The sequence below is a fragment of the Ottowia pentelensis genome (genome assembly GCF_964341695.1).
This window is the reverse complement of sequence record NZ_OZ224513.1, coordinates 2327037-2769403: the sequence shown is the minus strand read 5'-3', so window position 1 is coordinate 2769403 and position 442367 is coordinate 2327037. Positions and strand designations below refer to the sequence as shown.

Below are 442367 nucleotides of genomic sequence, written 5' to 3'. Positions count from 1 at the left end.
AAGCGCCTTCATCCAGGCGCAGGCAGCGCAGTGCGGCTACTGCCTGAACGGCATGATCATGACCACCGCGGCGCTGCTGGCGCACGAGCCCCGGCCCAGCGCGCAGGCGGTGCGCGATGCGCTGGCCGGCAACCTGTGCCGCTGCGGCACGCACGTGGAAATCCTCGCGGCGGTCGAGCGCGCCGTCGCAGCCATGCCATGCAAGGCCACGAGCGCCTGAGCCGCCTGCGCACGCGCGGCGACTTCCTGCGCGCCCAGGGCGTGCTGCTGGTCACACGCGAGCCGCCGCCGCCCCCGCCACCCACGCCAGGGCAACCCCCGTTCATCGCCAGCAACCCCGCCGAGGGGGTCGAGATCCTGCTGGCGGTGTGGGACGATGGCACCGCGTTGGGGCTGAACGGTCACGTCGATCTGGGCACCGGCATCCGCACCGCGCTGGGGCAGATCGTGGCCGAGGAGCTGGACCTGCGGATGGACCAGGTGGACATGGTGTTGGGCGACACCGGCCGCGCGCCCAACCAGGGCCCCACCATTGCCAGCGCTTCCATCCAGATCAGCGCCGTGCCGCTGCGCCAGGCGGCGGCGCAGGCGCGTGCCTGGCTGCTGGCGCAGGCGGCCGAGCGGCTGCAGGTGGCGCCCGATCAACTGCGCGCCGATGCGGGCCACGTCAGTGTCAGCGGCGATGCCGCGCGCGGCGTGGGCTATGGCGAGCTGCTGCAAGGCCGGCGCGTGGTGCTGACGCTGGATGCCGACGTTCCCGTCAAGCCCGTGGCCGAGCACCGGGTGGTCGGCCAGAGTGCGCCGCGCGTGGACATCGCCGCCAAGGCCTTCGGCGAGGCGGTGTTCGTGCACGACGTGCGCCTGCCCGGCATGCTGCATGGCCGCGTGTTGCGCCCGCCGTATGCCGGGGCCGACCACGGCGAGTTCATCGGCAACACGCTCGAATCGGTGGACGAACGCTCGATCGCGCACATCCCGGGTCTTCGCGCCGTGGTGGTGATCCGCGACTTCGTCGGCGTGGTGGCCGAGCGCGAGGAGCAGGCCGAGCAGGCCGCCGCCCAGCTCGTCGTGCGCTGGAAGCCCTGGCCCGGCATGCCACCGCTGGGCGACGTGGCCCAGGCCCTGCGCGACAACCCCGCCACCGCGCGCCAGGTGGTCGACGAGGGCGACGTCGACGCGGCGCTGGCCGGTGCCAGCCAGGTGCTGGAGCGCACCTATGTGTGGCCGTACCAGCTGCACGCGTCCATCGGCCCCTCGTGTGCGGTGGCCGACTGGCGTGGTGAAGGCGAGGCGCCCACGCTGCGCGTGTACGCCGGCAGCCAGCACCCGCATGCGCTGCGCGCCGATTTGTCGCGCCTGCTGGGCCTGCCCGACGTGGCCATCGACGTGGTGCGGCTGGAGGCCTCGGGCTGCTACGGCCGCAACGGCGCCGACGACGTGGCGGCCGATGCGGCGTTGCTCGCCCGCGCCGTGGGCGCGCCGGTGCGCGTGCAGCTCACGCGCGAACAGGAAAACCTGTGGGAGCCCAAGGGCGCCGCGCAGCTGATGGAAGTGCGCGGCGGCGTGACGGCCGAGGGCGGCATCGCCGGCTACGACTTTCGCAGCAGCTACCCGTCCAATGCCGCGCCCACGCTGGCGCTGCTGCTGACGCGCGCGGTGGAACCCGGTGCGCACGCCTTCGCCATGGGCGATCGCACCGCGCGCCCGCCGTATGACATCGCCGATCTGCGCGTCACCATCAACGACATGGCGCCCATCCTGCGCGCGGCCTGGCTGCGCGGCGTGTCGGCCCTGCCCAACAGCTTCGCGCACGAGAGCTACATCGACGAATTGGCCCACGCCGCGGGCGCCGACCCGGTGGCCTTTCGCCTGCAATACCTGAAAGACCCACGTGCCCACGAGCTGCTGCAGGCCACCGCCACGCGCGCCGGCTGGCAGCCCCACACCACGCCGCAGCAGCAGGGCGCCCGCGGCGACTGGCTGCAAGGCCAGGGCGTGGCCTATGCGCGCTATGTGCACAGCAAGTGGCCGGGCTTCGGCGCGGCCTGGTCGGCCTGGGTGGCCGACGTGGATGTCAACCGCTCCACCGGCGAGGTGCACGTCAGGCGCGTGGTGGTGGGGCACGATGCGGGCCTGGTCGTCAACCCGGCGGGGGTGGAGCACCAGGTGCACGGCAACGTGCTGCAGACCACCAGCCGCGCGCTCAAGGAGCAGCTGCGCATCGACAGCGCCACCCAGCTGCCCGCCAGCCGCGAATGGGGCAGCTACCCCATCCTGAGCTTTCGTGAGGTGCCGGTCATCGAGGTGATGCAGATGCCACGGCCGGGCGAACCCCCGCTGGGCGTGGGCGAGTCGTCCTCGGTGCCGGGCACGGCGGCCATCGCCAACGCCATCTTCGACGCCACCGGCGTGCGCCTGCGCCAGCCACCCTTCACGCCCGAGGTGGTGCGCGCGGCGCTGAACCCCACGCCCTTGCCCGCCGCTCCCGCCACGCCTTCAGGCGCGACGCCGGCCCTGCCGCAGCCGCCGGCCGATGCACCCTGGCCGCGCCGGCGCAAGCTCAAAGTGGGTGCGTTGCTTGCGGGCGCGCTCGGCGTGGTGCTGGGCCTGCTGGGCTGGCGCTCTGCCATCGCACCGGTGGCGCCGGCGTCGGCCACGGTCTATACGGTGCAGACCATCGAGAAAGGCCGCCAGCTCGCCGCGCTGGGCAATTGCGCGCAGTGCCACAGCGCGCCCGATGGCCCCGCGCTGGCCGGTGGGCTGGCCATGGACACGCCTTTCGGCACCGTCTACAGCACCAATATCACGCCCGATGTGGCCACGGGCATCGGCGCCTGGTCCTTCAGCGCCTTTCAACGCGCCATGCGCGAGGGCGTGGCGCGAGACGGCCATCGCCTGTACCCGGCCTTCCCCTACACGGCGTACACGCGGATGACGGACGAGGACTTGACGGCGCTTTACGCTTGGCTGATGAGCCAGCCGCCGGTGCGCGCCGAGGCCTCGTCCACGCAGCTGAAGTTTCCCTTCAGCCTGCGCCCGCTGCTGGTCGGCTGGAACGCGCTGTACCTGGACGCCGGCCCGCGCCCAAGCGGCGAGACCACGCGCTCGGCGCAGTGGCAGCGTGGCGAATACCTGGTCAATGGCGTGGGCCACTGCGGCGCCTGCCACACGCCGCGCAACGCGCTGGGCGCGGAGCAGGGCGGCACGGCCTTTCTGAGTGGCGCCATGGTCAAGGGCTGGGAGGCGCCGTCGCTGACGGCACGCCAGCCCGGCCCGGTGCCCTGGACCGAGCAGGCCCTTTACGACTACCTGCGCCAGGGCCACAGCCCGCAGCACGGCGCGGTGGGCGGCCCCATGGCCGAGGTGGTGCGCAACCTGCAGGACGTGCCCGAGGCCGACGTGCGCGCCATGGCGCACTACCTGGCTTCGTTCGGCACCGGGGCCACGCCGCAGCAGGCCGAGCAGGCGGCGGCTGCCGCCATTGCCCGGGGCGCGCAGGCCGCGCCCGCGCTGCTGGGGCCGGTGCAGCGCCTGTTCGAGCAGGCCTGCGGCGCCTGCCACCACGACGGCAACGGCCCGCGCGTGCTGGGCCTGAACGTGCCGCTGGCGCTCAACGGCAACCTGCACAGCGACCGCCCCGACAACCTGCTGCGCACCATCCTGGAAGGCGTGCAGGAGCCGGCCACGCGCGACATCGGCTTCATGCCGGCGTTCAGCCAGGCGTTCGACGATGCGCAGCTGGCCGAGCTGGCCGGCTATATGCGCGCGCGCTTTGCACCGCAGCGCCCGGCCTGGCGCGACCTGCCCGAGGCGGTGGCACGGGCGCGGGCGCAGGCCGCGCCCTGATCACACGTCGTCCACCGCGTGGCTGCGCGTCGGCACCGCGTGGCGGCCCTGCTCCAGCTGCCAGAAGATGGCGGCCGAGCCCATGGTCATCACGCCGATGGCGACGAAGGCGGCGCGAAACACCGGCAGCCCGTGGCCGCCGCCGTCCGAAAACCAATTGCTGAAGGCCACCAGCAGGGCCGCCGCGCAGGTCACGCCCAGGCTCATGCCCAGCATCTGCACCATGGAAAACAGGCTGTTGCCGCTGGCCGCCTGCTGCGGCGCCAGGTCTTTCAGCGTCACGGCGTTCATGGCGGTGAACTGAAACGAGTTGATGGCGCCGAACAGCGCAAGCTGCACGATGCGCGCCCACAGCGGCTGATCGGGGCCCATCAGGGCGAAGGAGGCGATCATCGCGCCCAGCAGCAGCGTGTTGCTGACCAGCACCGGCTGGTAGCCCCACTGGGTGATGATGCCCGTGGCCGCGCGCTTGCTGAGCATGCCGGCAATGGCCACCGGCAGCATCAGCATGCCGGCCTGCGCGGGCGAATAACCCAGCGCCAGCTGCAGCAGCAGCGGCAGCAGGTAGGGCATGGCGCCCGAGCCGATGCGCGCGAACAGGTTGCCCAGCAGGCCCACGCGGTAGCTCTGCATGGTGAACAGCGCAGGCGAGAAGATCGGCGCCGGGCTGCGCAGCGCGTGCAGCCAGTAGGCGGCCAGCGCGGCCAGGCCCAGCACCATCAGCAGCACCAGCAGCGTGTGTGCCCAGCCCAGGCCCGACAGGCCGTCCAGCGCCAGCGAGGTCGCCACCATGGCCACCGCCAGCAGCAGGTAGCCGGCCAGATCGAAGCGGCCGGGCTTGGCCGCCAGAAAGTTGGGGATGTAGCGCTGCGAGGCCATGATGCCGATCAGACCGACCGGCACGTTGATGAGAAAAATCCAGTGCCAGCTGGCCACCTCGACCAGCCAGCCGCCCAGCGTGGGGCCGATCAGCGGGCCGACCAGCGCCGGGATGGCGACGAAGCTGATGGCCTCCAGGAACTGCTCCTTGGGAAAGGCGCGCAGCACCACCAGGCGCCCCACGGGCATCAGCATGGCGCCGCCCACGCCCTGCAGCACGCGCGCGGCGATCAGCTGGTTGAGCGTGGCCGAGGCGGCGCAGGCGATCGAACCGGCGGTGAACAGCGCGATCGCCAGCGAGAAGATGCGCTGCGTGCCGAAGCGGTCGGCCAGCCAGCCGGTGGCCGGGATGACCACCGCCATGGTGAGCGCGTAGGACACCACCACCGCCTGCATGCGCAGCGGCTGCTCGCCCAGGCTGCGCGCCATGGCCGGCAGCGCGGTGTTGACGATGGTCGAGTCCAGCAGCTGCATGAACATGCCGATGGCGATGATCCACAGCACCAGGCGCGGATTGGCGGGGCCTCGGGGGGCGTCGGCGGGCGTCGGCATGGGCAAAAACAAAAACGGCGCTGCACGTGCGCAGCGCCGTTCGGCATGATAAGCCCGCGCCCCGCGGGGCGTGCGGGCATTGGGGTCAGACAAACACGCCGGCGGTCTCGGTCATGTGCTCGCTCACCTGGCCCAGGTGGTGCAGGGTGTCGCCCCAGCTCAGCTCCAGCTGCGTCAGGTACTTGAAGTAGTGGCTGCCGATGTATTCGTCGGTCACGCCGATGCCGCCGTGCAGTTGCACCGACTGCTGGCCGACAAAGCGCATCGACTGCCCCAGCTGCACCTTGGCGCGCGACAGCGCCTGGCCGCGCTCGGCCGCGGGCGCGCCCAGCTTGAGCGTGGCGTAGTAGCTCATCGAGCGAGCCAGCTCCAGCTGCATCTTCATGTCGGCCACGCGGTGGCGCAGCGCCTGGAAGCTGGCGATGAGCACGCCGAACTGCTTGCGCTGGTTCATGTACTCGACCGTCAGCTTCAGCGTCTGGTCCATCGCGCCCACGCCCAGGGCGCAGGTGCAGGCGATGCCGACATCCGACGCGAGCTGCAGCGCCGCCAGGCCGTCGGTGGTGATGAGCTGCGCGGGGGCATTGTCCAGCTTGAGGTCGGCCGCGCGCGCCTCGTCCTGCGTCGGGTAGCCGCGGGTGGCGACGCCCTGGGCCGAGCGCTCGACCAGAAACAGCGCCAGCTGGCCGTCCAGCATGGCGGGCACCACGAAGGCGTCGGCCTGATCGCCGGCGGGTACTATGTTTTTGAGAGCTATCAGCGCATATCCGGCGCCGGCTTTCACCGCTTTTGCCTCGCAAACGTCGAGCCGGTAGCGCGCGGGGCGCTCCTGCTGCGCCAGCACCACGAGGGCCTGCCCGCTGGCAATTTTGGGCAGCCAGCTGTTCTTGACCTCGTTGCTGCCATGGGCCTGGATGACGGTGCTGGTGACGAAAGCCTGCGCCAGCGGCTCGCACACGATGCCGCGGCCCAACTCCTCCAGCACCACCATGGCCTCCACCGGGCCCATGCCCAGGCCGCCGTGGTCCTCGTCGATGCAGATGCCGGTCAGGCCCAGCTCGGCCAGCGCGCCGTAGGCGCCGCGGTCGAAGCCGCCGGCCGCCACGATGGCCTTGCGGCGCTCGACGTCGTAGCTTTTTTCAACCCACTTGGCGACGGCGTCGCGCAAGGCCAGTTGATCGTCGGAAAAATCGAAATCCATGATGGTGGTCCTTGGAATCTGTCAATGCAGAACAGCCGGACGCAGAGGACGCAAAGGATTCGCAAAGGACGCAAAAAATTCAAAACCATTTTTTGGCTTTTTCTTTTGCGTCCTTTGCGTCATTTTTGGCGTCCTCTGCGTCCGGTATTTCGGGCGTTTGCTCAGCCCAACACCGTTTGAGCGACGATGTTGCGCTGCACCTCGTTGCTGCCGCCGTAGATGGTGGTCTTGCGCATGTTGAAGTAGGTGGGCGCCAGCGGCGCGTTGTCGACGTTGCCGCCCGGAAAGCCCTGCAGGCCGGCGGCGGCGGCCTGGTCACCCTGCCAGCCGGCTTCCATGGCCTCGAAGATGTAGGGCAGGGCATACGGCCCGGCGGCCAGCATCATCAGCTCGCTGTAGCGCTGCTGGATCTCGCTGCCCTTGATCTTCAGCAGGCCGGCGATGTCCAGCGCGTTGCGGCCCGATTTTTCGGCCGACAGCACGCGCAGCACCAGCATCTCCAGCGCCACGATGTCGACCTCCAGCAGGGCGATCTGGTCGCGAAAGCGCAGGTCGTCGTACACGCCCTCGGCCTTGGCGATGCGCTTGAGCCGCTCCAGTTCGCGCTTGGCGCGGTTGACGTCGGCGATGTTGGTGCGCTCGTGCGACAGCAGCAGCTTGGCGTAGGTCCAGCCCTTGTTCTCCTCGCCGATCAGCTGGTCGGCCGGCACCTCGACGTTGTCGAAGAACACGTCGTTGACCTCGTGCCCGCCCTCCAGCAGCTTGATCGGGCGCACGCTTACGCCGGGCGACTTCATGTCGATCAAGAGGAATGAAATGCCGGTCTGCGGCTTGCCCTCGCTGCTGGTGCGCACCAGGTTGAACATCCACTCGCCGTACTGGCCCAGTGTGGTCCAGGTCTTCTGGCCGTTGACGATGTACTTGTCGCCCTTGCGCTCGGCCTTGGTGCGCAGCGACGCCAAATCAGACCCCGAGCCCGGCTCGCTGTAGCCCTGGCTCCACCACACCTCGCCGCTGGCGATGCCGGGCAGAAAGCGCTTTTGCTGCTCGGGCGTGCCATAGGCCATGATGACCGGCGCCACCATCACCGGGCCGAAGGGCACGATGCGCGGCGCGCCGGCCATGGCGCATTCCTCTTCGAACAGGTGCTTTTGCACGGCGCTCCAGCCCGGGCCGCCGAATGGCTTGGGCCAGCCGTAGCCCAGCCAGCCCTTCTTGCCCAGAATCTTGGCCCAGGTTTGCATGTCATCGCGCGTCAGGTTTTGCGCCTTGTGCACCTTGGCGGCAATCGCGGGTGGCAGGTTTGCCTTGACCCAGGCGCGGATCTCGTCGCGAAACTTCAATTCGTCGGGGGTGAATGCCAAATCCATGGGGGAGATCTCCTTGTCAGCGCGCGGTTGTAGCATGCGCCGGCGCGCCCGTCGGTCCGTCAGGCGACACGCCCAGCTCGGCGCACAGGCGGGCCACCGTCGCGCTCAGGGCCGCCAACTCCGCCTCGAGCCGGGCGATGCGCTCGGATTGTGAGTCGAATGTGCCTCCAGCGCTTGTTGGATGTGCGCCGGCAGCTATCGATTCAATAGTTACCGGCCCGCACAGCAGCTGCACCCAGCGCGCCTCGCGCTCGCCCGGCGCGCGCGGCAGCAGCCGCGCCAGCGGCCCGCCCTTGTCCTCGGTGCGTTCGGCCAGCTCGTTCAGAAAGCCCTCGACCGAGGAGATGTCGGCAAAGCGGTACCAGCGCTCGGCGTTCAGGCGCAGTTCGGCGGCGGTCTGCGGCCCGCGCAGCATCAGCAGGCCCAGCAGCACCGCCAACTGCTCGGGCACGCCCAGGCGGCGCTGCAGGTTGTGCTCGTACTTGGTCACCCGCCCGCCCTGCGACTCGATGACCAGCGACAGGCGCCGGAGCTCATCCAGCGCCTCCTGCGCCTGCGCGTCGCTGACGTTCATCACCGGGTCGCGGCTGGTCTTCTGGTTGCAGCCGGTGACGACCAGGTTCAGCGACAGCGGATAGGTGTCGGGCACCGTGCGGGCCTTTTCCATCAGCGTGCCCAGCACGCGCGCTTCGATCGGGGTGAGGGGGCGCAGGTCGGTCATGGCGGCAAGGATAATCCTCGCCAAGATGAAAAACATCGTCATCCTGATTTCCGGCACCGGCAGCAACATGGCCGCCATCGTGCGCGCGGCGCAGCGGCAGGACTGGGCGCGGCGGCTGGACGCGAGGGTGGCGGCGGTCATCGCCAACCGGCCGGACGCCAAGGGCCTGCAGACGGCGCGCGAGGCGGGCATCGCCACCGCCGTGGTGGACCACAAGGGTTATGCCGACCGCGAAGCCTTCGATGCCGCGCTGCAGGCCGAGATCGACCGCCACGATCCCGACGGTCGCCCCGCGCTGGTGGTGCTGGCCGGCTTCATGCGCATCCTCACGCCCGGCTTCGTGGCGCACTACGCCGGGCGCCTGATCAACATTCACCCCAGCCTGCTGCCGGCCTTTCCGGGCCTGCACACCCATCAGCGCGCCATTGACGAAGGTTGCCGCGTGGCGGGCGCCACCGTGCACCAGGTGACGGCCGAACTGGACCACGGCCACATCCTGGCGCAGGCCGTGGTGCCGGTGCTGCCGGGCGACACGGCCGACGCGCTGGCGGCGCGCGTGCTAACGCAGGAGCACTTGATCTACCCGCGTGCGGTGGCCGAATTACTACAAAAAATATAGCTGCTCGCGCTTGTTGTGCAAGCGCTGGAGCCCGATTCGATTCATAAGGCACCGCCGCGGTGCGACAATCCCCGCCATGCACCCCAAAGCCCTGCTCGACGCCGCCACCGAACTGGTGCGGCGCGTTCTGCAACTCGAGCACCCGGCCGACGCCGTGGTGTCGCGCTTTTTCCGCGAGCAGCGCGCGCTGGGGCCGCGCGAGCGCGCCACGCTGGCCGAAACCGCCTACGCCGTGCTGCGCCGCAAGCCGCTGTTCGAGCACTTGGCGCGCGCGGGCACCGGTTCGCGCGAGCGGCGGCTGGCCATCCTGGGCTTTCACGCCCCGCGCGACTTTCTGAAGCAGGCGCTGACCGAGCCCGAGAAGGCCTGGCTCGACGCCTGCGACGCCGTGCCGCCGGCCGAACTGGCACCCGAATACCGCCACAACCTGCCGGCCTGGCTGGTGGCGCCGCTGCGCGCTCAGGTCGGCGACGAGTTCGACGCCCTGGCCGCCGCGCTGCTGGCGCCGGCGCCGCTCGATCTGCGCGTCAACACCTTGAAGGAAAAAAGGCCTGCAGCGCAGGCGGAGCTTGCGCAGGCAGCTATCAAATCAGTAGAAACGCCGTACTCGCCCTGGGGCCTGCGCATCGACGGCAAGCCGGCACTGCAAAAGCTGGAGCTGTTCACGCGCGGCGCGGTCGAGGTGCAGGACGAGGGCTCGCAGCTGCTGGCGCTGCTGCTGGATGCGCGGCGCGGCGAGATGGTGGCCGACTTTTGTGCCGGTGCCGGCGGCAAGACCCTGGCCATTGGCGCCACGATGCGCAGCACCGGGCGGCTGTACGCTTTCGACGTGTCGGCGCACCGGCTGGACGCGCTCAAGCCGAGGCTGGCGCGCAGCGGCCTGTCCAACGTGCACCCGGTGGCCATTGCGCACGAGCGCGACGAGCGCATCAAGCGCCTGGCCGGCAAGCTGGACCGCGTGCTGGTCGACGCGCCCTGCTCGGGCCTGGGCACGTTGCGGCGCAACCCGGACCTGAAGTGGCGCCAGTCGCCCAAGGACGTGGCCGAGCTGGTGGTCAAGCAGCAGGCCATTTTGCAAAGCGCGGCGCGCCTGCTCAAGCCCGGCGGGCGGCTGGTGTATGCCACCTGCAGCGTGCTGCCCGACGAGAACGAGCAGGTGGCCGAGGCCTTCGGCGCCGCGCACGCCGACTTCGAGCCGTGCACCGTGGCCGAGCTGCTGAGCGGACTGAAGGTGCCGCAGGCCGCCAGCCTGTGCGCGGGTGACGGGCGCTTTCTGCGCCTGTGGCCGCACCGGCATGGCACCGATGGCTTTTTTGCCGCGGTGTGGCAGCGCAAGGCTTGAAGCGCGGCGGCCCAGTCTGCGGCGCTGGCGTCCGTCTGCAAGCAATTGAATCGAGTCCTAAAATTTTGGCACCTGTTGTTTCGACATGAGGTGTGCCATGAGACGAAGTACTCTTGCGCATTCATTGGGTGCGCTAACCCTGTTGATGACCTTGGGCGCCAGTGCCCAGGCGGCCGACATCAAGATCGGCATGGCCGAGGCGCTGACCGGCGGCGCCGCGCAGTACGGCATTTCGATCCGCCACGGCTTCGAGCTGGCCGCCGGCGAGATCAACGCCGCGGGCGGCGTCGACGGCAACCAGCTCAAGCTGATCGTCGACGACGACCAGGGCAAGAAGGAAGAGGCGATCAACGTCTTCAAGAAACTGATCTTCCAGGACAAGGTGCTGATGGTGTTCGGCCCCACGCTGTCCAACTCGGCGCAGGCCGCCGACCCGATCGCGCAGGGCGCCAAGACGGTGGCTTTTGGCACGTCCAACACCGCCGACGGCATCACCTCCATCGGCGACTACGTGTTTCGCAATTCGGTCACCGAGGCCGATGTGCTGCCCGAGACCCTGCGCGTGGCCGTCAAGCACGCCCACATCAAGAAGGTTGCCGTGATGTACGGCAACGACGACGTGTTCACCAAGAGCGGCTATGACAACTTCAAGAAGGCGCTGGAGGCCGCGCACATCCCGGTGACCACCACCGAGACCTTCGCCAAGGGCGACGTGGACTTCAAGGCCCAGCTCACCAAGATCAAGGCCACGCATCCGGACGCGATCGTGCTGTCGGCCCTGCTGGCCGAGGGCGCGCCCATCATGGTGCAGGCGCGCCAGCTGGGCATCAACGTGCCCTTCATCGGCGGCAACGGCATGAACTCGGTCAAGGTCTTCACCCTGGCCAAGGGCGCCTCGGATGACCTGTACGTGGGCAGCCCCTGGTCGGCCAGCAACGACAGCGCGGAGAATGTCGCCTTCATCAAGGCCTTCGAGGCCAAGTTCAACACCCCGCCCGACCAGTTCGCGGCCCAGTCCTACGACGCCATGCACATCATGGTGCAGGCGCTCAAGACCATCAAGCTGAACGGTGACCTGGCCACCGAGCGCACGGCGCTGCGCGATGCCCTGCCCAAGGTCAAATGGACCGGCGCGACCGGCGCCTTCCAGTTCCACCGCGCCATGAACAAGGCCGGCAAACCCGCCGGCTACGACGCCCAGCAGACCGCCATCGTCAGCGTGACCAAGGGCGAACAGTTCGTCATCGAGAAATGAGCCCGGCGCGCGCCGGTGGCCGGGTGCCGCCGCCGCGCGCCTGACGAACGGGGAGGACCCTGGCCGTGCTGGCCCAGCAGCTCGTCAATGCCCTGTCGCTCGGCTGCGTGTACGCGCTGTTCGCGCTGGGCTTCACGCTGATCTTCGGCGTGCTGGGCGTCATCAACCTGTCGCACGGCGCGGTGTTCATGGTGGGCGCCTACGCCGCCGAGCAGGCCGTGGCGCACTGGGCCTTGCCGCTGTGGGCGGCCTTGTTGGTGGCCTTCGGCTTTGCCGGCGCCGTGGGCCTGCTGATCGACGGGCTGGTGCTGCGCCCCTTGCGCGCGCGCGGCGCGCCGCACCTGATCCCGATGATCGCGACCATCGGCGTCGGCATGATCCTGACCAACGTGGTGCAGGGCGTTTTTGGCGCGCAGAACATCCGCTTTCCGGCGGGACTGGTGTCGCAGCGCAGCCTGTCGCTGGGTGGGGTGGACATCACCGCGCTCGAGCTCGGCATCATCTTCCTGTCCTTCGCGCTGATGGCGGTGCTGCTGCTGGCGCTGCAAAAAACGCAGCTCGGCCGCGCGCTGCGGGCCATTGCCGAATCGCCGCGCGCCGCCTGGCTGCTGGGCATCAACGTCGAGGGCCTGTTCATGCTGACCTCGTTCGTCGCTGCCGGGCTGGGCGGGGTGGCTGGGGTGCTGATCGGGCTGTACTCCAACGCGCTGTATCCGCTGATGGGCAAATCCATGCTTGAAAAGGGCATCGCGGTCATCATCCTGGGCGGCATGGGTGACATGCGAGGCGCGCTGATCGGCGGCCTGTTCCTCGGCCTGGCCGAGGTGTTGTCGGTGGCCTACGTGGGCTCGAGCATGCGCGACGCGGTGGCGTTCGGCCTGCTGTTCCTGATCCTGCTGGTGCGGCCCAAGGGCCTGTTCGGCCGTGTGATGGAGCGCAAGGTATAGACATGGCGGCCTGGCTCGGCACCTTCTGGGACGTCTACAGCAACCTGGTGCTGTCGGTGGGCACCAACGCGCTGCTGGCGCTGTCGATCTGGCTCACGCTGGCCTGCGGCATGCTGTCGATCGCCAACGCCGGCTTCATGGCCCTGGGTGCCTACGCCTCGGCCCTGCTGACCGTCGATCTGGGCTGGCCGTTTCCGGTGGTGCTGGCCGCCGGCATGGCCGCGCCGGCGCTGATGGCGTTCCTGATCGGCAAGCCGACGCTGCGCCTGTCGGGCGTCTATCTGGCCATGGCCACGCTGGCCTTTGGCGAGGTGGTGCGCATCGTGCTGCTCAACGCCAACGCGATCACCGGCGGCGCCCTGGGCCTCAACGGCATTCCGCAGCTGACCCAGTGGTGGCATGTGGCGCTGGCCCTGGTGGCGGTGCTGCTGCTGCTGTGGCGCCTGCGCGTGTCGCGCATCGGCCGCGCGTTCGAGGCCATCCGCGAAGACGAGGTCGCCGCCGGCCTGATGGGCATGGACGTGGACGGCTGCAAGATGCTGGCCTTCGTGCTGGGCGCGGCCATCGCCGGCCTGGCCGGTGCGCTCAATGCACACCTGACGTTCTTCATCGGCCCGGACGAATACGGCTTCGACCGCGCGGTCGAGATCCTGACCATGGCCATTCTGGGCGGCATCGGCAGCCTCACCGGGCCGGTGCTGGGCGCCGTGATCCTGACCGTGCTGCCCGAGCTGCTGCGCGTGCTGCAGCAGTTCCGGCTGGTGATCAATGGCCTCATCCTGGTGCTGATCGTGCTGTTTCTGCCGCGCGGCATCTGGGATGTGGCGCGCTTTCGGCAGTGGCGCGATGCCGCGGCGCGGAGGCGGCCATGAGCGAGGCGGTCCGCGCGTCGCAGCCGACGCCGCTGCTGCGCCTGGCCGGGCTGTCGCGCGCCTTCGGCGGCCTGAAGGTGCTGCAGGAGGTCAACCTGGACATTCCGCGCGGCGGCATCTTCGGCCTGATCGGCCCCAATGGCGCGGGCAAGACCACGGTGTTCAACCTGATCACCGGCCTGCTGGAGCCCACCGGCGGGCGCATCGAGTTCGAGGGCCGGCCATTGGCCGGCCTGGCGCCGCACCAGATTACGCGCCTGGGCTTGGCGCGCACCTTCCAGAACATCCGCCTGTTCAAGGAGATGACGCTGCTGGACAACGTGATGGCGGGGCTGCACGCGCGGCTGCACTACCGCATGCATGACCTGGTCTTTGGCACGCCGCGCTTTCGCGGCCAGGAGCGCCAGGCCCGCGAGCGCGCGCGCGAGCTGCTGTCCTGGGTAGGGCTGGACGCGCGGCTGGACGATCGCGCGGACAACCTGTCGTACGGCGATCAGCGCAAGTTGGAACTGGCGCGCGCGCTGGCGAGCGAGCCCAAGCTGCTGCTGCTCGACGAGCCGGTCGCCGGCATGAACGGCGGCGAGAAGGACGAGTTGATGGACGAGGTGCGGCGCATCAGCGCACGCGGCTACACCATCTTCATGATCGAGCACGACATGCACTTCGTCATGAACCTGTGCCAGGACATCGCGGTGCTCAACTTCGGCCGCATCATCGCGCGCGGCACGCCCGAGGCCATTCGCAACAACCCCGAGGTGATCGAGGCCTACCTGGGGCGTGAGGACGAAGAAGACCATGCGTCGTTGCCGGAGGCTCGTCCATGAGCGATCCACGGCCAGTGCTTCAGGTGCAGGGCCTGACGGTGTCGTACGGCAAGGTCGAGGCCGTGCGCGGCATCGACCTGGAGCTGCGCGCGGGCGAGATCACCACGCTGGTGGGCGCCAATGGCGCCGGCAAGTCGAGCACCCTGCTGGCGCTGTCGGGGCTGGTCAGGAAGGCCGGCGGGCGCGTGCTGTTCGACGGGCAGGATTTGACGCACCTGGCGCCGCACCGCATCGTCGCCAGCGGCGTGGTGCAGGTGGCCGAGGGACGCGCCATCTTGAGCACGCTGACGGTGCGCGAGAACCTGGAGCTGGGCGCCTACACGCGGCGCGATCGCGGCGAGCGCGCGGCCGACATGGCGCGGGTGCATGAACTGTTCCCCGTGCTTGCCGAGCGCGCCGACGGTCTGGCGGGCAACCTGTCGGGCGGCGAGCAACAGATGCTGGCGATCGGCCGGGCGCTGATGGCCAGGCCGCGCCTGCTGCTGCTGGACGAGCCCTCGATGGGCCTGGCGCCCATCATCGTGCAAGGCATTTTCCGCACGCTGCGCGAGATCAACCGCGCGGGCCTGACGATCTTCCTGGTCGAGCAGAACGTGCGCCAGGCCTTGAAGATCGCGCAGCGCGCCTACGTCATCGAGACCGGGCGCATCGTGCTGCAAGGCAGCGGACGCGAGCTGTTGGACAACCCGCGGGTGCGGCAGGCCTATCTCGGCGGTTGACACGGAGCCTGGGCCGTCCGTGCGTCCCACCTACGCCACCGCGCCGGTCCGGCGCTTTGGTTTCAGTTGATGGCCACCTTGGCCTTCTCGACCAGGCGCGCGTACCGCTCCTGCTCGGACTTCAGAAACTGCGCGCTGTGCTCGGGCGTGTCCAGGATCAAGAAGTCGTCGCGCTGGGCAAAGCCGGCCTTGACCTCGGGGTCGTTGAAGGCGGCGACCAGCGCGTCGTGCAGGCGCTTGACCTGGGCCGGCGGCAGACCCTTGGGGCCGACGGCGGCGAACCAGCCGGCGACGTCCACGTCCGGAAAGCCCTGCTCGGCGATGGTCGGCACGTCGGGCAGCGATTTCACGCGCTGCTTGCCCATCACGCCGATGGGACGCAGGCTGCCCTGCTTGATCTGGCCCTGCACGGCGGCCACGGCCGAGGCGCCCATCTCCACCTGGCCGCCCATCAGGTCGGTGATCATCGGGCCCATGCCCTTGTACGGAATGTGGCGCGCGTTGCCGCCGACGGCCTCGATCATCATTTCGCCGGCCAGGTGAATGATGGTGCCGTTGCCGGACGAGGCGAAGTTGAGTTCGCCGGGCTTGGACTTGAGCAGCGCCTGCAGCTCTTTCGCGTTGGTGGCCGGCAGCTTGGGGTTGACCACGAACACGAAGGGCGAGCCGCCGATGACGGTGATGGGCGTGATGTCGCCCAGGCTGTCGTAGGGCAGCTTCTTGAACACGCTGGGGTTGACCGAGTGGTTGTTGGAAACGATGGCGATGGTGTTGCCGTCGGGCGCGGCCTTGACCAGCGCCTGCGTGCCGGTGATGCCGCCCGCGCCGGGCATGTTCTCGATCACCACCGCCTGGCCGTCCAGCGCCTTGGTCAGCGCCACCTGCGCCGAGCGCACGATCACGTCCACGCCCGAGCCGGCGCTGACCGGCAGGATGACGCGCAGCGGCGGCGCGGCGGTGGCGGCGCTGGGGGCCAGCGCGGTCGCCAGCGCGGCGACGGCCAGGCTCAGCAGGCCGCGGCGTGCCAGGGTGGAAGGGGTCATGTGTGTCTCCTGATGGGGGTTGAGAAAGAAAGGTGCCAGACGGTTCAGAAGGTGTGAATGAATCCAGAGTGCCCGAAAGGATCGTCAAAAGCCGGCCGATCAAGGCGCAAAGCGCAGCCGTAGCCCGAGCTACGGCGAGCATTTGCAACGCCGAGCGGGCGTCTTTTGGCGGTCAAGGCGGGCATGAAGGCTTCGTTCACACCTTCTTAGGCGGTGGTCTTGAGGGACGAGAGGATTTCGTCGGTGTGCTCGCCCACCTTGGGCAGGGGCATGCGCACGCCGGGGCGGCGCCCACCCATGGTCAGGGGCAGCAGCACCACGTCGGTGCTGTCGCCGTCGTCGGTCTGCATGGGCACCAGGCCGCCGCTTTGCCGCAGATGCGGGTCGTCGACCAGCTGCTCGGGGCGCGACACCGGGGCGTAGGGAATGCCCGCCGCCTCCAGCCGCGGCGTCAGATCCGCGACGCGGTGCGAAGCCAGGATGCCGCCCAGCTCGGCCAGCAGCTGCGGGCGCACCGCCACGCGCGCGGCGTTGTCGGCGTATTCCCGGCGCTCCATCAGCTCGGGCCTCCCCAGCACGCGGCACAGCGCGTTGAACTGCTTGTCGCTGACGGCGCCGATGAACAGTTGCTCGCCCTCGGCCAGCGTGAAGATGTCGTACACGCTCCAGGCCGACACGCGTGCCGGCATGGGCGGCGGCGCCTCGCCGGTCATCAGGTACTGCTGCATGTGCTGCGACGACAGGAACACGCAGTTCTCGAACAGCGCGCTCTGCACCTCCTGGCCGTGGCCGGTGCGATCGCGTTCGCGCAGCGCGGCCAGCACGCCGATGGCGCCGAACATGCCGCCCATGATGTCGTTGACGCTGGTGCCGGCGCGCAGCGGGCGGCCCACCGGCCCGGTCATGTACGACAGCCCGCCCATCATTTGCACCACCTCGTCCAGCGCCAGGCGCTTTTCGTAGGGGCCGGGCAGAAAGCCCTTGTGGCTGACGTAGATCAGGCGCGGATGGCGCGCGGACAACGCGTCGTAGTCCAGCCCCAGCTCCTGCATCAGGCCGGGGCGAAAGTTCTCCAGCACCACGTCGCAGGTGCCGATCAGCTCGACCGCCGTCTCGCGTCCGGCCGCGCTGGTGATGTCCAGCACCACGCTTTTCTTGTTGCGGTTGAAGCTGCGGAAAAAGCCGATGCCCAGGCCCGGCAGCTTGCGCGTCTTGTCGCCGCCGGGCGGCTCGACCTTGATGACCTCGGCGCCCAGGTCGGCCAGGATCATGCCGCAGGTCGGGCCCATCACCATGTGGGTGAATTCAAGGACACGGATGCCGGCCAGCGGCAGAGTGTTTTCGGTGCTCATGACGGATGAATGCGATGAAGTCGGTTGGGTCTTTGGCGGCACCGTGATGCGTCAGGCGGCGGTCGCGGCAAAGGTCTTGGGCAGGCCGGCGCGCCACAGCGTGCCGTGCGTGGGTTCGCCGGCGATCCAGCCGGCCACCCGAGCGCGCAGCGCCAGCAGCGCAGGGATGTCCAGGCCCGTGTGGATGCCCATGGCTTCCAGCATGAAGGCCAGGTCCTCGGTCGCCGCGTTGCCGCTGGCGCCGGGCGCGTAGGGGCAACCGCCGATGCCGGCCAGCGAGGCGTCGAAGCGGGCGATGCCCAGCAGCAGGGCGGCGTGGACATTGGCCAGCGCCAGGCCGCGCGTGTCGTGAAAGTGGCCGCAGGACAGGCGCTCGCCGGCGATTTTCAGCGCCTGCTCGAACAGTCGGCTGACCGAGGCCGGGTTGGCGTAGCCCACGGTGTCGGCCAGGCTCACGCGGTCGGCGCCGGCGTCCAGCAGCGCCTGCATCAGGCGCAGCACCTCGGCCGGCTCGACACGGCCCTGGAGGGTGCAGCCGAAGGCGGTGCCGACGCCGCCCTCGATCAGGGTCTTGCGGCCCGAGGCGTCGCGCGCCGCGCGGATGCGGCCCAGTTCGGCCACCACCTCGTCCGGCGTCTTGCGCAGGTTGGCCAGGCTGTGCGCGTGGCTGGCCGACAGCGGCAGGATCATCAAGTCCGCGTCGCCCGCCAGCGCCTGCTCGGCGCCGCGCAGGTTGGGCACCAGCACCGAGGCGAACAGGCCCGGCAGCGTCTTGGCAAAGGCCAGCACCTGCGCTGTGTCGGCCATTTGCGGCAGCAGCCGCGCCGGCACGAAGGAGCCGACCTCGATCTCGGTCTGGCCGGCCGCCACCGCCGCGCGCAGCCATTCGAGCTTGTGCGCCGTGGGCACCACGGTGGCGATGCTTTGCAGGCCGTCGCGCAGGCCGACCTCGCGGACGATGGCGTGACGGGGCAGGGACGAAGTGGCAGCGGTCATGGGGGTGTGGCGCAGTCGGAGCGATGGCGAACGGAATGTAGAATTTCCTAATCAACGGGTAAAGCGATGATTTTTCCGCCTGAAGTTTCCATTTCGGCATGGCTATCCGCGACCTCGACCTGACCACGCTGCGCCTGTTCGTCGCCGCCTGCGAGCTGCGCAACATGGCGCGCGCGGGCGAGCAGGAGCACATCGGCGCCTCGGCCATCAGCAAGCGCCTGGCATTGCTGGAGGAGCAGGTCGGCGCGCCGCTGCTGGAGCGCCATCGGCGCGGCGTGGTGCCGACGGCGGCGGGCGAAATCCTGCTGGAGCACGCGCGCGCGCTGCTGGCCACGTCCGACCGCGTGGCGCGCGACATGACGGCGTATCGCCATGGCGTGAAGGGGCAGGTGCGGGTGCTGGCCTCGATGTCCTCGATCACCGAATCGCTGCCCGACGACATCGCCGCGTTCCTGGCCAAGCCGGAGCACGCGCAGATCCGGGTCGACATCGAGGAGCGCACCAGCTCGGCCATCGTGCAGGCGCTGCGCGAGGGGCTGGCGCCGGTGGGGGTGTGCTGGGATGCGGCCGATCTCGAAGGCCTGCAGACGCGGCCCTACCGCAGCGACGAGCTGGTGCTGGTGGTGCACCCGGGCCATGCGCTGGCCCGGCTGCGTGCCTGCCACTTCGCGCAAACGCTGGCGCACGACCATGTGGGCCTGCCCACGCACACGGCGGTGCACACCATGCTGGGCCGGGCCGCCGCCATCATCGGCCAGCCGATCGCCTACCGCGCCGTGGTCTCGACCTTCGACGCCGCCCTGCGCTGCGTGCAGGCCGGCCTCGGCGTGGCCGTGGTGCCGCGCGAGATCGTGCGCCGCGCGGGCGATGCATCGCGCATGAAGATCGTGCCGCTCAAGGACGCCTGGGCCAGGCGGCGCTTTGCGATCTGCTTTCGCGACTACGAGCGCCTGTCACCGGCGGCGCGGCTGCTGGTCGACCACCTGAGCCAGGGCTGAACGCTGCCGCAGCCGGCACACGCGCAAGCCCCACTACGGTGCCGCCTTGCCGGCCTCGACCCGCGCCGCCTTCGACACGGTGGCCTCCTCGCCGATCAGCCCGCGCGGGCGCAGCACCAGCACCGCCATCAGCACCAGGCCGATCAGGATGATCTGCGCCGCGCCGCCCTTGACCTGCATGGTGGCGGGCAGCAAGACCTGCGCCGCGCTGCCGCTGAGCGTCCACACCGCCCACATCAGCACGGCGCCCAGCACCGCACCCTTGTTGTTGCCGCTGCCGCCGACGATCAGCATGCTCCAGATCTGGAAGGTCAGGATCGGCATGAAGTCTTCCGGGCTGATGTAGCCGATGAAGCTGGCGTTGAGCGCGCCGCCCAGGCCCATCACCGCCGAGCCGATGACGAAGGACTGCAGGCGGTAGCTGAAGGCGTTCTTGCCCAGCGACTCGGCCGCCGCCTCGTCCTCGCGGATGGCCTTCAGCACGCGGCCCCAGGGCGAGCGCACCATGGCCTCCAGGGCGGCGTACAGCACGACGACGATGACGACCAGCAGCCCCAGCAGCAGCCCGTTGCGCCCCGATACGCTGGCGATCAGCCCCGGCAGCGGGCGCGGAATGTCGGTGATGCCGCGGCTGCCGCCCGTCAGCCACGCGGTGTTCAGCGCGATCAGCTGCAGGGTGATGCCGATGCCGATGGTGACGATGGCCAGGTAGTCCTCGCGCAGCCGCAGCGTGGGAATGCCGACGATGAAGGCCACCACGCCCGCCGCCAGCATGGCGCCGAGCAGTCCGACGACGAAGGGCAGGCCCCAGCCTGCCACGATGCCCGCATGCGCCGGACCGCACAGCAGGGCGAAGGCATACGCCCCCACCAGGTAGAAGCCCGACACGCCGATGTTGAACAGGCCGGTGTAGCCCCATTGCAAATTAAGACCCAGGCACACCACGGCGAACACCAGCGCCTGGATCAGGAAAAACACGAGGTAGGAGATCAAGCCGCTCATGTCTTCTCTCCCAGGATCCCCGTCGGGTGGATCAGCAGGATCAGGAACATCAGCGCGAACGCCACCGCCGGCTTGTAGCCCGGGTCGATGAAGGCCACCGACAGCGACTGCGCGACGCCGATGACGAGGCCGCCCAGCACCGCGCCGTAGATGCTGCCGATGCCGCCCAGGATGGCGGCGGCGAACATCGGCAGGATCAGGGTGAAGCCCATCTCGGGCGAGATCTGCACCGTCAGGCCGAACATCGCGCCGCCCACCGCCGCCAGCCCGCCGCCAATGATCCACACCCAGCGGATGATGCGCCGCACGTCGATGCCGGTCACCTGCGCCAGCGCCGGGTTGTCCGACACCGCGCGCATCTGCTGGCCCAGGCGCGTGCGCGTCAGAAACAGGTGCAGCGCCACCATCAGCACGGCGGTCAGCACCACCACGAAGATTTCGTTGGCCGACAGCCGCACGCCCGGCAGCACCTCCTGCGCGATGGCGATGCTGCGCGTGTAGTACTCGGGCTGCGAGCCCCACACGAACACGACCACGTTGCGCAGCATCAGCGAGGCGCCAAAGGACGCGATCACCAGCGCCACCGCCACGTCGCTCTTGCGCAGCGGGCGGTACAGCGCCCAGTCCAGCACCAGCGCCAGCACGGCCGTCAGCACCAGCGCCAGCAGCAGCCCGCCCAGAAAGCTCCAGCCGAAGGTGAACGGGCCCAGCGTGGCGCCGCCGCTGAAGGCGCCGACGAACAGCAGCGCGAAGTAGGCGCCAAAAGTCAAAAACTCCCCGTGCGCGAAGTTGGCGAAGCGCAGGATGTTGTAGGTCAGCGTCAGGCCGATCGCGCCCAGCGCCAGGGTGGCGCCCAGCACGATGCCGTCGGCCAGGTATTGGGCAATCATGTGAGCCCCCTTCTGGCACCCAGGTACAGCGCGCCGACCTCGGGGTTGGCCAGCAGCTCGGCCGCCGCGCCGCTGACCTGCTCGCGCCCTTGCGCCAGCACGTAGCCGCGGTCGGAGATGGCCAGCGCGGCGCGCGCGTTCTGCTCCACGATCAGCAGCGTCACGCCCAAGTCGCGCACCTCGCGCACCTTGGCGAACACCACGCCCACCAGCTTGGGCGACAGGCCGGCCGAGGGCTCGTCCAGCATCAGCATCGTCGGGCGCGCCATCAGCGCGCGCGCCACCGCCACCATCTGCCGCTCGCCGCCCGACAGGGTGCCAGCGGCCTGCCGGCGCCGCTCGGCCAGGCGCGGAAACAGCTGGTACATGCGCGCCAGGTCCTCGGCGATGCCGGCGCGGTCGTGGCGCGCGCAGGCACCCAGCTCCAGGTTGTCCTGGATCGTCAGGCGCGCGAACACGTTGGCGGTCTGCGGCACGTAGGCCAGGCCGCGCCCGACCATGCGGTGCGCGGCCTCGCCCACCAGGCTGTGGCCGAACAGCTGCACCTCGCCGCTGCGCACCGGCACCAGGCCGGCGATGGTCTTGATCAGCGTGGACTTGCCGGCGCCGTTGGGCCCCAGCACGGTGACGATCTCGCCGCGCGCCACCTGCAGGTTGGCGCCGCGCAGGATGTCGACCTCGGGCGTGTAGCCGGCCACCAGGTCGCGGATCGACAGCGCGAGTTCGGACTGCTGGCTCATGCTGCCTCCCCGCCGAGATAGGCCTCGAGCACGCGCGGGTCGCTGCGCACGGCCTGCGGCGTGCCCTGCATCAGCAGCCGCCCCTGGGCCAGCACCAGCACCGGGTCGCACAGCTGGGCGATCAGGTCCATGTTGTGCTCGATGATGAGAAAGGTGATGCCGCGCGCGTGCAGCTCCTGCAGCTTGTCCATGATGGTGGCCAGCAGCGTGGGGTTGACGCCCGCGCCGGGCTCGTCCAGCAGGATCAGCCTGGGCTCGGCCATCAGCACGCGGGCCAGCTCCAGCAGCTTTTGCTGGCCGCCCGACAGGTTCTTGGCAAACTCGCCCGACAACCGCTCCAGCCCGACGAAGTCCAGCACCTGGCGCGCCTGCTCGCGCACGCGCCGCTCCTGGGCGCGCACGGCGGGGCGCGCGAACCAGTTGTTCCACAGGCGCTCGCCGGCCTGACCGGCGGGCGCCAGCATGGCGTTTTCCAGCACCGTCATGCTGGCGAAGGGCCGCGGGATCTGGAAGGTGCGCACCAGCCCTGCGTGAAAGATGCGGTGCGGCGGCTGGCCGCCGATGGCCTGGCCCAGAAACGAGATCGAGCCGGACGTGGGCCGGTGCGCGCCCGCGATGGTGTTGAACAGCGTGGTCTTGCCGGCGCCGTTGGGGCCGATCAGCCCGGTGATGGTGTGCGCGGCGAGCGTGAAAGACACGCCGTCCACCGCGCGCAGACCGCCGAACTCCTTGACCAGATCACGGACCTCGAGCATCGCTGTCCCCTTTGTTGTTGTCACGCGGGCGGCCGATCCAGCGCCGCCCACGCGGGGCTTTCAAGCGGCTACTTCTTGGCCGTGCGCATCGCGTCGATCTGGGCCACGGTCACCATGCCCGTTCCTTCGACCTTGCCCTGGGCCGAAACGTTCCACACCTGCATGGGCGCGGCGATGTCGCCGTTGGCGTCGAACTGCAGCGGCCCGGTGGCGCCAACGTACTGGATGCTCTTGCCTTCGGCCAGCAGCTGCGCGGCCTTCTTCAGCTCGGCCACGCCGGCGTAGACCTTCTCGCCCTTCGGGTCGGTCACCTTGCGGATCGCGTCGCGAATGGCCGGGCCCTTGCTGCTCTTGGCCTGCTCCATCGCCAGCCCGATCAGCACCGTGGCGTCGTAGGCGTTGGGGATGTAGGCCTGCGTCGGCAGGGTGCCGAACTTGGTCTTGAACTCGCCCTGGAAGGTGGCCAGCGAAGGCGTGGTGTCGGTGCCCGGCGCGGTGCCGTGCACGTCCTTCATGTACTGCGCGCCGACGTCGTTGACAAAATCTTGCGACTCCAGCCCGTCGGGAAACAGGAACTTCTGCGGCCCGCCGGCGGCGATCCATTCGCGCGTGATGGTGGTGCCGTCGCCCGGATAGCCGATCAGGAACAGCGCGTCGGGCGTGGGGCCGAGGGCCTTGCCGACCTCGGCGCGGTACGAAGGCTGGCTGGGGTTGTAGACCACGTTCTCGGTCACCGTGCCGCCCAGCTGCTTGAAGCCGGCCGTGAACTCCTGGCTCAGGCCCTGGCCGTACGGGTTGTTCAGGTACATCACCGCGACCTTCTTCAGGCCCGCGTCGTGCGCCACCTTGGCCATGGCCAGGCCCTGCAGCGCGTCCGACGGGCAGGTGCGGAACCAGAAGCCGCCGGTCTTGCCCTGCTTGGCCAGGTCGCTGAAGGTCGGCGAGGTCGATGCCGGCGAAATCTGCACCACCTGGCTGGGCGCGGTCACCGAGGTCAGGATGGCGGCACTGACGCCGCTGGACAGCGCGCCGATGATGGCCGGCACCTGCTGCACGTCCACCAGCTTCTTGGCCGCGTCCACGCCCACCGAGGGGCTGGTCTGGTCGTCCAGCAGCGACAGCTTCAGCTCGCAGGTGTTGCCGCTGCGCGCGGCGTTCAGGTCGCTGATGGCCAGCTCGCTGCCCTTGGCGATCTGCTGGCCCAGCACGCCCAGCGAGCCGGTGAGCGACATCACGGCGCCCACCGTGGTGCTGCAGGCGGCTTCGGCGGGCGTCATGCCCAGGGTTGCCAGCGCAAGGCCGATGGCGGCCAGTTTCAGGGACGGGTGTTTCATGTCGAAAACCTCCACAAGGTCAACACGCCACAAACGGCGGCAACGGACCTGTCCCGAAGGAATGAAGGCATCGAGGCATCTGCCCAGCATCGGATGGCAATCCGAAAAACAGCGGGGAGAGTCATCTGGTGTTGACGATCCGGTCGCCGGGCGAAGAACACTTTACATCGCATCGACTGACTTTGCAGGGAAGCGCTCGGCCTGCCTGCCGTATGAAAGAATGCCGCCATGCAAGACGCAGACGTGCTCATCATCGGCGCCGGCATGGCCGGCGCCTCACTGGCCTGGCGCCTGGCGCGCGGCGGCCAGCGCGTGCGGCTGCTGGAGCGCGAGGCGCAGCCCGGCATGCACAGCACCGGCCGCTCGGCCGCCATGTTCATGGAAAGCTACGGGCCGCCTGGCGTACGGGCGCTGACGCGCGCCAGCCGTGATTTCTACCTGCAGCCGCCCGCCGGTTTTGCCGACGTGCCCCTGCTCACGCCGCGCCGCGCGCTGTTCGTGGCGACGGCCGAGCAGCACACCGCACTGGAGCGCATGCAGGCCGAGCTGGCGGCCGGCGGCACCGTCTTGACGCTATTGAATTCGGAGCCGCTCGCGCAGGCGGCGCCTGCGCTGCGGGCTGATTTGTTTCAAAGCGCGCTGCTGGACGAGAACGGCTTCGACATCGACGTCAATGCGCTGCTGCAGGGCTTCTTGCGCGGCGCGCGCCAGGCCGGCGCGCAGCTGTCGACCGGCACGCAGCCGCAGGCGGCCGAGCGCGCCGGCGGCGGCTGGCGGGTGCGGCTGTCCGACGGGCAAAGCGTGCAGGCGCGCGTGGTGGTCAATGCGGCGGGCGCCTGGGCCGACGAGCTGGCGCCGCTGTTCGGCGCCGCGCCGATCGGCCTCACGCCGCGCCGGCGCAGCGCCTTCACCTTTCGGCCGCCGGCGGGCGTGGACGTGTCGGACTGGCCGATGGTGGCCGACGTCGACGAAGCCTGGTACTTCAAGCCCGACGCCGGCCAGTTGCTGGGCTCGCCGGCCAACGCCGACGCGGTGGCGCCGCACGACGTGCAGCCCGAGGAGCTGGACATCGCGCTGGGCATCCACCGCATCGAAGAAGCCACCACGCTGCGCATCGAGCGGCCCACCGCCACCTGGGCCGGGCTGCGCAGCTTCGTCGACGACGGCGAGATCGTGATCGGCTTCGACGATGCGTGCGCGGGCTTTTTCTGGCTGGCCGGACAGGGCGGCTACGGCATTCAAAGCGCGGCCGGGGCCAGTGCGCTGGCGGCCTGCCTGGTCACCGGCGCGCCGCTGACGGACGAGTTGATCCGTCACGGAGTCGACCCGCAGGTCGTGGCGCCGCGGCGCCTGCGCTGACGATGGGCGTGCGTGCCCTGGGCTTACGCGCCGGCCAGCGAACGCAGGCCGTTCACGTTCAGCAGACGCAGCTGGCGCCCGCGGCCGGCGATCAGCCCGCGCTCGCGCAGCTGGCGCAGCACGCGCGAGAAGGTCTCGGGCGCGATGCCCAGTTGCGCGGCAATGGAGCGCTTGCGCTGGCGCAGCGTGACGGCCGGCTGCGGGGATGCGTCGGGCGCGGGCTCGACGTGGCGCAGCAGCCATTCGGCGCAGCGCGCCTCGGCGTCCTTGCCCAGCCGGCTGACGGCCAGCTCGGCCTGCTGGCGATGCGCCTGCGCCAGGTCGCGCACCAGCGCCAGCGTGGGCGCGGGCAGGGTGCCCAGGTCGGCCGAGAATTCGGCCAGCGGCACGGCGCGCGCCTCGACCGGGGTGTCGGCCACCACGTCCATCAAAGGGGCTTGCCCCAGCACGGCGCTGCCGGGGTCGAGCCAGCATGGGCCTTCGATCCAGCCCAGCTGATGCGCCAGGCCGTCGGGGCCCAGCAGGCCCATGGCCAGGCGGCCACGGGCGATGTGGTAGATGGCGTCGTGGGGGCGGGCTCGGCGCAGCAGCACCGCGCCGGCCGGCAACAGGACGGCCTGGTGGGTCGGGTCGGGCAGGGGAACGGTGAGCATGGGCGCACTGTGCCTTTGGCCCACGGCCGGGGCATTGATGCACATCAACCACGCGAAAGTTGTCGAGGGCGCGCGCCGCCCTCGCCAAGGAGTTCTGAGTTGACGCAAACGAGCGCGCGCGCCATGCCCCTGCAAGCCGCCAGGACGCCATGGCATCGCTGGGCGCGCGCCGCCCTGGCCCTGGCCCTGAGCGCCGTACTGGCCGCGTGCGGCGGCACGGGCGAGCTGGCGCGCCCGCGCACGATGGACATCACCGTGCTGGGCTTCAACGACCTGCACGGCAACCTGGCGCCGCCGGGCCTGGCGGTCAACGCCGCCGCGCCCGACGAAGCGCCGGTGCCGGTGCCCGCTGGCGGCGCGGCCTACCTGGCCACGCTCGTCGCCCAGCAGCGCGCGGCGCATCCGCACAGCGTGCTGGTGGCGGCGGGCGACTTGATCGGCGCCTCGCCCATGGTGTCCTCGCTGTTCCTGGACGAGCCCACCATCGAGGCGCTGAACCTGATGCGGCTGGACTTTGCCGCCACCGGAAACCACGAATACGACCAGGGCTGGCACGAGCTGCTGCGCCTGCAGCACGGCGGCTGCGAGCGCTTCACGACCAGGGTGCCGTGCCAGCTCAGCCAGCCGTTTGCCGGCGCGCGCTTTCAGTACCTGGCGGCCAACACCGTGCGCGCCGACGGCCAGCCGCTGCTGCCCGCCACCGGCATCCGGTTCTTCGAGCAGGACGGCGTGCGCATCGGCGTCGGCTTCATCGGCCTGACGCTGAAAAACACGCCGCACATGGTGCGCCCCAGCGGCGTGGCGGGCCTCAGCTTTGCCGACGAGGCCGCCACCGTCAACGCGCAAATCGCGCCGCTGCGCGCGCAGGGCGCCGATGTCATCGTGGTGCTGATCCACGAAGGCGGCCGCGCCCGCAGCGGCTTGCAGGACGCCAGCTGCAGCGGCCTGTCGGGCGACATCGTGCCCATCCTCGACCGCCTGTCGGACCAGGTCGACCTGGTCGTCTCCGGCCACACGCATCGCGCCTATGTGTGCGACTACGCGCGCGTCAACCCGGCCAAGCCGTTCTGGCTGACCAGCGCCGGCCTGTACGGCACCCTGCTGACCGAGGTGCAGCTGACGGTGGACGTGCGCACGCGCCGCGTGGTGCGGCGCGCGGCGCGCCAGCACATCGCGCAAGGCCAGGCCTTCACCGGGCCGCGGGGCGCGGTGCCGCTGCAGCCGGCCTGGCCCGTGCTTGCGCCCGACCCGGCGGTGGCCGCGCTGGTGGCGCGCTACGAGGCCGCCGCCGCGCCACTGGCGGCCGCCCCGGTCGGCCGCCTGGCCGCGCCCGCCACGCGGCAGCCGGGCGCCCACGGCGAATCCGTGCTGGGCCGCATCGTCGCCGACGCCATCCTGGCCGCCACCCAAGGCCCGGCGGCCGGCGGCGCGCAGCTGGCCTTCATGAACCCGGGCGGCGTGCGCGCCGACCTGGTGCCGGCCGCCGACGGCCGCGTCACGTATGGGCAGCTGTACGCGGTGCAGCCCTTCGGCAACACGCTGATGACGCTCACGCTGAGCGGCGCGCAGATCCGCCAGCTGCTGGAGCAGCAGTTCGACAGCGGCACCAACACCGTCGCCAGCCCGCGCATCCTGCAGGTGTCGCAAGGCTTCGACTACGCCGTCGACCGCACGGCCCCCGCCGGACAGCGCATCCGCGCGATGCGCCTACACGGCCAGCCCATCGAGCCGCAGCGCGCCTACCGCGTCGGCGTGCAAAGCTACCTGGGCGCGGGCGGCGACAACTTCAGCGTCTTCACCCAGGGGCGCGACAACGTCGGCGGCGGGCTGGACGTGGACGCGCTGGCCGACTACATCAGCGCGCAAAGCGCCAACGGACCGATGGCGCTGCCGCTGGCGGAGCGGATTTTGGGGCGATGATGTGCCGCAGTTCGGGGCGGGCAAGAAAAAACCCGCACGTTGCAGCAACGGTGCGGGTTTTGATGTGGTGCCGGCTGCCGGAATCGAACTGGCGACCTACGCGTTACGAGTGCGTTGCTCTACCAACTGAGCTAAGCCGGCTTTTCTCGTAAAGTCTGCGATTATAGCTGGCGGCTTGCCCGTTATTGGCCCGTCATCGACCCCCTCAACCAACCGCCCAGGAGGCTCTTGAACATGCTGAAGACCGATCACCTGACCGATACCCGTGCGCTGCTGGATGTGGCGCCCGAGCGCGGCGCGCCCTCGCGCCGCCAGGCGCTGGGGCTGGCGCTGGGCGTGGGCTATGCGGCGGCCACCTTGCCGGCGCTGGCGCAGTCGGCCATCAAGACCTCGTCGGACGGCCTGACCACGGGCGAGGTGACGATCGACGTCGCCGGCTTCAAGATGCCGGCGTTTCGGGCCCAGCCGGCGGGCAAGACCGGCCTGCCGGTGGTGCTGGTGCTGTCGGAGATCTTCGGCGTGCACGAGTACATCGCCGACGTTGCGCGCCGCTTCGCGCACGCGGGCTATCTGGCCATCGCGCCCGAACTGTTCGTGCGCCAGGGCGACGCGCAAAGCTATGGCGAGCTGTCCAAGCTGATGAGCGAGGTGATCGCCAAGGTGCCCGACGCGCAGGTGATGGGCGATCTGGACGCCACCGTGGCCTGGGCGGCGGCCAACGGCGGCAACACCGACAAGCTGGGCGTGACCGGCTTTTGCTGGGGCGGGCGCCAGGTGTGGCTGTATGCCGAGCACAACCCGAAACTGAAGGCCGCCGTGGCCTGGTACGGGCGGCTGGTGGGCCAGCCCACGCCGCTGGCGCCCACCAACCCGCTGGACGGCGCGGCGCAGCTGAAGGCGCCGGTGCTGGGCCTGTACGGCGGCGCCGACACCGGCATTCCGCTCGACACGATTGATACGATGAAAAAAGCCTTGGCCGAGGCCGGCGCCAAGGGCAACGCCGCCGCCAAGGCCTGCGAGTTCGTGGTCTACCCCGATGCGCCGCACGCTTTTCATGCCGACTATCGTCCCAGCTACCGCAAGGAAGCGGCCGAGGATGGCTACAAGCGCGCGCTGGCCTGGTTCAAGGCGCACGGGGTGGCTTGACAAGTCGGGTACGCTGGTTGGACGCAAGCCGCCCGCGAGGCGGCTTTTTTGATGTTTTTTGGCTCTGGCCTTTGCCAGGCAGGCGCGAGCAGCTATGAATTTGATTGCAATCCTGACCGGTACCCTGATTGCCGGCGTGGGCAGCGTGTGGATCGCCGCCACCCTGTCCTTCGGCGTGCTGGCGCGCTACACCCAGCACATGCTCAGCCTGGCGGCCGGCGCGCTGCTGGCCACGGCCTTCATCCGCCTGTTGCCCGAGGGCTTCGAGAGCGGGGTGGAGGTGCACGTGCTGTCGGCCACGCTGCTGGCCGGCCTGCTGTTTTTCTTCTTGCTCGACAAGGCCGAGCTGTGGCACCACGGCCATGAGCACCATCCCAGCCTGCCGACGCTGGACGAGGCCATGGTCGACGCCGACGTGATGCACGAGCACGCCCACGCCCATGCGCAGGCCGACGCCCATCACCACGACCACGCCGGGCACGCCCATGCCGCGCCGCAAGGCGGTGGCGGCTGGGCCGTGCTGACGGGCGACGCCGTGCACTGCTTTGGCGACGGCGTGCTGATCGCCTCGGCCTTCCTGTCCAGCCCCGCGCTGGGCTGGGCCGCCACGCTGGCGGTGCTGGTGCACGAGGTGCCGCACCACATGGGCGATTTGGCGGTGCTGCACCAGGGCAGCCGCCGCCGGTGGCGCACGGCGCTGGTCAAGGTGTCGCTGGCCGGCGCGGTGACCGCGCTGGGTGGGCTGGCCGGCTGGGCGCTGGTCGAAAGCCTGAACGGGCTGCTGCCCTATCTGCTGATGCTGGCGGCCAGCAGCTTTATCTATGTGGCGCTGGCCGACTTGATTCCGCAGCTGCAAAAGCGCCTGAACGCGCGCCAGACGGCGGCGCAGATTCTGTGGCTGCTGGTCGGCATGGGGCTGGTGATCGCCGTCGGCCTGGCGGGGCCGGAGCACGCGCATTGAGCTGGCCGAGCTGGCCGGCTGACCCTTACCCCTTGGCCACCGGCAGGCCTGGCGTGCGGCTCCACTCGCTCCAGCTGCCGGCGTACAGCGCCACCGGCGGGTAGCCGGCCAGTTCCATGGCGATGATGTTGGGCACGGTGCTGACGCCGCTGCCGCAGTGGTGCACCACGCCGGCGGCGTCGCGCCCGGCCAGCAGGGCGGCGAACTCGGTCTTGAGCTGCGCGGGCGACTTGAAGCGCCCGTCGGGCCCCAGGTTGTCGCCGAAGGGGCGGTTGAGCGCGCCGGGGATGTGGCCGGCAATCGGGTCCAGCGGTTCGACCTCACCGCGGTAGCGTGGCGCGCCGCGCGCGTCGATCAGGGTTTGCGTGGGCTGGCCCAGGTGCTTGGCGACCTCTTGCGTGCCGACCCAGTGGCGCAGCTCGGGCTTGAGCTCGAAGTGGCTGGGCGCGCGCGCCGGCGCCGGCCCGCTGGCGGTGGCGCCGCCGGCCGCCAGCCAGGCCGGCAGGCCGCCGTCGAGCACGGCCACGGCCTCGTGGCCGGCCCATTTCAGCATCCACCACAGGCGCCCGCAGTAGTTGGCGCCGTTGCGGTCGACCACCACGGCTTGCATGGTGTTTTCAAAGCCCAGTCGGCGCAGGGTCTGCGCGAACAGCTCTCGTTTGGGTAGCGGATGGCGGCCGCCGTTGACGGCGTCTTGCGGCGCGTGCGCGCTCAGGTCGCGGTCCAGATGGGCCTGCACGCTGCCGGCGATGCGCTGCTGGGCAAACATCGCGTCGGCCTTGGCCGGGTCGGCCAGGTCGAAGCTGCAGTCGAACACCATCAGCGGCGCGCCGCTGGCCTGCAAGGCCTGGAGTTGATCGACCGAAATCAGGTGGGTGAACATCAGAACTCCTCGGCGGGCAGTTGGGGCAGGGCGCGGGCGCGCAGCACGGTGGCGGCCATGCCGCAGGCGATGATCAGCGCCATGCCCAGCCAGCCCAGCGGCGGGATGTGGTCGCCGAACAGCGTCATGCCCAGCAGCGCGCCGAACACGATGCCCGAGTATTGCAGGTTGGCCACCACGATGGTCGAGCCGTGGGTGTAGGCGCGCGTCATGCACAACTGGCCCAGGGCGCCCAGCAGGCCCATGGGCAGCAGCCACAGCGCCTGCGGCGTGGCCAGGCTGTGCGCGCCGAAGACCAGCATGCCGCCGGCGCCGGCCACCAGCGCGGCCAGCGAGAAATAAAACACCGTGCGCGTCTCGGGTTCGCCCACGCGGCCCAGCGCGGCCACCTGCATGTAGGCCAGCGCCGCCATCAGGCTGCCCAGCAGGCCGACCAGGCCGGCGAACAGCTGGTTCTGGTCCAGCGTGGGGCGCAGCAGCAGCACCACGCCGCCAAAGCCCAGCATCACCGTCAGGATCAGCGGGCCCTGGCGGCGCACGTCGGCCAGCTTGCCCAGCGCCAGGGTGCCACCGATGACGAAGGCGGCGATCCAGATGCCGCTCATATAGTTGAGCGTGATGGCGGTGGACAGCGGCAGGTGCGCGATGGCGTAGAACCAGGCCAGCAGCGAGGCCACGCCCACCACGTTGCGCCACACGTGCATCATGGGCACGTGGGTGCGCAGGCTGACGCCGCGCGAGCGCGCCAGCACGCCGACGACAAGCACGCTGATGAGGCCGCGATAGAACACCACCTCCAGCGGCGTGTAGGTGTCGGAGGCGAACTTGATGCACGCGCCCATGCCGGCGAAGAACAGCGAGGCGGCGACCATCCAGGCGGCTTGCATGATGAGACGGACTACCCCCGTTGCTCCACTCGCTGCGCGATGTTTCGGCATCCCCCCTCAAGGGGGCAACGCCCGTGGCCGGGGAGACCCCGGCCACGGCGATTGCTGGCATGGCCTGCTCTGCGGCCGCGGGGCTCTTGGGCGCTCATGCAATGCGGGGCAGGCGCGGTTTGATGTTGTTTCTGAATTCGTCAGGTGGTGGTGACCAGGCCCATGGCACGCCGGTACCACTCATGAAAGTGCTGCATGCCGTCTTCCATCGGGCTTTGGTAGGGGCCCACCTCGTTGTCGCCGCGCCGCATCAGGGCCTTGCGGCCGGCATCCATGCGCTCGCCGATCTCGTCGTCCTCGACCGCGGTTTCCATGTAGGCGGCGCGCTGCGCCTCGACGAACTCGCGCTCGAAGCAGGCGATCTCCTCGGGGTAGAAGAACTCGACCATGTTGAGCGTCTTCTCGGGGCCGATCGGGTGCAGCGTCGACACCGTCAGCACGTGCGGATACCACTCGACCATGATGTGCGGGTAATACGTCAGCCAGATGGCGCCGCGCGTGGGCAGCGCGCCGCCCTGGTAGCGCAGCAGCACCTCGTGCCACAGCTTGTAGGCGTCGCTGCCCGGCCGGCCGAAGCTGGGTGCCACGCCCACGGTCTGCACCGAGTAGTCGCGGCCGAACTGCCAGCTCAGGTCTTCGCAGGACACGAAGTTGCCCAGGCCGGGGTGAAACGGCCCGACGTGGTAGTCCTCCAGATAGACCTCGATGAAGGTCTTCCAGTTGTAGTTGCACTCGTGCAGTTCGACGTGGTCCAGCGCGTAGCCGTCGAACGAGAGCTCGGCGGCCACCTTCATGCCGGCCAGGTCGGCGCCGATGTCGCGGCCGTTGTCCTCGAACAAGAGGCCGTTCCACTCGCGCAGCGCGTAGTTGTTCAGGTCGAGGCCCGGATCGTGCGCGAAGTGCGGCGCGCCCAGCAGCTCGCCGCCGGGCGCATACGTCCAGCGGTGGATGGGGCACACGATGTTGCCACCCGCGTGGCCCTTGCCCTGGCCCTGCAGGTTGCCGCGCCCACCCAGCATGATGGCCTGTCGGTGGCGGCAGCAGTTGGAGATCAGCTCGACCTGGCCCTGCGCGTTGCGAACCAGCGCGCGGCCGTCCTGCTCTTGCCTGAGGGTGCTGTAGTCGCCCGGGTGGGGCACCGCCAGCGCATGCCCGACGTAGCGGGGGCCGCCATCGAAGAGCAGCTTCTTTTCACGCGCGAACAGCGCCGGATCGAAATAGGAATGGACGGGAAGTTGAGTTGCCGCCTGCTGGTGTTGAAGACTTAAATCAGACATCGAGTTCCGACCTAGAGACTCCCCCTATGAAGGGGCAGGAAAAAGCGCTTGGCATCCGCAGATCTTGGGCGCGCGAATTCTCCGAAGGGATGGGTTGGGAGAACCGCGCATTTTAGCCGACCCGCACTGGCATGACGCTTGGGGTGAGGCGAGGAGGACCGACTTCCAGCGCGCGCCAGCCCCGCTTTCGGGCGGCGCAATTGTTACGTTAAGCTACAACAGGCCGAGTGCTTGACGCTTGTCGTTGGGGCCCGCGGGAACCTTGCAGCAGGCCAACGCGGCCACGGCGTCGCCGATCGATTCAACATCCAAAAAATTTCATGCAAAGACGACAATTTCTGTATGCGGGCGTTGGCCTGTTGGCAAGCACGCTGGCCGCCTGTGGTGGCGGTGACGACGACCTGCTGGCGCGCCGAAACGTGCTGCAACTGTCCGCCACCGAGCGCCAGGACTTTGTCGACACGCTGCACGCCATGAAGCGGCAGGCCTCGGCCTACGAGCCCGAAACGAATGCCTACGACTACTTTGTCGAACTGCATGGCGAGGCGTTCTCAAGCCATTACAACGCCCACATGGGCGCTGCTTTCTTGCCCTGGCACCGCGAAATGTTGCGGCGCTTCGAGCGCGAACTGCAGCGCGTGTCGGGCGATGCCGAGATGACGCTGCCGTACTGGAACTGGCAGCAGGCCGGCGCGTGGCAAACCATCTTCACCGACGATTTCCTGGGCGGCAACGGTGATCCCAACGACAAGTTCATCGTCAAGAGCGGCATGTTCCGCGAGGGACTGTGGGCCATGGGCGCCAAGTTTGACGAGACCCCGGACGAGTTTTCCGACACCGATGGCGATGGCTTCCCCGACATCGACACGACGCCGCTGAGCCGCCGCGGCCTGACCCGGCGCTTTTCGTTTGCCGGCCAGGATGCGGACAGCCTGGCCATCGTCGACCCGTTCATGGCCGAGCAACCCCTCAGCCGCCTGTTGGCCCACCCGGACTATGACGCTGCGCCGTACATGGAAAGCATGAGTTCAGCCCAGGAGCGCGTCGAGAACTTTGACGCCTGGAACGCGCAAAGCATGCGCAAATACGTCGAGCGCGTGCTGCACAACCCGGTGCACGCCATGATCGGTGGGCAAATGGGCACCGCCACCTCGCCCAACGATCCGGTGTTTTTTCTGCACCACGCCAACGTCGATCGGCTGTGGTCGCTGTGGCAAAAAGCCCATGGCGACCAAGGCTACCCCAGCAGCGCGCAGGACGGCATGACGGGCCGATCGGCCCCGCTCGACCTGTTCTCGGGCCGCGTGCCGGTGGAGAGCACCTTCGACCTGGCGGCCCATTCGGGTGTGCAATACGCCGAAAGCTGAGGACGAAGGGTCTGCGCGTCCGGCGTGGCAAGGTGTTGGCATGGCCTGCCCGGAGGGACTCGAACCCCCGACCTGCTGCTTAGAAGGCAGCTGCTCTATCCAGTTGAGCTACGGGCAGAAAAACCTGGAAACCGCAGTTGATCGCTTTCATTCTCCGATAAACCGGAACGGACAGCGAACTTGGCTGCTTCGATCGCACGCATCGGTTGCGGGGCCGCGCTATGCACTCGCCAGCACCACTCTCGGTGTGCCATGCGGCGTTGCTCGTCCTTGCAGGCCTGAGCCTGCCGCGTCCTCGCGTCTTGCCTGGCCCGCCGATAGCGGCACTGGCAAGCGCATCCAACTGCGGTTTCCAGGTTCAACGAAAACAGGCCCGACGGATGCGGGCCTGTGTGTTCGATGGTCGGAGCGGCGGGATTCGAACTCGCGACCCTCTGGTCCCAAACCAGATGCGCTACCAGGCTGCGCTACGCTCCGACAAGGGGCGCATTCTACCGTGCGGCGGCTCAGTGCCGCTGGTATTGGGTGGCGCCGAACAGCACTTCCATTTCGGCGGCGCTGCGGGTCGCCTTGCGGCGATCGGCCAGCACCTGCACGCCGCGCTGCACGGCGGGGCGTGCCGCGATGCGGTCGAACCAGGCCTTGAGCGCCGGGTAGTCGGCCCAGGCAATGCCCTGGTTTTGCCACGAGCGCAGCCACGGAAAGATGGCGATGTCGGCGATGCTGTAGTCGGCGCCGGCGATGTAGGCGCCGGTGCGCTCGATCTGCCGGTCCATCACGCCGTACAGGCGCCGCGCCTCGTTGGTGTAGCGGTGGACGGCGTACTCGATGGGCTCGGGCGCGTAGATGCGAAAGTGATGCGCCTGGCCCAGCATGGGGCCGACGCCGCCCATCTGGAACATCAGCCACTGCAGCACCTCGAATTTGCCGCGCGTGTCGGGCGGCAAGAATTGGCCCGTCTTGCCGGCCAGGTACAGCAGGATGGCGCCCGACTCGAATACCGAAATGGGCTGTCCATCGGGGCCGTCGGAGTCGACGATGGCCGGAATCTTGTTGTTGGGGCTGATGGCCAAGAACGCCGGCTTGAACTGGTCGCCCGCGCCGATGTCTACCGGGTGCACGCGGTAAGGCAGGCCGCATTCCTCCAGCATGATGTGCACCTTGTGGCCGTTGGGCGTGGGCCAGGAATGAACGTCGATCATGAGCGAGATCCTGAAAGTCGGGGCGCTGGTCCGGCCCTGTGCCGGCTGCGCAGCCGGCAGCTTAGCAGTCGGCCCGCGGGCGCCGAGGCGCGCTCATACGCCTGTGACGAGCCGCGCCATCACCACGATGATGGCCACCTGCATCGCGCCCTGGCTGGCCACCACGTAGTAGAAGCGGCTCATGGTGCGGCCGATCCAGGCGCCGTCGGGACGCTCCTTTTGCAGCTCCAGGCAGATGCGCAGGCTGGTGGGCAGCAGGTAGCCGATGCCCTGGAGGGTCATCAGCGTCACCAGCACCAGCGCCGCCGCGATCCAGCCGAACTGCGGCCAGGGCAGTTGTGTCAGGCCCATCTGCACGGCCAGGAACCAGCCGGCGGTGCCGGTGATGATGGACAGCGTGGGCAGCAGAAACAGCGTCACCGGCGTCAGCCGCGTCAGGATGGCCTTGCGCACCGGCACGTCCACGCGCCGCAGGATCGGCCCGATGACGAAGCCCATGAACAGGTCGATGCCGGTCCACAGCACGCCGCTCATCACGTGCACCCAGTTGAGGAACCACAGGTTGCCGATGACGATGGCCGCCACCATGACGGCCAGCGCCGCGGCCACATACCACAGGTAGTGCAGGCGGATCAGCGAGACGGGGGGGGCTGCGGTGGCAAGGGCGGTGGTCATGGTGCACCTCGCAGGCAATGGCCGGGCGAAGGCCATGGTACGCCGTTTGACCGAGTCGGGCAGCGCTTCAGAATGCGCAAAACGTCATCCGAATCTCATGCTCCCGCGCTAACCGTTAACTATATAAAACATAGCTGCCCGCGCTTGATGGACGGGCGCTACAGGTGATTTTAATCAATGGTCTGCCGTAGCGGCCGATGTGCGGGTCGGTGCGCCGTCAACCCGGCTTGCGCGATCGGCTCAGCCGGCGCGCATTGGCGCGGGCGCGCCGCTGAAAGGGCCTCAGGGCGTTGTTGGCCGTGCTCGCCATGGCATGGGTGGACCACTGCGGCGCCTGGCCGCGGGCCCAGGATGACCAGGCGCCGAAGAACAGTTGCTGCGACAACGTGACCGCGCTCGCCAGCATGGCGAAGTACGACTCGGTTGCCGCCGCCTGCTTTTCGGCAAACATGCGAAAAAACTCGACCTGGCCGTTGGCCGACAGCAGGGCGCCCGGTTGGGTGAGCTGCAGCGTGCGGCTGGCGATGACCAGGGGCGAGTGCCAGGCCAGGCTGCTGAGGGTCTGGGCGAGTTGAAAGGGGCTGGAGCGGGACGGGGTCATGGCTTGAAAAATGTACGGGATCCGAGGGCCGGGGCAGGGGTTGATCACGAGGCCCCGGCGGTGTCTTGCTCTTGTCGCGCCGCGCGCACCAGCACCGGAATGTCCTTGTACGCCGGCGTGCGCGTGTGCAGCGACAGGTTGCTGGCCGCCAGCAGCGGCGTGGCCTCGGGAAAGTACGCCGCCGCGCAGCCGGCGGGGATGTCGTAGCGCACGGCCTTGAAGCCGCGCACCACGCGCTCGTGCTCGTCCTCGTCGCCGCAGCCGTGCAAGTCCACCAGCTGGCCGTCGCGCAGGCCACGCGCCTGCAGGTCGGCCGCGCTCAGGAACACCACGCGCCGGCCGCCGAACACGCCGCGGTAGCGGTCGTCGGGGCCGTAGACGGTGGTGTTGAACTGATCGTGCGAGCGCACCGTCATCAGTGCCAGCACGGCCTCGCCGTGGCGCTGGCGCGCGCGTGCCACCGCGCCCGCCGTCGGCACCGGGTGCACGTTGAACTCGGCCTTGCCGCTGGCGGTCTTCCACTGGCGCTCGCGCGCGCTGTTGGTCAGCGTCAGGCGGCCGCGCTCGGCCAGCTTGCGGTTGAAGTCGGCGAAGTCGTCGTTGATGCCACGCTGCACGCGCTCGATGTGCTCGCGGATCTGGCCGTAGTCGGCGGCCATGGCGGCCCAGTCGATGCCGCCGGCCGGCACCAGCGCCTGACCCAGGCCGCAGACGATGGCCGGCTCGCTCATCATGGTGGCGGCCAGCGGGGCCTGGATGCCGCGCGAGCTGCGCACCGTGCTGGTCGAGTCTTCCACGCTCACCACCTGCGGGCGGCCCTGCTGCAGGTCCAGGTCGGTGCGCCCCAGCGTGGGCAGCAGCAGGCCGACCTGCCCCGGATGGCAGTGCGTGCGGTTGAGCTTGGTGGCGATGTGCAGCGTGAAGCGGCAGCCCGACAGCGCCGCCAGCACGCGAGTGGAGTCGGGCCCGGCGACGGCGAAGTTGCCGCCCAGGCTCAGCAGCGCGCCCAGGTCGCCGCGCAGCAGGCGCTCGGTCACGCCGGCGGCGTCCAGGCCCGCCTGGCGGGTGATGGCGGCCTGCGGAAACTCGCCCGTCAGGTTGTCGAGCCAGCGCGCCGGCATGGTCGAGGTGGCGCCCATGGTGCGGTCGCCCTGCACGTTGCTGTGGCCGCGCACCGGCATGGCGCCGGCACCGGGGCGGCCGATGTTGCCGCGCAGCAGCAGCAGGTTGGCCAGGGTCTGGATGGTGGCCACGCTGTGCTCGTGGTGCGTCAGGCCCATGCACCAGGTGGCCATGGTGGCCGGCGCCTCGGCGTACAGCTGCGCCAGCTCGTCGATCTGCTCGCGCCGCACGCCCGACTCGGCCACCAGCAGGTCCCACGACTCGGCCGCCAGGTCGGCCGCCACGGCCTCGAAGCCGGTGGTGTGCTGGGCGATGAAGGCCTCGTCGATCGGGCGCGGCGCGCCGCTGGCGCGGGCCTGCTCGTCCAGCTCCAGCAGGCGCTTCATCACGCCCTTGAACAGCGCCAAGTCGCCGCCGATGCGCACCTGGATGATGCGGTGCGCCACCGCCATGCCGCGGCCCGTCAGCATCTCGCCCACCGCCTTGGGGTCGGAAAAATTGGTGAAGCCGCGCTCGCGCAGCGGGTTGATGGCCACCACCTTGGCGCCGCGCCGCGCCGCGTCGTGCAGCGCCGCCATCATGCGCGGGTGGTTGGTGGCCGGGTTCTGGCCGATCACCAGGATCAGGTTGGCGCGCTCGAAGTCATCCAGCTGGCAGGTGCCCTTGCCCACGCCGATGGCGGCCTTGAGCGCGTAGCCCGAGGGCTCGTGGCAGAAGTTGGACGAGTCCGGCAGGTTGGAGCAGCCCCAGGCGCGCGCCACCAGCTGCCACAAGAACGCCGCCTCGTTGCTGCTGCGTCCTGAGGCGTAGAAGGCGGCCTGATCGGGTCCCAGCGCGCCCAGCTCGCGGCCCGTGATCTCGAACACCTGGTCCCAGCCGATGGGCGTGTAGTGCCCGCTCTCGGTCGTGTACAGCAGGGGCACCGTCAGCCGCCCCTGCGATTCCAGCTCGTAGTCGCTGAGCGCGCGCAGCTGTTCCAGCGAATGGCCGGCAAAAAAATCCGGCCCCGGTGCCTTGCGCGTCATCTCCCAGGCCACGGCCTTCTGGCCCTGCTCGCAGGTGTCGACCACGGCCTTGCCCGGCTTGTCCGGAAAGGCGCAGCCCGGGCAGTCGAAGGCGCCGGGCTGGTTGGTGCGCAGCAGGCCGGTGCCGACCTTGCCGGCGATCTCCTGCAGGCGAAACACCTTGAAGGTGCTCTTGACCGCGCCCCAGCCGCCGGCGGGGTGGTTGCTGCGGTCGATGCGGATGGTGTTGGGGTCTTCCGTCATGGGTGATTCGGGCGAAGGGGTGTTATGCACGCCGGGCTATCCGGACGTGTTCAAACCTCGCACGATAACCGCACGGCGCTGACGGTGCCAGCGCGCCGTCTCCAGGCGCGAAAGTTCTCAGCGCCGGGTGACGAACAGCACCAGCATGCACAGGCCCCCGACGACGCCCAGGGCGACCAGGAAGCTGAGGCCCGCCGTGAAGCTGCCGCCGTTGCTGGCGATCAGGTAACCCACCAGGGCCGGGATGCCGGCCGAACCCAGGCTGGCCACGCCGTTCATCACGCCGGCGGCCACGCCGACGGAGGCCTTGGCGACGATGGCCTGCATCATGGTCCAGTAGGTTGCCAGGCCGATGCCCAGCGAAGCGATGGCGGCCGTCATGGCCAACGCGCTGGTGGTGTTGTCGGCGGCGTGCACGCTGGCCCAGATGCCAGCCGCGGCGCCGAACAGCGCAATCACCGGCAGGATGGCCTTGTTGCGCTGCATGCGGTCGGCCACGATGCCGGCGATGATGATGGTGACCACGCCCGCCACGTAGGGCAGCGTGGCGAGCGAACCCATCTGCGCCCACGAGAAGCCGCGCGCGGTCTTCAGGTAGGCCGGCAGCCAGGCCAGCACGCCCCAGAACATGCCCGCCGAGCACAGGAAGGCCACCACGATCAGCCAGTAGCGCATGTCGCGCAGGAAGGCGAACGAGGACTGGCCCGGCGTGCTGGCCTGCTGCTCGGCGCGCAGGCCGGCCTCGATGTATTCGACCTCGGCGGCGTTGGCGAAGCGGCTGCCGCGCGGCTCGTCGCTGGTGAAGAACCACACCAGGGTCAGCGGAATCAGGCTCAGCAGCACCAGCACGAAAAAGCTGGCGCGCCAGCCCGCGCCCGCCACCACGGCGGTGATCAGGGGGATGGCGATCATCGGCCCGACCGTGATGCCCAGCAGCCAGGCCGAGTTGGCGCGCGCGCGCTCGCTGGGCGGAAACCAGTTTTTCACGAAGGTGCTTTGCATCGGCCAGTGCAGGCCCTCGCCCAGGCCCAGCAGCACGCGGGTGGCCAGCAGCATGCCGAAACTGCCGGCCAGGCCGCCCAGCGCCACCGACACGGCCCACAGCAGGATGGACAGGGCCATGGCCTTGCGCGGCCCCAGCCAGTTGCCGATGGGCGTGAGCACGATGTTGCCGATGCCGTAGGCAAACAGGAAAAGCGACATCAACATGCCCATCTTCACCGGCTGGCCGGCAATGCCCATGCTGTCCAGGAAGGTTGGATCGGCCACCAGCACCGAGACGTTGACGCGATCGAAGTACGAGATCAACAGGGTGACGAAAAGGATGACGGCCAGCCCCACGCGGGCGCGCGTGGGTCGGGCGGTGGTGGCCGAGGTGGCCGCGATGGATGACATGGAGAACTCCGGGGAAAGGGGCGGGAGGAGGGCGAGCGGTGCAGGCAGCCGCAACGATAGGCGGGGCGCCCGGATACTGTCTAATACCGATCGATGCGTGCTCGATACCGAATGAGTATGGCGAGCAAGAAGCCAACCAGGAGAGCCGGCCGATGGAGCTCAAGCAGATGCGCCAGTTTCTGGCGGTGGCCGAGGAGCGCAACTTCACGCGCGCCGCCGAGCGGCTGCACATGGCCCAGCCGCCGCTGACGCGGCAGATCCGCGCGCTGGAGGACGAGTTGGGCACCGCGCTGTTCCTGCGCATGCCCCGGGGCGCGGAGCTGACCGAGGCCGGCGCAGCGCTGCTGGAGGAGGCGCCCAACCTGCTGGCGCTGGCGCAACGCGCGCGCGAACGCACGCAACTGGCCGGCCAGGGGCGCAGCGGGCGGCTCGACGTCGGCGTGTTCGGCTCGGGCGTGCTCGAGGTGATCCCGCGCCTGCTGGCGCGCTTTCACGCGCTGCGGCCCGGCGTGCGCATCGTGCTGCACAGCCAGACCAAGGACGAGCAGATCGACGCGCTGCGCGAGCGGCGCATCGCCGTCGGCTTCAACCGCCTGGTGCCGCCGGCCAGCGACCTGGTGATTGAAACCGTGCTGCGCGAGAGCGTGGTCGTCGCGTTGCCCAGGCGCCACAACTTGGCCAAGCGCAAGCGCCTGACCCTGGCCGACCTGGCCGGGGAGCCGATCATCCTCTACCTCAGCCAGCCGCTGCCCGGCATGGCGCAGCGCGTGGCGGCCGCCTTTGCGCACGAGGGCGTGCCCCTGCACGTCGAGCAGGAGGTCGAGGGCGTGCTGACGGCCATGGCGCTGGTGGCCGGTGGTTTCGGCCTGTGCCTGGCCGCCGCGGCGAGCACCAGCCTGCGCCTGCCCGGCGTGGTCTATCGCCCGCTCGACAGCGATGCGCTGCGCGACCTCGAACTGGCCTGCCTGTATCGCCGGGGCGATGCGTCGCCGGTGCTGGCCGCGTTTCTGGACGTGGTCCACGAGTTCGCGCAGCAGCAGGATGGGCCGAGCCTGCGTCGGCCTCGACGTGGGCGAGCGCTGGCGACAGGCGGGCGCTGAGGCCCGCACGCCAAGGCTCCGGCGCATCTGATGCGGCCGTGCGCGGCTGGCTGGGGTCTATCCGCCGGGTGCCAGGAGGGATTGATCGCGCAGGCGTATGTCGGCGCGCGGCGATGTGTCGAATGCACCCACATGCCGCGCCAGCGCCCCCGCCGTGAAGGGCTGCTCGGCCGCCCAATGATCGGCGACCCAGCCATGCCGATAGACCGCATCGGCCGCCGCCTGGGGCGCGCTTTGCCCGGCGGCCAGGTGCGCGCCGATCAGCCCGGCCAGCACGTCGCCGGTGCCGGCGGTGGCCAGGCGGGCGTTGCCGGTGGGGTTGATGACCGGCGGCTGCCCGGGCGTGGCGATGACGCTGCCCGAGCCCTTGAGCACCACGGTGCAGGCAAAGCGCTCGGCCAGTTGCGTGGCGGCCTGCAGGCGGCCTTGTTGCACCTGGGCAGAGGTGCTGCCCAGCAGGCGCGCGGCTTCGAGCGGGTGGGGCGTCAGCACGGTGGCCTGGCCGGCGGGGGCGCGTTGGCGCAGGGCGGCTTGCAGCGCGGCGTCGGCGGCGATGACGTTGAGCGCGTCGGCGTCCAGCACCGCACGCGGCGCGGCGTGCAGCACGGCGGGCAGCACGGCGGAGACCGCGTCGCCGCCGCCGCAGCCGCACACCACCGTGAGCGCTGGCAGTTCCAACCGCTCGAAGCGGCGCAGCATCAGCTCGGGCTGGCTGGCGATGTGGGTCATTTGGCCATCGTCCAGCAGGCTGAGCAGCACGCGGCCGGCGCCCCCGTGCAGCGCGGCGCTGGCGGCCAGCAGGGCGGCGCCGGTCATGCCCAGGCCGCGCGCGGCCAGGCCCTCGCCGCCGACGATGGCGACGTCGCCGAAGCTGCCCTTGTGGCTGGCGTGCGGGCGCGGCGCGGCGGTGGGTGCGGCGTTCAGCCAGGCGCTGGGCGGCTCGGCGTCGCGCAGGTTGGCGGGCAGGCCCAGGTCGTCGAACCAGATCGCGCCGCTCGCGTCGCGGCCGTGGGCGGTGAACAGGCCGGGCTTGAGGGTGAGCAGGCTCAAGGTGTGGTGCGGCGGTGGCAACGGTTTCAAGCCAAATTGGCCTGCAGCGCTTGCTGGATCAGCGCGAGCAGCTATTATTTCAGTAGTTACCGGCGTCCGCATCCAGCCCGTGTCGGCATTCAGCCCGGTGGGCACATCGACCGCCAGCACCGGCGCGGGGCTGGCATGCAGTTGTTGCAGCCAGTCGGCCATGCGGCCGCCGGGCGCGCGCGTGGCGCCGATGCCCAGCAGCGCGTCGATGGCCAGGTCCTGCGGACCCAGGTCGGCCGGTGGCTGCTCGGCAAACATCACGCCGGCCTGCACGGCGCGCTGCCACGAGGCGCGCGCATCGGGCGGCGCCGTGTCGGGCCTGCCCAGCCAAGTGACGACGGGGTTCAGGCCCCAGGCGTGCAGGTGCAGGGCGGCCTCCAGCCCGTCGCCGCCGTTGTTGCCGGGGCCGGCGGCGATCCAGACGCGGCGCGCGTGCGGCGCCAGCGCCAGCGCCAGGCGCGCGGTGGCCAGGCCGGCGCGCTGCATCAGGGTGTGCGGGGGCAGGGCGCTGGCCGCGGCGTGCTCGATGCGGCGGGTGGCGGCGCTGTCGTGCAGCGCCAGCGGGTGCGTGCTGCGAACCAGGGTGGGCATGGCGCAGCCATTGTGCCCGCGCGGCGGGCGCGCCGTCAGCCACGGCGGGCACGCCGTCAGTGGTAGCGCGCCACGTCGAAGCCGCGGGCGTCGATGGCGGGCTGGCGGCCGGCGATCTGGTCGGCCAGCACGCGGGCCGAGCCGCAGGACAACGCCCAGCCGCTGGAGCCGTGCCCCACGTTGAGCCACAGGCCCGGCACGCCGCTGGCGCCGATCAGCGGCGGGCCGTCGGGCAGCATGGGGCGCGCACCCTTCCACACCTGCACGGCGCCGGTGCGGCGCGCGGCGCCGGGAAACCAGTCGTCCAGCACCTTGTACAGCGTCTGCACGGCGCGCCCGTTGACGGCGTCGGGCCGGCCGCCGATCTCGGCCGAGCCGGCCACGCGCACGCGCTGGCCCAGGCGCGAGATGGCGACCTTGTAGCGCTCGTCCATCACGCCGCTGCGCGGGCCCAGGTCAGGGTCGGGCATGTGCGCGCTGACCGAGTAGCCGTACACCGGCCGCAGCGGCACGCGCAGGCCCAGCGGCGCCAGCCAGGCGGCCGAGCGCACGCCCGCGCACAGCACCACGGCGTCGAAGCGCGCGCTGCCGCCGTCCCACCGCAGCGTGGTCGGCGCGGCGGCGCTGGGCGCCGGCACGGCGGTGTCGAAGCAGAACTGCGCGCCCAGCGTCTGCGCCGCGTCGCGCAGGATGACGGCGAACTGGCGGCAGTTGCCCACCTCGTCCTGCGGCAGGTGGATGGCGCCCGCCAGCGGCGTGTCGGGCTTGAGCGCGGGCTCGATGCGGCGCGCCTGCTCGCCGTCGATTTCGTGAAACACCACGCCGGCCTCGCGCAGCAGCGCCAGGCCGGGCTGCACGATGCGCTGCTCGGGCTCGCCGCGCAGCAGCACCAGGTAGCCCTGGCTGCGGTCGAACTCGTACTGCATGCGCGCGGCCACCTCGTGCAGGCGCTGGCGGCTGTAGAAGGCCAGGCGCTGCAGTTGCGCGCGGTGGGCGGCGTAGTGGCCGGCCTCGCAGGCGCGCAGCCAGCGGCGCATCCAGGCCAGGTCGGCCATGGCCAGCGGCCGTGCCACGCGCACCGGGGCGTGGCGCGCCAGCAGGTGGCCGATGACCTTGGCCGGCATGCCCGGCGCGGCCCAGGGCGTGACATAGCCCGGCGCCAGCACGCCGGCGTTGGCGAAGCTGGCGCCCTCGGCCACGCTGGCGTGGCGCTCGAAGACGGTGACTTGGTGGCCATCAAAGGCCAGTTCGTACGCGGTGGCGACGCCGATGATGCCGGCGCCGATGATGGCAATGTTCATGGGGCGGCCGAACGCGGGTGGGCGCGTGCTAAAATCTTTAGGTTTTGCAGTTCGCTGGGCATGTCGCCCGGCCCGGCAAAGCAAATCGCAAACCGGCCCTCACGAGGTGTCGCCCCGGCCTGAAACACGGCGCCAGGGGCGATGAGCGGGCCGGATTTTAGACCCAACCTTGCAAAGGCAAATCATGTCCGTCACCATGCGTGAAATGCTGGAAGCCGGTGTCCACTTCGGGCACCAGACGCGCTTCTGGAACCCCAAGATGGCCCCGTATATCTTCGGCCATCGCAACAAGATCCACATCATCAACCTGGAAAAATCGCTGCCGATGTTCCAGGAGGCGCAAAAGTTCGCGCGCCAGCTGGCGGCCAACCGCGGCACCGTGCTGTTCGTGGGCACCAAGCGCCAGGCGCGCGAGATCGTGGCCGAGGAGGCCCGCCGCGCCGGCATGCCCTACGTCGACCAGCGCTGGCTGGGCGGCATGCTGACCAACTTCAAGACCGTCAAGACCTCCATCAAGCGCCTGAAGGACATGAAGGCACAGCAGGAAGGCGGCCTGGACGCGATGAGCAAGAAGGAGCAGCTCATGTTCACGCGCGAGATCGCCAAGCTCGAGCGCGACATCGGCGGCATCCAGGACATGGCCGCGCTGCCCGACGCCATCTTCGTGATCGACGTGGGCTACCACAAGATCGCCGTCTCCGAGGCGCAAAAGCTGGGCATTCCGCTGATCGGCGTGGTGGACTCCAACCACAACCCGGTGGGCATCGACTACGTCATCCCTGGCAACGACGACTCGGCCAAGGCCGTGACGCTGTACGCCCGCGGCATGGCCGACGCCGTGCTCGAAGGCAAGGCCAACGCCGTCAATGACGTGGTCAAGGCCGTGGCCGCCGAAGGCAGCGACGAATTCGTCGAAGTGCAGGACGGCGCCGCCTGAGCGTTCCCTCCGGCCGCGCGCCCCGCGGCTGACGGCAAAGGGGCCCCGCAGCCCCTTTTTTCAATTCTTTCGGCCGCCTGCGAGCGCGGCCCCGAACACACTGGAGAAGCACACATGGCAGCAATCACCGCAAGCATGGTCGCCGAACTGCGCGCCAAGACCGACGCCCCCATGATGGAATGCAAGAAGGCCCTGACCGAGGCCGACGGCGACATGGCCAAGGCCGAGGAGCTGCTGCGCGTCAAGCTGGGCACCAAGGCCGGCAAGGCCGCCAGCCGCGTCACCGCCGAAGGCGTGATCGCCGCGCACATCGAAGGCAGCACCGGCGCGATGCTCGAGGTCAACTGCGAGACCGACTTCGTCACCAAGAACGACATGTTCATCGCCATGGCCAACGCCGCCGCCCGCCTGGTGGCCGAGAAAAACCCCGCCGACGTTGCCGCGCTGGGCGCGCTGGCGTACGAGCAGGACGGCTACGGCCCCACGCTGGAAGACGTGCGCAAGGGCCTGATCGGCAAGATCGGCGAGAACATGAGCTTTCGCCGCTTCGTGCGCAAGGCCGGCGGCGGCCAGCTGACCAGCTACCTGCACGGCACGCGCATCGGCGTGCTGGTCGAATACTCGGGCGACGAGGCCGCCGCGCGCGACGTCGCCATGCACGTGGCCGCCATGAAGCCCAAGGCGCTGACCGCCGCCGACGTGCCGGCCGAACTGGTCGAGACCGAGCGCAGCGTGGCGCAGGCCAAGGCCGCCGAGTCCGGCAAGCCGGCCGACATCGCCGCCAAGATGGTCGAAGGCTCGGTGCAGAAGTTCTTGAAGGAAGTGTCGCTGTTCAACCAGCCCTTCGTGAAGAACGACAAGCAGAGTGTGGAGCAGATGCTGAAGGAAAAGGCCACCCAGGTGCGCGGCTTCACGCTGTACGTGGTGGGCGAGGGCATCGAGAAGAAAGCCGACGACTTTGCCGCCGAGGTGGCCGCCCAGGTCGCCGCCGCGCAAGGCAAGGCCTGATTGGCCTGTCCCAGCCGAGGGCGCGTCGCGCAGGCGGCGCGCCTTTGTCACGTCTGCCGGCCTGTCAGACGCTAAACTTGACGGGTTTAACGCCCGCCAGCCTGCCCATGACCAAAGCCAAACCCGCCCATCAACGCATTTTGCTCAAACTGTCCGGCGAGGCCCTGATGGGCGACGATGCCTTCGGCATCAACCGGGCGACGATCGAGCGCATCGTGGGCGAGATCGCCGAGGTCACGGGCATGGGCGTGCAGGTGGCGGTGGTGATCGGCGGCGGCAACATCTTTCGCGGCGTGGCCGGCGGCTCGGCCGGCATGGACCGCGCCACGGCCGACTACATGGGCATGCTGGCCACGGTGATGAACGCGCTGGCGCTGGCCGACGCCATGAACCACCAGGGCCTGGTGGCGCGCGTGATGTCCGCCATCGCCATCGAGCAGGTGGTCGAGCCCTACGTGCGGCCCAAGGCCCTGCAGTACCTGGAAGAAGGCAAGGTGGTGGTGTTCGCGGCCGGCACCGGCAACCCCTTTTTCACCACCGACACGGCGGCCGCGCTGCGCGGCGCCGAGATCGGCGCCGAGCTGGTGCTCAAGGCCACCAAGGTCGACGGCGTGTACACCGCCGACCCGCACAAGGACAAGACGGCCACGCGCTACGCCAAGCTCACGTTCGACGAGGCCATGAGCCGCAACCTGGGCATCATGGACGCCACCGCCTTCGCGCTGTGCCGCGACCAGAAGCTGCCGGTCAAGGTGTTTTCCATCTTCAAGCCCGGTGCGCTCAAGGCCATCGTGCTGGGCAGCGACGAAGGCACACTGGTGCACGCCTGATTCGAGGAGTTTTTGACATGACGATCGCCGACATCAAGAAAAACGCGCAGGGCAAGATGGACCAGTCCATCGCCGCCTTCAAGCAGAACCTGACCAAGATCCGCACCGGCCGTGCCAACCCGGCGCTGCTGGACACCATCCACGTCGAGTACTACGGCAACCACGTGCCGCTGTCGCAGGTGGCCAACGTGTCGCTGCTGGACGCGCGCACCATCAGCGTGCAGCCGTGGGAAAAGGGCATGGGCGCCAAGATCGAGAAGGCAATCCGCGAAAGCGAGCTGGGCCTCAACCCATCCAACATGGGCGATTTGATCCGCGTGCCCATGCCGCCCATGAGCGAGGAGCGCCGCAAGGAGATGACCAAGGTCGTGCGCGCCGAGGGCGAGCAGTCCAAGATCGCCATCCGCAACCTGCGCCGCGACGCCAACGACGCCATCAAGAAGCTGGTCAAGGACAAGGAAGCCACCGAGGACGAGCAAAAGCGCTCGGAGGCCGAGATCCAGAAGGTCACCGACAAGCACGTGGGCGACATCGACGCGCTGGTTGCGGCCAAGGAAAAGGACATCCTCGAAGTGTGACTTCGGCGCGGGTTCCTGTCTCGATTCGTCCCATGCTCGCACGCACTGCCGCCAGCCGCCCGGCGGCCGTTCCCCGTCACATCGCCATCGTGATGGATGGCAACGGCCGCTGGGCCAAGCGGCGCCTGCTGCCGCGCATTGCCGGCCATCGCCAGGGCGTGGAGTCGCTGCGCCGCTGCATTCGCGCCTGCGCCGAGCGCGGCGTGCAGGCGCTGACGGTGTTCGCGTTCTCGTCCGAGAACTGGAATCGCCCGCCCGAGGAGGTCAGTGGCCTGATGGAGCTGATGGCCAAGGCGCTGGCGCGCGAGGTGCCCGAGCTGCGGCAAAACGGCATCCGCCTGCGCTTCGTGGGCGAGCGCGCCAGCCTGTCCGAGCGCATGAAGGCGGGCCTGGCCGAGGCCGAGGCCGCCACCGCCGCCGGTACCGGCATGGGCCTGAACGTGTGCTTCAACTACGGCGGGCGCTGGGACATCGCGCAGGCCGCCGCCGGCCTGGCCGCCCGCGGCGAGCCGATCACCGAAGCCGCGCTGGCCGGCGCCATGGCGCTGGCGCACGTGCCCGACCCGGATCTGCTGATCCGCACCGGCGGCGAGCAGCGCATCAGCAACTTCCTGCTGTGGCAGTGCGCCTACAGCGAGCTGTACTTCAGCGACACGCTGTGGCCCGACTTCGACGAGGCCGCGCTGGACGAGGCGCTGGCGGCCTACGCCGCGCGCGAGCGCCGTTTCGGCCAGACCTCCGAGCAGGTCGCCGCCCCGCCGCAGGCCGCGGCGGGCTGAGGGCGTCTCGACATGCTGCTGCCCCGCATCCTGACCGCGCTGGTGCTGCTGGCGATCCTGTTGCCGGCGCTGTTTGCCGCCGCGCCCGAGCCCTTCATCGGCCTGACCCTGCTGTTCATCGCCGCCGCCGCCTGGGAGTGGGCGCGCCTGAACGGCGTGACCGGCGCGCGGGCGCTGGCCACCGGCGTGCTGTGCGCCGCGCTGTGCGCCGGCCTGTGGGGCATGGGGCTGGTGCAGCGGCCGCTGCCTGGGGTGTGGATGGTTGCCGGCGCGGCCTGGGTGCTGGGCGGCATCTGGCTGCTGGGGCGTGGCGTGGCGGGCTGGCCGCGGCTGCCGCGCGCGCTGCGCTGGGCGCTGGGCCTGGCCATGCTGTGCACCGCCTGGCTGGCGCTGGCGCAGGCGCGGCGCGTGGGCGTCAATTTCTTGCTGTCGGTGCTGGTGCTGGTGTGGGCCGCCGACATCTTTGCCTACTTTGCCGGCCGCGCGCTGGGCGGGCGCTTCACGCGGGGGCGCAAGCTGGCGCCCAGCATCAGCCCGGGCAAGAGCTGGGAAGGCGTGTGGGGCGGCATGCTGGGCGTGCTGCTGGTCGGCGCGTGCTGGATCGCCTACGACCGCGCGCACCCTGAGGCGGCGCCCAGCCTGTACAGCCGGCTCCATGAATTCGGCTTGGCGGGCCTGGTGCTGGGCATCGTGTTTCTGGCCGCCATGAGCGTGGTGGGCGACCTGATCGAGTCGCTGGTCAAGCGCAGCGCCGGCATGAAGGATTCGAGCCAACTGCTGCCCGGCCACGGCGGCGTGCTGGACCGCATCGACGCGCTGCTGCCCACGCTGCCGCTGGCCATGCTGGCGGCGACGCTGGTGTCGAGGTTCGCATGACGGCGCGCCAGCGCATCGCCGTGCTGGGCAGCACCGGCTCGATCGGCGTGAACACGCTGGACGTGGTGGCGCGCCACCCCGAGCGCTTCGAGGTGGTCGCACTGACGGCCGCCACGCGGGTGGACGCGATGCTGGCGCAGTGCGCGCGCTTTCGCCCGCGCCGGGCCGTGATGGCCAGCGCCGCTCATGCCGCCGAACTGGCGCGCAAATTGAAGGAAAATGGCCTTCCGACGCAGGTGGAGCAAGCGCCAGACGCTCTTGAATCAATAGCGTCGTCACCCGATGTCGATACCGTCATGGCCGCCATCGTCGGCGCCGCCGGCCTGGCGCCCTGCTTGGCGGCGGCGCGCGCCGGCAAGCGCCTGCTGCTGGCCAACAAGGAGGCGCTGGTGGTGGGCGGCGAGGTCTTTTTGCGTGCCGTGCGCGAAGGGGGTGCCACCCTGCTGCCGATCGACAGCGAGCACTCGGCGGTGTTCCAGTCGCTGCCCGAGGACCCGGCCACCTGGGCCGCGCGCGTCGACAAGATCATCCTGACCGCCTCGGGCGGGCCGTTTCGCACGCGCGAGCCCGCCACCCTGCGCGATGTGACGCCCGAACAGGCCTGCGCCCACCCGAACTGGGTGATGGGCCGCAAGATCTCGGTCGACTCTGCCACCATGATGAACAAGGCGCTGGAAGTGATCGAGGCGCGCTACCTGTTCGGCGTGGCGCCCGAGCAGATCGAGGTGGTGATCCACCCGCAAAGCGTGATTCATTCGATGGTGCAGTACCGGGACACCTCGGTGGTGGCGCAGCTGGGCACGCCCGACATGCGCGTGCCCATTGCCTACGGCCTGGCCTGGCCCGAGCGCATCGCCTCGGGCGCGCAGGCGCTGGACTTTCACGCCCTGCAGGGCCTCAGCTTCGAGGCCATCGACGGCGACGGGCACCGCGCGCGCTACCCCGGCCTGGCGCTGGCCTGGGAGGCCCTGCGCGCAGCGCCCGGCACCTGCGCGGTGCTGAACGCCGCCAACGAGGTGGCCGTTGCCGCCTTTCTGGATCGGCGCATCCGCTTCGACCAGATTCACCAGGTCAACCGCGCCACGCTGGACGCCGTGCAGCCCGAGCGCCCCGACACGCTGGCGGCGCTGCTGGCGCTGGACCAGCGTGCCCGCGGGCGGGCGGAACTTGCGGTGCGCGCCTGCAGTCCATGACGCATCGACGCCGCGCCGCGCGGGCGCCGGCAGGAGGACAATGCCAGCCATGCTGACCACCTTGATCGCCTTTCTGGCCGCCTTGGCGATCCTGATCGCCGTGCACGAATGGGGCCACTACCGCGTGGCCGTGGCCTGCGGCGTCAAGGTGCTGCGCTTTTCGATCGGCTTCGGGCCCACGCTGGCGCGCTGGAAGCCGCGCAAGCAGCACCCCGGCCAGGACACCGAATTCGTCATCGCCGCCTTTCCGTTGGGCGGCTACGTCAAGATGCTGGACGAGCGCGAGGCCGCCGTGGCGCCCGAGGAGCGCCACCAGGCCTTCAACACCCAGCCGCTCAAGTCGCGCGCGCTGGTGGTGGCCGCCGGCCCGGTGGCCAACTTGGTGCTGGCCGCGCTGCTGTACGCGCTGGTCAACTGGGTGGGGGTGGACGAGCCGCGCGCCGTGCTGGCGCCGCCGGTGGCCGGATCGCTGGCCGCCAAGGCCGGCATGCAGGGCGGCGACCTGGTGGAGCAGGGCGCGCTGGCCGGCGACGAGCTGGAGCCGCTGGCCTCGTTCGAGAGCCTGCGCTGGCTGCTGACGCGCGGCGCCCTGGACGGCCAGGACGTGGTGCTCGAGGTGGCCGCCGCCGCCGGCACCGGCCGCCACCACGAGCTGCGGCTGCCGCTGTCCGCGCTGGCGGGGCACGACCCCGACGCCAGCCTGTTTCGCGCCATCGGCATCACCGCGCCGCTGAGCCGCCCCTTGATCGGCGAGGTGGTGCCCGGCGGCGCGGCCGAGCGCGCGGGCCTGCAGCCGGGCGACCTGGTGCGGCGCATGGGCGACGTCGTGATCGACGACGGCCAGCAGCTGCGCGAGCGCATCCGCGCCTCGGCCCAGGATGGCGAGCCGCGCGCGAGTCAGTGGCAGATCGTGCGCGGCGACCAGGTGATGGACCTCACCGTGCGGCCCGACGTGGTGCAGGAGCAGGGCCAGCGCATCGGCCGCATCGGCGCCATGGTGGGCGGGGCGCCCGAGATGGTGCTGGTGCGCCTGGGGCCCCTCGACGGGCTGTGGTCGGGCGTCTCGCGCGTGTGGGAGGTGTCGGCGCTGTCGCTGCGCCTGCTGGGGCGCATGGCGGTGGGCGAGGTGTCGCTGCGCAACCTCAGCGGCCCGATCGCCATCGCCGATTACGCGGGCAAGTCGGCCAGCCTGGGTTTGACGTATTACCTGGCCTTTCTGGCCTTCATCAGCGTCAGCCTGGGGGTGCTCAATCTGCTGCCGATTCCCGTCTTGGACGGGGGGCACCTGATGTATTATCTTTGGGAGGCGGTGACGGGCAAGGCAGTCACCGGCGTCTGGCTGGAACGCCTGCAATACGTCGGCATGGCTTTGCTGCTGAGCATGATGGCGATCGCGATGTTCAACGACATCGCCAACCGGTTGGGCTGATTGATTTTTCTCCACGTCGCGGCCTTCAGCAGGCCGCTTGTTTTGCTGCATTCATGAAACGTTCAGCTCATCGCCTGCACCTGCGTGCCACGGCCGTCCTGGTTTCCCTGGCCTTCGCCGCGCAGCTGGCTTGGGCCGTGACGCCCTTCACCGTGCGCGACATTCGCATCGAGGGCCTGCAGCGCGTCGAGCCGGGCACGGTGTTCGCCTCGCTGCCGGTGCACATCGGCGACACCTACAACGACGACAAGGGCGCGGCGGCCATCCGCGCGCTGTTCGCGCTGGGCCTGTTCTCGGACGTGCGCCTGGAGACCAGCGGCGACGTGCTGGTGGTGGTGGTGCAGGAGCGCCCGACCATTGCCGCGGTCGACTTCGCCGGCAACAAGGAGTTCAGCAACGAGATTCTGCAGGGCGTGCTGCGCGATGCCGGCGTGACCTCGGGCCGCGCCTACGACCGCGCGCTGGCCGACCGCGCCGAGCAGGAGATCAAGCGCCAGTACATCAACCGCAGCCTGTACGGCGCCGAGGTGCAGACCACCGTCACGCCGACCGAGCGCAACCAGGTGCGCCTGACCTTCAACATCATCGAGGGGCGGCCGGCGCGCATCAAGGACATCAGCATTGTCGGCAACCACGCCTTCGACGAGGGCACGCTCAAGGACCTGTTCAACCTGGACACCGGCGGCTGGCTGGCCTGGTACACCAAGAGCGACCAGTATTCGCGCAGCAAGCTCAACGCCGACCTGGAGGCGCTGCGCTCGTACTACCTCAACCGCGGCTACCTCGATTTCAAGATCGACTCCACCCAGGTCGCCATCTCGCCCGACAAGCAGTCGATCTCGATCACCGTCAACGTCACCGAGGGCCAGCGTTTCGTGGTCTCGGGCGTGTCCATCGACGGCAATCTGCTGGGGCGCGATGACGAGTTCAAGTCGCTCATCACCATCAAGCCGGGCGAGGCCTACAACGCCGAGCAGGTGGCCAACACCACCAAGGCCATCACCGACCAGCTGGGCAACTACGGCTACGCCTTCGCCAAGGTCGAGGCCGTACCCGACGTCGACCGCGCCAACAACCGCGTGGCGATCGAGCTGCGGGTCGACCCCGAGCGCCGCGCCTACGTGCGCCGCATCAACATCGCGGGCAACAACCGCACGCGCGACGAAGTCATCCGGCGCGAGTTTCGCCAGTACGAGTCGAGCTGGTACGACGCCGACAAGATCAAGCTCTCGCGCGACCGCGTCGACCGCCTGGGCTACTTCACCGAGCTGTCCATCACCACCGCCGAGGTGCCCGGCGCGCCCGACGAGGTCGACCTGAACGTCGAGGTCAAGGAAAAGCCCACCGGCAACATCTCGCTGGGCGCCGGCTACTCGTCGGCCGAAAAGCTCTCGTTCACCTTCGGCCTGTCGCAGGACAACGTGTTCGGCTCGGGCAACCGGCTCGACCTGCAGCTCAACACCGGCAAGTTCAACCGCACCGTGGTGGTCAGCGCCACCGACCCGTACTTCACCAACAACGGCGTCTCGCGCACGGTCGAGGTCTACTACAAGACGCAGAAGCCCTACCAGGACCAGGGCGGCAACTACACCCTGGTCACCATGGGCGCGGGCCTGAAGTTCGGCGTGCCGGTGACCGAGCTCGACACGGTCTACCTGGGCATGAACATCGAGCGCACGCGCATCAAGCCCGGCACCAACATCCCGGCCTCCTACCTGGACTACGCCAACCGCTTCGGCTACAGCAGCTCGGCCTTTCCCTTCACCCTGGGCTGGTCGCGCGACTCGCGCGACAGCGCGCTGGCGCCCAACTCGGGCCGCTACCAGCGCCTGATGGGCGAGCTGGGCCTGTTCGGCGATGCGCGCTACGCCAAGGCCAACTACCAGTACCAGCAGTACGTGCCGCTGTCCAAGGCCTATACCCTGGCCTTCAACGGCGAGGCCGGCTGGGGCAAGGGCCTGGGCGGACGGCCGTTCCCGGTGTTCAAGAACTTCTACTCCGGCGGCTTGGGTTCGGTGCGCGGCTACGACCAGGGCACCCTGGGCCCGCGCGACGTCACCGGCGCCTTCATCGGCGGCACGCGCAAGTTCACGCTCAACACCGAGCTGCTGACCCCCTTCCCCGGCGCCGGCAACGACCGCACGCTGCGCCTGTTCGCCTTCGTCGACGCCGGCGCGCTGTACGGCGACGGCGAGAAGATCAGCGGCAGCGCGCTGCGCTACTCCACCGGCATCGGCCTGTCCTGGATCTCGCCGCTGGGGCCGCTGCGCTTTGCCTGGGCCGTGCCCTTGCGCAAGCGCCCCGGCGATAGAATCCAGCGCCTGCAGTTTCAGATCGGAACCTCGTTTTGATGTCCCCCCTTGTTCGTCGTTTGTCGGTGGCCCTGCTCGCGGGTGCCGCCTTGTGCGCCCCGGTCGCCTGGGCGCAGGATGTGGCCCGCATCGCCTTTGTCAACACCGACCGCCTGCTGCGCGAGGCCGCGCCCGCCAAGGCCGCGCAGGCCAAGCTGGAGCAGGAGTTCTCCAAGCGCGAGAAGGAAATCGACGACGCCAGCCAGGCGCTCAAGAACGCGTCCGACCGCTTCGAGCGTGAGTCGCTCACGCTGAGCGACGGCCAGCGCCAGGCGCGCCAGCGCCAACTGGTCGACCAGGACCGCGAGCTGCAGCGCAAGCGCCGCGAGTTCCAGGAAGACCTGAACGCGCGCAAGCAGGAAGAGCTGCAGCAGATACTCGACCGCGCCAACCGCATCGTGCGCCAGCTGGCCGAGGCCGAGAAGTACGACGCCATCTTCCAGGAAGCGGTCTACATCAACCCGCGCCTGGACATCACCGACAAGGTGATCAAGGCGCTCAACGGCGGCAACGGCGGCAAGTGAGGGCGGCGCGCGCTGCCCCGGCCGGCCCCGCTGATCACCCCCACCCCCGCGCTCCCATGTCGCTGCGCATCGGAGCCATCGTCGAAGCCCTGGGCGGCGAGCTGCGGGGCGATGCCGATCGCGTGGTCACGCGGCTGGCGCCGCTCGAAAGCGCCCAGCCCGACGAGCTGAGCTTTCTGGTCGATCCGCGGTTGGCCCATCGGCTGGCCGACACGCATGCCGGCTGCATCATCGTCGGCCCCGCGGGCGCGGCAGCGGCCAGCCGGCGCGGCGACTGCATCGTGGCCGACAACCCGCACCTGTACTTCGCCCGCGTCACGCAGTTGTGGCGGCGCGCGCACGGCGGCACGCCGCGCGCCGGCGTGCACCCGACCGCAGTGGTGGAGGAGGGCGCCCGCATCGACCCCAGCGCCAGCATCGGCGCGCAGTGCTTCATCGGCCGCGGTGCGCGCATCGGCGCCGGCACCGTGCTCAAACCGCGCGTCACCGTGGGCGAGGACTGCGTCATCGGCGCGCGCGGCCTGATCCAGAGCGGCGCCGTGATCGGCGGCGACGGCTTCGGCTTTGCGCCCGACGAAGGACGCTGGGAGCGCATCGAGCAGCTGGGCGCGGTGCGCCTGGGCGACGACGTGGAGGTCGGCGCCAACACCTGCATCGACCGCGGCGCGCTGCAGGACACGGTGATCGAGGACGGCGTCAAGCTCGACAACCTGATCCAGATCGGCCACAACTGCCACATCGGCAAGCACACGGCCATGGCCGGCTGCGTGGGCGTGGCCGGCAGCGCGCGCATCGGCGCCCATTGCACGGTGGGCGGCGCGGGCATGATCCTGGGGCATCTGACGATCGTCGACCACGTGCACATCTCCTCGGCCTCCATCGTCACGCGCTCCATCCTCAAGCCGGGCCACTACACGGGCTTTTTCCCCATCGACGACAACGGCAGCTGGGAGAAGAACGCCGCTGCGCTCAAGCACATCCACGCGCTGCGCGATCGCGTGCGCGCGCTCGAAAAGCGGCTGGGCGGCCCGTCTCTTGCGTAGAATGGGCTGTCGCGCGGGCAGCTTCTGCGCCAATAGCTATTAAAATTGCAGCATTCGCCATGATGGACATCCACCGCATCCTCGAGAAACTGCCCCATCGCTACCCGTTTCTGCTGGTCGATCGGGTGCTCGACATCGACCTGCAGGCCAAGACGATCCGCGCCATCAAGAACGTCACCGTCAACGAGCCCTGCTTCACCGGCCACTTTCCCGGCCGCCCGGTGATGCCCGGGGTGCTGATGCTCGAAGCCATGGCCCAGTCCTGCGCGCTGCTCTCGTTCGAGACCGAGGGCGTGTCGCTGGGCGACAACCAGGTGTTTTATTTCGTCGGCATCGACGGCGCGCGCTTCAAGCGCCCGGTCGAGCCCGGCGACCAGTTGGTGCTGCATGCGGCGCTCGACCGCGCGCGCGCCGGCATCTACCGCTTCAACTGCAAGGCCATGGTGGGCGAGGAGGTGGCCTGCGAGGCCGCCATCATGTGCACCATGCGCGACGTGGGCTGATGGCGCCCCCCGGCCCGGCGATCCACCCGACCGCCCTGGTCGACCCCCAGGCCGAGCTTCATGCCTCGGTGCAGGTCGGGCCCTACGCCCTCATCGGCCCGCACGTGCGCATCGGCGCCGGCACCACCATCGGCGCGCACAGCGTGATCGAGGGCCACACCACCATCGGCGCCGACAACCGCATCTTCCAGTTCACCAGCATCGGCGCGCCGCCGCAGGACAAGAAGTACGCCGGCGAGCCCACGCGGCTCACCATCGGCGCCGGCAACACCATCCGCGAGTTCGTCACCATCAACACCGGTACCGTGCAGGATGCCGGCGTCACGCGCGTGGGCGACGACAACTGGGTCATGGCCTACGTGCACATCGCGCACGACTGCCAGGTGGGCGACCACACCATCCTGGCCAACTCGGTGCAGCTGGCCGGCCACGTGCACCTGGGCGACTGGGTGTTTCTGGGCGGCCTCACGGGCGTGCACCAGTTCGTGCGCGTCGGCGCGCACGCGATGACCGGCTTTCACACCCGGCTGGCGCAAGACCTGCCGCCCTTCGTCACCGCTGGCGGCAACCCGGCCGAGGCGCAGGGCATCAACGCCGAGGGCCTGCGCCGGCGCGGCTACACCCCCGAGCGCATCGCCATCGTCAAGCAGATGCACCGCCTGCTGTACCGGCGCGGCCTGACGCTGGAGGCCGCGCGCCAGCAGATCGAGGCGCTGCGCGGCGAGGTGGCGGAGGCCGATGCCGACATTGCGTCGATGCAAGCCTTCTTGAGCGCGGCGTCGCGCGGCATCGTGCGCTGAAGCCATGAGCGGCGAGCCGCGCCTGGCGCTGGTGGCGGGCGAGAGCTCGGGCGACCTGCTGGGCGGCCACCTGCTGGCCGCGCTGCGCGCGCGCTGGCCCGGCCTGCAGGCCGCCGGCATCGGTGGCGCCCAGATGGCGGCGCAGGGCTTTGCGGCCTGGTGGCCGATGGAGAAGCTGGCCGTGCGCGGCTACCTGGAGGTGCTGCCGCGCCTGCCCGAGCTGCTGCGCATGCGCCGCCAGCTGGGCGACCGCCTGCTGGCCGAGCGGCCGGATGCCTTCATCGGCATCGACGCGCCCGACTTCAACTTCGACCTGGAGGCGCGCCTGAAGGCCGGCGGCATCAAGACCCTGCACTTCGTCAGCCCCTCGTTCTGGGCCTGGCGACCCGAGAAGCTCATCAAGCTGAAGGCCGCCGCCGACCAGGTGCTGTGCCTGTTTCCGTTCGAGCCCGCCCTGCTGGCCGCGCACGGCATTGCGGCCACCTACGTCGGCCACCCGCTGGCCAGCGTGATCCCCATGCAGCCCGACCGCGCGGCCGCGCGCCAGGCGCTGGGCCTGCCCGCCAACGCCCCCGTGGTGGCGCTGTTGCCGGGCAGCCGCGCGGCCGAGATCGAGCATCTGGCCTCAAGATTTTTTCGGGCTGCAGCGCTGATCCAGAAAGCGCGACCAGCTACAAAATTCATAGTTCCGGCGGTGCCGCACCTGCTGGCCCGCGTGCAGGCGCTGGCGCGCGCCAGCGGCCTGGGCGCGGTGCTGCAGGTGCTGCCCGGCCAGTCGCATGCGGCGCTGGCGGCCTGCGACGTGACACTGATCGCCAGCGGCACCGCCACGCTGGAGGCGGCGCTGTTCAAGCGCCCCATGGTCATCGCCTACGCCATGCCGCGCCTGAGTCATGCGCTGATGCGCCGTCGGCGCCAGCTGCCCTGGGTGGGCCTGCCCAATGTGCTGTGCGCGCCGCCGGCCTGGCTGCAGCGGCCGGCGGGCCTGACGGCGCGGCAGGCCGCCGACCGGCCCGATGCGCCCTTCGTGGTGCCCGAGCTGCTGCAGGACGCCGCCACGCCCGATGCGCTGGCGCGCGCCGTGCTGGACTGGCTGGCCGCGCCTGAGAAAATGGCGGCCCTGCAGGCGCGCTTTGCCCGGCTCCACGACGAGTTGCGGCGCGACACCGCGCGCCTGGCCACCGATGCGATCCAAACGCTTCTTGCACGCTGAACAATCGCCCCTGGACTGGGACGCGCCGGGCCTGGTGGCCGGCGTGGACGAGGCCGGGCGCGGGCCGCTGGCCGGGCCGGTGGTGGCGGCGGCCGTGATCCTCGATCCGCGCCAGCCGATTGCCGGCCTGGCCGATTCCAAGAAGCTCACCGCGCTGCGGCGCGCGCGGCTGTACGACGAAATCCGCGCCAAGGCCCTGTGCTGCGCCGTGGCCGAGGCCAGCGTCGAGGAGATCGACCGCCTGAACATCCTGCAGGCCACGCTGCTGGCCATGCAGCGCGCCGTCGCCGGCCTGCGCCTGCCGCCGTCCAAGGTGCTGGTCGACGGCAACCGCCTGCCCAGGCTGACCATGCGCGCCGAGGCGGTGGTGGGCGGCGACGCGCGGGTGCCGGCCATCTCGGCGGCCTCGATCCTGGCCAAGGTGCATCGCGACCGCTGGTGCGCCGAGGTCGATGTCGAGTGGCCGCAATACGGCTTTGCCGCCCACAAGGGCTATGGCACGGCCGCGCACCTGGCGGCGCTGCAGGCGCTGGGCCCCTGCGCGCTGCATCGCCGCAGCTTCGCGCCGGTGGCGCGGGCCGCGGCACGCCACACGATCCCGGCATGAGCGCGCCGGGCCGCCCCAAGCGCGAATCCCGCAGCGCATGGCGCGGAGGGTGGTCCAATGAGCGCGCCGGGCCGCCCCAAGCGCGAATCCCGCAGCGCATGGCGCGGAGGGTGATTCAATGAGCGCGCCGCAGTTCATCCACTCGCGCGACAACGCCCAGGTCAAGGACTTGCGGCGGCTGGCGCAGGACAGCGGCGCCTACCGCAAGCAGGGCCGCATCTGGGTCGAGGGCGACCACCTGTGCCGCGCCGCGCTGGCGCGCGGCCTGAAGCCGGCGCTGGCGGTGTTTTCGGAGTCATTCTGGCCTGTGGCGCCCGTCGAATATGCGCAGGCAGCTAGCAAAATAATAGTGGTTGGCGATGCGTTGATGCACCACATCGGCGGCCTGCCGTCGCCCGCACCGCTGGCCTTCGTGCTCGACTGGCCGGCCGCGCCCGCGCTGGTGGCCGATGCGCCCACGGTCGTGCTCGACCGCGTGCAGGACGCCGGCAACGTGGGCTCCATCCTGCGCAGCGCGGCGGCCTTCGGCTTCACGCAGATCGCGGCCATTGCCGGCACGGCGCTGCTGGGTTCGCCCAAGGTGCTGCGTGCCGGCATGGGCGCGCACTTCGGCCTGCGCCTGGTCGAGGGGCTGGCGGCCGATGAGCTGGCCGCGCTGCGGGTGCCGCTGCTGGTCACCAGTTCGCACCAGGGCCAGTGGCTGCACCAGGCGAGCCTGCCCTGGCCCTGCGCCTGGGTGCTGGGGCACGAGGGGCAGGGCGTGGATGCGGCGCTGGCCGCGCGCGCCGCGCTGGCGCTGCGCATCGCCCAGCCGGGCGGCGAGGAGTCGCTCAACGTGGCGGCGGCCGCGGCCATCTGCCTGCACGCCAGCGCGCTCGCCGCGGCGGCGCCGGCGCAGGCCTGAGCGGGCGGGCCGTCGGGCGTCGGCTACAATCAAGAGCTTTTCGCAACAGCGTCGCCCGACCGCGTCAAAAGCACCTCCAGCAGTGCCTTCAGCCGTCGCCCGCGCGACGCGCCCCGCACCGGCACGGGCGACCGTCACCATACGGAGAACCCCAGTGCTTTCTTCCCTGCAGGGGAAATTCCCACCCGCCATCCTGGCCCTCGCCGACGGCAGCATCTTCATCGGCGAGGCCATCGGCGCCACCGGCAGCACGGTGGGCGAGGTGGTGTTCAACACCTCGATGACGGGCTATCAGGAAATCCTGACCGACCCCAGCTACTGCCAGCAGCTCGTCACGCTGACCTATCCCCACATCGGCAACACCGGCGCCAACCCCGAGGACGTCGAGTCGGCCAAGGTGCAGGCCGCCGGTCTGATCGTGCGCGACCTGCCGCTGCTGCACAGCAACTTTCGCGCCACGCAAAGCCTGTCCGTCTACCTGCGCGCCGAGGGCGCGGTGGCCATTGCCGGCATCGACACGCGCCAGCTCACGCGCCTGCTGCGCGACAAGGGGGCGCAAAACGGCTGCATCCTGGCGCTGGCCGCCGGCGAGACGGCCACGCCCGCGCGCACCCGGCAGGCCTTGGCCGCCGCGCGCTCCGTGCCGCCCATGAACGGGCTGGACCTGGCCAAGGTGGTGAGCACCGCCGCGCCCTACGAGTGGAACGAGACGGTCTGGAGCCTGGGCAGCGGCTATGGCACGCAGGCCGCGCCGCGCTTCAAGGTCGTGGCCTACGACTACGGCGTCAAGTTCAACATCCTGCGCATGCTGGCCGCGCGCGGCTGCCAGATCACGGTGGTGCCGGCGCAAACGCCGGCCGCCGAGGTGCTGGCGCTGCGCCCCGACGGCGTGTTCCTGTCCAACGGCCCGGGCGACCCCGAGCCCTGCGACTACGCCATCGCCGCCACGCGCACCATCGTGGCCAGCGGCATGCCCACCTTCGGCATCTGCCTGGGCCACCAGATCATGGCGCTGGCGGTGGGCGCCAAGACCTTCAAGATGGCCAACAGCCACCACGGCGCCAACCACCCGGTGCGCGAGCTGGCCAGCGGCCGCGTCAGCATCACCAGCCAGAACCACGGCTTCGCGGTCGATCCCAAGACCTTGCCGGGCAACGTGCGCACCACGCACATCAGCCTGTTCGACGGCACGCTGCAGGGCTTCGAGTTCAAGGACCAGCCGGCGTTCTGCTTCCAGGGCCACCCCGAGGCCTCGGGCGGCCCGCAGGACATCGCCTACCTGTTCGACCGCTTCATCACCCTGATGGAGCAGGCCCGCCAACCCGCCTGATCGCCGCGCCATGAAGCTCTATTCCTTTCCCCAGGCCAGCCTCGAAAAGGCCATCGCCAAGCGCATGCTGGGCCTGGCGGCGCCCGAGCGCGCGTGGTTTGCCGAGCGCTGGAGCCAGAAGCCCTACAAGAAGTCCTTCATCGAGCTGAAGGCCATGCCGCTGGTGACTTTCCTGGCCAAGGGCAAGAGCTGGAGCGACGAGGAGTTCGCCGCCGAGCTGGCCGGCTGGGACGTGAAGTTCTACGCCGCCGAGGCCGCCGTGCTGCGCCCGCTGATCGAGGGCGACGGCCTGATTCAACTGATGCAAAAAAACATGCCTGCCGAGCGCGCCCAGGCGCTGCTCGACAAGCTGGACAACGACCGCCATGCCTAAACGCAACGACCTGAAAACCATCCTCATCATCGGCGCCGGCCCCATCGTCATCGGCCAGGCCTGCGAATTCGACTACTCCGGCGTGCAGGCCTGCAAGGCGCTGCGCGAGGAGGGCTACCGCGTGGTGCTGATCAACAGCAACCCCGCCACCATCATGACCGACCCGGCCACGGCCGACGTCACTTACATCGAGCCCATCACCTGGCAGACGGTCGAAAAAATCATCGCCAAGGAGCGCCAGCACAGCAGCGAGGGCTTCGCCATCCTGCCCACCATGGGCGGGCAGACGGCGCTGAACTGCGCGCTCGACCTGTGGCGCAACGGCGTGCTGGCCAAGTACAACGTCGAGCTGATCGGCGCCAAGCCCGAGGCCATCGACAAGGCCGAGGACCGCCTGAAGTTCAAGGAGGCGATGACGCGCATCGGCCTCGAATCGGCGCGCTCGGGCATCGCGCACAGCATGGACGAGGCCTGGGCGGTGCAGCGGCACGTGGGCTTTCCCACCGTGATCCGCCCCAGCTTCACCCTGGGCGGCACGGGCGGCGGCATTGCCTACAACCCCGAGGAATTCGAGACCATCTGCAAGCGCGGCCTGGAGGCCTCGCCGACCAAGGAGCTGCTGATCGAGGAGTCGCTGCTGGGCTGGAAGGAGTACGAGATGGAGGTGGTACGCGACCCGGCGGACAACTGCATCATCGTCTGCTCGATCGAGAACCTCGACCCCATGGGCGTGCACACCGGCGACTCGATCACCGTGGCGCCGGCGCAGACGCTGACCGACAAGGAATACCAGCTGATGCGCAACGCCAGCATCGCCATCCTGCGCGAGATCGGCGTCGACACCGGCGGCTCCAACGTGCAGTTCTCGGTCAACCCGTCCAACGGCCGCATGATCGTGATCGAGATGAACCCGCGCGTCAGCCGCTCGTCGGCGCTGGCCTCCAAGGCCACGGGTTTCCCGATCGCCAAGGTGGCCGCCAAGCTGGCCGTCGGCTACACGCTGGACGAGCTGAAGAACGAGGTCACGGGCGGCGCCACGCCGGCCAGCTTCGAGCCGACCATCGACTATGTGGTCACCAAGATCCCGCGCTTCGCGTTCGAGAAGTTTCCCGCCGCAGACAACCGCCTGACCACGCAGATGAAGAGCGTGGGCGAGGTGATGGCCATTGGGCGCACTTTTCAGGAATCGTTCCAGAAGGCGCTGCGCGGCCTGGAGGTCGGCGTCGACGGCATGAACGAGAAGACCCAGGACCGCGAACTGCTTGAAAAGGAGCTGGGCGAGCCCGGCCCCGAGCGCATCTGGTACGTGGGCGACGCCTTTGCCGCCGGCTGGTCGCTCGATGAGGTGCATCAGCTGACCAAGATCGACCCCTGGTTCCTGGTGCAGATCGAGGAGATCGTCAAGATCGAGCTGGAGCTGGACGCGCACACCGCGCGGCACGGCGACAAGGCCTTGGCGACGCTATCGAAAGAAGAGCTGCTGACGCTCAAGCGCAAGGGCTTTTCCGACCGCCGGCTGGCCAAGCTGCTGAAGACGACGGATCAGGCGGTGCGCGAGGCGCGCCGCGCCCAGGGCGTGCGCCCGGTCTACAAGCGGGTGGACACCTGCGCGGCCGAGTTTCCGACCAACACCGCCTACATGTACTCGACCTACGAGAGCGAGTGCGAGGCCGCGCCCAGCGGCAAGAAGAAGATCATGGTGCTGGGCGGTGGCCCCAACCGCATCGGCCAGGGCATCGAGTTCGACTACTGCTGCGTGCACGCGGCGCTGGCGATGCGCGAGGACGGCTACGAGACCATCATGGTCAACTGCAACCCCGAGACCGTCTCGACCGACTACGACACCAGCGACCGCCTGTACTTCGAGCCGCTGACGCTGGAAGACGTGCTGGAGATCGTCGACACCGAAAAGCCCGCGGGCGTGATCGTGCAGTACGGCGGCCAGACGCCGCTCAAGCTGGCGCTCGACCTGGAGGCCGCGGGCGTGCCCATCATCGGCACCAGCCCCGACATGATCGATGCCGCCGAAGACCGCGAGCGCTTTCAGCACCTGCTGCAGCAGCTGGGCCTGCGCCAGCCGCCCAACGCCACCGCGCGCACCGAGGGCGAGGCGATCGACAAGGCCGCCACGCTGGGCTATCCGCTGGTGGTACGGCCATCGTACGTGCTGGGCGGGCGCGCGATGGAGATCGTGCACGAGCAGCAGGGCCTGGAGCGCTACATGCGCGAGGCGGTCAAGGTCAGCAACGACTCGCCCGTGCTGCTGGACCGCTTTTTGTCCGACGCCATCGAGTGCGACGTCGACGCCGTGCGCGACAGCGCCGGGCGCGTGTTCATCGGCGGCGTGATGGAGCACATCGAGCAGGCCGGCGTGCACTCGGGCGACTCGGGCTGCTCGCTGCCGCCGTACTACCTCAAGGCCGCGACGGTGGCCGAGCTCAAGCGCCAGACGGCGGCCATGGCCCAGGGCCTGAACGTGGTCGGCCTGATGAACGTGCAGTTCGCCATTCAGGAGAAGCCGCTGGACGGCGGTGGCACCGAGGACGTGATCTTCGTGCTGGAGGTGAACCCGCGCGCCAGCCGCACCGTGCCTTTCGTCAGCAAGGCCACCGGCGTGCAGCTGGCCAAGGTGGCCGCGCGCTGCATGGTGGGCCAGACGCTGGACGCGCAGGGCATCGGCGCCGAAGTGACGCCGCCGTACTTCAGCGTGAAAGAAGCGGTGTTCCCCTTCGTCAAGTTCCCCGGCGTGGACACCATCCTGGGCCCCGAGATGAAGTCCACCGGCGAGGTGATGGGCGTGGGCCAGAGCTTCGGCGAGGCCTACATCAAGGCCGAAATCGGCGCCGGCGAGCGCCTGCCGCGCCCGCTCAAGGCCGACGGCACGCCGGCCGGCAAGGTGTTTCTGACGGTCAAGAACCACGACAAGCCGCAGGCGGTGCAGATCGCGCGCGAGCTGGTGGCCATGGGCTTCGCACTGGTGGCCACGCGCGGCACGGCCGCCGCCATCCAGGCCGCCGGCATCGCCTGCGAGACCGTCAACAAGGTCACCGAAGGGCGCCCGCACGTGGTCGACCTGATCAAGAACGGCGGCATCTCGCTGGTCATCAACACCGTCGAGGAGCGGCGCAACGCCATTGCCGACAGCCGCGCCATCCGCACCAGCGCGCTGCAGGCGCGCGTGCCCACCATCACCACCATCTTCGGCGCCGAGGCTGCGGTGGTGGGCATGAAGAGCATGGACCAGCTGGGCGTGATCTCGGTGCAGGAGATGCACGCGCAACTGGCCTGAGGATCGGGTGCAACAGAAAGCCGCCTGCGGGCGGTTTTTTTTGTTGGTTCAGGTCGTCCAAGTGAGCCGCCCGGTGCCCAGGTCGTGCATGGCGCCGACGATCTTCAGGCGCTCGGCCTGCACCAGCTTGGCCAGCACCGGGGCGCGCGCCAGGCGGGCCACGCCGTCCTGCACGTTGCGCTCGGCCACGCGCTGCACCAGCTCGGCGTTCTTGGAGCTGGCGACGCCCTGGTACTTGAGCGCGCCCAGCGCGGGGCGAATCTTGGCCAGCAGCCCGGTCAGGTGCCCCAGCTTGACGCCGTCGATGGCGCCCTTGATGGCCCCGCACTCGGAGTGGCCCAGCACCACGATCAGCTTGGCTCCGGCCACGTGGGTGGCGAACTCCAGGCTGCCCAGCATGTCGTCGTCGACGAAGTTGCCCGCGATGCGGGCGGCAAAGATGTCGCCGATGCGCTGGTCGAACAGCAGCTCGGGCGGCACCCGGCTGTCGATGCAGCCCAGCACGGCCGCGAACGGCGCCTGTCCGCCGGCGGTCTGCCGGACCTGTTCGAGCAGGTCGCAGTGCTCGGGCTGGCCAGCCACGAAGCGGGCGTTGCCGTCCTGCAGGCGCTGCAGCGCCGCCGCGGGCGTCATGGCGGCCTGGCTTGCGGCGGTTTGCACCGCGCAGGTGGCGGCGGCCACGCCGGCGGTGGAGGCGGTCGCGGCCAGGGCGGCGGCGGCCTTGAGGGCGAAGCGGCGGTCGAGGGGCGGCATGGGCGGGCTCCTGCAGGGGTTCAACGGGCCGAGAAAGGATGGCCTGGCGCGCGCCACCCGCTAAAATGCAACGAAACACATGAAGCCATCGGGTTCTGCCCGGATGGCTTCTTATTTTTCAAATTGTTGCATGAGTGTGCATGTCATGGCTACCCTTCCCATCACCAAGCGCGGCGCTGAATTGCTCAAGGCTGAGCTGCAGCGCCTGAAGACGCAAGACCGCCCGGCCGTGATTGCCGCGATCGCCGAGGCGCGCTCGCACGGCGATTTGAGCGAGAACGCCGAGTACGACGCCGCCAAGGACCGCCAGGGCTTCATCGAAGGCCGCATCAAGGAGGTCGAGGGCAAGCTGGCGGCGGCGCAGATCATCGATCCGGCGACGCTCAAGGCCGGCGGGCGCGTGGTGTTCGGCGCCACCGTCGAGCTGGAAGAGGAGAGCAGCGGCGAGCAGGTCACCTACCAGATCGTGGGCGAGGACGAGGCCGACCTGAAGCAGGGCCTGATCAACGTCGGCAGCCCGATCGGCCGCGCGCTGATCGGCAAGGAAGAGGGCGACACCGCCGAGGTGCAGGCGCCCGGCGGCGCGCGGCATTACGAGATCATCGCCGTCAAATACGTTTGAGCGCGCCTGCCATGAGCGAACGCCTGCCCGTCTACGCCGCCGCCCTGTGGTGGGGCAGCCTGTCGGTGATCGGCTTCATGGCGGTGCCGCTGCTGTTTGCCAACCTGCCCAGCAAGGCGCTGGCCGGCCACGCGGCGGCGCATTTGTTTGCCGCGCAGACCTGGGTGTCGCTGGCCTGCGGCGTGGTGCTGTTGCTGGTTTACAAGCAAAACAGGGCTCTGGCGCCCGCCAATCAAGCGCGAATAGCTATTACATTTCTAGTATTCGGCATGTTGCTGGCGTTGCTGCTGGAGTACGCCGTGGCGCCGCGCATCGTGGCGCGGCAGAACCTGCGGCTGTGGCACAGCCTGGGTGCGGCGCTGTATGTCGTGCAGTGGCTCAGCGCCGCCCTGGTGCTGTGGCCGCTGGCCGGCCGCCGAGGAGGTGCACCCGCATGAATACGCCCATCGTCGAGATCGACACCGCCGACTGGCAGCTGGCCGGCCGCCCCGAATGGACGGCCGCCGTCGAGGACGGCCGGGTGCTGTACTTTCCGCGCCTGGCCTTCGAAGTGCTGCCGGCCGAGCGCGCGCTGCTGCGCGAAGGCATGCTCTCGCCCAAGGCGCGCAACGTCAGCCTGGGGGCCGACGGCGTGCTCAAGGGCGCCGGCGGCAGCGCCGCCGAGCAGGCCCAGCTGGCGGCCATGGTCGGGCGCTTTCGCCAGCAGGCGCTGCAGCTCATCGACGGCCTGCTGCCCGAATACCGGGGCCTGCTGCGCGCCGCGCCCACCAGCTTTCGCCCGCGCCAGGTCGAGACGCGCAAGCAGTCGGTGCGCGCCGACGACCAGCGCCTGCACGTGGACGCCTTCCCCACCCGGCCCAACTACGGCGAGCGCATCCTGCGCGTGTTCGCCAACGTCAACCCCGACGGCGTGCCGCGCGTGTGGCGCGTGGGCGATTCCTTCGAGGCGGTGGCGCGCCAGTTTCTGCCGCGCGCCAAGCCCTATCGACGCTGGCAGGCCCGGGCGCTGAACGCCCTGCACGTCACCAAGTCGCTGCGCAGCGAGTACGACCACCTGATGCTGCAACTGCACGACGGCATGAAGTTCGACGAGCAGTACCAGAAGAGCGGCGCCCAAGTCACCGTGCCCTTTGCCGCCGGCAGCGTGTGGGTGTGCTATTCGGACCAGGCCACGCACGCGGTGATGAGCGGCCAGTTCATGATGGAGCAGACGCTGTATCTGCCGCCCGGGCACGAGGCCGACCCGCAGGCCAGCCCGCTGGCCATCCTGACCCGACTGGTCGGGCGCCCGCTGGTGGGCGTGGGCGCCGGCGTGGCGCGCTGACGGGCTTCCCGTGCCCCGCTGCGCCAAGTGGCGCCCAGACCCCGTGAAACCGAAAGAGCCGAATGGCCGCGGAGCAGGCCAGGTCAGCGATCGCCGTGACCGGGGTTTCCCCGGTCACTGGCGATGCCCCTCGGGGGGAGGCGCAACATCGCGCAGCGAGTGAAGCAACGGGGGGTCATTCGTTCCAGGCCTGGGCCACCCACAGTGCCGGCTGAATGTGGCGCCAGCGCCGGTTGCGCCGGCCGGCCAGCGCGTCGTGCGGGTTGACCTCGCCGTGAAAGATGACGATGCGCGCATCGGCGGGCGGCAGCGGCTCGCGCCAGTAGTTGCTGGGCCAGGGCGGGATGCAGTGGTACTTGAAGCTGGGGCACCAGCCGGCGGGCCAGTAGCCCAGCCTGCCCTGGCGGTGCAGGAAGTGCGAGAGGAATTCCTGCTCGTTGCGGTATTGCTTCTGCACCTCGTCCATGTGGCCGCGAAAATGCGCCAGCACGTCGGCGTGGGCGCCCAGCTCGAAGCGGTACACCGACGAGTTGCCGACGATGCGCTTGCCGAAGCGCCAGAAGCGCGGGTACTCGTGGATGATGAGGAACTCGCCCGGCTGGGTGAAGAAATCGTCCAGCGGGCCGACGATGACCACGTCCAGGTCAACGAACAGCGCCGTGCCTTTCAGGCCGTGCAGGTCGGCCTCGAAGGTGGTCAGCTTCTTCCAGGCGCCGTCGCGCTGGCCGGGCTTGAGCTGCAGCTTGAGCGGCGGAATCGGCAGGCACTGCACCTCGGGTCGCACGCCGGTGCCATCGTCGGTCAGGCAGACGAAGCGGAAGTCGCCCTGCAGGTGACTGCGCACCATGCCGTACAGGCGGTTGACGTACTCGGGGCCGTACTTGGTACCCCATTTCATGCACAAAATATGCCTTTGGCCCTTGTCGGTCATGCGCGAGAAGCTATAAAAATTGTAGTTTTCGGGGCGTCAATCGTGCCGCGCCTTCTTGATCGACTTCTGCTTGACTGGCGCCTTCTTCAGCTTGCCGCCCGGCGTCAGGCGCTGGTTGCCGAGCACGCGCACCACCCGCACCTCGGGCCGCTGGCCGCCGCGCTTGCTGTACTTGAGCACCTTCACGTCCTTGGGGCCGGCGCGCCGTTCTTCGTCGGCGGCGTGCTCCTTGACGGGCTTGGGCCGCCACAGCACCAGCAGCTTGCCGATGTGCTGCACGGGCGCGGCGTCCAGCTCGTCGGCCAGTTGCTGGAACATCGCCTCGCGCGCGGCGCGGTCGTCGCCGTGCACGCGAATCTTGATCAGGCCGTGCGCTTTGAGCGCCAAATCGGCCTCCTTGCGCACGGCGGGCGTCAGGCCGCCCTCGCCGATCATCACGACGGGGTCGAGGTGGTGCGCCTCGGCGCGGTGCGCCTTGCGCTCGGCGGGCGTGAGTTGGATGTGGGGCATGCCCGTATTATCCGGCCGCATGAAGCTGCGAACCAAAAGCAAGAAGGTCAACAAGGCCTGGCTGGTCGACCACATCAACGACCCCTACGTCAAGCTGGCGCAAAAGGACGGCTACCGGGCGCGCGCGGCCTACAAGCTGCAGGAGATCGACGAGACCCTGGGCCTGATCCGCCCCGGCCAGTGCGTGGTGGACCTCGGCAGCACGCCCGGCGCCTGGAGCCAGTACCTGCGCCGGCGCCTGTCGCCGCAGGGCGCGGCGGTGGGCGAGCTGGACGGCACCATCGTGGCACTCGACATCCTGCCCATGGAGCCGATCGAGGGCGTGCAGTTCGTGCAGGGCGACTTTCGCGAGGACGAGGTGCTGGCGCGCCTGCACGCCGCGCTGGGCGGGCGGCCGGTGGACGTGGTGGTGTCGGACATGGCGCCCAACCTGTCGGGCGTCGAATCGGTCGACGCGGCGCGCATCAGCCACCTGGTGGAACTGGCGGTGGACTTTGCGGCGCAGCACCTGCGGCCGGAGGGCGCGCTGGTGGTCAAACTGTTTCACGGCAGCGGCTACAGCCAGCTCGTCAAGCTGTTCAAGCAGCGTTTTCGCGTCGCCAAGCCGATCAAGCCCAAGGCCTCGCGCGCGCGCTCGGCGGAAACCTTCCTGGTGGGCATCGGTCTGAAGTAGTCCGCCGCCTGGCGCGCCGGGCCGAAGGCGGGCCGCAACGGCCGCTTTCGTTACAGGGTCGGGGGCCTGGGCGCTGGGGGTTTTGGCTTGAAACGCCTAAAATCACCCCTATCTGCACCCTTCACGGGGCTATTTCACACTGGAGCACAAGGCTTTGAATAATCAATGGTTTTCCAAGATCGCCGTGTGGATGGTGATCGCCATGGTGCTGTTCACGGTGTTCAAGCAGTTCGATGGCGGCCGCATGGCCACGGCCAATCACGTGGCCTATTCGGACTTTCTGGCCGACGTGCGGGGTGACCGCGTCAAGAGCGCCACCATCCAGGAAGGCCCCAACGGCGCCGACATCGTCGCCATCCTCAACGACGACCGTCGCGTGCGCACCCAGGCCACCTACCTGGACCGCGGGCTGGTGGGCGACCTGATCAACCACAACGTCAAGTTCGACGTCAAGCCGCGCGAGGAAGGCTCGCTGCTCATGACCCTGCTGGTCAGCTGGGGCCCCATGCTGCTCTTGATCGGCGTGTGGGTGTACTTCATGCGCCAGATGCAGGGCGGCGGCAAGGGCGGCGCCTTCAGCTTCGGCAAGTCCAAGGCGCGCATGCTGGACGAAAACAACAACACCGTCACCTTTGCCGACGTGGCCGGCTGCGACGAGGCCAAGGAAGAAGTGAAGGAAGTCGTCGACTTCTTGAAGGACCCGCAGAAATTCCAGAAGCTGGGCGGGCGCATTCCGCGCGGCCTGCTGCTGGTGGGGCCGCCCGGCACCGGCAAGACGCTGCTGGCCAAGTCCATCGCGGGCGAGGCCAAGGTGCCGTTCTTCAGCATCAGCGGCTCCGACTTCGTCGAGATGTTCGTCGGCGTGGGCGCGGCGCGCGTGCGCGACATGTTCGAGAACGCCAAGAAAAATGCGCCCTGCATCATCTTCGTCGACGAGATCGACGCCGTGGGCCGCCAGCGTGGCGCCGGCCTGGGCGGCGGCAACGACGAGCGCGAGCAGACCCTGAACCAGATGCTGGTCGAGATGGACGGCTTCGAGACCAACCTGGGCGTGATCGTGGTGGCCGCTACCAACCGCCCCGACATCCTGGACTCGGCTCTGCTGCGCCCGGGCCGCTTCGACCGCCAGGTCTACGTCACGCTGCCCGACATTCGCGGGCGCGAGCAGATCCTGAACGTGCACATGCGCAAGATCCCGATCGGGCAGGACGTCAACCCCAGCATCATCGCCCGCGGCACGCCCGGCATGAGCGGGGCCGACCTGGCCAACCTGTGCAACGAGGCCGCGCTGATGGCCGCGCGCCGCAACGCGCGCGTGGTCGAGATGCAGGACTTCGAGAAGGCCAAGGACAAGATCTTCATGGGCCCCGAGCGCAAGAGCATGGTCATGCCCGAGGAAGAGCGCCGCAACACCGCCTATCACGAGAGCGGTCACGCGCTGATCGGCAAGCTGCTGCCCAAGTGCGACCCGGTCTACAAGGTCACCATCATCCCGCGCGGGCGCGCGCTGGGCGTGACCATGAGCCTGCCCGAGACCGACCGCTACGGCTACGACAAGGAGTACATGCTCAACCAGATCAGCATGCTGTTTGGTGGCCGCATCGCCGAGGAGGTGTTCATGGGTCACATGACCACCGGCGCCTCCAACGACTTCGAGCGCGCCACCAACCTGGCGCGCGACATGGTCATGAAGTACGGCATGAGCGAGGCCTTGGGCCCCATGGTCTACGCCGAGAACGAGGGCGAGGTGTTCCTGGGCCGCAGCGTCACCAAGACCACCAACATCTCCGAAGAGACCATGCAGAAGGTCGACAAGGAGGTGCGCCGCATCATCGACGAGCAGTACGCCCTGGCGCGCCGCCTGATCGAGGACAACCAGGACAAGATGCACGCCATGGCCAAGGCCCTGCTGGACTGGGAAACCATCGACGGCGAGCAGATCGACGACATCATGGCCGGCCGCGACCCGCGTCCGCCCAAGGACTTCACGCCGCGCACCCCGCCCACCGGCGGCCCCAGCGGCGGCAGCCCGGCCGAGGCCAAGCCCACCGAGCCGGCGCCCACGGCGGCCTGAGCGAAATCCCCAAACAGCCGAACGCAGAGGACGCCAAGGTCTCGCAGAGGGCGCAGAAGATTCCGAGAGTGGTTTCTTTTGCGTCCTCTGCGCCGTTTTTGCGTCTTCTGCGTCCGGTTTTGTGCCTGGCGGGCCAAGGGACATGAATTGCTGGCAGACCACGCGTTTCGACATCGACCTGGCCGAGCCTCGGGTCATGGGCATCGTCAACGTCACGCCCGACTCGTTTTCGGACGGCGGCGCGCACGCCACGCCGGCCGCCGCGCTGCGCCACTGCGAGCAGCTGCTGAAGGACGGCGCCGACATCCTGGACATCGGCGGTGAATCGACGCGGCCCGGCAGCCCGCCGCTGCCGTTGGCCGACGAGTTGGCGCGCGTGCTGCCGGTGCTGGCCGGCGCCGTCACGCTGGGCGTGCCGGTTTCGGTCGACACCTACAAGGCCGAAGTGATGCAGGCCGCGCTGGATGCGGGCGCCAACATCGTCAACGACGTGTGGGCGCTGCGCCAGCCGGGCGCGGCCCAGGTGGTGGCGCGCCACGGCCGCTGCGGTGTGTGCCTAATGCACATGTACCGCGACCCGCAGACCATGCAGGCCGCGCCCATGGCGGGCGACGCCGTGCCCGGGGTGCTGCAATTTTTGCAGCATGCCGCGCATGACCTGCGAGGGCTGGGGGTCGAAATGGCTCGCATCGTGCTCGACCCCGGCATCGGCTTCGGCAAGACCGTGGCGCAAAATTTCGCGCTGCTGGCGCGCCAGGGCGAGCTGTTGGCCCTGGGTTATCCGCTGCTGGCCGGCTGGTCGCGCAAGTCGGCCCTGGGCGCCGCGCTGCAGGGCGATGCGGACACGCCCCCGCCGCCGGCCGAGCGCGTGGCCGCCAGCGTGGCCGCCGCCCTGCTGGCGGTCGAGCGCGGCGCGCGCATCGTGCGCGTGCACGACGTGCGCGAGACGGCGCAGGCGCTGGCCGTGTGGCGCCGGGTGCGGGCCGCATCGCCCGCGCCGTAGGCGGGCGCCTACGCGCCGAAGTCGCGCAGCGGCGCCAGCGGCTCGAACACCGCCGGGCGCTTGTCCTTGACGGCATTCACGGCCTCCTGCACGCGCGCGTTGCTCCAGATCGCGCCCTGCAGCAGGCCGACTTGGCGCAGGCCGTCGTCCACGCTGTGGTCGCGCGCGTAGTTCAGCACCTGCTTGCTGCCCCAGACGACCACCGGCGGCTTGGCCGCGATCTCGCGCGCGCACTGCATCGCGCCCGCCAGGCAGGCGGCGGGCGTGTCGAACACTTCGTTGACCAGGCCGACCTCGCGCGCGCGCGCCGCCGGCATGCGCCGGCCGGTGTAGGCCAGCTCTTTCACCACGCCCAGCGGCACCAGCTTGGGCAGGCGCTGCATCGTGCCCACATCGGCCACCAGGCCGATGTTGATCTCCTGGATGCAGAAGAAGGCGTCGGCGCTGGCGTAGCGGATGCAGGCGGCCGTCACCAGGTCCACCGCGCCGCCGATGCAGCCGCCCTGGATGGCGACGATGACCGGAATGCGCAGCGTCTCCAGCCGCGTGAAGGTGGCCTGCAGCGCCGTCAGCCAGTCGCCGAAGGCCGCGCGCCCCTCGGCGCTCTGGTCGTCCACCTGGATGCTGCTGCCGAATACGTCCAGCGCCATGCCGGCCGAAAAATGCTTGCCGGTGCTGGAGACGACCAGCGCGCGCGCCTCGTTGCCGCGCTGCAGCGCGTCGAGCACGCCGTCCAGCTCGCGCCAGAACACCGGGCCCATGGTGTTCAGCTCTTGCGGGCGGCTCAGCACCAGGTGGGCGATGTGGTCCTGGATGTCGAGCGTGAAGCAGTGCAGGGCGGGTGGTGTCATGGCGGGGTCTGGGGCGAGTGTGTGAATGGACATTGTCCGCGCTGGCCGCGGCCTGGCGCCGCGCATGGGCGACAAGGTCGGGGCGGGGCGATGTTCTACCATGCCCGCCTGAACCGGCTTTCACCAAGGAGACAACATGACCGTTCAGGGTTTCGATCCCGCCCGCCTGGCCCGCATCGGGGCGCACTTTGCCGCCTACGTCGACGACGGGCGCCTGCCCGGCTGGCAGGTGCAGGTCAGCCGCTGCGGCGAGGTGGTGTACCGCGCCCAGCACGGCTGGCGCGACATCGAGGCCCGGCAGCCGGTCGAGGACGACACGGTGTTTCGCATCTACTCCATGACCAAGCCCATCACCTCGGTGGCGGCCATGATGCTGTACGAGGAGGGGCACTTCGAACTGACCGACCCCATCGCCAGGTTCATTCCCGCCTTTGCCGACATGCAGGTGCTGGAGGGCGGCACCGCCCTCAAGCCCGCCACGCGGCCGGCCGCGGGGCCGATCCGCGTGCAGCACCTGCTGAACCACACCTCGGGCCTGACCTACGGCTTTCATCACATCCACGTGCAGGACGAGATGTACCGCAACGCCGGCTACGAATGGGGCGTGCCCAAGGGCAAGACGCTGGCGCAGGCGGTGGACGACTGGGCGCGGCTGCCGCTGCGCTTCGACCCCGGCACGCGCTGGAACTACTCGGTGGCCACCGACGTGCTGGGGCGCCTGGTCGAGGTGGTGTCGGGCCAGAGCCTGGACCGGTTCTTTCAGCAGCGCATCTTCGATCCGCTGGGCATGAAGGACACCTCGTTCACCGTGCGCGGCGACCTCGGCCAGCGCCTGGGCGCGCTGTACCTGCCCGACAAGGACGGCAAGGCCACGCGCAACGACGACTTCAGCAACGCCGCGCGCGGCGAGATCACGTTTCTGTCGGGTGGTGGCGGCCTGCTGTCCACCACCGCCGACTACCACCGCTTCACGCAGATGCTGCTGCGCGGCGGCGAGCTGGACGGCGCGCGCCTGCTGGGCAGCCGCACCCTGCGCGCCATGACCCGCAACACGCTGCCCGGCGGGCAGGATCTGGTGCAGTTCGGCATTCCGCTGTTTGCCGAGGTCAAGTACGACGGCCAGGGCTTCGGCCTGGGCTTTTCGGTGGTGCAAGACCCGGTGGCCGCCGGCACGCTCGGCAGCGTGGGTGAATACACTTGGGGCGGCGCGGCCAGCACCGCCTTCTGGGTCGACCCGGCCGAGCAGATCACCACCATCTTCATGACCCAGCTGCTGCCGTCGAGCACCTGGCCGTTGCGCACGCAGCTGCGGCAAATGGTTTATTCGGCGCTGGTCGACTGAGCTTCAAACAGCGACAGACTTTCGCCATCCGGCGCCTCGGGCTGCTCGTGCAGTGGCTCGCCGGCCTGCCGCAGCGAGCCCACGCGCACGCCCAGCAGGCGCAGGCGGCGTGACAGGTCCACGCGTTTGAGGCACTGGCCCGCCACCTGGCGGATGCGGCGCGCGTCGCTGGTGTATTCAGGAACGGTCTGGTCGCGCGTGGCGATCTTGAAATCGTCGAAGCGCAGCTTGATGCCGATGGTCTTGCCCACATAGCCCTTGCGCTGCAAATCGGCCGCCACCTGCTCGGCCAGCTCGGTGAAGATGGCGCCCAGCTCGGCGCGGTCGCGCACGGCGTGCAGGTCGCGCTCGAAGGTGGTTTCGCGGCTCATGCTGACGGGTTCGCTCTCGGTCACCACGGGGCGCTCGTCGCGGCCCCAGGCAGCCTGGTGCAACCAGGCGCCGTGGCTGGGGCCGAAGTGCTCGATCAGCCACGGCGCCTCGCGCGCCGCCAGCTCGCCGATGGAGTGGATGCCGTGCTCTTGCAGGCGCGCGTCGGTCTTGGGGCCGATGCCGTTGATCTTGCGGCAGGGCAGGGGCCAGATCAGCGTCTGTACGTCGCCCTCGTGCACGATGCTGATGCCGTTCGGCTTGTTGAACTCGCTGGCCATCTTGGCCAGCAGCTTGTTGGGCGCCACGCCCACCGAGCAGGTCAGGCCCGTGGCATCCAGAATGCTTTTTTGCAGCAGCCGCGCCAGCACGCGCCCGCCCTCGCGCTGGCCGCCCGGCACGTGGCTGAAGTCGATGTAGACCTCGTCGATGCCGCGGTCTTCCATCACCGGCGCGATCTCCAAAATGACCTGCTTGAAGGCGCGCGAGTATTTGCGGTACTCGGCAAAGTCCACCGGCAGCAAAATGGCCTGCGGGCACAGGCGCGCGGCCTTCATCAGGCCCATGGCCGAGCCGATGCCGAAGGCACGCGCCGCGTAGCTGGCGGTGGTGATGACGCCGCGGCCCACGTAGTCCTGCAGCCGCGGAAAAAAGTCGACCGGAATGTCGGCCAGGTCGGCCGGCGTCCACGTGCGCTCGGGGCGCTCGGCGTTCAGGCGCTCGATCAGCTCGTCCTCGCGCCGTCGTGCGCCGCCGATCACCACCGGCAGGCCCTTGAGCTGCGGGTAGCGCAGCCACTCGACCGACGCGTAGAACGCGTCCATGTCGAGGTGGGCGATGCGGCGGAGGGCGGCGGAAGGCACGCGGCAAGTGTAGGGCGACGGACGCGAAAATGCCCCGCAGAGGGGGTGTTGGGCGGTGGCGCGCCAAGGGGCATGGGTGGGCAGCTCCGCTCCTGTCCCCCGCTGTCCGTCTGCGACGGCCATCTCCTCCTTGACCTTGCTGCGCTGCCCACCCAAGCCCCTTGGCGGGAGGCGGCGGTCGCACACCAGGCGGTCTGCACGGCCAGCAACGCCACGGATCAGGCCGTCGGGGCGTCCGGCGCAGTGAAGTCAAGGCGGAGCCGGCCGCAGGCCGGCGGGGGACATGAACGGAGCCGGGCGCCCCGACGGCCTGATCCCGCCCCGCGGTCGGTAGTTTTATCTTTTCGAATGCGAAACCGTTTCAGCCGGCCTTGGCGGGGAGCACCGTCCCCACGCATTCGCCAAAGCCGATGCGCGCCGCGCCCGGCTTTTCGCACCAGCCGCGCAGGATGATGGCGTCGCCGTCTTCCACCCAGCTGCGCACTTCGCCGTTGGGCAGGTGCACCGGGTTCTTGCCGCCGGTGGTCAGCTCGATCAGCGCGCAGGCGGCGTCCAGCGTGGGGCCCGACAGCGTGCCGGTGCCCAGCAGGTCGCCCGGCTGCAGGTTGCAGCCGTTCACCGTGTGGTGCGTCAGCATCTGCGCCGCGCTCCAGTAGGCGTGGCGGTAATTGGTCAGCGCCAGCCGCACCGGGGCGTTCTGGCCCTGGCGCATCTGGCGCGTCTCGATCAGCGCCTCCAGCTGGATGTCGAAGCCGCCCGCCGCGCTGTGTTCGGGGCTGGCCAGGTAGGGCAGGGGCTGCGGGTCGGCGGCCGGCCGGGTGAAGGGCACGCGGTAGGGCGCCAGCGCCTCCATGGTCACCACCCAGGGCGAGACGGTGGAGGCGAAGTTCTTGGCCAGGAAGGGCCCCAGCGGCTGGTATTCCCAGGGCTGGATGTCGCGTGCCGACCAGTCGTTGAAGAGGGCCAGGCCGAAGATGTGCTCCTCGGCGGCGTCGATGGTCACCGCGTCGCCCAGATCGTTGCCCTGGCCGACGAACACCGCCAACTCCAGCTCGATGTCCAGCCGCGCGCTGGCCTTGAGCTGCGGCGCCGGCGCGTCCGGCGCCTTGACCTGCCCGTGCGGGCGATGAAAGTCCTGGCCCGAGACGATGACCGACGAGGCGCGCCCGTGGTAGCCGATCGGAATCCACTTGAAGTTGGGCATCAGGGGGTTGTCGGGGCGAAACTGCCGTCCGATGTTGGTGGCGTGATAGACCGAGGTGTAGAAGTCGGTGTAGTCGCCGATGCGTGCCGGCACACTGTATTCGGCCGCGTCCTGCGCCACCAGGCAGGGCTTGAGCGCGGCCTCCTGCGGCGATCCGGTTTGCAATGCTTGCGATAGCGCGGCGCGCAGCACGGACAAGGGCTTGGGGCCCATGGCCATCAGACGGTTGAGCGTCGGCTCGGCGGCGGCCTGCGCCACGGCCAGCACCTCACCCTGGAAGATGCCGGCGGCCACGGCGGCCGCCAGGTCGACGATGCTGTCGCCGATGGCCACGCCGCCGCGCCAGTTTTCGCCCGTGCCCCGGCGGCGGAAGATGCCGTGCGGCAGGTTCTGGATCGGAAAGTCGGTGTTGCCGTCGTTGGCCGATGGCACCCAGCTGGTGCGCTGCGGGTCGTGCGTGGCGTTGAGGGGGGACATGGCGGGCCTCGTGGGTCGTGGGGTTCGGAAAACTGGGGCGAGCATAGCGGCAAGCGGCTTTCCCGCGCCGCGGGGAGGATTGTCCGTGCGCCGCGGCCGCATTGTGCGCGTGCGGGCCCGAACGCAGCGGGCGCCCGGCCAGCCTGCGGGTTAACCCGTGACAAAACGGCTCGAAGCTGCGATAATCAAAGGCTTGCTCGAAAACGCATGCTTTTTGCGCAAGTTTGTAGAGACCGCATCTTCCTTCTCGCCCCTGGCCGCTTTTTGCTTCGTTGCGCGGCCTGCACGAACCCAGCCCCATGCCTTGTGCATCGGGTGGTTCCTTCAGGGCACCGATCACCCCGCGGGTGGTCGAGGTCCTCGCTGTCGGATGGTGGGTGTCGATTCATGAAACCCGGCGCGTCAACGCATCTTTTGATGCGTGCGCCATCCACCGACAAGCACGGGCTGCGCCGTGCCTGCGAGAAAGTCATCATCATGACCTCATTCGAGGATAGCAGCGCCATGGCGCTGGACATCGTCACGCCCGAAGCCGTCCAGGCCGAGGCTGCTCCCAACCCCTTTGCCGAGCTGGGTCTGGCGCCCGAGCTGCTGGCCGCCATCGGCGACCTGGGCTACAGCGAACCCACGGCCGTGCAGCAGCGCGCCATTCCGCTGGCGCTGACGCAAGGCGCCGGCAACATCAACGACCTGATGGTCAGCAGCCAGACCGGCAGCGGCAAGACCGCGGCCTTTCTGCTGCCGGTGCTGCACACCTTGCTGGGCATGCAGCACGAGGCCGCCGCGCGCGACAAGGCCGCCTGGGACGCCAAAGTGGCCGAGGCCCTGGCCAAGGGCGAGGCCGCGCCCAAGAAGCCGCGCCGCCACAACCCGACCGACCCGCGCCGCTTCAAGCCCGCCGTGCCCGGCGCGCTGGTGCTGGCGCCCACGCGCGAGCTGGCCCAGCAGGTGGCGCGCGACGCCATCGACCTGGTGCGCCACTGCCGCAACCTGCGCATCGCCACCGTGGTGGGCGGCATGCCCTACCGCGAGCAGATCGCCCAGCTGCAAAACGCCTCGCTGGTGGTGGCCACGCCCGGCCGCCTGCTCGACTTGGCCGGCAGCGGCCAGATCGTGCTGGACCAGGTGCGCTTTCTGGTGGTCGACGAGGCCGACCGCATGCTGGACCTGGGCTTTGCCGACGCGCTGGCCGAAATCCACCAGCTGACCGCGCAGCGCCAGCAGACCATGATGTTCAGCGCCACCTTTGCCGCGCCCATCCAGCAACTGGCCCTGCGCGTGATGCACGAGGGCGGCGCGCGCGTGCAGCGGCTGCAGATCGACACGCCGCAGCAAAGCCACGCCAACATCCGCCAGGAGCTGTACTGGGCCGACAGCCCCGAGCACAAGCGGCGCCTGCTGGACTACTGGCTGCGCGACCCCAGCATCGATCAGGCCATCGTGTTTGCCTGCACGCAGATCGAGTGCGACGAGCTGGCGGCCGAGCTGCAGCAGACCGGCTTTGCCGCCGTGGCGCTGCATGGCGCGCTCAGCCAGGGCCTGCGCAACCGCCGCCTGCGCGCGCTGCGCGAGGGCAAGGTGCAAATCCTGGTGGCCACCGACGTGGCCGCGCGCGGCATCGACGTGCCCAGCATCACCCACGTCATCAACCACGGCCTGCCGATGAAGGCCGAGGACTACACGCACCGCATCGGCCGCACCGGCCGCGCCGGGCGCGACGGCCTGGCGGTGACGCTGGCCGAGTTCCGCGACCGCCGCCGCCTGGCCGACATCGAGGCGCATACGCGCCAGCCCTTCAACGCGCTGACGATCGACGGCCTGGAGCCCACGCGCTTCTTCCCGCCCATCACCCAGGCCGCGCCCCCGCGCAAGGGCGGCGCGCCGCGCCGCAGCAGCGGCGGCAAACCGGGTTTCAAGGCCAAACAGGGCTTTGGCGCCCGCCACGCAAGCGCAGAAAGCTATAAAAACAGAAGCAACCCGGCCCCGCGCTCGCACGCCGGCCGCCCGGCCGCGCCGCGCGCCAAGGCCTACAGCCCGGCGCGCTGAGCCCAGGCAGCCAAAACAGCCGAACGCAAAGGGCGCGAAGAGCTCGCAAAGGGCGCAGAAGACTTCCTGGTTTTCTTTTGCGTCCTCTGCGAATCCTTTGCGTCCTCTGCGTTCGGCTGTTCTTGTTTTTCAGACCAGCACGCGCCCCGGGTTCATGATGCCCTGTGGGTCGAGCGCGCCCTTGATGGCGCGCATCAGCTCCAGCGCCACCTTCGACTTGTAGCGCGGCAGCTTGGCGGCCTTCAGGCTGCCCACGCCGTGCTCGGCGCTGATCGAACCATGGTGGCGCGCCACGCTGTCGAACACCAGGGTGTTGATGCGCTCCTCTTCATCGCGCAGGAAGGCCTTGGCGTCGCCGCCCTCGGGCGCCTGCACGTTGTAGTGCAGGTTGCCGTCGCCCAGGTGGCCGAAGTTGACCAGGCGCACGCCGGCGATCTCGCGCGCCAGCAGGGCATCCGTTTCTTCGACAAAGGCCGGGATGCGCGCGATCGGGATGCTGATGTCGTGCTTGATGTTCAGGCCCTCTTCGGCCTGCGCCAGCGGAATGCTCTCGCGGATGTGCCACAGTGCCTTGGCCTGCGCCAGGCTCTCGGCCACCACGGCGTCGCTCACGCAGCCGGCCTCCAGCGCGGCCTCCAGCAGGCGCTCGAACAGCGCGCGGGCGTGGGCCTCGCTTTCGTGGTCGGAGTTTTCCAGCAACACGCAATACGGCGCCTCGCGCCACAGCGGCACGCGCAGCTGCGGGTAGTGCTTGTCCACCAGGCCGAGGGCAAACTGCCCCATCACCTCGAAGCCCGTCAGCCCCGCGCCCAGGTGCTGGTGCGCCAGGCCCAGCAGGTCGACCGCGGCCTGCATCGAGGGCACGGCGGCCCAGGCCGTCAGGCGCGCGGCGGGGCGCGGATACAGCTTCATCGTGGCGGCGGTGATCACGCCCAGCGTGCCCTCGCTGCCGATGAACAGGTCGCGCAGGTCGTAGCCCGTGTTGTCCTTGCGCAGGCCGCTCAAGCCATCCCACACCTCGCCCTGCGGCGTGACCACTTCGAGGCCCAGGCACAGCTCGCGCGTGTTGCCGTAGCGCACCACGGCCGTGCCGCCGGCGTTGGTGCCCAGGTTGCCGCCGATGGTGCAGCTGCCCTCGGCCGCCAGGCTGAGCGGAAACAAATGGCCCGCGCCCTCGGCGGCGGCCTGCAGGTTCTGCAGGATGCAGCCGGCTTCCACCGTCATCGTCAGGTTGGCGCCGTCGATGGCGCGCACCGCGTCCATGCGGCGCAGGCTCAGCACCACCTGGCGGCCGCTGGCGTCGGGCACCGAGCCCACCGACAGGCCGGTGTTGCCGCCCTGCGGCACGATGGCCACACCCTGCGCCGCGCAGGCGCGCACCACGGCCGCTACCTCGGCCGTGCTGCCGGGGCGCACCACGGCCAGCGCCCGGCCGCGCTCGCGCCGGCGCCAGTCCTGCTCGTAGGCGGCCAGGTCGCCCTCGGTCAGCACGTGGGCGGCGCCCACGACCTGGCGCAGGGTGTCGAGAAGAGAAGGGGAGGAAGTCATGACGATTACTATTAAAAAAATAGCTGCTCGCGCTTGTCCATCAAGCGCCAGAGACAAAAATCATTTCGAACGGCTGGCGGCGTCGGCCTGCCGCCGGGCCTGCCTTTGGCGCAGCCGCACGTGCGCGGCGCAGGCGGCAAACAGCAGCAGCACCAGCACCAGCTGCAGTCCGGCCAGCCACGATGACGGCGGGCGGTCGCCAAAGGCGCGCACCACGCCTTCGATGAAGTACAGCCACACCAGCAGCGATAGCCAGCGGTAGGTGTGCATGCGATAGCGCGCCAGGCCGGGCAGGGCGGCGGCCAGCGGCAGCACCTTCAGCGCCCACCACGAGCCGCCCGGGCGCAGCGGGGCCAGCCACAGCTCCCAGGCCAGGCCCAGGGCGATCAGCGCCACGGTGGCGCACAGGGCCAAGGCGCGGGTGCGGCGGGCGGCGGGCGAAGGGGGAGCGGCGGGGGCCGCGAGCGAGGCGGTGGCGGAAGCGGACATCGGCAATGGCATCATACCCAGCATGCCGGGATCGAGACAGGGATTGGGGCTGGGCGCGCGACTGCAGCGCGTGGCGGCGCAGGTGGCGGATTTTCCGCTCTACCCCACGCTGCTCACGCTGTGGCAGCGCCTGCTGCAAGACCGCCTGGGGCTGACGGCCAGCTCGCTCACCTTCACCACCGTGCTGGCGCTGGTGCCGCTGTTTGCCGTGGTGCTGTCGGTGTTCACCGCCTTTCCGGCCTTTGCCCATCTGCAGGGCGCGCTGCAGCAGTGGCTGGCGGGCAACCTGATCCCGCCCGGCATCGCCGCCAATGTCACGGACTATCTGGTGCAGTTTGCCGGCAAGGCCAGCCAGCTGGGGGCGGCGGGCTTTGCCGGCCTGGTGGTCACCGCCGTGTCGCTGCTGCTGACCATCGACAAGACCTTCAACCAGATCTGGCGCGCCAGCAGCCGGCGCCCGCTGGGCCAGCGCGTGCTGGTGTACTGGGCCGCGCTCACGCTGGGGCCGCTGGTGCTGGCCGCCAGCCTGGCCATCACGTCCTACCTGGCCACCGCCTCGCGCGGCTGGCTGCCGCACGGGTCCGGCGGGGTGAACACGGCGCTGGCGCTGCTGCAGTTTCTGCTGTCCACCGGCGCGCTGATGGCGCTGTACCGCTACGTGCCCAACACGCCGGTGCGCTGGCGGCACGCGGCCGTGGGCGCGCTGTTCGTCACCGTGTGCCTGGGCCTGGCGCGGCAGGCGCTGGGCTGGTATTTGACGCGCGTGCCCACCTACTCGGTGATCTACGGCACCTTCGCCACCGTGCCCATCCTGCTGCTGTGGATCTACCTGGGCTGGCTGATCGTGCTGTGGGGCGCTGTCATCGCCGCCTACCTGCCCAGCCTGCTGGGCGGCCCGGTGCGGCGCGCCAGCGGGCCGGGCTGGGAGTTTCAGCTGGCCTGCGAGGCGCTGCGGGCGCTGGCGCAGGCGCGCGACGCGGCCCCGCACGGCCTGGCCCTGCCCGAACTGGCGCGCCGCCTGCGCGTCGACCCGCTGGCTCTGCGCCCGGTGCTCGACACGCTGCGGGCACTGGGCTGGACCGGCGTGCTGGCCTCCGCCGACGACGGCACGCCGCCGCGCCACGTGCTGCTGGCCGATGCGGCCAGCACGCCGCTGGCGCCGCTGATGGACCGGCTGCTGCTGGCGCCCGATGCGCGGGCCGGCTGGCGCCAGGGCGACAAGCCGTGGCGCGCGCTGACGCTGGCCGACGTGGTGGGGGAATGAACCTTCGGCCGGCGCAGGTCGTCACCGCAGCGCCGACAGGAACTTGCGCAGCGCATCCAGCACCGCCCCCGGCGCCTCGGTCATCAGGGCGTGGCCGGCGTTGACCTCGACCACGCTGGGCTGCCGGGCCAGTTTGGCCAGCGCACGCGCCGACTTGGGCGGCGTCATCTGGTCGTGCGCGCCGATGACGAACAGGGTGGGGCATTGCACGGCTGCCATGGCTTTCTCGCCGCCCGCATAGTCGTCGCAGGCCTTGAAGCCGGTGTGAAACACGTTGACGGCGCGGTTGCTGGCCAGCATGCGGCGCATCAGCGCGCGGCTGGCGCCGTACAGCCAGGTGCCGGGGCCCAGCGCCGAGGGGGGCGGGCTGAGCGTGCTGTGCGAGAACACGTTGACCATGTGGATGGCCTTTTCGGGCGCGTTGACCGAGGCGTCCAGCAACGCGGGCGACACCTTCATGGGAAAGGCGGTGCCGCACAGCACCAGCTGGCTCACGCGCTCGGGTGCGCGCGCGGCCGCCTCCAGCGCAATCAGCGAGCCGAAGCTGTGGCCCACCAGCGCGGCGCGGGGCGCGCCCACGGCATCCAGCAGGGCGAGCACGGTTTGCGCCGCCTCTTCGACGCTGGCGGGCGGCGTGCCCTGGCTGCGGCCCTGGCCGGGCAGGTCGATGGCCAGCACGTTCCAGCCGTGGTAGGCGAAGTGGCGGCTTTGCAAAATCCACACGCTGTGGTCGTTCAGCACGCCGGGGATAAACACCACGGTGGGCTGCGCCGCATCGAAGGGCTTGCCGCCGGTGTAGGCGTACAGCGGGTGGCCGTTGACGGGGATGTCCATGCTCAGGCTCCTGCTTTCTCGGCCGCTTTCAGCGCGCGCTTGAGGTCGTCGATCAAGTCGTCGGGGTCTTCCAGCCCGATCGACAGGCGAATGGTGCCGGGCCCGATGCCGGCGGCGGCCAGCGCCTGGTCGGTCATGCGGAAATGCGTGGTGCTGGCCGGGTGGATCACCAGGCTGCGGCTGTCGCCCACGTTGGCCAGGTGGCTGAAGATCTTCAGGCTGTCGATGAACACCTTGCCCTGCGCGCGCGTGCCCTTCATGTCGAAGCTGAACACGCTGCCCGCGCCCTTGGCGCCGTGCTTGAGCAGGCGGCCGGCCAGCGCGTGGCTGGGGTGCGAGTCGAGCAGCGGATGGCCCACGCGCGCCACGAAGGGGTGCCCGGCCAGGAAGTGCACGAGCTTTTCGGTGTTGGCCAGGTGCCGCTCCATGCGCAGCGGCAGGGTCTCGATGCCCTGCAGCACCAGCCAGGCGGTGTGCGGGCTCATGCAGGCGCCGAAGTCGCGCAGGCCTTCGCGCCGCGCGCGCAGCAAAAACGCGCCCACGGTGCTCTCGTCGCTGAACACCATGTCGTGAAAGCCGGCGTAGGGTTCGGTCAGCTCGGGGAAGTTGCCCGAGGCCGCCCAGTCGAAGCTGCCGCCATCGACCAGCGCGCCGGCGATCACCGTGCCGTGACCGCCCAGAAACTTGGTGGCGGCGTGGTAGACGATGTCGGCGCCGTGCTCGAAGGGCTTGAGCAGATAGGGCGTGGTGAAGGTGTTGTCCACCCCCAGCGGCAGGCCGGCGGCGTGCGCGATGTCAGCCACGGCGGCGATGTCCAGCACGTCCAGGCCGGGGTTGCCCACGCTTTCGCCGAACAGCAGTCGCGTGTTGGGGCGGATGGCGGCGCGCCAGGCGTCCAGGTCGCCCGGCTGCACGAAGCTGGTGGTGATGCCGAAGCGCGGCAGCGTGTAGTTCAGCAGGTTCTGGCTGCCGCCGTAAATGGCGCTGCTGGCGACGATGTGACCGCCCGCGCCCATCAGCGTGGCGATCATCAGGTGCAGCGCCGCTTCGCCGCTGGCGGTGGCGACGGCGCCGATGCCGCCTTCCAGCGCCGCCACGCGCTGCTCCAGCACCGCGGTGGTGGGGTTGCTGATGCGGCTGTAGACGTGGCCGGCGCGCTCCATGTTGAACAGCTGCGCCGCCTGGTCGCTGGACTCGAACACGAAGGAGGTGGACAGGTGGATCGGCACCGCGCGCGCGCCGGTGGCCGGGTCGGGCTGGGCGCCGGCATGCAGGGCCAGGGTGTCGAAGCCGGGGTCGGAATAGCCGGGCATGGGGTCTCCAGGTGGGGGAAGGCAGCCGCCGATTGTGGGCTATATTCTTTCGATCATGAAAGTCCGCGACATCTTGCGCCTGAAGGGCCAGGCCCTGTACACCATCACGCCCGAGCACAGCCTGTCTCATGCGGCGCGCGTGATGGCGGACAACGACATCGGCTCGCTGGTGGTGATGGCGCACGGGCGCGTGGTGGGCATCCTGACCTTTCGCGAGGTGATCCGCGCGACGGTGAAAAACGGCGGCTCGTTCGAGGGCCTGTCGGTGTACCGCAACATGGACCCGGGCCCGCTGATCTGCACGCTGGAGACCGAGCTGGACGAGGTGCGCCGCATGATGCTGGACCGCCACGCGCGCTACCTGCCTGTCATCGACAAGCAGCAGCTGATGGGCGTCATCAGCTTCTACGACGTCGCCAAGACCGTGGTGGACAGCCAGAACTTCGAGAACCAGATGCTCAAGGCCTACATCCGCGATTGGCCCGAGGAGGGGGCGGGCGAGCAAGCCGGCGCCTGAGCGCGCGCCTTGCGTGGGTGCGGGCTGGCCCGCGCTGACGGGCCCACGCGCACAATCCGCGCCGCCCTCACGAATTCAGGAGCCCTTCATGCGCGCTGTCCGATGTGCCCGGTTCGCTGCCGTCGCCTTGCTGCTGGCGGCCAGCGGCGCCTGGGCCCAGTTCGATCCCGCCCGGGTGCACCCCGAGCCGCCGCCCGTGCACGCGCGCTTCGCGGCGCCGGCGATGCCGTTTCATACCCCCGCCTTCGACCCCTGGCAGATCGATTTCACCAGCCACGCGCAGATGATGGCGCGGCTGCAGGCACTGGTGGGGCGCCCGTCGGTGCACCTGGAGATCGTGGGTGAAAGCGGCCAGAGCCGGGCGCTGCCGCTGGTGCTGCTGGCGCGTGGCGGGCGCTGGCAGGCGGACAAGCCCACGCTGATGCTGGTGGCGCACCAGCACGGCAACGAGCCGGCGCCGGGCGAGGCCATCCTGGTGCTGCTCGAGCGCTGGAGCGCGCCCGCCTACGCCAACCTGCTGCGGCGCGTCAACGTGGTGGTGCTGCCGCGTGCCAACCCCGACGGCGCGGCGCTGTTCAAGCGCGCCACCGCCGTCGGCGACATCGACATGAACCGCGACCACCTGCTGCTGCGCACGCCCGAGGCGCGCGCCGTGGCGCGGGTGGCGGCGCGCTATCGCCCGCAGGTGGTGCTGGACATGCACGAATTCACCGCCGGCGAGCGCTGGGTGACGCGCTTTGGCGCCTGGACCAAGTACGACGTGCTGCTGCAGGCGGCCACCACGGGCAACCTCGATGCGGGCGTTTACCAGGCCGGCATGGATGATTTCTTGCCCGCCATTCGCCGCGCCGTGCAGGCCGAGGGCCTGAGCGACTTCTGGTACCACACCACCACCGCCAGGCCCGACGCGCCGGTGGCCATGGGCGGCGTGCAGCCCGACACCTGGCGCAACATCGGCGGGCTGCGCAACGCCGTCAGCATCCTGCACGAGACGCGCGGCTATGGCATCGGCAAGCAGAATCTGGCGCGACGCGTGCAGTCGCACGTGGTGGCCGCGCAGGCCCTGCTGGAGCAGGTCGCCCAGGAGGGCCCGGCGCTGCTCGAACAGGCCCGGCGTGCCGACCGTGCCGTGGCCGGGCAGGCCTGCAAAGGCCAGGTGGTGGTGGCCGCGCAGCAAACGCCCGAAAAGCGCGAACTGACCCTGATCGACGCCCAGACGGGAGAAGACCGCGCCGTGCCGGTGGACTGGCGCTCGGCGCTGAAGCTGCAGGTGACCCGGCAGCGCCCACGGCCCTGCGGCTACTGGCTGGCCGCCAGCGAAGGCGCCGCCGTGCGCACGCTGCGCCTGCTGGGCGTGCAAGTCAAACCGCTTGCCAGCGCCCGGTCCATCCGCGTGGAACGCTACGATTTCAAGAGTATCGAGGCGGGCCAGCGGCAAGACGGCCGCGGCGCCATCCAGGACCAGGGTGGCATTGTCAAGACGCAGGTCGACGTGCAGCCGCTGCGCCGGCACCTGCCGGCGGGTGGCTGGTACGTCAGCCTGGCGCAACCCCTGGCCGGCCTGGTCACCGCCGCGCTGGAGCCCGACTCGCAAAGCAGCTATGTGGCGGCGCGCCTGATCGCCGTGCCGCGCCCGGGTGAGCCCGATCGGCTGTTGCGGGTGATGGAGCCGATGGGGCGCTGAGGCGCCGATTCGCATTGGCGCAGGAATACGTGCTACACTGATCCCGTGTTGGCCCAAAGGAATCGAGATGGCGAACTTGACTTTGAGTTTGGACGACGATCTTTTGCAAGCGGCGCGTGAAGTGGCTTTGCGCGAGCGCACCTCGGTCAACGCGGTGGTGCGCGAATTCCTGACGCGCTATGCCGACAACCGCGCGCGACGGCTTCAGGCGCTCGATACGCTGGATGCACTGGCTGCGCGCCATCCGGCCAAAAGCGACAGAGCGTGGTCGCGCGCGTCCCTGCATCAACGCTGACGTCGCAAGGGTTCATGCGCGTTTTCGTGGATACCAACCTGTGGGTGTATCGGCTGGATCAGCGAGAGCCCGAAAAATCACGTTTCATCGCGCAGTGGCTGCGTGCATTGGCGCGCGAGCACGAGATCGTGATCAGCACACAGGTGTTGATCGAATTGCGGGCGGTGTTGATGGGCAAGCTCAAGCCAGCGTTTTCAGAGGACGACACGCGAGATGCGCTGGACGCGTTGGACGCGTTTGAAGTCGTCGCCACCCATGCGGCGCTGGTGCTTGACGCGCATGAGCTGGCGGCACAAGAGCAGTTGTCCTGGTTTGATGCCCTCATCGCCGAGGCAGCGCTGCGCAGCCAGTGCAGTGTTCTGTTCAGTGAGGATTTCAGCCACGGGCGTCGTTTGACTGCAAGCCTCTTGGTGCAAAACCCGTTTCGGTCGATGTGACCGTCATCATCCAGGCGCAGATCAACGCCCCGGCTGCGCCAGCAGCACCAGCAAGGCCCCCGCGCCGCCTTCCAGCGGCTTGGCCTGCACGAAGGCCAGCACCTCCTTTTTCTGGATCAGCCAGCCGTGCACCTTGGCCTTGAGCACCGGCGCGCGGCCCGGCGAGCCCAGGCCCTTGCCGTGCACCACGCGCACGCAGCGCAGGCCGGTGCGCATGGCGTCGCGCACGAAGGCGCTCAGGGCGTCGCGCGCCTCATGAACACGCAGGCCGTGCAGGTCAATCTGGCCCTGCACGGCCCAGTGGCCGCGGCGCAGCTTGGCCGTCACGTCGGCGCCGATGCCGGGGCGGCGAAAGCTCAGGTGCTCGTCCACGTGCAGCAGGGTGCTGCTGTCGAACTCGTCGGACAGCGACTCGCGCAGCACGGCCTGCTCGTCCAGCGTGCGCTGGCGCGGCTCGGGCGGCGTGGGCGCCGGTGCGTGCACCACACGGCCGTGCGCGCGCAGCGGCTGGGTGGGGCCGATGGCGCGGGCGAACAGGTCCTGATCGGCGCGCGTCTGCCGCGCGGCCCGCTCGCGCTCGGCGGCGGCTTGCGCGGCACGCTGCTCGGCCTCGGCCAGTTGTGCGCGCATCGCCTTCAAGTCTTGAAAGGACTTGGCTTTCACAGCAAACCTTTCTCGGCCATCGACAGCGCCTGCCCCGGCGCGACGATGATGTGGTCGAGCACGCGCACGTCGACCAGCGCCAGCGCGGCTTTCAGCGTCTGCGTCAGCGCCTCGTTGGCGCGGCTGGGCGTGGTGCTGCCGCTGGGGTGGTTGTGCGCCAGCACCACCGCGCTGGCCTGGTGATGCAGCGCGCGCAGCACCACCTCGCGCGGGTAGACGCTGGTTTGCGTCAGCGTGCCGCGAAACAGCTCCTCCAGCGCGATCAGCCGGTGCTGGCTGTCCAGAAACAGCGCGGCAAAGACCTCGTGCGCGCGTGCCGCCAGCTGCAGCTGCAGGTAGTGCTGGACGGCCTGGGGCGTGTCCAGCGCCGCGCGCTCGCGCAGCTGCTCGGCCAGCGCGCGGCGCGCCAGCTCCAGCACCGCCACCAGCTCGGCGCGCTTGGCGCTGCCGCCCAGGCCCTTGATGCGTTTCAGGTCATCGGCGCTGGCGTGCAGCAGGCCGGCGATGCCCTTGAACTCATCGAGCAGCTCCTGCGCCAGCTGCAGCACGCTCTTGCCCGCCAGGCCGGTGCGCAGCAGCAAGGCCAGCAACTCCGCGTCGCCGAGGGCGCCAGGGCCGCGCGCCAGCAGCTTTTCGCGCGGGCGGGCGTCGGGGGGCAGGTCTTTCAGGGGCATGGGGGCAGCATAGCAAGGGCGGGGTGGGGCAACCGAACAGCCGAAAGCAGCCGGACGCAGAGGACGCAAAAAATGCGCAGAGGACGCAAAACAGACAAAGCAAAGAAGTTCTTTTGCGTCTTTTGCGAAACCTTTGCGTCCTCTGCGTCCGGCTGTTCTGCAGCCCAGTACCCGCAAACGCCCCCAGCCAGCGGCCATTTCCTAGAATCATGGGTTTTCCAAGTCCATTGCCATGCCCTGCGTCGAACCTGCCTCCTTCTTGACCCTGCACTACCGCCTGGCGGGCCCACAGGGCGATGTCATCAACACCTTCACCGGCCGGCCGGCCACGCTGTCGCTGGGCACGGGCGAGCTGGCGCCGGCGGTCGAGCAGCGCCTGCTGGGGCTGGAGGAGGGCACGCGCACGGTGTTCGAGATTCCGGCCGGCGAGGCCTATGGCGAGCGCAACCCCGACTTTTTGCAGTGGCTGGCGCGCCAGGACCTGAACGAGCTGGGCGACCCGGACGAGCACTACGCCGTGGGCGACATCATCCAGCTGCCCACGCCGGGCGGCGAAGGCCAGATCGGCGCCGTGGTGCGCGCGGTGCGCGAGGACGGCGCGCTGCGGCTGGACTTCAACCACCCGCTGGCGGGGCAGCCGGTGACCTTTGAGGTGCACTTGATCGGCGTTCTATGAACCGGCACGACACGTCCAACCCCATTCCTCCGCCGCCGGGCCGCCCCAAGGCGGAGGAGGCCCCCTCGGGGGGCAGCGTAGACACTTCAGTGCGGAGCGTGGGGGCGCATGTTCCTCCGCCGCTGGGCCGCCCCAAGGCGGAGGAGGCCCCCTCGGGGGGCAGCGCAGACACGTCAGTGCGGAGCGTGGGGGCCCATGTTCTCCTTGCCGAACCGCGCGGCTTCTGCGCCGGCGTCGACCGCGCCATCGAGATCGTCGAGCGGGCGCTGGCCAAGTTCGGTGCGCCGATCTATGTGCGCCACGAGATCGTGCACAACACCTACGTGGTGAACGACCTGAAGGCCAAGGGCGCGATCTTCATCGAGGACCTGGCCGAGGTGCCCGCCGGCGCCACGCTGGTGTTCAGCGCGCACGGCGTGCCCAAGTCGGTCGAGCAGGAGGCCCAGCGGCGCGGCTTCACGGTGTTCAACGCCACCTGCCCGCTGGTGACCAAGGTGCACGTGGAGGTGGCCAAGCTGCACCGCGAGGGCTACGAGTTCATCATGATCGGCCACGCCGGCCACCCCGAGGTCGAGGGCACCATGGGCCAGCTCGACGCCGGCATCCACCTGGTGCAGGACGTGCAGGATGTGGCGCGCATCGAGCCGGCGCAGCACGACAAGCTGGCCGTCGTCACGCAGACCACGCTCAGCGTGGACGACACCGCCGACATCATGGCGGCCATCAAGGCGCGCTTTCCAAAAATCCGCGAGCCCAAGCAGCAGGACATCTGCTATGCCACGCAGAACCGCCAGGACGCCGTCAAGCTGCTGACGCGCCAGGTGGACGTGGTGATCGTGGTCGGCAGCCCCACCAGCAGCAACACCAACCGCCTGCGCGAGGTGGCGCAAAAGCTGGGCACCACCACCTACATGATCGACTCGGCCGCCGAGCTGCGCCCCGAGTGGTTTGCCGGCCAGCCGCGCATCGGCGTCACGGCCGGCGCCTCGGCGCCCGAAATCCTGGTGCGCCAGGTGCTGGAGCGGCTGGACCAGATGGGCATCGGCTCGGTGCGCAAGCTGGGCGGCATCCAGGAGACGATGAAGTTTCCGCTGCCCAAGGGGCTCAAGCTGATCGGCGACGCCGAGCGCAAGCTGGAGCACCTGCGCTGAGTCGGCACTCAAGTCGGTCAAAAACTATCATTTGTATAGCTGCTCGCGCTTGTTGTATGGGCGCTGTAGCCACTTTTCTCTTGAAATCCGGTGACGGGTTACGCAAACCGCCCGCCCCTACAATCGCCCCATGCTCGATCCCGTTTTGCTCCGCAAGGACCTGGGCGCCGTGCTGGCGCTTCTCGACACCCGCAAGAATCCGCAGCCGTTTCTGGACGAAGCGGCCTTTACCGCGCTGGAGGCCGAGCGCAAGACCATCCAGACCCGCACCGAAGCCTTGCAGGCCGAGCGCAATGCCGCCAGCAAGCAGATCGGCCAGCGCAAGGCCAAGGGCGAGTCGGCCGACGATGTGATGGCCCGCGTGGCCGGCATCAAGGACGAGCTGGACGCCTCGGCCACGCGCCTGGACGCCATCCAGGCCGAGCTGAACGCGCTGCTGCTGGCGGTGCCCAACCTGCCGCACGCCAGCGTGCCGGTGGGCGCCGACGAGACGGCCAACGTCGAGGTGCGCCGCTGGAGTCCCGATGGCGAAGGGCCGCGCGCCTTCGACTTCGCCGTGCGCGACCACGTCGAGCTGGGCGAGGCCCTGGGCCTGGACTTCGAGACCGCGGCCAAGCTGTCGGGCGCGCGCTTTGCCTTCATGCGCGGGCCGGTGGCGCGGCTGCACCGGGCGCTGGCCCAGTTCATGCTGGACGTGCACACGCGCCAGCACGGCTACACCGAGTGCTACACGCCCTACATCGTCAACGCCGAAACGCTGCGCGGCACCGGCCAGCTGCCCAAGTTCGAGGCCGACCTGTTTGCCGCCAAGAAGGGCGGGCAAGAAGGCGAGGGCGAGGCGCTGTACCTGATCCCGACTTCGGAGGTCTCGCTCACCAACAGCGTGCGCGGCGAAATCCTGGCCGAGTCCGAGCTGCCCATCCGGCTGACCGCGCACACGCCCTGCTTTCGCTCCGAGGCCGGCAGCGCCGGGCGCGACACGCGCGGGCTGATCCGCCAGCACCAGTTCGACAAGGTCGAGATGGTGCAGATCACGCACCCCGAGCAAAGCTACGTGGCGCTGGAGCAGATGGTGGGCCACGCCGAGGCCATCCTGCAGCGGCTGGAGCTGCCCTATCGCGTGCTGCTGCTGTGCACCGGCGACATGGGCTTTGGCGCCGCCAAGACCTTCGATCTGGAGGTGTGGGTGCCGGCGCAGGGCACCTACCGCGAGATCTCGTCGGTCAGCAACTGCGAGGCCTTTCAGGCGCGGCGGCTGCAGGCGCGCTTCAAGAACGCGCAGGGCAAGAACGAGCTGGTGCACACGCTGAACGGCTCGGGCGTGGCCGTGGGCCGTGCGCTGGTCGCGGTGCTGGAGAACCACCAGCAAGCCGACGGCTCGATCCGCGTGCCAAAGGCGCTGCGGCCCTATCTGGACGGCCTCGAAGTCTTGACGGCCTGATCCAGTTTCAGCGCCTCCTGCTGCAGATAGTGCAGCAGCGCGCGCACCAGGGGGTTGTCGGGTTCGCGGCGCCACATGGCCAGCATCTCGGACGCCGGGTGCGCGCCGCGCAGCGGCTTGAAGGCCAGGTGCGGCAGGCCCACGCGCTGCAGCGCCGCCGGCACCAGCGCCACGCCCAGGCCCAGCGACACCATCGACAGCACCGACAGCCAGTGGCGCACCTCGTGCCGCACCTCGGGCGCGAAGCCGTGCGCCAGGCACATCTCGTAGATGCGCTGGTGGTAGGTGGGTGACACCAGGCTGGAAAACAGGATCAGGCGGTCGCGCTTCAGGTCGGCCAGGTCCACGTCGGCGGCACGCCGCAGGCGGTGGCCCTGCGGCAGGCAGGCGACGAAGGGCTCGTCCACGATCAGCTGGCTGGCGATGCCCTCGGGCGGCAGGGTGGAATGCACCAGCGCCACGTCCAGCCGCAGCTGCTGCAGGCCCAGCACCTGCTCGGCGCTGTTGGCCTCCAGCAGGTCCACGCGCACCTGGGGGTGGCTTTGCTGCAGCAGCGCCAGCGCCTGCGGCAGGCCGCGGTACAGGCTGGAGCCGACAAAGCCCAGCCGCAGGTGGCCGCGCGTGCCCTGGGCCACGTCCTGCGTCTCCTGCGCCGCCTGGCGGCTGAGCGCCAGCAGCTGGCGCGCGCGCTCCAGCAGGTGCTCGCCGGCGGCCGTCAGGCGCACGCCCTTGCTGCTGCGCTCGAACAGCTGCGCCTGCAACTCGTCCTCCAGCTGCCGGATGGCCACCGACAGCGGCGGCTGCGAGATGAACAGGCGCTGCGCCGCGCGGCCGAAGTGCAGCTCCTCGGCCAGGGTCACGAAGTAGTGCAGCAGGCGCAGTTCCATGGCGGCTATTCGCAAATCCTATGGAGAAAGATTTTATTGATATTGGACACGAATGATCGAGCGGAATCCAATCGAGCCAACCCCCCCAGATCAGGAGACCCGCATGTCCGCCAACGACCCCTCCCAGATGTCCGCCCTGGCCCAGGCCAGCGCCGCCGCCCACCCGGTGCCCGACCGCGGCCACGTCAACAACTATCTGGAAGACAAAGAGCTGCAGCAGCTGCTGGCCTTGTACCTGCCGACCGACCTGTACGCCCACCTGCAGCCGCACTTCGAGCGCATGGGCGAGCTGGCCGGCGGCGTGGTGGACGACTGGGCGCTGGAGGCCGACCACAACCCGCCCACCCTGCAGATGCGCAGCCGCAGTGGCAAGGAGGAACAGCGCATCCTCAAGCACCCGGCCTATGTCGAGATGGAAAAAATCGCCTTCCAGCAGTTCGGCCTGGCGGCGATCTCGCACCGCGAGGACATGCTGGGCTGGAAGGGCAAGCTGCCGGCCATCGTCAAGTACGCGCTGACCTATCTGTTCGTGCAGTCCGAGTTCGGCCTGTGCTGCCCGCTGTCGATGTCCGATTCGCTCACGCGCACGCTGAAGAAATACGGCGACGAAAAGCTGGTCGCCAAGTACCTGCCCACGCTGCTGTCCATGGACTTCGATTCCTCCGTCCAGGGCTCCATGTTCATGACCGAGCAGGCGGCGGGCTCGGACATCGCGGGCACCCTGACCATGGCCTACCCGCAGGAGGACGGCAGCTGGCGCCTGGTGGGCGAGAAGTGGTTTTGCTCCAACCCCGACGCGGGCTTCGGCATGGTGCTGGCGCGCGTCGACGGCGGGCCGCCCGGCATGAAAGGCATCTCGCTGTTTCTGCTGCCGCGCCAGCTGGACGACGGCAGCACCAACCACTACCACATCGTGCGCCTGAAGGACAAGATGGGCACGCGCTCCATGGCCAGCGGCGAGATCCGCATGGAGGGCGCCGTGGCGTATCTGGTGGGCGAGCAGGGCCGGGGCTTCGTGCAGATCGCCGACATGGTGAACAACTCGCGCCTGTCCAACGGCATGCGCGCCGCCGGCATGATGCGCCGCGCCGTGGCCGAGGCCGAGTTCATCGCCCGCGAGCGCTGGGCCTTCAAGCACCGTCTGCAGGACCTGCCGCTGATGCAGGTGCAGCTGGACAAGCTGCGCGTGCCGGCCGAGCAGGCGCGCACCATGGTGTTCCAGACCGCGGCCACGCTGACGCGCTCTGACGCCGGCGACGCGACGGCTTATGCGCTGCTGCGCATCCTCACGCCGCTGATCAAGTTCCGCGCCTGCCGCGACGCCCGCAAGGTGACGGGCGACGCCATGGAGGTGCGCGGCGGCTGCGGCTACATCGAGGAATGGGCCGACCCGCGCCTGGTGCGCGATGCGCACCTGGGCTCGATCTGGGAAGGCACCAGCAACATCGTGGCGCTGGACGTCAAGCGCGCCATCAAGCGCGAGGGCTCGCTGCCGGTGCTGCAAAGCCATCTGCTGGGCCTGCTGGCCGACACCCAGGGCATCACCCCGGCCTATCGCCAGGCGCTCACCGACGCGCTGGCGCGCGCCGCGAAGCTGGCCGAGCGCGCCGTGCAGGATGACGGCGAAAAGGCGGTGCGCCAGGCCGCCACCGCGCTCTACAACTGCACCACGGCGATTGCCATGGCCTGGGAGGCGCGCAAGACCGGTTCCGCCGAACGCCTTCGCCTGTCGCAGCTGGTGATTGCCCACCGCGTGCTGCCGCGCGATCCGCTGCAGGCGGTGGAGCTGCCTGCCGACTGGTCTTGAGTTTACTGTTCAAAAACACCCGCAGCGCTTGTCCAGCAAGCGCAAGCAGCTATCAACTTCATAGGAGACAAGACATGCCCATCAACAAGCGCCAACTGCTCACCCTGGCCGCCGCTGCCGCCGCCGCGACCGCGCTGCCGGTGCTGCCGGCCGCCGCGCAGGAAAAATTTCCCGAGCGCATCATCAACTTCGTGGTGCCGTTCTCGCCCGGCGGGCCGACCGACGCCATGGCGCGCCTGCTGGCCGCCGAGCTCACCAGGGAGCTGGGCCAGAGCGTGGTGGTCGACAACCGCGCCGGCGCCGGCGGCAACATCGGCGCCGAGGCGGTGGCGCGCGCCAAGCCCGACGGCTACAACATCCTGTTCGGCACCTCGGGGCCGCTGGCCATCAACCACAGCCTGTACAAGGAAATCCGCTACGACCCGCGCACCAGCTTCGATCCGATCATCTACGTCGGCTATCTGCCCAACGTGCTGGTGGTGCGCCCCGACCTGGGCGTCAGCACGGTGCAGCAGCTGATCGCCAAGGAAAAGGCGGCGCCGGGCAAGCTCAACTATGCGTCCTCGGGCAACGGCGCCTCGTCGCACCTGGCCGGCGTGCTGTTCAACGACATGGCGGGCACCAAGCTGGTCCACGTGCCCTTCAAGGGCACGGGGCCGGCGCTGAACGCGCTGCTGGCCGGCCAGGTGGACATGACCTTCACCGACATCCTCACGGCCATGCCCTACATCAAGTCGGGCAAGTTCAAGGCCCTGGGCATGACCACCACGCAGCGCTCCAAGGCCATGCCCGACATTCCCACCGTGGCCGAGCAGGGCCTCAAGGGCTTCGACGTCAGCGTGTTCTTCGGCGTGGTGGCCCCCAAGGGCACGCCGCCCGATCGCATCAAGGTGCTGAACGAAGCCTTCGTGCGCGCGCTGGCCGCGCCCAAGGTCAAGGACACCTTTGCCGCGCAGGGGCTGGAGTCGGCGCCCGACCATTCGCCCGCCTACCTCGGCCAGCTGATCAACAAGGAAACCGACGCCTGGGCCAAGGTGGTCCAGTCCTCGGGCGTGCGGCTGGACTGAACATCATGCAAAACAAGACGGGCGCGCTGGCGGGCATCAAGGTGCTCGACCTCTCGCGCATCCTCGGCGGGCCGCTGTGCGGCCAGATCCTGGGCGACCACGGCGCCGACGTGCTCAAGGTCGAGCCGCCGCAGGGCGACGACACGCGCGCCTGGGGGCCGCCGTTCAGGGACGGCGTGGCGTCCTACTACTTCGGCCTGAACCGCAACAAGCGCATCCAGTTTCTCGACCTGTCGGCCCCCGAAGGCCAGCAGCGCGTGCGTGAGCTGATGGCCGAGGCCGATGTGGTGCTGGAGAACTTCAAGGTCTGCACCATGGAGAAGTGGGGCATCGGCTACGAGCAGATGCGCGGCGACTTGCCGCGGCTCATCTGGTGCCGCGTGACGGGCTTTGGCGCCGACGGCCCGCTGGGCGCCTTGCCCGGCTACGACGCCGCCATCCAGGCCACGGCCGGCCTGATGAGCATCAACGGCGAGGCCGGCGGCGACCCGCTGCGCGTGGGCCTGCCGGTGGTCGACATGGTGACGGGGCTGAACGCGGTCATCGGCGTGCTGCTGGCGCTGCACGAGCGCGCCGCCAGCGGCCAGGGCCAGCTGGTCGACGCGGCCCTGTACGACTCGGGCCTGTCGCTGCTGCACCCGCACGCGGCCAACTGGTTCATGAGCGGCCAGCTGCCGCAGCGCACCGGCAACGCGCATCCCAACATCTACCCCTACGACGTCGTCCGCACGGGCGGCACGCCGGTGTTCCTGGCGGTGGGCAACGACCGCCAGTTCGCCCTGCTGTGCCGCCACATCGGCCGGCCCGAGCTGGCGCAGGACGCGCGCTTTGCCAGCGCCGGCCAGCGCTCGGTCAACCGCGTCGAGCTGAAGGCGCTGCTCGAAGCCGCACTGTCCCAGGCCGACGGCACCCGCCTGGCCGACGAGCTGATGGCCATCGGCGTGCCCGCCGCCGCCGTGCTCAACGTCGAGCAGGCGCTGACGCACCCGCACACCCTGCATCGCCAGATGGTGGTCAAGATGGGCGCCTACACCGGCCTGGGCGCGCCGGTCAAGCTCAGCCGCACGCCCGCCACCTATCGCCACGCGCCCTTGAGCGAGGGCAGTGGCTTCTTGCCCGATGACGCCGCGGATGGAGGCGCCCGGTAACCTGCTAGAATCCCCTGTTCGACGCTGCGGAGAGGTGGCAGAGTGGTCGAATGTACCTGACTCGAAATCAGGCGTACGGTTTCCGTACCGAGGGTTCGAATCCCTCCCTCTCCGCCAAAACAAAGAAAACCGCGCTACGCAAAACGTAGCGCGGTTTTTTCTTGGCCTCGGCAGTTGGCGTGCGGCGTGGGCCGCGTCCGCCGAGCCCTCATTGGCGCATGAAGTCGATCACCACGCCCTCGTGCGAGCGCTGGCGGTATTCGATGTGCACGGCCTCGCCGTAGCGTGCCTGCAGTTGGCCCAGCAGCGGGATCGGGTCGTGGTCGTTGACGAAGCGCATGGTCTCGCCCGGGTTCAGCGCGTCGAGCGCGCCGAAGATGGCCGAGTGGCGAAAGCGCCGCGCGATGCCGCGGGCGTCGAAGCCGTAGATGGCCTCGGGGGTGGTGTGGTCGTGTCCGGGTGGGTTTGACATGGCTTGGGGGTGCGCCTGCGGGCAGGCGCGGTGGTTGCAAAAAGAAGGGGCCGCGCTCAGCGCTGCAGCTGCTCGCGCTTTTGCTCGACCTTGGCCCATTCGTCGGCGTCGGGCAGGGCGGCGATCTTGCGCGAGATGGTCTTCCAGTCCTTGGCCAGCTCTTCGTTCAGCGGGATGAAGTCGAGCTGGTCCTTGGGTACGTCCTCGTCGGCGTAGATGGCGTTGACGGGGCACTCGGGCACGCAGACGGCGCAGTCGATGCAGTCGTCCGGCTCGATGACCAGGAAGTTGGGGCCTTCACGAAAGGCGTCGGTGGGGCAGACGTCCACACAATCGGTGTACTTGCAGCGGATGCAGGCTTCGGTGACGACAAAGGTCATGATGGGAAGGGGCCTTGCGGGTTGATCTTAAAAATGCATAATGAATACATCTTTTAATGTACGCCATGGGGTTGCGCGGTGCAATGCAAAGCCGCGTTGCCGTCATGGCGGCCGGACCCGTATTTTCCGCCATGCGCGTGACCACGTTTTCCGACTTCGCCCTGCGCGTGCTGATGTACCTGGCGGTGCAGGCCGATCGCCGTGCCACGGTGGACGAAATCGCGGCCGCCTACGGCATTTCGTCCAACCACCTGACCAAGGTGGTGCATCTGCTGGGGCGCGCCGGTTGGGTGCAGACGGTGCGCGGCAAGGGCGGCGGCCTGCGCCTGGGCCAGCCGGCCGAGTCGATCCGCCTGGGCGAGGTCGTGCGCCTGTGCGAGGGCAACGCCGCCTACGTCGAATGCATGGTGGCCGACCTCAGCCACCACTGCCGCATCGCGCCGGCGTGCAAGCTGTCGAGCATCCTGAGCGGCGCCTTCAAGGTGTTCTATGCCGAGCTGGACAAGCACACCCTGGCCGACCTGGTGCAGGAGCCGGCGGCGCTGAGCGAACTGCTGGCGGCGCCCTCCTGATTTCGCCGCCGCGCCGCCGCGCCGACCAGTTGCTGTCATGCTGAACTGGAGCGGCGACGAACCCGAAGCCTACTTGGCCCTGCTGGCCTGCGCGCCGGCGCTGGCGCTGGCCATCGACCGCGTGCTGGGCGAGCCCGCCGCGCGCTGGCACCCGGTGACCTGGATGCGGCGCTATCTGGACTGGGCCGACGCCCGCCTGGCGCCACGCAGGGAACGGGCGTACGTGGCCACCGGGGCGCAGGTGCTGGCGCGCGGCGCTGTGACTTGGAGCGCCGCGGCCGCGGTGGTGCTGGCGCTGGCCTGGCTGCTGCAAACCTGGGTGCTGGCGCAGCCGGTGTGGCTGGCGACCTTGGCGCTGGGGCTGTTTCTCAAGCCGCTGCTGGCCTGGGCCCGCGTGCACGACGACACGCTGGCGGTCGAGCGTGGCCTGGCCGAAGCGCCCGGCGCGGCGCAGGCGCAAGAGGCCCCGCCGGTCGGCCACGACGCGGCCCCTGGGTCGGCGCACGGACTGCGCGAAGGCGCCATCCAGCGCCTGGCCACCAACCTGAGCGATTCGCTGGTGGCGCCGCTGTTCTGGTTTGCGCTGCTGGGCTTGCCCGGCGCGGCCCTGTTTCGCTTTGCCCACACGGCCGCCGCCACGTGGGGCCGCCGCGGCGCGCGCTCGCCGGACGGCGTGGTGCGTGGGGGCACAGCCGCCGGCCTGTGGGCCGTGCGCGCCGCCGACGCGCTGGCCTGGCTGCCCGCGCGCCTGACGGCGGCGTTGATCGTGGGGCTGGGCGGGCCGGCTGCGCTGCGAGGCCTGCCGCGCCTGCCGGCCGAGGCGGCGCGCCTGCCGTCGACCCACGCCGGTTGGCCCGTGGCCGCCATGGCCTTGGCGCTGGGCGTGCAGTTGGGGCGGCCCGGCGTGCACGCGCTCAACGCCGGCGCCCGCACGCCCGAGCCGGCCGACACCCTGCGCGCCTGCGCCATCGGCTCGCGCTGCGCCCTGGTCGCCACGCTGCTGGCCTGCGCGGTGCTGCTGCTGACGCTGTCGGCTTGAGGGTTTGATGCAAAATGAGCCGATGGCGCTGATGGAACAAGCGCCGGCAGCTACGATTTCAGGAGTTTTTGGTTGTTGATTTCTCCGCATGCACGTCAGACGCGAGAGGCCGCTGCATGACGGCGCGCTGCGTGATGGTGCTGGGCACCAGCAGCGGCGCCGGCAAGAGCTGGATCGCCACCGCGCTGTGCCGCCACTACGCCCGGCAGGGCTTGCGCGTGGCGCCGTTCAAGGCGCAGAACATGAGCAACAACGCAAGAGTCGTCTCGGGCCTTTCTCCCTCCCCCGCTGGGGGAGGGTTGGGGTGGGGGCCAGCCGCGCCGCCGTCGACCGCTGCCGGCCCTTCACCCCAGCCCTCTCCCCAAGGGGGCGAGGGGGCAAACCCGCAGGCGCCCCTCGGCGAGATTGGCTCGGCCCAGTACTTCCAGGCCCTGGCCGCGCGCGCCGTGCCCGACGTGCGCATGAACCCGCTGCTGCTCAAGCCCGAGGCCGACACGCGCAGCCAGGTGCTGCTGCTGGGGCAGGTCAGCCGCGAGCTGTCGGCGCTGCCCTGGCGCGGGCGCAGCGAGCGCGTGTGGCCGCCCATTGCCGCCGCGCTGGACGCGCTGCGCGCCGAGAACGACGTGGTGGTGATCGAGGGCGCGGGCTCGCCGGCCGAGATCAACCTGATGGCCAGCGACGTGGTCAACCTGCGCGTGGCGCGCCATGCCGACGCCGCCTGCCTGCTGGTGACCGACATCGACCGCGGCGGCGCCTTCGCCCACCTGTACGGCACCTGGGCGCTGCTGCCCGCGGCCGACCGGGCGCGCATCCGCGGCTTCGTGCTCAACAAGTTTCGCGGCGATGCCGGCCTGCTGGCGCCCGCGCCCGAACAGCTGCAGGCCTTGACCGGCGTACCCACCGTGGCCGTGGTGCCGATGCGCTTCGGTCACGGCCTGCCGGAAGAGGATGGCGTGTTCGACGACCGGCCCGTCGGGTTTGATGACAAAACGGGCTCTGGCGCCGATGGATCAAGCGCGAGCAGCTATCAAAATGATATTGATGCGCCGCGCCGCATCGCCATCGTCGCCTACCCGCGCATCAGCAACCTGGACGAGTTTCAGCCACTGAAGAACGTGCCCGGCCTGACGCTCGCCTGGGCGCGCACGCCGGCGGCGCTGGCGGGCGCCGACACCATCGTCCTGCCCGGCAGCAAGGCCACCGCCGCCGACCTGGCCTGGCTGCGCGCGCAGGGGCTGGACGCGGCCATTGCGGCGCACGCGGCGCGCGGCGCTCGCGTGCTGGGCATCTGCGGCGGCCTGCAGATGCTGGGCGAGGCCCTGATCGACGAACACGGCGTGGAAAGCACGGACAACGCACCGGGCCTGGGCCTGCTGCCGCTGGTGACGTGCTTCGAGCGCGCCAAGACCGTGCGCCACGCCACACAGCGCTTCGGCGCGCTCACCGGCGCGTGGGCGGCGCTGTCCAGGGTGCCGGTGACGGGCTATGAAATCCACAGCGGCCGCACCGTCCAGCACCCGGCCATGGCGGCCCGGGGCGACGTCGCACGCGAAGTGATGGCGGGCCTGGCCTGGCAAAACGGCGCCGGCAACGTACTGGGGGTTTATCTGCACGGGCTGTTCGAGGACGCGGCCGTGCTGCGCGCGCTGTTCGGCGCCGATGCGCCCGCGCTGGATGCGGTGTTCGACGGCCTGGCCGATGCCATCGAGCAGGCCTTCGCGCCCGGCGTGCTGGACGCTTTGGTTCAGCGCCGCACGCCCGCGAACGCCCGCGTGCGATAGGGAAAGCGCACTACGGCCTGCCCGCGCAGCGCCGGGTGGTGCTCGATCAGCGCCTCGATCTGCGCGCGCACCCGCGCCTGCTCGGCGGCCGGCAGCGCGGCGATGAAGCTGACCGACAGAAAGCGGTCGACGATGACCTGCTGCGGCGGGCCCTCGTGCACGTAGTCGAACACGCTTTCGTGCAGCGGCCCGAAGGCCGGGTGCGGAAAGGCCTGGCGCCAGCTGCCCTTGTAGAAACGCGGCGCGTCGCCTTCGTGCGGGGTGACGATGCGCGTCAACTCGGCCACCCAGTCCACCGACTCGTCGCGCACGTTCCATACCAGGCCCAGGTGCCCGCCCGGCTTCAGCACCCGCGCGAATTCATCCAGCGCGGCGCGCGTGGCGAACCAGTGGAAGGCCTGGGCGCAGACGATGGCGTCCAGCGAGGCGTCCGGCAGCGGCAGCGCGTCGGCCGTGCCGGGCTGGGCGCGCACCGTGGGCTGCGCGGTCGCCAACTGCGCGCGCATGGCATCTACAGGCTCGATGGCCACCACCTCGGCTCCCGTTGCCGTGAGCAGCGGCGTGAACTTGCCCGTGCCCGCGCCCACGTCGGCCACCGCGCGGCCGGGACCCAGGGCCAGCGCGCCCCGCAGCCAGCCCTGCAGGGCGGGCGGGTAGTCGGGCCGGCCGCGCGCATAGGCGCCGGCCTGCCGCTCGAAGCCGTGTCGCGCGGCGGCGTGCACCGAATCACTCATCAGCGACCTCCCGTTTGATGCATGGACGACCTGCATGATGCCCGCTTGGCGGCCCGCGGCGCGGGGCATGAAAGAATGAGGCCATGAGCACATGGAAAAAAGCAGGCTGGGGCGCCCTGGTGGTGCTGGTGCTGGCGGGCACCGCCGGCTGGTTCAGCCTGGACAAGGAAACGCGCGGCCTGCTGGCCACCGTGCCCACCAACCGCAACCTGCTGTTCTGGAGCCAGTCGCAGCGCGACGCGGCGTTTCGCGCCATGGACCGCATCCCGCTGCTGGCCAAGTGGCACACCGCCTTGCCGGGCCCCGTGCCGCGCCCGCTGCCGCCGGGCGAAGCCATCCAGCTGCCGCTGGACGTGGATGCCTACCTGGCCAGCCAGCACGGTGCGGCGCTGCTGATCGTGCAAGGGGGCAAGCTGCGGCTGGAGCGCTACGGCCTGGGCTTCGACGGCAGCGGACGCTGGACCAGCTTCTCGGTCGCCAAGTCCTTCACCTCGACGCTGGTCGGCGCGGCGCTGAAGGACGGCCTGATCAAGAGCATGGACGACAAGGTGAGCGACTACCTGCCGGACATGAAGGGCTCGGCCTACGACGAGGTGAGCGTGCGCCAGCTGCTGACCATGACCTCGGGCGTGGCCTGGAACGAGGACTACGGCAACCCCAACTCGGACGTCGCGCGCTTCAACAACCACGTGCCCGAGCCGGGCGTGGACGCGCTGGTCAGCTACATGCGCAAGCTGCCGCGCGCGGCCCCGCCGGGTGAGCGCTGGAACTACAGCACGGGCGAGACCAACCTGGTGGGCGTGATGCTGATGGCGGCCATCCAGAAGCCGCTGGCGCAGTACCTGCAGGAGAAGATCTGGCAGCCGGTGGGCATGGAACAGGAGGCAACCTGGCTGCTGTCCAAGACCGGCAAGGAAATCAGCGGCTGCTGCCTGCAGGCCACGCCGCGCGACTTCGCGCGCTTCGGCCAGTTCGTCCTGGAAGGCGCCAAGGTGGGCGGCGAGCCGCTGGTGCCCGAGGGCTGGCTGCACGAGGCCACGCACAAACAGGCCGACATCGGCCAGCCCGGGCGCGGTTACGGCTATCAATGGTGGACCTACGACGACGGCAGCGTGGCGGCGCGCGGCATCTTCGGCCAGGGCATCTTCATCGACCCCAAGCGCCAGTTGGTCATCGTGACCAACTCGGACTGGAGCAAGGCCGGCTCGGCGGGCAACCCGCAGTACGCCGAGCGCGAGGCCATGTACCAGGCGGTGCAGAAGGCGGTGGACGACGAAGCAGCCGGGCGCTGAAGCTCAGATGCCCATGCCGCGCAGGCTGGCCTCGATGGCGGCGGCCGTGGCCAGGGGCTTTTCCATCGGGAACAGGTGCGTGCCTTCCAGCATCGTCACGCGCCCGCGGGCCAGGCGCGCGGTGGAATCGATGCCGCCCACCTGCTTCATCTCGGCCGACTGCAGGCCGCCGACAAAGGCCAGCGGGCATTTGAGCGGGTGGCGGCGCAGCAGGCGGTCCAGGTTGTGCGGCAGGGTCTCGTAGATGCGCGACTCGATCTCGCGGTCAAAGGCCAGGCGCCAGGTGCCGTCGGCGTCCACCGTGCCGTGGTCGACGTAGTCGCGCAGCACCTGCGGGTCCCAGCGGGCAAACAGCTTCTTGCCGGCAAAGTGCTGATAGACGGCCTCGCGGTCGTCCCACTGATCGCGCCGCCTGCGGCTGGTTTGTGCGGGTGAAAAGCGCTGCATCAGTGCCGTGCGCTTGACCACGCGCACCGCGCCGGCGCGCCAGCCGCCCAGCACGGGCGAGTCGAGCATCACCACCGCGCGCGCCAGTTCGGGGTGGCGCGCGGCGCACATCAGGCTCAGGATGCCGCCCAGCGAATGGCCGACCAGCACCGGCGCCTGCCCCTGGTCGGCCGCCTTCTGCTGCGCGGCGAAGTCGGCCAGCTGCTGCACCAGCCGCGGCCAGTTGTCGGTGACGGGATACTGCGGGTCGTGGCCGAACTTTTCGATGGCGGCCACGGCGTAGCCGCGCCGGCGCAGGCTGCCCAGCATCACGCCGTAGGTGCTGGCCGGAAAGCTGTTGCCGTGGGAGAAGACGATGGAGCTCATGCTGTGCGTCGGGATCACCGGGGCGAAGTGTAGGGCCAGCCTTTCCGATAATCACCCATGACCCACGAATCTTCCGCATCGCCCGGCCCCGGCGCCACATCGTTTGCCCGCTTGCCGCTCACGCCGGCCATGCAGGCCAATTTGCAGCAGCTGGGCTATCTGGAGATGACCCCCATCCAGGCGGCCAGCCTGCCGCTGGCCCTGCAGGGCCGGGACCTGATCGCCCAGGCCAAGACCGGCAGCGGCAAGACCGCCGCCTTTGCGCTGACGCTGCTGGCGCGCCTGAATGCGCGCCGCTTTGCCGTGCAGGCGCTGGTGCTGTGCCCCACGCGCGAACTGGCCGACCAGGTGGCGGCCGAGGTGCGGCGCCTGGCGCGGGCCGAGGACAACATCAAGGTCGTCACGCTGTGTGGGGGCGTGCCGCTGCGCGGGCAGGCGGCCAACCTGGAACATGGCGCACACATCGCCATCGGCACGCCGGGGCGCGTGCTCGATCACCTGTTTCGCGAGACCCTGCGGCTGGACGCGCTGAACACCCTGGTGCTGGACGAGGCCGACCGCATGCTGGACATGGGCTTTCACGACGACATGGTCAAGGTCATGCGCCAGTGCCCGAAAGAGCGGCAGACGCTGCTGTTCTCGGCCACCTACCCGGATGACATCGCGCGGCTGGCCAAGCAGTTCATGCGTGATCCGCAAACCGTCAAGGTCGATGTGCGGCACGCCAGCGCGCACATCCGCGAGCTGTTTTTCGAGGTGGCGCCCGCCCAGCGCCTGCCCACCGTGGCCAAGCTGCTGGCGCACTTTCGGCCCGAGAGCACGCTGGCCTTTTGCAACACGCGCCAGCAGTGCAGGGCGCTGGTGGAGCTGCTGCAGGCGCAGGGTTTCGATGCGCTGGCGCTGCACGGCGAGCTGGAGCAGCGCGATCGCGACCAGGTGCTGGTGCAGTTTGCCAACCGCAGCTGCTCGGTGCTGGTGGCCACCGACCTGGCGGCGCGCGGGCTGGACATCACGCAGCTGGCGGCGGTGATCAACGTGGACATCACGCCCGACCCCGAGGTGCACGTGCACCGCATCGGCCGCACCGGGCGCGCGGGCGAGACCGGCCTGGCGCTCAGCCTGGCGACCATGGATGACATGGGCCGCGTCGGCCGCATCGAGCAGTTCACCGGGCAGACCTCGCAATGGCGGGCCGTGGACACGCTCACGCCGGCCGCCGGGGCGCCCCTGCGCGCGCCCATGAGCACGCTGCAGATCGTGGGCGGTCGCAAGGAAAAAATCCGCGCCGGCGACGTGCTGGGCGCGCTGACCGGCGAGGCCGGCTTCACGCGCGAGCAGGTCGGCAAGATCCAGGTGATGGAATACGCCACCTACGTGGCCGTGGCGCGCGACATCGGCGAGGCGGCGCTGGCGCGGCTGAACGCGGGGCGCATCAAGGGCAAGAAGGTGACGGTGCGGCGGGTGGGGAAGGCGTAGCCGCGAGGCTATCGACCTCCGCGGCGCCAGCGGCGTACCCGCTGTCAGTCACCGGTCACTTTCCAATCCCGCAAGCAAGGGGGAAGGTGGATCTGCAAACGGGTTGACCACGGTGACACCGCTCCAGGTAAAGCCGTCCTGAAAATCCTCCGACAGCAGCACGCGGCAGCGCTGCTCGGCGGACACGGCGAGGATCAGGGCGTCCCACAGGGGCAACTGGTGGTCCACCGTCAGGTCGAAGGCGGACTGAAAGGCCGGCCAGGTGGAGTCGGCCACCTCGAACGTGTCGGCCCAGCTCAACACGGCGTCGCGGGCTTCAGCGGGCGTGCGCCGGGCTTTGGCCGTGAGCACGCGGAACAGCTCGCCGAGGGTTTGCGCCGGCAGCAAGGTTTGGTCGCTGGGCAGGTGCTCGATCAAACGCCGCGCCGCCGTGCAGCGCGCGGCATCGCCCAGGCCTTCGGCGTAGGCGAGGATGTTGGTGTCGAGCGCGACGCGCACGGGTCAGCTTTCGTACAGCTCGTCCCGCGCCCAATGGCGAGTACCCGTCGACGCCTGTTGTTGAAGACGCGCCAGCAGCCGCCGCTTGGCGGCGCCGCGCCCGGCCGCCTGCGCCCGCGGCTGCGCGATCGTCGCCACGGGTTTGCCGCGCGAGAGCACGGTGATGGTCTGGCCGGCCGCCACATCGCGCAGCAGGGCGGAGAAGTGGCGGTTGGCTTCGGCGGCGGAGATGCTTTTCATGCCTTGGCCTTCATGTAGTGTTAAAAACTACATTTTCCGGCAGTCCAATCCACGCGGTCAAGCACGGAGTTTGTCGGGATCGAGTCGCCGCTTCAGCTCATACAGCGCCTCCAGCGCCTCGCGCGGGCTGAGCGCGTCGGGGTCGATGGCGGCGAGCGCCGCTTCCACGGCGCTGGGTTCGGGTGAAGCGGCGGCGGCCGGCGGCGGCGCAAACAGATCGACCTGCGCCTGATGCGCGGCGGCGCCTTGCTCCAGCTGGGCCAGCGCGTGGCGCGCGTGGTTGACGACGGCGGCGGGCACGCCGGCCAGGCGCGCCACCTGGATGCCGTAGCTGCGGCTGGCCGGGCCGGGTTGCAGCTCGTGCAAAAAGACGATGTCGTGGCCGCCCGACCCCGTGGTTTCGGCGGCGGTCACGTGCACGTTGAAGGCCGCATGGTGCGTGGCCGGAAACTCGGTCAGCTCGAAGTAGTGCGTGGCGAACAGGGTGAAGGCCTGCACCTTGTCGTGCAGGTGCGCGGCGATGCCCGAGGCCAGCGCCAGGCCATCGAAGGTGCTGGTGCCGCGGCCGATCTCGTCCATCAGCACCAGCGACTGGGCCGTGGCGGTGTGCAGGATCTGCGCCGCCTCGGTCATCTCCAGCATGAAGGTGGACTGCGCGTTGGCGAGGTCGTCGGCGGCGCCGATGCGGGTGTGGATGGCATCCAGCGGGCCCAGGCGGCAGCTTTGCGCGGGCACGTACGAACCCATGCTGGCCAGCAGCGCGATCAGCGCCACCTGGCGCATGTAGGTGCTTTTGCCGCCCATGTTGGGGCCGGTGATGACCTGCATGCGCGCCTTGGGGCCGAGCAGCGTGTCGTTGGCGATGAAGGGCGTGCCGCTGGTCTCTTGCAGGCGCGCTTCGACGACCGGGTGGCGCCCGCCGCGGATTTCGATGCAGGGCTCGCGCACGAAGACCGGCGCGCACCAGCCCAGCGTGAGCGAGCGCTCGGCCAGCGCGCACAGGGCGTCGAGCGCGGCCAGGGCGCCGGCAAAGCGCGTGAGCTGGGGCACGTGCGGTTGCAACTGGGCCAGCAGCTGCTCGTACAGCCACTTCTCGCGCGCCAGCGCGCGCTCCTGCGCGCTCAGCGCCTTGTCCTCGAAGGTCTTGAGCTCGGGCGTGATGAAGCGCTCGGCATTCTTCAGCGTCTGGCGGCGGCGGTAGTCGTCGGGCACCTTGGCGGCCTGGCCGGCGCTGACCTCGATGTAGAAGCCGTGCACCTTGTTGAACTGCACGCGCAGGTTGGCGATGCCGGTGCGCGTGCGCTCGCGCGCTTCCAGCTCCAGCAAAAAGGCGTCGCAGTTGCCGGCGATGGCGCGCAGCTCGTCCAGTTCGGCGTCCAGGCCGGGGGCGATCACGCCGCCTTCGCGCAGCAGCGTGGCGGGTTCGTCCAGCAGGGCGGTCTGCAGCAGCTGGGTGGCGGCCGCGGGCGGTGCCAAATCGCCCGAAATCAAGGCCAAAAGTGCCTCTGGCGCCCGTCCGACAAGCGTGAACAGCTCTTGTTTTTGTAGTGTCTGGCGCAAGGCCACCAGCTCGCGCGGGCGCACTTGGCCCAGCGCCAGGCGCGCGGTGATGCGCTCCACGTCGCTGGTGCCCTTGAGTTGACTGCGCAGCCGCTCGGCCAAGCCACCTTCGCGCAGCGCGGCGATGGCCTGGTGGCGGGCCTGGGCGGCGGCGCGCTCGCGCGCGGGCGACAGCAGCCAGCGCCTGAGGCAGCGGCTGCCCATGCCGGTCAGGCAGGTGTCGAGCAGCGACAGCAGCGTGGGCGCGTCCTCGCCGCGCAGGGTCTGCACCAGCTCCAGGTTGCGGCGCGTGCTGGCGGGCAGCTCGATCAGCTCGCCGGCGCGCTCCACCGCCAGCGCCCGCACGTGGGTCAGCGCGCGGCCTTGCGTGTGCTCGGCGTAGGCCAGCAGGGCGGCGGCGGCGGCGTGTGCCTGCGGCAGGTCGTCGGCGCCCCAGGCGGCCAGGCTGGCGGCCTGCAACTGTTCCAGCAGCTTGCGGCGGCCCAGCGCGGCGTCGAACTGGAAGGCCGGGCGGTGTGTGAGCGCGGCGCGCGTGCCGGCCAGGCGCTGCTCGAAGGCGGGCGCAGCGTCTTGCGCCAGCAGCAGCTCGCTGGGGGCGATGCGCTCCAGCCAGGCCGGCAATTCATCCAAGGCGCATTCGGCCAGCTGCACGCGGCCCTGCGTGACGGCCAGCCAGGCCAGGCCCACGCGCCCGCGCGCGCCGGCGTGCACGGCCAGCAGCAGCGACTCGCTCTTGTCGCTCATCAGCTCGCTGTCGGTCAGCGTGCCGGGAGTGACCACGCGCACCACCTTGCGCTCCACCGGCCCCTTGGCGGTGGCCACGTCGCCCACCTGCTCGCAGATCGCCACCGACTCGCCCAGCTTGATCAGGCGCGCCAGGTAGCCGTCCACCGAGTGAAAGGGCACGCCCGCCATCGGGATCGGTTGCCCGGCCGACTGTCCGCGCGCGGTGAGCGTGATGTCCAGCAGCGCCGCGGCGCGCTCGGCGTCGCCGTAGAACATCTCGTAGAAGTCACCCATGCGGTAGAACAGCAGGGTGTCGGGAAAGTCGGCTTTCAGGCGCAGGTATTGCGCCATCATGGGGGTGTGGGCGGTCAGGTCGGTGGCGTTCATGGCGGGGCAGGGCGCGCTCGCGGGCGCCCCCCGATTGTGCGCAATGTGCGCACCCCGCCGCGCCGGGCGCGGGCGTAGACTCGGGCCCCTTGCTTTTTCGCCGGCGTCACGGGTGCGTCCTTCGTCTGGCATCGTGCCCATGTCCGCTCCCCCTGCGCCTACCTCGTCCGCCGACTTCAACGACCGTCCCGGTCCGCTGCTGCTGGTGACGATTGCGCTGGTCGGGGTGTTTGCCTTCTTGCAGGTGTATTCGGTGCAGTCCATCCTGCCCGAGCTGCAGCGCGATCTGAACGCCACCGTGGTCGAGATCGGCCGTGCGGTGGGGGCCACGGTGCTGGGGGTGGCGCTGCTGTCGCCGCTGATGGGCATGGTGTCGGACGCGCTGGGGCGCAAGGCGCTGGTGGTGGCTTCGGTGTTCGCGCTGGCGCTGCCCACGGCGGCCATGGTGGGCGTGCAGACGGTGCACGGCCTGACGGTGTGGCGCTTCGTGCAGGGCCTGGCGGTGCCGGGCGTGACGGTGGTGGCCATCGCCTACATCGGCGAGGAGTTTCGCGCCGCGGCGATGGTGCGGGTGATGACGCTGTACATCACCGGCAGCGTGCTGGGCGGCTTTCTGGGGCGCTTTCTGCTGGGGCACCTGACCGACTACATGTCCTGGCGCGCGGCCTTCGGCGTGATGGCCCTGCTCAACGTGGCCGGCGGCGTGCTGGTGTGGCGCGTGCTGCCGCCCTCGCGCCACTTCGTGGCCGACCGGCGCGTGGCCAGCACCCTGGCCACGCTGATGGCGCTGCTGCGCCATCCGGCGCTGCAGGCGGCGGGCGCGCTGGGCTTTACGGCGCTGTTTGCGCAGGTGGGCATGTTTACCTTCGTCAACTTTCACCTGGCGGCGGCGCCCTACCACTTCAGCCCGGCTGCCCTGGCCAACGTGTTCGGGGTCTACCTGATCGGGGTGGTGGTCACGCCGCTGGCGGGGCGCTGGATTCCGCGCCTGGGCGCGCGGCGCACCATCCTGCTGTCGGTCGGCCTAGCGGGCCTGGGCGTGTTGGTGACGCTGCTGCCCTCGGTGGCGGGCATCGTGACCGGCTTGGCGCTGGCGTCCTGCGGCACCTTCATCACGCAGTCGGCCACGCTCAGCTACATCGCCTACCGCATCGACCACGGCCGCTCGCTGGCCAGCGGCCTGTATTACACCGCCTACTACGCCGGCGGCTTTTGCGGTGCCTGGGTGGGCGGCGTGGCCTACGCCCACGGCGGTTGGGCGGGCACGGTGGCGCTGCTGGTGGCCACGCAGGCGCTGGGCTGGTGGGTGGCCTGGCGCTTCATGGCGGCGCCGGCGGCGGCCCGGGCCTGAGACGCGGGCGTTCAGGCGCGGGCGGGCACGGGCTCTGGCGAACCGGGCGCCAGCTCGGCCAGCACGCGGTCGGCATCGGCGCGCACCGCGCCGGCCAGGCGGCAGGCCAGGGCCAGGCGGCGCAGCAGCCAGGCGCTGGAGTCGGACTCGAACGGGTCGGGCAGGACCTCTGGCACGGCCGAGCCCAGCAGCGGCGCGTCGTCCGCGTCGTGGACATGGGGTTCGGACGGCTGCCAGGGGCGCGTCATGTCCAGCGCCTCCTCGATGACGCGCGCCGCCGCGTCGAGCGCGGGTTGCACGGCATCCAGCTGCAGGCGCTGGCGCCGCAGCAGCAGGATCGACTGGATGGCGCTGAGCTGGCCGAGCAGCTGGTAGCCGTGGCCCTGCAGCTGCTCCAGCGCAGCGATGGGCGGGCGCACGGCGCGCGGCTCGACCAGCGCGCGGTTGCTGGCCAGCACCAGGGCCGACAGCGCGTCGTAGGCTTCGCGCCGGGCCAGGCGCCAAGCCAGCTCGGGCTGGCCCGTGACCTCGGCCAGCGTGGCCAGTGCCAGCGAGAACCGGGCGTGGCGCCCCATGGCGCGGGCCACGCGGCGCACGGTGTCGGCGATCTGGTGGCGCTCCCACGAGGGCAGCACGTACGAAAAGGCCCAGGCGATGCCGGTGCCCAGCAGGGTGTCGCCCACGCGCTCGATGAAGTCGAGGGCGGGTTTGTCGCCGCTGTACAGCAGGTGGGCCAGCAGCAGGCCCATCACCGAGCCGGCCAGCGCGGTGGTGGCGTAGTGGCGCACCACGAAGGCGTGGGCCACGCCCTGGGCGACCACCACCACCAGCAGCAGCACGGCGGCCGGCGGGTGCAGCGCCAGCAGGCCCACGGCCAGCCCGCTGCCGACCAGCGTGCCCGCCACGCGTGCGTTGCGCCGCTCCAGCGTTTGCGCCAGGCTGCCGCGCAGCACGACGACGATGGTCAGCAACACCCAGTAGTCGCGCGAACCCCAGGGCAGCAGGCGTGCCAGCGTGTAGCCGGCGCCGATGGCCAGCGCCGCGCGCAGCGCATGGCGCAGCGCCGGCTGGCGCCAGTGCCACACGCCCAGCAGCGGCTGGATGGACCAGTAGGCCGGACTGACGAACAGCTGCCAGCCGCGCCGAACAGCCGACAGCTGGGGCGCCTGCTCGCCCCGGGCCGGGCGGTCAGCTGGCGCACGGCGGCGTCTTCGTCGCCCACGCGCACGCAGACGCTGCGCACCAACGCGGCGCGCTCCAGGATCTCGTCGTCGTGCGGGTTGGCGGCGGCCAGGGCTTCGGCCCGGTCGCGCAGGGCTTGCAGCGCAGCGCGGTGGTCGCTGGCCGGCTCGGGCGTTCGGCCCAGCAGCATGGCGTCGGCCAGCGCCGCCACCTCGTCGGCCATGGTGTCCAGCGTGGCGGCCAGCGGCGCCAGGGCGGCGGGCTGGATGGCCTGCAGGCGTTCGATGTCCAGCTCGCCGGCAATCAGGCGGTCGCGCAGCTCCAGCACCACGATCAGCATGCCGGCCAGGCGCTGGCGCCGCGGCGTGCTGGGCGATTCGAGAATCAGGTCGCGCGCGGCCTGCAGCTGCTCGGCCAACGCGGCCTGGCGCTGCAGCACGTCGCCGACGGCGCGCGGATCGTCGGCCTGCGCCGAGTCGGCCGGCACGCGCGTGAAGCGGCCGGCATGGGTGCGCATCAGCGCCGCCACGCTCAGCAGCACGCTGGCCATGGTCTGGGTTCTATAGCGCCCATTCAGCAGGGCGTTGCTGGCCGTGGCGTACAGCACGTACAGGAAGGCGCCGCAAGCGCACCAGGCGGTGCGCAGCAGGGCCTCCTGCAGGCTGCTGGCCGGCTGCGGCGCCATGGCCAGCAGCATGGCGAACATCACCGCCGCCGCCACCGGCATGCCGGCGCGGCCCCAGGCGGTCGACAGAAAGGCCAGGAAGGTGGCGGGCACCAGCAGCAGGCCCAGCTCGACCGGGTGTCCACGCAGCAACTGCACCGCCAGGAACAGCGGCAGGCCCAGCAGCGGGGCGGCCAGCAGATGCGAGAACTTGCCGCGGCGCGCGCGCGGCGTGTCGGAAATGAGGGCGATGATGGTGCCCACGCTGGCGTTGGATGCGGCCGCCATGCCGAGCGCGGCGTACATGACGGCGACCACCAGCGCCATGCCGACGGCCACCGAGGCGCCGTTGAGGATGGCCGCGCTGAGCAGCGTGCGGCGTGCCTGCACCAAACGTTGGTTCAACGACGTGCCTTGAAGCAGGGCCATCGCGCGATTGTTGCATGGCTATCATCGAGCGATGAACAAGGCTTTCACGCGCGAAAGCGATGGCGAGGACGACGAGGACGACGTCGCGCTGCCGCCCCTGCCCGCGGGGGGCAGGAACTACCTCACGCCGCAGGGCTACGCGCGCCTGCGTGGCGAACTGCTGAACCTGATCGACGAGGAGCGCCCCAAGGTGGTCGAGGCGGTGCACTGGGCGGCCAAGAACGGCGACCGCAGTGAGAACGGCGACTACCTTTATGGCAAGAAGCGGTTGCGCGAGATCGACCGGCGCGTGCGCTTTCTGACCAAGCGCCTGGAGATCGCCGAGGTGACTGACCCCAGCGTGCACCATGGCGGCGACCAGGTGTTCTTCGGCGCCACGGTGACCTACGAGGACGAGCAGGGCACCCGCCGCACGGTGACCATCAAGGGCATCGACGAGGCCGAGAGCAGCCAGGGCGAGGTGAGCTGGATCAGCCCCATCGCCCGCACCCTGCTGCGCGCGCGGATCGGCGACGTGCTGCAACTGGCCACGCCGGCCGGGGTGCAGGAGATCGAGGTGCTGGCGGTGGACTATCCGGCGCCCGCGGCCTAGGCGTCAGGCGGCAGTGGGCACGGTGCGCGTGGCGCGCAGCACCGAGTGGGTCCAGCGCAGGGTGCGCAGCACGTGGTCCAGGTGGGTGCGATCGCGCACGGTGATGACGAAGCGCAGGTCCAGCGCGTCCTGCGCCACCTCGTCGGGCATGCCCAGGTGCACGATGTCGGATTCGGCCGAGGCGATGGCGGCGGCCACGCGCGCCAGCACGCCCTTGCCGTTGACCACGGTGACGACGATGCCGACCTCGAAGGCGCGCACCGGCTCGTCGGCCCAGGCGACGGTGATGAAGCGCTCGGGGTCCTTGTGCTGCAGGCGGCGCGCCACGGCGCAGTCGTCGGTGTGCACCACCAGGCCTTCGCCCCGGCCCAGGTAGCCCAGCAGGCCGTCGCCCGGAATCGGGCGGCAGCAGGTGGCGTACTTGATGGAGACGTCGGCGCTGCCGTCGACCGTGACGGCGCCTTGCGACAGGTTTTCGTGCGCGGTGTAGCGCGCGCGGGTGAGCAGCAGCGCGTCGGGCTTGACGCCCTGCTCGCCCAGCAGCGTGACCAGACGCTTGGCCACCATGCTGGCGCTGCGCTTGCCCAGGCCGATGTCCAGCAGCAGTTCGTCGCGCGCGCGGTTGCCGGTAAAGCGCAGCAGCTTGTCCCAGATCGCCTTGTCCTCGGGGCCGTCGCCCGGCGGCTTGCCCAGGCCTTCGGCGCGCAGCGCCTGGGCCAGCAGCTTGTCGCCCAGGGTGCGCGACTGGTCCTGCGCCAGCGACTTGAGATGGCTGCGGATCTTGGAGCGCGCGCGGCCGGTGCGCACGAAGCCCAGCCAGGCCGGGTTGGGGCTGGACACGGGGGCGGTGACGACCTCGATCACGTCGCCGTTGTTGACCTCGGTGCGCAGCGGTACCTGCTCGCCGTTGACCTTGGCGGCCACCGTGTGGTCGCCCACGTTGCTGTGGATGGCGTAGGCGAAGTCGACCACGGTGGCGCCGCGCGGCAGCGCCATGATCTGCCCCTTGGGCGTGAAGACGTAGACCGCGTCGGGAAACAGGTCGACCTTGACGTTGTCCCAGAACTCGGCGGCGTCGCGCGTTTCGTTCTGGATGTCCAGCAGCGACTGCAGCCACTGGTTGCCCAGTTGGGCGTCGTGCAGCTGGCCGTGCTCGCCGCTCTTGTACAGCCAGTGCGCGGCCACGCCGGCCTCGGCCACCAGGTCCATCGCCTCGGTGCGGATCTGGAACTCGACGTTGATGCTGGCCGGCCCCACCAGCGTGGTGTGCAGCGACTGGTAGCCATTGACCTTGGGGATGGCGATGTAGTCCTTGAAGCGCCCCGGCACCGGCTTGTAGAGCTGGTGCAGCAGGCCCAGCGCGGTGTAGCAGCTGATGATGTCGGGCAGGATCAGGCGCACGCCGTACAGGTCGCTCACCTGGGCGAAGGACAGGCGCTTGTCGTCCATCTTGCGGTAGATGGAGTACAGGGGCTTTTCGCGCCCGATGATGCGCGCCGCCAGGCCGGCCTCGCCCAGCGCCCGCTCGACGTCCTGCTGCACCTTCTGGATCAGGTCGCGCCGGCGCTGGCGCGCGCGCGTGACGGCCTTGGACAGCACGTTGTAGCGCCAGGGCTTGAGGTAGCGGAAGGCCAGGTCCTGCAGCTCGCGATAGGTCTGGTTGAGCCCCAGCCGATGCGCGATGGGGGCGTAGACGTCGAGCGTCTCGCTGCTGATGCGGCCCCACTTGTTGCGCGGCATGTCGCCCATGGTGCGCATGTTGTGCAGGCGGTCGGCCAGCTTGACCAGGATGACGCGCACGTCGCGCGCCATCGCCAGCAGCATCTTGCGAAAGGACTCGGCCTGGCCCTCCTCGCGCGTGTTGAAGCGCAGCTTGTCCAGCTTGGTCAGTCCGTCCACCAATTCGGCCACCGGCGCGCCCAAGCGCTCGACCAGGTCGGCCTTGGTGACGCCGCAGTCCTCCATGGTGTCGTGCAGCAGCGCGGCCATGATGGCCGGAGCGTCCAGCTTCCACTCGGCCGCCTGCGCGGCCACCGCGATGGGATGGGTGATGTAGGGCTCGCCGCTGTGGCGCAACTGGCCCAGGTGGGCGGTGTCGGCAAAACGATAGGCCTGGCGCACGCGCTCGACGTCGGCCGCGTCAAGGTAGCCCAGTTTGGACTCCAGCGCGGCAAAGCTGGCGGCCGCAGCGTTGGCGGCAGCCAGCGGGGGATCCAGGGGAGGCGCCGCGGTGCTCATCCCCCGAATTTAACCATTCGGGGCGCGGATTGTCCGTCGACATGAAAAATGCGCCGCAAGGGGCGCATTTTTCAGGGGGTTTGGGGGCGCGGGTGCGTTCAGGGCACCTTCTTGAGCATTTCCAGGCCGATCTGGCCGGCGGCGATCTCGCGCAGCGCGGTCACGCCGGGCTTGTTGGTGGTCTCGACCTTGGGGGCGTGGCCCTGGCTCAGCATGCGCGCGCGGTAGGTGGCTGCCAGCACCAGTTGAAAGCGGTTGGGGATTTTCTCGAGACAGTCTTCGACGGTGATGCGGGCCATGGCGGGTGCTGCGTGTAAGGGGTGGATCAGTCGATGTCGAGGGCCTTGAACGTATCGGCGTGGACACGCTTTTGGGCGCTGAATCTCAGGCGTTGCGCGTGAACGATGGCCTTGAGGTCAAACAGCGCGCGCTCGAATACCTCGTTGATTATAACGTAGTCGAACTGATTGACCTGGGCCAGCTCCTCGCGCGCATTGGCCAGGCGCAGCTCGATCACCTCGTCCGAATCCTCGCCGCGCCGCTGCAGGCGCGCGCGCAGCTCGTCCCAGCTGGGCGGCAGCACGAAGATCAGGATGGCATTGGCGAACAGCCGCCGGATCTGCAGCGCGCCCTGCCAGTCGATCTCGAGCACCACGTCGCCCCCGGCCTGCATGCGGGCGGCAATGGCCTGGCGCGAGGTGCCGTAGCGGTTGCCGTGCACCTGGGCCCACTCGAAGAAGTCGCCCGCTTCGATCATGCGGTCGAAGGTGGCGCGGTCGACGAAGAAATACTCCCGCCCGTCCTTTTCCTGGCCGCGCGGCGCGCGCGTGGTGTGCGAGACCGATGGGGCCACGCCCACATCCACCTCCATCAGCGCCTTGACCAGGCTTGACTTGCCCGAACCGCTGGGCGCGGCGACGACGAACAGATTGCCGAGAGTGTCCATGAAGGGTGCAAACCGAGGGTGTTTGCGGCCCGATTTTATTTCGGCGCGGCCACGCGGGCGGCCGCAGCGATGTCGAGCGCGCGCAGGCGCAGCGCGGGGTCGTACACGTCGCACACCAGCATCATCTCGTCGCAGTCGGTCTGCTCGGCCAGCGTCTGCAGGCCGGCGCGCACGGTCTGCGGGCCGCCGATCACGGCGCAGGCCAGGAAGTCGGCGATGCCGGCGCGCTCGGCCTCGGTCAGCCGCGCGAAAAAACCCTCTTGCGGCGGCTGCAGCAGGCCGCGCTCCCCGCGCAGGATGCTCAGCACGCGCTGGAACACGCTGCCGGCCAGGTGCATGGCCTCGGCGTCGGTGGGCGCGGCCACCACCGGCACGCCGATGGTCACATAGGGCCGCGGGCACTGGGCCGAGGGCTTGAACAGGCGGCGGTACAGGTCGATGGCCTGCAGCAGCAGCGCGGGCGCGAAATGCGAGGCGAAGGCATAGGGCAGGCCGCGCTCGGCCGCCAGCTGGGCCGAGAACAGGCTGGAGCCCAGCAGCCAGATCGGCACGCGCGTGCCGGCGCCGGGCGTGGCCACCAGCTTCTGGCCGGGCTGGGGCGTGTCCAGCAGGTGCTGCAGCTCAGCGACGTCGCGCGGAAAGTCGTCCACCGTCTCCACGCGGTCGCGGCGCAGCGCGCGCATGGTCATGGGGTCGGTGCCCGGCGCGCGGCCCAGGCCCAGATCGATGCGGCCGGGATACAGTTCGGCCAGGGTGCCGAAGGCCTCGGCCACCACCAGCGGGGCGTGGTTGGGCAGCATCACGCCGCCGGAGCCGACGCGAATGCGCTCGGTGCCGCCGGCGACGTGGCCCACCAGCACGGCCGTGGCCGAGGAGGCGATGCCGATCATGTTGTGGTGCTCGGCCATCCAGTAGCGCACGAAGCCCAGGCGCTCGACGTGCCGCGCCGTGGCCAGCGCCACCGACAGCGCGTCGGCCACCGAGCGGCCCTCGCGCACGGCCACCAGATCGAGCATGGAAAAGGCGATATCCTGCAAAGCTTTGGTCATGCGCCGATTGTGCGCGAAGCGTTTGACGCGGCGTTCGGCATCTTTGGCAACCCCTCGATCCATCATGAAACTCAAGGACACGCGCCTGGAAGTGCTGCCGCGCGATCTGTCGGCCTACCGGGCCGGCAACACCGGCATCGACTACGTGCACCGCTTCGACTCCGGCCGGCCGGGCCCGCACGTGCTGATCAACGCGCTGACGCACGGCAACGAGATCTGCGGCATGGTGGCCGCCACGCATCTGCTGGACACCGGCGTGCGCCCGCTGATCGGCACGCTGACGGTGAGCTTCGCCCACGTGCAGGCCTACGAGGCCTTCCAGGCCGAGGACCCGTTCGCCAACCGGCAACTGGTGCACAACCTCAACCGCGTTTGGTCGGCCGACTGGCTCGACGGCGCCGAGGACAGCCCCGAGCTGCGCCGGGCGCGCGCGCTGCGCCCGGTGGTGGCCGCGGCCGATCACATCTTGGACATCCACTCGACCAGCCACGACGGCGGGCCGTTCTGGGTCTATCCCGGCTTCGAGCGCAATGCACGGGCGGCACTGGCCATCGGCGCGCGCGGCGCGGTCGTCACGCACCTGGTGATGCCCAGCGGGCTGGGCAGCGGCACGCCGCTGATCCAGCATGGGCGCCACGGACTGGCGGGCGGTGGCGCCGGCGTGGCCCTGGTGGTCGAATGCGGCCAGCATTTTTTGCGTGCCAGCGCCGAGGTGGCCACGCGCACCGCGCTGGACTTTCTGGCGCACTTCGGCTTGATCGACGCACCCGCGCCGGCGAGCCAGCCGGCGACCCAGCGGCGCTTCGAGCTGCTGCGCACCTGCATGGTGCAGACCGAGGCCTTCCGCTTCGTGCGACCGCTGCAGGGCTTCGAGACCTTCGCGCAGGGTGAGCTGATCGCCACCGACGGCGAGGCGGGCGAAATCCGCGCTCCGTGCGACGAATGCACCGTTTTCATGCCCACGCGCAAACCAATCGTCGGGCGCGAGGCGGTATATTTGACGCAGCCGCTGGCGGCCTGAACGGGCCGCGCCCTCGACCGCGGCACGACCACCGACCCACGCGCCGCGCCGGCGCCGATTGCACCATGTCGACTGTTCCCGTTCTGTCCGATGACGCGCTGCAGCCGCAGGTGAAGGCGGTGTTCGACGACATTCGCGCCACGCGCCGCACCGACCGGATCAACAACTTCTGGCGCGCGTTGGCCGCCGCCGATGCACAGTTGCTGCAGTCCACCTGGACCGAAGTCAAGCAGGTGATGGGCGAGCCCGGCGCGCTCGATCCCCTGGTGCGCGAGCTGATCTACGTCGCCGTTTCGGTGGCCAACGGGTGCAGCTATTGCGTGCACTCGCACACGGCAGCCGCGCGCGCGCGCGGCATGAGCGAGGCGCAGTACGCCGAACTGCTGGCCATCGTCGGCCTGGCGGCCAAGACCAACCACCTGGCCACGGCGCTGCAGGTGCCCGTGGACGCCGCGTTCGACGCGCAGGCGCGCTGACCGGCCATGCGCACGGCCCGCGGCACCAGCCCACTGCTCGAGCGCAGCAAGCGCGAGGTGCTGCTGCGGGCCGCACCCATGCTGGAGCGCACGGTGCAGGCGGCGTGTGGCGCGATCGAGGAGACCGGGCGCGGTGCGCGCTCGGTGGCGCGCCGGCTGCAACTGGGCGATGCGCACGCGGCGCTGCTGCGCCATGCGCCGCGCCTGCGGGCCGAGTTTCCCGAGGTGTTGATGCAGGGCGTCGAGCGCGCGCTGCGGCAGGAGGCCGAGCCTGAACCCCGGCGCGCGCCGGAGCGCGAGGAGACGCTGCTGGCGCTGCTGGACGACGCCGAGGTGGCGCGCTTTGTCGAGACCTCGCGCCTGCAGCAAAACGCGATGCCGGTGGTCGAGCGCTCGCTGGGCGTGCTCGATTCGCTGATGAGTTCGGTGCTGGGCCTGCCCGTGGTGCGCGCCGACCTGAACCCGTTTCGCCCCGACGTGTTCTGCACGGCGCTGCTGCAGGTGCTGGAGGCCCAGCCCGAGGCACCGGAGTTGCGCAGCCACTGGCTTCGCCACATGGGCCGTCCCTTCGCGGCCGAGATGCATGTGCTGTACGAGACCCTGAACGCGATGCTGACGGCCCAGGGGGTCGAGGAGGCGCGCTACCGCCTGCGGCTGGTGGGAGGTGGTGGCTCCGGCGGTTCGGGCTCCGGCGGCACGCCGGGCACCGGTGCGGCGACGGATGCTGGTGGCGGTGGCGGTGGCGGCAGCGGTGGCGGTGGCGGTGGCGGCAGCGGTGGCAGTGGCGGTGGCGGTGGCGGTGGCGGTGGCGGTGGCGGCAGCGGTGGCGGCGGTTACGGGGCGGCCAGCTCGGGATTTGCCGGCGACGGTGCGGGTGGCCCGGGCCTGGCAGGCGGCGCCCGCGGTTCGGGCCGCGGCGCGCGCCGACGCGGTTTCGTGCCCCGGATGGAGCAGCTGTCGCAGGCCAAGCCCGCCGTGGATGCCGGCGTGATCCGCGACTTCCTGTACCAGCCGCAATGGATCGAGGCCCACGACGAGCCCTTGCCGCAGGGCTACTACAACGCGGTCGAGGCCGAGATGGAGGCCTTGGCGAGCCGGCCCGAGGCCGGGTTCGATGCGCTGGCGCACGTGCAGGAGCAGGAGCGCCGCCGCGGCCAGGACCTGATGGCGCGCGCGGCGCCGCGCGTCGGCGTCGATCGCCCGCTGCCGCCCGACGAATGGGGCGAGTGGGCTTCGGCGCGGGCCCGCACCGACACCTTGATGCGGCTCAAGGCCAAGGCCGCCCGCATCAGCCAGGTGCTGGGGCTGGACGCGGTGCGCGCGCTGATCAACCAGGTGGCCGGCGACGAGCGCATGCTGGCGCCGGTGCGCGAGGCCTTCGTCGCGCTGGAGCCGGCGCTGCTGCGCATGGCGCTAGACGATCCGCGCTTCTTCGGCGACGAGGCGCACCCGGCGCGCCTGCTGGTCGAGGCCATTGCCCAGCGCAGCTTCAAATACAACGACGAGTTCGCGCCCGAGTTCGAACGTTTCATGACGCCGGTGCGCACCGCCGTGCGCGAGCTGGTCGCGCTGCCGGCCGCCACGCCCAGCGACTTCGAGGCGCGCCGCCTGTCGCTGCAGGCCGACTGGCAGGCGCAGGACGAGGGCGAGCAAAGCGCGCGCGACCAGCTGCAGCACTCCATGCAGTTCGCCCAGGAGCGTCAGGCGCTGGCCGACCGCATTGCCTGGGAGTTCAGCCTGCGCTCCGATCTGGTGGGCGTGCCCGCCGTGGTGGCCGACTTCCTGTATCGCGACTGGTCGCTGGTGATCGCGCATGCGCAGCTGACCCACAAGGGCGCGAAGCTCGACCCGGGCGGCTACCTGGCCGTGGTCAGCGACCTGCTGTGGTCGGTCAACCGCGAGCAGGTGATGAAGCGGCCGGCGAGGCTGTTCGAGGTGGTGCCCGGCGTCATCAAGACCCTGCGCCGCGGCCTGGACATGCTGGGCAAGGAGCCGGCCGAGACGCAGGCCTTCTTCGACGCGCTGCTGCGCTATCACGACCCGGTGCTGCGCCTGCGCCGCCTGCGCAGCGCGCAGGACGTGGAGGCCACGGGCTTTGCCCGCACGGGCCAGGAATGGGCCGAGCTGCCGCCGCCCGAGCCCGAGGGCGCCGAGCGCCCCACGCCGCGCAAGGCCGACGAACCCTGGCTGGGCCGCCACGAGCGCGAGGCGGCCGGCTTCGAGGACACGCAGGGCCTGGACGACTGGCCCGCCACCCAGCCACCCGATGCACCCACCCAGCCGGCCGTGCCGACCGACGTGCAAAGCGCCTCGCAGCGCGCCGACCTGCCCCTGCTGACCGAGCGCGCCGACACGCCCCGGCCCGCGGCCGACGCGCCGGCCGGCCCGGCGCCGGCGGACTTGTCCGAGGGCGAGCTGATGGCGCGCATTCAGGCCGAGGTGGCCCGCCTGCGCACCGGCGACTGGGCCGACCTGTACGTGCACGGCGCCTGGCGCCGCGCCCAGATGAGCTGGATGAGCGACAACGGCTCGCTGTTCATGTTCGTCAGCCACGGCGGGCGCGCGCACAGCATGACGCGCCGCACCTGCGAGAAGCTGATGCGCCGGCGCCACCTGCATCCGGTCGACATCGACCCGGTGGTCGAGCGCGCGCTGCGCCGGCTGGCCGAGGAGGCGGGCGAAGCGCAGGCCGGCGACGCCGACGAGCCGTCCGTGTCGGCCCCGTTCGCCGACTGAAGCCCATCGTCGTGGGCGCGTGCCGGCTCACACGTCCAGAAACAGCGCCGGGTCGACCGACGCCCGATTGAGCACCACGCCCCAGTGCAGGTGCGGCCCGGTCACGCGGCCGGTGGCGCCCACGCGGCCCAGGCGCTCGCCCGCCGCCAGCGGCGTGCCCACCGTGGCGTCGATGCGGCTCAGGTGGCACATCATCGACAGCAGGCCGCCGCCGTGGTCCAGCCACACCGTGTTGCCGTTGAAGAAGTAGTCGCCGGTGTCGATCACCGTGCCGGCCAGCGGCGCGACCACGGGCGTGCCGCTGGCGGCGGCGATGTCCATGCCGCTGTGCGGGTTGCGTGGCTGGCCGTTGAAAAAGCGCCGCTTGCCGAACGAGTCCGATCGCTTGCCCGGCACCGGCGGGCGCATCGCCAGGCGACCGGCGGGCGGCGCGCTGCGGGTGGCGATCACACCGTCCTGGTGCTTGCGCTCGCGCTCGTAGCGCGCCAGGTCTTCGGGCGACAGGTCGACCGTGCGCGGCGCCACCTTCAGGTGCTGCTCGGCGTAGCGCTTGGGGGCGATGGTGTAGGCCAACTCGTGCACGGCGTCGCCCTGGCGCACGCGGATGGCCTCTGGGCCGGGTTTGGCGGCCAGCGCGATGCCGACCAGCGCCGTCCACGCGATCATGTCGCCCACCACCAGCAGCGGCATGTCGTCCGCGAAGGCCTGCGGCCGCTCGGGCGCCGGGCCCAGGGCGATGCGCGCCACGCCGCCAGGCACGCGTTCGTCCTGGGGCCAGGGCCCGCGGTCGGCCGACTGCGCCCAGACGGGGCCGACGCAGGCCAGGCCGGCGGCGGCAAGCAGGCTGCGGCGCGTGGGGGCGGTCGGCTTCGGGTCGTCGTGATTCATGGTCGAATTGACTGCTATCGCCCTATGGTCAAGCGCGGGCAGCTATCAATAATATAGTTCGTCGCAGACGGGGTGTGTCCATCAGCTGGCCGCTTCCAGGCCGCCCTCGAAGTGCTGGCGCATGCAGCGTGCGGCGCGCTCGCCGTCGCGTGCGGCCAGCGCGGCCATCAGGGTGCGGTGCTCCAGCAGCGCCTGCCTGGGGCGCCCCGATTTTTGCAGCGAGTGCTGGCGGTGCAGCTTCATCACCTTGCGCAAATCCTGCACCACCTGCAGGCGCCAACGGTTGTCGGCCAGCTCCAGCAGGCGCAGGTGAAAGGCCTCGTTGAGGGCGAAAAAGCGCGCCGTGTCGTCGATGGCGGCTTCCAGCTCCTGGTGCAGGGCGCCCAGCTCGGCCAGCGCGGCGTCGCTGGCGTGCCGCGCCACGGCGCGGGCGGCGTCGGCCTCCAGCAGCGACAGCAGGTGATAGACGTCGGCCAGGTCCTTGGGCGAGGCCTCGGTCACGTAGGCGCCGCGCCGCAGCTTCATGGTGATCAGGCCTTCGCTGGCCAGCACCTTCAGCGCCTCGCGCAGCGGCGTGCGGCTGATGCCCAACTCGTCCGCGATCTTCAGCTCGTCGATCCATTCACCCGGCGCCAGCTGGCGCGCGTAGATGCGCTGGCGCAGGCGCTCGGCCACCTCTTCGTAGAGGGCGCGGGGGGCGAGGGTGGCGGTCACGGCGGACAAGGGTGTCAAAAATATTTTTCGATTCTAGGCGCAAAACTGCATTTTGAATTAATAATTATGAAAACTTCGAGTGCGACCGTGAGGCAGCCCGTCGCGGGCCGCGCACGTCGCCTGACGCTTGCCGAGACCACCATGAGCCACGACGCCCCCGCCTTCAAACCCTCCACCCTGGCCGACTGGCAGCAGGCGGCGCAAAAGTCCGCCCCCGGCGGCGATGTGCAGGCCCTGAACTGGCACACCCCCGACGGCATCACGGTCAAGCCGCTGTACACCGCCGCCGACGTGCAGGGCCTGCCGTATGCGAACACGCTGCCCGGCTTCGAGCCCTTCGTGCGCGGCCCGCAGGCCACCATGTACGCGGTGCGGCCGTGGACGATCCGCCAGTACGCGGGCTTCTCGACCGCCGAGGAGAGCAACGCCTTCTACCGCAAGGCGCTGGCCGCCGGCGGGCAGGGCGTCAGCGTGGCGTTCGACCTGGCCACGCACCGCGGCTACGACAGCGACCACCCGCGCGTGACGGGCGACGTGGGCAAGGCGGGCGTGGCCATCGACAGCGTGGAGGACATGAAAATCCTGTTCGACGGCATTCCGCTCGACAAGGTGAGCGTCAGCATGACCATGAACGGCGCCGTGCTGCCGGTGCTGGCCGGCTACATCGTCGCGGCCGAGGAGCAGGGCGTGTCGCAAGACAAACTGGCGGGCACGATCCAGAACGACATCCTCAAGGAGTTCATGGTCCGCAACACCTACATCTACCCGCCCGAACCGTCGATGAAGATCATCGGCGACATCATCGAGTACACGGCGGCGCACATGCCCAAGTTCAACTCGATCAGCATCAGCGGCTACCACATGCAGGAGGCGGGCGCGACGCAGGCGCTCGAACTGGCCTTCACGCTGGCCGACGGCAAGGAGTACGTCAAGACCGCGCTGGCCAAGGGCATGGATGTCGATGCCTTCGCCGGGCGCCTGTCCTTCTTCTGGGCGGTGGGCATGAACTTCTACCTGGAAGTGGCCAAGATGCGCGCGGCGCGCCTGCTGTGGTGCCGCATCATGAAGGGCTTCGGTGCCAAGAACCCCAAGAGCCTGATGCTGCGCACGCACAGCCAGACCAGCGGCTGGAGCCTGACCGAGCAGGACCCCTACAACAACATCGTGCGCACCACCATCGAGGCCATGGCGGCGGTGTTCGGCGGCACGCAAAGTCTGCACACCAACAGCTTCGACGAAGCGATCGCGCTGCCGACCGAATTCAGCGCCCGCATCGCGCGCAACACGCAGCTCATCATCCAGGAGGAGACGCACATCACCAGCGTGGTCGACCCCTGGGCCGGCAGCTACCTGATGGAAAAGCTGACGCAGGAGATGGCGGACGCGGCCTGGGCCATCATCGAGGAGGTGGACGCCATGGGCGGCATGACCAAGGCGGTGGACAGCGGCTGGGCCAAGCTCAAGATCGAAGCCGCCGCCGCCGAGAAGCAGGCACGCATCGACTCGGGCCAGGACGTGATCGTGGGCGTCAACAAATACAAGCTGGCGCACGAGGACGCCATCGACATCCTGGAAGTCGACAACGTGAAGGTGCGCGAGTCGCAGATCGCGCGCCTGAAGAATATCAAGAAAAAACGCGATGCAGCCCAGGTGCAGCAAGCGCTGGAAGCTATCACAAACGTAGCGAACAGCGGCCAGGGCAACCTGCTGGCCGCCGCCATCGATGCCATCCGTGCCCGCGCCACCGTGGGCGAAGTGAGCGACGCCATGGAAAAGGTCTTCGGGCGCCACCGCGCCGACACGCAAAAGGTCAGCGGCGTGTATGCCGCCGCCTACCAGGGGGCCGAAGGCTGGGACAAGCTCAAGCACGAGATCGACGCCTTTGCCGAGGCCGAGGGCCGCCGTCCGCGCGTGATGATCGCCAAACTGGGCCAGGACGGCCACGACCGCGGTGCCAAGGTGGTGGCCACCGCCTTTGCCGACCTGGGCTTCGACGTGGACATCGGCAGCCTGTTTCAGACCCCCGAGGAATGCGCGCGCCAGGCGATCGAAAACGACGTGCACGCGGTCGGCGTCAGCACCTTGGCCGCTGGCCACAAGACCCTGGTGCCGGCCATCCTGGCCGAATTGAAGAAGCAGGGCGCCGACGACATCGTGGTCTTCGTCGGCGGCGTGGTGCCGCGGCAGGACTACGGGTTTCTGTACGAGGCGGGCGTGAAAGGCATCTACGGGCCCGGCACGCCGATTCCGGCCAGCGCCAAGGATGTGCTGGAGCAGATCAAGAAAGCCAAGTGCTGATTTGTGATACAGTAATACAGTATTCATTCAGGAGGCGTTATGGCTGTTTCCGTCCGCATGGATCCCTTGCTTGAGAAGGAGCTGGAGCTGGCCGCGCAACGCAAGGGCGTGACCAAGTCGCAGTTCATCACCGATGCCGTCGAGCGCGCACTGGGGCGCAAGAACCCCTATGACCTGCTGCTTCAAGTCAAGGCCGAAGCGGCTGCACAGGAAGCCCAGCCGCCGTTTGCTGCTGAGTCCGGATTCCAGGGGGATTTGTCAGACCCAGACGCCACGAGGGCCTTCATCACCAGCAAGCTGCGCCGCAAACATGGCCTCGGCCCTGCTTGATTCCGGCGCCATGGTGGCGCTTTTTGGTGCGCACGAGCCACATTCCGGACGCTACCAAGCCCTGCTGCGCCAGGCTGCCGACGAGCATTGGCATGTGAGCACCACATGGCCTTGCGTGGTGGAGGCCAGCCATTTGCTGCGCCCCGATCATCGGTTGCAGCTGTTGCGCTGGATCGCCCTGGGGGCCGTGAGTGTGTTCCCTTTTGCGCAGGAAAATCTGACCGACTTTGCCGATTTGATGGAGCGCTACACCGAACCCCCGCGCACCGAGATGGATCTGGCCGATGCGTCCCTGGTCTGGCTGGCGAACGAGACTGGTGTGACCGCCGTGATGACGGTGGATCACCGCGATTTTTCTCGCTACCGTCTGCCCGATGGACGGGCGTTCGACATTTTGTGAGCGGCCACCGATGAACCCTACTGTGCAGGCCATCACCGCGACGACCGGATCCGCCCAGCGCCGCGCCATCGCCAAGGCCATCACCCTGCTCGAATCGACCCGCGCCGACCACCGCGCGCAGGCCGACGAGCTGCTGACGGCCCTGCTGCCGCACACCGGCCGCTCGCTGCGCTTGGGCATCAGCGGCGTGCCGGGCGTGGGCAAGAGCACCTTCATCGAGACGCTGGGCGTGTACCTGATCGAGCGCGGCCACCGCGTGGCGGTGCTGGCCATCGACCCTTCATCGACCGTCTCGGGCGGGTCGATTCTGGGCGACAAGACGCGCATGGAACGCCTGTCGTCGTTGGAGCAGGCCTACATCCGCCCCAGCCCCAGCAGCGGCACGCTGGGCGGCGTGGCCGAGAAGACGCGCGAGGCCATGCTGGTGTGCGAGGCCGCCGGCTACGACGTGGTGCTGGTCGAGACCGTGGGCGTGGGCCAGAGCGAGACGGCCGTGAGCGGCATGACCGACATGTTCGTGCTGCTGCAGCTGCCCAACGCGGGCGACGACCTGCAGGCCATCAAGAAGGGCGTGATGGAACTGGCCGACCTGGTGGTCATCAACAAGGCCGACATCGAGCCCGCCGCCGCCATCCGCGCGCAGGCGCAGATCAAGTCGGCCCTGCGCCTGCTGGGCCAGCAGGGCAACCCCGAGCACATGCGCCACGATGCGCAGCAGTGGCATCCCGACGTCATTCGCATCAGCGGGCTGAAGGGCGAAGGGCTGGACGAATTCTGGAGCTGCGTCACGCGTTTTCGCGACCTGCAGACCGCCAACGGCAAGCTGGCCGCACGCCGCCAGCAGCAGGCGCGCGCCTGGATGGGCGCGCTGATCGACTCGGGCCTGAAGGCCGCGTTTCACCAGCACCCCGCCGTGCGCGCCAGCCTGGCCGCCGTGACTGAGCAGGTGACGCGGGGGCTGCTGCCGCCATCCACCGCCGCGCGCCAGTTGCTGGCCGCGGCCGGCTTTGCCGCCACCGCCATGTGAATGACTTTTTTTTGTAAAGAGCCAAGATGAACACCATCCTTGAACAACTGGAAAGCAAACGCGCCGCGGCCCGTCTGGGCGGTGGACAAAAGCGCATCGATGCGCAGCACGCCAAGGGCAAGCTCAGCGCGCGCGAGCGCATCGAGGTGCTGCTGGATGTCGGCTCGTTCGAGGAGTGGGACATGTTCGTGGAGCACCGCTGCGCGGACTTCGGCATGGACCAGACGCACATCCCGGGCGACGGCGTCGTCACCGGCTACGGCACCATCAACGGCCGCCTGGTGTTCGTGTTCAGCCAGGACTTCACGGTGTTCGGCGGCGCCTTGAGCGAGGCGCATGCCGAGAAGATCTGCAAGGTGATGGACCAGGCCATGAAGGTCGGTGCGCCGGTGATCGGCCTGAACGACTCGGGCGGCGCGCGCATCCAGGAGGGCGTGGCCAGCCTGGGCGGCTACGCCGAGGTGTTCCAGCGCAACGTGATGGCATCGGGCGTGGTGCCGCAGATCAGCATGATCATGGGCCCCTGCGCGGGCGGCGCGGTGTATTCGCCCGCCATGACCGACTTCATCTTCATGGTCAAGGGCAGCAGCTACATGTTCGTCACCGGCCCCGAGGTGGTCAAGACCGTGACGCACGAAAGCGTGACGGCCGAGGAGCTGGGCGGTGCGCTCACCCACACCACCAGGAGCGGCGTGGCCGACCTGGCGTTCGAGAACGACGTCGAGGCACTCCTGATGCTGCGGCGCCTGTTCAACTACATCCCCGCCAGCAACCGCGAGAAGGCGCCGCACCGCCCCACGCACGACGCGGTCGACCGCGCCGACCTGAGCCTGGACAGCCTGGTGCCCGAGAACCCCAACCTGCCCTACGACATCAAGGAAGCCATCGTCAAGACGGTGGACGACGCCGAGTTCTTCGAGCTGCAGCCCGACTACGCGGCCAACATCGTCATCGGCTTTGCGCGCATGGACGGCCACGTGGTCGGCATCGTCGCCAACCAGCCGCTGGTGCTGGCCGGCTGCCTGGACATCAAGAGCAGCATCAAGGCGGCGCGCTTCGTGCGCTTTTGCGACGCCTTCAACATCCCCATCCTGACCTTTGTCGACGTGCCCGGCTTCATGCCCGGCACCAGCCAGGAATACGGCGGCATCATCAAGCACGGCGCCAAGCTGCTCTACGCCTACGCCGAATGCACGGTGCCCAAGATCACCGTCATCACGCGCAAGGCCTACGGCGGCGCCTACGACGTGATGAGCTCCAAGCACCTGCGCGGCGACGTCAACCTGGCCTGGCCCAATGCCGAAATCGCCGTGATGGGCGCCAAGGGCGCGGTCGAAATCATCTTCCGCGAAGAGAAGAAAGACCCTGAAAAGCTGGCCGCGCGCGAGGCCGAGTACAAGGCGCGCTTCGCCAACCCCTTCGTCGCCGGCAGCCGCGGCTACATCGACGACGTGATTCAACCGCACGAAACGCGCAAGCGCATCTGCCGCAGCCTGGCCATGCTGAAAGACAAGAAGCTGGACAACCCGTGGCGCAAGCACGGCAACATCCCACTCTGATTTTCATAGCTGCCGGCGCTTGATGGATAAGCGCCGGAGCCCTAAAACATTCAAAACGACAGCATCATGTTCACCAAAATCCTGATTGCGAACCGGGGCGAGATTGCGTGTAGGGTCATCACCACCGCCAAGCGCATGGGCATCGCCACCGTCGCGGTGTATTCCGACGCCGACAAGAACGCGCGCTTCGTCCAGCTGGCCGACGAGGCCGTGCGCCTGGGCCCGCCGCCTTCGCGCGAGTCGTACCTGCTGGCCGACAAGATCATCGAGATCTGCAAGGCCACGGGCGCCGAAGCCGTGCACCCGGGCTACGGCTTCCTGTCCGAGAACGCCGGCTTCGCCAAAAAGGTCGAAGAGCAGGGCATCGTCTTCATCGGCCCCAAGCACGGCGCCATCGCGGCCATGGGCGACAAGATCGCCTCCAAGAAGCTGGCGGGCGAGGCCAGGGTCAGCACCATCCCGGGCCACAACGCGGCCATCGACAGCCCCGAACACGCGGTGGAAATCGCCAAGGGCATCGGCTACCCGGTGATGATCAAGGCCAGCGCGGGCGGCGGCGGCAAGGGCCTGCGCGTGGCCTTCAACGACCAGGAGGCGTTCGAGGGCTTTGCCTCGTGCAAGCACGAGGCACTGAGCGCCTTCGGCGACGACCGCGTGTTCATCGAGAAGTTCGTCGAGCAGCCGCGCCACATCGAGATCCAGGTGCTGGGCGACGCTTTTGGCAACGTGGTGTACCTGAACGAGCGCGAATGCTCCATCCAGCGGCGCCACCAGAAGGTGATCGAGGAGGCGCCTTCCCCCTTCATCAGCGACGCCACGCGCCAGGCCATGGGCGAGCAGGCGGTGCAACTGGCCAAGGCGGTGGGCTACCAGAGCGCGGGCACGGTGGAGTTCGTGGTCGGCAAGGACCAGGATTTCTACTTTTTGGAAATGAACACCCGCTTGCAGGTGGAGCACCCGGTGACGGAGTTGATCACGGGTCTTGATCTGGTCGAACAGATGATCCGCGTGGCGGCGGGTGAGAAGCTGGCCTTCACGCAGGCGGACGTCAAGCGCGAGGGCTGGGCCATCGAGTGCCGCATCAACGCCGAGGACCCGTTTCGCAACTTTCTGCCGTCCACCGGCCGCCTGGTGCGCTTCGTGCCGCCGGCGCAGGACTTGCAGCAGGGGCAGGCCACCACGGCGCTGGGCGTGCGCGTGGACACCGGCGTGGTCGACGGCGGCGAAATCCCGATGTACTACGACTCGATGATCGCCAAGCTGATCGTGCACGGGCGCGACCGCGCGGACGCCATCGCGCGCATGCGCGAGGCGCTCAACGGCTTCGTCATTCGCGGCGTGCAAAGCAACATCCCGTTCCAGGCCGCGCTGCTGGCGCATCCCAAGTTCCAGGCCGGCGACTTCAACACCGGCTTCATTGCCGAGCAGTACGCGCACGGCTTTTCGGCCGCCGACGTGCCGCATGCCGACCCGAGCTTTCTGGTGGCCCTGGCGGCCTGTCTGCACAAGTTCTATCGCAACCGCGCGCGCAGCCTGCAGGGCCAGTTCTGGGAAGGCAAGCAGCGCCCGCCGCGGCGCGACTTCGTGGTCTGCACGCTGGGCCACGCGGGCGACAACCACTACGCCAACGTCACGCTGGAGGAGGGCGCCGTCGGCCCCGGCGCGCGCGTCACCGTGCATGCGCCGGGCGGCGACCGCGCCTACGACCTGCAGATCAAGCACCACCTGGGCGACGCGCGCGTCGAGGGCCTGTGCAACGGACACGCTTTCACCGCGCAGCTGGAGCGCGGCCGCGCGCGCAACCCGCTGGTCATCCGCGTGATCCACAACGGCACCCAGCTCGACGCCCTGGTGATGCAGCCGCGCACGGCCGAGCTGCACCGGCTGATGCCCTACAAGGCGCCGCCCGACATGAGCAAGTTCGTGCTCTCGCCCATGCCCGGCCTGCTGGTGCAGGTGGCCGTGCAGCCGGGGCAGGAGGTCAAGGCCGGCGAGCGCGTGGCCGTGATCGAGGCCATGAAGATGGAGAACGTGCTGTTCGCCAGTGCCGACGGCGTGGTCAAGGAGGTCAAGGCCCGGCAGGGCGACAGCCTGGCGGTGGATCAGGCGATCGTCGAGTTTGAATAGCGCGCCGCGTGGCGGGCTTGGCCATGCGCCCCCGGCATGGATGTCGGCAGACAGCGGTCGATGCTATGAAAATCGAATCTGCTTGCGCTGATTCCATCTGGACTGATGGCCCAAATGACACCGAATCGGCAAGCCTGCATCACCGGACCGCGCCAAGCCTGCGCCGCCGCCATCTGGGCACCGCCGCCCTCGCACTCGGCGGCTTGGGCGCAGCGCCAAGCTGGGCCCAGCGCGCCGGCGCGGTTGTCACGCCACCCGCCGCCGACCCGGCGCTCGCCGCGCGCCACCGGCGCGCCTTTGCCGGCCTGGCGGCGCGCATCGACGCCCAGCTGAGCGACGTGCAAAGCCTGATCGTGCGGCACCGGGGCCGGCTGGCCTTCGATTACTACCGCAGCGGCATCGGCGTCGACACGCTGCAGGACGTGCAGTCCGTCACCAAGAGCGTGCTGGCCCTGCTGTTCGGCCAGGCCATGGCCGACGGCCACGTGCGCGGGCCGGACGAGCTGGTGGCGCTGCGCCTGCCCGCCCTGCTGCGCCTGGGCCTGGATGCACGCGTGCAGCGCCTGCGCTTTGCGCACCTGCTGACGATGACCGCCGGCTGGCCGCCCGACGAGACGGCGCGGCGCGACCGCGACGACGACCTGCGCTGGCTGGCGCGCCGCCCCTTCGTGGCCGAGCCCGGCGCGCGCTTTGCCTACGACAACGGCGCCGCCAACCTGCTGGCGCTGGCCCTGGCCCAGGCGGTGGGCGAGCCGCTGGCGGACTACGCGCGCCGGCGCCTGTTTCAGCCGCTGGGCATCGAGCGCTTCGACTGGCGTCGCGGCGCGCAAGGCCATGCGCTGGGAGCCATCGGCCTGTCGCTCGCCACGCCGGCCATGGCGCGGCTGGGCGAGCTGGTGCTGGCCGAGGGCCAGTGGCAGGGCCGCGCGCTGGTGCCGCGCGCCTACATGCGGGCGCTGGGGCAGCGGCACAACGCCGGCGGCCCGCCCTTGGGCGCGGCCTATGGCTACCTGTGGTGGCTGGGCGCCGGCAGCCTGATGGCCAGCGGTTACGGCGGGCAGTGGATTCACGTCGAGCCCGCGCTGCAACTGGTGGTGGCCGTCACCTCGCGCCGCACGCCCGAGAGCGCCGCGCGCGGCCAGGGTCGCACGCTGATCCGCCGCGACATCGTGCCCGCCGTGCGACGCCTGCCGCGCGCGGGACAATAGCGGCATGAACAACTCCACCGCCCTGCTCATCGTCGACGCGCAATACGGCTTCATGCCCGGCGGCGGCCTGCCGGTGGCGGGCGGCCACGCCATCGTGCCCGTCGTCAACCGCGTAGCCCCCCGCTTTGCCAACGTGGTGCTGACGCAGGACTGGCACCCGCGCGATCACGTGTCCTTTGCCGCCAACCACCCGGGGCGCCAGCCGTTCGAGACCATCAGCTTGCCCTATGGCGAGCAGGTGCTGTGGCCGGTGCACTGCGTGCAGGGCACGCGCGACGCGGCGCTGCACGAGGGCTTGCGTGTGGACCACGCACAGCTCATCGTGCGCAAGGGGTACCAAAGGGACATCGACAGCTACTCGGCCTTCGTCGAGGCCGACCGCCGCACCACCACGGGGCTGGCGGCCTGGCTGCAGGCACGCGGCATCACGCGGCTGTGGCTGTGCGGCCTGGCCACCGACTACTGCGTGGCCTGGAGCGCACTGGACGCGCGCGCGGCCGGATTCGAGGTCACGGTGATCGAGGACGCCTGCCGCGCCATCGACCTGAACGGCTCGCTGGCGCAGGCCTGGGCCGACATGGCGGCAGCGGGCGTGCGGCGCGTCGACTCGGCGCAGATTTGACGCTTCTTGCGCCGCTGACGATGGGCGCCCGCTTCAACGCTGCGGCGGCGGGCAGTCGGGCGCCAGCCACCGGCCGGTTTCCACGAAGGTGATGGGCACGGCCGATTTTTTGTCGGGTGTGCCGGCCGGCCGCGGGTTGAGCGAGCCGTCGGCCCGAAAGGCATTGCGCAGGCTGCCGTCATCGCTCATGCGCAGCTCGGGCCCCGACCACGTGCCGTCGAAGCGCAGGCTCGGCCGCCAGTCGTGGCGGCTGCTGGTTTGCCACAGGACCGGGCGGTCATACACCTCCAGCCAGAACGCGTGGCCGTCCATCTGGCTCCAGATGCGCCCGCGCGCGCCGCCGCGCACCTGCGCCGGGTAGCGCGTGCCGTCGGGCGCGCAGATCACGCCGGTGCCCTTGACGCTGACACCCGGAAGACTGGCATGCCCGTAGTGCGCCGGGTAGAACGAGACATAGACTTGATAGCGGCCCGCAGGCCCGTCCGCCACGCCGGTGCCCGACCAGATGGGCAGCAGCCGCTGCTTGCCGCCCACCCGGTAGATCCAGGGGTCGGTGATCCACACCAGGCCGATCAGGCCCGCGCCGGCGACCAGCGCGAGCACCAGCAGGCCCAGAACGAGCCGGGTCAGACAGCCACGCGGTTTTCCACTCATCGTCCAGGTCACGGGCTTGCCGTGCATCGAGAGTTGCCCGAGGCGGATTTTGACGCTTCGGCGGCCTGTCTGCGCCGGGCGTGAGGGACAATGCGGCCCATGCCAAACCGCCACCCATCCTTGCCTCGTGTCGTGCTGCTGGCGACCGGCGGCACCATCGCCGGCTCAGGCGCCGCCCATGCGGGCGTCGGCGCCGGCTCGGCCGCCTACCAGTCCGCCGTGGTGACGGCGCAGGACTTGATGGCCGGCGTGCCGGGCCTGGGCGCACTTGCGCAGTTGCAGGCCGAGCAACTGTTCCAGATCGACTCGGCCGACTTCACCGACCAGCACCTGCTGCAGCTGGCGCGGCGCGTGGCGGCGCTGTGCCGGCAGGACGACGTGGACGCGGTGGTCGTCACCCACGGCACCGACACCATGGAGGAGACGGCCTACTTCCTGCACCTGACGGTGCCCACCGACAAGCCCATCGTGCTGACCGGCGCCATGCGCCCCGGCACCGCGCTGGCGGCCGACGGCCCGGCCAACCTGCGCCAGGCGGTGGCCGTGGCGGCGCACGCCAGCAGCGCCGGGCGCGGCGTGCTGATGGTGATGAACGAAGAGATCCACAGCGGGCGCGATGTGGCCAAGGTGCACAGCCTGCGGCTGGACGCCTTTGCCTCGCAGCACGGCGCGCTGGGCCTGGTGGTGGAGGGCGCGCCGCGCTGGTACCGGCGCGTGGAGCGCCCGCACGGCGCGGCCAGCGAGTTCGACATCGACCGCATCGACGCGCTGCCGCTGGTCGGCGTGGTGACCAGCCACGGCAACATGCGCGCCGAGATCTACGACAGCTGGGCGGCCTTGGGCGCACGCGCCATCGTGCACGCGGGCTTTGGCGGCGGCACCGTGCCCGAGTACCTGAAGGCGCCGCTGGCCGAGCTGCGCGCGCGCGGCGTGCTGCTGGTGCGCTGCTCGCGCACCGGCGCGGGGCCGGTGGTGCGCGGCGCCAGCATCGACGACGACGCGCTGGGCTGGGTGGTGAGCGACGACCAGAACCCGCCGCGCGCGCGCCTGCTGGCCGCGCTGGCGCTCACGCGCGGCGGCGATCCGACGGCGGTGCAGCGGGTGTTCCTGCGTTACTGATCGGCCGGCGGCGCGCTGGCCGCCTCGATGTAGCGCTCGCGCTTGTGGGTCTTGATGCGCTGCACGTCGACCAGCACCAGGCCGTCCACGCAGTGGCCGAAGTCCGGGTCCACGCCGAAGTCCAGAAAGCGCACGCCGCCGGGCTCGGCCACCTCGGCGTACTGCTTGTACAGCGTGGGCACGCTGCAACCCATGTGGGCCAGCAGCAGCTTCAGCCGCACGAAGTCGGCCGCGCTGTCGCCGCTGGCGGGCGCCGTCGCGTCCAGGTCGGTGCCGGGCACGAAGGGGCGGCGGGCCTCGGCCACGCCCGGCGCGCCGTAGTGGCTGCGGTAGTGGTGCACCAGCAGGTCGCGCGCGGCCTGGGGCATGTCGCGCGACAGCGAGACCGGGCCGAACAGGTAGCGGCATTCGGGGTAGCGGCGCACGTAGGCGCCGATGCCGAACCACAGGTAGTCCAGCGAGCGGCGTCCCCAGTAGCGCGGCTGCACGAAGGAGCGACCCAGCTCCAAGCCGTGCTCCAGGCAGGTGCCCATGCCCTCGCCGAAGCGAAACAGGCTGTGCGTGTACAGGCCCTCGGCACCCATCTCGCGCAGCACCGGCGCCGTGCGCACCATGCGGTAGGCGCCGACGATTTCCAGCTCGCGCGGCTCCCACAGGATCAGGTGGTCGTAGTGCAGGTCGTAGCGGTCCAGATCGCGGCGCTGGCCGCTGCCTTCGCCCACGGCGCGAAAGGCCAGTTCGCGCAGGCGCCCCACCTCGCGCAGAATGGGCGAGTCCAGCCCACCGCGAAACAGGTGGATGCGCTTGCCGTCCGGCGTTTCTCCCAACGGCTCGCACGCGGCCACGGCCAAGGCCAGCGCGCTGCGATCGACCGGGTGCGCCACGGCGGTCTCGGTGCGCAGCAGGCCCGGCCGGTCCTGCGCCATGCGGTACAGATGCTTGCAGAACAGCTTGGCCTTGGCGGCATCCGGCAGGGGCATGGCGGCGTGGCTGCCGTGGGGAATCGGATGGCCGATGCGCAGCGCGATGCTCTTGCGGTGCTGGCCGAACATTTCCTGCACCAGCAGCAGTGAGGCCAGCGGCTTGCAGCACATCGACGCGCCATAGAACAGCGCCGAATTGCGCCCGTCGATGTGCACCGGCACGATGGGCGACTGCGTTTGCGCTGCCAGTCGCAGGAAGCCACTGTTCCAGCGCCGGTCGCGCACCCCGTTGGGCCGTAGGCGCGACACCTCGCCCGCCGGAAAGATGATGACCGCTCCCTCGCCGCGCAGGTGCTCCAGGATGGCCTTGAGCTGTCCGGCCGCGCTGCGCCCGCCCAGCATCGTGACCGGCAACAGCAGGCGCTGCAGCGGCGCCAGTGCCGCCAGCAGGCCGTTGGCGACGATCTTCACGTCGCCGCGGATGCCGCCCACCAGGTTCAGCAGCGCCAGCCCGTCCAGTGATCCGATGGGATGGTTGGCGATGATGACGACGCGCCCGCGCGCCGGAATGCGCTCGCGCTCGTTGTCGCGCACCGCGCAGCTGAAGTCGAAATGCTCCAGCACCTGCTCGACAAACGGAAAGCCCGCCAGGTGCGGATAGGTCTGGGCAAAGCGGTGGAAACTCGACTCGTGCAGCAGGCGGCGCAACAGGCCGCGCACGCCCATGCTCAGCCAGGGGTGGTGCTGCAGTCGCGGCAGGTGCCGATCGACGATCTGGTCGACGGAGATCATGGGGCGCTCCCGGCAGTGGTGGCCGGCGGGCGGCTCCTTCCGGCACGGCGTCCATGGTGCCGCCGCGCCATGACAGGCCGGTGACACTGTCATGGCAAGTCCGCGACGGCGGCCTGCGGGCGGTCTCAGCCGGGTCGCCGCAGCGCGGCCCGCGCCGCATCGACCTGGCCGCGCACCACGCAGTTCTCGGCGTGGTCGTTGATCAGGCCCATGGACTGCAGGAAGGCATGCACCGTGGTGGGGCCGACAAAGCTGAAGCCGCGCTTCTTCAGCGCTTTCGACAACTGGATCGAGGTGGGCGAGGTGGTGACGCCCTGGTGCGCGGCCTGCTCGGCGGCCGCGGGTTCGTGGCGCCAGATCCAGGCGGCCAGCGAGCCTTCGTCGCGCACCAGTTCTTGCGCGCGGCGCGCGTTGTTCAGCACGCTCTCGATCTTGCCGCGGTGGCGCACGATGCCGGCGTCCTGCAGCAGGCGCTCGACTTCGGGCGCGCCCCAAGCGGCCAGCACCTCGATGTCGAAGCCGGCGAAGGCGTGGCGAAAGTTCTCGCGCTTTTCGAGGATGGTGCGCCAGCTCAGGCCGGCCTGAAAACCCTCCAGGCACAGCTTCTCGAACAGCCGCCGGTCCTCGATGACGGGAAAGCCCCACTCGTCGTCGTGATAGGCCAGGTACTGCGGTGTGGCCAGACACCAGCTGCAGCGCAGGCGGCCGTCGGGGGCGAGAGCGGTGCTCATGCATCCTCCTTGAAACTATCGAAAATATAGCTGCCTGCGCTTTATGGACGGGCGCCACAGCCACTTTTCATGTCGAATCCTTGCGCAGCACCCGGATGTGCTGGCGCACCGTGGCGATGTGGTCGCGCAGGGCATACAGCTCGTCGGCGTGCGCCAGCGGCACGGCGATGTGGTGCGCCACGCGGTCCAGCTCGTCCAGCTCGTCCAGCAGTTCGGCGGCGGGCACGCGCGGGTCCTGCGCGCGCGTCTCGATCTGGCGCAGCCGCGCGTACCAGCGGAACACGCGCTGGCGCACGCGGTAGGTGTACAGCGGCGGCACCACGCGCGACAGCGGCAGCAGCAGCACGATCAGGCCGCCGATGACCAGCCACATGCGCTGCACCAGGTTGCTGGCCCAGAACGGCAGCCAGCGCTGCCAGAACGGCGGCGTGCCGTTGATGGCGCGGTCGCCCTCGGGGCTGACGGGCAGCTCGCTGGTGCGGGTGTTGGGAAATTCGCGCGCGCCGTTGAGCCAGCCCGCGCGGCCGTGAATGCCCTGCGCCGCCTGCGCGAACAGCTGGCGCAGCGCGGGGTGGGTCTGCTCGCGCGTCAGCAGCGAGGTGGTGGCCGCCAACAGCGTGATGTCGTGCGGCGGCACGTCGGCCGCCAGGTCGGCCACGCCGCGCGGCAGGGTGACGGTGCGCAGAAACGGAAAGCGCCGCGTGTAGGCATCGGCCTGCGCCAGCTCCAGCGGGGCGATGCCGGGCGTGCGCAGCAGCTCGCGCACCACCGGCGACTGCGGCGCGCTGGTCAGCACCACGGCGTCGAGCTGGCCGGCCAGCAGCGCCTGGGCGGCGCTGCGCGCGTCCTGCTCGCGCAGTTGCACCGCGTCGGCCGCCAGGCCGCTGGCCGTCAGCAGGCGCTGCATCAGCGCCGGCACGCCGCTGCCGGCCTGGTCGACGCTGACGCGCAGGCCCTTGAGCTGCGCCAGCATGCCGGGCGCGGCCTGGCCGTCCTGGCGCATGAAGATCCACAGCGGCTCGTAGAACAGCGCGCCCAGCGATTGCAGCGACTCGCTGGGGTCGGCCGCCGCGGCGGGTTCGCTGGCGGCGGCCGAGGCGCCGGCGGTGAGCGGCGCCGCCCCGCTGCCGCCGCGCACGAAGGCCACGTCGGCGCCGCCGTCCTGCAGCAGCCTGAGGTTGGCCACCGAGCCCTCGGTGGCGATCAGCTGCACCGTGATGCCCTCGCGCGCCAGCGCCTGCACGTAGCGCCGGCCAAAGGCGGCATAGGCGCTGCCCTCGGGCCCGGTGGCCAGGCGCACGGTCTTGGGCGGCTGCGGCTGCAGCCACCAGTAGGCGGCCACCAGCAGGCCCACGGCCAGCAGCAGCACCGGCCCGGCGCTGACCAGCAGGTCGCGGATGGACAGCAGGACGAGGGTGAGGCGGCGCATGGGGGGGTGCAGTGGGTGTTGGTAGGCTGGGTTGAGGCACGAAACCCAGCGGCTGTGCGTGGGCCCAAGCTGGGTTACGCTGCGCTAACCCAGCCTACGGCGCTTGCAAATCCGAAGCGGACGGCAGCCACACATCATCCACCCGCAGCCCACGCGCCGCGCGCACCGCGTGGACGCAGGCGCGCGCCACCGCCTCGCCGGCCATGGCGCACAGCACGTTGAAGTCGATCGCCGGCGCATGGCCGGTGGACAAGGCGAACAGCGTGTCGCCGTCACTCATCGTATGCACCGGGCGGATGGCGCGCGCCAGCCCGTCGTGGCCGGCGCCGGCCAGGCGCTGGGCGCGCGCCTTCGACAGCGGCGCGTCGGTGGCGATGACGCCGATGGTGGTGTTGCTGCCGGCCAGGATGGCCTGCGGCGCCTCGCCCGCCAGCAGGGCGCGCACGCTGTGGCGCAGCGCGCGGCCGTCGGGTGTGCGTGCGCCGGCAATCGGCGCGCCCGTGTCCGGGTCCACCACGTCGCCCAGCGCGTTGACGGCGATCAGCGCGCCCACGGTGACCTCGCCCACGCGCACGCTGGCCGTGCCGATGCCGCCCTTCATGGCGCAGGCCATGCCGAACAGCTTGCCCACCACCGCGCCGGCGCCCGCGCCCACGTTGCCCTGCGCGGGCGGCGCGCCGCTGGCGGCCTGGCAGGCCGCGTAGCCGGCCTCGGCCCCCGGGCGGATGCGCGCGTCGCCCACGTGCAGGTCGAACAGCACGGCCGCCGGCACGATGGGCACTCGCTGCCCGGGCGCGCTGCCCACGGGCAGGCCGCGGCCGTGCTCTTCCAGCCAGCGCATCACGCCGGCGGCGGCGTCCAGCCCCCAGGCGCTGCCGCCCGACAGCAGCACGGCGTGCACCTGCTGCACCAGGTTGGCGGGGTCGAGCAGGTCGGTTTCGCGCGTGCCGGGCGCGGCGCCGCGCACGTCCGCTCCGGCCACCGCGCCGCCGTCATCCGGGCCCTGCGCCAGCACCACGCTGCAGCCGGTGGGGCGGCGCGCATCGCTGTGCTGGCCGACCTGGATGCCGCGCACGTCGGTGATGGCGTCGGCGCGCGCGGGCATGGCGGCGTCGGGCGTGCTCACTTCAGGACAGCCCGCAGCTGCGCGGCGTATTCGTTCAAGGCGGCCGGCCCCGGGTCCTTGCGCGGCCAGGCCAGGTCGACCCCGTCGCCCGCGTGGCGCGGCAGCACGTGGATGTGGAAGTGCGCCACGGTTTGCCCCGCCACGGCACCGTTGGCCTGGAACAGGTTGAGCCCCTCGGGTGCGAAGGCGGCGCGCGCGGCCAGCGCCACGCGCCGGGCGGTCTGCATCACGGCGCCGGCCTCGGCCGGCGTGAGGTCGAACAGCGTGGCCGCGTGGCGCTTGCTGGCCACCAGCACGTGGCCGGGGTTGACCTGGCCCAGGTCCATGAAGGCCAGGGTCAGTTCGTCCTCGAAGACCTTGGCCGCGGGAATCTGTCCCTGCACGAGCTTGCAGAAAATGCATTCGCCGGCGGGCGAGGTGTCGATGAATTCAGGCATATAGGGCGCTCCTGGCAAGGCCCTGAATATAGTCCGCGCGCCAGCCGCTGAAACGATGAGGGCGCGTCGGACACGGGCCACTCACAACCACTTCTGCATCAACAGCGCCTGCCCCTCGCGCGGGTCCAGCACGTAGGGCGCGAAGCCGAAGCGCTGGTAGCTGCGCAGCGCGCGGGCGTTGCCCGACAGCACCTCCAAGGTCAGCTTGCAGCAGCCGCGCTCTTGCGCATGCCGCTCGGCCGCGGCCAGCAGGGCCTGGCCGACGCCGCGCGCGCGGTGGGCGGGGCGCACCACGATGTCGTGCACGTTCAGCAGCGGCCGCGCCTTGAAGGTGGAAAAGCCCTCGAAGCAGTTGACAAGGCCCACCGCCTCATCGCCCAGCCAGGCGATGAAGCTGGCGGCCAGCGGCACCTGCGCCAGGCGCTGGCACAGCGTGGCGCGCACCTCGGGCGGGAGCGGCTGGCCGCCGCCCATGGGGTCGATGGCGTAGGCGTCGAGCAGCTCGACCAGGGCCGCGCCATCGGCCGCGTCGCGGTAGTCGACGCGGCGCACCTGCACGGTAGCCGCACTCACGCCAGTTCGTCCAGCGGCACGCAGCTGCAAAACAGGTTGCGGTCGCCATAGACGTTGTCGACCCGGCCCACGGGCGGCCAGTACTTGACGCTGCCCGGATGCTGCTGCGCCAGCGCGCCGCCCACGTCGCGCGGGTAGGGGTGGGACCAGCCGGCCGTCAGCAGGCTGGCGGCGGTGTGCGGGGCGTTCTTGAGCGGGTTGTCGTCTGGCGGCCAGGCGCCGCTTTCGACCTGCCGGATCTCGGCGCGGATGGCGATCATGGCGTCGATGAAGCGGTCCAGCTCGGCCAGGTGCTCGCTCTCGGTGGGCTCGACCATCAGCGTGTTGGCGACGGGAAAGCTCAGCGTGGGCGCGTGAAAGCCATAGTCGGCCAGGCGCTTGGCCACGTCCTCGGCCATCACGCCGCTGCTGTCTTTCAGTTGGCGCAAATCCAGGATGCACTCGTGCGCCACGTGGCCGTTGGCGCTGGCGTACAGCGTGGGGTAATGGTCCTTCAGGCGCTTGCTGATGTAGTTGGCGCTGAGGATGGCGGCCTCGGTGGCGTGCTTCAAACCTTCGGCGCCCATCATGCGGATGTACATCCAGGAGATTGGAAGAACGGAGGCATTGCCATAAGGCGCCGCGCTGATCGCGCCCACGCCGCCGGCCACGCCGCCTTCGTGGTGGCCGGGCAGGTAGGGCACCAGGTCCTGCACCACGCACACCGGGCCCACGCCGGGGCCGCCGCCGCCGTGCGGGATGCAGAAGGTCTTGTGCAGGTTGAGGTGGCTGACGTCGCCGCCGAATTCGCCCGGCGCGGCCAGGCCGACCAGGGCGTTGAGGTTGGCGCCGTCCACGTACACGCGGCCGCCGTGGCGGTGCACGATCTGGCACAGCTCCTTCACCTGGGTTTCGAACACGCCGTGCGTGCTGGGGTAGGTGATCATCACGCAGGCGAGATTCGCACTGTGCTTTTCGCACTGCGCCTGCAAATCCTGCATGTCGACGTTGCCGTTGTCGTCGCATTGGGTGACCACCACCTTCAGCCCCGCCATCTGCGCACTGGCCGGGTTGGTGCCGTGCGCGCTGGCCGGGATCAGGCACACGTCGCGCTGCGCCTGGCCCTGCGCGGCGTGCCAGGCCTTGATGGCCAGCAGGCCCGCGTATTCGCCTTGCGAGCCCGCGTTGGGCTGCAGGCTGACGCCCGCGTAGCCGGTGATGGCGGCCAGCCACTGGCACAGCTGGTCGTTGAGCCGCTGGTAGCCGCGGCGCTGGTCGGGCGGCGCGAAGGGGTGCACGTGGGCGAACTCGGGCCAGGTGATGGGCATCATCTCGCTGGTGGCGTTCAGCTTCATGGTGCAGCTGCCCAGCGGGATCATGCTGCGGTCCAGCGCCAGGTCCTTGTCGGACAGCTGGCGGATGTAGCGCAGCATGGCCGTCTCGCTGTGGTGCGTGTTGAACACCGGGTGCGTGAGGTAGGCGCTGGTGCGGCGCAACGCGGCAGGGATCAGGTCGGGCGCGCTGCGTTCGAGCGCGGCGAAGTCGGGCAGCTTTTTGCCATCGCCGGCGAAGATGCGCCACAAAAGCTCGACATCGGCGCGGGTGTGGGTTTCGTCCAGCGCGATGCACAGGAAGACGTCCCAGGCTTTTCGCAGGTTGGCGCCCATCTGCACGGCGCGGGCAGCTATCGTATCCGTAGCGTCGTCGGTCTTCAGGCTGATCGTGTCGAAGGCGCTGTCGTGGTGGCCGTGGGTGTAGCCCAGCTGCGCCAGGCCGGCCTTCAGGATGGCGGCCAGGCGCGCCGTGCGCTCGGCGATGCGCCGGATGCCGGCCGGGCCGTGGTAGACCGCGTACATGCTGGCAATCACCGCGGGCAGCACCTGCGCGGTGCAGATGTTGGACGTGGCCTTTTCGCGGCGGATGTGCTGCTCGCGCGTTTGCAGCGCCAGGCGGTAGGCGGTGTGGCCGTGCGCGTCCACGCTGACGCCCACCAGCCGCCCGGGCAGCGAGCGCTTGAAGGCGTCCTTGCAGGCCATGTAGGCGGCGTGCGGGCCGCCCGCGCCCATGGGCATGCCCAAGCGCTGCGTGCTGCCGACCACGATGTCGGCGCCCATCTCGCCGGGTGACTTGAGCAGGGCCAGGGCCAGCAGGTCGGCGGCGAAGATGGCGGCCGCGCCCTTGGCCTGAATCTTCTTGACCTCGTCCGTCCAGTCCATCAGCCAGCCGCTGCTGGCGGGGTACTGGATGAGGGCGGCGAAGTAGTCGTCTTGCGCCAGGGCGGCGTCCCATTCGGCGGCGCTGTTGGCCAGCTTGAGCACGAGGCCCAGCGGCGCGGCGCGCGTGCGCATCACCTCGATGGTCTGCGGGTGCGCATCGCCGAACACCACGATGGCGTTGCCCTTGGCCTTGACCGAGCGCCGCGCCAGCGTCATGGCCTCGGCGGCGGCGGTGGTTTCGTCCAGCATGGAGGCATTGGCGATGTCCATGCCCGTCAGGTCGGTCACCATGGTCTGGAAGTTGACCAGCGCCTCCATGCGGCCTTGCGAGATCTCGGCCTGATACGGCGTGTAGGCGGTGTACCAGGCGGGGTTCTCCAGCACGTTGCGCAAGATGACGCCCGGTGTGTGCGTGCCGTAATAGCCCTGGCCGATGAAGCTCTTCATCTGGTGCCGGTTTTGCGCCGCGATGGCCTTCAGCTCGGCCAGCGCGCCGGCCTCGGTCACCGGCGCGGGCAGGTTCATCGGCCCGGCGCGCGCGATGGAGCGCGGCACGATGGAGTCGATCAGCCGGTCGACCGAGGGCTCGCCGATGACGGCCAGCATCTGGCGCTCGTCCTCGGGCGTGAGGCCGATGTGGCGGGCGATGAACTCGCCGGGGTTTTCAAGATCGTGCAGGGCAGGGTGGCTCATGGCGGGGCAAACGACGAGATTGCTTCAAATTCAGGAGCTTTTGACGCCTATGGGATGGGCGCTAGCGGCCGATTCGGCATAAAAATCGCACGCAGATCAAACCGCGTGCGTGACATTGGGCAGGCGCTCAGTCCTTGCTGAACTCGGCGTAGGCCGCCTCGTCCATCAGCGCGTCGAGCTGGCCGGGGTCGGACAGCTTGACCTTGAAGAACCAGCCCGCGCCCAGCGGGTCGCTGTTGGCCAGGCTGGGCTCGGCGCGCAGGGCCTCGTTGACCTCGGTGACTTCGCCGCTGATCGGCATGTACACGTCGGCCGCGGCCTTCACGCTCTCGACCACGCCGGCCGTCTCCTTCTGCGCGTAGCCCTGGCCCACGGTGGGCAGGTCGACGAACACCACGTCGCCCAGCGCGTCCTGCGCGTGCGCCGTGATGCCGACGGTGGCGATGTCGCCCTCGACTTGGATCCATTCGTGGTCTTCGGTGTATTTGAGGCTCATGTTTGCTCCTGAAAAATCGGTGGTCCGGAAAAATGAGACGGTCACTGCGTCGGGCTTTTGCCTCGACATCAGACGCGGTGGTAGCGCGTGGGCACGAAGGGCGGGGCCACCACCTCCATGGGCACGGGCTTGCCGCGCACCATGGCGAACAGCTCGGTGCCGAGGGTGGCGTAGCCGGGCTTGACGTAGGCCATGGCGATGGGGCGGTCCAGCGTGGGGCTGAGCAGGCCGCTCGTGACCTGGCCGATGGTCTGGCCGTCCAGGTTCTCCAGCGGGGCGGGTTCGCGCACCGGCACGCGCTCCTTGGCGGCCAGGACGATGCGCTGGCGTTCGAGCTTGCGGCTGCCGTCGAGCTGGCCCAGCACCAGGTCGGCGCCGGGAAAGCCGCCGGCGCGCGCGCCGCCGGTGCGGCGCACCTTCTGGATGGCCCAGTTCAGGCCGGCCTCGATCGGGGTGGTGCTGGTGTCGATGTCGTTGCCGTACAGGCACAGGCCGGCTTCCAGCCGCAGCGAGTTGCGCGCGCCCAGGCCGATGGGCTTGACCTCGGGCTGCGCCAGCAGGGCGCGCGCCAGCGCCTCGGCCCGCGCGGCCGGCACCGAGATCTCGAAGCCGTCCTCGCCGGTGTAGCCGCTGCGGGTGATGAACAGCGGCGCGCCCTGCCAGTCGAAGTCGCCGCCGGTCATGAAGACGAGGGCCTGCACGCCGGGCACCAGGTGCTGCAGCGCGGTGACGGCCTGCGGGCCCTGCAGGGCCAGCAGGGCCTGCTCGGGCAGCGGCCGGACCTGGCAGCGCGTGCCGATGCGCGCCTGGATGTGGGCGATGTCGCCCGCCTTGCAGGCGCCGTTGACGATGAGGAACAAATGACCGTCCCCACGCTCCCCCGCTGCGCTTGGGTAGCGGCCCCCCGAGGGGGCGCTCGCACCTTGGGGCGGCCCGGCGGTGCTCGGCTCGCCCCGGTTGACGAACATCAGGTCGTCGATGATGGTGCCATCGTCGGTCAGCAGCAGGCCATAGCGCTGCTTGCCCGGGGCCAGGCCGATCACGTCGACCGGCATCAGCGACTCGAGCGCGGCGGCGGCGTCGGGGCCGACGAGCTGCAGCTGGCCCATGTGCGAGACGTCGAACAGGCCGGCGCTCTCGCGCGTCTGCTTGTGCTCGGCGATCAGGCCGCTCGGGTATTGCACCGGCATCGAATAGCCGGCAAAGGGCACCATGCGGGCGCCCAGCTCGAGGTGCAGCTCGTGCAGCGGGGTCTTGAGCAGATCGGCGGTGTCGGACATGCGCTGTCTCCATGAAAGGGAAGTCGCGCAAGCATTGTGGCTTGCGAGCATGCCCGGCTGTCCGCTTTACCTGAGAGATTCATGCGGGCGATGCCGCACTTGCTCCTTCGGTGGAAGGCAAGGCCCGAATGCGGCGCCGCCTTCTCTCTCCAGCCCGGTGGCGCCCGGTCGCCCGGGCGTTTGCCAGTCCTTTTGCCTGAGCGTTTGGGCCTGTTGCCGCGCGCCTTCGGCGGCGCCGCACCGACCTCGGGTCGAGGCCGGGGGCGCGCTCTCCTGACAGGGCGCGATTTTACGGGCTATTTGGCGTAGACCAGATCGCGCAGCGCCAGCGAGATCCAGGGCACGTAGGTGATGACCATCAGGCAGGCCAGGATGACCAGCACGAAGGGGATCAGGTCGCGGATGATCTTGTCCAGCGACACGCGCGCCACGGTGCAGACGGCGAACAGGTTGACGCCGAAGGGCGGCGTGATCATGCCCAGCGCCAGGTTGACCACCATGATCAGGCCGAAGTGCACCGGGTCGACGCCGAAGTGCGCGGCCACCGGCGCCAGGATGGGGCCCAGCACGATGATGGCGGCGCTGGTCTCGATGAACATGCCAATCAGGAACAGCGCGGCGTTGACGCCGAGCAAGAACCAGTGCGGCGAGCGCAGGTTGGCCTCGAGCCAGTGGCCGATGGCCTCGGGCACGCCGGCGCGCGTGATCAGGAAGGCAAACAGCCCGGCGTTGGCAATGATGAACATGATCACCGCCGACGAGATGACCGACTTGCGCAGCACGGCGTACAGGTCGCGCACGCCGATTTCGCGGTAGATCGCCACGCCCACCACCAGCGCGTAGGCCACGGCCACGGCCGAGGCCTCGGTGGGGGTGAACACGCCGCCGTAGATTCCGCCCAGCACGACCACCGGCATCAGCAGCGCCCAGGCGGCCTTGCGCGTGGCGCTCCACAGGCCCAGGCGGCCGTCGCCGTCCTGCTGGCCCCAGCCCTTCCACTTGCAGTACAGCCACACGAACAGCATCAGCGCGCCGCTGATCAGCACGCCCGGGCCAAAGCCGGCAATGAACAGCTCGCCGATCGACACCTCGGCGGCGACGCCGTAGAGGATCAGCGGGATCGAGGGCGGAACGATCACGCCCAGCTCGGCGCTGGTGGCCTGCAGCGCGGCGGCCCAGGTGATGGGGTAGCCGTGCTTGAGCAGCGCCGGAATCAGGATGGCGCCAATGGCAAAGGTGGTCGCCACCGACGAGCCCGAGACGGCGGCAAAGATCATGCAGGTGAGCACGCAGGTCATCGGCAGGCCGCCCTGCACGCCGCCGACGATGCTCTTGGCAAAGTCGACCAGGCGGCGCGAGATGCCGCCGGTTTCCATCAGGTTGCCGGCCAGGATGAAGAAGGGAATGGCGGCCAGCGGAAACTTGTTCAGCGCGTTGAACATCTCCTTGACCGAGATCAGCATCGGCGCGTGCACCACCTGCATGCCGACGATGGCGGCCAGGCCGATCGAGACCGCGACCGAGACGCTGAGCGCAAAGCCCAGGATCATGGTGATGAGCATGGCGCTGGTCATGCGCGCTCCCCGGTGTGTGCGGTGCAGGCCTTCATTGCGCCGTCTCCAGCTCCATCCGGCGCGGATCGAGGTAGTTGGCCACGATGCCCAGCAGCGAGAACACGGCGCCCACCGGCATCGCCACGTAGGCCCAGAACATGGTGACCGATTCGAGCCCGGCCACGGTCTGCACGCCGCCGCGGATGGCGTAGTCGGCACCCCACCACAGGATGATCAGCATCAACACCAGCGCGGCCAGCGCGACGATCAGATCGAGCACGCGCTTGAGCCGATCGGGCGCGGCGCGGTACAGCGCGTCCACGCTCACCATCGCGCCCTGGCGAAAGGCCATGGGAATGCCCAGAAACACCATCCAGATGAGCGAGAAGCGGATCAGCACCTCGCTCCATTCGGCGGGCTGCTCCAGCACGAAGCGGGTGAAGATCTGGAACACGCCCAGGGCCGAGGCGATGACCAGCATCACGCAGGCCAGCGCCATGGCGATGCGCGTGGTCCAGCCCTCCAGCGTCAAGACAAGCGCTTTCATGATTCTTGTGCTTTCAAATAAAAAAAGCCCGTCGCGCAGGGCGGACGGGCGCTGGAAGCTATCTTAAACGTAGCATTCGATGGGGCGTCGCGAGTGCCGCGCGCCGCTTACTTGTAGTTGCGGATGCGTTCCATGTTGGCCTTGCCGAACTTCTTCTCGAAGTCGGCCTCGACCGGCGCCAGGGCCTTGACGAAGGCCGGCTTGTCGACCTCGGTGTCGACCTGCATGCCCTTGCTGCGCAGCAGCTCGACGCCCTTGGCATCGTCCTCGTCCACGCGGGCGCGGTTGGCCTTGGTGCCTTCCTTGGCGGCGTCGAGGAAGGCCTGCTTGTCGGCCGCGCTCAGCTTGTCGAACGCGCCCTTGTTCATCAGGAAGATGCAGGGCGAGTACACGTGGCCGGTGAGCGACAGGTACTTCTGCACCTGGTCGAACTTGGCCGAGATGATGACCGACAGCGGGTTCTCCTGCCCATCCACCGTGCCCTGCTGCAGCGCGGTGAACACCTCGGGGAAGGCCATGGGCGTGGTGATGATGCCCAGCGCCTTGTAGGCGGTGATGTGCACCGGGTTTTCCATCGTGCGCATCTTCAGGCCCTTGACGTCGGCCGGCTCCTTGATGTCGCGCTTGCTGTTGGTCATGTTGCGAAAGCCGTTCTCGGCCCAGGCCAGGCCCTTCATGCCCTTGGCGTCGAACTTGGTCAGCAGCTCCTGGCCGATCGGGCCGTCGAGCACGGCGCGCGCGTGCGCCTTGTCGCGGAACAGGAAAGGCACGTCCAGGATCTGCGTCTCGGGCACGAAGTTGGGGATCGGGCCGCTGGAGGTGAAGGTCAGCTCGTGCGTGCCCAGCTGCACCGCCTCGATCGACTCGCGCTCGCCGCCCAGCGAGCCGTTGTAGAAGGTCTGGATCTTGTAGCGGCCGCCCGTGCGCTGCTCGACCTCCTTGGCGAAGACGTCGATGGCCACGCCCTGGTGCGAGTTCTGCGCGGTGGAGATGTTGATGCGCATGACGGTTTGCGCGCCGGCGGTGGCCATCAGGCCGAAGGCGAGGCCGAGGCCCAGGGCGAGGGAACGAAATTTCATGGGGACAGGCTCCTGCAAGGGGTCGAAGGGGGCAACAAAAGGCGCGCTGCGTGCGCGCCGGGTGCGAGGGCCATTATGGTGGCGCAAGCGCCAAAAGTTTTACGGGGTTTTCCCGCATTTCCCCATGATGGACACAGGGTTGCCCGCGCGGGCCTACAGCGCCTTGAAGCGCGGCGCGAACAGGCGGCTGACCACCAGCGCTTCGGCGTGGCCGCGCAGGGTGAGGTGCAGGCGCCCGGCCTCGTCGCGCTGCACGGTGTCGATGGCGTCGGCGCGCACCACGGTGCCGCGGTGGATTTGCCAGAACTGCTCGGGGTCGAGCTGCGGCAGCAGCTCTTTCAGCGGCGTGCGCAGCAGGTGTTCGCCGCTGGCGGTGACCACGCGCACGTACTTGTCGGCCGCCTGCAGCAGCAGCACCTCGGCCACCGGCACCATGCGGATGGTGTTGCCGCCCGCGCCGGCCGGACTGACCGGCAACTGGCGCAGCAGGGGCGCCGCCGGCGGCGCGGGCTGCAGCGTGGCCAGCAGGCGCTGCAGCTGCTCGGCCGTGGCCTGCAGCGGGCTGTCGTCGTTTGCTCCCGATTGAATAGCAGTTTGCGCCCGCTGGTCAAGCGCTGCACGCAGTTTTTGCACCGATTTTTGCAGCCGCGCGGGCTGCACGGGCTTGAGCACGTAGTCCAGCGCCTGCGTCTCGAAGGCCTGCAGCGCGTACTGGTCGTAGGCGGTGACGAAGGCCAGTGCGGGGAAGGGGTGGGCGGCGGTGTCCCAGGCGTCGGCCAGCTCGGCGGCGGCGTCCAGCCCGCTCAGGGCCGGCATGCGGATGTCCAGCAGCAGCACGTCGGGTTGCAGGCGCAGCGCCTCGCGCACGGCGCTGGCGCCGTCGCCCACGGTGGCGACGACCTGCAGCTCGGGCCAGGCGCGCGCCAGTTCGGTCTGCAGTGCGGCGGCCAGCAGGGGTTCGTCTTCGGCGATCAGGGCGGTGGGCATGGGGCTCAGGTGATGGGCAAGGTGATGCGCACGGTGGCGCCGGCGCCGGGCTGCGACTGGATGTCGACGCGGCCCTGGCCGCCGGTGGCCGAGGCCACGCGCTCGTCCACCTGCGCCAGGCCGAAGTGGCCGGCGCGCGGCGGCGCGTCGGGATCGAAGCCGGCGCCCGTGTCGTGCACCGTCAGGATCAGCGCATCCGCCTCGCGCCGCGCCGCCACCTCGATGCGCCCGCCCGCCACGCAGGGCTCCAGTCCGTGGCGGATGGCGTTTTCGACCACCGGCTGCAGCAGCAGGGTGGGCACGGGCCGATCGCGCAGCGCGGCGGGCAGCTCGAGCGTGTAGGCCAGCCGCGGGCCCATGCGCACGGCCATCAGCTCCAGGTAGTCGCGCAGGCGATCGAACTCGTCGGCCAACGGGTGCTGGGGCGCGCGCGAGGCACCCAGCGTGGCGCGCAGGTAGCCGTCCAGCCGGTCGAGCATGTGCTGGGCGCGCGCGGGGTCGACGCCGATCAGTGCGCGCAGGTTGGCTAGGGTGTTGAACAGCATGTGCGGCTCCAGCTGGCTTTGCAGCAGCATCAGCCGGGCCTCGGCCGCGTCGCGCTCGGCGGCGGCGATGCTGGCCTGCAGGGCGGCCTGGCGCCCGCGCGTGAAGAAGTAAAAGCTGGCGACGAGGCCGGCCACGATGGCGATCGCCAGCCCGATCACCTGGTCGCGCGGCGCGTAGGTCACGGTTTCGCCCAGCAGCGCCGCGGCCAGCCGGTTGCCGCCGACGTAGCCCACGGCGATGCCCACCAGGGTCAGCAGCACGCCGCGCCAGCCCTTGGGCCAGCCGTGGCCGGGGCGGCTGGGGTCGCGGTGGCAGTGCTCGGCCGGCACCAGCAGGCGGCCGAACTCGATCACCGCCCAGATCAGCATGCCGATCGACATCGAGTGCACCAGCTGCACGCCGTAGCCCGCCTGCGGCCAGATCAGGCTGGTGAACACCGCGATCAGGCAGCAGAACACCAGCACCTGCAGGCCGTGGCGCAGCACATCGAGCCAGAAGGTTCGGCGCATGGGAGGACCTTCGGCCTGACGGCCTGCGCTGCGAGCACCTTGGGGCGGCCCGGCGGTGCTCATCCATTCAGCTCCTGCTCGCGCACCGGCGCCGCCGTGGCGGCCTGGCCGGCCTGTCCCGAGCGCGTGCGCGCCGAGAACATGGCGCCGCGCGCGGCGCGCTGCGGCGCGAAGCGCGCAAAACCCACGTCCTGCGGCATGTCGATGTACACCGCCTCCATGCCGCCGCGCCTCAGGTAGCTCTCATGCCAGAAGCCGGTGCCGCCCGAGTCGTGCAGAAACTGCTGCCACCAGATGCGGTGCGGGTCGGAGCGCGTCCAGGCTTCCAGCGACTCGAAGTCGCGCCAGTACTGGCGCATGCCGGCGTGGGGCGGCCATAGCGAGAACAGGAAGTTCTCGTGCTGCAGCAGCCCGTCGGGCCGGGCCTGCACCGAGCCGGCGATCTTGGGGCCGAAGCCCAGCAGCGTCTTCAGGCCAGCGAGGGCGTTGACGCGCATGCCCAGGTAGACCACGACCAGGTCGGGCCAGGCGCTCAGGTCCACGGTGCGTCGGTTGGCGGAGGGTTTCATGGCGTTGTCATTCAGTATGGCGCCGAAGCTTGGCACGTTCGGCCTGCAGCAGGCGCTCGTGCAAACCCGCGCCGCCGGCACTCAGCCACACCACCGCGCCGTGGATGGCCAGGCCCAGGCCCCAGCCGGCCAGCGGAAACACGAACCAGTCTTGGCCGCTGTGCCAGGAGATCAGCGCCAGCCCGGCGTTGACGCCGACGTAGACCAGGGCGTGCACGGTCCAGCCCATCTTGGCGCCGGCACGTTTGCGCGCCAGGCGCTCGCGGGCGGCTTCGTCGCCGGCCGGGCCGGCGGGCAGTGCATCGAAATCGCGGTCGTGGCGGGACATGATGGACTCCGTTCAGGCGGCAACGAGGGGGGCGGCGGACTTCTGCAGGCGCAGCACGCGCAGCGTGCGTGCGGCGATCCAGCCCGACAGCAGGCCGTACACGCCGGTGACGGCCAGGGCAAAGCCGGCATCGCGCGCCAGCGCGGGCTCCAGCGCGAGCTGCACGCCGACGGTGTACTTGATGAGAAACACGCCCCCGATCAGCGCCATCGGCGCCCAGGAGCCGGGCAAGTGAAAGCGGTGCGCGGCGGCGTTCCAGCGGGTGCCGGCCGGTGCCGCGCCGCGCAGGCCCAGCGCCAGCATGGCGGCAAAGCAGACGGCCCACAGCGCCAGCAACTCGGCCAGGCGGCCGCTGGTGGCAAAGGCCGACTGCACGCCCCACAGCGCCAGGCCCAGCATGGCCATCGGCAGCAGCGCCAGGCGCGCCGGGCTGGCGCTGCGCGCGCGCGTGGCCGAGAGGCCCAGCACGATCAGCGCGGCCAGCAGGGCGCCGACCCAGGCGGGGGTGCCGCGCACGATGTCGAGCGCGGCTTCGGGGTGTTGGCTGAGCAGGGTGGTGAGCAGCATGGTCGATCTCCGGTGGTGGGTGGAAGGAATGGCCCGATGCTGCCGGCCGCCGACCGGGCGCGCCAGCGCCATGCGATGGAATGCGCGGCGGCGGCGCCAAGCGCCCCGGCGGCCGACGAAATGCGCCAGGCTGGCGCGAATCTGTCGGCGCCGGGCCACCGGTCACCCTAAAATCGCCGCCCGAAGCTACAGATGCTGTAGCAGCTTGAAGGGATTGCGCGTGGACACGCTGTTGTTGCTGAAGGCCGCCGTGATGGGCGTGGTGGAAGGCCTGACCGAGTTTCTGCCCATCTCCAGCACCGGCCACCTGATCCTGGCGGGCAGCCTGCTGGGCTTTGCCGACGCCAAGGCCAAGGTGTTCGACATCGCCATCCAGACCGGCGCCATCGGGGCGGTGGTGATCGTCTACTGGCACAAGATCTGGGGCACGCTGGTCGCGCTGCCCAGCAGCCGGTCGGCGCAGCGCTTTGCGCTGAACGTGCTGATCGCCTTTTTGCCCGCCGTGGTGCTGGGCCTGCTGTTCGGCGAGGCCATCAAGGCGCACCTGTTCACCGCGCCGGTGGTGGCCGCCACCTTCATCCTGGGCGCCTTCGTCATCCTGTGGGCCGAGCGCCGGCCGCCCAGCGCGGCGCGGGTGCAGAGCGTGGACGACATGACGCCGCTGGACGCGCTGAAGGTCGGCCTGGCGCAGTGCGCGGCCATGATCCCGGGCACCAGCCGTTCGGGCGCCACCATCATCGGCGGCATGCTGCTGGGGCTGTCGCGCCAGACGGCGACCGATTTTTCCTTCTTCCTGGCCATTCCCACGCTGATCGGCGCCGGCGTGTATTCGCTCTACAAGGAGCGCGCGCTGCTGTCCTGGGCCGACGCGCCGCTGTTCGGCGTCGGCCTGCTGCTGTCCTTCGTCAGCGCCTGGATCTGCGTGCGCTGGCTGCTGCGCTACATCGCCAACCACAGCTTCGTGCCCTTCGCCTGGTACCGCATCGTGTTCGGGCTGATCGTGCTGCTGACCTGGTCCATGGGCTGGGTGGCGTGGGCCGACTGAAGGCCCGCAGCGGCGGCTCCGCGCTTTACATTTCTTCATCGCCCGCCGACCGGGCGTGCAAGCCGGGCGGCTACGATGAGCGCTGCGCGGGCCCCGGCTGCGCGTGCTTTCCATCCATGGATGCCCCTGCATGACCGCTGACCCGAGCCCCGCCCCGCCGCCTCCCGCACGCCGCCGCTGGCTGGGCGCGGCGCTGACGCTGCTGCTGATCGCGGCCATGGTGGCCGGCGCGGTGTACCTCGTGCAGCGCGCGAAGACGCCGGCGGCCGCTGGCCCGTCGGCCGGGGCGCCGCGCGGCCCGGGTGGCGGATTCGGCGGTGGCGGCGGCGGCGGCGGGGTGACGGTGGGCGCCACGCGCGCCGTGCAGGGCACGCTGCCGGTGCTGATCGACGCGCTGGGCACCGTCACGCCGCCGATGGCCGCCGCGCTGGTGCCGCAGGTGTCGGGCGTGCTGACGCAGGTGCTGTTTACCGAGGGGCAGAAGGTTGCCAAGGGCCAGGTGCTGGCGCGCATCGACGCGCGGCCCTACGAGCAGACGCTGGCGCAGGCGCGCGGGCAGCGCGCCAAGGACGAGGCCCAGCTGGCCGCCGCGCGCCTGACGCTGGGGCGCTACCAGCGGCTGTGGGAGCAGGACTCCATCGCCCGGCAGGACGTGGACACGCAGGCGGCGCTGGTCAAGCAGCTGGAGGGCGTGGTCGAGTCCGACCGCGCCAGCGAGCGCGCGGCCGAGCTGAACGTCGGCTTCACCACCTTGCGCGCGCCCATCGACGGCGTGATCGGCCTGCGCGCGGTCGACCCGGGCAACCTGGTCAACCCCAGCGGCACGGCCATCGCCACCATCACGCAGATGGCGCCGATCGACGTGCTGTTCTCGGTGCCGCAAGACCGCGTGCCGGCCGTGCGCGCGGCGCAGCGCGCCGGCCAGCTGCCGGTGCAGGCGCTGGACCGCGCACGCAGCCACACCCTGGCCGAGGGCGTGTTCCTGACGCTGGACAACCAGATCAACACCGCCACCGGCACGGTGCGCGCCAAGGCGCGCTTCGCCAACGCCGACGGCCAGCTGTTTCCCAACCAGTTCGTCAACGCGCGCCTGCAGCTGGGCACCGAGTCCGGCGTGCTGGTGCCCGTCACCGCCGTGCGCACCGGCCCGCAGGGCGACTACGTGTACGTGGTGGACGAGCAGCACACGGCGCACATGCGGCCCGTGACGCGCGGGCTGGCCACGGTCGACCAGATCCTGATCGCCCAGGGCCTGGCGGCGGGCGAGCAGGTCGTCACCGAGGGCGGCGACCGCGTGAAGGACGGCGGCCGCGTGCAACTGGCCGGCGACGCGCCGGCGGGCGGGCGACGCGCCGGCGCCTCGGCGCCCGCGGCGGGGGCGTCCGCGCCGCGCGATTTCAAGCGAAATCGGGCTTCGGCCCCCGCCGGCTCTGCGGCGTCAGCTCCTGTATCGGGAGCATCCACGGCCCCGTCGGCCACGCGCTGAGACCACACCACGCTGACTGGCGATGAACGTCTCGCGCCTGTTCATCCAGCGCCCGGTGGCCACGGGGCTGTTCATGCTGGCCATCGTGCTGGCCGGGCTGGTGGCGCTGCGCTTTTTGCCGGTGGCGGCGTTGCCGCAGGTGGACTACCCGACCATCCAGGTGCGCACGCTGTACCCCGGCGCCAGCCCCGACGTGATGAGCCGCACCGTGACCGCGCCGCTGGAGCAGCAGTTCGGCCAGATGCCGGGGCTGGACCGCATGAACAGCGTCAGCAGCGCCGGGGTGTCGCTGATCACGCTGCAGTTCGCGCTCAACCTGGGCATGGACGCCGCCGAGCAGCAGGTGCAGGCGGCGATGAACGCCGCCGGCTCGCTGCTGCCGGCCGACCTGCCGGCGCCGCCGGTGTACGCCAAGGTCAACCCGGCCGACGCGCCCATCCTGCAGCTGGCCGTGACGTCCGACAGCCTGCCGCTGACCGAGGTGCAGAACATGGTCAACACGCGGCTGGCGCTGAAGATCAGCCAGATCAGCGGCGTGGGCCTGGTGACGCTGGCGGGCGGCCAGCGGCCGGCCGTGCGGGTGCAGGCCAACCTGGACGCGCTGGCCGCCATGGGCCTGGGGCTGGACAGCGTCAGCAGCGCCATCAGCGCGGGCAATTCGAGCAGCGCCAAGGGCAGCTTCGACGGGCCCAAGCGCCAGTACACCATCAACGCCAACGACCAGCTGCTGAGCGCGGCCGAGTACCGCGAGCTGATCATCGCCTACGTGGCCGGCGCGCCGGTGCGGTTGAAGGACGTGGCGCAGGTGGTCGACGGCTCGGAGAACGACCGGCTGGGCGCGTGGACCGCCATCAAGGGCAGCGCGGCGGCGGCAGGGCTCACACCGGCGATCATCGTCAACGTGCAGCGCCAGCCCGGCGCCAACGTCATCGCCACCGTCGACGCCATCAAGCAGCAGCTGCCGCGGCTGGAGCAGGGCCTGCCGCAAAGCGTGCACCTGACGGTGCTGACCGACCGCACGCTGGGCATCCGCGCCTCGGTCGAGCACGTGCAGATCGAGCTGCTGCTGGCGGTGGTGATGGTGGTGCTGGTGATCTTTGCCTTTTTGCACAGCGCGCGCGCTACGCTGATCGCGTCGATTGCCGTGCCGATCTCGCTGCTGGGCACGATGGCCGCCATGTACGGCCTGGGTTATTCGCTCAACAACCTGAGCCTGATGGCGCTGACCATCGCCACCGGCTTCGTGGTGGACGACGCCATCGTGATGATCGAGAACGTCTCCCGGCATCGGGAAATGGGCAAGACGCCATTGCGAGCGGCGCTGGACGGGGCGGGCGAGATCGGCTTCACCATCATCTCGCTCACAGTTTCGCTGATCGCGGTGCTGATTCCGCTGCTGTTCATGCAGGAGGTGATCGGGCGGCTGTTTCGCGAGTTCGCCGTCACGCTGGCCATCACCATCCTGTTCTCGGCCCTGGTCTCGCTCACGCTGGTGCCCATGATGTCGGCGCGCATGCTGGAGCCGCTGGATGCCGTGCACGGCCGCCTGGGCGCCTGGGTGCAGGCGCGCATGGACTGGACCATCGCCCGCTACGACCGCGGCCTGCGCTGGGTGCTGGCGCACCAGCCGCTGACGCTGGCGGTGGCGCTGGCCACGCTGGTGGTCACGGGCCTCATGTACTGGGGCATGCCCAAGGGGCTGTTTCCGACGCAGAGCACGGGCCAGCTGCAGGGCCAGGTGCAGGCCGCGCCCGACGTGTCCTTCGAGCGCATGTTGGCGCTGCAGGCGGCCGTGGCCCGCGTGGTGTTGCAGGATGCCGCCGTGCAGTCGGTCAGCTCGGTGGTGGGGGTGGACGCGGCCAACAACACCGCGCTGTCGTCGGGGCGACTGGTGGTCAACCTGCGCGCGCGCACGCTGTTCGGCGATTCGCAGGCCGCCATCATGCAGCGCCTGCGCCAGCAGGTGGCGCAGCAGGTGGCGGGCGTCGCGCTGTTCTTGCAGCCCACGCAAGACCTGACCATCGATTCGGACAGTGGCCCGACCGAGTTCCGCTTCGACCTGGAGGGCGTGGACACGCCGCTGGTCAACCAGTGGGCGCAGCGCCTGGCGCGGCGCCTGGGCCAGCTGCCCGAAGTGCGCCAGGCCACCACCGACGCCGGCGCCACCGGCCTGGCCGCCATGGTGCGGGTGGACCGCGACACCGCCGCGCGCCTGGGCGTGACCGCCAGCGCGCTGGACAACACGCTGTACAACGCCTTCGGCCAGCGCATCGTCTCCACCATCTTCACCGAGACCAACCAGTACCGCGTGATCCTGCAGGCCGCCCAGGCCGACGCCGCCGGCCTGCGCACGCTGCGCGAGCTGCCGGTCAAGACCAGCGGCGGCGGCACCACGCCGCTGGCCTCGTTCGCGCAGGTGGTGGAGGAGCCGGCGCCGCTGCGCATCACGCGCGTGGGCCAGTACCCGGCCGCCACCGTCGGCTTCGACACCGCGCCCGGCGTCAGCCTGGGCGCGGCGGTGCAGGCCATCCGCGCGGCGGCCACGGCCGAGGGCCTGCCGGCCAGCATCACGCTGCGCTTCACCGGCGCTTCGGGGGCCTACCAGAAGTCGCTGGCCAACCAGCTGTGGCTGATCCTGGCGGCGGTGGTGTGCGTGTACATCGTGCTGGGCGTGCTGTACGAGAGCTACGTGCACCCGCTCACCATCCTGTCCACGCTGCCGTCGGCGGGCGTGGGCGCGCTGCTGGCGCTGTGGGTCACCGGCCACCCGCTGGACGTGGTCGGCATCATCGGCCTCGTGCTCTTGATCGGCATCGTCAAGAAGAACGCGATCATGATGATCGACTTCGCCATCGAGGCCGAGCGCGTGGAGGGCAAGCCGGCGCTGGAGGCCATCCACCAGGCCGCGCTGCTGCGCTTTCGCCCCATCCTGATGACGACGCTGGCGGCGCTGGCCGCCGCCGTGCCCCTGATGCTGAGCTGGGGCGACGGCGCCGAGCTGCGCCGCCCGCTGGGCATCGCCATCTTCGGCGGGCTGGTGCTGTCGCAGTTGCTGACGCTGTTCACCACGCCGGTGATCTATCTTTGGTTTGATCGGTTGGGCGGTGGGGTCAAGCGGCTGGGCGATGTCGAGCTGGATGGTGCGCAGGGGGCGGAGCCGTGATGCGCGGGGGGCCTACTCCCTCGCCCCTTTGGGGAGAGGGTGGGGGTGAGGGGCAGCTGGCGTTGGATCGTTCGCTGTCGTTTGAAGTTCGTTTGACTCTGCTGTCTTCCGCTGGCCGGGATGTGCGCCCGGCGGCGCACCTTCTTTTCTTTGCGTCGCCAAAGAAAAGAAGGCAAAAGAAAGGCGACCCCACTGGCCGCGTCCCTTCGCTTCGCTGCGGGCAACCTGCGATGCTCGCGCCTGGGGCGGTGCTGCGGAACTCGCTTCGTTCACTGCGTTCACTTCGCTCAGACAACCGCAGCAAGTCAGAGCACGAAGCATGGGCATGCTGCGCTGCCCATGCCCGCCCCAGCCGCTGCGCTTCTCGGCACGGCCAGAGGGGAGTTCAAAGCCGGGGCCGAGCGCAGCGATGGCCCGCATCAAAACCCCTGTGGCTGCGCCTGCGGCGCGGTGTTTGCGGGGTGGCGCGTGCACCGCAGGATGCACGCGCTTCGTGGACTGACTCGCCGCGGTTGTCTGAACGGAGCGCGCCAGCGCGCAGTGAGTTCTGCGGCGCACCCCGCAAGCGCCGTGACGCAGGTTTGCCCCGAAGCGAAGCGCAGGGGTCGCAGACTTGGGGTCGCTTTTCTTTGGTTCCTTTCTTTGGCGAGACAAAGAAAGGGACTGCGCCGCCGGGCGCATATCCCGGCCGACAGCGCATCCAGCGCCGCTGGCCCCTCACCCCCACCCTCTCCCCAAAGGGGCGAGGGAGTGAAGTCGGGGAGGGCGCATGAACCTCTCGCGCCCCTTCATCCAGCGCCCCATCGCCACCGTGCTGCTCACGCTCGGCCTGGCGCTGGCGGGCATCGCGGCGTTTTTTGCGCTGCCGGTGGCGCGGCTGCCGGCGGTGGACTTTCCGGTCATCTTCGTCAGCGCGCGCATGGCCGGGGCCTCGCCGGCCGACATGGCGCGCACCGTCGCCACGCCGCTGGAGCGCACGCTGGGCACCATCGCCGGCGTCAACGAGATGACCAGCAGCTCCAGCACCGGCTCGTCGCGCGTGGTGCTGCAGTTCGACCTGAACCGCAACATCGACAGCGCCGCACGCGACGTGCAGGCGGCCATCAACGCCGCGCGCATCGACCTGCCGGCCAACCTGCGCACCAACCCGACCTACCGCAAGGCCAACCCGGCGGCGCAGCCCTTTCTGATCCTGGCGCTGACCTCCAAGTCGCGCACGCCGGGCCAGATCTACGACGCGGTGAGCAACATCGTCAGCCAGCGCCTGCTGCAGGTCGAAGGCGTGGGCGACGTGGAACTGGGCGGCGGCTCGCTGCCGGCGGTGCGGGTCGAACTGAACCCGTTCGCGCTGGCCAGCCTGGGCATCAGCGCCGAGGACGTGCGTGCCGCCATCCAGGCCAACAACGCCAACCGGCCCAAGGGCGTGGTCGAGGTGGGCGATGCCGACGACGGCCGCGCGCTGCAGGTGCTGACCCCGCCGCCCGGCCTGCGCGCGGCCGACTACAGCGGCCTGATCGTGGGCCTGCGCGACGGGCAGGAGGTGCGCCTGAATCAGGTGGCGCGCGTGATCGACAGCGTGCAGGACACGCGCACGCGCGGCATGTTCAACGGCGAACCGGCCATCGTGGTCAGCGTGACGCAGCAGCCGGGCGCCAACCTGATCGCCACCGCCGACGCCATCGACGAGCTGCTGCCGCAGCTGCGCGCGCAACTGCCGCCCGACATCGAGCTGGCGGTGGCGATCGACCGCACGGGCTCGATCCGCGCCTCGGTGTCCGAGGTCGAGATCACCCTCGTCATCGCGGTGCTGCTGGTGGTGGCCGTGGTGGGGCTGTTCTTGCGCAACCTGCGCGCGGCGGTGATTCCGGCGGTGGCCACCGGGGTGTCGCTGCTGGGCACCTTCGGCGTGATGTACGCGCTGGGCTATTCGCTCAACAACCTCAGCCTGATGGCGCTGACCGTGGCCACCGGCTTCGTGGTGGACGACGCCATCGTGGTGCTGGAGAACATCTCGCGCCACCTCGAGCGCGGACAGACGCGCGTGCGCGCCGCGCTGGAGGGCGCGCGCGAGGTGGGTTTCACGGTGCTGACGATCAGCGTGTCGCTGGTGGCGGTGTTCATTCCGCTGCTGTTCATGGGCGGGCAGGTGGGGCGGATGTTCCGCGAGTTCGCGGTCACGCTGTCGAGCGCGGTGGGCATCTCGCTGGTGATCTCGCTCACCACCACGCCCATGCTGTGCGCCATGCTGCTGCCGGCGGGCGACGCGCCGGCGCCGCAGCGCCGATCGGCGGCCGGCCGCCTGCGCGCGCGCCTGGGCGCCTGGCTGCAGGGCGGCGAGCGCTGGCTGATGCGCACCTATGCGCGCTCGCTCGACTGGTCGCTGGCCTCGCCCTGGCTGGTGGTGCTGGTGCTGGCGGTGGTGGTGGGCCTGAACGGCTATCTGTTCACGCGCATCACCAAGGGCTTTTTCCCCGAGCAGGACAACGGCCAGCTGATTGCCGGGCTGCGCGCCGACCAGAGCATTTCATCGGCCGCCATGGCCGACAAGCTGCAGCAGGCGGTGGACATCATCCGCGCCGATCCGGCCATCGGTACGGTGGTGGCGTTCTCGGGCGGCTCGCGCGCGGGTGGCGGCTTTCTGTCCGCGGCGCTCAAACCGCCCGCGCAGCGCGCCCAGGGCGACAGCACGCGCGCCGTCATCAACCGGCTGCGCCCGCAGCTGGGGCGCATCACCGGGCTGCGCGTGTTCCTGGGGCCGGTGCAGGAACTGCGCATGGGCGGGCGCAGCAGCAACAGCACCTACCAGTTCACGCTCAAGGCCGACAACCAGGCCGACCTGAAGACCTGGGTGCTGAAGCTGGCGGCGCAGATGAAGCTCGATCCGCGCCTGACCGACGTCGACGACGACCAGAGCGACAACGGGGTCGAAACCTTCGTCCAGGTGGACCGCGGCAAGGCCACCAGCCTGGGCGTGCCGCTGGGCAGCATCGACGCCGCGCTGTACGACGCCTTCGGCCAGCGCCAGGTGGCCACCATGTACAGCGACCTGAACCAGTATTCGGTGGTGATGGAGTGGGCGCCGCGCTACGCCCAGGCACCCGTGGTGCTGAACGACGTGCAGGTGCCGGCCAGGGCGGCGCCGGCGCCCGCGGCCCGCGATAGCAGCAGCACGACGTCAAACGGCACGGCCGCAGCCGGCACCTCGGCCAATCCGGGCCTGCGCAATGCCTCGGTGGGGCAGCCCATTTCGACGGCGGCCGCTTCGATGGTGCCGCTGTCGGCGTTCGCGCAGTTCTCGGAGCGCGCCGTGCCCACCAGCGTGTTTCATGACGGCGGCGAGCTGTCGTCCACGCTGTCGTTCGATGTGGCCGACGGCGTCTCGATCGAGCAGGGCCGCCAAGCGGTGCTGGAGGCGGTGGACGCCATCGGCATGCCCAACAACGTGCGCGGCGCCTTCAGCGGCGCGGCCGCGGCGGCGCAGCAGACGCAGTCGCAGCAGCTGCTGCTGATCGTGGCCGCCATCGTGGTGATCTACATCGTGCTGGGCATGCTGTACGAAAGCCTGATCCACCCCATCACGGTGCTCACCACGCTGCCCAGCGCGGGCTTCGGCGCCGTGCTGGCGCTGCTGGCGCTGCGCATGGAGTTCTCCATCATGGCGCTGATCGGCGTCTTTCTGCTGATCGGCATCGTCAAGAAAAACGCCATCCTCATCATCGACTTCGCCCTGGCCGCCGAGCGCGGGCGCGGCCTCACGGCCACGCAGGCGGTGCGCGAGGCCTGCCTGCTGCGCTTTCGCCCGATCCTGATGACCACCCTGGCCGCCGGCCTGGGCGCGCTGCCGCTGGCCATCGGCTTCGGCCAGGGCTACGAGCTGCGCCAGCCGCTGGGCGTGACCATCATCGGCGGCCTGATCGCCAGCCAGCTCCTGACCCTGCTGACCACACCGGTGGTCTATGTGCTGCTGGACAAGCTGCGCCGCCGCCGCGCCGATGAAGCGCAATTGGCGCAGGCGGTGGTGCCCGGGTAACGTCACCGCGATGGATTCGGCGCCGGATGCTGTGCCATCGACACGGGTCCGAAGGCCGCGGAGCAGGCCATGCCAGCGATCGCCGTGGAAGGGCTTTGCCCGACCACGGGCGATGCCCCCTCGCAGGGGGGAGGCGAAGCGGAACGCAGTTCGCGCAGCCTGGGGGTGGTTGTCATCTCACCCAGTGGCCGCCGTGCAAGGCCCAGCCGCCGCGCGGGCCGCGCTCCCAGTAGCGCGCCTGCCAGTGATAGCCGGGGCGCGGGCGCACGTAGCGGCCCGGCACCCACACGTGGCGCCCGCCGTACCAGTTCCAGTAGCCGCCGATCCACACCGCGCCGACGTACGGGGCGGCCGGCACCACCTCGTACTGCGGCGTGGGCGGCTCGACCGTGGTGTAGACGTCGCCGTCGGCCACTGCCACCGGCGCCGGCACCACGGCGCAGCCGCCGAGCAGGGCGCTGGCGGCCAGCAGGGCGGCGGCGCCCCAGCGCAGGGTGGGGCGGGCCAGGGGTGGATGCAATGCGGACATGAGGCGCTCCGGTCGAAAACGGGTTTGCGAGGGCAGACCCACGCTGACCCAACGGGGCGTTTGCGCCCAGCGTCGACGCGCTTTACGAAACTTTGCGCGCCCGACGGGGATCGTTGAATCCGTGTGTTCATGCTCGGCTCTGCCTTGCCGGTGCGCCGCACCGCTCTGGGCCCGACCGCCTTTTCGTCATGTTGTTTCGCACTCCCTCGGGGCCCGTCGGCCCGGCGCCGACGGCGCGTTTGCCGCGGCCCTGGCGCGCCGTTACCTGGCGCAGCCTGCTGCTGCTCTTGCTGGCCCAGACCCTCACGCTGTTCGTCGCCCTGCCGCTGTCCTCGTTTCGGGTCTCGGGCCTGGTGCTGGCCGACGTGTGCCGCCTGGCCTTTGCCGGCGTCTGCATCCGGGTGTTCACGCGCAACCGCTGGGTGCGCGCGCTGCTGGTGGCGGGCCTGATCGGCATCGTCGGCATTCCGGCACTGGCGCGTCACGCCGACGGCTATCACGCGCTGGTGCACCAGCACGAATGGCTGACCTGGACGGTGGCGCTGTTCAACGCCACGGTGACGGTGCTGGTGGCGCGCTACGTCTTCGGGCCCGGCCGGGTGGGCGCCGACCGCGTGCTGGGCGCCATCCTGATCTACCTGAATCTGGCGGCGCTGTTCGCCAACGCCTACGACCTGATGGTGCTGCTGCAGCCCGGCGCGATCAGCGGGTTGTCGGCGCTGTCGGCGGTGGACATGCCCGACAAGCGCGCGGCCGAGCTGGCCTACTTCAGCCTCAGCACCATCACCTCCACCGGCTGGGGCGACCTGACGCCGCTGCACCCGCTGGCGCGCGGGCTGGCCAATTTCGAGGCCGTCATCGGTCAGCTGTTTCCCGCCACCCTGGTGGCGCGGCTGATCGGCCTGCACTTGGCGCAGGGCGGGCGGCGCGCGCGAGCGCGCAAGCCGTCCGATTCGCCGCCACCATAATGACCACTGTCGATTCGCTCACCGCCACCATGCCCGCTGCCCGCAACCCGCCGCCTCGCGCCCCGCTTGCCCCGCTCGCCCTGGCGCTTGCCGCGGGCCTGCTGCTGGCGGCCTGCGCCGCGCCGGCGCCCGAGCACGCGCCCAGCGCGCCGCTGTCCACCGGCTGGAAGAGCGCGCCGCCGCCCGGCTGGATCAGCACCGCCGATGCGCCCGCGGCCTGGCAGGAGGGCCGCTGGTGGGCGCTGTTTGCCGACGCGCCGCTCGATGCGCTGATGCCGCGCGTCGACGTGGGCAACCAGAACCTGGCACAGGCCGTGGCCAACGTGGCGCAGGCGCAGGCGCTGCTGCGCCAGGCCGAGTCGCAATTGGGGCCCACACTGGGCGCGCAGCTGGGCGCGCAGCGCAGCGGCGATCCGGCGGGCGGCGCGGCCAACCTGGGCCTGACGGCCAGCTGGGCGCCCGACCTGTGGGGCCGCCTGGCCGCCGGCGTGCAGGCGCAGGGCGCGCGCGTGCAGGCCAGCCAGGCCGACCTGGCGGCCGCGCGCCTGGCCGCGCAGGGCAGCCTGGCCAGCGCCTACTTTCGCGTGCGCGAGGCCGACGTCGAGCTGCAGCTGCTGGACGAGATCATCACCGGCTACCGGCGCGCCGTCGGCATCACGCAAAACCGCTATGACGCGGGCGTGGCGGCGCACACCGACCTGCTGCAGGCGCGAAGCACGCTGGAGAACGCGCTGGGCAGCCGCGCCGCGCTGCAGGCCAGCCGCGACACCAGCGAGCAGGCCATCGCCCTGCTGATCGGCGAGCCGCCGGCGCAGTTCACGCTGGCGCGCGCGCCCTGGCAGGCCACGGTGCCGGCGCTGCCGCTGGACATGCCCTCCGAGCTGTTGCTGCGCCGCCCCGACGTGGCGTCCAGCGAGCGCGCGGTGGTGGCCGCCAACGCCAACATCGGCGCCGCGCGCGCGGCCTACTTTCCCAGCCTCAACCTCACGGCCGGCCTGGGCGGCAAGGCCGGCAGCCTGGCCACGCTGGCCTCGGCGCCCACGCTGGCCTGGTCGCTGGGCGCGGCGCTGGCGCAGACCCTGCTCGACAACGGAGCGCGCGACGCCGCGGTCGAGCAGGCCCGCGCCGCGCACCAGGCGGCCACGGCCAGCTACCGGCAAAGCGTGCTGACGGCCCTGGGCCAGGTCGAGAGCCAGCTGACCGCGATGGCCGCGCTGGCGACGCAGATCGAACATGCCCACGCTGCCGCGCTGGCCGCGCACGGCGCCGAGCAGCGCATCCTGAACAGCTACCAGGCGGGGCTGTCGGCCTACACCGACGTGGTCACCGCGCAGGCCAACGCCCTGGGCGCGCGCCGCAGCGAGCTGCAGCTGCAGCTGCAGCGCCAGCAGGCGGCGGTGGGCTTGATCCAGGCCCTGGGCGGCGGCTGGCAGGCGCCGTGGGGCGAGGCCGCGGCCTCGAGCTGAGTGGGCGGCGCCCTGGAGCCCGCGTGGGTCGGGGCACGCCGCATGCTTCGATAAATATAGCTGCTGGCGCAGATTCAGCGGGCGCTGGAGCCCGATTTATCATCCATCTTCAAGGCGCCGGCGTCTTGGGCTCGAAGTCGCAGCAATCGGCCACCGCGCACTGCCAGCAGCGCGGCGTGCGCGCCACGCACACGTAGCGCCCGTGCAGGATCAGCCAGTGGTGCGCGTGCGCCAGGTACTGGGGCGGCACGCGCTGCAGCAGCTGGTGCTCCACCGCCAGCGGCGTCTTGCCCGGCGCCAGGCCGGTGCGGTTGGCGACGCGAAAGATGTGCGTGTCCACCGCCATGGTGGGCTCGCCGAAGGCCACGTTCAGCACCACGTTGGCCGTCTTGCGGCCCACACCGGGCAACTGCTCCAACGCCTCGCGCGTGCGCGGCACCTCGCCGCCGTGATCGCGCAGCAGGATGGCGCAGGTCTGCATCAGGTGCCGCGCCTTGCTGCGGTACAGGCCGATGGTCTTGATGTGGCCTTCCAGCCCCTCCAGTCCCAGGTCGAGGATCTGCCGCGGCGTGTTGGCCACCGGAAACAGCCGCCGCGTGGCCTTGTTCACCCCCACGTCCGTAGCCTGCGCCGACAGCAGCACGGCCACCAGCAGCTCGAACACGCTGGTGTATTCCAGCTCGCTGGCGGGCAGCCGGTTGGCGGCCTGCAGGGTGGCGAAAAAGCGCTCGATCTGTTGGGTGTTCATGCCCCGGATTTTGCAAGAATCGGGGGCATGAACCGCCCCCGCATCTGCCTGAACATGATTGTCAAGAACGAGGCCCACGTCATCGAGCGCTGCCTGGCCTCGGCGCGCCCGCTGATCGACGCCTGGTGCATCGTCGATACCGGCTCCACCGACGGCACGCAGGACAAGATTCGCGCGCTGATGGCCGGCACCCCCGGCACGCTGCATGAGCGGCCGTGGAAGAATTTTGGCCACAACCGCAGCGAGGCGCTGCAATTGGCCCGTGCCGAGGGCAGCGACTACCTGCTGTTCATCGATGCCGACGAGTGGTTCGACGCCCCTGCCGGTTTTGCCTGGTCGCCGCTGGATGCCGATGCGTACGAGTTGCCCTGCCACTACGCCGGCATCGTCTACGCCCGCTGCGCGCTGGTGGCCACGCGCCTGGCTTGGCGCTGGGAAGGCGTGCTGCACGAATACCTGGCCAGCGAGCCGGCACACCAGCTGGCCGCGCTGAATCAGCCGCATATCGTCGTGCACCACGATGGCGCCCGTGCGCGCGACCCCGACACTTACCTGAAAGACATCGCCCTGCTGCAGGCCGCGCTGGCCGAGCAGCCGGACAACGCGCGCAACGTCTATTACCTGGCGCAGAGCCTGCGCGATGCGGGCCGTTTGGACGAGGCGCGCCAAGTTTATTTGCGCCGCGCCGGCATGGGCGGTTGGGACGAGGAGGCCTGGCACGCGCTGTATCAGGCGGCCGTGCTGCTCGATCGCCTGCAAGGCCCGCCCGCCGAGGTGCAGGCCGCCTACCTGGCGGCGTTCGAGGCGCGCCCCACGCGCGCCGAGCCGCTGGTTGAACTGGCCCGCTGGCACCGCGAGCGCCAGCAGCATGCCCAGGCCGCCTTTGTCGCCCAGTGGGCCGCCGCCATGCCGCGCCCGGCCGATCGCCTGTTTGTCGAGCCCGCGGTGTACGACTGGCGCGCGCTCGATGAACTGGCGGTCAGTGGCTTCTACGCCCGCTCGCCCGAGTTGAAGACCGCTGGCCACGCCGCCATGCGGCGCCTGATGGAGCGGATCGACGCCCTGCCGGACGAGGTGCGGGCAAGGGTGCGGGCCAATGCGGGGTTTTATGACCCGTGAGCCAGCCACTGGCCACTGTGCGCGCACAAAAAAGGGCGCCGCAGCGCCCTGGTGAATGTCTTGCCTTGAATCAGTTGATGATCGTCGGCAACGCGGGGACGTTGCCATAGTAGCCAGTCCAACTGAAAGTGCGGCTTGTACCGCCACCACCACCACTACCGCCGTATGACACCGACACGTTGATTTTGTCGCCGGCCACAAAACTGACCGATCCTGCGGCGGTGCAAGAGTCCGCACCAGCACCAATCGTGCAGGTGATCGACGTGTCTGTATTGTTGTTGCGCACGGTCACGGTCGCAGAGGACGTGCCGCCGGGGAGATTGCTCGATGTCGTTGCCGTGAAATTGCTCAGAACGCCAGCGACGCCGATTGTGTTCTGGTTGTTGGTGGACGTCGTAGTTGAAGCTGAAGTGCCCTGCAACTTGTAATACCGCGTCGTGGCGTCTCGCGATTGACTGCCCGTCCCTCCGCCGGCAATAGCGACCGAGAACCCGGCCGAGCCAGTGGCACCGGTTGCGCCTGTGGCACCGGTTGCGCCTGTGGTGCCTGTCGCGCCGGCAAGACCCGGAATACCTTGAGCTCCGGTTGGGCCCTGAACCCCTTGGGGGCCAGGAATCCCTTGAGGACCAGTCAGTCCTTGACTGCCTGTTGCACCGATGAAGCCGGTTGCTCCCGTTGCCCCGGCAGTTCCAGTCGGCCCGGTCGCCCCCATTGCGCCGGTGGCCCCGGTTGGTCCGGTCGCTCCCGTTGCGCCGGCGCCGGTTGGCCCGGTTACGCCCGTTGCACCGGTGGCCCCGGTCGGTCCAGTCACTCCCGTTGCGCCCGTGGCTCCGGTTGGGCCAGTGGCCCCCGTCGCGCCGATGGCTCCGGTCGGCCCGGTCGCCCCGTACGTCGACGGGCACGGCCCCAGCGCGCCACCGGCGGCCATGCAGACCACGTTGGCGGTCTGTTGGGCGCTGCCTGGCACGCCGGGCATGGTGACCGGACCATTCACCACCACGCCGCCACCGGCGGGCGGGGTGATGGTCACGTCCGCCGCCAGGGCGGGCATGGCGATGGTGGCCAGGGCGACGCCGGCGGCGGTTGCCAGCGCGTGGAGAGGGTAACGGTGCGTCATGATGAAGGGCCTTCCTGTATGTTCTGATTCAAGACTTGTTGCGGCGCGTGGCTGCAGCCAGACCGGCCAGGGCCAGGCTCATCAGCAGCAGCGTCCATTGCGAGGTGGTGGGAATGGGAGCGACACCGCCCGGCCCTGGTGGGGTGGGCGAGCCGAACCAGCGGCTGACCGGGCCTGCGCCCTGATTGGTCTGGCCGGCCGCCAACCACTGGCCGCTGGCGCTCATGCCGCGCACCGCCAGGTTGGCCAGGTTCTGCGTGCCGCCGGTCGGCAGGTTGATGTCGGCGCTCACGCTGCCCGGCGTGGTGGATTCAACGCGCAGCGGGGTGCCGGCAGCACCGGTCAGCGTCAGGGTCGACTGCACGGTCTGCACGCTGCCGGCGGCGAACTGCACCAGCTTGCCGGTGGTGCTGGTGATGCCGAGCGCATAGAAGCTGTTGTTGCCGCTGACGACCGAACTGGCGGCGCAGGCCGCGTTGTCGACGATGCTGACGGTGCCGGTACCTGCATTCAGCGTGCCGCCGTTGCTCCAGTTGCCGGCCAGGCTGATCGAGCCGCTGCTCAGTGTCAGGCTGCCGGCGGCACCGATCTGCACGTGTCGCACGTTGGTGAGCGTGCCGCCCTGCAGGTCGAACGCGCCGTCGACGATGACGTCGGTGCACGCGAGGTCCATCGAGCCGCCGGCGAGCCCGGAACTGGCGCCCGCCGGCACCACATAATCCGCATGTGCCACGGCGGTGGCGAACAGCAGGCATGCCCCTGCAATGGGCCAGCGCGGCAAGGCGCCGCGCCGCTTGGATCGATTCATCTTGATCACCTCCCCTTTGCAGGGCCAAACTTGTTGTGGTGAGAAGGTATCAGGGCTGGGCCATACCCGTCAATTTGTAAACTGTGCAAGATTTCACGGTTTTGTCGACAGACCGCTCGCTATCGAATTTGTAGTTAGAACTTAAGGGTCTTTTGTGCAAGAACATGCGCCCAAACGGCCCGCCAGATTCACACCAAAAGGCAACGATTGGGGCCAGCGGAGACGATGTCTCGAATTGGCTACGGTCGGACCAGCGGCTCGTCGTGCTGCATGTGCACCGCGGCCAAAGAAAAAGCCCGCTATCGCGAAGATAGCGGGCTTTGCATCAATGTCTGGGGTGGCTGATGGGACTCGAACCCACGACGACCAGAATCACAATCTGGGACTCTACCAACTGAGCTACAGCCACCGCGTCAAGCCGTTGATTATAGCTTGCGTTTGCCTTCGGCCCGAGCGGCGGCGGCCATGAAAAAGCCCCGCGCGGGCGGGGCTTGCGGGTGAGAGGAAGAGCGCGCTTCAGTCGCTGCTGCCGCCCAGTCCCAGCAGGGCCAGCAGGCCCTGGAAGACGTTGAACAGGTCCAGGTACAGGGCCAGGGTGGCGCTGATGTAGTTGGTCTCGCCGCCGTCGATGATGCGCTTGAGGTCATACAGCATGTACAGGCTGAACACGCCCACGCACAGAGTGCTGATGACCAGCATGCCGGCGGTGGAGCCGACGAACACGTTGATGATGGCGCCGACGATGATGATCAGGGCGCCGACGAACAGCCACTTGCCCATGCCCGACAGGTCGCGCTTGATGAAGGTGGACAGGCTGGCCATGACGAAGAACACGCCGGCCGTGCCGGCCATCGCGGTCATCACCAGTTCGTGGCCGTTCTTGAAGCCCAGCACCATGGCGATCATGCGCGAGAGCATCAGGCCCATGAAGAAGGTGAAAGCCAGCAGCACGGGCACGCCGGCAGCCGAGTTCTTGGTCTTCTCGATCGCGTACATGAAGCCGAAGGCGCCGCCCAGGAACACCACCAGGCCCATGCCGCCGCCCAGGCCGGCGGTGATGCCGGTGGCCACGCCCAGCCAGGCGCCCAGCACGGTGGGGATCAGGCTGAGCGCCAGCAGCCAGTAGGTATTGCGCAGCACCTTGTTGCGCTGCGTCTGCAGGGAGCCGGCGCCGGGGGCGCCGAGCACATGGGGGGAGGGGGAAAAGCGGTCGGTCATGGTGTCCATCTCCTTGCTGTCGTCGGGCGGCAGCCACCGTGGCGGCCTGTCGGGGACATTGTACGTAGACTGTAGATGATCGCAAAAATTCCCTTTTCAAGGGCGTGGCTTGCCATTTTTGCCCGTTTGGCGCCCCGAACGATGGCTGGGGTTATGCTTCACATGCCCCGCCTTGCATACCGTCGTCCCGCGGTGGGTGCGGCAGCGCGGGGCACGACACCGTGAAACGACCATGAAATCGAAAGCAGTCCTGGAATCGGCCGAGATCAAGGCCATCGCCCAAGCCGCCGAGGCCGAGGCGCTGAAGAACCACTGGCGGGTGACGATCGCCATCGTCGACGACGGCGGCCATCTGCTGCACCTGAGCCGCCTGGACGGCGCCGCGCCCATGAGCGCGCTGGTGGCGCCCGCCAAGGCGCGCAGCGCGGCGCTGGGACGGCGGGAGAGCAAGGGCTACGAGGACATGATCAACGGCGGGCGCACGGCCTTCCTGTCGGTGCCCGGCATGGACGGCCTGATGGAAGGCGGCGTGCCCATCCTGGTGGACGGCCAGTGCGTGGGCGCGGTGGGCGTGAGCGGTGTCAAGTCGCCCGAGGACGCCCAGGTGGCGCGCGCTGGCGTGGCGGCGCTGGGCTTGTCATGATTGTGAATAAAATGTGGCTGTAACCCGCGTCTGAAAAGCGCGGACAGCTACTAAATTGATAGTTGTTACGACAACCGCGGATGGTCAGTAGTTGAGTCGCTCGGGCCGCACGTCCTGCAGGATGGTGGTGGCGATCTCCTCGATCGACTTGGTGGTGGTCGACAGCCAGCGGATGCCGGCGCGGCGCATCATGGCCTCGGCCTCGGCCACCTCCATGCGGCAGTTGTCCAGCGCGGCGTAGCGCGAGTTGGGGCGCCGCTCGGCGCGGATTTCGGCCAGGCGCTCGGGGGCGATGGTCAGGCCGAAGATCTTCTTGCGCCAGGGCGCCAGCGCCGAGGGCAGTTGCTGGCGCTCGAAGTCCTCCGGGATCAGCGGGTAGTTGGCCGCCTTCAGGCCGAACTGCATGGCCAGGTACAGGCTGGTCGGCGTCTTGCCGCTGCGGCTGACGCCCACCAGGATCACGTCGGCGCCGGCCAGGTCGCGGTGGCTCTGGCCGTCGTCGTGCTGCAGGCTGAAGTTGATGGCCTCGATGCGGTCGTGATAGGCCTGGTTGCGGCTGATGTCCGAAAAGCGCCCCACCCGGTGCAGGCTTTTCAGGCCCAGCTCGGCCTCGATCGGCTGCACGAAGGTGCCGAACATGTCCAGCAGCATGCCCTTGCAGCCCTCGCGCAGGATGGCCAGCATCTGCGGGTCGACCAGGGTGGTGAAGACGATCGGGCGGCGGCCTTCCACGTCGTGCACGTGGTTGATCTGGCGCACCACCTGGTGCGCCTTGTCGGGCGTGTCGGTGAAGGGCAGGCGCACGTGGCGCGGCGTGATCTCGAACTGCGCCAGGATGGCGTTGCCGAAGGTTTCGGCCGTGATGCCGGTGCCGTCGGAGACAAAGAAAACGGTGCGATGGGTCATGGCGTGCCTGGGGCTGCGGGCGGCCGGGTCGGCCGGCGCCCTTTTCTCTAGAATGGCGCCCATTATGCGAACCCGCCCCTCGCGCCCCCTTGGCCCGCGCCCCGCCGCCGGGCCGCGCGCGCGGCCGGCCGGCGGTGCTTCGCTGCGCGCCCCTTGCTGCGCACGCCGATTTTCAAACTCCGGAGCTTTCCCATGTCTGCACTTTTCGAGGCGACCGCCCTGGTCGTACCGTTTGAAAACCTGAGGATGACCGATGTCGAGGCGGTCGGCGGCAAGAACGCCAGCCTCGGCGAGATGATCTCGCAGCTGCCCCAGGGGGTGCGCGTGCCCACGGGCTTTGCCACCACAGCGCACGCGTTTCGCGAGTTTCTCAAGCATCGGGGCCTGCACGAGCGCATCAGCGCGCGCCTGGCCGCGCTGGACGTGGACGACGTGCGCGCGCTGGCCGAGGCGGGTGCCGAAATCCGCGGCTGGGTCGAGAGCCAACCCTTCCCGGCCGAGCTGGACCAGGCCGTGCGCGCCGCCTTTGCCGCGCTGTTGGCGGGCAATGCGCAGGCCAGTTTTGCCGTGCGCAGCTCGGCCACGGCCGAGGATCTGCCCGACGCCTCGTTCGCCGGCCAGCAGGAGACCTTCCTCAACGTGGTCGGCATCGAGGATGTGCTGCACAAGATGAAGGAGGTGTTCGCCAGCCTCTACAACGACCGCGCCATCAGCTACCGCGTGCACAAGGGCTTCGCGCACGACGTGGTGGCGCTGTCGGCCGGCGTGCAGCGCATGGTGCGCAGCGACCTGGGCGCGGCCGGCGTGATGTTCACCATCGACACCGAAAGCGGCTTCCAGGACGTGGTGTTCATCACCGCCAGCTACGGCCTGGGCGAGACGGTGGTGCAGGGCGCTGTCAACCCCGACGAGTTCTACGTGCACAAGCCCATGCTGCGCGCCGGCAAGCAGGCGCTGATCCGCCGCAACCTGGGCAGCAAGCTGATCCAGATGGTGTTTACCAGCGCCGAAGAAAAGGCGGCCAGCGGCAAGCTGGTCAAGACCGTGGACGTGCCCACCGAGCAGCGCAACCGCTTCAGCCTGAGCGATGCCGAGGTGCAGCAGCTGGCGCGCTACGCGCTGGTGATCGAGCAGCACTACGGCCGCCCGATGGACATCGAATGGGGCAAGGACGGCACGGACGGCCAGCTCTACATCCTGCAGGCGCGCCCCGAGACAGTGAAGAGCCAGGCGCAGGGCAAGACCGAGCACCGCTACAAGCTCAAGGGGCATGGGACGGTGCTCGCCGAGGGCCGCGCCATCGGCCAGAAGATCGGCACCGGCCCGGTGCGCATCGTGCACAGCACGGCCGAGATGGACCAGGTGCAGCCCGGCGACGTGCTGGTCACCGACATGACCGACCCCAACTGGGAGCCGGTGATGAAGCGCGCCAGCGCCATCGTCACCAACCGTGGCGGGCGTACCTGCCACGCGGCCATCATCGCGCGCGAGCTGGGCATCCCGGCCGTGGTGGGCTGCGGCAACGCCACCGAGACCCTGGCCGACGGCACCCTGGTGACGGTGAGCTGCGCCGAGGGCGACACCGGTCACATCTACGACGGCCTGCTGGAAACCGAGGTGACCGAGGTGCAGCGCGGCGCCATGCCGCCGATCGCCACCAAGATCATGATGAACGTCGGCAACCCGCAGCTGGCCTTCGACTTCGCGCAGCTGCCCAACGAAGGCGTGGGGCTGGCGCGGCTGGAGTTCATCATCAACAACAACATCGGCGTGCACCCCAAGGCCATCCTCGACTACCCGCAGGTCGACGCCGACCTGAAGAAGGCGGTCGAGAGCGTGGCGCGCGGCCATGCCAGCCCGCGCGCCTTCTACGTCGACAAGGTGGCCGAGGGCGTGGCCACCATCGCCGCGGCCTTCTGGCCCAAGCCGGTGATCGTGCGCCTGTCGGACTTCAAGAGCAACGAATACCGCAAGCTGATCGGCGGCAGCCGCTACGAGCCCGAGGAAGAAAACCCCATGCTGGGCTTCCGCGGCGCGGCGCGCTACATCAGCGACGACTTCCGCGAAGCCTTCGCGATGGAGTGCGAGGCCCTCAAGCGCGTGCGCGACGAGATGGGCCTGACCAACGTGCAGGTGATGGTGCCCTTCGTGCGCACGCTGGGCCAGGCCGAGCGCGTGGTCAAGCTGCTGGCCGAGCAGGGCCTCCAGCGCGGCGACAACGACCTGAAGGTGGTGATGATGTGCGAGCTGCCCAGCAACGCCATCCTGGCCGAGCAGTTCCTGCAGTTCTTCGACGGCTTCTCGATCGGCTCCAACGACCTGACCCAGCTCACGCTCGGGCTGGACCGCGACAGCGGCATGGAGCTGCTGGCGCACGACTTCGACGAGCGCGACCCGGCCGTCAAGGCCATGCTGGCGCGCGCCATCGCCGCCTGCAAGGCCGAGGGAAAGTATGTCGGCATCTGCGGCCAGGGCCCCAGCGACCACCCGGACTTCGCGCGCTGGCTGGCGGACGAGGGCATCGCCTCGATCTCGCTCAACCCCGACAGCGTGATCGACACCTGGACCTTGCTGGCGCAGTAGCCGCCCCGCCGTCACCCGCGCCATGGCCCCGCTGCCCGCCCCGCCGTCCAAGCCCGCGCGGGCGGCGCGCTGGCGCGCCCTGCTGCTGGCGCTGTGGGCGGTGGCGTCCTTCGGCGTGGCCTTTTTCGCGCGCGATCTGACGCAGGTGGTGGCCGGCTGGCCGCTCAACTACTGGTGGATGGCGCAGGGCAGCGTGCTGCTGTTCATCGCCGTGGTGGCCAGTTACGCCTTCTGGATGAACCGCCACCCCGAGGCCGACGACGAGGAGACGCATGAGCCGCCGCAGCCCTGATCCGGCCGCGGCGGGCGATGCGCGCCACCACCGCCTGATGGCGGTCTTCATCGTGGGTTTCCTGGCCTTTCTGGCGCTGATGGCCTGGGCCGAGCGCGCGGGCCTGTCGCGCGACTGGATCGGGCCGATCTTCCTGTTCTTGTCGGTGATGGCCTACGCCGGCATCGGCATCTACGCGCGCACCACCGACCCGCAGGAGTTCTACGTCGCCGGCCGGCGCATCCCCGCCATGTACAACGGCATGGCGACGGCGGCCGACTGGATGAGCGCGGCCTCCTTCATCAGCCTGTCGGGCGCGCTGTATCTGCAGGGCGTGTCGGGCACCGCCGCGCAGCCGGGCGGCCTGGCCTACGTGCTGGGCTGGACGGGCGGCTTTTGCCTGGTGGGCCTGCTGATCGCGCCGCGCCTGCGGGCGATGGAGCTGTACACCGTGCCCGATTTCTTCGCCGCGCGCTTCGGCGCCGGGCCGCGCCGGGTGGCGGTGCTGGGCGCGGTGGCCTGCTCGTTCATGTACGTGGTGGCGCAGATCTACGGCATCGGCCTGATCGCCTCGCGCCTGACGGGCGTGCAGTTCGAGATCGGCATCCTGCTCGGCCTGGGCGGCGTGCTGCTGTGCTCGTTTCTGGGCGGCATGCGCGCCATCACCTGGACGCAGACGGTGCAGTACGTGGTGCTGCTGCTGGCGTTCTTGATTCCGGTGTCCTGGCTGGCCTACAAGCAGCTGGGCACGCCCGTGGCGCCGCTGGCCTACGGCGCGCAGCTGCCCAAGATCGCCGAGCTGGAGGACGCGCTGATCGCGTCGCCGGCCGAGCAGCAGGTGCGCGCGGTGTTCGCCGCGCGTGCGCAGGAGCTGGCCCAGCGCCTGCAGGACCCGGCCGCCGCGCTGGCGCGCGAGCGCACCCGGCTGGACGCGCGGCTGCGCGCGCTCAAGGAGCAGGGCGCCGAGCTGTCGCAGCTGATGCAGGTGCGGCGCGAACTGACGGCGCTGCCGCACGACGCCGAGGCCGCGCGCGAGGCCTGGACGCGCGCCATGCAGGAGGCGCAGGAGCGCGCCCAGCCGCTGGGCGGCCTGCCGCGCCAGGGCCAGGCCTTCGCCGGCGACCCCGAGGGCACGCCGGCGCAGCGCGCCGCCTTCGACGTCTCGCGCCTGAACTTCCTGGCGCTGATGTTCTGCCTGATGGTGGGCACGGCCAGCCTGCCGCATCTGCTGACGCGCTTCTACACCACGCGCAGCGTGGCCGACACGCGCCGCTCGGTGGCCTGGTCGCTGCTGTTCATCGCGCTGCTGTACCTGGGCACGCCGGCGCTGGCGGTGCTGGTCAAGTACGAGGTGATGGAGCACCTGGTGGGCAGCCAGTTCGGCGAGCTGCCGGCCTGGATCGCCCAGTGGGCGCGCGTCGATCCGGGGCTGATCTCGGTGCAGGACGTCAACGGCGACGGCGTGCTGCAGTTCGGCGAAATCCGCCTGGGCGCCAACATGATCATGCTGGCCACGCCCGAGCTGGGCGGCCTGCCGTACGTGGTGTCGGGCCTGGTGGCCGCGGGCGGGCTGGCGGCCGCGCTGTCCACCGCCGACGGGCTGCTGCTGACCATCAGCAACGCGCTGGTGCACGACACCTCGCCGATCCGCGACAAGGTGGTGGTGGTGTCCGAAAACCGCGTCATCCTGTCCAAGTTCGCGCTGCTGGCCGCCGCCATGGTGGCCACCTTCGTGGCGGTGCTCAAGCCGGCCGAAATCCTGTCGCTGGTGACGGTGTCGTTCTCGCTGGCCGCCGCCACCTTTTTCCCGGGTCTGGTGACGGGCCTGTTCTGGCGCCGCGCCGGCACGCGCGCCGCCACCTGGGGCATGCTGGCGGGCGCCGGCGTCACCACGGGCTACATGCTGTGGACCCACCCGGGCCTGCGCGCCTGGTGGGGCCTGCCGCCCGGTGGGCTGTGGTGGGGCATCCACCCCATTTCGGCCGGCGTGTTCGGCGTGCCCCTGGGCTTCGCGGTGATCGGGCTGGGCTCGCTGCTGGAGCGCCGCGTCGTGGCGTTGCCCTCGGGCAACGCTGAATAAGTACCCGCGATGGCGCGCGCCCTGATTTGGGATGGGCTGCAAGACGCAAACCGCAGCCATAGCGGGGCTATGGCGAGGATTTGCAACGCCGCAGACCGCCCAAAGCAGGGATGCGCGACGCGCGAGGGGCTTGTTCAGCGTTGCCCTTAAAACTTCCGGCTGACGTAGCGTGAGCCGGCCAGGCCGAAGCGCCAGGGCAGGGCCTGCGCCTTGCTGATGCCGATGCGCGGACCGGCCACCACCGCGACGGGCTGCGCCGGATCGGGCGCATGCACCACGAAGGGCGGGCGGTCCAGCGGCAGGCCGTAGAAGGCCTTGTCGATGCCCAGCGCCTGGCCCACGCGGCCGGGGCCGGCGCACAGCAGGCGTTCGTCCTCCAGGCCGCGGCGCGCGCGCATCTGCGCCAGCCCCTGCGTGGGCTGCAGCGCGCGGATCAGCACGCCGGCGCCATGGCCTTCCTCGCGGCAGACGAAGTTCAGGCACCAGTGCAGGCCGTAGTTGAAGTACACGTAGGCGTGGCCCGGCGGGCCGAACATGGCACGGTTGCGCTCGGTGGGGCCGCGGTGCGTGTGCGCGGCGGCATCGCTCATGTCGTAGGCCTCGGTCTCGACGATCACGCCGCCCACGCCGTCGACCAGCAGGGTGGCACCGATCAGACGGCGCGCCACCTCGGGGGCGTCGCCGGCGAAGTCCTTGCTCTTGAGGGTGCGGGGCATGGGATGATCGGGGCTGGCAGGGGCGACGCCGGCGCGCGCCGCGTTGCCCTTGGATTGTCGGTCAACCCGTTTCATGAGGAGTCCCCACGTGTTCAAAGCCCTGTTGCTGACCAAGCCCGACGGCGGCGCGCTGCACTGCGCCATCACCGATCTCGAGGAAGCCGCGCTGCCGGCCGGCGAGGTGCGGGTGCAGGTGGCGGCATCCACCCTCAACTACAAGGACGCGCTGGCCATCACCGGCAAGGCGCCGGTGGTGCGCAGCTACCCCATGGTGCCGGGCATCGACTTCGCCGGCACGGTGCTGGAGTCCAGCGACCTGCGCTACCGCCAGGGCGACGCCGTGCTGCTCAACGGCTGGGGCGTGGGCGAGTCGCACTGGGGCGGCCTGGCGCAGCAGGCGCGTGTCAAGGCCGACTGGCTGGTGCCGCTGCCGGCCGGCCTGACGGCGGCGCAGGCCATGGCCATCGGCACCGCCGGCTACACCGCCATGCTGTGCGTGATGGCCCTGCAGCGGCACGGCGTGACGCCGCAGCAGGGCCCGGTGCTGGTGACCGGCGCCAACGGCGGCGTGGGCTCGATCGCCATTGCCCTGCTGGCGCGGCAGGGCTTCACGGTGCATGCCAGCACCGGCCGCCTTCATGAATCCGAGCACCTGAAGGCGCTGGGCGCCAGCGAGCTCATCGACCGCGCCACGCTCAGCGGGCCCGGCAAGCCGCTGCAGAAGGAGCGCTGGGCCGCGGCGGTGGACGCCGTGGGCAGCCACACCCTGGCCAACGTCTGCGCCAGCCTCCGCTACGGCGGCGTGGTGGCCGCCTGCGGCCTGGCCCAAGGCATGGACTTGCCGGCCAGCGTGGCGCCCTTCATCCTGCGCGGCGTCACGCTGGCGGGGGTGGACAGCGTGATGGCGCCCCACGCGCGCCGCGTGGAAGCCTGGCGCCGCCTGGCGCAAGAGCTGCCGGCTGAGGTGCTGGCCAGCAACACGCAAACCATCGGCCTGGCGCACGCCGCCGGCACGGCCGCCGAGCTGCTGGCCGGCCGCGTGCGCGGGCGCGTGGTGGTCGATGTGAATCGCTGAGCTGGCGGCGGAGCGGGATCAGGCCGTCGGGGCACCCGGCTCCGTTCATGTCCCCCACCGGCCTGCGGCCGGCTCCGCCTTGGCGCACCACCGCCCGGCGTTGTCAACGCATTGTTTGCGTCAGCGCACCTGATTGAAGAACTGCCGCGCCGCCGCCATGCAGAACGGCGGCTCGTAGGTGCCGTGGTAGGCGCCGTAGTAGGCGGCGAACTCGGGCGAGGCGGGGTCGGTGGGCGCCTTGCCGCCGGGGCCGAACACGGCCTGGATTTGAGCGTCGACGTCGACCGAACCGACGTTCTTGACCCCGTTGGCCTGGAAGTTGGCGAACATCGGCAGCTGGTGCACCGCCGGCGGCACCGTGGGGTCGCCGGCGCCGCCGCACAGCAGCGTCGGGGCCTTGGGCTTCCAGTTGAACAGGGTGTTCTTTTGCGCGTCCACGCTGATGCCGGCCTTGTCGTTGGTCTGCATCATCTGCAGGAAGGCCGGCTGCATCAGCGCGTCGCGCGCCTGGTTGGGCGTGCCGCCGGGCAGCTTGCCCGAGGTGACCAGGGTGGTGTAGGTGTAGGTGGGGCTGGGCAGCAGGTTCTCGATGCCGGTGACGTAGGGCGCCTTGAACGCGTCCTCGGGCTTGTCGTAGACGTTGCCGTACACCTTTTGCCACGAGGTGATGATGAAGGGCACGAAGAACTGGTAGCCGGCGATGGCGTCGGGCACCTTCATGGCGCCGGCCAGGTTGTAGGGGCCGGCCAGGTGGGCGCCGGCCACCAGGTTGATCTCGCCGGCGTTGGCGGCCTCGGCGGTGCGCTGCGTGGCCATCGACGAATGCCCGCCCTGCGAGTAGCCGCTGACCATCACCTTGCCCGAGAAGGCGACGCCGACGGCACCCGCCGCGTTGCGCGCCGCGCGGATCGAGTCGATGACGGCGCTGGCCTCGGAGTCGGCGTGCAGGTAGGGGTGGTAGGCGTAGGTGGACTGCGCGTAGCCCAGGTAGTCGCTGGCCACCACCGAATAGCCCTGCGCCGCGTAGAAGGCGGCCAGCAGCAGGGTCTCGGCGTTGTTCGGGTCGGCCATGGTGATCGGCTTGGACACCACGGTGCCGTGGGCGTAGGCCAGCAGCGGCGTGGCGGCGGTGGCGCAGGTCGAGCCCAGCGGGCCGGTGGGCACCATCAGCGCGCCCGACGAATTGGCGCCCGGCTCGCCCTTGGCGCCGATGGTGGCGTAGTTGAGTGCCAGGATCTTCACGCCGCAGGTGGCCTTGCCGGTCAGCGCCTGCAGGCCGCTGGCCGCCGTGGCGGCGTCGATCTGATCGGGCGTCAAATCGGCCACCACGCGCGCCGGGTCCAGCAGCTCGCCGCGCCTGGGGCCGGCCGGCTCGTCCGAGCCGCCGCAGGCGACCAGCAGGGCCGCGGCCGCGGCGATGGCAGACAGTTGAAGCAGTTTCATGGCGTCCCTCTCGTGGTTGAAGCAAAGCGCTCAAGCCACGCATCGTGCAAAGGCACGCGCCGCGCAGCCATAGGGGATAACGCGAGGTGAGGGGGTCGGCCGCACCTCAGTGCTCCAGCACCCACTCGATGATGAGCTTGGCGACGAAGCCCACCATGCCGAAGGCCAGCGCCAGGAACAGCACGAAGGTGCCGAACTTGCCGGCCTTCGACTCCCAGGCCAGGTGACCGATGATGAACAGCATGTAGGCCATGAACGCGCCGACGCCGAAGGTGAGGCCGAACCAGGCAATCTGCTCCTCGCTGAAGCCGAACATGTCAGCGCACCCCCTCCGGTGGCTGGCGTTCCGGCAGCGTGCTGGCGTCCACCAGCGCGCGGTAGGCGTGCCAGCTGGCGTGGCCCAGCCAGGGCAGCACCACGATCAGGCCCAGCAGCGCGGTGGCCATGCCCAGCAGGGTCAGGCCCATGATGAGGGCGGCCCACAGCGCCATGGCGCCGGGGTTGCTCAGCACCGTCTGCCAGCTGGTCAGCACCGCCTGCAGCACGTCGACGCGGCGGTCCAGCAGCAGGGGCATGGCGATCACGCTGGAGGCGAACAGCGGCGCCGCCATCAGCGCGCCCAAGGTCAGCCACAGCTCGAACAGGTGGCCGCCGGGCGCCAGCACCACGTGGTGCACGAAGTCCAGTGGCGTGTGCACCGGCTGCGGCGCCAGCAACGTGATGAGGGCGGCCGAGGTCAGCACCCAGCCGGTGCCGGCCAGCGACAGCAGCACGCCAAAGCGCACCAGGCTCCAGTAGCCGCCGTGCACGGCAAAGCGCGAATACTGCCAGCGCGTCCAGGTCTTGGCGATGGTGCGCCAGTCGGCCGGCTCGCCGCGCTCCAGCGCGCGCGACAGCGCGTACAGGCTGGTGGCCAGCACCGGCGCGACCACCAGAAAACCCGAGAAGGCGCCGGCCAGCAGCCAGAAGCGCTCGCGCGCGACGAGCAGCAGCAGCGCGCCGAACAGCGCCAGCAGCAGCCCGTGCAGCAGGCTCGGTGCGCCGCAGCGCCACAGGTCGCGCCCGCCCAGCGCCAGCCAGTGCAGCGGCGCCGTCAGCGCGACGGGCCGCACGGCCGGCAGTTGCAAGGTGCCGCGCGGCGGGCGCGGCGGCAGCGGAGGAGGGGGAGCGGTGGAGTTGGGCACGGCGGGCAGCTTGGGGGCGATGCGGCGAGTGTGCCAGCCCGCCGGCGCGCCGGGCACCCGCCGGCAGTTCACGGACCAGCGATACTACTTGTTTGATAGCTGCTCGCGCTTGATCCGCAGGCGCCACAGGTCGATTTGGCTCAAAAACCGCCCGTCGACCGCCCTCAGGCCGCCGCCATGCGCGCCGGCATGCGGGCCTCGCGGATCGGCAGGTTGATGACGGCCGCCAGCAGCGCCAGCACGATGTCCGCCCCCCACATCCAGCCGTAGTTGCCGAACTCGGTGATGGCCAGCCCGCCCAGCCAGGCGCCCAGAAAGCCGCCGATCTGGTGCGACAGCAGCGTCAGGCCGAACAGCGTGCCCAGGTAGCGCACGCCGAACAGCTTGCCCACGATGCCGGCGGTGGGCGGCACCGTGGCCAGCCAGGTCAGGCCCAGGCCGATGGCGAACACGTAGAACACCCAGGGCTCGCTGGGCATCAGCAAATACCAGCCGATCAGCACCGCGCGGCTGGCGTACATCAGCGCCAGGATCATCTTGCTGCGGTAGATGCCCACCAGGTGCCCCACCCACAGGCTGCCGACGATGTTGGCCAGCCCGATCAGCGCCAGCGAGGTGCTGGCCACCGTGGGCGGCAGGCCGCACAGGTCGACCTCGGTCGGCAGGTGCGTGACCAGGAAGGCGATGTGAAAGCCGCAGGTGAAAAAGCCCGCGTGCAGCAGCCAGTAGCTGCGGTCGCCCAGCGCCTGGCGCAGCGCCTGGCGCAGGCCGCCGGCGGGCGCCGCCGCGTGCGCCGGGTGGGCGTGGCCGTGGCTGCCGCGCGTCAGCTTGCCGACCAGCGGCAGCGCCGCCAGCACCAGCACCGCCAGGCTGTACAGCGCGCCCATCCAGCCCAGCAGCTGGATCAGCTTTTGCGTCAGCGGCGCGAACACGAACTGCCCCATCGAGCTGCCGGCGTTGATCACGCCCGCGGCGGTGCCGCGCGCCTCGTCCGACATGCGCTGCGCCGCCGCGCCGATCAGCACCGAGAAGCTGCCCGCGCCCGCGCCCACGGCCACCAGCAGGCCCTGCGTGAAGATCAGGCCCCAGCTGGAGCCCCACAGCGGCGTCAGCGCCATGCCCAGCGCCATCACCACGATGCCGCCCAGCAGCACCGGGCGCGCGCCCCAGCGGTCGGCGGCGGCGCCGGCCAGCGGCTGGATGGCGCCCCAGCTGAACTGCGCGATGGCGAAGGCGAAGCTGATGGTGGCGATGCCCAGGCCGGTGGAGGTGTTGATCGGCCCCAAAAACAGGCCCAGCGACTGGCGCGCGCCCATGGTGATCATCAGGATGCCGGCCGCGGCCAGCGTGATGGCCAGGGCGCCGGGTTCTTTGAGCTTGGAGAGCATGGGGCGTGATCCGGGAGGGTGGGCCGAAACCAGGGGCAAGGTGAGGGCCTGGGTGATGATAGGTCCGTTCCGCCGATCCATTGAGCCCATAATCCGGCCGACAACGTCAATGAACGCTTGACAATGACCGAGCGCAGCACCGCCTCCTCATCGCTTCGCGCCGCCGGCGCCGCACCGCCCGAGGCCTTCTGGCTGCCGTCCTGGCACGCCTTCGTCAAGACGGTCGAGCTGGGCAGCATGGCCGCTTGCGCGCGGGCGCTGGACTGCACGCGCGCGCAGGTCAGCCGCCAGATGGCCGAGCTGGAGGCGCACCTGGGCGCGCGCCTGCTCGAACGCTCGACCCGCCGCCTGCGGCCCACGCCGGACGGCGAGGTGTTTTTGCAGCACGCGCGCCAGGCGCTGGACAGCGTGGCCGCCACGCACATCGCGCTGGGCCAGCAGGCCGGCCGGCCGCAGGGCGTGCTGCGCGTCAGCGCCACCATCACCTTCGGGCGCATCTACGTCGCGCCGCTGCTGCCGCCGCTGCTGGCCGCGCACCCGCAGCTGGTGTGCGAGCTGATCCTGACCGACCAGTTGGTGGACCTGGTGCAAGACCAGATCGACCTGGCCCTGCGCATGACGCGCAGCCCGCCGCAGGACGCGGTGGCGCGGCGCATCGCCGCCATCGGGCGCGCCGTCTTCGCCGCGCCGGCCTACCTGGCCGCGCACGGCGCGCCCGCCAGCGTGGCCGAGCTGGCGCGCCACCAGACCCTGAGCTACCTGCTGACCGACGACGACCACTGGCGCCTGCAGGACGCCGACGGCGCCGAACACCGCCTGCCCGCCAGCAGCCGCCTACGCCTGAACAGCACCGACGCCCTGCTGGACGCGGCGCTGGCCGGCCTGGGCCTGGCCATCCTGCCGATTTATCTTGCGGCGCCGCACGTGGCGGCCGGTCGGCTGCAGGCGGTGCTGCCGCAGGCGCAGCCCGTCACCCCGCACGGCAACGCCATCTATGCCTGCTACACCCCCAGCCGCGTGCGCAGCCCCAAGGTGCGCGTGCTGCTGGACGCGCTGCGCGCGCGCTTCGAGCCGGTGCCGCCGTGGGAGCGGGGCGGTGAACCTAGAAACGGCAGTTGACCGCTTGCCATCTTCTTGAAAGCCGCGCCATGCTTGGCTTCACTGTCTCCGATCACGTTCACCTGTTGGGTGACCGCGCTATGCACTTGCCGGCACCGCTCTCGACGCGCCATGCGGCGTTGCTTCGCCTTGCGGGCAACAGCCCGCTGCGTTGTCGCGCCTTGCCTGGCACGCCGATAGCGGCACCGGCAAGCGCATCCAACTGCCGTTTCTAGGTTGAAAGCTCCAAACAGCCGAACGCAGAGGGCGCAAAGGATTCGCAGAGGACACAGAAGACATCCACCCAAATGCTTTTAAAAAGATAGCGCCTCGCGCCCGTTTCGCGGGGGCTTCAGTCGATGCTGTGCCTATTTCGGACTTTTCTGCGTCCTTTGCGCTCTCTTTGCGCCCTCTGCGTTCGGCTGTTTGGTGTTCGTTCAGCCGCCCGCGATCTGCCGCAGCGCCTGCTCGACCTCGGCGCTGGCCTGCGGCCGCACCACGCGGGCGACCTCCTGCCCGTCGCGCAGAAACACCAGGGTCGGCCACAGCTTGACGCGAAAGCTGCGCCCCAGCGGCCGCCCGGGGCCGTCCTCGACCTTGACGTGCGGCACCGCCGCGCCCGCCTGCGCGAAGGCCGTGGCGATGTGCGGCTGCGCGCCCTGGCACCAGCCGCACCAGTTGGCGCCGAACTCCAGCACCAGCGGGCCGCGTGTGGCGTCGACGTCGGCGCGGGTCTGGGTTTCGGGGACGAAGGTGGCGGTGTAGGGCATGGCGAAAAAGCAAGTCGTTGCCGGCCGATCATATCGGCCGTGCCCTGCTTGGCCCCACCCGGTGCGCGGGCAAGCCGGCGCGGCCCGGGCCGGCGGGCGTCGGCGCGCTATCGTGAGTCCATGCGAGCCATGGAAGACCTGTCGCAACTGCCCGACCGCGCCGCCATCGCGCGGCTGGTCGAGCGCTTTTACGCCGACGTGCGCGCGGATGATGTGCTGGCCCCCGTGTTCGAGCCGCGGCTGCACGGCCGCTGGCCGGCGCATTTGGTGCGCATGACGGACTTCTGGTGCACCACGCTCAAGCTGGAGCGCAGCTTTCGCGGCGACGTGCACCACAAGCACATGGCGCTGGCCGGCATCCGGCCCGCGCACCTGCAGCGCTGGCTGCGCCTGTGGCAGCGCGACACGGCACTGGAGCTGCAGCCGGCCGCCGCCGCCCGCCTGCAGGACGTGGCCGTGGGCATCGCCCGCGTGATGTTTTTGGGCTGGTTCGGGCGCCTGCCTTCGCGCGATCAGCTGCTGGACGAGCTGGCCCTGGACGCCGCCTGATCGGCGCGCGGGCCGGCCTCGGCCGCGCGCAACTCGTCCGGCGTGTTGAGGTTGGCAAAGGCCTGCGGGTCGTCGTCGGCGCGGTCGAAGGCCACCAGCACCGTGCGGTGCCGGGCACTCCAGTCCAGAATGCCGCGCCCGCCCGCCTGCAGATAAGCCTGCAGGCTGCCCGCCAGCGTGGTGCGCAGCAGGCAAAACACCGGCTGGGCCTGCAGGCGCAGCGCGCCCCGGGCATCGCGCTCGGGCGTGGCGACCATGGCCAAATCGGCCTCTTGCGCTTGCAGGGCGTGCGCGAACCGCTCGCAAAGCGATAGCGGAAAGCGCGGCGTGTCGCAGGGCACGGTCAACAGCAGCGGCGTGCCGGCGTGGGTCGAGCCGGCCAGAAAGCCGGCCAGCGGGCCGGGAAAGTCGGGCCAGTCGTCGGCCAGCACCGGCACGCCCAGGGCCTCGTAGTCGGCGCGGTGGCGGTTGGCGCTGATGAGCACGTGCGCCGGCGGCAGGCTTTGCTGGCGCAGGCGCTGCAGCGCGTGCTGCACCAGCGGCCGGCCCTGCAGCATTTGCAGGCCCTTGTCCGCCCCGCCCATGCGCGCGCCGCGGCCGCCGGCCAGGATGAGGGCGGTGATGGGCAGCGGGGCGGTCGGCGGGGAGGCCACGGGGGGCGCGCGGATCAGTTTCTCAGCCGCCGATGTAGCTCATCTCCACGCGCGGCGCGGCTTTTTCGGTGTCGGGCGGCAGGCTGGCGCGCAGCTCGCTGTAGCGGTCGGTTCGGCCTTGCCAGATGCCTTTGACCGCCTCGCCGATCTGCGCATCGTCGGCGCCGCCGCGCAGCAGGGTGCGCAAGTCGTGCCCCTGGGTGGCGAACAGGCACAAGAAGAGGCGCCCGTCGGTCGACAGGCGCGCGCGGTTGCAGGCGCCGCAAAACGGGTGCGTCACGCTGCAGATCACGCCGACTTCGCCCAGGGCCGGGTCGTGGCGACCGTCGGCATCGGCGTAGCCCCAGCGCTCGGCGGTCTCGCCCGGCGCGCTGGCCTGCAGCGGCACCAGCGGAAACTCGGCCTGCAAGAGGCGGATGATGTCGGCGCCGGGCAGCACCTCGTTCATGCGCCAGCCATTGGTGGCGCCCACGTCCATGAACTCGATGAAGCGCAGCGTGATGCCGCGGCCGCGAAAGTGGCGCGCCATCGGCAAAATCTCGTGCTCGTTGGTGCCGCGCTTGACCACCATGTTGACCTTGATCGGCCCCAGGCCCGCGGCCTGCGCGGCGTCGATGCCGGCCAGCACCTTGCGCACCGGAAAGCCGACGTCGTTCATGGCCTGGAACACCGTGTCATCCAGGCTGTCCAGGCTGACCGTCACGCGCTTGAGGCCCGCCTGCGCCAGCGCGCGGGCCTTGCGCTCCAGCAGCGAGCCGTTGGTGGTCAGCGTGATGTCCAGCGGCTCGCCGTCGGGCGCGCGCAGCGCGGCCAACTGCTCGATCAGGCCCTCCACGTTCTTGCGCACCAGCGGCTCGCCACCGGTCAGGCGCAGCTTGCGCACGCCCACGTCCACGAACAGGCGCGCCAGCCGGGTGATCTCCTCGAAGCTGAGCACCTCGGCGTGTGGCAAGAACTGGTGGCTGGCGCCGAACACCTCCTTGGGCATGCAATAGGTGCAGCGGAAGTTGCAGCGGTCGGTCACGCTGATGCGCAAATCGTGCAGCGCCCGCCCGCGGGTGTCGCGCAGCAGGCCGTCGGCCGGCACGGGCAGCGGCGCCAAGGTCGCGGCGCCAGGCGCGGGCGCGCGCTCGCTGCGACGGGCGGAATACGAAACGGTGGCGGTCCCCATGCGGTCCATTATGCGCAAGCGCCGTAGGCGCGTGGCCCGTGGTGACTTGCCCGCGCTGGCCGTGCGCCCAGCGCGCCACGGGCCGGCACGCTAAGATCAGTGACCGCTTAAGTTTGGCGGCACCGAATGAACCGCATGCACACGCCTTCCAACACCACGCGCCGCCGCTGGCTGCAAGCCACTGCGGCCGGCCTTGCGTTGCCGGCGTCGGCCATCGTCCAGGCCAAGCCCGAGAAAGAGCCGCCGCTGCCCGCCGTCGGCAGCGCGCTGCCCCTGACCCCCGCGCCGCTGCTGGGCGGCGGGCAGTTCGACCCGGCGCAGGCCGACGGCCGCGTGCTGGTGCTGTACTGGTGGGCCAGCTGGTGCCCGTTTTGCGCCGAGCAAAGCCCCGAGATGCAAAAGCTGTGGGACGCCCAGCGCGGCCGCGGCCTGCAGATGCTGACCCTGTCGATCGACAAGAAGCCCGAGCTGGCCGTGGCCTATCTGCGCAAGAAGAACTACAACTTTCCGGCCGCGTGGCTCAGCCCCGAGCTGCTGCGCCACTACCACAAGCCCGAGGGCCTGCCCGTCACCGTGGTGCGCGGCAAGGACGGGCGCGTGGCGCAGGCCGAGAAGGGCCAGCTGTTTCCCGAAGACGTGGCGCAGCTGGCGCGCTGGCTGTAGCGGCTGGCTCCGTTTCTATAAAAACAATAGCTGTCGGCGCTTGGTGGACAAGCGCCAGAGCCCTTTTTGATTCACAAATCGGTGCGGCCTCACGCGCAGCGCGCCCCGTCCACCTCGATGCACACCCCGCTGATGAAGGCGGCCTCGTCGCTGGCCAGGTAGAGCGCGGCGTTGGCGACGTCGAGCGCGGTGGAAAAGCGTCCCAGCGGGATGGTGGCCAAGAACTTGGCCCGGCGCGCCTCGTCCACCGGGCCGCCGGCGAACTCGGCCGACAGGCCGGTGTCGGGGTTGAACACCGGGTTGATGCAGTTGACGCGGATGTTGTCCGGCCCCAGCTCGGCGGCCATCGACTTGCTGGTGATGATGACCGCGCCCTTGCTGCCGTTGTACCAGGTCAGGCCCGGGCGCGGGCGGATGCCGGCCGTGCTGGCGATGTTGATCAAGCTGCCGCCACCACCCGCGCGCAGGGCCGGCACGGCGTGCATGGCGCTCCAGTAGATGCTCTTCATGTTGACGGCGTAGACCTTGTCGAACTCGGCCTCGCCCACCTCCAGCATGGGGCGGTTGCGGTGCGTCCAGCCGGCGTTGTTGACCACCACGTCCAGCCGGCCGCCGAAGTCCCGAGCGGCCTGCACCAGGCGCGCCCAGTCGTCGCCTTTCGTCACGTCGGCGGCGACGAAGCGCGCCTTGCCGCCGGCGGCGTTGATGCTGGCCGTCACCTTCTCGCCCAGCGCGGGGTTGATGTCGTTGACCACGACGGCCGCGCCTTCTTCGGCCAGGCGGCGGGCGATGCCCTCGCCGATGCCGCCGCCGGCGCCGGTGACGATGATGGACTTGTTCTGCACGCGCATGGGTGTTTCCTTGTGTGATGAGGGGGTCGAGTCAGCCGGCATGGTAAGGCGCGCCGGGGCCGATGCGGCTACGATGTCCCTTTTCCACTGGCAACCGGCAAAGGATGGCGACCATGAACGGCTCTCTCATCGACGACCTGATGGGTCAAATGCAAGGCGCTCCGCTGGGGCAGATCGCGCAGCAGCTGGGCACCGACCCGGGCACGGCCAGCAACGCCATTGCCGCCGCGCTGCCCACGCTGGTGGGCGCGCTGGGGCACAACGCGCAGCAGCCGGGCGGCGCCGACGCGCTGTTCAACGCGCTGCAGCGCGACCATTCGGGCCAGGGCGCGATGGACCTCGGCGGCCTGCTGGGTTCGCTCACGCAGGGCGGCGCGGGCGGCGGTGGCGGCGGCCTGGGTGGGCTGCTGGGGGGCCTGCTGGGCGGGGTAATGGGCGGTGGCGGCGGCGCGCCGGCCAGCCCGCCCAGCGCACAGCTGGATGCTGGCGGCATCCTGGGCCACATCTTCGGTGATGCGCAGGGCCGCGCCCAATCGGGGCTGAGCCAGGCCACGGGCCTGAACGGCGGCCAGGCAGGCCAGCTCCTGATGATGCTGGCGCCGCTGGTGATGTCGGCGCTGGCCAAGCACACCAGCAGCAACAACCTGGACGCCGGCGGCCTGGGCCAGATGCTGGGCCAGGAGCAGGCGCGCGTGCAGCAGCAGGGCGGCCTGGGCGGCGGCCTGCTCGGCGCCGTGCTCGATCAGAACGGCGACGGCCAGGTCGACCTGAGCGACTTGCTGAAGGTGGGCGGCAGCCTGCTGGGCGGGCGCCGCTGAGCCGCCGCGTTGATCGGGCAGCAAAAAGCCACGCCGCGGCGTGGCTTTTTGTCGGGTGCCCGGCGGGCGCTCAGCCCTGGTGCGGGCGCTTGCCGGGGTTCTTCTTGCTGCGGGTGTGCGAGCCGCGCTCCAGGCTGCGCTTTTGGCCCACGGCCAGCTTGCGCGTGGGGGCGCCGGGCAGCGGCGGGGTGGCCTTGCGCATGGCTTCGGTGACGATTTGCTTGCCCATGATGTGATCCTTTTTGGCGTGTTGGCTGAAAACCCTCTATTTTCACCGATTTCCGGGCGCGCCCGACCGCTGGATGGGCTGGGCGTTGCATCGACGCTGAACTCCGGGAAAACCCTGAACCAAATCCCAGTGGTTTCTGCACACTGAACTGTATACAATTTGCCCTGGTCGCAGCGGTGCAAGGAAGGGCGGGCCATGGGCCCCGCCAAGTCTCCAAGCGCGATCACCTGTAGACGGCTCGCAGCGCCCGCGGTGGCGAGCCGCATCGAGAGGAGACTCGCGCCTTGGAAACCTATCTGCTCGACTGGGCCAACCTGCTGCTGCGCTGGCTGCACGTGATCGTGGCCATCGCCTGGATCGGCTCGTCGTTCTACTTCGTCTTTCTGGACAGCAACCTCGAGCCACCCAAGGCCGACGACCTGAAGAAAAAAGGCGTGGACGGCGCCATCTGGTCGGTGCACGGCGGGGGCTTCTACAACGCCCACAAGTACATGGTGGCGCCCCAGGGCGGCGCCATCGACAGCAAGCTGCACTGGTTCTACTGGGAAAGCTACTGGACCTGGATGTCGGGTTTTGCGCTGTTCGTGGTGCTCTACCTCTGGAACGCCAGCATCTTCTTGGTCGACAAGAACGTGTTCGACTGGTCGCCGGTGGCGGCGGGCTTCACCGCCGTGGGCTTTCTGGTCGGCTTCTGGCTGATCTACGACACCATCTGCCGCGTGTTCGGCTTTCGCCAGAACGGCGACCGCATCGTCGGCGCGCTGATCCTGGTGGTGGTGGCCATCGCGGCCTGGCTGGCCTGCCACCTGTTCGCCGGCCGCGCCGCCTTCCTGATCGTGGGCGCCATGATCGCCACCAGCATGAGCGCCAACGTGTTCTTCTGGATCATCCCGGGCCAGCGCAAGGTGGTGGCCGCCATGACCAGCGGCCAGCCCTACGACCCGGCCGAGTTCGCCATTTACGGCAAGCGCGGCAAGCAGCGCAGCGTGCACAACACCTACTTCACGCTGCCGGTGATCGTGGCCATGCTCAGCAACCACTACAGCTTTCTGTACAGCGACGCCCACCGCTGGGTGGTGCTGTTCGTGCTGATGCTGGCGGGCGCGCTGATCCGCCAGTTCTTCGTCGCCCGCCACGCCTGGCACCTGGGCAAGGCCCGCCATCCGTGGCCCTACGCCGCCGTCGGCGTGCTGCTGCTGATCGGCCTGATGGCCTGGATGAAGCCCGCGCCCGAGGCCCCCGCCGCCGCCGCGCCCGCCACCGTGGACTACGCGCAGATCAGGCCGATCCTGGAGCAGCGCTGTTACCTGTGCCACGGCGAGGCGGTGCAACAAAAGGGCCTGCGCTTCGACTCGGAGGAGCAGGCCAAGACCCACGCCCAGCTGATCTACCAGCAGGTGGTGGTGCAAAAGCTGATGCCGCTGGGCAACGCCACGCAGATGACCGAGGCCGAGCGCGGCATGGTCAAGCGCTGGTTCGAGGGTGGGGCGAAATAGGCTTGCTGCCGCGCCCCATCGGTCAGCGCCAGTGGTTGAGGATGTGGAACTGGCCTTGCACCGGCAGGCCGGCGGCTTGCAGTGCGTCGATCGCCCGCACGATGTGCCCGTAGTCCATGGTGTGGCGCGGGTTGCCGTCGCGGAAGATGGCGAGCACGCCCGTGTGCCCGTCGGCCTGCCGCGCCAGCGCCAGGAAGTCGGCCACGTTGTGGGTCAGCAGCGTGCGCCCCTGGCTTTGCGCCTGGGCGAAGACCTGGGCGTCGGGCAGGCCGTTGCAGCCCAACTCGGCCACACTGAGCACGTCGTGGCCAGCCTGACGCAGGGCGTCGAGCAGTCGGCGCGCCTGGCTGTCCTCGTCGACCAGCAGCTTCATGCGGGCGCGTTGCCCACGGCGATGCCTTCGGCCAGCAGGCGCTGGCGTTCCTCGTCGGCCTCGGCCTCGATCAGCGCGCGGTGCGCCTCGCTGTAGGCCAAGGCTTCTTCCACGGCGGGCAGGGGCAGGTTCCAGTTCTCGGCCGCCTCGGCGGCGCTCAGGCCGTTGGCCTGGGCGTCGAGCCAGACCGCGCTGGCCTGCAGCTTGCGCCCCTTGATCCAGAGCTGGCGGCGCCAGGGGTGCGGGCGTTGCACCAGCCATTGCCAGGTGGGCGGCAGGGCGGCTTCCAGTTCGGGAATGGCCAGGCGGGTGGCCTGCTCGGCGCTGCGCCCGACAAAAAGATGGTTGCCCCGGCGCGCCTCATTGACGAGCAGCGTCGTGACTTGGGCGGCGCGCAGCACGGTGTCCTTGACGCTGGAGGCGGACAGCGCGGCACGCAGGTTGGCCAGGATTTCGTCCTGCTCGGGCGTCAGGTCGAAGTTGGCGCGTTTGGTGGCGATGGCGGACATGGGCTGGCATCCTTCTTGGTGAATGCTCGAATTATGAGTTTATTTTGAGTAAACATCAAACCGAGTCGAGATTCATCGCCATGCCGCAGGCTGGCTGCCCGTGCTGTTGCGGGGCCACCGCCGCCCGGCGGACGAGTTTGGCCCGCGCCTGGGCCGCGGCCCCCCGGCAGTCTTAACTTTTCTTGGTCACCAGCCCATAAATGAACAGCACGATGATGGCGCCCACCACCGAGGCGATCCAGCCGGCCGGCGTGCCCTGGGCGTACAGGCCGATCGCGGCGCCGCCGTAGCTGGCGACCAGCGAGCCGACGATGCCCAGCAGGGTGGTCATGATGAGGCCCATTTTCTGGTCGCCGGGCATGATGGCGCGGGCGATCAGGCCGACGATGAAGCCGACGATGATGGTGACGATGATGCTCACGGTGCTTCCTTTCCACCCCTGGGGGGTTGTTGTTGATGGCCCGCTACTTTAATCCCCTCTCGCCGGGCGGGGAAAGGGCCGCCCTCAGCCGCCGGCGGGGGCGACGTCCGCGCCGGGCGCGGCCGTGAGCGCCTCGATGGCGCTGGCGTGGGTCAGCCAGGCTTCTTCCAGCGCGGCCAGCTCGTCCTGCAGGGCCTTCAGCCGGCGGCCGGCGTCGGCCAGCTCGGCGGGGGCGCAGTTGGCGGCGCTCAGGCGCGCCTCCAGTTGCTGGCGCTCGCGCTCGATGGCCTGCATGCGCTGCTCGGCCTGCTGCAGCGCGCGCCGATGGGGGCGGGCGCGCTCGGCCTGCTGCTGGCGGCGCTGGGCGTCCTGGCGGCGCTGCTCGGCCGGGTTGAGCGCCGGGGCCGGCCGCTCGGCGGCGGCGGGCGGTGCGGCGTCGCCGGTGGGCGCGGACGTGGCGGCGGCGGCCAGCTCGTCGCGGCGGCGCCGGCTTTCATCCTGCAGGTGGCGCTGGTAGTCCTCCAGGTCGCCGTCGAAGGGCGCCACGCCGCCGCGCGCCACCAGCCAGAATTCGTCGCACACGCTGCGCAGCAGGGCGCGGTCGTGGCTGACCAGCATCACCGTGCCCTCGAACTCGTTCAGGGCAACGGCCAGCGCCTCGCGCGTGGCCAGGTCCAGGTGGTTGGTGGGCTCGTCCAGCAGCAGCAGGTTGGGGCGCTGCCACACGATCATGGCCAGCACCAGGCGCGCCTTTTCGCCGCCGCTGAACTGGCCCACGGGCTGCAGCACCATCTCGCCCGGGAAGCTGAAGCGCCCCAGGAAGTTGCGCAACTGCTGCTCGCGCGCGGCCTCGCTGCCCGCCTGGCCGGTTTCGCGCGCCAGCCGCACCATGTGTTCCAAGGGTGTGTCTTGCGGGCGCAGCACGTCCAGCTCCTGCTGCGCGAAGTAGCCGATGGACAGGCCCTTGCCTTCGGTCAGTCGCCCGCCCAGCAGCGCCAGCGTGCGCGCCACCGTCTTGACGAAGGTGGACTTGCCCTGGCCGTTGGCGCCCAGGATGCCGATGCGCTGGCCGGCCAGCACGGTGCGGTTGACGCCGCGCAGGATCACGCGCGGCGCCGTCGATTCTGAGTCGAATCGGGCTGCAGCGCCCGTTACATATGCGCCGGCAGCTTCGTTTTCAGGAGCGTTGCGCAGGTCCTCGGCTGCGTAGCCGAACACGCCCTCGCTGATCGCCAGCATGGGGTTGGGCAGGTTGGCCGGCTCCAGGAACTCGAACTGGAACTCGGCCTCGGCCAGCACCGGCGCGATGCGCTCCATGCGCTCCAGCGCCTTGACGCGGCTTTGCGCCTGGCGCGCCTTGGTGGCCTTGGCCTTGAAGCGGTCGATGAACTTCTGCAGGTGGGCAATCTTGTCCTGCTGCTTGGCGAAGGCGGCCTGCTGCAGCGTCAGCTGCTGCGCGCGCAGCTCCTCGAAGGCGCTGTAGTTGCCGCCGTAGCGCGTGAGGCGCCCGCCCTCGATGTGCAGGGTGACGCGCGTGACGGCGTCCAGGAACTCGCGGTCGTGGCTGATCACGATCAGCGTGCCGGGGTAGCGCTGCAGCCAGCCTTCCAGCCAGACCAGCGCGTCCAGGTCCAGGTGGTTGGTCGGCTCGTCCAGCAGCAGCAGGTCGCTGGGCGCCATCAGCGCGCGCGCCAGCTGCAGGCGCATGCGCCAGCCGCCCGAGAAGCTGTTGACCGGCTGGCCCAGCTGCGCGGGCGTGAAGCCCAGGCCCAGGATCAGCGCCTCGGCGCGCGCGCGGGCGTCGTGCGCGCCGGCGTCCTGCAGGTTGGCGTGGGCTTGGGCAATCGCCATGCCGTCGCCCGATTGCTCTGCTTGTGATAGCTGCTCGCGCAGGCGGGTCAAGCGCTCGTCGCCTGAAAGAACGAAATCGGTGGCGGCCTCGCCGGTCTCCGGCATGTTCTGCGCCACCTGCGCGATCTGCCAGCTGGCAGGCATCGTGAAATCGCCGCCGTCTTCGTGCAGCGAGCCGTTCAGCAGCGCGAACAGGGTGGACTTGCCGGCGCCGTTGCGCCCCACCAGGCCGAGCTTTTCGCCCGGATGAATGGTGGCGCTGGCGCCTTGCAGCAGGACCTTGGCGCCGCGGCGCAAGGTGACGTCGTTGAGTTGAATCATGGTGGCTGAAAAGGGTCACGCCAGCGCGGCGTGCCACGCTGGCGTGTGCGTTTGGGGTGCGCGGGCGGCCCGCAGGCCGCCGTGCGGGGTCAGGCCTCGCCCAGGCGCGAATCGACCGCGCTGCCCAGGCGCGAGTCGCGGTAGCCCGACAGCTCGAAGCCGGTGCTGCCGAAACCCGTGGCGCCGAAGCCGCTGGGGCGCACGTCCAGCGTGATGTCGGTGAAGGTGGGCTCGTTGCTGGTCGCGTCGTCGTCTTGCGCCTGGTTGGCCGAAAAGCGCGTGCTCGCGTTTTGCATCCGCCACAGCAGGTTGGTGGGCGAGTCGGCAAAGGCCAGCGCGTCCTTGCGGTCGATGCGCTGCTCGCGCACCAGGCGCGCCAGGTCGGCCTCGTAGGTCTGCGAGCCCTCGGCGATGGCGTTGTCCATGGCTTCCTTCACGCCGCCGAAGTCGCTCTTCTCGATCAGGTCGGCCACCAGCTTGGTGTTGAGCAGCACCTCGACCGCCGGCACGCGCCCGCCGTCCAGCGCCGGAATGAGGCGCTGCGAGACGATCGACTTGAGCGCCGCCGCCAAATCGCCCAGCAGGGTGGGGCGCACCTCGACCGGGTAGAAGCTGAGAATGCGGTTGAGCGCCTGGTAGCTGTTGTTGGCGTGCAGCGTGGCCAGGCACAGGTGGCCCGACTGCGCGTAGGCGATGGCGGCGGTCATGGTCTCGCGGTCGCGGATCTCGCCGATCATGATGACGTCGGGCGCCTGGCGCAGGGCGTTCTTCAGCGCCGTTTGCAGCGTCTCGGTGTCGGTGCCGACCTCGCGCTGGTTGACCAGCGACTTCTTGTTGCTGAACATGTACTCGATCGGGTTCTCGATCGTCAGGATGTGGCCCGGCACGCGCTCGTTGCGGTGGTCCAGCATGGCCGCCAGCGTGGTCGACTTGCCGGCGCCGGTGGCGCCCACCATCAGGATCAGGCCGCGCTTTTCCATCACCAGGCGCTCCAGCACGCCCGGCAGGTTGAGCGAGTCCAGCCGCGGGATGTCGGGACTGATGAAGCGGATCACGGCGGCGTAGGTGCCGCGCTGGCGCATGGCCGAGATGCGGAAGTTGCCCACGCCGGCCATCGGGTGCGCCATGTTCAGCTCGCCGGTCTCGCGCAGCTCTTCGATGCGGTTGGGCGGCAGGATGTCCATCAGCAGGTTCATCGTCGCCTCGGGCGGCAGCGCCTGGTTGTTGATGGGCACGCATTCGCCGTTGATGCGGATGGTGGCCGGGGCGTGCGCCGTCAGGTACACGTCCGAGGCCTGCTTGTCGGCCATCAGGCGCAGGATGCGCTCCATCATGGTGCTGGGGACTTGCATGGCGTGGCTCCTGGTGGTGGGCGATGGCGGCGGACGAGAGGGGCCGGGTGCGCGCCGCACGGCCCTCCAACCGGTTTTGACCTTCAACCCGTGCATTGTAGGGAGCGCGGCGCGCCCATTGGGCCGCGCCACCGTCTGCGGCGGGCCGGGCGTCTTGGGGGCACAACGCTATGGAAATTCCCTAGGCGGTTCGTCTTGCCAGGCGAGTCGTTTCACTTTGTAATATAGAACTTGTGTCTAGCGGCGGGGTTTGCCGGGGATGATGTACATCAAGTCCGATTTGGGCCTGCAGGCCATGAAGGATCGCCATGCGGTGGACATCACGCGCGTGCAGCGCTCGGCGCTGATCCTGTTCGACGGCCAGCGCTCGGTGCGCGCGGTGCTGGAGGCCACGGCGGCGCTGGGCGCCACGGCGGCCGACGTCGATCAGCTGGTGGCCCTGGGCCTGCTGCAGCCGCTGGCCGGGGCCGGGGCCGGGACGGCGCCCGCGGCGGCCGCCGCACCCGCTGCCGCGTCGGCCGCCGCACCCGCTGCCGCAGCGGCCGCCGCACCCGCTGCCGCAGCGGCCGCCGGCCCCCGCGCCGCGCAAGCGGCCGACCCGCCCAGCGCGCAGGAGCGCGCCCAGCGCTACCGCGTGGCCTACCCGCTGGCCACCGAGCTCACCGCCCAGCTGGGCCTGCGCGGCTTCACGCTGAACCTGGCGGTGGAGGCGGCGCAGGGCTTCGAGGGCCTGGTCGAGCTGCTGCCCCGGCTGCGCGCCGCCGTCGGCGACGAACGCATCCAGCCGCTGGAAGACGTGCTGCTGGGCCCGTGACCGCGCCCCAGCCCTTGGGGCTTGCCCGTGCATCGCGTTGCGGCGCTGCAGCGCGGCTTGTTGCGGCTTCGGCCCGGCGCCCTGTCGGCTGCCAGCGCGGCGCGTGCGTTGGAGCAGGACGCACGGCTTTCGTGCGCGTGACCGAAACAAGGAGATTGACCATGAAGATTGCCCCGATCATGCTGGCGCTGGGCCTGGTATTGGCACCCGCGGCTTTTGCCCAGGCGCCGGCGGCCGCGGCCACGGTGCACGCCGTCTGCAAGGACGGCAGCCCCTTCGAGGGCGCCAGCCTGCGCGGCGCCTGCCGTGGTCACGGTGGCGTGGACAAGAAGGCCACCAAGGCGGCCGCGGCCGGCACCGGCGCGGCGCCCGCCGCCAAGGCCCCGGCCACCGCGCCGGCAGCGGCTGCTCCGGCCGCAGCGGCCGTCGCCCCCGCGGCCAAGGCCAAGCCCGCCGCCAACGTGGCGGCCGCGCCCGGCGGCGGCGCCGGCAAGGTCTGGGTCAACGACGCCACCAAGGTCTACCACTGCAGCGGCGACCGCTACTACGGCAAGACCAAGCAGGGCGAATACATGAGCGAGGCCGACGCCAAGGCCAAGGGCATGCACGCCGCGCGCGGCAAGGCCTGCGCCGGCTGATCGCCGGGCGAGTGCTGCCGACACGGGGCCGGACTGCGTGCGCCGCCGGCCGGCCCCGTTTTTTTGCCGCGCTGTTTTCGGTCGAATCGGCACCTGGCCCAGGTGTGATATGCGCCGGCAGCTACCAAACTTGAAGTGATTTCGAGCTGGAAACAGGCTGTGTTGCGCGCTCCCCGGAGCCTGGGACAGCGGCGGCTGCACGGTATCATCGGTGGTTTGCCACGTCCCATACTGCGCCCCGCGGGGGCTGCGCGCCAGTGCGTCTCAACTCCATCAAGCTCTCGGGCTTCAAGTCCTTCGCCGAGCCGACCAACTTCATGCTGCCCGGCCAACTGGTCGGCGTGGTGGGGCCCAACGGCTGCGGCAAGTCCAACATCATGGACGCCGTGCGCTGGGTGCTGGGCGAGTCCAAGGCGTCGGAGCTGCGCGGCGAGTCGATGCAGGACGTCATCTTCAACGGCACCACCAGCCGCAAGCCGGCCTCGCGCTCGTCGGTTGAACTGGTGTTCGACAACAGCGACCACCGGGCCGGCGGGCAGTGGAGCCAGTTCACCGAGATCGCCGTCAAGCGCGTGCTGACGCGCGACGGCACCTCAAGCTACTACATCAACAACCAGCCGGTGCGCCGGCGCGACGTGCAGGACGTGTTCCTGGGCACGGGCCTGGGGCCGCGCGCATACGCCATCATCGGCCAGGGCACGATCAGTCGGATCATCGAAAGCCGCCCTGAAGAGCTGCGCCTGTTCCTCGAAGAAGCGGCCGGCGTCAGCAAGTACAAGGAGCGCCGGCGCGAGACCGAGAACCGCCTGGCCGACACGCGCGAGAACCTGACGCGAGTCGAGGACATCCTGCGCGAGCTGAACAACAACCTCGACAAGCTGGAAAAGCAGGCCGAGGTCGCGCAGCAGTATCAAAACCTGCAGGCCGCGGCCCAGCTCAAGCAGAACCAGCTCTGGTTCCTGAAGCGCGCCGAGGCCGACGAAGGCCAGGGCCGCCTCAAGCAGGAAGCCGAGAAGGCCGTCAACGAGCTGGAGGCGCGCGTGGCCGACCTGCGCCACGTCGAGGCCGACCTGGAGACCATCCGCCAGGCGCATTACGCCGCCGGCGACGGCGTCAACCAGGCGCAGGGCCGGCTGTACGAGGCCAGCGCCGAGGTGGGCCGGCTGGAGGCCGAGATCCGCTTCGTGGTCGAGGGCCGCCAGCGCGCCGAGGCACGTCTGGGGCAGCTCATCGAGCAGATCGCCCAGTGGGCCACGCGCCGTGCCGATGCCGAAACCGAGATCGAGCAGCTGGCCGAGCAGGGCGTGCAGGCCGAGGACCAAGCTGTCACCCTGGCCGCCCAGCTCGAAGACCAGCAACAGGCCCTGCCCGAGCTGGAAGACGCCCTGCGCGCGGCGCAGGGGCGCGCCGGCGAGCAGCGCGGCGCCGTGGCCCAGGTGCAGCAGCAGATCCAGGTGCTGGCGGCCGAGCAGCGCGGCATCGAGGAGCAGTCGCGCCAGCTGGGCAGCCGGCGCGACAAGCTGGGCGCCGACAAGAACGCGCTGGCCGCGCCCGACGAGCAGCGCCTGCTGAACCTGCAATCGCAACTCGCCAGCGCGCAGGAGACGGCCGAAGTCGCCGACGCGCGCCTGCACGAGCTGCAGGACAGCGTGCCGCAGCTGGACGAGGCGCGCCGCGCCGCGCAGCAGGCCGTCAACGCCGAATCGGCGAAGCAGGCCGATTTGTCGGCGCGCCTGGAGGCGCTGAAGGCGCTGCAGGAGCGCGTCAAGACCGACGGCAAGCTGAGGCCCTGGCTGCAAAAGCACGGGCTGGATGGTTTGCAGGGCCTGTGGAGCCGCATCCACGTCGAGCCCGGCTGGGAAAACGCGCTCGAAGCCGCGCTGCGCGAGCGCATGAGTGCGCTCGAAGTCAGCCGGCTGGACATGGTGCGTGCCTTCGCCGCCGACGCACCGCCGGCCAAGCTGGCCTTCTACAGCCCGCCCAGCGCGCCGCTGCCGGATCAGGCCGGCCGCCTGCCGCGCCTGGCCGATCTGCTGCGCCTGCACGATGCCGGCCAGAAGGCGCTGCTGGCCGACTGGCTGGCCGGCTGCTACACCGCGACCAGTCTGGAAGACGCCCTGGCCGCGCGCCCCCAGCTGCAGGCCGGCGAGGCGATCTATGTGCCAAGCGGCCACGCCGTCACCGCGCACGGCGTCGCCTTCTACGCGCCCGACTCCGAGCAGGCCGGCCTGCTGGCGCGCGCGCAGGAGATCGAGAACCTCGACAAGCAGCTGCGCGCCCAGGCCCTGATCGGCGAGGAGGCGCGCGCCACCCTGATCCGCGCCGAGGCCGCCTACAGCGACGCCAGCCAGCGCCTGGTGGGCGCGCGGCGCGAGGCCAGCGAGGCGCAGCAGCGCGCGCACGGCCTGCAGGTCGAGACCCTGCGCTTGGCCCAGCTGGCCGAGCAAAGCCGTGCGCGCAGCCAGCAGATCGACGGCGACCTGGCCGAGGTCGACGCCGCGCTGGAGGCCCTGCAGGAGCGCCGCGTGACCTTTGATGCGCGCTTCGAGGAGTTGGACATGCAGCTGGCCGACACGCAGGAGCGCCACGCCCAGCTGGACGAGCAGGTGATCGGCGCCGAGCGCAAGCTGGGCGAGGCGCGCGAGCAACAGCGCGCGCTGGAGCGCCAGGCGCAGGAGGCCCAGTTCGCCCAGCGCAGCCTGGAGGCACGCCGCGCCGAACTGGCGCGCACCATCGACACCGCCGCCCAGCAGGCCGGCGGCCTGGCCGACGAGCAGCAGCGCGCGCAGGACGAGCTGGCGCGCCTGACCGACGCCGCCGCGCAGGCCGGCCTGCAGTCGGCACTGGCGCTCAAGCTGGAGCGCGAGCAGGCGCTGGGCGCGCTGCGCAGCAGCTACGACGACCTGACGGCCAAGCTGCGCGCCAGCGACGAGCGCCGCCTGGGCCTGGAGCGCGAGCTCGACCCGCTGCGCCAGCGCATCACCGAGCTGCAGCTGAAGGAGCAGGCCGCGCGCCTGGGCACCGAGCAATACAGCCAGCAGCTGGCCGAGGCCCAGGCCGACCTGGCGGCGGTCGAGCAGTCCATCGCCGAGGGCAATGTGCGCCTGCAGGGCCTGCAAGGCGAGATCGACCGCCTGCACCGCGAAATCCAGGCGCTGGGGGCGGTCAACCTGGCGGCGCTCGACGAACTCGCCAGCGCGCGCGAGCGCAAGCAGTTCCTCGACGCCCAGTCGGCCGACCTGACCGAGGCCATGACTACGCTGGAAGACGCCATCAAGAAGATCGACGGCGAGACGCGCGAGCTGCTGGGCGGCACCTTCAACACCGTCAACGAGCACTTCGGCCGCATGTTCCCCGAGCTGTTCGGCGGCGGCCAGGCCAGGCTGGTGATGACGGGCGAAGAGATTCTCGACTCGGGTGTGCAGGTGATGGCGCAGCCGCCGGGCAAGAAGAACCAGACCATCCACCTGCTGTCGGGCGGCGAGAAGGCGCTGACGGCCATCGCGCTGGTGTTTGCCATCTTCCAGCTCAATCCGGCGCCGTTCTGCCTGCTGGACGAGGTCGACGCGCCGCTGGACGACGCCAACACCGAGCGCTACGCCCGGCTGGTCACCAGGATGAGCGGGCAGGGCACGCAGTTCCTGTTCATCAGTCACAACAAGATCGCGATGGAAATGGCCCAGCAGCTGATCGGCGTGACCATGCAGGAGCAGGGCGTCTCGCGCATCGTGGCGGTGGACATGGAAAGCGCCGTGGGCATGGCGGAGGCCGCATGAATTCCTTGCAAGTGGGCCTGGCCATTGCCGGCGGGCTGATCCTGATGGGCGTGATCGCCTACAACACTTGGTACGCGCGCCGCAACGAGCCGCGCCAGGCCCAGCCCGAGGCGCCGCCACCCGGCGACGAACGGCCCGAGCCGGTGGCCGGCCCCGGCGCGTCCATGGCCGAACCCGAGCGCGTCGAGCCCTCGTTCGACGGCGACGCCGCCCTGCCGCCGCTGGGCCCGCTGCCCACGCCCGACAAGCGTCCCGCGCTGGACGCGCTGATCGACGTCATCGCCCCGATCGCGCTGGATGGCCGCGTGGTCTCGGGCGACGCCCTGCTGGCGGCGCTGCCGGCCACGCGCCGCGTCGGCAGCAAGCCCTTTGCGGTCGAAGGCCAGGCCGAGGGCGCCAGCGAGTGGGAGTTTCCGGTCGCCGGCCGGCGCTACCACGCGGTGCAGGCCGGCGTGCAGCTGGCCAACCGCACCGGCGCGCTCAACGAGATCGAGTTCTCCGAGTTCGTCGCCAAGGCCCAGCTCTATGCCGACACGGTGGGCGGCGCGCCCGAGTTTCCCGACATGCTGCCCGAGGTGATGCGCGCGCGCGAGCTGGATCAATTCGCCAGCCAGCACGACGCGCAGCTGGGCCTGAGCCTGCGCGCGCGCAGCGCCGCCTGGAGCCCCGGCTACGTCGCCCAGCAGGCCGCGCGCCTGGGCTTCGTCGCCGGCGCCGTGCCCGGGCGCATGGTGCTGCCGGCCGCGCAGATGGGCCTGCCGCCCGTGCTGGGCCTGGCCTTCGATGCGCAGGCCGCACTGGCCGAGCAGCCCGAGCAGGCCGCCATCCACGAGTTGGTGCTGAACCTGGACGTGCCGCAGGTGGAGCGCGCGCAGCAGCCCTTCGCGCGCCTGTGCGAGGTGGCCTTCGCGCTGGCCCAGGCCATGGACGGCGTCATCACCGACGACGCCGGCCAGGTGCTGCACCCCGAGATGATGAGCGCCATCGGCACCGACCTGGAGCAGCTGTACGACACGCTGGAGCAGCACGACCTGGCGGCCGGCTCGCCGCAGGCGCGGCGGCTCTTCAGCTGATTTTTAAGCCAAATCGGCCTCTGGCCATTGTCGAACAAGCGTGAGCAGCTATGAATAGCGAAGCAAACGCCCAAGCCCGCGCCGCCGAATTGCGCGCCGCGCTCAACCGCGCCGCGCACCAGTACTACACGCTGGACGCGCCCGAGCTGCCCGACGCCGAGTACGACCGCCTGTTTCGCGAGCTGCAGGCGCTGGAGGCGGCGCACCCGCAGCTGCGCACGCCCGACTCGCCCACCCGGCGCGTGGGCGGCACGGTGCTCGACGGCTTCGCGCCGGTGCGCCATGCCGTGCCCATGCTCAGCATCCGCACCGAAACCGACACCACGGCCGCCGGCGCCCAGGCCTTCGACGCGCGCGTGCGCCGCGAGCTGAAGCTGACGGACGACGCGCCCGCCATCGACTACGTGGCCGAGCCCAAGTTCGACGGCCTGGCGATGAACCTGCGCTACGAGCAGGGCGTGCTGGTGCAGGCCGCCACGCGCGGCGACGGCGAAACCGGCGAGGACGTGACGCAGAACATCCGCACCATCGGGCAGATACCACTGCGCCTCGCGGGCCCGCCCGACGCCGGGCCGCCCCAAGGCGGGCGAGCCCCCTCGGGGGGCAGCGAAGGACGCGAAGCGCCGAGCGTGGGGGCAATATGTTTTCCCCCCGTGCTCGAAGTGCGCGGCGAGGTCTACATGCGCCGCGACGACTTCGAGCAGCTGAACGAGCGCATGCGCGCGCGCATGGCGGCCGGCGACAAGGCGGCCAAGACCTTCGTCAACCCGCGCAACGCCGCCGCCGGCGCCGTGCGCCAGCTCGATCCGGCCATTGCCGCCGAGCGGCCGCTGAGCTTCTTCGCCTACGGCCTGGGCGAAGTCACGCCGCCCGAGCAGGGCGGGCCGGTGTTCGACACCCACTGGCAGCTGCTGCAGGCGCTCGCATCATGGGGTTTTCCGGTCTCGGCCCTGGCCCGTCGTGCGCGGGGCGCTTCTGAGTTGATAGCATTCCACGACGACCTGGCGGCTCGGCGCGACGCCCTGCCATTCGACATCGACGGCGTGGTCTACAAGGTCGACCGGCTGGAGCTGCAGCGCGAGCTGGGCTTCGTCACGCGCGAGCCGCGCTGGGCCGTGGCGCACAAGTACCCGGCGCAGGAGCAGCTGACGACGGTGCTCGCCATCGACGTGCAGGTCGGCCGCACCGGCAAGCTGACGCCGGTGGCCAAGCTGGCGCCGGTGTTCGTCGGCGGCGTCACGGTGACCAACGCCACCTTGCACAACGAGCTGGAGGCGCGCCGCAAGGACGTGCGCGTGGGCGACACCGTGGTGGTGCGCCGCGCCGGTGACGTGATCCCCGAGGTGGTGTCGGTGCTGGCCGACAAGCGCCAGCCCGGCGCGCCCGAGTTCAGCATGCCCGCGCACTGCCCCGTCTGCGGCAGCGCCGTGGTGCGCGAGGAGGGCGAGGCCGACCACCGCTGCACCGGCGGCCTGTTTTGCAGCGCCCAGCGCAAGCAGGCCCTGCTGCACTTTGCCAGCCGTCGCGCCATGGACATCGAGGGCCTGGGCGAGAAGCTGGTCGACCAGCTGATCGACGGCAAGGTGGTGCGCAGCCTGCCCGACCTCTACCGCATGGGCTTCGTCAGCCTGGCGGCGCTGGACCGCATGGCCGACAAGTTGGCGCAAAACCTGATCGATGCGCTGCAAAAATCGAAGCACACCACGCTGGCGCGCTTCTTGTTCGCGCTCGGCATCCGCCATGTCGGCGAAGCCACGGCCAAGGACCTGGCGCGCCACTTCGGCACGCTCGACGCCGTGATGGCCGCCGATGCCGACCAACTGGCCCAGGTGCCCGACGTCGGCCCGGTGGTGGCCGAGAGCATCCACACCTTCTTTGCCCAACCGCACAACCGCGAGGTGGTCGAGCAACTGCGCGCCGCCGGCATCACCTGGCCCGTGGGCGAACCCAGCGCCGCCGCGCGCCAGCCCCTGGCCGGCAAGACCTTCGTGCTGACCGGCACCCTGCCCACGCTGAGCCGCGAGGAGGCGAAGGCCATGCTCGAAGCCGCCGGCGCCAAGGTCGCCGGCAGCGTCAGCAAGAAAACGCACTGCGTGGTGGCGGGCGAGGAAGCCGGCAGCAAACTCGACAAGGCGCGCGAGCTGGGCGTGCCGGTGATCGACGAGGCGGGGCTGCGGGCCTTGCTGGAAGGCGAGGGCTGAAGCGTCATGCGTTTCGACGGTCGCCTGGCACAGTGGGACGATCAGCGCGGATTCGGCTTCATCGAGCCGGTACAAGGTGGCGAACGCGTGTTTGTGCATGTGAGCGCGTTTGCGCCAGGCGACCGCAGTGCCGACAACCGCCCTCGCGAGGGCGATCGCGTCAGTTTCGAGCTGACGTTGGACGCCCAGGGCCGCAAGCAGGCCCGCCGTGTAAGCCGGCCCGATGCGCCCGGCCGCGCACAGCCTGCGGGTGTGCCCCGGGTGATCCGTCGCCGCACCGAGTATCGGGATGATGACGGGGGTGGCGGCTTTGGCCGCTGGGTGGGCATGGCCCTCATGCTGGCTCTGATGGTGGCTTTGGGCTGGAAGGGTACCCAATGGTGGGCCGCTTATGGCAACCGCCAAACTGGGATCGTCGCGCCCCTGAGCGCAACAGACGGCCCGGTGTCGCCCTCGCAGCCATCGACAGTGGCGTTTCGTTGCGACGGCCGGACGATGTGCTCGCAAATGACTTCGTGCGCCGAGGCCACGTATTTTCTGCAGAACTGCCCCGGCACCAAGATGGACGGCAATCGCGACGGGGTGCCGTGCGAGCAACAGTGGTGCACCAGCCCGTGGGCCAAATAGCGCCGCGACGCCCGCGCCTGGGTGTCGACCTGGGCGGCTCCAAGATCGAGATTGCCGCGCTGGATGCTCGGGGCGCGTTCGTGCTGCGCCAGCGCGTGGCCACGCCGCAGGGCGACTACGCGGCCACGCTGGACGCGATCGCCCGCCTGGTCGCCGCCGCAGAAGCCCGGCTGGGCGCCACCGGCCTGCCGCTGGGCATCGGCATTCCCGGCAGCCTGTCGCCGCTGACGGGCCGGGTGCGCAACGCCAATTCGACGGTGCTCAATGGCCAGCCGCTGCGCGAGGACCTGCAGCGCCTGCTGGCGCGTCCGGTGCGGCTGGAGAACGACGCCAACTGCCTGGCGCTGTCCGAGGCCACCGACGGCGCGGGCGCGGGCGCCGACGTGGTGTTCGCCGTCATCCTGGGCACCGGCGTGGGCGCGGGCATCGCGGTGCAGGGTCGCGTGCTGCAGGGCTGCAACGGCATTGCCGGCGAGTGGGGGCACAACCGGCTGCCGCTGCTGGCGGGCGAGCAGCGTGTTGCTCGCACCTGCTGGTGCGGTCGGCCCGACTGCGTGGAGGCCTGGCTGTCGGGCCCGGCGCTGGCGGCGGATCACGCGCAGGCGGGCGGCGGCGCGTGCAGCGCCGAGCAGGTCGTGGCGGCCATGCGCGCCGGCGACGCGGTGGCCGTGGCGACGTTCGAGCGCTATGCCCGCCGCTTGGCGCTGGCGCTGGCGGGGGTCATCAATGTGCTCGACCCGCAGGTGATCGTGCTGGGCGGTGGCCTGAGCCAGGTGCCCGAGCTGTTCGAGCGCGTGCCCGCGCTGTGGGCACCGCATGTCTTCAGCGACGTCGTGCGTACCGCGCTGCGGCCGGCGCGGCATGGCGATTCGTCGGGCGTGCGCGGTGCCGCCTGGCTGGCGGATGCAAGTGTTTGAAAGACCGCCCGCGTGGGGTTGGCGTGGCGGCGACGTGGCGCGTTTTGGGCTTGAAACCGGCGCGCGCGCCGCTTCATGCGGGGTTTACATCGCACGCGTACAGTGATTGGCACGATCCGGCCGCGACACGCCGGGCTCATTGCGGAGGTATCACCATGACAACTCGGGCTTCTTCTTTCAGTGGCGGCCGGCTGCTGCTGGGCGTTGGCGCCGCGGCCCTGCTGCTGCTGGGCGGCTGCGTGATGGCGCCGGTGGACCCGTACTACGACGTCGGCACGCCGGTGACGACCTATCCCTACGGCCCGTCCTACGTCGCGCCGGCCTATCCGGCCTATTCGGCGCCGTACTACTACGGCCCGTCCATGTCGCTGGGCATCTACGGCGGCTGGTCCGACAACGACCATCGCGGCTGGCGCGACCGGTCGCGCCGTCCCAACTGGGGTGACCGCGACGGTCCGCGCCCGGGCTGGAACGGCGGCCACAACGGCCCGCGCCCCGGCTGGAGCGGCCAGCCCGGCCCGCGCCCGGGCGGGTGGGATCGCCCGGCACGGCCCAGCGCCCCCTCGGTGCGCCCGCCGGTGCGCTCCAACCCCGACTGGCACCCCGGCGCGCCGCAGAACCGCCTGCGGGGCATCGAAGGGGCGGGTTGATCCCCGGACGTGGCGATCCGCGACATCCTGAAGATGGGCGATGCGCGCCTGCTGCGCGTGGCGCGCCCGGTCGAGGCCTTCGACAGCGCGGCGCTGCACGCGCTGGTGCTCGACATGGTGGACACCATGCGCGCGGCCGACGGCGCCGGCCTGGCGGCGCCGCAGATCGGGGTCGACCTGCAGCTGGTGATCTTCGGCAGCGACGCGGTCAACCCGCGCTATCCCGACGCGCCCGTGGTGCCGCGCACGGTGCTGTGCAACCCGGTCGTCACGCCGCTGTCGGATGAGGAAGAAGAAGGCTGGGAAGGCTGCCTGTCGGTGCCCGGCCTGCGCGCGGTGGTGCCGCGCTGGCGCCGCATCCGCTATGCCGGCAGAGACGTCTATGGCGACGCGATCGAGCGCGAGGCCGAGGGCTTTCATGCCCGCGTGGTGCAGCACGAGTGCGATCACCTGCAGGGCGTGCTCTACCCCATGCGGGTGCGCGACTTCACGCGCTTCGGCTTTACCGAGGTGCTGTTTCCGGGCCTGGACGCGCAGGACGATTGACCGGCGCCGGCGCCAAAAAAGAGGGCCCTTGCGGGCCCGTACCTTTGGAGGAGGTAAAACCGTTGGCGTGGGCGCCGCCGGCGGCGCCGCGCCACGCCGTGTTTCAGATGTCGCCGGTCATGACGCTTGCCATGGTAGCGCGTTGGTCGTCGACGGGCGAGACTGCTTCGCGCGCGGGCTCGCTGGTGGCACGGCTGCCACTGCCGCCCAGGCGCACGGCGCTGGGAGCCGGGGTGTCGCGCGTCAGCACGCTGGATGCGCGCAGGGCCACGGGGGCGGCGGCGGGGTCGGCGCTGACCGCGGTGGTGGCGGTGGCCTTGTCGTCCAGCACGCGGCGCGCGCCGTTGAAGCGCTTTTGCCAGTAGCTGACGTCCATGCTCTCCACGCGCACCCGCGCGCCGGTGCGCGGCGCGTGGATGAACTTGCCCTCGCCCAGGTAGATGCCCACGTGGCTGTAGGCGCGGCGCAGGGTGTTGAAGAACACCAGGTCGCCCGGCTGCAGCTCTTTCTTGTCGATCTTTTCGGTCGCCGCGGCCTGCTCCTGCGAGCGCCGCGGCAGCACCAGGCCCAGCGCCTGCTCGAACGTGGTGCGCACGAAGCCGCTGCAGTCGAAGCCGGTCTCGGCCGAATTGCCGCCCCGGCGATAGGGCACGCCGATGGCGCTGAGGGCGTTGGCCAGCAGGCCGCTGGCGCGGTCGGACGCGTGGTGGATGCTGTCGCCCAGCCGCGCGCTCAGGCTGGCGGGCGTGGCGGGCGCAGCCGGATCGTCGGCAACGGGGGAGGCGAAAGCAGGGGTGGCGCAGGCGGCAAGCAGGGCGGACGCGACGATGATGGACTTGAGCATGGATCCGGTCGGTGCGGGCGCCGTGAGCCAGCGCTTCGTGTTGGGGTCTGCCGCGGCTTGCAAGGGCCTTGGCGCGGGGCAATACGGTGTGCCACTGCCTGCCATGTGGCCGGCGTAGTGTAGGGGAAAGAGCGGCCGATTCCGGGGTGGGGTATCCGTTCCGTCCCAGGGATTACCCTTGGTTTCAGGCTTCGCCAGCGAATTTGGCCAAAAAGTTAACAAATCGGGCCCGACGCGGCATGATGGGCGCATGTTCCGGCAAACCATCGACCGCATCGTTTCGCACCCGCGCCGGGCCGCGCTGCGTGGCTTTGTGGCGGGCGCCTTGCTGGCCGCCGGCGGGGGCGCGGCGGCGCAGTCGCCCGCGCTGCGGGTGCAGACCGTGGCGGGCGGGCTGGAGCACCCCTGGGCCGTTGCCTTCCTGCCCGGCGGGCGCTTTCTGGTGAGCGAGCGGCCGGGCCGCCTGCGCGTGGTGCAGGCCGATGGCGCGCTGGGCCCGCCGCTGTCCGGCGTGCCCGCGGTGGCTGCGGGCGGGCAGGGCGGGCTGCTGGACGTCGTCACCGACTCGGACTTCGCGCGCAACCGCAGCATCTACTTCTGCTTCAGCGAGCCCGGCGCCGGCGGCAGCAACGGCACGGCGCTGGCGCGCGCCCGTCTGGCCGACGACGGGACGCGGCTGGAGGACGTGCGCGTGATTTTCAGCCAGCGGCCCAAGGTGGCCAGCCGCCTGCACTTCGGCTGCCGCATCGTCGAGCGGATGGTGGGCGGCAAGCCCGATGGCACGCTGTTTCTCACCCTGGGCGAGCGCTTTTCGCAGCGCGATGCGGCGCAGAAGCTGGACAACCATCTGGGCAAGATCGTGCGCGTGGGCAAGGACGGCGCCGTGCCGGCCGACAACCCCTTCATCGGCCGCGCCGGCGCCTTGCCCGAGATCTGGAGCTACGGCCATCGCAACGTGCAGGGCGCCGCGCTGGCGCCCGACGGCACGCTGTGGACGCACGAGCACGGCCCCATGGGCGGCGACGAGATCAACCTGCCGCAGGCCGGCAAGAACTACGGCTGGCCGCTGGTGAGCTTCGGCCTCAACTACGAGGGCACGCCGGTGGGCGCGGGCCAGAGCGCCGCGCCCGGCCTGGAGCCGCCGCTGCACCACTGGACGCCCTCGATCGCGCCCTCGGGCATGGCGTTCTTGACCAGCGAGCGCTACGGCCCGGCGTGGCGGGGCGACCTGTTCGTCGGCTCGCTCAAGTTCCAGTACCTGGACCGCATCGAGCTGAAGGACGGCAAGGTGGTGGCCGAGCACCAACTGCTGCAGGACGTGGGCCAGCGCATCCGCGACGTGCGCCAGGGGCCCGACGGCCTGCTCTACGTGCTGACCGACAGCAGCGACGGGCGGCTGCTGCGCTTGCTATCGAATCAATAGCTTTTTGCGCTTGATCGGCGGGCGCCCGAGCTCGATTCGATCGAAAAATCGGCGCCGTGTTGGCGCCGTGGCAGATCGTGCGTTCTGGGCCGGCTTACTTGAAGCCAACGCGATCCAGCATCTGCTGCACCTGCACCTGGTGCTCGCCCACCTTGCTGACCGGAATGGTCTCGGCCTTGAAGGTGCCGCTGCCGCCGGTCATGGCCTTGAGCGCGGGGTTGTCGGTCAGCACACCCTTGGCCACCGGCCACTCGTTGTTGCCGTTGGCGAAATAGTTCTGCGCCGCCGGGCTGGCCAGGTATTCGAGAAACTTGACGGCGTTGCCCGGGTGCTTGGCGTGGCGCGCCACGGCCGCGCCGGCGATGTTCACATGAGTGCCCCAGCTGGCCTGGTTGGGAAACACCACGCCCACCTTTTCGGCCACCGCGCGGTCCTCGGGCTTGGCCGAGCGGATCAGGCGCGCCAGGTAGTAGCTGTTGGTCACGGCGATCTGGCATTCGCCCGCCGCCACGGCCTTGATCTGGTCGGTGTCGCCGCCCTTGGGCGCGCGCGCCATGTTGGCCACCATGCCCTTGAGCCAGGCCTCGGTCTTCTCGGCGCCCATGTGCTCCAGCTGCGCGCCGAACAGGCTCAGGTTGTAGGGGTGCGAGCCGCTGCGGATGCACAGCTTGCCCTTGTTCTTCGGGTCGCCCAGGTCGGCGTAAGTGGCCACGTCGGCCGGCTGCACGCGCAGCTTGTCGTACACGATCACGCGCGCGCGGGTCGAAAAGCCGAACCACGCCACGCCGCCGTCGGCCGTCGGCTGCGCGCGCAGGCTGGCCGGGATGGCCTCGTCCAGCAGCTTGGAGTGGATGGGTGCAAACAGCCCGTCGTGCTCGCCGCGCCACAGGCGCGCCGCGTCCACCAGCAGGATCACGTCGGCCGGCGAGGCGCTGCCCTCGGCCTTCAGCCGCGCGATGATGCCGGCGTCGTCGGCGTCCACGCGGTTGATCTTGATGCCCGTGGCCTGGGTGAAGCCGTCGTACAACTGCTCGTCCGACGCGTAGTGGCGCGCCGAATACAGGTTGAGGACGGCGGGCTCTTGCGCGTGCGCCGCGCCGGCGGCCAGGGCGAGCGTGGCAGCGGCCAGGAGAAGCAGTTTTTTCATGGTGGGGAAGGGGTCTCTCGGTACAAGGAAAACCGGATCGGCTTGCCGGTGATGATAACGCAAACGAGAATTGTTCTCGTTATTGGGGCTTGTGCTGGATCAAGTTCTGGTCGCTTCGATGGGGCCGAGCCTTCGGGCGCAATCGACAAAAAAGGGCTGATCTTGCGATCAGCCCTTGAAGGGATCCCTGAGCCCGCGAAGGGCTGCGAAAGGATCCGAGGAGACAAGCGTTCGGGTGCCTGCATCACCCAGAAACAAGGGCACGTGCCGGTGGGCGTGCCTGCCCTTGTTTCTGGGCGCTCGGCCGGCCGGGGCCAGCCGAGCGTCGAGCCGGGCGCCGGGTGAGGGCGCGCCGGCGGCGGTCGATCAGCGCTTCTTGGCGGACACGACGGTGGCGTTCTTCGCGGCGTTGGTGGCGCTGGTGGCCACGGCGTTGAAGTTGGCTTCGGCCATGTCGGAGGCTTGCTTGACGGCCTTTTGCACCGATTCGAAGGCGTTGTTGGCGGCAGCCACGGCGCTCTTCATCATGGCGACGGCGGTGTCGGAGCCGGCGGGGGCGTTCTTGGCGGCGCTGTCCACCAGCGAGGCGAACTGGGCCTGGCCTTCGGCCACGCGGGTTTCGAAAGCCTTGCTGAACTCGCTGCTGGTGCCCGAAGCGATGTCATACAGATGACGGCTGTAGGCGGCGGCCTTCTCGGCCAGCGGCTGGAACAGGCTGGCCTGGATGCTCAGCAGCTCTTGCGCGTCCTTGACCGACAGCAGGGCCTGGGCGTGCGATTGCGACTCGGCCAGCGCGGCCTTGGTGGCTTGCAGGTTCAGCTCGACCAGCTTCTCGACGCCTTCGAAAGCCTTGTTGGTCAGGCCGTTGAGGGTCTCGAGGTTGGCTTTTTGCGAGGCGACGAATTGTTCGGGGGTCAGCATGATGGGAATCTCCTGGTCACGGTGGAAGGGTTTAACTTGGTATGAATGCCGCCCTTCAACCACTTCTTTATGTTGCAGTGCAGCATGGGTTGAATTTTAGGGGTTTCCCGTAGCAAAGCAAGGCATTTTGCTGCGCCGCAGCATTTTTAGATGCGACGGTCTAACGCCGGCCGGGCGCGGCGTGGCGCCCCGTGCTCGGCGGGTGCCGCGGAAGGCCGCTGGCAGAATGGCGGGCCATCGCATGCAAGGCGCGCCTGTCCATTTTTTCGCCACCATGTCCCAGCTGAACGCCCCCATCGTCGATCCGGCCAGCGTCGACGCCGCCATCGAGAACCGCTTTTGCGTGCGCGCCTTCGCGCCCACGCCGGTGCCGCGCCAGACGGTCGCCGACATCCTGCGCGTGGCCGCGCGCGCGCCCTCGGGCACCAACGCCCAGCCCTGGCAGGTCTACGTGCTGCAGGGCGCGTCGCGCGCTGCGCTGGTGACGCAGGTGTGCGCCGCCTACGACGCCGGCGCGGCCGACCCGCAACTGGCCGCGCGCTACCGCGCCGAATACGACTACTACCCCAGCCAGTGGATCGAGCCCTACCTGGGGCGGCGGCGCCAGAACGGCTGGAGCCTGTACGGCCTGCTGGGCATCGCCAAGGGCGACAAGGACAAGATGCACGCGCAGCACCGGCGCAACTACCAGTTCTTCGACGCGCCGGTGGGGCTGATCTTCACCATCCACCGCGTGATGGGCGCAGGCTCGCTGCTGGACTACGGCATGTTCCTGCAGAACGTCATGGTGGCCGCGCGCGCCCGCGGCCTGCACAGCTGCCCGCAGGCGGCGTGGAACCACTACGGCTCCATCATCCTGCCGCACGTGGGCGCGGGGGCCGACGAGAAGCTGGTGTGCGCCATGGCGCTGGGCTGGCCCGACGAGCAGGCGCCGGTCAACGGCTTCGAGACGCCGCGCGAGGACGTCGAGCGCTTCACGCGCTGGCTCGATTGAGCGCGTGGCCGGGCGCTACACTGGGCCACGCCCCCCAGACCGATGAGACCAGCCCGCCATGATCATTGAAAGCCTGCTCGACACCGACCTGTACAAGTTCACCATGATGCAGGCGGTGCTGCATCAGTTTCCGGGCGCCGAGGTCGAGTACAAGTTCAAGTGCCGCACGCCCGGCGTGCAGCTGACGCCCTACATCCACGAGATCCACGACGAGCTGCGCTCGCTGTGCAGCCTGCGCTTTGCCGAGGACGAGCTGGCCTACATGCGCGGCATGCGCTTCATCAAGAGCGACTTCATCGACTTCCTGGGCCTGTTTCGCCTGAGCGAAAAGCACATCACGCTGACGCCGCTGGACAACGGCGAGCTCGACATCCGCGTGCGCGGGCCCTGGCTGCACACCATCCTGTTCGAGATTCCGGTGCTGGCCATCATCAGCGAGGTCTACTTTCGCAACACGCAGCCGCGGCTGGACCTGGCCGAGGGCCGCCGGCGCCTGGCGGCCAAGATCGAGCTCTTGAAGGCGCCGGGCCTGGAGCAGCTGAAGATCGCCGACTACGGCACGCGCCGGCGCTTTTCGCGTGCCTGGCAGCGCGAGGTGCTGCAGACGCTGCAGGATCGCCTGGGCACCGGCGACGCGGGCCAGCTCACCGGCACCAGCAACGTGCTGTTCGCGCGCGACCTGGGCCTGCGCCCCATGGGCACCATGGCGCACGAATACCTGCAGGCCTGCCAGGCGCTGGGCCCGCGCCTGCGCGACACGCAGGTGTTCGGCTTCGAGAAGTGGGCGCAGGAGTACCGGGGCGACCTGGGCATCGCGCTGTCCGACGTGTACGGCATGAACGCCTTCCTGCGCGACTTCGACATGTACTTCTGCAAGCTGTTCGACGGCGCGCGCCACGACTCGGGCGACCCCTTCCTGTGGGGCGAGCGCATGATCGAGCACTACAAGGCCAACCGCTGCGACCCGCGCGCCAAGACGCTGATCTTCAGCGACGGCCTGACCATTCCGCGCTGCATCGAGTTGTTCGAGCGCTTTCACGGCCGCGTGCAGGTGGCCTTCGGCGTCGGCACCAACCTGACCAACGACGTCGGCCCCGACGCGCTGCAGCTGGTGCTGAAGATGGTGCAGTGCAACGGCCAGCCGGTGGCCAAGATCTCGGACACGCCCGGCAAGACCATGGTGGAGGACGAGGGCTACCTGAACTACCTGCGCCAGGTGTTCGACCTGCCGGCGCCGCCCGCGCCCGGCAGCGGCCCGGTCATCCGCACCGCGCCGGTGATGCTCTGATACTATTATTTATATAGCTAATAGCGCACACTCCATAAGCGCTATGGCCTGATTTGACCTGAAAATGACTGTGCCGACCACTTCCTGCCACGCCGCCCAACCCAAATGCCTGCGCAAGGCACTGGCCCCCGCGTGGTGGCTGGCGCCCGCGCTGCTGGCGCTGGCCGCGCCCGCCCACGCGGCCGGGCTCGACGGCCGCCAGCTGTCGGCCCTGTGGGGCCTGCCCTTTGTCGGCATCCTGCTGTCGATCGCCGTCTGGCCGCTGGTCGGCCCGCACTTCTGGCACCACCACTTCGGCAAGATCGCCGCCGCCTGGTCGCTGGCCTTTCTGCTGCCCTTCGCGGCGGTGTTCGGCGCGCACACGGCACTGGCCGGCCTGGTGCATGCGCTGGTGGCCGAATACATCCCCTTCATCCTGCTGCTGACGGCGCTGTTCACCGTCTCGGGCGGCATCTACATCCGCGGCAACCTGCACGGCACGCCGCAGCTGAACACCGCCATCCTGGCCATCGGCGCGGTGCTGGCCAGCTTCATGGGCACCACGGGCGCGTCCATGCTGCTGATCCGCCCGCTGATCCGCGCCAACGACAACCGCCCCAGCTGCGCGCACGTGGTGGTGTTCTTCATCTTCATCGTCAGCAACATCGGTGGCTCGCTCACGCCGCTGGGCGACCCGCCGCTGTTCCTGGGCTTTCTCAAGGGCGTCGGCTTCTTCTGGACGCTCGAGAACATCTACCGCGAAACCCTGTTCATGACGGTGGTGCTGCTGGCGCTGTTCTACGTCCTCGACCGCCACCTGTACCGCAAGCAGGGCGTGACGCGGCCCGACCCCACGCCCGACACGCCGACGTTCGGCTTCGACGGCGCCGTCAACTTCGTGCTGCTGGGCGTGGTGGTGGCGCTGGTGCTGCTGAGCGGCATGTGGGCCAGCCCGGTGTCGTTCGACGTCATGGGCACCGCCGTCGGCCTGCCGGGACTGGTGCGCGACGTCGGCCTGATCGTGGTCACGGCGGTGTCGATCGCCATCACGCCGCGCGCGGTGCACGAGTCCAACCAGTTCGACTGGGGGCCGATGCAGGAGGTGGGCAAGCTGTTCGCCGGCATCTTCCTGACCATCATTCCGGTCATCGCCATGCTGCAGGCGGGCGAGGACGGGCCCTTCGGCGCCATCGTCAAGGCGGTCACCCACGCCGACGGCACGCCCAACCCGGCGGCCTACTTCTGGGCCACCGGCGTGCTCAGCTCCTTCCTGGACAACGCGCCGACCTACCTCGTGTTCTTCAACACCGCGGGCGGCGACGCGGCGCACCTGATGGGGCCGCTGGCCAGCACCCTGGCGGCCATCAGCGCCGGCGCCGTGTTCATGGGCGCCAACACCTACATCGGCAACGCGCCCAACCTGATGGTCAAGGCCATCGCCGAGGACCGCGGCGTGAAGATGCCCAGCTTCTTCGGCTACATGGCCTGGAGCGGGGGCATCCTGATCCCGCTGTTCCTGCTCGTCACCTGGCTGTTCTTCTGACCGATGCCCGAGCACGCCCCGCTCATCGTCGACATCGCCGGCACCGCGTTGACGGCGGTGGACCGCCAGCGCCTGGCGCACCCGCTGGTGGGCGGGCTGATCCTGTTCGCGCGCAACTGGGACAGCCGCGCGCAACTCACCGCCCTGTGCGCGGCCGTCAAGCGCGTGCGGCCCGACCTGCTGATCGCCGTCGACCACGAAGGCGGGCGCGTGCAGCGCTTTCGCCAGGGCGGCTTCACCCACCTGCCGCCCATGCGCCGGCTGGGCGAGCTGTGGATGCGCGACGCCATGCGCGCGCAGGACGCCGCCACCGCCTGCGGCCACGTGCTGGGCGCCGAGCTGCGCGCCTGCGGCGTCGATCTGTCGTTTGCCCCCGTGCTCGACCTCGATTGGGGGCCCAGCAGCGTCATCGGCGACCGCGCCCTGCACGCCGACGCACGCGTGGTCACCCTGCTGGCCAAGGGCCTGATGCACGGCCTGCTGCTGGCCGGCATGGCGCACTGCGGCAAGCACTTTCCCGGCCACGGCTTCGTCGCGGCCGACTCGCACACCGAGCTGCCGCGCGACGCGCGCCCGCTCAAGGCCATCCTGCAGCAGGATGCCGCGCCCTACGGCTGGCTGGCCAGCAGCCTGCGCGCCGTCATGCCGGCGCACGTGATCTACAGCAAGGTCGACCGCCGCCCGGCGGGCTTTTCCAGGCGCTGGCTGCAGGCCATCCTGCGCCAGCGGCTGGGTTTCGACGGCGCCATCGTCAGCGACGACCTCAGCATGGCCGGCGCGCGCCAGATCGAGGGCCGCACCGTCAGCCCCTTTGATGCCGTGCTGGCCGCGCTGGATGCGGGCTGCGATCTGACCCTGCTGTGCAACCAGTCGCTGGGGCAGGGCGCGGTCATCGACGACACCATCGACGCCCTGGCGCGCGCCCAGCTGCAGGGCCGCTGGCAGCCCGGCGCCGCCAGCGCGCAGCGGCGCATGGCCCTGCTGCCGCAGGGTGATGCGCCCGACTGGGATGCGCTGATGCGCAGGCCGGCCTATATTCATGCTCTGGAGCGCCTGCCTTGAACTTGTGGCCCCGGCCCGCATCTGAACGATCATGACCCACACCCCCTACGGATACCTGCCGCCCTCGGCGGCATCGCGCGCCAACCCGCTGGAGCGCTTGCTCGGCCGCGTCATGGGTTGGCTGGGCTGGATCGTGCTGATGATGCTGGGCCTGGTGTTCGTCGTCAGCCTGCTGTTCTGGCTGGCCGTGATGGTGCTCTACAGCCTGGTCGCCGGCTGGATCACCGGCCGCCCGGCCACCGTCACCCTGCTGTGGCAGCGCTACCGCGCCATGGCGCGCCAGCACTGGCCGCAGCGCCCGGCACGCCAGGGCGCATCCGCCACCCCGCGCGCCGACGCCGCGCAGGCCACCGGCGCGTCGATGGAAACCGGCGTGCAGGACGTGGGCTGGCGCGAGGTGCGAGCGCCCGCGCCACCGCCGCGCTCCGAGTGAATCGAGCGCAACGCCCCGCCACTCGGCGGGGCGTTTTGCATCAGGCGCTCACTTCGCGCGCCGATATGACGTAGGTGAAGGTTGCCGGGTCGTATTGATCCAGCCAGCCGTCGGCGTCTTCGGCCATCGGGTACATCACGAAGCCCAGCGCATCGCCGGCGCTGCCCGGCAGCTTGACGTCGTGCGCCGTGTTGTAGGCCATCCAGTTGCCCTCCCAGGCGCCGAACAGGCCGGCATACACCGGGGCGATCAGCGGGTCGTCGGTGCGCTTGATCCATGCGGGCGTTTCCTGGCGCATCACCTTGGCTACGTCGGCCGGGTCCATCGCCGTCCAGCCGCGCGCCTGCAGGTACACCTCGGCGCGGCAGTGCTGCGCGCCGCTCAGCCTGGCCGAGCCGCTGCCCAGCTGCTTGTAGCCAAAGGCCGAGGGCGCCAGGCGAATGCCGTACACGTCGCGCGCGGGCACGCCCACGGCGCGGCACAGGCCGACGAACAGCGCGTTGATGTCGGCGCACTTGCCGCCCAGGTTGCCGGTCTCCAGCATGGTCTTGATGTCGCCCTCGCCGCAGCCCTTGACCTCGGGCTCGCGCCAGGCGTTGACCACCACCCAGTCGTACAGGGCGCGCACCTTGGCCTCGTCGCTGCGTGCGCCGCGCGTGGCTTGCAGGGCGGTCTCGCGCACGATGCCGTCGGTGGGCAGCAGGCGCGTGGGCCGAAGCGCCTCGCGCAGCGTGCTGGCGTCGTCGGGCACGCGCTGCGCGCCCGGCGTGCGGCTTTGGGTGCGCACGCGGCTGGTGACTTCGACAAAAGGTTGGGGCAGGCCGCCGGCAAAATCCACGGCCACCAGGCGCACGCCCTGCGCGCCATCGGTGACGATGCGCGCCTGGCCGTTGCTGGCAAAGCGGTCGCCCAGCGGCAGCTGCCAGCCGGTTTGCACCGAGGGCAGCGGCACCCAGGCGCGCGTGGCGCCGGCTGTGGCGGGCAGGTCGAGGCGGGTGGTGAGATCGAAGGTGCGCCAGTCGCCCGACTGGGGGGCAAAGCGAGGGGCGGACGAGAGTGCCGGCGCGGCGGCGGCAAAGGCGGGGGCAGGCTGGCGGCAAGGCCGAGGCCTGCCGCGCGCCCGATGAGGGCACGGCGATGCAAGTTCATGCAGAGAACTCCGGTTGGTCAGGAAACACCGGTCGGCGCACACGAGGCGGGCGATCCAATCGCCAACGCCAATGCCCCGAAGGCCGGTGGCCGGCGCTGACGGGCAGCGCGCGGCCGGGCGATTATCCGCCCAGGGCCTTGATCCAGCTCAGGGCCGGCTCGCCCGTCCAGTCCACCGCGCCGCGGATGATCTGGCGTGCCTGGCCTCGCGCGTCGACCAGCACGGTGGACGGAAACACCGTCGTGCCCCATGCGCGGGTGATCTCCCCCTTGGGGTCGGGCAGCACGGTCAGTGTCAGGCCGCTGGACTGCACGTAGCGGCGCACGCGCGGCAGCGGCTCGCGCACGTTGACGGCCAGCACCGCCAGACGCTCGCCCTCCAAGTCGGCCAGGGTCTGCAAGGTGGGCATCTCCTCCTTGCAGGGCGCGCACCAGGTGGCCCAGAAGTTGATCAGCACGGCGCGTCCGCGCAGGGCCGTCAAGTCCCACGGCCGGCCGTTCAGGTCGGTGGCGGCCAGCGGCGGCACGACCTGGCCGGCGGGCCAGGGCTTGCTGACGTTCTGCGCGCGGGCGCCGGGCAGCACGTCGGCCAGCAGCAGGCCGGCCAAGGCCTGGCGCCGGGTGGGCATCACGTGCGCTCGGCCACCCAGCCCTGCACCGAGGCCAGTGCCCGGGGCAGGCCGGCCGCATCGCTGCCACCCGCCATCGCCAGGTCGGGCTTGCCGCCGCCCTTGCCACCCACCTGCTGGGCGACGAAGTTGACCAGCTCGCCGGCCTGGATCTTGCCCGTCTCGGCCTTGGTCACGCCGGCGGCCAGCTGCACCTTGTCACCATCGACGGCGGCCAGCACGATGGCGGCGGACTTCAGCTTGTCTTTCAGCTTGTCCATGGTCTCGCGCAGGGTCTTGGCGTCGGCGCCGGGCAGGGTGGCGGCCAGCACCTTGATGCCTTTGACCTCCGCAGCTTGACCGACCAGCTCGTCGCCCTGCGACGAGGCCAGCTTGCCCTTGAGCTGGGCCACTTCCTTTTCCAGCGCCCGCACGTGATCGAGCGTGCCGGCGATGCGCTGGGTCAGCTCGGTGCTCGGGGTCTTGAGTGCGCCCGCCGCCTCGTGCACCGTGGCTTCCAGTCCTTGCAGATAGGCCAGGGCGTTGGTGCCGGTCACGCCTTCCACGCGTCGCACGCCGGCAGCCACGCCGCTTTCGCCGACGATCTTGAACAGGCCGATGTCACCGGTGCGCGTCACGTGCGTGCCACCGCACAGTTCGCGGCTGGAGCCGATGTCGAGCACGCGCACGGTGTCGCCGTACTTCTCGCCGAACAGCATCATGGCGCCGGTCTTATGCGCGCTCTCGATGTCCATCACGCGTGCCTGGGTGGCGGTGTTGGCCAGCACCTCGGCGTTCACGCGCTGCTCGATCTCCTGGATCTGCGCGGGGGTGACGGGCGCGTTGTGCGCAAAGTCGAAGCGCGTCTTCTCGGCATCGACCAGCGAGCCCTTTTGCTGCACGTGCGCGCCCAGCACCTCGCGCAGCGCCTTGTGCATCAGGTGCGTGACGCTGTGGTTGCGCATGGTGGCGGCGCGGCGCGCGGTGTCGACCTGCGCCTGCACCGTGTCGCCGACCTTGAGCACGCCGGCTTCGAGCCTGCCGTGGTGGCCGAACACCTCGGCCTTGATCTTCTGCGTGTCGTTGACGGCAAAGCGCGCGCCGCCTGCGCTGATGAGGCCCGCGTCGCCCACCTGGCCGCCCGACTCGGCGTAGAACGGCGTCACGTTCAGCACCACCACGCCGTTTTGTCCGACTTTCAGCTCTTGAGCCGGCGTGCCGTCTGCGTAGAGCGCTATGATTTTTGCAGTTTCCGCCAGATGATCGTAGCCGGTGAAGGTGTTGGCCGCGCCCTCGTAGGCCAGCGCCTTGTCCATCTTGAACTTGCCCGCCGCGCGCGCCGTGTCCTTCTGGTGCTGCATGGCGGCGTCGAAGCCGGCCTCATCGACCGTCACGCCGCGCTCGCGGCACACGTCGTTGGTCAGGTCCAGCGGAAAGCCGTAGGTGTCGTGCAGCTTGAAGGCCACCTCGCCCGGCAGCGTCTTGGCGCCGCCGGCCAGTGCGGCATCGAGGATTTCCATGCCATGCGCCAGCGTCTCGAAGAAGCGCTCCTCCTCGGCCTTGAGCACGCTGGTGATGTGCGCCTGCTGCTCCTTCAGGCGCGGATAGGCGGCGCCCATCTGCGCCACCAGCGGCGCCACCAGCTTGTGGAAGAAGGGCGTCTTTTGCCCCAGCTTGTAGCCGTGGCGGATGGCGCGGCGGATGATGCGCCGCTGCACGTAGCCGCGGCCCTCGTTGCCGGGGATCACGCCGTCGCTGACCAGAAAGGACGTGGCGCGGATGTGGTCGGCGATCACCTTGAGCGAGGGGTTGGCCAGGTCGCTGGTGTGCGTCTCGCGCGCGGCGGCGGCGATCAGCGCCTGGAACAGGTCGATCTCATAGTTGCTGTGCACGTGCTGCAGGATGGCGGCCAGTCGCTCCAGGCCCATGCCGGTGTCCACGCAGGGCGCGGGCAGACGGGTCACGCTGCCGTCCTCGGCCATGTCGAACTGCATGAACACGTGGTTCCAGATCTCGATGAAGCGGTCGCCGTCCTCGTCGGGCGATCCGGGCGGGCCACCGGGGATTTCGGGGCCGTGGTCGTAGAAAATCTCGCTGCACGGCCCGCACGGCCCGGTGTCGGCCATCATCCAGAAGTTGTCGCTCTTGTACTTGCCGCCCTTGTTGTCGCCGATGCGGATCACGCGCTCGGGCGGCAGGCCGATCACCTTCGTCCAGATGTCGTAGGCCTCGTCGTCCTCGTGGTAGACGGTGGCCAGCAGCCGCTCGGCCGGCAGCTGGTAGACCTGGGTCAAAAGCTCCCAGCCCCATTCGATCGACTCGCGCTTGAAGTAGTCGCCGAAGCTCCAGTTGCCCAGCATCTCGAAGAAGGTGTGGTGGCGCGCGGTGTAGCCCACGTTTTCCAGGTCGTTGTGCTTGCCGCCGGCGCGCAGGCAGGCCTGCACACTGGTCGCGCGCTTGTAGGGGCGCTGGTCGGTGCCGAGGAACACGTCCTTGAACTGCACCATGCCGCTGTTGGTGAACATCAGCGTCGGGTCGTTGGCGGGCACCAGCGGGCTGGAGGGCACCACGGTGTGGCCCTTGCTGACGAAGAAGTCCAGAAAGCTCTGGCGGATGTCGGCGACCGACATGGGAGGTTGGCTGGTTTTCATAAACGTTTTTGACCTGCAGCGCTTGTCCAGCAAGCGTAGTCAGCTCAGCAATTGATAGCGAAGTCCGGTGAATCGGGCGAAGTCTTTGTCGAAGGTCAGCACCTCCGCGTCGTGTTCGATGGCGATGGCGGCGATGTGGGCGTCGTTGGTGAGGTTGCCTGCCGTGCCGCATTCCAGCAGCAGGCGCGCCAAGATGTCCATGTGGCGCGCGCCCGGCTGCAGCAGGCGGGCGTTGGGGTGCTCCAGCCAGCCTTGCACATCGCCCAGCGCGTCGGCCACCGACAGCGGTTTGGGCATGACGCGCGCCATCGTGGACAAGCGCACGAAACCCACCAGCGGCAGCCACGCCAAGCCGATACCGGCCGGCTCTCGCACCGCGTCATCCAATGCAGCGCGGGCGATTGCATGGTCGGGACTGAGCGGATTGGCCGCGTGGATCAGCAGGTTGGTGTCAGGCAGCTTCATGGGCGTCAGGACTTGCCCTGCTGGCGCTCGACCTCCAGGCGCGCCTGCAACCTGAGAAACTCCTCGGCATCCATGTCGCCCAGCAGCTGGTTGGCCTGGCGCAGATCCATTTTCGGCACGCCCATGTCGTGGGTGCGCTGGATGAAGGGCGGAATGTCCTCCGCCACGTGCGCCGGCGCGCTGGTGATGGGCACGATCTTGGCCACCGGCTTGTTGTGGCGCGTGATGATCACCTCCTCGCCACGCTCGGCGCGGGCGACCAGCTCGCTCAGGTGAGTCTTGGCCTCGAACAGGCCGATGGCGGCAGCGGTCATGGCGGGCCTTTTGAAAATTGGTTGAATCAACCAGATTTTACGTGCAAAGGCCCCCGCACCGACGCCTCGGCCTCACGCCGCCTGCTTGGCCACCGCCGCAAACGGGCTGCCCGGCAGCCAGGCGCGCAGTTGTGCCGCGCGCTCGGGCGGGCCGGTCAGGCGCAGCGCGCCGCTGTGCAGGGCGCGCGGCCAGTCGCTGTAGCCCAGCCACACTTCGGTCAGCGTGCGCAGGTCGGTGCTGACGTACAGATCGACGTCGAAGCCGGGGTCCACGGTGCACAGGTCGGGCTCGTGCCCGCGCTCCACCAGCAGCCAGTAGTTGCGCTCGGGCGGCACGCGGTCGCCGAAGATGAATTCGATGGTGGTGCGCGCCGCCGGCGCCGGCTCGGGCCGCACGTTGCGGCGGATGTCCCACATCAGCAGGTTGGCGTCCAGGTGGCGCAGCGTGGCCTCGGTCGTCACCCAGCGCTGGCCCCACACGCCCACGGCCTCGACGATCGGGCGCAGCTCCTGGCCGGCCGCCGTCAGGTGGTACTGGTGCGCGTCGGCGGCGCGCGCCGGCGCCGTGCGCGCCACGATGCCGCAGGCCTGCAGCTCTTTCAGCCGCTTGGCCAGCAGGGCCGAGGACATGCGCGGCACGCCGCGGCGCAGGTCGTTGAAGTGGCTGGAGCCCAGCATCAGCTCGCGCACCAGCAGCAGCGTCCAGCGGTTGCACAGCACCTCGGCGGCCATGGCCACGGGGCAGAACTGGCGGTAGCTGAGGTTGGACATGGACGTTCTCCGGTGCCGGCACGGGCACTCAAGCAGTCAATCTACGCCGCCTGGGCCTCGCGCGCCAGTTCAGATGCTGAACCACCGCGGTTCACTTGCAGAACTTGAAGGCGACCAGGTCCACCGCGCAGCATGAGCGTCCCGGTTCACGCCGCTTCTTGTTGGAGAGTCTCATGTCCACCGCCACCCTCGAATCGCCCGCCCTCGACTACGCCGCGCTCAAGCAGCGCCAGCACGCCGTCTGGTCCTCGGGCGACTACGCCATCCTGGGCACCACCTTGCAGATCATGGGCGAGAACCTGTGCGAGGCGGCCGATGTGCGCGCTGGCAGCCAGGTGCTGGACGTGGCCGCCGGCAACGGCAACGCCACGCTGGCGGCGGCGCGCCGCTTTGCCCACGTCACCTCCACCGACTACGTCGACGCGCTGCTCGAGCGCGGGCGCGAGCGCGCCGCCGCCGAGCGCCTGCAGGTCGCCTTTCGCCACGCCGACGCCGAGGCGCTGCCCTTTGCCGACGCGCATTTCGACGTCGCGCTGTCCACCGTCGGCGTGATGTTCACCCCCAACCAGGCGCAGGCCGCCGCCGAGCTGCTGCGCGTGGTGCGCCCCGGCGGGCGCATCGGCCTGGCCTGCTGGACGCCCGATGGCTTCATCGGCCAGGTGCTCAAGGCCGTGGGCCGCCACCTGCCGGCGCCGCCCGCCGGCCTGAACTCGCCCCTGCGCTGGGGCACCGAAGCCGGCCTGCGCGAGCTGTTCCCCGGCCAGCGCATCCAGGCCACACCGCGCGAGTTCATGTTCCGCTACGAATCGGCCCAGCACTGGGTGGACGTGTTCCGCGCCTTCTACGGCCCGGTGCACCGCGCCTTCGCCGCGCTGGCGCCCGACGAGCAAAAGGGGCTCGAAGGCGAAATGCTGGAGCTGCTGGCGCGCTTCAACCGCGCCGGTGCCGACTCACTGGTGGTGCCGGGCGCCTATCTGGAGGTGGTGATCACGCGCGCGGCATGAAGGTTCAAACAGCCGGACAGCCGAACGCAGAGGACGCAAAGGATTCGCAGAGGACGCAGAAGAAGCAGTTTCTGTGTGGGACAGGACGAGGCGCACGTCACCAAACTGAACCTGTCATGGCGGGATTCTTTTGCGTCCTTTGCGCTTTTTTCGCGTCCTCGGCGTCCTGCCTTTCAGCCACCCAACCCAAAGCGCTGCCGCATCCCCGCCAGCAACGCCTCCTCGCCCAAATCGTGGCGCGCCTTCAGCACCGCCTGCGCGTCCTCGCCCGTCACGTACAGCACCTGCGCGCTGCCGTCGGTGGCGGCGCCGTACAGCGCCTGCGCCAGCTGCTCGGGCGCCATCGCGTTGCCCGCGCCGCGGTTGGCGGCAAAGGCGGCCTGCGCCTTGCGGATCGAGTCGGCATACGGCCCGCCGTCGCCCTCGAAGGTGCGCGCCAGCGAGCGGCCCGAAAAGTCCGTGGCCACCGCCCCCGGCGTGAACACCTTGACGCGGATGCCCAGCGGCGCCAGTTCGTGGCTGAGCGACTGCGAAAAGCCCACCACCGCGAACTTCGACGCCGCGTACAGCGAATACAGCGGCATCGCCACCAGCCCGGTCAGCGAAGCCACGTTGATGATCACGCCGCGGCCGCGCTCGCGCATGCCCGGCAGCACCGCGCGCGTGACGGCGAACACCCCGCCCACGTTGGTGCGCATCTGCCGGTCGACCACCTCGGGCGTGGCCGTCTCGAACGGGCCGAACAGGCCGTAGCCCGCGTTGTTGATCGCCACGTCGATGGCACCGAAGCGCGCCAGCGCCTGCCGCACCGCGGCGTCGACCGAGTCGGGGTCGGTCACGTCCAGCGCAAACGCCTGCACGCAGCCCGCGCCTTGCTCGAAGCGCGCCGTGCCCGGCTGGCGCAGCGTGGCCGCCACGTTCCAGCCCTGCGCCGCAAAGTGCCGCACCGCCGCCGCGCCGATGCCCGACGAGCAGCCGGTGATGAAGACCGTGGATGCCATGGACTGTCTCCGTGATGGATGAGGATGCTTCACGATACACCGGCCAGGTCCGGCGCCGCGCACCTGGCCGGCAGCGATGTGTGAAGATGAGCACGCCGCAACCCCCATTCACTCGACCATGCCCATGCCCTGGTCCGCCTGGCCCCGCAACGTGCGCCTGCTGATGGGCATGCGCGCGGCGCGCAGCGTGGGGCAGGGCGCCATGGTGGCGGCGTTTGCGCTGTACCTGCACGCGCTGGGCTGGGGCGCCACCGACATCGGCGCCGTGCTGACGGCCGCGCTGCTGCTGGGCGCCGCGCTGACGCTGCTGGTCGGGCCGCTGAGCGACCGCGGCGGGCGGCGCGCCTTTCTGATCGACTACGACCTGCTGCAGGCGCTGGCCGCCTTGGTGGCCTTGTTCACCGCCACGCCCTGGCTGCTGGTGGCCGCTGCCGTGCTGGGCGCGTATGGCCGCGGCGCCAATGGCTCGGCCGGGGCTTTTGCACCCGTCGAGCAGGCCTGGCTGGCCATCGAGCTGCCGGTGTCGCAGCGCGCCCGCGTGTTCAGCGCCAACAGCGCCATCGGTTTTGCCGGCATGGGCCTGGGCGCGCTGCTGGCGGCGCTGCCCGCCGCCTGGCTGGGCACCGACATGCGCGCGGCCGACTACCGCTGGCTGTTCGTGCTGCCGCTGGCCGGCGCGCTGGTCAGCGTCGCGTTGCTGCTGCGCACGCGCGAGCCCGTGCTGGCCGCCGCGCCGCCCGCCGCGCACCCCGCCGCCGAGCACCGCCTGCGCCGCGATGAAAACCGCCTGCTGGCGCGCCTGATGCTGGCCAACGCGCTCAACGGCCTGGGCATCGGCCTGACCGGGCCGCTGATCGCCTACTGGTTCGCCATCCGCTTTCGGTCGGGGCTCGACCACATCGGCCTCGGCCTGGCGCTGGGCTTTGCGGTGGCCGCCGCCAGCGCCTGGCTGGCCGGCCGCGTGGCCGACCGCCACGGCATCCTGCGTACCGTGGTCTGGATGCGCGCCGCCGGCCTGCTGATGCTCGTCGCCATGCCGCTGGTGCCGTGGTTCTGGGGCGCGATGGCGCTGTACGTGCTGCGCGGCGCCAGCAACCGCGGCACCGCCGGCGTGCGCCAGGCGCTGGCCGCGGGCCTGACGCGCGCCGAGCGCCGGGGCCTGGCCAGCACCGTGCAAAACCTGTCGCTGCAGCTGCCGCGCGCCATCGGCCCGCTGCTGGGCGGCGCGCTGTTTCATGCCGGCCACCTGGCGCTGCCCTTCTTCCTGGGCGCGGCGCTGCAGGCGGGCTACCTGCTGCTGTTCGTGGTCTTTTTTCGCGGCACCGAGGCCGCCGTCATCGCGCCGGGCAAGAGCCCAGCACGCGATAGCGCGGCGGCTGCGCCTGCAGCTCCGACCAGACCAGGCTGACCGCGCCCACGCGCCACGTGATCGGCGCCGCCAGCCGCGCCCCCTGCACGCGATCGGCCTGGCGCAATGCCGTCAGGTGCGGCTCGTAGGGGCGCGCATCGGGCGCCAGGCCGGCCGCGCGGGCCAGTGCGTCGGTGGCCGCGTGCAGCGCATCCAGCGCGGGGCAGGGCGCGGCGCGCAGCACGGCGATGGTGCCGCGCGGCGCATGCCACAGCTCGGGGCGCGCGAGCGTGATGTCGAAGGCGTCGAAGCGCAGCCCCGCCAGCGCCGCGCGCCAGGCCCGCTCGCGCTCGGCGTCCACCGCGTCGAAGAACTGCAGCGTCACGTGCATGCGCTCGGGCGCCGGGCGCAGGCGCCGCGGCAGGCCGCCCCAGGCCTGGCGCGCGGCGTCGATGGCGGCGCGCGCGGCGGCATCCGGGAAGAGGGCGGTGAAGAGGCGCCGGGGTGCCGGCGTGTCGAGAGCGGCGCGCACGCCAGCGGCCTCATTCGTCAAACAGATCGGCGTGACGTCCCGTGCGCTCGAAGCGAACCACATCGTCGTCGACTTTGTAGATCAGCAACCAGTCGGGTTCGATGTGGGCGTCGCGAAAGCCGTGCCAAGGGCCCTTCAACGGATGGTCCAGGCAGGCCGCTGGCAGGGCTTGGCCGGCGATCAGCAGGCCCAGCACCGCCTTCAGTTTGTCCATGTCCTTGCCGCGCTTTTGCGCCAGCTTCACGTCGCGCTTGAACTGGCCGGAATAGGCGGGTTGGCGCATGACGCCGCCTCAAATGCCGAGCTGCTTGTACAAGTCCTCGGCGTCCTTGGCGTGGTGCACGTCGTCGCCGCGTTCGCTCTTGGCCAGTGTCTCGGCGGTCAGCGCGTTGGGCACGCGCATGTCAAAGGGCAGGGTCTTTTCGTGGGCGATCTTGGTCAGCGCGATGCGCACCACGTCGGACACCGTCAGCCCCATGCCGGCCAGCACGGCGGCGGCCTCGTTTTTGAGCGCCTCGTCAATGCGCGCGCGGACGAATGCAGTGGCGGCCATGACAATTTCCTGTGCTGCGTTGAAAGTCACAATTGTAGCTCAGTCGAGCAACAAATAACGAGGGTTGGCCCGGCGTCGGACTTCGCCTTGCGTTCGCGGCCCGCTTCGCGCCGGCATATAAGCTGGGTGCCGCCGTCGAATCGACCAAAATGGCGCGCACCGTGACCACGCCTTCCGCCTACACCCACCCGTGATTTCCGCCGCCGACTTCATCGCCAAATGGGGCCCCGGCGGCTCCGCCGCGCAGCTCAATGAAGAGCAGGGCGCGCAAAGCCATTTCCTCGACCTGTGCGAGCTGCTGGGCGTGCCCAAGCCCGGCAGCGCGGGCCTGGCCGACGAATACGTGTTCGAGCGCCGCTCGCTGGTGCTGGGCGAGGCGCGCGGCTACGCCGACGTGTTCTACCGCGACCACTTCGCGTGGGAGAACAAGGCCCCCGGCAAAAACCTCGACGCCGCGCTGCGCCAGCTGCAGCAGTACAGCCTGGCGCTCAGCAACCCGCCGCTGCTGGTGGTGTGCGACCGCCTCACCATCCGCATCCACACCCAGTTCAACGGCCACCCCAGCGAGACGCACACCGTGCGCATCGAGCAGCTCGACCAGCCCGAGCGGCAGGCCCTGCTGCGCCGCCTGTGGCTGGCGCCCGAGAGCTTTCGCCCGCGCACCACCAGCCGCGACATCACCGAAGCCGCCGCCAAGAGCTTTGCCACCCTGGCCGCCCAGCTGCGCGCGCGCGGCCACGCCGGCGAGGCCGTGGCGCACTTTCTCACCCAGTGCCTGTTCTGCTTTTTTGCCGAGGACGTCGGCCTGCTGCCCGGGCGCATGTTCGAGCGCCTGGTGGGCAACCGCCAGCTCACCAGCGACAAGCTCACCGCCGGCCTGGCCAGCCTGTTCACCACCATGCAGACCGGCGGCCTGTACGGCCCCGACGACATCCCCTGGTTCAACGGCGGGCTGTTTGCCCACATCGCCGTGCCCCGGCTGGAGATCATCGACATCACCGAGCTGCGCAACGCCGCCGCGCTCAACTGGTCGGCCATCGACGTCGGCATCTTCGGCACCCTGTTCGAGCGCGGCCTGGACCCCGCCAAGCGCAGCCAGCTGGGCGCGCACTACACCGACCCGGCCACCATCGCCCGCATCACCGGCCCCGTCATCACCCGCCCGTTGCTACAACAATGGGAGCTGATTGCGCTTGATCTGCGCGCTCTGGCGGCCAAAATCACCAAAAACGGCGACGCCGCCTACCGCAAGGCGCACGCGCGCTTGGTCGACTGGCTGGAGCGCCTGCGCGCCTTCCGCATCCTCGATCCGGCCTGCGGCAGCGGCAACTTTTTGTTCATGGGCCTCAAGGCGCTGAAAGACGTCGAACTCATCAGCATCACCCAGGCCGCCGCCCTGGGGCTCGACCGCGAGCAAGACCTGGTCACCGGCCCGCACAACCTGCTGGGCATCGAGCTGAACGAATACGCCGCCGAGCTGGCGCGCGTCAGCGTGTGGATCGGCGAAATCCAGTGGCGCATGGCGCACGGCTATGCGCCCAAGACCAACCCCGTGCTCGAGCCGCTGGAGCAGATCGAGTGCCGCGATGCGCTGCTGGCCTGGCCCTTCCCCCGCTGGGGGAAGGCAGGGATGGGGGCCGCGGCGCATCGACACCCGCAGCGCCCCATTCCACCGCCGCCAGCCCCCACCCCAACCCTCCCCCAGCGGGGGAGGGAGCCCAAACCGCCACCGAAGCCCCCTGGCCGCGCGCCGACGTGGTGGTGGGCAATCCGCCGTTTTTGGGCGGTAGCAAAAAACGCCGGGAATTGGGTGCAGCCTATTTCGATGTGCTCAACGACGTGTACGGTAAGCGTGTCCCGGGTGCCGGTGACCTGGTCTGCTATTGGTTTGCCAAGTCACTCGACCACATCGTCTCGGGCAATCTGTCGCGCGCGGGTCTGGTCAGTACCAACTCGATTCGTGGCGGTGCCAACCGAAGGGTACTTGATGCCATCGTCGAAAGCAGCCGAATTTTTGATGCTTGGAGTGACGAGCCGTGGGTGAATGAAGGCGCGGCGGTGCGCGTTTCCTTGGTGTGCTTTGGCGCGAGCAATGGCGCTCGCCTCAATGGTGTCGAGCTTCATGCCATCCAGTCTGACTTGACTGGTGTACTGGATGAAGGCTCGGAGATCGACCTTTCAAGTGCGAAACCTCAGCATGGCAGCGGAGCCAGTGCATTCGAGGGTTTGCGCAAGGATGGAGCGCTCGATATCAGTGGACAACAGGCGCGAAGCTGGCTTGCGCTACCCAATCCGCACGGGCAAAGCAATGCAGACGTGCTGTTCCCGCTCATCAACGGCATCGACATCACCCGCCGAAATCGCGATGGCTGGGTCATCGACACCGGCGAGTCCATGTCCGAGCAGGATGCGGCTCTCTACGAAGCGCCGTTTCAGCACATCGTGCTGCACGTGAAACCGGTTCGCGCTCAAAACAATGATCGCATTCGTCGCACGTTTTGGTGGCGCTTCGGACGCAACGGGGAGCAATTGCGCGCGGCGCTGAAGGCGATACCCAGGTACATCAATACACCGCGCGTCGCGAAGCACCGGTTGTTCGTGTGGCAGCAAATGCCGTCCATTCCCGACACGGCAACGGTTGCGATCGCCCGCGCCGACGACACCACCTTCGGCATCCTGCACAGCCGCTTCCACGAACTCTGGTCGCTGCGCATGTGCACTTGGCTGGGCGTCGGCAATGACCCGCGCTACACCCCCACCACCTGCTTCGAGACCTTTCCCTTCCCCGCCGGCCTCACGCCCCTCGACACCGCCCACCAACGCACCGAGGCCATCGCAGGCGGCGCGCTGATCCCGGCCGGCCTGCCCGGCGCTGATTTCAAGCCAAATCAGACTACAGTCGGCTCCCATCAAGCGCAAGCAGCTATCAACAACATAGCTATCCGCGACGCCGCCAGCGCCATCGCCCAGGCCGCGCAGCGGCTCGACACGCTGCGCCGCAACTGGCTCAACCCGCCCGAATGGACGCAGGCCGTGCCCGAGGTGGTGCCGCTGGGCCTGCAGCACTCGCCCTACCCCGACCGCATCGAGCCGCGCCCCGGCCTCTCCGAGCCCGACGCCAAGGCGCTGAAGGCGCGCACCCTCACCAACCTGTACAACCAGCGCCCCGCCTGGCTGGCCCAGGCCCACGCCGCGCTGGACGCGGCCGTGGCGGCCGCCTACGGCTGGGCCGACTACACCCCCGCCACGCCCGACGACGAAATCCTGCGCCGGCTGCTTCAGCTCAACCGCGAGCGGGCGGCGCAGGCGGGAGGGGGCAAGGAGGCTGTCTCGTGAATGGTCATCGTGCATTGCGGGCTGCGGTGTTCGGCGCGTGTTTGGCGGCGGGGGGCGCAACGCCGGCCCTGGCGTGGAAACTGACCCCGGAGGCGACGGCAGCCGAGCGCGGGCTGGCGGCGTATTCGGCCAGCCGCTTGCAGCGGGCCATTAATAGCAGCGCGTTTCAGGGTGTGGCGGTGGTGGGGCACGCGGTGCACGAGAACATCACCCGACGGGCGCTCCAATGCATGGACGATGGACTGGACGTGCCGGGCTGTGAGTACGACATTCGCTATCAGGTGGCGGGCGTGCGTTGGAATGACGACCCGGCGTTCATGTTTCTGCCGGGGCGCGGCGAGTATGTGGGCTGCATCGCAGGCCAGACGGTGCGCATGGTCACGCAGCCGGTGTGCTGGGCACGGGTGTTTCGCCACGGCGAGAGCGCGGCGGCCCGCGGCGTGCGTCTGACCGGGGCCAACGGCAACCTGCTGGTGCGTTCTCACTTTGGCGACCTGCAGTTTTTGCACGCCATGGCGATTGCCGACGGCGAGGCACCTGAGCAAACCCGCCGCAACGTGTTGGCGTGGGCGGAGTTCACTTGGCGCACGGCGACGGGCGAGCCAGGCTTCGGCTTGGAGCGAGTGGTCGCCAGCCTGCCTATCGAAGGTTTTGCACAGCGCTTCAAGTTCAACCGGGGCTGGCGCATCCAGGACTTGTTTGCCCTGGGCGACCCGACCGCACGCCGCGCCGATCGGCTGCAGCGCATCGCCCTGGGTAGCCTGATGCACGTGGTGGAGGATTCATTTGCCGCCGGCCATGTGAATCGCGCGGCGCCCGTGCCTGGCGCCACCTGTGCCGGACGCGCCGACTGGCCGGCGCCGGGTCCTGTCGTTGAGTTCCACTCGTACCCGCACCAAGACGCGCGCAAGCATGGTCGCGCCGATCAACCGGATGCATTGGCGGCGCACTTGGCCGGCCCGCGCCCGCATGTGATCGATGTGGTGGGCACGCTGGCCGCGCTGTGGCGTGCTGGCGTGCCGTGGGACGATGCGCGGCCGTACCTCGAGTGCGTGTTCGCGCTGGCACCCGATGCGCGGCCGTCGTCGGCGGGTGACGATTACCAACCGGATGCGCCCCTGAATCCGGCGCAGTGGGGCGGTTGAGGCCCAAGCACCAGTGAAACAAGGCCAGAGGGATATTCAATGAACCTGAACAGCCGTTCAAGGACCGCCAGCGCGCCCCGCACGCGCCTTGCGCTGGCCCTGGCGGGCGGCATGGCGATCGGCGCGCTGGGCGGCCTGATCGGCCTGGGCGGGGCGGAGTTCAGGCTGCCGCTGCTGATCGGCCTGTTCGGGTTTGCGGCGCTGTCGGCGGTCATCCTCAACAAGGCGATGAGCCTGGTGGTGGTGGCGTCGGCGTTGCTGTTTCGCACCAAGGCCGTGCCGCTGGCGGAAATCGCGGCGCACTGGCCCATCATCGTCAACCTGCTGGCCGGCAGCCTGCTGGGCGCCTGGCTGGGCGCGGGCTGGGCGACGCGCATGAAAAGCCAGACGCTCTACCGCGTGCTGGTCGTGCTGCTGGTGCTGATCGCGGGGGTGCTGCTGGCGGGGCATGGGCAGGTCGCGGGCGGCGCGGTGGTGACGGGCGCGGCCCAGATGGTGGCCGGCGTGGCGGCCGGCTTCGGCATCGGCGTGGTGGCGTCGCTGATGGGCGTGGCCGGCGGCGAGCTGCTGATCCCGACGCTGATCCTGCTCTTTGGCGCCGACATCAAGCTGGCCGGCAGCCTGTCGCTGGCGGTGAGCCTGCCGACCATGGTGGTGGGCTTTACGCGCTACAGCCGCGACGACAGCTTTGCGGTGCTGGGCCGCAACAAGGCGTTCGTGCTGGTGATGGCGGCCGGCTCGCTGATCGGCGCGTGGATCGGCGGGCACCTGCTGGGCCTCGTCTCGAGCGCGCTGCTGCTGCCCCTGCTGGCGGCGATCCTCGTCATTTCATCGGTCAAGGTGTGGGGCCACGCGCATGGGTGAGTGGGGTGGCTGGGGCCGCGCTGCGCTGGCCTGAGTTGGGGCGACGACGGCTATTTCGGGTGCGCCTTGTGCGCCTCGACATAGGAGCGCAGCACGGCGTTGATGCGGGTTTGATAGCGCTGGCCCGTGCCCTTGAAGAATTCGAGCACTTCGGCGTCCAGCCGCAGCGTGATTTGCTGCTTGGACTGCGGCAGGCGGTCGGCCGCCTTCATCCAGGTGGCTTGGGGCAGGCTGGGCGCGTCGCTGTAGTCGATCTGCGCATCGGGCATGGCGGCCACGGCAGCCAGCCGGGCTTTTTGCGTGGCGCTCAGGCGCGGCAGCTTGTCGAGGTCAAGCGTTCGCTTGATGGTATTGCTTTCTTTCGTGGGCATTGGCTTTCCTTGCAGAAATCAGGCGGATGGTGTCTTCGTGTCGCACGGTGTAGACCACGTACAGCAAGGCCGAGTCCACGCGCCCGATAGTGGCCCAGCGATCTTCGCCATAGTCGTGCCGCCCGTCATGCGCTTCGATGCGCCCAGGGTCGTAGAAGACGAGTGCGGCGTCCTCGAACGCGACGCCGTGCTTGCTCAGGTTGCGTGCGGCTTTCTCGGCACCCCATTCGAGTTCCATGGCGATTCAATTGTAGATTCGTTTTGTAGCTACGACAAGCCAGGGCATGACCAAACCTTGGAACGAGCATGCGTGGACGACCATGGTCGCCCGATCGATCTACGCGATCGATACGCTGGGTCGCTGCTCCAGCGCCTCGGCCAGCGCCTGCAGCGCCGCGCCCACCGGCTGCTCCAGCTTCAGCGCCAGCAACTCGTCGGCGCGCGTGCGGCCCAGGTTGATGGCGGCAATGGGCTTGCCGGCCGTGGCGGCGGCCTGGGCAAAGCGGTAGCCCGAATACACCATCAGCGAGGAGCCGGCCACCAGCAGCGCGTCGGCGCGCTGCAGCGCGGCAAAGGCGGCGTCGACGCGCGGGCGCGGCACGCTTTCGCCGAAGAAGACCACGTCGGGCTTGAGCAGGCCGGTGCCGCAGCGGGGACAGTCGGGCACCTCGAAGGTGGAGAAGTCCAGCCCGTCCAGGTCGGCGTCGCCGTCGGGGGCGGTGGCGGCCTGGTGGCGCTGCCAGCCGGGGTTGCGCGTGTGCAGAAGCGCCTGCCAGTCGGCGCGCGGCAGGCGCGCCTGGCAGGCCAGGCACACCACGGTGTCGATGCGCCCATGCAGGTCGATCACGCGCCGGCTGCCGGCGGCGCCGTGCAGGCCGTCGACGTTTTGCGTCAGCAGCAGCTCGACGTGGCCGGCCGCTTCGAGCCGCGCCAGCGCGCGGTGCGCGGGGCCGGGCCGGGCGGCGCTCATCACGCGCCAGCCGATCAGGCTGCGCGCCCAGTAGCGCTGGCGCGCGTGCGCGTCACCCGTGAAGGCCTGGTAGGTCATCGGCGGCGCGCGCTTCCACTGGCCCTGGGCGTCGCGGTAGTCGGGGATGCCGCTGTCGGTGCTGCAGCCCGCGCCCGTCAGCACCAGCAGGCGCGGATGGCGGCGGGCAAAGGCGGCGAGGGCGTGCAGATCGGCGGGCATGGATGGGCATGATGCCGCAAGCGTGTGGCGTGCCGGCGCCCACGCGCCGCGCCGAAATCTTGTTGTATACTCGCGTGCTTTCCTGTGCGGCTGTAGCTCAGTTGGATAGAGTACTTGGCTACGAACCAAGGGGTCGTGGGTTCGAATCCTGCCAGCCGCACCACTTATTGAAAAAAAGAGCCTGAACCTTGTTCAGGCTCTTTTTTTATGTCGCGGTTGCAGGGTGGCGACGCGCATTCGAGGCTTTTCCGCGCTATATAATCAAAGGCTTGTCGGCGTGTAGCGCAGCCTGGTAGCGCACTTGCATGGGGTGCAAGGGGTCGCGAGTTCGAATCCCGCCACGCCGACCATTCATACAAGGACTTAGCTTCGCAAGGGGCTAAGTCCTTTCTTCTTTCCGCCCACGCATGGCATCGATGCCTGCATGAAGGAGCAGAGAAAAATGAACGGTGCCAAGAGCCTGGTGCAAACCTTGCTGGCTGCGGGCGTGGGCACCTGCTTTGCCAACCCTGGCACCAGCGAAATGCATTTCGTGGCCGCGCTCGACCAGGTGCCGGGCATGAAGTGCGTGCTGGGCCTGCAAGAGAACGTGGTGACCGGCATGGCCGACGGCTACTACCGGCTGGCGCGCAAGCCCGCGTGCACGCTGCTGCACTGCGCGCCGGGCCTGGCCAACGGCATGGGCAACCTGCACAACGCGCGCCGTGCGCGCAGCGGCATCGTCAACATCGTGGGCGATCAGGCGACCCATCACCGTCCCCACGATGCGCCGCTGACGGGCGACACCACCGGCATGGCGCAGACCGTATCGGCCTGGGTGCACACCAGCACCCGCACGGCGGATTTGGGCCGCGATGCGGTGCAGGCGGTGCGTGCGGCCAGCACCCATCCGGGCCAGATCGCCACGCTGATTCTGCCGGCCGACGTGTCGTGGCAAGAAGGCGGCGTGGTGGGCGTTCCAATTTCGGCGCCGCCGCCGCCGGCCATCGATGGCGGCGCCATCGACGGTGCCGCGCGCATCCTGCGCAATCACCGCGACGTGCTGATCCTGCTGGCCGGCCCCGCCGTGCTGGCCGAAGGGCAGGCCCTGGCTTGGCGCATCGCCCAGGCCACCGGCGCTGCGGTGATGGCCAGCTACGTCACCGCGCACCTGGCGCGCGGCCGCGGCCACATGCAGCTCGAGCGCGTGCCCTATGGCATGGACGCCGCCATCAAGGCCTTGGACCCGTTCCGAAACATCATCCTGGTGAATGCCGTGCCGCCGGTGGGCTTCTTCGGCTACCCGGGCATGCCTTCGATCCAGTACCACCCGCAAACGCGGTTTCACACGCTGTCGCGTCCCGACCAGGACCCGGTCGAAGCGCTCGAAGGCCTGGCGACGGCGCTGGGCGCGCCGCAGGTGGCCATGCCCGACCCCGGCCCGCGTCCCGATCCGGCGCGTGGCGCGCCCACGCCCGAAGGCCTGGCGCAGACGCTGGCGGCGCTGATGCCCGAGCAGGCCATCGTCTCGGACGAGAGCATTTCCTACGGCCGCGGCTTCTACCGGCTCACGCACGCGGCGCCCGCGCACGACTGGCTGCGCCTGGCCGGCGGCGCCATCGGCGACGGCATGCCGGTGGCCACGGGCGCGGCGCTGGGCGCGCGCAAGCAGCGCCGGGTGATCAACCTGCAGGCCGACGGCTCGGCCATGTATTCGCTGCAGTCGCTGTGGACGCAGGCACGCGAGCAGCTGCCGGTGACCACCGTCATCCTCAGCAACCGCAAGTACAACATCCTCATCGGCGAATACCAGAGCGTGGGCGCCACGCCCGGCGCTACGGCCATGAGCATGCTGGACCTGGGCAACCCGTCGCTCGGCTGGGTCCAACTGGCCAACGGCATGGGTGTCGAGGCCGCGCGCGCCACGAGCTTGGATGCGTGCGCCGATCTGATGAAAGCCAGCTTCGGCAAGCCCGCGCCCTTCGTCATCGAACTCATGATCTGAGCGCGTGGCGGGCAGCTTGCCCGCTGCGTCCGGCGCTCCCGCTGCCTCAACGCCATCGCGTGCGGGGCGAGCCACCGGATCTGCTGTTACCCTGCCGCGACCAACGAAAAGGCCACCGGGTTGCGGTGGCCTAAGTCGTTGAGTGATGTGGTGGAGAGGAGGAGGATCGAACTCCCGACCTCCGCATTGCGAACGCGGCGCTCTCCCAGCTGAGCTACCCCCCCACAAGGGATCACGATTCTAACGCAAATCAGCCTGCCATTCCGTTTCTGCGCGCCAGCTCGACGAACAGACCCGAGTGGTCCAGCTCGCCGTCGCCGTGCGCCACGCCGTTGGCGTACAGGCGCTCCAGCGCGGCGGTGATGGGGGCGTCGAAGCCCATGCTTTGCGCGGTGTCCAGCGCGTTGCGCATGTCTTTCAGCTGCACCGTCATGCGCCCGCGCGGGGCGAAGTCGCGCGCCACCATGCGTTCGCCGTGCAACTGCAGGATGCGGCTTTCGGCAAAGCCGCCGCCGATGGCCTGGCGTACCTTGGCCGGGTCGGCGCCACCCTTCTCGCACAGCAGCAGTGCCTCGGCCACGGCGCCGATGGTGATGCCCACGATCATCTGGTTGGCCAGCTTGGCGAGTTGCCCGGCGCCGTGCGGGCCCACGTGCGTGGCGCGCCCCAGTGCGGCGAACACCGGCGCGGCGCGCTCGAAGTCGGCCGCATCGCCGCCGGCCATGATGGCCAGCGTGCCGGCCTCGGCGCCCACGGTGCCGCCCGACACGGGGGCGTCCAGGTGCTGCACGCCGTGCTCGGCCAGGCGCCGCGCGTGCTCGCGCGCCTCGGCCGGTTTGATGGAGGCCATGTCGACGAACAGCGTGCCGGCGCGCATGGCCGCGGCCGCGCCCTGCTCGAACAGCACGCTGGTGACGACGGGGCCGTTTTCAAGCAGGCTGATGACGAGATCGGCGGCCTGCACCGCGTCGGCCAGGCTGGCATGCACCGTGGCGCCCTGCGCGGCCAGCGGCGCGGCCTTGTCGGGGCTGCGGTTCCAGGCGTGGACTTGGTGCCCGGCGGCGGCCAGGCGGCGCGCCATCGGAAAGCCCATGTGGCCGGTGCCGAGGACGGCGAGCTTCATGCGCGACTCCTGCAATGAGAGCAGCCGGCGCGCGCGGGGCGGCGCGCGGCGGCGGCTTGGTGGGCTGCCCATGCCCGAGGGTGTACAGGGCAAAAGACTGGCATTCTGCTCCTTTCGCGGGCCGGTTTGGCGCGCGGGGCTTTGCGTCAGAATGGCGGCCGACCATGCCCCGAATCGACGACTTGCCCCACCACTATCCCGCGCCCGCGCAGCCCGACACGCAGTGGCTGGAGCGCATGTACAGCAACCGCAGGCGCGTGCCGGACCATGGCGACTATTTCGCGCGCTGGACGGCGCAGTCGACGCAGCTGCGCGCCGGCCTGCCGGCCATGCTGGACGTGGCCTACGGCGAGGCTCCGCGCGAGCGGCTGGACGCCTTCGCGGCACAACGACGGGGCGCGCCGCTGGTGGTGTTCGTGCACGGCGGCTACTGGATGTCGATGGACAAGTCGCAGCACGGCTTCATCGCCGGCGCGCTGCACGACCTGGGCGCCGCGGCCGTGCTGCCCAACTACACCTTGTGTCCGCAGGCCGGCATTCCGCCGATCACGCTGCAGGTGGCGCGCGCGGTGGCCTGGGCCTGGCGCCACGCGGACGAGCTGAACGCCGATGCGCGGCGCCTGACGGTGATCGGCCACTCGGCCGGCGGCCAGCTGGCGGCCATGATGCTGGCCTGTGCCTGGGACGTGTTCGACCCCGGCCTGCCGCCGCGCGTGGTGCGCAGCGCGATGGGGGTGTCGGGCCTGTACGACCTGCAGCCGCTGATGTACACGCCCAGCCTGCAGGAGGTGCTGCGCCTGACGCCCGAGCAGGTGCAGCGCGCCAGCCCGGCACGCCTGCCGGCACCCGCGCACGGGCGCCTGGTGAGCGTGGTGGGCGCGCAGGAAAGTGGCGAATACCTGCGGCAAAGCCACCTGATCCAGCAGGCCTGGGGCCGCGTGCGCGTGCCGACGGTGGCCGCGCTGCCGGGACTCAACCACTTCAGCATCCTGGATGCATTGGCCACGCGCGGGCACCGGCTGAACGCGATGGCGCGCGAGCTGCTGGCGCGCTGAGGGGCGTGGCGCGGCCGGCAATATCCTGCATGAAGGCGCCGCTGCGCGGCGTCACTGGCCCTGCTGCAGGCCGATCGCCTTGGCGATGGCGCGGTACTGCGCGATTTCCTGCCGGTAGGCCTGGTCGGCTTCGGCCAGCGTCTGAGCGGGCGACACCTCTTGCCCCATGGCGAACAGGCCGGCGCGCAGCTGGGTGTCGGTCAGCACCTTCTGCAGGCCGCCATGCAGCACCTGCACCACCGCTTCGGGCGTGTCGCGCTTGACGAAATAGCCGGTGCCGATCTCGGCGGTGAAGTGCTTCATGGCCTTGCTCTCGACGACGCTGGGCGTGTCGGGCAGCAGGCGCTGGCGCTGCGGCGTCAGCACGGCCACGGCCTTCATCTTGCCCTGTGTGACGAACTCGGTCTGCGCCAGCCCGTAGGGCGTGATGAAGATGTCGACCAGCCCGGCCACCAAGTCGCGGAAGGCCTCCACCGCGCCCTTGTAGGGCACGTGGGTCATGGGCGTGCCCAAGTCCTTCGACAGCTTGGCGCCCAGCAGGTGATAGAACGAGCCCACGCCCACGCTGGCGTAGGTCAGCGGCTTGCCTTCCTTGGCCACCTGCGCGGCGTGGGCGGCCAGTTCGTCGGCGTTCCTGGCCGGCAGGCCGGTCCGCGCGAAGATGGCCATCGGCGCCAGCGCGATGCGGTGCACTTGGCGGAAGTCCTCGGACTTGTAGCGGATCGATGGAATGGCCAGCGGTGCCAGGATCAGTTCGTTGGGCGTGCCCTGATAGACCAGATAGCCGTCGCTGGGCGCGTTCAGCACCTTTTGCGCGGCGATGCTGCCGCTGGCGCCGCCCAGGTTGTCGACGATGGTGGTTTGGTTCAGTGCGACGGCCAGCGGCGGGCTGACGCGCCGCGCGATGGTGTCCGACAGGCCGCCGGCGGGGTAGGGCACCATCAGCACCACCGGCTTGGCCGGGTAGCCCTGCGCGGCGGCGCCGAAGGCGCGGGGTGCCAGCGCGGCGGCGGCGGCGTATTGCATCAGGCGGCGGCGGGTGAAAGGCATGTCGGGTGTCTCCAGAAACCAGGTGAGTCGAAACGGGACTTGAAATATCCTGCATGTTTTTTGATGTGTCAAATGAATTGAAATCAATATTTGAATGAGATAAATTCATTGGATGAACCTCAGGCAACTGCAGCATCTGGCCGCGCTGGCCGAGGAGGCCTCGTTTTCGCGCGCGGCCGAGCGCCTGCACCTGACGCAGTCGGCGCTCAGTCGCAGCCTGCAGGGCCTGGAAGACGAGCTGGGCGCGCGCCTGGTCGACCGCGCCGGGCGGCGCAGCACGCTCACGCCGCTGGGCGAGGCGGTGCTGACGCGGGCGCATCGCATCTTGCTGGAGGCGGCCGAGATCGAGCGCAGCGCCGAGCTGCTGCGCCAGGGCGAGGCCGGCACCATCCGGGTCGGCCTGGGCTCGGGCCCCGGCGCGCTGCTGATGACGCCGCTGCTCAGCCACGTGGCGGCGCGCTACCCCGAGGTGCGCGTGACCATCGCGCGCGGCTCGACCGAGCTGCAGGTGCAGCAGCTGCGCCAGCGCGAGCTGGACGCGCTGGTGATCGACGTGCGCCGCATCGCGCCGGCGCCCGACCTGGTGATCGAGCCGCTGGGCGAGCTGCGCGGCGGCTTCATCTGCCGCGCCGGCCATCCGCTGGCCGCGCTCGACGCGGTGAGCTTCGAGGCGCTGATGCGCTACCCCGTGGCCACCACGCCGCTGTCGGACGAGGTGGCGCGCCTGTTCGTCGCCCACTACGGCCCCGGCGCCGACCCGGCGCGCATGGCGGCGCTGGTGTGCGAGGACGTCACCAGCCTGCTGGACACCGTGCGGCAGACCGACGCGGTGTTTCTCGGCATCGTGGCCGCCGCGCGGCCGGGCATCGCCGCCGGTGAGTTGGCCGAAGTGCGCATGGCGCCGCCGCTGGTGGCGGGCGCGCGCTTTGCCTACGTGCGACTGGTCGGCCGCACCGAGGCGCCGGTCATGCAGGTGCTGCGCCGCTTCGTGGTCGAGCGGCTGCGCGACTGATCGGGCGAATGCGTACAATACTATGAAAATAGAAGCTGCCTGCGCTTGATTGACGCGGGCCAGAGCCGGATTTTGTTGTGAATCCGCTGTCTCTGGCGCTTGCCGCTGCCACTCACATGAACAGGTGCTCGCCCGCGTTGTCGCCGCCCAGGATGACGTAGTTGACCTTGCGCACGTCCATCAGCTTGGTGCCGCCGGCGTAGCTGATGGAGCTTTGCACGTCCTGCTCCATCTCGATCAGCGTGTCGGCCAGCTTGCCCTTGATGGGCTCCAGGATGCGCTTGCCCTCGACGTGGCGGTACTCGCCCTTGTTGAAGTCGCTGGCCGAGCCGTAGTACTCCTTGTACAGCGCGCCGCCTTCCTCGACGGTGTTGCCGGGCGACTCCTCGTGGCCGGCGAACAGCGAGCCGATCATCACCATCGAGGCGCCGAAGCGGATGCTCTTGGCGATGTCGCCGTGGCTGCGGATGCCACCGTCGGCAATGATGGGCTTGGTCGCCACGCGCGCGCACCACTTCAGTGCCGACAGCTGCCAGCCGCCGGTGCCGAAGCCGGTCTTGAGCTTGGTGATGCACACCTTGCCCGGCCCCACGCCGACCTTGGTGGCGTCCGCGCCCCAAGTCTCCAGGTCGATCACGGCCTCGGGCGTGGCCACGTTGCCGGCAATCACGAAGGACTGCGGCAGCTTGGCCTTGATGTGGCGGATCATGTCGCGCACGGTGTCGGCATGGCCGTGGGCGATGTCGATGGTGATGTACTCGGGCGCCAGGCCTTCGGCGGCCAACTGGTCGACCGTGGCGTAGTCGGGCGCCTTCACGCCCAGCGAGATGCTGGCGTACAGGCCGTGCTGCTTCATCTCGCGCACGAACACCACGTTGTCCAGGTCGAAGCGGTGCATGACGTAGAAGTAGCCGTTTTGCGCCAGCCAGCGGCTGAGCGCCTCGTCGACCACCGTCTTCATGTTGGAGGGCACGACCGGCAGCTTGAAGCGCCGGCCGCCGAAGTCGATGCTGGCGTCGCACTCGCTGCGGCTTTGCACGCGGCACTTGCGCGGCAGCAGCAGGATCTGGTCGTAGTCGAAGATTTCCATGGTGTCCAAGCTCCATTCGAGGTTGCGGGGGAAGGGCGCTTGGTCCGGCTCCGGCTGCTGGGCCCGGCGCGTTGCGGGCACAAAAAACCGGGCCAAGAAAATCTTGGGCCCGGTGATTGATTTTAACGCCAAACCGCCTCAGCCCGCCGGCGCCTTGCGCCGCGCGGCCGGCGCGCGCGTTGGCGCCGCGGTTTTGGCGAGCGGCGCCGCGGGCTGGCCCAGGCTGGAGCTTTCAAACACGTCCTGGGTCACGCCGATGTGCTCGGCCATCAGCGCCAGCGCGCGCTCGACATCGCGCGCCAGCACGGCCTGCATCAGCTCGGTGTGCGGCTCGCTCGCCATGGCGCGGCGCAGCGCGGCGCGGGCCTGCGGGTCGGGCCGGCCGCCGCTCTTGAGTGTGGGGACGATGGCCAGCACGCGGTGGTAGCGCTGCAGCTGCTCGGCGATCTGGGCCTGAAAGCGCAGCAGCCAGGTCGATACCGCCGCCTGCAGCAGCGCCTTGTGAAAGGCCTCGTGCATCTGCTCCCAGTGCGCCAGCACGGCCTCCGACGGGTCGCCCACCGGCAGCGTGCAGCGCAGCAGGCGGTGGTGCGCGGCCACCAGCGCGGCCTCCCAGGCGTCGTCGCCGTGCTCCATGGCCTCGCGCAGCAGCGGCAGCTCGATGGCCTGGCGCGCGCGGCGCAAGTCCTGCAGCTCGGCGCGCGACACCGGCGCCACCGCGAAGCCGCGGTTGCGCTGGTACACCACCAGGCGCTCGGCCTCCAGCCGGGCCAGCGCTTCGCGCACCGGCGTCCAGCCCAGGCCGTAGGCCTTGTTCAGCGCCGTCGGGCGCAGCGCCATGTCGGCCGGCAGGCGCGCGGCCAGGATCTCGCGGCGCAGCAGCTGATAGGCCTGGTCGGTCTTGGATTCGCCGTCGTCGGGCGTGGGCAGGGCTGGGTCCATGACTTCGGGTAAATACCTATATGTATATCGTCATGGTTGATTAATATCAACACAAACGAATAATATATAATTTTATTGAAACGACATTGTGATGTCAACGCCCAGTTTAGTGGCTTCTTCCACCCTCTCGACCCAGACCATGACCCACCTGACCCTTGCCGACTGCCGCGCCATGGACGCGCGCGACCCCCTGGCCCCCCTGCGCGATCAGTTCACGCTGCCCGCGGGCGTGATCTACCTCGATGGCAACTCGCTGGGCGCCATGCCCAAGGCGGCGCTGGCGCGCGCGCAGGAGGTGATCACGCAGGAATGGGGCACGGGCCTGATCCGCAGCTGGAACACCGCCGGCTGGTTCGAGCTGTCGCGCCGGCTGGGCAACCAGCTGGCGCGCCTGATCGGGGCGGGCGAGGACGAGGTCATCGTCACCGACACCACCTCGACCAACCTGTTCAAGGTGCTGGCCGCCGCCCTGCGCCAGCAGCAGGGCGTGGCACCCCAGCGGCGCGTGATCGTCTCCGAGCGCAACAACTTTCCGACCGACCTGTACATGACGCAGGGCCTGATCGAGCTGCTGCAGTCCTTCGGCGGCGCGCGCTACGAGCTGAAGCTGATCGACGGCCCGCAGGACCTGGCCGCCGCGCTGACGCCCGACGTGGCGGTGCTGCTGCTCACGCACGTCAACTACCAGACCGGCTTTATGTACGACATGGCCGAGGTCACCGCGCAGGCGCACGCCCAGGGCGCCGTGACGATCTGGGACCTGTGCCACTCGGCCGGCGCGGTGCCGGTCGACCTGAATGGCGCCGGCGCCGACTACGCCGTGGGCTGCACCTACAAGTACCTCAACGGCGGCCCCGGCTCGCCGGCCTTTCTGTGGGTGCACGCGCGCCATCAGGAAGGCTTTACCCAGCCGCTATCGGGCTGGTGGGGCCACGCGCGCCCCTTCGCCATGGAGCCGGGCTACGACCCGCATGCCGGCATCAAGCGCTACCTGTGCGGCACGCAGCCCATCGCCTCGCTGGCCATGGTCGAGTGCGGGCTGGACACCTTTGCCGTCACCGACATGCAGGCCGTGCGCGCCAAGTCGCTGCAGCTCACCACGCTGTTCATGGACCTGGTGGCGCAGGAATGCGCCGGCTTTCCCTTGCGCCTGAACACGCCGGTGGACACCCGGCATCGCGGCAGCCAGGTCGGCTACGAGCACCCGCAGGGCTTTGCCGTGGTGCAGGCGCTGATCGCGCGCGGCGTCATCCCCGACTACCGCGAGCCGCGCATCATGCGCTTCGGCTTCACGCCGCTGTACATCCGCTTCGAGGATGTGTGGAACGCCGTGGCCATCCTCAAGGACATCCTGCTCACCAAGAGCTGGGACCAGCCGCAGTTCCACCAGCGCGGCGCGGTGACCTGAGCGACCCGCCACCCGCGCCACGCGGCGCGCCCCGGCGCCGCCGCGCGTTCTATAGACAAAAAGTGCCTGCAAGGCCATCCACCAAGGAAGAGACATGAGCATCCCCTTCAATCGCCGCCTGCTGCTGGGCCTGGGCGCCGCCGCGCTGGCCAGCGGCGTCTTCGCGCAGGGCGCGTCCAACACCCCCGTCAAGCTGCTGGTGGGCTTTCCGCCGGGCGGCAGCATCGACCTGACGGCCCGCCTGGTGTCCGAAAAACTGGCGGCCGCCCTGGGCACCACCGTGATCGTCGAGAACCGCGCCGGCGCCGGCGGACGGCTGGCCGCGGCGGTACTCAAGAGCGCGCCGCCCGACGGGCGCACCATCATGCTGGCGCCGTCGGCGCCGATCGTCATCGCGCCCTACACCTTCCGCAAGCTCAACTACGATCCCAAGACCGACTTCGCCCCGGTGGCCAAGCTGGTCAACCTGCCGCTGGCCATTGCGGTGGGCGGCGACAGCCCGATCAAGACGCTGGCCGACCTGACGGCTTGGTACAAGGCCCATCCCAGGCAGGCGGCCTTCGGCACCTCGGCCGCGGGCAGCCAGCTGCACTTTCTGGGGCTGATGTACGGCCAGGCCATCCACATGGAGCTGACGCACGTGGCCTACCAGGGCGGCGCGCCGCTCGTGACCGACCTGATCGGCGGCCAGATCCCGGCCGGCGTCGACCAGTTTCCGCTGGAGTTCTACAAGAGCGGCAAGATTCGCCTGCTGGCCACCTCGTCGCCCGAGCGCTCGCCCCTGCTGCCCGACGTGCCCACCTTCAAGGAGCAGGGCGTGAACGTCGAGGGCCAGGCCTGGGTCGGCGCCTTCGTGCCAGCCAGGACGCCCGAGGCGCTGGTGCAAAAGATCGGCGCCGCCCTGATCGATGCCGTCAATCAGGGCGACATCAAAGCCCGGCTGGCGGCCGCCGGCATGGAGTCGGCGGGCCTGCCCGCCTCCGAGTTCGCGGCCGAACTGGCCAAGGACAACACGCGCTGGCAGAAGGTGGTCGAGGTGTCGGGTTTTCGCGCCGACTGAAGGCTTAACGCTGGCCGGCGTCGTCGCAGCTCGACTCGGCCGCCGCCAGCACGTGGCCTTGCGCGTCGCTCACCCAGCCCAGCAACTGCAGCCGGCTCGCCTGCGCACCGGCGGGCACGTTCATCGGGCGCCATAGCTGGCCCATGTCCTCGGTGTTGTGCGCCGCGATGGTGTCGCTCAGCAGGTTGCGCATCAGCACGCGCGGCACGGGCGAGCCCTCGGTGCCGGCGGGCAGCAGCTCGACCAGCGCCAGCCAGCCGGTGAGCGGCGGCTTGAGCGGCGCGCGACTGTCGAAGGTGAGCGAAGCGCCCACGTAGCCGTCGAACACCGGCCCGCGCGAGACGCGCACGTGATGCGGCCCGCCCTGTACCGTGCTGGATCGCTCGGCGCGCCGTTCGGGCACCGGCAGATGCAGGGCGGCCAGCCGCTGCAGGGCCTCGCGCCGGGCCACGGCCGACAGCGGGGCATCGTCGCCCAAGTGGCCCGGAATCACCCAGTCCAGCACCCCGGTGCCCGGCGGCGGCGTGGGCGTGGCCTCGCGCCAGCAGGGCGCGCAGTCGGCGTTGATGAAGCGCTCGTGCAGCGCGCGCGGCGCCGGGCGGCCGTCGCTGGTGCACAGCGCGGACTCTTGTGCCCAGGCCGTCAGCGCGGGCAGCAGGGCCGCACAGGCGGCGAGGCGTCGAACCAGGGTGGGTGGCATGGGCTTGCGGGCGGCGGCGCGGAGGCCCCCGTTATAGGCGCTTTCTACAATTGGCGCATGTTGTCGAACCCTGAACGCGCGCGCGTCGGCGCGCATCCGGCGCCCGCCGCGGACTCGCCCCTGCTGGCCGGCCTGAACGCCGAGCAGCGCGCCGCCGTCACCCTGCCGCCCGAACACGCGCTGATCCTGGCGGGCGCCGGCTCGGGCAAGACGCGCGTGCTGACCACGCGCATCGCCTGGCTGCTGCAGACCGGGCAGGTGTCGCCCGGCGGCGTGCTGGCCGTCACCTTCACCAACAAGGCGGCCAAGGAGATGCTGACGCGCCTGACCAGCATGCTGCCGCTGAACGTGCGCGGCATGTGGATCGGCACCTTCCACGGCCTGTGCAACCGCTTCTTGCGCGCGCACCACCAGCTGGCCGGGCTGCCGCAGGCGTTCCAGATCCTGGACACGCAGGACCAGCTGTCGGCCATCAAGCGCCTGTGCAAGCAGCATCAGGTCGATGAAGAGCGCTATCCGCCGCGCCAGCTGCAGTGGTTCATCGCCGGTTGCAAGGAGGACGGCCTGCGCCCCGCCGACGTGCCCGCCAGCGACAGCCAGGCGCGCCGCAAGGTGGAGATCTACCAGCTGTACGAGGACCAGTGCCAGCGCGAGGGCGTGGTCGACTTCGGCGAGCTGATGCTGCGCAGCTACGAGCTGCTGCGCGACCACGACGCCGTGCGCGCGCACTATCGCCGGCGCTTTCGCCACATCCTGATCGACGAGTTTCAGGACACCAACCGCCTGCAGTACGCATGGATCAAGCTGATCGCCGGCCTGCCGGCCGAGCAGAGCGAGCAAGCCGGTGGCGGCGCCATTTTGGCGGTGGGCGACGACGACCAGAGCATCTACGCCTTTCGCGGTGCGCGCGTGGGCAACATGGCCGACTTCGTGCGCGAGTACCACGTGCAGCACCAGATCAAGCTGGAGCAAAACTACCGCAGCCACAGCAACATCCTGGATGCCGCCAACGCGCTCATCAGCCACAACCAGGGGCGCCTGGGCAAGAACCTGCGCACCGATGCCGGCGCCGGCGAGCCGGTGCGCGTGTATGAGGCGCCGACCGACTTCGCCGAAGCCGAGTGGGTGGTCGACGAGCTGAAGCAACTGGTGCGCGAGGGCATGGCGCGGCGCGAGATCGCCGTGCTCTACCGCAGCAACGCGCAGAGCCGGGTCATCGAGACGCAGCTGTTCAACGCCGGCGTGCCCTACCGCGTGTATGGCGGCCTGCGCTTTTTCGAGCGCGCCGAGATCAAGCACGCGCTGGCCTACCTGCGTCTGCTGGAGAACCCGCGCGACGACACCAGCTTTCTGCGTGTGGTCAACTTTCCGCCGCGCGGCATCGGCGCGCGTACGCTGGAGGCGCTGCAGGACGCGGCGCGCGGCCTGGGCACCTCGCTGCACGACGCCGTGAGCACCGTGCCCGGCAAGGCGGGCGCCAATCTGGCCGCCTTCATCGCCAGGCTGGACGTGCTGCGCGAGCAGACCGCCGGCCACACGCTGCGCGAGATCATCGAGCAGATGCTGGAGGCCAGCGGCCTGATCGAGCACTACCGCGGCGAGAAGGAAGGGCAGGATCGCATCGAGAACCTGCAGGAACTCGTCAACGCCGCCGAGAGCTTCGTGATGCAGGAAGGCTTCGGGCGCGATGCGGTGGCGCTGCCGGTGGACGAGCAGGGCGCCGTGCCCTCGCAAAGCCCGGCCAGCCAGGGGCTCGATCCGGATGCGCCGATGCTGGACGAGCCCTTGCCATCGGCGCCTGCGGTGGTCGACGCCAACACGGGCGAAACCCTGAGCCCGCTGGCCGCCTTTCTGACCCACGCGGCGCTGGAGGCGGGCGACAACCAGGCCCAGGCCGGGCAGGACGCGGTGCAGCTGATGACCGTGCACGCCAGCAAGGGCCTGGAGTTCGACGCCGTGTTCATCACCGGCCTGGAAGAAGGCCTGTTTCCGCACGAGAACGCGCTCAGCGACGCCGGCGGCCTGGAGGAAGAGCGGCGCCTGATGTATGTGGCCATCACGCGCGCGCGCCAGCGCCTGTACCTCAGCCACGCGCAGACGCGCCTGCTGCATGGGCAGACGCGCTACAACCTGCGCAGCCGCTTTCTGGACGAGTTGCCCGAGGACGTGCTCAAGTGGCTCACGCCGCAGCGCGGCGGCTTTGCCTCGATTGCTCCTCAACCGATAGCTGCTCGCGCAGACTGGGCGGGCGCCAGAGGCTCATTTGGTTCAAATTTCTCGGCACCCCAACCCAGCCCCGCCAGCACCGGCCACGCCATCCGCGCCGGCCAGCAGGTGTTCCACGTCAAGTTCGGCGAAGGCCGCGTGCTGGCCGTCGAGGGCGCCGGCGACGACGCACGTGCGCAGGTCGACTTTCCGCGCCACGGCGTCAAGTGGCTGGCGCTGGCGATCGCCAAGCTGACGGTGGTGGAGTAGGGCGGCGCGTCAGGCCGGCGACCACACGCCGCTGGCGCAGGTCGCTTGCAGTCGCTCCCGCCAGGGGCCGATGTCCTGCCCCTGCGCGCGCAGCCAGTCGTCGCTGTAGTAGGTGTCCAGGTAGCGCTCGCCGCCGTCGCAGGCCAAGGTGACGATGGCGCCGGCCTCGCCGCGCTGGCGCATCTCGCAGGCCAGCTGCAGCGCGCCGCAGAAATCGGTGCCGGTGGAGCCGCCGAAGCGCCGGCCGACCAGGCGCTCCAGCACGCGCAGCGCGGCGTAGCTGGCGGCGTCGGGCACGCGCAGCATGCGGTCGATCACGCCGGGCACGAAGGAGGGCTCGACGCGCGGGCGGCCGATGCCCTCGACCCGCGAGGGCACGTTGCTGGTCACGCCGGGGCTGGAGCGGTCGTCGTAGTAGTCCTTGAACACCGAGTGCTCGGGGTCGACCACGCACAGCCGCGTGGCGTGGCCCTGGTAGCGCAGGTAGCGGCCGATGGTGGCCGAGGTGCCGCCGGTGCCGGCGCCGACCACGATCCAGCGCGGCACCGGGTGCGGCTCGGCGCGCATCTGGTGAAAGATGGACTCGGCGATGTTGTTGTTGCCACGCCAGTCGGTGGCGCGCTCGGCATAGGTGAACTGGTCCATGTAGTGGCCCTTGCACGCGCGCGCCAGGCGCTCGGCCTCGGCATAGACCTCGTCGCCGCGCTCGACGAAGTGGCTGCGCCCGCCGTAGAAGGCGATCTGCGCCACCTTGGCGGCCGAGGTGCTGCGCGGCATCACGGCCACGAAGGGCAGGCCCAGCAGGCGCGCGAAGTAGGCCTCGGACACGGCGGTGCTGCCCGAGGACGATTCGATGATCGTCGTGCCCTCGTCGATCCAGCCGTTGCACAGCGCGTACAAGAACAGCGAGCGCGCCAGCCGGTGCTTGAGGCTGCCGGTGGGGTGCGTGGATTCGTCCTTCAGGTAGATCTGCACCCCGCCCAGCGCGGGCAGCTCGATCGGAAACAGGTGCGTGTCGGCCGAGCGCTGCACGTCGCGCTCGATGCGGCGCACGGCTTCGACGGTCCAGGCTGTCGTCATGTGGTGGGGGTGTCGATCAGCGCGTCGTCGTCGGGCTGAAAGCTGCCGAGGAAGGTGAACCACAGCGAGCTGAAGAACATGGCGGCCAGCAGCACCGAGAGCGGAAACATCGCCATGGTCGCCAGGCCGATGTCGCTGCTCGAGGTGGTCATCAGCAGCACCAGCATCATCAGCAGGCCCACGCCCAGCGACAGCGCCGTCCACAGCAGGCCATAGACCAAAAAGGCGCGCGCGTTGCGCAGCACCGCCACCACGCTGAAGAACAGGCTCTTGGCCGGCGTCACGCCGTACCAGTGCACCAGCGCCGGCGCATACCAGAAGGCCAGCGACACCGGCAGGTACAGCAGGGTCGCGACCCACAGCGCGGTCAGAAAGCGCGGGTCTTCCATGCGCTCGGCCGACAGGCCGCCACCGCCGCCCACGTACATCTGGGCGAACTGGCCGCCGTCGATCAGCGCCGACACGCCCACCACGCACAGCACGGCCAGCGCGTAGAAGGCGCCCACCCACAGCATGGCGCGCGCGTGCGCCTTGCCCTTGTGAAAGGCCACGAACAGGATGCCCGGCAGCGGAAAGCGCCCGGCGTCGGCCGCGCGCGTGGCGTCCATCAGCCCCACCGTGAAGGCCGGCACCAGCACCAGCGCGACGATGCCGCCGATGACCGGCACGATGGCCACCAGCGACAGCGCGGCCATGAACATGAAGAACAGGCCGGTGAGTGCGATGGGGCGCCGGAAAAACGTGCGGATGCCCGCGCGCACCCACTGGGCACCGGCGGCGGCGGGGACGACGTTGAGCTTCATGGCAAGGCCAGCGGCGCGGCCACGCGCTGGCGCAGCACGCGCTCGAAGTGGCGCGGGTCGTGCGGCGTCAGCAGGCTGGCGCTGCGCGGCAGGTAAAAGTCCCACAGCCGCGAGATCCAGAAGCGCAGCGCGCCGGCACGCAGCATGGCCGGCAGCAGGCGCCGCTCGGCGTCGGTCAGCGGGCGCACGGCCTGATAGGCGTCCAGCAGGGCGCGGGTGCGCGGCGCGTCGGTGGCGCCGGTTGGCAGGTCGACCGCCCAGTCGTTCAGCGTGACGGCGAGGTCGAACAGCCAGCTGTCGACGCCGGCGAAGTAGAAGTCGAAAAAGCCCGTCAGCTCGGGTTGCTCGGGCGTGCCGGCAAACATCACGTTGTCGCGAAACAGGTCGGCGTGCACGGCGCCGCGCGGCAGTGCGGCATAGGCGCTGCCGGCGGCCACGTGGTTCTGGTAGGCCAGCTCGGCGCGCAGCAGCGCGGCCTGGGATTCATCCAGGTGGGGCAGCACGGCGGGCGCGGTCTCGTTCCACCAGGCCAGGCCACGCAGGTTGGGCTGGCGCCGGTCAAAGGAGCGCGAGGCCAGATGGGCGCGCGCCAGCATGTCGCCCACGGCGGCGCAGTGCGCGCGGCCGGGGTTCAGCTCGCTCTTGCCGCGCAGGCGGTTGACCAGCGCCGCGGGCTTGCCGCATACCGTGTGCAGGATGTCGTCCTCGCCCGCCGGGATGCGCGCGCCCTCGGGCTTGGCCTGCGGCTCGGGCACCGGCACGCCGTGCTGCGCCAGGTGCTTCATCAGGTGCAGGTAAAAGGGCAGCTGCGCGTGGGTCAGGCGCTCGAACAGTGTCAGCACCCACTCGCCGGCGCTGCTGGTGACGAAGTAGTTGGTGTTCTCGATGCCGCCCTCGATGCCGCGCAGGGCCTGCAGCTCACCCAGGCCCAGTGCCTGCAGCAGCGCGCCGGCCTCGCGTTCGGAGACTTCGGTGTAGACAGCCATGCGGCGCGTCAGAAGCTGAGCACGTTCCAGGTGCGCCGGCCGGCGCCGTCGCGGCCATCGGGGTGGCTCGGGTTGGCGGGCTGCACGTTGTAGGGCGGCACGTCGGCCTTGGGGGTCACCGTGATGGACTGCGTCTGGCCGCCCACGCGCAACTCGTCGATGCGGTTGCCGGCATCTTCCACTTCGATGCGCTCGATGCGCTGCGAGGCGCCGTCGCGCGTGCTCTGCTCGCGCACCACCGGCGCATTGGCGCCCGCCTGGGGGGCGGCAGCCGGCGCGGGCGCCTGCGCGCTGGCCACGGCGCCGATGCCTAGGCACAGCGCCGCCACAACGGCCCGAAAAACAAGGTTTGAACGCATGGATCGATTGTAGTTGCGATGGTGCAAACCTGCCTTGGCGCGCGTGCACAATTTGGCCATGACCGACACCCCCACCACGCCCGCCGGCGCGCGCCCCCAGTTGCTGCTGGTCGATGGCTCCAGCTACCTGTACCGGGCGTTTCACGCCATGCCCGATTTGCGGGTCGATCCGGCCGACCCGCACAGCGCGCCCACCGGCGCCATCCGCGGCATGATCAACATGCTGGGCGTGCTGCGCAAGGACTATCCCGACGCCGCCTACGCCGCCTGCGTGTTCGACGCGCCGGGCAAGACCTTCCGCGACGAGCTGTATCCCGACTACAAGGCCAACCGCGCGTCCATGCCGGATGACCTGCGCAGCCAGATCGCGCCGATCCACGAGGTGGTCGCCCTGCTGGGCTGGACGGTGCTGGCGGTGCCGGGGGTGGAGGCCGACGACGTCATCGGCACGCTGGCGCACACGGCGGCCGGGCAGGGCCTGCAGGTGCTGATCTCCAGCGGCGACAAGGACCTGGCCCAGCTCGTCAACGAGCGCATCGCCATCATCGACACCATGAGCGGCAAGCGGCGCGACCTGGCCGGCGTGCAGGCCGAGTTCGGCGTGAGCGCCGCGCAGATGCTGGACTACCAGACGCTGGTGGGCGACGCCATCGACAACGTGCCCGGCGTCGACAAGGTGGGCCCCAAAACCGCCGCCAAGTGGCTGGCCGAATACGGCTCGCTGGAGGGCATCGTGGCGCACGCGGGCGACATCAAGGGCGCCGCCGGCCAGAACCTGCGCGACAAGCTGGCCTGGCTGCCCACCGGGCGCGAGCTGCTGAAGATCCGCACCGACTGCGACCTGGACGGCTATGTCGAAAGCCTGCCTGCTCTTGATTCAATAGCTGTTCGCGCACAACAGACGGGCGATTTGGCCGCTTTCTATGAAAAATTCGGCTTCAAGACGCTGATCAAGGCGCTGACGGCCGCCAACGGCTCCAGGCCCGCCGCCAAGCCTGCCACTGCGGCCGCCAGGCCCGCCGCCGACCTGTTCGCCGATGCGCCGGCCGCCTCGCAGGCCGGCGCCGAGCGGGTCTACGAAACCCTCCTCGACTGGCCCGCCTTCGAGCGCTGGCTGGCCAGGATCGAAGCCGCCGATCTGACCGCGCTGGACACCGAGACCACCTCCATCGACGAGATGCAGGCGCGCATCGTCGGCCTCTCCTTCAGCGTGGTGCCGGGCCAAGCGGCCTACATCCCGCTGGCGCACACCGGGCCGGATGCGCCGGTGCAGCTGCCGCTGGCCGAGGTGCTGGCGCGGCTGAAGCCCTGGCTGGAGAACTCGGAAAAGAAAAAGCTCGGCCAGCACATCAAGTACGACCGCCACGTGCTGGCCAACCACGGCATCGAGGTGGCCGGCTACGCGCACGACACCATGCTGCAAAGCTACGTGCTGGAGGTGCACCGCCCGCACAACCTGGCCAGCCTGGCCGAGCGCCACCTGGGGCGCAGTGGCATCAATTACGAAGACCTGTGCGGCAAGGGCGCGCACCAGATTCCGTTCGCGCAGGTGCCGGTGGACAAGGCGGCCGAGTATTCGTGCGAGGACTCGGACCAGACGCTGGACGTGCACCGCGTGCTGTGGCCGCGCCTGCAGCAGAATGCGCGCCTGCGCGCCATCTACGAGCTGGAGGTGCAGTGCAGCGAGGTGCTTTATCGCATCGAGCGCCACGGCGTGCTGATCGACGCCAGCCTGCTGAAAAAGCAGAGCCACGAGCTGGGCGAGCGCATCGTGGCGCTGGAGGCCGAGGCGCACCAGCTGGCGGGCCAGCCCTTCAACCTGGGCAGCCCCAAGCAGATCGGCGAGATCTTCTTTGACAAGCTGGGCCTGCCGGTCATCAAGAAAACCGCCACCGGCAAGCCCAGCACCGACGAGGAGGTGCTGGAAAAGCTGGCCGAGGACTATCCGCTGCCCGCGCGCATCCTGGAGCACCGCGGCTTGTCCAAGCTCAAGGGCACCTACACCGACAAGCTGCCGCAGCTGGTCGATGGCGCGGGGCGCGTGCACACCCACTTCGCGCAGGCCGTGGCGGTGACCGGGCGCCTGGCCAGCAACGACCCCAACCTGCAGAACATTCCCGTGCGCACGGCCGAGGGCCGGCGCATCCGCGAGGCCTTCATCGCGCCGCCCGGCCACCTCATCCTGAGCTGCGACTACAGCCAGATCGAATTGCGCATCATGGCCCACCTGTCGGACGACGAAGCCCTGCTCAAGGCCTTTCACGACGGGCTGGACGTGCACCGCGCCACCGCCAGCGAGGTGTTCGGCGTGCCGGTGGACCAGGTCAGCCCCGAGCAGCGCCGCTACGCCAAGGTCATCAACTTCGGCCTGATCTACGGCATGAGCAGCTTCGGCCTGGCGCGCAATCTGGGCATCGACAACACCGCGGCGCGCAACTACATCCAGCGCTATTTCGAGCGCTACCCCGGCGTCAAGCGCTACATGGACGAGACGCGCCAGCTGGCCAAGGCCCAGGGCTACGTCGAGACGGTGTTCGGCCGTCGCCTGATGCTGCCCGAGATCAATTCACCCAACGGCCCGCGCCGCCAGGGCGCCGAGCGCGCCGCCATCAACGCGCCCATGCAGGGCACGGCGGCCGACCTGATCAAGAAGGCCATGGTGGCGGTGCAGCAGGCGCTGGACACCGGGCCGCGCGCCAGCCGCATGGTGCTGCAGGTGCACGACGAGCTGGTGCTGGAAGTGCCCACGGCCGAGCTGGACTGGGCCAAGGCCGAGGTGCCGCGCCTGATGGCCGGCGTGGCCCGGCTCAAGGTGCCGCTGCTGGCCGAGGTGGGCGTGGGCGCCAACTGGGAGCAGGCGCACTGATCAGGGCGTGTCGTGCGGCGACTCTGTCGCGTTGATCGGGTGCAGCGGCGGCGGCAGGTTGGCGCCCGAGGGCTTGCGCCGCTCGCGAAACAGCGCCGCGCGGCTGAGGATGACGGTGGTGATCGGCACCGTCATCGACAGCACGATGATGATCAGCCAGGCGCGCAACTGCAGCGTGCCGTCGTGCAGCGACAAAAACAGCATCGACGCCAGCGTGACGCACCACGTGGCGCCCACCAGCACCAGCGCCGGCGGGTGCAGGCGCTTGAAGAAGTCGCGCAGGCTCAGCACGCCCCAGGCGGCGGCCAGCGTCAGCACCGCGCTCAGCAGCAGCAGGCCGCCGGTCAGGATTTGGGCCCAGAGGGGTACGGCTTCCGTTGTCACTCTGGCGGCCTCCGATCGTTGTGGGCGCGCACGAAAGCTCGGGTGGTCGGCCGCCCGATCGAATTCGCTGGCCGATCCCCGCAGGCGGGGCCCCTCGTCCGGACGCTCATTCTGGCGGCCTCCGATCGTTGTGGGCGCGCACGAAAGCTCGGGTGGTCGGCCGCCCGATCGAACTCGCTGGCCGATCCCCGCAAGCGGGGCCCCTCGTCCGGACGCTCATTCGATCACCTCCCCCCGTAGCAAAAACTTCGCCATCGCACTGGAACTGACGAAGCCGAGTAGGGCGATGACCAGGGCGGCCTCGAAATAGACGTGGCTGGCGTAGCGGATGCCCAGCACCAGCGCCGACAGCGTGCCGATGCCGTACAGCAGGTCGAGCGCCAGCACGCGGTCCTGCGCCGTCGGGCCGCGCAGCACGCGCACCAGCAGCAGCAGGCTGGCCAGGCCGTAGCTGCCCAGCGTGATGGCGATGGCGACGGACAAAAAGGTGCTCATGACTCGAAGATCTCCCGCAGCGGCTGCTCGTAGCGCTGCTTGTAGTGCGCGATGAAGGCGGCCTCGTCCGGCGCGTCCCACACGTGCAGCAGCAGGGCGCTGCTGTCGCGCGCCAGCTCGCACCACACGGTGCCGGGCACCACCGTGGTGATGACGGCCAGCGCCGCCAGCGCGCTGGGGTCGCGCAGGTCCAGCGGGATGCGCACGAAGCGCGCGTGCGTGGGCTGGCCCGGCCGGGTGAGCAGGGTGCGCAGCACCAGCCAGTTGGATTCGAGCACGTCCAGGCCGACCACGCCGATCAGGCGCAGCACCGTCAAAGGGTGGCGGATGCGCGGGCGTGCCGGGCGCAGCGGCGCCAGCAGCGCCGGCACGACCAGGCCCAGCAGCACGGCCAGCAGCACGTCGCCCACGGCCAGCGAGGCGTTCAGCACCAGCCACATCGCCATCAGCGCGGCGCTCATCAGCGGGGCCGGAAACAGCCGCTTCATCATCGCCGCAGCCCCTTCTCGCCATTGGCCACGGGCGAGGGCACGGGCTGGGCCGCCATCACCGTGCCGATGTAGTGCCGCGGGTCGTGCAGGTCGCGCGCGGTGGCGTTGACGTAGCGCAGCACGTCGTCGGCGCGCCACACCAGCACGCCGATCAGCAGCAGCAGCGCGCCGATGGGCAGCGTCTCGATCAGGCGCAGGCGCGGCACCGGCCGCCCGGTGGGCGACCAGAAATAGCGCGAGCCGGCGCGCGACAGCGCGATGATGGACAGCAGGCCGCTGGCCAGCAGCAGGCCCAGCAGCATCCAGGCCGCCGGCGACACCGGCGCGTTCTGGCCGAAGCCGGCCGGGTTGAGCAGCGCCGACAGCATCACCACCTTGCCGACGAAGCCGGCCATCGGCGGCAGCCCCGCCAGCGTCAGCCCGCAGACGATGAAGGCCAGGCCCATGAAGGCCATCGCCGCCGGAATCGGCAGGCCGATCAGCGCCTGCTCGTCCTCGTCCAGGTTGACGTCGCGCGTGGGCACCAGATTGACCGGGAAGGCAAACGCGTCGTCGGTCTGCAGCTCGCTCAGGACGATGGGCTCCTCCTCCATGTCGCGCGCGCGGTCGATCAGCTCGGACAGCAGGAAGAAGGCGCTCACCGCCAGCGTCGAGCCCAGGATGTAGTACAGCGCGCCGCCCGTCACCGCCGGCTGCCCGAAGCCCAGCGCCGCCAGCAGCGTGCCCGAGGACAGGATGGCGCAAAACGCCACCATGCGCCCCAGGTGCTGGGTGGCCAGGATGCCGACCGCGCCCAGCGCCAGCGTGACCAGGCCGATGTCCACCAGGGCCGGGCCGCCGAACAGGGTGGACACGCCGGCCTCGGGCCCGAACAGCACCGTCCACACCCGCAGCACGGCGTAGGCGCCCAGCTTGGTCAGGATGGCGAACAGCGCCGCCACCGGCGTCGACGCGCTGGCGTAGGTGGAGGGCAGCCAGAAGTTCAGCGGCCAGGCGGCGGCCTTGACCAGAAAGCCCACCGCCAGCACCGCCGCGCCGGCGTGCAGCAGTCCGCGGTCGGTCTCGGCGATGGCCGGCACGATGATGGCCATGTCGGCCAGGTTGAGCGTGCCCGTCACGCCGTACAAAATGGCCACGCCGATCAGGAACAGCGTCGACGCCATCAGGTTCATCGCGATGTAGTGCAGCCCCGAGCGCACGCGCGCCCAGCCCGAGCCGTGCAGCAGCAGCCCGTAGGAGGCGGTCAGCAGGATCTCGAAGAACACGAACAGGTTGAACAGGTCGGCCGTCAGGAACGCCCCGGCCAGCCCCATCAGCTGCAGCTGGAACAGCGGGTGAAAGTGCGCCCCCGCGCGGTCCCAGCGCGCCACCGAATACAGCACCGAGGCCAGGCCCAGCACGCTGGTCAGCAGCAGCATCATGGCCGACAGGCGGTCGACCACCAGCGTGATGCCGTAGGGCACCGGCCAGTTGGAGGGCAGGTAGATGCCCACGGCGTGCGGGCCGTCGCCGTGCTGCACCCACAGCAGCAGCGCAATCGACACCGCCAGCCCCAGCGCGCACGACAGCACGCCCACCAGCGCCTTCAGCGGCCGGCGCGTGTCGCCCAGCAGCAGCATCAGCGCCGCCGTCGCCATGGGCAGCAGGATGGGCGCCACGATCAGGTGCGGCATCAGCTGGGCGATGAAGGGTGTGCTCATCGCCGCTCCTGCGCGTCGGCGTCGGGCTCTTCGCCGTCGACGTGGTCGGTGTCCGACAGGCCCCGCGAGGCCAGCAGTACCACCAGGAACAGCGCCGAGGTGGCAAAGCCGATGACGATCGCCGTCAGCACCAGCGCCTGCGGCAGCGGGTCGGTGTAGTTCTGCAGGTTGGCCGTCACGCCCGCGCGCACGATGGGCTCGCGGTCGATCACCAGGCTGCCCATGGCGAAGATGAACAAATTGACCGCGTACGACAGCAGCGCCAGCCCGATCAGCACCTGAAAGCTCCGCGGGCGCAGCACCAGCCACACGCCCGAGCCGCCCAGCACGCCGATGGCGATCGCCATGATGACTTCCATCAGTCCACCTCCCGCGGCCCGGTGCTGGCCGTGACGGTGCGCACCGGCGCCTTGCGGTGGCTCCGCACCGACTGGTGCGCCAGCGCGGTGAGGATCAGCAAGGTGGCGCCGACCACGGTGGCGAACACCCCGGCGTCGAAGAACAGCGCGCTGGCCAGGTGCACCTCGCCCACCACGGGCAGCGTGAGGTGCGCCGTGTGCGTGGTCAGGAAGGGGTAGCCCCACCACAGCGAGCCCAGGCCGGTGGCCAGCGCCAGCAGCAGCCCGACGGCGATCCAGCGCGTGACCCGCAGCGGCATGTGCGCCTCGACCCAGTACGTGCCGGCGACGATGTACTGCGCCACGAAGGCGATCGACACCACCAGCCCGGCGACAAAGCCGCCGCCCGGCGCGTTGTGCCCGCGCAAGAACAGGTGGATGGCGACCAGCACCATCACCGACATCAGCAGCCGCACCAGCACCGCCGGCACCATCAGGTAGCCCAGCGCGGTGTCCTGCGCGGTGCGCGGGTTGATCAGGTCGCTGACCAGATCGGGCGGCACGGCGCGCTGCTGCGGCGGCAGCTCCACCACCTCGCGCGGCGGGCGAAAGCGGCGCAGCAGCGCATACACCGTGAGCGCCACGATGCCCAGCACCGTGATCTCGCCCAGCGTGTCGAAGCCGCGAAAGTCCACCAGCATGACGTTGACCACGTTGCTGCCACCGCCCTCGGGCAGGGCACGGTCGATGAAGAAGGGCGAAATGCTCTGCGGCGCCGGGCGCGTCATCATGGCGTAGGCCAGCACCGCCATGCCGGTGCCCGCCACGATGGCCAGCAGGCCGTCGCGCCCGCGCCGCGCGCGCACCTTCAGGCCCTCGCGCGGGTTTTGCTCGGGCAGGCGCCGGGGCAGCCAGCGCAGGCCCAGCAAAAAGAGCACGGTGGTGACGACTTCCACCGTCAGCTGGGTCAGCGCCAGGTCGGGCGCCGAGAACCACAAAAAGGTCAGGCTCACGCACAGGCCCACCACGCCCGCCATCACCAGTGCCGCCAGGCGGTGGAACTTGGCCTGCTGCGCCGCGCCCAGCGCGCACAGCCCGCCCATCAGCCACAGCAGGGCGAATTCGAGGTTGGCGGGCACGCGCTCGCGGTGGCCCCAGCTGACGCCGCCGGCCCACAGCGAGGTGGCCGCCGCCAGCACGGCCGCCAGCACCAGCAGCAGCATCTGCGGCTGCAGCCGGTAGCTGGTCAGGCGCGCCAGCAGCCAGCGGCAGCCGTGGTCCAGGCCCAGCAGCGTGTACATGAACAGGCGCTCGCCGTCCAGCCAGCGGCCCAGCGGCGCCTGGCGCAGGTGCCCGCGCCGGCGCAGCGCCTGCATTACCGCGTACAGCGCCACGCCGCCCACCAGGGCCACCAGGCTCATGACCAGCGGCTTGTTCCAGCCGTGCCACAGCGCCAGGCTGTACTCCGGCAGCTCGCCGCCCACCACCGGCTGCGCCGCCAGCGCCAGCGCGCCGCTCACCGACCACTGCGGCACCATGCCCACCAGCAGGCACAGCAGCACCAGCACCTCGATCGGCACGCGCATCCAGCGCACGGGCTCGTGCGGCGTCAGCGGCAGGTCGCGCGCCGGCGGGCCCCAGAACACGCCGGCAAAGCGCAGCGAATACACCACCGCGAACACGCCCGCCAGCGTGGCCGCCGCGGGCAGGCCCCAGTCCAGCCACGCGATGCCGCGCAGCTGCACCGTTTCGGCAAAGAACATTTCCTTGGACAGGAAGCCGTTGACCAGCGGCACGCCCGCCATGGCGGCGCTGGCCACGAAGGTCAGCAGCGCCGTGAAGGGCATGGCCTTGCCCAGCCCCGACAGGCGCCGCAGGTCGCGCGTGCCGGTCTCGTGGTCGATGATGCCGGCGGCCATGAAGGCCGAGGCCTTGAAGGTCGCGTGGTTCATGATGTGGAACACCGCCGCCACCGCCGCCAGCTCGCCGCTCAGGCCCAGCAGCAGGGTGATCAGGCCCAGGTGGCTGATGGTGGAGTAGGCCAGCAGGCCCTTCAGGTCGTTCTGGAACATCGCCGCGCCCGCGCCCACCACCAGCGAGATCAGCCCCGCGCCGCCGACCAGCCAGAACCACTCGGACGTGCCCGCCAGCGCCGGCCACAGCCGCGCCAGCAAAAACACTCCGGCCTTGACCATGGTGGCCGAGTGCAGGTAGGCCGACACCGGCGTGGGCGCGGCCATGGCGCGCGGCAGCCAGAAGTGGAAGGGAAACTGCGCGCTTTTGGTCAGCGCCCCCAGCAGCACCAGCACCAGCATGGTGGGGTACAGCGGGTGGGCGCGGATGCGGCCGCCCTCGGCCAGCACCGCGTCCAGCTCGTAGCTGCCGGCGATGTGGCCCAGCATCAGCACCCCGGCCAGCAGGCACAGGCCGCCGGCGCCGGTCACCGTCAGCGCCATGCGCGCGCCGCGCCGGGCGTCCTTGCGGTGGTGCCAGTAGCCGATCAGCAAAAAGCTGAACAGGCTGGTCAGCTCCCAGAAAAACACGAGCTGCACCAGGTTGCCCGACAGCACGATGCCCAGCATGGCGCCCATGAAGGCCAGGAAGAAGGCGAAAAAGCGTGGCACCGGGTCTTCGCGCGACATGTAGTAGCGCGCGTACACGGCCACCAGCAGGCCGATGCCCGTCACCAGCAGCGCGAACATCCAGGCCAGCCCGTCCATGCGGATCAGCAGGTTGATGCCGGCCGAGGGAATCCAGCGGTACTCCTCGCGCAACACCGTGCCGGCCTGCAGCGTGGGCGTGAGCCACAGCACCCAGACCAGGCCCACCGCCGACACCAGCGCCGCCCAGGTGGCCGCCGCCGTGCGCGCGTGCGTGGGCAGCAGCGCCGCCACCAGGGCGCCGGCAAAGGGCAGCAAGAGCAGAAAAACCAGGTCCATGGGGGCGGTGGTTGCGGGGAAGGCGGACAGCACTCGAATATAACAGCCGACGACGGCGGGCAGTCAGCACCGGCCATGGATTGCGAGCTATTAAAACAGGAGCTGCCGGCGCAACCGCGTCAGCGGTCACAATGCCCCCATGCGAATCCTGCTGGCCGAGGACGACGCCATGATCGGCGAGGTGGTGCACGACGCGCTGCGCGCCGAGGGCCATGCCGCCGACTGGGTGCGCGACGGCGCCCAGGCCGACACCGCGCTGGCCACCACCGCCTACGACCTGCTGCTGCTGGACCTGGGCATGCCGCGCAAGAGCGGGCTGGACGTGCTGCGCGCCCTGCGCGCCCACGGCCGGCGCCTGCCGGTGCTGATCGCCACCGCGCGCGACGCCGTGGCCGAGCGCGTGGCCGGGCTGGACGCCGGCGCCGACGACTACATCGTCAAGCCCTACGACCTGGACGAGTTGCTGGCGCGCGTGCGCGCCCTGCTGCGCCGCGCCCAGGGCCGCGCCGAGCCGGCCTACGCCTGGGGCGCCGTGCGCATCGTGCCGGCCACGCGCGAAGTCACGCTCGGCGGCCAGCCGGTGCAGCTGTTGGCGCGCGAATGGGCGGTGCTGGAGCCCCTGCTGGCGCGCCCCGGCCGCGTGCTGTCGCGCCAGCAGCTGGAAGACAAGCTCTACGCCTGGGGCGAGGAGATCAGCAGCAACGCGGTCGAGGTCTACATCCACGGCGTGCGCCGCAAGCTGGGCGCCGGCCTGATCGAGAACGTGCGCGGCCTGGGCTATCTGGTGCCGCCGTCGCCCGCGGACGGCGGGGAGGCAGGCGGTGGAAACTCCTGAATCGATAGCTGGTCGCGCAAGTCCCGAGCGGGCCGAAGGCCAAAATGGCTTGAAAATCGACCCGCACGCGCCTTCGCTGCGCGTGCGCCTGACCGTGCTGCTGCTGCTGGCCGTGCTGGTGACCGCGCTGGCGCAGGCCGTCATCACCTGGCGCGCCGCGCGCGCCGAGGTCGAGTCGGTGTTCGACGCCCAGATGCAGCGCATCGCCCTGTCGCTCACCGGCGGGCTGGCCGCCACCGTGCTGGAGGGCAGCGTGCTCGACGGCCCGCCCGGCTCGCAGGAGCTGATCATCCAGGTGTGGCGCGCCGACGGCATCATGCTGTACCGCTCGCCCTCGGCGCGCCTGCTGCCGCCGCAGGCCGTGATCGGCTTTTCGGACGTGCTGGCCGCCGGCGAGCCCTACCGCGTGTACACCCTGGAGACCGCCACGCAGGTGATCCAGATCGCGCAGGCGCAGTCGGCGCGCCGGCGCATGGCCGGCCAGCTGGCGCTGCGCGCCGTGCTGCCGGTGGCGCTGCTGGCGCCGGTGCTGATGCTCATCGTGTGGTGGGTGGTGGGCCGCGCCGTGGCGCCCGTCGGCCGCCTGCGCCGGCAGCTGGCCTCGCGCGCCGCGGGCGATTTGGCGCCGCTGCCCGTGGCCGGCCTGCCGGCCGAGGTGGCGCCGCTGGTGGCCGAGATGAACGGCCTGCTGGCGCGGCTGGACGGCGCGTGGCGGCAATTGAGCGACTTCACCGCCGACGCCGCGCACGAGCTGCGCACGCCCCTGGCCGCGCTGCGCCTGCAACTGCAAAGCCTGCAGCGCGCCGACACGCCCGAGGCGCGCCAGCTGGCCACCGAGCGCCTGCTGGCGGGCGTCGACCGCGCCACCCGCCTGGTCGAGCAACTGCTGGCCCTGGCGCGCCACGACGGCGACGGCGCCGCCGCCGCCAGCGCCCCGGTCGACCTGCTGGCCCTGGCGCGCCGCGCCGTGCACGACGCCGCGCCCGAGGCGCAGGCGCACCAGATCGATCTGCGCGGACCGGGCGAGGGCGCCGCCGAGGTATCGGTGACCGGCCAGGCCGACGCCCTGGCCGTGCTGCTGCGCAACCTGATCGACAACGCCCTCAGGCACACCCCCGCCGGCGGCGTGGTGCAGGTCACGGCCACGCGGTGCGCGAGCGGCGCGCCCGAGCTGGCGGTGCAAGACAGCGGCCCCGGCATCCCCCCGTCCGAGCGCCAGCGCGTGCTCGACCGCTTCTACCGCGTGCCCGGCGCCGCCGGCCACGGCAGCGGCCTGGGCCTGGCCATCGTGCAGGCCGTGGCGCGGCGGCACGGGGCGCGGGTGGAGGTGGGCGAGTCGGCGGAGCTGGGTGGGGCGCGGGTGGGGGTGGTTTGGCCCGTCGCCTGAAATCGGAGCACAAAGATGCCGAAGATCGACGGATCAAGAATACCTTTCCAGGGTGGACCGATCGATTGCAGACGAAGCGACGGATCACTTTCGGATCGTTCGCCCCTGCGACTGGGACAAGGATCCGAACGCTTTGCAGGTCAAGCCGCCGCTTTCGAGCCGCCTGATCCTCGAGCCGTCGGTGTACCGCGCTTCGTTTGTAAAGCCGGCTTCGCGGCGAGTGTTCAAGAATGCCACTGCACAGAATCCGGGTCCCAGGTTGCTGTTGTCGAATGGTTGGTGATTGCAGTCTTGGTGGGAGGCCACAGCAACTTGTCCAGCAGCGCGACGGTCTCCCCCAGGCTGCCTGCGGTGATGCGGTTTTTGTTCAGGAATGCCTGCCATTGACGCAACTTGGCAGCGTCTTCGCTGAACTGCTTCGTCAGGCCCAGCGGGCGCTCGGCAGGCAGTAAAGTTTGACGACGGGCAAACGTGGCGGCGATGGCAGTGGCCAGCGTTGCGGCTTGCAAATGCGTGCGCCGAGCAATCACCGCGAGATCGAAGAAGTCCTTCATGCGGCTGTTCGCTTGCCCCAGCATCACCATGGCCTGGTACTTCTCGGCGATCACGGTGTAGACCGGATATACCCGCAACGTCGGGGCCGGGAAGTCGCTCAGCAGGGTGGGCAAGGTCGCGGTTTGTGGCCCTGGCGTCACGGCATCACCAAAGCCCACGTCGATTTGCAGCGCGCAGCGTGCGGAGCCGATGCGTGCCAGCAGCGTGACGCGGGTGCCGCCGTAGTCGTTGTCCTCACGAATGGCATCCGCCTTCACGGATGCAGGGTCGAACACGATCCCGTCGCCCAAGTCCATGGCGGCGACTTCGCGAAAAGTGGCGACCAGGTTTGCCTTATCGTCGGGGCCGAAGCCCAACAGGTCGGCATCCCGGGTTGGGCGGTGCGGGGTGTCGTACCACAGAGCAAAAAGCAGGGCGCCCTTGAGTAGAAAGCGGTCGGCATGCGGGGATATGCTCACGCGAGTCAGCAGGCGCTCCATCGCAAAGCGATTGAGCAGCAGGCTGTAGTCGTCGCCGCGCTGCCTGGCAAGCGTCAGCAGTCGGGCCAGGATGGATGCCGACAGATTGCCGCTCATTTCGTCACTGCCTCCAGGTAGGGCTGCATGACACGTTCGACGCGGTTGATCCTGGCGTAGCGGCTCAGCTCGGCCATGGTGACCTTGCGGCTGCGCCAGGCATCTCTCAGTGCCTCCAGCGCCACGTCCAGACCAATTTTGTTGCGGAACTTGAAGCAGTCGGTCACCGTCTTGGCGGCGCTGTAGACGCGAATCGGTGCACCGTGTTCGGTCACGGTCTGGATGCCTTCGGAATAGGCCTCGCCCCGCAGGCGTGCAATTCGCAGCGTCGGATGGTGCAGCGCCGGAGTCTGGGTGGCCTCGGGCAGCGCGATCCAGACCGCGTGCGGCAATTGCGAGCCGATTTCATGGAACTGCAGTGCGGTCAGCAGGCACACAACGGCCTTTGGCACGCGTTGGCACACCTCGATCAGGGTCTGGTGTTCGGTGATCTCGGCGTCGGGTAGTTGATACAGGCCGCGAGCGATCCTGTGCAGCCTGCCAGCCTGGTGAAGCCGGATCAGAAGTTGTGGCGACCAGCCCTGCGCACGCACATCTGCAGCCCGCAGAACGCCTTGGCGCCGCGCCAGTTCGAGGATGTGGCCGCTCTGGTTCATGGTCTTGAAGTTTAATATTCACATTACATTTGTTCAAGTCATGTGATTTGCAATCGTTGACGGCGCTGTGCCCTTTCGTGGCCGCCAAGCTCATGCACGCCGAGATCCTCAAGAGAACCCTGCCTTTTTCCACTTCCGAGATTGAAGAGGCCTGCCCGGGCATCAGCAGTGACATGGTGCGTGTGGTCTTGCGTACCATAAAGGCCGACGGTCGGATCGCGCCGACCGGAAAGGGTTGCGGCGCCTGCTGGGAGCAGGTGCAGGACAAGGTGTAGAACTCAACCAAGTGAGCAAACACGACGATGACACTGCCCAATGGGCTCTATGACCTGTCGCTGACCGAGGGACTGGCATGATCGCTCGAGGGACTCGATCCGTCGCACGCCGATGTGCCAGGGGAAATATTCATCTGCCCCCAGTTTTCCCCAGCGTAGCAATCAACCAAGCGAGCAAAGACAACGATGACACTGCCCGATGGTCTCTATGACCTGTTGCTGACCGAGGGGCTGGCACGATCACTCGCGGGGCTCGATCCGTCGCACGCCGATGTGTCGGCATTAAAGGGTGGGGTCGCCGATTTCTTGAGCGAGGTCGTCACGCGGCAACTCGCAAGCATTCTTGACGAATTGTCTGGCGACGATGCCGACAAGGCCAGGCGACAACTTGAACTCGTCAATGGTTTGCTGGTCATGTTGCGGCAGCGACTCATGGGCCAGGGCGAAGCGCAGGCCAGTGGCTCGGGTGACGTCGTTGATCTCGTGGCATCGCCGCTGCGCGTCTTGCGGGCCGTTCGGCGCGATCAGCAATTTTCCCCGTCGCCCGAAATGGGTCTCTCTGCCCCGTGGCTGTTCACAGCCGGCAAAGGCTCGCCTTCGTTGCTGCAGGAAATCCGCCGTGAACTGGCTTCGAGCGATCAGGTGGACATCCTGGTCAGTTTTATCACCGTGTCCGGCGTGCGCAAGCTGCAGGATGTGCTGCAGCAGATCACGGCCAAAGGCGCACATCAGCAAGGGCGGGATCAACAGACGACGCGGCTTCGCATCCTGACCACCACCTACACTGGCGCGACGGAGGCGCGTGCGCTGGATGAGCTTGCGCGTCTGCCGGGCTGTGAGGTGCGTGTGTCGCTGGATGGCCGGCGTACCCGGCTGCATGCCAAGGCCTGGCTGTTTCAGCGCAAAACAGGCTTCGGCTCGGCCTATGTGGGCAGCGCCAACCTGTCGGGCGCGGCGCTGACGGGCGGTCTGGAATGGACGGTTAAGCTGACCCAGCGCGCACAAGAGACCTTGTTTGCTCGCGCGGTGGCTCATTTCGAGACCTTGTGGGCCGACAGCGAATTTCAACGCTACGACCCTGAAAACGCCGAGCATCGGCAAGCCTTGGCGGTTGCGCTCGGGCGCGAGAACTTTGGTGGCGAGCCCGCTGCCACGATCAGTTTTTTTGACCTCCAACCCAAGACCTACCAGCAAGAGATGCTGGAGCAACTGAACACCGAGCGCGCCCACGGACGGTCTCGTAACCTGTTGGTTGCGGCCACCGGCACCGGCAAGACGGTAGTGGCCGCATTTGACTACCGCAATACCTGCCGCAAGGAGGGCGGACGCCCGCGCCTTTTGTTTGTGGCCCATCGCGATGAAATCCTGCGTCAAGCACTTCGCACCTATCGCGAGGTACTGCGCGATCCCGAGTTTGGCGAGCTGCTCACCGGGGCGCATCAACCCACGCGCTGGGACCACCTGTTTGCCACCATCGACAGCGTGAGCAGCCGCGAGTTGGTGGCCACGGTGGGCGCCGAGCATTGGCACACCGTGGTGATCGATGAGTGTCACCGCTTGGCAGCCGATCGATTTGACGCCTTTGCCAAAGCCGTTCGTCCGAGCGTGATGCTTGGGCTGACGGCGACGCCGGAGCGCAGCGACGGCCAACCGATTGCGCCGTACTTCGATGCCCGCCCGGACGGCAGCCCGGCGGTGGAGTTGCGGTTGTGGCATGCGCTGGACTTGCAGCTGTTGGCGCCGTTCGAGTATTACGCCTGCGACGACGCCACCGATTTTTCGGCCGTGCCCTGGGACCGGCCGGGAGAACGCGAGGCGGTGGACAACCTGGTCACCGGCAACGACGTGCGCGCCCGGCTGGTGGTGAGTGAATGGCGTCGCCTGGCGTCTGATGCAAGGCGTTCGCGCGCGCTGGTATTTTGTGTTTCGGTGGCGCATGCGGAGTTCATGACTGATTGGCTCAACCGCGCGGGCTTGCCAGCGGCCTGCGTTGTCGGGACAACCGCAGGTGAAGAACGGCGCCGCGCGCCGCAACGCCTGCACAGTGGCGAGTTGTGCGCGCTGGTCACGGTCGATCTCTACAACGAAGGGGTTGACCTGCCGATGGTTGACACACTGTTGTTGCTGCGGCCGACCCAAAGCCCCGTGTTATTTCAGCAGCAGATCGGCCGGGGTCTGCGTTTGGCACCCGGCAAGGAGAGCTGCCTGGTGCTCGATTTTGTGGGTCAACACCGCGCCGAGTTTCGCTTCGACCGCCTGTTGTCGAGCCTGACCGGTTTGACCCGTCGTGAATTGATGGAGGGCGTCGAAGCGGGTTTCGGCAGCTTGCCGCCGGGCTGCCACATTCATCTTCAACGCCAGACGCGAGAGCAGGTGCTGCAGGGCCTGCGCTCGCTGACATCCCAGAACTGGCGGCGGCTCAAGACCGAGCTGCAGTCCTATGCGGCACTGCGCGGCCGTTCGGATGTGCAACTGGCTGATTTTCTGCACGACCAAGCGTTGGATTTGGAGGACGTTTATCGCTCCGCAACGGGTCAAGGGCGCAGCGGCTGGACCGCTTTGAAGCGCGACGCCGGCTTGATCGTCTCGGAACCCGGTCCCGAAGAGGACTACTTCAGCCGTCGATTCGGCGATCTGCTGCATGTGAACGATCCGCGTCGATTGGATTTGATGGTGGCTGTGGGTGAACAGCGGGGCCGCTTACCAGCGCTGCGCACCGAGGATGCACTGGCGGCGCAAATGCTGGCCTACCAGATCGATGGGCGGCATGACCAGGCGGCAGGGCACGAAGCGTTTGTCGAGCGCGTGGCGCGCCATCCTGTCGTTGCGGCTGAGTTGGTGGAGTTGTCTGCGCTCTTGCAGGCCCGCAGCACCTTGGGCGCCCACCTTGTGCCAGGGCTTGAGGACACGCCGTTGTGTCTTCACGCAGCCTATGGGGCACGTGAAATCCTCACCGCCGTAGGCTGGCTGACTGCATCGCGCCGCGTACCTTTTCAGGCGGGAACCTTACCCTTGCATATCCGCAAGACCGAACTGCTGTTTGTTACGCTAGACAAGAGTGAGGGTTACCACGATCGCATTGCGTATCACGACTACGCGATCAGCGCGGAGCGGTTTCACTGGCAGTCCCAGAACAGCGCCGCACCAGATACGCCGGTTGGCCGGCGCTATCTCGAAAGCCCTGCCAACGGGTGGAAGTTCCAACTTTTTGTGAGGCCGCGCAAGGGTGACGCCTACCGCGCCTGCGGCCCCGTGGCACTGGAGTCGGCCGAGGGCGACCGACCCATGAGCATCGTTTGGAAGCTGCTAACACCGTTGCCTGCGCACCTGTTCAGGGAGTTCAGTGTGCTGCGTGGTGTGTAGTTTTCAATGGCACATCAGCAGGAAAATTCGGTTTTAAGTTTCACCTAACTCTCGCGGCTCACAGTCCACTCATCGTCCCAGCCCGGGACATGGCTTGAAAGGACTGACCATGAGCTCCCTGAAATTCAAAACGTCTCGCCTGGCGCTGGCTTTGCTGGCCGCGGGTGTGCTTGGCGGCGCCGGCGTGACGGCGGTGCGCGGCTTGTCGACGCCGGCGTTCGCGCTGACGGCCCCGGCGGTGACGGCCCCGGCGGCGACCGGCGCCAATGCGCTGGTGACCGCGCCCAACTTTGCCGCCATCGCGGCGCGCGAGGGGCCGGCGGTGGTCAACATCAGCGTGAGCGGCGTCGAGAAGGTGAGCGACGGCGGCGGCGCGGCGATGGACCCCGGCATGCGCGACTTTCTCAAGCGCTTCGGCATTCCGCCCGAGGCCTTTCAGCAAGGGCCCAACGGCGGCAGCCAGACGGTGCCGGTGCGCGGCCTGGGTTCGGGCTTCATCATCAGCCCGGACGGCCTGATCATGACCAACGCGCACGTGGTCAAGAACGCCAAGACGGTGACGGTCAAGCTGACCGACCGGCGCGAGTACAAGGCCAAGGTGCTGGGCATGGACACGCGCACCGACATCGCGGTGCTGAAGATCGACGCCCACAACCTGCCCACGGTGGTCATCGGCAACAGCAAGGCGCTGCAGCCGGGCGACTGGGTGCTGGCCATCGGCTCGCCCTTCGGCTTCGAGAACACCGTCACCGCCGGCATTGTCAGCGCGCTGGGGCGTTCGCTGCCCGACGACAGCTCGGTGCCCTTCATCCAGACCGACGTGGCCGTGAACCCCGGCAACTCGGGTGGCCCGCTGTTCAACGCGCAGGGTCAGGTGGTGGGCATCAACTCGCAGATCTACAGCCGCTCGGGCGGCTTCATGGGCGTGTCGTTCTCGATCCCGATCGAGCTGGCCACGCACATCGAAGAGCAGATCGTGGCGCATGGCAAGGTCGAGCACGCCCGCCTGGGCGTGACGATCCAGCAGGTCAACCAGGCGCTGGCCGATTCCTTCAAGCTGCCCAACCCCGAAGGCGCGCTGGTGGCCCAAGTGACGCCGGGCAGCGCGGCGGCCAAGGCGGGGCTGAAACCCGGTGACGTGATCCTGAAGGCCAATGGCCAGACCATCGTCGATTCGGGCGACCTGCCGGCCAGCATCGCGCTGGCCAAGCCGGGCGAAAAGCTGCAGATGCAGGTGTGGCGCAACGGCAAGGCCGAGGACCTCACGGCCACGCTGCAGGCCATTTCGGGCTCGGACGAGGCGGTGGCGCAGGCCGGCAGCTCGGACAGCAGCAACAAGCTGGGTCTGGCGCTGCGCCCGCTGCAGCCACAAGAGCGCCGTGAAGCCCACGTGACCGGCCCCGGCGGCCTGCTGGTGGAAGACGCCGAGGGCGCCGCCGCCGCCGCCGGCGTGCAGTCGGGCGACGTGGTGCTGGCCATCAACGGCCAGCCCGCCACCAGCGTCGAGCAGATGCGCGCCGTGCTGGCCAAGTCCGGCAAGTCGGTGGCGCTGCTGATCGAACGCGACGGGCAGCAGTTGTTCGTGCCCGTGCCTCTGGCCTGATCGATTTTTGGGTCAAATCGGCTGCCGGCGCTTGTGCATCAAGCGCCGGCAGCTCTTTTTTCAGGAGTATTCGGCGTGCCGCCCGGCTACTGGGCATAGCCCAGGCAGGCGCCCGAGTTGGGCCGGCCGTGGCATTCGCGGCGCAGGCGGGCGTCTTCGTTGCGCTGGCGCTCGGCCGGGGTGTCGCCGTTGGCGTAGGTGGTGCGCGGCGAGGGCTTCAGGCGCACGCCGCGCGAGCCGGCGCCGCTGCGCGATGCGGCCTTGGTCCCGCCCTTCTTGCGGCGCGTGGACTCGGCCTGCGCGGCGGGCAGCGCGCCCAGCAGGGACAAGAACAGGGTGCCGGCGGCGAGTCGGCGGTTGATGGGCTGCATGGCAAGTCCTCCCGGGTGTTGTGGGCCAGCGCGGCGCCCTCAAGTGTGCGATGCTCACGCGCTTCATTGCATTAGAAAAGCCGTGCTGCCATGCGTCAAGCCATCCTGAACCTCGAAGAATCCAAGATCCGTGAAGTGGCCAACGCCGGCATGGGCCGCGCCGACGTGTTGCCGTTCTGGTTTGGCGAAAGCGACGAGATCACGCCCGAGCCGGTGCGCGCCGCCGCCGTGGCCGCGCTGCAGGCGGGCGAGACCTTTTATTCGCACAACCTGGGCCTGCCCGAGCTGCGCCAGGCCGTGGCCGACTACGCCAGCCGCCTGCACGGGCCGATCGCGGCCGAGCGCATCGCCATCACCTCGGGCGGCGTCAACGCGCTGATGCTGGCGGTGCAGATGCTGGTGGACGCCGGCGACGAGGTGCTCGCCGTCACGCCCGTGTGGCCCAACCTGACGGCGCAGCCGCTGATTTTGGGCGCGCACCTGCGTTGTGTGGCGCTTCAGCCGCAGCCCGACGGCGCCTGGGCGCTGGATTTGCCCGCGCTGCTGGCCGCCATCACGCCGCAGACCAGGCTGCTGATCGTCAACTCGCCCAACAACCCCACGGGCTGGACGCTGTCGCGCGCCGAGCAGCAGGCCATTCTGGCGCGCTGCCGCGAGACGGGCACCTGGATCCTGGCCGACGAGGTGTACGAACGCCTGTACTACCGCGGCGACACGCCCAGCGGCGCGGCGCCGTCGTTCCTGGACATCGCCGTTGCCGACGACCGGCTGGTGGCGGTGCAGAGCTTTTCCAAGGCCTTCCTGATGACCGGCTGGCGCCTGGGCTGGCTGACCATGCCGCCCGCCATGACGCCGCAGATGGGCAAGCTGCTGGAGTTCAACACCTCCTGCGCGCCGGTGTTCGTGCAGCGCGCGGCGCTGGCCGCGCTGGCGCAGACCGACACCATCACCCCGCGCATCGTCGCCCATCTGCGCCAGTGCCGCGACACCCTGGTGCCGCTGCTGCAGGCCGTGCCGGGCGTGCATACCAGCGCGGCTCCCGGCGGCATGTACGCCTTCTTGCGCATCGACGGTTTCGACGATTCGCTGGCGCTGGCCAAGCGCCTGGTGGCCGAGGCCGGCCTGGGCCTGGCCCCCGGCGTGGCCTTCGCCCCCGAGGCCGACGGCTGGTTGCGCTGGTGCTTCGCGTCCAAAGACGTGGCGCGGCTGCGGCAGGGCGTGCAGCGCCTGCGCGACTGGCTGGCGGGGCAGGGCTGAGGGGCCTGCGCGCGGCGGGTGGGTTTCCCGGGCGTCGCCCGTGTCCTGCGGGCTATAATCCACAGGTTTTGCATTTCGCACAAACGCACGCGGCACGCAGTTCCGGCGCGCCGCGCAAGTCAAATCATTTGGAACAAGGACATTGAAATGATCTCCAAAGAGAACAAGGCCGCCGTGGTCAAGGACAACGCCCGCGCGGGCAACGACACCGGCAGCCCCGAGGTGCAGGTGGCCATCCTGACGGCCCGCATCAACGAGCTGACCCCGCACTTCAAGGAGCACGCCAAGGACCACCACGGTCGCCGCGGCCTGCTGCGCATGGTCAGCCGCCGCCGCAAGCTGCTGGACTACCTCAAGGGCAAGGACGCCGACCGCTACCTGGCCCTGATCGCCAAGCTGGGTCTGCGCAAGTAAGCGCATGAGCACGACAAACGCCTGACGCCCCCAAGGCTCAGGCGTTTTTGTCTTTTTTCTCCGGATCGCGCTGTTCAGAAGCTGAAGCTGTGTCATTCCACAAGGCCGGGCGCCCGCCGCGCGCGGCGTTTCTGGAATGGCATCGTGTTCTGAACCGAATCCGGCTCCAGCGCAGACGCAATCTGCGCCAATAGCTATCAATCAAGGAGCAAACATGAGCTTGTTCAACAAAGTCACCAAGTCCTTCCAGTGGGGCGACAAGACGGTCGTCATGGAAACGGGCGAGATCGCCCGCCAGGCCACCGGCGCCGTGCTGGTCAACATCGACGGCACCGTCATCCTGGCCACGGTGGTGGCCAGCAAGAGCGCCAAGCCGGGGCAGGACTTCTTCCCGCTGACGGTGGACTACATCGAGAAGACCTACGCCGCGGGCAAGATCCCGGGCAGCTTCTTCAAGCGCGAGGCCAAGCCCAGCGAGCTGGAGACGCTGACCAGTCGCCTGATCGACCGCCCGATCCGCCCGCTGTTCGCCGAGGGCTTTTTGAACGAGGTGCACGTGGTCATCCACACCGTCTCGCTCAACCCCGAGGTCGATGCCGACATTGCCGCCATGATCGGCGTGAGCGCGGCGCTCACCATCTCGGGCATTCCGTTCAACGGCCCGATCGGCGCCGCGCGCGTGGGCTACATCAACGGCGAATACGTGCTCAACCCCGGCCAGAGCGCGCGCAAGAACAGCCAGCTCGACCTGGTGGTGGCGGGCACCGAGGCGGCCGTGCTGATGGTCGAGTCCGAGGCCTACCAGCTGTCCGAGGACGTGATGCTGGGCGCCGTGGTGTTCGGCCACGAGCAGGGCAAGATCGCCATCAACGCCATCCATGAGCTGGCGCGCGAGGCCGGCAAGCCGCTGTGGGTCGACAACGGCACCTGGGCGCCCGAGGCCCGGGACGAGCCTTTCATCGCCAAGGTGGAGGGCCTGGCCGAGGCCAAGCTGCGCGCGGCCTATCAAATCCGCAGCAAGCAGGCCCGCACCCAGGCCCTGCGCGAGGCGAGCAGCAGCGTGCTGGAGCAGCTCAAGGCCGAGGGCGTGACCTTCGACGCCGCCAAGGTGAGCGATCTGATGTTCGGCCTGGAGGCGCGCATCGTGCGCAGCCAGATCCTGGCCGGCGAGCCGCGCATCGACGGCCGCGACACGCGCACCGTGCGCCCCATCGAAATCCGCAACGGCGTGCTGCCGCGCACCCACGGCTCGGCGCTGTTCACGCGTGGCGAGACGCAGGCGCTGGTGGTCACCACCCTGGGCACCGACCGCGACGCGCAGCGCATCGACGCGCTGGCCGGCGAGTTCGAGGACCACTTCTTGTTCCACTACAACATGCCGCCCTTCGCCACCGGCGAGGTGGGCCGCATGGGCTCGACCAAGCGCCGCGAAGTCGGCCACGGCCGCCTGGCCAAGCGCGCGCTGATCCCGCTGCTGCCGGCGCGCGACGAGTTTCCCTACACCATCCGCGTGGTGAGCGAGATCACCGAGTCGAACGGCTCCAGCTCGATGGCCTCGGTCTGCGGCGGTTGCCTGTCGCTGATGGACGCCGGCGTGCCCATGAAGGCGCACGTGGCCGGCATCGCCATGGGCCTCATCAAAGAGGACAACAAGTTCGCCGTGCTGACCGACATTCTGGGCGACGAAGATCACCTGGGCGACATGGACTTCAAGGTGGCCGGCACCACCAACGGCATCACCGCGCTGCAGATGGACATCAAGATCCAGGGCATCACGAAAGAGATCATGCAGGTGGCGCTGGCGCAGGCCAAGGAAGCGCGCATGCACATCCTGGGCAAGATGCAGGACTCCATGGGCGAGGCGCGCGCCGAAATCAGCTCGTGGGCGCCCAAGCTCTACACCATGAAGATCAACCCCGAGAAGATCCGCGACGTGATCGGCAAGGGCGGCGCCACCATCCGCATGCTGACGGAAGAAACCGGCACCACGATCGACATCGCCGAAGACGGCACCATCACCATCGCCAGCAACGACGTGGCGAAGGCCGACGAGGCCAAGCGCCGCATCACCGAGATCACCGCCGAGGCCGAGGTGGGCAAGGTCTACGAGGGCCCGGTCACCAAGCTGCTGGACTTCGGCGCGCTGGTCAACATCCTGCCCGGCAAGGACGGCCTGCTGCACATCAGCCAGATCGCGCACGAGCGCGTCGAGAAGGTCAGCGACTATCTGCAGGAAGGCCAGGTGGTGCGCGTCAAGGTGCTGGAGACCGATGACAAGGGTCGCATCAAGCTGTCGATGAAGGCGCTGCTGGATCGCCCCGAGGGCATGGAAGACCGCCCGCCGCGCGAATACCGCGAGCGTGGCGACCGCCCGCCGCGTGGCGACCGCGGTGACCGTGGCGACCGTGGCCCGCGCGAAGACCGGGGCGAGCGTGCCCCGCGCGAGGAGCGCGCGCCCCGCGCCGAATCGCCGGCAGCCGACATGCCGGCCGACGACTCCACGCATCCCGCGGCCTGATCACAAGGCGCCCGCGCGGCCCGCACCGGGCCGCTGCGGCGCCCGAGCGACATGACGATGAACTGCATTGAAATCAGCGCGCCGGGCGCGCCCGAGGTGCTGGTGCCCGCGCAGCGCCCCCGGCCCGTGGCCGGCGCCGGCGAGGCGCTGATTCGCGTGCACGCGTCGGGCGTCAACCGCCCCGACGTGCTGCAGCGCATGGGCCACTATCCGCCGCCGCTTGGCGCGTCGGACCTGCCCGGCCTCGAAGTGGCGGGCGTCATCGAAGCCGGCGACGCGGCCGCGCTGCAGGCCGCTGGCTTGCAGGTGGGCGATCGCGTGTGCGCGCTGGTGGCCGGCGGCGGCTATGCCGAATACTGCGTCGCCCCGGTGCCGCAGTGCCTGCCGGTGCCCAAGGGCCTCGGCGACGTCGAGGCGGCCAGCCTGCCCGAAACCTACTTCACCGTCTGGAGCAACGTGTTCGATCGCGGCCGCCTGCAGGCGGGCGAGACGCTGCTGATCCAGGGCGGCACCAGCGGCATCGGCGTGACGGCGATCCAGCTGGCCAAGGCGGCGGGCGCCACCGTGATCGCCACGGCAGGCAGCGACGAGAAGTGCGCCGCCTGCCTGAGCCTGGGCGCCGACCACGCCATCAACTACAAGAGTGCCGACTTCGCCGCCGAGGTGCTGCGCCTGACCGGCGGGCGCGGCGCCAACGTGATCCTGGACATGGTGGCGGGCGACTACGTGGCGCGCGAGGTGGCGTGCCTGGCCGAGGAGGGGCGCCTGGTCGTCATCGCGGTGCAGGGCGGTGTCAAGGCGCAGTTCGACGCCGGCCTGGTGCTGCGCCGGCGCCTGACGATCACCGGCTCGACCCTGCGCGTGCGGCCCGTGGCCTTCAAGGGCGCCATCGCGCAGGCGTTGCGCCAGCGCGTGTGGCCCTGGTTGGAGCAGGGCCGCGTCAAGCCCATCGTGCACGCGCAGTTCGCCGCGCTCGAGCCGGCAGCCGGTCTGCCCAGCGGCGCCGCGCGCGCGCACGCGCTGATGCAGGGCGGCCAGCACGTCGGCAAGATCGTCTTGACCTGGAAGGCCGAGTGATGCGCAAGCTGATTGCCGGCAACTGGAAGATGAACGGCAGCCTGGCCGCCAACCAGGCGCTGGTGCAGGCGCTGCGCGCCGGCGTCGGCACGCCCGCCTGCGAGGTGCTGGTGTGCCCGCCCGCGGCCTACCTGGCCCAGCTGCAGCAACTGCTGGCGGGCTGCGACGCCATCGCGCTGGGCGCGCAGGACGTGTCCGAGCAGGCCGGCGGCGCCTACACCGGCAACGTGTCGGCCGCGATGCTGGCCGAGTTCGGCGTGCGCTACGCCATCGTCGGCCACAGCGAGCGGCGCCAGTACCAGGGCGAGAGCGACCTGCTGGTGGCGCGCAAGGCGCAGCAGGCGCTGGCCGCCGGCATCACGCCCATCGTGTGCGTGGGCGAGACGCTGGTCGAGCGCGAGCAGGGCCTGACCGGGTTCATCGTGCAGCGGCAGCTGTCGGCGGCGATCGCCGTCAACGCGGCGCGCCTGGCCGAGATCGTGGTGGCCTACGAGCCCGTGTGGGCCATCGGCACCGGCCAGACGGCCACGCCTGAGCAGGCGCAGCAGGTGCATGCGCTGTTGCGCGCGCAACTGGCGGCCGCCGATGCCACTGCGGCGCGCCAGGTGCGCCTGTTGTACGGCGGCAGCATGAACGCGGCCAATGCCCAGGCCTTGCTGGCGCAGCCCGACATCGACGGCGGGCTGATCGGCGGTGCGGCGCTGAAGGCGCCCGACTTTTTGACGATTATTGGCGCCGCCGCTTGATTGGCGCGCGCAACTTGCTATTGAATTTGGAGTGATTGAATGGGAATGAACTTCGTATTGAACCTGGTGCTGGTGCTGCAGATCGTCTCGGCCCTGGCCATGGTGGGCCTGATCCTGATGCAGCACGGCAAGGGCGCGGACATGGGCGCGGCCTTCGGCAGCGGCAGTTCGGGCAGCCTGTTCGGCGCCTCGGGCAGCGCCAACTTCCTGTCGCGCGCCACGGCGGTGCTGGCCACGGTGTTTTTTGTCTGCACGCTGGCCTTGGCTTATTTCGGCTTCAGCATTCGCAGCAGCGAGCCCACCGGCGGCAGCGTGCTCGAGCGCGCGGCCGTGACCGCACCGGCCCCGGCGGCATCGCAGGCGCCGGCCGCCCCGTCCACCGGCCCCGCCGCCGGCATTCCGACCGCCGTGCCGGCCGCCGCCGCAGCCAGCGCGAACGTGCCGGCCGCACCGGCCGTGCCGGCCTCGGGCGCGGCGCAGATTCCGACCCGTTGACGCATCGCAAAACTGGCCTGCGCGCTGGGTCGTTTGAGTCTTTTCCAATTCAGGTATGAGCCTGAACGAGCCGGATTGAAGGTTGGGTTCAGGCCAAGCGTCTGGATCGTTTTTCAATTGTCGCAAACAGCGCCATGCGCGCTGCATTGAGCTGTTCAGCGGCCTGCAAGTCAGTCACTTGCACGGCCTGCTGTTGCAGCAGCTGGACAGTGATGCCGCGGCGCAACTGCTTGTCAATGTCCGGCAAGCTCGCGAGCTTCTCCAACGGCGTTTGCACCAGCTCGGGTGGGTAGGTCTTGCGAATTTTGCCCTTGGCATCCATCACCTGCTTGGCAAACAGGCAAGGGCGGTGCAGGTTGACGTAGGTGTTCAGATGCTCTTGGCAGAACGTGTTGATCAGGCCGGCAAAGCGCTGCGGAATATGGCTGTAGCCGAACGTCTTGCGCACCACGGCGGCGTTCTTGCTCTCGGCCAACGCGTTGTCATTGCTCTTGCGCGGGCGCGACTTGGTCTGCTCGGCCTGCAGCTTGCCCAGCAAGGCGGCCACCTGTCGATTGACGAACTCGCCGCCGTTGTCCGAATGAAAGCCGCGGATCGGAAACGGAAACTGAGCCATGAGCTGCTCCAACACCGGCAGCAAGAACGCCTCGCTGATGCGCTCGCAGCAAGCCACCACCTCCCACTGAGTGAGGATATCGACGGCATTGACGTAGTACACCCCCTTGATGCGATCGAGATCGCCCTGATGGACGCTGTCGATGCGAATGAAGCCCACTCGCCCGCCGGGGTCGGGCGCGCGTCGCTGGCCAATGGCATTGAGCACGGGCCGGGTTTTGGTCAAGGACACCCGGGCGGCTTTGTATGGGCCGCTCTTGCGCAGGTTGTACAGGTGCGAGGGCGACAGTTGCGCCAGGCGTTCAAAGCGCGCATCACCGTGCACATGCCAGGCGCGGCGCAGCAGGTGCACCGTCGCCGGCCCCGACAAGCAGCCATGGGCGCGATCAACGCTCACCAGCAGCGCCACATCGGCGGGGCTGTAGCGCCGGGCAAAGGCATGCGCTGGCACGCGGTAGCGCTTGGCCAGAGGCTGGCCTTCCAGCACGCGCGCCAGCAGCCGCGTCAGTTGCGCGCGCGAGTAGCCGCTGGTGCGCGCCAGATAGCGCAGCACGATGCCCTTGTCGGGCCTGGACAGACGCGTATAGCCCAAGCGGCGCACCACGCTGGCAATGTGCGCATAGCGCTCTTGATCATCGGCGAAGGCGCTGAAGCTGACCTCCAGCGTGCCTTCGAGAAACGCCTGCAATTGGGCAATGCTGCCCAGCCGGGATTCGTCCATGTCGATCACCATCTGAAAAATGATCGACCCAGATCGCCCATTCAGGCTCATATCTCGTTGGAATCTCGGCAACTCGTTCAGGCTCATACCTCGTTGGACAAGACTGTTTGCAGGAACTGGACATTTTTCAGGGTAAACTCTTACAGTTGTCCGAAGCGTGTTTTGCAGGTGGCTGAGACCACTCGAAACCTCGGGACGACAATGCCGTCGTGGTGGAATTGGTAGACACGCTATCTTGAGGGGGTAGTGGCGAAAGCTGTGCGAGTTCGAGTCTCGCCGACGGCACCAGACACGCAAGGGTCGGGGGATCAATAATCGAAGTCCCGGCACCGCAACCGAGAGCGCACGATGAACCTGGCCGACTACCTTCCCGTTTTCTTGTTCATATTGGTGGGTCTGGCCGTCGGAGCCCTTTGTCTCGGAATGGGGGCCTTCCTGAAACCCCACAAGGCCGACCCGGCCAAGAACGCTCCCTACGAATGCGGATTCGAAGCCTTCGAGGACGCACGCATGAAGTTCGACGTGCGCTACTACCTCGTGGCCATCCTGTTCATCCTGTTCGACCTCGAGATCGCCTTCCTCTTTCCGTGGGCGGTGACGGTCAAGGAGGTCGGCGCGACCGGCTTTGCCGCCGTCGTCATCTTTCTGACGATCCTGGTGGTGGGCTTTGTCTACGAATGGAAGAAGGGAGCACTGGACTGGGAGTGAGGGTCTCGTCCCAACTCGGCTTCAGGAAATACGCTCATGAATGAACAGTTTCAACAAAAGGGCTTCGTGTTGACCGGCATCGATGCCGCCGTCAACTGGGCCAAGACCGGCTCCCTGTGGCCGGTCACCTTCGGCTTGGCGTGCTGCGCCGTCGAGATGATGCACGCCGCCGCCGCCCGCTACGACATCGCGCGCTTCGGCGCCGAGGTGTTTCGCGCCAGCCCGCGCCAGTCCGACCTGATGATCGTCGCCGGCACGCTGTGCAACAAGATGGCGCCGGCGCTGCGCCGCGTGTACGACCAGATGGCCGAACCGCGCTGGGTCATCTCCATGGGCTCGTGCGCCAACGGCGGCGGCTACTACCACTACAGCTACTCGGTGGTGCGCGGCTGCGACCGCATCGTGCCGGTGGACGTGTACGTGCCGGGCTGCCCGCCCACGGCCGAGGCGCTGCTCTACGGCATCATCCAGTTGCAGCAAAAGGTGCGCCGCACCCACACGATCGCGAGGGTGTGACCCATGGCCGAACATGCCATTGCGCCCGAGGCGCTGAAGGACAACGTGGCCGCCGCCCTGGGTGCGCTGGCGCAGAGCGTGGCGGTGTCGCGCGGCGAGGTCACCGCCATCGTGGCGGCCGGCGACTACCTGCGGGCCATGCAGACGCTGCGCGACGCGCCGGCCTGCCGCTTCGAGTTGCTGATCGACCTGTGCGGGGTGGACTACTCCACCTACGGCGACGGCGCCTGGCAAGGCCCGCGCTTTGCCGTGGTCACGCACCTGCTGTCGGTCGCCCTGAACCAGCGCGTGCGCGTGCGGGTGTTCTGCCCCGATGACGAGTTCCCGGTCATCCCGTCCGTCGAGGGCCTGTGGGCCGCGGCCAACTGGTTCGAGCGCGAGGCCTTCGATCTGTACGGCATCGTGTTCGAGGGTCACACCGACCTGCGCCGCATCCTGACCGACTACGGCTTCATCGGCCACCCGTTCCGCAAGGACTTTCCGCTGTCGGGCCACGTCGAGATGCGCTACGACGCCGAGCGCCAGCGCGTGATCTACGAACCCGTCACGATCGAGCCGCGCGAGGTCGTGCCGCGCGTGATCCGCGAGGACAACTACGGCGGGCTGCACTGAAGACCATGGCTCAGATCAAGAACTACACCCTCAACTTCGGCCCCCAGCACCCGGCCGCGCACGGCGTGCTGCGCCTGGTGCTCGAACTCGACGGCGAGGTGGTGCAGCGCGCCGACCCGCACATCGGCCTGCTGCACCGCGCCACCGAAAAGCTGGCCGAGCACAAGACCTTCATTCAGTCGCTGCCCTACATGGACCGGCTGGACTACGTGTCGATGATGTGCAACGAGCACGCGTACTGCCTGGCGATCGAGAAGCTGCTGGGCATCGAGGTGCCGGTGCGCGCGCAGTACATCCGCGTGATGTTCTCCGAGATCACGCGCCTGCTCAACCACCTGATGTGGCTGGGCTCGCACGGCAACGACTGCGGCAGCTCGACCGTCCTGATCTACACCTTCCGCGAGCGCGAAGACCTGTTCGACATGTACGAGGCGGTGTCCGGCGCGCGCATGCACGCGGCCTACTTTCGTCCGGGCGGGGTGTACCGCGACCTGCCGGACACCATGCCGCAGTACAAGGCCAGCAAGGTGCGCTCGGCGCGCAGCCTGGCGGCCATCAACGCCAACCGCCAGGGCTCGCTGCTGGACTTCATCGAGGACTTCACGCAGCGCTTTCCCAAGCTGGTCGACGAGTACGAGGTGCTGCTGACCGAAAACCGCATCTGGAAGCAGCGCCTGGTGGGCATCGGCGTGGTGTCGGCCGAGCGCGCCATGAACCTGGGGCTGACCGGCCCCATGCTGCGCGGCTCGGGCGTGGCCTGGGACCTGCGCAAGAAGCAGCCCTACGAGGTCTACGACCAGCTCGATTTCGACATTCCGGTGGGCAAGACGGGCGACAGCTACGACCGCTACCTGGTGCGCGTCGAGGAAATGCGCCAGTCCAACCGCATCATCAAGCAGTGCGTCGACTGGCTGCGCGCCAACCCCGGCCCCGTCATCATCGACAACCACAAGGTGGCCCCGCCCAAGCGCGAGCGCATGAAGTACGGCATGGAGGACCTGATCCACCACTTCAAGCTGTTCACCGAGGGCATGCACGTGCCCGAGGGCGAGGCCTACGCGGCGGTCGAGCACCCCAAGGGCGAGTTCGGCATCTACCTGATCAGCGACGGCGCCAACAAGCCCTACCGCCTGAAGATTCGCCCGCCCGGCTTTGCCCACCTGTCCGCGTTCGACGAACTATGCCGGGGCCACATGCTGGCCGACGCCGTGGCCATCATTGGCACGCTGGACATCGTGTTTGGAGAAATTGATCGATGAGCGCAACCCTTGCCGACGCGCCCGTGGCGGCGCTGTCCGAGTCCATGCGTGAGCGCTTTGCGCGCGAAGTGGCCAAGTATCCGGCCGAGGGCAAGCAGTCGGCCGTGATCGCCTGCCTGACCATCGCCCAGCAGGAGCAGGGCTGGGTCAGCCCGGCGATGGAAAAGGCCGTGGCCGAGTACCTCGGCATGCCGCCCATCGCCGTGCACGAGGTCACCAGCTTCTACAACATGTTCAACCAGCAGCCGGTGGGCCGCTTCAAGCTGAACGTGTGCACCAACCTGCCGTGTCAGCTGCGCGGCGGCGCGCAGGCGCTGGCCTATCTCGAAAAGACGCTGGGCATCGTCGACGGCGACACCACGCCCGACGGCCTGTTCACCCTGCAGCACTGCGAGTGCCTGGGCGCCTGCGCCGATGCGCCGGTGATGCTGGTCAACGACCGCAGCATGTGCAGCTTCATGAGCGACGACAAGCTGCAGCAGTTGGTCGACGGCCTGAAGGGCGCGGAGGTGGCGCCATGAAGGTCGAACAGGTATTGTCGCAGTTTGCCGCGCAAGGCGTGGAAACCTGCTTTCACGGCCGCCACATCAAGCCCCAGATCTACGCCGGCCTGGACGGCACCAACTGGCGCCTGAAGGACTACGAGGCGCGCGGCGGCTACCAGGCGCTCAAGAAGCTGCTGGGCAAGGATGGCGGCGCGGGCATGACGCCCGAGCAGCTGATCGCCATGATCAAGGAATCGGGCCTGCGCGGGCGCGGCGGCGCGGGCTTTCCGACCGGCCTGAAGTGGAGCTTCATGCCGCGCCAGTTTCCGGGGCAAAAGCACCTGGTGTGCAACTCCGACGAGGGCGAGCCCGGCACCTGCAAGGACCGCGACATCCTCATGTTCAACCCGCACATCGTGATCGAGGGCATGGCGATCGCCGCCTACGCCATGGGCACGAGCGTGGGTTACAACTACATCCACGGCGAGATCTTCCAGGTCTACGAGCGCTTCGAAGAGGCGCTGGAAGAAGCGCGCGCCGCAGGCTACCTGGGCGAGCGCATCCTGGGCAGCGACTTCAGCTTTCAGCTGCACGCGTTTCACGGCTTCGGCGCCTACATCTGCGGCGAGGAAACCGGCCTGCTCGAATCGCTGGAAGGCAAGAAGGGCCAGCCGCGCTTCAAGCCGCCGTTTCCGGCCAGTTTCGGCCTCTATGGCAAGCCCACCACCATCAACAACACCGAGACCTTCGCCGCCGTGCCGTGGATCGTGCGCAACGGCGGGCAGGCCTATCTGGAGTGCGGCAAGCCCAACAACGGCGGCACCAAGATCTACTCGATCAGCGGCGACGTCGAGCGCCCCGGCAACTACGAGATTCCGATGGGCACGCCCTTTGCCACGCTGCTGGAGCTGGCGGGTGGCGTGCGCGGCGGGCGCCAGCTCAAGGCCGTGATTCCGGGCGGCTCGTCGGCGCCGGTGCTGCCCGCGTCCATCATGATGGACTGCACCATGGACTACGACAGCATCGCCAAGGCCGGCTCCATGCTGGGCTCGGGTGCGGTGATCGTGATGGACGACTCGCGCTGCATGGTCAAGTCGCTGATGCGTCTGTCCTACTTCTACATGCACGAGTCCTGCGGCCAGTGCACGCCCTGCCGCGAGGGCACGGGCTGGCTGTGGCGCGTGGTCGAGCGCATCGAGAACGGCCACGGCCGCCAGCAGGACATGGACCTGCTGGACTCGGTGGCCGGCAACATCATGGGCCGCACCATCTGCGCGCTGGGCGATGCAGCGGCCATGCCCGTGCGCGGCATGCTCAAGCATTTCCGGCACGAATTCGAGCATCACGTCGAGCACAAGTGCTGCGTGGTGCCTGCCTACGTCTGATGCGGGGCCGGTTGGAAGAATCTCATGGTTGAACTCGAAATCGACGGCAAGAAGGTGCAGGCGCCCGAAGGCAGCATGGTGATCCAGGCTGCGCAAGAGGCCGACATCTACATCCCGCACTTCTGCTATCACAAGAAGCTGTCCATCGCCGCCAACTGCCGCATGTGCCTGGTGGACGTGGAAAAGGCGCCCAAGGCGGTGCCGGCCTGCGCCACCCCGGTGACGCAGGGCATGATCGTGCGCACCAAGAGCGCCAAGGCCATCGCCGCGCAGAACGCGGTGATGGAGTTCCTGCTCATCAACCACCCGCTGGATTGCCCGGTGTGCGACCAGGGCGGCGAATGCCAGCTGCAGGACCTGGCCGTGGGCTACGGCTGGTCGGCCTCGCGCTACGACGAGGAAAAGCGCTCGGTCAAGCCCAAGGAAGTGGGCCCGCTGATCTCCATGAAGGAGATGACGCGCTGCATCCACTGCACGCGCTGTGTGCGTTTCGGCCAGGAGATCGGCGGCATCATGGAACTCGGCATGTCCAACCGGGGCGAGCATGCCGAGATCGAGACCTTCGTCGGCAGCTCGATCGACTCCGAGCTGTCGGGCAACATGATCGACATCTGCCCGGTGGGCGCGCTCACCAGCAAGCCGTTCCGCTTCAGCGCCCGCACCTGGGAGATGGCACGCCGGCGCAGCGTCAGCCCGCACGATTCGACCGGCGCCAACCTGATCATGCAGGTCAAGAACAACAAGGTCCTGCGCGTGGTGCCGTTCGAGAACGAGGACGTCAACGAGTGCTGGATCGCCGACCGCGACCGCTTCTCGTACGAGGCGCTCAACGGCGCCGAGCGCCTGACCAAGCCCATGCTCAAGCAGGGTGGCCAGTGGCAGGAGGTCGACTGGCAGACCGCGCTCGAATATGTCGCCAACGGCCTGCACGATATCCGCGCCCAGCATGGCGCCGGCGCCATCGGCGCACTGGTCAGCCCGCACAGCACGCTGGAAGAACTGTTCCTGGCCGGCCGTCTGGTGCGCGGGCTGGGCAGCCAGAACATCGACCACCGTCTGCGCGACACCGAGTTGGCCGCGCCCGAGGGCGTGCGCTGGCTGGGCACCTCGATTGCTTCGCTGGGGCAGCTGCAGGCGGCGCTTGTCGTGGGCTCCAACCTGCGCAAGGACCACCCGCTGTTTGCCGCGCGCATCCGTCAGGCCGTGCGCCATGGCGCGCAGGTGGCGGCGCTCACCTCGCCGGCGCTGCTGCGCGCGGCCGACGCCTGGGCCATGCCGCTGGCGGCGGCATCGCTGGGCGAACCGGCCCAGTGGCCCCAGCTGCTGGCCGACGTGGCGGCGGCCCTTGCGGCGGCCAAGGGCGTCGCGGCCCCCGCGCCCGGCACCGCCAGCGAGGCCGCGCAGGCCATGGCCAAGGCCTTGCTCTCGGGCGAGCGCAAGGCCGTGCTGCTGGGCAACGCGGCGGCGCAGCACCCGGCCGCCAGCAGCCTGCTGGCGCTGGCGCAATGGATCGGCGAGCAGAGCGGCGCCAGCGTGGGCTACCTCACCGAGGCGGCCAACACCGTGGGCGCGCAGGTGGTGGCTGCGCTGCCGGGGCCTGGTGGCCTGAACGCCGCGCACATGCTGGGCGGCGGCCTGAAGGCGGCACTGCTGCTGAATTGCGAGCCCGGGCCCGACACGCGCGGCGTGGCCCTGAGCGGCTGCGACATGGTGGTCACGCTGAGCCCCTTCAAGGCGAACCTGGACGTCAGCGACGTGCTGCTGCCGATCGCCCCGTTTTCCGAGACCTCGGGCAGCTTCGTCAACGCCGAGGGGCGGGTGCAAAGCTTTCACGCCGTGGTGGCGCCGCTGGGCGACACGCGCCCAGCCTGGAAGGTGCTGCGCGTGCTGGGCGACATGCTGGAGGTCGTGCAACCGGCCTACCAGAGCACGCAGGAGGTGCTGGCCGAGGCACTGGGCGGCACGGTGCTCGAGTTCATCCCGCCCGAGCGCCTGGACAACCGCACGCAGGCGGCGATCGACCTGACGGCGCGGCCGGCCGCGCTGGCGCCGGTGGGCATCTACCAGCTCGATGGTCTGGTGCGCCGGGCGCCCTCGCTGCAGGGCACGACCGACGGACGTGAGGGGGCGGCCGCATGATCGACGCGATTTACAACGGCGGCCTGGGGCTGCTGGCCAGCCCTTGGTGGACTGGCGTCGTCTGGCCCGTCATCTGGGCCCTGATCAAGATCGTGGTGGTGCTGGTGCCGCTGCTGGTGGCCGTGGCCTACCTCACGCTGTGGGAGCGCAAGCTGCTGGGCTGGATGCAGGTGCGCAAGGGTCCCAACCGCGTCGGGCCCTGGGGCCTGCTGCAGCCGATTGCCGACGCGGTCAAGTTGCTGACCAAGGAAATCATCCAGCCCACGGCGGCGGCCAAGGGCCTGTTCCTGCTGGGGCCTTGCCTGGCCATCATGCCGGCGCTGGCGGCCTGGGCGGTGGTGCCCTTCGGTCCCGAACTGGCGCTGGCCAACGTCAACGCCGGCCTGCTGCTGGTGATGGCCATCACCTCGATCGAGATCTACGGCGTGATCGTGGGCGGCTGGGCGTCCAACTCCAAGTACCCCTTCCTGGGCGCGCTGCGCGCCTCGGCGCAGATGGTCAGCTACGAAATCGCGATGGGCTTTTGCTTCGTGATCGTGCTGATGGTCTCGGGCAGCCTGAACCTGACCGACATCGTGACGGGGCAGGGCAAGGGCATGGCCGCCAACGCCGGCTGGACCTTCCTGTCCTGGAACTGGCTGCCGCTGCTGCCGGTGTTCCTGATCTACATGATCTCGGGCGTGGCCGAGGTCAACCGCCACCCCTTCGACATGGCCGAGGGCGAATCCGAAATCGTAGCCGGCCACATGGTCGAGTACTCGGGCATGGGCTTCGCCATCTACTTTCTGGGCGAATACGCCAGCATGTGGCTGGTGTCGATCCTGGCCGTCATCATGTTCCTGGGCGGCTGGATGGCGCCGGTGGTGTGGCTGGACTTCATCCCGGGCTGGATCTGGCTGGGCATCAAGACCTGCGTGGTGGTGTCGATGTTCATCTGGTTTCGCGCGACCTTCCCGCGTTTTCGCTACGACCAGATCATGCGCCTGGGCTGGAAGGTGTTCATCCCCGTGACGCTGTTCTGGCTGCTGCTGGTGGGCGCGTGGATGCACAGCCCGCTGAACATCTGGCACTGAACCACGGGAGATTGAATCATGGCTTCCGTTACCGCTTCCCCCTTTTCCCTGCGTGACTTTCTCAAGAGCTTCATGCTCGTGGAGCTGTTCAAGGGCATGGCCCTGACCGGCCGCTACGCGCTGGCGCGCAAGGTGACCATCGAATACCCGGAAGAAAAGACGCCGCGATCGCCGCGCTTTCGCGGCCTGCACGCGCTGCGCCGCTACGAGAACGGCGAGGAGCGCTGCATCGCCTGCAAGCTGTGCGAGGCGATCTGCCCGGCCGTGGCGATCACCATCGAGTCGGCCGAGCGCGACGACGGCTCGCGCCGCACCACGCGCTACGACATCGACCTGACCAAGTGCATCTTCTGCGGCTTCTGCGAGGAGAGCTGCCCGGTCGACTCGATCGTCGAGACCGACATCCTCGAGTACCACGGCGAAAAGCGGGGCGACCTGTATTTCACCAAGGAAATGCTGCTGGCCGTGGGCGACAAGTACGAGCCTGAGATCGCCGCCGCCCGCGCGGCCGACGCTCCCTACCGCTGAAGGCGCCCAACCCCGCACACGACCATGGACGTCAAGACCTTCTTTTTCTATCTGTTCTCGCTGGTGATGCTGTTCGCGGCATTCCGCGTGATCACCGCGCGCAACCCGGTGCATGCGGTGCTGTACCTGATGCTCGCCTTCTCGCAGGCCTCGGGCGTGTGGCTGCTGTTGCAGGCCGAGTTTCTCGCCATCGTGCTGGTGCTGGTGTATCTGGGCGCGGTGATGGTGCTGTTCCTGTTCGTGGTGATGATGCTGGACATCCACATCGACAGCGTGCGGCAGGGCTTTTGGCGCCACTTTCCGCTGGCGCTGGTCATCGGCGCGGTGATTTCGCTGGAAATGGCGGCCGTGCTGTTCGGCGGTTTTCGCGTCAACGAGGCGCGCCCCATGCCCGACACCGTGGCCCAAGTGGCCGGGCAGGTGGCGCAGGCGTCCAACACCAAGGAGCTGGGCGTGCTGATGTTCACCCAGTACCTGTACCCGGTGGAAATCGCCGCCGTCATCCTGCTGATCGCCATGGTCGCGGCCATTGCCCTGACGCTGCGTGAGCGGCGCAAGGACAACAAGGCCATCGACGCGTCGCTGGCGGTGCGCGTGCGCTCGCGTGATCGCGTGCAGCTCGTCAAGCTGGCGCCCACGCAAGCGCCTGTTCCCGTGGAGGCGGCGCCGGCCGCCCCGGCCGAGGAGGCAAAGAAATGACCCTGTCGCTCGCTCATTACCTGACCCTGGGCGCAATCCTGTTCGCGCTCTCCATGGTCGGCATCTTTCTCAACCGCAAGAACCTGATCGTGCTGCTGATGGCCATCGAGCTGATGCTCTTGGCCGTCAACATGAACTTCGTCGCGTTCTCGCACTACCTGGGCGACATGCACGGCCAGGTGTTCGTGTTCTTCATCCTGACCGTGGCGGCCGCCGAATCGGCCATCGGCCTGGCCATCCTGATGCTGCTGTTCCGCGCCCGCTCGAACATCAACGTCGACGAACTCAACGCGTTGAAGGGCTGAGGGACCAGCGATGAGTCAAACCCTTTCCACGGCCGCGCTGCTGACCGTTCCCCTGGCACCGCTGGCCGGCGCGCTGATCGCCGGCCTGCTGGGCACGGCCTTCGGCGGCAACCGCATCGGCCGCACCGCCTCGCACAGCGTCACCATCGGTGGCGTGCTGATCGCCCTCATCGTCTCGGCCTTCGTGCTGCGCGACGTCGTCAACGGCGCCACGTACAACGCCACCATCTACGAATGGATGACGGTCGGCAAGCTGAAGATGGAAATCGGCTTCATGGTCGATAGCCTGACGGCCACCATGATGTGCGTGGTGACCTTCGTGTCGCTGATGGTGCACATCTACACCATCGGCTACATGGCCGAGGACGACGGCTACAACCGCTTTTTCTCCTACATCGCGCTGTTCACCTTCTCGATGCTCATGCTGGTGATGAGCAACAACTTCCTGCAGCTGTTCTTCGGCTGGGAGGCGGTGGGTCTGGTGTCCTACCTGCTGATCGGCTTCTGGTTCCAGCGCGAGTCGGCCATCTTCGCCAACCTCAAGGCCTTCATGATCAACCGGGTGGGCGACTTCGGCTTCATCCTGGGCATCGGCCTGGTGGCGGCCTACGCCGGCACGCTCAACTACAGCGAGACCTTCGCCCAGGCGCAGTCGCTGGGCAGCATCGTGTTTCCGGGCACCGACTGGCTGATGGTCACGGTGATGTGCATCTGCCTGTTCGTCGGTGCCATGGGCAAGTCGGCGCAGTTTCCGCTGCACGTGTGGCTGCCCGATTCGATGGAAGGCCCGACGCCCATCTCCGCCCTGATCCACGCCGCCACCATGGTGACGGCCGGCATCTTCATGGTGGCGCGCATGTCGCCGCTGTTCGAGCTGTCTGACACGGCGCTGAACTTCGTGCTGGTCATCGGCGCCATCACCGCGCTGTTCATGGGCCTGGTCGGCGTGGTGCAGAACGACATCAAGCGCGTGATCGCCTATTCCACGCTGTCGCAGCTCGGCTACATGACGGCGGCGCTGGGGGCTTCGGCCTATTCGGCGGCGATCTTCCACCTGATGACGCACGCCTTCTTCAAGGCCCTGCTGTTCCTGGGCGCCGGCTCGGTCATCCTGTCCATGCACCACAACCAGGACATCCGCTGGATGGGCGGCCTGCGCAAGTACATGCCCTGGACCTGGATCACCTTCCTGGTGGGCACGCTGGCGCTGATCGGCACGCCGTTCTTCTCGGGCTTCTATTCCAAGGAGTCGATCATCGCGGCCGTGCATGCCAGCACCCTGCCGGGCACGGGCTTCGCGTACTTCGCCCTGGTGGCGGGCGTGTTCGTGACCTCGCTGTATTCCTTCCGCCTGTACTTCCTGGTGTTCCACGGCCCGGAGCGCTACGACCAGAACCCCGATGCGCACCACGACGACCACGGCCACGGGTACGACCACGGCGGCAAGCCCAAGGAGCAGCCGGCGGTGGTCTGGGTGCCGCTGGTGCTGCTGGCCATCCCCTCGGTCGTCATCGGCGCGATGACGCTGATGCCCATGCTGTTCGGCGATTTCTTCGCCAAGGCCATCACGGTCGACGGCACGCGCCACCCGGCAATGGCGGCGCTGGCCGAGGAAATTCACGGCTGGTGGGCCATGGGCGTGCACGGCCTGCTGGCGCTGCCGACCTGGCTGGCGCTGGCCGCGGCGGTGCTCAGCTACTACCTGTACATCGTCAACCCGGCGCTGCCGGCGCGCATCAAGAAGATGTTCGGCCCCATCTACACGCTGCTGGACAACAAGTACTACATGGACTGGCTGTGGATCACGGTCATCGCGGGCGGCCTGCGCAAGCTGGGTGTCGGCCTGTGGAAGGGCGTGGACGCCGGCCTGATCGACGGCGCGGTGGTCAACGGCTCCTGGCGCCTGGTCGGCTGGAGCGCCGGCGCCCTGCGTTGGCTGCAGTCCGGCTACCTCTATCACTACGCCCTGGCGATGATCCTGGGCCTCTTCGTGCTGATGACGTACTTCGTCTGGCTCGCCCAATAAGCAAGAACGGGATAAGAACATGGGATGGTTGAGCCTTGCCATCTGGACGCCGATCGTGATTGGCGCCCTGCTGCTGCTGTTCGGAAAGGACAGCCAGGTGAACCTGGCGCGCTGGATCGCGCTGCTGGGTTCCATCGTGAGTTTCCTGGTCACGCTGCCGCTGTACACCGGCTTCAAGCTGGGCACGGCCGACATGCAGTTCGTCGAGAACGTGCCCTGGATCGAGCGCTTCAACGTCAACTACCACCTGGGCATCGACGGCCTGTCGGTGTGGTTCGTGCTGCTGACGGCCTTCATCACCATCATCGTGGTGATCGCCGGCTGGGAGGTGATCCAGCGCCGGGTCAACCAGTACATGGCCTCGTTCCTGATCCTGTCGGGCATCATGATCGGCGTGTTCTGCGCGCTGGACGGCGTGCTGTTCTACTTCTTCTTCGAGGCCACGCTGATCCCGATGTACCTGATCATCGGCGTCTGGGGCGGGCCCAACCGCATCTACGCGGCGTTCAAGTTCTTCCTGTACACGCTGCTGGGCTCGTTCCTGATGCTGGTGGGCTTCATCTACCTGTACGCCAAGTCGGGTGGCAGCTTCGACATCGCGGTGTGGCAGCAGTTGCCGCTGTCCAGCACGGCGCAGACGCTGCTGTTCTTCGCGCTGTTCGCCGCCTTCGCCGTCAAGGTGCCGATGTGGCCGGTGCACACGTGGCTGCCCGATGCGCACGTGGAGGCGCCCACCGGCGGCTCGATCGTGCTGGCGGCCATCATGCTCAAGCTGGGTGCCTACGGCTTCGTGCGCTTTTCCATGCCCATCCTGCCCGACGCCTCGCGCCAGTGGGCCTGGCTGATGATCGCGCTGTCGCTGATCGCGGTGATCTATGTCGGCCTGGTGGCGCTGGTGCAAAAGGACATGAAGAAGCTCGTCGCCTACTCGTCGGTGGCGCACATGGGCTTCGTCACCATGGGCTTCTTCATCTTCAGCGACCTGGGCATTTCCGGCGGCCTGATCCAGATGATCGCCCACGGCTTCGTCTCGGGCGCCATGTTCCTGTGCATCGGCGTGCTGTACGACCGCCTGCACACGCGCGAGATCGCGGCCTACGGCGGTGTCATCAACGTCATGCCGCGCTTCGGCGCCTTCGCGCTGCTGTTCTTCATGGCCAACTGCGGCCTGCCGGGCACGGCCGGCTTCGTCGGTGAGTGGATGGTGATCCTGGCCAGCGTGCGCGCCAACTTCTGGCTGGGCCTGCTGCTGGCCACGGCGCTGATCTCGGGCGCGGGCTACAGCCTGTGGATGTTCAAGCGCGTGTACTTCGGCGCCGTCACCAACGACAACGTGCGCAAGAAGATGCCCGACATCAACTGGCGCGAGTGCACCGCCCTGGCCGTGCTGGCCATCGCGGTGCTGTGGATGGGTCTTTATCCCAAGCCGATGACCGACGTGATGCAGGCCTCGGTGGCCAAGCTGGTCCAGCAGGTGTCCGTCTCCAAACTGAACTGAGAACCCGAACATGATTGACCGATTCAGTTGGATGGCCATCTATCCGGAGATCGTGCTGCTGGCCATGACCTGCGTGGTCACGCTGGTGGACCTGCTCGACCGCGGGCCGCGCCGCCTGGCGGCCTACTGGCTGTCCAACCTCACCCTGGTGGTGCTGGTGGTGCTGACGGCGATGTACGCCCTCAGCGGCCAGACCGTGTACGGCTTTGGCGGCATGGCCGTGAGCGACGTGATGGCCAACTGGCTCAAGTGCTTCTCGTCGCTGGCGGTGCTGGTGATCTTCATCTACAGCCGCACCTACGTCGGCCAGCGCGGCATGCTGCGCGGCGGCGAGTGGTACGTGCTCAGCCTGACCTCGCTGCTGGGCGTGTACATCATGTGCTCGGCCAACAACTTCGTGCTGATCTACCTGGGGCTCGAATGCATGGCCCTGTCGGCCTACGCCCTGGTGGCGCTGCGCCGCGACCACGTGGTGTCGGTCGAGGCGGCGATGAAGTATTTCGTGCTGAGCGCCATGGCCTCGGGCTTTCTGCTCTACGGCCTGTCCATGCTGTACGGCGCCACCGGCACGCTGGACATCGGTGGCGTGTTCAAGGCCGTGGCCTCGGGGCAGGTGAGACACCAGGTGCTGGTGTTCGGGCTGGTGTTCGTGGTCGCCGGCATGGCCTTCAAGTTCGGCGCCGTGCCCTTCCACATGTGGATTCCCGACGTCTACGAGGGCGCGCCGACCTCGGTCACGCTGATCATCGGCAGCGCGCCCAAGCTGGCGGCCTTCGCCATGGCCATCCGCCTGCTGGTCGAGGGCCTGCTGCCATTGGCGATCGACTGGCAGCCCATGCTGGCGGTGCTGGCGGTGGCCTCGCTCATCATCGGCAACGTGGCGGCCATCGCGCAGACCAACCTCAAGCGCATGCTGGCGTACTCCACCATCTCGCACATGGGCTTCGTGCTGATGGGCCTGCTGGCCGGGGTGGTCAACGGCAACGCGCAGCTGGCGGCCAACGCCTACAGCTCGGCCATGTTCTACGCCGTGGTCTACGTGCTGACCAACCTGGTCAGCTTCGGCATCATCCTGCTGCTGGCGCGCGACGGCTACGAGAGCGAGCAGATCGCCGACTTCGCCGGCCTGAACCAGCGCAGCCCGTTCTACGCCGGCCTGATGGCGATCTGCCTGTTCTCGCTGGCCGGCATTCCGCCGCTGGTGGGCTTCCAGGCCAAGCTGTCGGTGCTGCAGGCGCTGATCAGCACCCAGCAGCCGGCCCTCATCGCGCTGGCGGTGTTCGCCGTCGTCATGGCGCTGGTGGGCGCGTTCTATTACATCCGCGTGGTCAAGGTCATGTACTTCGACCCGGCCGTCAGCGCCGAGCCGATCCAGGCGCCGCTGGACATGCGCGCCACGCTGTCGGTCAACGGCGCGCTGCTGCTGATCCTGGGCCTGGTGCCCGGCGCGCTGATGTCCCTGTGCGCCCAGGCCATCGTGCAGATGCTGGCCACCTGATGGCGCCGGACGTCAGCATCTGGCTGGTCATCGCGCTGGCGCTGGTGGCCGCCAATCTTCCGTTCGCCAACGAGCGCCTGCTGGCCGTGGTGCCGCTGCCGGGCCACCACAAGGCGCTGGGCTGGCGCGTGCTCGAACTGCTGGTGTGGTATTTCGTCGTCGGCGCGGTCGGCATGGCGCTGGAGAAATCCGCCGGCCAGAACTACCCGCAGGGCTGGGAGTTCTACGCCGTCACCGGCTCGCTGTTCGCCACGCTGGCGTTCCCGGGCTTCGTCTACCGCTATCTGGTGCGCCACAAGAAATAGGGCGCCGCGCCATGGACCTGACCGAACATCCGGTACACGAAAGCGAGCTGTTCAAGGGCGGCTTTCTGCACGCCCGGCGCGACCGCGTGCGCCTGCCCGACGGCAGCCTGACCGAGCGCGAATACATCCTGCACCCCGGCGCGGTGATGATCATCCCGCTGCTGGAGCGCGCCGGCGGCACGCTGGAGGTGGTGCTCGAGCGCCAGTACCGCTACCCGGTGCAGCGCACGCTGATCGAGTTTCCCGCCGGCAAGCTCGATCCGGGCGAGTCGGCGCTGGCCTGCGCGCAGCGCGAGCTGCGCGAGGAAACCGGCTACGTCGCCCGCCAGTGGGCGCGCGCGGGCGTATTGCACCCGGTGGTGTCGTATTCCACCGAGGTGATCGAGATCTGGTTTGCGCGCCACCTGGTGTCGGGCAAGCGCGCGCTCGACGCCGGCGAGTTCCTCGAAGTCTTCAGCGCCACCCCGGCCCAACTGCAGGCCTGGTGCCGTGGCGGCGAGGTGACCGACGCCAAGACCCTGGTCGGCGCGCTGTGGCTGCAAAATGTGCTGGGCGGCGCGTGGCCCCTGACGTGGCAAGACGTGCCCGCCACCTGATCGACCGACCATGAAAGTGCTCAACCTCCAATGCTCGGGCGGCCACGTTTTTGAAGGCTGGTTCGCTTCCGAGGACGATTTTCAGGACCAGCAGGCGCGCCAGCTGGTGGCCTGCCCGCTGTGCAGCGACACGGCGGTCAGCAAGATGCTGAGCGCGCCGCGCCTCAACCTGGGGCGCGGCAGCGAGCCGCCTTTAGCCCGTGATGCAGCGCGCCCGGCCGCCGCGGGCGCAGGCGAGCAGGCCAGCCCCGTGGCGGCGCTGCCGCCGCAGGCCATGCAGGCGGCCTGGCTGCAGATGGTGCGCCGCGTGCTGGCGCAGACCGAGGACGTGGGTGAGCGCTTTGCCGACGAGGCGCGCCGCATTCACCACGGCGAGGCGGCCGAGCGCGGCATCCGCGGCCAAGCCACGCCCCAGCAGACCGAGGAGCTGCTGGAGGAGGGCATCGCCGTCATGCCGCTGCCGATTCCGGACAGCCTGAAAAACACCTTGCAATGATGTTGATAGCGCCTCGCGCTTGCCGGGCGCGGGCCAGCGGCTGATTTGGCTTGAAAGTCAGCGCCCCTCGGGCGCGTTGACCAGGGTGCGCAGGGCCTCGATGTCCAGGATGCGCACGTGCCGGTGCTTGACCTCGATCAGGCCGTCCTCGGCGAACTTCGAGAAGGTGCGGCTGACGGTCTCCAGCTTGAGGCCCAGAAAGCTGCCGATCTCCTCGCGCGTCATGCGCAGCACCAGCTCGGAGCGCGAAAAGCCGCGCGCGTGCAGGCGCTGCACCAGGTTCAGCAAAAAGGCCGCCAGGCGCTCCTCGGCGCGCATGCTGCCCAGCAGCAGCATCACGCCGTGCTCGCGCACGATCTCGCGGCTCATGATCTTGTGCACGTGCGTCTGCAGCGCCGGCACCTCGCGCGACAGCTCTTCAATGCGCCCATAGGGCATCTCGCACACCTCGGCGTCTTCCAGCGCCACCGCGTCGCAGCTGTGGCGGTCGCCCACGATGCCGTCCAGCCCGATGATCTCGCCGGCCATCTGAAAGCCCGTCACCTGGTCGCGCCCGTCCTCGGTGGTCACGCGGGTCTTGAAAAAGCCCGTGCGGATGGCGTAGAGGGCGTCGAAGCGGTCGCCGTTGGAAAACAGCGATTCCCCGCGTCGGATCTTGCGGCGCGTGGCCACCAGCGAATCGAGCTTGTCCATGTCCTGGTCGGTGACGTCGACCGGCATGCACAGTTCGCGCAGGTTGCAGTTGGAACAGGCGACTTGGATGGCTTTTGGGGTCATCGGAGTGTTCGGCGCCTTGACGCGTGCGAAGTAATGCCTTGATTCTAGTTGGCTTGTCGGGTGTTGCCCGAATCATTTGCCCCCATCTTCTTGATGATCGTCAAGGACAATTGCAAGGTTCGGCCCGACAGTATGTCCTGCCATTTGATTTTCGCCTGTCATGCCTGTCATTACCCCCGAACTGCTGAACCGTTTCGACGTTCCCGGGCCGCGCTACACCTCCTATCCCACGGCCGACCGCTTCGTCGAGGCCTTTGGCGAAGCCGACTACCTGAACGCGCTCGAGCAGCGCCGCATCAGCTCGGGCCAGGCGGCCAAGCCGCTGTCGCTGTACGTGCACCTGCCGTTCTGCGAGTCGCTGTGCTACTACTGCGCCTGCAACAAGATCATCACCAAGCACCACGACCGCACCGGCCCCTACCTGCGCTACCTCAGCCGCGAGGTCGACCTGCACGTGCAGCGCCTGGGCGCGCAGCAGGCCGTCAGCCAGCTGCACCTGGGCGGCGGCACGCCGACCTTCCTCAGCGACGAGGAGCTGGGCGAGCTGATGGACATGCTGCGGCGCAACTTCGCGTTCGCGGAGGGCGGCGAATACTCCATCGAGATCGATCCGCGCACCATCGACCCGACGCGCCTGGCCACGCTCAAGACCCTGGGCTTCAACCGCCTGAGCTTCGGCGTGCAGGACTTCGACCCGCTGGTGCAAAAGGCCGTGCACCGCGTGCAGCCGGCCGAACAGGTGTTCGCCCTGGTGGCCGCGGCGCGCGAGGTCGGCTTCGACTCCATCAACGTCGACCTGATCTACGGCCTGCCCAAGCAGACGCCCGAATCCTTCGATCGCACCCTGGCCCAGGTGGCCGACCTGCGGCCCGACCGCATTGCCCTGTACGGCTATGCGCACCTGCCCGAGCGCTTCAAGTCGCAGCGGCGCATCAACACCGTCGAGCTGCCGCAGGCCAGCGCCAAGGTGGCGATGCTGGCGCGCTCGCTGGCCGCCTTCGAGCAGGCGGGCTACGTCTACATCGGCATGGACCATTTCGCGCTGCCCGACGACGCGCTGGCCGTGGCCAAGCGCCAGGGCCGGCTGCACCGCAACTTCCAGGGCTACAGCACCCAGCCCGACGCCGACCTGATCGGCCTGGGCGTGTCGGCCATCGGCAAGGTGGGCGCCACCTACAGCCAGAACGCCAAGGACCTGATCGAGTACCAGGACCGGCTCGACCACGGCCAGCTGCCCGTGGTGCGCGGCCTGGCCGTCACGCGCGACGACCTGCTGCGCCGCGCCGTCATCATGGGCCTGATGTGCCAGGGCCGCGTGCAGTTCGAGTCGATCGAGCTGTCGCAGCTGGTCGACTTCAAGCGCTACTTCGCCGCCGAGCTCAAGCGCCTGGCGGCGATGCAGGACGATGGGCTGGTGCGCGTCACCGACAGCGCCATCGAGGTCACGCCCATGGGCTGGTTCTTCGTGCGCGGCGTGGCCATGGTGTTCGACAAATACCTGCAGGCCGCCCAGACCCGCGCGCGCTTTTCTAGAATCCTCTGATGACCCTTTCCCTCGCGGCCACCGCCGTCCTCATGGGGCTGGCGGGCGGCCCGCATTGCATCGCCATGTGCGGCGCGGCCTGCGCCGGCATCGGACAGGCGGCGGCGCCGCGCACGCAGGTGGGCATCGGCCTGTTCCAGCTTGGCCGGCTGGCAGGCTACGCGCTGCTGGGCACGCTGGCGGCCGCGTCCATGCAGGGCCTGGGCTGGCTGACGGTGCAGTCGGCCGCGCTGCGCCCGGTGTGGAGCATGGTGCACGTGGCGGCGCTGCTGCTGGGTGCCATGCTGCTGATCTGGGCGCGCCAGCCGCCGTGGCTGGAGCTGGGCGCGCGCCGCGTGTGGGCCCGCGTGCGCGGCGCCACGCAGCGCTGGGGCCTGGCCGCGCCGCTGGGCGTGGGCGTGGCCTGGGCGTTGCTGCCGTGCGGGCTGCTGTATTCGGCGGTGATGGTGGCGGCGCTGGCCGGCAGCGTGGCCGGCGGCGCGGCGGTGATGGCGCTGTTCGCGCTGGGCTCGGGCGTCACCTTGTGGCTGGGCCCCTGGCTGCTGCTGCGTCTGGGCCGCGGCAGGCGCGGCGCCTGGGGCATGCGCATGGCCGGGTTGGCGCTGGTGCTGACCTCGGCCTGGGCCCTGTGGATGGGCCTGGCGCACGATCAGGCGCCCTGGTGCGTGGTGCCGGCGGCGTAGGATGGTATGAAAACGATAGCTGCTCGCGCTTGATTGGCGGGCGTTGCAACCATTTTTTTCTTGAAACCGGCCATCAGCCGCCCAGCGCGGCGATGCCCTTGCCCAGCATGTACAGCGCCAGCGCGATCAGCACCACGGCAAACGCGCGCTTGAGCTTGCTGACCGGCAGCGCGTGCGCGGCGCGCGCGCCCAGCGGCGCCATCAGCACGCTGCAACTGGCGATGACGATCAGCGCCGGCAGCCACAGGTAGCCGAAGGAGTGCGGCGGCAGGTCGTGCAGGCCGTGGCCGGCCACGATGTAGCCTGCCACGTTGGCCAGCGCGATCGGAAAGCCCAGCGCCGCGCTGGTGGCCACCGCGTTGTGGATGGCCACGTTGCACCAGGTCATGAAGGGCACCGACACGAAGCCGCCGCCGGCGCCCACCAGCCCCGACAGAAAGCCGATCAGCCCGCCAGCGCCCAGCAGGCCGGCGGTGCCGGGCAACTGGCGCGAGGCGGCGGGTTTCTTGCCCCGAAACATCTGCACCGCCGAGAAGGCGACGAAGCTGGCGAACACGAAGTACAGCGCCGCGCCCTTGAGCAGGCTGAACACGCCCAGGCTGGCCACCATGGCGCCGCCCACGATGCCGGGCGCCAGGGCGCGCACGATGTCCCAGCGCACGGCGCCCTTCTGGTGGTGCGCGCGCACGCTGCTCATCGAGGTGAAGATGATGGTGGCCATCGAGGTGGCGATCGCCATCTTCACCGCCAGCCCCGGCGCCACGCCGCGCACGCCCAGCATGGCCGAGATGAAGGGCACCATGATCATGCCGCCGCCGATGCCCAAGAGGCCCGCCAGAAAACCGGTCGCGAGGCCGAGCGCGGCAAGTTCGAGGATCAAGAGGGGCTCGATGGGCATGGTCGGGGCGGCCTTGAAGGCCGGGGCAAAACAAAAGGCCGATCGCGCGATCGGCCCTGAGCAAGAGGTGTCTGCGAATGCCGCCGGACCGTCATCCTGAACGCGGGGGTTCAGGTGGGCGAGGTCAGACTGGTCTTGGGTTCATCTGACGCGAGACGATCACGCCGACCAGACGATGTTCCAAGCCCGGGCTCATACGAGCATTGGTTCAAGGAAGTATAAAGTCCGGCGCGCACCGCAGACCCGGTCATTTTAAAGCAACTGGCCGTCCTCGCCCAGCGCGCGATCGAGGCGTTGCAGCAGCGCCGCGAGCGTGGCGTCGTCCGCGGCGGCGGCGTCATTGGCCGCCGGCGCGGGGGCGGCAGCGGGCGCTTCGGCGGCGGCCGGCTCGCCCAGCTCGAAGGCCAGGTTCAGCGCCGCCAGCACGGCGATGCGGTCGCGTGCGCGAATCTTGCCGGCGTCGCGGATGCTGCACATCGCCGCGTCCACGCGCTGCGCCGCCTCGGTCAGGCGCGCCTCGCCGCCGTCGGGGCAGCGCAGCACGTAGCCCTGGCCCATGATGCGCACTTCGAGCTGGTTCATGGCCGGCGCTCCGGCTCGGGCAGCGCGGTGAGGGCGCCGGGCGAGGTCGGCAGCTTGTCGATCAGCGCGTCCACCCGCGCGCGCGCCGCCTGCAGGCGCGACTTCAGGCTGTCGCGCTCCTGCGTGAGCGCCTCGATCTGCTGCGTCAGCAGCGCGTTGGTGCGATGCAGTTCGGCGTGCCGCACGAGCAGCCGCTCGACGCGCTCGGCGATTTGTTCGGTCAGGGGAGCTTGGGTCATGGTGCGGTCTGCCACGCAGCGGAGCTGGCATTGTACGAGCGGGCTTTGGCGGCCCCGTCATGGTGCCAAGACCGGGCGGCGGCAGGGGTTGCCCCGCATCGGGCGAATGGGCGCCGATACAATCGACCGCTGTTGGTGCTCGCGCGCCGTGGTTCGCACGGCCGCAGTTCAACGGGAAGCAGGAGGGCGCCTCGCCACGAGCGTTGCCCAACCTGCGCTGCCCCCGCAACGGTAAGCGGATGCGGCGCCCGCGGTTCGTCCGGGGGCGCCGACCGGTTCCTCATCAAGCCACTGGCTGCGCTGAAACACGCAACCGGGAAGGCGAGGCGCCGGCACCTCATCCGTCAGCCCGGATACCGGCCAACAAGGCGGCTTGGCGCTGCCCGTCGCGCAAGCGATGGCCGGCGCCCGGCCATGTGGGTCCCATTGCTGGCGGGGAAGCCGGCCGGGACGCTTGTCTTGTGTTTCTCATCATGAATCCTGGGTTTTCGTTTTGCCGGCCGGCCGCGCTGCCGCTGGCCCTGTCGTGCGCGCTCGCGGGCGCATCCTCCGTGGGCGCGCAAGCGCTGCCCGATGCCACCACCGTGGCGCAACTGAACGCCGTCAACCTGCCCGACACCGTGGTTACCGCCGCGCGGGTGGCACAGCCGCTGACCGACGTGCTGGCCGACGTGACGCTGATCGACCGCCCGCACATCGAGGACAGCGGCGCCGTCACCATCAGCGACCTGCTGGCGCGCCAGCCGGGGCTGGAGCTGTCGCGCAGCGGTGGGCCGGGCACGGCCACCAGCCTGTTCTTGCGCGGCGCCGACTCGCGCTTCACCGCCGTCTACATCGACGGCGTGCGCGTCGATTCGCAGGCCACCGGCGGCGCGCCCTGGGAGGCCATCAGCCTGGCGCAGGTCGAGCGCATCGAGATCGTGCGCGGCCCGGCGGCGGCCGTGTACGGCTCGGACGCCGTGGCCGGCGTGGTGCAGATCTTCACCCGCAAGGGCGAGGGCCCGTTCACGCCCTACGTCGGCATCGGCGCGGGCAGCCGCCGCACCGGCAAGCTGGAGGCGGGTTTCTCGGGCGCGGGCGGCGCGCTGGACTATTCGCTGGGCGCGGCGCGCGAAGTCAGCCGCGGCTTCGACAGCAAGCCCGGCGCCAACCCCGACCGCGACGGCTACCGCCAAAGCTCGGCCAGCGGCCGGCTGGGGCTGCAGATCAACCCCGCGCACCGCATCGACCTGACCGGCACCCACACCGACATGGACGCGCAGTACGACGGCTTCATGCCCGGCCAGGACGACCACGGCCTGAACCGCCTGGACACGCTGGGCGCCAGCTGGTCGGCGCAGTGGAGCAAGGCCTGGAGCACGCGCCTGTCCGTCAGCCAGTCGCAGCAGCGCTACGAGATGCGCCCCGACACCTACCGCACCGAGACCACGCTGCGCAACCTGCTGCTGCACAGCGAATGGCACCAGGGCGACCACCGCTTCACCGCCGCGCTGGAGCGGCGTGGCGACGCGCTGGTCAACGACCCGATCGACCGCAGCCGCCACCAGAACGGCGTCGCCCTGGGCTACGGCTACACCGGCGGGCCGCACACGCTGCAGCTCAACCTGCGCCACGACCGCGACAGCGAGTTCGGCGGCCAGACCACCGGCGGCGTGGCCTATGGCTACGCCTTCGCGCCCGGCTGGCGCGTGACCGGGGCGGTCGGCACCGCGTTTCGCGTGCCCACGCTGTACCAGCGCTTTTCCGAATACGGCCAGCCGGCCCTGCAGCCCGAAAAGGGCCGCAACGTCGAGCTGGGCCTGCACTGGGCCCAGGGCGCCAGCCGGTTTGGCGTGACGGCCTATCGCAACCGCATCACCAACCTGATCAACTTCGGCGCCCCCGGCCCCTGCGCCGGGATGTTCGGCTGCTACGAGAACGCCGGCCGCGCCGTGCTGCAGGGCGTGACCCTGACCGGCGCGCACCGCCTGGGCGCGGTCAACGTGAGCGGCTCGCTGGATGTGCAGCAGCCCAAGGACCGGCAGACGGGCCAGCTGCTGGCACGGCGCGCGCAGCGCCTGCTCAAGCTGGCGGCCGACACGCGCGTGGCCGCCGGGTCGCTCGACTGGACGCTGGGCGCCGAGTGGCAGGCCGTCAGCCACCGCTGGGACGACGCGGCCAACACCCAGCGCCTGGGCGGCTACGGCCTGGTCAACCTGTACGCCAGCACGCGCATCGCCCGCCAGTGGGACCTGCTGGCGCGCATCGACAACCTGGGCGACAAGAGCTACCAGCTGGCCCGCGGCTACGCCACGCCGCCGCGCACCTTCTTCGTCGGCCTGCGCTGGACGGGGCGCTGATGAACCCGCGCTGCCCCGCGCTGCTGGTGTCGGCCCCGGCCTCGGGCCAGGGCAAGACCACGGTGGTGGCAGCGCTGGCGCGCCTGCTCACGCGGCGCGGCGCGCGGGTGCAGGTGTTCAAGTGCGGGCCGGACTTTCTCGACCCTTTCTGGCACCAGCGGGCCAGCGGCCAGCCGGTGCACAACCTCGACCTGTGGCTGACCGGCGAGGCCGACGCCCGCGCGCGCCTGCACGCGGCCGCCAGCGCGGCCGACGTGATCCTGGTCGAAGGCGTGATGGGTCTGCACGACGGCACGCCCAGCAGCGCCGACCTGGCGCGCGTGCTGGGCCTGCCGGTGCTGGCCGTGGTGCAGGCCGGCGCCATGGCGCAGACGCTCGGCGCCATCGCCCACGGCCTCAGATACTACAAAAGCGAGAGCGACGGCGCCTTGCCCTGGGCGGGCGTGCTGGCCAACGGCGTGGCCGGCGCAGGCCATGCCGCGCTGCTGCGCGCGTCGCTGGACGATCCGGCGCATTGGCTCGGCGCCTTGCCCCGCAGCGAGGCCATGCAGCTGCCCGAGCGGCACCTGGGCCTGGTCGCCGCGCACGAGCTGGGCGAGGCCGCGGCGCTGGCGCGGCTCGACGCCGCGGCCGATGCGCTGGCGGCCACGCCGCTGGGCGAGATGGATTGGGCCGATTGGCGCGCGCGCTGGAGCGTTGCCTTCGAGGCACCGCCCGCCGTGGCACCGCCGGCGCCGCTGCTGGCCGGCCGCACGGTGGCGGTGGCGCGCGATGCGGCGTTTGCCTTTGTCTACGCGGCCAACCTCGAGTGCCTGCGGGCGCTGGGCGCGCGCGTGGTGTTTTTCTCGCCGCTGGCCGGCGATGCGCTGCCCGCCTGCGATGCCGTATGGCTGCCCGGCGGTTATCCCGAGCTGCATGCCCCGGTGCTGGCCGCGCGCACCGAGCTGCGCGCGCAGCTGCACGCCCACGCGCAGGCCGGGCGGCCGGTCTGGGCCGAGTGCGGCGGCATGATGGGCCTGTTCGACGAGCTGATCACGCGCGAGGGCACGGCGCACCCGATGTGGGGCCTGCTGCCCGGCCGCGTGCGCATGCAGGACCGGCTGATGGGCCTGGGCCTGCAGTCCTGGGCGCCGACCGAAGCGGCGCCGGCGCTGCGCGGCCACAGCTTTCATTTTTCGGCCTGCCAGACCTCGCTGGCGCCGCTGGCCTGCACCACGGCCGCGCCCGGCAGCGCGCGCACGCAAGGCGAGGCGGTGTACGCAAAGGGTGCGGTGCGCGCCAGCTACTTTCATGCCTGGTTTGCCTCCAGCCCGTCGGCCACGGCCGCGCTGTTTTCAAACGATTTTGGCCTCCAGCCCGCGCCCAGCCGGCGCGAACAGCTATGAACGATATAGCGTCCCTGCTCCCCGCGGCATACCAAGGCCCCGAGCGCATCGTCTGCCTGACCGAGGAAACCACCGAGTGGTTGTACCTGCTGGGCGAGGAGCGGCGCATCGTCGGCATCAGCGGCTTCACGGTGCGCCCGCGCCGCGCGCGGCAGGAAAAGCCCAAGGTCAGCGCCTTCACCAGCGCGCGCATCGGGCAGATCGTGGCGCTCAAGCCCGACCTGGTGCTGGGCTTTTCGGACATCCAGGCCGACATCGCCGCCGAGCTGATTCGCGCCGGCGTGCCGACGATGGTGTTCAACCAGCGCAGCGTGGTCGAGATTTTCGAGGTGCTGGGTCAGGTGGCGGCGCTGGTCGGTGCGCAAGATCGGGCGCGCGCTCTGCTGCTGCACTATCGGGAGCGCCTGGCGCAGATGCAGCAAGCGGTACAGGCCCGATTGGCACAAGGCGGGCGCCGGCCACGCGTGTACTTCGAGGAATGGGACGAGCCGCAGATCAGCGGCATCCGCTGGGTGTCGGAGCTGATCGGCATCGCCGGCGGCGAGGACTGCTTTGCCGAGCTGGCGGCCCAACCGATGGCCAAGGGCCGCATCGTTGCCGACCCGCTGGAGGTGGTGCGGCGCGCGCCCGATCTCATCATCGGCTCGTGGTGCGGCAAGAAATTTCGGCCCGAACAGGTGGCCGCGCGCCCCGGTTGGCAGGACGTGCCCGCCGTGCGGGGTGGCCAGCTGTTCGAGATCAAGTCGCCCGAAATCCTGCAGCCCGGCCCGGCCGCGCTGACCGATGGCGCCGAGGCCCTGCATCGCATCGTGATGGATTGGATGGACGGCCATGCGTGAGGGCAGCGTCAGGGCCTGGGTGCGCGCTTTCACCCTCTCCCTCCGGGAGAGGGTCGGGGTGAGGGCGGCGGCGGCTCCCTTGCCACGGGCCATGCCCTCATCCCAACCCTCTCCCGCCCGCGGGAGAGGGAGCAAGGCCGCCTGGATTCGGGCCGCCCTGGGCGCGTTGCTGGCGGCGACGTTCGGCCTGGCCCAGGCCTACGCCATCCATGACGACGCCGGCCAAGTCACCCACTTCGACGCGCCGCCCGCGCGCATCGTCAGCCTGCTGCCCTCGCTGACCGAGACGGTGTGCGCACTGGGCGCCTGCGAGCGGCTGGTGGGCGTGGACCGCTACGCCAACTGGCCGCAGCCCGTGCAGCGGCTGCCCAAAGTCGGTGGCGGGCTGGACCCCAGCGTCGAGGCCGTGGTGGCGCTGCGCCCCGACGTGGTGTTGATGGACAGCTCCGCGCGCGCGGCCGCCGCGCGCCTGCGCGCGCTGGGCCTGAAGGTGGTGGCGCTGCAGCCGCGCACCTTGGCCGACCTGCGCCGCGTGACCGAGCGCCTGGGCGAGCTGCTGCGCCAGCCGCAGGCGGCCGATGCGCTGCTGCGCCGCATCGACGCCGGCGTGCAGGCCGCCGCGCAGTCCGTGCCCGCCACCGCGCGCGGCCAGCGCGTGTACTTCGAGGTCGACGCCGCGCCGCACGCGGCCGGCCGCGGCACCTTCATCGACGAGCTGCTGACGGCGCTGGGCCTGGACAACGTCGTCGATGCGGCCATGGGGCCGTACCCCAAGATCAACCCCGAGTGGGTGGTGCGCGCCGACCCCGACCTGATCATGATCAGCCGGCAGGGCGCAGCCGAGCTGGCGCGCCGCCCCGGCTGGGCGCAGATGCGCGCGCTGCGCCAGGGCCATGTGTGCGCCTTCGACGCTGCCCAGCGCGACATCCTGGTGCGCCCCGGCCCGCGCATGGCCGAGGCCGCGCAGTTGATGGCCGACTGCGCGGCGCATCGCCCGCCCGCGGAAAAATGAGGCGCCCATGAAAATGCCGGACGCAAAGGACGCAAAAAAAGCGCAAAGAACGCAAAAGGTGAAATCGAGGATTTGTTCTTGGGTCTCTTTTGCGTCCTCTGCGTTCGGCTGTTTTTTCTTGAACCCATTCAGAGCTTGATGCCTCCCGCTTGCGCTGTCCATGTCACAACGCCTGCCACGGTCCACGGCGGCACCCGCGTGTGGGCGCTGGCGGCAGGCCTGCTGGCGCTGTCGCTGCTGGGCCTGGCCTGGGGTGCCAGCGTGGGCAGTACGGGGGTGGACAGCCTGCTGCGCGCGCGCCACGACCCGGTGGCCTGGCAGATCGTGTGGGACATCCGCTTGCCGCGCACCCTGGGCGCCTGGCTGGCCGGCGCGCTGCTGGGTCTGGCCGGCGCGGTGGCGCAGGGCCTGTTTCGCAACCCGCTGGCCGACCCGTTCTTGCTGGGCAGCGCCTCGGGCGCGGCGCTGGCGGTGGCCCTGGTCTACGCCGCGCTGGGTGCCGGCAGCCTGGTGGCCGGTGCCGGCGGCGTGGCGCTGCTGCAGGCCGCGTCGCCGGGGCTGGCGCGGCTGGGCCTGACCGGCGCGGCCTTTGTCGGCGCCCTGGGCGGCGTGCTGCTGGCGCTGGTGCTGGCGCGCGGCGTGCAGCAAACCCTGCGCCTGCTGCTGGCCGGCGTGGTGGTCGGCTTTGTGCTGGGCGCCCTGCGCGACCTGGTGCAACTGGCCCAGCCCGACGTGCTGCAGGCCATGCAGGGCTTTACCCTGGGCATCACCGGCATGGTGGGCTGGGGCGCCTGCGCGCTGATGGCCGCCGTGCTGGCGCCGCTGCTGCTGCTGGCCTGGGCGCTGGCGCGTGTGCTCGACGCGCTGAGCTTGGGCGAGGCCACGGCCAAAAGCCTGGGCCTGCCGCTGGGCCCGCTGCGCGCGCTCTTGATCGCGGTGCTGGCGCTGGCCACCGGCGCCGCCGTGGCGCAGACCGGGCTGATCGGCTTTGTCGGCCTGGTGGCGCCGCACCTGGCGCGGGCCCGCGCGCGCAGCACGCACGGGCCGCTGGTGCTGCTGTCGGCGCTGGTGGGCGGGCTGCTGCTGATGCTTGCCGACATCGCGGCGCGGCTCGTCATCGCGCCGCAGGAGTTGCCGGTGGGCGTGCTGACGGCCGTGCTGGGCGGGCTGTACCTGCTGTGGCTGATGCACCGGCGCGCCGGCCTGGGCGGGGGTGCGTGAGATGTCCGACGCTATGCAAAATATAGCTGTCAGCGCACACGGCGTGAGCGCCAGCATCGGAAAAAGCCCGATCCTGCACGGCATCGACCTGCAGTTGCCGGCCGGCCGCTGGTGCGCCATCGTCGGCCCCAACGGCGCCGGCAAGTCGACCCTGCTGCGCGTGCTGGCCGGCCTGCTGCCCTGCCACGGCCAGGTGCGGCTGCAGGGCCGCGCCCTGGGCGACTGGCCGGCGCGCGAGCGGGCGCGCCAGCTGGCCTGGCTGGGCCAGGCCGAGACGGGGGGCGAAGACCTGCTGGCCTGGGACGTCGCCATGTTGGGCCGCCTGCCGCACCGCGCCTGGCTGGCCGCGCCCGACGAGCGCGACCAGGCCGCCGTCACCCAGGCCCTGCACGCCACCCAGGCGTGGGAGCTGCGCGCGCGCCGGCTGGGCGCGCTGTCGGGCGGCGAACGCCAGCGCGTGCTGCTGGCGCGCCTGCTGGCCACCCAGGCGCCGGTGCTGCTGATGGACGAGCCGCTGGCCCACCTCGACCCGCCGCACCAGGCCGACTGGCTGGCCACCGTGCGCGCCCAGGTCGCCGCCGGCGGCACCGTGGTCAGCGTGCTGCACGAGCTGAACATGGCGCTGCGCGCCGACGAACTGCTCATCATCCAGGCCGGCCGGCTGCTGCACCACGGCCCCTGTGATGCCGCCGAAACGCACCGCGCGCTGGTGGCCGCCTTCGACGGCCGCATCGGCGTGCACCCGGTCCAGGGACAGTGGATTGCCTTGCCGCGTGAGCTGGAGCGGGCGGCTTGACCCCACGCCCGTCTTGCCGACCCAGCGGCGTAGGATGACGAGTCCATGCCTGAGCTGATTTCCCACACCTACCCGACCCCGCTGGGCGACATGGTCGCGCTGTTTTCGCCCCGCGGCCTGTGCCTGCTCGAGTTCGGCGTCGACACCAAGGGCCTGTCGCGCGAATGGCGGGACGTGGAGCGCCACGCGGGCGCGGCGGCCACGCCGGGCGAGGACGAGCGCACGCGCGCGCTGGGCGAGCAGATCGCGGCCTATTTCAAGGGCCGGCTGACGCATTTCGACGTGCCGCTGGACCTGGTGGGCACGCCGTTTCAGCAGCAGGTGTGGCAGGCGCTGCTGAAGATCCCTTACGGCCAGACGCGCAGCTACGGCGAGCAGGCGCGCGGCATCGGCCGGCCCACCGCCACGCGTGCCGTGGCCGCCGCCAACGGACAGAACAAGGTGTCCATCGTCGTGCCCTGCCACCGCGTGATCGGCAGCGACGGCAGCCTGACCGGCTATGGCGGCGGCCTGCCGCGCAAGACCTGGCTGCTGGCGCTGGAGCGTGGCGAGCGCGAGCTGTTGCCGCCGCTGCGCTGATCGCGCGGGTCGGCGGCGTACTGCCGGGGCGCACCGAGGCGCTCCGTAGAATCGATCGCACCCTGCACCGTCCGCCGGTGCCTCGCCCATGCGCCGCCTGTCCCCCGCCGAACCCCTGGTCATGCTGGCCACCATTGCCCTGTGGCTGGTGCTGGCCATGCTCACCGGCGCGCTGGTGGGTTCGGCGTGCAGCGTGTTCCTGCACCTGCTGTTCGCCAGCGAGGGGCGCCTGTACGGCGCGCCCTGGGCGCTGCTGGCCGCGCTGCTGCCGGCGGCCGGGCTGGCCAACGGCCTGCTGCTGCACTACGGCTATCGGCTGAACACCAGCGGCCTGAAGGACGAGCCGATCGAGGCCGTCAACGAGCAGCAGGGCCGCATGCCGCTCGCCACGCTGTGGATCAAGCCCGTCGCCGCGCTGATCACCCTGGGCTGCGGCGGCTCGGCCGGCAAGGAGGGGCCGTGCTCGCACATCGGCGCCGGCGTGGCCGCCGGGGTGGGGCAGGCGCTGCGGCTGAACGCCGAGCTGCGCAAGCGCCTGGTGGCCTGCGGCGTGAGCGCCGGTTTCGCCAGCGTGTTCGGCACGCCGATCGCCGGCGCGATCTACGGCGTGGAGATGCTGGCCATCGGCCGCATCCGGCACGACTTTCTGTTTCCGGGCATCGTGGCCGGCGTCACGGCCTTTGTCGTCAGCCGCTTCTGGGGCGTGCCGTATCCCCAATATCACATCGCCTTCGACGCCGGTTTCACCGAGCTGCTGTTTCTCAAGACCGTGCTGATCGGCGTGCTGTGCGGCGTGGCCGCCTCGTGGTTTGTCGAGGCGCTGCACCTGGCGCGCCAGGGCTTCGGCTGGCTGGGGCGGCGCTGGGCGTTGTGGCCGCCGCTGCTGCCGCTGCTGGGCGGCGTGCTGCTGGCGCTGCTGCTGGCCGTGCTGCCGCGCGAGTACATGGGCCTGTCGCTGCCGGTGATGGAACGCGCGCTGCAGGGCGAGGCCATGCCCTGGCTGGGCTTCGCGTTCAAGATCGTGCTGGTGGCGGTGACGCTGGGCTCGGGCTTTTACGGCGGCATCGTCACGCCGCAGTTCGTCATCGGCGCGGTGCTGGGCGGCGCGCTGGCGCCGCTGCTGGGCATGCACGCGGCGCAGGGCGCGGCGGTGGGGCTGGTGGCGGTGGTCGCCTCGGCCTCCAACACGCCGGTGGCGGCGGTGCTGATGGGGGTGGAGCTGTTCGGCGGCGGCTCCACGCTGTACGTGGCGGGCGCCTGCGTGTCGGCCTATCTGATGGTCGGCCACCGCAGCGTGTACCCGGCGCAGCAACTGGCCTACCCCAAGGCCGCATGGTTCACCGCGCCGGCCGACCAGCCGGTGGGGCACGAGAAGGTGCAGCTGTCCTACGGCCTGCTGCGCTGGTGGCGGGAGGTGGTGCTGCCCTCGTGGCGGCGCGTGCGCGAGCGCATGCGCCGCCGTTGAGCAGCCGGTTCATACCAAATTGCAAGCAGCGCGTTGAGACCGCGGGGCGGGCGGTGGCGCGCCAAGGGGCATGGGTGGGCAGCTCCGCTCCTGTCCCCCGCTGTCCGTCTGCGACGGCCATCTCCTCCTTGACCTCGCTGCGCTGCCCACCCAAGCCCCTTGGCGGGAGGCGGCGCTCACACACCAGGCGGCCTGCTCGGCCCGCGATGCCTCGGATCCCGTCGTCGGGGTGCCCGGCGCAGTGAAGTGAAGGCGGAGCCGGCCGCAGGCCGGTGGGGGACATGAACGGAGCCGGGCGCCCCGACGGCGGGATCCCACCCCACAGCTGGCAAGTATTGCCTTTCCGAATGCGACGCCGTATCAGGCGGCCAACCCGAAAAACGCGCGCGCGTTGCCGTCCAGGATGCGCCGCTGCCCCTCGGCGCCCAAGAAATCGCACGCGCGCACCAGCGAGCCGGGCTGCTGCTCGCCCAGCGGAAAGGGCGCGTCGGTGCCCAGCATCACGCGATCGACGCCCATCACCTCGGTCAGCAGCTTCAGCGCGCCGGGGTCGAACACGGCGCTGTCGGTGTACAGGCGCCGCGCGTAGCTGGACGGCAGCTCGGGGCAGTCCTGGCGCACGATGTCGCGGTGCTTCCAGGCGTTGTCGACCCGGCCCAGGGTGTAGGCAAAGCTGCCGCCGCCGTGGGCAAAGCAGATCTTCAGCGACTTGGGAATGCGCTCCAGCGCGCCCGACAGGATGAGCGACAGCATGCCCAGCTGCGTCTCGGCGGGCATGGCCACCAGCCATGGCATCATCCATTGCTTCATGCGGCCGTCGGTCATCATGTCCCAGGGGTGGACGAAGACCGGGATGGCCTTGTCGGCGCAGAAGATCAGGAAGTCCACCATGTCCGGGTGGTCCAGGTCTTTCTTTTCCATGTGGTTGCCGATCTGCACGCCCACGGCGCCGGCCTTCATGGCGCGCGCGGCCTCGGCGGTGGCCAGTGGTACGTCCTGCAGCGCCACCTGCGACAGCCAGCGCAGCCGCGTGGGGTGGGGCGCGCAATAGGCCGCCGCCTTCTCGTTCATGCGCGTGGCCCAGTCGGCGGCGCGCGGCGCCTCCCAGGCGTAGCCGAACATCACCGGCGTGGCGCAGACGATCTGCAGCGCGATGCCCGCCGCGTCCAGCCCGCGCACGCGCGCGTCCGAATCCCACAGCTCGTCGTGCACCGGGCGAAACGGTTTGTCGCCCAGCATGATCTGGCCGCTCTTGCCGTCGGCATCGACCGCGAGCCAGGGCGCGCGCTCGGCGTCGACCGCGCGCGCCTCGGCCTGGCTGATGCGCGGAAAGAAGTGCGAGTGGATGTCGATCATGCGTGGGCCTGCCGAATCGCGTGCCAGGCGGCGTAGTCCTTGCCCGGGTGCACGGTGCCGCAGTGCTTGCAGGTGCGCTCGGCGTCGCTCAGGGCATAAAAGGTCTTGAAGGTGCGCGGCAGGTCGGCCACCAGGTCGGTCAGCTCCATGCTGGCGCCCCACACCAGGCTGGCGCACTGGGGGCAGTACCAGTTGAGTGAGTCGATGGCGGCCTTGGGGCGCTTCATTTCGACCAGAAAGCACAGGCCGTCGGGGTCGGGGCGCTGCGGCGAATGCTGCAGGTGCGGCTCCATCAGCCACACGTCGCCTTCCTTCAGGTCGATGCGCTCGAACTTGCCGCGGTCCCAGATGTTGAGGTAGGCCGTGCCCCGGATCTGATGAAAGATCTCCTCGGTCGGGTTGTCGTGAAAGTCGGTGCGCGTGTTGCCGCCGCCCACCATGTTGATGATGTAGTTGCCGTCCGGAAACAGCGCCGCGTTGTTGACCGGCGGCTGCAGGCTGGCGCGGTTGGCGTCCACCCAGCCCATCAGGTTCTTGGGCAGTCCGTATTTCGGGTTCATGCTGTGTCTCCTGGGTTGTGAAGCGGCCGCGTCAAGCCTGCACCGGCTTGTAGGCCACGGCCTTGATCTCGATCAGCAGGTGTGGGTGCGGCAACTGGTGCACCGCCACCGTGGTGCGGGTGGGGCCGTCGTAGTCGAAGAACTCGCCCCACACCTCGTTGTAGCCGCCGAAGTCGTTCATGTTGACCAAAAAGACCTGCGCCTCCACCAGGTCGCCCAGGTCGGCCCCGGCGCTCTTCAGGATGTCGCGGATGTTCTCGATCACGGCGCGCGTCTGCACGCGGATGTCCAGCGTGGTCACGCCCAGGGCGTCGGCCTGGGCGCCGGCAAAGCTGTTGTCGGGCCGGCGCGAGCTGGTGCCCGAGACGTACAAGAAATCCCCCGCGCGCTTGACGTGCGGGAACTTGCCGCGCGGCGTGGCCTTGCCTTGGACCACCGTGGCGGTGTTGGATGGGTTGCTCATGCGTGATGCCCTCAGACTTTGATGCAGATGTTGCTGGTTTCACTATAGAAGTCCAGCGACCAGCGCCCGCCTTCGCGGCCGATGCCCGACAGCTTGACGCCGCCAAAGGGCGTGCGCAAGTCGCGCGAGAACCAGGTGTTGACCCACACGATGCCCACGTGCAGGCGCGGACCGACGCGGTGCGCACGCGACAGGTTGGTGGTCCACACGCTGGCGGCCAGGCCGTAGTCGCTGGCGTTGGCGCGCCGGATCGCTTCGTCCTCGCTGTCGAAGGGGGCGAGGTGGCACACCGGGCCGAACACCTCCTCGTTCAGGCAGCGCGCGTTGTCGGCCAGGCCCGTCCAGAGGGTGGGCTGCACGAAGGCGCCGCCGTCGCGCTCGTCGCCAAAGTGCGGCACGCCGCCGCCGGTGACCACGGTGGCGCCTTCCTCGACCGCCAGCTGGTAGTACGACAGCACCTTCTCGCGGTGCTCGCGCGAGATCAGCGAGCCCAGGTCCACGTCCGGCTCGTCGGGCCAGCCGATCTTGAGCGCCTCGGTCCGCGCCTTCAGCGCCGCCACGAAGCGCTCGAAGATCGGCCGCTCCACATACACGCGCTCCGAGCACAGGCAGACCTGGCCGGTGTTGGTGAAGCTGGAGCGGATCACGCCCTCCACCGCGGCGTCGAAGTCGCAGTCGGCAAACACGATCGCCGCGTTCTTGCCGCCCAGCTCGAAGGACACCTCCTTCACCCCGTCGGCCACCGCCCGCATGATGGCGGCGCCGGTGCGCGACTCGCCGGTGAAGGTCACGGCGTCGATGCCGGGGTGCGTGGTCAGCGCCTCGCCGGCCGAGCCGGGGCCAAAGCCGTGCACCACGTTGAACACGCCCGGCGGCACGCCCGCCTCGTCGAAGGCCTCGGCGATCAGCGTGGCCGACGACGGCGTTTCCTCCGACGGCTTGCACACCAGGGCGTTGCCGCAGATCAACGCTGGCGCGGCCTTCCAGGTCAGCGACAGGATGGGCAGGTTCCAGGGCGAGATGCTGGCCACCACGCCCAGCGGCTTGCGCGTGGTGTAGTTGATCAGCTGGCTGCCGTCGGCCAGGTGGGTTTCGAAGAAGTCGCCGTGCGCCGTCTTGCCCAGGTCGGCAAAGCTGCGCAGGTTGGCCACGCCGCGGTACACGTCCAGCTGGCGCGCCTGCGCCAGCGGGCGGCCGGTGTCGGCGATCTCGGCGGCCAGGAAGTCGTCGAAGCGCCGCTCGATCACGTCGGCCACGCGGTGCAGCGCGGCAGCGCGCTCTGCCACCGTCGAGCGGCCCCAGGGGCCTTCATCCAGCGCCCGGCGCGCGGCGGCCACGGCGCGGTCCACCAGCGCGGCGTCGGCCTCGTGCACGCGCGCCAGCACGCGACCGGTGAGCGGGCTGACGTTGTCGAAGGTCCGGCCGGTGGCGACGAAGGCGCCGTCCACGTAGTTGCGGGTCTCGGCCAGCGAAGGGGGCAGGGCGAAGCGTTCGGTCATGGCAGGCCCAGTCTAGGCCGCGCACGCTTGCCTTACAAGCGAAGAATTCGCCCTTTGATATAACCAACAGGAATAGTTCAGCGTCCGCGCCCCAGGTGCTCGCCGGCCGCCCGCAGCGCCGCCAGAAAGCGCTCGGTGGCGGCGCTGGGCGCGCGGTCGGCGCGCACCGTGTAGCCCACGGCGCCAAACGCGCCCAGGCCGCGCACCGGCAGCACCGCCAGCTGGCCGCCCTGCGCAAAGCGCTCGGCCGCCGCCTGCGGCATCAGCGCCACCCGCGCGCTGCCGGCCAGCAGCGCCAGGTTGGTCAGGATCGACACCGACTCGGTGCGCCGCGCCGGCAGCCCCGCCGCGCCGAAGAAGGCGCGCACCGAGGGCCAGGCCATCGAGTCGGGCGTGGGCACGATCCAGTCCAGCGCCATCAGCTCGGCCAGCGCCAGCTTGCGCCGCCGCGCCAGCGGGTGCTGCGCGCCCACCACCACGCGCAGCGCCTCGTCGTACAGCGGCCGGCTGGCCAGGCGCGCGGACTCGGCGCCGGCCACCGCCGCCGCGCCGGGCAGGGCGCCCACCACCACGTCCAGCTCGCCGCGCGCCAGCAGCGGAAACAGCAGGGTGTTGGGCCCCACGCGCACGCTCACCACCACGTCGGGCGCGGCGCGGCGCAGCCGCTCGATGGCCTCGGGCAGCAGCGCGGCCGAGGCGCTGATCAAGGTGCCCACCACCACCTGCCCGCGCGTGCCGGCCTGCGTGGCGTTCAGCGTCTCGGCCAACAGGCGCAGCTCGGCCAGCATGCTGGCGGCGTGCGGCTCGAAGCGGCGGCCCAGCTCGGTCGGCGTCACGCCGCGCTTGCCGCGCACGAACAGCGCGCCGCCCACTTGCGACTCCAGTTCGCGCAGCGCCTTGCTGATGGCCGGCTGCGTCATCGCCAGCTCGCCCGCCGCCGCCAGCAGCGAGCCCGAGGCCCGCACCTGCTCGAAGATCATCAGCTGCTGCAGCCGCAGCCGCCGCGCCAGCGAGGCGCGCGAATGCGCCGGCCGGGCGGGCGGCGCGGCGGCGTCGGGGGCGTCGGGTTCGGCCATGGCGGCATTGTGTGGCAAGCCGCCCCGGTATAAACGCGGGGCCGCCCGCCACCAACCGCCCCCTTCGACATGCCCCTGTCCTGGAACGAAATCAAGTCGCGCGCCCTGGCCTTCAGCCGCCAGTGGGAAGACGCCGCCGACGAAAAGCAGCAGTCGATCCCGTTCTGGATCGACTTCTTCGACATCTTCGGCATCGGCAACCGGCGCGTCGCCAGCTTCGAGCACGCGGTCAAGAAGCACGGCGGCGGCCAGGGCTATGTGGACTTGTTCTGGCCCGGCCAGCTGCTGGTCGAGCAGAAGTCGCGTGGCAAGCCCTTGCAGCCGGCCTACGACCAGGCCATGGGCTATTTCCCCGGCCTGCCCGAGCGCGATCTGCCGCACACCCTGGTGGTGTGCGACTTCGCCACCTTTCGCGTCATCGACCTCGATGCGCGGCGCGAAATCACCTTCGCGCTGAAAGACCTGCACAAGCACGTGCGCTGGTTCGGCTTCATCGCCGGCTACCAGGCGCAGACCATCACGCCGCAAGACCCGGTCAACATCAAGGCGGCCGAGCGCATGGGCCGCCTGCACGACGCGCTGAAGAAAAGCGGCTACACCGGCCACGCGCTCGAAGTGCTGCTGGTGCGCCTGCTGTTCTGCCTGTTCGCCGACGACACCGCCATCTTCCCCGCGCAGGGCTTTCGCGCCTTCATCGAAGAGCGCACCGCGCCCGACGGCAGCGACACCGGCCCGCGCCTGGCGCAGCTCTTTCAGGTGCTCAACACGGCCGAGGACACGCGCAACAAGAACCTCGACGAGCAGCTGCGCGCCTTCCCCTACGTCAACGGCAAGCTGTTCGACGAAGGCCTGCCCATTGCCGACTTCGACGCCCCCACGCGCGAGGCCCTGCTCGACGCCTGCGCGCTCGACTGGTCGGCCATCAGCCCCGCCATCTTCGGCAGCCTGTTCCAGAGCATCATGGACGAGCAGGCCCGCCGCAACCTGGGCGCGCACTACACCAGCGAGGAAAACATCCTCAAGCTCATCGGCCCGCTGTTCCTCGACGAACTGCGCGCCGAGTTCGACAAGGTCAAGGGCCAGCGCAACCGCCTGTTCGACTTCCACAAGAAGCTGCGCACGCTGACGTTTTTCGACCCCGCCTGCGGCTGCGGCAACTTCCTCGTCATCAGCTACCGCGAACTGCGCGCGCTCGAATTGGATGTGCTGCGCGCCGCCGCGCTGCTGCAAGGCCACGCCGGCCAGCGCAGCGTCGACGTGCACCAGCTCATCGGCATCAACGTCGATCAGTTCCATGGCATCGAGATCGAGGAGTTTCCGGCCCAGATCGCCCAGGTCGCGCTGTGGCTGGTCGATCACCAGATGAACCTGCGCGTCAGCGAGGAATTCGGCCAGTACTTCGCCCGCATCCCCCTCGTCACCAGCCCGCGCATCGTGCACGGCAACGCGCTCACGCTGGACTGGGGCGAGGTGCTGCCGGCGGCGCGCTGCAGTTATGTGCTGGGCAATCCGCCCTTCGTCGGCGCCAAGTTCATGAACGACGCGCAGCGCGCCGACAGCCGGGCCGTGTTCGCCAGCATCGACAACGCCGGCCTGCTCGACTTCGTCGCCGCGTGGTACGTCAAGGCTGCGCGCTACATGCAGACCGCGAAACTACAAAATCAGGAGCTGTTCGCGCTTGCTGGACGGGCGCCAGAGCCCGATTTCATTCAAAACGCCGAACCACCCCGCGCCGCCTTCGTCTCCACCAACAGCATCACCCAGGGCGAGCAGGTCGGCGTGCTGTGGGGCTGGCTGCTGGGGCAGGGCGTGCACATCCATTTTGCGCACCGCACCTTCTCGTGGACCAACGAGGCGCGCGGCAAGGCCGCCGTGCACTGCGTCATCGTCGGCTTCGGCCTGCAAGACCGGCCGGGCAAAGTCATCTACGAATACGCCGACATCAAGGGCCAGCCGCACGCCGTGCCGGCGGCCAACATCAATCCCTACCTGGTGGACGCGCCCGACCTGGTGCTGCCCCGGCGCAGCAAGCCGATTGGCGACGTGCCCGAAATTGGCATTGGCAACAAGCCCATCGACGACGGCAACTATCTGTTCACCACCGCCGAGCGCGACGCCTTCATCGCCGCCGAGCCGGCCGCTGCCAAGTGGTTCCGGCGCTGGCTGGGCGCCGACGAGTTCCTGAACGGCTACGAGCGCTGGTGTCTGTGGCTGGGCGACTGCCCGCCGGCCGAGCTGCGCGCCATGCCCGAGGCGATGAAGCGGGTGCAGGCCGTCAAGGAATTTCGCTTGGCCAGCAAGAGCGCGCCGACGCAAAAGCTGGCGGCCACGCCGACGCGCTTTCATGTCGAATTCATGCCTGCAGCCCCATTCATGGTGATTCCGGAAGTTTCGTCCGAACGGCGCGAGTACATCCCACTCGGGTACCTCGAACCCGATACCTTGGCGAGCAACAAGCTGCGCTTGCTTCCACAAGCAACGCTTGCCGACTTCGGTGTCCTTCAGTCCGCGATGCACATGGCTTGGACGCGAGCCGTGAGTGGGCGATTGAAAAGCGACTTTCAGTACTCGATCAACATCGTCTACAACAACTTCCCCTGGCCCTTCAACACCCCGGATTCAGAGCCAAATCAGCCTCCAGCGCCCGCCAGTCAATCGCGAGCAGCTATCGAATTCGCAGCGCAAGCCGTGCTCGACGCACGCGCCCAGTTCGCCGGCAGCAGCCTGGCCGACCTGTACGACCCGCTCACCATGCCGCCCGCGCTGCTGCGCGCGCACCACAAGCTCGACGCCGCGGTCGACAAGGCCTACCAGCTGGCGGGAGGCCCCAAGGCGTACAAGAACGACGCCGAGCGCGTGGCCTTCCTGTTCACCCTCTACCAGCGTCTGACCAGCCTGCTGCCGGCGGCGGCGGCCAAGCCGGCGCGGGTGCGCCAGACGTCGCACCCCACGTAGCTTTCGCTCGCCCGGCGCCACAGTCGAGCCGCCGGGCGAGCGACGGTGTAGTGGAGCAATCACCTGGCCGTCAGGCTGTCAGGGTTGCCTCTCTTTCGTTCTGCCCTGGTTTGTGTTGCAATTTGCCCCATTTCATAGAGCGAGAAGGGAGATTTGTCATGACTGCAGGGAGTTGGATTCGAAAGAGTATGGCCGGCTTGGCATTGGCCATGGGCTTGGTGGTACAGGCGCAGGCCGCCAACGTCGCGTTTTGGAGCAACGGCCGCCCGGGCAGTGGCTTCACCGCCCTGAACGCGGCGCACACGGTGACCCAGGTCACGACGGCCAACATCGATGCGGGGGCGTTGTCGGGCTACGACGTGCTGGTGATGGGGCATGTTCTCCCAGCCGAGCCCACGGCAACCACGTGCACCGCGCTCCAGGCCTTTCTGACTGCCGGCAAGGGCGTGGTGAGCGAATGGAACAACGCCACGCTGCTGTTTCAGCCTGCGCCGGGCACGTATTACGCGATGAGCAACCCCTGCAATTTGTTTGCCGGCACCGCCAGCGGGGGCAGCGCCGACTTTGGCACCAACGTGCCGATCCAGATCACCGTGCCCGCCAGTCCGCTGGTGACGGGCTTGAGCAGCCCCTTTGCCATGGGCGGCGGCAGTGAATTCGTCTACGAACTGACGGGGCTGGGGCCGGAATGGACCGTGGCGGCCACGTTCGACGGCGGTGGCACCACCTATCCGGCGGTTCTGTCGGCGGTGCGCAGCGGCGGCGGCTGCGTGGCGCTGTCGCCGTTCGACTATTTCGACGTCGCCGGCGCGGGTGGCACCGACCAGAGCAACATGGAAACGCTGCTGAACAACATGGTGGGCTGGGTTGCGCGCGGGTCCGCCAGCTGCGGCGGCCCCGTGCCCCCGGTAAGCGTGGTGCAACCGGTGCCCGCGCTGGAGGGGCCACTGCTGGCCGCGTTGGCGGGTGTGATGGCCGGCCTGGTCTGGCTGCGCCGGCGCCGCGGCTGACGGCTTTCAGCCGCTCCCTCCAACGTGGTGTCTGCGTGAGCCGGCCAGGCCGCAGGCTCGCAAGGAGCGCGGGTACGTGTCACCCGTTGTACTGAAAATGGCCGCACGCTCCGTAGAATGACCTCGGCTGCGTCCTGCAGCTTGGTTCAGTCAACGAGGAGACCCCATGAAGATTCGATCGATCGTGCCCGCCGTCATCACCGCCGGGCTGGCGCTGCCCTTGGCCGCGGGCGCGCAGGACAACCCGAAGTTCTCGAAGAACGAAATCGTGATCGGCGTGCTGACCGACATGTCGGGCCCCTACGCCAGTCTGACGGGCGAGGGCGACGTGGCGGCCGCGCAGTTGGCCATCGACGAGTTCGGCGGCAAGATCAACGGCGTGCCGATCAAGCTGGTGTCGGCCGACCACCAGCAGAAGGCCGACGTGTCGTCGGCCAAGGCGCGCGAGTGGATCGACAAGGACGGCGTGGACATGATCACCGCGCTGGGCCAGTCGGCGCTGGGCCTGGCGGTGCAGGCGGTGGCGTCCGACAAGAAGGTGATCACCATGAACACGGGGGCCGGCTCGCCCGACCTGACGGGCTCGCAGTGCACCAAGTACGGCATCCACTACAGCTGGAACAACCACGCGGTGGCGGTGGGCACGGCGTCGGCGGTGGTCGAAGGGGGCGGCAAGACCTGGTTCTTCCTGGCCGCCGACTACACCTTCGGCAAGTCGCTGCAGGACCAGGCCACCAAGGTGATCGAGTCGATGGGCGGCAAGGTGCTGGGCGGCGTGCGCGCGCCGCTGGGCACCAGCGACTATTCGTCCTTCCTGCTGCAGGCGCAGGGCTCGAAGGCGCAGGTGATCGGCCTGGCCAACGCCGGCGCGGACACGCTCAACTCGCTCAAGCAGGCCAACGAGTTCGGCATCGTCAAGGGCGGCCAGAAGGTGGCTGCCCTGCTGATGTTCATCACCGACGTGCATTCGCTGGGTCTGCCGGTGGCGCAGGGGCTGCAGTTCACCACCGCGTACTACTGGGACCGCACCGACGCCTCGCGCGACCTGGGCAAGCGCTTTTATGAAAAGCGCAAGTCCATGCCCAACATGGACCAGGCGGGCACCTATTCGGCCGTGCGCACGTATCTGAAGGCGGTGCAGGCCGTGGGCACCGACAACAGCGACGCGGTGCGCGCGCAGCTGGGCAAGATGGAAATCGACGACGGCTTCTCCAAGGGCCGCATCCGCGCCGACGGCCTGTTCCAGCACGACATGTACCTGGTCGAGGCCAAGAAGCCGAGCGAGTCCAAGTCGGAATGGGACCTGCTGAAGGTCAACAAGACCATCCCGGCCAACGTGGCCTATCAGAGCCTGAAGGACGGCGGCTGCAAGCTGGTCCAGTAAGCCGCGCTTGAACGCACCAGGGGCCGCCTTGCGCGGCCCTTGGCGCTTGTCATACCAGGTCGCAATCAACCCATTGAGAGCGCACGACGGTCGGTGGCGCGCCAAGGGGCATGGGTGGGCAGCTCCGCTCCTGTCCCCCGCTGTCCGTCTGCGACGGCCATCTCCTCCTTGACCTCGCTGCGCTGCCCACCCAAGCCCCTTGGCGGGAGGCGGCGGTCGCACACCAGGCGGTCTGCACGGTCAGCAATGCCACGGATCAGGCCGTCGGGGTGCTCGGCGCAGTGAAGTGAAGGCGGAGCCGGGCGCAGGCCGGTGGGGGACATGAACGGAGCCGGGCGCCCCGACGGCCTGATCCCGCCCCGCGGCTGGCGTTTTGCCTTTTCGAATGCGAAATCGTATCAGGTCGCCAGCTCGTGTCTTTGAGTGAAAAGTGGCTTTGGCGCTTGTGGATCAAGCGCGAACAGCTATCAAAACGGTAGTTTCCGGGCGAGTTTGAACCAGCGGGTTTCCGCTGGACACCGGCCTGGACGGCGGCATCGCGCGGCCATAGCCACCGTGCCCGGCGATGGCTTGCGAACTGCGGTAGATTGAAGCGCACATTCATCGCGCGGGGCGGTGGCAGCGTCCCGCGCGGAGTGGGAGCCTCTTTCATGATGCCGTGGCGCGCGATTTTCTTCGGACTGCTGGAACTGCTGGCGGTGGCGGCGCCTGCTGCCGAGCCGCCGGCCGCCGCCGCGCCAGCGCAGGTGGTGGCGCTGACGGTGGATGGCGCCATCAGCCCGGCCAGTGCCGACTATGTGGTGCGCGGCATCGACGCGGCGGCGCAGCGCGGCGCGCAGGCGGTGCTGCTGCAGCTGGACACGCCGGGCGGCCTGGCCAGCGCCATGCGCGAGATCGTCAAGGCCATCCTCAATTCGCCGGTGCCGGTGATCGGCTACGTGGCGCCGCAGGGCGCGCGCGCGGCCAGCGCCGGCACCTTCATCCTGTATGCCTGCCACGTGGCGGCCATGGCGCCGGCCACCAACATCGGCGCGGCCACGCCGGTGTCGATCACCGGCGCCGGCAGCGTGGCGCCGGCGTCCTCCAGCGCCGGCAAGGCCGGCGCCGAGCCGGCCGGCAACGCCGAGATGCGCAAGCTCACCAACGACGCCGTGGCCTCCATCCGCGCCCTGGCCGAGCGGCGCGGGCGCAACGCCGACTGGGCCGAGCAGGCGGTGCGCGACGCCGCCAGCATCACGGCGCAGCAGGCCCTGAAGGAGCACGTGATCGACCTGCTCGCGCCCAGCGTGCCGGCCTTGCTGGCCAGCGTGGACGGGCGCACGGTGGAGACGACGGCCGGCGCGCGGGTGCTGCACACGCGCGATGCCGCGCTGGTGCCCATCGTGCCGGATGCGCGCAGCCGCTTCCTGGCGGTCATCGCCGATCCGTCGGTGGCCCTGGTGCTGCTGCTGCTGGGCATTGGCGGCCTGGTGATGGAAGGCACGCACCCCGGGGTCATCCTGCCCGGCGTGGTGGGTGCCATCAGCCTGCTGCTGGCGCTGTATGCGTTTCAGCTGCTGCCGGTCAACTTCGTCGGCCTGGGGCTGATGGTGCTGGGAGCGGTGCTGATCGTGTCCGAGGCCTTCGTGCCGGCCTATGGCGTGCTGGGCACGGGCGGCGTCGTCGCGCTGGTGATCGGCGCGGTGGTGCTGATGCGCACCGGCTCGGCGGCATCGGGCATCGCGCTGCCCGCGGTGCTGGGCATCTCGCTGGCGGGCGCCGGCGTGATGGCCGGCATCGTGTGGCTGGCGGCGCGCTCGCGCCGGCAGCGCGTGGTCAGCGGCAGCGAGGAGATGATGGGCGCCGTGGGCGCCGTCGTGGCCGATTTTCAGGGGCGCGGGCTGGTGCACGTGCATGGCGAGCACTGGCAGGCCGAGTCCGCCGTGCCGCTGCAGCGCGGCCAGCCGGTGGAGGTGACCGGCCGCCGCGGGCTGGTGCTGGACGTGCGCGCCGCCGCGCCAAAACCGGAGTCGAGGCCATGATCATTTCGCCCTATCCCATCGTGTCCGCCATCGTCGTGGTGGTGGTGCTGGCCATCCTGCTGGCCTCGTTCAAGGTGCTGTGCGAATACCAGCGCGGCGTGATCTTCCTGTTCGGGCGCTTCCAGGCCGTCAAGGGGCCGGGCATCATCGTGCTGATCCCGGTGATGCAGCAGATGGTGCGCATCGATTTGCGCACCATCGTCATGGACGTGCCGCCGCAGGACGTGATCTCACGCGACAACGTGCCGGTGAAGGTCAACGCCGTGATCCTGTTTCGCATCATCGACCCGGAGAAGGCCGTGATCCAGGTGGAGGACGCGCGCGAAGCCACCAGCCAGCTGGCGCAGACCACGCTGCGCTCGGTGCTGGGCCAGCACGAGCTGGACGAGATGCTGAGCGAGCGCGACAAGCTCAACCGCGACATCCAGCTGATCCTGGACCAGCACACCGACGCCTGGGGCATCAAGGTGTCCAACGTCGAGATCAAGCAGGTCGACCTGGACGAAGGCATGATCCGCGCCATCGCCCGCCAGGCCGAGGCCGAGCGCCAGCGCCGCGCCAAGATCATCAACGCCGAGGGCGAGCAGCAGGCGGCGCAAAAACTGATGGAGGCCGCGCAGACGATGATGCAGCAGCCGCAGTCGATCCAGCTGCGCTACCTACAGACGCTGGTGGAGATTGCCGGCGACAAAAGCAGCACCATTGCCTTCCCGCTGCCGCTGGATCTGATCGAGCCCTTGCTGGGCCGGGCGCGCGGTGCGACGGCTGGTGGTACGCCGCCGTCCGCGTAGCGGGGGCAAAAAAATGAAGGCCCGCTGCGGGTACAGCGGGCCTTGCTGGATTGCGGCACTGCCGCTGGCCGTTCAGGCCGTCACGGCCTCCGGCGCGGCGGCGGCCGCTTGCGGCGCCGGCGTGCGGATCAGGTAGTCGAAGGCGCTGAGCGCGGCCGTCGAGCCGGCACCGGCCGCCACCACGATCTGCTTGTAGGGCACGGTGGTGCAGTCGCCGGCGGCGAACACGCCGGGCACGCTGGTTTCGCCGCGCGCGTTGACCTCGATCTCGCCGAATTTGCTGCGCTGGACGGTGTCGCCCAGCCATTCGGTGTTGGGCACCAGTCCGATCTGCACGAACACGCCTTCCAGGTCGACCGACGCATCCGTGCCGTCGCCACGGTGCCTGAACTTCAGGCCGCTCACCTTGCCGCCTTCGCCGGTGATCTCGGTGGTCTGCGCGTTGGTGTGCACGGTGACGTTGGGCAGGCTGTTCAACTTCTTGACCAGCACGGCGTCGGCCTTCATCTCGGGCATGAACTCGAGCACGGTGACGTGCTTGACCACGCCGGCCAGGTCGATGGCGGCCTCGATGCCCGAGTTGCCGCCGCCGATCACGGCCACGTCCTTGCCCTTGAAGAGCGGGCCGTCGCAGCTGGGGCAATAGGCCACGCCCTTGGTCTTGTATTCCTCTTCGCCGGGCACGCCGACGTTGCGCCAGCGCGCGCCGGTGGCCAGGATGACGCTGCGGCTTTGCAGGCGCCCGCCGTTGCCCAGCTTGACGGTGATCAGCCCGCCCGGCTGCGTGGCCGGCACCAGCTCGGCCACGCTTTGCGCGGTGATGAGGTCGACCTCGTAGTCACGCACATGCTGCTCCAGCGCGGCAGCGTATTCGGGCCCGGTGGTGTGCGAGATGCCGGGGTAGTTGGCGATGTCCAGCGTGTCGTTGACCTGGCCGCCGAAGCGCTCGGTGACGATGCCGGTGCGCACGCCCTTGCGCGCGGTGTAGATGGCCGCGGCCGCGCCGGCCGGGCCGCCGCCGATGATGAGCACCTCGAACGGGGCCTTGGCGTTCAGCTTGTCGGCGTCGCGCCGGGCGGCGCCGGTGTCGACCTTCTGCAGGATTTCTTCCAGCGTGATGCGGCCGCTGTGGAACATCTGCCCGCCGGCGAACACGCTGGGCACGCCCATGATTTCGCGCGCCTGGATCTCGCCTTGGAACATGCCGCCGTCGATGATGGTGGTCTTGATGCGCGGGTTGAGGATGGACATGAGCGAGAAGGCCTGCACGACATCGGGGCAGTTGTGGCAGGACAGGCTCATGTAGACCTCGACGTCCATGTCGGTGTCGAGCGCCTTGATCTGCTCGATGACTTCGGGCTCGACCTTGGGCGGGTGCCCGCCGGTCCACAGCAGGGCCAGGATCAGCGAGGTGAATTCATGCCCCATGGGGATGGCGGCAAAGCGCAGCTGGGTGCCGCTGCCGGGGCGCGCCAGGGTGAAGGAGGGCACGCGGGCGTCGGTGCCGTCGGTGCGCAGCGTGATCTTGTCGGCGCGCATGGCCGCGATTTCTTCGAGCAGCTCGCGCAGCTCGGCGGACTTGGCGTCCTCGCCCAGGGTCGCCACCATCTCGAACGGCTCTTGCACGCGCTCGAGGTAGGCTGCGAGTTGTTGCTTGATGTCTTGGTCCAACATGGTGGTTGCTCCTTGTTTGATAGCTGCTTGCGCTTGATGGACAGGCGCTAGAGCATCATTTGGTCAATAAAAAGCCGAACGGCAAGGCACGCGTGCCCCGTCGCCGTTCGGCGGTGTTTTGCGGCGTAGCGAGCGAGTCGAGGGCAAGGCGCACGGAGCGCAGCAACCGGAACGCACTTGAGGGTGCGTGAGGATTGCGAGCACCGCGCAACGCCGCCATCGGCTCGCGCAGTAGCCGCTGCCTTAGATCTTGCCGACCAGGTCGATCGAGGGCTTCAGCGTCTTCTCGCCTTCCTTCCACTTGGCGGGGCACACCTCGTCGGGGTGCTCGGCGGTGTAGCGGGCGGCCTTCAGCTTGCGCAGGGTCTCGCTCACGTCGCGCGCGATCTCGTTGGAGTGCACTTCCATCGTCTTGATGGTGCCGCTGGGGTCGATCACGAAGGTGCCGCGCAGCGCCAGGCCTTCTTCCTCGATGTGCACGCCGAAGTTGTGGGTCAGCTGGTGCGTGGGGTCGCCCACCAGGAAGAACTTGGCCTTGCCGACCGCGTCGCTGGTCTCATGCCACACCTTGTGGCTGAAGTGCGTGTCGGTGGTGACGACGAACACCTCGGCGCCCAGCTTCTGGAACTCGGCGTAGTGCTCGGCCGCGTCCTCGATCTCGGTCGGGCAGTTGAAGGTGAAGGCGGCGGGCATGAAGATCACGACCGACCAGCTCTTGCCGTTGCTGAAGTTCTTCTCGGTGACTTCCTCGAACTTGCCGTTGTGGAAGGCCTGGGTCTTGAAGGGCAGGACCTTGGTGTTGATCAGGGACATGAGTTCTCTCCTTGGGTTGATGAAATGAATGCGATGGGTGAATTATAGTGTATTACTATCAATATTGCTGATACATTTTATCTAAACTATATTTAGCGGCGGCCTATCGCGGGCGGCAGCGACAAAAAAACCGGATGCCAGGCATCCGGTTTTGGGGGCACGGCGGCGCGTCAGCGCATCAGTGCGGCGCCTGCTCGAAGGGCAGGGTGATCTTGCCCAGGTCCTTGCGCGTTTCGACCAGCACCAGCGGGCCGTCGTCCAGCTCGACCGCGGGCGGGCGCTCGCGTGGCACGTGGATGGGCGCGGGCTCGGCGGCGATGGCGGCCTGCACGGCGGCCACCTTGTCGGCGTCGGAATTGACCCACTGCAGGCCGGCGGCGCCGGCCAGGCCGGCCAGCGTGTCGACGGGCAGGGCAAAGCCGCTCACCTTGGGCAGGCCGGCGGGAGCCGGTGCCGGGGCGGCGGCAGCGGGCGCGGGCGCCGGTGCCGGGGCGACCGGCGCTTCAGCGACTGGGGCCGGCGCCGGCGCAGCGATGTCCAGCGAGGGCGCGTGAGCCAGCGGCTGGGCGGCGGGGGCTTCGTGGGCCGGAGCCTCGGCCTGCGCGGCGCGGGCGAAGTACGAGCGCGGGGCCTCGCCGGCCGGCGCGGCCGCGCTGGCCTCGGCGGGAGTGGCGGCGCGTTCGTCGCTCAGGCCGGTGTCGGCCGGCTCGATGGCGTGCTCGGTGGGGCGCTCGCGGCGTTCGCGGCGCTCGCGCGGGCGGCGCTCGCGCGGCTCGGCGTTGGCGCTGGCGGAGCGGGTGTCGGCGGCGACATCGATGCCCTCGGGCGCCAGGTCCTCGCGCTCACGCGGCTCGTCGCCGCGGCCTTCGCCGCCACGGCCCCGGCGGCCTTCGCCGCGCGGGCCACGCGGCGGGCGCTCGCTGCGGCCGGCCTCGTCGGATGGGGCGTGCTCGGCGCCGTTGCCGTTGGGGGCGGCGTCGCGGCGCTCGCGCGGCGCGCGTTCGCTGCGTTCACCGCGCTCGGGGCGTTCACCGCGCTCGCCACGCTCGCCGGCGCGGCGGCCGCCGTCGCGCGGCTTGCGGGCGTCGCCGTTGGCGGCGCTGCGCTCGCCGGCTTCACCGGCGGCAGCCTGGCCTTCGCGCGGCTCGCCACGACCTTCGCCGTTGCGACTGCCACGGCCGCGGCCGCCGCGGCGGCCACCGCGTTCACCGCCGCGTTCGCCGCGGGCTTCGCGCTTGTCGTTGGCGGCCGGTGCGGCGGCCACGGCGGGCGCGGCGCTGGCCGTGGGCTGCGGCGCCGGCGTGGTGCCGAACAGGCCCTTGAGCCAGCCCATCAGGCCACCGGCCGGCGCGACTGCCGTGGCTTGTTGCGGCACGGCGGCCGGTGCGGGCGCCGCGACGGGCACAGCCACGGGCGCCGGCGCTGGCGGCTGGGGCATGGGCACGTCGCGCAGCACGCCCTTGATGACGGGCTGCTGGCGGTTGGTGGGCTCCTGGCTGCGGCGCGTGACGTGGGTCGGGTCCTCGAACTCCTCGGCCAGCTTGTAGCTGCTGTCGATGTCGTCCAGGCGCGGGTCGTCGTGCTTTAGGCGCTCCAGCTTGTAGTGCGGCGTCTCGAGTGACTTGTTGGGCACCAGGGTGACGTTGACGCGCTGCTTGAGCTCGATCTTGGCGATCTCGGGGCGCTTTTCGTTCAGCAGGAAGCTGGCCACCTCCACCGGCACCTGCACGTGCACGGCGGCGGTGTTGTCCTTCATGGACTCTTCCTGGATGATGCGCAGGATCTGCAGCGCGCTGCTTTCGGTGTCGCGCACGTGGCCCGAGCCGCCGCAGCGCGGGCAGGGGATGGAGGCGCCTTCGCTCAAGGCGGGCTTCAGGCGCTGGCGGCTCATCTCCAGCAGGCCGAACTTGCTGATGGAGCCGAACTGCACGCGCGCGCGGTCCTGGCGCAGCGCGTCGCGCAGGCGGTTTTCGACCTCGCGCCGGTTCTTGCTCTCCTCCATGTCGATGAAGTCGATCACGATCAGGCCGCCCAAATCGCGCAGGCGCATCTGGCGCGCCACCTCGTCGGCGGCTTCCAGGTTGGTGCGGGTGGCGGTCTCCTCGATGTCGCCGCCCTTGATGGCGCGCGCCGAGTTCACGTCCACCGCCACCAGCGCCTCGGCGTGGTCGATCACGATGGCGCCGCCACTGGGCAGCGTGACGGTGCGCGAATAGGCCGACTCGATCTGGTGCTCGATCTGGAAACGCGAGAACAGCGGCGCGTTGTCGCGGTAGCGCTTGACGCGGTGTGCCTGGTCGGGCATCACGTGCGCCATGAACTGGTGCGCCTGGTCGAAGATGTCGTCGGTGTCGATCAGGATGTCGCCGACGTCGCTGTTGAAGTAGTCGCGAATGGCGCGGATCACCAGGTTGCTTTCCTGGTAGATCAGGAAGGCCCCCTTGGCGCCCTTGGCGGCGCCGTCGATGGCGTCCCACAGCTTGAGCAGGTAGTTCAGGTCCCACTGCAGTTCGGGCGCGCTGCGGCCGATGCCGGCGGTGCGCGCGATGATGCTGGCGCCCTTGGGGTATTCCAGCTGGTCCATCGCCTCCTTCAGCTCGGCGCGGTCCTCGCCCTCGATGCGGCGGCTGACGCCACCGCCGCGCGGGTTGTTGGGCATCAGCACCACGTAGCGGCCGGCCAGGCTGATGAAGGTGGTCAGGGCCGCGCCCTTGTTGCCGCGCTCTTCTTTCTCGACCTGGACCAGCAGCTCCTGGCCTTCCTTGATGGCGTCCTGGATGCGTGCCTGGCTGGGCGAGACGCCTTCGGCGAAATACTGGCGGGAAATTTCCTTGAAGGGCAGAAAGCCGTGGCGCTCCTCGCCATAGTCGACGAAGCAGGCCTCCAGGCTGGGCTCGACGCGCGTGACGACGGCCTTGTAGATGTTGCCCTTGCGCTGCTCGCGCCCCTCGATCTCGATCTCGTAGTCCAGCAGCTTCTGGCCGTCCACGATCGCCAGGCGGCGCTCTTCGGCCTGCGTGGCGTTGATCAGCATCCGTTTCATGATGCGTATTCCTTTGCGTCAATGCAATGCACAGCCCCACGATGGAGGCAATTGACGCCGGGACGATGCGCTGAAACGAGAGACGAAACGAAAACGCCGCGCGCCATCAGGCCACGGCGGGTGCCGGGCCAAGGAAGGCTGGGGCCGCGGGAGGCGCTGGCAGGCCGGCGCAGACCTTGCCCGTGCACACGCGCGCGGCCACGAGGGCCGGCGCTTGCACGGGACGCACGTCGTGACCGGCCCATGCCGACGGCAGCGGCACCGGCCGCAGCCAGTGCCAGCACATCGCAATCAGGGCCATCAACACGTCGAAGTCTCGCTGGGCTTGAACCCGCGGCGGCCGCTGGGGCCACCGCCGGTATTGGGGTGTTTCGTCGTCAGGGTTTCATCGCATCGGCCTTGTCTGCGCTGCTCGGGTCGGGCCGTCGGGTTGCGAGGGCCGGGCGCTGGTCGGTGCGGACGTGGCGTCAAACGTTTACTGGCCCGGTGGCGGGCGGCGGGTGGATTTAGACTTGCCGTTTGCGGGAAGCCGTATGTCCATCCTAGCCGCCAATAAATACGACCGGGTGCCAGTGAAAGCCATTATAGAGGCCAAGGCCTCCCCGCCACGCCCGGCCGCCGCGCCCGCCGTGCTGCATCTCACGGTGGATGAGGAGAGCGCCGGCCAGCGGCTGGACAACTACCTCATCCGCCACCTCAAGGGCGTGCCCAAGACCCACGTCTACCGCATCATCCGCTCGGGCGAGGTGCGGCTGAACAAGGGGCGCGCGGCGGCCGACGCGCGTGTGGCGGCAGGCGACGTGGTGCGCGTGCCGCCGGTGCGCCAGGCGGCGCGCCCCGATCCGGCCCCCGCGGCGCCGGCGCGCGAGTTTCCGCTGCTGCTGGAAGACGACTGGCTGCTGGCCATCGACAAGCCCGCCGGCGTGGCGGTGCACGGCGGCTCGGGCGTGAGCTTCGGCGTCATCGAGCAGCTGCGCCGCGCGCGGCCGCAGGCGCGCTTGCTGGAGCTGGTGCACCGGCTGGACCGCGAGACCAGCGGCGTGCTGCTGGTGGCCAAGAAGCGCAGCGCGCTGAAGGCCCTGCAGGAGCAGTTTCGCGCCCGCTCCACCGGCAAGACCTATCTGGCCGTGGTGCGCGGCGACTGGCCCGAGCGCATCAAGGTGATCGACGCGCCGCTGCACAAGTACCTGATCGAGGGCGGCGAGCGCCGCGTCAAGACGGTGGCGGCCGAGCACCCCGACGCCATGCGCGCCGTCACGCTGGTGCGGGTGCGCGAACGCGTCGGCGGCTACAGCCTGCTGGAGGTCACCATCAAGACCGGGCGCACGCACCAGATCCGCGTGCACCTGGCGGCGCAGGGCCATCCGATCGTCGGCGACGACAAGTACGGCGACTTTGCGCACAACCGCCTGTTGCACAAGCGGGGCCTGAAACGCATGTTTCTGCACGCGTGGCGGTTACAGTTCGAGCATCCGGCCAGCGGCGAGCGCATCGAGCTGCTGGCGCCGCTGCCCGCCGATCTGCCCTGGCCCCTGCCCGAAGTCCCACCCGCATGACCCGCCCCCGCCAGTTCGACCTGATCTGCTTCGATTGGGACGGCACCCTGTTCGACTCCACCGCCATCATCACGCGCTGCATCCAGCAGGCGGTGGTGGATGTGGGCGGCGAGCGCCCCAGCGCGCAGGCCGCCTCGCACGTGATCGGCATGGCGCTGATACCCGCCCTGGCCAAGGCCGCACCCGACGTGCCGCCCGAGAAATATCCCGCGCTGGGCGAGCGCTATCGCCACCACTACCTGCGCCACCAGAACGACATCAGCCTGTTCGAGGGCGTGCTGCCGCTGCTGGCCGCGCTGCGCGAGCGCCACCACTGGCTGGCCGTGGCCACCGGCAAGAGCCGGCGCGGGCTGGACGATGTACTGGCCTCGCGCCAGCTGCGCGGCGTGTTCGACGGCTCGCGCACGGCCGACGAAACCGCCGGCAAGCCCGACCCGCGCATGCTGGGTGAGCTGATGCGCCAGTTCGGCACCGAGCCCGAGCGCACGCTGATGATCGGCGACACCACGCACGATCTGCAGATGGCCGCCAACGCCGGCTGCGCCAGCGTGGGCGTGAGCTATGGCGCGCACCCGGCCGAGGAACTGACCGCCGCGCTGAGCCCGCGCTTTCTGGCCCATTCGGTGGCCGAGCTGCAGGCCTGGCTGGCCGAACACGCATGACCGAACACGCCCTTCCACCCATGTCCACCGACACCCCGATCGAGCTGTGCGCCTCGGCCGAGTTGAGCGAGGGCGGCCTGGCCGTGCCCTTCGACGTGGTCTACGACGGCGAGTCGTGCCGCGCCTTCGCCATCCGCTTCGAGGGGCGCGTGCACGCCTACCTGAACCGCTGCACCCACGTGGCGATGGAGCTGGACTGGCAGCCCAACCGTTTTTTCGACGACACCGGCCAGTGGCTGCTGTGCGCCTCGCACGGCGCGGTCTACGCGCCCGACACCGGCGAGGGCGTGGCCGGCCCTTGTCAGGGCGGCCTGGTCAAGATCGAGCTGATCGAAGCCGACGGCACGGTGCGCTGGCAGCCCACCGAGCGCCTGCAACCGGTGGTGTTCTGAGCGCCATCGACTTGCCATCTTTATAGTCATTCGGCCTCTGGCCCGCACCACATCTGCGCAAACAGCTATGGAAAACGAAGTCACCCTCGACGCCAAGACGATCCACTGGGAACGCGCCGCCATTGAAAAGCTGCTGCTGGCCGACGTGCGCGAACGCCGCGCCGCGCGCCGCTGGCGCATGATCAAGAGCCTGCTGTGGATGCTGATCTTCGGCGCCCTGATCTGGCTGCTGGCGCGCGACCAGTGGTCGGTCACGACGACGCCCAGCGGGCCGCACACGGCGCTGGTGACGATCCGCGGCGAGATCGCCGACCGCAGCGAGGCCAGCGCCGAATTCGTGCTGCCGGCCATGCGCAGCGCGCTGGAAGACTCGGGCACCAAGGCGCTGGTGCTGCTCATCAACTCGCCCGGCGGCAGCCCGGTGCAGGCCGGCCTGATCAGCGACGAGATCCGCCGCCTGCGCAAGAAGTACGACAAGCCGATCTACGCCGTGGTCGAGGAGACCTGCGCCTCGGCGGCCTACTACATCGCCTCGGCGGCCGACAACATCTACGTCGACAAGGCCAGCATCGTCGGCAGCATCGGCGTGCTGATGGACGGCTTCGGCTTTGTCGGCACCATGGACAAGCTGGGCGTGGAGCGGCGCCTGCTGACGGCCGGCGCCAACAAGGGCTTTCTCGACCCCTTCAGCCCGCAGACCGACACGCAAAAACAGTTTGCCCTGACCATGCTGGAGCAAATCCACCAGCAGTTCATCGCCTCCGTCAAGCTGGGCCGCGGCGATCGCCTGAAGGCCACGCCCGAGACCTTCAGCGGCCTGTTCTGGACGGGCGAGCAGGCCGTCGGCATGGGCCTGGCCGACGCCTACGGCAGCCTGGACTCGGTGGCGCGCGACGTGGTCAAGGCCGACAAGCTGGTGGACTACACCAACAAGGAGAACCTGGCCGAGCGCGTGGCCAAGCGCTTCGGCGCCGCCCTGGGCGAGGGCGCCGTGGCGGCGCTGCGCGCGCTGCCGGCGCTGCGCTGAGGCTCAGTCCGGCGGCACATCGAAACCCCACGAGCGGCAGGCCGTGCGCGGCCGCGCCTCGGCGCGTGGGACGTCACCGCCGTGACATTCGGGCTTCAGCGGCCGATGGCATACACGGCCGGCAGGGCCAGCGCCGCCGGCGCCGGCATCGCGCGCCGCCACTCGGCCACGCTGCGGCTGGTGCAGCGCACCTGGGGCAGCGTCAGGCCCTGGCAGACGGCCAGTTGCGTGGTGGCTTGCAACTCGTGCAGCAGGGCTTGCAGCAGCGTGGCGTTGCGGTAGGGGGTTTCGATGAACAACTGGGTCTGGCCGCTTTTGCGGGCCCAGGCCTCCAGTTCCCGCAGGCGTTGGGCGCGCGCGGCGGCTTCCTGCGGCACGTAGCCGACAAAGGCGAAGCTCTGGCCGTTCAGGCCGCTGGCGGCCAGCGTCAGCAGGATCGACACCGGCCCCACCAGCGGCACGACCTCGATGCCCAGCGCGTGCGCGGCGCGCACCACCGAGCTGCCGGGGTCGGCCACGGCCGGCATGCCGGCCTCGCTGATCAGGCCCATGTCCTGCCCTTGCAGCGCGGCGGCCAGCAGCGGCCGGGCGTCGGGCCGGGCGCCAGTGGGGTCGTGGTCGCCCTTCTTGTGCACGGTGCGCGGCAGCTCGGCGATGGCCTGTGCCTGCAACGGCTGCGCCAGCGGCTGGACGGCGTCGACGCGCTTGAGGAAGGCGCGGGTGGACTTGGCGTTCTCGCTGATCCAGTGCGTCAGTCGCGCGGCCACCTGCAGCGTGCCCAGCGGCAGCACCTCGGTGATGGCGGCCTGTTCGGCGCAGCCGTGGTCCAGTGGCGTGGGGACGAGGTAGAGCCGGCCCTTGGACGCCTCGGCGGTCATGGCAGCACCCGGCCGGCGGCGCGCAGCAGGCGCGCGGTGCGGATCAGCGGCAGGCCGACCAGGGCCGTCGGGTCGTCGCTGTAGATGGCGTCCAGCAGCGCCACGCCCAGGCCTTCGCTCCTGGCGCTGCCGGCGCAGTCGTAGGGCTGCTCGGCGCGCAGGTAGCGCTCGATCTCGCCGTCGTCCAAGGCCCGAAAGCGCACCTCGACGGCGGCCAGGTCGCTCTGCTCGAAGCCGCTGGCCAGGCACACGACGGACAGCGCGGTCTGAAAGATCACGGTCTGCCCGCTCATGGCACGCAGCTGCGCCCGCGCGCGCTCGTGCGTGCCGGGCTTGCCCAGCGGCTGGCCGGCCAGGTCGGCCACCTGGTCCGAGCCGATGACGATGGCCTGCGGAAAGCGCGCCGCCACATCGCGCGCCTTGGCCAGCGCCAGCCGCCGGGCCAGCGCGGGCGGGGCTTCGCCGGGTCGCGGGGTTTCATCCACGTCGGGCGCCGCCACCTCGAAGGGCAGGCCCAGCCGCGCCAGCAACTCGCGCCGGTAGCGCGAGCTGGAGCCCAGGATCAGGGCGCGGTCGGCGGCGGGCAGGGTGGGAACATCGCTCATGCGGGCGATTCTCTTACACTGCCCGCATGAGTTCTTCGTTTGAGCCCCGGCACCTGGATGTGGCGGCCTTCGCCCGCGCCACGGCCCGCCTGTCGGCGCGCGATTCACTGCAAAAATATGAGCGTCTCGCGCTTGAGGTGCGGGCGCCAGAGCCTGATTTGACCCTTGAATGGCAAGTGCAGGGCGAGCAGCGCAGCGCCGCCGACGGCGTGGCGCGGCCGGCGCTGCACGTGCAGGCCAGCGCCCGCCTGCCGCTGACCTGCCAGCGCTGCATGGGCGAGGTGCGGGTGGACGTCCAGGTCGATCGCCATGTGCTGTTCGCGGCCGACGAAGACAGCGCGGCGGCGCTGGACGACGTGTCCGAGGACGACGTGCTGGCGCTGACGCCCGACCTGGACCTGCACGCCTTGATCGAGGATGAACTGCTGATGGCCTTGCCCCTGGTGCCGCGCCACGAGGTGTGTCCGCAGCCGCTCAGGCTGTCGGCGCAGGACGCGGATTTCGAGGCGGCGCAGGAAGACAAGCGGCACCCCTTCGCTGCATTGGCCGTGCTCAAGGACGGCAAGAAGCACTGAGCCAAGCCCATCGATGCAGCGGCGGCCGCTGCATCCGACGGACGGTGCGTGCGAGGGTGGTAGGCCTACTTGGTACCGAAAATGCGGTCGCCCGCATCGCCCAGGCCGGGCAGGATGTAGCCGTGATCGTTCAGCTGGCGGTCGATGGCGGCGGTGTAGATCGGCACGTCCGGGTGGGCCTGCTGCAGGGTGGCGATGCCTTCGGGCGCGGCCAGCAGGCACAGAAACTTGATGGAGCGCGGTGCGCAGGCCTTGATGCGCTGGATGGCGGCCACGGCCGAATGGCCCGTGGCCAGCATGGGGTCGACGGCGATCACGTCGCGCTCGGCCATGTCGGCCGGCATCTTGAAGTAGTACTCCACCGCCTGCAGCGTCTTGGGGTCGCGGTACAGGCCGACGGTGCCCACACGGGCGTTGGGCACCACGCGCAGCAGGCCGTCGAGCATGCCGTTGCCCGCGCGCAGGATGCTGGCGAACACCAGCTTCTTGCCGTCGATCATGGGGCTTTGCATCTTCTCCAGCGGCGTTTCGATTTCCACCAGGTGCGTCGGCATGTCGCGCGTCACCTCGTAGGCCATCAGCATCGCCAGCTCGCCCAGCAGGGTGCGAAAGCTGGTGCTGCTGGCCTCCTTGTTGCGCATCAGGGTCAGCTTGTGCTGCACCAGCGGATGGGTGATGTGGTGGACCTGGGAAAGCGGCATCGGGGACATGCGGGCGATTGTAGGGATCGCCCGCGTGCTGGCCAGCACCCGGGCGCTCACGACCGGGGAGCGCGGTCTCCCAGCCAATGGTCGACCGAGAGCCGGCCCGGCCCCCAGGCGGCAATCGCCAGTGCCATCGCGGCCCAGGTGAGATGGATGGGCCAGCCCTCCGGCACGGTCAGTTCGATCACCCCCGTCATCGCCAGCAGGCCCAGGGCGGCGAAACGCGTGCCGACACCCAGCACCAGCAGCACCGGCAGCAGCACTTCGCCGCAGCCGGACAGAAACGCGACCACGGCCGGCGCGGGGAAGGGGTAGGGGCCGCCCGGCAGATGCAGTCGAAACTCGTCGGCAAACAGGTAGACCGCCGTGTCCTTGAGTTGCAGGAAGCCGTCCCATTTCAGCATGCCGGACTTCCAGAACGGGACGGCCAGCGCGATGCGCAGCACGAACTGCGCCAGCCACGGCTGGGCGATGGTCTGGACCAGGCGCCGGGCCTCGCCGATCAAACGGGTCGGGGCTGCGCGAGCGTGCGTCGAAGGGTGTGAGGTGGCGGTCATGCCGGCTCTCCTGGTTGAAGGGTGGTGAATACGCCCGCCGAGATCATTCCCGCCAGGTTGGCGCCGAGGTCGAAGGAGGGCGCTTCGTCGAACGCGGCAGCGGTTGCCGCGCCCAGCGGGTCGCCCGCGAGCAGGCGGGTGAGAAAGACCGCGCCGCCCGCGGGCAGGCGCGAGACGATGACGTCCGGTCCGGGGCGCGTGATGAGCGCATCCTCGGCGTCGTGGGCATGCAGCGGCGCCGGCACGCCTTCGGCCTGGTTCATCGTGAAGAAGGTGATGGCGGGATGGCGCGAGCGCACGATGCGCGCGGCCGGATGCGGCGCGAAGCGCAGCGCCATCAGCCGGGCCGGATCGATGGCGGCCAGCGCGCCCGCGTCGAGCGCGGGCCGGTCGGCCGCGTGGTAGGCGTCCAGCCAGGCGCGTTCGATGCACGCGACGTCGGCCAGCCAGGGCAGGGCTTGCGCGTATTCGTAGGCGGCGATGAAGGCGGGGAAATCGCGCCCGTACTCGAACAGCAGCGGCGACGTAGGCGGCGTGGCGCGCACGTGAAAGCGCGCCATGGCGCGGAAGAACTCGGCGCCGGTGATGCGCTGGACGGCCGGGTAAATGTCGGCCAGCGCCTGGATCAGGCTCACGGTCACGTTGTTGCGGTAAACGTTGTAGCGCCGGACCACGCCCTTGCCGCCGTGGGCCACCACATCCGCTGGCGCTGGGCACTGTGGGTCGGTCAAGCCGGGCGCGAACGCGGCGCTGTATTCAGGCCACGGCATGGTGGCGTTCCTCGCGCATGATGCGGCGCGCCGCCTGGGCCTGCGCGCGCAGGGTGGGCCAGTCGGGCAGCTCGCTGTCCCATTCGATCAGCGTCGGCGTGGGGCCGATGCGTTCGATGACGCCACGGTACAGATCCCAGACCGGCGGCGCGACGGCGCGGTCGTGGCTGTCGATGAGCAGCGGCGCGCCCTCGTCGTCGCGCTGCTCGCTGTGCCCGGCCAGATGGATTTCGCCGACCCGCTCCAGCGGGAAGGCGTTCAGGTAGTCGACCGCCGAATAGCCGTGGTTGGCCGCCGAAACGAAGGCGTTGTTGACGTCGAGCAGCAGGCCGCAGCCGCTGCGTTGCGCCACCGCGCGGATGAACTCCGCCTCGCCCATCGTGGACGACGCGAACGCGAGGTAGGTGGCGGGGTTCTCCAGCAGCAGGGGCCGCCGGATCGCCGCCTGCACCTGGTCGATGTGCGCGCACACCCGATCCAGGGTGGCGCGGGTGTAGGGCAGGGGCAGCAGGTCGTTGAAGAAGGTGCCGCCATGCGAGGACCAGGCCAGGTGTTCCGACACGAAGGCGGGCTGGTAGCGCAACACCAGGTCGCGGAACCGCGCCAGGTGCAACTCGTCCAGCGCGCCCGGCCCGCCGATCGACATGCACACCCCGTGCAAGGACAGCGCATGGCGCTCGCGCAGGGCCGTGAGCATGCGGTGGGGCGGGCCGCCCGCGCCCATGTAGTTCTCGGCATGCACCTCGAAGAAGAAGTCGTCCCCGGGCGGCCGCGCGAGGATCGCGGACAGGTGTTGGTGCTTGAAGCTGGTGCCCGCCGCGAGCATGGCCATTCCCCCGTGGTGTCAGCCGAAGGATCAGGACTTCATCGGCATGAGCGAGCCATGGCCGCCGTTCGGCGTCTGGATGCTGGCGCAGGTGCCGCCTTGGACGAACTTCCACGAATTGCCCTGGAAGTCCATGGTGGAGGTGCCCTGGCAGGTCGTGCCGGGGCCGGCGGCGCAGTCGTTCTGCCCCTTCAGGGCCACGCCGTAGCATTTCTCCTTGTGTGCGGCAATGGCCGCATCGGTCTCGGCTTTCGTCAACGGCGCGGCATGGGCGGCCGATGCCAGCAGGCCGGCGATGGCGCTGGCCAGGATGGCGGAGGTGAGCTTGGTGCTGGTGGACATGGAATCGTTCCTCAGGTTGGATGCAAGGTATCCAGGACGGATACGTCGACTCATTCGTCCCTGTCATGGGCGCGGTTACAGCGCGCCGCAAAAATCGCGGCCGGTGCGCTGTCCTCAACGGCGTGCCTTTTCGTCGCGGTGGCGATCGCGGCCAAAAAGCGTTCCAATCAATCGCGGTGGCGCTGTAACCGGATCGCACCTTGATCCGAATGCACAGGCGTCACCTGTCCACCCATGTCCACGCCCGACGCCGAAACCGAACTGCATCGCCTGCTGCTGGCCGGCCTGGACGGCGACGAGGCGGCCTACCGGCATTTCCTGCAGTTGCTGGCGGGACACTTGCGCGCCTACCTGGGGCGGCGACTGTTCGGCTGGCCGGACGACGTGGAAGATCTGGTGCAGGAATGTCTGCTTGCCATGCACAACAAGCGCCATACCTATCAGCCCGACCAGCCGCTCACTGCCTGGGTGCATGCCATCGCGCGCTACAAGCTGATCGACCTGTTGCGCGCCCGCGGCGCGCGTGAGGCGCTGCACGACCCACTGGATGAGGAGATGCCCCTGTACGCCGCCAGCACGCACGACGCGCACGATGCCCAGCGCGACTTGATGGGCATGCTGCAAAGCCTGCCCGACAAACAACGCCGCCCCATCGAGTGCGTGAAGATCGAGGGCCTGTCGGTGGCCGAGACGGCACGCCTCACGGGCCTGTCCGAATCGGCCGTCAAGGTCGGCATTCACCGCGGCCTGAAGGCGCTGGCCGCGCGCTTTGGCGCCGCGCGGCGCCTGGAGGGCCACGCATGAAGACCGACGAGCTGATTGGCCTGCTGGCCACGCACGCCGGGGCCGAACGCCGGCCGGCCACCGGGGCCGCCCTGGCGCGCGCCGTGTGCGTGGGGCTGCTCGGCTCGCTGGCCATCGTGCTGGCGGGCTACGGGCTCAACCACCAGTTCCCGCAGGTGCTGGGCATGCCCCTGTTCTGGATGAAGCTGGGCATGCCGGTGCTGGTGGCGCTGTGCGCGGGCGTGGTCGCCAGCCGCCTGGCACGCCCCGGCGTGTCGGCGGGTCGCGCCGGCTGGGGCATCGCGCTGGCGCTGGTGGTGGTGTGGGGCGTGGCGGCGGGCCAGTGGCTGGCCGCGCCGCCGCCGGCGCGCGCCGAACTGCTGTGGGGCCAGACCTGGCGCAGCTGCGCCTTCAGCATCGGCCTGATCTCGCTGCCGGTGCTGGTGGCGGCGCTGGGCGCGTTGCGCGAAATGGCGCCCACGCGCCTGCGACTGGCGGGCGCGGCGGCCGGTGCGCTGGCCGGCGGCGCCGGCGCCGCCGTGTACGCGCTGCATTGCCCCGAACTGGGCGCGCCCTTCATCGCCGTGTGGTACGTGCTGGGCATGGCGCTGCCGGTGGCGGTGGGCGCCTGGCTGGGGCCGCGCGTGCTGCGCTGGTGAGGTCGGGCGCGCGCCGCAGGCGGCGTGACTGCGTCAGCGATCTTGTGGCGACCCTTGACGTGGCCGCGTTCAGGTGGCCTTGCCCAGGCCTGCCGCGGCACGGCGCGGCGACAGATGGATGCCGGCCAGCATGCAGCGCACCGACCCACCCGCCAGCTCGATGGTGGGCACCGCCAATGGCAGCAGGCGCGCGCTGCGCTTGATGCGCGCCTTCTGCCGCGCCGTGAGGCTGTCGCAGGCACGCTGCGACAGCGCCAGCACGCGACCCGCGCGGCCGGACAACTCGATGGCATTGCCCGCGAATTCGCCAATCTGCTCGGGACTCAGATCGATCACCTCGTGTCCCCACTCCTGCAGCCGCGCCACCACCTCCCGCGCACGGCTCGGATCGGTCAGCGAGCGCGTGCCCAGCAGCGCGAACTCGGTGGCCACGCACATCAGCACGTTGGTGTGGTAGATCGGCCGGCCCGCCATGTCGGCGGTGTCGAAGACGATGGGCTCGAAATTGAAGTGGGTGCTGAAGCGCTCCAGCAGCACCGGATCGGCCCGGTTGGAGCGAGCGGTGTAGGCCACGCCGGCCGTGTGGTCGAGCACCATGGCGCCGGTGCCTTCGAGGAACAGCTGGTCGTGCTCCAGCCCCGAATAGTCGATCACGTCCTGTACGCGGTACTCGGCCTTGAGCATCTCGATGACGTCCTGGCGCCGCTCGCGCCGACGGCTGGGCGAGTGCATCGCGTAAATGGCCACGCGCCCGCCCGGGTGGGTGGAGAACCAGTTGTTGGGGAACACCGAGTCGGGCGTGTCCTGCTCGCCGCGATCCTCGAACAGGTGCACGCGCACGCCGGCGTCTTGCAATTGCTCTGCCGCCCGCGTCACCTCGCGGTGCGCGGCCGCGGCGATGGCGCGCGCCTCGCCCACGGCGGCCGGGTTCTGGAAGGCGTTGTCCGTGGCGGTTTCGGGGTTGGGCGTGAAGCGGTGCGGGCGCACCATCACGACGGCCGCGGGGGCCTGGATCGAGCGGAAGGTGGACATGGCGGCAGCGCTGGGTGTCATGGCTTCAGGCAACGCGGCGCACCGCGCAGCGGGAGGCGCCCGGGCGGGTGTGGCGAAACAGGTCCTTCGGATCGTCGGCGCGCGGCACCAGCTCCACGTCCACGCCCAGCCGGCGCCGCTCGGCCTGCGCCAGCACGCAGCGCAGCGTCGAGTAGTCTTCCAGCGCGAAGCCGACCGAGTCGAACACCGTCACCTGCTCGGCGCTTTGCCGGCCGGCGGCCGTGCCGGCCAGCACGCGCCACAGGTCCACCACCGGAAAGTCCGCAGGCAGTTGCTGGATGTCGCCTTCGACGCGCGTCTGCGGTTCGTACTCGACGAACACGCGTGCGCCACGCAGCACCTCGGCGTGCAGCTCGGTCTTGCCGGGGCAGTCACCACCCACCGCGTTGATGTGCATGCCCGGCGCGATCATGTCGGGCGTGAGGATGGCGGCACAGGTCTTGTCGGCGGTGACCGTGGTCACGATGTCGGCGCCGCGCACCGCCTCGGCGGTCGATGCGCAGCGGATGACTTTCAGCGACGGATAGACCGACAGGTTGCGCACCAGTTTGTCGGTGGCGCGCGGGTCACGGTCGTGGACCGCGATCTCCTCGATGCCCAGATGGCCGTGGAAGGCCAGCGCCTGGAACTCGCTTTGCGCGCCGTTGCCGATCAGCGCCATGCGGCGCGCGTCGGGGCGGGCCAGCGCGCGCGCTGCCATCAGCGAGGTGGCGCAGGTGCGCAGGGCGGTGGCCAGCGTGAGCTCGGACAGCAGCACCGGGTAGCCGGTATCCACCTCGGCCAGCACGCCAAAGGCCATCACCGTGTACAGGCCGCGCCGGGTGTTGCCGGGGTGGCCGTTGACGTATTTGAAGGCGTAGCGCCGCGTGTTGGACACCGGCATCAGCTCGATCACGCCGATGTCCGAGTGGTTGGCCACGCGGGCGCTCTTGTCGAACTCGGGCCAGCGCACGAAGTCGTCCCGGATGGTGTCGGCGAGTTCGCCGATGAATGGGATCACACCGATGTCCTGCACCAGGCGGGACATGGTCGGTACGTCGACAAAGCGGGTCATGGGCTCTCCTGGAAACGTCTGCACGTTGGGGCGGCTTGTCGCCGCCAGGAGATTGTTGGCTCGAACGATGCCAATTTGAATGGCTCAACTTGGCAATTTATTCTCTGATCTCTACACTTTGCTCATTCAAACAATCAAAATGATCAATTCATGGACGACACCGACCGCGAACTGATCGCGCTGCTGCGGGCCGATGCGCGCATGCCGGTGGTGACGCTGGCCAGCAAGCTGCGCGTGGCGCGCGCCACGGTGCAAAACCGCATCGCCAGACTGCAGGCCGAGGGGACGATCGTGGGTTACACGGTGCGCCTGCGGCCCGAGGCCGAAGGGCATCGCATTCGCGCGCTGACCTCGATCGAGGTCAAGGGCAACCACGCCGAGGACGTGTTGCGTGCGTTGCGCGGCCATCCCAACGTGATGGCACTGCACACCACCAACGGCCGCTGGGACCTGGTGGCCGAGCTGCGCGCCGACACGCTGGAATCATTCGACCGCGTGCTCAACGCGATTCGCCGGATTCCGGGCATCGCCAACACCGAGACCAGCATCCTGCTGTCGACGCACAAAATCTAGCGTCGAGCCGATTCAGCGCTTGCGCCCACCCAGCAGGCTGCCCAGCGCGCCGCGCAGCATTTCGCGGCCCATGCGGCGCATCTCGCCCTTGACCACGGTCTGCACCATGCCGTCGTACTGGCCGCCGCGCGGGCCGGTGCGGCCGAACAGGGCCTCCTTGACCACCGTGCCAACGCTGCCCAGCAGGCCACCGTCGGCCGCGCCACCGGCCGCCGGCGCACCGCCGCCGCCGGCGCCACCGGGGGCGGCGCTCGCGCCCGCGCGCTGGGCCAGTTTCTCGTAGGCCGATTCGCGGTCCACCGCCTGCTCGTAGGTGCCGGCCACCAGCGAGCCGGCGATCAGCGCCTTGCGCTCCTCGTCGGTGATGGGGCCGATGCGGCTGCCGGGCGGGATGACGAACAGGCGCTCGGTGACGCCGGGGCGGCCCTTGGCGTCCAGCAGGCTGATGAGCGCTTCGCCGGTGGCCAGCTCGGTGATGGCGGCCTCGACGTCCAGCTTGGGGTTGCCGCGCATGGTCTCGGCCGTGGCCTTGACGGCCTTCTGGTCGCGCACGGTGAAGGCGCGTAGCGCATGCTGCACGCGGTTGCCCAACTGCGCCAGCACGGTGTCGGGCACGTCGATCGGGTTTTGCGTGACGAAGTAAACCCCCACGCCCTTGCTGCGCACCAGGCGTACCACCAGCTCGATGCGCTCGAGCAGCACCTTGGGCGCGTCGTTGAACAGCAGGTGCGCCTCGTCGAAGAAAAACACGAACCTGGGCTTTTCGGGGTCGCCGATCTCGGGCAGGCGCTCGTACAGCTCGGACAGCAGCCACAGCAGAAAGCTGGCGTACAGGCGCGGTGCGGTCATCAGCTTGTCGGCGGCCAGGATGTTGACGACGCCCTTGCCGCCCACCGTCTGCATCATGTCGTCGAGGTTGAGCATGGGCTCGCCGAAAAACTTGTCGCCGCCCTGGCTCTCCAGCGTCAGCAGGCCGCGCTGGATGGCGCCCACGCTGGCGCTGCTGACGTTGCCGTACTTGATGGTGAAGTCCTTGGCGTTTTCGCCCACGTGCGCCAGCATGGCACGCAGGTCCTTCAGGTCGAGCAGCAGCAGGCCCTCGTCGTCGGCGATCTTGAACACCAGGTTGAGCACCCCCGCCTGCGTGTCGTTCAGGTCCAGCATGCGCGCCAGCAGCAGCGGCCCCATGTCGCTGATGGTGGCGCGCACCGGGTGGCCCTGCTCGCCGAACACGTCCCACAGCGTGGTCGGGCACTGGGTGGACGCCGGCAGCTCCAGCCCGCGGTCCTGCAGCACCTGGGCGATCTTGCCCTCGATGCGGCCGGCCTGGCTGATGCCCGTGAGGTCGCCCTTGACGTCGGCCATGAACACCGGCACGCCCAGCAGCGAAAACGACTCGGCCATCTTCTGCAGCGTGACGGTCTTGCCGGTGCCGGTGGCGCCGGTGACCAGGCCGTGGCGGTTGGCCAGGCCGGGCAGCAAAAAGGCCTGGATGTCACCGTGTTGGGCCATGAGGATGGGATCGGCCATGAGCTCCTGCCTTTGAAAAGTAAAATCGTTCGATTATCAAGCGACTTTTTTGAAGAAGGTGAGAGCGCAATGGCCGGCCACAGCAAATGGGCAAACATCCAGCACCGCAAGGGGCGCCAGGACGAAAAACGCCAGCGCATCTGGACGCGCGTGGTGCGCGAGATCATGGTGGCCGCGCGCACCGGCGGCGGCGACCCCACGGCCAACCCGCGCCTGCGCCTGGCCATCGACAAGGCCAAGGCCGCCAACATGCCGGCCGACACCATCAAGCGCAACATCGACAAGGCCACCGGCAACCTCGAGGGCGTGAGCTACGAGGAAATCCGCTACGAGGGCTACGGCATCGGTGGTGCGGCCATCATCGTCGACACCATGACCGACAACCGCGTGCGCACCGTGGCCGACGTGCGCCACGCCTTCAGCAAGTACGGCGGCAACATGGGCACCGAGGGCTCGGTGGCGTTCCAGTTCAAGCATTGCGGGCAGATCGTGTTCGCGCCCGGTGTCAGTGAAGACCAGGTGATGGAGGTGGCGCTGGAAGCCGGCGCCGAGGACGTCATCGCCGACGAGGCCGGCGCCATCGAGGTGCTGACTGCCCCCGGCGACTTCGAGGCCGTGCGCGACGCGCTGCAGGCCGCCGGCCTGACGCCCGAGGTGGCCGAGGTCACCCTGCGTGCCGACAGCAGCATCGACCTGGCGGGCGAGGACGCCCAGAAGATGCAGAAGTTGCTGGACGTGCTGGAAGACCTGGACGACGTGCAGAACGTCTATCACAACGCCAACGTCGACTTGGGCGAGTGACGGCACCATGAAAGTCCTGGTGATCGGCGGCGGCGGCCGTGAACATGCGCTGGCCTGGAAGCTGACCCAGTCCCCGCGCGTGCAGCAGGTTTACGTGGCGCCCGGCAACGGCGGCACGCAGCGCGGCGCCGGCCTGGTCAACGTGCCCATCACCGAGGTGGCGGCGCTGCGCGACTGGGCCTTGCAGGAAAAGATCGCGCTCACGGTGGTCGGGCCCGAGCAGCCGCTCGCCGCGGGCGTGGTCGACGACTTTCGCAAGCACGGCCTGCGCATCTTCGGCCCCAGCCGGGCCGCCGCGCAACTGGAAAGCTCCAAGGCCTTCAGCAAGGCCTTCATGCAGCGCCACGGCATTCCCACCGCCGCCTACGACACTTTCACCGACGCCGCGGCCGCGCGCGCCTACGTCGACCGGCTGGGCGCGCCCATCGTCGTCAAGGCCGATGGCCTGGCCGCCGGCAAGGGCGTGGTGGTGGCGCAGACCGTGGCCGAGGCGCACGCCGCCATCGACGACATGCTGGGCGGCAACCAACTGGGCGTGGCGCACAACGAGGGCGGCGCGCGGGTCGTGATCGAGGAGTTTTTGCACGGCGAAGAGGCCAGCTTCATCGTGCTGTGCGACGGCAAGAACGTGTTGCCGCTGGCCACCAGCCAGGACCACAAGCGCCTGCTGGATGGCGACGCCGGCCCCAACACCGGCGGCATGGGCGCGTACTCGCCCGCGCCGGTGGTCACGCCCGACATCCACGCGCGCGTGATGCGCGAGATCATCGGGCCCACCGTGCGCGGCATGGAGCAGGATGGCGTGCCCTTCACCGGTTTTCTGTACGCCGGCCTGATGATCGACGCGCAGGGCCACCCCCGCACGCTGGAGTTCAACACCCGCATGGGCGACCCCGAGACCCAGCCCATCCTGATGCGCCTGAAGTCCGACCTGCTGGAGGTGCTGCTGGCCGCCACCGCCGGCAAGCTGGACGCCGTGCAACTGCAGTGGGACCGCCGCGTGGCCCTGGGCGTGGTGATGGCCGCGCACGGCTACCCGCAGGCGCCGCGCAAGGGCGACCTGATCACCGACCTGCCCGCCGCGCAGGACGACGCCATGGTGTTTCACGCCGGCACGGTGCAGGACGGCGATCAGCTCAAGACCGCCGGCGGGCGCGTGCTGTGCGTCACCGTGCTGGCCGACTCCGTCAAGCAGGCGCAGGTGCGCGCCTACGACGTGGCGCGCCAGATTCACTTCGACGGGGCGCAATACCGCCGCGACATCGGTCATCGGGCGGTGGTGTGAACGGCTGTGGGCTTGCTCCCTCGCCCCTTTGGGGAGAGGGCTGGGGTGAGGGGCTTGTGGCGTTGGATGCATCGGCTGGCCGGGATATGCGCCCGGCGGCGCACCTGCTTTCTTTTGCTTCGCCAAAAGAAAGTAGGCAAAGAAAAGGCGACCCCACTGGCCGTGTCCCTGCGCTTCGCTACGGGCAACCTGCGATGCTCGCGCCTGGGGCGGTGCTGCGGAACTCGCTTCGTTCACTGCGTTCACTTCGCTCAGACAACCGCAGCAAGTCAGAACACGTTGCATGGGCATGCTCTGCTCCCCATGCCCGCCCCAGCCGCTGCGCTTCTCGGCACGGCCAGAGGGGAGTTGAAACCCCACACGGGCCATCGCTGCGCTCGGCCTCGGCAAGTACCCGTATCAAACCCCTGTGGCTGCGCCTGCGGCGCGGTGCTTGCGGGGTGGCGCGTGCACCGCAGGATGCACGCGCTTCGTGCTCTGACTCGCCGCGGTTGTCTGAACGGAGCGCGCCAGCGCGCAGTGAGTTCTGCGGCGCACCCCGCAAGCGCCGTGACGCAGGTTTGCCCCGTAGCGAAGCGCAGGGGTCGCAGACTTGGGGTCGCTTTTCTTTGGTTCCTTTCTTTGGCGAGACAAAGAAAGGGACTGCGCCGCCGGGCGCACATCCCGGCCAGCCGACGCATGCAGAGTCAGCTGAACATTGAACAACAGCGGCCCCATCGAACGCCAGAAAGCCCCTCACCCCAGCCCTCTCCCCGGAGGGGCGAGGGGGCAAGTCCACCACCCCACACGCTGACATGACCGACTTCAACACCCAGGTTCGCAACTACCTCACCGACCTGCAGGCCCGCATCATCGACGCCATCGAAGGCGTCGATGGCCAGGCCCAGGCGGTGCGCGATGCGTGGCGCAAGGCGCCGGGCGAGGCGCTGCAAGGCGAGGGCGTCACCCGCATCATGGAAGGCGGCGCGGTGTTCGAGCGCGCGGGCTGCGGCTTTTCGGACGTGCGTGGGCCGCGCCTGCCGCCCTCGGCCACGCAGCACCGGCCCGAGTTGGCGGGCGCGCCGTTCGAGGCCATGGGCGTGTCGCTGGTGTTTCATCCGCTCAACCCCTACGTGCCCACGGTGCACATGAACGTGCGCATGATCTCGGCCGGCCAGCCGGGGCGCGAGCCGGTGCGCTGGTTCGGCGGCGGCATGGATTTGACGCCCTACTATGGCTTCGACGAGGACTGCCGGCACTTTCACGCCGCGTGCCAGGGCGCGCTGGCGCCGCTGGGGGGCGATCTGTACGGCCGTTTCAAGCCCTGGTGCGACGAATACTTCTTCAACCAGCACCGCGGCGAGGCGCGCGGCATCGGCGGCATCTTCTACGACGACTTTGCCGAGGGCGGGCCCGAGCACGGTTTTGCGCTGATGCGCGCGGTGGGCGACGCCTTCCTGCCGGCCTACCTGCCCATCGTCGACCAGCGACGCGCCACGCCCTGGGGTGAGCGCGAGCGCCAGCATCAGCTGATCCGGCGCGGGCGCTACGTCGAGTTCAACCTGGTGTGGGACCGCGGCACGCATTTCGGCCTGCAGTCGGGCGGGCGCACCGAATCGATCCTGCTGTCCATGCCGCCGCTGGCCAGCTGGGCCTATCAACGCCGTCCCGAGCCCGGCACGCCCGAGGCGCGACTGACCGAGCACTTCCTGGTACCGCGCGCGTGGCTCTAGCGACTGCCCCGCGGCGCATCGGCGTCTACGGCGGTGCCTTCGATCCGCCGCATGCGGCGCACCTGGCGGTGGCGCGCGCGGCCATCGAGCAGCTGGCGCTGGACGTGCTGCACGTGATCCCCACCGGCGATGCCTGGCACAAGTCGCGCCCGCTGTCGCCCGCGCGCGATCGCCTGGTGCTGTGCCGGCTGGCCTTTGCCGGCTGGCCGAAGCTGCGCGTCGACGACCGCGAGCTGCGGCGTGTCGGCCCGACCTACACCATCGACACGCTGGGCGAGTTGCGCGCGCAGTATCCGCGCGCCGAGCTGTTTCTCGTCATCGGCAGCGACCAGGCCGAGGCCTTTGCGCGCTGGCGCCGGGCGTCGGACATCGTGCGGCTTGCTACGGTTGCGATAGCTGCTCGCGCAGACGCAACGGTAGCCAGCGCCCCGTTTGATCAAAAAAATGCGCTGCCTGGCGTGCAACTCGCTGGTGCGCATGGCGTGCGGCAGCTGCGACTGCCCGCGCTGCCGCACAGCTCCACCGACATCCGCGCCCGCGTGGCCGCCGGGCGCGGCATTGCCCGTCTGGTGCCCGCCGCGGTGGCGCGGTATATTGCCGACCATCATCTCTACGTGAACCCATCAATGAGCGAAACCGCCGCCAAGAAAGACGTGCAAAAACTGCAGCGTGCCATCGTCGATGGCCTGGAGGACGTCAAGGGCCAGGACATCCGGGTGTTCAACACCGAGCATCTGTCGCCGCTGTTCGAGCGCGTGATCGTGGCCAGCGGCACCTCCAACCGCCAGACCAAGGCGCTGGCCGCCAGCGTGCGCGACAAGGTCCGCGAAGCCGGTTTTGCCAAGCCGCGCGTGGAGGGCGAAGACAACGGCGAATGGATCATCGTCGACTGCGGCGCCGCCGTGGCGCACGTGATGCAGCCCATGATTCGCCAGTACTACAACCTGGAAGAAATCTGGGGCGAAAAACCCGTGCGCCTGCGCTCGGCCGCGTCCGCCGTGCCCAAGGCGGCGGCCAGGAAGGCTCCGGCCAAGGCCGCGCCGGTGAAGCCGGCTGCCGCCAAGAAGGCTCCGGCCAAGCCGGGCGATGCCAAGACCGCCGCACCGCGCAAGCCCGCGGCCAAGAAGGCGGTGGCCAAGAAGACGACGGGCGCGCCGGCGCGCGGCTCATCGTCACCGCGCAAGCCGGCCGCCAAGGTGGCGGTGGCCAAGAAGGTGCTGGTGGTGGGCAAGCCGGCCGCCAAGCCCGCGGCCAAGGTGGCTGCGACGCGCAAGCCCGCGCCCGCGCGCAAGAGCGCCGCCCGCCCGGCACGATGAAGCTGTGCGTGCTCGCCGTCGGCCAGCGGGTGCCGGCGTGGGCCGCCAGCGCCTGGGACGACTACGCCAAGCGCTTTCCGCCCGAGCTCAAGGTCGAGCTCAAGACCATCAAGACCGAGCCGCGCGCCGGCGGCAAGACGGCGGCGCAGGCCATGGCCGCCGAGCGCCAGCGCATCGAGGCGGCCCTGCCCAAGTCGGCCCACGTGGTGGTGCTGGACGAACGCGGCACGGCCTTGACCACCACCGCCCTGGCCGAGCGCCTGACGCACTGGCAATCGCTGGGGCAGGACGTGGCGCTGCTGATCGGCGGCCCCGACGGGCTGGACCCGGCCCTGCGCCAGGCCGCGCACGAGCGCATCCGCCTGTCGGACCTGACGCTGCCGCACGCCATGGTGCGCGTGCTGCTGGTGGAGCAGTTGTACCGTGCCTGGTCGGTCAACGCGGGCCATCCCTATCATCGCGAATAATCCTGTTTTGATAGCTTCTCGCGCTTGATTGGCGGGCGCTACAGGCTGATTTGATTAAAAATGTCCGGCTTCATCTACCTCGCCTCGCAAAGCCCGCGCCGGCGCCAGTTGCTGGAGCAACTGCGCGTGCGCCATGAACTGCTGCTGCCCAATGCGCCGGGTGACGAAGGCGAGGATGCCGAAGGTCTGGAGGCGGTATTGCGCGGCGAAAGCCCGGGCGCCTACGTGCAGCGCGTGACGGCGCTCAAGCTCGACGCCGCCGTCGCGCGCCACGCGCGCCGTGGTCTGGCGCCGGCGCCCATCCTGTGCTCGGACACCACGGTGGCGCTGGGCGATCGCATCTACGGCAAGCCGGTGGATGCGCAAGACGCCGCACGCATGCTGGCCGAACTTTCGGGCCATGAACACCAGGTGCTGACCGCCGTGGCGCTGCAGGCGGGCGAGCGGCGCCTGGCGGCGCTGTCGGTGTCGCGGGTGCGCTTTGCCGCCATGACGGCGGCGCAGATCGCCGCCTACGTGGCCAGTGGCGAGCCCATGGGCAAGGCCGGCGCCTATGCGATCCAGGGGCCGGTGGCCCAGTACGTGGAGAACCTGAACGGCAGCTACACCGGCATCATGGGCTTGCCGCTGTTCGAGACCGCGCGCCTGCTGCGGGCCGTCGGCGTGCTGCGCGATTGAGGCCCGCGGGGCGCGCGTACATCGACCTCAGACGACGTAGTCCAGCACCACCAGCTGCGTCTTGATGTCGCCGACGAAGCGGCTCAGCGCCTCGTGCTCGGGCGTGGTCTGGTAGAAGTCGTGCGCCTGCGCGTCCGCGAACGCGGCCACGATGGCGTGCGTGAGCTCGGGCGAGCGCTTCGAGGCGTTGGCGACCAGGCGCATGTCGATCAAGCCGGGGACGACGCTCTTGAGCAGTTCGCAGTGGCGGACGATGAAGGCCTGATCGCTCTCGGACAAGGCCCTCTTGAAGCCCATCAGGACGACGTGGTGGAACATGGGCCGCCCGCTCAGGAAATGGTCAGGCCGCCGTCCACCGACAGGATGTGCCCGGTCGTCGAGCGCGAGTCGTCGCAGGCCAGGAACAGCGCCGCCTTGGCGACGTCCTCGGGCGTCACCATGCCGAACAGCTGGTTCTGGGCCGACAGGTTGGTGGCGTCGTTGTTGGCCATCATCTTGAGCACCCGCTCGGTCGACGTGGCGCCGGGCGCGATGGCGTTGACGCGCACGTGCTCGGCCGCGTATTCGACCGCCATCGAGCGCGTCAGGGCGCTGATGGCGCCCTTGGCCGCGGTGTACGAGTCCTTGTTGTGCGTACCGATCAAGGCGAAGATCGAGGTCATGTTGATCACCGCGCCGCCGCCGCTGGCGATGACGGCCGGAATGCCGAAGCGGCAGCCCAGCCAGGTGCCGAACAGGTCGATCTTGATGCGCGCCCAGAACTCGTCGATCGGCGCATCGCTCACGCGCGAGTCGCGGCTGGTGGAGCCGCCGGCGTTGTTGTGCAGCACGTGCAGGCCGCCGAAGGTCTTGACGGTTTGCGCCACCGCCGCCTCCACCTGATCGGGCTCGCTGACGTCGGTGGGGATGAACAGCGCCTGGCCGCCCTGGGCCTGCACCAGGCGGGCCGTTTCTTCGCCCGCGTCGGCGTTGCGCTCCACCACGGCGATGCGCGCGCCCTCGGCGGCGAACAGCAGGGCCGTCGCGCGTCCGATGCCCGCACCGGCGCCGGTGATGAGGGCGGTCTTGTTTTCGAGTTTCGGCATGCTTGTCTCCTGAAATGAGGGCGCGGGATACCCGCGAAATTTCAGCGTCCTGTCGCATCGACGGAACTTTCAATTCTTTTCCAGTTTTTTAGCACGGCATAGCGATTCAACGCACACCTTCTGTGCGTGGACGCACAACATGAAAGGCCACCCGACGGCGTGTAGGCAAGCCTCGGCGGCGCACGGCGAAGTTCGATGCCGCGCCCGTTCAGGCATCATCCGCAGCTTCCAGGAAGGTGCCCATGCAACAGGACATATTGATCAACTGGTCTCCGCAGGAGACGCGCGTCGCGGTGGTGGAGAACGGCGCGGTGCAGGAACTGCACGTGGAGCGCACGCTGGAGCGCGGGCTGGTCGGCAACGTCTACCTCGGCAAGGTGGCGCGCGTGCTGCCGGGCATGCAGTCGGCCTTCATCGACATCGGGCTGGAGCGCTCGGCCTTTCTGCACGTGGCCGACCTGTGGCAGCGCCCGCTGGAGGGCGAGAGCCTGCCCGCGCACCGCAACGGCGGCGCCCAGCGTCCGATCGAAAAACAGGTATTCGAAGGCCAGACGCTGATGGTGCAGGTCATCAAGGACCCCATCGGCACCAAGGGCGCGCGCCTGTCCACCCAGATCAGCGTGGCCGGGCGCATGCTGGTGTTCTTGCCGCAGGACGAGCACATCGGCGTATCGCAAAAAATTGCCGCCGGCCTGCGCGACGCGCTGCGCGAGCGCGTGCAGCAGTTGGCGCGCGCCGCCGCGCCGGAGGGCAAGACGGGTGGCTACATCCTGCGCACCAATGCCGAGGACGCCAGCGACGCCGAACTGGCCGAGGACATCGCCTATCTGCGCAAGACCTGGACGCGCATCCGAGAGGCCGCCACGCGCCTGCCACCGGCGTCCTTGCTGCACGAAGACCTGCGTCTGCTGCAGCGCGTGCTGCGCGACCTGGTGGGCGAGGGCACGCAGAGCATCCGCATCGATTCGCGTGAGCAGTTCGATACGCTGATGGCCTTCGGCAAGGAGTTCATGCCGGCCGCCGCCGCGCGCCTGTCGCACTACCGCGGCGAGCGACCGATCTTCGATCTGTTCAACGTCGACGACGAGATCGCCAAGGCGCTGGGGCGGCGGGTGGACCTGAAGTCGGGTGGCTACCTGGTCGTCGACCAGACGGAGGCGCTGACCACCGTCGACGTCAACACCGGCGGCTTCATCGGCACGCGCAATTTCGACGAGACGGTGTTCAAGACCAACCTGGAGGCGGCGCAGGCCATTGCGCGCCAGCTGCGCCTGCGCAACCTGGGCGGCATCATCGTGGTGGACTTCATCGACATGAGCTTGCCCGAGCACCAGCAGGCCGTGCTGGCCGAGTTTCGCAAGCAACTGGCGCGCGACCGCGTCAAGACCCAGGTGGGCGGTTTTTCGCACCTGGGCTTGGTCGAGATGACGCGCAAGCGCACGCGCGAGTCGCTGGCGCAACTGCTGTGCGAGCCTTGCGAGCAGTGCCAGGGCAGCGGGCGCGTGCGCACAGCGCGCACCGTGGCCTACGACGTGCTGCGCGAAATCCTGCGCGAGGCGCGCCAGTTCAATCCGCGCGAATTTCGCGTCGTCGCCGCGCCGGCCGTGATCGACATGCTGATCGACGAAGAGGGCCAGCATCTGGCCGGCCTGTCGGACTTCATCGGCAAGCCGATCTCGCTGCAGGCCGAAAGCGCGGTCGGGCCGGACCAGTACGACATCGTCCTGCTTTGAGCCTGCGGGTTGGTCGCCCGGCGCCGAACGGTCAGAATCGCGCCATGCCTCCATCCGATCAAGAAAGCTACGACCAGTCGGTCTCGGCGGTGCACAACCGCCTGTTCTTTCGCCTGTTCCAGGTCGGCAATGCGCTGGACCGCCAGTCCGTCAAGGAACTGGGCATCACCACGGTGCAGTGGGCCACGCTGGGCGCCCTGTCGCGTCCGCAGGCGCTGACGGGCATGGCGTTTTCCGAGCTGGCGGACTATCTGGTCGTCAGCCGGCAAAGCCTGGACGGGGTGCTCAAGCGCCTGGAGCGCGAGGGCCACGTCGAGCGCGTGGTCGACCCGGCCGACCGGCGCGCCAAGAAGGTGGTGTTGCTGCCCGCCGGGCGCGCCTTCTGGGGCGAGCTCCAGCCCCGCATCTACGAGTTTTATCGTCAGGCGGTGGAGCGCTTTCGCTTCGACGACAAGGTCACGCTGCTGCACTACATCAACCGACTCAACGAGGGCATGAGCCAGATCGACCTGGGGCCCAAGGCGGAACGCGAGACTTAGGCCGCTGGCGCCGATTTATGTCGCCATGTTGACAATGTTTGGTGAATTGCTATCGAGTCAATATTCTAGTTCAAAAGGTTCTATCAAGAAAAATATGTCATGAACTTGACGTAAATGATCGAATGGGAGATCATTCGGCAGCCCGCATCCCAGACGAGAGACAAGCATGGCTGCCTATCCGAATCTTCTGCGCCCGCTGCGCATCGCCGGGGTCGAGTTGCCCAACCGCATGGTGATGGGCGCCATGCACACCCGGCTGGAAACCATGGATCGCCCGCTGGAGCGGCTGGCGGCCTTCTATGCCGCCCGCGCCGCCGGTGAGATCGGCCTCATCCTCACCGGCGGCTACGCGCCCGTGCCCGAAGGCGTGATGGACGAGGGCGGCCTGGTGCTGGACCGGCCCGAGCAGCTGGCCGAGCACCGCGTCATCACCTCGGCGGTGAACCAGGCCGGTGGCCGCATCGTGCTGCAGATCCTGCACGCGGGCCGCTATGCCAAGGTGGCGAGCTGCGTTGCGCCGTCGGCCATCAAGGCGCGCATCAACGTCCATGCGCCGCGTGCGCTGTCGACCGACGAGGTCTGGGCCACCATCGAGCGTTTTGCCAACACCTCGGCGCTGGCCGAGCAGGCGGGCTACGCCGGCGTCGAGATCATGGGCTCCGAGGGCTATCTGATCAACGAGTTCACGGCCGCGCTGACCAACCAGCGCGAGGACGAGTTCGGTGGCGATTTCGAGCGCCGCATCCGTTTGCCCGTCGAGATCGTCAAGGCCGTGCGGGCGCGGGTCTCACCCCGGTTCATGCTCATCTACCGCATCTCGTCCATCGACCTGATGGATGGCGGCATGACGGGCGAGGAGGTGGCCGAACTGGCGCGCCGCGTCGAGGCCGCGGGCGCCGACATGCTCAACACCGGCATCGGCTGGCACGAGGCGGCGGTGCCCACCATGGCGGCGCCGGTGCCGCGCGCGGCCTGGGTCGAGGCGATCCGCAACGTCAAGCGCGCAGTCGGCATTCCGGTCATGGCGTCCAACCGCATCAACACGCCTGAGGTGGCCGAAGCCATCATCGCCTCCGGCGCCGCCGACCTGGTGTCGATGGCGCGCCCGCTGCTGGCCGATCCCGATTTCGCCCGCAAGACGCGCGCGGGTCTTGCCGAGCAGATCAACACCTGCATCGCCTGCAACCAGGCCTGCCTGGACCGCATCTTCACCGACCGGGTGGCGAGCTGCCTGGTCAACCCGCGCGCCGGGCGCGAGGTGGAGTTCGAAGACGGCAAGACAGCCGATCCCAAGCACTTCGCCGTGGTCGGCGGCGGGCCGGCCGGCATGGCGTTCGCCATCAACGCCACCCAGCGCGGGCACCGCGTCACCCTGTTCGAGGCGGGCGATCAGCTGGGCGGCCAGCTCAACCTGGCGCGCCAGGTGCCGGGCAAGAACGAGTTCAACGAGATGCTGCGCTACTTCAGGGTGACGCTCAAGCGCCTGCAGGTCGCCGTGCATCTGCAGACCGCGGTCGATGCCGAGGGCCTGGCCGCGCGCGTGCGCGCCGGCGAGTTCGACGAGGTGGTGATCGCCACCGGCGTGCTGCCGCGCCAGCCCGACATCCGCGGGCTCGACCACCCCAAGGTGCTCAGCTACCTCGACGTGCTGGCCCATGGCGCACCGGTGGGCCAGCGGGTGGCCATCATCGGCGCCGGCGGCATCGGCTTCGACGTGGCCGAGTACCTGGTCGGCCATGCCGAGGAATCGCTGCAGCCCCAGGTGTTCATGGACGCCTGGGGGGTCGATACGGCCATCCACGGTGCGGGCGGCCTGAAGGCGCCCGCGCCGCACGCGGCCGGGCGCGTCGTCCACATGTTCCAGCGCAAGAACGAGTCGCTGGGCAAGAACCTGGGCAAGTCCACCGGCTGGATCCTCAAGGCCAATCTGCGCAAGGCCGACGTGGCGATGACGGCCGGCGCCAGCTACCACGCGGTCGACGACCAGGGCCTGCACTACAGCGTCAACGGCGAGGCCCGGGTGTGGGACGCCGACACCGTCATCCTCTGCGCGGGGCAGTTGTCCAACCGCACGCTGGCCGACGGCCTGGCCGAGCGCGGCATCCCCACCCACGTGATCGGCGGCGCCGACGTCGCGGCCGAGCTGGACGCCGTGCGCGCCATCGACCAGGCCACGCGCCTGGCGGTTTCGCTTTGATCGTCAATCTTCCACCCTTCATCCACCATGACCAGCAAGTTCTCGCAAGACCTCGACCAGAACCCCGGCAACCACCAGCCACTGACCCCGCTCGGGCTGCTGGACCGGGCGGCGGATGTCTACCCCGACCGCATCGCCGTCATCCACGGTGAGCGGCGCCATACATGGGCCGAGTACGCCCAGCGCTGCCGCCGTCTGGCGCGCGCGCTGATCGGCGCCGGCATCCGGCGCGGCGACACGGTGGCCATCTTGGCGGCCAACATCCCCGAGATGCTGGAGGCGCAGTTCGGCGTGCCCCTGTCGGGCGCTGTCATCAACAGCATCAACATCCGCCTGGACGCGCCGGCGATCGCCTTCATCCTGCAGCACTCCGAGACGCGCTTGCTGTTGGTCGACCAGCAGTTCGCCGACGTGGCGCGCCAGGCCGTCAAGTTGTCCGGCCTGCAGCTGGACGTGGTGGACATCCGCGCCGCCGACGTGCCCGACGCCGAGCCGGTCGGCGTGATCGAATACGAGAGTTTTCTTGCCCAGGCGCCGACCGATGTCGCGCTGCGCTACCCCGAGGACGAGTGGGACGCCATCGCGCTCAACTACACCTCGGGCACCACCGGCAACCCCAAGGGCGTGGTCTATCACCATCGCGGGGCCTACCTCAATGCCCTGGGCACCACCCTCTACGCACGGCTCAACGCCGGCACGCCGGTCTACCTGTGGACCTTGCCGCTGTTTCACTGCAACGGCTGGTGCTACGCCTGGGCCCTGGCTGCCGTGGGCGGCACCAGCGTGTGCCTGCGCAAGGTGGTGCCCGATGAGATTTACGCCGCCATCCGCCAGTACGGCGTCACGCATTTCTGCGGCGCGCCGGCCGTGCTCAGTGCCCTGGTCATGGGCAAGCCCAAGGACTGGGTCAGGCCCGAAACCCCCATCTGGGTGGCCTGCGCCGGCGCCTCGCCACCGGTGACGGTGATCGCGCAAACCGAGGCCCTGGGCTTCGAGGTGCTGCACGTGTACGGCATGACCGAGGCGCATGGCGTCAACACCACCTGCGTGGTGCAGGACGCCTGGGCCGCCATGGGCGACGACGAGCGGCTGCGCCGCATGGGCCGCCAGGGCGTGCGCACGGCGGTGGCGGGCGACATGATCGTCGCCGACCCGAGCACCCTGCAGCCCGTCGCGCGCGACGGCAAGACCATCGGCGAGGTGCTGTTTCGCGGCAACCTGGGCATGAAGGGTTACCTGAAGAACGCCGAGGCCACGCGCGAGGTCTTTCACGGCGGCTGGATGCACAGCGGCGACCTGGCCGTGATGCACGAGGACGGCTACATCGAGATCAAGGACCGCTCCAAGGACATCATCATCTCGGGCGGCGAGAACGTCTCGTCGATCGAGGTCGAGGAGGTGCTGTTCACGCATCCGGCGGTGTTCCAGGCCGCCGTGGTGGCCGTGCCTGACGAGAAATGGGGCGAGGTGCCCTGCGCCGTGCTGGAGCTGCATCCCCCATACGTCGGCACGCTGACCGCGGACGACATCATCCAGTTCTGCCGCGCCCGGCTGCCGGGCTTCAAGACGCCCAAGCACGTGATCTTCGAGCCCATCGTGCGCACGGCCACCGGCAAGCTGCAGAAGTTCAAGCTGCGCGACCATGTCGCCGAGATCATCGCCAAGCGCGAGCACTGACCGACCCTCTCATCAAAGGAGCATTCCCATGCGTGGACTCAAGGACAAAGTCGCCATCATCACGGGCGCTGCCGGCGGCATCGGCCGCAGCCTGGTGCAACGTTTTCTGGAAGAGGGCGCGCGCGTCGCCGCCTTCGATCTGAACCAGGCCGGCCTGGATGAGGTCAAGGCCCAGTTCGCGCAGTACGCGGGCCAGCTGAGCACGGTGCAACTCGACATCACCGACCACGACGCGGTCGCCCGGGCGGTGCAGAAGGTCCACGCCGACCTCAAGCAGATCGACATCCTGGTCAACAACGCCGGCTGGGACGTGGCCAAGCAGTTCGTCGACACCACGCCCGATTTGTGGGACAAGCTGATCGCCATCAACCTCAAGGGCCCGCTGAGTCTGCAGCACGCCGTGGTGCCGCTGATGGTGGCCGCCGGCGGCGGCAAGATCGTCAACATCGCCTCGGACGCGGGCCGCGTCGGCTCCTCGGGCGAATCCGTGTATGCCGCCTGCAAGGGCGGCATCATCGCCTTCAGCAAGACGCTGGCGCGCGAAACCGCGCGTGCCGGCGTGCGCGTCAACGTGGTCTGCCCCGGCCCGACCGACACGGCGCTGCTGCAGTCCTTCACGGGCGGCGGTGAGTTCGGCCAGAAAATCTACGACGGCCTCAAGCGTGCCATTCCGCTCAAGCGCCTGGGCCAGCCCGAGGACATTCCCGGCGCCGTGGCCTTCCTCTCCAGCGACGACGCCAACTTCATCACCGGCCAGGTGCTCTCGGTGTCGGGCGGCCTGACCATGCACGGCTGAGCCGGCGAAAACATCGCACCCGACTGCCGAATCGACCCCATGAGTGACTACATCCCCCCGTTGCAGGACATGCAGTTCGTGCTGAACGAACTGGCCGGCCTGCAGGACATCGCCGCGCTGCCCGGCCATGGCGAGGCCACGCCCGACACCGCCCGCGCGGTGCTGGAGCAGGCCGGCGCCTTTGCCGCCGAAGTCATTGCGCCGCTCAACCACCCGGGCGACGTCGAAGGCGTGCGCCTGGAAGGCGGGCGGCCGCGCATGCCGGCGGGCTGGGTGCGCGCCTACGCGAGCTACGTGGAAGGCGGCTGGCCCACGCTGGCCGTCCCCGAGGCGCTGGGTGGGCAGAACCTGCCCGGCGTGCTGGCCGCTCCGGTCGAGGAGATGATGAACAGCGGCAGCATCGCCTTCGGCCTGCTGGGCCTGCTGTCGCGCGGCGCGGTGCAGGTGCTGAGCGAAGTCGGCACGCCCGAGCAGCAGCGGCGCTATCTGCCGCGCCTGATCAGCGGCGAGTGGACCGGCACCATGGTGCTGACCGAGCCGCAGGCGGGCTCCGACCTGTCGGCGGTGCGCACGCGTGCCACCCGCGCGGCCGACGGCAGCTACCGCCTGCACGGCACCAAGATCTTCATCACCTATGGCGACCACGACCTGACGCCCAACGTGATCCACATGGTGCTGGCTCGCGTCGACGGCGCCCCGGCGGGCACCAAGGGCATCTCGCTGTTCGTCGTGCCCAAGCGCTTCGTCAACGACGACGGCTCGCTGGGCGCGCACAACGACCTGCGCGCGGTGTCGATCGAGCGCAAGCTGGGCCTGCACGCCACGCCGACCTGCGTCATGGCCTTCGGCGATGGCGAGGGTGCCGTCGGCCAGCTGGTCGGCGAGGAAAACCGCGGGCTGGAGTACATGTTCATCATGATGAACTCGGCGCGGTTTTCGGTCGGCCTGGAGGCCATCGGCCTGGCCGAGCGCGCCTACCAGAAGGCCCGCGCCTATGCGCGCGAGCGCGTGCAGGGCGTGGAGCAGGGCGGCGCCGGCAACGAGCGGGTGGCCATCATCCGCCACCCCGACGTGCGCCGCATGCTGCTGAACATGAAGTGCCGCATCGAGGCCATGCGCGCGCTGGCCGGCGTGATGGCGGCCAGCATGGACCAGGCGGCGGCCAACCCCGATGCGCAGGTGCGCGAAGAGCACCAGGCCTTCGTCGAGCTGATGATGCCGATTGCCAAGGGCTGGTTCACCGAGGTCGGGCTGGACATCGCGTCCATGGGCATCCAGGTGCATGGCGGCGTCGGCTTCATCGAGGAAACCGGCGCGGCGCAGCATCTGCGCGATGCGCGCATCACGACCATCTTCGAGGGCACGACCGGCATCCAGGCCATGGACCTGGTCGGGCGCAAGGTGGGGCGCGACGGCGGGCGCGTGATCGGCGCGCTGATCGCGCGCATGCGCGCGGTGCAGGCCGAGCTGCAGGCCCATACGGATGCCGAGCTGCGCGCCATCGGCGAGCGGCTGAACCAGGGCATCGACGATCTCGAGGCCGCCGTCGGATCGATCGTGAAGTCGTGGGCCAGCGGCCCCAAGCCGGCGCTGGCGGGGTCGGTGCCCTTCCTGGAGCTGCTGGGCATCGTGGCGGGCGGCTGGCAGATGGGCCGCGCGGCCTTGGCGGCCGACCGGCTGCTCAGGCCCGATCCTGGATCCGAGTTTTTGACGCACAAGATCCTCGGCAGCCGCTTCTACGCCGATCACGTTTTGCCCAGGTCGGCCGGTCTGCGCCATGCCGTCGTGGCGGGCGCGGGGGCGACCTTGGCGTACGCCGAATCGGCGTTTTGAGCCGGCCTCGGCGGGGGCGCTTCGGTACGATATTGTTTTGCTTCATTGAACCCGTCGACAGGAGAGCGAGCCCATGTTCAGCCACGTGATGGTCGGATCGAACGACATCGAGCGCTCACAGCGCTTCTACAACGCCGTGCTCGGCCAGCTGGGCGTGCCCGAGCCCGTCCGCAACCAGAACGCCACCGGCCAGACGCGGCTGTTCTATCGGCACGAAGGCAACACCTTCTGCGTGTCCGAGCCGATCGACGGCGCGGCGGCCAGCCACGCCAACGGCGGCACCGTCGGCTTCAAGTGCCAATCGGCCGAACAGGTGCAGGCCTTTCACGCCACGGCGCTGGCGCATGGCGGCACCTCCATCGAGCAGCCGCCCGGCCTGCGCGAGGGCGCCGGGGGCGCGCTGTACCTGGCCTATGTGCGCGATCCGGACGGCAACAAGCTCTGCGCGCTGTTTCGGCCGAAGTAGGGCCTGATCAGGGTTCCAGCCAGCGCAGGCGGCCCTGGCCGATTTCATCCAGTTGCGCGCGCACGTCCACTCGCGCGTCGGCCGCCACCTCGTAGCGCAGCAGCACCTCGTCCGTGTGCTGCAAATCCACCGCCCGCACGGGCGCCTGCTGCAGGGCGTGGCGCACCGCGCCTTCCAGGGCGTAGGGCAGGGCGCAGGCCTGCGCCAGCCAGCGCACCAGCGGCACCTTGTCGGCCGCCAGCAGCGCCTGCGCCACGGCGTCGGTGTAGGCTCGCACCAGTCCGCCCGCGCCCAGCTTGACGCCGCCGAAATAGCGCACCACGGTGGCCAGCACGCCGTCCAGGTCCTGCTGGCGCAGCACATGCAGCATGGGCCGCCCGGCCGTGCCGCCGGGCTCGCCGTCGTCCACGGCGGCCGAATCACCGCCGGCCAGCAGCGCCCAGCACACATGCGTGGCGTCGGGGTGCTGCTGGCGCAAGGCGGCCACCAGCTGCAGCGCCTGCGCGCGCCCATCCACCGGCTGCACGCAGGCGATGAAGCGGCTTTTCTTGACGATCAGCTCGTGGTGGACGGCAGCGGCCAGACCCTGGCTCAAGGCGCGATCTTCTTCCTGCGCCTTCGAGCCGCCGGCCACTCGGGTGCGAGCCGGGCGATCTGCGCCGGTTCTGGCAGCTCGATCATCGGTCGCCAGCTATATTGATAATAGCTACTCGCGCTTGATTGGCGACGGCTGGAGCTCGATTCGACCCGCATTCCGCCCATCACCCCACCATATCAGCCGACAGCCCCGCCGTCTGGCTGAAGCCGCCGTCCACGTAGGTGATCTCGGCCGTCACGCCGCTGGCCAGGTCGCTGAGCAAAAAGGCCGCGACGTTGCCGACGTCCTCGATGGTGACGTTGCGCCGCAGCGGCGCGGCAGCGGCCACGTAGCCCAGCAGCTTGCCGAAGTCCTTGATGCCGCTGGCGGCCAGCGTCTTGATCGGGCCGGCACTGATGCCGTTGACGCGCACGCCCCGACCGCCCAGCGCCTCGGCCATGTAGCGCACGGCGGCTTCCAGGCTGGCCTTGGCCAGGCCCATGGTGTTGTAGTTGGGGATGCTGCGCAGCGCGCCCAGGTAGCTCAGCGTCAGCAGCGCGGCCTTGTCGCTCAAGAATGGCAGGGCGGCCTTGGCCAGGGCGGGAAAGCTGTAGGCGCTGATGTCGTGCGCGATGCGGTAGCTTTCGCGGCTCAGGCCGTCGAAGAAGTTGCCGGCGATCGCCTCGCGCGGCGCAAAGCCGATGGCGTGCACGAAGCCGTCGAACCTGGGCCAAACCTGGCCCAGCTCGGCGAACATGCGCTCGATCTGCTCGTCGCTGCCGACGTCGCAGTCGAACACCAGGCTCGAATCGAACTCGGCGGCGAATTCGGTGATGCGGCCCTTGAAGCGCTCGCCGACGTAGCTGAAGGCCAGCTCGGCCCCCTGCGCGTGGCAGGCGCGGGCAATGCCGTAGGCGATGGATCGGTTGGACAGCACGCCGGTGATCAAAAGCTTCTTGCCCGCCAGAAAGCCGTTCGGGTTGGTCATGCGCTAGCTCCTCGAAAAATAGCGGCAGAATTGTCGCATGCGACTTGTTCTGGCGGCCCTGCTCCTGGCCTGCAGCTTTCCGGCCTGGGCCGCGCACGGCTACGCGCTGTGGGGCGAGCTGAAGTATCCGGCCGGCTTCAGCCATTTCGACTACGTCAACGCCGCCGCGCCCAAGGGCGGCGAAATCCGCCTGGTGGGCAATTCGCGCGCCTCCACCTTCGACAAGTACAACCCCTTCACCATCCGCGGCAGCGCGCCCACCTACATCACGCTGCTGATGTTCGACACGCTGCTGACCGGCTCGCTGGACGAGGCCGGCGCCGCCTACGGCCTGCTGGCCGAGGACGTCAGCGTCGCGCCCGACCGGCTGTCGGCCACCTTCCGCCTGCGCCCTGAGGCGCGCTTTCACGACGGCTCGCCGGTGCTGGCGGCCGACGTCAAGCACAGCTTCGACACCCTGGTCGGCCCCTACACCTCGCCGGCCTTCAAGACGATGCTGATCGAGGTCGCCGGCGTCGACGTGCTGGACGAGCGCAGCGTGCGCTTTCGCTTCAAGCAGCCCAACCGCGAGCTGCCGCTCACCGTCGGCGGCCTGCCGGTGTTCAGCCGCACCTGGGGGCAGGGCAAGCCCTTCGACCAGGTGGTGATGGAGCCGCCCATCGGCAGCGGGCCCTACAAGATCGGCCCGGTCAACTTCGGGCGCGACATCACTTATGTGCGCGACCCCAATTATTGGGCGCGCGATCTCAACGTCAAGCGCGGCACCGACAACTTCGACCGCGTGCAGGTCAAGATCTACCGCGACAACACCGCCCGGCTGGAGGCGCTGAAGGCGGGCGAATTCGATCTCATGGCGTTTTACTCGGCCGGCGACTGGGCGCGGCGCGTGAACGGCCGCAAGTTCAAGAGCGGCGAGCTGGTCAAGGGCGAGTTTCAGCACCATCTGCCCACCGGCTTTCAAAGCTACGTGCTGAACACCCGCCGCCCGTTCTTGCAGGACGTGCGCGTGCGCCAGGCGTTGGGCCTGGCGATCGACTTCGAGTGGATGAACCGCCAGATGTTCTACGGTGCCTACCGGCGCGTGCACGGCATCTTCGGCAACACCGAGTGCGCGGCCACGGGCTCGCCCGACGCGGCGCAGCGGGCGCTGATGGCGCCGTACCGGCAGGACATTCCGCCAGCGGCCTTCGGCCCCGCCTTCGAGCCGCCGCGCACCGACCAAAGCCCCAACGGCCTGCGCGAGAACCTGCGCCAGGCGCAACAGCTGCTGGCCGCGGCGGGCTGGACCGTGCAGGACGGCGTGCTCAAGAACGCCCAGGGCGAGCCCATGGTGCTGGAATACCTGGACAGCAACGAGGGCGGCGCGCGCGTGGTGGCGCCTTGGCGGCGCAACCTGGAAAAGCTGGGCATCCGCCTGACCTATCGCGCGGTCGACTACGCGCTGTACCAGCAGCGACTGCAGACCTTCGACTTCGACATCACCACCATCGCCTACCAAGGCACGCTCAACCCGGGGCAGGAATACGCCGACCTGTTCGGCAGCAAGGCCGCCGACACGCCCGACTCGGGCAACCTGGCCGGCGTCAAGAACCCGGCCGTGGACAGCCTGATCGCCCACATGGTGGGCGCGGCGACCAAGCCCGAATTCTTGGCCTCGTGCCGCGCGCTGGAGCGCGTGGTCAGCCACGAGCACTACCTGCTGCCGCAGTGGTATTCGCCGGTGCATCGGCTGGCCTACAACGCCTGGCGGCTGGCCAAGCCCGACGTGGTGCCGGCCTACTTTCAGGGCGAGTCTTGGGCCATCGAAACTTGGTGGGCGCGCCAGCCGCCTGAATCTGCGCACTGAGCGCTGGTGAGCTTCAACCCACCGAGACCACCAACTCGGGCTGGAACAGGGCGTTCTCGACCTTGCCATCGCGCGCATAGCCGCGCGGGTTGCACAGCACGCGCGTGCCGTCCAACTCGTAGTCGAAGCTGTCGTGCGTGTGGCCGTGAATCCACAGCTGCGCGCGCCGCCCCTTCAGCAGCCAGGCGGCGTCCGACACGAAGGCGGCGTTGATCGGCGAGCCGACAAAGCGCGGGTGAATGCTGTGCAGCGTTGGCGCGTGGTGGGTGACGACCACCGTCGGCCCGGCAAAGGGGCGGTTCAGTTCGGCATCCAGCCAGCGGCTGCTGGCGGCAAACAGCCGCGTCGTGTCCTCGGGCGTCAGCAGCGGCGCGTTGGCGCCCGGCCCGGTGCGCACGCGCTTGAAGTCGTACATGAACTCGCGCGTCTGACGCATCGCCTCGGCCTGCCGCGCGCCCTCGCCGTGGGCCAAAAAGTCGGTCCACAGGGTGGCGCCCAGAAAGCGCACGCCGCCCAGCTCGACCGCGCTGTCGTCCAGCAGGTGCACCTGCGTGCCATCCAGCAGGCGGTGAAAGGCGGCCTTCACCTCGGGCAGGCTGGAGCCGTAGAACTCGTGGTTGCCGATGACGTAGATCACCGGCTTGCCGAAGGCCAGCGCCCATGCGGCCGCGCGCTCGGGCCGGCTGATGTCGCCGGCCAGGATCACGACGTCCGCGTCGGTGGCCGGCTGCGCCATGCCCTGCACGCCCAGGTGCAGGTCGGAGAGGATGTGAAGCTTCATGGGGGTTCTCGCACGCGGGCCCGCTGGCCGCTTGCACTATCCTATCGCGCACCATGCTGGCCTACATCCTCAAGCGCCTGTTGCTGATGCTGCCCACGCTGTTCGGCGTGCTGCTGCTGACCTTCGTCGTCATCCAGTTCGTGCCGGGCGGGCCGGTGGAGCAGTACCTGGCCGAGGCGCGCGCGGGCGCCGGTGGCGCGGTGGCCGAGGGCGGCGGGCTGGCCTATCGCGGCGCGCAGGGGGTGGATGAGAAGCGCCTGACCGAGATCAAGAAGCTGTACGGCTTCGACAAGCCGGCGCACGAGCGCTTCTGGCTGATGCTGAAGAACTACGCGCGGTTCGATCTGGGGCGCAGCTTCTTCCAGAACAAGGACGTGTGGCAGCTCATCCGCGAGAAGCTGCCGGTGTCGATCAGCCTGGGGCTGTGGACGTTTTTCATCAGCTACGGCATCAGCGTGCCGCTGGGCGTGGCCAAGGCGGTGCGCGCGGGCAGCCGGTTCGACCTGGTGACCACGCTGCTGGTGCTGGCGGGCTACGCCATCCCGGGCTTCGTGCTGGGGGTGGCGCTGCTGGTGGTCTTTGGCGGCCAGCTGGGCTGGTTTCCGCTGCGCGGGCTCACGTCGGGCAACTGGGACGAGTTGAGCTGGCCGGCGCGCATCATGGACTACCTGTGGCACATCACGCTGCCGGTGACGGCCATGGTGATGGGCAGCTTTGCCGTCACCGCCATGCTGACCAAGAACAGTTTTCTGGAGGAAATCCGCAAGCAGTACGTGCTGACGGCGCGCGCCAAGGGCCTGTCGGAGCGGCAGGTGCTGTGGAAGCACGTGTTCCGCAACGCGCTGATTCCCATCGTCACCGGCTTTCCGGCCGCCTTCATCGGCGCGTTTTTTACCGGCGCGCTGCTGATCGAGACGCTGTTCTCGCTCGACGGCCTGGGCCTGCTGAGCTACGAGAGCGTGATCCGGCGCGACTATCCGGTGGTGCTGGGCACGCTGTATTTGTTCACGCTGATCGGCCTGGTCACCAAGCTGGTGAGCGACCTGACCTATGTGTGGGTGGACCCGCGTGTCAAGTTCGATTGACGGGCCCGGCACCGCAGCGGCGCATCTGTCATACAATGCAAGACAAATCGATTCATTCCGTTCGTCCACACCCTCGGAGCTTTTCATCATGCGCGTGAATGCACGATTCGAAGGCGACGCCGAGCAGCAGCTGATGTATCTGGCGCAGGCCACCGGTCTGGGCGTGAGCGAGGTGCTGCGCACCAGCGTGCAGCACTACTACGACCAGCTGCGCGCCCAGCGTGGCGGCCTGAGCCATTTCGCCGCCTTTGTCGGGCAGGGGCGCAGCGGCCGCAGCGACGTGGCCGGCCGCTACAAGGATCGGCTGGCCGAAGCCTGGGCCGACAAGCACCAGGGGCAGGCGCCCGCGGTGCACGAACCCGCCGCGCCGTGGCCGGCGCCCCGCGCACCCAAGGGCCGTGCATGATCATTGCCGACGCCGGGTTCTTCTATGCGCTGGCCGATGCCGGCGATGCCTGGCACGGGCGCGCGGTGCAGGCTCTCGATACCCAGACCGAGGGCTGGATCACCACCTGGCCGGTGCTGACCGAGGCCACGCACCTGCTCACGTGCTGGATCGGCACCGCCGCCGCCCAGGCGCTGCTGCTCGACGTGGCCGCCGGCGGCGTGGCCGTGTGGCAATGGCAGGCCTCGCAGACCGAGCGGCTGGCGCACCTGATGGCGCGCTACGCCCAGTTGCCAATGGACCTGGCCGACGCCTCGCTGGTGCTGCTGGCCCAGCACCTGGGCCACGGGCGCATCCTGAGCACGGACGAGCGCGACTTCGGCGCCTACCGCTTCAAGGGGCGCGAGCCCTTCGTCAACCTGCTGGCGCCGCATGGCTGAGACGGCCGCGCCCAGCCCCTCGCCCGCTCGCTGGGCCTGGCGGCGCTTTCGGCGCAACCGGCTGGGCTTTGTCAGCCTGGTGCTGTTCGTCCTGCTGGTGGGCCTCAGCCTGCTGGCCGAGGTCATCTCCAACGACAAGCCGCTGGTGGTGCGCTACGACGGGCAGTTCTACTTTCCGCTGGTCAAGGCCTACCCCGAGAAGGTGTTCGGCGGCGACTTCGAGACCGAGACCGACTACCTCGACCCCTTCATCAAGGCGCAGTTCGCCAAGCCCGGCAACTGGGCCGTCTACCCGCCCAACCCCTACGGCGCGCACACCATCAACTACTTTGCGCAGGCGCCCAACCCGGCGCCGCCCTCGCGCGCCAACTGGCTGGGCACCGACGACCGCGGGCGCGACCTGCTGGCGCAGCTGATCTACGGCTTTCGCGTCTGCGTGCTGTTCGGGCTGGCGCTGACGGCGGTGGGCACCGTACTGGGCATCGCGGCCGGCGCCGTGCAGGGCTTTTTCGGCGGCAAGACCGACCTGGCGTTCCAGCGCTTCATCGAGGTCTGGGGCTCGATGCCTGAGCTGTACCTGCTGATCATCTTCAGCGCCGTGCTGGCGCCCAGCCTGGGCCTGCTGCTGGTGCTGCTGAGCCTGTTCGGCTGGATGGGCCTGTCGGACTACGTGCGCGCCGAATTCCTGCGCAACCGCCAGCTCGACTACGTCAAGAGCGCGCGCGCCCTGGGCGTGCCCAACAGCCGCATCATCTGGCGCCACATCCTGCCCAACAGCATGGTGCCGGTGGTGACCTTTCTGCCGTTTCGCATGAGCGCGGCCATTCTGGCGCTGACCTCGCTCGACTTTCTGGGCCTGGGCGTGCCGCCCGGCACGCCCAGCCTGGGCGAGCTGCTGAGCCAGGGCAAGAACAACATCGACGCCTGGTGGATCTCGATCTCCACCTTCGGCGTGCTGGTCGTCACCCTGCTGCTGCTGACCTTCATGGGCGACGCGCTGCGTGATGCGCTGGACCCGCGCAAGGGAGAGGCATGAATTTCAAGACAAATATGGCTTTAGCCAAGACACAACAATCGCAAGCAGCTATCAAATCGATAGAGGCTGCCGCATGACGGCACCGTTGCTGGAGGTGCGCGGCCTGCAGGTCGCCTTCGGCCCCAAGACCGTGGTCGAGGGCGTGGACTTCGCGCTGGCGCCGGGCGAGCGCTTGGCGCTGGTGGGCGAGTCGGGCTCGGGCAAGTCGGTGACGGCGCTGGCGCTGCTGGGCCTGCTGCACGGCGCGCGCACGCAGGGGCAGGCGCTGTTCGACACCGCGCGGGGCCGGCGCGACCTGCTGGCCCTGCCCGAGCGCGAGCTGCGCGGCCTGCGCGGCGACGACATCGCGATGATCTTTCAGGAGCCGATGACGGCGCTCAACCCGCTCATGACGGTGGGCGAGCAGATCGCCGAGGTTTTAAGGCTGAAACGAGCGCTGACGCCCGCCCAGTCTGCGCGGACAGCTATCGAATTGTTAGCGAAAACCGGCATCCCCGAGCCCGCGCGACGGGCCGGCGCCTACCCCCACCAACTGTCGGGCGGCCAGCGCCAGCGCGCCATGATCGCCATGGCGCTGGCCTGCCAGCCCCGGCTGCTGCTGGCCGACGAGCCGACCACGGCGCTGGACGTCAGCCTGCGCGGGCAAATCCTGGCCCTGCTGGGCGAGCTGCAGCGCGAGACCGGCATGGCGGTGCTGCTCATCACGCACGACCTCAATCTGGTGCGCCGCTTTGCCGACCGCGTGGCGGTGATGCAGCACGGCCGCCTGGTGGAGCAGGGCGCCACGGCAGCGCTGTTTGCCGCGCCGCGCCACGCCTACACCCGTCAGCTGCTGGCCAGCCGGCCCGAGCGCGACGTCGATGAGCGCCCCGCGCCGCCGGGCGCCACGCCGGTGCTGGCGGCGCAGGGGCTGCGCGTGGTCTACCCGACGCCGCTGCCCGGCATCCGCGGCTGGTTCAAGAAGGGCGAGTTCGTCGCGCTGCAGGGCGCCGACTTCAGCCTGCCGCCCGGCCGCACGCTGGGCGTGATCGGTGAGTCGGGTTCGGGCAAGTCCACCCTGGCGCAGGCCGCGCTGGGCCTGCTGGCGCGCCGGCAGGTGGGCGGCGACATCCGGGTCGCCGGCCACCCCTGGCGCTACAAGGCCGGCGCCGACCGGCCGCTGCGCCGCGCCGCGCAGGTGGTCTTTCAGGACCCGTTTTCGTCCCTGTCGCCGCGCATGACGGTGCAGGAGATCGTCGGCGAGGGCCTGCACGTGCATCAGTCCGCGCTGCCCGAGGCCGAGCGCCTTGCGCGCGTGCGCCAGGCCCTGGCGGACGTCAGTCTGACGGAAAGCGCGTTTCCCGGCCTGCTGGCCCGCTATCCGCATGAGTTTTCGGGCGGCCAGCGCCAGCGCATCGCCCTGGCGCGGGCGCTGATCGTCGGGCCCGAGTTGCTGGTGCTGGACGAGCCCACCAGCGCGCTCGACGTCACCATCCAGAAGCAGGTGCTGGCCCTGCTGCAGACGCTGCAGCGCGAGCGTGGGCTGGCCTATCTGCTGATTACCCATGACGTGGCCGTGGTGCAGGCCATGGCGCACGAGGTGATGGTGCTCAAGGACGGCGCGGTGGTCGAAGCCGGCGCCGCCGCCCAGGTGCTGGGCGCGCCGCGGCACCCTTACACGCAAAAGCTGCTGGCGGCGGCCTGACCGGCCACGCGCCCGGCGCAGGGCGGCCTGGCCACCAAGTCGTTGTCGCGCGGGCAAGTTCATGCTAAAATTCGATGGATTGACGACCACATGGGCGGCCTTGCACCCGCCCATTTTTTATGCCTGAACGCCAGCGCCGGGCGCCGAAAGGGCGCGGCGCGGCCGCAGGCTTCATCGACGACACACGTGGCACTGCAACAGACGATCGACGACACCGTGCGCTCATTGGGCTATGAGCTGGTCGAGCTGGAACGCTCGGCCGGGGGGCTGCTGCGGGTGACGATCGACTGGCCCTGGGCCGCCGGGCAGGCCGAACGCGGCGTGTCGGTGGACGATTGCGAGCGCGTCACGCGCCAGTTGCAGTACGTGCTGGAGGTCGAGGGCGCGGACTACCAGCGCCTGGAGGTGTCCTCGCCCGGCATCGACCGGCCGCTGCGCCACGCGCAGGACTTCGAGCGCTTCGCGGGCGAGCTGGTCGACTTGGTGCTGAAGGCGCCCATCGGCGTGGCCGCGGCCGGCCAGGTGGCCGCCAACCGCAAGAAGTTTCGCGGCACGCTGCAGCGCGGCGAAGGCGAGGGCTGGCGCATCGTGTGGCGCGACGAGCCGGCGACCAAGCCGGGCGTGCGCGTGAGCAAGAAGCGCGAGGTGGCGCCCGAGCAGGCGCTGGACTTCGCGCTGGATGAACTGGCCTCGGCGCGCCTGGCGTCGGTGGTTGATTTCAAGGGCCGGAAGCCCAGGGGCGATTCGGTCGAGGCAAAGCAGGAATAGACGCCACGCGCCGTTCCTTTGAGAGTATTGAAACAGGTGACACCATGAACCGCGAACTGTTGATGCTGGTCGAGGCGATTTCGCGCGAGAAGAACGTCGAGCACGACGTCGTGTTCGGCGCGGTCGAGGCCGCGCTGGCCCAGGCTGCCAAGAAGCTGTACGAAGGCGACGTCGATCTGCGCGTGGCGATCGACCGCGAGACCGGCGACTACGAGACCTTCCGCCGCTGGCACGTGGTGCCCGACGACGCGGGCCTGCAGAACCCCGATGCCGAGGAACTGCTGATGGACGCCAAGGACCGCATTGCCGACATCGAGGTCGACGAATACATCGAGGAGCCGGTCGACTCGGTGCCGATCGGGCGCATCGGCGCCATGGCGGCCAAGCAGGTCATCCTGCAGAAGATCCGCGACGCCGAGCGCGAGATGCTGCTGAACGACTTCATGAGCCGTGGCGAAAAAATCTTCACCGGCACCGTCAAGCGCATGGACAAGGGCGACATCATCGTCGAGAGCGGTCGCGTCGAAGGGCGCCTGCGCCGCAGCGAGATGATCCCGAAGGAAAACCTGCGCAACGGCGACCGCGTGCGCGCCATGATCATGGAGGTCGACCTGACGCTGCGCGGCGCGCCGATCCTGCTGTCGCGCTCGGCGCCCGAATTCATGATCGAGCTGTTTCGCAACGAGGTGCCCGAGATCGAGCAGGGCCTGCTGGAGATCAAGAGCTGCGCGCGCGATCCGGGCAGCCGAGCCAAGATCGCCGTGCTTTCGCACGACAAGCGGGTCGACCCGATCGGCACCTGTGTCGGCGTGCGCGGCACGCGCGTCAACGCCGTCACCAACGAGCTGGCCGGCGAGCGCGTGGACATCGTGCTGTGGTCGGACGACCCGGCGCAGTTCGTGATCGGCGCGCTGGCGCCGGCCAATGTGTCGTCGATCGTGGTCGACGAGGAAAAGCACGCCATGGACGTGGTGGTGGACGAGGAAAACCTGGCCATCGCCATCGGCCGCGGCGGCCAGAACGTGCGCCTGGCGTCCGACTTGACGGGCTGGAAGATCAACATCATGGACGCGGCCGAATCGGCCCAGAAGCAGGAAGAGGAAACCACCTCGCTGCGCAAGCTGTTCATGGAAAAGCTCGACGTCGACGAGGAAATCGCCGACATGCTGATCGCCGAAGGCTTCACCAACCTCGAGGAAGTGGCCTACGTGCCGATCCAGGAAATGCTGGACATCGAGGGCTTCGACGAGGAAACCGTCGAGGAGCTGCGCGCCCGCGCCAAGGATGCCCTGCTGACGCAGGCCATCGCGCGTGAGGAAAGCATGGACGCGGTGTCGCAGGATTTGCGCGACCTGGAGGGCCTGACCCCCGCGCTGATCGGCCAGCTGGCCGAGGCCGGCGTGCAGACGCGCGACGACCTGGCCGACCTGGCCGTCGACGAACTCACCGCCATCACTGGGCAGTCCGAGGACGAAGCCCGAGCCCTGATCCTGAAGGCACGCGAGCACTGGTTCGCCGGCCAAGAGTAAGGACATGGAGACACGCACCGTATATGACGAACACCACCGTTGCCGATTTCGCGAACGAACTCAAGCGCCCCGCTGACGCGCTGCTGGAGCAGCTCCACGCCGCCGGGGTGGGCAAGCGCGCGACCACCGACGTCCTGACCGACTCCGACAAGCAGCAGCTGCTGACTTACCTGGAGGCCAGCCACGGCACCGGCGCCGCGCGCAAGAAGATCACGCTGACCAAGAAGACCACCAGCGAGATCAAGCAGGCCGACGCCTCGGGCAAGGCGCGCACCATCCAGGTCGAGGTGCGCAAGAAGCGCACCTTCATCAAGCGCGAGGACGAGGTGGCGCCGCCCGCGCCCGCGCCCGCACCCGCCGCTGAAGCGGCCGCGCCCGCTGCGCCCGCACCGGCGCCCGCGCCCATCATCGACGCCGCCGAGCAGGCGCGGCGCGACGAAGAAGCGCGCCGCCACGCCGAGCTGCTGCGCCGCCAGGCCGAGGAACAGGCCGAAAAGCGCCGCCTGCGCGAAGAGCAGGAGCGCCAGGCCGCGGCCGAGCAGGCCCGCCTGGCCGCCCAAGCCGCCGAGCAGGCCGCCGCCCAGGCTGCGCCGGCGCCCGCGGCCGCTCCGGCCTCGATCGGCGAACCCGAGGCACCCGCTGCCGAGCCGGTCAAGGCCGAGCCCGCCCAGGCTGAGCCGGCTGCAGCGCCGGCCGCGGCCGTTGCGCCCAGCGCCGAGGACGAAGCCGCCCTGGCGCGCGAGCACGAGGCCAAGCGCCGCAAGGCCCTGGCCGAGGCCGAGGCCATCCGCGCCATGATGAACGCGCCGCGCAAGGTGCTGGTGGCCAAGAAGCCCGACGAGGGCAAGGCCGCCGCTGGCACGACCGCCGCCAAGGCCAAGGCGGGCGCCGCCGGTGCCGCGGCCAAGACGGCAACGCCGGGCGCCAACAAGGAACTCAAGTCGGCCAAGCTGTCGTCCAGCTGGGCCGGCGATCCGGCCAAGAAGAAGGGCATTCCCACGCGCGGCGACAGCAGCGGCGGGGTGGGGCGAAACAACTGGCGTGGCGGCCCGCGTGGCCGCCGCGGCGAGCGCGGACGCGACGAGCAGGCCGTGGTGGAGGCGCCGGCCGAGCATCGCGTCCTCGAGGTGCACGTGCCCGAGACCATCACCGTGGCCGAGCTGGCGCACAAGATGGCCATCAAGGCCTCCGAGGTCATCAAGACGCTGATGAAGATGGGCCAGATGGTCACCATCAACCAGCCGCTGGACCAGGACACGGCCATGATCGTGGTCGAGGAAATGGGCCACACCGCGGTGGTGGCGGCGCTGGACGACCCCGAGGCCTTCACCGACCAGGAAGTGCAGGCGCAGGACGCCGAGGCGCTGCCGCGCCCGCCGGTGGTCACCGTCATGGGCCACGTCGACCACGGCAAGACCTCGCTGCTGGACTACATCCGCCGCGCCAAGGTGGCGGCGGGCGAGGCCGGCGGCATCACGCAGCACATCGGCGCCTACCATGTGCAGACGCCGCGCGGCGTGATCTCCTTCCTCGACACGCCCGGCCACGAGGCCTTCACCGCGATGCGCGCGCGCGGCGCGCAGGCCACCGACATCGTGATCCTGGTGGTGGCCGCCGACGACGGCGTGATGCCGCAGACGCGCGAGGCCATCAAGCACGCCAAGGCGGCGCAGGTGCCGATCGTGGTGGCCATCACCAAGTCCGACAAGCCCGACGCCAACCCCGAGAAGGTCAAGGCCGAGCTGGTGGCCGAAGAGGTGGTGCCCGAGGAATTCGGCGGCGACTCGCCCTTCATCGCCGTGTCCAGCAAGACCGGCCAGGGCATCGACGAGCTGCTGGAGCAGGTGCTGCTGCAGGCCGAGGTGCTGGAGCTGAAGGCGCCGGTCGATGCCGCCGCCAAGGGCATCGTCATCGAAGCCAGCCTGGACAAGGGCCGCGGCCCGGTGGCCACCGTGCTGGTGCAGTCCGGCACGCTGAACGTGGGCGACGTGGTGCTGGCCGGCCAGACCTTCGGCCGCGTGCGCGCCATGCTGGACGAGGACGGCAAGGCCACCAAGTCGGCCGGCCCGTCGATCCCGGTCGAAATCCAGGGCCTGGCCGAGGTGCCGCAGGCCGGCGACGATTTCATGGTGCTGACCGATGAGCGCCGCGCGCGCGAGATCGCCACCTACCGCGCCGGCAAGTTCCGCAACACCAAGCTGGCCAGGCAGCAGGCCGCCAAGCTGGAGAACATGTTCTCCGACCTGTCGGCCGGCGAGGTCAAGCACCTGCCCATCATCGTCAAGGCCGATGTGCAGGGCTCGCAGGAGGCGCTGGCCGCTACCTTGCTCAAGCTGTCGACCGACGAGGTCAAGGTGCAGATGGTCTACACCGGCGTGGGCGGCATCAGCGAGAGCGACATCAACCTGGCGATCGCCTCCAAGGCCATCGTGATCGGCTTCAACGTGCGCGCCGACGCCGGCGCGCGCAAGCTGGCCGAGGGCAACGACGTCGAGATTCGCTACTACAACGTCATCTACGACGCGGTGGACGAGCTGAAGGCCGCCATGTCCGGCATGCTGGCGCCCGAGCAGAAGGAAGAGGTCATCGGCACGGCCGAGATCCGCACCGTGTTCGTGGCTTCCAAGATCGGCACCGTGGCCGGCTGCATGGTCACGCACGGGCTGGTGCGCCGCGACGCGCACTTCCGCCTGCTGCGCGACAACGTGGTCATCTACACCGGCGAGCTCGAGTCGCTCAAGCGCGTCAAGGACGACGTGCGCGAGGTCAAGGAAGGCTTCGAGTGCGGCATCAAGCTCAAGAACTACAACGACATCAAGGAAGGCGATCAGCTGGAGTTCTTCGAGATCAAGGAGATCGCGCGCACGCTGTAAGCCGCAATACCGGACGCAGAGGACGCGAAACATACGCAGAGGACGCAAAAGAATCCATCCAATGGTGTTCTGTCTCTTTAGCGTTTTTTGCGAAACCTTTGCGTTCTCTGCGCCCTGAATTTTTATGCCCAAGCGCAGCACCGTCCCCAACCGCGGCTTTCGCGTCGCCGACCAGATCCAGCGCGATCTGTCGGAGCTGATCGCGCGCGAGCTGAAGGACCCGCGCGTGGGCATGGTCACCCTCAACGCGGTCGAGGTCACGCCCGACTACGCGCACGCCAAGGTGTTTTTCAGCGTGCTGACCGGCGACCCGCAGGGCACGGCCGAGGCGCTCAACCACGCCGCCGGCCACCTGCGCAATGGCCTGTTCAAGCGCCTGCACATCCACACCGTGCCGACGCTGCACTTCGTGTTCGACCGCACCACCGAGCGCGCGGCCGACATGAACGCGCTGATCGCCAAGGCGGTGGCCTCGCGCTCCAAGGACGACGACGAGTAAGCCATGAGTACCGCTGGGCCGTCCCAAGGTGCGAAAGCCCCCTTGGGGGGCAGCGGACCACGCGCAGCGGGGGAGCGTGGGGGCGCGCCGCACGCGCCGCGCACGAGGGTCGTCCGGCGCCCCGTGCACGGGGTGCTGCTGCTCGACAAACCGCTGGGCCTGTCCAGCAACCAGGCCTTGCAGAAGGCCAAGTGGCTGCTGCGCGCCGAAAAGGCCGGCCACACCGGCACGCTCGACCCGCTGGCCAGCGGCGTGCTGCCGCTGTGCTTTGGCGCCGCCACCAAGTTCAGCGGCCTGCACCTGGATGCCGACAAGACCTACGCCGCCACCCTGCAGCTCGGCGAGCGTACGAGCACGGGCGACGCCGAAGGCGAGGTCGTCGAGCGGCGCGCCGTGCCGGCCATCACCGCGGCCGAGCTGGAGCGCGTGCGCCAGCAGTTCCTGGGCTCGATCACCCAGGTGCCGCCCATGCACAGCGCGCTCAAGAAGGACGGCAAGCCCCTGTACGACTATGCCCGCGCCGGCATCGAGGTCGAGCGCGCGCCGCGCACAGTGCAGATTTCCAAGCTGGATATGGCGCTGGCGCCCGCCGATCAAGCGCAGTCAGCTATAAATATCATAGTTATGTGCAGCAAGGGCACCTACATTCGCTCCCTGGGCGAGGACATCGGCCAAGCCCTGGGCTGCGGCGCGCACCTGAGCGCGCTGCGGCGCCTGGCGACCGGGCCGTTCCGAGAGATGGACTGCATCGGGCTGCCCGAGTTGGAGGCCCTGGATGAAGAGCAGCGCCTGGCCCGATTGCTGCCGCCCGAAGCGCTGCTGACCGACCACCAGCCGATCACGCTGGACGAGGCCGATGCCGGGCGCTTCTTGAGCGGCCTGCGCCGGCGCGGGCCTTGGGACGATGCCGAGCGCGTGGCGGTGTTCGGCGCCGCGCCGCGCGCGCTGCTGGGCGCCGCTCACGTCGAGGCCGGCGAGCTCATCCCCACGCGGCTGCTCAGCCCCATCGAGATTCAGCAAATCCTGCACGCCCAGGCCAGTCCTGCGGCGGCCACCCCTTGAAAATCAAGCCATCATGACCAAAGCCATTCGCAACATCGCCATCATCGCCCACGTCGACCACGGCAAGACCACCATGGTCGACCAATTGCTGCGCCAGAGCGGCACCTTCGCCGCGCACGAGAAGGTCGTCGACACGGTGATGGACAACAACGCCATCGAGCGCGAGCGCGGCATCACCATCCTGGCCAAGAACTGCGCCGTGAGCTGGCAGGGCACCCACATCAACATCGTCGACACCCCCGGCCACGCCGACTTCGGCGGCGAGGTGGAGCGGGCGCTGTCCATGGTAGACGGCGTGCTGCTCTTGATCGACGCGCAGGAAGGCCCCATGCCGCAGACGCGCTTCGTCACCAAGAAGGCGCTGGCGCTGGGCCTGAAGCCGATCGTGGTGGTCAACAAGGTCGACAAGCCTGGCGCGCGGCCCGACTACGTCATCAACGCCGCGTTCGATCTGTTCGACAAGCTGGGCGCCACCGACGAGCAGCTGGACTTTCCGGTGGTCTACGCCTCGGGCATCAACGGCTGGAGCTCGCTGGCCGAGGGCGAACCGGGCGAGCAGTGGGGCCCCGACATGTCGGCGCTGTTCGAGACCGTGCTCAAGCACGTGCCGCCGCACGAGGGCGATGCCGACGGCGCGCTGCAGCTGCAGGTGTTGGCGCTGGACTTCTCCACCTTCGTCGGGCGCATCGGCGTGGGCCGCGTGAACGCCGGCACCATCAAGCCGGGGCAGGAGGTGCTGGTGATGGCCGGGCCCGATGGCGCCAGCTACAAGGCGCGCGTCAACGAGGTGCAGACCTTCGAGGGCCTGAACCGCGTCAAGGTCACGCAGGCCGGCCCGGGTGACATCGTGCTGGTCAACGGCATCGAGAACGTGGGCATCGGCGAGACCCTGACCGACCCGGCCAACCCGCAGCCGCTGCCCATGCTGCAGATCGACGAGCCGACGCTGACCATGAACTTATGCGTCAACACCAGCCCGCTGGCCGGGCGCGAAGGCAAGTTCGTCACCAGTCGCCAGATCTGGGACCGGCTGCAGCGCGAGTTGCGCTCCAACGTGGCGCTGCGCGTGAAGGAAACCGACGAGGACGGCGTGTTCGAGGTCTCGGGCCGCGGCGAGCTGCACCTGACCATCCTGCTTGAAGAAATGCGCCGCGAGGGCTACGAGCTGGCGGTGTCCAAGCCGCGCGTGGTGTTCAAGGACATCGACGGCGAGCGCTGCGAGCCGATCGAGCTGGTGACGGCCGACATCGAGGAAGGTCACCAGGGCGGCGTGATGCAGGCGCTGGGCGAGCGCAAGGGCGAGCTGGTCAACATGGAGCCCGACGGCCGCGGGCGCGTGCGGCTGGAGTACCGCATCCCGGCGCGCGGGCTGATCGGCTTTGGCAACGAGTTTCTCAACCTCACGCGCGGCACCGGCCTGATCAGCAACCTGTTCGACGGCTACGAGCCGCACAAGGGCGAGATCGGCGGGCGCAAGAACGGCGTGCTGATCAGCATGGACGCGGGCGAGATCTTCACCTACGCCCTGGGCAAGCTGGACGACCGCGGCCGCATGTTCGTCAAGGCGGGCGACCCGGTGTACGAGGGCATGATCGTGGGCGTGCACAGCCGCGACAACGACCTGGTGGTCAACGCCACGCGCACCAAGCAGCTGACCAACTTCCGCGTCTCGGGCAAGGAAGACGCGATCAAGATCACGCCGCCGATCGTGCTGACGCTGGAGTACGGCGTCGAGTTCATCGAGGACGACGAGCTGGTCGAGATCACGCCCAAGAGCATCCGCCTGCGCAAGCGCCACCTGAACGAACACGATCGCAAGCGCGCCAGCCGCGAAGCGGCGGTCTGAGTTGCGGCGGTCGTCGTGACGGCCCACCCATCCTGGTCGCACACCCGCGCGGTGTGGATGATGGTGCTGACCACCTTGCTGTGGAGCACGGCGGGCGTGGTCACGCGCCAGATCGAGCACGCCCAGGGCCTGGAAGTGACTTTCTGGCGCAGCGCCTTCACCGCGCTGGCGCTGCTCGTGATCCTGCCGCTGTGGCGCGGGCGCGGCGTGTGGGAGCGCATCGCCTGGGGCCAGCCGACGCTGTGGCTGTCGGGGCTGTGCTGGGCCGTCATGTTCACCGCCTTCATGGTCGCGCTCTCGCTCACCGGCGTGGCGCGCGTGCTGGTGACCATGGCGTTCGGCCCCTTCCTGACGGCGCTGCTGTCGCGCCTGGTCACCGGCCGGCGCCTGCCGCGCCGCACCTGGGCGGCGATCGCCGTCGCGGGCATCGGCATGGCCTGGATGTTTGCTGGCCAGTTGGGCGAGGCCGGCGACGCCGCGGCCTGGCTGGGCTCCATCGTCGCGCTGGGCGTGCCGCTGGCCTCGGCCGTCAACTGGACGGTGTCGCAGCAGGGCCAGTCGCATGGCACGCCGGTGGACCTGGTGCCCGCCGTGCTGCTGGGCGCCGTGCTGTCGGCGCTGGCGGTGGCGCCCTGGGCCTGGCCTCAGGCCGCGTCGGCGCGCGACTTGGGCTGGCTGGCCGCGCTGGGCGTGGGGCAACTGGCCATCCCCAGCGTGCTGGCCGTGCTGTGCGCGCGCGTGCTGCCGGCGGCCGAGGTGTCGCTGCTGGGACTGCTGGAGATCGTGTTCGGCATCGGCCTGGTTTGGGCCATTGCCGGCGAGGCGCCGCGGCCCGAGGTGCTGCAGGGCGGCGCGCTGGTCATCGGCGCCCTGCTGGCCAACGAGCTGCTGGGCTGGTGGGGCCAGCGGCGGGCGGCGCGGGGCTTGTCATCCGTCAGCGGGTGAGCACCACCTTGCCGCCCGTCTCGCCCGCCATCATGAGCTGAAAGGCCTGCGCTGCCTCGGTCATCGGCAGCTCGGCGCCGATGCGCGGGTGGATGCCGGCCTGCACGCAAAAACTCAGCAGGTCGGCCAGTTCGCTGCGCGTGCCCATGGTCGAACCCAGGATGCGCAGCTGCAAAAAGAACACGCGCTGCAACTCGCCGGCGGTGGCGTCGCCCGTCGTCGCGCCGCAGGTGACCAGCACGCCGCCCGGCTTGAGGGCGCGCAGCGAGTGCGACCAGGTCTGGCGGCCGACGCTGTCGAACACGCCGTCCACGCGGTCGGGCAGGCGCGCGCCCGACTCGAACGCGGCATGCGCGCCCAGCTCGAGCGCCAGCGCGCGCTTGGCCTCGCTGCGGCCCGTCACCCACACCTGCAGCCCGGCTGCGCGCCCGAGTTGGACCAAGGCGGTGGGCACGCCGCCCGAGGCGCCCTGCACCAGCATGGTCTGACCCGGCCGCAGGCCCGACTTGACGAACAGCATGCGATAGGCGGTGAGCCAGGCGGTGCCCATGCAGGCCGCTTCGCTGAAGGACAGGGCCGCCGGCTTGGGCAGGACATTGGCCTCGGGCACCACCACCCGGTCGGCAAAGGTGCCCTGGTAGCTCTCGGTCAACATGCTGCGCCGGGGGTCCAGGGTTTCGTCGCCGCGCCAGCCGGGCGAGGGGATGACCGCGTGGATTACCACCTCGCGGCCATCGTCGGTGACGCCCGCGCCGTCCATGCCCAGGATCATCGGAAACTGCTCGGCGCGGATGCCCACGCCGCGCAGCGTCCACACATCGTGCATGTTCAGGCTGGCCGCGCGCACGTTGACCGCGACGTGGCCGGGCGGCACATCGGGCGCCGGGCGCTCGCCGACGGCGAGTGCGGACAGGGGGTCGTCCGGTTTGGCTTGGGAGGCATAGACGGCAAACATGGGGCGTTTCCTTTCAAGACGAGTGCGCCATGCGGGCCATGGCGTTCAGTTTGATGGCCTGGATTGGCAGGCGTTAACGGCCCTGCCAGCGCGGCGCCCGCCGTTCCTTGAAGGCGGCAACGCCCTCCCGGGCGTCGGCGGACTCGCGCACAACGATTTTGGCGGCTTGGGTCAGCGCCCAGCCCCGTTCGTCATTGTCGGCGTATAGCTGCTCCAGCGCCGCCAGCGTCTCGCGCACCGCCAGCGGCGCGCGTTCGGCGATCTGCCGCGCCAGCGCCAGCGCTTCGGGCAGCGCCCGGCCGGGCTCGGTCAGGCGGTTCACCAGGCCGAGGGCGTGGGCACGCTCGGCGCCCAGCGGCGCGCCCGTCAGCAGCAGCTCGCGCGCGATGTTGAGCGGCAGGGCGCGCGGGCCGCGAAACAGCCCGCCGCACTCGGCAATCAGGCCCAGGCCCACTTCCGGCAACGAGAACGAGGCCGTGCGGGAGGCCACGATCAACGAGGTGGACAGGGCGATCTCGAAGCCGCCGCCGGCGGCGATGCCCTCGACGGCGGCAATGACGGGCTTTTGCAGCCGTCGGCCGGCGATGCCGTAGGGGCCGCCACGCGGCGTCGGCTCGCCGGCCCAGGCCACCACGTCGGTGCCGGCGGAGAAAAACTGCGTCCCCCCGGTCAGCACCGCCACCCGCAGTGCGGGCTCGTCCTCGAAGGCATTGAGCGCGGCGTCGAGTGCGGCCGTCAGCGCGCCGTCGAAGGCGTTGCGTTTCTCGGGTCGGTCCAGGGTCAGCACGGCCACCGGCCCCTGCTGATCGATGTGTACGGGCATGGTGAGGTTCCTAAGGCGCGATCGCGCGCTTGAGCGCCTGCGCCACCGGCTGCGGCAGGTGGGGCGCGGCGCCCAGCACCCAGGGCAGCACCTTGCGCTTGGCGCCGCGGATGGATTCGGGCACCAGGGCTTCGATCAGGTGCGGGCCGGGCGTGGCCAGCGCGTATTCCAGCGCGGCGCAAAAGGCCTCGGCGCTGTCGGCGCGCACGGCGTGCACGCCCATGCCCTGCGCCAGCCGCGCGAAGTCGAGTTGCGGCGCGCCCAGATCGAGCTGCGCGCGCGAGCGCGGCCCGGGCTCGCCGGCGCCGACGCGCTCCAGCTCGATGTTGAGCACCGAGTAGGACGCGTTGTTGAAGACGATGCCGATCACGTGCAGTTGCTCGCGCGCCATGGTCCACAGCGCCTGCACGGTGTACATGGCCGCGCCGTCGCCCACCAGCACGATCACCGGCCGCGTGGGGCAGGCGACGGCCGCGCCCACGGCGCTGGGCAGGCCCTGGCCGATGGCGCCGCCGGTGAGCGTGAGCAGGTCGTGGCGCGGCGCGCCGGCCGTCATGGCGCCCAGCTTCTGGCCCGAGGTGATGGCTTCGTCGATCAGGATGGCGCCCTCGGGCAGCAGGTGGCCCAGGGCCTGGCAGGCCTTGGCGGCGGTGAGTTCGCCCGTGGGGCGCTCGGGCCGGGTGGCGGCTTGCAGGGCGGGCTGGGCCGAGCCCGCGTCCAGCGCGGCGACCAATTGTTGCAGGCAAGCCAGCGCATCGTGCTCGGGCGCGGCCAGCGTGTGCATGGTGCAGCCGGGCGGCACCAGGTCGCTCGCCTTGCCGGGGTAGGCGAAGAAGGAGACGGGCGACTTGGCGTCCACCAGCACCAGGTGCTGCAGGCCCGCCAGCTGAACGCCGGCCAGCTCGGCAAAGTAGGCCAGGCGCTCGATCGTGGGCAGACCGGCGCCGCGCTCCAGCCGGGTCGGAAACACCTCGGCCAGCAGCTTCACGCCGGTGGCCGCGGCCAGGCGCGCGGCGGCCAGCAGCGCCGGCTCGCGCAGCGCGTGGCCACCCAGCAGCAGCGCAGTCTTCTGGCCCGAGCGCAGGATGCCGGCGATGGCCTGCACGGTGGCTTCGTCGGCAGCCTTGGGCTCGACGGGTGGCGGCGGCGGACAGGGCACGCCGCCCTCGCTCCACGACACGTCGGCCGGCAGGATCAGCGTGGCCACCTGGCCGGGCCGGCCGCGCGCGGCGGCGATGGCGTCGACCGCGTCCTGGCCCAACTGCGCCGTGCTGGCCGAAGTGCGCACGAAGCCGGGCGAGACGTTGCGCGCCACGGTCTCGATATCGGACTGCAGCTGTGCGTCGTACTGGACGTGATAGGTCGCGTGGTCGCCCACGATGTTGACGATGGGCACCTTGCCCTTGCGTGCGTTGTGCAGGTTGGCCAGGCCGTTGCCCAGGCCGCAGCCCAGGTGCAGCAGCGTGGCGGCGGGCTTGCCCGCCATGCGCGCGTAGCCGTCGGCCGCGCCCGTGGCCACGCCCTCGAACAGGGTCAGCACGGCGCGCAGGCGCGGTTCATCATCCAGCGCGGCGACGAAGTGCATTTCGCTGGTTCCGGGGTTGGTGAAGCAGACTTCGACCCCGGCGTCGGCCAGGGTCTTGAGCAGGGCTTGGGCGCCGTTCATGGTCGTTCCTTCAAGGCGTGTCGCCGGTGAGGATGTGGCGCGCCGCCGCGCGCGCCGTCAGGATGCAGCCGGGCAGGAAGGTGCCTTCCAGCGAGCGCTTGCCGCTGGCGCCGCCGCCGCCAAAGCCCGCTGCCTCGCCCACACCGTACAGGCCGTCGATCGGCTGGCCGGCACCGTCCAGCACGCGGCTGGCCAGGTCGGTGCGCAGGCCGCCCAGGCTCTTGCGCGTGATGAGCTGCATGTGGATGGCGATGTAGGGGCCCGCGCCCTTCGTCTGCAGCGGCGCGGGCTTGGCGGTGCGCAGCTTGTCGGGGCCCCACTGGCGCGCATGGCGGATGCGGCGGATCTGCTCGTCGTTCTCCAGCTTGCTGCCGTGGGCGAAGTTGGCGTCGAAGGCATCGGCCGTGGCCTGCAGCACGGCGGCATCGATGTCGTGCGAGGCCGTCAGCGCATTCATCTGGCCGGCCAGCTGCGGCAGGCTGTCGGCCACGATGAAGTGCGGGCTTTGCTGCTGCATCTGCCGCACCAGGCGGTGGTTGCCCAGCAGGGTTTCCTTCAGGAACGGCAGGAACTGCCGGTCGCGGATGCGCGCGTTGTGCTCGGCCCCCGAGATGGCGAACTCCTTGGCGGCGATGCGCCAGTTCAGCAGGTGCCAGGTCCACGGTTTGGCCTGCGCCGCCACGCGCTGGCACAGCCAGTGGGTGTCGAAGCCCGTCACCAGCGGCTCGGGGCCGATGCGCCGGCCCGTGTGGTCCAGCCACAGCGCCGACTTGCACGGGATCAGCGACAGGCCATGGCCCGCGAAGTGCGGAAAGGGGTGCGGAATGCCCGCGGCGTAGTTCCACATCTCGCCCGCGTGGGTGATCTGTGCGCCCACGTGATCGGCGGCCCAGTGGTGCAGCGCGCCGTCGGCCAGGGGGTGCGCGCCATTCAGCATGGCGGCGGGGCAGGGGCGGTCGGCCGGCCAGTTCTTGCGCGCCTCGGCGTGGCTGCCGTTGATGCCGCCCATGGCCAGCACCACCACTGGGGCCTGCAGGCGCAGCTCGGCGCCCGTCGCCTCGTCGATCGCGTTCACGCCGGCGATCTGCCCGCCGTGCCGCTCCAGGCCCGTCACGCGATGGCGGTGCAGCAGGCTCAAGCGCCCGCCGGCGCCGGCCTGGCGCAGCGCGGCGATCAGCCGCTCCGTCATGTGACGCGCCGTCCCCCACACGATGTGATAGCGCGGCAGGCTGTTGCCGTCGCCGTGCCGGCCGCGCTCGACCCAGTTGACCGCAGGCATGAAGGTGACGCCCTCGTTCAGCAGCCAGTCGTGCACCTGCGCGCGCGAATGCTGCACGTAGTGGCGCGCCCATTGCAACGGGTATTCGTCGCCCGCATCCAGTTCGCCAAAGCGCAGCCAGTCGCGCAGCGCGATTTCGGGCGTGTCGGGGATCTTCCTCCTGGCCTGCAGCGGCGTGCCCACCAGCGCCATGCCGCCAAAGGCCCACAGCGCCAGGCCACCCAGCCGCTCGGGCGTGTCGCGGTCGAGCAGCGCCACGGTCTTGCCGGCGCGCAGCAGTTCGAGCGCGGTGACGATGCCGGCCAGGCCGCCGCCGGCGATCACCGCGTCGTGCTGCGTTGAGTTCATGGTTGCGTGCGTTGCGGGAGTGGATGGGGCTTGTGTTTGAGTGTATCGAAGCGCCCAGTTCACGCGTTGTCGCCGTCGTTACGCGCTCGCAGGGTGTGGCATCCATGCGGCCGTCCTCTCGATTCTTCCGCCACAGTGAATGGCGTGAGAGCCCCAGAATGTACTGATATCCCGTACAATCGTTGCATGCGTATGGTGATCGAAACGCCTACCTTCCAGAAGCAAGCGGCGAAGCTGTGGACGGAGGACGAGCGGCTTGAATTCATCGACTGGATTGCAGCGAATCCGCTGACGGGAGATGTGATCCCTGGCGCCGACGGTGCACGCAAGGTCCGCTGGAGTCGAAGTGGGCTGGGCAAGTCAGGCGGCGCGCGGGTGATCTACTTCAACCTGATCGAGCAGGAAGTCGTGTTGTTGGTAGCGGCATATGCCAAGGCCGACCGATCCAACATGCTTGCGGCCGATATCAAGAAGGTGGTGTGACATGAACATCAAGAAGATGAACCTAGACAAAGTGGCAGCGGCCATCGAGGCCGATGCGGACGAGTCATTGCCCGATCTGCGTCAGGCACTCGCCGAAGCCCAGGCGGGGCTGGGCCGCGTGACCACCCCTGAGCAAATTCTGGTTCGCCAGGCGCGTCAGAAGGCGGGTCTGACTCAAGCCGCGTTTGCCGAGCGCATTGCAACGCCCGTGGCGACTCTCCGCGACTGGGAGCAGGGCCGGTTTGCACCGCCCGGTGGCGTGCTTTGCCTGCTGCGGCTCATCATCAAACACCCCGAGTTGTCGCGAGAGCTGAGCGCGGTGTGAGCGGAGAAGTCTTGATCCGCCCCCTGATTTTTCCCAATTTCATTTCATTAGACCCATGCGGATCAAGTCGGTTTGAGCAGCCAGTTGGATGATCCGCGTGCGCGTGCAATGTCGCCGAGTGGGGCAAGAAAACGGGTGGAGTTCAAGTCCGCGCCACCCGTTGGCCGACGATGTCCAGCAGGCTGTCGAAGGAGCTCAGGTCCGCACGCTGGCCGTTGATGAAAAAGCAGGGCGTGCCGTTGACGCCGCTGCGCAAGCCGGTGTCGATGTCGTGGCGGATGCGTTGTTCGAGCGCACCGCTGTCGATGGCCTGCTGGAAGTCATCCGCCGTCGTGCCGAGCGAGGCCACGATCTGGCCGTACAGCTCGGGGCCAAGCTGATCTTGGTTCTCGTACAAGGCGTCGTGCGCGGCCCAGAACTGGCCTTGCGTGCCGGCAAACTCCGCCACCAGGGCAGCGTTGAGGGCCTCCGGGTGCGCGTCGGTCAGCGGGAAGTTGCGAAACACCACGGCGATCTGCTGGCCGTAGCGGCGCGCCAACTCCTTGACCACGAGGTGGGCTTCGCCGCAGTAGGGGCACTGGTAGTCGCCGTACTCGACCAGTTGCACGGCGGCGCGGGCATTGCCCAGCAGGTGGTCGTCGGCGACGATGGGGTAGCGCAGGGTGGACATGGCAGGTCTTTCAAGTCGGTGGGGCGGTCACAGGCGGTCGAGCGCGTCCAGCACCCCGTCGACGCCGGGGTTGATGGCGACGGGCGACAGGTAGCTCCAGGCGATCTGCCCGTTCTTGTCGACCAGGAACAGCGCGCGCTTGCTACAACCGGCGTTGCCGTCGTAGGCACCGTACTGGCGCGAGACGGCGCCCTTGGGCTCGTAGTCGGCCAGCAGGTCGAACTGCAGCTTGCGCGCCTGAATGAAAGCCTGGTGGCACCAGGCGCTGTCGACCGAGATGCCCAACACCTGCACCTGCTTGGGCTTGAACAGCGGCATGGCGGCGTTGAACACCCCCAATTCGTCGCCGCAGACGGGGCTCCAGTCGGCGGGGTAGAACACCAGCACCACCGGGCGGCCGCGCAGCTCGCTCAGCCGGAGGCGCTGGTCGGGCGTGGCGGACAGGCTGAAATCGGGCGCGAGCGTGCCGGCAGGCAGGATGGGGGTGGGGTCGGCGGCGTTGGTCATGGCTGATCCTCGGGCAAAGGCGGCCTCGCGCGCAGGATGCCGATGCGGATACCGCAGGGAAAGTGTACGGCGGGCAGCGGCGGCTTGCCGGCAGGTCAGTGAAGCGGCCCGTCTACTTGGAAAGGTGTTCAGATTGGCGAAGCGGGCTCTGCGATGGACGATTCGGGTTCGTGAATCAGGGGGCACCGCACCATGTGCAGCGGGCGATGGCAGGAGCTGCAAGATTGATAGCTGCTCGCGCTTGTCCAGCAAGCGCAAGCAGCTGTTTTTGCTCTGATTTCTACGAAGCGGGCGACGTCAAGTCACACGTGCAGTGCCTGCCCCAGCGCCCTTAGCGCCGCCTCCTGCACCGCCTCGCCCAGCGTGGGGTGGGCGTGGATGGTGTGGCCCACGTCTTCCAGCCGCGCGCCCATCTCGATGGACTGGCTGAAGGCGGCCACCAGTTCGGCCACGCCTTGGCCGACGGCCTGCCAGCCGAGGATGAGGTGGTTGTCCTTGCGCGCCACCACGCGCACGAAGCCGCTGCCGGCCTCCAGCGTCATGGCACGGCCGTTGGCGGCAAAGGGAAACTGCGCCTCGATGCAGTCGATGCCGGCGGCGCGCGCCTCGGCGGGCGTGCGGCCGGCGACGACGACCTCGGGGTCGGTGAAGCACACGGCCGGGATGGCCATGGGCTCGAAGCGGCGGTTCTGGCCCGCGACTTGCTCGGCCACGCATTCGCCCTGGGCCATGGCGCGGTGTGCCAGCATGGGCTCGCCCGTGACATCGCCAATGGCCCACACGTCGCGCATCGAGGTGCGGCAGTGCGCGTCGATGGCGACGTGGCGGCCGGCCATGTCCAACTGCAGCGATTCGAGCCCGAAGCCGCCGGTGCGCGGGCGCCGGCCCAGGGCCACCAGCACGCGGTCGGCGGGCAGGGTGAAGTCCTCGGCCTTGACGTCGTTGCGCACGTGCACGCCGTGCTTGGCGTCCCAGCCCTGCACCTTGCAGCCCAGGTGCAGGGTGATGCCGCTTTTCTTGAGCGCGTCCAGCACCGGCTGGGTCAGCTCGGCATCGTAGGTGGGCAGCACGCGGTCGATGGCCTCGACCACCGTCACCTCGGCGCCCAGCTTGCGATAGGCCATGCCCAGCTCCAGCCCGATGTAGCCGGCGCCGACGACCACCAGGCGCTTGGGCAGGGCGGCGGGCGACAGGGCCTCGGTGGACGACCAGATGGCGCCGCCGAAAGGCATGCTGGGCAGCTCGACCGGCTCGGAGCCGGTGGCCAGCAGCAGGTGCTCGCAGTGCACGCGCACGGGCTCGCCCTCGTGCGGCTTGACGGTCACGGTCTTGCCGTCCTCGATCTGCGCCCAGCCCTTGAGCACCTGCACGCCGGCCTTGCGCAGCAGCGCGCCCACGCCGCCCGTGAGGCGCTGCACGATGCCGTCCTTCCAGCGCACGGTCTGCGCGATGTCGATGCTCGGGTCGGCCACGCGGATGCCCAGTGGCGAGCCCTTGGCCTGGTGGCGTGCCTGCTCGAAGGCGTGCGCGGCGTGGATCAGCGCCTTGGACGGGATGCAGCCGATGTTGAGGCAGGTGCCGCCGGGCTGCGCGCCTTCGGCCAGCACGGTGGAGATGCCCAGTTGCCCGGCGCGGATGGCCGCCACGTAGCCGCCGGGGCCGCCGCCGATGACCAGCAGCTTGGTGTTGATTTCCTTGCTCATCGATTCACTCCACGAACAGCAGGGCCGGGGTTTCCAGCAGGGCGCGCACGGCCTGGATGAAGCGCGCGGCGTCCATGCCGTCCACCACGCGGTGGTCGAAGGACGAAGACAGGTTCATCAGCTGCCGCGCCACCACCTGGCCACTGCGCAGCATGGGCCGCTCGATCATGCGGTTGACGCCGACGATGGCCACCTCGGGGTGGTTGATGACCGGCGTGCTGACGATGCCGCCCAGCGCCCCCAGGCTGGTGAGGGTGATGGTGGAGCCCGAAAGCTCGCCCGGCGCGGCCTTGCCGGTGCGCGCGCCCTCGGCCACGCGGGCGATGCCGGCGGCGCAGGCCCACAAATCCAGTGCCTCGGCGTGGCGCAGCACCGGCACCATCAGGCCGCCGTCGGTCTGCGTGGCCACGCCCAGGTGCACCGCCTCGAAGCGCGTGACCACGCCGGCCTCGTCGTCGTAGCGGGCGTTGATCTGCGGAAACTCGCGCAGCGCCAGCACCATGGCGCGCACCAGCAGCGGCAGCAGGGTCAGCTTGCCGCGCGCGGCGCCGTGCCGGGCGTTGAGCTGCGCGCGCAGGGCTTCCAGCTCGGTCACGTCCACTTCCTCGACGTAGCTGAAGTGCGGGATGCGGCGCTTGGCCTCCTGCATCTTCTGCGCGATCTTGCGGCGCAGGCCGATGACGGGCACCGCCTGCTCGCCATGGCGCTCGACGTAGGGCGATCCGGCCACGGCCGGCTGGCCGCCGCCGGCCGCGTAGGCGTCCAGGTCGGCGTGTTCGATGCGGCCGGCCGGGCCGCTGCCGTGCACCATGCGCAGATCTATACCTAAGTCCAGCGCGCGGCGGCGCACCGAGGGCGCGGCCAGCGGGCGCTCGCCTTCCTTGCGCGCCACGCTGGCGTGCCGGGCCGGGGCCGGGCTGCGCGCGGGGGCGGGCGCTGGCACGGGAGCGGCGGGCTTGGGTGCCGACGCGGGGGCGGACGTGGGGACTGCGGGCGCAGCTGTGGTTGCTATTGTTGCAGGAGCTGCTGCCGCAGGGTGGGCGGGGGCTGGAGCCGCTTTTTGTTCATTTTCTTGCAGATTGCCCGCGCCTTCCACCTCCAGGCGCACCAGCTCGGCGCCGACGGCCATCACCTGACCCGGGCTGCCGCCCAGCGCCAGCACCTTGCCGTGCACGTGCGAAGGCACCTCGACGGTGGCCTTGTCGGTCATCACGTCGGCCAGGTGCTGGTCTTCCACCACGGCGTCGCCCGGCTGCACGTGCCAGGCCACCAGTTCCACCTCGGCAATGCCCTCGCCGATGTCGGGCACGCGGATCACGTAGATACCCATGACGTCAGGCCTCCAGAGTGCGCTTGAGGGCTTCGGCAACGCGCGAAGGCCCGGGGAAGTAAGCCCATTCCTGGGCGTGCGGGTAGGGCGTGTCCCAGCCGGCGACGCGCTCGATGGGCGCCTCCAGGTGATAGAAGCAGTGCTCCTGCACCAGCGCCACCAGCTCGGCGCCGAAGCCGCTGGTGCGCGTGGCCTCGTGCACCACCACGCAGCGGCCGGTCTTCTTGACCGACTCGACGATGGTGTCCAGATCCAGCGGCCACAGGCTGCGCAGGTCGATGATCTCGGCGTCGATGCCGGCCTCGCGCGCGGCCGCCTCGGCCACCCACACCATGGTGCCGTAGGTCAGCACCGTCACCGCCTTGCCGGGGCGAAACACCGCGGCGCTGGTGAGCGGCACGCTGTAGTAGCCCTCGGGCACCTTGCCCAGCTCGTGCCTGGACCAGGGCACGACGGGGCGGTCGTGGTGGCCGTCGAACGGGCCGTTGTACAGGCGCTTGGGCTCCAGAAAGATCACCGGGTCGTCGCACTCGATGGCGGCGATCAGCAGGCCCTTGGCGTCCACCGGGTTGCTGGGCATCACCGTGCGCAGGCCGCACACGTGGGTGAAGAAGGCCTCCGGGCTCTGGCTGTGCGTCTGCCCGCCGTAGATGCCGCCGCCGCAGGGCATGCGGATGGTCATGGGCGCGCTGAAGTCGCTGGCCGAGCGGTGGCGCAGGCGCGCCGCCTCGGACACGATCTGGTCGGTGGCGGGGTAGAAGTAGTCGGCGAACTGGATCTCGACCACCGGCCGCAGGCCGTAGGCGGCCATGCCGATGGCGGTGCCGACGATGCCGCTTTCGTTGATCGGCGCGTCGAAGCAGCGCGTCTTGCCGTACTTGGCCTGCAGGCCCTCGGTGACGCGAAACACGCCGCCGAAGTAGCCCACGTCCTGGCCGTAGACGATGACGTTGTCGTCGCGCGCCATCATCACGTCCATGGCCGAGCGCAGGGCCTGGATCATGGTCATGGGCACGCGGGCCGGGTCCTTGTCGTGTTGTGCCATGGCCTACACCCCCAACTGCTGGCGCTGCCGGCGCAGGTGCTCGGGCAGCTCCTTGTACACGTCGTCGAACATGGTCGCGGCGCTGGGCACGCGGCCGTCGAGCAGCGAGCCGTAGCGCTCGGCCTCCTTCTGCGCGGCGATCACTTCAACTTCAAGCGCCTTGTGCGCCTGCGCGTGCTGCTCCTCGCTCCATTCGCCGATGACGATCAGGTGCTTCTTCAGGCGCTCGATTGGATCGCCCAGCGGAAAGCGCTGCCAGTCGTCGGCCGGGCGGTACTTGCTCGGGTCGTCGGACGTGGAGTGCGGGCCGGCGCGGTAGGTTTCCCACTCGATCAGGGTCGGGCCGTGGTTGCCGCGCGCGCGCTCGGCCGCCCAGTGCGAGGCCGCGTGCACGGCCAGGAAGTCGTTGCCGTCGACGCGCAGCGAGGCGATGCCCACGCCCACGCCGCGTTGCGCGAAGGTGGTGCCCTCGCCGCCGGCGATCGACTGGAAGGTGGAAATGGCCCACTGGTTGTTGACCACGTTGATGATCACCGGCGCGTGATAGACGTGGGCGAAGGTCAGCGCGGTGTGGAAGTCCGACTCGGCGGTGGCGCCATCGCCGATCCAGGCCGAGGCGATCTTGGTGTCGCCCTTGATGGCCGAGGCCATGGCCCAGCCCACGGCCTGCGGCACCTGGGTGGCCAGGTTGCCCGAGATGGTGAAAAAGCCGGCGCGCTTGTACGAGTACATCACCGGCAGCTGGCGCCCCTTGATCGGGTCGCGCTGGTTGCTCATCAGCTGGCAGATCAGCTCGACCATCGAGATATCGTCGCGCGAGAGCAGCAGGCCCTGCTGGCGATAGGTGGGAAAGCACATGTCGCCGTCCTGCAGCACCTGCGCGTGGGCCACGGCAATGGCCTCCTCGCCCAGGCACTGCATGTAGAAGGACAGCTTTTTCTGCCGCTGCGCGGTCAGCATGCGGGCGTCGAAGATGCGCGTCTTCATCATGGCGCGCAGGCCGCGGCGCAGGCGGTCGGGGTGGATGGCAGGGGCCCAGGGGCCGACGGCCTTGCCGTCTTCGCCCAGCACGCGCACCAGGCTGGTGGCCAGATCGGCCGTGTCGGCGGCGGGGGTGTCGGTGGGCGGGCGGCGCACCGAGCCCGCGGGCGAGGTGCTGAGGTAGGAAAAGTCCGTCTTGTGGCCCGGCCGCCCCGTGGGCTCGGGCACGTGCAGCCGAAGGGCTGGGTGCTCTGTCATGCTCTGTCTCCGAACGCAATCGTGTTGCGTGCCTCGTTGCAGGTGCGCGCGGCACGCCGGGTGAGGCGCTCCGTGCCTTGGTGTTGCGCGGTAGCGCAGGCGCCATGGTAGCCGAGCGCGGCCCTATGCTCCAACGTCTGCGAAGAACTCACCCCGATCAGGGGTTTGCCGCGCGGCGGGCCGACCGCGGCGCCGGCGCCCGCTTCAATGGGCTTGCGCGGGCAGCTCGAGCGACTGGCCGTGCAGGCGCGCGTAGCGGCCGCCGCGCGCCATCAGCTCGGCGTGCGTGCCTTGCTCCATCACGTGGCCGCGCTCCATCACCACGATGCGGTCGGCGTGCTCGATGGTCGACAGCCGGTGCGCGATGACCAGGGTGGTGCGGCCGGCCATGGCGGTGTGCAGCGCCTGCTGCACCAGGCGCTCGCTGTGCGTGTCCAGCGCCGACGTGGCCTCGTCCAGCAGCAGCACCGGCGCGTCCTTGTACAGCGCGCGGGCAATCGCCAGGCGCTGGCGCTGGCCGCCCGACAGCTCGGTGGCGTTGTGGCCCACCACGGTGTCGATGCCCTGGGGCAGGGCGGCCACGTAATCGGCCAGGTTGGCCTGCTGCAGGCAGCGCTGCACGCGCTCGCGGTCGAAGGGCTCGGCGCCCAGCGCCACGTTGGCGGCGATGCTGTCGTTGAGCATGGTCACGTCCTGGCTGACCAGCGCGAACTGCGCGCGCAGCGCCGCCAGCGGCCAACGGGCGATGTCCAGCCCGTCCAGCAGGATCTGGCCCGAGTTGAGCGGCACGAAGCGCGGCAGCAGGTTGGCCAGCGTGGTCTTGCCCGAGCCCGAGGAGCCGACCAAGGCCACGGTCTCGCCCGCGCGCACGTGCAGGTCCACCGCGTCGAGGGCGGGCGCCGCGTCGTCGCGGTAACGCACGCTGACGCCGCGCCATTCGATGTCGCCGCGCGCGCGGGCGGGCACGGCGGTGCTGGCATTTGGCGCTGCCTCGGCCTCGGGCTGCACGCCATCCAGCAGTTCCAGTCCGCGCTCCAGCGCCGCCAGCCCGCGCGTGACGGGGTGCACCACGTCGGCCAGCCGGCGCGTGGGCGACACCAGCATCAGCATGGCGCCGATGAAGGCGACGAAGCCGCCCACCGTGATGGCGCCGCCGCCACCGCGCCCCTGCGACAGGGCGATGGCGATGACGGTCGACAGCGCGATGGCGGCCACCAGCTGCGACAGCGGCATGGTGGCGGCCGAGGCGCGCGTGGCCTTCAGCGCCAGGTCGCGCAGGCGCCGGCTCAGCAGCGCAAAGCGCCGGCCCTGCTGCGCCTGGGCCTGGTGCAGGCGCACCATGCGGTGCGAAAGCACGTTCTCCTCCACCACGTAGGCCAGCTCGTCGGTGGCGTCCTGGCTTTCGCGCGTGACCTGGTACAGCCGGCGCGACAGCACCTTCAGGATCAGGGCGACGGCCGGCACCAGCACCAGCACGATCAGCGTCAGCTTCCAGTTCAGGTAGATCAGGTAGGCCAGCAGCGCCACCACCGTGAAGCCGTCGCGCCCCAGGTTCAGCAGCGCCTGCACCAGCAGGGTGGAGCCGGTCTGCACCTCGTAGACGATGGTGTTGGCCAACTGGCTGGCCGACTGGCGCGTGAACAGGCTCAGGTCGGCGTGCAGCAGGCGCTCGAACAATTGTTGGCGCAGCACCACCATGCCGTCGGCGGCGATGCGCGACAGCGCGTATTTGCTGGCGAACTGCGCCAGCCCGCGCAGCGTGAACAGGCCGATGATGGCGGTCGGTACCATCCACAGTTGCAAGTCACCCTCGGTGAAGCCTTCGTCCAGCAGGGGCTTGAGCAGCGCCGGGATGGCCGGCTCGGTCAGCGCACTCATGAAGGTGGCGCCGATGGCCAGAAACCACCCGGCCCGGTACTGGCCGAAATACGGCCACAGGCGGCGCAGGCGCTGCCACAGCGACAGCGTGGCGACAGCGGGCGTGGTCGGGGTTTCGGTGGGCATGCGGTGGGCGCGCAAAACGGACCATTCTAGGGTGCGCCAGCGTCGTGCCGGGAACCAACGCCCGCGCGCCGTCTCTGACCGCTTTTCGGGTGCGCGCTACAGTTTGTGACGTGGCGCCGCCTCACATGTGTAACATCGGGCCCCAGCCGCTGCCTGCTGCGGGCCGTTTCCAGATCGCGTTGCATGAACTTTGACATCTCCCCTCGCCGAGCGCCCAGCGGCCGCCGGCGCAGCCTGTTGGGCGCCCTGTTGTTCACCCCCGCGCTGCCGGCGCTGGCCCAGTTCCGGGTCGAGGTGTCGGGCGTCGGCCTGACCCAGATGCCGATCGCGGTGGCGCCGTTTCGCGGTGAATCGGCCTCGCCGCAGAAAATCAGCGAAATCATCCGCGCCGATCTGGAGCGCAGCGGCCAGTTCCGCGGCGTCGAGGCGGCGGGCGTGGCGATGGACGAAACCACCCGCCCCGACATGGCCGGCTGGCGCCAGCGCAGCGCCGACGCCCTGGTGGGTGGCAGCGTGGCACGCCAGCCCGACGGCCGCTGGGACGTGCGCTTTCGCCTGTGGGACGTGGTGCGCGACGCCGACCTGGGCGGGCAGGGCTACGTGGTGCCGCAGGCCGACTTGCGCCTGGCCGCGCACAAGAGCGCCGACTACATCTACGAGAAGCTGACCGGCGACAAGGGCGTGTTTTCCACCCGCATCGCCTACGTCACGCAAAACGGCAAGCGCTACACCCTGTGGGTGGCCGACGCCGACGGCGAGAACGCGCAGCCCGCGCTGTCCAGCCCCGAGTCCATCATCTCGCCCGCCTGGTCGCCCGACGGGCGCCAGCTGGCCTATGTGTCCTTCGAGGCGCGCAAGCCGGTCATCTACGTGCACGACGTGGCCACCGGGCGGCGGCGCCTGCTGGCCAACTTCAAGGGCTCCAACAGCGCGCCGGCCTGGGCGCCCGATGGCCGCTCGCTGGTGGTCACGCTGTCGCGCGACGGCGGCTCGCAGCTGTTTCAGATCAGCGCCGGCGGCGGCGAGCCGCGCCGGCTGACCTCGTCGCCCAGCATCGACACCGAGCCGGCCTTTTCGCCCGACGGCAAGACCCTGTACTTCGTGAGCGACCGCGGCGGCGCGCCGCAGATCTACCGCATGCCGGCCGGTGGTGGCGCGGCCCAGCGCGTGACCTTTGGCGGCAACTACAACGTCTCGCCCAACATCAGCCCCGACGGTCGTTGGATGGCCTACATCGCGCGCACCGGCGGCGCCTTCAAGCTGAACGTGATGGATCTGGCCAGCGGCAACAGCACCGCCATCACCGACACCAGCGACGACGAGAGCCCCAGCTTTGCCCCCAACAGCAAGCTGATTGTTTACGCCACGCGCCAAGGCGGGCGCGAGGCCCTTATGACCACCACGGTGGACGGCAAGATCAAGGCGCGCCTGGCGGGCCAGGGCGGCGATTTGCGTGAGCCCACCTGGGGGCCGTTCACCCGCTGACCGATTTTCGACCAATTTTTTTGACACACCCTAGCAGGAGAAATTCGATGTTCAAACGCATGTTCATGCTGATCGCCATGGCCACGGCCCTGGTGCTGGCCGGCTGTGGCTCCGACGTCAAGCTGGACCAGCCGGCCGAAGGTTCGTCCACCGCGGCGGGCGCGGGCGCCGGCGGCGCGGCCGGGCAGGGCACGGGCCAGAGCTCGGTCACCCAGGTGCAGGCCGGCGCGTCGGCGGCCGACAAGGCCGGCCCGGTGGGCGTGGCCAAGGTGATCCTGTTCGACTACGACAGCTACGTGGTCAAGCCCGAGTACCAGTCGGTGGTCGACCAGCACGCGCGTTTTTTGCAGTCGCACCCCAACGCCCGCCTGGTGCTGGAGGGCAACACCGACCAGCGCGGCAGCCGTGAGTACAACCTGGCCCTGGGCCAAAAGCGTGCCGAGGCCGTGCGCCGCGCGCTGACCCTGGTCGGCGCCAGCGACAGCCAGATCGAGGCCGTCAGCTTCGGCAAGGAAAAGCCTGCGGTCGAAGGCAACAGCGAAGAAGCCTACGCGCAAAACCGCCGCGTCGAGTTCCGCTATCAATGACCATGAAAGCGTCCTCCAGGCATCTCTTCGGGGCGCTGGTGCTGGCCTGGGCCGGCCTGGCCGCCGTGCCGGCGCAGGCGCAGCTGTTCGGTGACGACCAGGCGCGCCAGGCCATCCTGGACTTGCGCCAGCGCTTCGACCAGGCCGTGACGGCGCAAAACAAGCTGGTCGATGAGAACACGCAGCTGCGCCGCAGCATGCTCGAATTGCAGCAGCAAATCGAGCAGTTGCGCGGCGAGCTGGCGAGCCTGCGCGGACAGGACGAGCAGTTCACGCGCGACATCTCCCAGCTGCAGCAACGCCAGGCCAGTACGCAGGAAAGCGTCGATCAGCGCCTGGGCAAGCTGGAGCAGGGCGGGCACGCGGCCAACGCCGAGCAGCCCGGCGCCAGCGCCGCGACGGGTGCGCCCGAGAGCAGCGGCGCCGAGAAGCAGGACTACGACGCCGCGCTGGCGGTGTTCCGCAAGGGCGACTGGCCGGCGGCGCAGACCGCGTTTGCCGGCTTCGTCAAGCGCTACCCCGCCAGCAGCCTGACGCCGGCGGCCCTGTTCTGGCTGGGCAACGCCCAGTACGCCACGCGCAACTACAAGGAGGCGATCGGCAATTTCCGCTCGCTGCTGGCCAGCGCGCCCAACCACGCCAAGGCGCCCGAGGCCATGCTGTCCATCGCCAACTGCCAGATCGAGCTGAAGGACACGGCCGGCGCGCGCGCCACGCTGGGCAACCTGATCAAGCAGTATCCGCAGTCCGAGGCCGCCCAGGCCGGGCGCGAGCGCCTGAGCAAGCTGAAGTAAGGCCGGCGCGTCGGTTCAGTCCTCGAGCCGCAGCGCGCTGCTATAATCATCGGTTTCCTTGCCGCACCCCGCTCGACGCCGGGGGCGGCTTTCCCTTTGGGCCGTTTGCACATGGCCCTTCATCCACAAGGAGTGTGAATGCGTCACTACGAGATCATTTTGCTGATCCATCCGGATCAGAGCGAGCAGGTGCCTGCCATGCTGGAGCGCTACAAGGGCATGGTCACGGCCGGCGGCGGCAAGATCCACCGCGTCGAAGACTGGGGCCGCCGCCAGCTGGCCTACCAGATCAACAAGCTGAGCAAGGCGCACTACCTGTGCGTCAACATCGAGGCCGACCAGGCCGTGATGGGCGAGCTCGAGCACGCCTTCCGCTTCAACGATGCCGTGCTGCGTCACCTGACGGTGCAGCGCAAGCAGGCCGACACCGCGCCTTCGTCGATGATGAAGAGCGTCGAGCGCGAGGAAGCACGCAAGGCCCAGCAGGCGGAGGCCGGCAACTGAGCCCAGGCGGGGACGCGCCAAGTGCGGAGGGCATCAACCTCACGCGCCTGAGCGCCACCATCGCCGAAGCCGGTGCCCTGCGCCACACCCCGGCCGGCCTGCCCGCCCTGGATTTGCGGCTCGAACACGAGTCGCGCATCGAGGAAGGCGGCCAACCGCGGCAGGTGAAGGCGGCCCTCAAGGCCGTGGCGCTGGGCACGGTGGCCGAGCGGCTGGTCCGCCAGCCCATCGGCTCGCATTGGTGCTTCAGCGGCTTTCTGGCCAGTCCCCGTCAAGGCAAGCACGTCGTGCTCCACATCCAGGATTTTCAGCAAGATCACATTCACGGAGGCTCTTAAATGCCCGCTTTCAAGAAATTCAACAAGGACAAGCGTCCCAAGCGCAACACCCAGTCGCTGCTGTTCAAGCGCAAGCGCTATTGCCGCTTCACGGTGGCCGGTGTCAAGGAAATCGACTACAAGGACATCGACACCCTGCGCGACTTCATCGGCGAGAACGGCAAGATCGTGCCTGCCCGCCTGACCGGCACGCGCGCCATCTACCAGCGCCAGCTCAACACCGCCATCAAGCGCGCGCGCTTTCTGGCCCTGGTGCCCTACACCGACCAGCACCGCGTCTGAAGAAGGAGCCTCTCATGCAAGTCATTCTTCTGGATAAGGTCGTCAACCTGGGTGCCCTCGGTGACATCGTCAAGGTCAAGGACGGCTACGCGCGCAACTTCCTGATCCCCACCGGTCAGGCCCGTCGCGCCACCACCGCCGCCAAGGCCGAATTCGAAGCCCGCCGCGCCGAGCTGGAAAAGCACGCCGCCGAAAAACTGGCCGCCGCCCAGGCGCTGGGCGCCAAGCTGCACGAGCAGACCATCAAGCTGACCCAGAAGGCTGGCGTCGATGGCCGCCTGTTCGGCTCGGTCACCAACCACGACATCGCCGACGAGCTGAAGAAGCAGGGCTTCGACGTGCACAAGGCGCAGATCCGCCTGCCCAACGGCCCGATCAAGACCATCGGCGACACCACCGTCGCCGTGTCCCTGCACACCGACGTGGATGCCGAGATCACCGTCTCGGTCTACGGCGAGACCGCCTGACCGGGCGCTCGACCCCCGTCAAGCAAACAGCCGCCCTCGGGCGGCTGTTTTTTTGAGCCTCGACAGGGGGCTACTTGAAGTACTTGGACAGCGCCGTCAGCAGCCCCTCGGGATGGGCCGCGCTGGTCAGGGGCGCCAGCTTGTCGACGTCGTAGGTCTCGTCCTGGTGAAAGTCCGCCCAGACTTGTGTCTCGGCGTTCCACATGCCGAACGTTCCGGTCTTGGACTGACACAGCGTGCCGTCGTAGGCGTGGATGCCGAAGGTGCTCTCGGTGTTGTCGGGCTTGCTGTCGCGCTTCCAGTTGGCGTTCTGCCATTCGAAGATGGCGAAGCCCTTGACCAGCGATTGCGGGTTGGCGTCCATGTATTCGCGCACAGCGCTGGCCTGGCCCACCACGGCGTCGACCTTGGCGTCCACCGAACCGATGGCCTTGCTGTTGGTGCCCAGCTCGGTGATCACCAGCGGCACGCCCAGCTTCAGGTCGTCGTAGGCCTGCAGGATGTTGTTTTTCAGGTCGTCGCCGGTCTTGAGCTTGAAGGTCTGCACCGCGTTGTAGAAGCGATTTGCGTACAGATCGGCCGGCAACTGATCGCGCAGCAGGTTGTAGAACTTCTTCTCGTCGCCGTTGCTGACCGGCACCGTCATGTAGTGGTCGGGCGCCAGCTGGTGCAGCAGCTTGGCCACGCGCACGGCCTTGGGGATCAGGGTGGCCGAGGTTTCGCCGTCCTGGTTCAGGTCCAGCTCGTTGCCGATGCTGAACGAGTGCACGGCCGGGTGGATGGCGCCGTTCTTCTTGACGCTGGCGACGATCTGCGTGACGGTGTTGTCGATGTTGTCCCACGGACGGTTTTCTCGGTCCCGATTCTTGAAGTTGTAGTTGGACACCGGGATGATCACCTTGATGCCCAGCGACTGCGCCTTGTCCAGGAAGGCGATGTGGCCGTTGCCGCCGGTTTCCCACTTGTCGGAGCCGCGCTGGTAGTTGTAGTCGTACAGGCGCACCAGGTTGATGCCTTGCGCGGCCATGGCTTCCAGGTCGTTGCGCCCGCAGCCGTTCTTGCTGCCCCACAAGGCCTGGAAGGCTTCGGCGGTGGTGTCCGAGTCGAAGAAGGCGCCTGTCGGTGGCGCGAGGAACTTGGCCGGAATGGCCGAGTACGCCACGCCACGCCAGTTCTGGGCAAACACCTCGGACGGGATGCCGCGCGCGCCGGCGTCGACGAACAGCACCGCGTTGCTCAGCACGGTGCCGGCGTCGGGCACGCCCGGGCCGGCGAGCAGCGTGGCGGCAAAGCTCAGGCGGCCGGAGGCGACGTCGTAGCGCGGGTCGGACAGGGTCAGCGGCATGATGTCGTAGTCGCCGTCGCCGGGGTCGCCGGCCACCGAGGCGTTGGGCAGCACGGCGCTGAAGCGCTCGGACCACAGGTTGACGAACTGGCCCAGGCTCTCGACGTCGGCACTGCGCGCGGGCGCGTTGTTCATCCACAGCACGTTCGGGTCGACGCCCTCCAATTCCAGCCGCCAGTTGCCGGCGCTGTCCTTGGCCAGCGCCGTGCGCGCGGCCGCCAGCGCGAAGCTGGAGCCCTCGGCGGGCGGCTGGAGGTTGTTGAGCAGGGTGAGCACCGGGCGGGTGAAGCCGCCGGCGGAGGCGCTGAAGGCATCGGACGCCTTCGCCACGTGCAGGGTGAAGCGCAGGCTGCGAGCGTTGCCGTCGTAGGCCACGTCGCGCACGCTGCCGAACAGCGCGTGCACGTCGCCGGCCACGTGAAACTGCAGCAGGGCGTTGGGCGCCACGCCACCGTACACCTGCTGCCAGTCGGCATCGATGAAGGCCTGCGTCTTGGCGTCGCCGGTGAGCCGGTCGGGCCGGTCGCTGTACCAGTCGACCTCGGGCTCCACACCGCTCAGCGTCACCGTCACGTCCAGGCCCGCGCTGGCGGCGCCGGCGTTGCCGCTGGCGGCGGCCAGCACGTAGATGCGCTGGGTCGGATCGCCGTTGTCGGCCGTGTTGTCGTCGCCGCCGCAACCGGCGATGAACAGGGCCATGCCGAGCAACAACAGGTGAAACAGTTTCATCTCGCTCACTCCATGAAGTTGAAGGGTTCTTGCGTGCTCAAAACTTGCGGGGTCGAAGAAGGCTGCTGGCATCGACGCGGATGGCGGACCAAGTCATGGCAGCGAATCGACCGGAACCGGAAAGGTCAGGAAGTTCTTGATGACCTGGGCCTGCTTGCCTTCCTTCTGCTCATTGGGACTCACGCCGGCGCACCATCGCCCTGAATTGGGGTGCAGCGGACCATCGATGCCGCCCTTGTGCACGCTGCAATTCGCCAGGTCCATGATGGATGCCGCGTTGGGGATGCGGTCGCGTTCGCAGGGAAACTTGCCTTCCTTCGGGCAGGGGGCGAATTTCTCCATGACGGGGACGGTGTAGACGTTGTCGTCCAGGTCGGTAAAGCGCACCACCACCGGGTAGCCGGCCACCGTGCCCACGCGAAAGCCGAGGATTTCGCTGTCGTCGGGCATGAAGACGTTCTGGTGCATGTCTTGCGCGCATTGCGCCATCGTGCCGGCGCACACCCCATAGGACTTGATGGCGGCCTTGTTGGGCGCGCCGCCCTTGGGCGGCCCCATGTTGAGGGTGAAGCCATCGGCGTAACTGAACTGCTTTTCGTTTTCGAGCCCCTGCGGCCCGCCAACGGTGAAGACCAGGCCGTCGCCCAGCTCGCTCATGAAACCCACCGCGTCGTCCACCGAGAACGCGTAGGCGTTCATGCCCAGATCGTCGTGAACCAGCTTGACGTAGGGGTTGAAGGTGAGCTTGGGGTTGGCTTGTACGGCGGGTTGCTGCTGGTTGTACTGCAGCTCGTGGATGTACATGGACTGGAGCTTGCCGTGATCCCAGCCCGGAATCTGGGTGTCCGCCAGCTTGTTGGCACCCGCGCCGCAGCCCTCGTTGAACGGCACCCAGCCGTAGATGTGCATCATGGCTTCCCAGAAATTGAACTCGGGCTTCTCGGGCTTGCTGCCCTTGCATTGCCCGGCGGCGTACAACTGCAGGTAGTTCTTGTGGTTCTGGATGAAGAACTGCTTGACCACCTCCATGCGCTCGCGCATGTCTTGCGGGCAGGCGATGGTCTCGGTGACGTAGGGGCTGAGATCCTCGTTCCATGCCACGCAGGAACCCCACAGGTTCTGCATGCGCTGCACGGCCTGGCCGAAGTGCAGATGGGCCTTTTGCTCGTCGTCGCACTGCCCGTCGATGCAGGCCTGCACCGTGAGCACGGGCGGAAAGCCCTGTGCGGGTTTGACCGGCACGTCGTCCTTGGGCGGCAAGGTGCCGCTGCGCTGCGCAAAGATGTTGTAGCCACCGGGCAGCTTGACGTCGTTCAGGTTGTAGACCGGCCAGCCCTGGCCGGCGTCGCTGGCCAGAAAATTCTTCAGGCTCTGCTTGAACGGGGCCAGCGGCTGCACCGACCCGCTGTAGCCGATGTACGGATTGCCCCGCAGCCCGATGGCCACGGGCATGTAGACGTGATCGACGTAGGAGATGTTGTAGCCCACGTTCTCGGGCTTGAGCAGGCGCAGGCTCTGGCCGGCGGGGATGATCGAGTCGCCGAAGGTGTACTCCGACAGCTGGGCATAGACGTTCTCGGGAAACTGCACGTCGCTGGCGTAGGTCGTCAGGCTGCAAGCCGCATGGCTGGCGTGGCAGGTGACGGTGTCCGGCGTGCCGATCCTGGTCGCCGACTCATCGCTCAGGCGGTCGTTTCGGTCGGCCAGCAACACCCGTCCACCGTTCCACCAGGTGATGTAGCGGTCGCTGGCCAGTTGGCTGTAGAGCGGCAGGGTGAGGGTGACGGAGGAATTGGCGGGCAAGCCCGTGCCTTCGTTGACGTAGAGCTTGTAGACGAACTGGGTTGGGACGGCGTCCGTCGTGCGCCGGCAGCCCTGCAGCCACTCGTTGACGGCGTTCTTGCTGGTGGCGATGACGGGGTAGATGACGCCGCCCGAATTGTTGATGACGGTGATGGTTTTCGGCAGGACCATGACCGGGTTGCTGTCGTAGTCCTTGCACTCGACGGCTTGTGGGCCAGCGCCGAGACCCGGTCCTCCGATGCCGTACACCATGGGCCCATCGTCACCGCCGCAGGCGGCCAGCAGCAGCGCCATGGGCAGAGCCGACGCGATGGGTGAAATCCGCTTCAGGGGCAGCTGCGTGAGCATGGGATACCTCTCGTGGTTCCGCGAATGAGGGCAGGTGCTTTCAAGACCCTGCGTTCAGGCGCGTGAAACGCCCGTGAAGGATGTCCTCGCTGTACAGCTCGATCTGCATCTGGCCCGGCGTGAAGTCCACGGCCGAGACCGAGCCGGGCGCGGCGCTTTCGCCGCGCGGCTTGAAGACGAAGGTGTCGCCATCCCAGTGGCGCAAGGCGTAGCGCACGGCGGCCGGGCCGATGAGCAGATCGAGCCCGTCGCCGGCAGCGTTCAACGCGATCTGCGCGGTGCCGAAATAGGCGTTGCCGTAGGCGCCCGCGTAGGCCGCCAGCGCCTGCGGCGGCGCGGGCTGGGCCGGTGGTGCCTGGCCGGCCAGGCGTCCCTGGGCCTGGTACAGGTTGTGCATCATGTCCTGCATGGCCAGCAGCCAGTGCTCACCGACGGGGGCATCGGGCGCCACGTCGCCCCAGGCGCGTTCGCCAAAGACCAGGGCAATGGCTTCGGCCAAGCCGCGCGGCTGGGCGTTGGTCAGCACCGTGATGCCAAGCTGCGCCTGCGGCCACAGGATGAAACTGGTGGCCGCGCCCATCACGAAGGCGCCGGAATGCGAGACGCTGGTGTGGCCCATGGGGTCGGGACCGACATTGAAGCCGTAGCCGTATTTGCCGCCCGGGCGCGCCGTCATGGCCGCCTGCAGTGCCGCGCCGCTGGCCAGCTGCCGGCCTTGCCACTGGCCCTGTGCCAGCACCAGCTTCATCCACTGCGCCATGTCGGCCACGCTGGAGCTGACGCCGCCAGCGGGCGACTGTGCGTCGGGCTGGCGCGGCGGCTGCTGCACGATGTAGTGCCCGGGCTGGGCGCCGTAGCTGGTGTAGCTCACGCCGTCCTGCACATGGCCCCAGGCGCGGTTGGCCTGCGCCGCAAAGTCGGCAAAGCGCGAACTGGTGTGGGCCATGCCCAGCGGGCGGTACAGCGCTTGCTCGGACAGCGTGGCCCAGTCCGTGCCCTGCGCCTGGGCCATGGCCTGGGCGGCGGCGGTGAGGCCGAAGTTGGTGTAGTCGTAACTGCCGTAGGGCTTGAGCGCCACCCAGCGCAGGCGCTGCAGGATGTCGGCACGCGTGTAACCCATGTCTTCCAGCACGTCGCCGGCATGGTCGGGCAGGCCGCTGCGGTGCGCGTACAGCTCGCCCAGGGTCAGGCGCGCGTTGTCGGCCGGGTCGGGATAGGCCAGTCGAAAGTCCGGCAGCAGGCGCTGGATGGGGGTGTTCCAGTCGATGGCGGGCGTGCCTGCGGCGCCGTCCGCGCCCGGCATGTGCACCGCCATCACCGTGGCGCCCACGGGCTTGGACACCGAGGCGATCTGAAACACCGTGTCGGCGTCCACCGGCGCGGCCTCGTCCACGCGCCGCAGGCCGAAGCCCTTGGCGTACACCGTCTTGCCCTCGAACACCACCGACACCGCCGCGCCCGGCACCCCGGTGCGCGCCAGCCACTGCGGCACCAGGGTGTCCAGCAGAACGGTGGATTGCTTGACGGTGTCGGCGTTGGGGGCGGGGGACATGTCGCCGTCGCCGCCGCAGGCGCTGAGGGCGACGGCCAGGCAGGCGGCGCCCAGGCCGGTGCGCAGCGTTGCGATGCGGGGGGGCAGGGTCATGTGGCGAAGGTCTCGTCCAGCCAATCCATCGAGACGGCCGCCGAATAGGCCAGGTTGGCGACCTGGCAATGGCCGTCGGCGCCCTCCTCGGCGCTGAACACGTGGCCCGTGACCGGGCCGCCGACAGTTTTAATGAAATGGCGGTATTGGGTCAAGGGCTCCGCCCCCTCGCCGCTGCCGACCAGGGCCAGGGCGGGGCAGCGGATGCGCGCCAGGCCGGCGTCGTCGACGCGGAACTGGCGCAGGCGCTGGTAGGCCTGCTTGAAGCTGTCCTGGCCCAAACGCAGCATCAGGTTGCGCATCATCTCGCGCGTTTGCGCCGGCAGCTCGCTGGGCGGGATGTGGTCGATGTCGGCCAGGTGGATGTCCTGCGCGTCGGGCATCTCGGCCGGATCGAAGCCGGCGAAGGACACCATGTAGGCGTGCAGGTCGACGATGGGCGAGTTGGCGATCAGCGCGCGCAGGCGCGGCTCGTGCGCGGCGATGCGCGAGGCGAAATAGCCGCCGTAGCTGATGCCCATCAGCGCCACGCGGCGCGCGTCGGTGCCGGGGCGCGCCAGCACGTGGTCGAGCGCCAGCTTGCCGATGCGCTCGTACTCGGGCACGAACGCCAGGCGCGGGTGAAAGCGCAGCGTGTCCATCTGGCCCGGGCCGGTCAGCAGCATCAGGTGGTAGCCGCGCTCCAGCGCCGCGCGGCCGTAGGCCAGCCAGGTTTCCTCCAGCGTGCCGTCGTAGCCGCTGATGATCAGCAGCGTCTTGCCGGGGCGTGTGCCGGCCTGCGGGTTGCGAAAGTAGTAGGCCGGCAGCGGCGTGTCGCCCCAGGGCAGCGTGAAGGCCTCGAACGCGCTGCCCTGCGCGCGCATGGCGGCGGCAAAGCAGTCGCGGCTGTGCAGGCCGAGCCGGGCGTGCTGCGGGTCGAGCACGCCGCTGTAGTACTCGGCGGCGCGAAAGCTGTTGCAGGCCACCAGGTACTGGTCGCGCGCGCTGTGCGCGTGGCCGCGCTGGGCGCGGGCCTGGGCGTCGGCCTGCTGGCGCGCGCCGGCGGCGGCGAACTGGGCGATCCAGCTGGCTGGGTCACCGTTCTGGATGCGCTGGGCCAGGGCCAGGCATTCGCCGACCGAGGCGCCGCCATACCGCGCGGTGCCCAGCTGGCGCAGCAGCTGGTAGTCCATCTCGGCGTCGGCAAAGCCGGCCACGCGGGTGCGGCTGCGCTCCAGGCCCTGGGCGGGTTTCGGCTCTGCGCCGGGTGCGGGGCCGTTTTGGGCCAGCACGGGCAGGGCCAGGCTGGAGGCGGCCGCGGCCATGAAGCCGCGCCGGCGGGGCAGGGAGGTGTGGGGCTGGTTCATCGGGGGCAGGGGCATGCAAGGCGCGGGGCGGGCGGTTCGACCCGGCCCGGTTCTGGCACGGCCATGTTTCGGGTTCGCTCTGGCTTCGGCTTGCCAGCATGCCGCCGGATGGCCGCCCGGCACAGGGGCGCGGGACGCATGAACCGAAGACGGGACGCCTGCACCCAAGATGCCGCCCGCGGGTGTGGCCGCAGGCCTGCGCGATGGGGTGGTGCGCCGCGGGTACCCCAGGCAACGGTTGAAATACTATCGAAACATGAGCTGCCCGCGCTTGATCGACGGGCGCTGCGGCACGTTTTGGCTTGAAATCTGGCTGCTACATCGGGCGCGTGGCCCGGGCCTGCTGGTGCCACTCGGTCGGCGCCAGGCCGAAGCGCGCGCGAAACAGTTTGCTGAAACCCGAGGGGTCGGCGAAGCCGCAGCGCCAGGACAGGGCGCCGACGTTCAGGCGGCTGCCCTGCTCGATCAGGGCGCGGGCGCGCTGCAGCCGCAGCTCGCGCAGGGTGCCCATCACCGTCTCGCCGCGCGCGGCAAAGGCCTCGTACAGGCGCGTGCGCGAGCAGCCGGCGCCGTGGGCGATGGCGTCGGCGTGCAGGTCGTGCCGGTGGGCGTGCTGCTGCATGAAGCGCAGCGCGGCCGCGTGGCGGCCCCGGTGCTGGGGGTCGGCAGCGTCGGGCCGGTCGAGGTTGCGGCCCTGGCGCCCCAGGTTGCGCAGCGTCAGCAGGGTGAGGGCGCGCGTGGCGTCCAGCAGGCCGGCGTATTCGTGCTCGTCCAACTGCTCGGGCTGGCGCGCCAGCAGCGACAGGTGGCTCAGCTGGCTGGCCAGCAGCGGCGCCAGCGCGCATTGCGCCAGCGCGATGGCCATGTTGGTCGGCTCGCGCCCCAGCGCGGCGGTCACCTCGCGGCGCGGCAGGGCGATGTAGGTCTGGCGCGCGCCGGCGCCCCAGCGGTAGCAGGCATCCTGGTAGGGCACGTACAGGCCCAGCATGCCGGCGCTGGCGTGCTGGTGCTCGCCGGGCGCGGCATTCAGGCGCATCTGGCCCGACTGCAGCAGCGAGATGACCACCATGTCCTCGCCCGGCGGCACATGGCGCGCGGCGGTGCGCATCTCGTAGGCGCTGGACTGCTTGGTGCCGAAGAAGCAATCCGCGCCGCGCAGCAGCGACCACGAGGCCTGCAGCTGTTCGCCCGGCGACAGGGGTTGCACGTCCACCCAGTTGTGCGCCACGTCGTGCCAATAGGCCAGGCGTTCGGCGGGGGCGAGCGCGCTCGAATCCCAGTGCTCCAGGGCGCAGGTGGGCGGCGGCGGGGGCGACATGGCTTGGGATTTTAGATACAAGCCGATACTTCTGAGTCGGCTTGCCTGGCTCGCGGTCGAACCAGACCGGGCGGCGGCTCAGGTGGGCGCGTGGCCGGGCGCATCGGCGCGGCCTTGCAGCCAGGCCGCCAGCGGCGCGGCCCAGGTCTGGGGCGGGTGCGCGTCGTCGGTGGGCAGCACGCGCCGCGCGGGCAGGCTGCGCAGCCAGGTCAGCTGCCGCTTGGCGAGCTGGCGCGTGGCGATGATGCCGCGCTCGCGCAGCGCGGCCGGCGGCCAGCCCTCATGGAGCGCCTGCCAGGCCTGGCGGTAGCCGACGCAGCGCAGGGCGGGCAGCTCGGGCCTCAGGTCGCCGCGCGCGCGCAGGGCCTCCACCTCTCTCAGAAAGCCGGCGGCCAGCATGGCGTCGAAGCGCAGGGCGATGCGCTGCTGCAGCGCGGCGCGGTCGGTGGGTTCCAAGGAAAAAAACGGTGTAGCCCGCGAAAGATCATCGCCAGTAGCTCTCTTTTTTGTAGTATGAAAACTGGACAGCGGCCGCCCGGTGAGCTGCCACACCTCCAGCGCACGCTGGATGCGCTGGCTGTCGGTGGCGGGCAGGCGCGCGGCGCTGGCGGCATCGACGCGCGCCAGCTCGGCGTGCAGCGCGGGCCAGCCGTGCTGGCGCGCGCGCTCGTCCAACTGCCGTCGCACGGCGGCATCGGCGGGTGGCAGCTCGTCCAGGCCTTCCAGCAGCGCCTTGAAGTACAGCATCGTGCCGCCCACCAGCAGCGGCAGGCGCCCGCGCGCGCGAATCTCGGGGATCAGGCGCGCCGCGTCGCGTGCGAAGTCGGCCGCGCTGTAGCTTTCGGTCGGCTCGCGGATGTCGATCAGGTGGTGCGGCACGGCCGCGCGCTCGGCTGGCGTGGGCTTGGCGGTGCCGATGTCCAGGCCGCGGTAGACCAGGGCCGAGTCGACGCTGATGATCTCGACCGGCAGGCGCTCGGCCAGCGCCAGCGCCAGCGCGCTCTTGCCGCTGGCCGTGGGGCCGGCCAGGCACAGGGCCTCGATCGCAGGCGGGGTGATGTCAGCGGCCACGCAGGAACAGCCCATCCAGCTCGCGCAGGCTCAGCTGGCGCCAGGTGGGGCGGCCGTGGTTGCACTGGTCGCTGCGCTCGGTGGCCTCCATCTGGCGCAGCAGTGCGTTCATTTCGTCCAGCGTCAGGCGGCGGTTGGCGCGCACCGCGCCGTGGCAGGCCATGGTGGCCAGCAGCTCGTGCTGGGCGCGCTGCACCACGGTGGCGGCCTCGTGCTGGGCGAGTTCGGCCAGCACGCTGCGCGCCAGCTCCACCGGGTCGCCGGCGGCCAGGCTGGTGGGCACGGCGCGCACGGCCAGGGTCTTGGGCGAGAAGGGCGTGATCTCCAGCCCCAGCTGCTGCAGCGCGGCAGTCGCGCCCTCGGCCGTGGCCACCTCGGTCGGCGTGGCGGCGAAGGTGGCCGGGATCAAGAGCGGCTGGCTGGCGATGCGATTGCTATCCAGTTGGCCCTTGAGCCGCTCGTAGACGATGCGCTCGTGCGCGGCGTGCATGTCGACCACGATCAGGCCGGCGTGGTTTTCGGCCAGGATGTAGATGCCGTGCAGCTGCGCCACGGCGCGGCCCAGGGGCCAGTCGGGCGCGGGCTCAACCTCGGTCGCGGCTGGAGCGGAGACGCTGGCCGCGCCAGGCTGCCACAGGGCCTGCAGCTCTTGCACCACATGGCCCGTGCGTGCTTCGAAATGAATAGCTGCTTGCGCTTGAAGGACGGGGGCTGGAGGCACGAAAGGCTTGAAATTCGATACGTCGGACGGCATCGCCGCCGTGGTCAGCGCCGATTCGGCCAGCAGCGCGGCGCGCGGCGCAGCCAGGGCGTTTTCAATCGCGTGGCGCACGGCCTGGTGCACCTCGCGGCCGTCGCGAAAGCGCACCTCGATCTTGGTCGGGTGCACGTTCACGTCCACGCGCGCCGGGTCGATGGCGATGTGCAGCACGTACACCGGCTGGCGCTGGCCGTGCAGCACGTCTTCGTACGCGGCGCGGGCGGCGTGGACGATGACTTTGTCGCGCACGAAGCGGCCGTTGACGTAGGCGAACTGCTGGTCGGCGCGCGAGCGCGCGATGTCGGGCACGCCCGCGCGGCCGGTGACGTGCACGGGGCCGGCGCGCAGCTCGAGCGCCACCGACTGCGCCAGAAAGTCATCGCCCAGCACGTCGGCCACACGGCGATCGAGGGCGTCGGCGCCGGCCTGCGCGCGCCACTGCTCGATCAGCTTGCCCTCGTGCCAGATGGCGAAGCCCACGTCGGGGCGCGCCAGCGCGTGGCGGCGCACGGCCTCGATGCAGTGCGCCAGCTCGGTGGCGTCGCTCTTCAAGAACTTGCGCCGCGCCGGCACGCTGAAAAACAGCTCGCGCACCTCCACCGTGGTGCCGGGGTTGCGCGCGGCGGCGCGCAACTCGCCCGTGCCGCCGTCGAGCAGCCAGGCACCACCTTCGCCGGCCTGACGCGAGAGCAGCGACAGCTCGGCAATCGAGTTGACCGCCGCCAGCGCCTCGCCGCGAAAACCCATGGTGCCCACGGCCTCCAGCTCGGCCAGGCTGGCGATCTTGCTGGTGGCGTGGCGCCTGAGCGCGACGGGCATCTCGTGCGGCGCGATGCCGGCGCCGTCGTCTTCCACCGCGATCAGGCGCACGCCGCCGGCCGACAGGCGCACCGTGATCTGCGTGGCGCCGGCGTCCAGCGCGTTGTCCAGCAGCTCGCGCACGACGGAGGCCGGCCGTTCCACCACCTCGCCGGCGGCGATCTGGCTGATCAGCTCGTCGGGCAGTTCGCGGATGGGGCGGGGGGCGGTGGCAGTCATTGGGTCAAATTGTAGAAAGCCGGGCGACGGGCGGTCGAAGTCCTGAATAATCACGCCCCATGGAATATGTGATGCACTTGGTCGACTTCATTCTGCACGTCGACCAATACCTCGGCGCCTTCGTGGCGCAGTACGGCGCGTGGGTCTATGCGCTGCTGTTCTTGATCGTGTTCGTCGAGACGGGCGTGGTGGTGATGCCCTTCTTGCCGGGCGACTCGCTGCTGTTCGTGGCGGGCGCGCTGGCCGGCGCGGGCCTGATGAGCTGGCCGGTGGCTTGCGCGGTGCTGCTGGCGGCGGCCATTCTGGGTGACCAGTGCAACTACAGCATCGGGCATCGGCTGGGGCCCAAGGTGTTTCAGTGGGAGGACTCGCGCTGGTTCAACCGCCGGGCGTTCGACAAGGCGCACGCGTTTTACGATCGCTACGGCGGCATCACGGTGATCCTGGCGCGCTTCATGCCCTTCATTCGCACCTTCGTGCCCTTCGTGGCCGGCGTGGCGGCCATGAGCCGGGCGCGCTTCACGCTGTTCAACGTGGTCGGCGCGCTGATCTGGGTGTTGGGGCTGGTGACGGCGGGCTATCTGTTCGGCAACCTGCCCTGGGTGCAGGCCAACCTGAGCAAGATCATCTGGGCCCTGATCCTGGTGCCGGGGTTGATTGCGCTGTACGGCGCGTGGAAGGCCGGGCGCGCGGACCGCGCCGCCATCTGATCGCAGCGACGCTCAGACCAGACAGATCGTCACCAGGGCCGAGGCGTCTTCCACCCCGGTCAGCTGGTGCGCCACGCCGCCGCCCAGGTGCAGAAAGTCGCCCTGGCGCATGCGCTGGGTCTGGCCGGCGATGTCGAAGTCGATCACGCCTTCCAGGCACTGCACGGTGATTTCGCCGGCCACCTGGTGGCCGGGCATGGTCTTGCCGGCTGGCAGCACGACGCGGATGACTTCGAGCTGCGGCGCCTTGAGCAGGGCGTAGGACGGGGTCTGGGCCAGCTTGCTGCCCAGGGGCGACACGCTGCCGATTTGGCCGGGGGCCAGATGGGGTTGGGCCATGACGAACTCCTGTCGAATGGGTGGTGCGCTGACGGCACGCGGCCCCAAGCCTACACCGCCCGGTTGCGCGCCAGCGGCGGGTTGGCGGCAAAGTATTTCTGGATGCCGCTGGCCAGCGCGTCGGCCAGCTGGTCCTGATAGGCGGGGCTGCGCAGGCGGCGCTCCTCGTCGGGGTTGCTGATGAAGGCGGTTTCGACCAGCACGCTGGGCACGTCGGGGTTGCGCAGCACGGCGAAGTTGGCGCGCTCCACGCTGTCCTTGTGCAGGCGCCCCACGGTGCCGATGCGGTTCAGCACGGCGTCGGCCAGCTTCAGGCTGTCGCGGATCTGCACGGTGGTGCTCATGTCCAGCAGGGCGCGCTGCACGTGCGCGTCCTTGTCGTCGACGTTGACGCCGCCGATGCGGTCGGCCTCGTTTTCCTTGTTGGCCAGCCAGCGCGCGGCCGTGCTGGAGGCCCCGCGCTCGGACAGCGCGAACACGCTGGCGCCATTGGCGTCGGGGCGCATGAAGGCGTCGGCGTGGATGCTGACGAACAGGTCGGCGCGCACGCGCCGCGCCTTGCTCACGCGCGTGGCCAGCGGCACGAAGAAGTCGGCGTCGCGCGTGAGGTAGGCGCGCATGGGGTTGCCGCCCACGCTGGCGCGGTTGATGCGCTCGCGCAGCTTGAGCGCGATCTGCAACACCACGTCCTTCTCGTGCGTGCCGTTGGGGCCGGTGGCGCCGGGGTCTTCGCCGCCGTGGCCGGGGTCGATGGCGACGATGATCAGGCGCTCGGCCGGCGGCTCGGGGCCGCGCGCGGTGGCGCGCTCGGGCGCGCGCGGGCCGGCGCGCACGGCCTGGTTGGCGCGCTCGATCTGGCGCGCGATCAGATCGCCCAGGGTGTCGGGCGCGGGCTCGGTTGCCGGGGCGCCGTCACCCGCGCTGGGCACGCTGGCCGGCGTGGGGCCGTTCAGGCGCTGGGCAATCAGCTGCGCCAGCGGGTCGGGCGGGACGGCGGGGTACAGGTCGAACACCAGGCGGTTGCGGTAGGCCGCCACCGGCGCCAGCGTGAAGACCTCGGGCCGGATGTCGTGCTTGAGGTCGATCACCAGCCGCACCACGCTGGGCGTGAACTGGCCGACGCGGATGCCGGCGATGTTGGGGTCGTCGGCGCGCACCTTGGCCACCAGCTCGCGCAAGGTGGGGTCGAGCTGCAGGCCCTCGATGTCGACCGCCAGCCGCGGCGGCGAGATCACCAGGGTGTGCCTGGCCTGCAGCGGGCGGTCGGACTCGATGGTGACGCGTGAATAGTCCTCGGCCGGCCAGATGCGCACCGCCACGATGCCGGCGCCGTGGGCGATCTGCTGCGCGCCGATCAGCAGCACCAGCGAGCCGGTCTTGAGCAGGCGGCGGCGCCCGGGCGATGAGGGGGTGGGGTACAGCGGTGCGGTCATGCGCGCAAATCCTGCAGCAATTGCTCTCCAACGCGCGTACCCGCAATCAGGTGCACCAGGCGCTGCTCGTCGGCGTCGACCTGCAGGTGCACGTCCAGGTCGGCCGCGGGCAGAACGGGCGCGGCGTGCTCGGGCCATTCGGCCAGCTTCAGGCCGGGCGCGGCAAACGCATCGCGCAGGCCGGCGTCTTCCCACTCGCGCGGATCGGCGAAGCGGTAGAAGTCGAAGTGCGCGATGGCCAGGCCGTCCGGCGCCTGGTGCGGCTCGACCACGGCGTAGGTGGGGCTCTTGATGGGGCCCGTCACGCCCAGCGCGCGCAGCAGGTGGCGCACGAAGGTGGTCTTGCCGGCGCCCAGCTCGCCATGCAGGGCGATGAAGGCGTTGCGCAGCAGCGGCCGCGCGGCCAGGCGGGCGGCAAAGGCGGCGGTGTCGTCCTCGGTGTGCCAGGTGAGGGCGAGGGCGGGGCGGCTTTCTACAATCGGAGCGTGATGGGACATGGGGTTCGAATCGATTCCGAGGCCTTGCTGGCCGATATTCGCCAGTGGGCGCGCGAGCTGGGCTTTGCCCACATCGGCGTGGCCGGCGTGGACCTGGCCAGCGCCGAAGCCGGTCTGATGCACTGGCTGGCCGCCGGGTTCCACGGCCGCATGGATTACATGGCCGCGCACGGCCTCAAGCGCGCGCGGCCGGCCGAACTGGTGCCGGGCACCGTGAGCGTGATCACGGCACGCATGAATTATTTGCCACGAGGCGAGGCGCCCGACTGGCCCGAGCGCGAGCGCGCCCGCCTGGCGCGGCCCGGCGAGGGCGTGGTCTCGCTGTACGCCCGGGGGCGCGACTACCACAAGGTGGTGCGCGGGCGACTGCAAAAGCTGCAGGACCGCATCGCCGCGCGGGTCGGCCCCTTTGGCCATCGCGTGTTCAGCGACTCGGCCCCGGTGCTGGAGGGCGAACTGGCCGCGCGCAGCGGCCTGGGCTGGCGCGGCAAGCACACGCTGGTGCTGACGCGCGAGGCGGGCTCGATGTTTTTTCTGGGCGAGCTGTTCGTCGACCTGGCCCTGCCGCCCACGCCGGCGGTGGAGGCCCACTGCGGCAGCTGCAGCGCCTGCATCGACGCCTGCCCCACCGGCGCCATCGTGGCGCCCGGCCGGGTGGACGCGCGCCGCTGCATCTCGTACCTGACGATCGAGCACGACGGCGCCATCGACGAGGCCCTGCGTCCGCTGATGGGCAACCACGTCTACGGCTGCGACGACTGCCAGACCGTGTGCCCCTGGAACAAGTACGCCCAGCGCAGCGAGCTGCCCGACTTCGACGCGCGCGACGGCCTGAGCGGCGCGACGCTGATCGAGCTGCTGGCCTGGACCGAGGACGAGTTCTTGCGCCGCACCGAGGGCGGGCCGATTCGTCGCATCGGCCACGAGCGCTGGCTGCGCAACGTGGCCACCGCCATGGGCAACGCCATTGCCGCCTTGCCGGCGGACGATCCTCAGATGGCCGCCCTGCGCGCGGCCCTGCAGGCGCGTGCCGAGCACCCCAGCGCCATGGTGCGCGAGCACGTGCGCTGGGCCCTGCAACGCTGAGGGCCCGCGGTTTGCAAGCGATTCGAGGCTGTGGCCGGCGTCCGGATTGCGCAACATGCTGCTGTTTTTATAGCGTTTGCCGCGCCTTGTCAACCCGTGTTAGCGTGCGCCGGCCAGCTGCAGGGCGCCGCTCAGGCTGGCCAGGCCCAGCACCGTCGACAGCGTGACCAGCCCGGCCACGAAGGCGCCGTTGTAGCCCATGCGCGCGGCCAGCACGTAGCAACTCGACGAGGTGGGCAGGGCCGAGAAGATCAGCAGCGCCGTGGTCTCCGCCGCGCCCAGCCCGAAGGCGCGCGCCAGCAGCCAGGCCGCCAGCGGCTGCAGCGCGTGGCGGATGGCCAGCACCCCTGTGCCCAGCGCCTTGCCGCGCGCCAGGCTGGCCAGCTGCATGCCGGCGCCGGCCGTCAGCAGGCCCAGCGCGATCGACGAGCCGCCGATGCGCCCCAGCGTGGTCTGCAGCCAGTCGGGCGGCGCCAGCCCAGCCAGGTTGGCCACCAGACCGGCGGCGGTGGCGATGATGAGCGGGTTGCGCACCACCTCGGCGGCGAACGAGCGCTGGCCGTGGCGCGCCATCGGCCACACCGCCGCCACGTTGGCCAGCGGCACGCTCACACCCACCAGCACCGCCACCAGCTGCTGGCCGGGCGCGCCCAGCACGCGCTCGGCCATCGCCAGGCCGATGAAGGAGTTGAAGCGAAACGCGATCTGCGCGCTGGCGGCGTGCTCGCGCACGTCGATCACGCGCCGCAGCCCCGGCAGCCACGGCAGCGACCAGGCCAACGCGATGCCGCAGACCATCAGCGCCAGGCCGGCGCCGATCAGCGCGGAGGCGGCGTGCAGGTCCAGCGGCGTGCGCACGATGGACTGGAACAGGAACACCGGAAACAGGAAGAAATACACCAGCCGCTCGACCGCCTGCCACACCGGCCGGTCCAGCGCCGTGAAGCGGCACAGCAGGTAGCCGACCAGGATGAGGGAGAAGTCGGGCAGCAGCAGCTGGGCGTCGCGCATCGGGCGAGGATAGCCGAGCAAGATGCACGGATGCGGGCCGCGCGGCGCCCCGCGTGCGCATAATGCCGACGCACCCCGATCACAACCCCCTTGCGAGGAGATGCGAGACATGCAACGCCGCCAACTGATGGCCCTGGCCGCCGCGAGCGCGGCGACCGCCGCCGCCCCGGCCTGGGCGCAGGCCTGGCCGAGCCGGCCGATCCGGTTGATCGTGCCCTTCGCGCCCGGCGGCACCACCGACATCATCGCCCGCGTGGTGGCCGAGCCGCTGGGCCGGGTGCTGGGCCGCCCGGTGGTGGTCGACAACAAGGGCGGCGCCGGTGGCGCCATCGGCGCGCAGGAGCTGGCGCGTGCCGCGCCCGACGGCTACACCCTGGGCATGGGCACCGCGTCCACCACGGCGGCCAACCCGGCCATCAACAAGAAGGTCGGCTACGACCCAGTGGCCGACTTTGCGCCCATCGTCAACATCGCCGCCACGCCCAACGTGCTGGCCGTCAACCCTGCCGTGCCGGCCAAGGACTACGCGGCTTTCGTCGCCCTGATCAAGCGCGAGCCGGGCAAATATTCATACGCGTCGCCCGGCACCGGCAGCATCGGCCATCTGCAGATGGAGCTGTTCAAGAGCCTGGCGGGCCTGTTCATCACCCACATTCCGTACCGCGGCGCCGGCCCGGCGCTGAACGACGTGGTGGCCGGCCAGGTGCCCATCATCTTCGACAACGTACCCTCGGCGCTGCCCTTCATCCAGGGCGGCAAGCTGGCGCCCATCGTGGTGGCGTCGTCGGCACGCCTGAAGGAGCTGCCCGCCACGCCCACCTTTGCCGAGGTGGGGCTGGAGCAGGTCAACCGCATGGCCTACTACGGCATCCTGGCGCCCAAGGGCACGCCCGCGGCCATCGTGGAGCAGATCAACGCCGCCATGCTCAAGGTGCTGGGCGAGCCGGTGGTCAAGAAGCGCATCGAGGACACCGGCTCGATCGTCATCGGCAACTCGCCCCAGGCCTTTGCCCAGCAGATCCGGGACGAGCTGGCCGTGTACCAGCGCGTGGTGGCGCGCCAGAAGCTCAGCATCTAGGCCGAGAAACTACCAAAACAATAGCTGCTTGCGCTTGCTGGACGAGCGCCACAGCCAGATTTGGCATGAAACCGGCAGCGCCGAGCCCCGACGCCTCGATCGACCGCTTCATCGACGCCCTGTGGCTGGAAGACGGCCTGGCGGCCAACAGCCTGGCGGCCTACCGGCGCGACCTGGCGCTGGCCGCGCGCTGGCTGGCCGAGCGCCACCACGTCGAACTGGTCCACGCGCAGGAGCATCAGCTGCAGGCTTACTTTGCCGCGCGCGCCGACACCCGCGCCAGCTCGGCCAACCGGCGCCTGACGGTGTTCAAGCGCTACTTCCGCTGGGCGCTGCGCGAGGGGCTGATCCGCGTCGATCCCACGCTCAAGCTGCTGCCCGCCAAGCAGCCGCTGCGCGTGCCCAAGACCTTGAGCGAGGCGCAGGTCGAGGCCCTGCTGGCCGCACCCGACACCGACACGCCGCTGGGCCTGCGCGACCGCACCATGCTGGAGCTGATGTACGCCAGCGGCCTGCGCGTGAGCGAGCTGGTCGGTCTCAAGGTCATTCATGTGGGCCTGAACGAAGGCGTGCTGCGTGTGCTGGGCAAGGGCAGCAAGGAGCGCCTGGTGCCCTTCGGCGAGCTGGCGCGCGACTGGCTGGAGCGCTGGCTGCAGGACGGCCGCCCCGATCTGCTGGGCGCGCGCGCCAGCGAGGCGCTGTTCGTCACCAGCGCCGGCCGCACGCCGGGCACCGCGATGTCGCGCGTGATGTTCTGGGGCCTGGTCAAGCGCTATGCCGTGCAGGCCGGCATCACCGCGCCGCTGTCGCCGCACACGCTGCGCCACGCCTTTGCCACCCATCTGCTGAACCACGGCGCCGATTTGCGCGCGGTGCAGATGCTGCTGGGTCACGCCGACATCTCCACCACCACCATCTACACCCACATCGCGCGCCAGCGGCTGAAGGACCTGCACGCGCAGCACCATCCGCGCGGCTGAGATCGACCTGCCGGCGCTTCAGTCGCCGCGCGCCGGCGTGCTCCACTCGGCCATTTCTTCGGCGCTGAAGCCGGCGCGCTGCCGCGCGGCCAGGTTGAGCGGCCCCCTGGGCGGCGGCGCGCGGTGCGTGCGCGCCAGCTGCCGGTAGTGCGCCAGCGGCTCCAGGCCCTGGCGGGCGCACAGCCAGCGGTACCAGTGGTTGCCGATGGCCACGTGGCCGATCTCCTCGCGCAGGATGAGCTCCAGGATGTCGCAGGCGGCCAGCGCGTCGGGGGCGCCGGTGGCGCGCAGCTTGCGCTGGATCAGCGGCGTGGCGTCCAGCCCGCGCGCCTCCAGCGTGCGCGGCACCAGGGCCATGCGGGCGGTGACGTCGCCCCGGGTCTTTTCGCACATCGCCCACAGGCCGTCGTGCGCCGCGAAGTCGCCATAGGCATGGCCCAGGGTCCGCAGGTGCGCGTGCAGCAGGCTGAAGTGATGCGCCTCCTCGATGGCCACCCGCAGCCAGTCGCGGTAGTACGCCTCGGGCAGGCCGCCAAAGCGCCACACCGCGTCCAGCGCCAGGTTGATGGCGTTGAACTCGATGTGGCAGATGGCATGCACCAGCGCCGCGCGGCCGGCGGGCGTGTGCACCGGGCGCCGCGGCACCTGCGCCGGCTCGATCAGCAGCGGCCGCGCGGGGCGGCCGGGCAGGCCGGGGGGCTCTGCGATGGCCTGCTCGGTTGCTATCGAAAGAGAAGCTGCTTGCGCAGACAGCAGGCCGATTCGAGCCAGTTTTTCTTCGATGTTGTCGGCCGCGAGGGCCTGCAGGGCGAGGGCGCGCATCTCCATCCCTACAATTCTAGGATTTGACCGGAGGGCACAGCGATGGCGGTGTATGAACTCGATGGCAAGGCGCCGCGCGTGGACGCCAGCGCCTGGATTGCCGATTCGGCCGAGGTGATCGGCGACGTCAGCCTGGGGGCCGACGCCAGCGTGTGGTTCGGCTGCGTGCTGCGCGGCGACACCGAGCACATGACGGTGGGCGAGGGCAGCAACATCCAGGACCTGAGCGTGCTGCACGCCGACGTCGGCCAGCCGCTGACCATCGGCCGCCACGTGACCGTGGGCCACAAGGTGATGCTGCACGGCTGCACCATCGGCGACGAGTCGCTGATCGGCATCGGCGCGGTGGTGCTCAACGGCGCGAAGATCGGCAAGAACTGCCTGGTCGGCGCCGGCGCGCTGGTGACCGAGGGCAAGCAGTTTCCCGACGGCAGCATGATCGTGGGCGCCCCGGCGCGCGTGGTGCGCCCGCTCACGCCCGAGCAGATCGAGGGCCTGCGCCAGAGCGCGCGGCACTACATCGACAACGCCCGGCGGTTTCGCGCTGGCTTGAAGAAGCTCCCCTGAGGCCGCATCTGGGCTGCATGTCCGAGTTGCACAAGTTCATTTTCGAAGGCCTGCCGGTGCGTGGCGCGCTGGTGGTGCTGGACGACGCCTGGCAAGAAGTGCTGCGCCGGCGCGCGGCCAACACCCAGACCGGCGCCTACCCGCCGCCGGTGGCCGAGCTGCTGGGCGAGATGGCCGCCGCCGCCGTGCTGATGCAGTCCGGCATCAAGTTCGACGGCGCGCTGGTGATGCAGATCTTTGGCGACGGCCCGGTCAAACTGGCCGTGGCCGAGGTGCAGTCCGACCTGCGCCTGCGCGCCACCGCGTCGGTCACTGGCGCCGTGGCGCCCGCCGCCACGCTGGCGCAGCTGGTCAACGCGCGCGGCCAGGGCCGCTGCGCCATCACGCTCGACCCGCGCCTGCGCCTGCCCGGCCAGCAGCCCTACCAGGGCGTGGTGCCGCTGGCCGGCCCGGGCGGCGTGGCGCTGCGCGGCATGGCCGAGGTGATCGAGCAGTACATGCGCCAGTCCGAGCAACTGGACACCACCCTGGTGCTGGCCGCCAACGACACGCGCGCCGCCGGCCTGCTGCTGCAGCGCCTGCCGGTGCAGGGCCAGCACAACCTGGCGCAAAGCCAGGTGGCGCACGAAGAGGGCGAGCAGGACGACGCCTTCGAGCGCCTGTCGCTGCTGGCGCGCAGCCTCAAGCGCGAGGAGCTGCTGCAACTGGACGCCAACACCATCCTGCGCCGCCTGTTCTGGCAGGAGCCCCTGCAGCGCTTCGAGCCGCGGCAGGGCGCCAGCGGCCCGCGCTTTGCCTGCTCGTGCAGCCGCGAGCGCGTGGGCGCCATGCTCAAGGGCCTGGGCCGCGACGAGGCCGAATCCATCCTGCGCGAGCAGGGCCAGGTCGAGGTGAGCTGCGACTTCTGCGGCCAGCAGGAGCGCTTCGACGCGGTCGACGTCGGCCGCCTGTTCACCCCCGCCGCGCAGCAGCCGCCCCAGCCCGGCTCGGTGCAGTAGCGCCGGGCAGACCGCGCATGCGCTTCGACGTCATCACCCTGTTTCCGGAGCTGTTTGCTCCGTTTGTCGAAGCAGGCATCACCCGCCGTGCCTACGCCAGCGGCCAGATCGAGCTGAAGCTGTGGAACCCGCGCGACTGGGCCGAGGGCAACTACCGCCGCGTCGACGACCGGCCCTTCGGCGGCGGCCCCGGCATGGTGATGATGGCCGAGCCGCTGGCGCGCTGCCTGCAGGCGGTGCGCGCCGAGCGCGCCGAGGCACCGGCCCAGCAGGTGCCGGCGGTGCTGTTTTCGCCGGTCGGCGAGCCGCTGCGCCACGCGGGCGTGCAGGCCTGGGCGCAAAGCCGCGGCGCCATCCTGGTCTGCGGGCGCTACGAGGGCATCGACCAGCGCTTCATCGACACCTGCGTCGACGTGCAGATCAGCCTGGGCGACTTCGTGCTGTCGGGCGGCGAGATCGCGGCGCTGGCGCTGCTGGACGCCGTGGCGCGCCTGCAGCCCGGCGTGCTGGGCGACGAAGGCAGCCACCAGCAGGACAGCTTCAACCCGGCCATCGACGGCCTGCTGGATTGCCCGCACTACACCCGGCCCGAGCAGTGGCGCGGCCAGGGCGTGCCGCCCGAACTGCTGAGCGGCCACCACGCGCAGATCGAGGCCTGGCGGCGCGCGCAGCGCCTGCAGCTCACCGCGCGCGCGCGCCCGGCGCTGATCGCCGCTGCGCGCGCCGCCGGGCGGCTGAGCGGTCAGGACGAGCAGCTGCTGAAAAACGTGGCTTCCAAGCTATAATCAAAGGCTTTTCGATCCTCTGCCCGCCGCGGCCGCACCTGATCTGCCCTGTGCACAGGTGGGCCGCCCCTAGCGTAGCGTGAGCACGATCGAGACGGGAAACCCGATGAACCTGATTCAAACCCTCGAGCAAGAGGAAATCGCCCGCCTGGGCAAGAACATCCCCGACTTCGCCCCCGGCGACACGGTGATCGTCAGCGTCAACGTCGTCGAAGGCAGCCGCAAGCGCGTGCAGGCCTACGAGGGCGTGGTGATCGCCAAGCGCAACCGGGGCCTCAACAGCGGCTTCACGGTGCGCAAGATCTCCAGCGGCGAAGGCGTGGAGCGCACCTTCCAGACCTATTCGCCCCTGATCGCCAAGATCGAGGTCAAGCGCCGCGGCGACGTGCGCCGCGCCAAGCTGTACTACCTGCGCGGCCTGAGCGGCAAGAAGGCGCGCATCAAGGAAAAGCTGCCCGGCCGCGCCACGGCCCAGGCCGACAAGGCGTGATGTCCGGGCGCCGCCTTCGCGGGCGTCGTCTTCATCCGCTGCGAGCCGCCTGCCGCCTTGTGCGTGCAGGCGGTTTTTGCTTGGGCGCCGTCCTTCGACCATGACTTCCATCCCTTCGCTGCTGCCCGCGTTCGACCCGCGCCAGGTGCCCGTCACCGGCGTGGACGACGACCTGCCCGCGGTGCCGCCCGAGCGCCTGACCCCGCAGGCCTTGCGCCAGCGCTTTCAGGCGCCGCCGCCCTGGCAGCCCGAGGTGCGGCGCGAGCCGCGCTTCGTCGACCGCGCGCCGGTGGATGCGGCCGTGCTGGTGCCGCTGGTGGCGCGCACCGGTGGGCTGTCGGTGCTGCTGACCGAGCGTTCCATGAGCCTGCCTTCGCACCCGGGGCAGGTGGCGTTCCCGGGCGGCAAAATCGAGCCCGACGACGGCGACGTGGTGCATGCGGCGCTGCGCGAGACGCGCGAGGAGGTCGGGCTGGCGCCCGGCTTCATCGACGTGCTGGGCCAGTTGCCGGTGTACGCGACCGGCTCGCAGTTTCTGGTGACGCCGGTGGTGGCGCTGGTGCGCGAAGGCTTCGTGCTGCAGCCCAACGCGGGCGAGGTGGCGCACGCCTTCGAGGTGCCGTTGGCCTTCTTGATGAACCCCGCGCACCACCGGCGCCACCGCTTCGAGTGGGCGGGCGGCTCGCGCGAGTGGTTTTCCATGCCCTATCGCGAACCGGCGCCGACCGCGGCCGGCGCGCCGGCGGTCGAGCACTACATCTGGGGCGCCACGGCCGGCATGTTGCGAAATTTATACAGATTCCTGCTGGCCTGAGCCGTTCGGGCATGGACGGCACGATGCGGTGGGGCGCCGCCTCACTATCATCGCGGGATGATCCTGCTGGCCATCGTGACCACCCTGCTGCTGGAGCAGGTGTGGCCGCTGGCGCCGCGCAATCCGGTGCTGGACGCCCTGCGGCACTGGGCGCAGGCGGTGGCGCGCAACGTGGATGCCGGCGCGCCCCAGCACGCGTGGCTGGCCTGGACGCTGGCGGTGCTCGGGCCGACGCTGGCGGTGGCGCTTGTCCACCTCGCCTTGACGTGGCTGGCCGGCTGGCCGCTGGCCCTGCTGTGGACCATCGCCGTGCTGTATGTCAGCCTGGGGTTTCGCCAGTTCAGCCATCACTTCGTCGCCATCCGCGACGCCTTGGAAGTGGGCGACGAGGAGCGCGCGCGTCAGCTGCTGGCGCGCTGGCAGCAGGTGGACGAGTCCAGCATCGCGCGCGGCGAGCTGGTGCGCCTGGTGCTGGAGCACTCGGTGCTGGCGGCGCACCGCCACGTGTTTGGCGTGATGCTGTGGTTTTGCCTGCTGGAGGTGGTGGGCCTGGGGCCGGCGGGCGCGGTGTTCTACCGCCAGGCGGGCGCCCTGGCGCGCGACTGGCGCGCCTCCGGCTCGTCGCCCGACGCACCGGTCAGCGCCGCGCTGGCCGATGTCACGCAGGCGGCCTGGGCCTGGATCGACTGGCTGCCGGCCCGCTGCACCGCGCTGGCGCTGGCCATCGTCGGCAGCTTCGAGGACGCCATCGACGCCTGGCGGCGCCACGCCGACCGCTTCGGCAACGCCAACGACGGCGTGATCCTGGCCGCGGCCGCCGGCGCCGTGGGGGTGCGCCTGGGGGCCATGCCGGCGCGCACCGCGCCCGGGCAGCCAGCCGGCGACGTCGCGCTCGGCGGCGGCGCGGACGACGCGCTGCCCGGCGAGGCGCCCAGCGTGCTGCACTTTGCCCGCGTGGTGGGCCTGGTCTGGCGCATGGTGGCGCTGTGGCTGCTGCTGCTGGCGCTGCTGACGGTGGCACACGTGCTGGGATGAAGCACGGTTTTGCCTGGCGCCGGCCTAGGGAAATTCCCAGCCCGACGACGATTTTTCCGGCGGGCCGGGCCGATACAATCATTAACCGACCGCGCGGTCGCCTTATTGTGCCGGTCGAATATTGGATCGGCGCCGCGCGATTTCATTGTTTCCCGTTGGAGCCAAACCCATGAAGATCAAACACATCGCCCTGGCGTGCATTGCCGCGACCGGCTTTTCCCTGTCCGCCTGGGCCGACATCAACGTGGGCGTCACGCTCTCGGCCACCGGGCCGGCGGCGTCGCTGGGCATTCCCGAGAAAAACACCGTGGCGCTGCTGCCCAAGACCATGGGCGGGCAAAAGGTCAACTACATCGTGCTGGACGATGCGTCCGACACGACCGGCGCCGTCACCAACGCGCGCAAGCTGATGTCCGAGAAGGTGGACATCATCTTCGGCTCGTCCACCACGCCGGCCTCTCTGGCCATGATCGACGCCGTGGCCGAGGGCAAGACGCCGATGATCTCGCTGGGAGCCTCGGCGGCCATCATCGAGCCGCAGGACGCCAAGAAGCGCTGGGTGTTCAAGACGCCGCAAAACGACATCATGATGGCGCTGGCCATCGCCGGCCACATGGCCGACCACGGCGTCAAGACGGTGGGCTTCATCGGCTTTTCCGACGCCTACGGCGAGGGCTGGTACAAGGAAACCGTCAAGGCACTCGACCTCAAGAAAATCAAGCTGGTGGCCAACGAGCGCTACGGCCGCACCGACACCGCCGTCACCGGCCAGGTGCTCAAGCTGATGGCCGCCAAGCCGGACGCGATCCTCATCGCCGGCTCGGGCACGCCGGCGGCCCTGCCCGAGAAGACGCTCAAGGAGCGCGGCTACACCGGCAAGATCTATCAGACCCACGGCGTGGCCAACAACGACTTCCTGCGCGTGGGCGGCAAGGACGTCGACGGCACCCTGCTGCCCGCCGGCCCGGTGCTGGTGGCCGAGCAGCTGCCGGCCAGCAACCCGGTGCGCAAGTCCTCGCTGGAATACATCCATGCCTACGAGGCCGCCTACGGCAAGGGCAGCGTGTCCACCTTCGGCGGCCACGTGTGGGATGCCGGCAAGGTGCTGGCGGCCGCCGTGCCGGTGGCGCTCAAGGGTGGTCAGCCGGGCACCGAGGCCTTCCGCTCGGCCCTGCGCGATGCGCTGGAGCAGGTCAAGGACGTGGCCGGTGCGCACGGCATCTTCAACATGTCGGCGCAAGACCACCTGGGGCTGGACCAGCGCGGCGTGGTGATGGTCAAGATCGAGAACGGCAAGTGGGTCTACCAGCCCAGCAAGTGATCGGCCGCCGGCAGCCGCAAGGGCTTGCCGGTGGATTCAGGAACAGGGCGACGTGCCGGCGGCGGTCGCCCTGTTCGCGCAACTGGGTATGGCGTGGCGCTTGCGTGGCGACCGGATAATCGAGGCTAGTGGTTTTCCTTGTTCGGCCTTGGCAATTGTTGATGTTTAATAATCGATTTTTCGAGCCCGACGGTTGCCGCGAGGCGCGCGCCGGGCTCATTCGGGATGATTTCCGCGATGAACCGGTGTTTTGATTCATGGACGCACAAATAGCCCTGATGCTGGCGCAGGACGGTTTCGTCACCGGCGCCATCTATGCGCTGATGGCGCTGGCGCTGGTGCTGGTGTTTTCCGTCACCCGCGTCATCTTCATTCCGCAGGGCGAATTCGTCACCTATGCGGCGCTGTCGATGGCGGCCATCCAGGCCGGGGGCGTGCCCTCGGCCATCTGGCTGCTGCTGGGCCTGGCCGTGATCACGCTGGTGGTCGAGGGCTGGCGCCACTGGCGCGGCGCGCACGTCGACTGGCGCTCCACGGCGGTCTGGGCCGTCGCGTTTCCGGCCGTGGCCGCGGTGCTGGCGCTGGCGGTCAAGCCGACCGCGGCCTGGGCGCAGACGCTGCTGGCCCTGCTGCTGATCGTGCCCATGGGGCCGCTGCTGTATCGGCTGGTGTTCCGCCCGCTGGCGCACGCCAGCGTGCTGATGCTGCTGATCGTGTCGGTGGCGCTGCACTGGGTCATGGTGGGCCTGGGGCTGTACTTCTTCGGCGCCGAGGGTGCGCGCACCGCCTCGATGTGGGACGCGCGCTGGAACGTGGGCGGCCTGCCGGTCAGCGGCCAGTCGCTGGTGGTGATCGGCGCGGCAGTGGTGCTGCTGGCGGCCATGTACGTGTTTTTCGAGCGCTCCATCATCGGCAAGGCCTTGCGCGCCACCGCCATCAACCGCGTGGGCGCGCGCCTGATGGGCATTCCGACCGACCTGTCGGGCGACATCTGCTTTGCGCTGGCGGCCCTGATCGGCGCCGTCTGCGGGCTGCTGATCGCGCCGATCACGACCATCTACTACGACACCGGCTTTCTGATCGGCCTGAAGGGCTTCGTCGCCGCTATCGTCGGCGGGCTGCTCAGCTATCCGATGTCGGTGCTGGGCGCGCTGCTGGTGGGCCAGCTTGAATCCTTCTCCTCGTTCTGGGCCAGCGCCTTCAAGGAAGTCATCGTGTTCACGCTCATCATCCCGGTGCTCTGGTGGCGCTCGCTCAAAACCCGCCACGTGGAGGACGAGGAATGACCCGTCGCCATCTCACCTGGCTGGCCATCTTGCTGCTGGCGCTGTGCTGGCCGCTGTTCGGGGCCTTCACCATCACGCTGGTGAACTACATCGGCCTGTATTCGCTGGTGGCCGTGGGGCTGGTCATGCTGACCGGCGTGGGCGGCATCACCTCCTTCGGGCAGGCGGCCTTCGTCGGCCTGGGCGCCTACGCCACGGCCTGGATCTGCACCTCGCCCACGGCCACGCAGGCGCTGTCGGCGCTGCCCGCGGGCGTCTTGCCCTGGCTGGGCCTGCTGCTGGGCCTGGTGGTGACGGCGCTGATTGCCTGGTTCCTGGGCGCCGTCACCTTGCCGCTGGCGGGGCACTTCTTGCCGCTGGCCACGCTGGCCTGGGGCCTGAGCCTGTACTACATCTTCGGCAACCTCGAAGGCCTGGGCGGCTTCACCGGCATCACCGGCGTGCCGCCGCTGTCCATCGCCGGCTACGAGCTGAGTTCGCCGCGCGTGCTGGGCGTGCTGATCTGGGCGGTGCTGCTGCTGGCCATCTGGGGCCTGCACAACCTGCTGGATTCGCGCGAGGGCCGCGCCATCCGCGCACTCAAGAGCGGGCGCGTGATGGCCGAATCCATGGGCGTGGACACCGCGCGCCAGCGCATGAAGCTGTTCGTGCTGGCCGCCCTGCTGTCGGCCGTCTCGGGCTGGCTGTACGCGCACCTGCAGCGTTTCGTCAACCCGACGCCGTTCGACCTCAACATCGGCATCGAATACCTGTTCATGGCGGTGGTGGGCGGTTCGGGCTACCTGTGGGGCGCCGTGCTGGGCGCCACCCTGATCACCCTGCTCAAGGAGCAGTTGCAGGACCTGCTGCCGCGCCTGCTGGGCGCCAGCGGCAACTTCGAGGTCATCGTGTTCGGCCTGCTGATGCTGCTGGTGCTGCAGCGCGCGCCCGAAGGCCTGTGGCCGCTGATCGCCGCCTGGGTCAACAAGTTTCTCAAGCCGGTCAAGCCGCGCGCGCAAGGCGCCGCCATCGTCGCGCTGGCGCGCCACACCCTGCCGCCGGCCGGGCAGGTGGTGCTGCAGGCCAAGGACGTCACCAAGCGCTTCAGCGGCCTGGTGGCCAACAACGACGTCAACTTGGACGTCAAGTCGGGCGAGGTGCACGCCCTGATCGGTCCCAACGGCGCCGGCAAGAGCACCTTCTTCAACATGATCTCGGGCGTGGACGACCCGACCTCGGGCACCGTGACCTTGCTGGGCCAGGCCATGGCGGGCAAGCCCTCGCGCGCTTTTGCCGCGCTGGGGCTGGGGCGCACCTTCCAGCACGTGCGCCTGCTGGGCCAGCGCAGCGTGCTCGAGAACGTGGCCGTCGGCGCACACCTGCGGGCGCGGCGCGGTTGGCTGGCGGCCATGCTGCGCGCCGACCGCGGCGAGGAGGCCGCCCTGCTGGCCGAGGCCCGCCACCAGATCGAACGCTGCGGCCTGACGCAGTACATCGACACCCCGGCTGCCTCGCTGCCGCTGGGCCAGCAGCGCATCGTCGAGATCGCGCGGGCGCTGGCCGGCCAGCCTTCGATCCTGCTGCTGGACGAACCGGCCGCCGGCCTGCGCCACCTTGAAAAGCAGGCCCTGGCCCAATTGCTGACCCAGCTGCGCGCCGAAGGCCTGGCCGTGCTGGTGGTGGAACACGACATGGAGTTCGTCATGAACCTGGCCGATCGCATCACGGTGCTGGAGTTCGGCACCGTCATCGCCCTGGGCACGCCGGCCGAGGTGCAGGCCAACCCGCGCGTCATGGAAGCCTATCTGGGCAGCGACGTCGTCGGAGCCGCTGCATGAGCGCGCCGGGCCGCTCCCAAGCGCGAATCCCGCAGCGCGCAGCGCGGAGGGGTTGCCAGATCCACGCGCCGGGCCGCTCCCAAGCGCGAATCCCGCAGCGCGCAGCGCGGAGGGTCGTCCAATGACCGCCCCGCTGCTCGACATCCAGAATTTCAGCGTCTGCTACGGCCCGGTGGAGGCGCTGCACCAGGTGGCGCTGACGGTGGGCGAGGGCGAGATCGTCACCGTCATCGGCCCCAACGGTGCCGGCAAGAGTACGCTGCTGAATGCGGTGATGGGCCTGCTGCCCTCGACCGGCGGCGTGCAGCTGGCCGGCAACAAGATCGCCCGCCCCAGCGTCGAGGCGATGGTGGCGCGCGGCGTCGGCCTGGTGCCCGAAAAGCGCGAGCTGTTCGGCGAAATGTCGGTCGAGGACAACCTGCTGCTGGGCGGCTTTGCCCGCTGGCGGCGCGGCCAGCGCGACCAGGCCGAGCGCATGGGCGAGGTGTTCGCGCTGTTTCCGCGCCTGCAGGAGCGGCGTGCGCAGCTGGCGGCCACCCTGTCGGGCGGCGAGCGGCAGATGCTGGCCATCGGCCGCGCGCTGATGGCGCGCCCCAAGCTGCTGATGCTGGACGAGCCCTCGCTGGGCCTGGCGCCGCTGATCGTGCGCGAGGTGCTGCACATCGTGGCCTCGCTGCGCGAGCTGGGGGTGTCGGTGCTGCTGATCGAGCAGAACGCGCGCGCGGCGTTGCAGGTGGCCGACCGCGGCTACGTGCTGGAGATGGGCGCCGTGGCGCTCAGCGGCGAGGCCAGCGCGCTGCTGACCGACCGCCGCGTGATCGAGACCTACCTGGGGGTGGGCGGCAAGAAGGCCGAATGAGGGCAGGGCGCCGCCGCGGCCATTCGTCCGTACACTCGGCTGCAGTTCAACCACCACCCGCCCCGTGAGTCACGACAAGTTCGACGTTGCGCGCTATCTGGGCACGCTGCCGCTGTTTTCCAACATCACCGAGCCCGAGCGCGAGCGGCTGGCGCAGGACTGCCACCTGCGCCGCCTGGAGCGCGGGCGCACCATCTTTCACGTCGGCGATGCCTGCCGCGAGTTCCACGTGGTGGTGATGGGCCAGGTCAAGCTGTTCGCCATGTCGCCCACGGGGGTGGAGAAGGTCATTCACCTGTGCGGGCCGGGACGCAGCTTCGGCGAGGCCGTGATGTTCATGCAGGCGCCCTACCTGGTCACGGCGCAGACGCTGACCGACACCCTGCTGCTGACCATCGAGCGCGCCGCGGTGCTGCGCGAGATCGAGCGCAGTCCGGCCTTTTCGCTGCGCATGCTGGCCGGCCTGTCGCGGCGGCTGCAGGGCCTGGTGCAGGACGTGGAGTCGGTGTCGCTGCACAGCGGCACGCAGCGCGTGATCGGCTACCTGCTGGGCGGGCGCTCCATTCCTGAGCCGGGCAGCGTGTCGATGACGGTCACGCTGCCGGTCAGCAAGGCGGCCATCGCCTCGCGCCTGTCGATCACGCCCGAATACTTCTCGCGCGTGCTGAGCGAACTGGCCACGCAGGGGCTGATCGAGGTCGACAAGCGCGAGATCCACATCCCCGACGTCGCGCGGCTGGCCAACTACCCCGGCCGTTGACCGGGCGCCGGCGCCTGGCGGCGCGGATCGCCGATCTCGGGCCAGTGCCGGTGCAGCCACAGCCAGGACACCAGCCCGACCGCCAGGAAGACGGCCGACATCAGCGCCATGCCGAGCGCCGAGTGCATGACCAGCGGCGCCACCGCGCCGGCCACGATGCCGTTGGCCACCGAGCCCACCACCGACTGCAGCGACGAGGCCATGCCGCGCCGGTCGGGGTGCAGGTCCAGCACCAGCAGCGTCACCACCGGCACCATCAGCGCCCAGCCGAAGGCGAACAGCGCGATCGGCCACAGCGACCACCAGATCTCGGCCTCGAACAGCGCGTTGGCGATGATGTTGAACAGCGAGATCGCCACCATGATGCGAAAGCCCAGCATGATCTGGTTCTTGGGCGCCACCCGGCCCGCCATGCGCCCCGACATCCACGAGCCGACCATGATGCCGCCGATGTTGAGCGCGAAGAACCAGAAGAACTGCGTGGGCTTGAGGTGCAGCACCTCGCCCAGGTAGGCCGGCGCGCCCAGGATGTACAAAAACAGGCCGTTGAAGGGCACGCCCGAGGCCAGCGCCAGCAGGAAGAAGCGCGGGTCGGACAGCAGCACCGAATAGCCCTTGAGCAGGTGGCCGAACTGAAACGGCTGGCGGTCCCGGACGTGCAGGGTCTCGGGCAGCAGGCGCAGGTTGGCCACGATCAGCACCACGCCCACGGCGACCAGGAACCAGAAGATCGCGTGCCAGCCCAGGTATTCGGACAGCACGCCGCCAATCATGGGCGCGATGGCCGGCGCCACGCCGAAGAAGATGGTGACCTGGCTCATCACGCGCTGGGCTTCGGCGGGCGGAAACATGTCGCGGATGACCGCGCGCGACACCACCACGCCGGCCCCGGTGGACAGGCCCTGCAGCGCGCGAAAGAAGATCAGGTGGCCCACGGTCTGCGACAGCGCGCAGCCGATTGAGGCCAGGGTGAACAGCACCAGCCCGCCCAGGATCACCGGCCGGCGGCCGAAGCTGTCCGACAGCGCGCCGTGAAACAGGTTCATGAACGCGAAGCCGAACAGGTAGGCCGACAGCGTCTGCTGCATCTCGGTCGGCGTGGCGTGCAGCGACTGCGAAATGGCCGCGAAGGCCGGCAGGTAGGTGTCGATGGAAAACGGCCCCAGCATGCCGAGCATGGCCAGCAAGATGGCCAGGGCCCAGCGCGGGGCCTTCCAGATTTGGGCGGCGTCGGGGTTCATCAACTATTGTGATACTACAAATAAAATAGCGCCTGGCGCATATTGCATATGCGCCAGGCGCCGATTTGACTAAAAAACGATCAGGTGTTGTCGGTAAAGCTGCGCAGCTTGTCGGAGCGGCTCGGGTGCTTGAGCTTGCGCAGCGCCTTGGCCTCGATCTGGCGAATGCGCTCGCGCGTGACGTCGAACTGCTTGCCCACTTCTTCCAGCGTGTGGTCGTTGTCCATCTCGATGCCGAAGCGCATGCGCAGCACCTTGGCCTCGCGCGGCGTCAGGCTGTCGAGGATGTCCTTGACCACGTCGCGCAGGCCGGCCTGCATGGCGGCGTCCACCGGCGCGGTGTTGTTGCTGTCCTCGATGAAGTCGCCCAGGTGGCTGTCGTCGTCGTCGCCGATGGGGGTTTCCATCGAGATCGGCTCCTTGGCGATCTTCATGATCTTGCGGATCTTGTCCTCGGGCATCTCCATCTTCTCGGCCAGCAGGGCGGCGTCGGGCTCGAAGCCGAACTCCTGCAGGTGCTGGCGCGAGATGCGGTTCATCTTGTTGATGGTCTCGATCATGTGCACCGGGATGCGGATGGTGCGCGCCTGGTCGGCGATCGAGCGCGTGATGGCCTGGCGGATCCACCAGGTGGCGTAGGTCGAGAACTTGTAGCCGCGGCGGTATTCGAACTTGTCCACCGCCTTCATCAGGCCGATGTTGCCCTCCTGGATGAGGTCGAGGAACTGCAGGCCGCGGTTGGTGTACTTCTTGGCGATCGAGATGACCAGGCGCAGGTTGGCCTCGATCATTTCCTTCTTGGCGTCGCGGCTGGCGGCCTCGCCCTCGTTCATGCGCTTGTTGATGGCCTTCAGCTCGTCCAGCGGCACCACCACCTGCGCCTGCAGGTCGGTCAGCTTTTGCTGCAGGTCCTGGATGGGCGGGATGTTGCGGCCCATGATCGCGCTCCAGGCCTTGTCGGCGTGCGCCTGCCGCTCGACCCACTTGAGGTCCAGCAGGTGCGAGCGCACGCGGTTGCCGCTCTTGTCGCGGCCCGAGAAGTCGGCGATGAACGCGTCCTGCGGGTAGCCGCAGCGGTCGACGATGATGCGGCGCAGCTCGCGCTCGTACTTGCGCACGTCGTCCACCTGGCCGCGCAGCAGGTCGCACAGCTTCTCGATCGTCTTGGCGGTGAAGCGGATCGACATCAGGCGCGTGGACAGCGCGTGCTGGGCCTTCACGTAGGTGGGCGAGCCCCAGCCTTCCTTGTCGTAGGCGCGGCGCACCTTGTCGAACAGCGCCGCCACCTCGTCGAAGCGCTCCAGCGCCTCGGCCTTGAGCTTTTCGAGCAGGCGCGTCATCGACTTGGAACCGCCCTTGCCGTCGTCGTCGTCCTCTTCGTCGTATTCGTCGAAGTCTTCCTCGGCCACGTAGTCGTCGTTCTCGTCGGCGTCGGCAAAGCCGTCGACGATGGTGTTGATGACCACCTTGCCCTCGCGGATCTCGCCCGCCATCTTCAGGATCTCGGCGATCGTCGTCGGGCTGGCGCTGATGGCTTCCATCATCTCCATCAGCCCACCCTCGATGCGCTTGGCGATCTCGATCTCGCCCTCGCGCGTCAGCAGCTCGACCGTGCCCATCTCGCGCATGTACATGCGCACCGGGTCGGTGGTGCGGCCGAACTCGCTGTCCACGGTGGACAGGGCGGCCTCGGCCTCTTCCTCGGCCTCTTCCTCGGTGGCGGTGCTGGTGCCGGTGTTGGTCAGCAGCAAGGTCTCGGCGTCGGGCGTCTGCTCGTACACGGCCACGCCCAGGTCGTTGAGCATGGAGACCACGGCCTCCAGCGTCTCGGCGTCCACCAGCTTGTCGGGCAGGTGGTCGTTGATCTCGCCGTGCGTCAGATAGCCGCGCGTCTTGCCCAGCTTCAGCAGGGCCTTCAGGTTGGCGCGGCGGGTGTTCATCTCCTCCTCGGAGAGCACGCCTTCGTCCAGGCCGAATTCCTTCATCAAGGCCCGTTCCTTGGCCTTGCTGATCTTCATGCGCAGCGGCTTGGCCTTTTCGACCACCTCGGGCACGGCCGCCTCGGGCTCGCCTTCCAGGTCGGCCTCGATGTCGGACAGGTCGGTGTCGTCTTCCTCGCGGGCACCGGCCTTGCCGGCCTTGCCGCGCTTGGGCGGGGCGGACTTTTCGGCCGCGGCCTTGGCGGGGCCGGTGGACTTGCGGGCGGCCTTCTTGGCCGGCACGGCCTTGGGCTCGAGCTCGTCGGCCGTCGCGGACTTGGCCTTGGGGGCAGCCTTGGCCTTGGGGGTGGACTTGGCGGTTTTGGCGCTGGTGGGCATGGTTCGACCTCGGTACGGATCGGAGTCGCCCAGCGGCGGCGTGGCCGCCCGGGCGGGCTCCTCTCGGACTCAACTCAAAAAGAATGGCATCGCGGCGGCGCCCCTCGGCCGACCGGCGGCCAATGCGGGCACTCCACCGTCATGGGCAAGATGGTCGGGCGAACATTTGGGGTGCAGTCCTTGCGGTGATGTGGCCACCCCATGCATGGGGCGCGTGCGCTGACGACGCGAGGGCCGATCCGGAGGTGCTGCTGTCGCTCTTGCCGGTGACAAGCCTTACATTATAACAATTCGCCGAATTTCAAGAGGCGTCAAGAGGCATCGCAGGGCGATTTCAGCCACCCCGGCCCTTAGTACCCGCCCGCTTCGCGCTCGCCGGTCTTGGCCCTGGCCAGCTCGGGCAGCAGGCTCTGGTACAGCGCCACGTCGCCGGCGGCCAGCGCGGCGTCCATGCGCTGCTTCAGGTGCACGGGGCGCTCCTGGCGCAGGATGTCCTGCAGCTCCCGGGGGTCGGAGTCGATCTCGTCGTGCAGGCCCTCGATGGCGCGCACGGCCGCGTCCTCCTGCGGGTGGCCGCGCAGCGCCTCACGCAGCGCGCTCCAGGGCTGGGGGCCGTGCTCCAGCACCTGGCCGTCCAGCCAGGCGAACAGCGGGCCGTAGGGCGCCGCCTGCTCGCACAGCAGCTGGTGGTCGCTGCCGCTCAGGGCCTGCCAGCTGCCGGGCGCCGTCAGCACGATCTGCAGCGCGCGGTGCGCGCGGCTGCTGGGGGCGGTGCGCGGCGCGGCTGCACGCAGCGGCGGGCGGGTGGGCGCCGCCGGCCCGCGCACCGCGCCTCGATCGGCAGCGGGCGCGTGGGCCCGCTCGCGCGGCGGCCGCGCCGCGCCGCGCAGGCCCCACAGCTGCTGCAGCTCGTGCACGCCGATGCGCACCTGCGCCGCGATGTCGCCCAGCAGCTGCGCGGCCAGGGCGCCGGCGGGCAGCAGCTGCCACAGCGGCCGGGCGTTGGCGGCAAAGTGCGAGCGCCCTTCGGCCGTCTCCATGTCGCAGTCCTGCGCGGCGGCGTCCAGCACGAAGCGTGACAGCGGCACGGCGGCCTGCACCGCCTGCTCGAAGGCGCCGGCGCCCTCGGCGCGGATGAAGCTGTCGGGGTCGTGCTCGGGCGGCAAAAACAGAAACTTGATGCTGCGCACGTCGCTGGCCAGGGGCAGGGCGGCAGCCAGCGCCTTGTGCGCGGCGCGCCGGCCGGCGGCGTCGCCGTCGAAACTGAACACCACGCTGTCGGTGAAGCGAAACAGCTTGTGCACGTGCTCGGGCGTGCAGGCCGTGCCCAGCGTGGCCACCGCGTTGGCAAAGCCCAGCTGGGCCAGGGCGACCACGTCCATGTAGCCTTCGGTGACCAGCGCGTAGCCGTGTTCGCGCAGCGCGCCGCGGGCCTCGAACAGGCCGTACAGCTCGCGCCCCTTGTGGAACACCGGGGTTTCGGGCGAATTGAGGTACTTGGGCTTTTCATCGCCCAGCACGCGCCCGCCAAAGCCGATCACCTGGCCCTTGACGTCGCGGATCGGGAACATGATGCGGTCGCGAAAGCGGTCGTAGCGCTTGCCTTCGTCGTCCTCGCCGACGATGACCAGGCCGCTGTCCTGCAACTGCGCGTCGGCGTAATCGGGGAACACGCTGGCCAGCGTGCGCCAGCCCTCGGGCGCGTAGCCGAGGCCGAAGTCGCGTGCCACCGCGCCCGAGACGCCGCGCCGCTTGAGGTAGTCGATGGCGCGCGGCGAGCCCTTGAGGTGTTGGCGGTAGGCGTCGGCCGCGCGCGCCAGCACGTCGGTGAGGCTGGCGCGCTGCTCGGTCTCCTGCGCGGCGCGCGCGCGCTCGGCCGGGCTGCGCTCGTCCTCGGGCACGGGCAGACCGTATTGCTGCGCCAGGTCGTGCACCACCTCGACAAAGCCGGCGCCGGTGAACTCCATCAGAAAGCCGATGGCGTTGCCGTTCTTGCCGCAGCCGAAGCAGTGGAAGAACTGCTTGGACGGGCTGACGGTGAACGAGGGCGTCTTCTCGCCATGAAAGGGGCACAGGCCCGAGAAGTTGGCCCCGGTCTTCTTCAGCTGCACGTAGCGGCCGACGATCTCGACCACGTCGGCGCGCGCCAGAAGCTCCTGGATGAAATGCTGGGGAATGGCCACCGGGCGATTGTCGCGCACGGGCCGCACCAGGCCACTTGTCTATCATGGGCGGATCAACATGCCGGAGCCCGCGATGCCCTCGATCTTCGATACCGACCTGCCCCGCACCGAAGCCAACTTCGCCCCCCTCACGCCGCTGGCCTTCATCCAGCGCGCGGCCGAGGTCTACCCCGAGCGCCTGGCGGTGGTGCACGGCACGCTGCGCCAGAGCTGGGACCACACCTACCGGCGCTGCCGCCGCCTGGCCAGCGCGCTGCAGCAGGCCGGCGTGGGCAAGAACGACACCGTCGCCGTGATGTTGCCCAACACCCCGCCCATGGTGGAGGCGCATTTCGGCGTGCCCATGGCCGGCGCTGTGCTGAACGCGCTGAACACCCGGCTCGACCCCGAGGCGGTGGCCTTCATGCTCGACCACGGCGAGGCCAAGGTCGTCATTGTCGACCCCGAGTTCGCCCCGGTGATGAAGAAGGCGCTGGCGCTGCGGCAGTCGAAGGCGCCGCTGCTCGTCATCGACGTCGAGGACGCGCTGTTCGGCCCCGGCCAGCCCATCGGCAGCACGACGTATGAGGCCTTTCTCGATCGGGGCGACCCCGATTTCGAGTGGCTCTACCCGACCGACGAGTGGGACGCCATCGCGCTCAACTACACCAGCGGCACCACCGGCAACCCCAAGGGCGTGGTCTACCACCACCGCGGCGCGGCCACCAACGCCATCAGCAACATCCTCGAATGGGACATGCCCAAGCACGCGGTCTACCTGTGGACCTTGCCCATGTTCCACTGCAACGGCTGGTGCTTTCCGTGGACGGTGGCGGCGCGCGCCGGCGTCAACGTGTGCCTGCGGCGCGTCGAGGCCAAGGCCATCTTCGACGCCATCCGCGAGCACGGCGTGACGCACTACTGCGGCGCGCCCATCGTGCACGGCCTGCTGGTCAACGCGCCCGACGAGCTGAAGGCGGGCGTGCCGCGCGGCGTCAAGTGCATGGTGGCCGGCGCGGCGCCGCCGGCGGCCATGATCGAGGGCATGGAGCAGATGGGGTTCGACCTGACCCACGTCTACGGCCTGACCGAGGTCTACGGTCCGGCCACGGTGTGCGCCAAGCAGGCCGGCTGGGACGGCCTGCCGATCGGCGAGCGCGCCGCCCTCAACGCCCGCCAGGGCGTGCGCTACCACCTGCAGCGCGACGCGCGCGTGCTCGACCCGCAGACCATGCAGCCGGTGCCCCTGGACGGCGAGGCCATGGGCGAGATCATGTTCCGCGGCAACATCGCCATGAAGGGCTACCTGAAGAACCCCAAGGCCACGGCCGAGGCCTTTGCCGGCGGCTGGTTCCACTCGGGCGACCTGGCGGTGCAATACCCCGACGGCTACATCAAGATCAAGGACCGCAGCAAGGACATCATCATCTCGGGCGGCGAGAACATCTCCTCCATCGAGGTCGAGGACGTGCTGTACCGCCACCCCGCCGTGCTGGCGGCCGCCGTGGTCGCCAAGCCCGACCCCAAGTGGGGCGAAACACCCTGCGCCTTCATCGAGCTGAAGGCCGGCGCCCAGGTGAGCGAGGCCGACATCGTGGCCCATTGCAAGCAGCACCTGGCCGGCTTCAAGGTGCCGCGCGCCGTGGTGTTCGGCGAGCTGCCCAAGACCAGCACCGGCAAGATCCAGAAGTTCGAGCTGCGCAAGCAGGCCGGCTCGGCGGCGGCCATCGACGTCTGATGCGCCGGCCGCCTGAGCAGACGCCGGTTTCAAGCCAAATCGGGCTCTGGCGCCCGCCCATCAAGCGCGAGCAGCTATCGAATCAGTAGTATCGGCTGCTGCAGAACGTGGCACGTCCTACAGCCGCGCCAGCCGCGCCAGCGCGGCGCGCAGGGTGTCGTCCTGCTTGGCAAAGCAAAAGCGGATGGTCTTCTGCTCGAAGCCGTCGCCGTAGAAGGCCGCCAGCGGGATGGCGGCCACGCCGTGCTCGCGCGTGAGCCATTGGCAGAAGTCGGCCTCGCCCAGCTCGCGCTCGGGGCCGGGCATGTCGGCATAGCTGGCGGTCTGGAAGTAGGTGCCTTCGCAGGGCAGCAGGCGAAAGCGCGTTTGCGCTAGGCCGGCGCGAAACAGGTCGCGCTTGGCGGCATAGAAGGCGGGCAGCTGCAGGTAGGGCGCCGGGTCCTGCATGTAGGCGGCCAGGCCGTGCTGCATGGGGGTGTTGACGGTGAACACGTTGAACTGGTGCACCTTGCGGAACTCGGCCGTGAGCGGCGCGGGCGCGGCGACGTAGCCCACCTTCCAGCCGGTGACGTGATAGGTCTTGCCGAAGCTGCTGACGATGAAGGCGCGCGCGGCCAGGCCGGGCCAGCGCGCCACGCTTTCGTGGCGCAGCGGGGCGTAGACCATGTGCTCGTACACCTCGTCGCTGATCAGCAGCACATTGGTGGGGGCCAGCAGCTCGTCCAGCTTGTGCATGTCGGCGGCCGACCAGACGGTGCCGCTGGGGTTGTGCGGGCTGTTGATGAGGATGGCGCGGGTGCGCGGGGTGAGCGCGGCGGCGATGCGGTCGAAGTCGGGGCGAAACGTGCCGGGCGTGAGCGGCACGCGCACCACGGTGGCACCGGTGAGTTCGATGTTGGGCACGTAGCTGTCGTAGCTGGGCTCCAGCACGATGACTTCGTCGCCCGGGCCGGCGCAGCACAGGATGGCCGTGAGGATGGCCTGGGTGGCGCCGGCGGTGACGGTGATTTCGCTGCCGGCGTCGTAGTGGCGGCCGTACAGCGCTTCGATTTTTGCAGCAATGGCCTCGCGCAGCGGCGCCGCGCCGGGCATGGGCGGGTACTGGTTGTGGCCGGCGCGCATGGCGTCAGTGACGGCCTCGGTCAGGCGCGCATCGCAGCCGAAGTCGGGAAAGCCCTGGCCCAGGTTGACGGCCTGGTGCTGGCTGGCCAGCGCCGACATGACGGTGAAGATAGTGGTGCCCACCTGGGGCAGGCGCGAGGGAAAGGCGGGGGTGCGTTCAGAGCTCATAGGTGGTGGCCTCGCCGCTCATGGCCTTGAGGATCAGGTCCTTGTCCAGGCGGTCGGACAGCAGGCTGGCGAAGTAGTAGACGAAGTCGCGCAGGTAGGCGCCGCGCTTGAGCGCCACGCGCGCCAGGTTGTGGCCCAGCAGTTGGCCCAGCGGGCGCAGGGCGAGGTCGGCGTTGTCGGCCTCGCCCTGCACCGCCATCTCGGCGACGATGCCCAGGCCCAGGCCCAGGCGCACGTAGGTCTTGATGACGTCGGAGTCGATGGCCTCCAGCACGATGCGCGGCGTGAGGTGGCGCTGGGCAAAGGCGTGGTCGATGCGCGCGCGGCCGGTGAACGAGGGGTGGTAGGTCACCAGCGGCTCGGCGGCGATGTCCTCCAGCGTCAGGCGCTCGCGCTTGGCCAGCGGGTGCTGCGCGGGCAACACCAGCACGTGCTGCCATTCGTAGCAGGGCAGGGTGACCAGGTCGGGGTAGTCGGTGAGCGATTCGGTGGCGATGCCGATGTCGGCCACCTCGTCCAGCACCATGCGCGCCACCTGGTCGGGCGCGCCCTGGTGCAGGCTGATGTTGACCTTGGGGTAGCGCTCGCGCAGCTTGGTGACGGGCGTGGGCAGCACGTAGCGCGCCTGCGAGTGGGTGGTGGCAATCGACAGGGTGCCGCTGTCCTGCGCGCTGTACTGCTCGCCGATGCGCTTGAGGTTGCCGACCTCGCGCAGGATGATGGCGATCGATTCCAGCACGTGCTGGCCGGGCTCGGTGACGCGCTTGAGGCGCTTGCCGTGGCGCGCGAAGATCTCCACGCCCAGCTCTTCCTCCAGCTCGATGATGGCCTTGGACACCCCCGGCTGCGAGGTGTGCAGCGCCTTGGCCGCCTCGGTCAGGTTCAGGTTGCGGCGCACCGCCTCCTGCACGAAGCGGAATTGATGGAGGTTCATGGCGTCTGGAATATTGAAGCCCGCCATTATGGCGGATTCAATCTAAAGGCCGCGCCCGAGCCCGCCGATTTACTGCCGCAACACCAGCCAGCCGAAGGTGGCCAGCGCCAGGATGGAATACAAAATGCCGGGCGCCGCCGCCGCGATCCAGGGCACCCAGTTGCGCAGGTTGCCGATGAAGCCGAACACGTTGTTCAGCAGGAAGAAGCTGATGCCCACCAGCACGCCCAAGAAGACGAAGCCGGCGATGTTGCCCGAGCGGAAGTGCAGGTAGGCGAAGGGCAGGGCCAGCACCATCATCACCAGGCAGCTGAGCGGGTAGAACACCTTGCGCCAGAACTCGATCTCGTAGCGCTGGGCGCTCTGGCCGTTGTCCTGCAGGTGCTGGATGTAGCGGTACAGGTCCACCGTCTGCATGCGGTCGGGGCTGAGCAGGGCGGCGGCCACCATGTCGATCGAAATGGCGGTGGGCCAGAACCAGCTGTCCTGCTGCTGCACGGTCACGCGGGGCTCGGGCGCGTCCACGTGCTCGAAGCTGCGCCGCTGCACGTCGCGCAGCGCCCAGCCGTGCTCGACGAACGCGCCGTGCGCGGCCTTGACGGTGGCCAGCAGGCGCGAGGTGCGGGTGTCGAACTCGAAGATGCGCACCTGGTTGAGCGTGCCGTCGGGGCTGACGGCACCCACGTTGACCGAATAGCTGCGCTCGCCCTGGCGGTCCTTCATCCAGGCGCCGGTGCGGCCCACGGTGATGTCGCCCACGAAGCGCGCCTGCATGGCGGTGGCCGCGCGGTTGGCCGCGGGCGTCACGTAGTCGCCGATGGCGAAGGTGAGCAGCACGAAGCCCAGGCCCAGCAGCAGCAGGGTGCGCAGCGCCCGCAGCGGGCCCAGGCCGCTGGTGCGCAAGATGGTGTATTGCGAGCTTTCGGCCAGCCGCGCCATGACGAAGATGGTGCCGATCAGCACCGCGATGGGCAGCAGGTCGTACAGGTGGCCGGGCATTTGCAGCGCCACGTACAGCAGCGCGTAGCCCAGCGAATAGCCGTGCGTGGCCAGATCGCGCAGGTCGCCCAGCTGGTCGACCAGGTCGAAGAACGAAAACAGCAGCAAGAACGCCAGCGCGATGAAGCCCACCGACAGCAGCACGTCGTTGTAGATCAGGCGGCGGATGGTCCTCATGCCTGCGCCTCGCGGTTGGCGCGCACGTGCCAGTTGCGCTGGCGCCAGGCCATCCAGGCCCCGGCGGCCAGGGCGATGCCGCCGTGCAGCCCCAGCATGAAGGCCCAGGCGCCCACGCGGCCCTGCTCGATCCAGCCCTGGCCCAGGCCGATCAGGTTGTAGTAGGTGGCAAAGGCGAACAGCGAGAACACCAGCCCCGCGCTGCGCCCCACGCGCGGGTTGACGCGCGTGACGGCCAGCGCGATCAGCACGCAGTTGATGGCCGCCAGCAGCAGCCCCAGGCGCCAGGACAGCTCGGCCAGGTAGGGCGGCGAGCCGCTGCGCAGCAGCGCCAGGCTGGACTGCAGGCGCGGCGCGTCGTCGCGCATGGTGGGGATGATCTGCGCGTTGATGCGGTTGCTGTATTCGGCGAACTCGCTCACGCGCATGGCGCCGGTGGTGTCGTTGGTCTGCAGGCGAAAGCCCTGGTCCAGCTGCAGCGCGCGCCCCTCGCCCAGCGTGACCAGGTGGCCGCGCTCGGCCGAGATCACGGCCTCGCTGCCACGCTCGCTGGCGGCAATGAAGATGTTGGTGCCCGAATCGGCCTCGGCGCTGTCCTTGTCGATGAAGAACACGCGCTGGCCGCCGGCCGACTCGATGAAGCGCCCCGGCGCCACGCGCTCGATGTCGCCCCGGCCCTGGAAGCGCTCGCGCAAGTCCTGGATCTGCTGGTTGGACCAGGGCCAGGCCAGCAGCGCCAGCGCGGCGACGGCCAGCAGCACCGGCCAGGCAAAGCGCAGCAGCGGGCGCACGAAGGCGCCCAGCCCCTGGCCGCAGGCGAACCAGATCACCATCTCGCTGCTGGCGTACATGCGGGTGAGCACCAGGGTGATGGTGACGAACAGGCTCAGCGTGAGGATGGTGGGCAGGTGGCCCAGCACCGTCAGGCCCATGACGAGCAGCACCTCGGACGGATTGACGCGGCCCACCGAGGCCTGGCCCAGGGTGCGGATCAGCATCACCGTCATCACCACGGTGATCAGCACCACCAGGGTGGCGCCGAAGCTGCGGCCCAGCTCCTTGCGGAAAGAGGAATCGAATAACATGGGGTGAACCTGAAATCGGCAGCTGACCGCTTGCAACTTTCTCGACCGCTACGCAATGCCTGACTTTACCGGCTCCGATCGTCCGCACCGATTCGGCGACCGCGCTATGCACTCGCCGGCACCGTTCTCACCGCGCCATGCGGCGTTGCTCCGCCTTGCGGGCACCAGCCCGCCGCGTTGTCGCGCCTTGCCTGGCACGCCGATAACGGCACCGGCAAGTGCATCCAGCCGCCGCTTTCAGGTTGAAAGGAGTCACCTGTGATTATCGACGTTGAACTGGCCCGTCTGGACCTGCCTGCCGCGGCCGCGCGCCGCACCCCCGCGCTGCTGGTGCTGGTGGCCGACGGCTTTGCCCCGGGCGACGACGCGCTGTCGGCCTGGATCGCCAAGGCGCGCGCCAGCGGCGACTTCAAGACCGAGGCGGGGCGGCTGCTGCACTCCTACGGCGCCGCCGGCCTGGCCGCCGAGCGCCTGCTGCTGGCCGGCGTGGGCGATGGCGGCGCGGCCGCCGTGCGCAAGGCGGTGACGGCCGCCGTGGCCGCGCTGCGCGGCGGCGGCGCTGCGGCGCTGACCCTGTGCTTTGCCCAGGCGCCCGGCGCGCGCGCCGTGCAGGCCGCCACGCAGGCGCTGCAGGACGCCAGCTACCGCTACCAGGCCACGCGCGGCAAGGCCGAGCCGCCATCCAGGCTGCGGCGCGCCACCGTGGGCGTGCCCGAAGTGGCGGCGGCGCGCGCCGAGTTCGCGCGTGCCCTCGGCACCGCCCAGGGCGTGACGCTGGCGCGCGAATGGGCCAACCGCCCGGCCAACCACGCCACGCCCGCGCTGCTGGCCGGCGCGGCGCGCGCCCTGGCCAAGCACCCGGGCATCGACTGCCAGGTGCTGGGGCCCAAGGAGGTCGCCAAGCTGGGCATGGGCGCCTTCGAGGCGGTGGCGCGCGGCTCGGGCGAGGAGCTGCGCTTCATCGTGCTGCGCTACGGCGGTGCGCCCAAGAGCGCGGCGCCGGTGGTGCTGGTGGGCAAGGGCATCACCTTCGACACCGGAGGCATCTCGATCAAGCCCGCCGCCGCCATGGACGAGATGAAGTTCGACATGTGCGGCGCCGCCAGCGTGCTGGGCGTGTTTCGCGCGCTGGCCGAGCTGAAGCCGGCGATCAACGTGGTGGGGCTGGTGCCGGCCTGCGAGAACATGCCCGACGGGCGTGCCATCAAGCCGGGCGACGTGGTCACCAGCCTGAGCGGGCAGACCATCGAAATCCTCAACACCGACGCCGAGGGCCGCCTGGTGCTGTGCGACGCGCTGACCTACGCCGAGCGCTTCAAGCCGCGCGCGGTGATCGACATCGCCACGCTCACCGGCGCCTGCGTGATTGCCCTGGGCGGCGTGCGCAGCGGCCTGTTCGCCTCCAGCGACGCCCTGGCCGGCGCGCTGCAGGCGGCCGGCGAGCGCGCGCTCGACCCGTGCTGGCGCCTGCCGCTGGACGACGAATACGCCGAGGGCCTGAAGACCAATTTTGCCGACGTCGCCAACGTCGGCGGGCGCCCGGCCGGCGCCGTGACGGCGGCCAAGTTCCTGCAGCGCTTTGCCGGCGCCTTCGACTGGGCGCACCTGGACATTGCCGGCACGGCCTGGAAGGGCGGCGCCGCCAAGGGCGCCACCGGCCGCCCGGTCGGACTGCTGGTGGAATACCTGCTGGGGCTGGTCGAGGCGCCCGCGCCGGCCGCCGCCCGCACGCCGCGCAAGCCGGTCAAGGGCGGGGCGAAGAGCAAGACCAAGGCCAAGGCCAAGGCCTGAGCGCCAGGGCGAAGCGGCGAACATGACTGAGGTCACGTTTCACTTCAACGTGCCGGACAAGGTGCACTACGCCTGCCGGCTGCTGCGCAAGGCCCAGGCCGGCGGCGCGCGCGTGGGGGTGCTGGCCGACGCCGACACGCTGCGCGAGCTGGACGTGGCGCTGTGGACCTTCTCGGCGCCGGACTTCGTCGCCCACTGCGCCGCCGATGCGCCGGCCGCCATGCGCGCGGCCTCGCCCATCGTGCTGGCGCTGGACGGCCAGGCGCTGGATGAGCGGCCGGTGCTGGTGCACCTGGGCCAGGCCCTGCCCAGCGGCTTCGAACGCGCCCGGCGCCTGATCGAGCTGGTCAGCACCGACCCCGCCGACCGCGAGCCCGCCCGCCTGCGCTGGCGCCACTACCAGGAGCGCGGCTACCCCATCCAGTCCCACGACGCGGCCCACCATGCCCAATGAAGAATTCCCGCCCCAGCCGGCGCCCGCGCGCTACGTGCCCACCCTGACCGAGGTGGTGGTCGACACCGCGCAGCCGGCCGCCGGCGCGCCCGCCGCGCCGGCGGTGTCGGCCGGCGTCACGGCCGAGCAGGTGCTGGCGCTGCTGGGGCCCGAGCTGGACCGGCGCATCAGCGAGGCCATCGCCCAGGCGCTGCACGAGCAGATGCTGGGCCTGCACGCCCGGGTGCGCCGCGCCGTGGCCGACGTGGTGCAGGACGCCGTGGACGTGGCCTTGCGCGATCGAGCGCGCGGCCCGATGTCGGGATAAACCCGCGCTCGGGGGCCGTGGCGGATTAGCGTGTTCCCTATATGTTTTGCTCCTGAACTGCGCTATCGTTCGCGCCCGTTGACGCGCTGTTGCGTCACCCAACTTCAGGAGACTTTGTATGCAGCTTCAACTGAAACTGACCGTGGCAGCGGCCCTGCTGGCCGCCTTCGGCATGGCCAGCGCGCAGGAGCAGGTCGTCAAGATCGGCAGCGTGGCGCCCATGTCCGGCGGTCAGGCGCACTACGGCAAGGACAACGCCAACGGTGTGATCATGGCGGTCGAGGCCCTGAACAAGCAGGGCATCACCATTGGCGGCAAGAAGATCAAGTGGGAAGCCCAGGTCGAGGACGACGCCGCCGATCCCAAGCAGGGCACGGCCGTGGCGCAGAAGCTGTGCGACATGAAGGTCAACGGCGTGGTCGGCCACCTGAACTCGGGCACCACCATCCCGGCGTCCAAGGTCTACCACGACTGCGGCATCCCGATGATCACCGGCGCCGCCACCAACCCCGACGTGACCAAGCCCGGCTACGCCGAGATCTTCCGCATCATCGCCAACGACAGCTCGCTGGGCGCGGGCCTGGCGCACTACGCGCACGACAAGCTCAAGCTGAAGTCCGTGGCCGTCATCGACGACCGCACGGCCTACGGCCAGGGCCTGGCCGACATCTTTGCCGACACCGCCAAGAAGCTGGGCATGCAGGTGGTGGACCGCCAGTTCACCACCGACAAGGCCACCGACTTCATGGCCATCCTGACGGCCATCAAGGGCAAGAAGCCGGACGCCATCTTCTTCGGCGGCATGGACCCGCAGGGCGGCCCCATGCTGCGCCAGATGGACCAATTGGGCATGAGCGGTACGTACTACTTCGGCGGCGACGGCATCTGCACCGTGAAGCTGGCCGAGCTGGCCAACAACGCCAAGTCGCTGGCCAAGACGGTGTGCGCCGAGGGCGGCACCTCGCTGCAGAAGATGCCCGGCGGGGTGGCGTGGAAGAAGGACTACGACGCCAAGTTCCCCGGCCAGTTCCAGATCTACAGCCCCTACACCTACGACGCCACCATGCTGATCGCCGATGCGATGAAGCGTGCCAACTCGGTCGATCCCAAGGTGTACCTGCCCGAGCTGATGAAGTCCGACTACAAGGGCGTGACGGCGACCATTGCGTTCGAGCCCAACCACGAGATCAAGAACCCGGCCATCACGCTGTCGAGCTACCCCGGCGGCAAGAAGACCCCGCTGGACTGATCACCCGATTGCCCGCTTGGCAAGCCACCCTTCGGGGTGGCTTTTTTCATTTCGCACCGACTTTGGCATCGGACTGGGTCGTGTGAATCACAATGAAAAAAATTCAACCGCAAGGAGCGGAGTTTCAAGAGGAGCGTGGATTCCTAAACTGTCCCCATCCTGTCGCTACCGAGGAACATTGCCATGAACAGCCGCGCCGTTTCCACGTTCAAGTACAACTTTCGCGCCCCCGGCAGCCAGGTGGACGGCCCCATCCGGTTCACCGTCGGCCAAGCGGTACTGTCGCAGGTGCTGGTCGCTCGAAGCCGGCGTGGGATCTGCGCCATCTTTCTCGGCGAAGATACGCGGGCCCTGTGCGATCAGCTCACGGCCGCATTCCCGAGGGTCGAATTGCAGCCCGACCAGGCGGGTCTGCAGCACGAGCTCGAGCAGGTCATCGGCTTCATCGACAAAGACAGGTCCGAGGGCGCTATCCATCTCGACATCGGTGGCACGGCGTT

The 442367-nt window shown here is 69.6% G+C and carries 405 protein-coding genes, 9 tRNA genes, 5 pseudogenes and 3 riboswitches (2 of these 422 cut by a window edge); of the genes and pseudogenes, 231 read left to right on the top strand and 188 right to left on the bottom strand.

The window, feature by feature from the left end; translation table 11 throughout:
* Both ACWHMB_RS13375 and ACWHMB_RS13370 read left to right on the top strand, forming a co-directional pair.
* Window positions 1–220 carry the end of a (2Fe-2S)-binding protein gene (locus ACWHMB_RS13375; protein ID WP_377478880.1) on the top strand. Its footprint begins 263 nt before the window's first position, so only the last 220 of its 483 coding nucleotides appear in the window; its start codon lies off the left edge, out of view; the stop codon is at window positions 218–220.
* Complete coding sequence (locus ACWHMB_RS13370) at window positions 199–3846, top strand: molybdopterin cofactor-binding domain-containing protein (RefSeq protein WP_377478878.1); 3648 nt, start codon at window positions 199–201, stop codon at window positions 3844–3846. The genes ACWHMB_RS13375 and ACWHMB_RS13370 overlap by 22 nt, the downstream gene beginning before the upstream one ends.
* Here the strand turns inward: ACWHMB_RS13370 and mdtD are convergent, their stop codons facing one another.
* From mdtD to ACWHMB_RS13350, 4 genes are all read right to left on the bottom strand, one after another.
* Window positions 3847–5277 (bottom strand): multidrug transporter subunit MdtD, encoded by a 1431-nt coding sequence (gene mdtD / locus ACWHMB_RS13365; protein ID WP_377478876.1) that lies wholly within the window; start codon window positions 5275–5277, stop codon window positions 3847–3849.
* Between the two features lie 85 nt (window positions 5278–5362).
* A complete protein-coding gene (locus ACWHMB_RS13360; protein ID WP_377478874.1) occupies window positions 5363–6478 on the bottom strand; it encodes an acyl-CoA dehydrogenase family protein in 1116 nt (371 codons plus the stop codon).
* Window positions 6479–6639: 161 nt separating this feature from the next.
* The gene (locus ACWHMB_RS13355; protein WP_377478872.1) at window positions 6640–7848 is read right to left on the bottom strand and encodes an acyl-CoA dehydrogenase family protein; all 1209 of its coding nucleotides are present in this window, start codon (window positions 7846–7848) and stop codon (window positions 6640–6642) included.
* A gap of 16 nt (window positions 7849–7864) precedes the next feature.
* Window positions 7865–8569, bottom strand: a complete 705-nt coding sequence (locus tag ACWHMB_RS13350; protein WP_447648561.1) for a YceH family protein — start codon at window positions 8567–8569, stop codon at window positions 7865–7867.
* Between the two features lie 25 nt (window positions 8570–8594).
* Here ACWHMB_RS13350 and purN point away from each other — a divergent pair, with 25 nt between their 5' ends.
* From purN to ACWHMB_RS13315, 7 genes are all read left to right on the top strand, one after another.
* Entirely contained in the window at window positions 8595–9188 is a 594-nt protein-coding gene (gene purN, locus ACWHMB_RS13345) for a phosphoribosylglycinamide formyltransferase (RefSeq protein ID WP_377478868.1), read from the top strand.
* A 76-nt stretch (window positions 9189–9264) separates the two neighbouring features.
* Window positions 9265–10530: an RsmB/NOP family class I SAM-dependent RNA methyltransferase gene (locus ACWHMB_RS13340; protein WP_377478866.1), complete on the top strand. Its 1266-nt coding sequence runs from the start codon at window positions 9265–9267 to the stop codon at window positions 10528–10530.
* 145 nt (window positions 10531–10675) lie between these two features.
* Window positions 10676–11785, top strand: a complete 1110-nt coding sequence (locus tag ACWHMB_RS13335) for an ABC transporter substrate-binding protein (RefSeq protein WP_377478864.1) — start codon at window positions 10676–10678, stop codon at window positions 11783–11785.
* Window positions 11786–11850: 65 nt separating this feature from the next.
* Window positions 11851–12732 (top strand): branched-chain amino acid ABC transporter permease, encoded by an 882-nt coding sequence (locus tag ACWHMB_RS13330; protein WP_377478862.1) that lies wholly within the window; start codon window positions 11851–11853, stop codon window positions 12730–12732.
* A 2-nt stretch (window positions 12733–12734) separates the two neighbouring features.
* The gene (locus ACWHMB_RS13325; RefSeq protein ID WP_447648560.1) at window positions 12735–13604 is read left to right on the top strand and encodes a branched-chain amino acid ABC transporter permease; all 870 of its coding nucleotides are present in this window, start codon (window positions 12735–12737) and stop codon (window positions 13602–13604) included.
* A gap of 32 nt (window positions 13605–13636) precedes the next feature.
* The gene (locus ACWHMB_RS13320; protein WP_293220401.1) at window positions 13637–14428 is read left to right on the top strand and encodes an ABC transporter ATP-binding protein; all 792 of its coding nucleotides are present in this window, start codon (window positions 13637–13639) and stop codon (window positions 14426–14428) included.
* Complete coding sequence (locus ACWHMB_RS13315; RefSeq protein WP_377478859.1) at window positions 14425–15147, top strand: ABC transporter ATP-binding protein; 723 nt, start codon at window positions 14425–14427, stop codon at window positions 15145–15147. Before ACWHMB_RS13320 ends, ACWHMB_RS13315 begins: the two co-directional genes overlap by 4 nt.
* A 62-nt stretch (window positions 15148–15209) precedes the next feature.
* On the opposite strand, the gene ACWHMB_RS13310 is transcribed toward ACWHMB_RS13315, so the two are convergent.
* The 3 genes from ACWHMB_RS13310 to ACWHMB_RS13300 form a co-directional block, all read right to left on the bottom strand.
* Complete coding sequence (locus ACWHMB_RS13310; protein ID WP_377478857.1) at window positions 15210–16190, bottom strand: tripartite tricarboxylate transporter substrate binding protein; 981 nt, start codon at window positions 16188–16190, stop codon at window positions 15210–15212.
* Between the two features lie 206 nt (window positions 16191–16396).
* Window positions 16397–17542 (bottom strand): CaiB/BaiF CoA transferase family protein, encoded by a 1146-nt coding sequence (locus tag ACWHMB_RS13305; protein ID WP_293220372.1) that lies wholly within the window; start codon window positions 17540–17542, stop codon window positions 16397–16399.
* Window positions 17543–17593: 51 nt separating this feature from the next.
* Window positions 17594–18538, bottom strand: a complete 945-nt coding sequence (locus ACWHMB_RS13300; protein ID WP_447648559.1) for a hydroxymethylglutaryl-CoA lyase — start codon at window positions 18536–18538, stop codon at window positions 17594–17596.
* Window positions 18539–18642: 104 nt separating this feature from the next.
* Between ACWHMB_RS13300 and ACWHMB_RS13295 the strand changes: the two genes are divergently transcribed.
* A complete protein-coding gene (locus ACWHMB_RS13295) occupies window positions 18643–19536 on the top strand; it encodes a LysR family transcriptional regulator (protein ID WP_293220404.1) in 894 nt (297 codons plus the stop codon).
* A 33-nt stretch (window positions 19537–19569) separates the two neighbouring features.
* Here the strand turns inward: ACWHMB_RS13295 and ACWHMB_RS13290 are convergent, their stop codons facing one another.
* From ACWHMB_RS13290 to ACWHMB_RS13270, 5 genes are all read right to left on the bottom strand, one after another.
* Window positions 19570–20538 (bottom strand): branched-chain amino acid ABC transporter permease, encoded by a 969-nt coding sequence (locus ACWHMB_RS13290; protein ID WP_377478853.1) that lies wholly within the window; start codon window positions 20536–20538, stop codon window positions 19570–19572.
* The gene (locus ACWHMB_RS13285; RefSeq protein WP_377478851.1) at window positions 20535–21428 is read right to left on the bottom strand and encodes a branched-chain amino acid ABC transporter permease; all 894 of its coding nucleotides are present in this window, start codon (window positions 21426–21428) and stop codon (window positions 20535–20537) included. Before ACWHMB_RS13285 ends, ACWHMB_RS13290 begins: the two co-directional genes overlap by 4 nt.
* Window positions 21425–22168 (bottom strand): ABC transporter ATP-binding protein, encoded by a 744-nt coding sequence (locus ACWHMB_RS13280; protein WP_377478849.1) that lies wholly within the window; start codon window positions 22166–22168, stop codon window positions 21425–21427. The genes ACWHMB_RS13285 and ACWHMB_RS13280 overlap by 4 nt, the downstream gene beginning before the upstream one ends.
* Window positions 22165–22923 (bottom strand): ABC transporter ATP-binding protein, encoded by a 759-nt coding sequence (locus ACWHMB_RS13275; RefSeq protein ID WP_293220387.1) that lies wholly within the window; start codon window positions 22921–22923, stop codon window positions 22165–22167. Before ACWHMB_RS13275 ends, ACWHMB_RS13280 begins: the two co-directional genes overlap by 4 nt.
* 68 nt (window positions 22924–22991) lie before the next feature.
* Window positions 22992–24257 carry an ABC transporter substrate-binding protein gene (locus ACWHMB_RS13270; RefSeq protein ID WP_377478847.1) on the bottom strand — a complete coding sequence of 422 codons (1266 nt, stop codon included), beginning with the start codon at window positions 24255–24257 and terminating at the stop codon, window positions 22992–22994.
* A 228-nt stretch (window positions 24258–24485) separates the two neighbouring features.
* Here ACWHMB_RS13270 and ACWHMB_RS13265 point away from each other — a divergent pair, with 228 nt between their 5' ends.
* The gene (locus ACWHMB_RS13265; RefSeq protein WP_377478845.1) at window positions 24486–25616 is read left to right on the top strand and encodes an NAD(P)/FAD-dependent oxidoreductase; all 1131 of its coding nucleotides are present in this window, start codon (window positions 24486–24488) and stop codon (window positions 25614–25616) included.
* Between the two features lie 23 nt (window positions 25617–25639).
* Here the strand turns inward: ACWHMB_RS13265 and ACWHMB_RS13260 are convergent, their stop codons facing one another.
* Complete coding sequence (locus ACWHMB_RS13260) at window positions 25640–26269, bottom strand: Crp/Fnr family transcriptional regulator (RefSeq protein ID WP_377478843.1); 630 nt, start codon at window positions 26267–26269, stop codon at window positions 25640–25642.
* Window positions 26270–26392: 123 nt separating this feature from the next.
* Between ACWHMB_RS13260 and ACWHMB_RS13255 the strand changes: the two genes are divergently transcribed.
* Window positions 26393–28189: a bifunctional metallophosphatase/5'-nucleotidase gene (locus ACWHMB_RS13255; protein ID WP_377478841.1), complete on the top strand. Its 1797-nt coding sequence runs from the start codon at window positions 26393–26395 to the stop codon at window positions 28187–28189.
* A 65-nt stretch (window positions 28190–28254) separates the two neighbouring features.
* Here ACWHMB_RS13255 and ACWHMB_RS13250 read toward each other — a convergent pair.
* Window positions 28255–28330, bottom strand: a tRNA-Thr gene (locus ACWHMB_RS13250).
* Window positions 28331–28423: 93 nt separating this feature from the next.
* Between ACWHMB_RS13250 and ACWHMB_RS13245 the strand changes: the two genes are divergently transcribed.
* Together ACWHMB_RS13245 and ACWHMB_RS13240 are read left to right on the top strand one after the other, a co-directional pair.
* Window positions 28424–29335: a dienelactone hydrolase family protein gene (locus ACWHMB_RS13245; protein ID WP_377478839.1), complete on the top strand. Its 912-nt coding sequence runs from the start codon at window positions 28424–28426 to the stop codon at window positions 29333–29335.
* 94 nt (window positions 29336–29429) lie between these two features.
* On the top strand, window positions 29430–30296 hold the full coding sequence (locus tag ACWHMB_RS13240; protein WP_377478837.1) for a ZIP family metal transporter: 867 nt from the start codon (window positions 29430–29432) through the stop codon (window positions 30294–30296).
* 25 nt (window positions 30297–30321) lie between these two features.
* On the opposite strand, the gene ACWHMB_RS13235 is transcribed toward ACWHMB_RS13240, so the two are convergent.
* From ACWHMB_RS13235 to ACWHMB_RS13225, 3 genes are all read right to left on the bottom strand, one after another.
* Window positions 30322–31179: a sulfurtransferase gene (locus tag ACWHMB_RS13235; RefSeq protein WP_377478835.1), complete on the bottom strand. Its 858-nt coding sequence runs from the start codon at window positions 31177–31179 to the stop codon at window positions 30322–30324.
* Complete coding sequence (locus ACWHMB_RS13230; protein ID WP_377478833.1) at window positions 31179–32066, bottom strand: DMT family transporter; 888 nt, start codon at window positions 32064–32066, stop codon at window positions 31179–31181. Before ACWHMB_RS13230 ends, ACWHMB_RS13235 begins: the two co-directional genes overlap by 1 nt.
* 191 nt (window positions 32067–32257) lie before the next feature.
* The gene (locus ACWHMB_RS13225) at window positions 32258–33394 is read right to left on the bottom strand and encodes an aromatic ring-hydroxylating oxygenase subunit alpha (RefSeq protein WP_377478831.1); all 1137 of its coding nucleotides are present in this window, start codon (window positions 33392–33394) and stop codon (window positions 32258–32260) included.
* Between the two features lie 320 nt (window positions 33395–33714).
* On the opposite strand from ACWHMB_RS13225, the gene ACWHMB_RS13220 reads away from it, so the two are divergent.
* The gene (locus tag ACWHMB_RS13220) at window positions 33715–34761 is read left to right on the top strand and encodes a tyrosinase family protein (protein WP_377478829.1); all 1047 of its coding nucleotides are present in this window, start codon (window positions 33715–33717) and stop codon (window positions 34759–34761) included.
* Window positions 34762–34802: 41 nt separating this feature from the next.
* On the opposite strand, the gene ACWHMB_RS13215 is transcribed toward ACWHMB_RS13220, so the two are convergent.
* The 7 genes from ACWHMB_RS13215 to ACWHMB_RS13185 form a co-directional block, all read right to left on the bottom strand.
* Window positions 34803–34879 (bottom strand) — tRNA-Arg (locus tag ACWHMB_RS13215).
* A gap of 282 nt (window positions 34880–35161) precedes the next feature.
* Window positions 35162–35238 (bottom strand) — tRNA-Pro (locus ACWHMB_RS13210).
* Between the two features lie 29 nt (window positions 35239–35267).
* Window positions 35268–35963, bottom strand: a complete 696-nt coding sequence (locus ACWHMB_RS13205; protein WP_377478827.1) for a glutathione S-transferase N-terminal domain-containing protein — start codon at window positions 35961–35963, stop codon at window positions 35268–35270.
* Between the two features lie 93 nt (window positions 35964–36056).
* Window positions 36057–36638: a hypothetical protein gene (locus ACWHMB_RS13200; protein ID WP_377478825.1), complete on the bottom strand. Its 582-nt coding sequence runs from the start codon at window positions 36636–36638 to the stop codon at window positions 36057–36059.
* Window positions 36639–36855: 217 nt separating this feature from the next.
* Window positions 36856–37239: a hypothetical protein gene (locus tag ACWHMB_RS13195; RefSeq protein WP_293221977.1), complete on the bottom strand. Its 384-nt coding sequence runs from the start codon at window positions 37237–37239 to the stop codon at window positions 36856–36858.
* A 44-nt stretch (window positions 37240–37283) separates the two neighbouring features.
* The gene (locus ACWHMB_RS13190) at window positions 37284–39629 is read right to left on the bottom strand and encodes an FdhF/YdeP family oxidoreductase (RefSeq protein WP_447648558.1); all 2346 of its coding nucleotides are present in this window, start codon (window positions 39627–39629) and stop codon (window positions 37284–37286) included.
* Window positions 39630–39746: 117 nt separating this feature from the next.
* Entirely contained in the window at window positions 39747–41024 is a 1278-nt protein-coding gene (locus ACWHMB_RS13185) for an MFS transporter (protein WP_293225123.1), read from the bottom strand.
* Between the two features lie 152 nt (window positions 41025–41176).
* Here ACWHMB_RS13185 and ACWHMB_RS13180 point away from each other — a divergent pair, with 152 nt between their 5' ends.
* Complete coding sequence (locus ACWHMB_RS13180) at window positions 41177–42124, top strand: LysR family transcriptional regulator (protein WP_293225124.1); 948 nt, start codon at window positions 41177–41179, stop codon at window positions 42122–42124.
* 57 nt (window positions 42125–42181) lie between these two features.
* Here ACWHMB_RS13180 and ACWHMB_RS13175 read toward each other — a convergent pair whose 3' ends face one another.
* Both ACWHMB_RS13175 and ACWHMB_RS13170 read right to left on the bottom strand, forming a co-directional pair.
* Entirely contained in the window at window positions 42182–43795 is a 1614-nt protein-coding gene (locus ACWHMB_RS13175) for an NAD(P)H-hydrate dehydratase (protein ID WP_293225126.1), read from the bottom strand.
* 56 nt (window positions 43796–43851) lie between these two features.
* A complete protein-coding gene (locus ACWHMB_RS13170) occupies window positions 43852–45096 on the bottom strand; it encodes a D-amino acid dehydrogenase (protein WP_377478821.1) in 1245 nt (414 codons plus the stop codon).
* Window positions 45097–45280: 184 nt separating this feature from the next.
* Here ACWHMB_RS13170 and rpsB point away from each other — a divergent pair, with 184 nt between their 5' ends.
* The 19 genes from rpsB (at window position 45281) to carB (ending at window position 65663) form a co-directional block, all read left to right on the top strand.
* Window positions 45281–46033, top strand: a complete 753-nt coding sequence (rpsB, locus tag ACWHMB_RS13165) for a 30S ribosomal protein S2 (RefSeq protein WP_293225130.1) — start codon at window positions 45281–45283, stop codon at window positions 46031–46033.
* A gap of 114 nt (window positions 46034–46147) precedes the next feature.
* Complete coding sequence (tsf, locus tag ACWHMB_RS13160) at window positions 46148–47041, top strand: translation elongation factor Ts (RefSeq protein ID WP_377478819.1); 894 nt, start codon at window positions 46148–46150, stop codon at window positions 47039–47041.
* 107 nt (window positions 47042–47148) lie between these two features.
* Entirely contained in the window at window positions 47149–47871 is a 723-nt protein-coding gene (pyrH, locus tag ACWHMB_RS13155; RefSeq protein ID WP_293225134.1) for a UMP kinase, read from the top strand.
* Between the two features lie 17 nt (window positions 47872–47888).
* Window positions 47889–48449 (top strand): ribosome recycling factor, encoded by a 561-nt coding sequence (frr, locus tag ACWHMB_RS13150; RefSeq protein ID WP_293225136.1) that lies wholly within the window; start codon window positions 47889–47891, stop codon window positions 48447–48449.
* A gap of 32 nt (window positions 48450–48481) precedes the next feature.
* Window positions 48482–49228 carry a polyprenyl diphosphate synthase gene (gene uppS / locus ACWHMB_RS13145; RefSeq protein WP_377478817.1) on the top strand — a complete coding sequence of 249 codons (747 nt, stop codon included), beginning with the start codon at window positions 48482–48484 and terminating at the stop codon, window positions 49226–49228.
* 12 nt (window positions 49229–49240) lie between these two features.
* Window positions 49241–50104, top strand: coding sequence for a phosphatidate cytidylyltransferase (locus tag ACWHMB_RS13140; protein WP_377478815.1), 864 nt, complete (start codon window positions 49241–49243; stop codon window positions 50102–50104).
* Window positions 50101–51297 (top strand): 1-deoxy-D-xylulose-5-phosphate reductoisomerase, encoded by a 1197-nt coding sequence (ispC, locus tag ACWHMB_RS13135; protein ID WP_377478813.1) that lies wholly within the window; start codon window positions 50101–50103, stop codon window positions 51295–51297. Before ACWHMB_RS13140 ends, ispC begins: the two co-directional genes overlap by 4 nt.
* A gap of 49 nt (window positions 51298–51346) precedes the next feature.
* Window positions 51347–52726, top strand: coding sequence for an RIP metalloprotease RseP (gene rseP / locus ACWHMB_RS13130; RefSeq protein WP_377478811.1), 1380 nt, complete (start codon window positions 51347–51349; stop codon window positions 52724–52726).
* Window positions 52727–52779: 53 nt separating this feature from the next.
* Window positions 52780–55077: an outer membrane protein assembly factor BamA gene (gene bamA / locus ACWHMB_RS13125; RefSeq protein ID WP_377478809.1), complete on the top strand. Its 2298-nt coding sequence runs from the start codon at window positions 52780–52782 to the stop codon at window positions 55075–55077.
* Window positions 55077–55601, top strand: coding sequence for an OmpH family outer membrane protein (locus ACWHMB_RS13120; protein WP_377478807.1), 525 nt, complete (start codon window positions 55077–55079; stop codon window positions 55599–55601). The genes bamA and ACWHMB_RS13120 overlap by 1 nt, the downstream gene beginning before the upstream one ends.
* A 56-nt stretch (window positions 55602–55657) precedes the next feature.
* Window positions 55658–56644 carry a UDP-3-O-(3-hydroxymyristoyl)glucosamine N-acyltransferase gene (gene lpxD, locus ACWHMB_RS13115; protein WP_377478805.1) on the top strand — a complete coding sequence of 329 codons (987 nt, stop codon included), beginning with the start codon at window positions 55658–55660 and terminating at the stop codon, window positions 56642–56644.
* Window positions 56645–56703: 59 nt separating this feature from the next.
* The gene (fabZ, locus tag ACWHMB_RS13110) at window positions 56704–57147 is read left to right on the top strand and encodes a 3-hydroxyacyl-ACP dehydratase FabZ (RefSeq protein ID WP_293225037.1); all 444 of its coding nucleotides are present in this window, start codon (window positions 56704–56706) and stop codon (window positions 57145–57147) included.
* The gene (gene lpxA, locus ACWHMB_RS13105) at window positions 57147–57947 is read left to right on the top strand and encodes an acyl-ACP--UDP-N-acetylglucosamine O-acyltransferase (RefSeq protein WP_377478803.1); all 801 of its coding nucleotides are present in this window, start codon (window positions 57147–57149) and stop codon (window positions 57945–57947) included. Before fabZ ends, lpxA begins: the two co-directional genes overlap by 1 nt.
* 4 nt (window positions 57948–57951) lie before the next feature.
* Window positions 57952–59160 (top strand): lipid-A-disaccharide synthase, encoded by a 1209-nt coding sequence (gene lpxB, locus ACWHMB_RS13100; RefSeq protein ID WP_447648557.1) that lies wholly within the window; start codon window positions 57952–57954, stop codon window positions 59158–59160.
* A complete protein-coding gene (rnhB, locus tag ACWHMB_RS13095; RefSeq protein ID WP_377478799.1) occupies window positions 59132–59767 on the top strand; it encodes a ribonuclease HII in 636 nt (211 codons plus the stop codon). Before lpxB ends, rnhB begins: the two co-directional genes overlap by 29 nt.
* Before the next feature lie 118 nt (window positions 59768–59885).
* Window positions 59886–60671 (top strand): TrmH family RNA methyltransferase, encoded by a 786-nt coding sequence (locus tag ACWHMB_RS13090; RefSeq protein ID WP_377478797.1) that lies wholly within the window; start codon window positions 59886–59888, stop codon window positions 60669–60671.
* Window positions 60672–60825: 154 nt separating this feature from the next.
* The gene (gene carA, locus ACWHMB_RS13085; RefSeq protein WP_377478795.1) at window positions 60826–62001 is read left to right on the top strand and encodes a glutamine-hydrolyzing carbamoyl-phosphate synthase small subunit; all 1176 of its coding nucleotides are present in this window, start codon (window positions 60826–60828) and stop codon (window positions 61999–62001) included.
* A gap of 10 nt (window positions 62002–62011) precedes the next feature.
* A complete protein-coding gene (locus ACWHMB_RS13080; RefSeq protein WP_377478793.1) occupies window positions 62012–62374 on the top strand; it encodes a hypothetical protein in 363 nt (120 codons plus the stop codon).
* Complete coding sequence (gene carB, locus ACWHMB_RS13075) at window positions 62367–65663, top strand: carbamoyl-phosphate synthase large subunit (protein ID WP_377478791.1); 3297 nt, start codon at window positions 62367–62369, stop codon at window positions 65661–65663. Before ACWHMB_RS13080 ends, carB begins: the two co-directional genes overlap by 8 nt.
* A 48-nt stretch (window positions 65664–65711) precedes the next feature.
* Here carB and ACWHMB_RS13070 read toward each other — a convergent pair whose 3' ends face one another.
* Window positions 65712–66416: a carbonic anhydrase family protein gene (locus ACWHMB_RS13070; protein WP_377478789.1), complete on the bottom strand. Its 705-nt coding sequence runs from the start codon at window positions 66414–66416 to the stop codon at window positions 65712–65714.
* 145 nt (window positions 66417–66561) lie between these two features.
* On the opposite strand from ACWHMB_RS13070, the gene greA reads away from it, so the two are divergent.
* The 3 genes from greA to ACWHMB_RS13055 are packed head-to-tail and all read left to right on the top strand — an operon-like array spanning window position 66562 to window position 68362.
* The gene (greA, locus tag ACWHMB_RS13065) at window positions 66562–67038 is read left to right on the top strand and encodes a transcription elongation factor GreA (protein WP_293225053.1); all 477 of its coding nucleotides are present in this window, start codon (window positions 66562–66564) and stop codon (window positions 67036–67038) included.
* Window positions 67039–67049: 11 nt separating this feature from the next.
* The gene (locus tag ACWHMB_RS13060; protein WP_377478787.1) at window positions 67050–67475 is read left to right on the top strand and encodes a DUF4149 domain-containing protein; all 426 of its coding nucleotides are present in this window, start codon (window positions 67050–67052) and stop codon (window positions 67473–67475) included.
* On the top strand, window positions 67472–68362 hold the full coding sequence (locus tag ACWHMB_RS13055) for a Kdo hydroxylase family protein (protein WP_377478785.1): 891 nt from the start codon (window positions 67472–67474) through the stop codon (window positions 68360–68362). The genes ACWHMB_RS13060 and ACWHMB_RS13055 overlap by 4 nt, the downstream gene beginning before the upstream one ends.
* 175 nt (window positions 68363–68537) lie before the next feature.
* Here ACWHMB_RS13055 and ACWHMB_RS13050 read toward each other — a convergent pair whose 3' ends face one another.
* A complete protein-coding gene (locus ACWHMB_RS13050) occupies window positions 68538–69260 on the bottom strand; it encodes a glycosyltransferase (protein ID WP_377478783.1) in 723 nt (240 codons plus the stop codon).
* A gap of 69 nt (window positions 69261–69329) precedes the next feature.
* Complete coding sequence (locus ACWHMB_RS13045; protein ID WP_377478781.1) at window positions 69330–69803, bottom strand: YhbY family RNA-binding protein; 474 nt, start codon at window positions 69801–69803, stop codon at window positions 69330–69332.
* Window positions 69804–69822: 19 nt separating this feature from the next.
* On the opposite strand from ACWHMB_RS13045, the gene ACWHMB_RS13040 reads away from it, so the two are divergent.
* The 3 genes from ACWHMB_RS13040 (at window position 69823) to folP (ending at window position 73553) form a co-directional block, all read left to right on the top strand.
* On the top strand, window positions 69823–70476 hold the full coding sequence (locus ACWHMB_RS13040; RefSeq protein WP_377478779.1) for an RlmE family RNA methyltransferase: 654 nt from the start codon (window positions 69823–69825) through the stop codon (window positions 70474–70476).
* 154 nt (window positions 70477–70630) lie between these two features.
* Window positions 70631–72550, top strand: a complete 1920-nt coding sequence (ftsH, locus tag ACWHMB_RS13035) for an ATP-dependent zinc metalloprotease FtsH (protein WP_377478777.1) — start codon at window positions 70631–70633, stop codon at window positions 72548–72550.
* 142 nt (window positions 72551–72692) lie between these two features.
* Complete coding sequence (folP, locus tag ACWHMB_RS13030) at window positions 72693–73553, top strand: dihydropteroate synthase (protein WP_447648556.1); 861 nt, start codon at window positions 72693–72695, stop codon at window positions 73551–73553.
* Window positions 73554–73561: 8 nt separating this feature from the next.
* On the opposite strand, the gene ACWHMB_RS13025 is transcribed toward folP, so the two are convergent.
* Window positions 73562–74404: an enoyl-CoA hydratase-related protein gene (locus tag ACWHMB_RS13025; protein ID WP_377478773.1), complete on the bottom strand. Its 843-nt coding sequence runs from the start codon at window positions 74402–74404 to the stop codon at window positions 73562–73564.
* A gap of 136 nt (window positions 74405–74540) precedes the next feature.
* Between ACWHMB_RS13025 and ACWHMB_RS13020 the strand changes: the two genes are divergently transcribed.
* Entirely contained in the window at window positions 74541–75746 is a 1206-nt protein-coding gene (locus ACWHMB_RS13020; protein WP_293224359.1) for a serine hydrolase domain-containing protein, read from the top strand.
* On the opposite strand, the gene dinB is transcribed toward ACWHMB_RS13020, so the two are convergent.
* Together dinB and fahA are read right to left on the bottom strand one after the other, a co-directional pair.
* The gene (gene dinB / locus ACWHMB_RS13015; protein WP_377479149.1) at window positions 75725–76939 is read right to left on the bottom strand and encodes a DNA polymerase IV; all 1215 of its coding nucleotides are present in this window, start codon (window positions 76937–76939) and stop codon (window positions 75725–75727) included. The two genes, ACWHMB_RS13020 and dinB, sit on opposite strands and share 22 nt — an antisense overlap.
* A 400-nt stretch (window positions 76940–77339) precedes the next feature.
* Entirely contained in the window at window positions 77340–78659 is a 1320-nt protein-coding gene (gene fahA / locus ACWHMB_RS13010) for a fumarylacetoacetase (protein ID WP_377478771.1), read from the bottom strand.
* A gap of 477 nt (window positions 78660–79136) precedes the next feature.
* Here fahA and ACWHMB_RS13005 point away from each other — a divergent pair, with 477 nt between their 5' ends.
* Window positions 79137–80705 carry a DEAD/DEAH box helicase gene (locus tag ACWHMB_RS13005; RefSeq protein WP_377478767.1) on the top strand — a complete coding sequence of 523 codons (1569 nt, stop codon included), beginning with the start codon at window positions 79137–79139 and terminating at the stop codon, window positions 80703–80705.
* Between the two features lie 129 nt (window positions 80706–80834).
* On the opposite strand, the gene ACWHMB_RS13000 is transcribed toward ACWHMB_RS13005, so the two are convergent.
* Both ACWHMB_RS13000 and ACWHMB_RS12995 read right to left on the bottom strand, forming a co-directional pair.
* Window positions 80835–82253 carry an FAD-binding oxidoreductase gene (locus ACWHMB_RS13000; RefSeq protein ID WP_377478766.1) on the bottom strand — a complete coding sequence of 473 codons (1419 nt, stop codon included), beginning with the start codon at window positions 82251–82253 and terminating at the stop codon, window positions 80835–80837.
* Between the two features lie 60 nt (window positions 82254–82313).
* Window positions 82314–82742, bottom strand: coding sequence for a DUF2069 domain-containing protein (locus ACWHMB_RS12995; protein ID WP_377478764.1), 429 nt, complete (start codon window positions 82740–82742; stop codon window positions 82314–82316).
* Between the two features lie 22 nt (window positions 82743–82764).
* Between ACWHMB_RS12995 and ACWHMB_RS12990 the strand changes: the two genes are divergently transcribed.
* Window positions 82765–84006 (top strand): YihY family inner membrane protein, encoded by a 1242-nt coding sequence (locus ACWHMB_RS12990; protein WP_377478762.1) that lies wholly within the window; start codon window positions 82765–82767, stop codon window positions 84004–84006.
* Window positions 84007–84027: 21 nt separating this feature from the next.
* On the opposite strand, the gene ACWHMB_RS12985 is transcribed toward ACWHMB_RS12990, so the two are convergent.
* Together ACWHMB_RS12985 and ACWHMB_RS12980 are read right to left on the bottom strand one after the other, a co-directional pair.
* Window positions 84028–84840 carry an alpha/beta fold hydrolase gene (locus ACWHMB_RS12985; protein WP_377478760.1) on the bottom strand — a complete coding sequence of 271 codons (813 nt, stop codon included), beginning with the start codon at window positions 84838–84840 and terminating at the stop codon, window positions 84028–84030.
* A 2-nt stretch (window positions 84841–84842) separates the two neighbouring features.
* Window positions 84843–86153, bottom strand: a complete 1311-nt coding sequence (locus tag ACWHMB_RS12980) for an O-acetylhomoserine aminocarboxypropyltransferase (RefSeq protein WP_377478758.1) — start codon at window positions 86151–86153, stop codon at window positions 84843–84845.
* A 55-nt stretch (window positions 86154–86208) separates the two neighbouring features.
* On the opposite strand from ACWHMB_RS12980, the gene ACWHMB_RS12975 reads away from it, so the two are divergent.
* From ACWHMB_RS12975 to ACWHMB_RS12960, 4 genes are all read left to right on the top strand, one after another.
* Window positions 86209–86670 (top strand): CBS domain-containing protein, encoded by a 462-nt coding sequence (locus tag ACWHMB_RS12975; RefSeq protein WP_293224345.1) that lies wholly within the window; start codon window positions 86209–86211, stop codon window positions 86668–86670.
* 88 nt (window positions 86671–86758) lie between these two features.
* On the top strand, window positions 86759–88354 hold the full coding sequence (locus tag ACWHMB_RS12970) for a M14 family zinc carboxypeptidase (protein ID WP_447648555.1): 1596 nt from the start codon (window positions 86759–86761) through the stop codon (window positions 88352–88354).
* A gap of 67 nt (window positions 88355–88421) precedes the next feature.
* Window positions 88422–88649 (top strand): hypothetical protein, encoded by a 228-nt coding sequence (locus ACWHMB_RS12965; protein ID WP_293224341.1) that lies wholly within the window; start codon window positions 88422–88424, stop codon window positions 88647–88649.
* Window positions 88650–88675: 26 nt separating this feature from the next.
* On the top strand, window positions 88676–89086 hold the full coding sequence (locus ACWHMB_RS12960) for a PIN domain-containing protein (RefSeq protein ID WP_293224339.1): 411 nt from the start codon (window positions 88676–88678) through the stop codon (window positions 89084–89086).
* Between the two features lie 21 nt (window positions 89087–89107).
* On the opposite strand, the gene ACWHMB_RS12955 is transcribed toward ACWHMB_RS12960, so the two are convergent.
* The gene (locus tag ACWHMB_RS12955) at window positions 89108–89716 is read right to left on the bottom strand and encodes a Smr/MutS family protein (RefSeq protein WP_377478754.1); all 609 of its coding nucleotides are present in this window, start codon (window positions 89714–89716) and stop codon (window positions 89108–89110) included.
* Between the two features lie 29 nt (window positions 89717–89745).
* The gene (radC, locus tag ACWHMB_RS12950; protein ID WP_447648554.1) at window positions 89746–90423 is read right to left on the bottom strand and encodes a RadC family protein; all 678 of its coding nucleotides are present in this window, start codon (window positions 90421–90423) and stop codon (window positions 89746–89748) included.
* A 232-nt stretch (window positions 90424–90655) separates the two neighbouring features.
* On the opposite strand from radC, the gene ACWHMB_RS12945 reads away from it, so the two are divergent.
* The 3 genes from ACWHMB_RS12945 (at window position 90656) to serS (ending at window position 93691) form a co-directional block, all read left to right on the top strand.
* Window positions 90656–91099 carry an FKBP-type peptidyl-prolyl cis-trans isomerase gene (locus ACWHMB_RS12945; RefSeq protein ID WP_377478750.1) on the top strand — a complete coding sequence of 148 codons (444 nt, stop codon included), beginning with the start codon at window positions 90656–90658 and terminating at the stop codon, window positions 91097–91099.
* A gap of 185 nt (window positions 91100–91284) precedes the next feature.
* Entirely contained in the window at window positions 91285–92250 is a 966-nt protein-coding gene (gene ispH, locus ACWHMB_RS12940; protein WP_377478748.1) for a 4-hydroxy-3-methylbut-2-enyl diphosphate reductase, read from the top strand.
* A gap of 130 nt (window positions 92251–92380) precedes the next feature.
* Window positions 92381–93691: a serine--tRNA ligase gene (serS, locus tag ACWHMB_RS12935; protein ID WP_377478746.1), complete on the top strand. Its 1311-nt coding sequence runs from the start codon at window positions 92381–92383 to the stop codon at window positions 93689–93691.
* On the opposite strand, the gene ACWHMB_RS12930 is transcribed toward serS, so the two are convergent.
* Window positions 93658–94578: a LysR family transcriptional regulator gene (locus ACWHMB_RS12930; RefSeq protein ID WP_377478744.1), complete on the bottom strand. Its 921-nt coding sequence runs from the start codon at window positions 94576–94578 to the stop codon at window positions 93658–93660. The genes serS and ACWHMB_RS12930 overlap by 34 nt on opposite strands.
* Window positions 94579–94681: 103 nt before the next feature.
* Between ACWHMB_RS12930 and ACWHMB_RS12925 the strand changes: the two genes are divergently transcribed.
* The 4 genes from ACWHMB_RS12925 to ACWHMB_RS12910 all read left to right on the top strand — a co-directional run bounded on the left by ACWHMB_RS12925 (window position 94682) and on the right by ACWHMB_RS12910 (window position 98717).
* Window positions 94682–96385, top strand: coding sequence for an acyl-CoA dehydrogenase family protein (locus ACWHMB_RS12925; RefSeq protein ID WP_377478742.1), 1704 nt, complete (start codon window positions 94682–94684; stop codon window positions 96383–96385).
* Between the two features lie 74 nt (window positions 96386–96459).
* Window positions 96460–97452 (top strand): Bug family tripartite tricarboxylate transporter substrate binding protein, encoded by a 993-nt coding sequence (locus ACWHMB_RS12920; RefSeq protein WP_377478741.1) that lies wholly within the window; start codon window positions 96460–96462, stop codon window positions 97450–97452.
* 5 nt (window positions 97453–97457) lie between these two features.
* A complete protein-coding gene (locus tag ACWHMB_RS12915; protein WP_377478740.1) occupies window positions 97458–98600 on the top strand; it encodes a CaiB/BaiF CoA transferase family protein in 1143 nt (380 codons plus the stop codon).
* Window positions 98601–98628: 28 nt separating this feature from the next.
* A tRNA-Ser gene (locus ACWHMB_RS12910) sits at window positions 98629–98717 on the top strand.
* 91 nt (window positions 98718–98808) lie between these two features.
* On the opposite strand, the gene ACWHMB_RS12905 is transcribed toward ACWHMB_RS12910, so the two are convergent.
* Complete coding sequence (locus ACWHMB_RS12905) at window positions 98809–99072, bottom strand: DUF2249 domain-containing protein (RefSeq protein ID WP_377478739.1); 264 nt, start codon at window positions 99070–99072, stop codon at window positions 98809–98811.
* A gap of 56 nt (window positions 99073–99128) precedes the next feature.
* Window positions 99129–99452 carry a ferredoxin FdxA gene (gene fdxA, locus ACWHMB_RS12900; protein ID WP_377478737.1) on the bottom strand — a complete coding sequence of 108 codons (324 nt, stop codon included), beginning with the start codon at window positions 99450–99452 and terminating at the stop codon, window positions 99129–99131.
* A gap of 131 nt (window positions 99453–99583) precedes the next feature.
* Here fdxA and ACWHMB_RS12895 point away from each other — a divergent pair, with 131 nt between their 5' ends.
* The 3 genes from ACWHMB_RS12895 (at window position 99584) to ACWHMB_RS12885 (ending at window position 102844) form a co-directional block, all read left to right on the top strand.
* Entirely contained in the window at window positions 99584–100024 is a 441-nt protein-coding gene (locus ACWHMB_RS12895; protein ID WP_377478735.1) for an Rrf2 family transcriptional regulator, read from the top strand.
* A 37-nt stretch (window positions 100025–100061) separates the two neighbouring features.
* A complete protein-coding gene (locus tag ACWHMB_RS12890) occupies window positions 100062–101063 on the top strand; it encodes a cobalamin biosynthesis protein CobD/CbiB (protein WP_377478733.1) in 1002 nt (333 codons plus the stop codon).
* A gap of 116 nt (window positions 101064–101179) precedes the next feature.
* Window positions 101180–102844: a cobyric acid synthase gene (locus ACWHMB_RS12885; RefSeq protein ID WP_377478731.1), complete on the top strand. Its 1665-nt coding sequence runs from the start codon at window positions 101180–101182 to the stop codon at window positions 102842–102844.
* On the opposite strand, the gene ACWHMB_RS12880 is transcribed toward ACWHMB_RS12885, so the two are convergent.
* On the bottom strand, window positions 102808–103578 hold the full coding sequence (locus ACWHMB_RS12880; protein ID WP_293223750.1) for a class I SAM-dependent methyltransferase: 771 nt from the start codon (window positions 103576–103578) through the stop codon (window positions 102808–102810). The genes ACWHMB_RS12885 and ACWHMB_RS12880 overlap by 37 nt on opposite strands.
* 83 nt (window positions 103579–103661) lie before the next feature.
* Here ACWHMB_RS12880 and ACWHMB_RS12875 point away from each other — a divergent pair, with 83 nt between their 5' ends.
* Window positions 103662–104870, top strand: coding sequence for a serine hydrolase domain-containing protein (locus ACWHMB_RS12875; protein ID WP_293223747.1), 1209 nt, complete (start codon window positions 103662–103664; stop codon window positions 104868–104870).
* A 3-nt stretch (window positions 104871–104873) separates the two neighbouring features.
* Here ACWHMB_RS12875 and ACWHMB_RS12870 read toward each other — a convergent pair whose 3' ends face one another.
* Window positions 104874–105683 carry an alpha/beta fold hydrolase gene (locus ACWHMB_RS12870; protein WP_293223744.1) on the bottom strand — a complete coding sequence of 270 codons (810 nt, stop codon included), beginning with the start codon at window positions 105681–105683 and terminating at the stop codon, window positions 104874–104876.
* 57 nt (window positions 105684–105740) lie between these two features.
* On the opposite strand from ACWHMB_RS12870, the gene dbpA reads away from it, so the two are divergent.
* Complete coding sequence (dbpA, locus tag ACWHMB_RS12865; protein ID WP_377478729.1) at window positions 105741–107159, top strand: ATP-dependent RNA helicase DbpA; 1419 nt, start codon at window positions 105741–105743, stop codon at window positions 107157–107159.
* A gap of 48 nt (window positions 107160–107207) precedes the next feature.
* Here the strand turns inward: dbpA and ACWHMB_RS12860 are convergent, their stop codons facing one another.
* From ACWHMB_RS12860 to mutS, 3 genes are read right to left on the bottom strand one after another with little or no spacing between them, the layout of a single operon-like run.
* Window positions 107208–107657: a PIN domain-containing protein gene (locus tag ACWHMB_RS12860; protein WP_293223738.1), complete on the bottom strand. Its 450-nt coding sequence runs from the start codon at window positions 107655–107657 to the stop codon at window positions 107208–107210.
* 3 nt (window positions 107658–107660) lie between these two features.
* Window positions 107661–107897 (bottom strand): type II toxin-antitoxin system Phd/YefM family antitoxin, encoded by a 237-nt coding sequence (locus ACWHMB_RS12855; RefSeq protein WP_377478727.1) that lies wholly within the window; start codon window positions 107895–107897, stop codon window positions 107661–107663.
* Between the two features lie 57 nt (window positions 107898–107954).
* Window positions 107955–110570 (bottom strand): DNA mismatch repair protein MutS, encoded by a 2616-nt coding sequence (mutS, locus tag ACWHMB_RS12850; RefSeq protein WP_377478725.1) that lies wholly within the window; start codon window positions 110568–110570, stop codon window positions 107955–107957.
* A 139-nt stretch (window positions 110571–110709) separates the two neighbouring features.
* On the opposite strand from mutS, the gene ACWHMB_RS12845 reads away from it, so the two are divergent.
* Window positions 110710–111921, top strand: coding sequence for an MFS transporter (locus ACWHMB_RS12845; protein WP_377478723.1), 1212 nt, complete (start codon window positions 110710–110712; stop codon window positions 111919–111921).
* Between the two features lie 11 nt (window positions 111922–111932).
* Here ACWHMB_RS12845 and ACWHMB_RS12840 read toward each other — a convergent pair whose 3' ends face one another.
* Both ACWHMB_RS12840 and ACWHMB_RS12835 read right to left on the bottom strand, forming a co-directional pair.
* The gene (locus tag ACWHMB_RS12840; protein WP_377479146.1) at window positions 111933–112895 is read right to left on the bottom strand and encodes an FUSC family protein; all 963 of its coding nucleotides are present in this window, start codon (window positions 112893–112895) and stop codon (window positions 111933–111935) included.
* Window positions 112886–114196 (bottom strand): FUSC family membrane protein, encoded by a 1311-nt coding sequence (locus ACWHMB_RS12835; RefSeq protein ID WP_377478721.1) that lies wholly within the window; start codon window positions 114194–114196, stop codon window positions 112886–112888. Before ACWHMB_RS12835 ends, ACWHMB_RS12840 begins: the two co-directional genes overlap by 10 nt.
* 31 nt (window positions 114197–114227) lie before the next feature.
* Between ACWHMB_RS12835 and greB the strand changes: the two genes are divergently transcribed.
* Window positions 114228–114788, top strand: coding sequence for a transcription elongation factor GreB (greB, locus tag ACWHMB_RS12830; RefSeq protein WP_293220085.1), 561 nt, complete (start codon window positions 114228–114230; stop codon window positions 114786–114788).
* A gap of 3 nt (window positions 114789–114791) precedes the next feature.
* Here the strand turns inward: greB and ACWHMB_RS12825 are convergent, their stop codons facing one another.
* The 4 genes from ACWHMB_RS12825 to ACWHMB_RS12810 form a co-directional block, all read right to left on the bottom strand.
* Window positions 114792–117026 (bottom strand): RelA/SpoT family protein, encoded by a 2235-nt coding sequence (locus tag ACWHMB_RS12825; protein WP_377478719.1) that lies wholly within the window; start codon window positions 117024–117026, stop codon window positions 114792–114794.
* Window positions 117027–117124: 98 nt separating this feature from the next.
* The gene (gene rpoZ / locus ACWHMB_RS12820) at window positions 117125–117325 is read right to left on the bottom strand and encodes a DNA-directed RNA polymerase subunit omega (RefSeq protein ID WP_293220091.1); all 201 of its coding nucleotides are present in this window, start codon (window positions 117323–117325) and stop codon (window positions 117125–117127) included.
* Window positions 117326–117351: 26 nt separating this feature from the next.
* A complete protein-coding gene (gene gmk / locus ACWHMB_RS12815; protein WP_377478717.1) occupies window positions 117352–117972 on the bottom strand; it encodes a guanylate kinase in 621 nt (206 codons plus the stop codon).
* Window positions 117973–118007: 35 nt separating this feature from the next.
* Window positions 118008–119021 carry an LLM class flavin-dependent oxidoreductase gene (locus ACWHMB_RS12810; protein WP_293220097.1) on the bottom strand — a complete coding sequence of 338 codons (1014 nt, stop codon included), beginning with the start codon at window positions 119019–119021 and terminating at the stop codon, window positions 118008–118010.
* Between the two features lie 64 nt (window positions 119022–119085).
* On the opposite strand from ACWHMB_RS12810, the gene ACWHMB_RS12805 reads away from it, so the two are divergent.
* The 3 genes from ACWHMB_RS12805 (at window position 119086) to ACWHMB_RS12795 (ending at window position 123254) form a co-directional block, all read left to right on the top strand.
* Window positions 119086–120042 (top strand): succinylglutamate desuccinylase/aspartoacylase domain-containing protein, encoded by a 957-nt coding sequence (locus ACWHMB_RS12805; protein ID WP_293220100.1) that lies wholly within the window; start codon window positions 119086–119088, stop codon window positions 120040–120042.
* Between the two features lie 65 nt (window positions 120043–120107).
* The gene (locus ACWHMB_RS12800) at window positions 120108–120518 is read left to right on the top strand and encodes a carboxymuconolactone decarboxylase family protein (protein ID WP_293220103.1); all 411 of its coding nucleotides are present in this window, start codon (window positions 120108–120110) and stop codon (window positions 120516–120518) included.
* Window positions 120519–120524: 6 nt separating this feature from the next.
* Window positions 120525–123254 carry a DUF1631 family protein gene (locus ACWHMB_RS12795; RefSeq protein WP_377516381.1) on the top strand — a complete coding sequence of 910 codons (2730 nt, stop codon included), beginning with the start codon at window positions 120525–120527 and terminating at the stop codon, window positions 123252–123254.
* Between the two features lie 27 nt (window positions 123255–123281).
* Here the strand turns inward: ACWHMB_RS12795 and ACWHMB_RS12790 are convergent, their stop codons facing one another.
* Window positions 123282–124142 (bottom strand): peptidoglycan DD-metalloendopeptidase family protein, encoded by an 861-nt coding sequence (locus ACWHMB_RS12790; RefSeq protein WP_293220109.1) that lies wholly within the window; start codon window positions 124140–124142, stop codon window positions 123282–123284.
* A gap of 81 nt (window positions 124143–124223) precedes the next feature.
* The gene (locus tag ACWHMB_RS12785) at window positions 124224–124865 is read right to left on the bottom strand and encodes a GntR family transcriptional regulator (protein ID WP_293220112.1); all 642 of its coding nucleotides are present in this window, start codon (window positions 124863–124865) and stop codon (window positions 124224–124226) included.
* A gap of 132 nt (window positions 124866–124997) precedes the next feature.
* On the opposite strand from ACWHMB_RS12785, the gene scpA reads away from it, so the two are divergent.
* From scpA to pncA, 8 genes are all read left to right on the top strand, one after another.
* Window positions 124998–127154, top strand: coding sequence for a methylmalonyl-CoA mutase (scpA, locus tag ACWHMB_RS12780; RefSeq protein ID WP_377478709.1), 2157 nt, complete (start codon window positions 124998–125000; stop codon window positions 127152–127154).
* Between the two features lie 39 nt (window positions 127155–127193).
* The gene (locus ACWHMB_RS12775) at window positions 127194–127484 is read left to right on the top strand and encodes a hypothetical protein (protein ID WP_377478707.1); all 291 of its coding nucleotides are present in this window, start codon (window positions 127194–127196) and stop codon (window positions 127482–127484) included.
* Entirely contained in the window at window positions 127465–127884 is a 420-nt protein-coding gene (locus tag ACWHMB_RS12770) for a type II toxin-antitoxin system VapC family toxin (protein ID WP_377478705.1), read from the top strand. The genes ACWHMB_RS12775 and ACWHMB_RS12770 overlap by 20 nt, the downstream gene beginning before the upstream one ends.
* Before the next feature lie 10 nt (window positions 127885–127894).
* Window positions 127895–128911, top strand: coding sequence for a methylmalonyl Co-A mutase-associated GTPase MeaB (gene meaB, locus ACWHMB_RS12765; protein WP_377478703.1), 1017 nt, complete (start codon window positions 127895–127897; stop codon window positions 128909–128911).
* 26 nt (window positions 128912–128937) lie between these two features.
* On the top strand, window positions 128938–130470 hold the full coding sequence (locus ACWHMB_RS12760; protein WP_377478701.1) for an acyl-CoA carboxylase subunit beta: 1533 nt from the start codon (window positions 128938–128940) through the stop codon (window positions 130468–130470).
* A gap of 66 nt (window positions 130471–130536) precedes the next feature.
* The gene (locus ACWHMB_RS12755; RefSeq protein ID WP_377478699.1) at window positions 130537–132597 is read left to right on the top strand and encodes an acetyl-CoA carboxylase biotin carboxylase subunit; all 2061 of its coding nucleotides are present in this window, start codon (window positions 130537–130539) and stop codon (window positions 132595–132597) included.
* Window positions 132598–132800: 203 nt separating this feature from the next.
* Window positions 132801–133805 (top strand): serine hydrolase domain-containing protein, encoded by a 1005-nt coding sequence (locus ACWHMB_RS12750; protein WP_377478697.1) that lies wholly within the window; start codon window positions 132801–132803, stop codon window positions 133803–133805.
* 4 nt (window positions 133806–133809) lie between these two features.
* Window positions 133810–134427: a bifunctional nicotinamidase/pyrazinamidase gene (gene pncA / locus ACWHMB_RS12745; protein WP_377478695.1), complete on the top strand. Its 618-nt coding sequence runs from the start codon at window positions 133810–133812 to the stop codon at window positions 134425–134427.
* Between the two features lie 33 nt (window positions 134428–134460).
* Here the strand turns inward: pncA and ACWHMB_RS12740 are convergent, their stop codons facing one another.
* Entirely contained in the window at window positions 134461–135081 is a 621-nt protein-coding gene (locus tag ACWHMB_RS12740) for a hypothetical protein (RefSeq protein ID WP_377478693.1), read from the bottom strand.
* Window positions 135082–135180: 99 nt separating this feature from the next.
* On the opposite strand from ACWHMB_RS12740, the gene ACWHMB_RS12735 reads away from it, so the two are divergent.
* A complete protein-coding gene (locus ACWHMB_RS12735) occupies window positions 135181–136200 on the top strand; it encodes an asparaginase (RefSeq protein WP_377478691.1) in 1020 nt (339 codons plus the stop codon).
* Here the strand turns inward: ACWHMB_RS12735 and ACWHMB_RS12730 are convergent.
* The 17 genes from ACWHMB_RS12730 to ACWHMB_RS12650 form a co-directional block, all read right to left on the bottom strand.
* Window positions 136194–137915, bottom strand: a complete 1722-nt coding sequence (locus ACWHMB_RS12730) for a lysophospholipid acyltransferase family protein (RefSeq protein ID WP_377478689.1) — start codon at window positions 137913–137915, stop codon at window positions 136194–136196. The two genes, ACWHMB_RS12735 and ACWHMB_RS12730, sit on opposite strands and share 7 nt — an antisense overlap.
* 125 nt (window positions 137916–138040) lie before the next feature.
* Window positions 138041–138646: a DNA-3-methyladenine glycosylase I gene (locus tag ACWHMB_RS12725; RefSeq protein WP_377478687.1), complete on the bottom strand. Its 606-nt coding sequence runs from the start codon at window positions 138644–138646 to the stop codon at window positions 138041–138043.
* A gap of 67 nt (window positions 138647–138713) precedes the next feature.
* On the bottom strand, window positions 138714–140075 hold the full coding sequence (locus ACWHMB_RS12720; RefSeq protein ID WP_377478685.1) for a TAXI family TRAP transporter solute-binding subunit: 1362 nt from the start codon (window positions 140073–140075) through the stop codon (window positions 138714–138716).
* 94 nt (window positions 140076–140169) lie between these two features.
* On the bottom strand, window positions 140170–141180 hold the full coding sequence (locus ACWHMB_RS12715) for a P1 family peptidase (protein WP_377479144.1): 1011 nt from the start codon (window positions 141178–141180) through the stop codon (window positions 140170–140172).
* Window positions 141181–141197: 17 nt separating this feature from the next.
* Window positions 141198–141638, bottom strand: a complete 441-nt coding sequence (locus ACWHMB_RS12710) for an HIT family protein (protein ID WP_377478683.1) — start codon at window positions 141636–141638, stop codon at window positions 141198–141200.
* Between the two features lie 81 nt (window positions 141639–141719).
* Window positions 141720–142211 (bottom strand): GNAT family N-acetyltransferase, encoded by a 492-nt coding sequence (locus ACWHMB_RS12705; protein ID WP_377478681.1) that lies wholly within the window; start codon window positions 142209–142211, stop codon window positions 141720–141722.
* Window positions 142208–145099, bottom strand: coding sequence for an aminomethyl-transferring glycine dehydrogenase (gene gcvP / locus ACWHMB_RS12700; RefSeq protein ID WP_377478679.1), 2892 nt, complete (start codon window positions 145097–145099; stop codon window positions 142208–142210). Before gcvP ends, ACWHMB_RS12705 begins: the two co-directional genes overlap by 4 nt.
* Window positions 145100–145226: 127 nt before the next feature.
* Window positions 145227–145595, bottom strand: coding sequence for a glycine cleavage system protein GcvH (gene gcvH, locus ACWHMB_RS12695; protein WP_293225498.1), 369 nt, complete (start codon window positions 145593–145595; stop codon window positions 145227–145229).
* A gap of 68 nt (window positions 145596–145663) precedes the next feature.
* Window positions 145664–146875, bottom strand: coding sequence for a glycine cleavage system aminomethyltransferase GcvT (gcvT, locus tag ACWHMB_RS12690; protein WP_377478677.1), 1212 nt, complete (start codon window positions 146873–146875; stop codon window positions 145664–145666).
* A gap of 47 nt (window positions 146876–146922) precedes the next feature.
* Window positions 146923–147038: riboswitch (glycine riboswitch) on the bottom strand.
* Window positions 147039–147056: 18 nt separating this feature from the next.
* A riboswitch (glycine riboswitch) is annotated at window positions 147057–147154 on the bottom strand.
* Window positions 147155–147171: 17 nt separating this feature from the next.
* Window positions 147172–148449 carry a TRAP transporter large permease gene (locus ACWHMB_RS12685; protein ID WP_377478675.1) on the bottom strand — a complete coding sequence of 426 codons (1278 nt, stop codon included), beginning with the start codon at window positions 148447–148449 and terminating at the stop codon, window positions 147172–147174.
* A gap of 31 nt (window positions 148450–148480) precedes the next feature.
* A complete protein-coding gene (locus tag ACWHMB_RS12680) occupies window positions 148481–148975 on the bottom strand; it encodes a TRAP transporter small permease (RefSeq protein ID WP_377478673.1) in 495 nt (164 codons plus the stop codon).
* Window positions 148976–149082: 107 nt separating this feature from the next.
* Window positions 149083–150054 carry a TRAP transporter substrate-binding protein gene (locus tag ACWHMB_RS12675; protein WP_377478671.1) on the bottom strand — a complete coding sequence of 324 codons (972 nt, stop codon included), beginning with the start codon at window positions 150052–150054 and terminating at the stop codon, window positions 149083–149085.
* A gap of 153 nt (window positions 150055–150207) precedes the next feature.
* A complete protein-coding gene (locus tag ACWHMB_RS12670) occupies window positions 150208–151041 on the bottom strand; it encodes a LytR/AlgR family response regulator transcription factor (RefSeq protein ID WP_377478669.1) in 834 nt (277 codons plus the stop codon).
* 5 nt (window positions 151042–151046) lie between these two features.
* On the bottom strand, window positions 151047–152096 hold the full coding sequence (locus tag ACWHMB_RS12665) for a sensor histidine kinase (RefSeq protein ID WP_377478667.1): 1050 nt from the start codon (window positions 152094–152096) through the stop codon (window positions 151047–151049).
* Window positions 152097–152155: 59 nt separating this feature from the next.
* The gene (locus tag ACWHMB_RS12660) at window positions 152156–152665 is read right to left on the bottom strand and encodes a monooxygenase family protein (RefSeq protein WP_377478665.1); all 510 of its coding nucleotides are present in this window, start codon (window positions 152663–152665) and stop codon (window positions 152156–152158) included.
* 7 nt (window positions 152666–152672) lie between these two features.
* Window positions 152673–152993: a 2TM domain-containing protein gene (locus ACWHMB_RS12655; RefSeq protein ID WP_377478663.1), complete on the bottom strand. Its 321-nt coding sequence runs from the start codon at window positions 152991–152993 to the stop codon at window positions 152673–152675.
* A gap of 12 nt (window positions 152994–153005) precedes the next feature.
* Complete coding sequence (locus ACWHMB_RS12650; RefSeq protein WP_377478661.1) at window positions 153006–153560, bottom strand: DUF6622 family protein; 555 nt, start codon at window positions 153558–153560, stop codon at window positions 153006–153008.
* 220 nt (window positions 153561–153780) lie between these two features.
* On the opposite strand from ACWHMB_RS12650, the gene ACWHMB_RS12645 reads away from it, so the two are divergent.
* The 4 genes from ACWHMB_RS12645 to ACWHMB_RS12630 all read left to right on the top strand — a co-directional run bounded on the left by ACWHMB_RS12645 (window position 153781) and on the right by ACWHMB_RS12630 (window position 163284).
* Complete coding sequence (locus ACWHMB_RS12645; RefSeq protein ID WP_377478659.1) at window positions 153781–154605, top strand: undecaprenyl-diphosphate phosphatase; 825 nt, start codon at window positions 153781–153783, stop codon at window positions 154603–154605.
* A gap of 130 nt (window positions 154606–154735) precedes the next feature.
* Window positions 154736–156091, top strand: a complete 1356-nt coding sequence (locus ACWHMB_RS12640) for an efflux RND transporter periplasmic adaptor subunit (protein ID WP_377478657.1) — start codon at window positions 154736–154738, stop codon at window positions 156089–156091.
* Window positions 156092–156113: 22 nt separating this feature from the next.
* Window positions 156114–159254, top strand: a complete 3141-nt coding sequence (locus ACWHMB_RS12635) for an efflux RND transporter permease subunit (protein ID WP_447648553.1) — start codon at window positions 156114–156116, stop codon at window positions 159252–159254.
* A 769-nt stretch (window positions 159255–160023) separates the two neighbouring features.
* Entirely contained in the window at window positions 160024–163284 is a 3261-nt protein-coding gene (locus ACWHMB_RS12630; RefSeq protein ID WP_377478653.1) for an efflux RND transporter permease subunit, read from the top strand.
* A gap of 172 nt (window positions 163285–163456) precedes the next feature.
* On the opposite strand, the gene ACWHMB_RS12625 is transcribed toward ACWHMB_RS12630, so the two are convergent.
* Window positions 163457–163813, bottom strand: coding sequence for a hypothetical protein (locus ACWHMB_RS12625; protein ID WP_377478651.1), 357 nt, complete (start codon window positions 163811–163813; stop codon window positions 163457–163459).
* Between the two features lie 188 nt (window positions 163814–164001).
* On the opposite strand from ACWHMB_RS12625, the gene ACWHMB_RS12620 reads away from it, so the two are divergent.
* Together ACWHMB_RS12620 and ACWHMB_RS12615 are read left to right on the top strand one after the other, a co-directional pair.
* Entirely contained in the window at window positions 164002–164781 is a 780-nt protein-coding gene (locus tag ACWHMB_RS12620; RefSeq protein ID WP_377478649.1) for an ion channel, read from the top strand.
* On the top strand, window positions 164781–166247 hold the full coding sequence (locus ACWHMB_RS12615; RefSeq protein WP_377478647.1) for an efflux transporter outer membrane subunit: 1467 nt from the start codon (window positions 164781–164783) through the stop codon (window positions 166245–166247). Before ACWHMB_RS12620 ends, ACWHMB_RS12615 begins: the two co-directional genes overlap by 1 nt.
* 109 nt (window positions 166248–166356) lie before the next feature.
* Here the strand turns inward: ACWHMB_RS12615 and nth are convergent, their stop codons facing one another.
* Entirely contained in the window at window positions 166357–166995 is a 639-nt protein-coding gene (nth, locus tag ACWHMB_RS12610) for an endonuclease III (RefSeq protein WP_377478645.1), read from the bottom strand.
* Between the two features lie 27 nt (window positions 166996–167022).
* On the opposite strand from nth, the gene ACWHMB_RS12605 reads away from it, so the two are divergent.
* The gene (locus ACWHMB_RS12605) at window positions 167023–168114 is read left to right on the top strand and encodes a glycosyltransferase (protein ID WP_377478643.1); all 1092 of its coding nucleotides are present in this window, start codon (window positions 167023–167025) and stop codon (window positions 168112–168114) included.
* A gap of 70 nt (window positions 168115–168184) precedes the next feature.
* Here the strand turns inward: ACWHMB_RS12605 and ACWHMB_RS12600 are convergent, their stop codons facing one another.
* The 4 genes from ACWHMB_RS12600 to ACWHMB_RS12585 form a co-directional block, all read right to left on the bottom strand.
* On the bottom strand, window positions 168185–168406 hold the full coding sequence (locus ACWHMB_RS12600) for a hypothetical protein (protein WP_377478641.1): 222 nt from the start codon (window positions 168404–168406) through the stop codon (window positions 168185–168187).
* A gap of 853 nt (window positions 168407–169259) precedes the next feature.
* Complete coding sequence (locus ACWHMB_RS12595; RefSeq protein ID WP_293223922.1) at window positions 169260–170039, bottom strand: IPTL-CTERM sorting domain-containing protein; 780 nt, start codon at window positions 170037–170039, stop codon at window positions 169260–169262.
* A 333-nt stretch (window positions 170040–170372) separates the two neighbouring features.
* A tRNA-His gene (locus ACWHMB_RS12590) sits at window positions 170373–170448 on the bottom strand.
* A 107-nt stretch (window positions 170449–170555) separates the two neighbouring features.
* Window positions 170556–171257 (bottom strand): Bax inhibitor-1 family protein, encoded by a 702-nt coding sequence (locus ACWHMB_RS12585; protein ID WP_377478639.1) that lies wholly within the window; start codon window positions 171255–171257, stop codon window positions 170556–170558.
* Between the two features lie 232 nt (window positions 171258–171489).
* Here ACWHMB_RS12585 and ACWHMB_RS12580 point away from each other — a divergent pair, with 232 nt between their 5' ends.
* Window positions 171490–171900 carry a heme-binding protein gene (locus ACWHMB_RS12580; protein ID WP_293223359.1) on the top strand — a complete coding sequence of 137 codons (411 nt, stop codon included), beginning with the start codon at window positions 171490–171492 and terminating at the stop codon, window positions 171898–171900.
* 84 nt (window positions 171901–171984) lie between these two features.
* Here the strand turns inward: ACWHMB_RS12580 and ppsR are convergent, their stop codons facing one another.
* Entirely contained in the window at window positions 171985–172806 is an 822-nt protein-coding gene (ppsR, locus tag ACWHMB_RS12575) for a posphoenolpyruvate synthetase regulatory kinase/phosphorylase PpsR (RefSeq protein ID WP_293223357.1), read from the bottom strand.
* A 192-nt stretch (window positions 172807–172998) separates the two neighbouring features.
* Between ppsR and ppsA the strand changes: the two genes are divergently transcribed.
* From ppsA to ACWHMB_RS12560, 3 genes are read left to right on the top strand one after another with little or no spacing between them, the layout of a single operon-like run.
* A complete protein-coding gene (ppsA, locus tag ACWHMB_RS12570; protein WP_447648552.1) occupies window positions 172999–175389 on the top strand; it encodes a phosphoenolpyruvate synthase in 2391 nt (796 codons plus the stop codon).
* A gap of 22 nt (window positions 175390–175411) precedes the next feature.
* Window positions 175412–175681 (top strand): DUF4212 domain-containing protein, encoded by a 270-nt coding sequence (locus tag ACWHMB_RS12565; protein ID WP_293223353.1) that lies wholly within the window; start codon window positions 175412–175414, stop codon window positions 175679–175681.
* Window positions 175662–177740, top strand: coding sequence for a VC_2705 family sodium/solute symporter (locus ACWHMB_RS12560; protein WP_447648551.1), 2079 nt, complete (start codon window positions 175662–175664; stop codon window positions 177738–177740). Before ACWHMB_RS12565 ends, ACWHMB_RS12560 begins: the two co-directional genes overlap by 20 nt.
* Window positions 177741–177886: 146 nt before the next feature.
* Here the strand turns inward: ACWHMB_RS12560 and ACWHMB_RS12555 are convergent, their stop codons facing one another.
* Window positions 177887–178456 carry a DNA-3-methyladenine glycosylase gene (locus ACWHMB_RS12555; protein ID WP_293223349.1) on the bottom strand — a complete coding sequence of 190 codons (570 nt, stop codon included), beginning with the start codon at window positions 178454–178456 and terminating at the stop codon, window positions 177887–177889.
* A gap of 88 nt (window positions 178457–178544) precedes the next feature.
* Between ACWHMB_RS12555 and acuI the strand changes: the two genes are divergently transcribed.
* Window positions 178545–179531: an acrylyl-CoA reductase (NADPH) gene (gene acuI / locus ACWHMB_RS12550; RefSeq protein WP_293223347.1), complete on the top strand. Its 987-nt coding sequence runs from the start codon at window positions 178545–178547 to the stop codon at window positions 179529–179531.
* 120 nt (window positions 179532–179651) lie between these two features.
* On the opposite strand, the gene ACWHMB_RS12545 is transcribed toward acuI, so the two are convergent.
* The 4 genes from ACWHMB_RS12545 to ACWHMB_RS12530 form a co-directional block, all read right to left on the bottom strand.
* A complete protein-coding gene (locus tag ACWHMB_RS12545) occupies window positions 179652–180974 on the bottom strand; it encodes a lipase family protein (RefSeq protein WP_377478635.1) in 1323 nt (440 codons plus the stop codon).
* 106 nt (window positions 180975–181080) lie between these two features.
* Complete coding sequence (locus ACWHMB_RS12540) at window positions 181081–181290, bottom strand: DUF2788 domain-containing protein (protein WP_293223343.1); 210 nt, start codon at window positions 181288–181290, stop codon at window positions 181081–181083.
* Between the two features lies 1 nt (window position 181291).
* Window positions 181292–182101: a DUF2189 domain-containing protein gene (locus ACWHMB_RS12535; RefSeq protein ID WP_377479141.1), complete on the bottom strand. Its 810-nt coding sequence runs from the start codon at window positions 182099–182101 to the stop codon at window positions 181292–181294.
* Between the two features lie 221 nt (window positions 182102–182322).
* Entirely contained in the window at window positions 182323–183546 is a 1224-nt protein-coding gene (locus ACWHMB_RS12530) for an MFS transporter (RefSeq protein WP_377478633.1), read from the bottom strand.
* A gap of 123 nt (window positions 183547–183669) precedes the next feature.
* On the opposite strand from ACWHMB_RS12530, the gene ACWHMB_RS12525 reads away from it, so the two are divergent.
* Window positions 183670–184665, top strand: a complete 996-nt coding sequence (locus tag ACWHMB_RS12525; protein WP_377478631.1) for a LysR family transcriptional regulator — start codon at window positions 183670–183672, stop codon at window positions 184663–184665.
* Window positions 184666–185081: 416 nt separating this feature from the next.
* On the opposite strand, the gene ACWHMB_RS12520 is transcribed toward ACWHMB_RS12525, so the two are convergent.
* Window positions 185082–185414: a thioredoxin family protein gene (locus ACWHMB_RS12520; protein ID WP_293223337.1), complete on the bottom strand. Its 333-nt coding sequence runs from the start codon at window positions 185412–185414 to the stop codon at window positions 185082–185084.
* A 129-nt stretch (window positions 185415–185543) separates the two neighbouring features.
* On the opposite strand from ACWHMB_RS12520, the gene ACWHMB_RS12515 reads away from it, so the two are divergent.
* Complete coding sequence (locus ACWHMB_RS12515) at window positions 185544–185963, top strand: group III truncated hemoglobin (protein WP_377478629.1); 420 nt, start codon at window positions 185544–185546, stop codon at window positions 185961–185963.
* On the opposite strand, the gene mobA is transcribed toward ACWHMB_RS12515, so the two are convergent.
* Together mobA and moaA are read right to left on the bottom strand one after the other, a co-directional pair.
* Window positions 185927–186616 carry a molybdenum cofactor guanylyltransferase MobA gene (gene mobA, locus ACWHMB_RS12510; RefSeq protein WP_377478627.1) on the bottom strand — a complete coding sequence of 230 codons (690 nt, stop codon included), beginning with the start codon at window positions 186614–186616 and terminating at the stop codon, window positions 185927–185929. The genes ACWHMB_RS12515 and mobA overlap by 37 nt on opposite strands.
* Window positions 186617–186638: 22 nt before the next feature.
* Window positions 186639–187796 carry a GTP 3',8-cyclase MoaA gene (gene moaA / locus ACWHMB_RS12505; RefSeq protein WP_377478625.1) on the bottom strand — a complete coding sequence of 386 codons (1158 nt, stop codon included), beginning with the start codon at window positions 187794–187796 and terminating at the stop codon, window positions 186639–186641.
* A 126-nt stretch (window positions 187797–187922) separates the two neighbouring features.
* On the opposite strand from moaA, the gene ACWHMB_RS12500 reads away from it, so the two are divergent.
* Window positions 187923–188450 (top strand): TlpA family protein disulfide reductase, encoded by a 528-nt coding sequence (locus ACWHMB_RS12500; RefSeq protein ID WP_377478623.1) that lies wholly within the window; start codon window positions 187923–187925, stop codon window positions 188448–188450.
* An 89-nt stretch (window positions 188451–188539) separates the two neighbouring features.
* On the opposite strand, the gene ACWHMB_RS12495 is transcribed toward ACWHMB_RS12500, so the two are convergent.
* Window positions 188540–189301 carry an SDR family oxidoreductase gene (locus ACWHMB_RS12495; RefSeq protein ID WP_377478621.1) on the bottom strand — a complete coding sequence of 254 codons (762 nt, stop codon included), beginning with the start codon at window positions 189299–189301 and terminating at the stop codon, window positions 188540–188542.
* Window positions 189302–189405: 104 nt separating this feature from the next.
* On the opposite strand from ACWHMB_RS12495, the gene ACWHMB_RS12490 reads away from it, so the two are divergent.
* Window positions 189406–190119: a DUF937 domain-containing protein gene (locus tag ACWHMB_RS12490; protein WP_293223325.1), complete on the top strand. Its 714-nt coding sequence runs from the start codon at window positions 189406–189408 to the stop codon at window positions 190117–190119.
* A 70-nt stretch (window positions 190120–190189) separates the two neighbouring features.
* On the opposite strand, the gene ACWHMB_RS12485 is transcribed toward ACWHMB_RS12490, so the two are convergent.
* Window positions 190190–190348: a hypothetical protein gene (locus tag ACWHMB_RS12485; protein WP_293223323.1), complete on the bottom strand. Its 159-nt coding sequence runs from the start codon at window positions 190346–190348 to the stop codon at window positions 190190–190192.
* Between the two features lie 284 nt (window positions 190349–190632).
* Between ACWHMB_RS12485 and ACWHMB_RS12480 the strand changes: the two genes are divergently transcribed.
* Window positions 190633–191844 carry a urate hydroxylase PuuD gene (locus ACWHMB_RS12480; protein ID WP_377478619.1) on the top strand — a complete coding sequence of 404 codons (1212 nt, stop codon included), beginning with the start codon at window positions 190633–190635 and terminating at the stop codon, window positions 191842–191844.
* Between the two features lie 22 nt (window positions 191845–191866).
* Here ACWHMB_RS12480 and ACWHMB_RS12475 read toward each other — a convergent pair whose 3' ends face one another.
* From ACWHMB_RS12475 to ACWHMB_RS12455, 5 genes are all read right to left on the bottom strand, one after another.
* The gene (locus ACWHMB_RS12475; protein WP_377478617.1) at window positions 191867–192217 is read right to left on the bottom strand and encodes a DUF5615 family PIN-like protein; all 351 of its coding nucleotides are present in this window, start codon (window positions 192215–192217) and stop codon (window positions 191867–191869) included.
* Window positions 192214–192726, bottom strand: coding sequence for a hypothetical protein (locus tag ACWHMB_RS12470; protein WP_293223317.1), 513 nt, complete (start codon window positions 192724–192726; stop codon window positions 192214–192216). Before ACWHMB_RS12470 ends, ACWHMB_RS12475 begins: the two co-directional genes overlap by 4 nt.
* A gap of 172 nt (window positions 192727–192898) precedes the next feature.
* The gene (locus ACWHMB_RS12465; RefSeq protein ID WP_293223315.1) at window positions 192899–193147 is read right to left on the bottom strand and encodes a GlsB/YeaQ/YmgE family stress response membrane protein; all 249 of its coding nucleotides are present in this window, start codon (window positions 193145–193147) and stop codon (window positions 192899–192901) included.
* Window positions 193148–193231: 84 nt separating this feature from the next.
* Window positions 193232–195319, bottom strand: coding sequence for an ABC-F family ATP-binding cassette domain-containing protein (locus ACWHMB_RS12460; RefSeq protein WP_447648550.1), 2088 nt, complete (start codon window positions 195317–195319; stop codon window positions 193232–193234).
* Between the two features lie 89 nt (window positions 195320–195408).
* On the bottom strand, window positions 195409–196671 hold the full coding sequence (locus ACWHMB_RS12455) for a PilT/PilU family type 4a pilus ATPase (protein ID WP_377478613.1): 1263 nt from the start codon (window positions 196669–196671) through the stop codon (window positions 195409–195411).
* A gap of 259 nt (window positions 196672–196930) precedes the next feature.
* Between ACWHMB_RS12455 and ACWHMB_RS12450 the strand changes: the two genes are divergently transcribed.
* The 9 genes from ACWHMB_RS12450 (at window position 196931) to def (ending at window position 207913) form a co-directional block, all read left to right on the top strand.
* The gene (locus ACWHMB_RS12450) at window positions 196931–197485 is read left to right on the top strand and encodes a hypothetical protein (protein WP_377478611.1); all 555 of its coding nucleotides are present in this window, start codon (window positions 196931–196933) and stop codon (window positions 197483–197485) included.
* 161 nt (window positions 197486–197646) lie between these two features.
* Window positions 197647–198123 (top strand): signal peptide protein, encoded by a 477-nt coding sequence (locus ACWHMB_RS12445; protein WP_377478609.1) that lies wholly within the window; start codon window positions 197647–197649, stop codon window positions 198121–198123.
* Window positions 198124–198380: 257 nt separating this feature from the next.
* Complete coding sequence (smc, locus tag ACWHMB_RS12440) at window positions 198381–201899, top strand: chromosome segregation protein SMC (protein WP_377478607.1); 3519 nt, start codon at window positions 198381–198383, stop codon at window positions 201897–201899.
* Complete coding sequence (locus tag ACWHMB_RS12435) at window positions 201896–202972, top strand: cell division protein ZipA C-terminal FtsZ-binding domain-containing protein (RefSeq protein WP_377478605.1); 1077 nt, start codon at window positions 201896–201898, stop codon at window positions 202970–202972. The genes smc and ACWHMB_RS12435 overlap by 4 nt, the downstream gene beginning before the upstream one ends.
* Window positions 202973–203022: 50 nt before the next feature.
* Complete coding sequence (gene ligA / locus ACWHMB_RS12430; RefSeq protein ID WP_447648549.1) at window positions 203023–205173, top strand: NAD-dependent DNA ligase LigA; 2151 nt, start codon at window positions 203023–203025, stop codon at window positions 205171–205173.
* 6 nt (window positions 205174–205179) lie between these two features.
* Window positions 205180–205800 (top strand): cold shock domain-containing protein, encoded by a 621-nt coding sequence (locus ACWHMB_RS12425; protein ID WP_293223297.1) that lies wholly within the window; start codon window positions 205180–205182, stop codon window positions 205798–205800.
* Window positions 205788–206717: an ROK family protein gene (locus tag ACWHMB_RS12420; protein ID WP_377478600.1), complete on the top strand. Its 930-nt coding sequence runs from the start codon at window positions 205788–205790 to the stop codon at window positions 206715–206717. Before ACWHMB_RS12425 ends, ACWHMB_RS12420 begins: the two co-directional genes overlap by 13 nt.
* Before the next feature lie 155 nt (window positions 206718–206872).
* The gene (locus tag ACWHMB_RS12415; protein ID WP_377478598.1) at window positions 206873–207367 is read left to right on the top strand and encodes a hypothetical protein; all 495 of its coding nucleotides are present in this window, start codon (window positions 206873–206875) and stop codon (window positions 207365–207367) included.
* 9 nt (window positions 207368–207376) lie between these two features.
* Window positions 207377–207913 carry a peptide deformylase gene (gene def, locus ACWHMB_RS12410; RefSeq protein ID WP_293223291.1) on the top strand — a complete coding sequence of 179 codons (537 nt, stop codon included), beginning with the start codon at window positions 207377–207379 and terminating at the stop codon, window positions 207911–207913.
* 289 nt (window positions 207914–208202) lie between these two features.
* On the opposite strand, the pseudogene ACWHMB_RS12405 reads toward def, so the two are convergent.
* A pseudogene (locus ACWHMB_RS12405) lies at window positions 208203–208757 on the bottom strand (C40 family peptidase); the annotation flags it as partial.
* Window positions 208758–209007: 250 nt separating this feature from the next.
* Here ACWHMB_RS12405 and ACWHMB_RS12400 point away from each other — a divergent pair.
* Window positions 209008–210180 carry a PQQ-dependent sugar dehydrogenase gene (locus tag ACWHMB_RS12400; protein ID WP_377478596.1) on the top strand — a complete coding sequence of 391 codons (1173 nt, stop codon included), beginning with the start codon at window positions 209008–209010 and terminating at the stop codon, window positions 210178–210180.
* Between the two features lie 94 nt (window positions 210181–210274).
* On the opposite strand, the gene ACWHMB_RS12395 is transcribed toward ACWHMB_RS12400, so the two are convergent.
* Together ACWHMB_RS12395 and ACWHMB_RS12390 are read right to left on the bottom strand one after the other, a co-directional pair.
* Window positions 210275–211327, bottom strand: a complete 1053-nt coding sequence (locus ACWHMB_RS12395) for an extracellular solute-binding protein (protein WP_293223289.1) — start codon at window positions 211325–211327, stop codon at window positions 210275–210277.
* 366 nt (window positions 211328–211693) lie between these two features.
* Window positions 211694–212251 carry a phasin family protein gene (locus ACWHMB_RS12390; protein ID WP_377479136.1) on the bottom strand — a complete coding sequence of 186 codons (558 nt, stop codon included), beginning with the start codon at window positions 212249–212251 and terminating at the stop codon, window positions 211694–211696.
* 271 nt (window positions 212252–212522) lie between these two features.
* Between ACWHMB_RS12390 and ACWHMB_RS12385 the strand changes: the two genes are divergently transcribed.
* The 5 genes from ACWHMB_RS12385 (at window position 212523) to ACWHMB_RS12365 (ending at window position 217547) form a co-directional block, all read left to right on the top strand.
* On the top strand, window positions 212523–213242 hold the full coding sequence (locus tag ACWHMB_RS12385; RefSeq protein ID WP_377478594.1) for a nitroreductase: 720 nt from the start codon (window positions 212523–212525) through the stop codon (window positions 213240–213242).
* Window positions 213243–213300: 58 nt separating this feature from the next.
* Window positions 213301–214530 (top strand): nicotinate phosphoribosyltransferase, encoded by a 1230-nt coding sequence (pncB, locus tag ACWHMB_RS12380; RefSeq protein ID WP_377478592.1) that lies wholly within the window; start codon window positions 213301–213303, stop codon window positions 214528–214530.
* Between the two features lie 64 nt (window positions 214531–214594).
* A complete protein-coding gene (locus ACWHMB_RS12375; protein ID WP_377478590.1) occupies window positions 214595–216052 on the top strand; it encodes a sodium:proton antiporter in 1458 nt (485 codons plus the stop codon).
* Between the two features lie 3 nt (window positions 216053–216055).
* A complete protein-coding gene (nagZ, locus tag ACWHMB_RS12370) occupies window positions 216056–217114 on the top strand; it encodes a beta-N-acetylhexosaminidase (RefSeq protein ID WP_377478588.1) in 1059 nt (352 codons plus the stop codon).
* 31 nt (window positions 217115–217145) lie between these two features.
* Window positions 217146–217547, top strand: a complete 402-nt coding sequence (locus ACWHMB_RS12365) for a hypothetical protein (protein WP_377478586.1) — start codon at window positions 217146–217148, stop codon at window positions 217545–217547.
* 40 nt (window positions 217548–217587) lie between these two features.
* On the opposite strand, the gene ACWHMB_RS12360 is transcribed toward ACWHMB_RS12365, so the two are convergent.
* The 6 genes from ACWHMB_RS12360 to ACWHMB_RS12335 form a co-directional block, all read right to left on the bottom strand.
* Entirely contained in the window at window positions 217588–218499 is a 912-nt protein-coding gene (locus ACWHMB_RS12360) for a transglutaminase-like domain-containing protein (RefSeq protein ID WP_447648548.1), read from the bottom strand.
* A 319-nt stretch (window positions 218500–218818) separates the two neighbouring features.
* Entirely contained in the window at window positions 218819–219325 is a 507-nt protein-coding gene (locus ACWHMB_RS12355) for a TlpA family protein disulfide reductase (RefSeq protein ID WP_377478582.1), read from the bottom strand.
* The gene (alaS, locus tag ACWHMB_RS12350; RefSeq protein ID WP_377478580.1) at window positions 219325–221955 is read right to left on the bottom strand and encodes an alanine--tRNA ligase; all 2631 of its coding nucleotides are present in this window, start codon (window positions 221953–221955) and stop codon (window positions 219325–219327) included. The genes ACWHMB_RS12355 and alaS overlap by 1 nt, the downstream gene beginning before the upstream one ends.
* A gap of 39 nt (window positions 221956–221994) precedes the next feature.
* The gene (locus tag ACWHMB_RS12345) at window positions 221995–222420 is read right to left on the bottom strand and encodes a type II toxin-antitoxin system VapC family toxin (RefSeq protein WP_377478578.1); all 426 of its coding nucleotides are present in this window, start codon (window positions 222418–222420) and stop codon (window positions 221995–221997) included.
* A 5-nt stretch (window positions 222421–222425) separates the two neighbouring features.
* Complete coding sequence (locus ACWHMB_RS12340) at window positions 222426–222734, bottom strand: type II toxin-antitoxin system Phd/YefM family antitoxin (protein ID WP_377478576.1); 309 nt, start codon at window positions 222732–222734, stop codon at window positions 222426–222428.
* 72 nt (window positions 222735–222806) lie between these two features.
* Window positions 222807–223505, bottom strand: coding sequence for a winged helix-turn-helix transcriptional regulator (locus tag ACWHMB_RS12335; RefSeq protein ID WP_377478574.1), 699 nt, complete (start codon window positions 223503–223505; stop codon window positions 222807–222809).
* A gap of 173 nt (window positions 223506–223678) precedes the next feature.
* Between ACWHMB_RS12335 and ACWHMB_RS12330 the strand changes: the two genes are divergently transcribed.
* A complete protein-coding gene (locus ACWHMB_RS12330; RefSeq protein ID WP_377478572.1) occupies window positions 223679–224509 on the top strand; it encodes a class I SAM-dependent methyltransferase in 831 nt (276 codons plus the stop codon).
* A 173-nt stretch (window positions 224510–224682) separates the two neighbouring features.
* Here the strand turns inward: ACWHMB_RS12330 and ACWHMB_RS12325 are convergent, their stop codons facing one another.
* Window positions 224683–225510, bottom strand: a complete 828-nt coding sequence (locus ACWHMB_RS12325) for an SDR family oxidoreductase (RefSeq protein WP_377478570.1) — start codon at window positions 225508–225510, stop codon at window positions 224683–224685.
* 124 nt (window positions 225511–225634) lie between these two features.
* Here ACWHMB_RS12325 and ACWHMB_RS12320 point away from each other — a divergent pair, with 124 nt between their 5' ends.
* Window positions 225635–226918 carry an MFS transporter gene (locus tag ACWHMB_RS12320; protein ID WP_377478568.1) on the top strand — a complete coding sequence of 428 codons (1284 nt, stop codon included), beginning with the start codon at window positions 225635–225637 and terminating at the stop codon, window positions 226916–226918.
* On the opposite strand, the gene thpR is transcribed toward ACWHMB_RS12320, so the two are convergent.
* Genes thpR through ACWHMB_RS12305 form a run of 3 tightly spaced genes read right to left on the bottom strand, consistent with a single transcriptional unit; the run spans window position 226845 to window position 227943 of the window.
* Entirely contained in the window at window positions 226845–227390 is a 546-nt protein-coding gene (gene thpR / locus ACWHMB_RS12315) for an RNA 2',3'-cyclic phosphodiesterase (RefSeq protein WP_377478566.1), read from the bottom strand. The two genes, ACWHMB_RS12320 and thpR, sit on opposite strands and share 74 nt — an antisense overlap.
* Window positions 227391–227400: 10 nt before the next feature.
* Window positions 227401–227673: a type II toxin-antitoxin system YafQ family toxin gene (locus tag ACWHMB_RS12310; protein WP_377478564.1), complete on the bottom strand. Its 273-nt coding sequence runs from the start codon at window positions 227671–227673 to the stop codon at window positions 227401–227403.
* Window positions 227674–227682: 9 nt separating this feature from the next.
* Window positions 227683–227943, bottom strand: a complete 261-nt coding sequence (locus ACWHMB_RS12305; RefSeq protein ID WP_377478562.1) for a type II toxin-antitoxin system RelB/DinJ family antitoxin — start codon at window positions 227941–227943, stop codon at window positions 227683–227685.
* A 190-nt stretch (window positions 227944–228133) separates the two neighbouring features.
* Here ACWHMB_RS12305 and ACWHMB_RS12300 point away from each other — a divergent pair.
* The 5 genes and pseudogenes from ACWHMB_RS12300 to ACWHMB_RS12280 form a co-directional block, all read left to right on the top strand.
* Window positions 228134–229516: pseudogene (locus ACWHMB_RS12300) on the top strand (DNA methyltransferase); the annotation flags it as partial.
* Window positions 229438–229968 (top strand): annotated as a pseudogene (locus ACWHMB_RS12295) (DNA methyltransferase); the annotation flags it as partial. The pseudogenes ACWHMB_RS12300 and ACWHMB_RS12295, both read left to right, overlap by 79 nt.
* 15 nt (window positions 229969–229983) lie before the next feature.
* Window positions 229984–231279, top strand: a complete 1296-nt coding sequence (locus tag ACWHMB_RS12290) for a type IIL restriction-modification enzyme MmeI (RefSeq protein ID WP_447648692.1) — start codon at window positions 229984–229986, stop codon at window positions 231277–231279.
* The gene (locus ACWHMB_RS12285) at window positions 231276–232424 is read left to right on the top strand and encodes a hypothetical protein (RefSeq protein ID WP_377478558.1); all 1149 of its coding nucleotides are present in this window, start codon (window positions 231276–231278) and stop codon (window positions 232422–232424) included. The genes ACWHMB_RS12290 and ACWHMB_RS12285 overlap by 4 nt, the downstream gene beginning before the upstream one ends.
* A gap of 39 nt (window positions 232425–232463) precedes the next feature.
* Window positions 232464–233288, top strand: coding sequence for a TSUP family transporter (locus ACWHMB_RS12280; protein ID WP_377478556.1), 825 nt, complete (start codon window positions 232464–232466; stop codon window positions 233286–233288).
* 50 nt (window positions 233289–233338) lie between these two features.
* Here ACWHMB_RS12280 and ACWHMB_RS12275 read toward each other — a convergent pair whose 3' ends face one another.
* The 3 genes from ACWHMB_RS12275 to ACWHMB_RS12265 all read right to left on the bottom strand — a co-directional run bounded on the left by ACWHMB_RS12275 (window position 233339) and on the right by ACWHMB_RS12265 (window position 234848).
* On the bottom strand, window positions 233339–233659 hold the full coding sequence (locus ACWHMB_RS12275; protein ID WP_377478554.1) for a BrnA antitoxin family protein: 321 nt from the start codon (window positions 233657–233659) through the stop codon (window positions 233339–233341).
* Window positions 233619–233897 (bottom strand): BrnT family toxin, encoded by a 279-nt coding sequence (locus tag ACWHMB_RS12270; RefSeq protein WP_377478552.1) that lies wholly within the window; start codon window positions 233895–233897, stop codon window positions 233619–233621. Before ACWHMB_RS12270 ends, ACWHMB_RS12275 begins: the two co-directional genes overlap by 41 nt.
* 99 nt (window positions 233898–233996) lie before the next feature.
* Complete coding sequence (locus tag ACWHMB_RS12265) at window positions 233997–234848, bottom strand: NAD-dependent protein deacetylase (RefSeq protein ID WP_447648547.1); 852 nt, start codon at window positions 234846–234848, stop codon at window positions 233997–233999.
* Between the two features lie 86 nt (window positions 234849–234934).
* Here ACWHMB_RS12265 and ACWHMB_RS12260 point away from each other — a divergent pair.
* The 3 genes from ACWHMB_RS12260 to ACWHMB_RS12250 all read left to right on the top strand — a co-directional run bounded on the left by ACWHMB_RS12260 (window position 234935) and on the right by ACWHMB_RS12250 (window position 236832).
* Window positions 234935–235011 (top strand) — tRNA-Arg (locus ACWHMB_RS12260).
* Window positions 235012–235121: 110 nt separating this feature from the next.
* Window positions 235122–235198, top strand: a tRNA-Pro gene (locus tag ACWHMB_RS12255).
* Between the two features lie 92 nt (window positions 235199–235290).
* Window positions 235291–236832 (top strand): acetolactate synthase large subunit, encoded by a 1542-nt coding sequence (locus ACWHMB_RS12250; RefSeq protein ID WP_447648546.1) that lies wholly within the window; start codon window positions 235291–235293, stop codon window positions 236830–236832.
* 148 nt (window positions 236833–236980) lie between these two features.
* Here the strand turns inward: ACWHMB_RS12250 and ACWHMB_RS12245 are convergent.
* Window positions 236981–237056 (bottom strand) — tRNA-Ala (locus ACWHMB_RS12245).
* Window positions 237057–237082: 26 nt separating this feature from the next.
* The gene (locus ACWHMB_RS12240; RefSeq protein WP_447648545.1) at window positions 237083–238027 is read right to left on the bottom strand and encodes an NAD(P)-dependent oxidoreductase; all 945 of its coding nucleotides are present in this window, start codon (window positions 238025–238027) and stop codon (window positions 237083–237085) included.
* A gap of 92 nt (window positions 238028–238119) precedes the next feature.
* On the opposite strand from ACWHMB_RS12240, the gene ACWHMB_RS12235 reads away from it, so the two are divergent.
* The gene (locus ACWHMB_RS12235) at window positions 238120–239010 is read left to right on the top strand and encodes an alpha/beta hydrolase (RefSeq protein WP_377478544.1); all 891 of its coding nucleotides are present in this window, start codon (window positions 238120–238122) and stop codon (window positions 239008–239010) included.
* A 51-nt stretch (window positions 239011–239061) separates the two neighbouring features.
* Here ACWHMB_RS12235 and ACWHMB_RS12230 read toward each other — a convergent pair whose 3' ends face one another.
* Window positions 239062–240060 carry a Bug family tripartite tricarboxylate transporter substrate binding protein gene (locus ACWHMB_RS12230; protein ID WP_377478542.1) on the bottom strand — a complete coding sequence of 333 codons (999 nt, stop codon included), beginning with the start codon at window positions 240058–240060 and terminating at the stop codon, window positions 239062–239064.
* A gap of 112 nt (window positions 240061–240172) precedes the next feature.
* Here ACWHMB_RS12230 and ACWHMB_RS12225 point away from each other — a divergent pair, with 112 nt between their 5' ends.
* Window positions 240173–241072, top strand: a complete 900-nt coding sequence (locus ACWHMB_RS12225) for a LysR family transcriptional regulator (protein WP_377478540.1) — start codon at window positions 240173–240175, stop codon at window positions 241070–241072.
* A 112-nt stretch (window positions 241073–241184) separates the two neighbouring features.
* Here ACWHMB_RS12225 and ACWHMB_RS12220 read toward each other — a convergent pair whose 3' ends face one another.
* Complete coding sequence (locus tag ACWHMB_RS12220; RefSeq protein ID WP_377478538.1) at window positions 241185–242162, bottom strand: GMP reductase; 978 nt, start codon at window positions 242160–242162, stop codon at window positions 241185–241187.
* 138 nt (window positions 242163–242300) lie between these two features.
* A complete protein-coding gene (locus ACWHMB_RS12215) occupies window positions 242301–243104 on the bottom strand; it encodes a GntR family transcriptional regulator (RefSeq protein ID WP_377478536.1) in 804 nt (267 codons plus the stop codon).
* Window positions 243105–243243: 139 nt separating this feature from the next.
* Here ACWHMB_RS12215 and kynU point away from each other — a divergent pair, with 139 nt between their 5' ends.
* Complete coding sequence (kynU, locus tag ACWHMB_RS12210; RefSeq protein WP_377478534.1) at window positions 243244–244512, top strand: kynureninase; 1269 nt, start codon at window positions 243244–243246, stop codon at window positions 244510–244512.
* A 94-nt stretch (window positions 244513–244606) separates the two neighbouring features.
* A complete protein-coding gene (locus tag ACWHMB_RS12205) occupies window positions 244607–245572 on the top strand; it encodes a tripartite tricarboxylate transporter substrate-binding protein (RefSeq protein WP_293220843.1) in 966 nt (321 codons plus the stop codon).
* 4 nt (window positions 245573–245576) lie between these two features.
* Here the strand turns inward: ACWHMB_RS12205 and ACWHMB_RS12200 are convergent, their stop codons facing one another.
* Window positions 245577–246272: a hypothetical protein gene (locus ACWHMB_RS12200; protein ID WP_293220840.1), complete on the bottom strand. Its 696-nt coding sequence runs from the start codon at window positions 246270–246272 to the stop codon at window positions 245577–245579.
* A gap of 57 nt (window positions 246273–246329) precedes the next feature.
* Between ACWHMB_RS12200 and ACWHMB_RS12195 the strand changes: the two genes are divergently transcribed.
* Window positions 246330–248747, top strand: a complete 2418-nt coding sequence (locus ACWHMB_RS12195) for a UvrD-helicase domain-containing protein (protein ID WP_447648544.1) — start codon at window positions 246330–246332, stop codon at window positions 248745–248747.
* Between the two features lie 9 nt (window positions 248748–248756).
* On the opposite strand, the gene ACWHMB_RS12190 is transcribed toward ACWHMB_RS12195, so the two are convergent.
* From ACWHMB_RS12190 to ACWHMB_RS12175, 4 genes are read right to left on the bottom strand one after another with little or no spacing between them, the layout of a single operon-like run.
* A complete protein-coding gene (locus ACWHMB_RS12190) occupies window positions 248757–249827 on the bottom strand; it encodes a PLP-dependent cysteine synthase family protein (protein ID WP_377478532.1) in 1071 nt (356 codons plus the stop codon).
* Window positions 249824–250630, bottom strand: a complete 807-nt coding sequence (locus ACWHMB_RS12185; protein ID WP_377478530.1) for a BPSS1780 family membrane protein — start codon at window positions 250628–250630, stop codon at window positions 249824–249826. The genes ACWHMB_RS12190 and ACWHMB_RS12185 overlap by 4 nt, the downstream gene beginning before the upstream one ends.
* Window positions 250627–251616, bottom strand: a complete 990-nt coding sequence (locus ACWHMB_RS12180; RefSeq protein ID WP_377478528.1) for a homoserine kinase — start codon at window positions 251614–251616, stop codon at window positions 250627–250629. Before ACWHMB_RS12180 ends, ACWHMB_RS12185 begins: the two co-directional genes overlap by 4 nt.
* A gap of 8 nt (window positions 251617–251624) precedes the next feature.
* A complete protein-coding gene (locus tag ACWHMB_RS12175) occupies window positions 251625–251975 on the bottom strand; it encodes a hypothetical protein (protein ID WP_377478526.1) in 351 nt (116 codons plus the stop codon).
* 58 nt (window positions 251976–252033) lie between these two features.
* Between ACWHMB_RS12175 and polA the strand changes: the two genes are divergently transcribed.
* Window positions 252034–254841, top strand: coding sequence for a DNA polymerase I (gene polA / locus ACWHMB_RS12170; protein WP_447648543.1), 2808 nt, complete (start codon window positions 252034–252036; stop codon window positions 254839–254841).
* Here polA and ACWHMB_RS12165 read toward each other — a convergent pair whose 3' ends face one another.
* From ACWHMB_RS12165 to ACWHMB_RS12140, 6 genes are all read right to left on the bottom strand, one after another.
* A complete protein-coding gene (locus ACWHMB_RS12165; protein ID WP_377478522.1) occupies window positions 254842–255225 on the bottom strand; it encodes a monovalent cation/H(+) antiporter subunit G in 384 nt (127 codons plus the stop codon).
* Between the two features lie 216 nt (window positions 255226–255441).
* On the bottom strand, window positions 255442–255720 hold the full coding sequence (locus ACWHMB_RS12160) for a K+/H+ antiporter subunit F (protein ID WP_377478520.1): 279 nt from the start codon (window positions 255718–255720) through the stop codon (window positions 255442–255444).
* Complete coding sequence (locus ACWHMB_RS12155; RefSeq protein ID WP_377478518.1) at window positions 255717–256211, bottom strand: Na+/H+ antiporter subunit E; 495 nt, start codon at window positions 256209–256211, stop codon at window positions 255717–255719. Before ACWHMB_RS12155 ends, ACWHMB_RS12160 begins: the two co-directional genes overlap by 4 nt.
* Window positions 256208–257911, bottom strand: coding sequence for a monovalent cation/H+ antiporter subunit D (locus tag ACWHMB_RS12150; RefSeq protein WP_367118994.1), 1704 nt, complete (start codon window positions 257909–257911; stop codon window positions 256208–256210). The genes ACWHMB_RS12155 and ACWHMB_RS12150 overlap by 4 nt, the downstream gene beginning before the upstream one ends.
* Complete coding sequence (locus ACWHMB_RS12145; RefSeq protein WP_293220810.1) at window positions 257908–258270, bottom strand: Na+/H+ antiporter subunit C; 363 nt, start codon at window positions 258268–258270, stop codon at window positions 257908–257910. Before ACWHMB_RS12145 ends, ACWHMB_RS12150 begins: the two co-directional genes overlap by 4 nt.
* Window positions 258270–261188: a monovalent cation/H+ antiporter subunit A gene (locus ACWHMB_RS12140; protein ID WP_377478514.1), complete on the bottom strand. Its 2919-nt coding sequence runs from the start codon at window positions 261186–261188 to the stop codon at window positions 258270–258272. Before ACWHMB_RS12140 ends, ACWHMB_RS12145 begins: the two co-directional genes overlap by 1 nt.
* A 139-nt stretch (window positions 261189–261327) precedes the next feature.
* Here ACWHMB_RS12140 and ACWHMB_RS12135 point away from each other — a divergent pair, with 139 nt between their 5' ends.
* Together ACWHMB_RS12135 and ACWHMB_RS12130 are read left to right on the top strand one after the other, a co-directional pair.
* The gene (locus ACWHMB_RS12135; protein WP_447648542.1) at window positions 261328–262023 is read left to right on the top strand and encodes a response regulator transcription factor; all 696 of its coding nucleotides are present in this window, start codon (window positions 261328–261330) and stop codon (window positions 262021–262023) included.
* 49 nt (window positions 262024–262072) lie between these two features.
* Window positions 262073–263410, top strand: coding sequence for an ATP-binding protein (locus tag ACWHMB_RS12130; RefSeq protein WP_377478511.1), 1338 nt, complete (start codon window positions 262073–262075; stop codon window positions 263408–263410).
* Window positions 263411–263634: 224 nt separating this feature from the next.
* Here ACWHMB_RS12130 and ACWHMB_RS12125 read toward each other — a convergent pair whose 3' ends face one another.
* The gene (locus ACWHMB_RS12125; protein WP_377478509.1) at window positions 263635–264540 is read right to left on the bottom strand and encodes a nucleotidyl transferase AbiEii/AbiGii toxin family protein; all 906 of its coding nucleotides are present in this window, start codon (window positions 264538–264540) and stop codon (window positions 263635–263637) included.
* Window positions 264537–265136 carry a type IV toxin-antitoxin system AbiEi family antitoxin domain-containing protein gene (locus tag ACWHMB_RS12120; RefSeq protein ID WP_377478507.1) on the bottom strand — a complete coding sequence of 200 codons (600 nt, stop codon included), beginning with the start codon at window positions 265134–265136 and terminating at the stop codon, window positions 264537–264539. The genes ACWHMB_RS12125 and ACWHMB_RS12120 overlap by 4 nt, the downstream gene beginning before the upstream one ends.
* Before the next feature lie 92 nt (window positions 265137–265228).
* On the opposite strand from ACWHMB_RS12120, the pseudogene ACWHMB_RS12115 reads away from it, so the two are divergent.
* The 3 genes and pseudogenes from ACWHMB_RS12115 to ACWHMB_RS12105 form a co-directional block, all read left to right on the top strand.
* Window positions 265229–265411 (top strand): annotated as a pseudogene (locus tag ACWHMB_RS12115) (Fic family protein); the annotation flags it as partial.
* 186 nt (window positions 265412–265597) lie between these two features.
* Window positions 265598–268774, top strand: a complete 3177-nt coding sequence (locus ACWHMB_RS12110; RefSeq protein WP_377478505.1) for a DUF3427 domain-containing protein — start codon at window positions 265598–265600, stop codon at window positions 268772–268774.
* Between the two features lie 109 nt (window positions 268775–268883).
* Window positions 268884–270377, top strand: coding sequence for a DegQ family serine endoprotease (locus ACWHMB_RS12105; protein ID WP_377478503.1), 1494 nt, complete (start codon window positions 268884–268886; stop codon window positions 270375–270377).
* An 86-nt stretch (window positions 270378–270463) separates the two neighbouring features.
* Here the strand turns inward: ACWHMB_RS12105 and ACWHMB_RS12100 are convergent, their stop codons facing one another.
* A complete protein-coding gene (locus tag ACWHMB_RS12100) occupies window positions 270464–270748 on the bottom strand; it encodes a hypothetical protein (protein ID WP_377478501.1) in 285 nt (94 codons plus the stop codon).
* Window positions 270749–270838: 90 nt separating this feature from the next.
* On the opposite strand from ACWHMB_RS12100, the gene ACWHMB_RS12095 reads away from it, so the two are divergent.
* The 6 genes from ACWHMB_RS12095 to secG all read left to right on the top strand — a co-directional run bounded on the left by ACWHMB_RS12095 (window position 270839) and on the right by secG (window position 277255).
* Window positions 270839–272005 carry a pyridoxal phosphate-dependent aminotransferase gene (locus tag ACWHMB_RS12095; protein WP_377478499.1) on the top strand — a complete coding sequence of 389 codons (1167 nt, stop codon included), beginning with the start codon at window positions 270839–270841 and terminating at the stop codon, window positions 272003–272005.
* A gap of 147 nt (window positions 272006–272152) precedes the next feature.
* Window positions 272153–272419, top strand: a complete 267-nt coding sequence (rpsO, locus tag ACWHMB_RS12090; protein WP_377478497.1) for a 30S ribosomal protein S15 — start codon at window positions 272153–272155, stop codon at window positions 272417–272419.
* Window positions 272420–272633: 214 nt separating this feature from the next.
* Window positions 272634–274937 (top strand): polyribonucleotide nucleotidyltransferase, encoded by a 2304-nt coding sequence (gene pnp, locus ACWHMB_RS12085; protein ID WP_377478495.1) that lies wholly within the window; start codon window positions 272634–272636, stop codon window positions 274935–274937.
* A gap of 57 nt (window positions 274938–274994) precedes the next feature.
* Window positions 274995–276014: an NAD(P)H-quinone oxidoreductase gene (locus ACWHMB_RS12080; protein ID WP_377478493.1), complete on the top strand. Its 1020-nt coding sequence runs from the start codon at window positions 274995–274997 to the stop codon at window positions 276012–276014.
* Window positions 276014–276760: a triose-phosphate isomerase gene (gene tpiA, locus ACWHMB_RS12075; RefSeq protein ID WP_377478491.1), complete on the top strand. Its 747-nt coding sequence runs from the start codon at window positions 276014–276016 to the stop codon at window positions 276758–276760. The genes ACWHMB_RS12080 and tpiA overlap by 1 nt, the downstream gene beginning before the upstream one ends.
* Before the next feature lie 45 nt (window positions 276761–276805).
* Entirely contained in the window at window positions 276806–277255 is a 450-nt protein-coding gene (gene secG, locus ACWHMB_RS12070; RefSeq protein ID WP_377479133.1) for a preprotein translocase subunit SecG, read from the top strand.
* An 88-nt stretch (window positions 277256–277343) separates the two neighbouring features.
* Here secG and ACWHMB_RS12065 read toward each other — a convergent pair whose 3' ends face one another.
* Window positions 277344–278642 carry an integrase gene (locus ACWHMB_RS12065; RefSeq protein ID WP_377542571.1) on the bottom strand — a complete coding sequence of 433 codons (1299 nt, stop codon included), beginning with the start codon at window positions 278640–278642 and terminating at the stop codon, window positions 277344–277346.
* A 152-nt stretch (window positions 278643–278794) separates the two neighbouring features.
* Here ACWHMB_RS12065 and ACWHMB_RS12060 point away from each other — a divergent pair.
* The 18 genes from ACWHMB_RS12060 (at window position 278795) to ACWHMB_RS11975 (ending at window position 294719) form a co-directional block, all read left to right on the top strand.
* Window positions 278795–278879, top strand: a tRNA-Leu gene (locus tag ACWHMB_RS12060).
* Window positions 278880–278939: 60 nt separating this feature from the next.
* Window positions 278940–279299: an NADH-quinone oxidoreductase subunit A gene (locus tag ACWHMB_RS12055; protein ID WP_377485417.1), complete on the top strand. Its 360-nt coding sequence runs from the start codon at window positions 278940–278942 to the stop codon at window positions 279297–279299.
* Window positions 279300–279335: 36 nt separating this feature from the next.
* Complete coding sequence (locus tag ACWHMB_RS12050) at window positions 279336–279815, top strand: NuoB/complex I 20 kDa subunit family protein (protein WP_377485414.1); 480 nt, start codon at window positions 279336–279338, stop codon at window positions 279813–279815.
* Between the two features lie 3 nt (window positions 279816–279818).
* A complete protein-coding gene (locus ACWHMB_RS12045; RefSeq protein WP_377485412.1) occupies window positions 279819–280427 on the top strand; it encodes an NADH-quinone oxidoreductase subunit C in 609 nt (202 codons plus the stop codon).
* Between the two features lie 5 nt (window positions 280428–280432).
* Entirely contained in the window at window positions 280433–281686 is a 1254-nt protein-coding gene (locus ACWHMB_RS12040; RefSeq protein ID WP_377485410.1) for an NADH-quinone oxidoreductase subunit D, read from the top strand.
* Window positions 281683–282207 (top strand): NADH-quinone oxidoreductase subunit NuoE, encoded by a 525-nt coding sequence (nuoE, locus tag ACWHMB_RS12035; RefSeq protein ID WP_377485406.1) that lies wholly within the window; start codon window positions 281683–281685, stop codon window positions 282205–282207. The genes ACWHMB_RS12040 and nuoE overlap by 4 nt, the downstream gene beginning before the upstream one ends.
* Window positions 282204–283556, top strand: coding sequence for an NADH-quinone oxidoreductase subunit NuoF (nuoF, locus tag ACWHMB_RS12030; RefSeq protein ID WP_377485403.1), 1353 nt, complete (start codon window positions 282204–282206; stop codon window positions 283554–283556). The genes nuoE and nuoF overlap by 4 nt, the downstream gene beginning before the upstream one ends.
* 24 nt (window positions 283557–283580) lie before the next feature.
* Window positions 283581–285695: an NADH-quinone oxidoreductase subunit NuoG gene (gene nuoG / locus ACWHMB_RS12025; protein WP_377485400.1), complete on the top strand. Its 2115-nt coding sequence runs from the start codon at window positions 283581–283583 to the stop codon at window positions 285693–285695.
* Window positions 285692–286768, top strand: a complete 1077-nt coding sequence (nuoH, locus tag ACWHMB_RS12020) for an NADH-quinone oxidoreductase subunit NuoH (protein ID WP_377485397.1) — start codon at window positions 285692–285694, stop codon at window positions 286766–286768. The genes nuoG and nuoH overlap by 4 nt, the downstream gene beginning before the upstream one ends.
* An 18-nt stretch (window positions 286769–286786) precedes the next feature.
* Window positions 286787–287296, top strand: a complete 510-nt coding sequence (nuoI, locus tag ACWHMB_RS12015) for an NADH-quinone oxidoreductase subunit NuoI (RefSeq protein ID WP_377485394.1) — start codon at window positions 286787–286789, stop codon at window positions 287294–287296.
* A gap of 24 nt (window positions 287297–287320) precedes the next feature.
* On the top strand, window positions 287321–287995 hold the full coding sequence (locus ACWHMB_RS12010) for an NADH-quinone oxidoreductase subunit J (RefSeq protein WP_377485391.1): 675 nt from the start codon (window positions 287321–287323) through the stop codon (window positions 287993–287995).
* Window positions 287992–288300, top strand: coding sequence for an NADH-quinone oxidoreductase subunit NuoK (gene nuoK, locus ACWHMB_RS12005; RefSeq protein ID WP_377485388.1), 309 nt, complete (start codon window positions 287992–287994; stop codon window positions 288298–288300). The genes ACWHMB_RS12010 and nuoK overlap by 4 nt, the downstream gene beginning before the upstream one ends.
* A gap of 10 nt (window positions 288301–288310) precedes the next feature.
* A complete protein-coding gene (gene nuoL / locus ACWHMB_RS12000) occupies window positions 288311–290326 on the top strand; it encodes an NADH-quinone oxidoreductase subunit L (protein WP_377485385.1) in 2016 nt (671 codons plus the stop codon).
* 19 nt (window positions 290327–290345) lie between these two features.
* On the top strand, window positions 290346–291824 hold the full coding sequence (locus ACWHMB_RS11995) for an NADH-quinone oxidoreductase subunit M (RefSeq protein WP_377485382.1): 1479 nt from the start codon (window positions 290346–290348) through the stop codon (window positions 291822–291824).
* A gap of 10 nt (window positions 291825–291834) precedes the next feature.
* On the top strand, window positions 291835–293322 hold the full coding sequence (nuoN, locus tag ACWHMB_RS11990; protein ID WP_377485379.1) for an NADH-quinone oxidoreductase subunit NuoN: 1488 nt from the start codon (window positions 291835–291837) through the stop codon (window positions 293320–293322).
* Complete coding sequence (locus tag ACWHMB_RS11985; RefSeq protein ID WP_377485376.1) at window positions 293322–293627, top strand: DUF2818 family protein; 306 nt, start codon at window positions 293322–293324, stop codon at window positions 293625–293627. The genes nuoN and ACWHMB_RS11985 overlap by 1 nt, the downstream gene beginning before the upstream one ends.
* Window positions 293628–293638: 11 nt before the next feature.
* Complete coding sequence (locus tag ACWHMB_RS11980; protein WP_377485373.1) at window positions 293639–294223, top strand: NUDIX domain-containing protein; 585 nt, start codon at window positions 293639–293641, stop codon at window positions 294221–294223.
* Between the two features lie 10 nt (window positions 294224–294233).
* Complete coding sequence (locus tag ACWHMB_RS11975) at window positions 294234–294719, top strand: DUF1178 family protein (protein ID WP_377485370.1); 486 nt, start codon at window positions 294234–294236, stop codon at window positions 294717–294719.
* Between the two features lie 57 nt (window positions 294720–294776).
* Here the strand turns inward: ACWHMB_RS11975 and fnr are convergent, their stop codons facing one another.
* The gene (fnr, locus tag ACWHMB_RS11970) at window positions 294777–295496 is read right to left on the bottom strand and encodes a fumarate/nitrate reduction transcriptional regulator Fnr (protein ID WP_293221957.1); all 720 of its coding nucleotides are present in this window, start codon (window positions 295494–295496) and stop codon (window positions 294777–294779) included.
* A 160-nt stretch (window positions 295497–295656) separates the two neighbouring features.
* On the opposite strand from fnr, the gene hemN reads away from it, so the two are divergent.
* Window positions 295657–297039 carry an oxygen-independent coproporphyrinogen III oxidase gene (gene hemN, locus ACWHMB_RS11965; RefSeq protein WP_377485367.1) on the top strand — a complete coding sequence of 461 codons (1383 nt, stop codon included), beginning with the start codon at window positions 295657–295659 and terminating at the stop codon, window positions 297037–297039.
* Window positions 297039–297722, top strand: coding sequence for a sulfite exporter TauE/SafE family protein (locus ACWHMB_RS11960; RefSeq protein ID WP_377485364.1), 684 nt, complete (start codon window positions 297039–297041; stop codon window positions 297720–297722). Before hemN ends, ACWHMB_RS11960 begins: the two co-directional genes overlap by 1 nt.
* A gap of 73 nt (window positions 297723–297795) precedes the next feature.
* Here the strand turns inward: ACWHMB_RS11960 and ACWHMB_RS11955 are convergent, their stop codons facing one another.
* The 3 genes from ACWHMB_RS11955 to ACWHMB_RS11945 all read right to left on the bottom strand — a co-directional run bounded on the left by ACWHMB_RS11955 (window position 297796) and on the right by ACWHMB_RS11945 (window position 299441).
* On the bottom strand, window positions 297796–298620 hold the full coding sequence (locus ACWHMB_RS11955; protein ID WP_377485360.1) for a sulfite exporter TauE/SafE family protein: 825 nt from the start codon (window positions 298618–298620) through the stop codon (window positions 297796–297798).
* A gap of 252 nt (window positions 298621–298872) precedes the next feature.
* Window positions 298873–299202 carry a cell division protein ZapA gene (locus tag ACWHMB_RS11950; RefSeq protein WP_377485358.1) on the bottom strand — a complete coding sequence of 110 codons (330 nt, stop codon included), beginning with the start codon at window positions 299200–299202 and terminating at the stop codon, window positions 298873–298875.
* Window positions 299199–299441 (bottom strand): DUF904 domain-containing protein, encoded by a 243-nt coding sequence (locus ACWHMB_RS11945; RefSeq protein ID WP_293220550.1) that lies wholly within the window; start codon window positions 299439–299441, stop codon window positions 299199–299201. Before ACWHMB_RS11945 ends, ACWHMB_RS11950 begins: the two co-directional genes overlap by 4 nt.
* 116 nt (window positions 299442–299557) lie before the next feature.
* A riboswitch (cobalamin riboswitch) is annotated at window positions 299558–299820 on the top strand.
* A gap of 94 nt (window positions 299821–299914) precedes the next feature.
* Between ACWHMB_RS11945 and ACWHMB_RS11940 the strand changes: the two genes are divergently transcribed.
* The 8 genes from ACWHMB_RS11940 to ACWHMB_RS11905 all read left to right on the top strand — a co-directional run bounded on the left by ACWHMB_RS11940 (window position 299915) and on the right by ACWHMB_RS11905 (window position 309077).
* Entirely contained in the window at window positions 299915–301780 is a 1866-nt protein-coding gene (locus ACWHMB_RS11940) for a TonB-dependent receptor domain-containing protein (protein ID WP_377485355.1), read from the top strand.
* Window positions 301780–303165: a cobyrinate a,c-diamide synthase gene (locus ACWHMB_RS11935; RefSeq protein WP_377485352.1), complete on the top strand. Its 1386-nt coding sequence runs from the start codon at window positions 301780–301782 to the stop codon at window positions 303163–303165. The genes ACWHMB_RS11940 and ACWHMB_RS11935 overlap by 1 nt, the downstream gene beginning before the upstream one ends.
* Window positions 303162–304004 carry an ABC transporter substrate-binding protein gene (locus tag ACWHMB_RS11930; RefSeq protein ID WP_377485350.1) on the top strand — a complete coding sequence of 281 codons (843 nt, stop codon included), beginning with the start codon at window positions 303162–303164 and terminating at the stop codon, window positions 304002–304004. Before ACWHMB_RS11935 ends, ACWHMB_RS11930 begins: the two co-directional genes overlap by 4 nt.
* A 91-nt stretch (window positions 304005–304095) precedes the next feature.
* Window positions 304096–305016, top strand: coding sequence for an ABC transporter substrate-binding protein (locus tag ACWHMB_RS11925; protein ID WP_377485347.1), 921 nt, complete (start codon window positions 304096–304098; stop codon window positions 305014–305016).
* Between the two features lie 138 nt (window positions 305017–305154).
* Window positions 305155–306237, top strand: coding sequence for a FecCD family ABC transporter permease (locus tag ACWHMB_RS11920; protein WP_377485344.1), 1083 nt, complete (start codon window positions 305155–305157; stop codon window positions 306235–306237).
* 1 nt (window position 306238) lies between these two features.
* Window positions 306239–307033 (top strand): ABC transporter ATP-binding protein, encoded by a 795-nt coding sequence (locus tag ACWHMB_RS11915; RefSeq protein ID WP_446686303.1) that lies wholly within the window; start codon window positions 306239–306241, stop codon window positions 307031–307033.
* 45 nt (window positions 307034–307078) lie between these two features.
* Window positions 307079–307612: a methylated-DNA--[protein]-cysteine S-methyltransferase gene (locus ACWHMB_RS11910; RefSeq protein WP_377485340.1), complete on the top strand. Its 534-nt coding sequence runs from the start codon at window positions 307079–307081 to the stop codon at window positions 307610–307612.
* 88 nt (window positions 307613–307700) lie between these two features.
* Complete coding sequence (locus ACWHMB_RS11905; protein ID WP_377485338.1) at window positions 307701–309077, top strand: chloride channel protein; 1377 nt, start codon at window positions 307701–307703, stop codon at window positions 309075–309077.
* Window positions 309078–309437: 360 nt separating this feature from the next.
* Here ACWHMB_RS11905 and ACWHMB_RS11900 read toward each other — a convergent pair whose 3' ends face one another.
* From ACWHMB_RS11900 to ACWHMB_RS11880, 5 genes are all read right to left on the bottom strand, one after another.
* Window positions 309438–310433, bottom strand: coding sequence for an amidohydrolase family protein (locus tag ACWHMB_RS11900; protein ID WP_377485336.1), 996 nt, complete (start codon window positions 310431–310433; stop codon window positions 309438–309440).
* Window positions 310430–310993 (bottom strand): 3-hydroxyanthranilate 3,4-dioxygenase, encoded by a 564-nt coding sequence (nbaC, locus tag ACWHMB_RS11895; RefSeq protein WP_377485334.1) that lies wholly within the window; start codon window positions 310991–310993, stop codon window positions 310430–310432. Before nbaC ends, ACWHMB_RS11900 begins: the two co-directional genes overlap by 4 nt.
* A 31-nt stretch (window positions 310994–311024) precedes the next feature.
* Entirely contained in the window at window positions 311025–311456 is a 432-nt protein-coding gene (locus ACWHMB_RS11890) for a RidA family protein (RefSeq protein ID WP_377485332.1), read from the bottom strand.
* An 11-nt stretch (window positions 311457–311467) separates the two neighbouring features.
* Window positions 311468–312955, bottom strand: a complete 1488-nt coding sequence (locus tag ACWHMB_RS11885) for a 2-hydroxymuconic semialdehyde dehydrogenase (RefSeq protein ID WP_377485330.1) — start codon at window positions 312953–312955, stop codon at window positions 311468–311470.
* 77 nt (window positions 312956–313032) lie between these two features.
* The gene (locus tag ACWHMB_RS11880) at window positions 313033–314031 is read right to left on the bottom strand and encodes a LysR substrate-binding domain-containing protein (RefSeq protein WP_377485328.1); all 999 of its coding nucleotides are present in this window, start codon (window positions 314029–314031) and stop codon (window positions 313033–313035) included.
* Window positions 314032–314100: 69 nt separating this feature from the next.
* Here ACWHMB_RS11880 and ACWHMB_RS11875 point away from each other — a divergent pair, with 69 nt between their 5' ends.
* From ACWHMB_RS11875 to ACWHMB_RS11855, 5 genes are all read left to right on the top strand, one after another.
* Window positions 314101–316986: a DNA methyltransferase gene (locus tag ACWHMB_RS11875; protein WP_377485326.1), complete on the top strand. Its 2886-nt coding sequence runs from the start codon at window positions 314101–314103 to the stop codon at window positions 316984–316986.
* Between the two features lie 158 nt (window positions 316987–317144).
* Window positions 317145–317996 (top strand): hypothetical protein, encoded by an 852-nt coding sequence (locus tag ACWHMB_RS11870; protein WP_377485324.1) that lies wholly within the window; start codon window positions 317145–317147, stop codon window positions 317994–317996.
* A 166-nt stretch (window positions 317997–318162) separates the two neighbouring features.
* Window positions 318163–319380, top strand: coding sequence for an ABC transporter substrate-binding protein (locus tag ACWHMB_RS11865; RefSeq protein ID WP_377485322.1), 1218 nt, complete (start codon window positions 318163–318165; stop codon window positions 319378–319380).
* Between the two features lie 650 nt (window positions 319381–320030).
* Window positions 320031–321401, top strand: coding sequence for an NfeD family protein (locus tag ACWHMB_RS11860; RefSeq protein WP_377485320.1), 1371 nt, complete (start codon window positions 320031–320033; stop codon window positions 321399–321401).
* Entirely contained in the window at window positions 321398–322192 is a 795-nt protein-coding gene (locus ACWHMB_RS11855) for a slipin family protein (RefSeq protein WP_377485318.1), read from the top strand. Before ACWHMB_RS11860 ends, ACWHMB_RS11855 begins: the two co-directional genes overlap by 4 nt.
* A gap of 72 nt (window positions 322193–322264) precedes the next feature.
* Here the strand turns inward: ACWHMB_RS11855 and ahpF are convergent, their stop codons facing one another.
* From ahpF to ACWHMB_RS11835, 4 genes are all read right to left on the bottom strand, one after another.
* Window positions 322265–323866, bottom strand: a complete 1602-nt coding sequence (gene ahpF / locus ACWHMB_RS11850; protein ID WP_377485316.1) for an alkyl hydroperoxide reductase subunit F — start codon at window positions 323864–323866, stop codon at window positions 322265–322267.
* A 243-nt stretch (window positions 323867–324109) separates the two neighbouring features.
* Window positions 324110–324679 carry an alkyl hydroperoxide reductase subunit C gene (gene ahpC, locus ACWHMB_RS11845; RefSeq protein ID WP_377485314.1) on the bottom strand — a complete coding sequence of 190 codons (570 nt, stop codon included), beginning with the start codon at window positions 324677–324679 and terminating at the stop codon, window positions 324110–324112.
* A gap of 178 nt (window positions 324680–324857) precedes the next feature.
* Window positions 324858–327722 carry an Rne/Rng family ribonuclease gene (locus ACWHMB_RS11840; protein WP_447648541.1) on the bottom strand — a complete coding sequence of 955 codons (2865 nt, stop codon included), beginning with the start codon at window positions 327720–327722 and terminating at the stop codon, window positions 324858–324860.
* A gap of 106 nt (window positions 327723–327828) precedes the next feature.
* Complete coding sequence (locus ACWHMB_RS11835; RefSeq protein ID WP_377485310.1) at window positions 327829–328023, bottom strand: hypothetical protein; 195 nt, start codon at window positions 328021–328023, stop codon at window positions 327829–327831.
* A 232-nt stretch (window positions 328024–328255) separates the two neighbouring features.
* Between ACWHMB_RS11835 and ACWHMB_RS11830 the strand changes: the two genes are divergently transcribed.
* The 4 genes from ACWHMB_RS11830 to ACWHMB_RS11815 all read left to right on the top strand — a co-directional run bounded on the left by ACWHMB_RS11830 (window position 328256) and on the right by ACWHMB_RS11815 (window position 331359).
* Window positions 328256–329278 carry an RluA family pseudouridine synthase gene (locus tag ACWHMB_RS11830; protein WP_377485308.1) on the top strand — a complete coding sequence of 341 codons (1023 nt, stop codon included), beginning with the start codon at window positions 328256–328258 and terminating at the stop codon, window positions 329276–329278.
* A complete protein-coding gene (locus ACWHMB_RS11825) occupies window positions 329275–329940 on the top strand; it encodes an HAD family hydrolase (RefSeq protein ID WP_377485306.1) in 666 nt (221 codons plus the stop codon). Before ACWHMB_RS11830 ends, ACWHMB_RS11825 begins: the two co-directional genes overlap by 4 nt.
* A 20-nt stretch (window positions 329941–329960) precedes the next feature.
* Window positions 329961–330332, top strand: a complete 372-nt coding sequence (locus tag ACWHMB_RS11820) for a Rieske (2Fe-2S) protein (protein WP_377485304.1) — start codon at window positions 329961–329963, stop codon at window positions 330330–330332.
* 67 nt (window positions 330333–330399) lie between these two features.
* Complete coding sequence (locus ACWHMB_RS11815; RefSeq protein ID WP_377485302.1) at window positions 330400–331359, top strand: S49 family peptidase; 960 nt, start codon at window positions 330400–330402, stop codon at window positions 331357–331359.
* A 95-nt stretch (window positions 331360–331454) separates the two neighbouring features.
* Here the strand turns inward: ACWHMB_RS11815 and ACWHMB_RS11810 are convergent, their stop codons facing one another.
* Window positions 331455–332237 (bottom strand): SAM-dependent methyltransferase, encoded by a 783-nt coding sequence (locus ACWHMB_RS11810; protein ID WP_377485300.1) that lies wholly within the window; start codon window positions 332235–332237, stop codon window positions 331455–331457.
* Window positions 332234–332842, bottom strand: coding sequence for a Maf family protein (locus ACWHMB_RS11805; protein ID WP_377485298.1), 609 nt, complete (start codon window positions 332840–332842; stop codon window positions 332234–332236). Before ACWHMB_RS11805 ends, ACWHMB_RS11810 begins: the two co-directional genes overlap by 4 nt.
* A gap of 26 nt (window positions 332843–332868) precedes the next feature.
* On the opposite strand from ACWHMB_RS11805, the gene ACWHMB_RS11800 reads away from it, so the two are divergent.
* Window positions 332869–333417 carry a YceD family protein gene (locus tag ACWHMB_RS11800; protein ID WP_377485297.1) on the top strand — a complete coding sequence of 183 codons (549 nt, stop codon included), beginning with the start codon at window positions 332869–332871 and terminating at the stop codon, window positions 333415–333417.
* Between the two features lie 65 nt (window positions 333418–333482).
* Here the strand turns inward: ACWHMB_RS11800 and upp are convergent, their stop codons facing one another.
* The 5 genes from upp to ACWHMB_RS11775 are packed head-to-tail and all read right to left on the bottom strand — an operon-like array spanning window position 333483 to window position 336616.
* The gene (gene upp, locus ACWHMB_RS11795; RefSeq protein ID WP_377485295.1) at window positions 333483–334127 is read right to left on the bottom strand and encodes a uracil phosphoribosyltransferase; all 645 of its coding nucleotides are present in this window, start codon (window positions 334125–334127) and stop codon (window positions 333483–333485) included.
* A 47-nt stretch (window positions 334128–334174) separates the two neighbouring features.
* On the bottom strand, window positions 334175–334678 hold the full coding sequence (locus ACWHMB_RS11790) for a DoxX family protein (RefSeq protein WP_377485293.1): 504 nt from the start codon (window positions 334676–334678) through the stop codon (window positions 334175–334177).
* The gene (locus ACWHMB_RS11785) at window positions 334675–335448 is read right to left on the bottom strand and encodes an HvfC/BufC N-terminal domain-containing protein (protein WP_377485291.1); all 774 of its coding nucleotides are present in this window, start codon (window positions 335446–335448) and stop codon (window positions 334675–334677) included. Before ACWHMB_RS11785 ends, ACWHMB_RS11790 begins: the two co-directional genes overlap by 4 nt.
* A complete protein-coding gene (gene bufB / locus ACWHMB_RS11780; RefSeq protein ID WP_377485289.1) occupies window positions 335435–336280 on the bottom strand; it encodes an MNIO family bufferin maturase in 846 nt (281 codons plus the stop codon). The genes ACWHMB_RS11785 and bufB overlap by 14 nt, the downstream gene beginning before the upstream one ends.
* A gap of 24 nt (window positions 336281–336304) precedes the next feature.
* Window positions 336305–336616: a BufA1 family periplasmic bufferin-type metallophore gene (locus ACWHMB_RS11775; protein WP_377485287.1), complete on the bottom strand. Its 312-nt coding sequence runs from the start codon at window positions 336614–336616 to the stop codon at window positions 336305–336307.
* Window positions 336617–336850: 234 nt separating this feature from the next.
* Between ACWHMB_RS11775 and ACWHMB_RS11770 the strand changes: the two genes are divergently transcribed.
* Window positions 336851–337420: a sigma-70 family RNA polymerase sigma factor gene (locus ACWHMB_RS11770; protein WP_377485285.1), complete on the top strand. Its 570-nt coding sequence runs from the start codon at window positions 336851–336853 to the stop codon at window positions 337418–337420.
* Window positions 337417–338058, top strand: coding sequence for an NrsF family protein (locus tag ACWHMB_RS11765; RefSeq protein WP_377485283.1), 642 nt, complete (start codon window positions 337417–337419; stop codon window positions 338056–338058). Before ACWHMB_RS11770 ends, ACWHMB_RS11765 begins: the two co-directional genes overlap by 4 nt.
* Window positions 338059–338127: 69 nt before the next feature.
* Here the strand turns inward: ACWHMB_RS11765 and ctlX are convergent, their stop codons facing one another.
* The gene (gene ctlX / locus ACWHMB_RS11760) at window positions 338128–339111 is read right to left on the bottom strand and encodes a citrulline utilization hydrolase CtlX (protein ID WP_377485281.1); all 984 of its coding nucleotides are present in this window, start codon (window positions 339109–339111) and stop codon (window positions 338128–338130) included.
* 4 nt (window positions 339112–339115) lie between these two features.
* Window positions 339116–340165, bottom strand: a complete 1050-nt coding sequence (locus tag ACWHMB_RS11755; RefSeq protein WP_377485279.1) for an ornithine cyclodeaminase — start codon at window positions 340163–340165, stop codon at window positions 339116–339118.
* 150 nt (window positions 340166–340315) lie between these two features.
* On the opposite strand from ACWHMB_RS11755, the gene ACWHMB_RS11750 reads away from it, so the two are divergent.
* Window positions 340316–340738, top strand: a complete 423-nt coding sequence (locus ACWHMB_RS11750; RefSeq protein ID WP_377485277.1) for an Lrp/AsnC family transcriptional regulator — start codon at window positions 340316–340318, stop codon at window positions 340736–340738.
* Window positions 340739–340750: 12 nt separating this feature from the next.
* Here the strand turns inward: ACWHMB_RS11750 and ACWHMB_RS11745 are convergent, their stop codons facing one another.
* A complete protein-coding gene (locus ACWHMB_RS11745; RefSeq protein WP_377485275.1) occupies window positions 340751–342268 on the bottom strand; it encodes a helicase HerA-like domain-containing protein in 1518 nt (505 codons plus the stop codon).
* 69 nt (window positions 342269–342337) lie between these two features.
* On the opposite strand from ACWHMB_RS11745, the gene ACWHMB_RS11740 reads away from it, so the two are divergent.
* The 7 genes and pseudogenes from ACWHMB_RS11740 (at window position 342338) to ACWHMB_RS11710 (ending at window position 348527) form a co-directional block, all read left to right on the top strand.
* Window positions 342338–343069 carry a YebC/PmpR family DNA-binding transcriptional regulator gene (locus ACWHMB_RS11740; protein WP_377485273.1) on the top strand — a complete coding sequence of 244 codons (732 nt, stop codon included), beginning with the start codon at window positions 342338–342340 and terminating at the stop codon, window positions 343067–343069.
* 7 nt (window positions 343070–343076) lie between these two features.
* Complete coding sequence (gene purD / locus ACWHMB_RS11735; RefSeq protein ID WP_377485271.1) at window positions 343077–344354, top strand: phosphoribosylamine--glycine ligase; 1278 nt, start codon at window positions 343077–343079, stop codon at window positions 344352–344354.
* A 794-nt stretch (window positions 344355–345148) separates the two neighbouring features.
* Complete coding sequence (gene hemF / locus ACWHMB_RS11730) at window positions 345149–346066, top strand: oxygen-dependent coproporphyrinogen oxidase (protein WP_377485269.1); 918 nt, start codon at window positions 345149–345151, stop codon at window positions 346064–346066.
* Window positions 346057–346671 (top strand): annotated as a pseudogene (gene nadD, locus ACWHMB_RS11725) (nicotinate (nicotinamide) nucleotide adenylyltransferase); the annotation flags it as partial. The gene hemF and the pseudogene nadD, both read left to right, overlap by 10 nt.
* Before the next feature lie 21 nt (window positions 346672–346692).
* The gene (gene rsfS / locus ACWHMB_RS11720; RefSeq protein ID WP_377485445.1) at window positions 346693–347382 is read left to right on the top strand and encodes a ribosome silencing factor; all 690 of its coding nucleotides are present in this window, start codon (window positions 346693–346695) and stop codon (window positions 347380–347382) included.
* Complete coding sequence (gene rlmH, locus ACWHMB_RS11715; RefSeq protein ID WP_377485267.1) at window positions 347379–347849, top strand: 23S rRNA (pseudouridine(1915)-N(3))-methyltransferase RlmH; 471 nt, start codon at window positions 347379–347381, stop codon at window positions 347847–347849. Before rsfS ends, rlmH begins: the two co-directional genes overlap by 4 nt.
* A 60-nt stretch (window positions 347850–347909) precedes the next feature.
* Window positions 347910–348527 (top strand): Maf family protein, encoded by a 618-nt coding sequence (locus ACWHMB_RS11710; protein ID WP_377485265.1) that lies wholly within the window; start codon window positions 347910–347912, stop codon window positions 348525–348527.
* Between the two features lie 27 nt (window positions 348528–348554).
* Here the strand turns inward: ACWHMB_RS11710 and ACWHMB_RS11705 are convergent, their stop codons facing one another.
* Complete coding sequence (locus ACWHMB_RS11705) at window positions 348555–348845, bottom strand: Dabb family protein (protein WP_377485263.1); 291 nt, start codon at window positions 348843–348845, stop codon at window positions 348555–348557.
* Between the two features lie 11 nt (window positions 348846–348856).
* Window positions 348857–349612: an SDR family NAD(P)-dependent oxidoreductase gene (locus ACWHMB_RS11700; RefSeq protein ID WP_377485261.1), complete on the bottom strand. Its 756-nt coding sequence runs from the start codon at window positions 349610–349612 to the stop codon at window positions 348857–348859.
* Between the two features lie 242 nt (window positions 349613–349854).
* Here ACWHMB_RS11700 and rng point away from each other — a divergent pair, with 242 nt between their 5' ends.
* From rng to ACWHMB_RS11665, 7 genes are all read left to right on the top strand, one after another.
* Window positions 349855–351345, top strand: coding sequence for a ribonuclease G (rng, locus tag ACWHMB_RS11695; protein ID WP_377485259.1), 1491 nt, complete (start codon window positions 349855–349857; stop codon window positions 351343–351345).
* A gap of 44 nt (window positions 351346–351389) precedes the next feature.
* Window positions 351390–351884 (top strand): MarR family winged helix-turn-helix transcriptional regulator, encoded by a 495-nt coding sequence (locus ACWHMB_RS11690; RefSeq protein WP_377485257.1) that lies wholly within the window; start codon window positions 351390–351392, stop codon window positions 351882–351884.
* A gap of 166 nt (window positions 351885–352050) precedes the next feature.
* Window positions 352051–354081, top strand: a complete 2031-nt coding sequence (locus tag ACWHMB_RS11685; protein ID WP_377485255.1) for an oxidoreductase — start codon at window positions 352051–352053, stop codon at window positions 354079–354081.
* A 27-nt stretch (window positions 354082–354108) separates the two neighbouring features.
* Window positions 354109–355758 carry an AMP-binding protein gene (locus tag ACWHMB_RS11680; RefSeq protein WP_377485253.1) on the top strand — a complete coding sequence of 550 codons (1650 nt, stop codon included), beginning with the start codon at window positions 354109–354111 and terminating at the stop codon, window positions 355756–355758.
* A gap of 28 nt (window positions 355759–355786) precedes the next feature.
* Entirely contained in the window at window positions 355787–356554 is a 768-nt protein-coding gene (locus ACWHMB_RS11675) for a glucose 1-dehydrogenase (protein ID WP_377485251.1), read from the top strand.
* Window positions 356555–356593: 39 nt separating this feature from the next.
* On the top strand, window positions 356594–358387 hold the full coding sequence (locus ACWHMB_RS11670) for an acyl-CoA dehydrogenase (RefSeq protein WP_377485249.1): 1794 nt from the start codon (window positions 356594–356596) through the stop codon (window positions 358385–358387).
* A gap of 73 nt (window positions 358388–358460) precedes the next feature.
* Window positions 358461–358853, top strand: coding sequence for a VOC family protein (locus ACWHMB_RS11665; protein WP_377485247.1), 393 nt, complete (start codon window positions 358461–358463; stop codon window positions 358851–358853).
* A 7-nt stretch (window positions 358854–358860) separates the two neighbouring features.
* Here ACWHMB_RS11665 and ACWHMB_RS11660 read toward each other — a convergent pair whose 3' ends face one another.
* Window positions 358861–359448 carry an IMPACT family protein gene (locus ACWHMB_RS11660; RefSeq protein WP_377485245.1) on the bottom strand — a complete coding sequence of 196 codons (588 nt, stop codon included), beginning with the start codon at window positions 359446–359448 and terminating at the stop codon, window positions 358861–358863.
* Window positions 359449–359614: 166 nt separating this feature from the next.
* Window positions 359615–360418: an enoyl-ACP reductase FabI gene (fabI, locus tag ACWHMB_RS11655; RefSeq protein ID WP_377485243.1), complete on the bottom strand. Its 804-nt coding sequence runs from the start codon at window positions 360416–360418 to the stop codon at window positions 359615–359617.
* Window positions 360419–360455: 37 nt separating this feature from the next.
* On the opposite strand from fabI, the gene ACWHMB_RS11650 reads away from it, so the two are divergent.
* Complete coding sequence (locus ACWHMB_RS11650; RefSeq protein WP_377485241.1) at window positions 360456–362264, top strand: extracellular solute-binding protein; 1809 nt, start codon at window positions 360456–360458, stop codon at window positions 362262–362264.
* 13 nt (window positions 362265–362277) lie between these two features.
* Here ACWHMB_RS11650 and ACWHMB_RS11645 read toward each other — a convergent pair whose 3' ends face one another.
* Window positions 362278–363045, bottom strand: coding sequence for a metallophosphoesterase (locus ACWHMB_RS11645; protein WP_447648540.1), 768 nt, complete (start codon window positions 363043–363045; stop codon window positions 362278–362280).
* A gap of 53 nt (window positions 363046–363098) precedes the next feature.
* Here ACWHMB_RS11645 and ACWHMB_RS11640 point away from each other — a divergent pair, with 53 nt between their 5' ends.
* From ACWHMB_RS11640 to ACWHMB_RS11585, 12 genes are all read left to right on the top strand, one after another.
* Window positions 363099–364130: a microcin C ABC transporter permease YejB gene (locus ACWHMB_RS11640; RefSeq protein WP_377485237.1), complete on the top strand. Its 1032-nt coding sequence runs from the start codon at window positions 363099–363101 to the stop codon at window positions 364128–364130.
* 94 nt (window positions 364131–364224) lie between these two features.
* Entirely contained in the window at window positions 364225–364536 is a 312-nt protein-coding gene (locus ACWHMB_RS11635) for a hypothetical protein (protein ID WP_293224938.1), read from the top strand.
* Window positions 364533–364955, top strand: a complete 423-nt coding sequence (locus ACWHMB_RS11630; protein WP_377485235.1) for a type II toxin-antitoxin system VapC family toxin — start codon at window positions 364533–364535, stop codon at window positions 364953–364955. Before ACWHMB_RS11635 ends, ACWHMB_RS11630 begins: the two co-directional genes overlap by 4 nt.
* The gene (locus tag ACWHMB_RS11625) at window positions 364948–365991 is read left to right on the top strand and encodes an ABC transporter permease (RefSeq protein WP_377485233.1); all 1044 of its coding nucleotides are present in this window, start codon (window positions 364948–364950) and stop codon (window positions 365989–365991) included. Before ACWHMB_RS11630 ends, ACWHMB_RS11625 begins: the two co-directional genes overlap by 8 nt.
* Window positions 365992–366064: 73 nt before the next feature.
* Window positions 366065–367675 (top strand): ABC transporter ATP-binding protein, encoded by a 1611-nt coding sequence (locus tag ACWHMB_RS11620; RefSeq protein WP_377485231.1) that lies wholly within the window; start codon window positions 366065–366067, stop codon window positions 367673–367675.
* A 186-nt stretch (window positions 367676–367861) separates the two neighbouring features.
* Window positions 367862–368443: a ribosome maturation factor RimP gene (gene rimP, locus ACWHMB_RS11615; protein WP_377485229.1), complete on the top strand. Its 582-nt coding sequence runs from the start codon at window positions 367862–367864 to the stop codon at window positions 368441–368443.
* A 44-nt stretch (window positions 368444–368487) separates the two neighbouring features.
* Window positions 368488–369972, top strand: coding sequence for a transcription termination factor NusA (gene nusA, locus ACWHMB_RS11610; RefSeq protein WP_377485227.1), 1485 nt, complete (start codon window positions 368488–368490; stop codon window positions 369970–369972).
* Between the two features lie 23 nt (window positions 369973–369995).
* The gene (gene infB / locus ACWHMB_RS11605; protein ID WP_377485225.1) at window positions 369996–372845 is read left to right on the top strand and encodes a translation initiation factor IF-2; all 2850 of its coding nucleotides are present in this window, start codon (window positions 369996–369998) and stop codon (window positions 372843–372845) included.
* A gap of 124 nt (window positions 372846–372969) precedes the next feature.
* Entirely contained in the window at window positions 372970–373344 is a 375-nt protein-coding gene (gene rbfA / locus ACWHMB_RS11600) for a 30S ribosome-binding factor RbfA (protein ID WP_377485223.1), read from the top strand.
* Window positions 373345–373467: 123 nt separating this feature from the next.
* Window positions 373468–374406, top strand: coding sequence for a tRNA pseudouridine(55) synthase TruB (truB, locus tag ACWHMB_RS11595; RefSeq protein ID WP_377485221.1), 939 nt, complete (start codon window positions 373468–373470; stop codon window positions 374404–374406).
* Window positions 374407–374419: 13 nt separating this feature from the next.
* On the top strand, window positions 374420–376252 hold the full coding sequence (gene typA, locus ACWHMB_RS11590; protein WP_447648539.1) for a translational GTPase TypA: 1833 nt from the start codon (window positions 374420–374422) through the stop codon (window positions 376250–376252).
* A gap of 60 nt (window positions 376253–376312) precedes the next feature.
* Window positions 376313–377197: a DMT family transporter gene (locus tag ACWHMB_RS11585; protein ID WP_446686304.1), complete on the top strand. Its 885-nt coding sequence runs from the start codon at window positions 376313–376315 to the stop codon at window positions 377195–377197.
* Here the strand turns inward: ACWHMB_RS11585 and ACWHMB_RS11580 are convergent.
* The 4 genes from ACWHMB_RS11580 to ACWHMB_RS11565 form a co-directional block, all read right to left on the bottom strand.
* Window positions 377187–378152: a zinc-binding dehydrogenase gene (locus ACWHMB_RS11580; RefSeq protein ID WP_377485217.1), complete on the bottom strand. Its 966-nt coding sequence runs from the start codon at window positions 378150–378152 to the stop codon at window positions 377187–377189. The two genes, ACWHMB_RS11585 and ACWHMB_RS11580, sit on opposite strands and share 11 nt — an antisense overlap.
* A 73-nt stretch (window positions 378153–378225) precedes the next feature.
* Window positions 378226–378975: an enoyl-CoA hydratase-related protein gene (locus ACWHMB_RS11575; protein ID WP_377485215.1), complete on the bottom strand. Its 750-nt coding sequence runs from the start codon at window positions 378973–378975 to the stop codon at window positions 378226–378228.
* A 10-nt stretch (window positions 378976–378985) separates the two neighbouring features.
* Window positions 378986–380641, bottom strand: a complete 1656-nt coding sequence (locus ACWHMB_RS11570) for an acetolactate synthase large subunit (RefSeq protein WP_377485213.1) — start codon at window positions 380639–380641, stop codon at window positions 378986–378988.
* 10 nt (window positions 380642–380651) lie between these two features.
* A complete protein-coding gene (locus ACWHMB_RS11565) occupies window positions 380652–382268 on the bottom strand; it encodes an FAD-dependent oxidoreductase (protein ID WP_377485211.1) in 1617 nt (538 codons plus the stop codon).
* A 186-nt stretch (window positions 382269–382454) separates the two neighbouring features.
* Between ACWHMB_RS11565 and ACWHMB_RS11560 the strand changes: the two genes are divergently transcribed.
* Window positions 382455–382751, top strand: coding sequence for a DNA-binding protein (locus ACWHMB_RS11560; protein ID WP_377485209.1), 297 nt, complete (start codon window positions 382455–382457; stop codon window positions 382749–382751).
* 1 nt (window position 382752) lies between these two features.
* Complete coding sequence (locus ACWHMB_RS11555; RefSeq protein WP_377485207.1) at window positions 382753–383076, top strand: helix-turn-helix domain-containing protein; 324 nt, start codon at window positions 382753–382755, stop codon at window positions 383074–383076.
* Window positions 383077–383218: 142 nt separating this feature from the next.
* On the opposite strand, the gene ACWHMB_RS11550 is transcribed toward ACWHMB_RS11555, so the two are convergent.
* The 7 genes from ACWHMB_RS11550 to msbA form a co-directional block, all read right to left on the bottom strand.
* A complete protein-coding gene (locus tag ACWHMB_RS11550; protein WP_377485205.1) occupies window positions 383219–383746 on the bottom strand; it encodes a DsbA family protein in 528 nt (175 codons plus the stop codon).
* Between the two features lie 27 nt (window positions 383747–383773).
* Window positions 383774–384253 carry a redoxin domain-containing protein gene (locus tag ACWHMB_RS11545; RefSeq protein ID WP_377485203.1) on the bottom strand — a complete coding sequence of 160 codons (480 nt, stop codon included), beginning with the start codon at window positions 384251–384253 and terminating at the stop codon, window positions 383774–383776.
* 302 nt (window positions 384254–384555) lie between these two features.
* Window positions 384556–385956 (bottom strand): dihydrolipoyl dehydrogenase, encoded by a 1401-nt coding sequence (gene lpdA, locus ACWHMB_RS11540; RefSeq protein ID WP_377485201.1) that lies wholly within the window; start codon window positions 385954–385956, stop codon window positions 384556–384558.
* A 4-nt stretch (window positions 385957–385960) separates the two neighbouring features.
* The gene (locus tag ACWHMB_RS11535) at window positions 385961–387286 is read right to left on the bottom strand and encodes a dihydrolipoamide acetyltransferase family protein (RefSeq protein ID WP_377485199.1); all 1326 of its coding nucleotides are present in this window, start codon (window positions 387284–387286) and stop codon (window positions 385961–385963) included.
* A gap of 4 nt (window positions 387287–387290) precedes the next feature.
* Window positions 387291–388331 (bottom strand): alpha-ketoacid dehydrogenase subunit beta, encoded by a 1041-nt coding sequence (locus ACWHMB_RS11530; protein ID WP_377485197.1) that lies wholly within the window; start codon window positions 388329–388331, stop codon window positions 387291–387293.
* A 3-nt stretch (window positions 388332–388334) separates the two neighbouring features.
* Window positions 388335–389570, bottom strand: a complete 1236-nt coding sequence (locus tag ACWHMB_RS11525; protein WP_293224862.1) for a 3-methyl-2-oxobutanoate dehydrogenase (2-methylpropanoyl-transferring) subunit alpha — start codon at window positions 389568–389570, stop codon at window positions 388335–388337.
* Between the two features lie 204 nt (window positions 389571–389774).
* Window positions 389775–391574, bottom strand: a complete 1800-nt coding sequence (msbA, locus tag ACWHMB_RS11520) for a lipid A export permease/ATP-binding protein MsbA (protein ID WP_377485195.1) — start codon at window positions 391572–391574, stop codon at window positions 389775–389777.
* Window positions 391575–391757: 183 nt separating this feature from the next.
* Here msbA and tolB point away from each other — a divergent pair, with 183 nt between their 5' ends.
* The 7 genes from tolB (at window position 391758) to rplI (ending at window position 396031) form a co-directional block, all read left to right on the top strand.
* On the top strand, window positions 391758–393059 hold the full coding sequence (gene tolB, locus ACWHMB_RS11515) for a Tol-Pal system beta propeller repeat protein TolB (RefSeq protein ID WP_377485193.1): 1302 nt from the start codon (window positions 391758–391760) through the stop codon (window positions 393057–393059).
* A 47-nt stretch (window positions 393060–393106) separates the two neighbouring features.
* Window positions 393107–393646, top strand: coding sequence for a peptidoglycan-associated lipoprotein Pal (pal, locus tag ACWHMB_RS11510; RefSeq protein ID WP_293224868.1), 540 nt, complete (start codon window positions 393107–393109; stop codon window positions 393644–393646).
* On the top strand, window positions 393643–394440 hold the full coding sequence (gene ybgF / locus ACWHMB_RS11505) for a tol-pal system protein YbgF (RefSeq protein ID WP_377485191.1): 798 nt from the start codon (window positions 393643–393645) through the stop codon (window positions 394438–394440). The genes pal and ybgF overlap by 4 nt, the downstream gene beginning before the upstream one ends.
* 138 nt (window positions 394441–394578) lie before the next feature.
* Window positions 394579–394944: a 30S ribosomal protein S6 gene (rpsF, locus tag ACWHMB_RS11500; RefSeq protein WP_293224872.1), complete on the top strand. Its 366-nt coding sequence runs from the start codon at window positions 394579–394581 to the stop codon at window positions 394942–394944.
* 32 nt (window positions 394945–394976) lie between these two features.
* Window positions 394977–395282, top strand: coding sequence for a primosomal replication protein N (gene priB, locus ACWHMB_RS11495; protein ID WP_377485440.1), 306 nt, complete (start codon window positions 394977–394979; stop codon window positions 395280–395282).
* Complete coding sequence (rpsR, locus tag ACWHMB_RS11490) at window positions 395283–395564, top strand: 30S ribosomal protein S18 (RefSeq protein ID WP_293224874.1); 282 nt, start codon at window positions 395283–395285, stop codon at window positions 395562–395564. It begins immediately after the preceding gene.
* A 14-nt stretch (window positions 395565–395578) separates the two neighbouring features.
* Entirely contained in the window at window positions 395579–396031 is a 453-nt protein-coding gene (gene rplI / locus ACWHMB_RS11485) for a 50S ribosomal protein L9 (protein ID WP_377485189.1), read from the top strand.
* A gap of 70 nt (window positions 396032–396101) precedes the next feature.
* Here rplI and ACWHMB_RS11480 read toward each other — a convergent pair whose 3' ends face one another.
* From ACWHMB_RS11480 to mutL, 7 genes are all read right to left on the bottom strand, one after another.
* On the bottom strand, window positions 396102–398105 hold the full coding sequence (locus tag ACWHMB_RS11480; protein WP_377485188.1) for a hypothetical protein: 2004 nt from the start codon (window positions 398103–398105) through the stop codon (window positions 396102–396104).
* Between the two features lie 93 nt (window positions 398106–398198).
* Entirely contained in the window at window positions 398199–400256 is a 2058-nt protein-coding gene (locus tag ACWHMB_RS11475; RefSeq protein ID WP_377485186.1) for a hypothetical protein, read from the bottom strand.
* Between the two features lie 40 nt (window positions 400257–400296).
* Complete coding sequence (locus ACWHMB_RS11470; protein WP_377485183.1) at window positions 400297–401901, bottom strand: serine hydrolase domain-containing protein; 1605 nt, start codon at window positions 401899–401901, stop codon at window positions 400297–400299.
* Entirely contained in the window at window positions 401898–403247 is a 1350-nt protein-coding gene (locus ACWHMB_RS11465; protein ID WP_377485181.1) for an alpha/beta hydrolase, read from the bottom strand. Before ACWHMB_RS11465 ends, ACWHMB_RS11470 begins: the two co-directional genes overlap by 4 nt.
* A 316-nt stretch (window positions 403248–403563) precedes the next feature.
* Entirely contained in the window at window positions 403564–404565 is a 1002-nt protein-coding gene (locus ACWHMB_RS11460; protein ID WP_377485178.1) for a helix-turn-helix transcriptional regulator, read from the bottom strand.
* Between the two features lie 78 nt (window positions 404566–404643).
* Window positions 404644–405636: a tRNA (adenosine(37)-N6)-dimethylallyltransferase MiaA gene (miaA, locus tag ACWHMB_RS11455; protein WP_377485177.1), complete on the bottom strand. Its 993-nt coding sequence runs from the start codon at window positions 405634–405636 to the stop codon at window positions 404644–404646.
* Window positions 405626–407434 (bottom strand): DNA mismatch repair endonuclease MutL, encoded by a 1809-nt coding sequence (mutL, locus tag ACWHMB_RS11450; protein ID WP_377485175.1) that lies wholly within the window; start codon window positions 407432–407434, stop codon window positions 405626–405628. Before mutL ends, miaA begins: the two co-directional genes overlap by 11 nt.
* Window positions 407435–407493: 59 nt before the next feature.
* On the opposite strand from mutL, the gene ACWHMB_RS11445 reads away from it, so the two are divergent.
* On the top strand, window positions 407494–408144 hold the full coding sequence (locus ACWHMB_RS11445) for a DedA family protein (protein WP_377485174.1): 651 nt from the start codon (window positions 407494–407496) through the stop codon (window positions 408142–408144).
* 12 nt (window positions 408145–408156) lie between these two features.
* Here the strand turns inward: ACWHMB_RS11445 and ACWHMB_RS11440 are convergent, their stop codons facing one another.
* From ACWHMB_RS11440 to tsaE, 3 genes are read right to left on the bottom strand one after another with little or no spacing between them, the layout of a single operon-like run.
* Window positions 408157–408483, bottom strand: a complete 327-nt coding sequence (locus ACWHMB_RS11440) for a cupin domain-containing protein (protein WP_377485172.1) — start codon at window positions 408481–408483, stop codon at window positions 408157–408159.
* 50 nt (window positions 408484–408533) lie between these two features.
* Complete coding sequence (locus ACWHMB_RS11435) at window positions 408534–409916, bottom strand: N-acetylmuramoyl-L-alanine amidase (RefSeq protein ID WP_377485170.1); 1383 nt, start codon at window positions 409914–409916, stop codon at window positions 408534–408536.
* Entirely contained in the window at window positions 409913–410413 is a 501-nt protein-coding gene (gene tsaE, locus ACWHMB_RS11430) for a tRNA (adenosine(37)-N6)-threonylcarbamoyltransferase complex ATPase subunit type 1 TsaE (RefSeq protein ID WP_377485168.1), read from the bottom strand. The genes ACWHMB_RS11435 and tsaE overlap by 4 nt, the downstream gene beginning before the upstream one ends.
* A 36-nt stretch (window positions 410414–410449) precedes the next feature.
* On the opposite strand from tsaE, the gene queG reads away from it, so the two are divergent.
* A complete protein-coding gene (gene queG, locus ACWHMB_RS11425; protein ID WP_377485437.1) occupies window positions 410450–411499 on the top strand; it encodes a tRNA epoxyqueuosine(34) reductase QueG in 1050 nt (349 codons plus the stop codon).
* A gap of 99 nt (window positions 411500–411598) precedes the next feature.
* Here queG and ACWHMB_RS11420 read toward each other — a convergent pair whose 3' ends face one another.
* Window positions 411599–412510, bottom strand: coding sequence for an AEC family transporter (locus ACWHMB_RS11420; RefSeq protein ID WP_377485166.1), 912 nt, complete (start codon window positions 412508–412510; stop codon window positions 411599–411601).
* A 109-nt stretch (window positions 412511–412619) separates the two neighbouring features.
* Here ACWHMB_RS11420 and ACWHMB_RS11415 point away from each other — a divergent pair, with 109 nt between their 5' ends.
* Window positions 412620–413588, top strand: coding sequence for a tripartite tricarboxylate transporter substrate binding protein BugE (locus ACWHMB_RS11415; RefSeq protein ID WP_377485164.1), 969 nt, complete (start codon window positions 412620–412622; stop codon window positions 413586–413588).
* Window positions 413589–413653: 65 nt separating this feature from the next.
* Complete coding sequence (gene xerD / locus ACWHMB_RS11410; protein WP_377485162.1) at window positions 413654–414568, top strand: site-specific tyrosine recombinase XerD; 915 nt, start codon at window positions 413654–413656, stop codon at window positions 414566–414568.
* An 18-nt stretch (window positions 414569–414586) separates the two neighbouring features.
* On the opposite strand, the gene ACWHMB_RS11405 is transcribed toward xerD, so the two are convergent.
* Window positions 414587–415396: a ferritin-like domain-containing protein gene (locus ACWHMB_RS11405; protein ID WP_377485160.1), complete on the bottom strand. Its 810-nt coding sequence runs from the start codon at window positions 415394–415396 to the stop codon at window positions 414587–414589.
* Between the two features lie 36 nt (window positions 415397–415432).
* Here ACWHMB_RS11405 and ACWHMB_RS11400 point away from each other — a divergent pair, with 36 nt between their 5' ends.
* The 11 genes from ACWHMB_RS11400 (at window position 415433) to ACWHMB_RS11350 (ending at window position 426122) form a co-directional block, all read left to right on the top strand.
* Window positions 415433–415957: a gamma carbonic anhydrase family protein gene (locus tag ACWHMB_RS11400; protein ID WP_377485158.1), complete on the top strand. Its 525-nt coding sequence runs from the start codon at window positions 415433–415435 to the stop codon at window positions 415955–415957.
* Between the two features lie 17 nt (window positions 415958–415974).
* Window positions 415975–416955 carry an Hsp33 family molecular chaperone HslO gene (hslO, locus tag ACWHMB_RS11395; protein ID WP_447648538.1) on the top strand — a complete coding sequence of 327 codons (981 nt, stop codon included), beginning with the start codon at window positions 415975–415977 and terminating at the stop codon, window positions 416953–416955.
* A 17-nt stretch (window positions 416956–416972) separates the two neighbouring features.
* Window positions 416973–417740 carry a tRNA (guanosine(37)-N1)-methyltransferase TrmD gene (gene trmD, locus ACWHMB_RS11390; protein WP_377485154.1) on the top strand — a complete coding sequence of 256 codons (768 nt, stop codon included), beginning with the start codon at window positions 416973–416975 and terminating at the stop codon, window positions 417738–417740.
* 106 nt (window positions 417741–417846) lie between these two features.
* Complete coding sequence (gene rplS / locus ACWHMB_RS11385) at window positions 417847–418230, top strand: 50S ribosomal protein L19 (RefSeq protein WP_293224912.1); 384 nt, start codon at window positions 417847–417849, stop codon at window positions 418228–418230.
* Window positions 418231–418330: 100 nt separating this feature from the next.
* Window positions 418331–419044: an NUDIX hydrolase gene (locus ACWHMB_RS11380; protein ID WP_377485152.1), complete on the top strand. Its 714-nt coding sequence runs from the start codon at window positions 418331–418333 to the stop codon at window positions 419042–419044.
* A gap of 57 nt (window positions 419045–419101) precedes the next feature.
* The gene (locus ACWHMB_RS11375) at window positions 419102–420079 is read left to right on the top strand and encodes a CobD/CbiB family protein (protein WP_377485150.1); all 978 of its coding nucleotides are present in this window, start codon (window positions 419102–419104) and stop codon (window positions 420077–420079) included.
* A 169-nt stretch (window positions 420080–420248) separates the two neighbouring features.
* A complete protein-coding gene (locus tag ACWHMB_RS11370; RefSeq protein ID WP_293224917.1) occupies window positions 420249–421400 on the top strand; it encodes an ABC transporter substrate-binding protein in 1152 nt (383 codons plus the stop codon).
* A 257-nt stretch (window positions 421401–421657) separates the two neighbouring features.
* Window positions 421658–422686 carry a branched-chain amino acid ABC transporter permease gene (locus tag ACWHMB_RS11365; protein ID WP_377485149.1) on the top strand — a complete coding sequence of 343 codons (1029 nt, stop codon included), beginning with the start codon at window positions 421658–421660 and terminating at the stop codon, window positions 422684–422686.
* Window positions 422683–424503, top strand: a complete 1821-nt coding sequence (locus tag ACWHMB_RS11360; protein WP_377485148.1) for a branched-chain amino acid ABC transporter ATP-binding protein/permease — start codon at window positions 422683–422685, stop codon at window positions 424501–424503. Before ACWHMB_RS11365 ends, ACWHMB_RS11360 begins: the two co-directional genes overlap by 4 nt.
* Window positions 424504–424624: 121 nt before the next feature.
* The gene (locus tag ACWHMB_RS11355) at window positions 424625–425362 is read left to right on the top strand and encodes an ABC transporter ATP-binding protein (protein WP_377485146.1); all 738 of its coding nucleotides are present in this window, start codon (window positions 424625–424627) and stop codon (window positions 425360–425362) included.
* A gap of 64 nt (window positions 425363–425426) precedes the next feature.
* Complete coding sequence (locus ACWHMB_RS11350; protein ID WP_377485144.1) at window positions 425427–426122, top strand: Crp/Fnr family transcriptional regulator; 696 nt, start codon at window positions 425427–425429, stop codon at window positions 426120–426122.
* Here the strand turns inward: ACWHMB_RS11350 and ACWHMB_RS11345 are convergent.
* From ACWHMB_RS11345 to dnaG, 3 genes are all read right to left on the bottom strand, one after another.
* Complete coding sequence (locus tag ACWHMB_RS11345) at window positions 426107–427363, bottom strand: multidrug effflux MFS transporter (protein WP_377485142.1); 1257 nt, start codon at window positions 427361–427363, stop codon at window positions 426107–426109. The genes ACWHMB_RS11350 and ACWHMB_RS11345 overlap by 16 nt on opposite strands.
* 80 nt (window positions 427364–427443) lie before the next feature.
* On the bottom strand, window positions 427444–429681 hold the full coding sequence (rpoD, locus tag ACWHMB_RS11340) for an RNA polymerase sigma factor RpoD (protein ID WP_377485140.1): 2238 nt from the start codon (window positions 429679–429681) through the stop codon (window positions 427444–427446).
* Window positions 429682–430031: 350 nt separating this feature from the next.
* Window positions 430032–431864, bottom strand: a complete 1833-nt coding sequence (gene dnaG / locus ACWHMB_RS11335) for a DNA primase (RefSeq protein ID WP_377485434.1) — start codon at window positions 431862–431864, stop codon at window positions 430032–430034.
* A 73-nt stretch (window positions 431865–431937) separates the two neighbouring features.
* On the opposite strand from dnaG, the gene ACWHMB_RS11330 reads away from it, so the two are divergent.
* Entirely contained in the window at window positions 431938–433581 is a 1644-nt protein-coding gene (locus tag ACWHMB_RS11330) for an acyl-CoA synthetase (protein WP_377485138.1), read from the top strand.
* A 117-nt stretch (window positions 433582–433698) separates the two neighbouring features.
* Here ACWHMB_RS11330 and ACWHMB_RS11325 read toward each other — a convergent pair whose 3' ends face one another.
* The 4 genes from ACWHMB_RS11325 to lptF all read right to left on the bottom strand — a co-directional run bounded on the left by ACWHMB_RS11325 (window position 433699) and on the right by lptF (window position 438066).
* The gene (locus tag ACWHMB_RS11325) at window positions 433699–434871 is read right to left on the bottom strand and encodes a pyridoxal phosphate-dependent aminotransferase (RefSeq protein ID WP_377485136.1); all 1173 of its coding nucleotides are present in this window, start codon (window positions 434869–434871) and stop codon (window positions 433699–433701) included.
* Window positions 434861–435805: a CysB family HTH-type transcriptional regulator gene (locus ACWHMB_RS11320; RefSeq protein ID WP_377485134.1), complete on the bottom strand. Its 945-nt coding sequence runs from the start codon at window positions 435803–435805 to the stop codon at window positions 434861–434863. The genes ACWHMB_RS11325 and ACWHMB_RS11320 overlap by 11 nt, the downstream gene beginning before the upstream one ends.
* A gap of 69 nt (window positions 435806–435874) precedes the next feature.
* The gene (gene lptG, locus ACWHMB_RS11315; RefSeq protein WP_293222864.1) at window positions 435875–436981 is read right to left on the bottom strand and encodes an LPS export ABC transporter permease LptG; all 1107 of its coding nucleotides are present in this window, start codon (window positions 436979–436981) and stop codon (window positions 435875–435877) included.
* On the bottom strand, window positions 436978–438066 hold the full coding sequence (gene lptF / locus ACWHMB_RS11310; RefSeq protein WP_377485130.1) for an LPS export ABC transporter permease LptF: 1089 nt from the start codon (window positions 438064–438066) through the stop codon (window positions 436978–436980). The genes lptG and lptF overlap by 4 nt, the downstream gene beginning before the upstream one ends.
* 264 nt (window positions 438067–438330) lie before the next feature.
* Here lptF and ACWHMB_RS11305 point away from each other — a divergent pair, with 264 nt between their 5' ends.
* From ACWHMB_RS11305 to ACWHMB_RS11285, 5 genes are all read left to right on the top strand, one after another.
* A complete protein-coding gene (locus ACWHMB_RS11305; protein WP_377485431.1) occupies window positions 438331–439857 on the top strand; it encodes a leucyl aminopeptidase in 1527 nt (508 codons plus the stop codon).
* A gap of 22 nt (window positions 439858–439879) precedes the next feature.
* Window positions 439880–440311 (top strand): DNA polymerase III subunit chi, encoded by a 432-nt coding sequence (locus tag ACWHMB_RS11300; RefSeq protein WP_377485128.1) that lies wholly within the window; start codon window positions 439880–439882, stop codon window positions 440309–440311.
* Window positions 440301–440618, top strand: a complete 318-nt coding sequence (locus ACWHMB_RS11295) for a hypothetical protein (RefSeq protein ID WP_377485126.1) — start codon at window positions 440301–440303, stop codon at window positions 440616–440618. Before ACWHMB_RS11300 ends, ACWHMB_RS11295 begins: the two co-directional genes overlap by 11 nt.
* A gap of 118 nt (window positions 440619–440736) precedes the next feature.
* Entirely contained in the window at window positions 440737–441867 is a 1131-nt protein-coding gene (locus ACWHMB_RS11290) for a branched-chain amino acid ABC transporter substrate-binding protein (protein ID WP_377485124.1), read from the top strand.
* A 183-nt stretch (window positions 441868–442050) separates the two neighbouring features.
* Window positions 442051–442367, top strand: partial view of a methylated-DNA--[protein]-cysteine S-methyltransferase gene (locus ACWHMB_RS11285; RefSeq protein ID WP_377485122.1) — the 5' portion only. Its footprint extends 262 nt past the window's final position; 317 of the gene's 579 nt are visible here — the first part of the coding sequence; its start codon is at window positions 442051–442053; its stop codon lies beyond the right edge, outside the window.

Excerpts from the sequence above, each read along its gene's own strand:
- ACWHMB_RS13370 (WP_377478878.1), top strand. The coding sequence starts at position 199 with ATGCAAGGCCACGAGCGCCTGAGCCGCCTGCGCACGCGCGGCGACTTC.
- mdtD (WP_377478876.1), bottom strand. The coding sequence starts at position 5,277 with ATGCCGACGCCCGCCGACGCCCCCCGAGGCCCCGCCAATCCGCGCCTG.
- ACWHMB_RS13360 (WP_377478874.1), bottom strand. The coding sequence starts at position 6,478 with ATGGATTTCGATTTTTCCGACGATCAACTGGCCTTGCGCGACGCCGTC.
- ACWHMB_RS13355 (WP_377478872.1), bottom strand. The coding sequence starts at position 7,848 with ATGGATTTGGCATTCACCCCCGACGAATTGAAGTTTCGCGACGAGATC.
- ACWHMB_RS13350 (WP_447648561.1), bottom strand. The coding sequence starts at position 8,569 with ATGACCGACCTGCGCCCCCTCACCCCGATCGAAGCGCGCGTGCTGGGC.
- purN (WP_377478868.1), top strand. The coding sequence starts at position 8,595 with ATGAAAAACATCGTCATCCTGATTTCCGGCACCGGCAGCAACATGGCC.
- ACWHMB_RS13340 (WP_377478866.1), top strand. The coding sequence starts at position 9,265 with ATGCACCCCAAAGCCCTGCTCGACGCCGCCACCGAACTGGTGCGGCGC.
- ACWHMB_RS13335 (WP_377478864.1), top strand. The coding sequence starts at position 10,676 with ATGACCTTGGGCGCCAGTGCCCAGGCGGCCGACATCAAGATCGGCATG.
- ACWHMB_RS13325 (WP_447648560.1), top strand. The coding sequence starts at position 12,735 with ATGGCGGCCTGGCTCGGCACCTTCTGGGACGTCTACAGCAACCTGGTG.
- ACWHMB_RS13315 (WP_377478859.1), top strand. The coding sequence starts at position 14,425 with ATGAGCGATCCACGGCCAGTGCTTCAGGTGCAGGGCCTGACGGTGTCG.
- ACWHMB_RS13310 (WP_377478857.1), bottom strand. The coding sequence starts at position 16,190 with ATGACCCCTTCCACCCTGGCACGCCGCGGCCTGCTGAGCCTGGCCGTC.
- ACWHMB_RS13305 (WP_293220372.1), bottom strand. The coding sequence starts at position 17,542 with ATGAGCACCGAAAACACTCTGCCGCTGGCCGGCATCCGTGTCCTTGAA.
- ACWHMB_RS13300 (WP_447648559.1), bottom strand. The coding sequence starts at position 18,538 with ATGACCGCTGCCACTTCGTCCCTGCCCCGTCACGCCATCGTCCGCGAG.
- ACWHMB_RS13290 (WP_377478853.1), bottom strand. The coding sequence starts at position 20,538 with ATGAGCGGCTTGATCTCCTACCTCGTGTTTTTCCTGATCCAGGCGCTG.
- ACWHMB_RS13285 (WP_377478851.1), bottom strand. The coding sequence starts at position 21,428 with ATGATTGCCCAATACCTGGCCGACGGCATCGTGCTGGGCGCCACCCTG.
- ACWHMB_RS13280 (WP_377478849.1), bottom strand. The coding sequence starts at position 22,168 with ATGAGCCAGCAGTCCGAACTCGCGCTGTCGATCCGCGACCTGGTGGCC.
- ACWHMB_RS13275 (WP_293220387.1), bottom strand. The coding sequence starts at position 22,923 with ATGCTCGAGGTCCGTGATCTGGTCAAGGAGTTCGGCGGTCTGCGCGCG.
- ACWHMB_RS13270 (WP_377478847.1), bottom strand. The coding sequence starts at position 24,257 with ATGAAACACCCGTCCCTGAAACTGGCCGCCATCGGCCTTGCGCTGGCA.
- ACWHMB_RS13265 (WP_377478845.1), top strand. The coding sequence starts at position 24,486 with ATGCAAGACGCAGACGTGCTCATCATCGGCGCCGGCATGGCCGGCGCC.
- ACWHMB_RS13260 (WP_377478843.1), bottom strand. The coding sequence starts at position 26,269 with ATGCTCACCGTTCCCCTGCCCGACCCGACCCACCAGGCCGTCCTGTTG.
- ACWHMB_RS13255 (WP_377478841.1), top strand. The coding sequence starts at position 26,393 with ATGCCCCTGCAAGCCGCCAGGACGCCATGGCATCGCTGGGCGCGCGCC.
- ACWHMB_RS13245 (WP_377478839.1), top strand. The coding sequence starts at position 28,424 with ATGCTGAAGACCGATCACCTGACCGATACCCGTGCGCTGCTGGATGTG.
- ACWHMB_RS13240 (WP_377478837.1), top strand. The coding sequence starts at position 29,430 with ATGAATTTGATTGCAATCCTGACCGGTACCCTGATTGCCGGCGTGGGC.
- ACWHMB_RS13235 (WP_377478835.1), bottom strand. The coding sequence starts at position 31,179 with ATGTTCACCCACCTGATTTCGGTCGATCAACTCCAGGCCTTGCAGGCC.
- ACWHMB_RS13230 (WP_377478833.1), bottom strand. The coding sequence starts at position 32,066 with ATGCAAGCCGCCTGGATGGTCGCCGCCTCGCTGTTCTTCGCCGGCATG.
- ACWHMB_RS13225 (WP_377478831.1), bottom strand. The coding sequence starts at position 33,394 with ATGTCTGATTTAAGTCTTCAACACCAGCAGGCGGCAACTCAACTTCCC.
- ACWHMB_RS13220 (WP_377478829.1), top strand. The coding sequence starts at position 33,715 with ATGCAAAGACGACAATTTCTGTATGCGGGCGTTGGCCTGTTGGCAAGC.
- ACWHMB_RS13205 (WP_377478827.1), bottom strand. The coding sequence starts at position 35,963 with ATGATCGACGTTCATTCCTGGCCCACGCCCAACGGCCACAAGGTGCAC.
- ACWHMB_RS13200 (WP_377478825.1), bottom strand. The coding sequence starts at position 36,638 with ATGACCACCGCCCTTGCCACCGCAGCCCCCCCCGTCTCGCTGATCCGC.
- ACWHMB_RS13195 (WP_293221977.1), bottom strand. The coding sequence starts at position 37,239 with ATGACCCCGTCCCGCTCCAGCCCCTTTCAACTCGCCCAGACCCTCAGC.
- ACWHMB_RS13190 (WP_447648558.1), bottom strand. The coding sequence starts at position 39,629 with ATGACGGAAGACCCCAACACCATCCGCATCGACCGCAGCAACCACCCC.
- ACWHMB_RS13185 (WP_293225123.1), bottom strand. The coding sequence starts at position 41,024 with ATGTCATCCATCGCGGCCACCTCGGCCACCACCGCCCGACCCACGCGC.
- ACWHMB_RS13180 (WP_293225124.1), top strand. The coding sequence starts at position 41,177 with ATGGAGCTCAAGCAGATGCGCCAGTTTCTGGCGGTGGCCGAGGAGCGC.
- ACWHMB_RS13175 (WP_293225126.1), bottom strand. The coding sequence starts at position 43,795 with ATGCCCACCCTGGTTCGCAGCACGCACCCGCTGGCGCTGCACGACAGC.
- ACWHMB_RS13170 (WP_377478821.1), bottom strand. The coding sequence starts at position 45,096 with ATGAACATTGCCATCATCGGCGCCGGCATCATCGGCGTCGCCACCGCG.
- rpsB (WP_293225130.1), top strand. The coding sequence starts at position 45,281 with ATGTCCGTCACCATGCGTGAAATGCTGGAAGCCGGTGTCCACTTCGGG.
- tsf (WP_377478819.1), top strand. The coding sequence starts at position 46,148 with ATGGCAGCAATCACCGCAAGCATGGTCGCCGAACTGCGCGCCAAGACC.
- pyrH (WP_293225134.1), top strand. The coding sequence starts at position 47,149 with ATGACCAAAGCCAAACCCGCCCATCAACGCATTTTGCTCAAACTGTCC.
- frr (WP_293225136.1), top strand. The coding sequence starts at position 47,889 with ATGACGATCGCCGACATCAAGAAAAACGCGCAGGGCAAGATGGACCAG.
- uppS (WP_377478817.1), top strand. The coding sequence starts at position 48,482 with ATGCTCGCACGCACTGCCGCCAGCCGCCCGGCGGCCGTTCCCCGTCAC.
- ACWHMB_RS13140 (WP_377478815.1), top strand. The coding sequence starts at position 49,241 with ATGCTGCTGCCCCGCATCCTGACCGCGCTGGTGCTGCTGGCGATCCTG.
- ispC (WP_377478813.1), top strand. The coding sequence starts at position 50,101 with ATGACGGCGCGCCAGCGCATCGCCGTGCTGGGCAGCACCGGCTCGATC.
- rseP (WP_377478811.1), top strand. The coding sequence starts at position 51,347 with ATGCTGACCACCTTGATCGCCTTTCTGGCCGCCTTGGCGATCCTGATC.
- bamA (WP_377478809.1), top strand. The coding sequence starts at position 52,780 with ATGAAACGTTCAGCTCATCGCCTGCACCTGCGTGCCACGGCCGTCCTG.
- ACWHMB_RS13120 (WP_377478807.1), top strand. The coding sequence starts at position 55,077 with ATGTCCCCCCTTGTTCGTCGTTTGTCGGTGGCCCTGCTCGCGGGTGCC.
- lpxD (WP_377478805.1), top strand. The coding sequence starts at position 55,658 with ATGTCGCTGCGCATCGGAGCCATCGTCGAAGCCCTGGGCGGCGAGCTG.
- fabZ (WP_293225037.1), top strand. The coding sequence starts at position 56,704 with ATGATGGACATCCACCGCATCCTCGAGAAACTGCCCCATCGCTACCCG.
- lpxA (WP_377478803.1), top strand. The coding sequence starts at position 57,147 with ATGGCGCCCCCCGGCCCGGCGATCCACCCGACCGCCCTGGTCGACCCC.
- lpxB (WP_447648557.1), top strand. The coding sequence starts at position 57,952 with ATGAGCGGCGAGCCGCGCCTGGCGCTGGTGGCGGGCGAGAGCTCGGGC.
- rnhB (WP_377478799.1), top strand. The coding sequence starts at position 59,132 with ATGCGATCCAAACGCTTCTTGCACGCTGAACAATCGCCCCTGGACTGG.
- ACWHMB_RS13090 (WP_377478797.1), top strand. The coding sequence starts at position 59,886 with ATGAGCGCGCCGCAGTTCATCCACTCGCGCGACAACGCCCAGGTCAAG.
- ACWHMB_RS13080 (WP_377478793.1), top strand. The coding sequence starts at position 62,012 with ATGAAGCTCTATTCCTTTCCCCAGGCCAGCCTCGAAAAGGCCATCGCC.
- carB (WP_377478791.1), top strand. The coding sequence starts at position 62,367 with ATGCCTAAACGCAACGACCTGAAAACCATCCTCATCATCGGCGCCGGC.
- ACWHMB_RS13070 (WP_377478789.1), bottom strand. The coding sequence starts at position 66,416 with ATGCCGCCCCTCGACCGCCGCTTCGCCCTCAAGGCCGCCGCCGCCCTG.
- greA (WP_293225053.1), top strand. The coding sequence starts at position 66,562 with ATGGCTACCCTTCCCATCACCAAGCGCGGCGCTGAATTGCTCAAGGCT.
- ACWHMB_RS13060 (WP_377478787.1), top strand. The coding sequence starts at position 67,050 with ATGAGCGAACGCCTGCCCGTCTACGCCGCCGCCCTGTGGTGGGGCAGC.
- ACWHMB_RS13055 (WP_377478785.1), top strand. The coding sequence starts at position 67,472 with ATGAATACGCCCATCGTCGAGATCGACACCGCCGACTGGCAGCTGGCC.
- ACWHMB_RS13050 (WP_377478783.1), bottom strand. The coding sequence starts at position 69,260 with ATGAAATGGGGTACCAAGTACGGCCCCGAGTACGTCAACCGCCTGTAC.
- ACWHMB_RS13045 (WP_377478781.1), bottom strand. The coding sequence starts at position 69,803 with ATGCCCCACATCCAACTCACGCCCGCCGAGCGCAAGGCGCACCGCGCC.
- ACWHMB_RS13040 (WP_377478779.1), top strand. The coding sequence starts at position 69,823 with ATGAAGCTGCGAACCAAAAGCAAGAAGGTCAACAAGGCCTGGCTGGTC.
- folP (WP_447648556.1), top strand. The coding sequence starts at position 72,693 with ATGAATTGCTGGCAGACCACGCGTTTCGACATCGACCTGGCCGAGCCT.
- ACWHMB_RS13025 (WP_377478773.1), bottom strand. The coding sequence starts at position 74,404 with ATGACACCACCCGCCCTGCACTGCTTCACGCTCGACATCCAGGACCAC.
- ACWHMB_RS13020 (WP_293224359.1), top strand. The coding sequence starts at position 74,541 with ATGACCGTTCAGGGTTTCGATCCCGCCCGCCTGGCCCGCATCGGGGCG.
- dinB (WP_377479149.1), bottom strand. The coding sequence starts at position 76,939 with ATGGACGCGTTCTACGCGTCGGTCGAGTGGCTGCGCTACCCGCAGCTC.
- fahA (WP_377478771.1), bottom strand. The coding sequence starts at position 78,659 with ATGTCCCCCCTCAACGCCACGCACGACCCGCAGCGCACCAGCTGGGTG.
- ACWHMB_RS13005 (WP_377478767.1), top strand. The coding sequence starts at position 79,137 with ATGACCTCATTCGAGGATAGCAGCGCCATGGCGCTGGACATCGTCACG.
- ACWHMB_RS13000 (WP_377478766.1), bottom strand. The coding sequence starts at position 82,253 with ATGACTTCCTCCCCTTCTCTTCTCGACACCCTGCGCCAGGTCGTGGGC.
- ACWHMB_RS12995 (WP_377478764.1), bottom strand. The coding sequence starts at position 82,742 with ATGTCCGCTTCCGCCACCGCCTCGCTCGCGGCCCCCGCCGCTCCCCCT.
- ACWHMB_RS12990 (WP_377478762.1), top strand. The coding sequence starts at position 82,765 with ATGCCGGGATCGAGACAGGGATTGGGGCTGGGCGCGCGACTGCAGCGC.
- ACWHMB_RS12985 (WP_377478760.1), bottom strand. The coding sequence starts at position 84,840 with ATGGACATCCCCGTCAACGGCCACCCGCTGTACGCCTACACCGGCGGC.
- ACWHMB_RS12980 (WP_377478758.1), bottom strand. The coding sequence starts at position 86,153 with ATGCCCGGCTATTCCGACCCCGGCTTCGACACCCTGGCCCTGCATGCC.
- ACWHMB_RS12975 (WP_293224345.1), top strand. The coding sequence starts at position 86,209 with ATGAAAGTCCGCGACATCTTGCGCCTGAAGGGCCAGGCCCTGTACACC.
- ACWHMB_RS12970 (WP_447648555.1), top strand. The coding sequence starts at position 86,759 with ATGCGCGCTGTCCGATGTGCCCGGTTCGCTGCCGTCGCCTTGCTGCTG.
- ACWHMB_RS12965 (WP_293224341.1), top strand. The coding sequence starts at position 88,422 with ATGGCGAACTTGACTTTGAGTTTGGACGACGATCTTTTGCAAGCGGCG.
- ACWHMB_RS12955 (WP_377478754.1), bottom strand. The coding sequence starts at position 89,716 with ATGCGCGCACAACTGGCCGAGGCCGAGCAGCGTGCCGCGCAAGCCGCC.
- radC (WP_447648554.1), bottom strand. The coding sequence starts at position 90,423 with ATGCCCCTGAAAGACCTGCCCCCCGACGCCCGCCCGCGCGAAAAGCTG.
- ACWHMB_RS12945 (WP_377478750.1), top strand. The coding sequence starts at position 90,656 with ATGCCCTGCGTCGAACCTGCCTCCTTCTTGACCCTGCACTACCGCCTG.
- serS (WP_377478746.1), top strand. The coding sequence starts at position 92,381 with ATGCTCGATCCCGTTTTGCTCCGCAAGGACCTGGGCGCCGTGCTGGCG.
- ACWHMB_RS12930 (WP_377478744.1), bottom strand. The coding sequence starts at position 94,578 with ATGGAACTGCGCCTGCTGCACTACTTCGTGACCCTGGCCGAGGAGCTG.
- ACWHMB_RS12925 (WP_377478742.1), top strand. The coding sequence starts at position 94,682 with ATGTCCGCCAACGACCCCTCCCAGATGTCCGCCCTGGCCCAGGCCAGC.
- ACWHMB_RS12920 (WP_377478741.1), top strand. The coding sequence starts at position 96,460 with ATGCCCATCAACAAGCGCCAACTGCTCACCCTGGCCGCCGCTGCCGCC.
- ACWHMB_RS12915 (WP_377478740.1), top strand. The coding sequence starts at position 97,458 with ATGCAAAACAAGACGGGCGCGCTGGCGGGCATCAAGGTGCTCGACCTC.
- ACWHMB_RS12905 (WP_377478739.1), bottom strand. The coding sequence starts at position 99,072 with ATGTCAAACCCACCCGGACACGACCACACCACCCCCGAGGCCATCTAC.
- fdxA (WP_377478737.1), bottom strand. The coding sequence starts at position 99,452 with ATGACCTTTGTCGTCACCGAAGCCTGCATCCGCTGCAAGTACACCGAT.
- ACWHMB_RS12895 (WP_377478735.1), top strand. The coding sequence starts at position 99,584 with ATGCGCGTGACCACGTTTTCCGACTTCGCCCTGCGCGTGCTGATGTAC.
- ACWHMB_RS12890 (WP_377478733.1), top strand. The coding sequence starts at position 100,062 with ATGCTGAACTGGAGCGGCGACGAACCCGAAGCCTACTTGGCCCTGCTG.
- ACWHMB_RS12885 (WP_377478731.1), top strand. The coding sequence starts at position 101,180 with ATGACGGCGCGCTGCGTGATGGTGCTGGGCACCAGCAGCGGCGCCGGC.
- ACWHMB_RS12880 (WP_293223750.1), bottom strand. The coding sequence starts at position 103,578 with ATGAGTGATTCGGTGCACGCCGCCGCGCGACACGGCTTCGAGCGGCAG.
- ACWHMB_RS12875 (WP_293223747.1), top strand. The coding sequence starts at position 103,662 with ATGAGCACATGGAAAAAAGCAGGCTGGGGCGCCCTGGTGGTGCTGGTG.
- ACWHMB_RS12870 (WP_293223744.1), bottom strand. The coding sequence starts at position 105,683 with ATGAGCTCCATCGTCTTCTCCCACGGCAACAGCTTTCCGGCCAGCACC.
- dbpA (WP_377478729.1), top strand. The coding sequence starts at position 105,741 with ATGACCCACGAATCTTCCGCATCGCCCGGCCCCGGCGCCACATCGTTT.
- ACWHMB_RS12855 (WP_377478727.1), bottom strand. The coding sequence starts at position 107,897 with ATGAAAAGCATCTCCGCCGCCGAAGCCAACCGCCACTTCTCCGCCCTG.
- mutS (WP_377478725.1), bottom strand. The coding sequence starts at position 110,570 with ATGAACGCCACCGACCTGACCGCCCACACCCCCATGATGGCGCAATAC.
- ACWHMB_RS12845 (WP_377478723.1), top strand. The coding sequence starts at position 110,710 with ATGTCCGCTCCCCCTGCGCCTACCTCGTCCGCCGACTTCAACGACCGT.
- ACWHMB_RS12835 (WP_377478721.1), bottom strand. The coding sequence starts at position 114,196 with ATGGCCCTGCTTCAAGGCACGTCGTTGAACCAACGTTTGGTGCAGGCA.
- greB (WP_293220085.1), top strand. The coding sequence starts at position 114,228 with ATGAACAAGGCTTTCACGCGCGAAAGCGATGGCGAGGACGACGAGGAC.
- ACWHMB_RS12825 (WP_377478719.1), bottom strand. The coding sequence starts at position 117,026 with ATGAGCACCGCGGCGCCTCCCCTGGATCCCCCGCTGGCTGCCGCCAAC.
- rpoZ (WP_293220091.1), bottom strand. The coding sequence starts at position 117,325 with ATGGCCCGCATCACCGTCGAAGACTGTCTCGAGAAAATCCCCAACCGC.
- gmk (WP_377478717.1), bottom strand. The coding sequence starts at position 117,972 with ATGGACACTCTCGGCAATCTGTTCGTCGTCGCCGCGCCCAGCGGTTCG.
- ACWHMB_RS12810 (WP_293220097.1), bottom strand. The coding sequence starts at position 119,021 with ATGACCAAAGCTTTGCAGGATATCGCCTTTTCCATGCTCGATCTGGTG.
- ACWHMB_RS12805 (WP_293220100.1), top strand. The coding sequence starts at position 119,086 with ATGAAACTCAAGGACACGCGCCTGGAAGTGCTGCCGCGCGATCTGTCG.
- ACWHMB_RS12800 (WP_293220103.1), top strand. The coding sequence starts at position 120,108 with ATGTCGACTGTTCCCGTTCTGTCCGATGACGCGCTGCAGCCGCAGGTG.
- ACWHMB_RS12795 (WP_377516381.1), top strand. The coding sequence starts at position 120,525 with ATGCGCACGGCCCGCGGCACCAGCCCACTGCTCGAGCGCAGCAAGCGC.
- ACWHMB_RS12790 (WP_293220109.1), bottom strand. The coding sequence starts at position 124,142 with ATGAATCACGACGACCCGAAGCCGACCGCCCCCACGCGCCGCAGCCTG.
- scpA (WP_377478709.1), top strand. The coding sequence starts at position 124,998 with ATGAGCCACGACGCCCCCGCCTTCAAACCCTCCACCCTGGCCGACTGG.
- ACWHMB_RS12775 (WP_377478707.1), top strand. The coding sequence starts at position 127,194 with ATGGCTGTTTCCGTCCGCATGGATCCCTTGCTTGAGAAGGAGCTGGAG.
- ACWHMB_RS12770 (WP_377478705.1), top strand. The coding sequence starts at position 127,465 with ATGGCCTCGGCCCTGCTTGATTCCGGCGCCATGGTGGCGCTTTTTGGT.
- meaB (WP_377478703.1), top strand. The coding sequence starts at position 127,895 with ATGAACCCTACTGTGCAGGCCATCACCGCGACGACCGGATCCGCCCAG.
- ACWHMB_RS12760 (WP_377478701.1), top strand. The coding sequence starts at position 128,938 with ATGAACACCATCCTTGAACAACTGGAAAGCAAACGCGCCGCGGCCCGT.
- ACWHMB_RS12755 (WP_377478699.1), top strand. The coding sequence starts at position 130,537 with ATGTTCACCAAAATCCTGATTGCGAACCGGGGCGAGATTGCGTGTAGG.
- pncA (WP_377478695.1), top strand. The coding sequence starts at position 133,810 with ATGAACAACTCCACCGCCCTGCTCATCGTCGACGCGCAATACGGCTTC.
- ACWHMB_RS12740 (WP_377478693.1), bottom strand. The coding sequence starts at position 135,081 with ATGAGTGGAAAACCGCGTGGCTGTCTGACCCGGCTCGTTCTGGGCCTG.
- ACWHMB_RS12735 (WP_377478691.1), top strand. The coding sequence starts at position 135,181 with ATGCCAAACCGCCACCCATCCTTGCCTCGTGTCGTGCTGCTGGCGACC.
- ACWHMB_RS12730 (WP_377478689.1), bottom strand. The coding sequence starts at position 137,915 with ATGATCTCCGTCGACCAGATCGTCGATCGGCACCTGCCGCGACTGCAG.
- ACWHMB_RS12725 (WP_377478687.1), bottom strand. The coding sequence starts at position 138,646 with ATGAGCACCGCTCTCGCCCCCGACGGCCGCCTGCGCTGCAGCTGGTGT.
- ACWHMB_RS12720 (WP_377478685.1), bottom strand. The coding sequence starts at position 140,075 with ATGCGCCGCCTCACCCTCGTCCTGCTGTCCATCCGCGACCTGCTGGTC.
- ACWHMB_RS12715 (WP_377479144.1), bottom strand. The coding sequence starts at position 141,180 with ATGCCCGCGCGCGCCGACGCCATCACCGACGTGCGCGGCATCCAGGTC.
- ACWHMB_RS12710 (WP_377478683.1), bottom strand. The coding sequence starts at position 141,638 with ATGCCTGAATTCATCGACACCTCGCCCGCCGGCGAATGCATTTTCTGC.
- gcvP (WP_377478679.1), bottom strand. The coding sequence starts at position 145,099 with ATGAGCCACCCTGCCCTGCACGATCTTGAAAACCCCGGCGAGTTCATC.
- gcvH (WP_293225498.1), bottom strand. The coding sequence starts at position 145,595 with ATGAGCCTCAAATACACCGAAGACCACGAATGGATCCAAGTCGAGGGC.
- gcvT (WP_377478677.1), bottom strand. The coding sequence starts at position 146,875 with ATGTCCGACACCGCCGATCTGCTCAAGACCCCGCTGCACGAGCTGCAC.
- ACWHMB_RS12685 (WP_377478675.1), bottom strand. The coding sequence starts at position 148,449 with ATGACCAGCGCCATGCTCATCACCATGATCCTGGGCTTTGCGCTCAGC.
- ACWHMB_RS12680 (WP_377478673.1), bottom strand. The coding sequence starts at position 148,975 with ATGAAAGCGCTTGTCTTGACGCTGGAGGGCTGGACCACGCGCATCGCC.
- ACWHMB_RS12675 (WP_377478671.1), bottom strand. The coding sequence starts at position 150,054 with ATGAAATTTCGTTCCCTCGCCCTGGGCCTCGGCCTCGCCTTCGGCCTG.
- ACWHMB_RS12670 (WP_377478669.1), bottom strand. The coding sequence starts at position 151,041 with ATGCCCACCGCCCTGATCGCCGAAGACGAACCCCTGCTGGCCGCCGCA.
- ACWHMB_RS12665 (WP_377478667.1), bottom strand. The coding sequence starts at position 152,096 with ATGCGCCGAACCTTCTGGCTCGATGTGCTGCGCCACGGCCTGCAGGTG.
- ACWHMB_RS12660 (WP_377478665.1), bottom strand. The coding sequence starts at position 152,665 with ATGAAACCCTCCGCCAACCGACGCACCGTGGACCTGAGCGCCTGGCCC.
- ACWHMB_RS12655 (WP_377478663.1), bottom strand. The coding sequence starts at position 152,993 with ATGTCCCGCCACGACCGCGATTTCGATGCACTGCCCGCCGGCCCGGCC.
- ACWHMB_RS12650 (WP_377478661.1), bottom strand. The coding sequence starts at position 153,560 with ATGCTGCTCACCACCCTGCTCAGCCAACACCCCGAAGCCGCGCTCGAC.
- ACWHMB_RS12640 (WP_377478657.1), top strand. The coding sequence starts at position 154,736 with ATGACCGCTGACCCGAGCCCCGCCCCGCCGCCTCCCGCACGCCGCCGC.
- ACWHMB_RS12635 (WP_447648553.1), top strand. The coding sequence starts at position 156,114 with ATGAACGTCTCGCGCCTGTTCATCCAGCGCCCGGTGGCCACGGGGCTG.
- ACWHMB_RS12630 (WP_377478653.1), top strand. The coding sequence starts at position 160,024 with ATGAACCTCTCGCGCCCCTTCATCCAGCGCCCCATCGCCACCGTGCTG.
- ACWHMB_RS12625 (WP_377478651.1), bottom strand. The coding sequence starts at position 163,813 with ATGTCCGCATTGCATCCACCCCTGGCCCGCCCCACCCTGCGCTGGGGC.
- ACWHMB_RS12620 (WP_377478649.1), top strand. The coding sequence starts at position 164,002 with ATGTTGTTTCGCACTCCCTCGGGGCCCGTCGGCCCGGCGCCGACGGCG.
- ACWHMB_RS12615 (WP_377478647.1), top strand. The coding sequence starts at position 164,781 with ATGACCACTGTCGATTCGCTCACCGCCACCATGCCCGCTGCCCGCAAC.
- nth (WP_377478645.1), bottom strand. The coding sequence starts at position 166,995 with ATGAACACCCAACAGATCGAGCGCTTTTTCGCCACCCTGCAGGCCGCC.
- ACWHMB_RS12605 (WP_377478643.1), top strand. The coding sequence starts at position 167,023 with ATGAACCGCCCCCGCATCTGCCTGAACATGATTGTCAAGAACGAGGCC.
- ACWHMB_RS12595 (WP_293223922.1), bottom strand. The coding sequence starts at position 170,039 with ATGAATCGATCCAAGCGGCGCGGCGCCTTGCCGCGCTGGCCCATTGCA.
- ACWHMB_RS12585 (WP_377478639.1), bottom strand. The coding sequence starts at position 171,257 with ATGACCGACCGCTTTTCCCCCTCCCCCCATGTGCTCGGCGCCCCCGGC.
- ACWHMB_RS12580 (WP_293223359.1), top strand. The coding sequence starts at position 171,490 with ATGAAATCGAAAGCAGTCCTGGAATCGGCCGAGATCAAGGCCATCGCC.
- ppsR (WP_293223357.1), bottom strand. The coding sequence starts at position 172,806 with ATGACCCATCGCACCGTTTTCTTTGTCTCCGACGGCACCGGCATCACG.
- ppsA (WP_447648552.1), top strand. The coding sequence starts at position 172,999 with ATGTCTGCACTTTTCGAGGCGACCGCCCTGGTCGTACCGTTTGAAAAC.
- ACWHMB_RS12565 (WP_293223353.1), top strand. The coding sequence starts at position 175,412 with ATGGCCCCGCTGCCCGCCCCGCCGTCCAAGCCCGCGCGGGCGGCGCGC.
- ACWHMB_RS12560 (WP_447648551.1), top strand. The coding sequence starts at position 175,662 with ATGAGCCGCCGCAGCCCTGATCCGGCCGCGGCGGGCGATGCGCGCCAC.
- ACWHMB_RS12555 (WP_293223349.1), bottom strand. The coding sequence starts at position 178,456 with ATGCCCCGCACCCTCAAGAGCAAGGACTTCGCCGGCGACGCCCCCGAG.
- ACWHMB_RS12545 (WP_377478635.1), bottom strand. The coding sequence starts at position 180,974 with ATGAAACTGCTTCAACTGTCTGCCATCGCCGCGGCCGCGGCCCTGCTG.
- ACWHMB_RS12540 (WP_293223343.1), bottom strand. The coding sequence starts at position 181,290 with ATGTTCGGCTTCAGCGAGGAGCAGATTGCCTGGTTCGGCCTCACCTTC.
- ACWHMB_RS12530 (WP_377478633.1), bottom strand. The coding sequence starts at position 183,546 with ATGCTCTCCAAGCTCAAAGAACCCGGCGCCCTGGCCATCACGCTGGCC.
- ACWHMB_RS12525 (WP_377478631.1), top strand. The coding sequence starts at position 183,670 with ATGACCGAGCGCAGCACCGCCTCCTCATCGCTTCGCGCCGCCGGCGCC.
- ACWHMB_RS12520 (WP_293223337.1), bottom strand. The coding sequence starts at position 185,414 with ATGCCCTACACCGCCACCTTCGTCCCCGAAACCCAGACCCGCGCCGAC.
- ACWHMB_RS12515 (WP_377478629.1), top strand. The coding sequence starts at position 185,544 with ATGGAAGACCTGTCGCAACTGCCCGACCGCGCCGCCATCGCGCGGCTG.
- moaA (WP_377478625.1), bottom strand. The coding sequence starts at position 187,796 with ATGGACCGCATGGGGACCGCCACCGTTTCGTATTCCGCCCGTCGCAGC.
- ACWHMB_RS12500 (WP_377478623.1), top strand. The coding sequence starts at position 187,923 with ATGCACACGCCTTCCAACACCACGCGCCGCCGCTGGCTGCAAGCCACT.
- ACWHMB_RS12495 (WP_377478621.1), bottom strand. The coding sequence starts at position 189,301 with ATGCGCGTGCAGAACAAGTCCATCATCGTCACCGGCGCCGGCGGCGGC.
- ACWHMB_RS12490 (WP_293223325.1), top strand. The coding sequence starts at position 189,406 with ATGGCGACCATGAACGGCTCTCTCATCGACGACCTGATGGGTCAAATG.
- ACWHMB_RS12485 (WP_293223323.1), bottom strand. The coding sequence starts at position 190,348 with ATGGGCAAGCAAATCGTCACCGAAGCCATGCGCAAGGCCACCCCGCCG.
- ACWHMB_RS12475 (WP_377478617.1), bottom strand. The coding sequence starts at position 192,217 with ATGAAGCTGCTGGTCGACGAGGACAGCCAGGCGCGCCGACTGCTCGAC.
- ACWHMB_RS12470 (WP_293223317.1), bottom strand. The coding sequence starts at position 192,726 with ATGTCCGCCATCGCCACCAAACGCGCCAACTTCGACCTGACGCCCGAG.
- ACWHMB_RS12460 (WP_447648550.1), bottom strand. The coding sequence starts at position 195,319 with ATGATTCAACTCAACGACGTCACCTTGCGCCGCGGCGCCAAGGTCCTG.
- ACWHMB_RS12455 (WP_377478613.1), bottom strand. The coding sequence starts at position 196,671 with ATGCAAGTCCCCAGCACCATGATGGAGCGCATCCTGCGCCTGATGGCC.
- ACWHMB_RS12450 (WP_377478611.1), top strand. The coding sequence starts at position 196,931 with ATGATGTACATCAAGTCCGATTTGGGCCTGCAGGCCATGAAGGATCGC.
- ACWHMB_RS12445 (WP_377478609.1), top strand. The coding sequence starts at position 197,647 with ATGAAGATTGCCCCGATCATGCTGGCGCTGGGCCTGGTATTGGCACCC.
- ACWHMB_RS12435 (WP_377478605.1), top strand. The coding sequence starts at position 201,896 with ATGAATTCCTTGCAAGTGGGCCTGGCCATTGCCGGCGGGCTGATCCTG.
- ligA (WP_447648549.1), top strand. The coding sequence starts at position 203,023 with ATGAATAGCGAAGCAAACGCCCAAGCCCGCGCCGCCGAATTGCGCGCC.
- ACWHMB_RS12425 (WP_293223297.1), top strand. The coding sequence starts at position 205,180 with ATGCGTTTCGACGGTCGCCTGGCACAGTGGGACGATCAGCGCGGATTC.
- ACWHMB_RS12415 (WP_377478598.1), top strand. The coding sequence starts at position 206,873 with ATGACAACTCGGGCTTCTTCTTTCAGTGGCGGCCGGCTGCTGCTGGGC.
- ACWHMB_RS12400 (WP_377478596.1), top strand. The coding sequence starts at position 209,008 with ATGTTCCGGCAAACCATCGACCGCATCGTTTCGCACCCGCGCCGGGCC.
- ACWHMB_RS12395 (WP_293223289.1), bottom strand. The coding sequence starts at position 211,327 with ATGAAAAAACTGCTTCTCCTGGCCGCTGCCACGCTCGCCCTGGCCGCC.
- ACWHMB_RS12385 (WP_377478594.1), top strand. The coding sequence starts at position 212,523 with ATGTCCCAGCTGAACGCCCCCATCGTCGATCCGGCCAGCGTCGACGCC.
- pncB (WP_377478592.1), top strand. The coding sequence starts at position 213,301 with ATGATCATTGAAAGCCTGCTCGACACCGACCTGTACAAGTTCACCATG.
- ACWHMB_RS12375 (WP_377478590.1), top strand. The coding sequence starts at position 214,595 with ATGACTGTGCCGACCACTTCCTGCCACGCCGCCCAACCCAAATGCCTG.
- nagZ (WP_377478588.1), top strand. The coding sequence starts at position 216,056 with ATGCCCGAGCACGCCCCGCTCATCGTCGACATCGCCGGCACCGCGTTG.
- ACWHMB_RS12365 (WP_377478586.1), top strand. The coding sequence starts at position 217,146 with ATGACCCACACCCCCTACGGATACCTGCCGCCCTCGGCGGCATCGCGC.
- ACWHMB_RS12355 (WP_377478582.1), bottom strand. The coding sequence starts at position 219,325 with ATGCCCACCCGGCGCCAGGCCTTGGCCGGCCTGCTGCTGGCCGACGTG.
- alaS (WP_377478580.1), bottom strand. The coding sequence starts at position 221,955 with ATGAAAACCAGCCAACCTCCCATGTCGGTCGCCGACATCCGCCAGAGC.
- ACWHMB_RS12345 (WP_377478578.1), bottom strand. The coding sequence starts at position 222,420 with ATGAAGCTGCCTGACACCAACCTGCTGATCCACGCGGCCAATCCGCTC.
- ACWHMB_RS12340 (WP_377478576.1), bottom strand. The coding sequence starts at position 222,734 with ATGACCGCTGCCGCCATCGGCCTGTTCGAGGCCAAGACTCACCTGAGC.
- ACWHMB_RS12335 (WP_377478574.1), bottom strand. The coding sequence starts at position 223,505 with ATGTCCAACCTCAGCTACCGCCAGTTCTGCCCCGTGGCCATGGCCGCC.
- ACWHMB_RS12330 (WP_377478572.1), top strand. The coding sequence starts at position 223,679 with ATGTCCACCGCCACCCTCGAATCGCCCGCCCTCGACTACGCCGCGCTC.
- ACWHMB_RS12325 (WP_377478570.1), bottom strand. The coding sequence starts at position 225,510 with ATGGCATCCACGGTCTTCATCACCGGCTGCTCGTCGGGCATCGGCGCG.
- ACWHMB_RS12320 (WP_377478568.1), top strand. The coding sequence starts at position 225,635 with ATGCCCTGGTCCGCCTGGCCCCGCAACGTGCGCCTGCTGATGGGCATG.
- ACWHMB_RS12310 (WP_377478564.1), bottom strand. The coding sequence starts at position 227,673 with ATGCGCCAACCCGCCTATTCCGGCCAGTTCAAGCGCGACGTGAAGCTG.
- ACWHMB_RS12305 (WP_377478562.1), bottom strand. The coding sequence starts at position 227,943 with ATGGCCGCCACTGCATTCGTCCGCGCGCGCATTGACGAGGCGCTCAAA.
- ACWHMB_RS12280 (WP_377478556.1), top strand. The coding sequence starts at position 232,464 with ATGAACCTGAACAGCCGTTCAAGGACCGCCAGCGCGCCCCGCACGCGC.
- ACWHMB_RS12275 (WP_377478554.1), bottom strand. The coding sequence starts at position 233,659 with ATGCCCACGAAAGAAAGCAATACCATCAAGCGAACGCTTGACCTCGAC.
- ACWHMB_RS12270 (WP_377478552.1), bottom strand. The coding sequence starts at position 233,897 with ATGGAACTCGAATGGGGTGCCGAGAAAGCCGCACGCAACCTGAGCAAG.
- ACWHMB_RS12265 (WP_447648547.1), bottom strand. The coding sequence starts at position 234,848 with ATGCCCGCCGATCTGCACGCCCTCGCCGCCTTTGCCCGCCGCCATCCG.
- ACWHMB_RS12250 (WP_447648546.1), top strand. The coding sequence starts at position 235,291 with ATGAACGGTGCCAAGAGCCTGGTGCAAACCTTGCTGGCTGCGGGCGTG.
- ACWHMB_RS12240 (WP_447648545.1), bottom strand. The coding sequence starts at position 238,027 with ATGGGCAGCCCACCAAGCCGCCGCCGCGCGCCGCCCCGCGCGCGCCGG.
- ACWHMB_RS12235 (WP_377478544.1), top strand. The coding sequence starts at position 238,120 with ATGCCCCGAATCGACGACTTGCCCCACCACTATCCCGCGCCCGCGCAG.
- ACWHMB_RS12230 (WP_377478542.1), bottom strand. The coding sequence starts at position 240,060 with ATGCCTTTCACCCGCCGCCGCCTGATGCAATACGCCGCCGCCGCCGCG.
- ACWHMB_RS12225 (WP_377478540.1), top strand. The coding sequence starts at position 240,173 with ATGAACCTCAGGCAACTGCAGCATCTGGCCGCGCTGGCCGAGGAGGCC.
- ACWHMB_RS12220 (WP_377478538.1), bottom strand. The coding sequence starts at position 242,162 with ATGGAAATCTTCGACTACGACCAGATCCTGCTGCTGCCGCGCAAGTGC.
- ACWHMB_RS12215 (WP_377478536.1), bottom strand. The coding sequence starts at position 243,104 with ATGGACCCAGCCCTGCCCACGCCCGACGACGGCGAATCCAAGACCGAC.
- kynU (WP_377478534.1), top strand. The coding sequence starts at position 243,244 with ATGACCCACCTGACCCTTGCCGACTGCCGCGCCATGGACGCGCGCGAC.
- ACWHMB_RS12205 (WP_293220843.1), top strand. The coding sequence starts at position 244,607 with ATGAGCATCCCCTTCAATCGCCGCCTGCTGCTGGGCCTGGGCGCCGCC.
- ACWHMB_RS12200 (WP_293220840.1), bottom strand. The coding sequence starts at position 246,272 with ATGCCACCCACCCTGGTTCGACGCCTCGCCGCCTGTGCGGCCCTGCTG.
- ACWHMB_RS12195 (WP_447648544.1), top strand. The coding sequence starts at position 246,330 with ATGTTGTCGAACCCTGAACGCGCGCGCGTCGGCGCGCATCCGGCGCCC.
- ACWHMB_RS12190 (WP_377478532.1), bottom strand. The coding sequence starts at position 249,827 with ATGACGACAGCCTGGACCGTCGAAGCCGTGCGCCGCATCGAGCGCGAC.
- ACWHMB_RS12185 (WP_377478530.1), bottom strand. The coding sequence starts at position 250,630 with ATGAAGCTCAACGTCGTCCCCGCCGCCGCCGGTGCCCAGTGGGTGCGC.
- ACWHMB_RS12180 (WP_377478528.1), bottom strand. The coding sequence starts at position 251,616 with ATGGCTGTCTACACCGAAGTCTCCGAACGCGAGGCCGGCGCGCTGCTG.
- ACWHMB_RS12175 (WP_377478526.1), bottom strand. The coding sequence starts at position 251,975 with ATGCGTTCAAACCTTGTTTTTCGGGCCGTTGTGGCGGCGCTGTGCCTA.
- polA (WP_447648543.1), top strand. The coding sequence starts at position 252,034 with ATGACCGACACCCCCACCACGCCCGCCGGCGCGCGCCCCCAGTTGCTG.
- ACWHMB_RS12160 (WP_377478520.1), bottom strand. The coding sequence starts at position 255,720 with ATGAGCACCTTTTTGTCCGTCGCCATCGCCATCACGCTGGGCAGCTAC.
- ACWHMB_RS12155 (WP_377478518.1), bottom strand. The coding sequence starts at position 256,211 with ATGATGAAGCGGCTGTTTCCGGCCCCGCTGATGAGCGCCGCGCTGATG.
- ACWHMB_RS12150 (WP_367118994.1), bottom strand. The coding sequence starts at position 257,911 with ATGAGCACACCCTTCATCGCCCAGCTGATGCCGCACCTGATCGTGGCG.
- ACWHMB_RS12145 (WP_293220810.1), bottom strand. The coding sequence starts at position 258,270 with ATGGAAGTCATCATGGCGATCGCCATCGGCGTGCTGGGCGGCTCGGGC.
- ACWHMB_RS12140 (WP_377478514.1), bottom strand. The coding sequence starts at position 261,188 with ATGGACCTGGTTTTTCTGCTCTTGCTGCCCTTTGCCGGCGCCCTGGTG.
- ACWHMB_RS12135 (WP_447648542.1), top strand. The coding sequence starts at position 261,328 with ATGCGAATCCTGCTGGCCGAGGACGACGCCATGATCGGCGAGGTGGTG.
- ACWHMB_RS12125 (WP_377478509.1), bottom strand. The coding sequence starts at position 264,540 with ATGAGCGGCAATCTGTCGGCATCCATCCTGGCCCGACTGCTGACGCTT.
- ACWHMB_RS12120 (WP_377478507.1), bottom strand. The coding sequence starts at position 265,136 with ATGAACCAGAGCGGCCACATCCTCGAACTGGCGCGGCGCCAAGGCGTT.
- ACWHMB_RS12110 (WP_377478505.1), top strand. The coding sequence starts at position 265,598 with ATGACACTGCCCGATGGTCTCTATGACCTGTTGCTGACCGAGGGGCTG.
- ACWHMB_RS12105 (WP_377478503.1), top strand. The coding sequence starts at position 268,884 with ATGAGCTCCCTGAAATTCAAAACGTCTCGCCTGGCGCTGGCTTTGCTG.
- ACWHMB_RS12100 (WP_377478501.1), bottom strand. The coding sequence starts at position 270,748 with ATGCAGCCCATCAACCGCCGACTCGCCGCCGGCACCCTGTTCTTGTCC.
- ACWHMB_RS12095 (WP_377478499.1), top strand. The coding sequence starts at position 270,839 with ATGCGTCAAGCCATCCTGAACCTCGAAGAATCCAAGATCCGTGAAGTG.
- rpsO (WP_377478497.1), top strand. The coding sequence starts at position 272,153 with ATGATCTCCAAAGAGAACAAGGCCGCCGTGGTCAAGGACAACGCCCGC.
- pnp (WP_377478495.1), top strand. The coding sequence starts at position 272,634 with ATGAGCTTGTTCAACAAAGTCACCAAGTCCTTCCAGTGGGGCGACAAG.
- ACWHMB_RS12080 (WP_377478493.1), top strand. The coding sequence starts at position 274,995 with ATGAACTGCATTGAAATCAGCGCGCCGGGCGCGCCCGAGGTGCTGGTG.
- tpiA (WP_377478491.1), top strand. The coding sequence starts at position 276,014 with ATGCGCAAGCTGATTGCCGGCAACTGGAAGATGAACGGCAGCCTGGCC.
- secG (WP_377479133.1), top strand. The coding sequence starts at position 276,806 with ATGAACTTCGTATTGAACCTGGTGCTGGTGCTGCAGATCGTCTCGGCC.
- ACWHMB_RS12065 (WP_377542571.1), bottom strand. The coding sequence starts at position 278,642 with ATGAGCCTGAATGGGCGATCTGGGTCGATCATTTTTCAGATGGTGATC.
- ACWHMB_RS12055 (WP_377485417.1), top strand. The coding sequence starts at position 278,940 with ATGAACCTGGCCGACTACCTTCCCGTTTTCTTGTTCATATTGGTGGGT.
- ACWHMB_RS12050 (WP_377485414.1), top strand. The coding sequence starts at position 279,336 with ATGAATGAACAGTTTCAACAAAAGGGCTTCGTGTTGACCGGCATCGAT.
- ACWHMB_RS12045 (WP_377485412.1), top strand. The coding sequence starts at position 279,819 with ATGGCCGAACATGCCATTGCGCCCGAGGCGCTGAAGGACAACGTGGCC.
- ACWHMB_RS12040 (WP_377485410.1), top strand. The coding sequence starts at position 280,433 with ATGGCTCAGATCAAGAACTACACCCTCAACTTCGGCCCCCAGCACCCG.
- nuoE (WP_377485406.1), top strand. The coding sequence starts at position 281,683 with ATGAGCGCAACCCTTGCCGACGCGCCCGTGGCGGCGCTGTCCGAGTCC.
- nuoF (WP_377485403.1), top strand. The coding sequence starts at position 282,204 with ATGAAGGTCGAACAGGTATTGTCGCAGTTTGCCGCGCAAGGCGTGGAA.
- nuoG (WP_377485400.1), top strand. The coding sequence starts at position 283,581 with ATGGTTGAACTCGAAATCGACGGCAAGAAGGTGCAGGCGCCCGAAGGC.
- nuoH (WP_377485397.1), top strand. The coding sequence starts at position 285,692 with ATGATCGACGCGATTTACAACGGCGGCCTGGGGCTGCTGGCCAGCCCT.
- nuoI (WP_377485394.1), top strand. The coding sequence starts at position 286,787 with ATGGCTTCCGTTACCGCTTCCCCCTTTTCCCTGCGTGACTTTCTCAAG.
- ACWHMB_RS12010 (WP_377485391.1), top strand. The coding sequence starts at position 287,321 with ATGGACGTCAAGACCTTCTTTTTCTATCTGTTCTCGCTGGTGATGCTG.
- nuoK (WP_377485388.1), top strand. The coding sequence starts at position 287,992 with ATGACCCTGTCGCTCGCTCATTACCTGACCCTGGGCGCAATCCTGTTC.
- nuoL (WP_377485385.1), top strand. The coding sequence starts at position 288,311 with ATGAGTCAAACCCTTTCCACGGCCGCGCTGCTGACCGTTCCCCTGGCA.
- ACWHMB_RS11995 (WP_377485382.1), top strand. The coding sequence starts at position 290,346 with ATGGGATGGTTGAGCCTTGCCATCTGGACGCCGATCGTGATTGGCGCC.
- nuoN (WP_377485379.1), top strand. The coding sequence starts at position 291,835 with ATGATTGACCGATTCAGTTGGATGGCCATCTATCCGGAGATCGTGCTG.
- ACWHMB_RS11985 (WP_377485376.1), top strand. The coding sequence starts at position 293,322 with ATGGCGCCGGACGTCAGCATCTGGCTGGTCATCGCGCTGGCGCTGGTG.
- ACWHMB_RS11980 (WP_377485373.1), top strand. The coding sequence starts at position 293,639 with ATGGACCTGACCGAACATCCGGTACACGAAAGCGAGCTGTTCAAGGGC.
- ACWHMB_RS11975 (WP_377485370.1), top strand. The coding sequence starts at position 294,234 with ATGAAAGTGCTCAACCTCCAATGCTCGGGCGGCCACGTTTTTGAAGGC.
- fnr (WP_293221957.1), bottom strand. The coding sequence starts at position 295,496 with ATGACCCCAAAAGCCATCCAAGTCGCCTGTTCCAACTGCAACCTGCGC.
- hemN (WP_377485367.1), top strand. The coding sequence starts at position 295,657 with ATGCCTGTCATTACCCCCGAACTGCTGAACCGTTTCGACGTTCCCGGG.
- ACWHMB_RS11960 (WP_377485364.1), top strand. The coding sequence starts at position 297,039 with ATGACCCTTTCCCTCGCGGCCACCGCCGTCCTCATGGGGCTGGCGGGC.
- ACWHMB_RS11955 (WP_377485360.1), bottom strand. The coding sequence starts at position 298,620 with ATGCCCATCGAGCCCCTCTTGATCCTCGAACTTGCCGCGCTCGGCCTC.
- ACWHMB_RS11950 (WP_377485358.1), bottom strand. The coding sequence starts at position 299,202 with ATGAACCAGCTCGAAGTGCGCATCATGGGCCAGGGCTACGTGCTGCGC.
- ACWHMB_RS11945 (WP_293220550.1), bottom strand. The coding sequence starts at position 299,441 with ATGACCCAAGCTCCCCTGACCGAACAAATCGCCGAGCGCGTCGAGCGG.
- ACWHMB_RS11940 (WP_377485355.1), top strand. The coding sequence starts at position 299,915 with ATGAATCCTGGGTTTTCGTTTTGCCGGCCGGCCGCGCTGCCGCTGGCC.
- ACWHMB_RS11935 (WP_377485352.1), top strand. The coding sequence starts at position 301,780 with ATGAACCCGCGCTGCCCCGCGCTGCTGGTGTCGGCCCCGGCCTCGGGC.
- ACWHMB_RS11930 (WP_377485350.1), top strand. The coding sequence starts at position 303,162 with ATGAACGATATAGCGTCCCTGCTCCCCGCGGCATACCAAGGCCCCGAG.
- ACWHMB_RS11925 (WP_377485347.1), top strand. The coding sequence starts at position 304,096 with ATGCCCTCATCCCAACCCTCTCCCGCCCGCGGGAGAGGGAGCAAGGCC.
- ACWHMB_RS11920 (WP_377485344.1), top strand. The coding sequence starts at position 305,155 with ATGCCTCCCGCTTGCGCTGTCCATGTCACAACGCCTGCCACGGTCCAC.
- ACWHMB_RS11915 (WP_446686303.1), top strand. The coding sequence starts at position 306,239 with ATGTCCGACGCTATGCAAAATATAGCTGTCAGCGCACACGGCGTGAGC.
- ACWHMB_RS11910 (WP_377485340.1), top strand. The coding sequence starts at position 307,079 with ATGCCTGAGCTGATTTCCCACACCTACCCGACCCCGCTGGGCGACATG.
- ACWHMB_RS11905 (WP_377485338.1), top strand. The coding sequence starts at position 307,701 with ATGCGCCGCCTGTCCCCCGCCGAACCCCTGGTCATGCTGGCCACCATT.
- ACWHMB_RS11900 (WP_377485336.1), bottom strand. The coding sequence starts at position 310,433 with ATGATCGACATCCACTCGCACTTCTTTCCGCGCATCAGCCAGGCCGAG.
- nbaC (WP_377485334.1), bottom strand. The coding sequence starts at position 310,993 with ATGAACCCGAAATACGGACTGCCCAAGAACCTGATGGGCTGGGTGGAC.
- ACWHMB_RS11890 (WP_377485332.1), bottom strand. The coding sequence starts at position 311,456 with ATGAGCAACCCATCCAACACCGCCACGGTGGTCCAAGGCAAGGCCACG.
- ACWHMB_RS11885 (WP_377485330.1), bottom strand. The coding sequence starts at position 312,955 with ATGACCGAACGCTTCGCCCTGCCCCCTTCGCTGGCCGAGACCCGCAAC.
- ACWHMB_RS11880 (WP_377485328.1), bottom strand. The coding sequence starts at position 314,031 with ATGGCCGAACCCGACGCCCCCGACGCCGCCGCGCCGCCCGCCCGGCCG.
- ACWHMB_RS11875 (WP_377485326.1), top strand. The coding sequence starts at position 314,101 with ATGCCCCTGTCCTGGAACGAAATCAAGTCGCGCGCCCTGGCCTTCAGC.
- ACWHMB_RS11870 (WP_377485324.1), top strand. The coding sequence starts at position 317,145 with ATGACTGCAGGGAGTTGGATTCGAAAGAGTATGGCCGGCTTGGCATTG.
- ACWHMB_RS11865 (WP_377485322.1), top strand. The coding sequence starts at position 318,163 with ATGAAGATTCGATCGATCGTGCCCGCCGTCATCACCGCCGGGCTGGCG.
- ACWHMB_RS11860 (WP_377485320.1), top strand. The coding sequence starts at position 320,031 with ATGATGCCGTGGCGCGCGATTTTCTTCGGACTGCTGGAACTGCTGGCG.
- ACWHMB_RS11855 (WP_377485318.1), top strand. The coding sequence starts at position 321,398 with ATGATCATTTCGCCCTATCCCATCGTGTCCGCCATCGTCGTGGTGGTG.
- ahpF (WP_377485316.1), bottom strand. The coding sequence starts at position 323,866 with ATGTTGGACCAAGACATCAAGCAACAACTCGCAGCCTACCTCGAGCGC.
- ahpC (WP_377485314.1), bottom strand. The coding sequence starts at position 324,679 with ATGTCCCTGATCAACACCAAGGTCCTGCCCTTCAAGACCCAGGCCTTC.
- ACWHMB_RS11840 (WP_447648541.1), bottom strand. The coding sequence starts at position 327,722 with ATGAAACGGATGCTGATCAACGCCACGCAGGCCGAAGAGCGCCGCCTG.
- ACWHMB_RS11835 (WP_377485310.1), bottom strand. The coding sequence starts at position 328,023 with ATGGCCCTGATTGCGATGTGCTGGCACTGGCTGCGGCCGGTGCCGCTG.
- ACWHMB_RS11830 (WP_377485308.1), top strand. The coding sequence starts at position 328,256 with ATGTCCATCCTAGCCGCCAATAAATACGACCGGGTGCCAGTGAAAGCC.
- ACWHMB_RS11825 (WP_377485306.1), top strand. The coding sequence starts at position 329,275 with ATGACCCGCCCCCGCCAGTTCGACCTGATCTGCTTCGATTGGGACGGC.
- ACWHMB_RS11820 (WP_377485304.1), top strand. The coding sequence starts at position 329,961 with ATGTCCACCGACACCCCGATCGAGCTGTGCGCCTCGGCCGAGTTGAGC.
- ACWHMB_RS11815 (WP_377485302.1), top strand. The coding sequence starts at position 330,400 with ATGGAAAACGAAGTCACCCTCGACGCCAAGACGATCCACTGGGAACGC.
- ACWHMB_RS11810 (WP_377485300.1), bottom strand. The coding sequence starts at position 332,237 with ATGACCGCCGAGGCGTCCAAGGGCCGGCTCTACCTCGTCCCCACGCCA.
- ACWHMB_RS11805 (WP_377485298.1), bottom strand. The coding sequence starts at position 332,842 with ATGAGCGATGTTCCCACCCTGCCCGCCGCCGACCGCGCCCTGATCCTG.
- ACWHMB_RS11800 (WP_377485297.1), top strand. The coding sequence starts at position 332,869 with ATGAGTTCTTCGTTTGAGCCCCGGCACCTGGATGTGGCGGCCTTCGCC.
- upp (WP_377485295.1), bottom strand. The coding sequence starts at position 334,127 with ATGTCCCCGATGCCGCTTTCCCAGGTCCACCACATCACCCATCCGCTG.
- ACWHMB_RS11790 (WP_377485293.1), bottom strand. The coding sequence starts at position 334,678 with ATGACCGCCACCTCACACCCTTCGACGCACGCTCGCGCAGCCCCGACC.
- ACWHMB_RS11785 (WP_377485291.1), bottom strand. The coding sequence starts at position 335,448 with ATGCCGTGGCCTGAATACAGCGCCGCGTTCGCGCCCGGCTTGACCGAC.
- bufB (WP_377485289.1), bottom strand. The coding sequence starts at position 336,280 with ATGGCCATGCTCGCGGCGGGCACCAGCTTCAAGCACCAACACCTGTCC.
- ACWHMB_RS11775 (WP_377485287.1), bottom strand. The coding sequence starts at position 336,616 with ATGTCCACCAGCACCAAGCTCACCTCCGCCATCCTGGCCAGCGCCATC.
- ACWHMB_RS11770 (WP_377485285.1), top strand. The coding sequence starts at position 336,851 with ATGTCCACGCCCGACGCCGAAACCGAACTGCATCGCCTGCTGCTGGCC.
- ACWHMB_RS11765 (WP_377485283.1), top strand. The coding sequence starts at position 337,417 with ATGAAGACCGACGAGCTGATTGGCCTGCTGGCCACGCACGCCGGGGCC.
- ctlX (WP_377485281.1), bottom strand. The coding sequence starts at position 339,111 with ATGACACCCAGCGCTGCCGCCATGTCCACCTTCCGCTCGATCCAGGCC.
- ACWHMB_RS11755 (WP_377485279.1), bottom strand. The coding sequence starts at position 340,165 with ATGACCCGCTTTGTCGACGTACCGACCATGTCCCGCCTGGTGCAGGAC.
- ACWHMB_RS11750 (WP_377485277.1), top strand. The coding sequence starts at position 340,316 with ATGGACGACACCGACCGCGAACTGATCGCGCTGCTGCGGGCCGATGCG.
- ACWHMB_RS11745 (WP_377485275.1), bottom strand. The coding sequence starts at position 342,268 with ATGGCCGATCCCATCCTCATGGCCCAACACGGTGACATCCAGGCCTTT.
- ACWHMB_RS11740 (WP_377485273.1), top strand. The coding sequence starts at position 342,338 with ATGGCCGGCCACAGCAAATGGGCAAACATCCAGCACCGCAAGGGGCGC.
- purD (WP_377485271.1), top strand. The coding sequence starts at position 343,077 with ATGAAAGTCCTGGTGATCGGCGGCGGCGGCCGTGAACATGCGCTGGCC.
- hemF (WP_377485269.1), top strand. The coding sequence starts at position 345,149 with ATGACCGACTTCAACACCCAGGTTCGCAACTACCTCACCGACCTGCAG.
- rsfS (WP_377485445.1), top strand. The coding sequence starts at position 346,693 with ATGAGCGAAACCGCCGCCAAGAAAGACGTGCAAAAACTGCAGCGTGCC.
- rlmH (WP_377485267.1), top strand. The coding sequence starts at position 347,379 with ATGAAGCTGTGCGTGCTCGCCGTCGGCCAGCGGGTGCCGGCGTGGGCC.
- ACWHMB_RS11710 (WP_377485265.1), top strand. The coding sequence starts at position 347,910 with ATGTCCGGCTTCATCTACCTCGCCTCGCAAAGCCCGCGCCGGCGCCAG.
- ACWHMB_RS11705 (WP_377485263.1), bottom strand. The coding sequence starts at position 348,845 with ATGTTCCACCACGTCGTCCTGATGGGCTTCAAGAGGGCCTTGTCCGAG.
- ACWHMB_RS11700 (WP_377485261.1), bottom strand. The coding sequence starts at position 349,612 with ATGCCGAAACTCGAAAACAAGACCGCCCTCATCACCGGCGCCGGTGCG.
- rng (WP_377485259.1), top strand. The coding sequence starts at position 349,855 with ATGCAACAGGACATATTGATCAACTGGTCTCCGCAGGAGACGCGCGTC.
- ACWHMB_RS11690 (WP_377485257.1), top strand. The coding sequence starts at position 351,390 with ATGCCTCCATCCGATCAAGAAAGCTACGACCAGTCGGTCTCGGCGGTG.
- ACWHMB_RS11685 (WP_377485255.1), top strand. The coding sequence starts at position 352,051 with ATGGCTGCCTATCCGAATCTTCTGCGCCCGCTGCGCATCGCCGGGGTC.
- ACWHMB_RS11680 (WP_377485253.1), top strand. The coding sequence starts at position 354,109 with ATGACCAGCAAGTTCTCGCAAGACCTCGACCAGAACCCCGGCAACCAC.
- ACWHMB_RS11675 (WP_377485251.1), top strand. The coding sequence starts at position 355,787 with ATGCGTGGACTCAAGGACAAAGTCGCCATCATCACGGGCGCTGCCGGC.
- ACWHMB_RS11670 (WP_377485249.1), top strand. The coding sequence starts at position 356,594 with ATGAGTGACTACATCCCCCCGTTGCAGGACATGCAGTTCGTGCTGAAC.
- ACWHMB_RS11665 (WP_377485247.1), top strand. The coding sequence starts at position 358,461 with ATGTTCAGCCACGTGATGGTCGGATCGAACGACATCGAGCGCTCACAG.
- fabI (WP_377485243.1), bottom strand. The coding sequence starts at position 360,418 with ATGACCAACCCGAACGGCTTTCTGGCGGGCAAGAAGCTTTTGATCACC.
- ACWHMB_RS11650 (WP_377485241.1), top strand. The coding sequence starts at position 360,456 with ATGCGACTTGTTCTGGCGGCCCTGCTCCTGGCCTGCAGCTTTCCGGCC.
- ACWHMB_RS11645 (WP_447648540.1), bottom strand. The coding sequence starts at position 363,045 with ATGAAGCTTCACATCCTCTCCGACCTGCACCTGGGCGTGCAGGGCATG.
- ACWHMB_RS11640 (WP_377485237.1), top strand. The coding sequence starts at position 363,099 with ATGCTGGCCTACATCCTCAAGCGCCTGTTGCTGATGCTGCCCACGCTG.
- ACWHMB_RS11630 (WP_377485235.1), top strand. The coding sequence starts at position 364,533 with ATGATCATTGCCGACGCCGGGTTCTTCTATGCGCTGGCCGATGCCGGC.
- ACWHMB_RS11625 (WP_377485233.1), top strand. The coding sequence starts at position 364,948 with ATGGCTGAGACGGCCGCGCCCAGCCCCTCGCCCGCTCGCTGGGCCTGG.
- ACWHMB_RS11620 (WP_377485231.1), top strand. The coding sequence starts at position 366,065 with ATGACGGCACCGTTGCTGGAGGTGCGCGGCCTGCAGGTCGCCTTCGGC.
- nusA (WP_377485227.1), top strand. The coding sequence starts at position 368,488 with ATGAACCGCGAACTGTTGATGCTGGTCGAGGCGATTTCGCGCGAGAAG.
- infB (WP_377485225.1), top strand. The coding sequence starts at position 369,996 with ATGACGAACACCACCGTTGCCGATTTCGCGAACGAACTCAAGCGCCCC.
- rbfA (WP_377485223.1), top strand. The coding sequence starts at position 372,970 with ATGCCCAAGCGCAGCACCGTCCCCAACCGCGGCTTTCGCGTCGCCGAC.
- typA (WP_447648539.1), top strand. The coding sequence starts at position 374,420 with ATGACCAAAGCCATTCGCAACATCGCCATCATCGCCCACGTCGACCAC.
- ACWHMB_RS11585 (WP_446686304.1), top strand. The coding sequence starts at position 376,313 with ATGGTGCTGACCACCTTGCTGTGGAGCACGGCGGGCGTGGTCACGCGC.
- ACWHMB_RS11580 (WP_377485217.1), bottom strand. The coding sequence starts at position 378,152 with ATGTTTGCCGTCTATGCCTCCCAAGCCAAACCGGACGACCCCCTGTCC.
- ACWHMB_RS11575 (WP_377485215.1), bottom strand. The coding sequence starts at position 378,975 with ATGCCCGTACACATCGATCAGCAGGGGCCGGTGGCCGTGCTGACCCTG.
- ACWHMB_RS11570 (WP_377485213.1), bottom strand. The coding sequence starts at position 380,641 with ATGAACGGCGCCCAAGCCCTGCTCAAGACCCTGGCCGACGCCGGGGTC.
- ACWHMB_RS11565 (WP_377485211.1), bottom strand. The coding sequence starts at position 382,268 with ATGAACTCAACGCAGCACGACGCGGTGATCGCCGGCGGCGGCCTGGCC.
- ACWHMB_RS11560 (WP_377485209.1), top strand. The coding sequence starts at position 382,455 with ATGCGTATGGTGATCGAAACGCCTACCTTCCAGAAGCAAGCGGCGAAG.
- ACWHMB_RS11555 (WP_377485207.1), top strand. The coding sequence starts at position 382,753 with ATGAACATCAAGAAGATGAACCTAGACAAAGTGGCAGCGGCCATCGAG.
- ACWHMB_RS11550 (WP_377485205.1), bottom strand. The coding sequence starts at position 383,746 with ATGTCCACCCTGCGCTACCCCATCGTCGCCGACGACCACCTGCTGGGC.
- ACWHMB_RS11545 (WP_377485203.1), bottom strand. The coding sequence starts at position 384,253 with ATGACCAACGCCGCCGACCCCACCCCCATCCTGCCTGCCGGCACGCTC.
- lpdA (WP_377485201.1), bottom strand. The coding sequence starts at position 385,956 with ATGAGCAAGGAAATCAACACCAAGCTGCTGGTCATCGGCGGCGGCCCC.
- ACWHMB_RS11535 (WP_377485199.1), bottom strand. The coding sequence starts at position 387,286 with ATGGGTATCTACGTGATCCGCGTGCCCGACATCGGCGAGGGCATTGCC.
- ACWHMB_RS11530 (WP_377485197.1), bottom strand. The coding sequence starts at position 388,331 with ATGGCACAACACGACAAGGACCCGGCCCGCGTGCCCATGACCATGATC.
- ACWHMB_RS11525 (WP_293224862.1), bottom strand. The coding sequence starts at position 389,570 with ATGACAGAGCACCCAGCCCTTCGGCTGCACGTGCCCGAGCCCACGGGG.
- msbA (WP_377485195.1), bottom strand. The coding sequence starts at position 391,574 with ATGCCCACCGAAACCCCGACCACGCCCGCTGTCGCCACGCTGTCGCTG.
- tolB (WP_377485193.1), top strand. The coding sequence starts at position 391,758 with ATGAACTTTGACATCTCCCCTCGCCGAGCGCCCAGCGGCCGCCGGCGC.
- pal (WP_293224868.1), top strand. The coding sequence starts at position 393,107 with ATGTTCAAACGCATGTTCATGCTGATCGCCATGGCCACGGCCCTGGTG.
- ybgF (WP_377485191.1), top strand. The coding sequence starts at position 393,643 with ATGACCATGAAAGCGTCCTCCAGGCATCTCTTCGGGGCGCTGGTGCTG.
- rpsF (WP_293224872.1), top strand. The coding sequence starts at position 394,579 with ATGCGTCACTACGAGATCATTTTGCTGATCCATCCGGATCAGAGCGAG.
- rpsR (WP_293224874.1), top strand. The coding sequence starts at position 395,283 with ATGCCCGCTTTCAAGAAATTCAACAAGGACAAGCGTCCCAAGCGCAAC.
- rplI (WP_377485189.1), top strand. The coding sequence starts at position 395,579 with ATGCAAGTCATTCTTCTGGATAAGGTCGTCAACCTGGGTGCCCTCGGT.
- ACWHMB_RS11480 (WP_377485188.1), bottom strand. The coding sequence starts at position 398,105 with ATGAAACTGTTTCACCTGTTGTTGCTCGGCATGGCCCTGTTCATCGCC.
- ACWHMB_RS11475 (WP_377485186.1), bottom strand. The coding sequence starts at position 400,256 with ATGCTCACGCAGCTGCCCCTGAAGCGGATTTCACCCATCGCGTCGGCT.
- ACWHMB_RS11470 (WP_377485183.1), bottom strand. The coding sequence starts at position 401,901 with ATGACCCTGCCCCCCCGCATCGCAACGCTGCGCACCGGCCTGGGCGCC.
- ACWHMB_RS11465 (WP_377485181.1), bottom strand. The coding sequence starts at position 403,247 with ATGAACCAGCCCCACACCTCCCTGCCCCGCCGGCGCGGCTTCATGGCC.
- ACWHMB_RS11460 (WP_377485178.1), bottom strand. The coding sequence starts at position 404,565 with ATGTCGCCCCCGCCGCCGCCCACCTGCGCCCTGGAGCACTGGGATTCG.
- mutL (WP_377485175.1), bottom strand. The coding sequence starts at position 407,434 with ATGACTGCCACCGCCCCCCGCCCCATCCGCGAACTGCCCGACGAGCTG.
- ACWHMB_RS11445 (WP_377485174.1), top strand. The coding sequence starts at position 407,494 with ATGGAATATGTGATGCACTTGGTCGACTTCATTCTGCACGTCGACCAA.
- ACWHMB_RS11440 (WP_377485172.1), bottom strand. The coding sequence starts at position 408,483 with ATGGCCCAACCCCATCTGGCCCCCGGCCAAATCGGCAGCGTGTCGCCC.
- ACWHMB_RS11435 (WP_377485170.1), bottom strand. The coding sequence starts at position 409,916 with ATGACCGCACCGCTGTACCCCACCCCCTCATCGCCCGGGCGCCGCCGC.
- tsaE (WP_377485168.1), bottom strand. The coding sequence starts at position 410,413 with ATGTCCCATCACGCTCCGATTGTAGAAAGCCGCCCCGCCCTCGCCCTC.
- ACWHMB_RS11420 (WP_377485166.1), bottom strand. The coding sequence starts at position 412,510 with ATGCGCGACGCCCAGCTGCTGCTGCCCGACTTCTCCCTCATCCTGGTC.
- ACWHMB_RS11415 (WP_377485164.1), top strand. The coding sequence starts at position 412,620 with ATGCAACGCCGCCAACTGATGGCCCTGGCCGCCGCGAGCGCGGCGACC.
- xerD (WP_377485162.1), top strand. The coding sequence starts at position 413,654 with ATGAAACCGGCAGCGCCGAGCCCCGACGCCTCGATCGACCGCTTCATC.
- ACWHMB_RS11405 (WP_377485160.1), bottom strand. The coding sequence starts at position 415,396 with ATGGAGATGCGCGCCCTCGCCCTGCAGGCCCTCGCGGCCGACAACATC.
- ACWHMB_RS11400 (WP_377485158.1), top strand. The coding sequence starts at position 415,433 with ATGGCGGTGTATGAACTCGATGGCAAGGCGCCGCGCGTGGACGCCAGC.
- hslO (WP_447648538.1), top strand. The coding sequence starts at position 415,975 with ATGTCCGAGTTGCACAAGTTCATTTTCGAAGGCCTGCCGGTGCGTGGC.
- trmD (WP_377485154.1), top strand. The coding sequence starts at position 416,973 with ATGCGCTTCGACGTCATCACCCTGTTTCCGGAGCTGTTTGCTCCGTTT.
- rplS (WP_293224912.1), top strand. The coding sequence starts at position 417,847 with ATGAACCTGATTCAAACCCTCGAGCAAGAGGAAATCGCCCGCCTGGGC.
- ACWHMB_RS11380 (WP_377485152.1), top strand. The coding sequence starts at position 418,331 with ATGACTTCCATCCCTTCGCTGCTGCCCGCGTTCGACCCGCGCCAGGTG.
- ACWHMB_RS11375 (WP_377485150.1), top strand. The coding sequence starts at position 419,102 with ATGATCCTGCTGGCCATCGTGACCACCCTGCTGCTGGAGCAGGTGTGG.
- ACWHMB_RS11370 (WP_293224917.1), top strand. The coding sequence starts at position 420,249 with ATGAAGATCAAACACATCGCCCTGGCGTGCATTGCCGCGACCGGCTTT.
- ACWHMB_RS11365 (WP_377485149.1), top strand. The coding sequence starts at position 421,658 with ATGGACGCACAAATAGCCCTGATGCTGGCGCAGGACGGTTTCGTCACC.
- ACWHMB_RS11360 (WP_377485148.1), top strand. The coding sequence starts at position 422,683 with ATGACCCGTCGCCATCTCACCTGGCTGGCCATCTTGCTGCTGGCGCTG.
- ACWHMB_RS11355 (WP_377485146.1), top strand. The coding sequence starts at position 424,625 with ATGACCGCCCCGCTGCTCGACATCCAGAATTTCAGCGTCTGCTACGGC.
- ACWHMB_RS11345 (WP_377485142.1), bottom strand. The coding sequence starts at position 427,363 with ATGAACCCCGACGCCGCCCAAATCTGGAAGGCCCCGCGCTGGGCCCTG.
- rpoD (WP_377485140.1), bottom strand. The coding sequence starts at position 429,681 with ATGCCCACCAGCGCCAAAACCGCCAAGTCCACCCCCAAGGCCAAGGCT.
- ACWHMB_RS11330 (WP_377485138.1), top strand. The coding sequence starts at position 431,938 with ATGCCCTCGATCTTCGATACCGACCTGCCCCGCACCGAAGCCAACTTC.
- ACWHMB_RS11325 (WP_377485136.1), bottom strand. The coding sequence starts at position 434,871 with ATGAGCTCTGAACGCACCCCCGCCTTTCCCTCGCGCCTGCCCCAGGTG.
- ACWHMB_RS11320 (WP_377485134.1), bottom strand. The coding sequence starts at position 435,805 with ATGAACCTCCATCAATTCCGCTTCGTGCAGGAGGCGGTGCGCCGCAAC.
- lptG (WP_293222864.1), bottom strand. The coding sequence starts at position 436,981 with ATGAGGACCATCCGCCGCCTGATCTACAACGACGTGCTGCTGTCGGTG.
- lptF (WP_377485130.1), bottom strand. The coding sequence starts at position 438,066 with ATGTTATTCGATTCCTCTTTCCGCAAGGAGCTGGGCCGCAGCTTCGGC.
- ACWHMB_RS11300 (WP_377485128.1), top strand. The coding sequence starts at position 439,880 with ATGACTGAGGTCACGTTTCACTTCAACGTGCCGGACAAGGTGCACTAC.
- ACWHMB_RS11295 (WP_377485126.1), top strand. The coding sequence starts at position 440,301 with ATGCCCAATGAAGAATTCCCGCCCCAGCCGGCGCCCGCGCGCTACGTG.
- ACWHMB_RS11290 (WP_377485124.1), top strand. The coding sequence starts at position 440,737 with ATGCAGCTTCAACTGAAACTGACCGTGGCAGCGGCCCTGCTGGCCGCC.